The sequence below is a fragment of the Aliiroseovarius sp. S1123 genome (genome assembly GCF_023015885.1).
Lineage (GTDB): Bacteria > Pseudomonadota > Alphaproteobacteria > Rhodobacterales > Rhodobacteraceae > Aliiroseovarius.
Window position 1 is genome coordinate 1 of sequence record NZ_JALKBE010000002.1, and the last position, 457,757, is coordinate 457,757.

At 59.0% G+C, this 457,757-nt stretch carries 439 protein-coding genes, 7 tRNA genes and 2 pseudogenes (1 of these 448 running past the window's edge); 231 read left to right on the forward strand and 217 right to left on the reverse strand.

The window, feature by feature from the left end; genetic code table 11:
* The 5 genes from MWU53_RS03445 to gabT form a co-directional block, all read right to left on the reverse strand.
* The coding region (locus tag MWU53_RS03445; protein WP_247090552.1) for an electron transfer flavoprotein subunit beta/FixA family protein at positions 1-424 on the reverse strand (424 nt) is incomplete at its 3' end.
* A 20-nt stretch (positions 425-444) separates the two neighbouring features.
* On the reverse strand, positions 445-1,320 hold the full coding sequence (locus MWU53_RS03450) for a 3-hydroxybutyryl-CoA dehydrogenase (protein WP_247090555.1): 876 nt from the start codon (positions 1,318-1,320) through the stop codon (positions 445-447).
* A 4-nt stretch (positions 1,321-1,324) separates the two neighbouring features.
* Positions 1,325-2,755: an aldehyde dehydrogenase family protein gene (locus tag MWU53_RS03455; RefSeq protein WP_247090557.1), complete on the reverse strand. Its 1,431-nt coding sequence runs from the start codon at positions 2,753-2,755 to the stop codon at positions 1,325-1,327.
* Between the two features lie 144 nt (positions 2,756-2,899).
* Positions 2,900-4,114, reverse strand: coding sequence for an acyl-CoA dehydrogenase (locus tag MWU53_RS03460; protein ID WP_247090559.1), 1,215 nt, complete (start codon positions 4,112-4,114; stop codon positions 2,900-2,902).
* A gap of 12 nt (positions 4,115-4,126) precedes the next feature.
* Entirely contained in the window at positions 4,127-5,431 is a 1,305-nt protein-coding gene (gene gabT, locus MWU53_RS03465) for a 4-aminobutyrate--2-oxoglutarate transaminase (protein WP_247090561.1), read from the reverse strand.
* Between the two features lie 158 nt (positions 5,432-5,589).
* Between gabT and MWU53_RS03470 the strand changes: the two genes are divergently transcribed.
* Positions 5,590-6,171 carry a cupin domain-containing protein gene (locus MWU53_RS03470; protein WP_247090563.1) on the forward strand — a complete coding sequence of 194 codons (582 nt, stop codon included), beginning with the start codon at positions 5,590-5,592 and terminating at the stop codon, positions 6,169-6,171.
* 9 nt (positions 6,172-6,180) lie between these two features.
* Complete coding sequence (locus MWU53_RS03475) at positions 6,181-7,287, forward strand: CaiB/BaiF CoA-transferase family protein (RefSeq protein WP_247090565.1); 1,107 nt, start codon at positions 6,181-6,183, stop codon at positions 7,285-7,287.
* Positions 7,288-7,477: 190 nt separating this feature from the next.
* Here MWU53_RS03475 and MWU53_RS03480 read toward each other — a convergent pair whose 3' ends face one another.
* Complete coding sequence (locus MWU53_RS03480; RefSeq protein ID WP_348647020.1) at positions 7,478-7,864, reverse strand: TRAP transporter large permease subunit; 387 nt, start codon at positions 7,862-7,864, stop codon at positions 7,478-7,480.
* Between the two features lie 101 nt (positions 7,865-7,965).
* Here MWU53_RS03480 and MWU53_RS03485 point away from each other — a divergent pair, with 101 nt between their 5' ends.
* The 18 genes from MWU53_RS03485 (at position 7,966) to MWU53_RS03570 (ending at position 27,795) form a co-directional block, all read left to right on the forward strand.
* Entirely contained in the window at positions 7,966-8,418 is a 453-nt protein-coding gene (locus tag MWU53_RS03485) for a cytochrome c (RefSeq protein ID WP_247090568.1), read from the forward strand.
* Between the two features lie 21 nt (positions 8,419-8,439).
* Positions 8,440-9,804 (forward strand): cbb3-type cytochrome c oxidase subunit I, encoded by a 1,365-nt coding sequence (locus tag MWU53_RS03490; protein WP_247090570.1) that lies wholly within the window; start codon positions 8,440-8,442, stop codon positions 9,802-9,804.
* 1 nt (position 9,805) lies between these two features.
* The gene (locus tag MWU53_RS03495; RefSeq protein ID WP_247090572.1) at positions 9,806-10,612 is read left to right on the forward strand and encodes a CbbQ/NirQ/NorQ/GpvN family protein; all 807 of its coding nucleotides are present in this window, start codon (positions 9,806-9,808) and stop codon (positions 10,610-10,612) included.
* 79 nt (positions 10,613-10,691) lie between these two features.
* Positions 10,692-12,635, forward strand: a complete 1,944-nt coding sequence (locus MWU53_RS03500) for a nitric oxide reductase D protein (protein WP_247090574.1) — start codon at positions 10,692-10,694, stop codon at positions 12,633-12,635.
* Positions 12,632-13,168: a cytochrome c oxidase subunit 3 gene (locus MWU53_RS03505; protein WP_247090577.1), complete on the forward strand. Its 537-nt coding sequence runs from the start codon at positions 12,632-12,634 to the stop codon at positions 13,166-13,168. Before MWU53_RS03500 ends, MWU53_RS03505 begins: the two co-directional genes overlap by 4 nt.
* Positions 13,168-13,431 carry a hypothetical protein gene (locus MWU53_RS03510; RefSeq protein ID WP_247090579.1) on the forward strand — a complete coding sequence of 88 codons (264 nt, stop codon included), beginning with the start codon at positions 13,168-13,170 and terminating at the stop codon, positions 13,429-13,431. Before MWU53_RS03505 ends, MWU53_RS03510 begins: the two co-directional genes overlap by 1 nt.
* 75 nt (positions 13,432-13,506) lie before the next feature.
* On the forward strand, positions 13,507-13,707 hold the full coding sequence (locus tag MWU53_RS03515) for a hypothetical protein (protein WP_247090580.1): 201 nt from the start codon (positions 13,507-13,509) through the stop codon (positions 13,705-13,707).
* Between the two features lie 8 nt (positions 13,708-13,715).
* Entirely contained in the window at positions 13,716-13,955 is a 240-nt protein-coding gene (locus MWU53_RS03520; protein ID WP_247090581.1) for a hypothetical protein, read from the forward strand.
* A gap of 838 nt (positions 13,956-14,793) precedes the next feature.
* Complete coding sequence (locus MWU53_RS03525; protein ID WP_247091728.1) at positions 14,794-16,935, forward strand: NosR/NirI family protein; 2,142 nt, start codon at positions 14,794-14,796, stop codon at positions 16,933-16,935.
* Positions 16,932-18,845: a TAT-dependent nitrous-oxide reductase gene (gene nosZ, locus MWU53_RS03530; protein WP_247090582.1), complete on the forward strand. Its 1,914-nt coding sequence runs from the start codon at positions 16,932-16,934 to the stop codon at positions 18,843-18,845. The genes MWU53_RS03525 and nosZ overlap by 4 nt, the downstream gene beginning before the upstream one ends.
* 3 nt (positions 18,846-18,848) lie before the next feature.
* Complete coding sequence (locus MWU53_RS03535; protein WP_247090583.1) at positions 18,849-20,108, forward strand: nitrous oxide reductase family maturation protein NosD; 1,260 nt, start codon at positions 18,849-18,851, stop codon at positions 20,106-20,108.
* On the forward strand, positions 20,098-20,994 hold the full coding sequence (locus MWU53_RS03540; protein WP_247090584.1) for an ABC transporter ATP-binding protein: 897 nt from the start codon (positions 20,098-20,100) through the stop codon (positions 20,992-20,994). The genes MWU53_RS03535 and MWU53_RS03540 overlap by 11 nt, the downstream gene beginning before the upstream one ends.
* The gene (locus tag MWU53_RS03545) at positions 20,991-21,812 is read left to right on the forward strand and encodes an ABC transporter permease subunit (protein WP_247090585.1); all 822 of its coding nucleotides are present in this window, start codon (positions 20,991-20,993) and stop codon (positions 21,810-21,812) included. The genes MWU53_RS03540 and MWU53_RS03545 overlap by 4 nt, the downstream gene beginning before the upstream one ends.
* On the forward strand, positions 21,809-22,327 hold the full coding sequence (locus MWU53_RS03550) for a nitrous oxide reductase accessory protein NosL (RefSeq protein WP_247090586.1): 519 nt from the start codon (positions 21,809-21,811) through the stop codon (positions 22,325-22,327). The genes MWU53_RS03545 and MWU53_RS03550 overlap by 4 nt, the downstream gene beginning before the upstream one ends.
* Positions 22,324-23,223: an FAD:protein FMN transferase gene (locus MWU53_RS03555; protein ID WP_247090588.1), complete on the forward strand. Its 900-nt coding sequence runs from the start codon at positions 22,324-22,326 to the stop codon at positions 23,221-23,223. Before MWU53_RS03550 ends, MWU53_RS03555 begins: the two co-directional genes overlap by 4 nt.
* 141 nt (positions 23,224-23,364) lie before the next feature.
* Complete coding sequence (locus MWU53_RS03560; protein ID WP_247090590.1) at positions 23,365-24,063, forward strand: Crp/Fnr family transcriptional regulator; 699 nt, start codon at positions 23,365-23,367, stop codon at positions 24,061-24,063.
* A 293-nt stretch (positions 24,064-24,356) separates the two neighbouring features.
* The gene (locus MWU53_RS03565; RefSeq protein ID WP_348647021.1) at positions 24,357-25,901 is read left to right on the forward strand and encodes an AMP-binding protein; all 1,545 of its coding nucleotides are present in this window, start codon (positions 24,357-24,359) and stop codon (positions 25,899-25,901) included.
* Positions 25,894-27,795 (forward strand): phosphopantetheine-binding protein, encoded by a 1,902-nt coding sequence (locus tag MWU53_RS03570; protein WP_247090592.1) that lies wholly within the window; start codon positions 25,894-25,896, stop codon positions 27,793-27,795. Before MWU53_RS03565 ends, MWU53_RS03570 begins: the two co-directional genes overlap by 8 nt.
* Positions 27,796-27,895: 100 nt before the next feature.
* Here the strand turns inward: MWU53_RS03570 and MWU53_RS03575 are convergent, their stop codons facing one another.
* The 3 genes from MWU53_RS03575 to MWU53_RS03585 are packed head-to-tail and all read right to left on the reverse strand — an operon-like array spanning position 27,896 to position 30,151.
* The gene (locus MWU53_RS03575) at positions 27,896-28,327 is read right to left on the reverse strand and encodes a GFA family protein (protein WP_247090593.1); all 432 of its coding nucleotides are present in this window, start codon (positions 28,325-28,327) and stop codon (positions 27,896-27,898) included.
* Positions 28,328-28,352: 25 nt separating this feature from the next.
* Entirely contained in the window at positions 28,353-29,288 is a 936-nt protein-coding gene (locus MWU53_RS03580; protein ID WP_247090594.1) for a carbon-nitrogen hydrolase family protein, read from the reverse strand.
* Positions 29,285-30,151 (reverse strand): class I SAM-dependent methyltransferase, encoded by an 867-nt coding sequence (locus MWU53_RS03585; protein ID WP_247090595.1) that lies wholly within the window; start codon positions 30,149-30,151, stop codon positions 29,285-29,287. Before MWU53_RS03585 ends, MWU53_RS03580 begins: the two co-directional genes overlap by 4 nt.
* A 127-nt stretch (positions 30,152-30,278) precedes the next feature.
* On the opposite strand from MWU53_RS03585, the gene MWU53_RS03590 reads away from it, so the two are divergent.
* Together MWU53_RS03590 and MWU53_RS03595 are read left to right on the forward strand one after the other, a co-directional pair.
* Positions 30,279-31,880, forward strand: a complete 1,602-nt coding sequence (locus MWU53_RS03590; protein WP_247090596.1) for a winged helix-turn-helix domain-containing protein — start codon at positions 30,279-30,281, stop codon at positions 31,878-31,880.
* A gap of 142 nt (positions 31,881-32,022) precedes the next feature.
* Positions 32,023-32,295: pseudogene (locus tag MWU53_RS03595) on the forward strand (glycine betaine/L-proline ABC transporter ATP-binding protein); the annotation flags it as partial.
* A 210-nt stretch (positions 32,296-32,505) separates the two neighbouring features.
* Here the strand turns inward: MWU53_RS03595 and MWU53_RS03600 are convergent.
* The 6 genes from MWU53_RS03600 to MWU53_RS03625 are packed head-to-tail and all read right to left on the reverse strand — an operon-like array spanning position 32,506 to position 39,580.
* Positions 32,506-33,291: a carnitinyl-CoA dehydratase gene (locus MWU53_RS03600; RefSeq protein WP_247091731.1), complete on the reverse strand. Its 786-nt coding sequence runs from the start codon at positions 33,289-33,291 to the stop codon at positions 32,506-32,508.
* A 14-nt stretch (positions 33,292-33,305) separates the two neighbouring features.
* Positions 33,306-35,333 carry an acetate--CoA ligase family protein gene (locus MWU53_RS03605; protein ID WP_247090597.1) on the reverse strand — a complete coding sequence of 676 codons (2,028 nt, stop codon included), beginning with the start codon at positions 35,331-35,333 and terminating at the stop codon, positions 33,306-33,308.
* A gap of 1 nt (position 35,334) precedes the next feature.
* Positions 35,335-36,495: an acyl-CoA dehydrogenase family protein gene (locus MWU53_RS03610; protein WP_247090599.1), complete on the reverse strand. Its 1,161-nt coding sequence runs from the start codon at positions 36,493-36,495 to the stop codon at positions 35,335-35,337.
* Entirely contained in the window at positions 36,495-37,889 is a 1,395-nt protein-coding gene (locus MWU53_RS03615) for a carnitine 3-dehydrogenase (RefSeq protein ID WP_247090601.1), read from the reverse strand. The genes MWU53_RS03610 and MWU53_RS03615 overlap by 1 nt, the downstream gene beginning before the upstream one ends.
* A 6-nt stretch (positions 37,890-37,895) precedes the next feature.
* Positions 37,896-38,672 carry an SDR family oxidoreductase gene (locus tag MWU53_RS03620; RefSeq protein ID WP_247090603.1) on the reverse strand — a complete coding sequence of 259 codons (777 nt, stop codon included), beginning with the start codon at positions 38,670-38,672 and terminating at the stop codon, positions 37,896-37,898.
* Positions 38,669-39,580 (reverse strand): 3-keto-5-aminohexanoate cleavage protein, encoded by a 912-nt coding sequence (locus MWU53_RS03625; RefSeq protein ID WP_247090604.1) that lies wholly within the window; start codon positions 39,578-39,580, stop codon positions 38,669-38,671. The genes MWU53_RS03620 and MWU53_RS03625 overlap by 4 nt, the downstream gene beginning before the upstream one ends.
* Positions 39,581-39,662: 82 nt before the next feature.
* Between MWU53_RS03625 and MWU53_RS03630 the strand changes: the two genes are divergently transcribed.
* A complete protein-coding gene (locus MWU53_RS03630; protein WP_247090605.1) occupies positions 39,663-40,637 on the forward strand; it encodes a helix-turn-helix domain-containing protein in 975 nt (324 codons plus the stop codon).
* On the opposite strand, the gene MWU53_RS03635 is transcribed toward MWU53_RS03630, so the two are convergent.
* From MWU53_RS03635 to MWU53_RS03650, 4 genes are read right to left on the reverse strand one after another with little or no spacing between them, the layout of a single operon-like run.
* On the reverse strand, positions 40,612-41,268 hold the full coding sequence (locus MWU53_RS03635) for an NnrU family protein (protein WP_247090607.1): 657 nt from the start codon (positions 41,266-41,268) through the stop codon (positions 40,612-40,614). The genes MWU53_RS03630 and MWU53_RS03635 overlap by 26 nt on opposite strands.
* 48 nt (positions 41,269-41,316) lie before the next feature.
* Positions 41,317-42,279, reverse strand: coding sequence for a glucokinase (locus MWU53_RS03640; RefSeq protein WP_247090609.1), 963 nt, complete (start codon positions 42,277-42,279; stop codon positions 41,317-41,319).
* Positions 42,279-43,607, reverse strand: coding sequence for a GH1 family beta-glucosidase (locus tag MWU53_RS03645; RefSeq protein WP_247090611.1), 1,329 nt, complete (start codon positions 43,605-43,607; stop codon positions 42,279-42,281). Before MWU53_RS03645 ends, MWU53_RS03640 begins: the two co-directional genes overlap by 1 nt.
* A 31-nt stretch (positions 43,608-43,638) precedes the next feature.
* Entirely contained in the window at positions 43,639-44,664 is a 1,026-nt protein-coding gene (locus tag MWU53_RS03650) for a substrate-binding domain-containing protein (RefSeq protein ID WP_247090613.1), read from the reverse strand.
* Positions 44,665-44,926: 262 nt separating this feature from the next.
* On the opposite strand from MWU53_RS03650, the gene MWU53_RS03655 reads away from it, so the two are divergent.
* From MWU53_RS03655 to prfB, 6 genes are all read left to right on the forward strand, one after another.
* Complete coding sequence (locus tag MWU53_RS03655; protein WP_247090615.1) at positions 44,927-46,279, forward strand: ABC transporter substrate-binding protein; 1,353 nt, start codon at positions 44,927-44,929, stop codon at positions 46,277-46,279.
* Positions 46,280-46,370: 91 nt separating this feature from the next.
* Entirely contained in the window at positions 46,371-47,366 is a 996-nt protein-coding gene (locus tag MWU53_RS03660; RefSeq protein WP_247090617.1) for a sugar ABC transporter permease, read from the forward strand.
* Positions 47,363-48,499 carry a carbohydrate ABC transporter permease gene (locus tag MWU53_RS03665; RefSeq protein ID WP_247091733.1) on the forward strand — a complete coding sequence of 379 codons (1,137 nt, stop codon included), beginning with the start codon at positions 47,363-47,365 and terminating at the stop codon, positions 48,497-48,499. The genes MWU53_RS03660 and MWU53_RS03665 overlap by 4 nt, the downstream gene beginning before the upstream one ends.
* A gap of 3 nt (positions 48,500-48,502) precedes the next feature.
* Positions 48,503-50,137 carry an alpha-amylase family glycosyl hydrolase gene (locus MWU53_RS03670; RefSeq protein WP_247090619.1) on the forward strand — a complete coding sequence of 545 codons (1,635 nt, stop codon included), beginning with the start codon at positions 48,503-48,505 and terminating at the stop codon, positions 50,135-50,137.
* 2 nt (positions 50,138-50,139) lie between these two features.
* Positions 50,140-51,249: a sn-glycerol-3-phosphate ABC transporter ATP-binding protein UgpC gene (ugpC, locus tag MWU53_RS03675; RefSeq protein ID WP_247090621.1), complete on the forward strand. Its 1,110-nt coding sequence runs from the start codon at positions 50,140-50,142 to the stop codon at positions 51,247-51,249.
* A gap of 161 nt (positions 51,250-51,410) precedes the next feature.
* Positions 51,411-52,538, forward strand: a complete 1,128-nt coding sequence (gene prfB, locus MWU53_RS03680; protein WP_247090623.1) for a peptide chain release factor 2 — start codon at positions 51,411-51,413, stop codon at positions 52,536-52,538.
* Positions 52,539-52,608: 70 nt separating this feature from the next.
* On the opposite strand, the gene MWU53_RS03685 is transcribed toward prfB, so the two are convergent.
* Complete coding sequence (locus MWU53_RS03685; RefSeq protein WP_247090625.1) at positions 52,609-53,412, reverse strand: lytic murein transglycosylase; 804 nt, start codon at positions 53,410-53,412, stop codon at positions 52,609-52,611.
* A 261-nt stretch (positions 53,413-53,673) separates the two neighbouring features.
* Here MWU53_RS03685 and MWU53_RS03690 point away from each other — a divergent pair, with 261 nt between their 5' ends.
* Positions 53,674-54,462 (forward strand): DUF2189 domain-containing protein, encoded by a 789-nt coding sequence (locus tag MWU53_RS03690; protein WP_247090627.1) that lies wholly within the window; start codon positions 53,674-53,676, stop codon positions 54,460-54,462.
* A 75-nt stretch (positions 54,463-54,537) separates the two neighbouring features.
* On the opposite strand, the gene MWU53_RS03695 is transcribed toward MWU53_RS03690, so the two are convergent.
* From MWU53_RS03695 to bcp, 4 genes are all read right to left on the reverse strand, one after another.
* Complete coding sequence (locus tag MWU53_RS03695; RefSeq protein WP_247090629.1) at positions 54,538-55,062, reverse strand: polymer-forming cytoskeletal protein; 525 nt, start codon at positions 55,060-55,062, stop codon at positions 54,538-54,540.
* Complete coding sequence (locus MWU53_RS03700) at positions 55,052-56,371, reverse strand: M23 family metallopeptidase (RefSeq protein WP_247090631.1); 1,320 nt, start codon at positions 56,369-56,371, stop codon at positions 55,052-55,054. The genes MWU53_RS03695 and MWU53_RS03700 overlap by 11 nt, the downstream gene beginning before the upstream one ends.
* A gap of 267 nt (positions 56,372-56,638) precedes the next feature.
* Positions 56,639-57,511: a ferritin-like domain-containing protein gene (locus MWU53_RS03705; protein ID WP_247090633.1), complete on the reverse strand. Its 873-nt coding sequence runs from the start codon at positions 57,509-57,511 to the stop codon at positions 56,639-56,641.
* Entirely contained in the window at positions 57,508-57,993 is a 486-nt protein-coding gene (gene bcp / locus MWU53_RS03710; protein WP_247090635.1) for a thioredoxin-dependent thiol peroxidase, read from the reverse strand. The genes MWU53_RS03705 and bcp overlap by 4 nt, the downstream gene beginning before the upstream one ends.
* A 195-nt stretch (positions 57,994-58,188) precedes the next feature.
* Here bcp and MWU53_RS03715 point away from each other — a divergent pair, with 195 nt between their 5' ends.
* From MWU53_RS03715 to lpdA, 5 genes are all read left to right on the forward strand, one after another.
* Entirely contained in the window at positions 58,189-61,890 is a 3,702-nt protein-coding gene (locus MWU53_RS03715; protein ID WP_247090637.1) for an AsmA-like C-terminal region-containing protein, read from the forward strand.
* A 36-nt stretch (positions 61,891-61,926) separates the two neighbouring features.
* On the forward strand, positions 61,927-62,988 hold the full coding sequence (gene queA / locus MWU53_RS03720) for a tRNA preQ1(34) S-adenosylmethionine ribosyltransferase-isomerase QueA (protein ID WP_247090639.1): 1,062 nt from the start codon (positions 61,927-61,929) through the stop codon (positions 62,986-62,988).
* 92 nt (positions 62,989-63,080) lie between these two features.
* A complete protein-coding gene (locus MWU53_RS03725; protein ID WP_247090641.1) occupies positions 63,081-64,340 on the forward strand; it encodes an MFS transporter in 1,260 nt (419 codons plus the stop codon).
* 57 nt (positions 64,341-64,397) lie between these two features.
* Positions 64,398-64,982, forward strand: coding sequence for a DUF924 family protein (locus tag MWU53_RS03730; RefSeq protein WP_247090643.1), 585 nt, complete (start codon positions 64,398-64,400; stop codon positions 64,980-64,982).
* 111 nt (positions 64,983-65,093) lie between these two features.
* Positions 65,094-66,488 carry a dihydrolipoyl dehydrogenase gene (gene lpdA / locus MWU53_RS03735; RefSeq protein ID WP_247090645.1) on the forward strand — a complete coding sequence of 465 codons (1,395 nt, stop codon included), beginning with the start codon at positions 65,094-65,096 and terminating at the stop codon, positions 66,486-66,488.
* Between the two features lie 51 nt (positions 66,489-66,539).
* Here the strand turns inward: lpdA and MWU53_RS03740 are convergent, their stop codons facing one another.
* The 4 genes from MWU53_RS03740 to MWU53_RS03755 all read right to left on the reverse strand — a co-directional run bounded on the left by MWU53_RS03740 (position 66,540) and on the right by MWU53_RS03755 (position 68,141).
* Positions 66,540-66,908 carry a DUF1761 family protein gene (locus MWU53_RS03740; protein WP_247090647.1) on the reverse strand — a complete coding sequence of 123 codons (369 nt, stop codon included), beginning with the start codon at positions 66,906-66,908 and terminating at the stop codon, positions 66,540-66,542.
* Positions 66,905-67,336, reverse strand: a complete 432-nt coding sequence (locus tag MWU53_RS03745) for an SRPBCC domain-containing protein (RefSeq protein WP_247090649.1) — start codon at positions 67,334-67,336, stop codon at positions 66,905-66,907. The genes MWU53_RS03740 and MWU53_RS03745 overlap by 4 nt, the downstream gene beginning before the upstream one ends.
* On the reverse strand, positions 67,329-67,685 hold the full coding sequence (locus MWU53_RS03750) for a metalloregulator ArsR/SmtB family transcription factor (RefSeq protein WP_247090650.1): 357 nt from the start codon (positions 67,683-67,685) through the stop codon (positions 67,329-67,331). The genes MWU53_RS03745 and MWU53_RS03750 overlap by 8 nt, the downstream gene beginning before the upstream one ends.
* A gap of 102 nt (positions 67,686-67,787) precedes the next feature.
* Positions 67,788-68,141 carry a rhodanese-like domain-containing protein gene (locus tag MWU53_RS03755; RefSeq protein WP_247090651.1) on the reverse strand — a complete coding sequence of 118 codons (354 nt, stop codon included), beginning with the start codon at positions 68,139-68,141 and terminating at the stop codon, positions 67,788-67,790.
* Positions 68,142-68,353: 212 nt separating this feature from the next.
* Here MWU53_RS03755 and uvrA point away from each other — a divergent pair, with 212 nt between their 5' ends.
* Entirely contained in the window at positions 68,354-71,200 is a 2,847-nt protein-coding gene (uvrA, locus tag MWU53_RS03760; RefSeq protein ID WP_247090652.1) for an excinuclease ABC subunit UvrA, read from the forward strand.
* 54 nt (positions 71,201-71,254) lie between these two features.
* Here uvrA and MWU53_RS03765 read toward each other — a convergent pair whose 3' ends face one another.
* Entirely contained in the window at positions 71,255-72,247 is a 993-nt protein-coding gene (locus MWU53_RS03765) for a Fe(3+) ABC transporter substrate-binding protein (RefSeq protein WP_247091735.1), read from the reverse strand.
* 120 nt (positions 72,248-72,367) lie between these two features.
* The gene (mazG, locus tag MWU53_RS03770) at positions 72,368-73,195 is read right to left on the reverse strand and encodes a nucleoside triphosphate pyrophosphohydrolase (RefSeq protein WP_247090653.1); all 828 of its coding nucleotides are present in this window, start codon (positions 73,193-73,195) and stop codon (positions 72,368-72,370) included.
* A 50-nt stretch (positions 73,196-73,245) separates the two neighbouring features.
* Here mazG and MWU53_RS03775 point away from each other — a divergent pair, with 50 nt between their 5' ends.
* The 3 genes from MWU53_RS03775 to MWU53_RS03785 all read left to right on the forward strand — a co-directional run bounded on the left by MWU53_RS03775 (position 73,246) and on the right by MWU53_RS03785 (position 76,013).
* Complete coding sequence (locus MWU53_RS03775) at positions 73,246-74,409, forward strand: M20 aminoacylase family protein (RefSeq protein ID WP_247090654.1); 1,164 nt, start codon at positions 73,246-73,248, stop codon at positions 74,407-74,409.
* 67 nt (positions 74,410-74,476) lie between these two features.
* Positions 74,477-75,439: an agmatinase gene (gene speB / locus MWU53_RS03780; protein ID WP_247090655.1), complete on the forward strand. Its 963-nt coding sequence runs from the start codon at positions 74,477-74,479 to the stop codon at positions 75,437-75,439.
* Between the two features lie 145 nt (positions 75,440-75,584).
* Positions 75,585-76,013, forward strand: a complete 429-nt coding sequence (locus MWU53_RS03785) for a DUF1499 domain-containing protein (RefSeq protein WP_247090656.1) — start codon at positions 75,585-75,587, stop codon at positions 76,011-76,013.
* Here the strand turns inward: MWU53_RS03785 and MWU53_RS03790 are convergent.
* Positions 75,945-76,241 (reverse strand): hypothetical protein, encoded by a 297-nt coding sequence (locus MWU53_RS03790; RefSeq protein ID WP_247090657.1) that lies wholly within the window; start codon positions 76,239-76,241, stop codon positions 75,945-75,947. The two genes, MWU53_RS03785 and MWU53_RS03790, sit on opposite strands and share 69 nt — an antisense overlap.
* A 62-nt stretch (positions 76,242-76,303) precedes the next feature.
* Here MWU53_RS03790 and prfA point away from each other — a divergent pair, with 62 nt between their 5' ends.
* From prfA to MWU53_RS03805, 3 genes are all read left to right on the forward strand, one after another.
* Positions 76,304-77,359 carry a peptide chain release factor 1 gene (prfA, locus tag MWU53_RS03795; protein ID WP_247091737.1) on the forward strand — a complete coding sequence of 352 codons (1,056 nt, stop codon included), beginning with the start codon at positions 76,304-76,306 and terminating at the stop codon, positions 77,357-77,359.
* Positions 77,356-78,201, forward strand: a complete 846-nt coding sequence (prmC, locus tag MWU53_RS03800; protein ID WP_247090659.1) for a peptide chain release factor N(5)-glutamine methyltransferase — start codon at positions 77,356-77,358, stop codon at positions 78,199-78,201. The genes prfA and prmC overlap by 4 nt, the downstream gene beginning before the upstream one ends.
* A gap of 241 nt (positions 78,202-78,442) precedes the next feature.
* Positions 78,443-79,033, forward strand: a complete 591-nt coding sequence (locus MWU53_RS03805) for a DUF4167 domain-containing protein (protein WP_247090661.1) — start codon at positions 78,443-78,445, stop codon at positions 79,031-79,033.
* 66 nt (positions 79,034-79,099) lie between these two features.
* On the opposite strand, the gene gpt is transcribed toward MWU53_RS03805, so the two are convergent.
* Both gpt and fabI read right to left on the reverse strand, forming a co-directional pair.
* Complete coding sequence (gene gpt, locus MWU53_RS03810; RefSeq protein ID WP_247090663.1) at positions 79,100-79,621, reverse strand: xanthine phosphoribosyltransferase; 522 nt, start codon at positions 79,619-79,621, stop codon at positions 79,100-79,102.
* A gap of 12 nt (positions 79,622-79,633) precedes the next feature.
* On the reverse strand, positions 79,634-80,452 hold the full coding sequence (gene fabI, locus MWU53_RS03815; protein ID WP_247090665.1) for an enoyl-ACP reductase FabI: 819 nt from the start codon (positions 80,450-80,452) through the stop codon (positions 79,634-79,636).
* A gap of 158 nt (positions 80,453-80,610) precedes the next feature.
* On the opposite strand from fabI, the gene pdxH reads away from it, so the two are divergent.
* The 5 genes from pdxH (at position 80,611) to MWU53_RS03840 (ending at position 86,925) form a co-directional block, all read left to right on the forward strand.
* A complete protein-coding gene (gene pdxH, locus MWU53_RS03820; protein ID WP_247090667.1) occupies positions 80,611-81,216 on the forward strand; it encodes a pyridoxamine 5'-phosphate oxidase in 606 nt (201 codons plus the stop codon).
* A gap of 114 nt (positions 81,217-81,330) precedes the next feature.
* Positions 81,331-81,876, forward strand: coding sequence for a cold shock protein (locus tag MWU53_RS03825; RefSeq protein WP_247090669.1), 546 nt, complete (start codon positions 81,331-81,333; stop codon positions 81,874-81,876).
* Positions 81,873-82,379, forward strand: a complete 507-nt coding sequence (locus tag MWU53_RS03830) for a DUF192 domain-containing protein (RefSeq protein ID WP_348647022.1) — start codon at positions 81,873-81,875, stop codon at positions 82,377-82,379. Before MWU53_RS03825 ends, MWU53_RS03830 begins: the two co-directional genes overlap by 4 nt.
* Before the next feature lie 72 nt (positions 82,380-82,451).
* Positions 82,452-82,528 (forward strand) — tRNA-Pro (locus MWU53_RS03835).
* A gap of 692 nt (positions 82,529-83,220) precedes the next feature.
* Positions 83,221-86,925 carry a vitamin B12-dependent ribonucleotide reductase gene (locus tag MWU53_RS03840; protein ID WP_247090671.1) on the forward strand — a complete coding sequence of 1,235 codons (3,705 nt, stop codon included), beginning with the start codon at positions 83,221-83,223 and terminating at the stop codon, positions 86,923-86,925.
* Positions 86,926-87,216: 291 nt separating this feature from the next.
* Here MWU53_RS03840 and ilvN read toward each other — a convergent pair whose 3' ends face one another.
* The 6 genes from ilvN to MWU53_RS03870 form a co-directional block, all read right to left on the reverse strand.
* A complete protein-coding gene (gene ilvN / locus MWU53_RS03845; RefSeq protein ID WP_247090673.1) occupies positions 87,217-87,777 on the reverse strand; it encodes an acetolactate synthase small subunit in 561 nt (186 codons plus the stop codon).
* 13 nt (positions 87,778-87,790) lie between these two features.
* On the reverse strand, positions 87,791-89,545 hold the full coding sequence (locus tag MWU53_RS03850; protein WP_247090675.1) for an acetolactate synthase 3 large subunit: 1,755 nt from the start codon (positions 89,543-89,545) through the stop codon (positions 87,791-87,793).
* A gap of 392 nt (positions 89,546-89,937) precedes the next feature.
* The gene (locus MWU53_RS03855; RefSeq protein ID WP_247090677.1) at positions 89,938-90,795 is read right to left on the reverse strand and encodes an arginyltransferase; all 858 of its coding nucleotides are present in this window, start codon (positions 90,793-90,795) and stop codon (positions 89,938-89,940) included.
* Positions 90,796-90,906: 111 nt separating this feature from the next.
* Positions 90,907-91,392: an RDD family protein gene (locus MWU53_RS03860; RefSeq protein WP_247090679.1), complete on the reverse strand. Its 486-nt coding sequence runs from the start codon at positions 91,390-91,392 to the stop codon at positions 90,907-90,909.
* Positions 91,393-91,470: 78 nt separating this feature from the next.
* Positions 91,471-91,992, reverse strand: a complete 522-nt coding sequence (locus MWU53_RS03865; RefSeq protein ID WP_247090681.1) for a DUF2852 domain-containing protein — start codon at positions 91,990-91,992, stop codon at positions 91,471-91,473.
* A gap of 189 nt (positions 91,993-92,181) precedes the next feature.
* Positions 92,182-92,712 carry a cytochrome b/b6 domain-containing protein gene (locus tag MWU53_RS03870; protein WP_247090683.1) on the reverse strand — a complete coding sequence of 177 codons (531 nt, stop codon included), beginning with the start codon at positions 92,710-92,712 and terminating at the stop codon, positions 92,182-92,184.
* Between the two features lie 133 nt (positions 92,713-92,845).
* Here MWU53_RS03870 and MWU53_RS03875 point away from each other — a divergent pair, with 133 nt between their 5' ends.
* Positions 92,846-93,325, forward strand: coding sequence for a MarR family transcriptional regulator (locus MWU53_RS03875; protein ID WP_247090685.1), 480 nt, complete (start codon positions 92,846-92,848; stop codon positions 93,323-93,325).
* 3 nt (positions 93,326-93,328) lie between these two features.
* Here the strand turns inward: MWU53_RS03875 and MWU53_RS03880 are convergent, their stop codons facing one another.
* Positions 93,329-93,796 carry a YbaK/EbsC family protein gene (locus MWU53_RS03880; RefSeq protein ID WP_247090686.1) on the reverse strand — a complete coding sequence of 156 codons (468 nt, stop codon included), beginning with the start codon at positions 93,794-93,796 and terminating at the stop codon, positions 93,329-93,331.
* Positions 93,797-93,879: 83 nt separating this feature from the next.
* On the opposite strand from MWU53_RS03880, the gene MWU53_RS03885 reads away from it, so the two are divergent.
* The 3 genes from MWU53_RS03885 (at position 93,880) to MWU53_RS03895 (ending at position 98,029) form a co-directional block, all read left to right on the forward strand.
* On the forward strand, positions 93,880-96,723 hold the full coding sequence (locus tag MWU53_RS03885) for a glutamine-synthetase adenylyltransferase (protein WP_247090687.1): 2,844 nt from the start codon (positions 93,880-93,882) through the stop codon (positions 96,721-96,723).
* An 18-nt stretch (positions 96,724-96,741) separates the two neighbouring features.
* Positions 96,742-97,014 (forward strand): hypothetical protein, encoded by a 273-nt coding sequence (locus MWU53_RS03890; protein ID WP_247090688.1) that lies wholly within the window; start codon positions 96,742-96,744, stop codon positions 97,012-97,014.
* A gap of 175 nt (positions 97,015-97,189) precedes the next feature.
* Positions 97,190-98,029, forward strand: coding sequence for a hypothetical protein (locus tag MWU53_RS03895; protein WP_247090689.1), 840 nt, complete (start codon positions 97,190-97,192; stop codon positions 98,027-98,029).
* A gap of 83 nt (positions 98,030-98,112) precedes the next feature.
* Here the strand turns inward: MWU53_RS03895 and MWU53_RS03900 are convergent, their stop codons facing one another.
* From MWU53_RS03900 to cobA, 4 genes are all read right to left on the reverse strand, one after another.
* Entirely contained in the window at positions 98,113-99,387 is a 1,275-nt protein-coding gene (locus tag MWU53_RS03900) for a uracil-xanthine permease family protein (RefSeq protein WP_247090690.1), read from the reverse strand.
* Between the two features lie 79 nt (positions 99,388-99,466).
* Entirely contained in the window at positions 99,467-100,690 is a 1,224-nt protein-coding gene (locus tag MWU53_RS03905) for an MFS transporter (RefSeq protein ID WP_247091741.1), read from the reverse strand.
* Positions 100,691-100,765: 75 nt separating this feature from the next.
* Positions 100,766-102,043 (reverse strand): cobyrinate a,c-diamide synthase, encoded by a 1,278-nt coding sequence (locus MWU53_RS03910; protein WP_247090691.1) that lies wholly within the window; start codon positions 102,041-102,043, stop codon positions 100,766-100,768.
* Positions 102,043-102,912 carry a uroporphyrinogen-III C-methyltransferase gene (cobA, locus tag MWU53_RS03915; protein ID WP_247090693.1) on the reverse strand — a complete coding sequence of 290 codons (870 nt, stop codon included), beginning with the start codon at positions 102,910-102,912 and terminating at the stop codon, positions 102,043-102,045. The genes MWU53_RS03910 and cobA overlap by 1 nt, the downstream gene beginning before the upstream one ends.
* 97 nt (positions 102,913-103,009) lie before the next feature.
* Between cobA and MWU53_RS03920 the strand changes: the two genes are divergently transcribed.
* The 9 genes from MWU53_RS03920 to pgi all read left to right on the forward strand — a co-directional run bounded on the left by MWU53_RS03920 (position 103,010) and on the right by pgi (position 111,758).
* Entirely contained in the window at positions 103,010-104,062 is a 1,053-nt protein-coding gene (locus MWU53_RS03920; protein WP_247090695.1) for a cobalt-precorrin-5B (C(1))-methyltransferase, read from the forward strand.
* Entirely contained in the window at positions 104,059-104,790 is a 732-nt protein-coding gene (locus MWU53_RS03925; RefSeq protein ID WP_247090697.1) for a precorrin-6A/cobalt-precorrin-6A reductase, read from the forward strand. Before MWU53_RS03920 ends, MWU53_RS03925 begins: the two co-directional genes overlap by 4 nt.
* Positions 104,766-105,407 (forward strand): DNA-3-methyladenine glycosylase 2 family protein, encoded by a 642-nt coding sequence (locus MWU53_RS03930; protein ID WP_247090699.1) that lies wholly within the window; start codon positions 104,766-104,768, stop codon positions 105,405-105,407. Before MWU53_RS03925 ends, MWU53_RS03930 begins: the two co-directional genes overlap by 25 nt.
* Positions 105,404-106,087 (forward strand): alpha/beta fold hydrolase, encoded by a 684-nt coding sequence (locus MWU53_RS03935; protein WP_108856215.1) that lies wholly within the window; start codon positions 105,404-105,406, stop codon positions 106,085-106,087. Before MWU53_RS03930 ends, MWU53_RS03935 begins: the two co-directional genes overlap by 4 nt.
* A 180-nt stretch (positions 106,088-106,267) precedes the next feature.
* A complete protein-coding gene (locus tag MWU53_RS03940) occupies positions 106,268-106,852 on the forward strand; it encodes an HNH endonuclease (RefSeq protein ID WP_247090701.1) in 585 nt (194 codons plus the stop codon).
* A 69-nt stretch (positions 106,853-106,921) separates the two neighbouring features.
* Positions 106,922-107,872: an agmatinase gene (gene speB, locus MWU53_RS03945; RefSeq protein WP_247090703.1), complete on the forward strand. Its 951-nt coding sequence runs from the start codon at positions 106,922-106,924 to the stop codon at positions 107,870-107,872.
* 118 nt (positions 107,873-107,990) lie between these two features.
* Positions 107,991-109,445 carry a glucose-6-phosphate dehydrogenase gene (gene zwf / locus MWU53_RS03950; protein WP_247090705.1) on the forward strand — a complete coding sequence of 485 codons (1,455 nt, stop codon included), beginning with the start codon at positions 107,991-107,993 and terminating at the stop codon, positions 109,443-109,445.
* Entirely contained in the window at positions 109,442-110,116 is a 675-nt protein-coding gene (pgl, locus tag MWU53_RS03955) for a 6-phosphogluconolactonase (protein ID WP_247090707.1), read from the forward strand. The genes zwf and pgl overlap by 4 nt, the downstream gene beginning before the upstream one ends.
* Positions 110,117-110,147: 31 nt before the next feature.
* Positions 110,148-111,758: a glucose-6-phosphate isomerase gene (gene pgi, locus MWU53_RS03960; protein WP_247090709.1), complete on the forward strand. Its 1,611-nt coding sequence runs from the start codon at positions 110,148-110,150 to the stop codon at positions 111,756-111,758.
* A 32-nt stretch (positions 111,759-111,790) separates the two neighbouring features.
* Here pgi and MWU53_RS03965 read toward each other — a convergent pair whose 3' ends face one another.
* Both MWU53_RS03965 and MWU53_RS03970 read right to left on the reverse strand, forming a co-directional pair.
* Complete coding sequence (locus tag MWU53_RS03965) at positions 111,791-112,756, reverse strand: alpha/beta hydrolase (RefSeq protein ID WP_247090710.1); 966 nt, start codon at positions 112,754-112,756, stop codon at positions 111,791-111,793.
* Positions 112,757-112,787: 31 nt separating this feature from the next.
* Entirely contained in the window at positions 112,788-113,078 is a 291-nt protein-coding gene (locus tag MWU53_RS03970; protein WP_133488695.1) for an SCP2 sterol-binding domain-containing protein, read from the reverse strand.
* 185 nt (positions 113,079-113,263) lie between these two features.
* On the opposite strand from MWU53_RS03970, the gene MWU53_RS03975 reads away from it, so the two are divergent.
* From MWU53_RS03975 to MWU53_RS03995, 5 genes are all read left to right on the forward strand, one after another.
* Positions 113,264-113,818 carry a tetratricopeptide repeat protein gene (locus MWU53_RS03975; RefSeq protein ID WP_247090713.1) on the forward strand — a complete coding sequence of 185 codons (555 nt, stop codon included), beginning with the start codon at positions 113,264-113,266 and terminating at the stop codon, positions 113,816-113,818.
* A gap of 37 nt (positions 113,819-113,855) precedes the next feature.
* Positions 113,856-116,636, forward strand: coding sequence for a helicase-related protein (locus MWU53_RS03980; protein ID WP_247090715.1), 2,781 nt, complete (start codon positions 113,856-113,858; stop codon positions 116,634-116,636).
* A 6-nt stretch (positions 116,637-116,642) separates the two neighbouring features.
* Positions 116,643-117,071 (forward strand): RNA-binding S4 domain-containing protein, encoded by a 429-nt coding sequence (locus MWU53_RS03985; protein ID WP_247090717.1) that lies wholly within the window; start codon positions 116,643-116,645, stop codon positions 117,069-117,071.
* Between the two features lie 49 nt (positions 117,072-117,120).
* Positions 117,121-117,456 carry a ferredoxin FdxA gene (gene fdxA / locus MWU53_RS03990; protein ID WP_247090719.1) on the forward strand — a complete coding sequence of 112 codons (336 nt, stop codon included), beginning with the start codon at positions 117,121-117,123 and terminating at the stop codon, positions 117,454-117,456.
* Between the two features lie 277 nt (positions 117,457-117,733).
* Positions 117,734-118,240, forward strand: coding sequence for a CarD family transcriptional regulator (locus MWU53_RS03995; RefSeq protein WP_247090721.1), 507 nt, complete (start codon positions 117,734-117,736; stop codon positions 118,238-118,240).
* A 53-nt stretch (positions 118,241-118,293) separates the two neighbouring features.
* Here MWU53_RS03995 and cobS read toward each other — a convergent pair whose 3' ends face one another.
* Complete coding sequence (gene cobS, locus MWU53_RS04000; RefSeq protein ID WP_247090723.1) at positions 118,294-119,070, reverse strand: adenosylcobinamide-GDP ribazoletransferase; 777 nt, start codon at positions 119,068-119,070, stop codon at positions 118,294-118,296.
* An 81-nt stretch (positions 119,071-119,151) separates the two neighbouring features.
* Here cobS and cobT point away from each other — a divergent pair, with 81 nt between their 5' ends.
* A complete protein-coding gene (cobT, locus tag MWU53_RS04005; RefSeq protein ID WP_247090725.1) occupies positions 119,152-120,171 on the forward strand; it encodes a nicotinate-nucleotide--dimethylbenzimidazole phosphoribosyltransferase in 1,020 nt (339 codons plus the stop codon).
* 82 nt (positions 120,172-120,253) lie between these two features.
* Here the strand turns inward: cobT and MWU53_RS04010 are convergent, their stop codons facing one another.
* A complete protein-coding gene (locus MWU53_RS04010) occupies positions 120,254-123,028 on the reverse strand; it encodes a hypothetical protein (protein ID WP_247090727.1) in 2,775 nt (924 codons plus the stop codon).
* Positions 123,029-123,201: 173 nt separating this feature from the next.
* Between MWU53_RS04010 and MWU53_RS04015 the strand changes: the two genes are divergently transcribed.
* The gene (locus tag MWU53_RS04015; protein WP_247090729.1) at positions 123,202-123,894 is read left to right on the forward strand and encodes an SIMPL domain-containing protein; all 693 of its coding nucleotides are present in this window, start codon (positions 123,202-123,204) and stop codon (positions 123,892-123,894) included.
* A 74-nt stretch (positions 123,895-123,968) separates the two neighbouring features.
* Here the strand turns inward: MWU53_RS04015 and MWU53_RS04020 are convergent, their stop codons facing one another.
* Complete coding sequence (locus tag MWU53_RS04020; RefSeq protein WP_247090731.1) at positions 123,969-125,261, reverse strand: O-acetylhomoserine aminocarboxypropyltransferase/cysteine synthase family protein; 1,293 nt, start codon at positions 125,259-125,261, stop codon at positions 123,969-123,971.
* A gap of 181 nt (positions 125,262-125,442) precedes the next feature.
* On the opposite strand from MWU53_RS04020, the gene MWU53_RS04025 reads away from it, so the two are divergent.
* A complete protein-coding gene (locus MWU53_RS04025; RefSeq protein ID WP_247090733.1) occupies positions 125,443-125,886 on the forward strand; it encodes a VOC family protein in 444 nt (147 codons plus the stop codon).
* Between the two features lie 73 nt (positions 125,887-125,959).
* The gene (locus tag MWU53_RS04030) at positions 125,960-126,754 is read left to right on the forward strand and encodes a DUF2971 domain-containing protein (RefSeq protein ID WP_247090735.1); all 795 of its coding nucleotides are present in this window, start codon (positions 125,960-125,962) and stop codon (positions 126,752-126,754) included.
* A 155-nt stretch (positions 126,755-126,909) separates the two neighbouring features.
* Here the strand turns inward: MWU53_RS04030 and MWU53_RS04035 are convergent, their stop codons facing one another.
* Complete coding sequence (locus tag MWU53_RS04035; RefSeq protein ID WP_247090737.1) at positions 126,910-127,926, reverse strand: hypothetical protein; 1,017 nt, start codon at positions 127,924-127,926, stop codon at positions 126,910-126,912.
* 113 nt (positions 127,927-128,039) lie between these two features.
* Here MWU53_RS04035 and MWU53_RS04040 point away from each other — a divergent pair, with 113 nt between their 5' ends.
* Positions 128,040-128,453, forward strand: a complete 414-nt coding sequence (locus MWU53_RS04040) for a hypothetical protein (RefSeq protein ID WP_247090739.1) — start codon at positions 128,040-128,042, stop codon at positions 128,451-128,453.
* 3 nt (positions 128,454-128,456) lie between these two features.
* Here the strand turns inward: MWU53_RS04040 and MWU53_RS04045 are convergent, their stop codons facing one another.
* From MWU53_RS04045 to MWU53_RS04060, 4 genes are all read right to left on the reverse strand, one after another.
* Positions 128,457-128,951, reverse strand: coding sequence for a flavin reductase family protein (locus MWU53_RS04045; RefSeq protein ID WP_247090741.1), 495 nt, complete (start codon positions 128,949-128,951; stop codon positions 128,457-128,459).
* A 133-nt stretch (positions 128,952-129,084) separates the two neighbouring features.
* Positions 129,085-130,143 carry a YeeE/YedE family protein gene (locus MWU53_RS04050; protein ID WP_247090743.1) on the reverse strand — a complete coding sequence of 353 codons (1,059 nt, stop codon included), beginning with the start codon at positions 130,141-130,143 and terminating at the stop codon, positions 129,085-129,087.
* A gap of 49 nt (positions 130,144-130,192) precedes the next feature.
* Positions 130,193-130,564, reverse strand: a complete 372-nt coding sequence (locus MWU53_RS04055) for a metalloregulator ArsR/SmtB family transcription factor (protein WP_247090745.1) — start codon at positions 130,562-130,564, stop codon at positions 130,193-130,195.
* A 140-nt stretch (positions 130,565-130,704) separates the two neighbouring features.
* The gene (locus MWU53_RS04060) at positions 130,705-131,109 is read right to left on the reverse strand and encodes a hypothetical protein (RefSeq protein ID WP_247090747.1); all 405 of its coding nucleotides are present in this window, start codon (positions 131,107-131,109) and stop codon (positions 130,705-130,707) included.
* Between the two features lie 85 nt (positions 131,110-131,194).
* Between MWU53_RS04060 and MWU53_RS04065 the strand changes: the two genes are divergently transcribed.
* From MWU53_RS04065 to MWU53_RS04160, 20 genes are all read left to right on the forward strand, one after another.
* Positions 131,195-131,932, forward strand: coding sequence for a cytochrome c biogenesis CcdA family protein (locus MWU53_RS04065; RefSeq protein ID WP_247090748.1), 738 nt, complete (start codon positions 131,195-131,197; stop codon positions 131,930-131,932).
* Positions 131,933-132,088: 156 nt separating this feature from the next.
* On the forward strand, positions 132,089-132,565 hold the full coding sequence (gene soxX, locus MWU53_RS04070) for a sulfur oxidation c-type cytochrome SoxX (protein WP_247090750.1): 477 nt from the start codon (positions 132,089-132,091) through the stop codon (positions 132,563-132,565).
* A gap of 40 nt (positions 132,566-132,605) precedes the next feature.
* Complete coding sequence (soxY, locus tag MWU53_RS04075; protein WP_247090752.1) at positions 132,606-133,022, forward strand: thiosulfate oxidation carrier protein SoxY; 417 nt, start codon at positions 132,606-132,608, stop codon at positions 133,020-133,022.
* Between the two features lie 17 nt (positions 133,023-133,039).
* The gene (gene soxZ, locus MWU53_RS04080) at positions 133,040-133,369 is read left to right on the forward strand and encodes a thiosulfate oxidation carrier complex protein SoxZ (RefSeq protein WP_247090754.1); all 330 of its coding nucleotides are present in this window, start codon (positions 133,040-133,042) and stop codon (positions 133,367-133,369) included.
* Positions 133,370-133,393: 24 nt separating this feature from the next.
* Positions 133,394-134,242, forward strand: a complete 849-nt coding sequence (soxA, locus tag MWU53_RS04085) for a sulfur oxidation c-type cytochrome SoxA (RefSeq protein WP_247090756.1) — start codon at positions 133,394-133,396, stop codon at positions 134,240-134,242.
* Between the two features lie 110 nt (positions 134,243-134,352).
* Positions 134,353-136,050: a thiosulfohydrolase SoxB gene (gene soxB / locus MWU53_RS04090; protein ID WP_247090757.1), complete on the forward strand. Its 1,698-nt coding sequence runs from the start codon at positions 134,353-134,355 to the stop codon at positions 136,048-136,050.
* Between the two features lie 82 nt (positions 136,051-136,132).
* Positions 136,133-137,413, forward strand: a complete 1,281-nt coding sequence (soxC, locus tag MWU53_RS04095; protein ID WP_133488647.1) for a sulfite dehydrogenase — start codon at positions 136,133-136,135, stop codon at positions 137,411-137,413.
* Positions 137,397-138,482: a c-type cytochrome gene (locus tag MWU53_RS04100; RefSeq protein ID WP_247090759.1), complete on the forward strand. Its 1,086-nt coding sequence runs from the start codon at positions 137,397-137,399 to the stop codon at positions 138,480-138,482. The genes soxC and MWU53_RS04100 overlap by 17 nt, the downstream gene beginning before the upstream one ends.
* Before the next feature lie 143 nt (positions 138,483-138,625).
* Positions 138,626-139,336 (forward strand): c-type cytochrome, encoded by a 711-nt coding sequence (locus MWU53_RS04105; protein WP_247090761.1) that lies wholly within the window; start codon positions 138,626-138,628, stop codon positions 139,334-139,336.
* A 75-nt stretch (positions 139,337-139,411) separates the two neighbouring features.
* Positions 139,412-140,686 carry an NAD(P)/FAD-dependent oxidoreductase gene (locus MWU53_RS04110; RefSeq protein ID WP_247090763.1) on the forward strand — a complete coding sequence of 425 codons (1,275 nt, stop codon included), beginning with the start codon at positions 139,412-139,414 and terminating at the stop codon, positions 140,684-140,686.
* Positions 140,687-140,886: 200 nt separating this feature from the next.
* Positions 140,887-141,267, forward strand: coding sequence for a DUF302 domain-containing protein (locus tag MWU53_RS04115; protein WP_247091743.1), 381 nt, complete (start codon positions 140,887-140,889; stop codon positions 141,265-141,267).
* A gap of 170 nt (positions 141,268-141,437) precedes the next feature.
* Positions 141,438-141,872 (forward strand): YeeE/YedE thiosulfate transporter family protein, encoded by a 435-nt coding sequence (locus MWU53_RS04120; RefSeq protein WP_247090764.1) that lies wholly within the window; start codon positions 141,438-141,440, stop codon positions 141,870-141,872.
* A 12-nt stretch (positions 141,873-141,884) separates the two neighbouring features.
* On the forward strand, positions 141,885-142,328 hold the full coding sequence (locus tag MWU53_RS04125) for a DUF6691 family protein (protein WP_247090766.1): 444 nt from the start codon (positions 141,885-141,887) through the stop codon (positions 142,326-142,328).
* 39 nt (positions 142,329-142,367) lie between these two features.
* Entirely contained in the window at positions 142,368-143,255 is an 888-nt protein-coding gene (locus MWU53_RS04130) for an MBL fold metallo-hydrolase (RefSeq protein ID WP_247090768.1), read from the forward strand.
* Positions 143,256-143,264: 9 nt separating this feature from the next.
* Positions 143,265-143,594, forward strand: a complete 330-nt coding sequence (locus MWU53_RS04135) for a TIGR01244 family sulfur transferase (RefSeq protein ID WP_247090770.1) — start codon at positions 143,265-143,267, stop codon at positions 143,592-143,594.
* 47 nt (positions 143,595-143,641) lie between these two features.
* Positions 143,642-145,384, forward strand: coding sequence for a sulfate permease (gene sulP / locus MWU53_RS04140; protein ID WP_247090772.1), 1,743 nt, complete (start codon positions 143,642-143,644; stop codon positions 145,382-145,384).
* Positions 145,385-145,492: 108 nt separating this feature from the next.
* On the forward strand, positions 145,493-146,260 hold the full coding sequence (locus MWU53_RS04145) for an SDR family NAD(P)-dependent oxidoreductase (RefSeq protein WP_247090774.1): 768 nt from the start codon (positions 145,493-145,495) through the stop codon (positions 146,258-146,260).
* 68 nt (positions 146,261-146,328) lie between these two features.
* Entirely contained in the window at positions 146,329-147,336 is a 1,008-nt protein-coding gene (gene dusA / locus MWU53_RS04150; RefSeq protein ID WP_247090776.1) for a tRNA dihydrouridine(20/20a) synthase DusA, read from the forward strand.
* Between the two features lie 8 nt (positions 147,337-147,344).
* A complete protein-coding gene (locus tag MWU53_RS04155) occupies positions 147,345-148,169 on the forward strand; it encodes a sulfite exporter TauE/SafE family protein (protein WP_247090778.1) in 825 nt (274 codons plus the stop codon).
* Positions 148,163-148,963, forward strand: coding sequence for a hypothetical protein (locus tag MWU53_RS04160; protein WP_247090780.1), 801 nt, complete (start codon positions 148,163-148,165; stop codon positions 148,961-148,963). Before MWU53_RS04155 ends, MWU53_RS04160 begins: the two co-directional genes overlap by 7 nt.
* On the opposite strand, the gene MWU53_RS04165 is transcribed toward MWU53_RS04160, so the two are convergent.
* The 8 genes from MWU53_RS04165 to MWU53_RS04195 all read right to left on the reverse strand — a co-directional run bounded on the left by MWU53_RS04165 (position 148,950) and on the right by MWU53_RS04195 (position 155,834).
* Positions 148,950-149,441: a thioesterase family protein gene (locus MWU53_RS04165; protein WP_247090782.1), complete on the reverse strand. Its 492-nt coding sequence runs from the start codon at positions 149,439-149,441 to the stop codon at positions 148,950-148,952. The genes MWU53_RS04160 and MWU53_RS04165 overlap by 14 nt on opposite strands.
* 33 nt (positions 149,442-149,474) lie before the next feature.
* Positions 149,475-149,548 (reverse strand) — tRNA-Gly (locus tag MWU53_RS04170).
* A 51-nt stretch (positions 149,549-149,599) separates the two neighbouring features.
* The gene (locus MWU53_RS04175) at positions 149,600-151,642 is read right to left on the reverse strand and encodes an ASKHA domain-containing protein (RefSeq protein ID WP_247090784.1); all 2,043 of its coding nucleotides are present in this window, start codon (positions 151,640-151,642) and stop codon (positions 149,600-149,602) included.
* Between the two features lie 114 nt (positions 151,643-151,756).
* Positions 151,757-152,926: a CoA transferase gene (locus MWU53_RS04180; RefSeq protein WP_247090786.1), complete on the reverse strand. Its 1,170-nt coding sequence runs from the start codon at positions 152,924-152,926 to the stop codon at positions 151,757-151,759.
* A gap of 203 nt (positions 152,927-153,129) precedes the next feature.
* Entirely contained in the window at positions 153,130-153,255 is a 126-nt protein-coding gene (locus tag MWU53_RS15920; protein ID WP_281501303.1) for a hypothetical protein, read from the reverse strand.
* A gap of 237 nt (positions 153,256-153,492) precedes the next feature.
* A complete protein-coding gene (locus MWU53_RS04185) occupies positions 153,493-154,566 on the reverse strand; it encodes a methyltetrahydrofolate cobalamin methyltransferase (RefSeq protein ID WP_247090788.1) in 1,074 nt (357 codons plus the stop codon).
* A 6-nt stretch (positions 154,567-154,572) separates the two neighbouring features.
* Entirely contained in the window at positions 154,573-155,511 is a 939-nt protein-coding gene (locus tag MWU53_RS04190; RefSeq protein ID WP_247090790.1) for a methylenetetrahydrofolate reductase, read from the reverse strand.
* A 26-nt stretch (positions 155,512-155,537) separates the two neighbouring features.
* Positions 155,538-155,834 carry a virulence factor gene (locus MWU53_RS04195; RefSeq protein ID WP_247090792.1) on the reverse strand — a complete coding sequence of 99 codons (297 nt, stop codon included), beginning with the start codon at positions 155,832-155,834 and terminating at the stop codon, positions 155,538-155,540.
* Between the two features lie 293 nt (positions 155,835-156,127).
* Between MWU53_RS04195 and MWU53_RS04200 the strand changes: the two genes are divergently transcribed.
* From MWU53_RS04200 to betB, 3 genes are all read left to right on the forward strand, one after another.
* Complete coding sequence (locus MWU53_RS04200) at positions 156,128-157,240, forward strand: Ppx/GppA phosphatase family protein (RefSeq protein WP_247090794.1); 1,113 nt, start codon at positions 156,128-156,130, stop codon at positions 157,238-157,240.
* A complete protein-coding gene (locus tag MWU53_RS04205; RefSeq protein ID WP_247090796.1) occupies positions 157,240-158,001 on the forward strand; it encodes an RlmE family RNA methyltransferase in 762 nt (253 codons plus the stop codon). The genes MWU53_RS04200 and MWU53_RS04205 overlap by 1 nt, the downstream gene beginning before the upstream one ends.
* A gap of 167 nt (positions 158,002-158,168) precedes the next feature.
* Positions 158,169-159,623, forward strand: a complete 1,455-nt coding sequence (betB, locus tag MWU53_RS04210) for a betaine-aldehyde dehydrogenase (protein ID WP_247090798.1) — start codon at positions 158,169-158,171, stop codon at positions 159,621-159,623.
* Between the two features lie 62 nt (positions 159,624-159,685).
* Here betB and MWU53_RS04215 read toward each other — a convergent pair whose 3' ends face one another.
* Genes MWU53_RS04215 through MWU53_RS04225 form a run of 3 tightly spaced genes read right to left on the reverse strand, consistent with a single transcriptional unit; the run spans position 159,686 to position 163,101 of the window.
* A complete protein-coding gene (locus MWU53_RS04215; RefSeq protein WP_247090800.1) occupies positions 159,686-160,897 on the reverse strand; it encodes a multidrug effflux MFS transporter in 1,212 nt (403 codons plus the stop codon).
* A 5-nt stretch (positions 160,898-160,902) separates the two neighbouring features.
* Entirely contained in the window at positions 160,903-161,571 is a 669-nt protein-coding gene (locus MWU53_RS04220) for a DsbA family oxidoreductase (protein WP_247090802.1), read from the reverse strand.
* Between the two features lie 54 nt (positions 161,572-161,625).
* A complete protein-coding gene (locus MWU53_RS04225) occupies positions 161,626-163,101 on the reverse strand; it encodes a class I adenylate-forming enzyme family protein (protein ID WP_348647023.1) in 1,476 nt (491 codons plus the stop codon).
* 147 nt (positions 163,102-163,248) lie between these two features.
* Between MWU53_RS04225 and MWU53_RS04230 the strand changes: the two genes are divergently transcribed.
* Positions 163,249-163,875, forward strand: coding sequence for an XRE family transcriptional regulator (locus tag MWU53_RS04230; RefSeq protein WP_247090806.1), 627 nt, complete (start codon positions 163,249-163,251; stop codon positions 163,873-163,875).
* Between the two features lie 3 nt (positions 163,876-163,878).
* Here the strand turns inward: MWU53_RS04230 and arsB are convergent, their stop codons facing one another.
* Together arsB and MWU53_RS04240 are read right to left on the reverse strand one after the other, a co-directional pair.
* A complete protein-coding gene (gene arsB / locus MWU53_RS04235) occupies positions 163,879-164,898 on the reverse strand; it encodes an ACR3 family arsenite efflux transporter (protein WP_247090808.1) in 1,020 nt (339 codons plus the stop codon).
* A gap of 66 nt (positions 164,899-164,964) precedes the next feature.
* Positions 164,965-166,752 carry an extracellular solute-binding protein gene (locus MWU53_RS04240; RefSeq protein WP_247091745.1) on the reverse strand — a complete coding sequence of 596 codons (1,788 nt, stop codon included), beginning with the start codon at positions 166,750-166,752 and terminating at the stop codon, positions 164,965-164,967.
* A gap of 398 nt (positions 166,753-167,150) precedes the next feature.
* Here MWU53_RS04240 and MWU53_RS04245 point away from each other — a divergent pair, with 398 nt between their 5' ends.
* Entirely contained in the window at positions 167,151-167,924 is a 774-nt protein-coding gene (locus tag MWU53_RS04245) for a 3-hydroxybutyrate dehydrogenase (protein WP_247091747.1), read from the forward strand.
* 2 nt (positions 167,925-167,926) lie between these two features.
* Positions 167,927-168,979 (forward strand): patatin-like phospholipase family protein, encoded by a 1,053-nt coding sequence (locus MWU53_RS04250; protein WP_247090810.1) that lies wholly within the window; start codon positions 167,927-167,929, stop codon positions 168,977-168,979.
* Here the strand turns inward: MWU53_RS04250 and MWU53_RS04255 are convergent.
* Positions 168,976-169,605, reverse strand: coding sequence for a LysE/ArgO family amino acid transporter (locus tag MWU53_RS04255; RefSeq protein WP_247090812.1), 630 nt, complete (start codon positions 169,603-169,605; stop codon positions 168,976-168,978). The two genes, MWU53_RS04250 and MWU53_RS04255, sit on opposite strands and share 4 nt — an antisense overlap.
* The gene (locus tag MWU53_RS04260; RefSeq protein ID WP_247090814.1) at positions 169,602-170,348 is read right to left on the reverse strand and encodes a DUF502 domain-containing protein; all 747 of its coding nucleotides are present in this window, start codon (positions 170,346-170,348) and stop codon (positions 169,602-169,604) included. Before MWU53_RS04260 ends, MWU53_RS04255 begins: the two co-directional genes overlap by 4 nt.
* A 212-nt stretch (positions 170,349-170,560) precedes the next feature.
* Here MWU53_RS04260 and ligA point away from each other — a divergent pair, with 212 nt between their 5' ends.
* The 3 genes from ligA to MWU53_RS15925 all read left to right on the forward strand — a co-directional run bounded on the left by ligA (position 170,561) and on the right by MWU53_RS15925 (position 175,035).
* The gene (ligA, locus tag MWU53_RS04265) at positions 170,561-172,690 is read left to right on the forward strand and encodes an NAD-dependent DNA ligase LigA (RefSeq protein WP_247090816.1); all 2,130 of its coding nucleotides are present in this window, start codon (positions 170,561-170,563) and stop codon (positions 172,688-172,690) included.
* Complete coding sequence (gene recG, locus MWU53_RS04270; RefSeq protein ID WP_247090818.1) at positions 172,690-174,780, forward strand: ATP-dependent DNA helicase RecG; 2,091 nt, start codon at positions 172,690-172,692, stop codon at positions 174,778-174,780. The genes ligA and recG overlap by 1 nt, the downstream gene beginning before the upstream one ends.
* A gap of 132 nt (positions 174,781-174,912) precedes the next feature.
* Positions 174,913-175,035, forward strand: a complete 123-nt coding sequence (locus MWU53_RS15925; RefSeq protein WP_255464714.1) for a hypothetical protein — start codon at positions 174,913-174,915, stop codon at positions 175,033-175,035.
* Positions 175,036-175,236: 201 nt separating this feature from the next.
* Here the strand turns inward: MWU53_RS15925 and MWU53_RS04275 are convergent, their stop codons facing one another.
* Positions 175,237-175,680, reverse strand: a complete 444-nt coding sequence (locus MWU53_RS04275) for an iron-sulfur cluster assembly scaffold protein (RefSeq protein WP_247090820.1) — start codon at positions 175,678-175,680, stop codon at positions 175,237-175,239.
* A 70-nt stretch (positions 175,681-175,750) separates the two neighbouring features.
* On the opposite strand from MWU53_RS04275, the gene hisI reads away from it, so the two are divergent.
* Positions 175,751-176,110: a phosphoribosyl-AMP cyclohydrolase gene (hisI, locus tag MWU53_RS04280; protein ID WP_247090822.1), complete on the forward strand. Its 360-nt coding sequence runs from the start codon at positions 175,751-175,753 to the stop codon at positions 176,108-176,110.
* 65 nt (positions 176,111-176,175) lie between these two features.
* On the opposite strand, the gene gluQRS is transcribed toward hisI, so the two are convergent.
* The 5 genes from gluQRS to gyrA form a co-directional block, all read right to left on the reverse strand.
* Positions 176,176-177,039: a tRNA glutamyl-Q(34) synthetase GluQRS gene (gluQRS, locus tag MWU53_RS04285; protein WP_247090824.1), complete on the reverse strand. Its 864-nt coding sequence runs from the start codon at positions 177,037-177,039 to the stop codon at positions 176,176-176,178.
* Between the two features lie 13 nt (positions 177,040-177,052).
* Positions 177,053-178,399, reverse strand: a complete 1,347-nt coding sequence (gene trmFO / locus MWU53_RS04290; protein WP_247090826.1) for a methylenetetrahydrofolate--tRNA-(uracil(54)-C(5))-methyltransferase (FADH(2)-oxidizing) TrmFO — start codon at positions 178,397-178,399, stop codon at positions 177,053-177,055.
* A gap of 366 nt (positions 178,400-178,765) precedes the next feature.
* The gene (locus MWU53_RS04295) at positions 178,766-179,167 is read right to left on the reverse strand and encodes a VOC family protein (protein ID WP_247090828.1); all 402 of its coding nucleotides are present in this window, start codon (positions 179,165-179,167) and stop codon (positions 178,766-178,768) included.
* A gap of 101 nt (positions 179,168-179,268) precedes the next feature.
* The gene (locus MWU53_RS04300) at positions 179,269-180,150 is read right to left on the reverse strand and encodes a hypothetical protein (RefSeq protein ID WP_247090830.1); all 882 of its coding nucleotides are present in this window, start codon (positions 180,148-180,150) and stop codon (positions 179,269-179,271) included.
* 174 nt (positions 180,151-180,324) lie between these two features.
* Positions 180,325-183,051: a DNA gyrase subunit A gene (gene gyrA, locus MWU53_RS04305; protein WP_247090832.1), complete on the reverse strand. Its 2,727-nt coding sequence runs from the start codon at positions 183,049-183,051 to the stop codon at positions 180,325-180,327.
* A 196-nt stretch (positions 183,052-183,247) separates the two neighbouring features.
* Here gyrA and ctaA point away from each other — a divergent pair, with 196 nt between their 5' ends.
* The 3 genes from ctaA to MWU53_RS04320 all read left to right on the forward strand — a co-directional run bounded on the left by ctaA (position 183,248) and on the right by MWU53_RS04320 (position 186,772).
* Positions 183,248-184,396: a heme A synthase gene (gene ctaA, locus MWU53_RS04310; protein ID WP_247090834.1), complete on the forward strand. Its 1,149-nt coding sequence runs from the start codon at positions 183,248-183,250 to the stop codon at positions 184,394-184,396.
* A gap of 2 nt (positions 184,397-184,398) precedes the next feature.
* Complete coding sequence (locus tag MWU53_RS04315; protein WP_247090835.1) at positions 184,399-185,877, forward strand: carboxypeptidase M32; 1,479 nt, start codon at positions 184,399-184,401, stop codon at positions 185,875-185,877.
* Positions 185,878-186,160: 283 nt separating this feature from the next.
* Positions 186,161-186,772, forward strand: coding sequence for a transglutaminase-like cysteine peptidase (locus tag MWU53_RS04320; protein ID WP_247090836.1), 612 nt, complete (start codon positions 186,161-186,163; stop codon positions 186,770-186,772).
* Between the two features lie 369 nt (positions 186,773-187,141).
* On the opposite strand, the gene MWU53_RS04325 is transcribed toward MWU53_RS04320, so the two are convergent.
* The 3 genes from MWU53_RS04325 to MWU53_RS04335 form a co-directional block, all read right to left on the reverse strand.
* Complete coding sequence (locus MWU53_RS04325; RefSeq protein ID WP_247090837.1) at positions 187,142-187,879, reverse strand: hypothetical protein; 738 nt, start codon at positions 187,877-187,879, stop codon at positions 187,142-187,144.
* Positions 187,880-188,165: 286 nt separating this feature from the next.
* Positions 188,166-188,387 carry a hypothetical protein gene (locus tag MWU53_RS04330; protein WP_247090838.1) on the reverse strand — a complete coding sequence of 74 codons (222 nt, stop codon included), beginning with the start codon at positions 188,385-188,387 and terminating at the stop codon, positions 188,166-188,168.
* 7 nt (positions 188,388-188,394) lie between these two features.
* Positions 188,395-189,048 (reverse strand): alpha/beta hydrolase, encoded by a 654-nt coding sequence (locus MWU53_RS04335; protein WP_108856288.1) that lies wholly within the window; start codon positions 189,046-189,048, stop codon positions 188,395-188,397.
* 187 nt (positions 189,049-189,235) lie between these two features.
* Between MWU53_RS04335 and MWU53_RS04340 the strand changes: the two genes are divergently transcribed.
* The 8 genes from MWU53_RS04340 (at position 189,236) to MWU53_RS04375 (ending at position 196,816) form a co-directional block, all read left to right on the forward strand.
* A complete protein-coding gene (locus tag MWU53_RS04340) occupies positions 189,236-189,697 on the forward strand; it encodes an Rrf2 family transcriptional regulator (protein ID WP_247090839.1) in 462 nt (153 codons plus the stop codon).
* Between the two features lie 69 nt (positions 189,698-189,766).
* Complete coding sequence (locus tag MWU53_RS04345; protein ID WP_247090840.1) at positions 189,767-190,810, forward strand: aminotransferase class V-fold PLP-dependent enzyme; 1,044 nt, start codon at positions 189,767-189,769, stop codon at positions 190,808-190,810.
* A gap of 26 nt (positions 190,811-190,836) precedes the next feature.
* Complete coding sequence (gene sufB / locus MWU53_RS04350) at positions 190,837-192,360, forward strand: Fe-S cluster assembly protein SufB (RefSeq protein WP_247090842.1); 1,524 nt, start codon at positions 190,837-190,839, stop codon at positions 192,358-192,360.
* Positions 192,361-192,421: 61 nt separating this feature from the next.
* Positions 192,422-193,180, forward strand: coding sequence for a Fe-S cluster assembly ATPase SufC (gene sufC / locus MWU53_RS04355; RefSeq protein ID WP_247090844.1), 759 nt, complete (start codon positions 192,422-192,424; stop codon positions 193,178-193,180).
* Positions 193,181-193,194: 14 nt separating this feature from the next.
* A complete protein-coding gene (gene sufD / locus MWU53_RS04360) occupies positions 193,195-194,466 on the forward strand; it encodes a Fe-S cluster assembly protein SufD (protein ID WP_247091750.1) in 1,272 nt (423 codons plus the stop codon).
* 17 nt (positions 194,467-194,483) lie between these two features.
* A complete protein-coding gene (locus MWU53_RS04365) occupies positions 194,484-194,987 on the forward strand; it encodes a YIP1 family protein (RefSeq protein WP_247090846.1) in 504 nt (167 codons plus the stop codon).
* The gene (locus tag MWU53_RS04370; RefSeq protein ID WP_247090848.1) at positions 194,987-195,583 is read left to right on the forward strand and encodes a YIP1 family protein; all 597 of its coding nucleotides are present in this window, start codon (positions 194,987-194,989) and stop codon (positions 195,581-195,583) included. The genes MWU53_RS04365 and MWU53_RS04370 overlap by 1 nt, the downstream gene beginning before the upstream one ends.
* A gap of 12 nt (positions 195,584-195,595) precedes the next feature.
* Positions 195,596-196,816 carry a cysteine desulfurase gene (locus MWU53_RS04375; protein ID WP_247090850.1) on the forward strand — a complete coding sequence of 407 codons (1,221 nt, stop codon included), beginning with the start codon at positions 195,596-195,598 and terminating at the stop codon, positions 196,814-196,816.
* 110 nt (positions 196,817-196,926) lie between these two features.
* On the opposite strand, the gene MWU53_RS04380 is transcribed toward MWU53_RS04375, so the two are convergent.
* The 8 genes from MWU53_RS04380 to guaA all read right to left on the reverse strand — a co-directional run bounded on the left by MWU53_RS04380 (position 196,927) and on the right by guaA (position 204,542).
* A complete protein-coding gene (locus tag MWU53_RS04380) occupies positions 196,927-197,544 on the reverse strand; it encodes a TetR/AcrR family transcriptional regulator (RefSeq protein ID WP_247090852.1) in 618 nt (205 codons plus the stop codon).
* On the reverse strand, positions 197,537-198,418 hold the full coding sequence (gene ppk2, locus MWU53_RS04385; protein ID WP_247090854.1) for a polyphosphate kinase 2: 882 nt from the start codon (positions 198,416-198,418) through the stop codon (positions 197,537-197,539). Before ppk2 ends, MWU53_RS04380 begins: the two co-directional genes overlap by 8 nt.
* Positions 198,419-198,475: 57 nt before the next feature.
* Positions 198,476-199,414, reverse strand: a complete 939-nt coding sequence (gene metA, locus MWU53_RS04390; protein ID WP_247090856.1) for a homoserine O-succinyltransferase — start codon at positions 199,412-199,414, stop codon at positions 198,476-198,478.
* A gap of 44 nt (positions 199,415-199,458) precedes the next feature.
* Positions 199,459-200,319: an ATPase gene (locus tag MWU53_RS04395; RefSeq protein ID WP_247090858.1), complete on the reverse strand. Its 861-nt coding sequence runs from the start codon at positions 200,317-200,319 to the stop codon at positions 199,459-199,461.
* A 123-nt stretch (positions 200,320-200,442) separates the two neighbouring features.
* Positions 200,443-201,453, reverse strand: a complete 1,011-nt coding sequence (locus MWU53_RS04400) for a hypothetical protein (protein ID WP_247090859.1) — start codon at positions 201,451-201,453, stop codon at positions 200,443-200,445.
* A gap of 196 nt (positions 201,454-201,649) precedes the next feature.
* Entirely contained in the window at positions 201,650-202,492 is an 843-nt protein-coding gene (locus MWU53_RS04405; protein ID WP_247091752.1) for a DMT family transporter, read from the reverse strand.
* 26 nt (positions 202,493-202,518) lie between these two features.
* A complete protein-coding gene (locus tag MWU53_RS04410; protein WP_247090860.1) occupies positions 202,519-202,812 on the reverse strand; it encodes a putative quinol monooxygenase in 294 nt (97 codons plus the stop codon).
* Positions 202,813-202,979: 167 nt separating this feature from the next.
* A complete protein-coding gene (gene guaA / locus MWU53_RS04415; RefSeq protein WP_247090863.1) occupies positions 202,980-204,542 on the reverse strand; it encodes a glutamine-hydrolyzing GMP synthase in 1,563 nt (520 codons plus the stop codon).
* 84 nt (positions 204,543-204,626) lie between these two features.
* Here guaA and MWU53_RS04420 point away from each other — a divergent pair, with 84 nt between their 5' ends.
* Positions 204,627-205,424, forward strand: coding sequence for an MgtC/SapB family protein (locus tag MWU53_RS04420; RefSeq protein ID WP_247090865.1), 798 nt, complete (start codon positions 204,627-204,629; stop codon positions 205,422-205,424).
* Positions 205,425-205,474: 50 nt separating this feature from the next.
* Here MWU53_RS04420 and MWU53_RS04425 read toward each other — a convergent pair whose 3' ends face one another.
* Positions 205,475-206,107 (reverse strand): outer membrane beta-barrel protein, encoded by a 633-nt coding sequence (locus MWU53_RS04425; RefSeq protein ID WP_247090867.1) that lies wholly within the window; start codon positions 206,105-206,107, stop codon positions 205,475-205,477.
* 389 nt (positions 206,108-206,496) lie between these two features.
* On the opposite strand from MWU53_RS04425, the gene MWU53_RS04430 reads away from it, so the two are divergent.
* Positions 206,497-208,035 (forward strand): trimethylamine methyltransferase family protein, encoded by a 1,539-nt coding sequence (locus MWU53_RS04430; RefSeq protein WP_247090869.1) that lies wholly within the window; start codon positions 206,497-206,499, stop codon positions 208,033-208,035.
* 83 nt (positions 208,036-208,118) lie between these two features.
* Here the strand turns inward: MWU53_RS04430 and MWU53_RS04435 are convergent, their stop codons facing one another.
* Complete coding sequence (locus MWU53_RS04435) at positions 208,119-208,412, reverse strand: DUF6477 family protein (protein WP_247090871.1); 294 nt, start codon at positions 208,410-208,412, stop codon at positions 208,119-208,121.
* 247 nt (positions 208,413-208,659) lie between these two features.
* Here MWU53_RS04435 and MWU53_RS04440 point away from each other — a divergent pair, with 247 nt between their 5' ends.
* A complete protein-coding gene (locus MWU53_RS04440) occupies positions 208,660-209,751 on the forward strand; it encodes a DUF6456 domain-containing protein (protein WP_247090873.1) in 1,092 nt (363 codons plus the stop codon).
* A 7-nt stretch (positions 209,752-209,758) separates the two neighbouring features.
* Here the strand turns inward: MWU53_RS04440 and MWU53_RS04445 are convergent, their stop codons facing one another.
* Positions 209,759-210,097, reverse strand: coding sequence for a hypothetical protein (locus tag MWU53_RS04445; protein WP_247090875.1), 339 nt, complete (start codon positions 210,095-210,097; stop codon positions 209,759-209,761).
* A 211-nt stretch (positions 210,098-210,308) separates the two neighbouring features.
* On the opposite strand from MWU53_RS04445, the gene MWU53_RS04450 reads away from it, so the two are divergent.
* The 7 genes from MWU53_RS04450 (at position 210,309) to phoB (ending at position 217,755) form a co-directional block, all read left to right on the forward strand.
* Positions 210,309-211,352, forward strand: a complete 1,044-nt coding sequence (locus tag MWU53_RS04450) for an ATP-binding protein (protein ID WP_247090877.1) — start codon at positions 210,309-210,311, stop codon at positions 211,350-211,352.
* Between the two features lie 172 nt (positions 211,353-211,524).
* The gene (locus MWU53_RS04455; RefSeq protein ID WP_247090879.1) at positions 211,525-212,577 is read left to right on the forward strand and encodes a substrate-binding domain-containing protein; all 1,053 of its coding nucleotides are present in this window, start codon (positions 211,525-211,527) and stop codon (positions 212,575-212,577) included.
* Between the two features lie 94 nt (positions 212,578-212,671).
* Entirely contained in the window at positions 212,672-214,138 is a 1,467-nt protein-coding gene (gene pstC / locus MWU53_RS04460) for a phosphate ABC transporter permease subunit PstC (protein WP_247090881.1), read from the forward strand.
* Positions 214,135-215,499 carry a phosphate ABC transporter permease PstA gene (pstA, locus tag MWU53_RS04465; protein ID WP_247090883.1) on the forward strand — a complete coding sequence of 455 codons (1,365 nt, stop codon included), beginning with the start codon at positions 214,135-214,137 and terminating at the stop codon, positions 215,497-215,499. The genes pstC and pstA overlap by 4 nt, the downstream gene beginning before the upstream one ends.
* Before the next feature lie 14 nt (positions 215,500-215,513).
* On the forward strand, positions 215,514-216,311 hold the full coding sequence (gene pstB, locus MWU53_RS04470; RefSeq protein WP_247090884.1) for a phosphate ABC transporter ATP-binding protein PstB: 798 nt from the start codon (positions 215,514-215,516) through the stop codon (positions 216,309-216,311).
* 26 nt (positions 216,312-216,337) lie between these two features.
* Complete coding sequence (gene phoU / locus MWU53_RS04475) at positions 216,338-217,069, forward strand: phosphate signaling complex protein PhoU (protein ID WP_247090886.1); 732 nt, start codon at positions 216,338-216,340, stop codon at positions 217,067-217,069.
* Entirely contained in the window at positions 217,066-217,755 is a 690-nt protein-coding gene (gene phoB / locus MWU53_RS04480) for a phosphate regulon transcriptional regulator PhoB (RefSeq protein WP_247090888.1), read from the forward strand. The genes phoU and phoB overlap by 4 nt, the downstream gene beginning before the upstream one ends.
* Before the next feature lie 130 nt (positions 217,756-217,885).
* Here the strand turns inward: phoB and MWU53_RS04485 are convergent, their stop codons facing one another.
* Positions 217,886-218,263 carry an ankyrin repeat domain-containing protein gene (locus tag MWU53_RS04485; protein ID WP_348647028.1) on the reverse strand — a complete coding sequence of 126 codons (378 nt, stop codon included), beginning with the start codon at positions 218,261-218,263 and terminating at the stop codon, positions 217,886-217,888.
* Between MWU53_RS04485 and MWU53_RS04490 the strand changes: the two genes are divergently transcribed.
* A complete protein-coding gene (locus MWU53_RS04490) occupies positions 218,264-218,425 on the forward strand; it encodes a hypothetical protein (RefSeq protein ID WP_247090892.1) in 162 nt (53 codons plus the stop codon).
* 347 nt (positions 218,426-218,772) lie between these two features.
* On the opposite strand, the gene MWU53_RS04495 is transcribed toward MWU53_RS04490, so the two are convergent.
* Both MWU53_RS04495 and MWU53_RS04500 read right to left on the reverse strand, forming a co-directional pair.
* Entirely contained in the window at positions 218,773-219,375 is a 603-nt protein-coding gene (locus MWU53_RS04495) for a hypothetical protein (RefSeq protein WP_247090894.1), read from the reverse strand.
* Between the two features lie 25 nt (positions 219,376-219,400).
* A tRNA-Ser gene (locus MWU53_RS04500) sits at positions 219,401-219,490 on the reverse strand.
* A gap of 209 nt (positions 219,491-219,699) precedes the next feature.
* On the opposite strand from MWU53_RS04500, the gene MWU53_RS04505 reads away from it, so the two are divergent.
* Positions 219,700-220,479: a DUF2059 domain-containing protein gene (locus MWU53_RS04505; RefSeq protein ID WP_247090895.1), complete on the forward strand. Its 780-nt coding sequence runs from the start codon at positions 219,700-219,702 to the stop codon at positions 220,477-220,479.
* Between the two features lie 137 nt (positions 220,480-220,616).
* Complete coding sequence (locus MWU53_RS04510; protein ID WP_247090897.1) at positions 220,617-221,339, forward strand: hypothetical protein; 723 nt, start codon at positions 220,617-220,619, stop codon at positions 221,337-221,339.
* Positions 221,340-221,342: 3 nt separating this feature from the next.
* Here MWU53_RS04510 and MWU53_RS04515 read toward each other — a convergent pair whose 3' ends face one another.
* The gene (locus MWU53_RS04515; protein ID WP_247090899.1) at positions 221,343-223,502 is read right to left on the reverse strand and encodes a sulfotransferase; all 2,160 of its coding nucleotides are present in this window, start codon (positions 223,500-223,502) and stop codon (positions 221,343-221,345) included.
* A 301-nt stretch (positions 223,503-223,803) separates the two neighbouring features.
* Between MWU53_RS04515 and MWU53_RS04520 the strand changes: the two genes are divergently transcribed.
* From MWU53_RS04520 to MWU53_RS04555, 8 genes are all read left to right on the forward strand, one after another.
* A complete protein-coding gene (locus MWU53_RS04520; protein ID WP_247091754.1) occupies positions 223,804-224,445 on the forward strand; it encodes a 50S ribosomal protein L21 in 642 nt (213 codons plus the stop codon).
* 21 nt (positions 224,446-224,466) lie between these two features.
* Positions 224,467-224,736 carry a 50S ribosomal protein L27 gene (gene rpmA, locus MWU53_RS04525; RefSeq protein WP_247090901.1) on the forward strand — a complete coding sequence of 90 codons (270 nt, stop codon included), beginning with the start codon at positions 224,467-224,469 and terminating at the stop codon, positions 224,734-224,736.
* Positions 224,737-224,934: 198 nt separating this feature from the next.
* Complete coding sequence (locus tag MWU53_RS04530; protein ID WP_247090904.1) at positions 224,935-225,474, forward strand: GNAT family N-acetyltransferase; 540 nt, start codon at positions 224,935-224,937, stop codon at positions 225,472-225,474.
* A gap of 9 nt (positions 225,475-225,483) precedes the next feature.
* On the forward strand, positions 225,484-226,005 hold the full coding sequence (locus MWU53_RS04535) for a GNAT family N-acetyltransferase (protein ID WP_247090906.1): 522 nt from the start codon (positions 225,484-225,486) through the stop codon (positions 226,003-226,005).
* Positions 226,002-226,511 carry a GNAT family N-acetyltransferase gene (locus tag MWU53_RS04540; protein ID WP_247090908.1) on the forward strand — a complete coding sequence of 170 codons (510 nt, stop codon included), beginning with the start codon at positions 226,002-226,004 and terminating at the stop codon, positions 226,509-226,511. Before MWU53_RS04535 ends, MWU53_RS04540 begins: the two co-directional genes overlap by 4 nt.
* Before the next feature lie 85 nt (positions 226,512-226,596).
* A complete protein-coding gene (gene obgE, locus MWU53_RS04545; RefSeq protein WP_247090910.1) occupies positions 226,597-227,631 on the forward strand; it encodes a GTPase ObgE in 1,035 nt (344 codons plus the stop codon).
* On the forward strand, positions 227,619-228,725 hold the full coding sequence (gene proB / locus MWU53_RS04550) for a glutamate 5-kinase (protein WP_247090912.1): 1,107 nt from the start codon (positions 227,619-227,621) through the stop codon (positions 228,723-228,725). The genes obgE and proB overlap by 13 nt, the downstream gene beginning before the upstream one ends.
* A 40-nt stretch (positions 228,726-228,765) precedes the next feature.
* Positions 228,766-230,013 (forward strand): glutamate-5-semialdehyde dehydrogenase, encoded by a 1,248-nt coding sequence (locus tag MWU53_RS04555; protein WP_247090914.1) that lies wholly within the window; start codon positions 228,766-228,768, stop codon positions 230,011-230,013.
* Positions 230,014-230,047: 34 nt separating this feature from the next.
* Here MWU53_RS04555 and MWU53_RS04560 read toward each other — a convergent pair whose 3' ends face one another.
* A complete protein-coding gene (locus tag MWU53_RS04560) occupies positions 230,048-230,647 on the reverse strand; it encodes a histidine phosphotransferase family protein (RefSeq protein WP_247090916.1) in 600 nt (199 codons plus the stop codon).
* A 33-nt stretch (positions 230,648-230,680) separates the two neighbouring features.
* On the opposite strand from MWU53_RS04560, the gene MWU53_RS04565 reads away from it, so the two are divergent.
* The 3 genes from MWU53_RS04565 to MWU53_RS04575 all read left to right on the forward strand — a co-directional run bounded on the left by MWU53_RS04565 (position 230,681) and on the right by MWU53_RS04575 (position 232,543).
* Positions 230,681-230,863: a DUF3553 domain-containing protein gene (locus MWU53_RS04565; protein WP_247091756.1), complete on the forward strand. Its 183-nt coding sequence runs from the start codon at positions 230,681-230,683 to the stop codon at positions 230,861-230,863.
* Positions 230,864-230,942: 79 nt separating this feature from the next.
* The gene (locus tag MWU53_RS04570) at positions 230,943-231,713 is read left to right on the forward strand and encodes a GNAT family N-acyltransferase (RefSeq protein ID WP_247090918.1); all 771 of its coding nucleotides are present in this window, start codon (positions 230,943-230,945) and stop codon (positions 231,711-231,713) included.
* Positions 231,710-232,543, forward strand: coding sequence for a lysophospholipid acyltransferase family protein (locus MWU53_RS04575; protein WP_247090920.1), 834 nt, complete (start codon positions 231,710-231,712; stop codon positions 232,541-232,543). The genes MWU53_RS04570 and MWU53_RS04575 overlap by 4 nt, the downstream gene beginning before the upstream one ends.
* On the opposite strand, the gene MWU53_RS04580 is transcribed toward MWU53_RS04575, so the two are convergent.
* Both MWU53_RS04580 and MWU53_RS04585 read right to left on the reverse strand, forming a co-directional pair.
* Complete coding sequence (locus MWU53_RS04580; RefSeq protein WP_247090922.1) at positions 232,540-233,169, reverse strand: thiamine phosphate synthase; 630 nt, start codon at positions 233,167-233,169, stop codon at positions 232,540-232,542. The two genes, MWU53_RS04575 and MWU53_RS04580, sit on opposite strands and share 4 nt — an antisense overlap.
* Before the next feature lie 69 nt (positions 233,170-233,238).
* Positions 233,239-233,568, reverse strand: a complete 330-nt coding sequence (locus tag MWU53_RS04585; protein WP_247090924.1) for a TfoX/Sxy family protein — start codon at positions 233,566-233,568, stop codon at positions 233,239-233,241.
* Between the two features lie 73 nt (positions 233,569-233,641).
* On the opposite strand from MWU53_RS04585, the gene MWU53_RS04590 reads away from it, so the two are divergent.
* Positions 233,642-234,391: an RNA methyltransferase gene (locus tag MWU53_RS04590; RefSeq protein WP_247090926.1), complete on the forward strand. Its 750-nt coding sequence runs from the start codon at positions 233,642-233,644 to the stop codon at positions 234,389-234,391.
* Here MWU53_RS04590 and MWU53_RS04595 read toward each other — a convergent pair.
* Together MWU53_RS04595 and MWU53_RS04600 are read right to left on the reverse strand one after the other, a co-directional pair.
* The gene (locus tag MWU53_RS04595) at positions 234,388-234,888 is read right to left on the reverse strand and encodes a disulfide bond formation protein B (protein ID WP_247090928.1); all 501 of its coding nucleotides are present in this window, start codon (positions 234,886-234,888) and stop codon (positions 234,388-234,390) included. The two genes, MWU53_RS04590 and MWU53_RS04595, sit on opposite strands and share 4 nt — an antisense overlap.
* On the reverse strand, positions 234,885-235,463 hold the full coding sequence (locus tag MWU53_RS04600) for a YqaA family protein (RefSeq protein ID WP_247090929.1): 579 nt from the start codon (positions 235,461-235,463) through the stop codon (positions 234,885-234,887). Before MWU53_RS04600 ends, MWU53_RS04595 begins: the two co-directional genes overlap by 4 nt.
* Before the next feature lie 136 nt (positions 235,464-235,599).
* On the opposite strand from MWU53_RS04600, the gene MWU53_RS04605 reads away from it, so the two are divergent.
* The 7 genes from MWU53_RS04605 (at position 235,600) to MWU53_RS04635 (ending at position 242,237) form a co-directional block, all read left to right on the forward strand.
* The gene (locus MWU53_RS04605) at positions 235,600-236,442 is read left to right on the forward strand and encodes a neutral zinc metallopeptidase (RefSeq protein WP_247090931.1); all 843 of its coding nucleotides are present in this window, start codon (positions 235,600-235,602) and stop codon (positions 236,440-236,442) included.
* A gap of 273 nt (positions 236,443-236,715) precedes the next feature.
* On the forward strand, positions 236,716-237,753 hold the full coding sequence (locus MWU53_RS04610; protein WP_247090933.1) for a TRAP transporter substrate-binding protein: 1,038 nt from the start codon (positions 236,716-236,718) through the stop codon (positions 237,751-237,753).
* Between the two features lie 104 nt (positions 237,754-237,857).
* The gene (locus MWU53_RS04615) at positions 237,858-238,442 is read left to right on the forward strand and encodes a TRAP transporter small permease (RefSeq protein ID WP_247090935.1); all 585 of its coding nucleotides are present in this window, start codon (positions 237,858-237,860) and stop codon (positions 238,440-238,442) included.
* Complete coding sequence (locus MWU53_RS04620; RefSeq protein ID WP_247090937.1) at positions 238,439-239,791, forward strand: TRAP transporter large permease; 1,353 nt, start codon at positions 238,439-238,441, stop codon at positions 239,789-239,791. The genes MWU53_RS04615 and MWU53_RS04620 overlap by 4 nt, the downstream gene beginning before the upstream one ends.
* Positions 239,792-239,866: 75 nt before the next feature.
* Positions 239,867-239,952: transfer RNA gene (locus tag MWU53_RS04625), tRNA-Leu, on the forward strand.
* Between the two features lie 52 nt (positions 239,953-240,004).
* Positions 240,005-241,129, forward strand: a complete 1,125-nt coding sequence (locus tag MWU53_RS04630; protein WP_247090939.1) for a cystathionine gamma-lyase — start codon at positions 240,005-240,007, stop codon at positions 241,127-241,129.
* A gap of 448 nt (positions 241,130-241,577) precedes the next feature.
* A complete protein-coding gene (locus MWU53_RS04635) occupies positions 241,578-242,237 on the forward strand; it encodes a Hint domain-containing protein (RefSeq protein ID WP_247090941.1) in 660 nt (219 codons plus the stop codon).
* Here the strand turns inward: MWU53_RS04635 and MWU53_RS04640 are convergent.
* From MWU53_RS04640 to MWU53_RS04675, 8 genes are all read right to left on the reverse strand, one after another.
* A complete protein-coding gene (locus MWU53_RS04640; RefSeq protein WP_247090943.1) occupies positions 242,218-242,820 on the reverse strand; it encodes a nucleotidyltransferase family protein in 603 nt (200 codons plus the stop codon). The genes MWU53_RS04635 and MWU53_RS04640 overlap by 20 nt on opposite strands.
* A gap of 3 nt (positions 242,821-242,823) precedes the next feature.
* A complete protein-coding gene (locus MWU53_RS04645; protein ID WP_247090945.1) occupies positions 242,824-244,179 on the reverse strand; it encodes a branched-chain amino acid ABC transporter permease in 1,356 nt (451 codons plus the stop codon).
* Entirely contained in the window at positions 244,176-245,186 is a 1,011-nt protein-coding gene (locus MWU53_RS04650; protein ID WP_247090947.1) for a branched-chain amino acid ABC transporter permease, read from the reverse strand. Before MWU53_RS04650 ends, MWU53_RS04645 begins: the two co-directional genes overlap by 4 nt.
* A complete protein-coding gene (locus MWU53_RS04655; RefSeq protein WP_247090949.1) occupies positions 245,186-245,521 on the reverse strand; it encodes a hypothetical protein in 336 nt (111 codons plus the stop codon). Before MWU53_RS04655 ends, MWU53_RS04650 begins: the two co-directional genes overlap by 1 nt.
* A 3-nt stretch (positions 245,522-245,524) precedes the next feature.
* Positions 245,525-246,238 (reverse strand): ABC transporter ATP-binding protein, encoded by a 714-nt coding sequence (locus MWU53_RS04660; protein WP_247090951.1) that lies wholly within the window; start codon positions 246,236-246,238, stop codon positions 245,525-245,527.
* The gene (locus MWU53_RS04665) at positions 246,238-247,017 is read right to left on the reverse strand and encodes an ABC transporter ATP-binding protein (protein WP_247090953.1); all 780 of its coding nucleotides are present in this window, start codon (positions 247,015-247,017) and stop codon (positions 246,238-246,240) included. Before MWU53_RS04665 ends, MWU53_RS04660 begins: the two co-directional genes overlap by 1 nt.
* A gap of 90 nt (positions 247,018-247,107) precedes the next feature.
* Entirely contained in the window at positions 247,108-248,295 is a 1,188-nt protein-coding gene (locus tag MWU53_RS04670) for an ABC transporter substrate-binding protein (RefSeq protein WP_247090955.1), read from the reverse strand.
* A gap of 261 nt (positions 248,296-248,556) precedes the next feature.
* On the reverse strand, positions 248,557-249,564 hold the full coding sequence (locus MWU53_RS04675; RefSeq protein ID WP_348647024.1) for a GlxA family transcriptional regulator: 1,008 nt from the start codon (positions 249,562-249,564) through the stop codon (positions 248,557-248,559).
* Positions 249,565-249,780: 216 nt separating this feature from the next.
* On the opposite strand from MWU53_RS04675, the gene MWU53_RS04680 reads away from it, so the two are divergent.
* Complete coding sequence (locus MWU53_RS04680) at positions 249,781-251,154, forward strand: 3-deoxy-7-phosphoheptulonate synthase class II (RefSeq protein ID WP_247090959.1); 1,374 nt, start codon at positions 249,781-249,783, stop codon at positions 251,152-251,154.
* Between the two features lie 105 nt (positions 251,155-251,259).
* Here MWU53_RS04680 and MWU53_RS04685 read toward each other — a convergent pair whose 3' ends face one another.
* On the reverse strand, positions 251,260-252,075 hold the full coding sequence (locus tag MWU53_RS04685) for a PAS domain-containing protein (protein ID WP_247090960.1): 816 nt from the start codon (positions 252,073-252,075) through the stop codon (positions 251,260-251,262).
* 160 nt (positions 252,076-252,235) lie between these two features.
* Between MWU53_RS04685 and MWU53_RS04690 the strand changes: the two genes are divergently transcribed.
* The 4 genes from MWU53_RS04690 to MWU53_RS04705 are packed head-to-tail and all read left to right on the forward strand — an operon-like array spanning position 252,236 to position 254,715.
* Entirely contained in the window at positions 252,236-253,129 is an 894-nt protein-coding gene (locus MWU53_RS04690) for a YicC/YloC family endoribonuclease (protein ID WP_247090961.1), read from the forward strand.
* 4 nt (positions 253,130-253,133) lie between these two features.
* Positions 253,134-253,787 (forward strand): guanylate kinase, encoded by a 654-nt coding sequence (gmk, locus tag MWU53_RS04695; protein WP_247090962.1) that lies wholly within the window; start codon positions 253,134-253,136, stop codon positions 253,785-253,787.
* Positions 253,784-254,302 carry a gamma carbonic anhydrase family protein gene (locus MWU53_RS04700; protein WP_247090963.1) on the forward strand — a complete coding sequence of 173 codons (519 nt, stop codon included), beginning with the start codon at positions 253,784-253,786 and terminating at the stop codon, positions 254,300-254,302. Before gmk ends, MWU53_RS04700 begins: the two co-directional genes overlap by 4 nt.
* 59 nt (positions 254,303-254,361) lie before the next feature.
* Complete coding sequence (locus tag MWU53_RS04705; RefSeq protein WP_247090964.1) at positions 254,362-254,715, forward strand: DUF6794 domain-containing protein; 354 nt, start codon at positions 254,362-254,364, stop codon at positions 254,713-254,715.
* A 76-nt stretch (positions 254,716-254,791) separates the two neighbouring features.
* Here MWU53_RS04705 and MWU53_RS04710 read toward each other — a convergent pair whose 3' ends face one another.
* Positions 254,792-255,337: a peroxiredoxin gene (locus tag MWU53_RS04710; protein WP_247090965.1), complete on the reverse strand. Its 546-nt coding sequence runs from the start codon at positions 255,335-255,337 to the stop codon at positions 254,792-254,794.
* Between the two features lie 231 nt (positions 255,338-255,568).
* On the opposite strand from MWU53_RS04710, the gene lipA reads away from it, so the two are divergent.
* Positions 255,569-256,519, forward strand: coding sequence for a lipoyl synthase (lipA, locus tag MWU53_RS04715; protein ID WP_247090966.1), 951 nt, complete (start codon positions 255,569-255,571; stop codon positions 256,517-256,519).
* A gap of 5 nt (positions 256,520-256,524) precedes the next feature.
* On the opposite strand, the gene MWU53_RS04720 is transcribed toward lipA, so the two are convergent.
* Positions 256,525-256,677: a hypothetical protein gene (locus MWU53_RS04720; RefSeq protein ID WP_247091796.1), complete on the reverse strand. Its 153-nt coding sequence runs from the start codon at positions 256,675-256,677 to the stop codon at positions 256,525-256,527.
* A 27-nt stretch (positions 256,678-256,704) separates the two neighbouring features.
* On the reverse strand, positions 256,705-257,262 hold the full coding sequence (gene hpt, locus MWU53_RS04725) for a hypoxanthine phosphoribosyltransferase (RefSeq protein ID WP_247090968.1): 558 nt from the start codon (positions 257,260-257,262) through the stop codon (positions 256,705-256,707).
* Between the two features lie 69 nt (positions 257,263-257,331).
* Between hpt and MWU53_RS04730 the strand changes: the two genes are divergently transcribed.
* Entirely contained in the window at positions 257,332-257,781 is a 450-nt protein-coding gene (locus MWU53_RS04730; protein WP_247090970.1) for a type II toxin-antitoxin system RatA family toxin, read from the forward strand.
* Here MWU53_RS04730 and MWU53_RS04735 read toward each other — a convergent pair whose 3' ends face one another.
* From MWU53_RS04735 to MWU53_RS04750, 4 genes are read right to left on the reverse strand one after another with little or no spacing between them, the layout of a single operon-like run.
* On the reverse strand, positions 257,782-258,144 hold the full coding sequence (locus tag MWU53_RS04735; protein ID WP_247090971.1) for a DUF1304 domain-containing protein: 363 nt from the start codon (positions 258,142-258,144) through the stop codon (positions 257,782-257,784).
* 3 nt (positions 258,145-258,147) lie between these two features.
* Complete coding sequence (locus tag MWU53_RS04740) at positions 258,148-259,086, reverse strand: site-specific tyrosine recombinase XerD (RefSeq protein WP_247090973.1); 939 nt, start codon at positions 259,084-259,086, stop codon at positions 258,148-258,150.
* Positions 259,083-260,669, reverse strand: a complete 1,587-nt coding sequence (locus tag MWU53_RS04745) for a hypothetical protein (RefSeq protein WP_247090974.1) — start codon at positions 260,667-260,669, stop codon at positions 259,083-259,085. The genes MWU53_RS04740 and MWU53_RS04745 overlap by 4 nt, the downstream gene beginning before the upstream one ends.
* Positions 260,659-260,796: a hypothetical protein gene (locus tag MWU53_RS04750; RefSeq protein ID WP_247091798.1), complete on the reverse strand. Its 138-nt coding sequence runs from the start codon at positions 260,794-260,796 to the stop codon at positions 260,659-260,661. Before MWU53_RS04750 ends, MWU53_RS04745 begins: the two co-directional genes overlap by 11 nt.
* Before the next feature lie 116 nt (positions 260,797-260,912).
* Here MWU53_RS04750 and MWU53_RS04755 point away from each other — a divergent pair, with 116 nt between their 5' ends.
* Together MWU53_RS04755 and aroB are read left to right on the forward strand one after the other, a co-directional pair.
* On the forward strand, positions 260,913-261,464 hold the full coding sequence (locus MWU53_RS04755; RefSeq protein ID WP_281501305.1) for a shikimate kinase: 552 nt from the start codon (positions 260,913-260,915) through the stop codon (positions 261,462-261,464).
* Positions 261,461-262,570, forward strand: coding sequence for a 3-dehydroquinate synthase (gene aroB / locus MWU53_RS04760; RefSeq protein WP_247090976.1), 1,110 nt, complete (start codon positions 261,461-261,463; stop codon positions 262,568-262,570). The genes MWU53_RS04755 and aroB overlap by 4 nt, the downstream gene beginning before the upstream one ends.
* Before the next feature lie 13 nt (positions 262,571-262,583).
* Here the strand turns inward: aroB and MWU53_RS04765 are convergent, their stop codons facing one another.
* Entirely contained in the window at positions 262,584-263,654 is a 1,071-nt protein-coding gene (locus MWU53_RS04765; protein WP_247090978.1) for a site-2 protease family protein, read from the reverse strand.
* 27 nt (positions 263,655-263,681) lie between these two features.
* Positions 263,682-264,206 carry a single-stranded DNA-binding protein gene (gene ssb, locus MWU53_RS04770; RefSeq protein ID WP_247090981.1) on the reverse strand — a complete coding sequence of 175 codons (525 nt, stop codon included), beginning with the start codon at positions 264,204-264,206 and terminating at the stop codon, positions 263,682-263,684.
* 258 nt (positions 264,207-264,464) lie between these two features.
* Here ssb and MWU53_RS04775 point away from each other — a divergent pair, with 258 nt between their 5' ends.
* Positions 264,465-264,995 carry a lytic transglycosylase domain-containing protein gene (locus tag MWU53_RS04775; protein ID WP_247091760.1) on the forward strand — a complete coding sequence of 177 codons (531 nt, stop codon included), beginning with the start codon at positions 264,465-264,467 and terminating at the stop codon, positions 264,993-264,995.
* On the opposite strand, the gene MWU53_RS04780 is transcribed toward MWU53_RS04775, so the two are convergent.
* The 4 genes from MWU53_RS04780 to miaA all read right to left on the reverse strand — a co-directional run bounded on the left by MWU53_RS04780 (position 264,992) and on the right by miaA (position 267,905).
* Positions 264,992-265,345: an antibiotic biosynthesis monooxygenase gene (locus MWU53_RS04780; protein ID WP_247090983.1), complete on the reverse strand. Its 354-nt coding sequence runs from the start codon at positions 265,343-265,345 to the stop codon at positions 264,992-264,994. The two genes, MWU53_RS04775 and MWU53_RS04780, sit on opposite strands and share 4 nt — an antisense overlap.
* Positions 265,346-265,410: 65 nt before the next feature.
* Complete coding sequence (locus tag MWU53_RS04785; RefSeq protein ID WP_163035902.1) at positions 265,411-265,953, reverse strand: VOC family protein; 543 nt, start codon at positions 265,951-265,953, stop codon at positions 265,411-265,413.
* Between the two features lie 88 nt (positions 265,954-266,041).
* The gene (locus tag MWU53_RS04790) at positions 266,042-266,848 is read right to left on the reverse strand and encodes an AraC family transcriptional regulator (RefSeq protein ID WP_247090985.1); all 807 of its coding nucleotides are present in this window, start codon (positions 266,846-266,848) and stop codon (positions 266,042-266,044) included.
* Between the two features lie 148 nt (positions 266,849-266,996).
* Positions 266,997-267,905: a tRNA (adenosine(37)-N6)-dimethylallyltransferase MiaA gene (gene miaA, locus MWU53_RS04795; protein ID WP_247090987.1), complete on the reverse strand. Its 909-nt coding sequence runs from the start codon at positions 267,903-267,905 to the stop codon at positions 266,997-266,999.
* A 114-nt stretch (positions 267,906-268,019) separates the two neighbouring features.
* Here miaA and pyrH point away from each other — a divergent pair, with 114 nt between their 5' ends.
* The 6 genes from pyrH (at position 268,020) to rseP (ending at position 273,718) form a co-directional block, all read left to right on the forward strand.
* Positions 268,020-268,772 carry a UMP kinase gene (pyrH, locus tag MWU53_RS04800; RefSeq protein ID WP_247090989.1) on the forward strand — a complete coding sequence of 251 codons (753 nt, stop codon included), beginning with the start codon at positions 268,020-268,022 and terminating at the stop codon, positions 268,770-268,772.
* A gap of 146 nt (positions 268,773-268,918) precedes the next feature.
* Positions 268,919-269,482, forward strand: coding sequence for a ribosome recycling factor (frr, locus tag MWU53_RS04805; protein ID WP_247090991.1), 564 nt, complete (start codon positions 268,919-268,921; stop codon positions 269,480-269,482).
* 46 nt (positions 269,483-269,528) lie between these two features.
* Positions 269,529-270,269 (forward strand): isoprenyl transferase, encoded by a 741-nt coding sequence (locus tag MWU53_RS04810; RefSeq protein ID WP_247090993.1) that lies wholly within the window; start codon positions 269,529-269,531, stop codon positions 270,267-270,269.
* Positions 270,270-270,328: 59 nt separating this feature from the next.
* Positions 270,329-271,138: a phosphatidate cytidylyltransferase gene (locus tag MWU53_RS04815; protein ID WP_247090995.1), complete on the forward strand. Its 810-nt coding sequence runs from the start codon at positions 270,329-270,331 to the stop codon at positions 271,136-271,138.
* Between the two features lie 9 nt (positions 271,139-271,147).
* Positions 271,148-272,335 (forward strand): 1-deoxy-D-xylulose-5-phosphate reductoisomerase, encoded by a 1,188-nt coding sequence (gene dxr, locus MWU53_RS04820; RefSeq protein ID WP_247090998.1) that lies wholly within the window; start codon positions 271,148-271,150, stop codon positions 272,333-272,335.
* A gap of 42 nt (positions 272,336-272,377) precedes the next feature.
* Positions 272,378-273,718, forward strand: coding sequence for an RIP metalloprotease RseP (gene rseP, locus MWU53_RS04825; RefSeq protein ID WP_247091001.1), 1,341 nt, complete (start codon positions 272,378-272,380; stop codon positions 273,716-273,718).
* On the opposite strand, the gene MWU53_RS04830 is transcribed toward rseP, so the two are convergent.
* On the reverse strand, positions 273,715-274,611 hold the full coding sequence (locus tag MWU53_RS04830) for a LysR substrate-binding domain-containing protein (RefSeq protein ID WP_247091003.1): 897 nt from the start codon (positions 274,609-274,611) through the stop codon (positions 273,715-273,717). The genes rseP and MWU53_RS04830 overlap by 4 nt on opposite strands.
* 122 nt (positions 274,612-274,733) lie before the next feature.
* Between MWU53_RS04830 and katG the strand changes: the two genes are divergently transcribed.
* The 3 genes from katG (at position 274,734) to MWU53_RS04845 (ending at position 278,489) form a co-directional block, all read left to right on the forward strand.
* A complete protein-coding gene (gene katG / locus MWU53_RS04835) occupies positions 274,734-276,914 on the forward strand; it encodes a catalase/peroxidase HPI (RefSeq protein ID WP_247091006.1) in 2,181 nt (726 codons plus the stop codon).
* A gap of 388 nt (positions 276,915-277,302) precedes the next feature.
* On the forward strand, positions 277,303-277,743 hold the full coding sequence (gene aroQ / locus MWU53_RS04840; RefSeq protein WP_247091008.1) for a type II 3-dehydroquinate dehydratase: 441 nt from the start codon (positions 277,303-277,305) through the stop codon (positions 277,741-277,743).
* A complete protein-coding gene (locus MWU53_RS04845; protein WP_247091010.1) occupies positions 277,743-278,489 on the forward strand; it encodes a LuxR family transcriptional regulator in 747 nt (248 codons plus the stop codon). The genes aroQ and MWU53_RS04845 overlap by 1 nt, the downstream gene beginning before the upstream one ends.
* 443 nt (positions 278,490-278,932) lie before the next feature.
* Here MWU53_RS04845 and tsf read toward each other — a convergent pair whose 3' ends face one another.
* Together tsf and rpsB are read right to left on the reverse strand one after the other, a co-directional pair.
* Positions 278,933-279,808 (reverse strand): translation elongation factor Ts, encoded by an 876-nt coding sequence (tsf, locus tag MWU53_RS04850; protein WP_247091012.1) that lies wholly within the window; start codon positions 279,806-279,808, stop codon positions 278,933-278,935.
* A 101-nt stretch (positions 279,809-279,909) separates the two neighbouring features.
* Entirely contained in the window at positions 279,910-280,683 is a 774-nt protein-coding gene (gene rpsB / locus MWU53_RS04855) for a 30S ribosomal protein S2 (RefSeq protein ID WP_247091014.1), read from the reverse strand.
* 212 nt (positions 280,684-280,895) lie between these two features.
* Here rpsB and MWU53_RS04860 point away from each other — a divergent pair, with 212 nt between their 5' ends.
* Together MWU53_RS04860 and MWU53_RS04865 are read left to right on the forward strand one after the other, a co-directional pair.
* Complete coding sequence (locus MWU53_RS04860; RefSeq protein WP_247091016.1) at positions 280,896-281,783, forward strand: PfkB family carbohydrate kinase; 888 nt, start codon at positions 280,896-280,898, stop codon at positions 281,781-281,783.
* Complete coding sequence (locus MWU53_RS04865) at positions 281,780-282,691, forward strand: pseudouridine-5'-phosphate glycosidase (RefSeq protein WP_247091018.1); 912 nt, start codon at positions 281,780-281,782, stop codon at positions 282,689-282,691. The genes MWU53_RS04860 and MWU53_RS04865 overlap by 4 nt, the downstream gene beginning before the upstream one ends.
* 66 nt (positions 282,692-282,757) lie before the next feature.
* On the opposite strand, the gene MWU53_RS04870 is transcribed toward MWU53_RS04865, so the two are convergent.
* Complete coding sequence (locus tag MWU53_RS04870; protein WP_247091020.1) at positions 282,758-283,471, reverse strand: response regulator transcription factor CtrA; 714 nt, start codon at positions 283,469-283,471, stop codon at positions 282,758-282,760.
* Positions 283,472-283,566: 95 nt separating this feature from the next.
* On the reverse strand, positions 283,567-283,845 hold the full coding sequence (locus MWU53_RS04875) for a DUF1153 domain-containing protein (RefSeq protein ID WP_247091022.1): 279 nt from the start codon (positions 283,843-283,845) through the stop codon (positions 283,567-283,569).
* A 123-nt stretch (positions 283,846-283,968) separates the two neighbouring features.
* Between MWU53_RS04875 and mnmA the strand changes: the two genes are divergently transcribed.
* A complete protein-coding gene (gene mnmA / locus MWU53_RS04880) occupies positions 283,969-285,117 on the forward strand; it encodes a tRNA 2-thiouridine(34) synthase MnmA (protein WP_247091024.1) in 1,149 nt (382 codons plus the stop codon).
* 96 nt (positions 285,118-285,213) lie between these two features.
* Here mnmA and lpxB read toward each other — a convergent pair whose 3' ends face one another.
* From lpxB to MWU53_RS04920, 8 genes are all read right to left on the reverse strand, one after another.
* Positions 285,214-286,374 (reverse strand): lipid-A-disaccharide synthase, encoded by a 1,161-nt coding sequence (lpxB, locus tag MWU53_RS04885; RefSeq protein WP_247091026.1) that lies wholly within the window; start codon positions 286,372-286,374, stop codon positions 285,214-285,216.
* Positions 286,371-287,183 (reverse strand): UDP-2,3-diacylglucosamine diphosphatase LpxI, encoded by an 813-nt coding sequence (lpxI, locus tag MWU53_RS04890; protein ID WP_247091028.1) that lies wholly within the window; start codon positions 287,181-287,183, stop codon positions 286,371-286,373. Before lpxI ends, lpxB begins: the two co-directional genes overlap by 4 nt.
* A 5-nt stretch (positions 287,184-287,188) precedes the next feature.
* Complete coding sequence (gene lpxA, locus MWU53_RS04895; protein ID WP_247091030.1) at positions 287,189-287,986, reverse strand: acyl-ACP--UDP-N-acetylglucosamine O-acyltransferase; 798 nt, start codon at positions 287,984-287,986, stop codon at positions 287,189-287,191.
* A gap of 2 nt (positions 287,987-287,988) precedes the next feature.
* On the reverse strand, positions 287,989-288,453 hold the full coding sequence (gene fabZ, locus MWU53_RS04900; protein WP_247091033.1) for a 3-hydroxyacyl-ACP dehydratase FabZ: 465 nt from the start codon (positions 288,451-288,453) through the stop codon (positions 287,989-287,991).
* A gap of 87 nt (positions 288,454-288,540) precedes the next feature.
* Positions 288,541-289,122 carry an OmpH family outer membrane protein gene (locus MWU53_RS04905; RefSeq protein WP_247091035.1) on the reverse strand — a complete coding sequence of 194 codons (582 nt, stop codon included), beginning with the start codon at positions 289,120-289,122 and terminating at the stop codon, positions 288,541-288,543.
* 88 nt (positions 289,123-289,210) lie between these two features.
* On the reverse strand, positions 289,211-291,565 hold the full coding sequence (gene bamA / locus MWU53_RS04910; RefSeq protein WP_247091038.1) for an outer membrane protein assembly factor BamA: 2,355 nt from the start codon (positions 291,563-291,565) through the stop codon (positions 289,211-289,213).
* A 131-nt stretch (positions 291,566-291,696) separates the two neighbouring features.
* On the reverse strand, positions 291,697-295,152 hold the full coding sequence (mfd, locus tag MWU53_RS04915) for a transcription-repair coupling factor (RefSeq protein ID WP_247091040.1): 3,456 nt from the start codon (positions 295,150-295,152) through the stop codon (positions 291,697-291,699).
* A gap of 53 nt (positions 295,153-295,205) precedes the next feature.
* Positions 295,206-295,730, reverse strand: coding sequence for a component of SufBCD complex (locus MWU53_RS04920; protein WP_247091042.1), 525 nt, complete (start codon positions 295,728-295,730; stop codon positions 295,206-295,208).
* Between the two features lie 181 nt (positions 295,731-295,911).
* On the opposite strand from MWU53_RS04920, the gene hemB reads away from it, so the two are divergent.
* Both hemB and MWU53_RS04930 read left to right on the forward strand, forming a co-directional pair.
* Positions 295,912-296,928: a porphobilinogen synthase gene (gene hemB, locus MWU53_RS04925; protein WP_247091044.1), complete on the forward strand. Its 1,017-nt coding sequence runs from the start codon at positions 295,912-295,914 to the stop codon at positions 296,926-296,928.
* Between the two features lie 172 nt (positions 296,929-297,100).
* The gene (locus tag MWU53_RS04930) at positions 297,101-297,667 is read left to right on the forward strand and encodes a YSC84-related protein (protein ID WP_247091047.1); all 567 of its coding nucleotides are present in this window, start codon (positions 297,101-297,103) and stop codon (positions 297,665-297,667) included.
* Between the two features lie 53 nt (positions 297,668-297,720).
* Here MWU53_RS04930 and MWU53_RS04935 read toward each other — a convergent pair whose 3' ends face one another.
* On the reverse strand, positions 297,721-298,593 hold the full coding sequence (locus MWU53_RS04935) for an NAD(P)-dependent oxidoreductase (RefSeq protein WP_247091049.1): 873 nt from the start codon (positions 298,591-298,593) through the stop codon (positions 297,721-297,723).
* 106 nt (positions 298,594-298,699) lie between these two features.
* Here MWU53_RS04935 and MWU53_RS04940 point away from each other — a divergent pair, with 106 nt between their 5' ends.
* Both MWU53_RS04940 and MWU53_RS04945 read left to right on the forward strand, forming a co-directional pair.
* On the forward strand, positions 298,700-301,165 hold the full coding sequence (locus MWU53_RS04940; protein WP_247091051.1) for a penicillin acylase family protein: 2,466 nt from the start codon (positions 298,700-298,702) through the stop codon (positions 301,163-301,165).
* A gap of 116 nt (positions 301,166-301,281) precedes the next feature.
* Positions 301,282-302,085, forward strand: a complete 804-nt coding sequence (locus MWU53_RS04945) for a mechanosensitive ion channel domain-containing protein (protein WP_247091053.1) — start codon at positions 301,282-301,284, stop codon at positions 302,083-302,085.
* Between the two features lie 93 nt (positions 302,086-302,178).
* Here MWU53_RS04945 and hflX read toward each other — a convergent pair whose 3' ends face one another.
* From hflX to dusB, 9 genes are all read right to left on the reverse strand, one after another.
* The gene (hflX, locus tag MWU53_RS04950) at positions 302,179-303,477 is read right to left on the reverse strand and encodes a GTPase HflX (RefSeq protein ID WP_247091762.1); all 1,299 of its coding nucleotides are present in this window, start codon (positions 303,475-303,477) and stop codon (positions 302,179-302,181) included.
* An 8-nt stretch (positions 303,478-303,485) separates the two neighbouring features.
* Positions 303,486-303,722: an RNA chaperone Hfq gene (gene hfq / locus MWU53_RS04955; RefSeq protein ID WP_133488330.1), complete on the reverse strand. Its 237-nt coding sequence runs from the start codon at positions 303,720-303,722 to the stop codon at positions 303,486-303,488.
* 165 nt (positions 303,723-303,887) lie between these two features.
* Positions 303,888-305,426, reverse strand: a complete 1,539-nt coding sequence (locus MWU53_RS04960; protein WP_247091055.1) for a potassium transporter TrkG — start codon at positions 305,424-305,426, stop codon at positions 303,888-303,890.
* A gap of 9 nt (positions 305,427-305,435) precedes the next feature.
* On the reverse strand, positions 305,436-306,812 hold the full coding sequence (gene trkA / locus MWU53_RS04965; protein ID WP_247091057.1) for a Trk system potassium transporter TrkA: 1,377 nt from the start codon (positions 306,810-306,812) through the stop codon (positions 305,436-305,438).
* A 156-nt stretch (positions 306,813-306,968) separates the two neighbouring features.
* The gene (locus MWU53_RS04970) at positions 306,969-308,393 is read right to left on the reverse strand and encodes a sigma-54 dependent transcriptional regulator (protein WP_247091060.1); all 1,425 of its coding nucleotides are present in this window, start codon (positions 308,391-308,393) and stop codon (positions 306,969-306,971) included.
* Positions 308,390-310,621: a PAS domain-containing sensor histidine kinase gene (locus tag MWU53_RS04975; RefSeq protein ID WP_247091764.1), complete on the reverse strand. Its 2,232-nt coding sequence runs from the start codon at positions 310,619-310,621 to the stop codon at positions 308,390-308,392. Before MWU53_RS04975 ends, MWU53_RS04970 begins: the two co-directional genes overlap by 4 nt.
* A 148-nt stretch (positions 310,622-310,769) precedes the next feature.
* On the reverse strand, positions 310,770-312,170 hold the full coding sequence (locus tag MWU53_RS04980) for a sigma-54 dependent transcriptional regulator (protein WP_247091062.1): 1,401 nt from the start codon (positions 312,168-312,170) through the stop codon (positions 310,770-310,772).
* A gap of 11 nt (positions 312,171-312,181) precedes the next feature.
* A complete protein-coding gene (locus MWU53_RS04985) occupies positions 312,182-313,270 on the reverse strand; it encodes an ATP-binding protein (protein ID WP_247091064.1) in 1,089 nt (362 codons plus the stop codon).
* The gene (gene dusB, locus MWU53_RS04990) at positions 313,267-314,247 is read right to left on the reverse strand and encodes a tRNA dihydrouridine synthase DusB (protein WP_247091066.1); all 981 of its coding nucleotides are present in this window, start codon (positions 314,245-314,247) and stop codon (positions 313,267-313,269) included. The genes MWU53_RS04985 and dusB overlap by 4 nt, the downstream gene beginning before the upstream one ends.
* A gap of 166 nt (positions 314,248-314,413) precedes the next feature.
* Between dusB and MWU53_RS04995 the strand changes: the two genes are divergently transcribed.
* The 5 genes from MWU53_RS04995 (at position 314,414) to MWU53_RS05015 (ending at position 319,327) form a co-directional block, all read left to right on the forward strand.
* Positions 314,414-315,568, forward strand: a complete 1,155-nt coding sequence (locus tag MWU53_RS04995) for a bifunctional 2-C-methyl-D-erythritol 4-phosphate cytidylyltransferase/2-C-methyl-D-erythritol 2,4-cyclodiphosphate synthase (protein WP_247091068.1) — start codon at positions 314,414-314,416, stop codon at positions 315,566-315,568.
* 1 nt (position 315,569) lies between these two features.
* Positions 315,570-316,070: a phosphatidylglycerophosphatase A gene (locus MWU53_RS05000; RefSeq protein ID WP_247091070.1), complete on the forward strand. Its 501-nt coding sequence runs from the start codon at positions 315,570-315,572 to the stop codon at positions 316,068-316,070.
* Positions 316,067-316,552: a CinA family protein gene (locus MWU53_RS05005; protein WP_247091072.1), complete on the forward strand. Its 486-nt coding sequence runs from the start codon at positions 316,067-316,069 to the stop codon at positions 316,550-316,552. The genes MWU53_RS05000 and MWU53_RS05005 overlap by 4 nt, the downstream gene beginning before the upstream one ends.
* A gap of 172 nt (positions 316,553-316,724) precedes the next feature.
* The gene (locus tag MWU53_RS05010; RefSeq protein WP_247091074.1) at positions 316,725-317,906 is read left to right on the forward strand and encodes an ammonium transporter; all 1,182 of its coding nucleotides are present in this window, start codon (positions 316,725-316,727) and stop codon (positions 317,904-317,906) included.
* 134 nt (positions 317,907-318,040) lie between these two features.
* Complete coding sequence (locus MWU53_RS05015) at positions 318,041-319,327, forward strand: HlyC/CorC family transporter (RefSeq protein WP_247091076.1); 1,287 nt, start codon at positions 318,041-318,043, stop codon at positions 319,325-319,327.
* A gap of 103 nt (positions 319,328-319,430) precedes the next feature.
* Here the strand turns inward: MWU53_RS05015 and MWU53_RS05020 are convergent, their stop codons facing one another.
* On the reverse strand, positions 319,431-320,975 hold the full coding sequence (locus MWU53_RS05020; protein WP_247091078.1) for a helicase HerA-like domain-containing protein: 1,545 nt from the start codon (positions 320,973-320,975) through the stop codon (positions 319,431-319,433).
* 527 nt (positions 320,976-321,502) lie between these two features.
* On the opposite strand from MWU53_RS05020, the gene MWU53_RS05025 reads away from it, so the two are divergent.
* Complete coding sequence (locus MWU53_RS05025; protein ID WP_247091080.1) at positions 321,503-322,138, forward strand: invasion associated locus B family protein; 636 nt, start codon at positions 321,503-321,505, stop codon at positions 322,136-322,138.
* Positions 322,139-322,211: 73 nt separating this feature from the next.
* Here MWU53_RS05025 and MWU53_RS05030 read toward each other — a convergent pair whose 3' ends face one another.
* Genes MWU53_RS05030 through MWU53_RS05045 form a run of 4 tightly spaced genes read right to left on the reverse strand, consistent with a single transcriptional unit; the run spans position 322,212 to position 326,501 of the window.
* Positions 322,212-323,420 carry a beta-ketoacyl-[acyl-carrier-protein] synthase family protein gene (locus tag MWU53_RS05030; protein ID WP_247091082.1) on the reverse strand — a complete coding sequence of 403 codons (1,209 nt, stop codon included), beginning with the start codon at positions 323,418-323,420 and terminating at the stop codon, positions 322,212-322,214.
* Between the two features lie 5 nt (positions 323,421-323,425).
* Positions 323,426-323,692 (reverse strand): acyl carrier protein, encoded by a 267-nt coding sequence (locus MWU53_RS05035; protein WP_247091084.1) that lies wholly within the window; start codon positions 323,690-323,692, stop codon positions 323,426-323,428.
* A gap of 27 nt (positions 323,693-323,719) precedes the next feature.
* Positions 323,720-324,826 carry a UDP-3-O-(3-hydroxymyristoyl)glucosamine N-acyltransferase gene (locus MWU53_RS05040; RefSeq protein ID WP_247091086.1) on the reverse strand — a complete coding sequence of 369 codons (1,107 nt, stop codon included), beginning with the start codon at positions 324,824-324,826 and terminating at the stop codon, positions 323,720-323,722.
* A 55-nt stretch (positions 324,827-324,881) separates the two neighbouring features.
* Complete coding sequence (locus MWU53_RS05045) at positions 324,882-326,501, reverse strand: L,D-transpeptidase family protein (protein WP_247091088.1); 1,620 nt, start codon at positions 326,499-326,501, stop codon at positions 324,882-324,884.
* A 366-nt stretch (positions 326,502-326,867) separates the two neighbouring features.
* Here MWU53_RS05045 and MWU53_RS05050 point away from each other — a divergent pair, with 366 nt between their 5' ends.
* Together MWU53_RS05050 and MWU53_RS05055 are read left to right on the forward strand one after the other, a co-directional pair.
* Complete coding sequence (locus tag MWU53_RS05050; protein ID WP_247091090.1) at positions 326,868-327,449, forward strand: DUF882 domain-containing protein; 582 nt, start codon at positions 326,868-326,870, stop codon at positions 327,447-327,449.
* Positions 327,450-327,552: 103 nt separating this feature from the next.
* Positions 327,553-328,296: a glutamine amidotransferase gene (locus tag MWU53_RS05055; protein ID WP_247091093.1), complete on the forward strand. Its 744-nt coding sequence runs from the start codon at positions 327,553-327,555 to the stop codon at positions 328,294-328,296.
* Between the two features lie 41 nt (positions 328,297-328,337).
* Here the strand turns inward: MWU53_RS05055 and MWU53_RS05060 are convergent.
* The 4 genes from MWU53_RS05060 to MWU53_RS05075 form a co-directional block, all read right to left on the reverse strand.
* Positions 328,338-328,414, reverse strand: a tRNA-Arg gene (locus tag MWU53_RS05060).
* 122 nt (positions 328,415-328,536) lie between these two features.
* Positions 328,537-329,025 (reverse strand): 30S ribosomal protein S9, encoded by a 489-nt coding sequence (gene rpsI, locus MWU53_RS05065; protein ID WP_247091095.1) that lies wholly within the window; start codon positions 329,023-329,025, stop codon positions 328,537-328,539.
* A 2-nt stretch (positions 329,026-329,027) separates the two neighbouring features.
* A complete protein-coding gene (gene rplM / locus MWU53_RS05070) occupies positions 329,028-329,492 on the reverse strand; it encodes a 50S ribosomal protein L13 (RefSeq protein ID WP_163035792.1) in 465 nt (154 codons plus the stop codon).
* A 139-nt stretch (positions 329,493-329,631) separates the two neighbouring features.
* Positions 329,632-331,023 (reverse strand): PLP-dependent aminotransferase family protein, encoded by a 1,392-nt coding sequence (locus MWU53_RS05075; protein ID WP_247091097.1) that lies wholly within the window; start codon positions 331,021-331,023, stop codon positions 329,632-329,634.
* Between the two features lie 121 nt (positions 331,024-331,144).
* Between MWU53_RS05075 and MWU53_RS05080 the strand changes: the two genes are divergently transcribed.
* Positions 331,145-331,378 (forward strand): DUF1127 domain-containing protein, encoded by a 234-nt coding sequence (locus MWU53_RS05080; protein WP_247091099.1) that lies wholly within the window; start codon positions 331,145-331,147, stop codon positions 331,376-331,378.
* A 50-nt stretch (positions 331,379-331,428) separates the two neighbouring features.
* On the opposite strand, the gene MWU53_RS05085 is transcribed toward MWU53_RS05080, so the two are convergent.
* Positions 331,429-332,418, reverse strand: a complete 990-nt coding sequence (locus MWU53_RS05085; protein WP_247091100.1) for an SLAC1 anion channel family protein — start codon at positions 332,416-332,418, stop codon at positions 331,429-331,431.
* Between the two features lie 66 nt (positions 332,419-332,484).
* Positions 332,485-332,910, reverse strand: coding sequence for a PaaI family thioesterase (locus MWU53_RS05090; RefSeq protein WP_247091103.1), 426 nt, complete (start codon positions 332,908-332,910; stop codon positions 332,485-332,487).
* A gap of 56 nt (positions 332,911-332,966) precedes the next feature.
* Between MWU53_RS05090 and MWU53_RS05095 the strand changes: the two genes are divergently transcribed.
* On the forward strand, positions 332,967-333,764 hold the full coding sequence (locus MWU53_RS05095; RefSeq protein ID WP_247091105.1) for an enoyl-CoA hydratase: 798 nt from the start codon (positions 332,967-332,969) through the stop codon (positions 333,762-333,764).
* Here MWU53_RS05095 and MWU53_RS05100 read toward each other — a convergent pair.
* The gene (locus tag MWU53_RS05100) at positions 333,761-334,537 is read right to left on the reverse strand and encodes a class II glutamine amidotransferase (RefSeq protein ID WP_247091107.1); all 777 of its coding nucleotides are present in this window, start codon (positions 334,535-334,537) and stop codon (positions 333,761-333,763) included. The two genes, MWU53_RS05095 and MWU53_RS05100, sit on opposite strands and share 4 nt — an antisense overlap.
* 35 nt (positions 334,538-334,572) lie before the next feature.
* On the reverse strand, positions 334,573-334,779 hold the full coding sequence (locus MWU53_RS05105) for a DUF6356 family protein (RefSeq protein WP_247091109.1): 207 nt from the start codon (positions 334,777-334,779) through the stop codon (positions 334,573-334,575).
* A 110-nt stretch (positions 334,780-334,889) separates the two neighbouring features.
* On the opposite strand from MWU53_RS05105, the gene MWU53_RS05110 reads away from it, so the two are divergent.
* The 3 genes from MWU53_RS05110 to typA all read left to right on the forward strand — a co-directional run bounded on the left by MWU53_RS05110 (position 334,890) and on the right by typA (position 337,656).
* Positions 334,890-335,348, forward strand: coding sequence for an Lrp/AsnC family transcriptional regulator (locus MWU53_RS05110; protein WP_247091111.1), 459 nt, complete (start codon positions 334,890-334,892; stop codon positions 335,346-335,348).
* A gap of 55 nt (positions 335,349-335,403) precedes the next feature.
* Positions 335,404-335,733 (forward strand): SMR family transporter, encoded by a 330-nt coding sequence (locus tag MWU53_RS05115; protein WP_247091113.1) that lies wholly within the window; start codon positions 335,404-335,406, stop codon positions 335,731-335,733.
* A 102-nt stretch (positions 335,734-335,835) separates the two neighbouring features.
* Positions 335,836-337,656, forward strand: a complete 1,821-nt coding sequence (typA, locus tag MWU53_RS05120) for a translational GTPase TypA (RefSeq protein WP_247091115.1) — start codon at positions 335,836-335,838, stop codon at positions 337,654-337,656.
* Between the two features lie 53 nt (positions 337,657-337,709).
* Here the strand turns inward: typA and MWU53_RS05125 are convergent, their stop codons facing one another.
* The 6 genes from MWU53_RS05125 to guaB all read right to left on the reverse strand — a co-directional run bounded on the left by MWU53_RS05125 (position 337,710) and on the right by guaB (position 347,316).
* Positions 337,710-337,997: a DUF1330 domain-containing protein gene (locus MWU53_RS05125; protein WP_247091117.1), complete on the reverse strand. Its 288-nt coding sequence runs from the start codon at positions 337,995-337,997 to the stop codon at positions 337,710-337,712.
* Between the two features lie 76 nt (positions 337,998-338,073).
* Complete coding sequence (gene alaS, locus MWU53_RS05130) at positions 338,074-340,719, reverse strand: alanine--tRNA ligase (RefSeq protein WP_247091119.1); 2,646 nt, start codon at positions 340,717-340,719, stop codon at positions 338,074-338,076.
* Positions 340,720-340,857: 138 nt separating this feature from the next.
* Positions 340,858-341,934 (reverse strand): recombinase RecA, encoded by a 1,077-nt coding sequence (recA, locus tag MWU53_RS05135; RefSeq protein WP_281501306.1) that lies wholly within the window; start codon positions 341,932-341,934, stop codon positions 340,858-340,860.
* A 261-nt stretch (positions 341,935-342,195) separates the two neighbouring features.
* On the reverse strand, positions 342,196-344,583 hold the full coding sequence (locus tag MWU53_RS05140) for an ATP-binding protein (protein ID WP_247091121.1): 2,388 nt from the start codon (positions 344,581-344,583) through the stop codon (positions 342,196-342,198).
* A gap of 90 nt (positions 344,584-344,673) precedes the next feature.
* Positions 344,674-345,843 (reverse strand): RsmB/NOP family class I SAM-dependent RNA methyltransferase, encoded by a 1,170-nt coding sequence (locus MWU53_RS05145; protein ID WP_247091123.1) that lies wholly within the window; start codon positions 345,841-345,843, stop codon positions 344,674-344,676.
* A 24-nt stretch (positions 345,844-345,867) separates the two neighbouring features.
* A complete protein-coding gene (guaB, locus tag MWU53_RS05150; RefSeq protein ID WP_247091126.1) occupies positions 345,868-347,316 on the reverse strand; it encodes an IMP dehydrogenase in 1,449 nt (482 codons plus the stop codon).
* A gap of 201 nt (positions 347,317-347,517) precedes the next feature.
* On the opposite strand from guaB, the pseudogene MWU53_RS05155 reads away from it, so the two are divergent.
* Both MWU53_RS05155 and MWU53_RS05160 read left to right on the forward strand, forming a co-directional pair.
* Positions 347,518-348,701: pseudogene (locus tag MWU53_RS05155) on the forward strand (pyridoxal phosphate-dependent aminotransferase).
* A complete protein-coding gene (locus MWU53_RS05160) occupies positions 348,698-349,510 on the forward strand; it encodes an isocitrate lyase/phosphoenolpyruvate mutase family protein (protein ID WP_247091128.1) in 813 nt (270 codons plus the stop codon). The pseudogene MWU53_RS05155 and the gene MWU53_RS05160 overlap by 4 nt, the downstream one beginning before the upstream one ends.
* Here the strand turns inward: MWU53_RS05160 and MWU53_RS05165 are convergent.
* Together MWU53_RS05165 and dksA are read right to left on the reverse strand one after the other, a co-directional pair.
* The gene (locus tag MWU53_RS05165; RefSeq protein WP_247091131.1) at positions 349,507-350,673 is read right to left on the reverse strand and encodes an FAD-dependent monooxygenase; all 1,167 of its coding nucleotides are present in this window, start codon (positions 350,671-350,673) and stop codon (positions 349,507-349,509) included. The genes MWU53_RS05160 and MWU53_RS05165 overlap by 4 nt on opposite strands.
* 163 nt (positions 350,674-350,836) lie before the next feature.
* Positions 350,837-351,259 carry an RNA polymerase-binding protein DksA gene (gene dksA / locus MWU53_RS05170; RefSeq protein ID WP_247091133.1) on the reverse strand — a complete coding sequence of 141 codons (423 nt, stop codon included), beginning with the start codon at positions 351,257-351,259 and terminating at the stop codon, positions 350,837-350,839.
* A gap of 323 nt (positions 351,260-351,582) precedes the next feature.
* Between dksA and MWU53_RS05175 the strand changes: the two genes are divergently transcribed.
* Positions 351,583-352,431 (forward strand): MoxR family ATPase, encoded by an 849-nt coding sequence (locus tag MWU53_RS05175; RefSeq protein ID WP_247091135.1) that lies wholly within the window; start codon positions 351,583-351,585, stop codon positions 352,429-352,431.
* Positions 352,432-352,511: 80 nt separating this feature from the next.
* On the opposite strand, the gene MWU53_RS05180 is transcribed toward MWU53_RS05175, so the two are convergent.
* Complete coding sequence (locus MWU53_RS05180) at positions 352,512-352,712, reverse strand: DUF1059 domain-containing protein (RefSeq protein WP_247091137.1); 201 nt, start codon at positions 352,710-352,712, stop codon at positions 352,512-352,514.
* A 588-nt stretch (positions 352,713-353,300) separates the two neighbouring features.
* Between MWU53_RS05180 and MWU53_RS05185 the strand changes: the two genes are divergently transcribed.
* Genes MWU53_RS05185 through MWU53_RS05195 form a run of 3 tightly spaced genes read left to right on the forward strand, consistent with a single transcriptional unit; the run spans position 353,301 to position 356,124 of the window.
* Positions 353,301-354,716 (forward strand): DUF2927 domain-containing protein, encoded by a 1,416-nt coding sequence (locus MWU53_RS05185; protein WP_247091139.1) that lies wholly within the window; start codon positions 353,301-353,303, stop codon positions 354,714-354,716.
* 52 nt (positions 354,717-354,768) lie between these two features.
* Positions 354,769-354,930, forward strand: coding sequence for a hypothetical protein (locus MWU53_RS05190; RefSeq protein WP_247091141.1), 162 nt, complete (start codon positions 354,769-354,771; stop codon positions 354,928-354,930).
* A gap of 9 nt (positions 354,931-354,939) precedes the next feature.
* Positions 354,940-356,124 carry a VWA domain-containing protein gene (locus MWU53_RS05195; protein WP_247091143.1) on the forward strand — a complete coding sequence of 395 codons (1,185 nt, stop codon included), beginning with the start codon at positions 354,940-354,942 and terminating at the stop codon, positions 356,122-356,124.
* Here MWU53_RS05195 and MWU53_RS05200 read toward each other — a convergent pair.
* The gene (locus MWU53_RS05200; RefSeq protein WP_247091145.1) at positions 356,121-356,441 is read right to left on the reverse strand and encodes a DUF3817 domain-containing protein; all 321 of its coding nucleotides are present in this window, start codon (positions 356,439-356,441) and stop codon (positions 356,121-356,123) included. The two genes, MWU53_RS05195 and MWU53_RS05200, sit on opposite strands and share 4 nt — an antisense overlap.
* Before the next feature lie 137 nt (positions 356,442-356,578).
* Here MWU53_RS05200 and MWU53_RS05205 point away from each other — a divergent pair, with 137 nt between their 5' ends.
* From MWU53_RS05205 to MWU53_RS05215, 3 genes are read left to right on the forward strand one after another with little or no spacing between them, the layout of a single operon-like run.
* Positions 356,579-356,947, forward strand: a complete 369-nt coding sequence (locus tag MWU53_RS05205) for a hypothetical protein (protein WP_247091147.1) — start codon at positions 356,579-356,581, stop codon at positions 356,945-356,947.
* Complete coding sequence (locus MWU53_RS05210; protein ID WP_247091149.1) at positions 356,944-357,585, forward strand: DedA family protein; 642 nt, start codon at positions 356,944-356,946, stop codon at positions 357,583-357,585. Before MWU53_RS05205 ends, MWU53_RS05210 begins: the two co-directional genes overlap by 4 nt.
* A gap of 39 nt (positions 357,586-357,624) precedes the next feature.
* Positions 357,625-358,305 (forward strand): M48 family metallopeptidase, encoded by a 681-nt coding sequence (locus MWU53_RS05215; RefSeq protein ID WP_247091151.1) that lies wholly within the window; start codon positions 357,625-357,627, stop codon positions 358,303-358,305.
* A 46-nt stretch (positions 358,306-358,351) separates the two neighbouring features.
* Here MWU53_RS05215 and MWU53_RS05220 read toward each other — a convergent pair whose 3' ends face one another.
* Together MWU53_RS05220 and MWU53_RS05225 are read right to left on the reverse strand one after the other, a co-directional pair.
* Positions 358,352-358,900 carry a PIN domain-containing protein gene (locus MWU53_RS05220; protein ID WP_247091154.1) on the reverse strand — a complete coding sequence of 183 codons (549 nt, stop codon included), beginning with the start codon at positions 358,898-358,900 and terminating at the stop codon, positions 358,352-358,354.
* The gene (locus tag MWU53_RS05225) at positions 358,897-360,102 is read right to left on the reverse strand and encodes a class I SAM-dependent rRNA methyltransferase (RefSeq protein WP_247091156.1); all 1,206 of its coding nucleotides are present in this window, start codon (positions 360,100-360,102) and stop codon (positions 358,897-358,899) included. Before MWU53_RS05225 ends, MWU53_RS05220 begins: the two co-directional genes overlap by 4 nt.
* 210 nt (positions 360,103-360,312) lie before the next feature.
* On the opposite strand from MWU53_RS05225, the gene edd reads away from it, so the two are divergent.
* From edd to MWU53_RS05240, 3 genes are read left to right on the forward strand one after another with little or no spacing between them, the layout of a single operon-like run.
* Positions 360,313-362,115: a phosphogluconate dehydratase gene (edd, locus tag MWU53_RS05230; protein ID WP_247091158.1), complete on the forward strand. Its 1,803-nt coding sequence runs from the start codon at positions 360,313-360,315 to the stop codon at positions 362,113-362,115.
* A gap of 12 nt (positions 362,116-362,127) precedes the next feature.
* Positions 362,128-362,769 (forward strand): bifunctional 4-hydroxy-2-oxoglutarate aldolase/2-dehydro-3-deoxy-phosphogluconate aldolase, encoded by a 642-nt coding sequence (gene eda, locus MWU53_RS05235; protein ID WP_247091160.1) that lies wholly within the window; start codon positions 362,128-362,130, stop codon positions 362,767-362,769.
* Positions 362,770-362,799: 30 nt separating this feature from the next.
* Entirely contained in the window at positions 362,800-363,531 is a 732-nt protein-coding gene (locus tag MWU53_RS05240) for a class I SAM-dependent methyltransferase (protein WP_247091162.1), read from the forward strand.
* On the opposite strand, the gene MWU53_RS05245 is transcribed toward MWU53_RS05240, so the two are convergent.
* The 11 genes from MWU53_RS05245 to purC all read right to left on the reverse strand — a co-directional run bounded on the left by MWU53_RS05245 (position 363,528) and on the right by purC (position 375,626).
* Positions 363,528-364,415: a LysR family transcriptional regulator gene (locus MWU53_RS05245; protein ID WP_247091164.1), complete on the reverse strand. Its 888-nt coding sequence runs from the start codon at positions 364,413-364,415 to the stop codon at positions 363,528-363,530. The genes MWU53_RS05240 and MWU53_RS05245 overlap by 4 nt on opposite strands.
* A gap of 280 nt (positions 364,416-364,695) precedes the next feature.
* Positions 364,696-365,499, reverse strand: coding sequence for a squalene/phytoene synthase family protein (locus MWU53_RS05250; RefSeq protein ID WP_247091166.1), 804 nt, complete (start codon positions 365,497-365,499; stop codon positions 364,696-364,698).
* A complete protein-coding gene (gene cimA, locus MWU53_RS05255) occupies positions 365,496-367,115 on the reverse strand; it encodes a citramalate synthase (RefSeq protein ID WP_247091169.1) in 1,620 nt (539 codons plus the stop codon). The genes MWU53_RS05250 and cimA overlap by 4 nt, the downstream gene beginning before the upstream one ends.
* Positions 367,112-368,611 carry a cysteine--tRNA ligase gene (gene cysS, locus MWU53_RS05260; protein ID WP_247091171.1) on the reverse strand — a complete coding sequence of 500 codons (1,500 nt, stop codon included), beginning with the start codon at positions 368,609-368,611 and terminating at the stop codon, positions 367,112-367,114. The genes cimA and cysS overlap by 4 nt, the downstream gene beginning before the upstream one ends.
* A gap of 213 nt (positions 368,612-368,824) precedes the next feature.
* Positions 368,825-369,823 (reverse strand): tellurium resistance protein, encoded by a 999-nt coding sequence (locus MWU53_RS05265; RefSeq protein WP_247091172.1) that lies wholly within the window; start codon positions 369,821-369,823, stop codon positions 368,825-368,827.
* Positions 369,824-369,918: 95 nt separating this feature from the next.
* Positions 369,919-370,698, reverse strand: a complete 780-nt coding sequence (locus MWU53_RS05270) for an HpcH/HpaI aldolase/citrate lyase family protein (protein WP_247091173.1) — start codon at positions 370,696-370,698, stop codon at positions 369,919-369,921.
* Positions 370,699-370,772: 74 nt separating this feature from the next.
* Positions 370,773-372,107, reverse strand: a complete 1,335-nt coding sequence (locus tag MWU53_RS05275) for a sigma-54 dependent transcriptional regulator (protein WP_247091174.1) — start codon at positions 372,105-372,107, stop codon at positions 370,773-370,775.
* Between the two features lie 29 nt (positions 372,108-372,136).
* A complete protein-coding gene (locus tag MWU53_RS05280; protein ID WP_247091768.1) occupies positions 372,137-373,915 on the reverse strand; it encodes an ATP-binding protein in 1,779 nt (592 codons plus the stop codon).
* Between the two features lie 35 nt (positions 373,916-373,950).
* Complete coding sequence (gene purQ / locus MWU53_RS05285) at positions 373,951-374,619, reverse strand: phosphoribosylformylglycinamidine synthase subunit PurQ (protein ID WP_247091175.1); 669 nt, start codon at positions 374,617-374,619, stop codon at positions 373,951-373,953.
* Positions 374,619-374,849 (reverse strand): phosphoribosylformylglycinamidine synthase subunit PurS, encoded by a 231-nt coding sequence (purS, locus tag MWU53_RS05290; protein ID WP_247091176.1) that lies wholly within the window; start codon positions 374,847-374,849, stop codon positions 374,619-374,621. Before purS ends, purQ begins: the two co-directional genes overlap by 1 nt.
* 12 nt (positions 374,850-374,861) lie before the next feature.
* A complete protein-coding gene (gene purC / locus MWU53_RS05295) occupies positions 374,862-375,626 on the reverse strand; it encodes a phosphoribosylaminoimidazolesuccinocarboxamide synthase (RefSeq protein ID WP_247091178.1) in 765 nt (254 codons plus the stop codon).
* A 283-nt stretch (positions 375,627-375,909) separates the two neighbouring features.
* On the opposite strand from purC, the gene MWU53_RS05300 reads away from it, so the two are divergent.
* The 3 genes from MWU53_RS05300 to bmt all read left to right on the forward strand — a co-directional run bounded on the left by MWU53_RS05300 (position 375,910) and on the right by bmt (position 379,555).
* Complete coding sequence (locus tag MWU53_RS05300; protein ID WP_247091180.1) at positions 375,910-376,221, forward strand: DUF1476 domain-containing protein; 312 nt, start codon at positions 375,910-375,912, stop codon at positions 376,219-376,221.
* Positions 376,222-376,409: 188 nt separating this feature from the next.
* Positions 376,410-378,374, forward strand: a complete 1,965-nt coding sequence (locus tag MWU53_RS05305; protein WP_247091182.1) for a phosphatidylglycerol lysyltransferase domain-containing protein — start codon at positions 376,410-376,412, stop codon at positions 378,372-378,374.
* A gap of 164 nt (positions 378,375-378,538) precedes the next feature.
* On the forward strand, positions 378,539-379,555 hold the full coding sequence (gene bmt / locus MWU53_RS05310) for a betaine--homocysteine S-methyltransferase (RefSeq protein WP_247091184.1): 1,017 nt from the start codon (positions 378,539-378,541) through the stop codon (positions 379,553-379,555).
* 80 nt (positions 379,556-379,635) lie between these two features.
* Here the strand turns inward: bmt and MWU53_RS05315 are convergent, their stop codons facing one another.
* Positions 379,636-380,712 (reverse strand): PA0069 family radical SAM protein, encoded by a 1,077-nt coding sequence (locus MWU53_RS05315; protein WP_247091186.1) that lies wholly within the window; start codon positions 380,710-380,712, stop codon positions 379,636-379,638.
* Between the two features lie 188 nt (positions 380,713-380,900).
* Here MWU53_RS05315 and MWU53_RS05320 point away from each other — a divergent pair, with 188 nt between their 5' ends.
* From MWU53_RS05320 to MWU53_RS05330, 3 genes are all read left to right on the forward strand, one after another.
* On the forward strand, positions 380,901-381,605 hold the full coding sequence (locus tag MWU53_RS05320; protein ID WP_247091188.1) for a B12-binding domain-containing protein: 705 nt from the start codon (positions 380,901-380,903) through the stop codon (positions 381,603-381,605).
* 86 nt (positions 381,606-381,691) lie between these two features.
* Positions 381,692-381,877 carry a hypothetical protein gene (locus tag MWU53_RS05325; RefSeq protein ID WP_247091189.1) on the forward strand — a complete coding sequence of 62 codons (186 nt, stop codon included), beginning with the start codon at positions 381,692-381,694 and terminating at the stop codon, positions 381,875-381,877.
* A complete protein-coding gene (locus MWU53_RS05330; protein WP_247091190.1) occupies positions 381,877-382,515 on the forward strand; it encodes a DUF1638 domain-containing protein in 639 nt (212 codons plus the stop codon). Before MWU53_RS05325 ends, MWU53_RS05330 begins: the two co-directional genes overlap by 1 nt.
* Positions 382,516-382,638: 123 nt before the next feature.
* Here MWU53_RS05330 and MWU53_RS05335 read toward each other — a convergent pair whose 3' ends face one another.
* On the reverse strand, positions 382,639-383,049 hold the full coding sequence (locus MWU53_RS05335) for a SufE family protein (RefSeq protein WP_247091191.1): 411 nt from the start codon (positions 383,047-383,049) through the stop codon (positions 382,639-382,641).
* 130 nt (positions 383,050-383,179) lie between these two features.
* On the opposite strand from MWU53_RS05335, the gene MWU53_RS05340 reads away from it, so the two are divergent.
* Positions 383,180-383,659 carry a hypothetical protein gene (locus MWU53_RS05340; RefSeq protein ID WP_247091192.1) on the forward strand — a complete coding sequence of 160 codons (480 nt, stop codon included), beginning with the start codon at positions 383,180-383,182 and terminating at the stop codon, positions 383,657-383,659.
* Between the two features lie 7 nt (positions 383,660-383,666).
* On the opposite strand, the gene rnd is transcribed toward MWU53_RS05340, so the two are convergent.
* The 3 genes from rnd to purM form a co-directional block, all read right to left on the reverse strand.
* Positions 383,667-384,827, reverse strand: coding sequence for a ribonuclease D (gene rnd / locus MWU53_RS05345; RefSeq protein WP_247091193.1), 1,161 nt, complete (start codon positions 384,825-384,827; stop codon positions 383,667-383,669).
* 106 nt (positions 384,828-384,933) lie between these two features.
* Complete coding sequence (gene purN / locus MWU53_RS05350) at positions 384,934-385,539, reverse strand: phosphoribosylglycinamide formyltransferase (protein ID WP_348647025.1); 606 nt, start codon at positions 385,537-385,539, stop codon at positions 384,934-384,936.
* Positions 385,536-386,585, reverse strand: a complete 1,050-nt coding sequence (purM, locus tag MWU53_RS05355; protein ID WP_247091194.1) for a phosphoribosylformylglycinamidine cyclo-ligase — start codon at positions 386,583-386,585, stop codon at positions 385,536-385,538. The genes purN and purM overlap by 4 nt, the downstream gene beginning before the upstream one ends.
* Positions 386,586-386,720: 135 nt before the next feature.
* Between purM and MWU53_RS05360 the strand changes: the two genes are divergently transcribed.
* Positions 386,721-386,797 (forward strand) — tRNA-Ile (locus tag MWU53_RS05360).
* 97 nt (positions 386,798-386,894) lie between these two features.
* The gene (locus MWU53_RS05365; RefSeq protein ID WP_247091195.1) at positions 386,895-387,932 is read left to right on the forward strand and encodes an NADP-dependent oxidoreductase; all 1,038 of its coding nucleotides are present in this window, start codon (positions 386,895-386,897) and stop codon (positions 387,930-387,932) included.
* A gap of 38 nt (positions 387,933-387,970) precedes the next feature.
* On the opposite strand, the gene MWU53_RS05370 is transcribed toward MWU53_RS05365, so the two are convergent.
* Together MWU53_RS05370 and MWU53_RS05375 are read right to left on the reverse strand one after the other, a co-directional pair.
* On the reverse strand, positions 387,971-388,726 hold the full coding sequence (locus MWU53_RS05370) for a class II aldolase and adducin N-terminal domain-containing protein (RefSeq protein WP_247091197.1): 756 nt from the start codon (positions 388,724-388,726) through the stop codon (positions 387,971-387,973).
* 69 nt (positions 388,727-388,795) lie between these two features.
* The gene (locus tag MWU53_RS05375) at positions 388,796-390,148 is read right to left on the reverse strand and encodes an ATP-binding protein (protein WP_247091199.1); all 1,353 of its coding nucleotides are present in this window, start codon (positions 390,146-390,148) and stop codon (positions 388,796-388,798) included.
* A gap of 84 nt (positions 390,149-390,232) precedes the next feature.
* On the opposite strand from MWU53_RS05375, the gene MWU53_RS05380 reads away from it, so the two are divergent.
* The 5 genes from MWU53_RS05380 to MWU53_RS05400 all read left to right on the forward strand — a co-directional run bounded on the left by MWU53_RS05380 (position 390,233) and on the right by MWU53_RS05400 (position 393,899).
* Entirely contained in the window at positions 390,233-391,159 is a 927-nt protein-coding gene (locus MWU53_RS05380; RefSeq protein ID WP_247091201.1) for an MBL fold metallo-hydrolase, read from the forward strand.
* Between the two features lie 48 nt (positions 391,160-391,207).
* Positions 391,208-391,282: transfer RNA gene (locus MWU53_RS05385), tRNA-Asn, on the forward strand.
* A 163-nt stretch (positions 391,283-391,445) separates the two neighbouring features.
* Positions 391,446-391,667, forward strand: coding sequence for a hypothetical protein (locus MWU53_RS05390; RefSeq protein ID WP_247091203.1), 222 nt, complete (start codon positions 391,446-391,448; stop codon positions 391,665-391,667).
* A gap of 61 nt (positions 391,668-391,728) precedes the next feature.
* Positions 391,729-392,040 carry a hypothetical protein gene (locus tag MWU53_RS05395; RefSeq protein ID WP_247091205.1) on the forward strand — a complete coding sequence of 104 codons (312 nt, stop codon included), beginning with the start codon at positions 391,729-391,731 and terminating at the stop codon, positions 392,038-392,040.
* 167 nt (positions 392,041-392,207) lie between these two features.
* Entirely contained in the window at positions 392,208-393,899 is a 1,692-nt protein-coding gene (locus MWU53_RS05400) for a hypothetical protein (RefSeq protein WP_247091207.1), read from the forward strand.
* On the opposite strand, the gene MWU53_RS05405 is transcribed toward MWU53_RS05400, so the two are convergent.
* Complete coding sequence (locus MWU53_RS05405) at positions 393,882-394,331, reverse strand: Lrp/AsnC family transcriptional regulator (RefSeq protein WP_247091209.1); 450 nt, start codon at positions 394,329-394,331, stop codon at positions 393,882-393,884. The two genes, MWU53_RS05400 and MWU53_RS05405, sit on opposite strands and share 18 nt — an antisense overlap.
* A 140-nt stretch (positions 394,332-394,471) precedes the next feature.
* Between MWU53_RS05405 and MWU53_RS05410 the strand changes: the two genes are divergently transcribed.
* The 8 genes from MWU53_RS05410 (at position 394,472) to MWU53_RS05445 (ending at position 405,254) form a co-directional block, all read left to right on the forward strand.
* The gene (locus MWU53_RS05410) at positions 394,472-395,587 is read left to right on the forward strand and encodes an amidohydrolase (RefSeq protein ID WP_247091772.1); all 1,116 of its coding nucleotides are present in this window, start codon (positions 394,472-394,474) and stop codon (positions 395,585-395,587) included.
* Positions 395,588-395,589: 2 nt separating this feature from the next.
* Positions 395,590-396,783, forward strand: coding sequence for a diaminopropionate ammonia-lyase (locus MWU53_RS05415; protein WP_247091211.1), 1,194 nt, complete (start codon positions 395,590-395,592; stop codon positions 396,781-396,783).
* A complete protein-coding gene (locus MWU53_RS05420) occupies positions 396,776-397,951 on the forward strand; it encodes a Xaa-Pro peptidase family protein (protein ID WP_247091213.1) in 1,176 nt (391 codons plus the stop codon). Before MWU53_RS05415 ends, MWU53_RS05420 begins: the two co-directional genes overlap by 8 nt.
* 7 nt (positions 397,952-397,958) lie before the next feature.
* Positions 397,959-398,729, forward strand: a complete 771-nt coding sequence (locus MWU53_RS05425) for an Asp/Glu racemase (RefSeq protein ID WP_247091215.1) — start codon at positions 397,959-397,961, stop codon at positions 398,727-398,729.
* A gap of 120 nt (positions 398,730-398,849) precedes the next feature.
* Entirely contained in the window at positions 398,850-400,658 is a 1,809-nt protein-coding gene (locus MWU53_RS05430) for an autotransporter assembly complex family protein (protein ID WP_247091216.1), read from the forward strand.
* Positions 400,658-404,446: a translocation/assembly module TamB domain-containing protein gene (locus MWU53_RS05435; RefSeq protein ID WP_247091219.1), complete on the forward strand. Its 3,789-nt coding sequence runs from the start codon at positions 400,658-400,660 to the stop codon at positions 404,444-404,446. The genes MWU53_RS05430 and MWU53_RS05435 overlap by 1 nt, the downstream gene beginning before the upstream one ends.
* A gap of 250 nt (positions 404,447-404,696) precedes the next feature.
* Complete coding sequence (locus MWU53_RS05440) at positions 404,697-404,846, forward strand: hypothetical protein (protein ID WP_247091221.1); 150 nt, start codon at positions 404,697-404,699, stop codon at positions 404,844-404,846.
* A gap of 72 nt (positions 404,847-404,918) precedes the next feature.
* On the forward strand, positions 404,919-405,254 hold the full coding sequence (locus MWU53_RS05445; RefSeq protein WP_247091224.1) for a TfoX/Sxy family DNA transformation protein: 336 nt from the start codon (positions 404,919-404,921) through the stop codon (positions 405,252-405,254).
* Positions 405,255-405,393: 139 nt separating this feature from the next.
* Here MWU53_RS05445 and ndk read toward each other — a convergent pair whose 3' ends face one another.
* A complete protein-coding gene (ndk, locus tag MWU53_RS05450; RefSeq protein WP_108856499.1) occupies positions 405,394-405,816 on the reverse strand; it encodes a nucleoside-diphosphate kinase in 423 nt (140 codons plus the stop codon).
* 144 nt (positions 405,817-405,960) lie between these two features.
* Between ndk and MWU53_RS05455 the strand changes: the two genes are divergently transcribed.
* The 3 genes from MWU53_RS05455 to MWU53_RS05465 are packed head-to-tail and all read left to right on the forward strand — an operon-like array spanning position 405,961 to position 409,081.
* Positions 405,961-407,817 carry an ABC-F family ATP-binding cassette domain-containing protein gene (locus MWU53_RS05455; RefSeq protein WP_247091226.1) on the forward strand — a complete coding sequence of 619 codons (1,857 nt, stop codon included), beginning with the start codon at positions 405,961-405,963 and terminating at the stop codon, positions 407,815-407,817.
* A 2-nt stretch (positions 407,818-407,819) separates the two neighbouring features.
* On the forward strand, positions 407,820-408,440 hold the full coding sequence (locus tag MWU53_RS05460; RefSeq protein ID WP_247091228.1) for a MarC family protein: 621 nt from the start codon (positions 407,820-407,822) through the stop codon (positions 408,438-408,440).
* A 59-nt stretch (positions 408,441-408,499) separates the two neighbouring features.
* Positions 408,500-409,081, forward strand: a complete 582-nt coding sequence (locus MWU53_RS05465; protein ID WP_247091230.1) for a TIGR02281 family clan AA aspartic protease — start codon at positions 408,500-408,502, stop codon at positions 409,079-409,081.
* 110 nt (positions 409,082-409,191) lie between these two features.
* Here MWU53_RS05465 and MWU53_RS05470 read toward each other — a convergent pair whose 3' ends face one another.
* On the reverse strand, positions 409,192-409,716 hold the full coding sequence (locus MWU53_RS05470; RefSeq protein ID WP_247091231.1) for a DNA polymerase III subunit chi: 525 nt from the start codon (positions 409,714-409,716) through the stop codon (positions 409,192-409,194).
* Between the two features lie 4 nt (positions 409,717-409,720).
* Entirely contained in the window at positions 409,721-411,193 is a 1,473-nt protein-coding gene (locus MWU53_RS05475) for a leucyl aminopeptidase (protein ID WP_247091232.1), read from the reverse strand.
* Between the two features lie 132 nt (positions 411,194-411,325).
* Here MWU53_RS05475 and MWU53_RS05480 point away from each other — a divergent pair, with 132 nt between their 5' ends.
* The 6 genes from MWU53_RS05480 (at position 411,326) to rsmA (ending at position 418,931) form a co-directional block, all read left to right on the forward strand.
* A complete protein-coding gene (locus tag MWU53_RS05480) occupies positions 411,326-412,489 on the forward strand; it encodes an LptF/LptG family permease (RefSeq protein ID WP_247091233.1) in 1,164 nt (387 codons plus the stop codon).
* Complete coding sequence (lptG, locus tag MWU53_RS05485) at positions 412,486-413,583, forward strand: LPS export ABC transporter permease LptG (RefSeq protein ID WP_247091235.1); 1,098 nt, start codon at positions 412,486-412,488, stop codon at positions 413,581-413,583. Before MWU53_RS05480 ends, lptG begins: the two co-directional genes overlap by 4 nt.
* Entirely contained in the window at positions 413,583-415,733 is a 2,151-nt protein-coding gene (gene lptD / locus MWU53_RS05490; protein ID WP_247091237.1) for an LPS assembly protein LptD, read from the forward strand. Before lptG ends, lptD begins: the two co-directional genes overlap by 1 nt.
* 71 nt (positions 415,734-415,804) lie before the next feature.
* Positions 415,805-417,097, forward strand: coding sequence for a peptidylprolyl isomerase (locus MWU53_RS05495; RefSeq protein WP_247091238.1), 1,293 nt, complete (start codon positions 415,805-415,807; stop codon positions 417,095-417,097).
* Positions 417,094-418,098, forward strand: coding sequence for a 4-hydroxythreonine-4-phosphate dehydrogenase PdxA (pdxA, locus tag MWU53_RS05500; protein ID WP_247091239.1), 1,005 nt, complete (start codon positions 417,094-417,096; stop codon positions 418,096-418,098). The genes MWU53_RS05495 and pdxA overlap by 4 nt, the downstream gene beginning before the upstream one ends.
* Positions 418,095-418,931 carry a 16S rRNA (adenine(1518)-N(6)/adenine(1519)-N(6))-dimethyltransferase RsmA gene (rsmA, locus tag MWU53_RS05505; RefSeq protein ID WP_247091240.1) on the forward strand — a complete coding sequence of 279 codons (837 nt, stop codon included), beginning with the start codon at positions 418,095-418,097 and terminating at the stop codon, positions 418,929-418,931. The genes pdxA and rsmA overlap by 4 nt, the downstream gene beginning before the upstream one ends.
* Before the next feature lie 103 nt (positions 418,932-419,034).
* On the opposite strand, the gene MWU53_RS05510 is transcribed toward rsmA, so the two are convergent.
* A complete protein-coding gene (locus MWU53_RS05510; protein ID WP_247091774.1) occupies positions 419,035-420,621 on the reverse strand; it encodes a chloride channel protein in 1,587 nt (528 codons plus the stop codon).
* Positions 420,622-420,799: 178 nt separating this feature from the next.
* Here MWU53_RS05510 and MWU53_RS05515 point away from each other — a divergent pair, with 178 nt between their 5' ends.
* The gene (locus MWU53_RS05515; RefSeq protein WP_247091241.1) at positions 420,800-422,176 is read left to right on the forward strand and encodes an FAD-linked oxidase C-terminal domain-containing protein; all 1,377 of its coding nucleotides are present in this window, start codon (positions 420,800-420,802) and stop codon (positions 422,174-422,176) included.
* 2 nt (positions 422,177-422,178) lie between these two features.
* Here the strand turns inward: MWU53_RS05515 and recN are convergent, their stop codons facing one another.
* From recN to MWU53_RS05595, 16 genes are all read right to left on the reverse strand, one after another.
* Positions 422,179-423,831, reverse strand: a complete 1,653-nt coding sequence (gene recN / locus MWU53_RS05520; protein WP_247091243.1) for a DNA repair protein RecN — start codon at positions 423,829-423,831, stop codon at positions 422,179-422,181.
* A gap of 60 nt (positions 423,832-423,891) precedes the next feature.
* Positions 423,892-424,860, reverse strand: a complete 969-nt coding sequence (locus MWU53_RS05525) for an outer membrane protein assembly factor BamD (RefSeq protein ID WP_247091245.1) — start codon at positions 424,858-424,860, stop codon at positions 423,892-423,894.
* A gap of 161 nt (positions 424,861-425,021) precedes the next feature.
* Positions 425,022-425,942 carry a UDP-3-O-acyl-N-acetylglucosamine deacetylase gene (lpxC, locus tag MWU53_RS05530; protein ID WP_247091248.1) on the reverse strand — a complete coding sequence of 307 codons (921 nt, stop codon included), beginning with the start codon at positions 425,940-425,942 and terminating at the stop codon, positions 425,022-425,024.
* Between the two features lie 374 nt (positions 425,943-426,316).
* Complete coding sequence (gene ftsZ / locus MWU53_RS05535) at positions 426,317-427,978, reverse strand: cell division protein FtsZ (RefSeq protein WP_247091250.1); 1,662 nt, start codon at positions 427,976-427,978, stop codon at positions 426,317-426,319.
* A 230-nt stretch (positions 427,979-428,208) separates the two neighbouring features.
* Positions 428,209-429,543: a cell division protein FtsA gene (gene ftsA / locus MWU53_RS05540; protein ID WP_247091252.1), complete on the reverse strand. Its 1,335-nt coding sequence runs from the start codon at positions 429,541-429,543 to the stop codon at positions 428,209-428,211.
* Positions 429,540-430,433, reverse strand: a complete 894-nt coding sequence (locus MWU53_RS05545) for a cell division protein FtsQ/DivIB (protein WP_247091776.1) — start codon at positions 430,431-430,433, stop codon at positions 429,540-429,542. Before MWU53_RS05545 ends, ftsA begins: the two co-directional genes overlap by 4 nt.
* Positions 430,430-431,344: a D-alanine--D-alanine ligase gene (locus MWU53_RS05550; RefSeq protein ID WP_247091254.1), complete on the reverse strand. Its 915-nt coding sequence runs from the start codon at positions 431,342-431,344 to the stop codon at positions 430,430-430,432. The genes MWU53_RS05545 and MWU53_RS05550 overlap by 4 nt, the downstream gene beginning before the upstream one ends.
* A 212-nt stretch (positions 431,345-431,556) precedes the next feature.
* Positions 431,557-432,489 (reverse strand): UDP-N-acetylmuramate dehydrogenase, encoded by a 933-nt coding sequence (murB, locus tag MWU53_RS05555; protein ID WP_247091256.1) that lies wholly within the window; start codon positions 432,487-432,489, stop codon positions 431,557-431,559.
* 3 nt (positions 432,490-432,492) lie between these two features.
* Positions 432,493-432,732 carry a DUF2484 family protein gene (locus MWU53_RS05560; protein WP_247091257.1) on the reverse strand — a complete coding sequence of 80 codons (240 nt, stop codon included), beginning with the start codon at positions 432,730-432,732 and terminating at the stop codon, positions 432,493-432,495.
* Positions 432,729-432,968, reverse strand: a complete 240-nt coding sequence (locus MWU53_RS05565) for a DUF2484 family protein (RefSeq protein WP_247091258.1) — start codon at positions 432,966-432,968, stop codon at positions 432,729-432,731. The genes MWU53_RS05560 and MWU53_RS05565 overlap by 4 nt, the downstream gene beginning before the upstream one ends.
* Positions 432,965-434,158 (reverse strand): APC family permease, encoded by a 1,194-nt coding sequence (locus MWU53_RS05570; RefSeq protein ID WP_247091259.1) that lies wholly within the window; start codon positions 434,156-434,158, stop codon positions 432,965-432,967. Before MWU53_RS05570 ends, MWU53_RS05565 begins: the two co-directional genes overlap by 4 nt.
* The gene (locus MWU53_RS05575; protein ID WP_247091260.1) at positions 434,155-434,496 is read right to left on the reverse strand and encodes a hypothetical protein; all 342 of its coding nucleotides are present in this window, start codon (positions 434,494-434,496) and stop codon (positions 434,155-434,157) included. The genes MWU53_RS05570 and MWU53_RS05575 overlap by 4 nt, the downstream gene beginning before the upstream one ends.
* The gene (gene murC / locus MWU53_RS05580; protein ID WP_247091261.1) at positions 434,463-435,860 is read right to left on the reverse strand and encodes a UDP-N-acetylmuramate--L-alanine ligase; all 1,398 of its coding nucleotides are present in this window, start codon (positions 435,858-435,860) and stop codon (positions 434,463-434,465) included. Before murC ends, MWU53_RS05575 begins: the two co-directional genes overlap by 34 nt.
* Positions 435,861-435,884: 24 nt before the next feature.
* Positions 435,885-436,982 carry an undecaprenyldiphospho-muramoylpentapeptide beta-N-acetylglucosaminyltransferase gene (murG, locus tag MWU53_RS05585; RefSeq protein ID WP_247091263.1) on the reverse strand — a complete coding sequence of 366 codons (1,098 nt, stop codon included), beginning with the start codon at positions 436,980-436,982 and terminating at the stop codon, positions 435,885-435,887.
* Positions 436,979-438,148, reverse strand: coding sequence for a putative lipid II flippase FtsW (ftsW, locus tag MWU53_RS05590; RefSeq protein ID WP_247091265.1), 1,170 nt, complete (start codon positions 438,146-438,148; stop codon positions 436,979-436,981). The genes murG and ftsW overlap by 4 nt, the downstream gene beginning before the upstream one ends.
* Before the next feature lie 183 nt (positions 438,149-438,331).
* A complete protein-coding gene (locus MWU53_RS05595; protein ID WP_247091267.1) occupies positions 438,332-439,249 on the reverse strand; it encodes a DMT family transporter in 918 nt (305 codons plus the stop codon).
* A gap of 112 nt (positions 439,250-439,361) precedes the next feature.
* On the opposite strand from MWU53_RS05595, the gene MWU53_RS05600 reads away from it, so the two are divergent.
* Together MWU53_RS05600 and MWU53_RS05605 are read left to right on the forward strand one after the other, a co-directional pair.
* On the forward strand, positions 439,362-439,619 hold the full coding sequence (locus MWU53_RS05600; RefSeq protein ID WP_247091269.1) for a metal-sensing transcriptional repressor: 258 nt from the start codon (positions 439,362-439,364) through the stop codon (positions 439,617-439,619).
* A 7-nt stretch (positions 439,620-439,626) separates the two neighbouring features.
* On the forward strand, positions 439,627-440,946 hold the full coding sequence (locus tag MWU53_RS05605) for an MFS transporter (RefSeq protein WP_247091270.1): 1,320 nt from the start codon (positions 439,627-439,629) through the stop codon (positions 440,944-440,946).
* 98 nt (positions 440,947-441,044) lie between these two features.
* Here MWU53_RS05605 and MWU53_RS05610 read toward each other — a convergent pair whose 3' ends face one another.
* From MWU53_RS05610 to MWU53_RS05640, 7 genes are all read right to left on the reverse strand, one after another.
* Positions 441,045-442,490, reverse strand: a complete 1,446-nt coding sequence (locus tag MWU53_RS05610; RefSeq protein WP_247091272.1) for an NAD(P)(+) transhydrogenase (Re/Si-specific) subunit beta — start codon at positions 442,488-442,490, stop codon at positions 441,045-441,047.
* A 13-nt stretch (positions 442,491-442,503) separates the two neighbouring features.
* Positions 442,504-444,075 carry a Re/Si-specific NAD(P)(+) transhydrogenase subunit alpha gene (locus MWU53_RS05615; RefSeq protein WP_247091274.1) on the reverse strand — a complete coding sequence of 524 codons (1,572 nt, stop codon included), beginning with the start codon at positions 444,073-444,075 and terminating at the stop codon, positions 442,504-442,506.
* 176 nt (positions 444,076-444,251) lie between these two features.
* Positions 444,252-444,710 carry a methyltransferase gene (locus tag MWU53_RS05620; protein ID WP_247091276.1) on the reverse strand — a complete coding sequence of 153 codons (459 nt, stop codon included), beginning with the start codon at positions 444,708-444,710 and terminating at the stop codon, positions 444,252-444,254.
* A gap of 208 nt (positions 444,711-444,918) precedes the next feature.
* Positions 444,919-445,830: a pirin family protein gene (locus MWU53_RS05625; RefSeq protein ID WP_247091278.1), complete on the reverse strand. Its 912-nt coding sequence runs from the start codon at positions 445,828-445,830 to the stop codon at positions 444,919-444,921.
* Positions 445,831-445,962: 132 nt separating this feature from the next.
* Positions 445,963-446,634 (reverse strand): hypothetical protein, encoded by a 672-nt coding sequence (locus MWU53_RS05630; protein ID WP_247091280.1) that lies wholly within the window; start codon positions 446,632-446,634, stop codon positions 445,963-445,965.
* Positions 446,634-447,182, reverse strand: coding sequence for a TadE/TadG family type IV pilus assembly protein (locus MWU53_RS05635; protein ID WP_247091282.1), 549 nt, complete (start codon positions 447,180-447,182; stop codon positions 446,634-446,636). Before MWU53_RS05635 ends, MWU53_RS05630 begins: the two co-directional genes overlap by 1 nt.
* Positions 447,183-447,247: 65 nt before the next feature.
* Positions 447,248-449,122, reverse strand: a complete 1,875-nt coding sequence (locus tag MWU53_RS05640) for a pilus assembly protein TadG-related protein (RefSeq protein WP_247091284.1) — start codon at positions 449,120-449,122, stop codon at positions 447,248-447,250.
* Positions 449,123-449,512: 390 nt separating this feature from the next.
* On the opposite strand from MWU53_RS05640, the gene MWU53_RS05645 reads away from it, so the two are divergent.
* Positions 449,513-450,943, forward strand: a complete 1,431-nt coding sequence (locus tag MWU53_RS05645; protein WP_247091286.1) for a Glu/Leu/Phe/Val dehydrogenase — start codon at positions 449,513-449,515, stop codon at positions 450,941-450,943.
* A gap of 71 nt (positions 450,944-451,014) precedes the next feature.
* Here MWU53_RS05645 and MWU53_RS05650 read toward each other — a convergent pair whose 3' ends face one another.
* Positions 451,015-452,412 carry an N-acetylmuramoyl-L-alanine amidase gene (locus MWU53_RS05650; protein WP_247091288.1) on the reverse strand — a complete coding sequence of 466 codons (1,398 nt, stop codon included), beginning with the start codon at positions 452,410-452,412 and terminating at the stop codon, positions 451,015-451,017.
* Positions 452,413-452,450: 38 nt separating this feature from the next.
* Positions 452,451-453,230 carry a DsbA family protein gene (locus tag MWU53_RS05655; RefSeq protein WP_247091290.1) on the reverse strand — a complete coding sequence of 260 codons (780 nt, stop codon included), beginning with the start codon at positions 453,228-453,230 and terminating at the stop codon, positions 452,451-452,453.
* A 254-nt stretch (positions 453,231-453,484) separates the two neighbouring features.
* On the opposite strand from MWU53_RS05655, the gene MWU53_RS05660 reads away from it, so the two are divergent.
* Together MWU53_RS05660 and MWU53_RS05665 are read left to right on the forward strand one after the other, a co-directional pair.
* Positions 453,485-454,624 carry an aminotransferase class I/II-fold pyridoxal phosphate-dependent enzyme gene (locus MWU53_RS05660; RefSeq protein WP_247091292.1) on the forward strand — a complete coding sequence of 380 codons (1,140 nt, stop codon included), beginning with the start codon at positions 453,485-453,487 and terminating at the stop codon, positions 454,622-454,624.
* Positions 454,625-454,954: 330 nt separating this feature from the next.
* Entirely contained in the window at positions 454,955-457,168 is a 2,214-nt protein-coding gene (locus tag MWU53_RS05665) for a Hint domain-containing protein (RefSeq protein ID WP_247091295.1), read from the forward strand.
* Positions 457,169-457,301: 133 nt separating this feature from the next.
* Here the strand turns inward: MWU53_RS05665 and MWU53_RS05670 are convergent, their stop codons facing one another.
* Positions 457,302-457,757, reverse strand: partial view of a gamma-glutamyl-gamma-aminobutyrate hydrolase family protein gene (locus tag MWU53_RS05670; RefSeq protein ID WP_247091297.1) — the 3' portion only. 300 nt of this gene lie beyond the right edge of the window; 456 of the gene's 756 nt are visible here — the last part of the coding sequence; the start codon falls outside the window, past its right edge — the gene reads right to left on this strand; it ends in the stop codon at positions 457,302-457,304.

The window sequence follows — 457,757 nt, forward strand, 5'->3', positions numbered from 1 at the left end:
ACCAGCCCAGAAGGGCCGACAACATCTGACCGGTGGCGTTCATGTCATTGTCGATGGCTTGCTTGCCCGCTAGAACGATGCCCGGCTGCTCTTCTTCAACAACTTTCGCCAGGATCTTGGCAACGGCCAGCGGCTCGATGTCTTGGTGTACATCGTCAGCGGCGTTCACCAGAATGGCGCGGTCTGCACCCATGGCCAAAGCCGTGCGCAGCGTTTCCTGAGCCTGCTTCACGCCAATGGACACGACGACAATCTCGTCCGCTTTGCCGGCTTCCTTCAGGCGGATGGCCTCTTCGACGGCAATCTCGTCAAAGGGGTTCATCGACATTTTTACGTTGGCAAGATCGACACCGCTGCCGTCCGCTTTCACACGAACCTTCACGTTGTAGTCGATCACGCGCTTCACAGGCACAAGCACCTTCATCAGCGGTATCTCCTTGTTTGTTACCTTGTGGGTTCGGGGGTATCCCCCCGATAATCATAGAAGCCCCGTCCGGCTTTGCGCCCGACCCAGCCTGCCTCGACATATTTCACCAACAGCGGGCAGGGGCGGTATTTGGTGTCCGCCAGCCCGTCGTACAGGACGTTCATGATCGCCAGACAGGTGTCGAGACCAATGAAATCGCCCAGCTCAAGCGGTCCCATCGGGTGATTGGCCCCCAATTTCATCGAGGCGTCGATCGAAGCAACTGATCCCACGCCCTCATAAAGCGCATAACAGGCTTCGTTGATCATTGGGATCAGGATGCGGTTCACGATGAAACCCGGATAATCCTCGGCGCTGGCCTCGGTTTTTCCCAAACGCTTCACCACGCCCAAAAGGGTCTGATAGGTCTCGTCCGAGGTGGCGATGCCGCGGATCAGTTCAACCAGTTGCATCAGGGGCACCGGGTTCATGAAGTGAAACCCCATGAAGCGTTCCGGGCGGTCGGTCTTGGCCGCAAGACGTGTGATCGACAGAGAGGACGTATTGGTGGTGAGGATCGTGTGGTCCCCCAGCGACGGCGCCAGACCCGCAAAGATCTGGTCCTTGATATCTTCCCGTTCTGTGGCGGCTTCGATCACCAGATCAGTGCCGCCGAGTGCGCCCAAATCTTGCGTTGTGCGAATATTGGCCAGTGCCTCTGCACGTGCGTCTTCGCTGAGCGCGCCTTTCGACACCTGACGCGCGGTGTTCTTTTCAATCCGCGCCACTGCGGCGGTCAAAGCATCTTCCGAAATGTCGTTCAGAAGAACCCTGTACCCGGCGGCGGCAAAGGTATGGGCGATCCCGTTGCCCATCTGACCCGCCCCGATCACGCCGACTGTCTGAATGGTCATGTGCTTACCCTGCGAAGCTATAGGCGGTTTTTACGGTGGTGTAGAACTCTGCCGCATAGCGCCCCTGTTCGCGCGAGCCATAGCTGGACCCTTTACGCCCGCCGAAGGGGACATGGTAGTCGACGCCAGCGGTGGGCAGGTTCACCATCACCATGCCAGCTTGCGACTTGCGCTTGAACTCGCGGGCGTATTTCAGATTGGATGTGCAGATGCCCGAAGACAGGCCGAACTCGGTGTCATTGGACACGGAAAGCGCCTCGTCGAAATCGGCGACCTTGATGATCGAGGCACAGGGGCCGAAAATCTCTTCTCGGCTGGATCGCATCTGATTGGTGGCTCCGACAAACAGGGCAGGGGCTTGGAAGAACCCTTCCGTGTCGCGGTTCAGACGGTCGCCGCCAATAACGTCGGCGCCCTCATTGCGGGCTAGGTCAACATAGCCGAGGTTGCCATTCAGTTGGTTTTCAGACACCACCGGCCCGATCTGCGTGGCTGCATCCAGCGGATTTCCCACGGTGAGCGCCTGCATCTCTCTCGAAAGCTGATCCACGAATGCGTCGTGAATACCTGCCTGAACAATAATCCGGCTGGAGGCCGTGCAGCGCTGGCCGGTCGAGAAGAAGGCGCCATTCAAAACGGTCGACACGGCGATATCCATGTCGGCGTCGTCCATGATCACCATCGGGTTCTTGCCACCCATTTCCATCTGCAACTTCTTCATGCCGCGCGCGGCGTCCATTGCCATTTTCCGTCCGACAGGCACCGAGCCGGTGAAGGTGATCGCATCCACGCCGGGATGGTCGACGATGGCCTGCCCAACAACAGAACCACGCCCCATGACAAGGTTGAACACACCGGCCGGAATGCCCGCCTTATGCAGGATCTCGGTCAGAACATGTGCCGAGCCGGGGGTCAGGTCAGCAGGTTTGAACACCACCGTGTTGCCGTAGGCTAGGGCAGGAGCGATTTTCCACGCGGGAATTGCGATGGGGAAGTTCCAAGGCGTGATCATGCCAACCACACCGACCGGTTCGCGCACCACGTCCACGTCCACATCCGGGCGGACCGAGGCAATTGCATCGCCTGCCACGCGGATCGCTTCACCGGCGAAGAACCGGAAGATCTGCGCTGCACGGGCGGTTTCCCCGATTGCTTCCGCCAAGGTTTTGCCTTCCTCGCGGGCCAGAATGGTGCCGATCTCTTCTTTGCAGGCGAAGATCTCGGAAGCGACGGCTTCAAGGATGTCCGACCGCAGTTGAGGCGACGCATTTGCCCATGCCGGCAAGGCCGCATTGGCCGCAGCCACCGCATCACTTACCTGTTCAACCGATGCATGGGCATACTCGCCGATCACATCCGACAGGTCTGCGGGGTTGAGGTTCGGGGCGGCATCCACGCCGTCCAGCCATTCACCGGCAATCAGGTTCTGCTTCATGGTGGCTCTCATTCTTCTGGTATTGGGGAGACCTCACATGAGGTCAGAAACCCGGGCAGCCAAAGCCCGAGTGGATCGAGATGGGATTTCATCAATCACCGGTCGCCGCGCGAGTGAGGCGACCGGTTTTCTTGTGCACTGGCGTTACGCGAACGCCTGCAGGCCGGTTTGCGCACGGCCCAGGATCAGGGCGTGCACGTCGTGGGTGCCTTCATAGGTGTTCACTGTTTCCAGATTCACCATGTGGCGGATCACGTGGAAGTCTTGGCTGATGCCGTTGCCGCCATGCATATCACGGGCGTGACGCGCGATTTCCAGTGCCTTGCCGCAGTTGTTGCGTTTGATCAGCGACACCATTTCGGGCGCGGCTTTGGCTTCGTCCATCAGGCGGCCGACGCGCAGCGCGGCTTGCAGGCCCAACGAGATCTCGGTCTGCATATTGGCGAGCTTCAGTTGGAACAGCTGCATTTGCGCCAACGGCTTGCCGAACTGCTTGCGGTCCAGACCGTATTGACGTGCGCCGTGCCAGCAGGCTTCGGCAGCACCCATTGCGCCCCATGCGATGCCGTAACGGGCACGGTTCAGACAGCCGAAGGGACCTTTCAGGCCTTCAATATCGGGCAGAAGCGCGTCTTCGCCGACTTCGACATTGCTCATCACGATCTCGCCGGTGATCGAGGCGCGCAGCGACTGTTTGCCTTCGATCTTCGGAGCGGTCAGACCTTTGGTGCCCTTGTCCAGCACGAAGCCCTTGATCTTGCCGTCATGGGCGTCGGATTTGGCCCAGACGACAAACACATCCGCGATCGGCGCGTTCGAGATCCACATTTTCGAGCCGTTCAGCACATAGCCGCCGTCGACCTTCTTGGCCGTGGTCTTCATGCTGCCGGGATCCGAGCCCGCATCGGGTTCGGTCAGACCGAAACAGCCGATCCATTCACCCGAGGCCAGTTTGGGCAGGTATTTCGCGCGCTGCTCTTCGGTGCCGTAGGCATAGATGGGGTACATCACCAGCGACGACTGAACCGACATCATCGAACGGTAACCACTGTCCACACGCTCGACTTCGCGTGCAACCAGACCATAGGTCACGTAACCCGCGCCAATACCGCCGAACTTCTCGGGGATGGTGGTGCCCAGAAGGCCCATTTCGCCCATTTCGCGGAAAATCTCCGGATCGGTCTCTTCCTTGGCAAAGGCTTCGGTCACACGCGGGAACAGCTTGTCTTCGGCATAAGCACGTGCGGCATCGCGCACCATGCGTTCGTCTTCGTTCAGCTGATCTTCCAGAAGGAAGGCGTCATCCCATGCAAAACCTGCAAGTTCGGGGCGGGATTGGGGGGAAAGATCTTTCGCCATATCTTTGTCTCCTTATTCCGCCGCGACGGCGGTTTTGCTAATAGCAGCCTCAATCGAGGCTTCAATGATGTCCAACGCCTCGTCGACCTGTTCGAACGGAACGGTCAGCGGCGGCAGAAGGCGTACGGCGTTGGCGCGCGTGCCGCATGGCAGGATGATCAGGCCACGTGCTTCGGCTTCGGCCACGATGGCTTGGGTCAGTGCGGGATCAGGGTTGTTGGTCTCGCGGTCCGTGACAAGCTCGAAGGCAATCATAGCACCAAGGCCGCGCACGTCACCAATCGCTTCCATGCCCTGACGATCTGCCAGCGTGTTCAAGCGCGCCTTGATCTTTTCACCAATTTCAGTGGCGCGCGCGCAGAGGTTTTCTTCCTCGATCACGTCAAACACGGCGTTGGCAGCCGCGACGGCCAGCGGGTTGCCGGCATAGGTGCCGCCAATGCCGCCCACGGGGGCTGCGTCAACGACTTCGGCCCGGCCAGTGACTGCCGAAAGCGGGAAGCCCCCTGCCAGACCTTTGGCCATGGTGACCAGATCTGCGGCAACACCTGCATGTTCAAATGCAAAGAGCTTGCCGGTACGAGCGATACCTGCCTGTACCTCATCCGCGATCAGGATGATGCCGTACTCGTCACAGATCTTGCGCAGCGCGCGCAGGAACTCGGGCTGAGCGATGTTGAAACCACCTTCGCCCTGTACGGGCTCGATGATCATCGCGGCGACGCGCTCGGGGTCGATCGAGCTTTTGAACATGTTGTCCAGCACGGCCAGCGACTGTTCGACAGTCACGCCGTGGAACTCGTTCGGGAAGGGGGCATGCAGCACTTCCGGCGGCATGGCGCCAAAGGCTTTCTTATAGGGGTTCACCTTGCCACACAGCGCCATGCCCATCAGGGTCCGACCGTGGAAAGCGCCCGAAAAGGCAATAACGCCCGAGCGACCGGTATAGGCGCGCGCCATCTTCACAGCATTCTCGACAGCCTCGGCGCCCGTGGTCACCATCATGGTCTTCTTGACGAAATCACCCGGTGTGGCGGCGTTCAGACGCTCGGCCAGCGCAATATAGCTTTCATAGGGCGCGACGTGGAAGCACGTGTGGGTGAAGGCTTCGGACTGCTTCGCAACAGCTTCCATCAGCTTGGGGTGGCGGTGGCCGGTGTTGTTCACGGCAATCCCTGCCGCAAAGTCGATAAAGCGCTTGCCATCTGCATCCCAGAGTTCTGCGTTTTCTGCGCGCACGGCATAGATGCCACGGGTCGCTACGCCATTTGCAACGGCAGCGGCGCGGCGGGTTTTAAGTGTCTCAGTGTTGCTCACCAGAGTCTCCTCCAACGTGATGGAATCGGATGTCGATTCACAAGTTCATTGATTCTGACATCATGTATTGCTCAATTTATTGAGCATTGCTAGAGGTAAGTTGGACAAACTTCGCTGAATCGCTCAATCTGAGTGAAAGCGATGAAAGGACCAAAACAATGACGGATGAATTTGACGTTGGCGCCCGTTTGAAGCAACTAAGGCTGCAGTTTAATATGTCTCAACGGCAGTTGGCCGAATCTGCGGGTGTGCCCCATGGGCAGATTTCGATGATCGAAACCAATCGGTCCAGCCCATCGGTCGCTAGCTTGCGCAAAATACTGGGCGGATTTGGCATTTCCATGTCCGAGTTCTTTGAGCCCGATGCGCCCACGTCGTCGCAGAACTTCTTTACCCCTGCGGAACTGCGCGATCTGACGTCTCTGCTGTATCAGGGTAATGACGCCGCGCAGAAGAAGATCACGCTGAAGCAGGTGGGGGATGCCAAATTGCACGGGTTGCAGATCCTGCATGAACGCTATGAGCCCGGCGCCGATACGGGTGAAACCATGATCGAACATGACGCCAATGAGGGCGGTATCGTCATCGAAGGTGAACTGGAGGTCACGGTCGGGCAAGAGACCCGCGTGCTGAAAGCCGGTGACGCCTATCTGTTTAATTCACGCGAACCGCACAGGTTTCGCAATATGTCTGACCGGGTGTGCAAGGTGATCTCTTCCTGCACCCCGCCCTATCTGTAAGGACCCAATATGACCCCTCTTGCTGGACTGAAAGTTGTTGAGCTGGCCCGCATCCTTGCTGGCCCCTGGATTGGCCAATCGCTTGCCGATCTTGGTGCCGAAGTGATCAAGGTGGAAAGCCCAGCGGGGGATGATACGCGCAAGTGGGGACCACCCTTCATTGAGCGGGACGGCGACAAATCAGCAGCTTATTATTACGCCGCAAACCGGGGCAAGGACTGCGTAACCTGTGATTTCCGCACGCCGGAAGGGCAGGAACAGGTGCGCGCGCTGATCAAGGATGCCGACATTCTGATCGAGAACTTCAAGGTCGGCGGATTGGCCAAGTACGGTCTGGATTATGACAGCTTGAAAGAGCTGAACCCACGTTTGATTTATTGCTCGATCACCGGATTCGGGCAGGACGGGCCTTATGCCAAGCGCGCGGGATATGATTTCTTGCTGCAAGGCATGTCCGGGTTGATGTCGATCACCGGCGAACCGGAGCGTCAGCCGCAAAAGGTCGGCGTGGCGGTTACCGATATCGTGACCGGGCTTTACGGTACCATCGGCGTACTGGCCGCGGTCGAGCAGCGTCATCGCACTGGCAAGGGGCAGCATATCGACATGTCTTTGCTGGACTGTGCAACGGCGATGCTGGCCAATCAGGCGATGAACTTTCTGGCGACCGGCGAAAGCCCTCAGCGGCGCGGCAACGCGCACCCGAATATTGCGCCTTATCAGGTGCTGCCCACAGCGGATGGTCATTTCATTCTGGCAGTTGGGAATGACGGGCAGTTTCAGCGCTTCTGCGACGTCATTGATCGACCGGACTTGCGCGATAACCCGGATTTCACGACCAACCAGTTGCGGGTGGAAAACCGGGATGTGCTGACGATCGAGATCGAGCAGGAAACGCAGAAGTGGCAGAAGGCCGATCTGCTGGAAGCGCTTGAAGGGGCGACCGTGCCTGCCGGGCCGATCAACTCGATCGGTGAGGCGTTTGATGATGCGCAGGTCAAACATCGCAACATGGAGATTTCACCTGAAGGCGTGCGCGGCGTGCGCGGACCTTGGGTGTTTTCAGATGCTGAGCTGGCACTGGACAAATCCGCGCCTGTGCTGCCGACCTCTTGAACCAAGAAAAACTGAACAGATGGGGGCCGGGTTTCTACCCGGCCTTTTTTGTGGCCGCTTCAAGCGGAGCGCTGCAGTCGATGGCGCATTCGGAAGAAAAAAAATGCCGCCCAAGAGGGGCGGCCAGTTACGGGAATTTTTGTGAAACACGCCAGACGCCGCCGAGAAGCGGCGTCTGATCGTTTCGCGTTTAGAACAGCAGGCTTGGTAGCCACAATGCGATCTGGGGGAATGCCACCACCAGCGCCAGACCAATGATCTGCAGCGCCACAAAGGGCAATGCCGCCTTGTAGATGTCCCCGATGGTGATCTCGGGTTGGGCCACGGAGCGCATGTAGAACAGGTTGTAGCCGAAAGGTGGCGTCAGATAGGCCGATTGCATCGACAGGATGAACAGCACGGCAAACCAAGTCGTGTCATAGCCAAGGTCGCGCACGATCGGCACAAACAGCGGCACGGTGATGAACACAATCGCGAAATCATCCAAAAACATGCCCAGCACAAAATAGTTGGCCAAAATGGCGATGATTACCCAGATCGGGGAACTACTCGTCGCCCCCCCCCGGCGTATCAGCACTTGCCAAACTCGTGTAAAATCCAACCTTCTTAACAATAGTCAAGCGGCCGGCGCGCGGGTTCGTCTATCCAGACAACTGGATAACTGAGCTGGAGGCCGAAATGCGAGAAGTCATGACCAAGACCATGGCACGCAATGTGTTCTATGGCGGCTCGCTGTTCTTCATTGTGGTCTTTTTGATCTTGTCGGCGCATTCGGTTCGCTATGTGGTGAGCCAGTCGACAGCAAACGCTCCACTGACGGACAGTGTCGCCCGTGGCAAACATGTGTGGGAAAAGAACGCCTGCATCAACTGCCACACACTGATGGGGGAAGGGGCTTACTTTGCCCCCGAGCTGCAAAACGTAATGACCCGTTGGGGCGTGCAAGACGAACCTGAAGACGCTTTCGAAGTGTTGAAAGGGTGGATGGAAGCACAGCCAACCGGCATCGAAGGGCGTCGTCAGATGCCGAATTTCAACCTGAGCGACGAAGATATTCGCGATCTGGCAGAGTTCTTCCGCTGGGTGAACACAATCGACGCGCAGGGCTGGCCACCGAACGAGGCGGGCTAAGGCCGGACGAGGAGACAAGACATGAAATACCAAACACAAAAAATTGCCTATTGGTACTTCCTGGCAGCAATGGCGATTTTCGCCGTTCAGGTGCTGGGTGGCCTTTTGGCTGGTTGGATCTATGTCAGCCCGAACTTCCTGTCCGAGCTGCTACCGTTCAACATCGTTCGCATGCTGCACACAAACTCTTTGATCGTGTGGCTGCTTCTAGGGTTCTTTGGCGCGGCGTACTTCCTTGTACCGGAAGAAGCCGAGCGTGAGATCCATTCACCCATGCTGGCGTACTTGCAGCTGATCATCCTGTTGGTTGGAACGCTGGGCGTGGTTGTGACCTATGTGTTCGACCTGTTCCCCGGCAACTGGTTCCTTGGAAAAGAGGGACGCGAGTTTATCGAGCAACCCGTCTGGGTGAAACTTGGCATCGTTGTTGCGGCGCTGATCTTCCTGTTCAACATCTCGATGACAGTTTTGAAAGGTCGTAAGACAGCGATCACGAACGTGCTGCTTCTGGGCCTTTGGGGGCTGGTGCTGCTGTTCCTGTTTGCCTTCTACAACCCATCGAACCTTGCGCTTGATAAAATGTTCTGGTGGTACATCGTCCACCTGTGGGTCGAAGGCACTTGGGAGCTGGTTATGGCATCCATTCTTGCCTACCTGCTGTTGAAACTGACCGGCGTGGACCGTGAGGTCATTGAAAAATGGCTCTATATCATCGTCGCCACCGCGCTATTCTCGGGCATTCTGGGTACGGGCCACCACTATTACTGGATCGGTTTGCCGGGCTACTGGCAGTGGATCGGGTCAATCTTCTCGTCTCTGGAAGTCATTCCGTTCTTTGCGATGATGAGCTTCAGCTTCGTGATGGTGTGGAAGGGCAAGCGCGACCACCCGAACAAAGCGGCCTTGCTTTGGGCGCTGGGTGCCGCAACTGTCGCCTTCTTTGGCGCGGGCGTCTGGGGATTCCTGCACACACTGCATGGCGTGAACTATTATACCCACGGCACGCAGATCACCGCGGCCCACGGTCACCTTGCCTTCTACGGGGCGTATGTGTCGGTGAATCTGGCGATCATCACCTATGCCATGCCGATCCTGACGGGCCGCGACCCGTATAACCAGGTTCTCAACATGGTCAGTTTCTGGCTGATGACCGGCGGTATGGCGTTCATGACATTCGTCCTGACCTTTGCGGGGACCGTTCAGACCCATATGCAACGTGTGCTGGGTGAGAACTTCATGGACATTCAGGAAGGCTTGAACATCTTCTACCTGATGCGCTGGGGCTCTGGCCTGTGCGTCGTCCTTGGTGCCATCCTGTTCATCTACGCCCAGCTTGCCCCACGTCGCGAAGTGATTGCGCGTGGCGCTGAAAGCGAAGGTGCCTGATATGGCTGCCGTGGAAAAAACGACGGAGGGGGCTGGCGCCCCCTTCTACGCCCCCGTCGCCGACGAATGCGACATCTTCGAAGCCGCCGAACGCCATGGGCTGCCGCTGCTTTTGAAAGGTCCGACCGGGTGCGGTAAGACCCGTTTCGTCGCGCATATGGCCGCCCGATTGGGACGCCCACTTTACACGGTCGCGTGCCACGATGACCTGTCGGCCGCTGACCTGGTCGGTCGTTACCTACTGAAGGGTGGCGAAACCGTCTGGGTGGATGGTCCTCTGACACGTGCTGTGCGCGAAGGGGCGATTTGTTATCTGGATGAAGTGGTTGAAGCGCGCAAAGACGTGACCGTCGTTTTGCACCCATTGACCGATGATCGTCGCATCCTGCCGCTCGACAAAACCGGCGAAGAGATCGAGGCCGCCCCGGGCTTCATGCTCGTCGCATCCTACAATCCGGGATATCAAAACATCCTGAAAACCCTGAAGCCTTCAACCCGCCAGCGCTTCCTGTCGATCGACTTCGATTTCCCTTCCCGCGACCGTGAAATCGAGATTGTGACGCGCGAAAGCGGGCTGGATGTCAGTCGGGCGACGTCCCTCGTCCGACTGGCAAACAAACTGCGCGGCCTGAAAGGGCAAGATCTGGAAGAAGGCGTGTCGACCCGTCTTGTGATCTATTGCGCCACGCTGATCGAAGACGGCATGTCCGTAGACCGCGCCATCCGCACCGCGATGATCGAGCCTTTGTCCGACGATGAAGACGTCAAGCGGGGTCTGATGGACCTTGTCACCGCGATCTATGGCTAACGCCTTGTTGCGACCGGCTAACGGGTCGGTCGCAACACCTATTCAACTCTGGACTCAAGCCTGACACCCGAGGTTCCCCATGTCCGAACGTGTTTTCGACCCATTCGAGCCCGAAGAAACTGTTGGCAAAATCTGGCACAAATACGCCAGCGGTCTTGATGCGCGTGGTACGCACGAAGAAACTGCTGTGTCGCTCGAGGATGTATCGGGGCGTCTGGGGGTCTTTTTCCGAGGGCTTGGCGGGTCTCATGCCGCCGAGATCAAGCCGGCGACGCTGCAAGTCTCGAACCACCGTCTGTCCTTCCGACGTGCCTTGGGCACGTGGCGCGACCGCGAAGCACGGCCAAGCTTTGATGGCGAAGCGCTGCGCTTGCCCGAAAAGATTGCCGAATTCCCCGCGCGGGAAGCCAATGCGGCGCTCTATTTCTGGCTTGTCGCCTCGGTTGCTCATGCGTCCGAACCTGTGATCGACCAAGATCCATTGCGCGCTGATCTGCGTGCGTTGCAGGCGTCGATCGCCATGACACAGGCAACGTTGATGGACTGCCCCGGCTTGCGCGGGTTCTATGAAACCCTTGTCGGGGCGTGTCGGGCAACCCGGCCTGATGCGACACTGCCGAAATATGAAGCCGCAATCGAGGCAGCGATTGACCACTTGTTGGGCGGGCCGGAACCCAAGGGCAAACTTGAAGGTCAGCTTGTCGCCCTGATCCGCACCCCGGATGCGGATTTGGATCATTTGCACGCCCCAAACGGCTATCGTCCGTTTCGTCCCGTGCCAATGTGGCCCGATCTGCGACCGATGGCGAAACGTGCAGCTGCAGATCGTTTGCCGGAAAGCGAAGAACAAGGGCAGGGACCGGGGGACGAGGCCGAAGGGACCAAACGCGCCCGTCGCTCGGACAGTGATCTGGCTGAACGGCGCGACAGTCTGATCCTGCACAAGTTCGAGGCGATCTTCAGTTGGGTTGAAAGCCTGAACATGAACCGTCGCGTTGAAGATGATGATGAAGACAACGCCCGCCGCGCTGCCGACGATCAGGACGAACTGGCGCTGGGGCAGGTGTCCAAAAAGACCGCCACGCGCTTGAAGTTCCACCTTGATTTGTCACCCGAAGATGCTGAACGGGAACGACTGGCAGGCAAGTACCTCTATCCCGAATGGGACCACCGGAAGAGGGCCTATATCCCCGCTCATGCGCGTGTCTTGGCCAGCGTGGCGGACGAGGCTGAGGCTTTGGAGCATGACCCCGCCACAGAACGCCGCATTCGCGCGGTGAAGCGCCAGTTCGAAGCCCTGCGCCCCAAACGTGTGATCCTGCCGCGCCAAATGGATGGCGACGAACTTGACCTCGAGGCTGCCATCGCAGCGCAGGTCGAGCTGAAGGCCACAGGTCGCTCCAGTGACCGCGTGTATCGCGCGGCCCGTGTGATGGAGCGGGATTTGGCGATCTCGGTTCTGATGGACATCTCGCGATCAACAGAAGCCTCGATCGGTGATCGCAATGTGATTGATGTCGAGCGCGAGGCTCTGACCGCTTTGTCGTGGGGGCTTAATGCGTGTGGGGATGATTTCGCGATCCATGCGTTTTCATCCCTGAAACGCGACCGCGTGTTTGTGCAGGAATGTAAAGGCTTCGACGAGAAAATGGGTCCGCGGGTCGAGGCGCGGATCGGAGGGCTGACGCCCGCGTTCTACACGCGGCTTGGGGCTGCAATACGTCACATGACAGCCGAGCTGGATGCGCGCCCCAACACCCGCCGTTTGCTGCTGGTGATCACCGATGGCAAGCCCAATGATCTTGACCACTACGAAGGACGGCATGGGATCGAAGACAGCCGCATGGCTGTGCGCGAAGCCAGCCGAAAAGGGCATGCGGTGCATGGCGTTGTGGTGGATCAGAAAGGGCAGGGCTGGGTGCAACGTATCTTTGGCACGGATGGGTTTTCGATCGTGCCAGACCCCACAAAGCTCACGGCCGCCTTGCCCGAGATTTATCGCCAGATCACGGGTGGCGCATGAGCGATCAGACGTCTGTTCTGGACGAGCTGCCCGGGGATCTGATGATCTGGGTGCTGATCGTGTCCGAGCTTTTGGTGTTCGGCGCAGGGCTTTTGGCCTTTCTGGGGATGCGGGCGATGGACCCGGTGGGGTTTGCCGCGGATCAGGCGCATCTCGATCGGGTCGCAGGGGGCGTAAACACAATCGTTCTGGTGACAAGCGGCTATTGCGCGGCGCGCGCCGTTCAGTCCGCGCTTCACATGCGTGCTTGGCTGTCCGGTGCGATGGCGCTTGGCGTCGTTTTCCTGATCGTCAAATGGATCGAATACGCTGAAAAAGCGCGTCATGGGATCGGGATCGAGACCAGCGACTTCTTCACCTTCTACTATCTTCTGACCGGGTTTCATGCGCTCCATGTCGTGGCGGGGCTTGTGATCTTTGCACTGCTGATGCGCTGGGGGACACCGCGCAATCTGGAAGCAGGCGCCGCCTTTTGGCACATGGTTGACTTGGTCTGGGTGCTGCTCTTCCCGATCATCTATCTGGTGCACTGATGACGACACATATCCTGACGCGCGCCGCAATTCTTCTGGTTAGCCTAAGTCTGGCCACGACCGTTTTCGCGGGCGTGTTGCCCGAAGCTGGCTCCGGTTTTGTTCTAACCGTCCTTGCGCTGTCGGGTCTGAAAGCCCGCGTGATCCTGTCGGATTATCTGGGCCTGCGTGCGGCGCCCAGTTTTCGCGGCGGGTTCACGGCGTTCCTGATCGGTTTTTTGGGGTTGGCGGCGCTGATCTATGCGGTGCCGATGGCGATGTAGTGTGCTTGACGATGATCAAGTCATGCTTGGATTTAACTTGTTACTCTTGAGGCTGAATTTGACAGGAGTCACATGATGAACGCTCTGAAATTGGCCGTTTGGGTCATGGTCGTGGCCACGCCGGTGATGGCGCACCACGACAAAACTCCGCTGCGCGAGGCTGTTGTCGATGGGCATTCCCATGATGTCGGAGGCGCGACCTTTTGGCTGGCAGGTGCTGCGATCGCCATGATCATTGCGCTTATCGCCGTGCAGAAGTCGGTTTTTCGAAAGTGACGGATGATTTGCCTGACAGATCGGGTCGTTGGCCGGTTTGGCTGCTGGCCGTTGTGCTTTACCCGCTTGCAGCAGGCGCGGCTGCCGTAAATCTGTTTTTCTTTACCCTAATGACCCAGGCGATCGGGCTTAGCGTGCTGACACCGGTGCAGTCCATCTTTGGGGGCGTTGTCCTCGGTGTGCCTTTTGCTTGGGTTGCCGGGAAATGGATGCGCGGATTGATCGACAAGGCAGAAGACGAAGTCTGACGGGCAAGTGGCGATGTTTCGCGCCTGCCGTAGTGATGGTTTTCGAGATTGCCAATCCTGTTGTCGCCCCATGTAGGGATCTGGTCAATCGGTCGGAAATAATGGTTACTTCTCAAGACACTCGTGGAGACGACCGGGCTCGTTATCCGATGTTCTTGGCGCTTCCAGACTTGGCTGACAACCTCATCGCTCGATAGTGATCTTTAGGACGATGCGGTTGACTTTCGTCAAGGAGATGCCCCCGGACTCACCTCATTGTCTCATGGAACCATCAACAGGGGCCATGGATGTATTTCCGCAGGCATAGGATTGAACTGAACATGTCAGGCAACCAGAAAGGTCGCCTGTCTGTTCGTGCATTCCTTTCGCTATTGGGCATGCTGGCACTGGTGATGCAGCCTTTCACTGCGTCTATTGGACATGCCAGCAATATGACGTGGATCGAGATCTGCGCCGACGGGGAAGGGGCCTATGTTCAAGTTGATCTGAGCAGCGGCGAATCCGAGCCTGTGAATGACCACAAATGCTGTGAAGATTGCACCAACTGCGCAACTTGCGCCTCTTCGATGACAGGGCTGTCTCACGGGCAAGCTGGTTGCAGTTTTGACCGGTCCGGTTTGGCCCAGACATCTGTCTTGCGCGCCCAAACCTCTGGTCTGGATCACGCACGCGGGTGGCCGGAAACCCGTGGACCCCCAGCCGTGAACTCAGAAAAAACGTACTGCGCCGTGCGCGGCGCATTCACAGCAATCCCCCATCTAAAAGGAGGTGCGCTGTGAGTATCAAGCGCGCAATCAATTCTTGGCTCTGTGCCCTTGTCCTGATCCTGTCCGGGGTCATGACCGATACGGCAAAGGCGGACAGCCTTGCCAATTTCCTGCCAGACCTGACGCCTGCTGATTTGGCACCCGGCGCTGACGCGTTCGGTCCGATCCGCGAAGATGTGCCAGTCGCCCCGATCCTGCAAGGCGGCGAGGTGATCGCCTACGCCTTCCTAACCTCAGATTTTGTGGGTACGACGGGGTATTCAGGCAAACCTATTCAAGTCGTTGCCGCTATTGATCTAGATGCGGTGTTGGCCGGTGTTAAACTTGTCAAACACTCGGAACCCATTGTTCTGATTGGAATTCCAAACTCAAAAATGGTCAAGTTGACCGAAGGCTACAAGGGTCTGGACCTGAAAGCCGAGGCCGCTTCGGGCGGCGACGCCCATGACCTTGATATTATCTCGGGTGCGACGGTCACCATCATGGTGATTGACGACAGCCTTGTACGCGGCGGCATCAAAGTGGCGCGTGCATTGGGGCTGGGCGGCCTTTCCCCCGCGACACCCGATGGGCCGCGGCGCGAGATTGATATGGCCAAGACCGAGCTGTCTGACTGGACCACCCTGTCTGGCGACGGATCAGTACGCCGCCTGACCCTGGATATCGGCCAGATCAACGCGGCCTTTGAAGCCACTGGTGATCCCAAAGCCATTGCCCGCCCTGAACGCGGCGCCCCCGAGGACACGTTCATCGACATGCATCTAGCGGTCGTGTCCGTGCCCTCCATCGGACGGACGCTGCTGGGGGATGCGGAATACGCAAACCTTACCGAGTGGCTGGACGAGGGTGAGCACGCGCTTCTGATGCTGGGACGCGGGGCCTATAGCTTCAAAGGATCTGGCTATGTCCGCGGGGGGATTTTTGACCGGATCCAGATGATCCAGGGCGATAATTCGGTCCGCTTCTTCGACAAGCAGCAGCGTCGTCTTGGCGCGCTGGCAACGGATGACAGCCCCAGTTTCACCGAACTGGATATCTTCAAAATCCCCGCAGACGCCGAGTTTGACCCGGCCGAGCCGTTCCGTGTTCAACTTCTGGCGCAACGCTCGATCGGGGCGCTTGAGCGGACCTTCCTGACCTTTGATCTGGGCTACAAACTGCCCGAGCGCTTCCTGTTGCCGGCCGTTGCCGCTGCACCCATTGTGGATGACGCGGAAGCCGAAGCCGCTGCCAAATCCGCACTGTGGAAACGCATCTGGAAAGACAAAACGGTCGAGATCGGCATCCTTGGCGCGATGCTTCTGGTGCTGACAGGCGCATTCTTTTTTCAGTTCCACGCGACCCGCAATGCGCGCGCCTTCTATTGGTTCCGAATTGGGTATCTCACCTTCACGCTGGTCTTCCTTGGCTGGTATGCGAACGCGCAACTGTCCATCGTGAACCTGATGGCACTGACCGGTAGCCTGCGGTCTGGCTTTACATGGGATGCCTTCCTGATGGACCCGCTGGTCTTCATCCAGTGGTTCGCCGTGGCTGCTGCGCTGATCTTCTGGGGCCGCGGTGCCTATTGTGGTTGGCTGTGCCCCTTCGGTGCGCTGCAAGAGCTGCTGAACAAAGCCGCACAAGCACTGAAGATCCCGCAATGGACTCTGCCGTGGGGCCTGCACGAGCGTCTGTGGCCGATCAAATACATGATCTTCTTTGGGCTCTTTGGTCTGTCCATGGTCTCGATCCCCTTGGCCGAAACCTATGCCGAGGTAGAGCCCTTCAAGACCGCGATCATCCTGAAGTTCGTGCGCGAGTGGCCCTTCGTGGTCTTTGCCGTCCTGCTTCTGATCGCTGGCTTGTTCGTCGAGCGCTTCTATTGCCGCTATCTTTGCCCGCTGGGCGGAGCGCTGGCAATTCCCGCCCGCATCCGCATGTTTGACTGGCTGAAACGCTATCACGACTGCGGCCATCCCTGTCAGATCTGTCGCAATGAATGCCCCGTTCAGGCCATCCACCCGACAGGCGAAATTAATCCCAACGAGTGTGTCGACTGCCTGCATTGCCAGGTTCTGTATCAGTCGACCGATAAATGTCCGGTTGTCATCCGCACGCTGAAGCGGCGGGCCAAGACCGGCGTGGCGGATCTGAATATTCCGTCAAAGAAACCACCGGCGAACCATCCGAACGCCAAAAGAACGTCAGCTCCTAAGGAGGACTTAAAATGACTGACACGAACGACAAACTCTCCATGACCCGCCGCGGCATGCTGGGGGCCACCGCCACGGGCGCGGTCTTCGCAGGGACCGGACTGGGCGCAACCCTGATGACCGCGAAAGAGGCAAGCGCCGCAGCGAATGCCAGCTTGGCACCCGGCGAGTTGGACGAATACTACGGCTTCTGGTCTTCGGGCCAAACCGGCGAACTGCGCGTGCTGGGCGTGCCGTCGATGCGTGAACTTATGCGCGTGCCCGTGTTCAACCGCTGCTCGGCCACTGGCTGGGGACAGACCAATGAATCGCTGAAGGTTCTAACCGAAGGCCTGCTGCCGGAAACCAAGCAGTTCCTGGCATCGAATGGCAAGGTCACGTATGACAACGGCGACCTGCACCACCCGCACATGTCCTTCACCGATGGCACCTATGACGGCCGCTATCTGTTCATGAACGACAAGGCCAACACCCGCGTGGCCCGTGTGCGTTGCGACGTGATGAAATGCGACAAGATCATCGAGATCCCGAACGCACATGACATCCATGGCCTGCGCCCGCAAAAATTCCCGCGCACCGGTTACGTTTTCGCCAATGGCGAGCACGAAGCACCGTTGGTCAACGACGGCAAGATCCTCGACAAGCCCGAGGAATACGTCAACATCTTCACCGCCATCGACGGTGACACGATGGAGATCGCATGGCAGGTGATCGTGTCGGGTAACCTCGATAACACCGACTGTGACTATCAGGGCAAATACGCCTTCTCGACCTCGTACAACTCGGAAATGGGGATGACCCTGCCCGAGATGACCGAGAACGAACTGGACCACGTGGTCGTGTTCAACATCAAAGAGATCGAAGCAGGCATCGCCGCAGGTGATTATCAGGAACTGAAAGGTGTGAAAGTGATTGATGGCCGTAAAGGTCAAAACAAGAACTACACACGCTACATCCCGATCCCGAACTCGCCCCACGGCGTGAACGCGGCGCCTGACAAGAAGCACATCATGATCAACGGCAAGCTGTCGCCGACCGTTTCGGTGATTGATGTCGAGAAAGTCGACGCGGTATTTGCCGGTGCCGACGAACGCAGCTGCGTTGTGGCCGAGCCTGAACTGGGCCTTGGGCCGCTACACACCGCCTTTGACGGTCGCGGCAACGCCTACACCACGCTGTTCCTGGACAGCCAGGTGGTGAAGTGGAACATCGAAGACGCGATCAAAGCCTATGCAGGTGAAGACGTTGATCCGATCCGCGACAAGGTGGACGTGCACTATCAGCCGGGCCACAACTCGACCTCGATGGGTGAAACCGCTGAAGCTGATGGCAAGTGGCTGATTTCGATGAACAAGTTCTCGAAAGACCGCTTCCTAAACGTGGGTCCGTTGAAGCCGGAAAACGAGCAGTTGATCGACATTTCGGGCGACAAGATGAAGGTGGTCCATGATGGCCCGACCTTCGCCGAGCCGCACGATTCGATCCTTGTTCACCGCTCGAAAGTGAACCCGGTCAATGTCTGGGATCGCAACGACCCGATGTGGGAAGACGCCCGCAAACAGGCCGAAGCCGATGGCGTCAACCTGGAAGACGGCCATGATGAAGTGATCCGTGACAAGGACGATCCGACCAAGGTACGTGTCTACATGTACTCAGTCGCTCCGACCTTCAGCCTCGAGAAGTTCACGGTCAAACAGGGTGACGAGGTGACGATCTATGTGACCAACCTGGATGACGTGGATGACGTGACCCACGGGCTGTGCATGGCCAACTTCGGCGTCGCCATGGAAGTCGCACCGCAGGCAACTGCGTCGGTGACCTTCGTTGCTGACCGTCCTGGTGTACACTGGTTCTATTGCCAGTGGTTCTGCCACGCGCTTCACATGGAGATGCGCGGCCGGATGTTCGTTGAACCGAAGGATGCGTAACTGATGCGGTGGCCCCTGACCCTTGGACTTGTCTTCACTGCCAGCCTTGCGCAGGCAGCCGAATGGGATGTTCCCAATCGGCCGGGGGCCATTGCAGAAACACTTTCCCGGGCCGCAGAAGGCGACACGCTTCGCCTGCGGCCCGGAACCTATTATGAAACCGTAGTGCTGGACAAATCCGTGACGCTGGACGGCGGCGGCGCGGCCACGATTGACGGGCAGGGCAATGGCAGCGTGATCACCGTGACCGGTGACAACGTGACCGTTCAGGGGCTGACCGTGACAGGGTCGGGGTCCGAGCATGATGGGATTGATTCAGGCATTCAGCTTTTGAAAACCGCAGATGCGCCCATCGTTCGTGACAATGTGCTTCTGGGCAATCTTTACGGAATTGATGTTCACGGCGCCGAGGATGCGCTGGTGTCTGGGAACCGGATCGAGGGCCGTCAGGACCGCCACATGAACGCGCGCGGCAACGGCATCTATGTTTGGAACGCCCCCGGCGCGATTGTTGAAGACAACGAGGTCCGCTGGGGCCGCGATGGCATCTTCGTCAACTCGTCGAAAAGGAACATCTTCCGGGGCAACACGTTCCGCGATCTGCGTTTTGCCGTGCATTACATGTATGCCGACAACACCGAAGTGTCGGGCAATGTTTCGATCGGTAACCACCTTGGCTACGCGGTCATGTTCTCGACCCGGGTGAAGGTTACGGACAACGTGTCCATCAACGACCGCGATCATGGTGTGATGCTGAACTATGCCAACCGCAGCGTGATCACCGGAAACTATGTGAAGAACGCGACCGAGAAATGCACGTTCCTTTACAATTCGAACAAAAATGACTTCTCGGGCAACTGGTTTCAGGGCTGCGGGATTGGCATTCACTTTACTGCTGGATCCGATGACAACCGGATCGTGGGCAACAGCTTCATCGGCAACCGTACGCAGGTGAAATACGTGTCGACCAAATGGGTCGAATGGTCCGAGGACGGGCAGGGCAACCACTGGTCCGACTTCGCCGCGTTTGACGTGGACGGAGACGGCGTGGCCGACGCGCCCTATCGCCCGAATGACAGCATGGATCATGTGCTGTGGACCCAACCTGCCGCAAAAATGCTTCTTGGCTCACCGGCTGTTCAGCTGGTGCGCTGGTCTCAATCCGCTTTCCCCGCGCTTTTGCCGGGCGGGGTGGTGGATTCACATCCACTTATGCAGGCCCCAACACCGCCTGCAATCGCAAAGGTGCCCCATGACGGATAACGCACTGACCATTGAAAACGTTCGGAAAGATCGTGGCCGCACGACTGTTCTGGATGACGTGTCCCTGACCGTGAACCCCGGCGAGCGCGTGGCGCTTTTGGGACATAACGGGGCAGGGAAATCCACCCTAATCAAAACCATTTTGGGCCTGACCCCCCTCACTGATGGCCGGATCCGCGTCGATGGCGCGCATCCCGGCTCTTCACAGGCCCGCCGCTCGACCGCTTACCTTCCCGAAGCGGTCAGCTTCCATCCTGCCCTGACAGGCCGCGAACAGTTGACGCTGTTCGCCCGCCTCGACGGGCAGGGTGCTGATATTCCGGGGCTGTTGGATCGTGTGGGTCTGGGCGATGCGATGGACCGTCGAATTGGCGCCTACTCCAAAGGCATGCGCCAGCGTCTGGGGTTGGCACAGGTGCTTCTGGGTCAGCCGAAAGTCGCGCTGCTAGATGAACCCACCAGCGGTCTCGACCCGATCTCACGCCAAGACCTTTACGCCATCATTGACGAGCTGGCCGCGCAAGGCACTGCCGTTCTGATTGCCAGCCACGCCCTGACCGAGGTCGAGGCCCGCACTGACCGCATCGCCATCCTGCGCAAGGGTGTGAAAGTGGCCGATGATACGCTCGAGGCACTGTCGGCCAAAGCTGGCCTACCAACCAAACTGCGTATCCGCGCGACCGGCGCCCACGCAGACCAGATCGCCGAAACGATGGGCGGAACTCGCATTAATGGCGCCTCGGTTGAGGTCCTCTGCACTCCGGACCAGAAAATGGCGCGACTGCGGGACGTGGCCGCGATGGGTGATGCTGTCGCGGACATTGAAATGACGCCGCCACGGCTTGAAGACCTTTATCGCCACTATGCCAAGGAGGGGATGCAATGACCCGTTTCCTGTCGATCGCTGCGACCGAGATGCTGATCCTGCGCCGCAACCGTTGGCTCTTGATGGCGACGATCGTGATGGTTCTGTTTGCACTGGCCCTGACCTTTGCAGGCAGCGCGCCCACGGGCACGTTGGGCGTTGATATGTTGACCATTTCGGTCACCTCGATGACAACCCTGTCCGTTTACCTCGCACCGCTTCTGGCGCTGATGATTAGCTTCGACGCCATCGCGGGCGAAGCTGAACGCGGCAGCCTGTCGCTGCTTCTGTCCTACCCGGCTGGGCGCGGGGAAATCCTGCTGGGCAAGTTTGCGGCACATCTGGCAGCATTGGGGTTTGCCATGACGGTTGGCTTCGGTACGGCCGGCGCGATTGCCGCGTGGTCCGGCGGGGCAGGGCCCGACAGCCTGATCGCATTGGCCCGCCTGATCGCCACCTCGATCCTGCTGGGTGCTGTTTTCCTTGGGCTTGGCTACCTCGTCTCGGCCCTGTCGCGCAGCGCGACCGCTGCGGCTGGTCTGTCGGCCGGCCTGTGGCTGGTGTTCGTTGTGCTTTATGACCTTGGCCTTTTGGGCGCCGTGGTGATGGATGGCGGAGGGAACTTCACCCGCACGATCTTCCCGTGGCTGATGGTGGCGAACCCGGCGGATGCGTTCCGAGTTTGGAACATCGCAGCCTCTGACGGTGTTGCGCTTGCGTCTGGCATGGCAGGGGCCGCACAGACATTGCCCGCCTGGGCCGCGCCGGCATCCTTGCTCATCTGGCCCGTTCTGGCCTTCCTTCTGGCCCGCGCTGCTTTCAAGAGGGTTGAACCATGAAACGCTTGATTTTTCTTGCGGCCCTCACGCTGGCTGCCTGCAATGAAGACGAGGCAAAGGCGCCTCCGCCCCCCGTCGATCTGACGGAACAAGCGCTTAGCTATTTCTGCCAGATGAACATTGCCGAACATGGTGGCCCAAAAGGGCAAATCCACTTGGACGGCCACCCTGCACCTCTGTTCTTCGCGCAGGTGCGTGACCTGATGGCCTATCTGAAAAGCCCCGAGCGGGACGCCGAAATTACCGCCGTCTATGTCAGCGACATGGGGTCGGCCCCAAGTTGGTCAGAGCCGGGTATCTCGAACTGGATCCCGGTTGGCGAGGCCAGCTTCGTGGTCGGTGCACCGGTTGCGGGCGGTATGGGTGCCCCCGAAATCGTGCCCTTCCATAGTCCCGACGCCGCTACCGCGTTTGTCGACATCTATGGCGGCGAGGTGTTGCCGCTGGACGCCATTCCTGACGACGCCGTTCTGGCCCCCGTTGACCTGACGCTTACCTTGGAGACCCCATCATGACCCGCTTTGATCGCCGTCGTTTCCTGACCATCACTGCCGCTGCCATGGCTATACCAAGTGCAGCTGCGGCGTCTTCAGTTGCGCGTTGGACCGGGCGAGCGTTGGGCGGACCTGTGTCGATGCAATTGGTCGGTCTGAACGATGACGCGGCACAGCCCATTTTCAAGGCCGTAGAAGCCGAGTTGGCGCGATTGGAGGCGATCTTCAGCCTGTATCACCTTTCGTCAGAACTGGTCCGTCTGAACCGGGATGGGCAGTTGCCGACCCCGTCCCCCGAGCTGCTGTCCGTCCTCAGCCTGTGCAGCGCACTGCATACGGCCAGCGACGGTGCGTTCGACCCCAGCATTCAGCCCTTGTGGCGCGCCATTGCGCTGAAAAAAGATGCGGACGCGGTTTCGCGGGCCAAGCAAGCGGTCGGCTGGTCGCGCGTGCGTTATGACGAAAGCAGTATTCGCCTTCCAGAGGCAGGCGCGTTGACCCTGAATGGTATTGCGCAAGGCGCGGTGACAGATGCTGTCGTCGATCTTCTGAAACGCCACGACCTTCAAAACGTTCTGGTCGATATGGGGGAAATTGCAGCTGTCGGAAGCGGGCCAAGCGGCCCTTGGACCATTGGGGTGTCGCTGCCCAATGGCACGCTCGTGCACCGGTTGACCGCGCAAGACCGGGCCGTCGCAACGTCTGTTCCTTATGCGATGACCATTGGGATGGAACAGGGTCATATCTTGACCCCGACAGGAGCCCGCGCTCGCGCGAAGATCACCTCGGTATCCGCACCTCGTGCGGTTCTTGCAGATGGGCTTTCCACTGCACTTTGTCTCGTGCCGGCATCTCGTTCGGTCGACATTATTCAGGCCTTTAAAGGCGCCCGTTTAGAGTATTTCGAGCAGGCATAGACACCCGCTCAGTTTGCGCTTGTAGGGCCAGTTGAAATTGGTCTAACGGGCTATTGCACCAGCCACATGTTCCATGTTGGCTGGTTGCAATTCTGCCGTGGAACGGCGTATTCATAATATTCCAGGTTAAGGGAGCCAGATATGCAGCCTGAGCATAAGGCGGTGGCGCATCAGTCTTTGCTGTTAAGCAGCATGCCGGCGGATGATGCCGAGGCATTGCTCTCGCGTGCCAGCGTGATCAACTATGACCGCGGTCAAACAGTCTTTTTGCAGGGCGAACGGGCGACCGCAATCTTCATAGTGGTAGATGGCTGGGCAAAGCTTTATCGTATTGCGCCAAGTGGTGCCGAAGCTGTCGTGGGGGTGTTCACCAAAGGACGCAGTTTTGGCGAAGCTTTGGCCTTTCGTGGCGATGTGTACCCGGTGTCATCAGAAGCTGTGACGAAATGCACGCTTTTGCGCATCGACGCCGAGGACTATCTGCGGCGCATCCGGGAAACGCCCGAAACCGCAATTTCTCTGCTGTCCGCCACTTTTGTGCACTTGCACAACCTCGTTTCTCAGATCGAAGCTTTGAAAGCGCGCACCGGTGCCCAGAGGGTCGCCGAGTTTCTTTGTGAACTTGCAGAGTGCCAGACCGGGGCATGCGAAGTCGTGCTTCCCTATGACAAAATCCTGATTGCCGGGCGACTTGGTATGAAGCCCGAAAGTCTAAGCCGAGCTTTTGCCCGGCTGAAGGACGAGGGGGTTCAGGTTAAGCAGAATCGAGCTAAAATCGATGATATCGATCATCTTCGCATCTATTGTGAAGAAGACCCTGCGCAAGCTTGGGTGCGATGAACCGTAGCCCACTTGTTTTCCAGTAACTTGCGCTCGTACGGTGCTGCAATGTGAGGACCGGGGAGAGACGAGAGGATATCCGGTGGTAGAACAACCGCGTTAAAATCTCGCTCCTGCAAGTGCGAACTCCTCTGACTGCTACGCCACTTACTTCGCCGGTTGCCGACCCCAATTGCTGGCCGCGCGTGGTGTGTCGCAATTGTGAGCTAGAGCGCGTTGACGAATTGCGTTAAACATGAGGTCGAGCATGATCAGGTCTTTTTGCATGACCTGAGTGGCGTGGGGGTGGACGTGTGGATACAATTCTGGCGCGACATTCGTCCGAACGGGCGATAGCGGATTGGGTTGAAGATAATTCAGAAGTGTATGGGAATGCGCCGGCACTTTTTAACATGTCTGGTAGCGTGGCCATGACACATGCCGAGGTGGCCGATCGTGTCAGCGCGCTTGTCACGGAATTTCGTGCGCTTGGCATAGGTCGCGACACACGGGTCGCGGTGTGTCTGACAGACGGGCCAGAGACCTTGACGGTCCTTCTGGCGCTGATGAGCATGTCTGCGGTTCTACCCATTCACCCGACCGCCGCGGTAGATACCTTCGAGAAGATGGTTGAAAAGCTGGACATCTCGGTCGTGATTGGTGCGCACCGGCCTGTCTCGGCAGCCTGGAAAATCGCCGAGGCACGCGGCATTTGCTATGTCGCGGTCGAAACAGACCCCTCCAGTCCGGCTGGCGTGTGTCTGACGCCGCATCGGCGGGTCGATAATCCGTCACGGGCGCAGGCTGGGCTGGATGATGTGGCGTTGTACATTTCGACCTCTGGGACCACAGGAAGCTCGACAGTCGTGGCGATTACGCAACGCAGCCTTGATCGCAACGTTGCGACCCACGGCGCGCTAAATGGCTATGGGCCGGGGGATCGCGCCATTTGCGTGATGAGCTTCACCTATCTATTCGCCTATGTGCGGGCCTCGCTACCGATACTGCAGCGCGGAGGGGCGGTGATCGTGGCCCCGGGTTATCGCTTTGCGGATATGCAGAACTGTTGCGAGACCTTGAAGCCGACCAGCATGACCGCGACGCCGACTATCCTTCAGAAACTTCTCGCCGATTGCGACGCAAGAGGCTGGCGGCCTGAACCGGGTGTGCTGCAAAGGCTCCACGCCACCGGAGAGGCCATTCCCGATACGCTGCGGGCCCGATTGCATGCGATGTTCGGGGCGCGTCTGGGTACCAACTACGGAATGACCGAGGTGTCGCCGCAGGTGGCGGCCTACGGGTCAGAAGAGCAATTCGAACCGGGCGCTGTTGGACGTATTGTAGCGCCTTGGTGCGTTGATATCGTTGATGAAAACGGCGTGGCTTTGCCCCTTGGGTCCGTCGGGCGCATTGCTCTGCGGGGCGGGTATGTAAACGCTATTGTCGGGGCAGAGAAAGAGACGCGGTTCGATCAAGAGGGACGTTTCCTGACGGGGGACCGGGGATTTGTAGACGATGCAGGCATTCTGTTTATCGCGGGCCGCGCGGATGAGGTTATCAACCGGGGCGGCGAAAAGCTGGACCCCAAGGTCATCGAGCAATCCCTTGAGCGTGATCCAGATGTCCAACGGGCGGTTGTCTTTGGTGTGCCAGACCCAAAACTGGGGCAAAAGATCGTGGCTCTGATTGTCCTGCGCAATGGTGCCACACGCAGTGTCCAAGATATCCGCGAGGGTGCAGGCACACAGATCGCTGGCTGGGGGATGCCAGAGCGGCTTGTCGTTGTGCCTGATGTTCCGACCAACGCGAACGGCAAAGTATCTCGGCGCGACCTGTCTTTACGGTATGCGGATGCCTGAACTTGACGTTACAACTCCTGCCCTGATCGGCGTGGATGCAATCCGGGAAGATCTTCTTTCCGTATTTCGAAACGCGCTTGGGCGTTCTGATTTCGGCGCACGCGAAGGGTTTCTGAACGCGGGCGGTGACTCGCTGACTGTCATCGAAACCATTCTGGAAATTGAGCAGAAATACGGGGTTTCGCTGTCGGCTGCCGAGTTTATGGCGCTTGATACAGCCGAGAAGCTTTCACTCCGCATTGTGTCTGCGATGCAAGAGTGCGACCCGGAAATGGGGTCCGTGGAAAGCCCGGAAGGTGACGACCGCACGTTTCTGACTGTTGTACAGGACGGGACGGACGGGCCCCCACTTATCTGCACCTATGGACGCACTGGCGAGGCTGCATTTGCCGTCACAGCCGCGGGAATCCTGCCTGATAATCAACCCGTTGCGGCGCTTCAGGTCCGCGCAGGTAGCCTCATGAGTGACGGTGTGCGCTCGGCGCAAGATCTGGCAAGATCGAATGCCGAAGCAATACTGCGACACTATCCGAACCGTCCCTGCGTGCTGTTAGGGTATTCGCTTGGGGCGCATGCAGCGCTCGCTGTTGGCAATGAACTTGCCCGGCGCGGATCCCCTCCGGCCCTGATTGTGGTTCTGGACGACGAGGCGGATCTGGACCGTCGGCTTTTTGGCATCGCGCAAGGGCCTTGGGCCGCCACAAGTAGAAAGCGGTTATTAGATAAAATACTAAGAGCCAATGCAGCCAAGCCGATCGCCACGCGTCTGGTCTATATCCGGTCGTCGGAAAACGATGCCCATTATCGGTCTGACCCGACCTGTGGCTGGGGCGAAATCGCAACGGGTGGAGTGAGCTGCTATAATCTTCCATTCAACCATTTTGATTTTGTGAAAGAGCCTTGTCTGCGCCAGATCGTGCCAATCCTGCTGAAAGAGATGACGGCGCTTGGTCCGGATGCTCTGACGCCGGACAAGGCGCAATTCTTGCGGTTTGATGCACGGCGGGCCGCGCGAGAAGGGGATTTGCCATACGAGATTTCATGCCTGCAGCAAGCGATTGATGACAACGAAGACCAGCCGGTCTGGGTCTATGCCAATCTGGCGGAAGCTCTGTTCCAGAAAGGTGACAGCGTCGCCGCGCGAGAGGCGCTATTGCAGGCGCGCCGTCGCGAAACGTGGCAACTTTCTTTGGATCTTCGGTTCCTGTCCGTGTTCCAGAAAGCCGGGTTCGAGGATGACCTTGCAGATGTTCTGCGCCGACTTGCGAAACTACAGGCCGACCACCCCTCGGTGTATGAGCAAAAGGCGCGTGTGTACTTCCGACTTGGAGATTTAGATGCCTGTGAGCGTGCGTTGCGCGCGGGGTTGGCGATGCATCCGACGCACCAGCGGTTGTCGCGTTTGATGGTGCGGTATTTGGCTCGGATTGCGGCCTGGCCCAAGCTGGCAATGACAGCCGAGCGTGTGCTTCAAGCGCATCCAAACACATCGTCTGTTCGGACCTTGCTGATCAGAGCCTACACAAATTTGGGATGCCCCGAGCGGGCATTGCCCTTCCGCAATGACATCATGACGAGCGATTACATGAATGCAAATGGGCTTGTCGCATTTGGCAAGGCGCTAGTCGGTTGTAATCGGATGTCCGAGGCGCTTGAAGTCGCCGACATGGCCGTGTCGGTGGCGCCCTCCGATCCAAGCGTGCATTCCTTGCGCAGTGAATGCTTGGCGGCATTGGGGCAACCGTCTGAAGCGGCGGCGGCAAAAAAGCTTACTCGCGATTTGCAGGACAGCTCGTCGCTTGGCCCAATGGTGAAGGCCAAGTTGGGTTTGGCGAAGCGCGCGCTTTCGGCTGTCCGCGCGCGCATGGATCGTTCGCGCCTGTCCGGTCGGTAATGTGTTCTGCGAAACAAGGCCTAAACCCGCTGCGCCAAAGCGGCTGGGGCGACGAGCTTGATTGACCAAGTGTCATTGATATGACCGACTAACGGCACTGCTATTCTGGAAGCTCCTTCCCACTCCCACCAGCTTCTGAAGGCATGTCGTTAAATTTCGGAAGGCCATCGGGCATGCGCAGGACGGTCTCAGCATAGTGAACGTGCAGGGCGGGTTGGAACTCTAGATCCGGCAACATGGCCGCATAGATGTCGACCAACCCCATTTCCGGGTGGTCCGTCATCAAGTGACCGCCACAGGATGTACAATACTTCCGGTGGCTCTGGTCAGTCTTGGCATAGGTCGCGATCTGATCCTCGCCTGCGGTGATGGTCAGGCTGGCTGGGTCCCACAGCGTGAAGGCATTGACCGGCGCTGCCGACCATGTTCTGCACGACGTGCAGTGGCAATAGCCCATCCCGGCGGGGGTGCCGTTGACCGAGAAAGTGACTTTTCCGCAGAAACAGCTTCCTTCATAGGTGTGATCTGACATGAGAGTTCTCCTTATTTTTTGGTGGTTAATCGGTGAAGGTTGCAGGCGGTTGCGCCGCACGGTTGACGGACAGGTTGAACACGTCCGGACGGGCATAGTGGCCAGCGACGTCAAATTTGCGACGCGAGGCGCGGGCCTCGGCGGGATCAATCTCGGCCAGCAACAGGCCTTTCTCTCGGTGCATCGGGCCAGCTGCGATACCACCAAAGGGCTTGTAGATCACGGCGTCGCCGGGGTTCACCCACTCGTCCTTATTGGGGAACAATTCGTCGTAATGCGGGATGTCGGTCGGGATGTCGGCGACCTCAAGCGCCGTCGCACAGCCGATCACCCAGCAGCCGCCTTCGCGCGCGATGTGCTGCATTGTGGCCAGCCATGTGTCGCCGCTGTCCCATGTGGGCGCGACATAGATGTCGATGTCTTGGGCATACATCGCGAAACGCGCCAAGGGCATGTAGTTTTCCCAGCAGATCAGCGCGCCGATCCGGCCCACGGCGGTGTCGGCCACCTTAAGGCCTGATCCATCCCCAAAGCCCCAGACCATGCGTTCGGGGTTGGTCGGCATCAGCTTGCGATGATTGTTCGCGATGGTGCCGTCCGCATCGATGATCACGCAAGAATTATAGAGGGTCGAGCCTGACACGGCTCCGTCCAGTTCCTGATAACCCGCGACAACGACCATCTCGTGCTCGCGTGCCGCGTCCTGCAGCGGGGTCATGCCCCCGCGGCTCAGATCAATGGAATTGGCTTGCATGCGGGTAAACAGCTCGTCGGTTTTTCCCATGCCCGCGCCGGGCGGCAGGCGCCAGACGAAGGTGGGATAGCCGGGAAACCAGGCCTCGGGGAAAACGATCAATTTGGCGCCTTCAGCGGCGGCCTTTTCGATCAATCCGACAGCACGCTCCATGCTGGCGGCCAGATCAAGATAGACGGGTGGTTCCTGAACTACTGCGGTTTTCATTGGAAGTCCTTTCCATTGCGGCCAGAGACGATGACCATTTCACAGGGGCCGACAAAGCCGTCTTTGGTTTCATAAGCAGACAGTGCATCCGCGATTTCATCCCAGACGCTTTCCTGTTCCGCTTTGCTGAGGCCTGAAAGCATCTGGTGTAGCGCCCCAAAGCTTTCTTTTTCGAACCGCAAACAGTCCGCGGCATGGGGCAGGCGCAGCGGCGCCTCGGTCACGCGCTCTTCGATGTCGTCGAACCCCGCGTTTTGCAGCACGTCTGCCAGCACACCCGCGCCACCAAGGCTGAAGGGGCCGGGCTGTCCGGGCAGCGGCGGCGGCAAGGCCGCGCGGTCGCGGATGATGGATACCGGGGTCGAAAAGAACCCGTTGCGATCCGGCGTGGAATAGACCATCGCAGCGAACCGCCCGCCGGGTTTCAGCGCCCTGCGGATGCGACCCAATGCGGCTTGTTGATCCGGGAAGTAGATCAGGCCGACACGCGAAATCGCGGCATCAAACGAGGCCGGGGGTACGTCCAACGCCTCGCCATCGGCGACCAGAGTGTCCAGCTGGTCATGCCCTGCAGCACGTGCGTTCTCGGCAGCAAACTCTAGGATGTTTTCCGAGATGTCGGTCGCCAGCACACGGCCCGTTGGACCAACACGCGCGGCAGCGACAAGGGATTGCTCGCCAGCCCCCGCAGCCACGTCCAGAACATGGCTGCCCTGCGTGATTCCGGCCATATCCAGCATGGTTTCGGTCGCAGGCCCCAGCCATTCGTTCAGAACACGCCCCCAATCATTCCACGCTTTTGCTGCATCCTGCCACTGTGCATGTGTGGTCGTTTTGTATGTTTCAGCATTGAACGCCGTCATCGTATGTCCTCCTGTCAAAACTCTTCTGAAAGCCTGCAAAACATCGACGAAAAAAGTCCCAACGGTTTTCCGACGGTTTTCCGTTTTTTGCGCTATGATGAAAAAAACTCTATGAAAGCGCGTGCTTATGTCGTCCTCCGAAGATCATGCCCAATACGTTGTGCTGGATCACATTGTGACGCCTGATACCAACGAGATCGCGTTGGGGGATCAGGTCACACGGCTTGAACCGAAGTCGATGGAGGTGCTTGTTCACCTCTTCGCCCACGCCGGAGAGGTGGTGTCGCGCGATCAGCTTCAGGATGCGATTTGGGGCGATGTGATTGTGGGCGACGACAGTCTGACCAATGCGATCATCAAGATCCGCAAAGCCTTCAAGGATAATGCCCGCAACCCGCGTGTGATCGAAACCATCCCAAAACGCGGCTATCGCTTGATTGCCGATGTGTCACCGATTGCGCCATCGCGCGCGGAGGGATCTAAGTCAGGGAGTATGCTTGTCGCCGGGGCTGGAATGCTCGTCTTGATTGCCGGCCTGTTCTTCGCATATTGGCCCGCCGGTGAAGCTGAGCCCGAAGTCGTCATAGAGTCCGATGACCGCGTTCACGTCGCCGTCGCACAGTTTCAGAACATCAGCGGAGATCCCGCGCAAGACTATCTGGCGCAGGGCGTCCAACAGTCCATTCTGAACGGGCTGGTTGGGGTGCAACAGGTCGTGGCGTCCCAGTTGAACGCCGGTTCAAGCGCTGATTTTCATTTAGAAGGCAATGTTTTGCGTGCGGCGGAACGCATTCGGATCGATACACGACTGAGCGATGCCCAAACGGGTGTGATCCTGTCGACCCAACGACATGACCGCGCATTTTCAGATCTGTTAGAGGTTCAGGCCCTGATCGAGGCTGATATCGTCGCAGCTTTGGCGCTTGACATCGACTTGGCGCAACGGACGGCCCAATCGCGTGGACTGACCGATAGCATTGATGCCTATGATTTGTTCCTGCAAGCCCGCGCGGCCCTTTTACCGCGCGACCCGCAAAGCAACACCCGCGCTCGTAGGCTGTATCAGCAAGCGATCACTCGTGATCCCAATTTTGCCCGGGCTTATGGCGGTTTGGCCCTGACCCATGCCGCTGATTTTCGTAACGGATGGGTGAATGATACAGAACATGCTCTTGAACAGGCGCAGGCGATGGCGGAAACGGCGCTAAGCATTGATCCCAATCTGCCCGAGCAATATTGGGTGATCGGATACGTTCAGACCCAGAAGCGCAATTTCACCGCGGCCGAGGCCGCCCTGAACGAGGCGCGAAAGCGGGATCCCGGATACGCTGACGCGTTGGCGCTGCTCGGGGGTATTCGGACATACGCGGGACAGCCTGCCGACACGCTCCCACTATTGCGCGAGGCAATCCGTCTGCGCCCGAACGGAGGGTATCTTTATTATCTTCTGCTGGGACGGGCGTATTATTTTCTAGATGATTGTGCACAGGCCATGATCAATCTGGGCGAAGCGTCCACGCGCAATCCCTCGAACCTGGAGGCACACATATACATGGCCGCATGTCTGGTGCGCCAAGGGGACATTGCGGGGGCCGAATGGGAAGCGGAGGAGGTTCTAAGCATCGAGCCCACCTTCATGCTCGAGAGCTTTTGGGCGACATATCCGATGACCGCGCAGACACAGATCAAGACCTTATCTGCGGATGCCAGAAAGGCAGGTCTGCGTTAGTCGCGCCTGCATGAAGATAGCAGTCAGGCGCAATCTAACTAGGTCGCTCGACGTCTCTATTTCCATTTAGCAAATTATAACAATGACTTGCGTGGTGCATGTTGCATTGATGGCCCCTGCCATGCTTCACTGTTGGCACAGCTCGGCGCTGGACCCGCTCATCCGCATGGATATGCCGGGCATCTTACTTGAGCTTCAGGAAGAGCTGCACAAGACCATCGTCTTCATTACCCATGACTTAGATGAGGCACTGCGTATTGGCGACAATATTGCCATCCTGCGGGACGGAGCGTTGATCCAGACCGGCGACGGGCAGGACATCGTGTTGCATCCGGCAGGCGACTATATCGCGGACTTCACACGCGAGATCAACCGCGCCAAAGTGGTGCGCCTGCGCGTGCTTCAAAAGCCGCTGAACGGTTGCTGATACAACCGTTCTTGAAGACGCACTGGATGTGATCGATGGGGCAGAAGGGCACATGGTGCCGGTCAAGGACGCATCCGGTAAAGTCACAGGGCAGGTTCATCTGGCCGATGCCGTAGCGGCGATGCACGCATAAATCATACTCGCGAAAAACCGAAAGGGCGGCCATGAAAGCCGCCCTTTAACTTGTCTTGAATGGGACTATTTGCCCTTCCACACCGGATCACGTTTCTCGGCAAAGGCGCGTGCGCCTTCTAGCTGATCCTCCGAGCGATAGAGCTTTTCGACCGTTTCAAACTGGCTTTTGGTGATCTTGTTCAGCGCGTCCTGGAACTTCATGTCCTCAGCTTCGCGCACCACTTCCTTAATGGCGGCGTAGACCAGCGGTGGGCCGGACGCCAGAAGCTCGGCCAATTTGCGGGCCTCGGCCATTAGATCTGCGGCAGGATAGATATGGTTGATCATACCCCAGCGCGCAGCTTCTTCGACATCAATCCACCGCCCGGTCAGTAGCATTTCCATCGCGATGTGATAGGGAATCCGCTTGGGCAGCTTGATCGAGGCCGCATCCGCCACCGTGCCCGACCGGATTTCCGGCAGCGCAAAGCTTGCGTGATCGGCGGCAAGGATGATGTCGGCAGACAGCGCCAGTTCCAACCCGCCCCCGCAGCAGATGCCGTTCACAGCCGCGATAACGGGCTTGTTCAGCCCGCGCAGCTCTTGCAGTCCGCCAAAGCCGCCAACGCCATAGTCGCCGTCCACTGCATCTCCGTCGGCGGCTGCTTTCAAATCCCAGCCGGGGCAGAAAAACTTTTCGCCTTCGGCGGTCAGAAGCGCGACACGCAGATCTGGATCATCGCGAAAAGCGGTGAAGACGTCTCCCATGATTCGGCTGGTAGCCAGGTCAATGGCATTTGCCTTCGGGCGGTCCAGCGTGACCTCGAACACATGGCCATTGCGGGCGGTGCGGATCGGGCCTTCGGTCAGGTTTGTCAGGTCGGTCATGTGTCTCCTCCGGTGCGGATCAGGGCATCTGCAGCCACGGCGCGATCTGCCATGACCATAAGCGGGTTTACTTCAACTTCGGCCACGGGGTTGGCCATTACATAGGACTGGATTGCGTCAACCGCGTCTAGCACAGCGTCGATATCGGCGGGCAGTGCGCCCCGATACCCGGCGAGCAAGGGCGCAATTTTCAGCAGTTCGAGCGCCGTGCGGACGTGGTCGCGGCTTGCAGGCACCAGCAACGAGCGACTGTCCTTCAAGATCTCGGTCAACGTTCCCCCTGCCGCAAGTGTCAGCACATAGCCGTGTGCGGGGTCATGGGTCACACCCACAAGAAGCTCTGCCAGCACGCCGGTCAACATCTCTTCGACAAGGAAGCTGTTGGTGGGCATTCCGCGCGCGGCGTCTGCGACGGCGTCGGCGCTGGTCAGGTTTAGCGCGACCGCCCCGGCCTCGGTCTTATGGGCGATGCCTTCGCCTTTCAGAACGACCGGGAAGCCCAAGTCCTTGGCGGCCTCGGCGGCGGCGTCGGGCGCGGGGACACGCTGTGCGCCGGGCACCCGCAGTCCAAACGCCTCCAGCGCGGTCTTTGCGTCGGCTTCGGACAATGTCGTGCCTTCGTCCGATGGTGGCTCCAGAAACAGGGGCGTTGCCTGTGCCGGGGGCAGGTTCGCCGCCAGATCAATCGCGGCCATCGCCTCGGCCATCCCAGAAAATGGTACGATACTGCGCGTCATCAGGTTCCGCGCCACGTCTTCGGGCATCGTATCGGTAAGCGAGGCCAGAATACCCATAGGGCGCCCCGTGGCGGTCATAGTGGCCTCGACCGCATCGATCACCTTGTCCCACTCAGCACTGTCGCAACGATCTGCGCGCGGGAAGTCCAGAACCACCAGACCGAGCGCGAGATCGTTTTGCATAAGGGCCGTGAAGGTTGCGGTCATCGCCGCCACATCGCCCCAGATATAAGTGTGATAGTCCAAAGGGTTGGCCAGCGACACCTTGGGGCCCAAAGCCGTGCGCAACCCGTCAGACTGGGCGGGTATAAGGGCAGGGAACTCGACGCGGAGCGGATGGGCCGCATCGGCGATCAGGCTGGCCTCGCCGCCCGAGCACGAGGCCGAGGCGATCCGGTTAGAGCTGAGTGGACCGGTGACATGCAGAAGCTTCAAGGCCTCAAGAAAGGAAGACAAGTTATCCACCTGTCCAATCCCGAGGCGCTCCAGAAGCGCGACTGCGCCAGCGTCGCTGCCGGCAAGCGACGCCGTGTGCGATATGGTGGCGGCACGGGCTTGATCGGACCGTCCGATCTTCAGCGCGACGATGGGTTTGCCAAGGTCCGCCGCCCGCCCGGCCAGCGCCTCGAACGCGCGCAGGTCGCCAATCCCTTCAATATGAAGCCCCAGAACCGAGACGCGAGGATCTTCCAAAAGCGCTTGCCCAATCTCGGCCAGGCCGGTTTGCGCCTGATTGCCCGCAGTGACCACATAGGCCACGGGAAGGCCGCGTTTCTGCATGGTCAGATTGATCGCGATGTTCGAGCTTTGGGTGATGATCGCCACGCCACTGTCGCAGCGGTTGGCGCCATGCTGGTCGGGCCAAAGTGCGGCGCCGTCCAGAAGGTTCAAAAACCCGTAGCAGTTGGGGCCGATGATCGGCATTTCCCCGGCAGCATCCAGAAGCGCCTGCTCCAGCGCTTCACCATCATGAAGCTCGGCATTGGCTTCGCGAAAGCCCGAGGCAAAGCAGATTGCGCCCCCTGCACCGACAGCAGCCAGCGCGGCAACCGCCTCGATGGTCACCTTGCGGTTTACGCCGACAAAGCTGGCGTCTGGGTCCGAGGGCAGGTCTTCGATGGACGGGTAGGCGGGTAACCCGCCGACCTCGGGTTTTGATGGGTGGACGGGCCAGATCTCGCCCTGAAAGCCCACTTTGCGGCATTGCTCGATCACGTTGGCGCACCAGAATCCACCGCCAATCACGGCGATGGAACGCGGTCGCAGAAGCCGGTCTAGACGGCTCATCTTAGGCGCCCAGCGGCCGGAACAGGTCGCGGCTGATGATGTGGCGCTGGATTTCTGATGTACCGTCCCAGATCCGTTCCACTCGGGCATCGCGCCAGAAGCGCTCAATCGGGAAGTCGTCCATCAGCCCCATGCCGCCAAAGACCTGCAGGCTGGCGTCGGTTACACGGGCGAGCATTTCGGACGCATAAAGCTTTGCCGACGCGATTTCGCGGTTGGCGGGCAGGTTCTGGTCCAGCCGCCACGCACCCGAGAGGGTCAGCCAGTCGGCGGCGTCGATCTCGGTGATCATGTCGGCGATCTGAAAACTGACGCCCTGAAACTTGGCAATGGGCTGGCCGAATTGCTTGCGTTCAGCGGCGTAGTCCAGCGCCAGATCAAAGCAGCGTCGCGCGCGGCCCACGCAGAACGCCGCGACGGTCAAGCGCGTGGCATAGAGCCATTCGTTCATCACCGCAAAGCCACCATCGACCTCGCCCAGAACCTGAGCGTCGGGCAGGCGGCAATTGTCGAAATCAAGTACGTAGTTCTTATAGCCACGATGGCTGACGGACTTATAGCCCTCGCGCACCTCGAAGCCCGGCGTGCCGCGGTCGACGAGGAAACAAGTGATGCGTTTTTTCGGTCCTCTGGGGGTTTCATCCACACCCGTAGCCATGAAAACAATAAAGAAATCAGCATGTTCTGCGCCAGAAATAAAGTGCTTCGATCCGTTCAGAATCCAGTCACCCCCGTCACGCACCGCACTGGCCTTCATGCCGCGCACATCAGATCCGGCATCCGGTTCAGTCATTGCAAGCGCATCCATCTTTTCACCCCGCACGGCGGGCAGAAGGTAGCGCTCTCGCTGGTCGCCGTCGCAGGCCATCAAGATATTTTGAGGCCGCCCAAAGAAATGGGTCAGCGCCATCGAGCCACGCCCAAGTTCGCGTTCCACCAGCGTGAAATCGAGGTGGGACAGACCCGCACCCCCGACTTCCTCCGGGAAGTTGCAGGCATAGAAGCCAAGGTCGACGACCTTTTGCTTGATCTCCATGCCCAGCTCATGCGGCACCTGACCGGTGCGCTCGACCTCGGCCTCAAACGGATAGATTTCGTTTTCCACGAAAGACCGCACGGTCGAGACGATCATTTCCTGTTCGTCGGACAATCCGAAATGCATCAGGCGTCTCCTTTGGCGTGCAGTTTGGCAAGCGCCTCGACCCGTGCTTCGACGGCGGGGGCTGGCGGGCAGGATTTGCGGGTGTTCAGGTCCACGTGCAGCAGGAACTGGTCGCAGGTGGCCAGCAGGCCGTCATCTGATCTGCGTTTCATTTCGTGCCACAGACGCAGTTTCTTGCCTTCACCAAGGGTGACGGTCGTATCCACATAGACCGCTTCGCCCGCATGGCATTCATCAATGTATTTGATGTTGGTTTCCGCCGTGAAATAGCTGAGGCCCGAGGCAATATAGTCGGGATCCGCGCCCACATGGATCATGATACGGTCAGCGGCGTCCGAGAAGATCTGTCCATAGCGCCCTTCGTTCATATGGCCGTTGTAGTCGGTCCAATCGATCGGCACGTCACGGGCGACAGTGCGCATCGGGGTCTCGTCAGACATAGCAGGCCACAGACCCCCTTCGTGTTCACGGATCACGCGACCCGCGCCAGAGCCATCACCACGGGCTTTCAAAGCACGCAGCATGGACACAAGGTTGTCATCGCGCAGGCGCTCCAACTCGCGGATCGACAAGTGGCCGGATTGGGCGTCTGACTGGCCCGCGATCAGGTCCACCAGCTCGTCCGTGAATTCGGGCACGTCCATCAGTTTGGTCCAGGGCCACGACAGGCAGGGGCCAAACTGCGCCATGAAGTGCTTCATACCTGCTTCGCCACCGGCCACACGGTAGGTTTCAAACAGCCCCATCTGCGCCCAGCGAAGGCCAAAGCCCATGCGGATCGCCTCGTCGATTTCCTCGGTGGTGGCGATGCCGTCTTTGACCAGCCACAGCGCCTCGCGCCAGACGGCTTCAAGGAAGCGGTCGGCGATGTGGGCGTCGATTTCTTTGCGAACCTTCAGGGGGTACATCCCGATGCCGCCTAGGATGTTGGCTGCGCGGGTGCAGGTTTCTGCGTCGCCAACCAATTCGATCAACGGCAGAAGATAGACCGGGTTGAACGGGTGGGCAACAATCGCGCGTGCGCCTTTTTCGTTCAATTCCGAAGGCTTGAAGCCCGAAGTTGATGAGCCGATGATGGCCGTTAGGGGGGCCAGTTCCATCAGGCTCGCGTGTACCTTGTGCTTCAGATCAAGCCGTTCGGGCACGCTTTCCTGCACCCAGTCCGCATCTGCTACCGCCTCGGCCAGATCAGCGTGATAGGTAAGTCTTCCTTCTGTCGGCAGCGCCGTTTCATAAAGCCCTGGAAGCGCGCGGCGTGCGTTCAACAGAACTTCGTTGATTTTACGTTCAGCCTCGGGGTCGGGGTCGAACACGGCGACGTCCCAACCGTTCAAAAGGAAGCGCGCGGCCCATCCGCCGCCGATCACGCCACCGCCAATAATCGCTGCTTTCATTGTCGTCTATCCTACCAAGCTTTCTGTATGTCCATCGACGGCCAAGGCCTGACCTGAGACCTTGGAGCTGGCGTCCGACGCCAAGAAAAGCGCCGTGTCTGCCAAATCGTCTGCCGTGACCCAAGTTTTCATCGCCACGCCCGTGACATAGCGTTTGCGCAATTCTTCCGGGTCCAGCCCGTGTGCCTTGGCCTCGCGGGTGATAACCCGTTCCATGCGCGGGCCTTCGACGGCACCCGGGCACAGCGCATTGACGCGGACTCCGTAAGGGCCGAGCTCAGACGCCAGCGTTTTCATCAATCCAATCACGCCCCATTTCGCCGTCGCATAGGGCGAGCGCATCGGATATCCCCACAGTCCCGCCGTGGACGAGGTCAGAAGCATGCTGCCGCTGCCTTGTTCCTTCATATGACGTGCTGCCCATCCACAGGCCAGAAACGCGCCGTCCAGATTGGCCGAAAGGCAGGCGCGCCAATCGTCCAGTGACAGGTCTTCGATCGGACCAGCCGGACCGCCGGTGCCCGCATTGGCGCAGAGCATGTCAACGCCGCCCCAGTCACTATCGAGCTGGTCAAACAGCACTTGCATCTCGTCCGGCTGGGTCACATTAGCCGCGACCGAGATCACGCCGGGCAGGGCGCTTGCGGTGTCCTCCAATGCCTTGGCGTCGATATCACAAATCGCAACCGTCGCGCCTTCGGCGTGGAAGCGGCGGGCAAAGCAGGCGCCAATACCGCTGCCGCCCGCCGTGATCAGAACACGCTTTCCTTCAAGCCCGTTCATACAGGCGCCCTTTTCACCAGACCCAGCTTTTCACGCACTTCGGCGGGGCCGATGATCCGGGCACCCATGCCCTCGATCACGCCGCGGGCGCGCTCGACCAGTTGTGCGTTGGTGGCCAACACGCCCTTGTCGAGCCACAGGTTGTCTTCCAGCCCGACGCGCACATTGCCACCAGCCAGAACCGAGGCGGCCACATAGGCCATCTGATTGCGTCCCAGTCCGAAGGCCGAGAAGGTCCAGTCGTCCGGCACATTGTTCACCATCGCCATGAAGGTATTCAGATCATCCGGCGCCCCCCACGGCACGCCCATGCACAGCTGAACAAGGGCGTTGGGTTCCAAAACCCCTTCCTTCACCAGCTCTTTGGCGAACCAAAGATGGCCGGTGTCGAAGGCCTCGATTTCGGGCTTCACGCCTAGATCGGTCATCATCTGCCCCATGGCGCGCAACATGCCGGGGGTGTTGGTCATCACATAATCCGCTTCTGCGAAGTTCATCGTGCCGCAATCCAGCGTACAAATTTCGGGCAGACACTCGGCCACGTGGGCGACGCGTTCCGCTGCACCCACCATATCTGTTCCGGCCTCATTCACCGGGAAAGGGGCTTCGGTTGGGCCGAAGACGATGTCGCCGCCCATCCCGGCGGTCAGATTCAGAACGACGTCTACATCAGCGCCACGAATACGGTCTGTGACCTCGCGGTATAGCTTCAGATCACGCGAGGGCGCGCCGGTCTCGGGATCGCGCACGTGGCAGTGCACAACAGCGGCGCCCGCCTTGGCGGCTGCGATGGCGCTGTCGGCGATTTCCTTCGGGCTGCGCGGCACATGGGGTGAGCGATCTTGTGTCGAGCCCGAGCCGGTCACGGCGCAGGTGATGAAAACGTCTCGGTTCATGGCAAGCGGCATCCTGTTTCCTCCTGATGCGGAATTTCACCTGTTCATCACAGGGGGAATTGACGGATGTTTCTGTGCGGAATTAGATGTAAGTATGCAGATTTGGTCAAAATCCGACTCCAGAACGCGTGAAATTGCGTTTCTCCTGTTCGACAGGTTCTCGAACCTCGCGCTTGCAAACCTGTTGGAGCCGCTGCGCGCAACCAACACGCTGTTGGGGCGCGAGGCGTACCGCTGGCGCATTGTGACACCGGATGATGAGGTGGCGCATACCTCAAGCGGTTTGCCGATTATGCCCACGGCGCGTTTGGTCGATATTGACAAGGGGGACGTGGTTTATGCTGTGGCCAGTTATGACCATGTTCGCCACGCAACTGCGCAGACACGCAAGGTTCTACGCGGATTGGCCGGGCGTTTCTCATCCGTGGCAGGGGTGGATGCCGGGTGCTGGCTGTTAGGGGCGGCAGGGCTTCTGGATGGGTATCGTGCAACCATTCACTTTGATCTACAGGATGCCTTTGCCGAACACTTCACCGAAATCGAGGTCGAGCGGGCGCGATGGTTGCAGGATCGCGACAGGATTACCTGCAGCGGGGGGATGGCGGCGTATGAGCTGACCTGCGAGTTGATCGGGCAGGATCACGGAGCTGCCATTTTGCTAGAGATCAACCAGATGTTCATGTCCGAGAACGCCACCGCGCCACAGATCGTCGCGCGTGCACGTTCGGATCGCCGTGTGGACACATGCTTGCGCGCGATGGAAGCCAATATCGAGGCCCCGCTGACCATTCCTGCTTTGGCGCGACTGTCGGGCTGTCGGCAACGCGATCTCGAGGCGCGTTTCGAACGCCACTTCGGAGCATCACCCCGCAAGGTCTATCGACGCCTGCGCCTGAATGCGGCGCGGCGGATGTTGGAAGCAGGCGGATTGTCGGTTGCGGAAGTATCGCTTCGATCAGGATACGCGGATGCCAGCGCCTTTGCCCGAGCGTTCCGGCAAGAGTTCGGTTTGACGCCTTTGGCGGTTGCACGCGGCGAACTGGTCAGGGCAGGGGTGTCACGCCGATGATCGCGCTGTGAAAGTGTATGAGCAGAAGATACACGAAGATGCCAATGCAGACGCGCCCCAGACCTGATCTGGTGAAGCTGACGTCACGCTGCGTGTTCGCCAAGTGTTGCCAGTTCTCGAGGCCCAGAAGTCTTTGATTGCGTCTGTCAATGATCCGCATGCCAAGGGCTGAAAACCCCGCGAAGATCCCAAACAGGATCACATGTGCCAGATTGCCATTAGGTACCAGATGCCCCAGCGCCCAGATCAGAAGCGCGACTAAAAGAGGGTGGCGCATCCAGCCCACGATGCCGGGGGCTTGCGGGTCAAACTTGTGATTGTCCCGCCCTCCGAAAGACAGCGGGTTGGGGCGCGCGATGGCGAGCGCAACGATGGTGACGGAAACCGCCATCGTCAGAAGCGTCACGTGGTTTTGCCAGGGTGCCCAGGGCCATAGCACGACAATTGGGGCGCGACCGGATGCGTGGATCACGAAGCCAAGGGCTGCGATGGACAGCATTGAATAGCCAAGCGTGAAGCCGCGCGCGCCCAGATGAGCGACGACCCTAGCCTTGTTCGCGGGGCGCACGGGGATCGAATGCGTCAGAAAAAACACAAGGATCGCAAAGATGTAGATGGCCCAATCCAGCATGGATGCCTCCGGGGTCGTTCAGAATAGACGCGTCATACCCAAACCGGCCTAGTGCGCGTTGCGGAACTCTTCCAAGAAACTGGCACATCCGGTCAATGCGGCATAGTCGTCGGTGACCAGATGGATCGGAAACTGATCCAAAAATGGACCAAATCGCCCCTTGTCATACCACGCGGCCTCAAAGTCAGTCTGCCCGAGCCACGGCGCAATGGCGCGGGACATCCCGCCCACCAGATAGATCCCACCAAAGGGCAGGTTGGTTAGGGCCAGATCCCCCAGCACGGTGCCGAGGATGCAGCTAAACAGGTTGATCGCGTCCTTCGCCATGTCGTCATCGTCGTCCGCCGAAGCGAAAACCTGTGCGGATTTTGCTCCGGTGGGCTGACCCGCGCTGTGACGCAGCCAGTCGTGACAATGCCCAAGCCCGCGCCCGGACAAGGCGTCTTCAATCGCTGCGTGGTTGAACCGGCTGCGCAGATATTCGGCGAAAGCAAACTGATCAGCGGTGCTGACGGGCAGGGTGGCATGACCACTTTCAGCAGGCGGCACAAGCCGCCCGGCTTTCGTGTGATAGGACGCGGCCGAGTTGAACCCAGTGCCAATACCGACCACCAGCTGTGCGGCCTCCGGGCTAGCGGTTTGGCCTGCTCGGATGACCTCGACTTTTGCAGGGTCAAGAGCTCCGATCGCATGGGCCTGCGCCTGCAGATCGTTAAGCACATGCGCATCCGGTGCGCCGGTCGCCTGCGTCAGGGAGGCACAATCTATTGCCCAGTCCAGATTGGTCAGGCGTCCTTCTCCGTCACGCACCGGTCCGGCGATGGCGACGGCGGCCTGCTCGAACATCGCCGTGTCATGGCTGTTCCGGTAGGCCGATAGGATGTCGGTCAGGCTGTCGTGGTCCGCATTGGCAAACTTGCGAATGCTGTCCGGCAGAACCTGCCCGTCGCGCGCGATGGCAACGCGGGTGTTGGTGCCGCCGACATCCGCGACGATCGAGTGGTGTGGCATCAGCTGTTCAAAGCCTCTCTGATAGCGCTAAACGATGCCTTCGGATAACGGTTTAGCGACGTCCAGTCCACATGTATCAGGCCAAATCTTGGTGCATATCCCAGCGCCCATTCGTAATTATCCAGAAGCGACCAAGTGAAATAGCCCTTCACCGGCACGCCTTGCGCAACGGCGTTCTGGACCTGCGCCAAATGTGCGGCCAGATAGGTGATGCGGTCCGGGTCAGACAGGGGATCGCCTGCCAGTTCGGAGATCCCTGCCATCCCGTTTTCGGTCACATAGATCGGCAGATCGCCGGTATACTCGCGCTGAATCATGGTCAGGAAATAGGACAGACCCTCGGGATAGATTTCCCAGTTCATGGCAGTTTTGGGCAGGGGGCCTTCGACCTCAACCGTGGCGGGCCACGGGGCGCCGGCGGGGGCCGCGTCATAGAGCTTGCGGGTGTAGTAGTTCAGGCCGATCCAGTCGATCGGTTGGGTGATCGTGTCGAAATCATCCTGCCACCTGTCTGGAAAATGCGCGCCAAGGCCGTCCAGTACCTCGTCGGGGTAACAACCTTTGGTGATGCCCGAGATGAAGAACCGGTTATAGATTGCATCCTGAACCTGTGCCGCGCGCCGCGCGCCGTCTGTTTCGTTCGCGGGGGCGGCGAACTCCATGTTGCAAACGGCACCAAGGTTACTCATGCCCAGCCCGCGCATCACTTGTGTGGCACGCCCGTGGGCCAACAGCACATGATGCATTGCCCGCGCGGTGGCGCGGATGTCGCGCAGACCCGGCGCATGCGCCCCTTCGAAATGCGACAGCCACGAGACGCACCACGGTTCGTTGATCGGCGCGGCCGACCAGACACGATCCCCGATCCGAGACATGATGACCTCGGTGTAGTCCGCAAACCAGCTGGCGATATCGCGGTTGCGCCAGCCGCCCAGATCGGACAGGGGCGAGGGAAGCTCCCAGTGATAAAGGGTCGCGGCAGGTTTGATCCCGCGTTCCAGCAGCCCGTCAACAAGGCGGTCATAGAAATCCAGGCCTTGCGCATTTGGCGTGCCGCGTCCCTCGGGCAGGACCCGGGCCCAACTGGTCGAGAAGCGATAGACGTCAAAGCCAGCCTCTTTCAGCAGGTCCAGATCCTCGTCCAGACGGGTCAGGTGATCACAGGCGATGGCGCCGCTCTCGGCCCCCGCGACATTGCCCGGGGTTGCAGCGAAGTCGTCCCAATGGGTGCGCCCGGCGCCCCCTTTGGCGTGGCCTTCGATCTGATAGGAGGACGTCGCGGCCCCGAACAGAAAATCAGACGGGAAATCAGAGCGATGTGGCAGCATCAGTCTTGTTCCTTCAGTTATGTTTTTGGTGTTAGTCGCGGCGGGCAGGGCCCGTGGACATGCCCAGCGTCAGCTCGGCTTCAAGCAACAGCTCGGTCGGGCTGTCCTTTCCGTTGATGATGTCGATCAGCATTTGGGCGGCACGCCGACCGGCCTCGCGCACGGATGACCGGGTGGCGGTATAGACGGGGATGTCCGTGCCATTGCGGAAATAGCTGAGATCATCGTCATAGGTGATCAGGGACACATCGCGCCCCAGCGTCAGGCCCAGCTCTTCGATCCCGCGGCGTACCCCGATGGCCATGATGATCGAGCTGACAAGGATTGCGGTGGGGCGGTCCGGCCGCGCCAGAAGAGATCGAGTCAGATCATGGCCCTGCGCCTCGGTCATTTCGCCAGAAAACATCAAAGACGGATCAGGATTGATCCCGCGCGAGGCCAAGGCGGCTTCGTATCCGGCGCGACGGCGGGCGGCGAAGTCCATATGCTCCAGCCCGTTCAGAAGCGCGATCCGCTGGTGGCCCAGATCCAGCAAAAGCTCGGTCGCGCGCTGGAAGGCGCGGGTGTTGTTCACATCGACCCATGCATAGGGCGCCGTCGCGTTCGAACTGCGTCCGTGTACCACGTAAGGAAGGCCAAGGTCGTTTAGGAAAGGAATACGTCCGTCATTCAGGCTGGGTGCGTGAATGATCAGCCCATCCACATTCCGCTTGGTGGCAAAGCTGCGATAGGCCTGTTCTTCGTCGTCATCCGACACCACGGACATGAGCATGTCATAGCCGTTGCGCGAATAGACCTCGCCCGCGCCAGCGGTGAAATCCGCGAAAATCGGGTTCACCATCTCGTGCTTGGCACTGATCGGAATCACGTGCCCAATGGCCATTGCGCGGCCCGTCGCCAGCGCTCGGGCGCGGGTGTTGGGGGCATATCCATGGGTGCGGGCGGCGGCGGCAACCTTCTTGCGCGTGGCTTCGGAAACCTCGGGATAGCCGTTCAAGGCACGGCTGACCGTGGTCGGCGAAAGTCCGAGAAGATCAGAGAGTTCCTTTAGGGTCATGCGCGTCGAATCCAAAGCGGTTTGAGGGGTTATTCTGACCGGCGGCCACTGGTATTGATCCCTACGCTATGCCCGAGAACCCAATTATGTAAAGGCAAAAATGCTCAATGTGGTGGCGCTAACATATCGGTTGACAGGAATCGGAATACGGGTAACTGTGAGGCATTCAAAGCGCTTTGGGAAATTTGGAGATCCGCAAGGCGCAGCCGGTTATTCCGGTCCAATCATCATCGGGTTCGATGAAATGTCGTGGGAGGACATTATGAAGAACGTGTTTTATGCAAGCGCTGCCACGCTGGCTTTGTCAGCTGGCGCTGGATTTGCTGACGGGCATCTGAAATTTGCTCCGGGGGACGGGGCATTTACCTGGGAAAGCTTTGAGGCGCTGAAGTCGATGGATCTGTCAGGCGAGACGATTACCGTGCTTGGTCCCTGGCTTGGCCCGGACAAAGAGCTGGTTGAAAGCGTGATCGCCTATTTCGAAGCCGCCACCGGCGCGGACGTGCAGTATTCAGGCTCGGACAGTTTTGAGCAGCAGATCGTGATTGATACCGAAGCTGGCAGCGCGCCCAGCATTGCGGTTTTCCCGCAGCCGGGGCTTGCCGCGGATTTGGCGTCGAAAGGCTATCTGTCGGCGTTGCCGGACGACACTGCGGACTGGGTGCGTGACAACTATGCGGCCGGTCAAAGCTGGGTTGATCTGGGCACCTATGCGGGGAAAGACGGAAATCCCGCCCATTACGGGTTCTTCTACAAGGTCGATCTGAAATCGCTGGTTTGGTATGTGCCTGAAAACTTCGAGGATGCGGGCTATGACGTGCCGCAGTCGATGGAAGAGTTGAAGGCGTTGACCGATCAGATTGTGGACGATGGCGGTGTGCCGTGGTGCATCGGTCTGGGGTCCGGCGGGGCGACCGGCTGGCCGGCCACCGATTGGGTCGAGGACATGATGCTGCGCACCCAGACGCCTGCGGATTATGACGCGTGGGTGTCCAACGACCTGAAATTCGACGATCCCAAAGTGATTGCCGCGATCGAGGAATTCGGCGCGTTTGCCCGTAATGATGCCTATGTCTCGGGCGGGGCAGGGGCTGTGGCGACCACCGACTTCCGCGATAGCCCGCAGGGCATGTTTGCCTCGCCGCCGCAGTGCTACATGCACCGTCAGGCCAGCTTTATTCCCAGCTTCTTCCCGGAAGGGACCGAGGTGGGCGTGGACGCTGACTTCTTCTACTTCCCTGCCTACGAGGGCAAGGATCTGGGCAAGCCTGTCTTGGGCGCGGGTACAGTTTGGGCGATTACGTCCGACAGCAAGGGCGCACAGGCCTTCATGGAGTTCTTGAAATCTCCCATCGCGCATGAGGTCTGGATGGCGCAGACCGGGTTCCTGACCCCGCATAAGGGCGTGAACACCGGCGTTTACACGGATCCGACCGTGGCCAAGATGAATGACATCCTGTTGAACGCAGACACGTTCCGGTTTGACGGATCGGACCTGATGCCGGGTGCTGTTGGCGCAGGCGTCTTCTGGACGGGCATGGTGGACTATGCAGGCGGCAAAGACGCGGCAGAAGTTGCAGCGTCCATCCAGTCCACCTGGGACTCGATCAAGTAACCCGGTCCAGAACAAACTGACCCCGGCGGCGCGTTCGCCGGGGCGATTTATCCTAACCGAATGATCAGCGCTTCGGTTGGAAGGGGGAGACATGCAACAAGCAATCTTTGCAGTGGCGACGATCATTATCGGTGTGTTTGGGTGTGTCGCCTATTTCTATTTCTCAAATCTTCTGCTTGATCGGATGCTTCCGGCAAAAGGGCCCAATGCCGGGCGCAACATCAACCGGGCGAATGCCATCCGCCCTTGGCTATTCGTGTTTCCGGCGCTCGCGATCTTGTCGATCTACCTGCTATATCCCGTGTTTTCGACTTTCTACCTGTCTCTGCATGACAGCCGAGCGCAGTTCGTCGGTGCGGATAACTATACATGGCTGGCCCAAGACGAGAAGTTCCGCGAAAGTCTTGTAAACAACTTGCTGTGGTTGCTCGTCGTCCCCGCTGCCTCGACCTTTTTCGGGTTGGTGGCGGCAGGGCTGACGGATCGCATCAAGTGGGGGCAGCTTGCGCAAAGCCTTGTGTTCATGCCCATGGCCATCAGTTTTGTCGGTGCGGCAGTGATCTGGAAGTTCATCTATGACTATCGCGGCGCGGGTCAGGGCGAACAGATCGGTCTTCTGAACGCGCTGGTTCAGGCGTTCGGCGGCGATCCGCAGGCGTGGATAACGTTGCCCTTTTGGAACAACTTCTTCTTGATGGCGATCCTGGTTTGGATCCAGACAGGCTTTGCGATGGTGATCTTGTCGGCCGCCCTGAAAGGCATCAGCGAAGAAACGATCGAGGCCGCTTATCTGGACGGGGCCAGCCCGCTGCAGGTCTTCTTCAAGATCAAGATCCCGCAGATCTGGGGCACGATTGCAGTGGTCTGGACGACGATCACCGTGACCGTTCTGAAGGTCTTCGACATCGTGTTCGCCATGACCAACGGCCAATGGGGCACGCAGGTTTTGGCCAATCTCATGTATGACTGGATGTTCCGCGGATCGCCGGATTTCGGGCGCGGCTCGGCCATTGTGGTGGTGATCATGCTGCTGGTCACGCCCGTCATGGTTTGGAACATCTACAACGCACATAAGGAGTCACGCTGATGGATATGGCAGGAGGCAAATCCCGCCTGACATGGGCGGTCAACCTATCGGCGGCGCTGCTGGTGTTGCTGTGGATCATCCCGACCGTTGGGCTGCTGATCAGCTCGTTCCGCGACAGGGACGCGATTTCGACCTCGGGCTGGTGGACGGCTTTGTCCGCCTCGGAAAAGAACGTGATCGAGCGGGCCTTGGCGCCCGGTGAAGCCAAGCCGGAAGGCGATCTGTGGGTGATCGAAGGGAAGGTGCTGGAAGGGCAGGGAACCACCGTCACCGCCTTCGGCATCACCTCGAAAGAGCCCGAGGCCTTTTCGCCCGGAGATACGGCCACCCATGCGCGCGGGCATAAGATCACCGTGCAGGCAGATGGGCGTTATCGCATTGAATACGCAGAAGAACCCAGCGGAAGCCGCGGCCAACGCCTGTTCGTGCGGGCCGAGACGCCGCCGGGCTTTACCTTGGATAACTACCGCGAGGTGCTGTTTGCCGAGGGCATGGGGCGCTCGCTTTTAAACACGCTGACCGTGACCATCCCCGCCACGATCATTCCGGTGCTTGTGGCCGCCTTTGCCGCCTACGCGCTGGCATGGATGGAAATGCCGGGCCGTGCGCTGCTGGTCGCTGCCGTGGTGGGCCTTCTGGTCGTGCCGCTTCAGGTTGCGTTCATTCCGCTTCTAAAGCTGCATATCGGGGTTGGGCTGGGCAAAGGCTATCTGGGCATATGGCTTGCGCATACCGGGTTCGGATTGCCTTTGGCGGTCTTCCTTCTGCGCAATTACATGGTCGGCCTGCCCGGCGAGATTATCGAAAGCGCCCGTGTCGACGGCGCCACCGATTTCCAGATCTTTCGCCGCATCATCCTGCCGCTGTCCTTCCCGGCGCTGGCTTCGTTCGCGATCTTCCAGTTCCTGTGGGTCTGGAACGACCTTCTGGTCGCAAAGGTGTTCCTTGGCACCGGCGAGGATCAGGTGGTCATGACCGGTCGCATTGTGGACCTTCTGGGCTCGCGCGGTGGCGATTGGGAGATCCTGGCCGCCTCGGCTTTTGTCTCGATCGCGGTGCCGATCTTTGTCTTCTTCTCACTCCAACGCTATCTCGTGCGCGGCCTTCTGGCCGGATCAGTCAAAGGGGGCTGACACATGAACGCAACCGTTTCTCAACAGGATATGAGACACCTAACCAAGGACGCCGATTGGTGGCGTGGCGCGGTGATCTATCAGGTCTATCCGCGTAGCTATCAGGACGATAATGGCGACGGGATCGGCGATCTGGCGGGCATCACCCGCCGCCTGCCGCATATTGCGTCGCTGGGCGTGGATGCGCTTTGGATCTCGCCCTTCTTTACGTCTCCGATGAAGGATTTCGGCTATGACGTGTCGGATTATTGCGACGTGGACCCGATGTTCGGCTCGCTCGCCGAATTCGACCAGCTGATCAGCACCGCCCACGGTCTTGGGCTGAAGGTGATGATCGATCTGGTGCTCAGCCATACGTCGGATCAGCATCCATGGTTCAAGGAAAGTCGTCAGGACTGCGAGAATGATCGCGCCAACTGGTATGTCTGGGCGGACCCGAAACCGGATGGCACGCCGCCGAACAACTGGCTGTCGATCTTTGGTGGCTCGGCGTGGCAGTGGAACGGGAAACGTGAGCAATATTACCTGCACAACTTCCTGACCTCGCAGCCCGATTTGAACTTCCACGAACCCGAGGTGCAAGAGGCGCTGCTGGATGTGGCGCGGTTCTGGCTCGAGCGGGGCGTGGATGGGTTCCGTTTGGACACGATCAACTTCTATACCCATGACGCCCAGCTGCGCGACAACCCGCCTCTGGCGCCCGAGGATCGCAACAGCACCATCGCACCCGCGGTGAACCCCTATAACCATCAGGAACATCTCTACGACAAGAACCGGCCCGAGACGCTGGAATTCCTGCGTAAATTGCGCGCGGAGATGGAGCCCTATGGGGCCGCAGCGGTCGGCGAAGTCGGCGACGCCCAACGCGGGCTGGAAATCATGGGCGAATACACCCGCGGCGATGATCTGGTGCAGATGTGCTATGCGTTCGAGCTGTTGTCGGGCGATCAACCTGATGCGGCCCGTGTGGCCGAGGTAATGCACAAAGTGGCCGAAGTCGCGCCGGATGGCTGGGCCTGTTGGGCTTACTCGAACCATGACGTCGCCCGCCATGCGACACGCTGGAACCTGTCCGATCAGGCGCAGCGTTTGTTCGCCACGCTTCTGATGTCCCTGCGCGGATCGGCTTGCATCTATCAGGGCGAAGAGCTTGGGCTGGCCGAGGCAGATGTCGCCTTCGAAGACCTGCAAGACCCTTACGGCATTGAATTCTGGCCCGAATTCAAAGGCCGCGACGGATGCCGTACCCCGATGGTGTGGTCGGCCAAGGCCCCGCAAGGTGGGTTCTCGTCTACTGCCAATACATGGCTGCCAGTTGCCGCCGAGCATCTGCCTATGGCGGTCGATCAGGCCGAGGCCAGCAATGATGCGCTGATCCATCACTATCGCGATGTCATCGCGCTTCGCCGTGCCCATCCGGCGCTCGCCAAGGGCGAGATGCTGGATCTTGAGGCTCATGGACCGCTTTTGCAGTTCGAACGTCTGCACGGGAATGAACGGATCCTATGCCAGTTCAATCTTGGCAATGCGCCGATCACGACGGACCGTCCCAGTGGGGATTGGCAGGTGCTGATTGGGGACAACACTGGCGACATCCCGGCATGGGGCGCGCTGATCATGAAGAAAGAAGAGGTGTAGCCATGGCCGATCTGAAGCTTACAGATGTTGTCAAAAGCTATGGCGACGTGAATGTCCTGAACGACATTGATCTGGACATCCAGACCGGCGAGTTGATTGTCTTCGTTGGTCCCTCTGGCTGCGGGAAGTCAACACTTCTGCGCATGATCGCGGGGCTAGAGAAGATCACTGATGGTACGCTGGAGATCGACGGGCAAGTCGTCAATGACGTGCCGCCCAGCCAGCGCGGCATTGCGATGGTGTTCCAGTCCTATGCGCTCTACCCGCATATGACGGTGCGCGACAACATGGCATTTGCGCTGAAGATCGCGAAGAAGTCGAAACCCGAGATTGACGCCGCCGTGGACCATGCCGCCAAGGCGCTGCAGTTGGAGCCCTATCTGGACCGCTTGCCCAAAGCGCTGTCTGGTGGACAGCGACAGCGGGTCGCCATCGGGCGCGCGATTGTGCGCGACCCAAAGGTCTATCTGTTCGACGAACCGCTCTCGAACCTCGACGCCGCCCTTCGGGTCGCCACACGGATCGAGATCGCGCAGCTGAAAGAGGCGATGCCGGACAGCACCATGATCTATGTGACCCACGATCAGGTCGAGGCGATGACGCTGGCAGATCGCATCGTGGTTTTGGCCAATAAGGGGATTGCTCAGGTGGGCAGCCCATTGGAACTGTATGAACGTCCTCGGACCGAGTTTGTAGCGCAGTTCATCGGTTCGCCCGCGATGAACCTGCTTCCGGGCAAGATCACCGCCACGGGCGATGAAACGCAGGTAACGCTGGATGCGGGTGGTGTTGCAATGACCGAGATTGCTTCGACTGACGCCGATATGGGCCGGGTGGTCAATCTGGGCGTTCGGCCCGAGGATTTCGTGCTGGCAGAGGGGGATGCGATTTTTGAAGGCGAGGTCGAGATCGTCGAGGCACTCGGCGAGGTGTCGCTTCTGTATCTCCCGGCCAAGATGTCAGTAGGAGAAGGCGCGGACAGCGCCAACCAGACGCATATGATCGCCAAGCTTCCCGGCATTCATGGCGAGCTGAAGGGACAGACCGTACGCCTGACAGCTGATCCGTCAAAGCTTCAGATCTTCGCGGATGGAATCACCATGCGGACCTGAGGGCTGACCGCCCTCTTTTTCACCACTCACATGGCGATGGGGCCGCAAAGGGATCTTTCTCGGCGGCCCTTTCTATTGGGGGCAGGGCGCCCATCCACGCTTGCTCATCTGCTCCCTGATTGATATTGCGGGGGACGAGATTTCGGACAGGGAACACACCCATGCGGGCAGAGGCTCAGAACAACGTTGATGCAATCGAGAAATCCCTGGCGCTTTTGCGGCAGCGGATCGGTTGGGAAACGGCTGAACATCGTCTTGAGGAATTCAACGCGATGACTGAAGACCCGGACCTGTGGAATGATCCCGACCGGGCGCAAAAACTGATGCGCGAACGTCAGTCGCTTCTGGACAGCGTGAACAGCTATAAATCCATGGCGCAGGACCTTCAGGACAATGTCGACCTGATCGAACTGGGCGAAATGGAAGAGGATGAAGAAGTTGTCGCGGACGCCGAAGCAGCGCTGAAGGCGCTGGTCAAAAAGGCCGCCGCAGCCGAGCTGGAAGCGCTTCTGGATGGCGAGGCTGATAGCAACGATACCTTCCTTGAAATCAACTCGGGTGCGGGCGGCACGGAAAGCTGTGACTGGGCGTCGATGCTGGCACGGATGTATGTCCGCTGGGCTGAAAAGCATGGCTATAAGGTCGAGCTGCAGTCTGAAAGCGCGGGTGAAGAGGCGGGCATCAAATCCGCCGCTTACAAAATTACCGGTCACAACGCCTATGGCTGGCTGAAATCGGAAAGCGGCGTGCACCGTCTGGTGCGGATCTCGCCCTATGACTCGGCGGCCAAGCGGCACACCTCTTTCAGCTCGGTCTGGGTCTACCCCGTGGTCGACGATAATATCGAGATCGAGGTTAACCCCTCGGATATTCGCATTGACACCTATCGCTCGTCTGGTGCGGGCGGTCAGCACGTGAACACGACGGACTCGGCTGTGCGGATCACCCACATTCCGACGGGCATCGTCACCACCAGCTCGGAAAAATCGCAGCACCAGAACCGCGACATCGCCATGAAGGCGCTGAAATCGCGCCTCTATCAGATGGAACTTGATCGCCGGAACGCAGCGATCAACGAAGCACATGAAAACAAGGGCGATGCGGGCTGGGGCAATCAGATCCGGTCCTATGTGCTGCAGCCGTACCAGATGGTGAAGGACCTGCGCACGGGGCACGAGACGTCGGACACCAAAGGTGTACTGGACGGCGATCTGGACGCGTTCATGGCATCGGTCCTGGCGCAAGACGTGGCTGGAAAATCCCGGTCCGAGGCTAACGCAATAGACTGATCTCGCACCAAGAGATACAAAAATGCCCCGGCCAGAACCTCTGACCGGGGCGTTGTTTTTTCAGGGCGGCTTACCGGTCGATATTCGCGGCCATGATCGCAATGGCTTGCTGATAGACTGTCGCCGCGTTCCATTCCTTGATCACGCGGAAATTTGGCTGTCCTTCTTGATAGCCTTTGCCGCGTTTCCAGCCCTTCTTGCGCAGAAAATTCGCGGTGGTCGCCATCGCATCGGCCAGATTGTACAGATCCACGCGCCCGTCGCCCGAGGCATCGACCCCGTATTTAAAGGCATTGCCCGGCAGGAATTGGGTATGGCCCAGCTCGCCATGTTTGGCGCCAAGTGTTGCGCCGGTGATCGTGCCCTGATCCACCAGTTTCAACGCGCCAATCGCGTGGGGCTTGAAAAAGTCCGAGCGGCGGCAGTCGTAAGCCAATGTGGTGATTGCCGACACAACAGGCGTATCGCCCATGAAACCACCGAACCCGGTTTCCATCCCGTGGATCGCCAACAGGACACCAGCCGGAACGCCAAAGCGTTTCTCGAGCGCCTGATAGAACTCGGGGTTTCGCGCCAATCGTTTGCGCCCCTGTGCTTCGATCGTGGCCGACCCTCGGATCTGCATGAACTTGGACAGCGTATAGCGGAAGGATTTCTGATTGCGGTCGGCACTGATGGTCGTCGACGAGTATCGAGTTGCGGCGAGGGCCTGAAGCCCACGTTTGCCAACACCCGACCTCTGCGCTTGTTTGGCGAAATTGGCTTTCCAAGCTTCGAACCCGGCTGATGTATTGCCGCAATCAGCTGCCATCGCCGCACTTGAGGTCAGACAGATTGCGCATCCAATGGCGATGAGCTTTTTCAGAAATGGCATGTCAAAATCCCTGTTGCCTAATAAGTGGCGCGTGGCCGCTGGCAGGCGCAGCGCCATCCAAACCTATCGCACGAAAGCCTGTTCGCCCTATCCGGGTCAAGCCTTTGTTCTTTCGCCGCTCCGGTCTGACGTCTTTTTGGATCTGTCATCAGGGTGTTGGGTAGAAAGATTAACGCATTCATAAACTTGACGGATGCAAATTGACCCGCAACACTCGATCTGCGCGCGAAAACAAATAAAAGACACGTGCAGGGAGGAAATATGTCTGACGCAACCACTTTGGAGGCCTCGCCGCCACCAAGTATCCAAACCATTTCCATTTCGGATGTGCTGTCAGCCTTAAAATCAGGAATCCAGGATTTCAAATCCGCGCCAGCCTTCGGGCTGTTTTTTGCACTATTTTTTGTGCTGGGCGGGATTGTTCTGTTTCTTGAATTCAAGGTGATAGATCAGAGCTATTGGATCATTCCAGTCGCCTTTGGCTTCCCATTCCTTGCACCCTTTCTGGCCGTCGGCCTGTACGAGGTCAGTCGCCGTCTGGAAACTGGCGCGCCGCTCGATTGGGCGCAAATTCTGGGCGTGGTGTTTAATCAGAAAGACCGACAGTTCCCGTCGATCGCGATGGTGCTGATCATGGGCTTTCTGTTCTGGATTTTTGTGGCGCATATCGTGTTCATGCTGTTCATGGGGCTGCAGCCCATGACCAATATCACGTCGAACTGGCAGGATGCGCTGCTAAACACCAACGGGATTACCATGTTGGCCGTGGGCACGGTCGTTGGTGGCATCATGGCCTTTGTGGCGTTTGCCTTGACCGTAAGTAGCCTGCCGATGCTACTGGATCGCGAGATGGATTTCATCTCGGCCATGATCTATTCGTTCCAATCCGTGATGCAGAACTTTGTCCCGATGGTTTTCTGGGGCGCTTTGGTCACGGTATTGATGGTTCTTGCGATGCTGCCACTGTTTCTCGGCCTGTTCATCGCGTTGCCGGTGTTGGGACATGCAACGTGGCATCTGTATCAGAAAGTCATGTCGTTCGAGGAATAACGCAACGCATCTCTGAAATAGCAAAGGCCGCCCACGAGGCGGCCCTTGTTTTGACTGGTCCACGTTTTCCGGGACTTAAGCTTTTTCAGCAGCAGGGGCAGGGGCCACCGGGGGCTGAATTTTCTTCGCGCCACCCGACAGCGGATCGTCCTGACGCTGAACCGAGCCTTCGAAATGCGCGCCGCTTTCGATGGCGATGGTCTTGTGAATGATGTCGCCTTCCACACGTGCGGTGGCGGTCAGGCGGACTTTCAGGCCACGCAGGCGACCAACGATGCGGCCGTTGATCACGACGTCGTCGCCAACCACTTCGCCGCGTACGGTGGCGCCTTCGCCAATGGTCAGCTGGTGGGCGCGGATGTCACCTTCCACGGTGCCTTCGACGATGATGTCGCCGGTCGATTTGATATCGCCCTTGATGACGATGTCAGACGACAATGTCGATGCAGGCGGCTTGGCTTTCGGGGTCGAAGACGGCACGGGCGGAGTCGATGCCTTCGGAGGGATGGCTGGTTTGTCAGCGGCAGGTGCCGCAGCGGATTTGGGATCCTTGTCGCCAGCCTTGGGGCCGGGTTCGTTGATCTTGCTTTTAGAAAACATCGCGTGCTGCCTTGATATAGATCATGGGGTTGATCGGACGACCGCCCACGCGCACTTCATAGTGAAGATGCGGCCCGGTCGAGCGTCCGCTGTTTCCAATATCACCAATTCGATCCCCGCGCGAGACCCTTTGTCCTTTCTGCACATTCATGCGCGACAAATGGGCGTAACGGGTTTCGATGCCGAATTCGTGTTGGATTTTGATAAGCCGGCCATAGCCCGAAGACCAGCCAGCGTGAATGACGACCCCATCCGCCGGTGCGTAGACCGGTGTGCCGATTGGGGCGGCAAAATCTGTGCCATTATGCATCCGGCCCCAGCGGGTCCCAAAGCCCGAGGTGAAGCGGAAGCCCGACTTTACCGGCATGCCAAAGGGCATTTTCTGGGCTGCGATGCGATACAGGTTCATGCGATCCAGCTCGCCCAGAATGCGGTTGGCGCGTTCGGTGTCAGGATCGGGGGCCGCGCCGCTGGTCGACAGGATCAGCGGGGTCAGGGGGCCGCCCTGACCAGAATAGCCCCGGCGGATCTGGCCTAAAATATTGTCGACGGACATGCCGGACTTGGCGAACATCTTGTCCAGCGGTTCAAGCGAGATCGATACGGCGTCTTCCAGCTGACGGAAGATCTGGTCGTTCCGCTCTTCCTGCAGGCGGGCCTCGTACATCATGTCTTGCGCGAACTTCTCGGCCTCGGCGGCGCTGGCGGCAACCTTGTCGCGCTCGGCGGCGGTGCGGGCCAGCTCTTCCGTCATGAAGGTCAGTGTGGCGTTGCTGGCGACGGACGTGGCACCCGGGGTGGCATTGTCCGCGTTCTCACGCGCTTCCGCGAGCACCTGCTCCAGACTGCCCTTCGCCACATCGCGTTCACCGATGGTGCGGCGAAGCGTCGATTGAATGACCCCGATCCCGGTCTCTAACTCACGGCGACGCTCTTCGGACGCCAGTAGCTCGCTTTGCATGTCCGAAATCTGCGATAGCGCCAGATTGAAACGCTCTTGCGCGGCGATCGCTTCCGAAGTGCGGGCGTCGCGTTCTTCGGACAGGGTTTGGACGCGCTGTTCGTATAGCTGTTTGTCACGCTGTGCTTGGTCGCGCAGGTTGCCCGATCCGATCGAATCCATCAGCAAAACGGCGGTGGCGATGATCGACCACGCAAAGAACGCGGCGGAGCCAGTCCAGCCAAGCGCCTGCGTCAGAGGAGACAGGCGGATGAATCGCGTCCCTTCTTCAGATCTCAGAAACAGGCGCTGCTCGGGAAAAACCCGCTCGAGCAGATGATTGGTCTTGGCGATCAGATGGTTATGCAATGCGCAAATCCCAGTGTCTTCCCTACGTCCCTTGTCTGCGGCGGATGATTGCTCTTACCGGCGCGCCGTCAGACCCGAGGTGCTTAGCGTGGAGCCTTCAATCACGCAAGAAAATTTGGGAAATTCATTAGCTTGTCGCGCGGAAACGGGCAATTTTCTGCCGATTTTAGGAAAACAGGGCAGACTTCGCGTGGTCAGGGAATCCTGCCCTGTAGGATTTGGCGTCATGAAATGGGTCGACACTCTACTATCGCGGGTGTGTGCAGCCTAGCGCGGTGTCCCGCGCTGACGGTCCGGCGTTTCCTCGGCCAGAGGCCAATAGAAGTCAGGCGGAAGGCCCGCCTCGGCCCGTTTCTCCTCGTTGAAGGGCGGCTTCAGCGCCCCGTGGAAATAGGTGCGCACCAGTTCGTGGAATGTCTCTTTCGGGTCCAGATCGTGGCGGCCGCAGAGGAAATGGAACCACTTCGACCCATAGGCCACATGCCCGACCTCTTCGGCATAGATGACCTCAAGTGCCGCGACCGTGTCGTCCAGCCCGGCCTTCTTGAAGATGTCGATCATGCCGGGTGTCACATCCAGCCCACGTGCCTCAAGCACCATCGGAACCACCGCCAAGCGACCCAGAATATCCGTGGCCGTGTCCTCGGCTGCCTGCCACATGCCTGCATGGGCGGGCAGCGCGCCATAATGGCTGCCCAAAGCCTCAAGACAGTCGCTTACCAAGTTGAAATGCTTAGCTTCTTCGTCTGCGGCCTTCACCCAGTCATCATAGAACCCCAAAGGCATCGGCGTGTCCGTAAACCGCGCGATGATGTCCCAATGCAGATCAACGGCGTTCAGTTCGATATGTGCGACGGCATGCAAAAGCGCGATCTGTCCCGCAGGCGATCCGGGACGGCGGCGCGGCACGTCCCGCGGGTTTTTCAACTCGGGTTTCTCAGGGCGCGCAGGAAAGTCCGGAGGTGTCGCCTGCCCAATCACCGCTTCCCGATCGTGAAGCGGCGCGGTGATCTGACCGGCCTCGCGTGCAGCAAACCATTCCATCGCATATCTGCGCGCCAGGGCAGTCTTTTCACGTCCGTCGGCAGTCCGTAGTACATCGTCCGCCATTTGCGCCAAGGGCTTGGACAGGTCGGTCATACTCTGCCTGCCAGATCACGTGCGGCGTCCAGCACGGCTTGGGCGTGGTCTTTCACTTTCACCTTCTCCCACACCTGTGCGATGTGGCCGTCGGCGCCAATCAGGAATGTGGTGCGGGTGATGCCCATATAGGTGCGACCATAGTTCTTCTTCTCGCCCCAGGTGCCATAGCGCTCGCAGACGTCACCTTCGGCGTCGGACAACAGCGGAATGCCAAGTGCGTGTTTTGTGCGGAAGTTTTCGTGCTTTTTCAGGCTGTCTTTCGACACGCCCAAGACCTGCACACCTAGCGCCTGAAATTCGGGCAGAAAGGCGGTGAAATCCAGTGCTTCTGTGGTGCAGCCGGGAGTATTGTCCTTGGGGTAGATGAACAAAACCACCGGGGCGCCCACCAGCGCGGACAGGGCGATTGGGTCTCCTTGATCCTGCGGAAGCGTGAAATCCGGCGCGATATCGCCAATGGCGGGCATGGGGTAGGTCATGTTTCTGGAGTTCCTTCCGTTGAGCCGTTAGAGCCTTTACAGGCTCTGAGCCAGCACAAGGCATTTTGCGGTTATGTGCCGACATGGACGAGAGAAACCGGGCACTTACGTGCATTCAGGCCTTTCGCCGCCGTGTTGTTTTGGGCAGAATGATGGAAAATACAGGGGGCTGCAAGGGTCGGTCCGACAGGCAAAATGACCAGTGAAAAAGCGCCAAATGATGACCTGACTGGTGTGCCCCCGGAAGGTGGCGCGCAGAAGGCGGCGTCACTGGGGCATGAGGCACCTGATGACGCGATGATCGCGCAGGCCGAGGCCGCCATTCTGGCCGCCAGCGCGCGCAGGTTGCCTTTGCGTGGATTGATTGAACAAGCCCTGCTGCGCCTTCGAAGGCCGCTCCGGACTAAAAAGCCGAACAGGTCTGCGACCCGAGGACCAGTCACCGAAAAGCATAAGAGCCAAGGTTTAGCGCAATTCGATACAGCCGAGGTCAATGCTGCGCGCCTTAACGTTGTCCCATCTCGGGCTGCGCCTGATGGGCCCGCTGTGGCAGCAGCCCCGACGCTGTCTGCCTCAGAGCGCAAATCCCCCCGTAAATTGAAACGTCGCGCGGGGATCTGGACGGTCTTGCTGTTCGTTGCAGCGGCGTTGTTCCTGGGGCTGGTGTCGATGTCCGCGACGGGACGGGTTGTCGCGATGCCCGATTGGGTGGCGCGTAGTGTCGAAGAACGTTTGAACGCCCAATCCGATGCAGTCGGTTTGTCGCTGTCAAGGATCGAGCTTGGGGTGTCGGCAAACGGCCGTCCCCGGTTGCGCCTGGTCGATCTGGGCGTGCGTGACGAGACGGGATTGGAAATTGGACGCCTGAATGCGGTCGAAGGCTCGGTCTTTGTCTGGCCGGTTCTGTCTGGCCGGTTCGAGCCCGCGACGCTTGAACTTTCGGGGGCGCAGATCACGGTGCGACGACAGGCCGACGGCGCATTTGCGCTGAGCTTCGGGCAAGGGGTCGGTGCAAGCGGCGACTTCGCAAGTGTTCTGGACGGTATTGATCGGATCTTTGCTGATGGCGTGTTGTCTCATACAGACGTCATCCGCGCAGATGCCCTGACCATCACGCTGGAAGACGCGCGAACCGGGCGGATCTGGCAGGTGACCGACGGCGCGCTGGTTATCACGCAGGACGCCGAGCATGTCAGCATGGCGGTATCCTTTGATGTCTTCAATCAAACCGAGACGCTGGCCGAGACCGTGCTTGAGTTTCGAAGTGCCAAAAGCTCGTCCGCGGCCGAGTTCACGGCGCGGTTTAAAAATGCACTGTCTGCCGACATTGCTGCGCAGACGCCGCTATTGACCTTTCTGGGGATCGTAGATGCGCCGATCTCGGGCGAGCTGCTTACGGTTGTTGACGATGATGGTGCGATTTCCGATCTTGCGGGGTTCCTGGAATTTGGCGCAGGTGCGATTTCGCCCGCGGGTGGGGCCAAGCCCGCGCGATTCAACGGCGGTCGGGTCGATATCGACTATGACCCCGAACGCGAGCGCATGGATTTCTCGGAAATGTCATTGTCGTCGGATTGGGTGCAGGGACGCGCCGCCGGACACGCCTATCTACGCGGGTGGGCAGGGGGGTGGCCGACCGAGTTGATCGGTCAGGTGCAATTGTCTGAGGCCGAGATCAATCCATCCGAACTGTTCGAAGACACGGTTCTACTGGGACAGGGTGGGGCTGACTTCCGTCTGCGTCTTGATCCTTTTGAAGTGGATATCGGGCAGGCCTATGTCACCCATGAAGATCGCCATATTGCGGGGTCGGGGCGAATCTCGGCGGATCGTGATGGCTGGTCCTTGGGCTTTGACAGCCGCGCCGAGAAAGTCACCCCCGAACAGGTTGTTGCGCTGTGGCCCGAGGCACGAAGTGCGCGTGTCAGAAAATGGATCCGCGAGAATGTGTCGGAGGGGCACTTCACGGATGTCGCAATTGCATGGCGTAAGCAGGGGGATGCGCCTGCGCATTTGAACCTTTCAGCCTCGTATCAGGATATGTCGATCCGCGCGGTGAAGGATATGCAGCCGATCGAGAATGCGGATGGGCGGCTTGTAATCGAAGGTCGCCGTCTGTCTGTTGTGGCGGATCGGGGCATTGTGAGCCCGCGGGATACTGACGGGCGGATTGCGGGCGTTCTGGATATCAGTGGGACCAGATTTGTCATCCCAAAAATGGGGAAACCGCGCCCCGCAGATGCTGACCCCAACCTGCCAATCCGACCCGTTCCGGCCGAGGTCGACCTTTCGGTCTCGGGCCCGGTGACGGCCGCGCTCCACCTGTTGAACTCCAAGCCGTTCCAGGTGTTTCGGAAGAGTGACGGCAAGATGGGGCCGGATATGGCCACTGGGCGCGCAACGGTACGCGGGCGTGTTAATGTTCAGATGCAACCCAAGCCGCCGCGCGGATCAATGCAGTATGATCTGATCGCAGATCTGCGGAATGTCGAAAGCGGCAAGATCGTACCGGGGCACCAGTTGAAACTGCCCACGGCGACCATGCGCTTTGATGGTTCTGCGCTTAGTCTGGATGGGCAGGGAAGCTTGTCTGGCCTGCCGGTTTCGGGCCGATGGGAGCTGCCCTTCACGGACGGCAAAGCAGCATCGACCTCGTCTGTGACGGGGCGCTTCCCGTTGAACTTCAAGGCGCTGGAGGTCTTCAAGGTCGGCCTTCCGAAAGGGACGGTTCAAGGCGAAGGGCGAGGTGACTTCAAAATTGTGCTGGTCAAGGACGCGCCGCCACGGTTGACGCTCGAAGGGGATCTGAAGGGCGTTGGTCTGTCCATCGCCGCCTTGGGCTGGTCTAAGCGCAAAAATGCTGAAGGGCAGATCACACTGACGGCGGACCTTGGGCAGGTGCCAAAAATCGATCAGCTTGCCGTGACCGCGCCGGGGCTTTCCGCTGCGGGGCGGGTCAATCTACACCCTGAAGGCGGGTTGGATACGGCAGAGTTCGATCGGGTCAAGCTGGGCGGGTGGCTGGATGCGCAGGTGACGTTGACGGGTCGTGGCGCAGGTGTGCCTGTGGCGGTAACCGTCAACGGTGGTACGATTGACCTGCGCGGCGCCTCGGTTGGGGCGAACCGAGGTCGCGGCACAGCACAGGGTCAGACTCCGATCGACCTCAGACTGGATCGGCTCATCGTGTCCGAAGGTATTGTGCTGACGCCGTTCGAAGCTGCGCTCTCCAGCGGCGCCAACGGATTGTCGGGGCAATTCGAGGGACGGGTCTCGGGCGGACCGGTCATTCAGGGTGTCGCAGCGCCTCAGCCGAACGGCACCGCCTTTAGGATCAATGCACGCGACGCGGGCGCGGTGATGCGTGAAGCGGGTTTGTTCAAATCGGCCAAGGGCGGCACGATGGAACTGATCTTAACGCCAGCGGGTGGAAAGGGCGTTTACGAAGGCAGTCTGGCCATCACCGACAACCTTGATGTCCACAACGCACCGGCAATGGCCGAGCTCCTCTCGGCGATTTCAGTCATCGGACTTTTGCAGCAGTTGGGCGGGCAGGGCATCCCGTTTACCGATGTAAATGCCCGCTTCCGGTTGGACCCCGAGAAGGTCACGATTTACGAAAGCTCGGCCTCGGGGCATTCGATGGGGATCTCGATGGACGGGTACTATTACCTTGGCACCGAACAATTGCAGATGCAGGGGGTGATCTCGCCGTTTTATGTCGTGAACTCGGTCGGCCGGATCTTTGCCCGCCGCGGAGAGGGGCTGGTCGGGTTTAACTATCAGCTTGAGGGAACGGCGACATCTCCTAAGGTTTCAGTTAATCCGCTATCGATTCTGACACCGGGGATCTTTCGCGACATTTTCCGGCGTGACCCGCCCCCGCGTCCTGAATGATTGACCTTTGCCTTGATCGGACCTATGTGCGCGGCCATGAAGCTGAGTGATTTTGACTTTGATCTGCCCGAGGATCTGATTGCGACCCGCCCTGCGCGTCCGCGTACGGCCAGCCGTCTGCTGGTGGCGACTCCGGACACGCTGACCGACGCGCATGTGGGCGATCTGACTGATTGGCTTCGTCCAGGGGACCGGTTGATCCTGAACGACACCAAGGTCATCCCCGGCCGCCTGTTCGGCACACGTACCCGTCCGGGGCAAGCGCCTGGCGAGGGTGTTTCGAATATTGAAGTCACGCTTTTGTCGCCCGATGGCCACGGCCAATGGCACGCGATGGCCAAGCCCTTGCGTAAATTGAAAGAGGGCGACGTGATCGCGTTCTCGGATGCGCTGAACGCCGAATTCCTTGGGCGAGATGAAGATCAGGCCGTACTCCGTTTCAATTTGGAAGGTGACGCGTTTGATGTCGCGATTGCCGCGGCAGGCAAAATGCCTCTGCCGCCCTACATCGCCGCAAAGCGTGCAGCGGACGACCAAGACAACGAAGACTACCAGACCGTATTTGCCCGCAATGCCGGGGCAGTTGCCGCGCCGACAGCGTCTCTGCATTTTGATACCGACCTTTTGTCCCGAATCGAGGCGATGGGCGTCGATCTGACCCATGTCACGTTGCACGTGGGGGCGGGCACTTTCCTGCCGGTGAAGGTCGATGATGTGTCCAAGCACAAGATGCATGCCGAATGGGGCGAGGTCAGCCAGAATGCGGCGAACGAGATCAACGCGACCCTCGCCACCGGCGGACGCGTGATCCCCGTGGGCACCACGGCGTTGCGCCTGATTGAAAGCGCGGCAGTTGCCAAGGGGCAGATTTCCCCATGGACAGGCGAGACCGATATTTTCATCACGCCGGGCTTTGAATTTTCAATCGCTGATGGCTTGATGACAAATTTCCACTTACCCAAATCCACGCTGATGATGCTTGTCTCTGCCCTAATGGGGATCGAGCGGATGCGGGATGTCTATGTCCATGCCATCGAAGAAAAATATCGCTTCTTTTCTTATGGCGACAGCTCGCTTCTGCTGCCGCAGGGGGCGTAAAAGCCGGTAGGCGACTCTGCAAGGTCGCGAAAAAGCGTTTTTAGAAGAAAGCCTTCGGCTACACTAAACATCTCGGATTGGCGGAGGGTCTTATGCTTCAGGTACTGGCAAGTTCTTGGGCGCTGCTGTTGGGCGTCATGCTTTTGATGGTTGGCAACGGTGTACAAGGCACGCTGTTGGGCATTCGTGGTGGGCTTGAAGGCTTTTCGACCTTCGAGCTGTCCTTGGTCATGTCCGGATACTTTGCGGGCTTCCTGTTCGGGTCGCGCATGGCTCCGATCATGATCCGACGCGTTGGCCATGTGCGGGTCTTTGCGGCGCTGGGGTCCTTCATCTCGGCCGTGTTGATCCTGTACCCGGCAATGAACGATCCGATTGCCTGGACGCTTCTGCGTGTCGTGGTTGGGTTCTGCTTCTCGGGCGTGTATGTCACAGCGGAAAGCTGGCTGAACAACGCGGCTGACAATGCGAACCGCGGCAAAGCCCTGTCGCTCTATATGTTCGTTCAGATGGTCGGGATCATTGCAGCACAGGGTTTGCTGGTGTTGGGAGATCCGCAGGACTTCATCTTGTTCATCATCCCATCGGTGCTGGTGTCGATTGCCTTTGCGCCGATCCTTTTGTCGGTAAACCCGACCCCTGCCTTTGAAACCACCAAAGGTCTGAGTCTGCGCGAGCTTTACACGATCTCGCCGCTGGGCTGTGTCGGCTTCTTCATTCTGGGTGGCGTGTTTGCTGCGCAGTTCGGCATGGCCTCGGTCTTTGGACAGCAGGCGGGGCTGAGTATCGCGCAGATCTCGGGCTTTGTGTCGACTTTCTATATTGGCGGGCTGGTGCTTCAGTATCCCATCGGCTGGATCTCCGACCGCATGGATCGGCGTTTCCTGATCCTGATCGTCACGGCTGTGGCTGCCGGGGCAGGGTTCCTACCTGTGCTGTTGTCGTCAGACTATAATGTACTGTTGGCAGCGGCCTTCCTGATGGGCGGCATGACGAACCCGCTTTACGCGCTGCTTCTGGCCTATGTGAATGACTTCCTAGAGCCGGACGACATGCCGGCGGCCTCGGCCGGTCTGATCTTCATCAACGGGATTGGCGCGATTGCCGGGCCGATCATCTCGGGTTGGGTGATGGGCGTGGTTGGCCCCAACGGTTTCTGGTCCTATATGGCGGTCCTGCTTCTTGCTTTGCTTGCCTATGGTCTGTGGCGGTCGACCCGGCGTTCGGCGCCGGCACCCCAAGATACAGGTGCGTTTGTGACCATGGCTCCGGCGACGTCTCCTGTGGCTGTCGACATGGCGCAAGAGTTCTGGGCGGACGAAGCAGAAGCTAACGAAGAGGAAAACGGCTGATCGCAGGGCTTGCAGAGTTCTCCCTCCCCGTTAGGGTGATTGGTAGGGGGGGACCGAATGGCCACTGCACAGAATATCATCCGCTTCTGGGTCGACGATACCGGGCCTGAGGGCTGGTATAACGGGACCGAGGAACTCGACACCACGATCCGCGATAAGTTTCTGCCAAGTTGGGAAGCTGCGCGCGCCGGTGCGTTAGACCACTGGCAAGACACTGCCGAGGGTGCGTTGGGGTTTCTTATCCTGACCGATCAGTTCCCACGCAATATGTTTCGCGGTGATGCGCGATCCTTCGCGACGGACGCTGCGGCACTGGCATGTGCCGAGCGTGCGATCGACAACGGTTTGGATTTGAAGATCGATCTGCCGACCCGACAATTCTTTTATATGCCCTTCATGCACAGCGAAGAGGTGGCAATGCAGGATCGCTGCATCGAGCTGATGCAGGACCGCATGTCTGATCCGCGTGGGGAAGGTGATACGCTTCACGCCCGTGTGCATTGCGAGATTATCCGCCGTTTCGGGCGCTTTCCTTATCGAAATCAGGTACTTGGGCGCGACAGTAGCGCGGATGAAGAAGCATTTATCCGTGATGGCGGCTATGGCCACATCCTGCATGAGCTGCAGGATGAAGAGGAATAAGGTGGGATTTCCCGGTTTTCGCTGAGCGAATAGCGGGGTTTCGCTGAGGTAATTGATCCGTTGAACAAAATAGTTTAATGCCAAACTATCTTGGATTAGGAGGAGCCACCGATGGCAGGACAGAGTTTTGATACGATCGTAATCGGCGCAGGGCCGGGCGGTTATGTTGCAGCCATTCGGGCCGCTCAATTGGGCCAGAAAGTGGCCATCGTCGAACGCGAACATCTGGGCGGTATCTGCCTGAACTGGGGCTGTATCCCCACGAAGGCGCTTTTGCGCTCGGCCGAGGTGTTCCACCTGATGCACCGCGCCAAGGAATTTGGCCTGTCTGCCGGCAAGATCGATTATGATCTGCCCGCCATCGTGAAGCGCTCGCGCGGCGTCGCGGCCCAGCTGTCGGGCGGCATCGGTCACCTGATGAAGAAAAACAAGGTCACCGTGGTGATGGGCGAGGCAACGATCCCCGCCAAAGGCAAGGTTTCGGTTAAAACTGAAAAAGGTACCGAGGAGCTGACTGCGAAGAACATCGTTCTTGCCACCGGGGCCCGTGCCCGTGAACTGCCGGGGCTTGAGGCTGACGGCGATCTGGTTTGGACCTACAAACACGCCCTGAACCCGCCGCGGATGCCGAAGAAACTTCTGGTTATCGGCTCCGGCGCGATCGGTATTGAATTTGCAAGCTTCTTCAACACGTTGGGCGCTGACACGACCGTGGTCGAAGTGATGGACCGCGTTCTGCCCGTCGAAGACGCCGAGATCTCGGCCTTCGCCAAGAAGTCCTTCGTGAAGCAAGGCATGAAGATCATGGAGAAAGCCATGGTCAAGCAGCTGGATCGCGCAAAAGGCAAGGTTACGGCGCATATTGAGGTCGGCGGCAAGGTCGAGAAGCAGGAATTTGACACTGTCATTTCCGCCGTCGGCATCGTCGGCAACGTGGAAGGTCTGGGACTGGAAGCGCTTGGCGTGAAGATCGACCGCACCCACGTTGTGACCGACGCCCACTGCCGCACCGGTGTCGATGGCCTCTATGCCATTGGTGACATCGCCGGTGCACCGTGGCTTGCCCACAAAGCCAGCCATGAAGGCGTCATGGTGGCCGAGCTGATCGCCGGTCTGCACGCCCATCCTGTCAAACCGGAAAGCATTCCCGGCTGTACCTATTGTCACCCGCAGGTCGCCTCGGTCGGTCTGTCGGAAGCCAAGGCGAAAGAGCAGGGCTATGACATCAAGGTCGGCCGCTTCCCCTTCATCGGCAACGGCAAGGCCATCGCCATGGGCGACCCCGAAGGCATGATCAAAACCATCTTCGACGCCAAAACCGGCGAACTGCTGGGCGCGCATATGGTCGGCCCGGAAGTGACCGAGATGATCCAGGGTTATGTGGTTGGTAAAACGCTGGAAACCACCGAGGAAGAGCTGATGCACACGGTCTTCCCGCACCCGACGATCTCGGAAAGCATGCACGAGGCCGTGTTGGACGCGTATGACCGCGTCATCCACATGTAAGCTTTTGTAAAATAAATCGAAAAGGCCGGGGAAATCACCCGGCCTTTTGCGTTATAGCAGCGCGTGGGCGATGATCATCACCACGCCAGACAAAAGCGCATAAGCGACGTCGACACCGATCGCTAAGCCGGACTTCTGGGCCCAGGCTCCAACAGAAGCGGTCTGCGCAGCGACGGCAAGAATGGCAATCACAGCGACGGTCAGGGCGCCGGTGGTCTCGGTCATCGCAATCACCAAGGCCAACAGGGTAAGCGAGATGATCTGCGCCAGCATGGACCCCGCGGGCATCTTCTCGGGTGGTTCCGTGCTGATCCGCGTGCCCTCGGCCCATCGGCGTTGCAGGCCAAGGAATGGTCCATAGATCACGAAACCCAGCAGAAAGGCGGCTACGATGCCAGCGATAAGGGCCGCGATATTCATGCGGGTACCTCAAGCGCCGCCAGCGCATCAAGAATGCGGCTCCAGCCTCCGTTATGATCGTCGCGGCTTTGTTCGGATGGGAAGCGGACGTGCCGCAGGGTCAGGTCGGTGCCGCCATTCTTGGGTGCGAAGTCGAGCGTGACGACCGAATCCTCTTGGCTGTTTTGCGAGACCCACGTGAAAGCAAGTTGAGTGGCGCGGTCGATCACGCGGTACTCGCCGGTATGGGGCAAATCACCAACTTCGGGCACGCGCATCATGATCAGGAATTGACCGCCAACCTTTGGGTCCACCTTGGCTTCGGGGATGGTCACACCCGGGCCGGGGACCATGAATTTGGCCAGCAACTTTGGGTCCAGCCAGGCGTCGAAAACGCGTTCGGGCGGGTGCGGGATGTGGCGGGAGATTTCAAGCGATAGTTCAGTCATTGTCGTCCTCCATTAGGGCAGCTTCAAGGGCGTCCAGGCGCAGCGCCCAGATCGACCGGAGTTCGTTAAACCATTGATCAACAAGTGAAAGCGGATCCATCTGAACCTCGATCAAATGTTCGCGCCATTCGGTTCGTCGCGTCACCAGCGTTGCGGTTTCCAACACTTTGATGTGCTTGGAGACCGAGTTCAGACTGATGTCAAAACGCGCGGCGATATCAGTGATCCGAAGCGGCCCTTCCTGCGCGAGCAGAGTCAGGATGGCCCGACGTGTTGGATCAGACGCCGCTTTCAAAACCGTGGACAGAAGCTCAGTATCAAATCGTTCAACCATATGGGTGAATAACACGAGGAATCTAGTCAGTCAACCTATTGGGTGAATGAGATGCAGGGCAAAGAAAAACCGCGCTTGGCAAGGCCAGCGCGGTTTTCATTTTCATAGGGAAGGGGGTTAGCGGGAGATCTCGCCACCCGCTTGATGCCAGTGACCCAAACCCCCGATATTATAGACTTCGTCAAAGCCCAGCCGTTTCAATACCTGCGCGCCCTGCGCCGAACGGGCCCCGGAGGCACAGTAAAGCGCTACGGGTTTCGAGGTGTCTATGTCCTTGTTGAAGTCCGGCCCCTTCGGGTCGCACTGGAACGGCATTACGGACAATGGGACCACCACAGCACCCTTGGCCTTGCCGGTCATCTGCACTTCGCCATGGTCGCGTACGTCGATCAGGTTGATCTCGCCTGCCGTGACCTTTGCGACCGCTTCACGCGGGTCCATTTTCGCCCCGCCCATCATGAAACCAAACATGTCTTGCTCCTATCTCGCTTTCGCGTCTTGAGAAGGGATATAGAGGACCGCGTGCGCAGATCAACTCTTTCACGGAATAAATATTCAAAAAAGGGAATGTAAAGTCAATCCCGTCAGTGACTGTCAGCTTGTTCCTGTAATGTTCTAACTTTTCGATTGTCTCGCCGCGGCCTTTGCCCTAACCGTTATGCAAGTGTGAATTGGGGGTCAGAATGGCCGAGTTGAAAGAAATCCAGGTCCGCGGCGCGCGCGAGCATAACCTGAAATCCATCGACGTGGACATCCCGCGTGACAAGCTGGTGGTAATCACCGGCCTGTCGGGCTCGGGCAAGTCGTCTTTGGCGTTTGATACGATCTATGCGGAAGGGCAGCGGCGCTACGTCGAAAGCCTCTCGGCCTATGCGCGCCAGTTCCTTGATATGATGGAGAAACCCGATGTGGATCACATCGCGGGCTTGTCTCCGGCCATTTCCATTGAACAGAAGACCACGTCCAAGAACCCGCGTTCGACCGTCGGCACCGTGACCGAGATTTACGACTACCTGCGCCTGCTCTTTGCCCGCGCAGGCACACCCTATTCCCCCGCCACAGGTCTGCCCATCGAAGCGCAGCAAGTGCAGGATATGGTGGATCGCGTGATGGCGATGGAAGAAGGCACGCGGGCCTATCTGCTCGCTCCCATCGTACGCGACCGGAAGGGCGAATATCGCAAGGAATTTCAAGAGCTTCAGAAGAAAGGCTTCCAGCGCGTCAAGGTAAATGGCGAGATGTATGAACTGGACCAACCGCCCACGCTCGACAAGAAATACCGTCACAATATCGATGTGGTCGTGGACCGCGTTGTGGTGCGCGAGGGGATGGAGCAACGTCTGGCGGACAGCTTCCGCACCGCGCTGGATTTGGCCGACGGGATTGCGTTGTTCGAGACCGCCCCGAAAGAGGGCGAGCCCGAAATTATCACCTTCTCGGAAAACTTCGCCTGTCCCGAAAGCGGCTTCACGATCCCCGAGATCGAGCCGCGCCTGTTTTCCTTCAACGCCCCTTTCGGGGCCTGTCCGGAATGTGACGGGCTGGGGAAAGAGCTATTCTTTGATGAACGTCTTGTGGTGCCGGATGCGACGCTGAAAGTCTATGATGGGGCATTGGCCCCATGGCGGAAGGGCAAGTCGCCGTACTTCCTGCAAACAATTGAATCGATTGCGAAACATTACGAGTTCGACAAGAACACGCCGTGGAAAAATCTGCCGGCGCATGTGCAGCAGGTGTTCCTCTATGGCTCGGGCGAGGACGAGATCAAATTCCGCTTTGACGAAGGTGGACGCGTCTATGAAGTGACGCGCAGCTTCGAGGGCGTCATCCCGAATATGGAACGCCGCTATCGCGAGACGGATTCGAACTGGATCCGCGAGGAGTTCGAACGCTATCAGAACAACCGTCCCTGCGGTGCCTGTGGTGGGTATCGCCTTCGGGACGAGGCCTTGGCCGTGAAAATCGGGTCGGGTGACCAATTGCTGCACGTGGGGCAGGTGGTCGAGATGTCGATCCGCGAGGCCTTGGCCTGGGTCGAGGACGCCCCCAACCATCTGAGCGCCCAGAAGAACGAGATCGCACGCGCCATCCTGAAGGAAATCCGCGAACGTCTGGGGTTTCTGAACAATGTCGGGCTAGAGTATCTGACACTCAGCCGCAATTCCGGCACGCTGTCGGGCGGTGAAAGCCAGCGGATCCGTTTGGCCAGCCAGATCGGCTCGGGCCTGACGGGTGTACTTTATGTGCTGGACGAGCCGTCCATTGGTTTGCACCAACGCGACAACGATCGACTGTTGACCACGCTGAAGAACCTACGCGATCAGGGCAACACGGTGATTGTGGTTGAGCATGACGAGGAAGCTATCCGTGAAGCCGACTACGTCTTTGATATTGGCCCCGGGGCGGGTGTTCATGGCGGTGAAGTCATTGCCCACGGCACGCCTGCGGATATCGAGGCGTGTGAGAACTCGATCACCGGCCAGTATTTGACTGGAACGCGTGAAATCTCAGTGCCGACCAAGCGGCGCAAGGGGAACGGCAAGAAAATCACTGTGAAAAAGGCCGCGGGGAACAACCTGAAAAACGTCACGGTGGACTTCCCCTTGGGCAAGTTCGTCTGCGTGACCGGTGTGTCGGGCGGCGGGAAATCCACGCTGACCATCGAGACGCTGTTCAAGACCGCGTCAATGCGTCTGAACGGCGCGCGCCAGACACCTGCGCCCTGTGAAACCATCAAGGGGCTCGAGCATCTGGACAAGGTGATCGACATCGATCAGCGCCCCATCGGGCGGACGCCGCGTTCCAACCCCGCGACCTATACCGGTGCCTTCACGCCCATTCGTGAGTGGTTCGCCGGGCTTCCCGAAGCCAAAACCCGTGGTTACAAGCCCGGTCGTTTCAGCTTCAACGTCAAGGGCGGGCGCTGCGAGGCGTGTCAGGGCGACGGCGTCATCAAGATCGAGATGCACTTCCTGCCGGATGTCTACGTACAATGCGAGACCTGTAAAGGCGCACGCTACAACCGTGAAACGCTCGAAGTACAGTTCAAGGGCAAGTCCATCGCCGACGTGTTGGATATGACGGTCGAAGATGCGCAAGAGTTCTTTCAGGCGGTGCCATCAATCCGCGACAAAATGGATGCGTTGATGCGCGTCGGGCTGGGCTATATCAAGGTTGGCCAACAGGCGACGACACTGTCTGGCGGCGAAGCGCAGCGCGTGAAACTGTCAAAGGAACTGTCCAAACGCTCAACCGGGCGCACGCTTTATATCCTCGATGAACCCACCACCGGGCTGCATTTCGAGGACGTGCGCAAGCTGCTTGAGGTGCTGCACGAGCTGGTGGATCAGGGCAACTCGGTTGTAGTGATCGAGCATAATCTGGATGTGGTGAAGACTGCGGACCATATTATCGACATCGGTCCTGAAGGCGGTGACGGTGGGGGCACTGTGGTGGCCAAAGGCACGCCCGAGCAAGTGGCGAAAGTCGCCGAAAGTCATACAGGTCACTATCTGAAAGATATGCTGTAACAAATTAGAAAGGCCGGGGAAGTCCCCGGCCTAAGTGTCTGGTTTGCGGTTGGTTTAGCCGTCGAAGTCGACCTGTTGCACCAGTTTCAGCGCCTCGGCACGGTTGCCGGCGACTTCCATCAGGTTCACGCCATCTGCAGTGAAATCGCCCCAGCTTGTCACGACAGAATCTGCCTGCGTGCCCGGTGCGATCGGGTATTCATAGTTCTGCGAGGCATAGATTTCCTGCGCTTTCGGCGAGGATAGGAACTCCATCAGTTTGATGGCGTTCTCTTTGTTCGGCGCATGCTTGGCCAGCGCCATGCCGGACAGATTCACATGGGTGCCCGAGCCTTCAAAGACCGGAAAGATGACGTTTACGCTGTCGGCCCAGGCTTTCTGCTCTTCATCGGCCAGCATCTTGCCCATGTAATAGGTGTTGCCGATCGAGATGTCGCATTCACCCGCCCAGATCGCCTTGACCTGCGCACGGTCGTTGCCCTGCGGCTTGCGGGCAAGGTTGGCTTTCACGCCTTCCAGCCATGCAGTGGTCGCAGCGGTATCATGGTGTGTCAGGTGGGCCGAAACCAGCCCCAGCGTATAGCTGTGGGTGCCCGAACGGGTGCAGATGCGGCCCTTCCATTTGGGGTCGGCAAGGTCTTCATAGGTGGTGATTTCGCCCTCGGCCACACGGTCTTTCGAGGCATAGACGATGCGCGCGCGCGAGGTCAGGCCGAACCACTGATCGCCCGGATCACGGTAAGCAGCAGGGATGTTGCCTTCCAGAACGTCCGACTGGACCGGCTGGGTCAGGCCAGCCTCGACCACGCCAGCAAGGCGCGAGATGTCGACCGTCATGATCAGGTCGGCGGGGCTGCGTTTGCCTTCGGCCTCCAGGCGCTCGACCACGCCTTGTTTCAGGAACGCCACGTTCACAGTGATGCCAGTATCTTCCTGAAACGCATCCATCAGGGGCTGGATCAGCTCGGGCTGACGGAAGGAATAGACATTCACCTCGTCAGCGCTTGCGGCGGCGGGGGTAAGGGCTGTGGCGCCAACAAGGGCCATGGCAAGCGTGCGAACAGATTTCATCGCGCGGATCTCCTTCGGGTTTCGATGGGGCGCTTAAACCTGAGTCTTTCGCTTGGATCAATACCTGATTAAAATCATCGGGGAAAATGTCGCAGGTTACTGTGCGGCCCGTTCTGCAGCTTTCTCGGCCTCCCAAAATGAATCCATTTCTTCCAGATCGGAGTCTTCAGGGGTTTTGCCCATAGTGGCTAGTCTGCGCTCGATGCCTTTGAAGCGACGTTCGAACTTGGCGTTGGCGTGACGCAGCGCTTCCTCGGGCTCGACATTCAGATGACGGGCGAGGTTGGCCACGACGAACAGCAGATCCCCGATTTCTTCGCGAAGTTCGTCTTGTCCCAAAGTGTCTCGCGCCTCGGCGACTTCGCGGGCTTCTTCGGTGATCTTGTCCAGCACCATGCCGATCTCGGGCCAATCGAATCCCACCCTTGCGGCGCGTTTTTGTAGCTTCACCGCGCGCAGAAGGGCGGGCAGGCCAATGGCGACCCCATCCAAAACACCTTGCTGCGCCTTCGCGGCGCGTTCGGCCGCTTTGATGGTCTCCCAGTCGCGGGTCTGCTGTTCGGCCGACTTGTCGCGATTTTCGTCCCCGAACACGTGGGGATGCCGCGCGACCATCTTGTCCGACATCGTGTCGGCCACATCATCAAAGCTGAACAGGCCCTTCTCTTCGGCCATCTGGGCGTGGAAGACCGATTGGAATAGCAGATCGCCCAGCTCGCCCTTAAGCTCATCCCACGCTTCGCGTTCGATGGCATCGGCGACTTCGTACGCTTCCTCGATCGTGTAGGGCGCGATGGTGCGGAACTCCTGTTCGATATCCCACGGGCAGCCCGTTTCGGGATCGCGCAGACGGCGCATGATCTCGCGCAGGCGGTCCATGCCGCCATTTGGGTCGTGCACAAGCTGGTCGGACGATTTGGTCATTGCATTTGCCCCTTAATCAGGAAACCTTCAGCCCAATTCAGGAGGGCTCCATGGCTGTTATCAATCGTATCGCTGATTTTGACGAAGATATGAAGGGCTGGCGCCGGCATCTGCACCAGAACCCCGAGTTTGGGTTGGAGTGTCACCAGACAGCGGCCTTTGTCTGCGACCGCCTGCGCGAGTTCGGCGTGGATGAGATCCATCCGCAGATCGGTGTCTCGGGCGTTGTGGCGATTATCAACGGGCAGGGGAATGGGCCGACCATCGGGCTGCGCGCGGATATGGATGCGCTTCCGATGGACGAACTGACGGGGCTGGATCATGCCTCGCAGAATGAGGGGCTTATGCATGCCTGCGGTCATGATGGGCATACGACGATGCTGTTGGGTGCGGCGCGCTATCTGGCCGAGACACGGAACTTCCGGGGACGGGTCGCGCTGATCTTCCAGCCTGCCGAAGAGAACTTTGGCGGTGCGAAATACATGTGCGACGAGGGCATGATGGAGCGTTTTGATATCTCCGAGGTCTATGCCCTGCACACCATGCCAGGGGTCGAACTGGGCCGTTTTTTGACCACGCCTGGGCCCATTATGGCCGCGGTCGATACATTGCGCGTGACGGTCACGGGGGTTGGCGGGCACGCTGCCTATCCGCATGAATGTGTGGACCCGATCCCGGCGATGGTCGCAATGGTGCAGGCGCTTCAGACCATTGTCAGCCGAAACCTACGTCCGCTGGACGAACTGGTCGTTTCGGTGACCGAAATTCACGCGGGATCGGCGGACAATATCGTGCCGGAAAGCGGGTGGTTCGGGGCCACGATCCGGTCCTTCACGCCCGAGGTGCGCAAGATGGTCGAAACCCGGATTCGCGAGATCCTGGAAGGGCACGCGTCCAGCTTTGGCGTGACCGTCGATATTGATTACGAACTCGGATACCCTCCGACGATCAACACGGCGGACGAAGTGTCCAAGGCCGTCAGCGCGGCGCGCGAAATTTCGGGCGAAGAGCGTGTTGCGGACGATCAGGGGCGCGAGATGGGCGCCGAGGATTTTGCCTATATGCTGGAAAAGCGCCCCGGCGCTTATCTGTTCCTGGGGCAAGGCGAGGGGCCGGGGCTGCACCACCCGAAGTTCGACTTCAATGACGAGGTCGCGGCCTTTGGTTCCAGCTTTTTTGCCCGTCTGATCGAGCGGCTCAATCCCATCGTGTGAAATATGATCAAATTACTGGCGTCGTGCTGAAACCTGTGCTAGGGATCCTTCAAACAAGGAGGTCAAAATGGCATTGGAAGACGCCGCCGAACAGGTGGATACCGCGATCACGCGCGAAGGATTTAAAGGGCTTTCCTTTGAAAACACCTTTGGGGGTGTGCGGTCGTTCCTGCGTCGAACCTACACCAAGGACCTGTCCGACGTAGACATCGCCGTTACAGGGATACCATTTGATCAAGCGGTGACAAACCGCCCCGGAACGCGCCTTGGCCCGCGCGCCATTCGCGATGCATCGAGCCTTCAATCGCCTGATCCCGCCTATGGCTGGGGCTTCGATGTTCTGTCTGAATTTGCGGTCGCGGATTACGGTGATCTGGCCTTTGATTATGCCCGTATCGACCAGTTTCCGGCGGTGCTTGAGGCACATATTACCTCGATCCTTGATCAGGATGCGGCCTGCCTGACGCTGGGGGGGGACCACTACATCACTTTCCCGATTCTGCGGGCGCATGTGAAGAAACACGGGCCGCTCAGCCTGCTGCAATTCGACGCGCATACGGACACGTGGCCGGATGATGACATGAGCCGCGTGGACCACGGCACCATGTTCTATAAGGCGGTGAAAGAGGGGCTGATTGACCCCAGTCGCTCGGTTCAGGTTGGGATCCGGACCACCAACGAAGATACGTTGGGCGTGAACATCATCGACGCGCGCGAGGTGCATGAAACGGGTCCCGCCGCCGTGGTCGAAAAGATCAAGTCCATTCTGGGCGACAACAAGACCTATCTGACCTTCGATATCGACGGTCTGGACCCGGCCTTTGCCCCCGGAACTGGGACGCCGGTTTGGGGTGGTTTGACCTCGGGCCAAGCGTCGATCATCCTGCGCGATTTGGCTGGAATCAACGTCGTTGGCGGGGATGTGGTCGAGGTGTCGCCTCCGTTCGACACGACAGGCGCCACCGCGATTGCCGGCGCGCATATCGCGATGGAGATCTTGAACCTCTGGGCGTACACTCGGCGCAGATAGGCTTTTCTTCAAAGGGATATCAGGCATTGCCCGGATCGGCCCAACCGGTTTGGGCGTGCTGTAGTTGACGCAATGTCATACTGATCCGGGGGCTGTTCAGGCGCGTACCAGACCTATATCTGGCCGACACCGCCGAGGAGCCCCCATGAAGCTGATCTTGATCCTAATCGCCGCCCCCACAATCCTTGCCGGGGCGCTTGCCATCTATGCGCGCCTGATACCGATTGAGGCAGACCGGTTTACCTCTACTCCCGGTCCCGATGCGGCTGGCGTTCACCGGATGTCTGGCGGGGCGAAATATGTGCTGCCTCTGTCAGATCTTCCCAAAGATGCGCTGGCAAAGCTTCTGGATATCGTGCGCCAGACGCCGCGCACCACCGAGGTCGCCACGGGTCATGGCAACAGCTTTGTCACCCGCTCGCGCGGCTTTGGCTTTCCCGATGTCACACGAATTTGGTTGGAAGACGGCAACCTGCACATCCACGCGCATCTGGTGATTGGGAAATCAGATCTTGGAGTCAATGGCGACCGGATCGGGCAATGGAACGAAGCGCTGCGGGGTTCCCTGCGCTGAAACACAGCCTTCACCCGTTTCACGCCACATTGGGACGTTCAGGCTCATCTCGCAGCGGGCCATGAAGGCGCGTCCATTGACGAACAGGCAAATCGACTGGCCCAACTCGACCCGGCCACCTGTGCTGTCGGTGCAGTAGCAATCAATCACGTTGCCTCCGGGCCCGGTCACATCTGCATGGATCGGGGTCGCCATCACCGCCAGAAGAAGTGCGAAACGATAGGTCATGGGCGCAGTCTAGCATGCCCGCGCCCCTTGACCAAACCCCCGTAATCATAGACACCATCCCCATGGTTCCTATGGAAAAACTCAACGCGATCACTGAGCGCTTTCAGTACCTTGAAGCCCGCATGGCCGAAGGCGTGTCGGGGGACGAGATTGCTGCGCTCGGGCGCGAATATGCCGAACTGAAGCCAGTGGTGGATGAAATCGCCAGCTATCAGCGACTTCTGGACGACATCGCCGAGGCCGAGCTGATGATGGACGATCCCGACATGCGGGAATTGGCCGAGGAAGAGCTGCCCGCCCTGCGCGAACGCCTGCCCGAGATGGAGCAATCCATGCGTCTGGCGCTCTTGCCCAAGGACGCGGCAGATGCGCGCCCCGCGATGATCGAAATCCGCCCCGGTACGGGCGGGGACGAGGCGGCTTTGTTCGCCGGAGACCTTCTGCGGATGTATCAGCGCTATGCGGAATCGCGCGGCTGGAGCTTTGATATCGTTGAGCAAAGCCTGTCCGAGCTTGGCGGCATCAAGGAAGTCACCGTCCATGTAAAAGGCGAGGGCGTCTTTGCGCGGTTGAAGTACGAAAGCGGCGTGCACCGTGTGCAGCGCGTGCCGGAAACGGAAAGCGGCGGGCGGATCCATACATCGGCTGCGACCGTGGCGGTGCTGCCGGAAGCCGAGGATGTGGACATCCAGATTGAACCCGGTGATTTGCGGATCGACACGATGCGCGCATCGGGGTCTGGCGGTCAGCACGTGAATACAACGGATTCGGCGGTGCGCATTACCCACCTGCCGACGGGGATCATGGTGGTCAGTTCCGAGAAGTCGCAGCACCGCAACCGCGAGATCGCAATGCAGGTTCTGAAGACGCGGCTCTATGATTTGGAACGCCAGCGGGTCGATAGCGAACGCGCGGCGGATCGGAAGTCTCAGGTCGGATCGGGGGATCGCTCGGAACGGATCCGCACCTATAACTTCCCGCAAGGCCGCATGACCGATCACCGCATCAACCTGACGCTTTACAAGCTGGATCAGATCATGGGCGGCGATCTGGACGAGATCGTGGACGCGTTGACTGCAGAAGCCCAAGCAGCACAGCTTGCGGATCTGGACGCGTGACGACGGGGGCGATTTTGCTGGTCGGGGCTGTGGCGCGGTTGCGCGACGCGGGGATCGACGACCCGGCCCGGGACGCGCGCATCCTTTTGGCCCATGCCTTGGGGGTGGATCGCAGCCGACTAACTTTGATGATGCATGACGACGTGGCTTTGGGGCAGGCAGATGCGTTCGAACGGGCCATCGAGGCCCGTGTCGCCCGCCAGCCCGTCGCCCAAATCGTCGGTCAGCGCGCGTTCTACGGGCGCGATTTCATTGTGACGTCCGACGTGCTGGACCCGCGCCCGGACACTGAACTTTTGGTCGATCTGGCCCTGTCTGCGCCGTTTAAGACGGTCCTGGATCTGGGCACGGGGTCAGGCTGTATCCTGTTGTCTTTGCTGGCAGAGCGTCCTGAAGTCAGGGGGCAGGGGGTGGACCTGTCCGCGAAGGCGCTGGCTGTCGCACGCCGCAACGCCGCGCAGCTGGGTGTGCAGGCTCGTGTCTCGTTTCATGAGGGCAGTTGGTTTGCCCCTGTCGGTGCCGCGAGGTTTGACCTGATCGTATCGAATCCCCCCTACATCACCCAAGATGAAATGAGCGCGCTTTCCCCTGAAGTGCGCGAGTGGGAACCCCATATGGCCCTGACCCCCGGTGGTGACGGGCTGGACGCCTACCGGATCATTGCCCAAGCAGCGCCCGCACATCTTGCCCCGGGTGGTCGCCTGTTGCTTGAGATCGGGCATCTACAGGCCAGCGACGTGATGGACTTGTGTCGTGCCGCCGGGTTTTCGACCGTCGCTGTGCATCAGGATTTGGCGGGAAAGGATCGCGTTGTGGCGGCCTCGGGGGTGTCGGGGGAATAACCTTCAGTCTGTGTCCTAAATCCCGATAGTTGACGCAAAATACCGCCAAATCGGGCAAAAATTCCACTTGGGGCTTGTGTTTTTCCGGGCCACATGGTTAGCAAGAGTATCAGCGCCGCAGTCCACTTGGACCGCCGCTGGGAACAAGCCCTAAAAATCGGATCATCCGGCTGCCACGCAGTCAGTGACCGAGACAACAGCGCGGCAAATGCCGCACCTGTGCTGAGACCGGATACTTTATATGAGATCGTCGAAATCACGTTCGCGCAACAAGTCGAACCGCAACCGGAACAATCCGGGTAACATCATCAACCGCGTGTTTGATAGCTCGGGCCCTGAGGGGAAGGTGCGCGGGACGCCACAGCAGATTATCGACAAATACAACCAGTTGACGCGCGACGCGTTCCTGTCGAACGACCGAGTTGCTGGTGAAAACTTCCAACAGCATGCCGAGCACTACACCCGCCTTCTGGGCGAGGCGCAGCGCGAGATTGATGCGCGTCGTCAGCAGGCTGAACAGCAAAACCGCGAACGCCAGCAGCGTGATAAAGACACCCGCAGCGAGCGTGCCGACACACAGACCAATGCTGGCGCTGATCAGCCCGTACCAGGTGAGGGCGATCAGCCCGATCTGGCGACAGCTCCGCAGCCTAATATCGCCGAGGACGGTGACACTGGTCTGGTCGAAACGCCGGAAAGCAAACCGCGACGTCAGTCGACACGCGCCCGTAAACCGCGCAAGCCGGCCCTCAAGGACGAAGCTCAGTCGTCCGAGGCCACACCAGCTGCCGCACCCGAGGTAACTGATCCTTCAGGCGAAGCTGCCGAGTAACATGCCACATAGCTGGCAATAAAAAACCCCGGCTCGGCCGGGGTTTTTTGTTTGTACCAGAATGGTTTAGTCTGTTCCGCGATAAGGCTCTACATATTGCAGGGCCATGTCCCAGGGGAAGAAAATCCAAGTGTCCTGGCTGACTTCCGTTATGAACGTGTCTACCTGCGGACGGCCCTTGGGCTTCGCGTAAACCGTCGCAAAATGCGCCTTGGGGTACATCTGGCGGACCAGTTCCAACGTTTTGCCGCTATCGACCAGATCGTCGATGATCAGCACACCTTCTCCGTCGCCCATCAGCGTGGCATCCGGAGATTTCAGCACCTGGGCCTCACTCTGTTGGTCAGCCTTGCCGCCGCCTGCGTGATAGGATTTGACGCTGATCGTATCAACGGTACGAATGTCCAGTTCGCGGCTGACGATCATCGCCGGGGCCATACCGCCACGGGTGATCGCGACAACGGCGCGCCATGCACCATCGTCCGGGCCTTGTCCGTCAAGACGCCATGCCAGCGCGCGGCTATCGCGGTGGATCTGATCCCAGCTGATGTGGAAGCCTTTTTCGTGCGGAAGACGATGATCGCTCATGACATGCGTTCCTTATTTGCGACCGGTGGTCACGTCGATGTCTGGTGCGTCGACGGCTTTCATGCCGACCACGTGATAGCCAGCGTCCACGTGATGGGTTTCGCCGGTCACGCCAGACCCCAGATCCGACAGCAGATACAGCGCCGAATTGCCAACATCGTCGATCGACACATTGCGCCGCAGGGGCGAGTTCAGCTCGTTCCATTTCAGGATATAACGGAAATCCCCAATGCCTGATGCTGCCAGCGTCTTGATCGGTCCTGCGGAAATCGAGTTCACGCGGATGCCGTCCTTGCCCAGATCCTCGGCCAGATAGCGCACCGACGCTTCCAGTGCAGCTTTGGCCACGCCCATGACGTTATAGTGCGGCATGACCTGCTCGGCACCATAATAGGTCAGGGTCAGCATCGAGCCACCGTCGGTCATCAGATCGGCCGCGCGACGCGCAACAGCAGTGAAGCTGTAAACCGAGATGTCCATGGTCATACGGAAGTTTTCCGGGCTGGTGTCGACATAACGGCCGCGAAGCTCGTTTTTGTCTGAGAAACCAATGGCGTGAACGATGAAGTCCAGCTTGCCCCATTTCTTCTCCAGCTCGGCGAACAATGCGTCAATCGACGCCTGATCAGCCACATCGCACTCCAGAACAATGTCCGAACCAAGCTGGTCTGCAAGCGGTCCAACCCGCTTCTTCAGAGCCTCACCTTGATAGGAAAAGGCAAGCTCGGCGCCGGCGTCGGCACAGGCCTTCGCAATTCCCCATGCAATGGATTTATCATTTGCGAGCCCCATGATCAGGCCACGCTTTCCCTTCATCAATTCGGTCGACATAAATATTCCTCGTCCCGCGATACTGCGTTAAGACCGTTTATGCGATTGACGGTACGTCTTCAAGTCCGGCATGGCGCTATGTGCTTGTGAAATGGCGGGATTTGGCCAAGGTGTCTTGGGGGTTCATGTGATGATGAGCCGAGTGAGAAGGAAAGCAAATGTCTGAACGTGACGGAATTTTTGCAGGCGACGACCCGTTTGTCATAGCGCGGAACTGGTTGGCCGAAGCCGAAAAAAATGAATTGAACGATCCGAACGCAATCGCGCTTTCCACGGTCGATGCAGATGGTTTGCCCAATGCGCGCATGGTGCTTTTGAAAGACATCGAAGATGACGCGTTCGTTTTCTACACGAATTATGGCTCGGTCAAAGCACAGGAAATCGAACAGGCCAGGAAGGCGGCGTTCGTGATGCATTGGAAAAGCCTCAGGCGCCAAATTCGCGTGCGCGGGACCGTGACACGCGAAGAAGGCGTGCAGGCGGATAATTACTTTGCGTCCCGATCATTGAAGAGCAAACTTGGTGCTTGGGCGTCTCGGCAAAGCCAGCCATTGTCTTCGCGGGCCAGTTTGATGGCTAAGGTCGCCAAGGTGACAGCGCAGCACGGGCCGACCCCGCAACGCCCAGAGTTTTGGGGGGGGTATCGTATCCAGCCAAGCGAAATCGAATTCTGGGCGGATGGGGCATTCAGGTTGCATGACCGTTTCCGCTGGACGCGCTCTGAGCAGGATCAGAACTGGAAGATTGAGCGGCTGAATCCTTGAAAATCTTGCCGCTTTTGGCCTTTACCTATCCAAAAATACAGGGTTGCGGGGCTTGCGTCGCCCCTGCAAACGCCCCAATAGTAAATTTGGGGATGAAATGTGCTAGAGGTTGATATGTCGCAGATGAGTGATGCCCGAGCGCCAGAGGTGGTGCAAGGGCAGGTCAAATGGTTCGATCCGAACAAGGGGTTCGGGTTTGTGGTTGCGAACGAAGGTGGGGCGGATATTCTGTTGCACGCCAATGTGTTGCGCAATTTTGGCCAAAGCTCTGTCGCCGATGGTTCTAGCATTGAAATCACCGTCCAGGCCACGGATCGTGGCTTCCAGGCCATCAGCGTGCTGTCGATCGTGCCCCCGGAAGGGGATGACCTCCATCAGTTGGAAGAGATCGTCGAAGGGCTGGTTGATCCCGACAGCATCGGAGATATGGAGCCTGCCCGCGTGAAATGGTTCGACAAGGCCAAGGGTTTTGGGTTCGCCAATGCCTTTGGCAGTACCGAAGACATTTTCGTGCATATCGAGGTTCTGCGCCGGTCGGGTCTTGCTGATCTCCAGCCCGGGGAAGCGATCAGCATACGCGCAGCCGATGGCAAGCGCGGCAAGATGGCCGTTTCTGTTCATGCATGGGACGCGGCTGTCGACGACGGGTCCGCATCGTGAAACGCGCTTTGCGCGCGGGGGTAATATCCTGGTGCGCAGGTCTTTCCGCGGTCCTGAGTGCAGGGTGGGCAGAGGCCTCGGACTGCCAGTTTGACCGCATCTCCATTCGCGGTGATTGGGGGCAAGCTGCCTTCACGATCGAGGTTGCAGACGACCCGAATGAGCGCGCCCAAGGGTTGATGTTTCGCGAAACGCTGCCCTCTACCCACGGGATGCTATTCCTTTTCGAAAAGCCGCAGCCCGTGAGCTTCTGGATGAAGAACACTCTGATCCCGCTCGATATGATTTTTATTCGGCCTGATGGTTCCGTGGCCCGGATCCACCGGAATGCGATCCCCCATGACACAACCCTGATCGACGGAGGGCAGGGCGTTAGTGCTGTGCTAGAGGTAAATGGGGGTCTGACAGGGCGTTTTGGGATCACCGTCGGAAGCGAGCTGCAGCATCCCGCCTTTGACCAGAGTGCGGCTGTATGGCCATGCAATACACCTGCTACGGATTAATCGACCTACATTTCATTTTGTGCGGTTTTCTCTCTTTTCATTGCCGAGACACATCGGTAAGGAAGAGGCGTTCGGGGCGTAGCGCAGTCTGGTAGCGCACCTGTTTTGGGTACAGGGGGTCGCAAGTTCGAATCTTGCCGTCCCGACCACTCTTCTTCAAAAGAGTTCGTCGTTTGAGATCTCCGCATGGCGGAGGATGCCACCAGATATGGTGGTCTCTTTGTGAACGCACCCCCGGCGTCATTCCCTCAGATCGCAAACGATGGTGCCTGCAAGTGAGTCGGATTTCGCCGGACGTTGGCGACCAGAACGCATAGAATCGACGCCTGTGTTGCGAAACAGCACGATGCTGTGTCGCAGAAACGAAACCTGCCTAAATTTTACGCTATGGCTTGTGGTGAAACGCATCACTTCAAGCGACATATTGTGTTCGATCCGTAAGCGGGCCAATTTGCTAGCAAAATAAGGATACCCCCTAAGGTTGTATTAACTGAGAATCAATCATTGGTCATTTCGGTCGGCTGGCGACCACCTGCGTCAACAGAAAAGAGTTGGGGATATCTTTGAAATTCTCGTTGACGGTATAGGGCGGACTACGCCAGATTGTGGGTGCTAGTCGAAAGGGCCACAATATATAGTGGCTCGCGGTTGGTAGGGTGAAACAGGGGACCAAGCTTCGATTTTGAAGTCTCAAGGGTGCGTCACGTAAAGGGTGTGCGGCGCTCGGCGGTATTCCTGTGTCCTATCTTCAGCCACTCGACTAGCACGAATTTGATGGAAGAGGGCAGATCCCTAGCGCTGACGGGCCGCAGGGAACGACTAAGGGACAGGACAGGGCACAATGAAGATTGAACGCAAATTCACAAAATCGGGGCAGGGCGCGTATTCTGATTTGGATTTCACAAACACAACGTCTGAAATTCGCAATCCGGATGGCACTATCGTTTTCAAACTAGACGACTGCGAAATCCCGACAAGCTGGAGCCAGGTGGCGTCCGATGTGATCGCGCAGAAATACTTCCGTAAGGCAGGTGTCCCGGTTGTCCTGAAGAAGGTCAAGGAAAAGGGGGTTCCCGAATTCCTCTGGCGCTCGGTTCCCGATGAAAAGGCGATGGAAGACCTGCCCGAAGGCGAACGCTTCGGAGGCGAGACCTCGGCCAAGCAGGTGTTCAACCGTTTGGCAGGCGCATGGGCCTATTGGGGCTGGAAGGGTGGTTACTTCACCACCGAGGAAGACGCCCGCGCCTATTTCGATGAAATGCGTCACATGCTGGCCAGCCAGCGCGCCGCGCCAAACAGCCCCCAATGGTTCAACACCGGTCTGCATTGGGCCTATGGCATCGATGGTCCGGCGCAGGGCCACTATTATGTCGACCACAAGACCCGCAAGCTGACCCGCTCGAAATCCAGCTATGAGCATCCCCAGCCGCATGCATGTTTCATTCAGTCGATTGGTGACGATCTGGTTGGCGATGGCGGCATCATGGACCTGTGGGTCCGCGAGGCGCGCCTGTTCAAATATGGCTCGGGCACCGGCACCAACTTCTCGTCCCTGCGGGCGGCGGACGAGCCGCTGTCGGGCGGTGGCAAATCCTCGGGCCTGATGGGCTTTTTGAAAATCGGTGACCGTGCTGCGGGCGCGATCAAGTCGGGCGGCACCACCCGTCGCGCGGCCAAGATGGTGATTGTTGACGCCGACCACCCGGATATCGAGGAATACATCAACTGGAAGGTCAAGGAAGAGCAGAAAGTGGCCAGCTTGGTCGCGGGCTCGAAGATGCATGAAGAGCATCTGAACCACATCTTTGCGGCCATCCGTGCCTGGGACGGCAAAGCAGAAGATGCCTATGATCCCAAAACCAACGACACGCTGAAAGATGCCATCCGCGCCGCGAAAAAGGTCGCGATCCCCGAGGCGTATGTCAAACGCGTGCTGGATTACGCCAAGCAGGGTTTTGGCTCGATCGAGTTCCCGACCTATGACACCGATTGGGACAGCGAGGCCTACGCCACCGTCTCCGGCCAGAACTCGAACAACTCGGTTCGCGTCACCGACAGCTTCCTGAAAGCGGTTGAAGCCGACGCCGATTGGGAGTTGATCCGTCGCACCGACGGATCGGTCGCCAAGACGATCAAGGCGCGCGACCTGTGGGAGCAGATCGGCCACGCCGCGTGGTCCTGTGCCGACCCCGGCATCCAGTATCACGACACGGTCAACGCGTGGCACACCTGCCCGGAAGACGGTGCGATCCGCGGCTCGAACCCATGCTCGGAATACATGTTCCTGGACGACACCGCATGTAACCTGGCCTCGATGAACCTACTGACCTTCCTGAAGGATGGCGTGTTCCAGGCCGAAGACTACATGCACGCCACGCGTCTGTGGACCATCACGCTGGAAATCTCGGTCATGATGGCGCAGTTCCCGTCGAAAGAGATCGCGGAATTGTCCTATGTTTTCCGTACCTTGGGTCTGGGCTATGCCAATATTGGCGGGCTTCTGATGAACATGGGCTATGGCTATGACAGTGACGAAGGGCGTGCGCTCTGTGGCGCGCTGACCGCGATTATGACCGGCGTGGCCTATGCGACCTCGGCCGAGATCGCAGGCGAACTGGGCGCCTTTGAAGGCTACGAGCGCAATAAAGACCACATGCTGCGCGTCATCCAGAACCACCGCAACGCGGCCTATGGCGCCAGCGAAGGTTATCAGGATCTGGCTGTGAAGCCGGTTCCGCTGGATCTGAAAAACTGCCCCGACGGCAAGCTGGTCGATCTGGCCATGGGCGCGTGGGACGAAGCTTATGCGCTGGGTGAAAAGCACGGCTATCGCAACGCACAGGTCTCGGTGATTGCCCCGACCGGCACCATTGGTCTGGTGATGGATTGCGACACCACGGGGATCGAGCCGGACTTTGCGCTGGTGAAGTTCAAGAAGCTGGCCGGCGGCGGTTACTTCAAGATCATCAACCGCTCGGTGCCTGCTGCGCTTGAAAAGCTGGGCTATGACAGCGCGCAGATCGAAGAGATCATCGCCTATGCGGTCGGTCACGGTACCATGGGCAACGCGCCTGCGATCAACCACACCACGCTGATCGGTCACGGCTTTAGCCAGAACGAGATCGAGAAGATCGAGGCAGCCTTGCCGTCCGCTTTCGATATCCGTTTTGTCTTCAACCAGTGGACGCTGGGCGAGGAGTTCTGCACCAACGTTCTGGGCATCCCGGCTGAGAAGCTGAACGACCCCGAGTTCAACCTGCTGCGTCACTTGGGCTTCACCCGCAAGGACATCGAAGCCGCGAACGACCACGTTCTGGGCACGATGACGCTGGAAGGCGCGCCGTTCCTGAAGGAAGAGCACTATAACGTCTTCGATTGCGCCAACCCGTGCGGCAAGAAAGGCAAGCGTTTCTTGTCGGTGGATAGCCACATTTACATGATGGCCGCGGCGCAGTCGTTCATTTCGGGTGCGATCTCGAAAACGATCAACATGCCGAATGATGCAACGATCGAGGACTGCCAGAAGGCCTATGAACTCAGCTGGTCGCTGGGTGTAAAGGCCAATGCGCTTTACCGTGACGGCTCGAAACTGAGCCAGCCCTTGGCTGCGGCTCTGGTCGAGGATGATGAAGAGGCAGAAGAAATTCTGGCATCGGGATCACCCCACGAGAAAGCCGTGACACTGGCCGAAAAGATCATCGAGAAAGTGGTGATCAAAGAGGTCGCACGCGGACGCGAGAAGCTGCCCGAACGCCGCAAGGGCTATACGCAGAAAGCCATCGTCGGTGGGCACAAAGTGTATCTGCGCACCGGCGAATACGAAGACGGCAATCTGGGCGAGATCTTCATCGACATGCACAAGGAAGGCGCTGGCTTCCGGGCGATGATGAACAACTTCGCCATCGCTGTATCCGTCGGGCTGCAATACGGTGTGCCGCTGGAAGAGTTCGTGGACGCCTTCACCTTCACCAAGTTCGAACCGGCAGGCATGGTTCAGGGCAACGACTCGATCAAGAACGCGACGTCGATCCTGGACTACATCTTCCGCGAACTGGCCGTGTCCTATCTGGACCGCACCGATCTGGCGCATGTGAAACCGCAGGGTGCCAGCTTCGATGACCTTGGTCGTGGCGAGGAAGAGGGCGTGTCAAACGTACAGGAACCGTCCGAGAGCGCTGCCACCAAGTCCTTGGAAGTGCTGAAACAAATCAGCTCGACCGGCTATCTGCGCAAGCGTCTGCCGCAGGAACTGGTGGTGCTGCGGGGCGGCATGGAAGCCGGCGGAACAGCCTTGACCGGTACCGATCCTATCGGCGCGCTGAACACGTTGGTGCCCGAAACGGCGGGTGAAACCGCTGTGGTCGAAATGTCGGTGACCGAGGCGACGGTCTCGACCGGGACGGTGAACACCATCGATGCCCGCACCAAGGCCAAGATGCAGGGCTACGAAGGGGATCCCTGTGGCGAGTGCGGAAACTACACGCTGGTGCGCAACGGCACCTGCATGAAGTGCAACACCTGCGGCTCGACCACGGGCTGCAGCTAACGGTTTCGTTCGGGCCGCTGTGTCCCAAGTGGCGGCCCGGGCAAGGTTAGGGTGGGTGCGGGGGATGCCCGCCATCCTAACATGGGGCAGGTGCGCTTGCCCCCGACACAGGTAGGGCCGCAGGCAAACAATCTGAGCGGTACCAATGATGAGCCCTATCAGTGAAACTGGGGTGCCCGGCGGGCACCCCGTTTTTCTTTTTGGACATATGAGTTAGGCTGGCGCATCGCCAATAAAAAACGCCCGGCCGCCGGGGCAGCCGGGCGTTTCAAATCTTGTCGGGCGCTTTGCTTATGCGCCTCGGGGCAGGGCAGCCACACCCGTACGGGCCAATTCGCTAAGACCCAGAGGGCGCATCAGCTCGGCAAAGGCGTCGATTTTCTCGGTCGTGCCGGTGATCTCGAACACAAAGCTGTCCAGCGTGCTGTCCACAACATTGGCGCGGAAGATGTCAGCCAGACGCAGCGCCTCGACGCGTTTGTCGCCTGCGCCTTCGACCTTCAGCAGTGCCAGCTCACGCTCAACTGCCGGACCTTCAACGGTCAGGTCATGCACTTCGTGCACCGGAACGATGCGGCCCAGCTGTGCCTTGATCTGCTCGATCACGGCAGGCGTGCCGGTGGTCACGATGGTGATGCGCGACAGGTGACCTTCGTGGTCAACCTCGGCCACGGTCAGGCTTTCGATGTTATATCCACGGCCCGAGAACAAACCGATTACGCGCGCCAGAACACCGGCTTCGTTGTCCACCACGCAGGCCAGCGTGTGACGCTCGATGATGTCCGAGTTGGGGTCGCGAAGGTCATAGGCCGACTTGCGGGAAGAGCCTTTTTTAATTTTTAGTGCAGACATTTAGAGGCCCTCCTTAAACCAGTGTTGCGCCAGCGGCACCGATGACGCCTTGCGTCTCGGCCTCGCCCATCAGCATGTCATTATGCGGTGCGCCCGACGGGATCATCGGGAAACAGTTGGCGTGTTTCTCGACCAGCACGTCCAGAATGAACGGGCCATCATAATCCAGCATTTCCTGAATCGCATCGTCCAGCTCGGCCGGGTCAGACACCTGACGGCCCTTGCAGCCAAACGCATCGGCCAGCTTCACGAAGTCTGGCAGGCTTTCCGACCAGCTGTGCGAATAGCGCTCGCCGTGCAGCAGCTCTTGCCACTGGCGCACCATGCCCAGACGTTCGTTGTTCAGGATGAACTGCTTGATCGGCGCGCGGAACTGCACTGCCGTTCCCATTTCCTGCATGTTCATCAGCCACGAGGCGTCACCTGCCACGTTGATCACGCAGGCGTCGGGATGCGCGATCTGGGCGCCCAGCGAGGCCGGCAGGCCATAGCCCATCGTGCCCAAGCCCCCCGAAGTCAGCCAGCGGTTCGGATCCTCGAAGCCCAGGAACTGGGCAGCCCACATCTGGTGCTGACCCACTTCGGTCGCAACATAGCGGTCCTTATCTTTGGTCAGCGCTTCCAGTCGCTCCAGCGCATGCTGAGGCTGAATGACGTTATCGGTTCTCTGATACGAGAGGCAGCGACGCTCTTTCCATTCTGCGATCTGATCCGTCCATTTGCCCAGACCGACCTTATTGGTCTTGCGGCCGCGGGCTTTCCAGACTTTCAGCAAGTCTTCCAGAACGTGGCCGACATCGCCAACGATCGGCAGGTCGACATGCACCACCTTGTTGATCGAGCTGGGATCGATATCGATATGCGCCTTTTTCGACTTCGGGCTGAACGCATCAAGGCGGCCGGTGATCCGGTCATCGAAACGCGCGCCAACGCAGATCATCAGATCACAGCCATGCATCGCCATGTTGGCCTCGTACAGACCGTGCATGCCCAGCATGCCCAGCCAGTGTTCGCCCGAGGCAGGGTAGGCACCAAGCCCCATCAGGGTCGAGGTGATCGGGAAGCCCGTATCATCCACCAGTTCACGCAGAAGCTGGCTGGCCGCGGGCCCCGAGTTGATCACGCCGCCACCGGTATAGAAGATCGGACGCTCGGCGGTTTCCATTAGCTCGGCCAGTTCGGTGATCGCGTCGATGTCGCCACGGACCTGCGGCTGGTAATGGCCGGTTTCGGTTTTGGCGGGCGGCGTATAGTCGCCCGTGGCGAACTGAACGTCTTTCGGAATGTCGATCAGCGTCGGCCCCGGACGGCCCGAGGTCGCCACGTGGAACGCCTGGTGGATGGTCTCGGACAGTTTATCGGTCTCTTTTACCAGCCAGTTATGCTTGGTGCAGGGGCGGGTGATGCCCACAGTGTCGGCTTCCTGGAAACCATCTGTACCGATCATGAAGGTCGGAACCTGGCCGGTCAGAACAACGAGCGGGATCGAGTCCAGCAACGCGTCGGTCAGGCCAGTTACGGCGTTCGTCGCGCCGGGGCCCGAGGTGACCAGAACAACACCTGGCTTGCCGGTCGCACGTGCATAGCCTTCGGCGGCGTGTACGGCGCCCTGTTCGTGACGCACGAGGATGTGCCGGATATCATTCTGCTGAAAAATCTCGTCATAAATCGGTAGGACGGCGCCCCCCGGATATCCGAATACTGTGTCCACACCCTGATCCTTCAGGGCTTGAACTACCATTTTCGCTCCGGTCATCTGACGTGCCATCTTCTTCTCCGTTTCACGTACGCTTCTCACAAAAAAGCCCCCGATCTTCTCGGGGGCGCATGGGGTTCCATTATGGTTCCGTTACCGGCCCATGCGCCAATTTCCAACAAGTACTAGGACGCTGCGCATTGCAGTTTTCCCGTGTTCCTGCCCAAGGGGATCCTTGAAGGCTTCTTCAATATGTGCGCGGGACATTATGAGGGGTGGACGGGGGCGTCAACAGCGAAAGCGCGTAGAAAATGTCGCAGAAGCGAATTTTTTGTAATTTTCGGTCTTTTTGATGTGGTCTGGGCGCAATTTATGGAAATTCAGGCCGCGTGAGCCCGGTTTTTTCCTAATTTTACGGCCGAGTTTTGTGCAGTCGCAGCAAATCACCGGGCTTTCATGCCTAATCAGGCCTCGCGGTGCACCTTGCTAGCCGTGTCTGGCAGCGTAATGCTGGCGACCTGTTCCGCGATCGGATCGGTGGACAGGGGGTGCAGCTCGGCCGAGTAATCTTCGTCCGTGATCAGCGGTGTCCAGTGATTATCGCGGTAGATCTCGATGGACGAGAACGTAGCTTTATAATCCATCTTCGGGCTGCCTGGCACCCAATAGCCCAGATAGATATACGGAAGACCGGCCTCGCGTGCGATGTCGATGTGATCGAGGATCATATAGGTGCCAAGGGATTTGCGGTGCCAGTCGGGATCGTAGAAGGAATAGACCATCGACAACCCGTCTTCGAGCACATCGGTCAGGCAGACCGCGCGCAAAGGACCATTGGCGTCATCCCCCGGATGCTGGTCCGGGCCGCGTTCGGCATACTCAATGACGCGACTTTTGATCGGGGTTTCTTCGATCATCGCGGCGAATTCGAACACATCCATATCCGCCATGCCGCCTTCAGCGTGGCGGGTGTCCAGATAGCGGCGGAAAAGCTCGTACTGATCTTCGCTGGCCCACGGCGCGCGGGCGCGGCGTTCAAGGATCGCGTTGCGCTTGGCCGTACGGCGCTGGCTTTTGCTGGGTTGGAAATCAGCCACCCTGATGCGGGCAGACAAACAGGCCGAGCATTCGGCGCAGGAGGGACGATAGAGGACGTTTTGCGACCGACGGAACCCTTGCTTGGATAAGGTGTCGTTCAGCGTTTCCGCATGCTCACCCTGAAGGGCCGTGAACAGTTTGCGCTCCATGCGCCCATCCAGATAGGGGCATTCCTGCGGAGCAGTCACGTAGAACTGAGGGGCAAGCGGAAGTGTATGGCGCATGGTATCTCGAAATCATGTCAAATCGGAACGAGCCTAACGCGACCATGCGGTTTCGGGCAAGCCCCCGTTACCTGTCAGGGTAAACGGGGGCTTTTTTCGCGTAATCTGACCTTAGCGGCGTTCGGATGCCCGGTTTATGGCTGCCGTGCCCAGCACCATGTCCACAAGGCCTTGGCCGCGTGCGGTGGTAAACATCATCACGATCGAGATCATCTGCAAGATAAAGGTCGACATGGACAGGTAATAGCCCAGCGTGTGCAGCGCTGCCGTCTGGCGGTCAAAGCGTTGGCCATCATGGCGGCGCAGCTCGATTGCGGTCAGGCGCATCCCGAGGGTCGCGGACTTATTGGTCAGTGTGGTCATCCGATAAACAAAACCAACCGCCAGATAAACAAGTCCCGACAGGAAGAATCCGATCCCAAAGGTCAAAAGCCCGATGCAAAAGAAGATCCCGACAATCAGCACCACGTCGATGAACCACGCCAGCAGGCGCTTCAGCGTTACGTCCTGATAGAACTCGGCCTGGGTGTCCGGGTCCGGCAAGCCCCAAAGGCCTGCGCCGTTGGGATTGCTGCGATGGTCATTTGAATGGGTCATTTGGGTCGAGGATCTCGTTTCGGTCAAAGGGAACCCGGCCCTGATAGGGCCGGGCGAAACAGTAAACTTGGGATCAGTTTACTTCTTTTTGCGCTTGGGTTCATCCAGGATTTCAACATCCTCGGCGATGTCTTCGGCATCCTCGTCAAAATCGTGCTCGTCGATATGCGAGTTGCGGGCGGCCTCGGCGCGTTCGTCCATGAACTGGTCGAACTCGGACTTGTCCTTCGCGGCGCGCAGACGTTCAAGGAAGGCTTCAAAGGCTTCCTGCTCGCTCATCAGGCGGCGCAGGGTGTCGGCCTTGTACGCATCAAATGCGGTGTTGCCCGAGCTTGCAAAACCGTGGCGGTGCGACATGTGACGGTCCTGCCAGGTCTGGCTGTTATGGCCGTGACGGTGAGAACAGGATTTCGAAAACATGCGTTTGCTCCAGATCATATATGCAAGAAGGGCCAGGCCGACGGGCCAGAAGAAGATGAAACTGACGACCATGGCGGCGATCCAAGCGCCTTTGCCACGTGCGTCCAGCCACGCCTCGGCGCGAGAAAACCAACCACGGGCGGCGGTTTCGTAATGGGTCGTGTGGGCGGCGGTGTTCATTGCGGTCTCCATCGTGCTGACTGTGTGTTGTGTTGAATGTGAATGTCTTTCACATGACTAAGATGTGGGGGTTTCGGCTTCAGGTTCAAGAAGAAATGTGAAAGTATTTTACATTATCTCGTTAGGGCGCTGAATATTAACGAAAAAAGCCGCCATATTTGGCGGCTTTTCGTGGGGCTTTGGGTGGAATTAGCTACGGGATCCGAACCACATACGGCTGATTAGCCCGTCTTTTAGCGTGAACTGGTGGTAAGCCCAGCCCGCGATGTGGGCCAAAATCGTAAGCATCAACAGTTTTGACAGAACACCATGGGCCGTACGCGGCACGAGGTGATCAAAGCTTTCAGGCAGAGGGGCATCAGAGCCGAAGAACACGATGTCGGGCAGGCCTGAGCCGATCGAGATGCCAATGCCGCTGGCGACCATCAGGAAGATCAGGATGTAGAGCACCCAATGGGCTGCGGAACCGGCGAGGTTCAGAACCCCGTTTCCGGTATCGGCTTTCGGCGGATGCGTGCTGCGCAGGCGGGTGACCAGGCGCAGGATCATCAGAAAGCCGACGGTGATGCCGATCAACATGTGGCCGCGGAGGCTGAACATTTTATCCGGGTGGTCATTCGGCAGGGCCGCAAGAACATTCGATCCCATGACAAGGGCAACAATGATCATCAGGGCAAGAAGCCAGTGCAGGGCGACAAGGAGGGGGTGATAGCGTTTCATGGTGTTTCTCACTCGCTGGGTATTTCAGTCACAATATTTGCAATTGCAAGTATTGCAAGTGGAAAGTTGCAGTTGCAAGTATTGTCACGTATGTTGTGGCCAAATGCCGCGATAAATCGACCGAGATGTGACCATGAACAAACCCGACACCGTGCAGCGGGCTCTGTGTGACCAAGCGCAGCAGACGCGCACGACCAGCGCAGGATGGATGTTGCAGCGCTTGGCCTGCATGACCGAAACCCAGATGCAGGCGCGCCTGAAAGCCCACGGGCTGAAGATGGATCACTTCATTGTTCTGATGGCGCTGACCGAAAAAGAGGGCGCCAGCCAGACCGAAATTGGCGAGGGATTGCGGATCGCGGGCTATACGGTCTCGCGGGCGCTGGATGCGCTGGAGAAACAAGATTTGGTCGCACGCAGGCAGGATGAACAGTCGCGACGTACCCATCGTGTGTATCTGACGGAAGAGGGCCGGGCGCTGATGCCCAGTATCTTCGGGATCATCGGTGAGCAGAACAAAGAGATGCTGGACCAACTGTCCCCAGAAGATCAGCGCGAGTTCCTTCGGTTGCTGACGCTTCTGACGCGGGCAGCCGGGTCCGGCTGCGGCTGACGCTCAGGTGAAATCACCCGGCAGAGCCCCACAAACGCGGATCAAATCGCGGGGAGCAGCCGGGAAAACGTGCCGCGGGGTGCCAGCGGCGGCCCAGACCTCGTCAAACTCCAGAAGACGCGCGTCGTAAAAGGCGCGGACCGGGCTGGTCATCCCGACCGGGGACACGCCCCCGATGGCAAACCCGGTCTCGGCGCGGATCAATTTGGCGTCCGCCTTGCCCAGAGGTTCTCCTGCCAAGGCCGAGGCTTTGTCCGCGTCGACCTGATTTCCCCCAGCGGTTAGAAACAGAATCACATGACCTGAGGTTTCGCCGCGAAAGATGATCGACTTGGCGATCTGGTCGATCTGGCAGGCGCAAGCGCGGGCGGCATCTGCAGCGGTACGGGTGCCCTCGGACATCTCGATCACCTTTGCGTCGATGCCTGCCTTTTCCAGCGCGGTTCTGACCCGTTTCAGGCTTTTGGACATGCTATTTCCTGTCGTCTGCGGTTCCTCTGGGGTGACTGTAGCCAAACAGCGCCGATGGGCAAGCTGCACAGAATGGTCGCAACATGCTTTCCCATGTTGACCCGCCCCGCCGCCCGGCGCAATTTGCGCATATGAGCCAGACTTCTTTCGCCGCCCGCATTACCCGCACTCCCATCGCTTACGAGGCCGAACCTGCCGCAGATATCGACACGCTGTTTGCGGACCTGACACCGGATCTACGCGAAGTTTTATCCGGCGCAGCAGGGTGCTCGCCCTATCTGAAAGGGCTGATGGAAAAGCAGGCCGATTGGCTGCGCGAAGCGCTGAGCATTGCGCCGGAACAGGCGATCCGCGCCGCCATGCAGGACATGAACACCGACAGCGACAGCGCGCTGCGTAAATCCCTGCGCATCGCCAAGCAACGCATCGCGCTTCTAACCGGGCTTGCCGACCTAGCTGGGGTCTATCAGTTGGAGCACGTCACCGGCGCACTGACCGATCTGGCGGATTTTGCCACCCACACGGCCATGACTTTCCAAGTGGGCAATGAGATCCGGCGCGGCAAGCTGCCCGGAATGACCGAGGATGACACCGACACCGCAGGCGGCATGGTGGCGCTTGCGATGGGCAAGATGGGCGCGCACGAGCTGAACTATAGCTCGGACATTGATCTGATCATGCTGTTTGACGACAGCCGGTTCCAGGGCGCGGATTTCCACGAGGCCCGCGCCAGTCACGTGCGCGCGACTCGCAAGATGAGCGCAATGCTGTCTGAGTTGACCGAGGACGGATACGTCTTCCGCACCGATCTGCGCCTGCGCCCGGACCCGTCTGTGACGCCGGTCTGTGTCTCGATGGAGGCGGCGGAACGCTATTACGAAAGCCTTGGCCGCACGTGGGAACGTGCCGCCCATATCAAGGCGCGGCCTTGTGGTGGCGACATCGCAGCGGGCGAGGCCTATCTGACGCGTCTGCGCCCGTTTATCTGGCGCAAGCATCTGGATTTTGCCGCCATTCAAGACGCCCATGACATGCGCCTGCGCATTCGCGCGCATAAAGGTCTGCATGGCGACATAACGCTGCCCGGCCATGACATGAAGCTGGGGCGCGGTGGTATCCGCGAGATCGAGTTCTTCACCCAGACCCGCCAGATCATTGCGGGCGGGCGTGACGAAGGGCTGCGCATGCGCGAAACCGTGCCGGGTTTGGCGGCCTTGGCGGCGAAAGACTGGATCCCTACGGATGTGGCTGAAATCCTCACCCGCCATTATCGTTTCCACCGCGAGGTCGAACACCGCGTCCAAATGTTCCGTGACGCGCAGACCCATAACCTACCCAAAACTGACGACGAATTCGATCGTCTGGCCCGGATGATGGGCGAGGGAGACACCGAAGCCCTGAAGACCCGTATCCATGATGCGCTGGCCGAGGTCCACGGGCTTACTGAAAGCTTCTTCGCGCCTGACGGCTCTACGGCCGACACCCGCGAACTGTCCGAAAGCGAGGCCGAGATCGTGGCGCGCTGGGGAACCTATCCCTGCCTGCGTTCGGCCCGCGCGGTCGAGATCTTCAACCGTCTGAAGCCCGACCTGCTGGCGCGTCTGGCCGATGCGCCGCGCCCGCACGATGCACTGATCCAGTTTGATGGATTTCTGAAGCGTCTCCCGGCAGGGGTGCAGCTCTTCTCGCTCTTCGAAGCCAATCCGACACTTGTTGATCTTATCGTCGACATTGCCGCCACGGCCCCTGCGCTGGCCGCCTATCTGGGCCACAATGCGCAGGTGCTGGATGCGGTGATCGGCGGCGGGTTCTTCGAGCCGTGGCCCGGCGGCGAGGCGCTTGAGGCCGAGCTGCGCGCGCGGCTCGATAAAGCGCCCGATTATGAGGCCAAACTGGATGGTACGCGTCGTTGGATGAAGGAATGGCACTTCCGCATCGGCGTGCATTTCCTGCGTGGCCTGATCCACGCGCGCGAGGCGGGTGCGCAATATACAGACCTTGCCGATGCGGTCATCCGCGGCCTCTGGCCTGTGGTCGTTGACAACTTTGCTCTGAAACACGGCACGCCGCCGGGGGCAGGGGCCGCAATCATTGGCATGGGGTCTTTGGGGGCACGGTCGCTCTCGGCAACCTCGGATCTGGATCTGATCATTATCTACGACCCTGAAGATCAGGATATGTCAGACGGTCGCCGCCCCTTGGCGACCCGACCTTATTATGCACGACTGACACAGGCCTTCCTGACTGCACTGTCTGCACCGATGGCAGAAGGGCGGCTTTACGAGGTCGACATGCGCCTGCGCCCCTCGGGCCGGCAAGGGGCGGTGGCGACCTCGATCGAAAGCTTCAAGGCATACCAGCGGGACGAAGCGTGGACGTGGGAGCATCTGGCCCTGACCCGCGCGCGCGTTGTGGCAGGGCCAGAAGGACTGGCCAAGGATTACGAGGCCGCTCGCGTCGACGTGCTTGGGTTTGACCGCGACCCTGCAAAGGTGATCGCCGATGTGATCGAGATGCGCAATCGCATCGCGGATGCCAAGCAGTCGGGCGGGGCGCTGGACGCCAAACTGGGTGAAGGCCACCTGCAGGATGTTGAGCTGGTTGCCCAGACCGCGGCACTACTGTCGAGCGACACCCCCCGCGAGCCTGATCGTCAAATTGCACAAGGTGTCGCCATTGGGTGGTTTTCTGACGCGCAAGGGCGCGATATGGCGCAATCCCACGACTTAATGTGGCGCTTGCAGGCCGCGTCCAAGCTTTTGTCTGACGGTCCTTTGGACCTTGATACTTTGGGGCAAGGTGGTCAGGATCTGCTATTACGCGAGACCGGGGCGGAAAGTGAGGCTGCCCTGATCAAGGATCTGGAGGAGAAGGCGCGGGCCGCAGCCCTAGCCATTGACGAGGTGCTGGCCAACCCACCCGGGTAAGGCCCGCCGGAGGACCAAATGACGAACATTATCGACGCCATCGACCAGCGCGGCCTGATCCGAGATAGCTATGTGATCGAAGGGATCACGCCCGGTGAATGCCGGTCGATCTTTCTGGACTGGGCGCTGTTTGAAGATCACGAGATGCCTCAGCCTGAGCGGATCAAGACGCTGCTTACGCACTACGGACCCAAGGCACCGGATCACCCGATGACCGAGGTCCTGCGCGCCGCATTGGAAGATGCTGCGCCGCCCAAGCGACGCGGTGGACGTGCTGGGCGCGTGGGATAGACGCGCCTGATCAGGCCAAATTATCGATTTGGTAACTCAACGGTGACATTCTGCATGCACTATGCAACGCAGATTTATCCTTCTGGTTTCTTTCCTCTGCTGCCTTTGGGGGGGCAAAGCGCTGGGGGATGATGTGCGGATTTGTAAGGACGTTTCTGCCCTGCAAGAAGCCAGTATGCTACATCAGACGGCAAGCCCTTTGGGCGATCCTGCAGCGACAAAGAAACTCATATCATCTCTTTCCCAACAGATAAAACGGGTACGTGCACTTAACATGCCGACAGGCGTGGTCAGCCAGTCAGATGCGCTGGGAATGATCTCGGCCGCTTTGGATCGGGCTGTTGCACAGTCAGGGTCAAGTGAACGGCTTGTTGCAAGCCTGACGTCACTTCGCACGGATCTGGAGATGTTGACGATCATCTTCGGGTGCGAGTTTGTCGCCTCGACCGAAGTTGCGGGGCGTGACACGAAACCGCTCGCAATGCGACGTCCACCCGATGAAAATAAGGCGAATGAAGGGATACAGGCGTTAAAGAACCCGATCGTGTTGAGCGGTAGCACACTGGGTCTTCTGGTGGTCTTGGCGGCGATCCTGGCCCGACTTGGCTTGCGGGGCCGCGCCAAACGAGAAGTCTGCAACACGCCGGTGCTGGTTAACCTCAAGAACGGTTGTACGAAGACACGGATCGTTGACATCAATCGGAACGGCGTAAAGATCGAGGCCGCGCCGATCCACCTGCAGGATGCGTGCGTGGATCTCTATTTTTGCGGCTATAAGCGCCGTGGAAAGATCAGATGGAAGAATGGATATTTTACCGGGATCGAATTTCAAAAACGCATAAGCCAAACGGAAGTGTTTGACGTTGTTGAGAAAAGTCAAACATCTATGGAAAACAGTGGCATAGAGGAAAATGCAATGCCATTCTATCGTGTTGATTGCCATCACGACTGCGGCAAGTATTGCCCGAGCGCGATGACCGAGCGAGTGGAGAAAGAACAGGACAAGTCCCTTTAGGCGCGATGGAAAAGGGAGAAATTCGCTTATCTGAATGAAAAAAGCGCGCCCGTTTCCGAGCGCGCCGTCGTCGAAAAGAGGGCTTACGCCTCGATATGTTCCGCTTCTTTCGGCAGGATCAGGTTCAGAATCACGCCTGCCACACCCGCAAGGCCAATGCCAGCCAGGGTAAAGCCACCACCGAACGGGATCGACAGCCCACCGATACCGATCACCAGAACGGTCGAGACGATCACCATGTTACGGCTGTTGGTCAGCGCGTCTGCGCCAATCCGGGCCAGCACGGTCAAGCCAACTACGGTGACCATACCGAACATCAGGATCATGATGCCGCCCATGACCGGCATGGGAATGGTCCCGAGTGCGCCCGTAACTTTACCCACGAAAGCCAGCGCAATCGCGAAGATCGCGGCCCAGGTCATCACGGCCGGGTTGAAAGCACGCGTCAGGGTGACGGCACCAGTAACCTCGGAATAGGTGGTGTTGGGCGGGCCGCCGACCAGACCTGCGAACACGGTGGCCAGACCGTCGCCCAGCATGGTGTTCTGGATGCCCGGCTCTTTCAAATAATCCTTCTTGGTGACCGAACTGATGGCCATCACATCCCCGAAATGCTCAATCGCAGGGGCAATGGCGACGGGCAGGATGAACAGGATCGCGGCCATGTTGAACTCGGGCGCGACGAAGCCGGGAACGGCGAACCACGCCGCGTCTTGGAAGCTTTGAAAGCTCACGAGGCTCTCGCCGGTGATGGCCCCCAGGATCAGCGCGGCAAGATAGCCCGCAATGACGCCGAAGATAATGGGCACAACCTTGACCATGCCGCGACCCCGGATCGCGATCAGCATCGTGGTGCTCAGCGACACGGCGGCCAGGATCAGCGCATAGGATTTTGGCATGATCTGCGTGTCCCCAGCCAAGCCGGTTGCCATGTTGATGGCCACCGGGGCCAGCGCCAGACCGATGACCATGATCACCGGACCTACCACGACGGGTGGCAGGTAGCGGTGCAGCCAGTCCGAACCCCAGATGCGGATGGCAAAGCTAATGGCAACATAGAATAGGCCCGCTGCAGCAAGGCCACCCAAGGTGGATGGAAGGCCCCAAGTCTGTACGCCGTAAATGATCGGGGCGATGAACGCGAAGCTGGATGCCAGAAACACCGGTACTTTGCCGCGGGTGACGATCTGGAAGATCAGAGTCCCGACGCCTGCGGTGAATAGCGCCACGCTGGGGTCAAGCCCGGTCAACAGGGGCACCAGCACAAGCGCCCCGAAGGCGACGAACAGCATTTGCGCCCCCACAAGCGCCTGTCCGGGGCCGAATTTATAGTCGGTCTGAGTGATGTCGCGACTCATTTCCATGTCCCTTATTCAGAATTTTCCGCTGTTTAGCGCTTCTCTGCGGAAGCGACAGCCGAAAAAGGCACTGGAGGGATCAGGCGTCCTCGGCTGGACGCATCATCAGCCAGATGAGCGAGGCACCGGCCAGTGCAAGGAAGGGGACCATGGCGATGTTCACCGCGCTCCACCCCTCGACAGCGCTGCCGCCCGAGCAGTTCATCAACCCGCCCGAGGCCAGCGAAGCCACGGTCACGCAGCCAAACACGATCATGTCATTCATGCCCTGAACGCGTCCCCGCTCTTCCGGGGCATGGGCGCCCGCCAGCATCGACGTCGCACCAATGAAACCAAAGTTCCAGCCGACGCCAAGCAAGATCAGAGCGACAAAGAAGTTCTCAAGCTCAACCCCTTGCAGGGCGACGACGCCTGCGAGACCAAGAATGGTCAAGCCGGTGGCGATGACCATACGTGTGCCGAAGCGTGCAATTAGGTGGCCGGTGAAGAAGCTGGGAACGAACATGGCCAATACGTGGGCCGTCACGATGTTGCCCGCCATGTCGGTCTCAAACCCGCAGCCCACGACCGCCAGTGGGGTCGAGGTCATGACAAGGTTCATCAGCGCGTAAGACACCATCCCGCAGATGATCGCCACGGCAATCACTGGGTCACGCAGAAGCTCCATCCGGGTACGGCCTTTGGGCGCGTCTTCGTGCGGTTTTTCGGGTTTGGGAATGTCCAGCCCCAGAAACAGAAGCGATCCCAGCAAGTTGATCGCGATAATTGTCAGATAGGCCCCAAGGAAAGGCACGACCATCGCGTCATTGGTCAGGTTGAACAGCTGCGGCCCGATGATGGCCGAGGCCAAGCCGCCCGCCATGACGTAGGAAATCGCCTTGGGGCGGAACGCGGCCGAGGCAGTGTCGGTGGCCGCAAAGCGATAGAACCCCTGCGCAGATTGATACAGACCCATGAAGAACGAGCCGATCAGGAAAATCGTGAAGTCGGATTGCATCAAGCCATAGGCGCTGATCGCGGCCCCAACCGATCCGCCCAGCGTGCCCAGCCAGAACCCGATCCGACGCCCGAAGGTCTGCATGACCCATGCGACTGGGTTGGCAAAGATCATCGATCCGCCCACCATCAGGGAAATCGGCAGGGTCGCCCAGCAGGGGTTCGACGCAAGCGACTGCCCGGCCAGACCGGCCATGGTGAAGATCATCGGCATCTGCGCGCCCAAAATAGCCTGCGCAAGCACAAGAATGGTCACATTACGCTTGGCGCGCGCGTCATCAGAAGGTGTCAGGGTCGTATCGGTCATGCGCATATGCGTATCCATGCATGCCTACTTTGACCAGAGCGAAATTGTACCCCTGAATGCGGGCGGATGTCGCAGTCAGACCCGGTCGATCAGATGCGCGAAGCTGCCCGAGATATTGCCTTCGATCAGTCCCATAGGTGTCAAGGCGCGGCCTTCGGCGTCTGTGGCATCAAACAACGGCGCGCCTTCGGCCAGAAGCGTGGTGGCATAGTGGAACTCATGCGCGTTCCAGTGTCCAGCGAACGGACCCTCGGCGGCGTGTAGCGCGCGATAACCAAGATGCAGTTTGCGTTGTGCAAAGCTGGTTTCCAGCCCAAGCAGCCCCAGCATTTCGTGGCGTTCGCCGTCCTTGTCGGTGATCGCGCGGCCAAGGGTCATATAGCCGCCACACTCGCCATAGATCGGGCAGGTGGCCGCGCGCATCCCCTGTTTGAAGGTCTCTGCCGCCGCCAGTTTGCCCGCGTGAAGCTCAGGGTATCCGCCGGGCAGAAAGATGAAATCGGCATCCGGGGCAGGGGCCTGATCTGCCAGCGGCGAGAAGGGCAACACCTCGGCCCCGGCAGCGCGCCAGTCGGACAGGATGTGCGGATAGGCAAAGGCAAACGCCTTGTCCGATGCGACGGCGATCCGCTGGCCCGGAGGCGTCAGCCGGGTGGCAGCGCCCGGCGCGTCTGCCGCGTATCCAGCCAGAGCAACCAGCGCATCAAGGTCAATCGCTGCTTCGACCACATCTGCGACTCGGTCCAGATAGGCCTGCAGATCGGGATGTTCTTCGGCCTGCACCAGCCCCAAATGGCGCGAGGGGTGCTCCAATCCCGACTGACGATAGACCGCGCCCAGCACCGGGATCAGGCTGTCTTGCAGGCTTGCGCGCAGCATTGCCTCGTGACGCGGGCTGCCCACATGGTTCAGGATAACGCCCGCAACGCGCACGTCCGGGTCGTGTTGGGCAAAGCCGTTCACCAGCGGCGCGACCGAGTGTGCCAGACGGGCGCAATCGACCACCAGAACAACGGGAAGCCCGAATGTGCGGGCCAGATCTGCGGTTGCGCCACGTCCTTGCGGCGGCGCGCCGTCAAACAGACCCATCGCGCCTTCGACTAGCAAAAGCTCGGCGCCAGAACGCGCCAGATCGTGCAGCCGTGCCGGGCCCATGGCCCAAGCGTCCAGATTGGGGCACTCGCGCCCGCAGGCGGCGGCATGAAAGCGAGGGTCGATATAGTCGGGGCCGGATTTCGCCCCGCTGACATCCACGCCACGCCGCGACAGGGCGCGCAGAAGGCCCAAGGTCAGGGTGGTTTTACCGCTGCCGGACGAGGGCGCGGACAGAATCAATCCGGTCGGTGCGGACATCAGCGATCCTCGGCCGGGCGGCCACGACCCAGCGGATCGGTGTTGCGCGGTTCCAGACCCGCGGCCAAGGCCTGCCAGTCCAAAGCCTGACGCATCAGAACCGCAAGGCCCACGCAGATGATGGCGGGGGCGCCGATGCCTTCGCGATCCGCGTCTTCAACGCAGGTGCCAAGGGTGGTTTCCAGCACACGCTGATCTGGTGTGGTTGCGTTCATGGTAATGGCGACAGGTTCATCTTCCCCGCGACCGGCAGCAATCAACTCGGACCGAATGCGGTCCAGATGCTTCATACCCATATAAATCACGATGACTTGCGAGCCACGCGCGATCGCGGGCCAATTCAGCGAACCGGTCGCATTGCCCGACTGGTCATGGCCGGTCACGAAGGTCACGGATTGGTTCACATCGCGGTGCGTTACGGGGATGCCCGCATAGGCCAGTCCGCCAATCCCGGCCGAAATGCCCGGGATGATGCGGATCGGTACACCATGCTGCACGAGCGTTTGGCCTTCCTCGCCGCCACGCCCAAACACAAACGGGTCGCCGCCCTTCAGGCGCAGCACACGTTTTCCGTCCCGCGCCAGATCCACCAGTTTCAACGAGATGTCGCGCTGTTTGGCCGACGGCTTGCCGCCACGCTTGCCTGCATAGATCACCTCGGCCTCGGGGCGCGCCCAGCTGAGGATCTCGGGCGAGACCAGCGCGTCATGCACGATCACGTCCGCCTGCATCAGCGCATTCACCGCGTGAATGGTTAGAAGACCGGGATCTCCGGGGCCAGCGCCGCACAGCCAAACCCAGCCGGGCTCAAGCGTGGGCCAGTCATGGCCGGGCAAAACAGGGACGGTATATGGATGCGAGTCAGTCATGCGCCCCTTATGCACCTGTTGGCCGCGCTCGAAAAGCGTAACTGCGACCTCACAGAACGGATTGGCGGCGCGGATTTGCGCGCCTATAGTCGTTGGAATGAAAAAGACAGATCCCCAGAAATTGCGCCGCGGCTGGACCACAGGCGCCTGTGCGACGGCCGCCGTAAAGGCCGCGCTGGATGCGTTGTGGGGGCAGGGTGCGCCTGCCCGTGTGACGATCACGCTTCCGCGTGGAGAAACTCCGGATTTCCTGATTTACGACCTGATCACAGGGGATAATTGGGCGGAAGCCGCAATTGTCAAAGATGCAGGCGACGACCCAGACGTGACCCACGGCGCGGTGATCCGGGCGCGTGTGGCGCCTGCCAAGCCGGGGCAAGGCGTGTTCTTTGTCGCAGGCGAGGGCGTAGGCACGGTGACGAAACCTGGCCTGCCAGTGCCCGTTGGGCAACCTGCCATCAACCCTGTGCCGCGCCAGATGATCAAAGGCGTCGTGCATGAGGCCGCTGCGACATATGACCAGACCGCCGATGTGATCGTCACCATCTCGGTCGAGGATGGGGCGGCGCTGGCGGAGAAAACGTGGAATCCACGGCTTGGTATCAAGGGCGGGCTGTCGATTTTGGGCACCACGGGCATTGTGCGCCCGTTCTCTTGTTCAGCGTGGATCGCGTCGATCCATCGAGGCATTGATGTGGCGCGGGCCGAGGGGCTGACCCATGTGGCAGGCTGCACGGGGGCGACCTCGGAAAAGGTGGTGCAAGGGCTGATGGGCCTCTCGGACGGGGCCATGATCGACATGGGCGATTTCGCGGGCGGTATGCTGAAATATCTGGCGCGCAACCCGATTGACCGGGTGACCATCGGCGGCGGCATCGGCAAGCTGACCAAACTGGCGCAGGGCGCACGGGATTTGCATTCGGGTCGCAGTCAGGTGAACTTTGAAGTGCTGGCTGAATGGCTGGGGGATCCTGAGGTTTCCAGCATGAATACAGCCCTGCAAGCATATGAAAAGCATGGGGAAGCCATGTCAAATATGGTCGCGGATAAGGCGCGAGAACAGGCAGTCCAAATCCTGCGTGGCGCGCCTGTTTCGGTGGACATCGTCGTCATCGACCGAAAGGGCGAGATCATCGCGCAGGCCCTGTGAAAATCCTGCTTCTGGCCGGAACCGGCGAGGCGCGCGCCTTGGCAAAGCTTTTGGCGGATCACGGACAGGAGGTTCTGGCCTCTCTTGCCGGAGTCACGCGCGCGCCTGCGGCCTATCCCGTGCCGACGCGCATCGGTGGCTTTGGAGGAAAAGCGGCGCAACAGGCCTTTATGACCAAGCATGGATTTGACGCGGTGGTGGATGCGACGCATCCTTTTGCGGCACAGATTTCAAGTCGAAGCCATGAAATTAGCGGCATACTTTCAATTCCTTACCTGCGTTTATTAAGGTCGGAATGGCGTGCGGAAAGTGGCGATGGCTGGCGCTTTATCGATCAGCCCGGAGAGGCCTCGGCGCATATCCCAACCGGTGCGCGGGTGTTTTTGGCAACTGGGGCCGCGTCTGTGGCGGATTGGGCAGAGCTGGCTGAAGGGCGCACTCTGTTTTGTCGCCGTGTGGACGCGACCGACGATCCCTTTCCCTATGATGGGGGCTGGATCGTTGGGCGTCCTCCGTTCTCGCTGGAAGAGGAATTGAATACGCTGCGCAGCCTCAGCATCACCCATCTTGTCAGTAAAAACGCCGGCGGGCCGACCAGCGCCAAGCTGTTGGCCGCGCGCCAATTGGGGCTGCCTGTGGTGATGCTGAACCGCACCGCATTGCCCGATTGCGATTGCGTTGAAACCCCGGACGAGGCGCTGGCATGGCTGACCACTCTGAAAGCTTGATCCAAGGGCAGGGCTGTTTGCAGCGCGAGGCGAGGCAGCTTTGCGCGCGCGAGCCGCGCTTTCTGCCCATTTTCGATCAACTGGATGAGATCCCACTTCGGCTGCGCCCGGATGGATTTTCGGCGCTGATGTTTGCAATCGTGGGGCAGCAGGTCTCGACCGCATCAGCGGCGGCGATCTGGGGGCGGGTGCAGGCGGCTGGTTTTGATAACACGGACAACGTCGCTCGTGCCAGCGATCAGGATCTGGCGGATGTCGGCCTGTCGCGCCCGAAAATCCGCTATGCCAAGGCTTTGGCTGAGGCCGGGATCAACTACCCGGCGCTGCATGATTTGCCCTCGGATCAGGTGATAGAGACCCTGACTGCTGTGCCCGGCATCGGGATGTGGACGGCCGAGATCTATGCGCTGTTTGCGTTGGCCCGCGCGGATGTCTTTCCAGCTGGCGACCTGGCCCTTCAAGAGGCCGCGAAACGCCTGTTTGATTTGCCCGACAGGCCGAAAGAAAAGGCGATGCGTGCCATGGCGGGGGACTGGTCCCCCAACAGGGGCGTTGCGGCGCGGTTGCTCTGGGCCTATTACCGCATGGAAACAGAACGCGAAGGGATAGGCGAATGACCCGCATCTTGGAAAGCAAACGGCGCGAAGCGGCCTCGGGCACCACCAAATCTGTGGTGGTGTTCCTGCATGGCTATGGCGCGGATGGTGCAGATTTGCTGGGGCTGGCCGATCCGCTGTCCGAGCATATGCCGGACACCACCTTTATTGCGCCCGACGCGCCCGAAAAATGCCTGGGCAACCCGATGGGGTACCAGTGGTTCCCGATCCCGTGGCTGGACGGCTCGTCGGAAGAAGACAGCATGCGCGGCGTCGATATGGCCACCGCTGACATCAACGCCTTCCTTGATCAGGTGCTGGAAGACGAGGGCATCGAGCCGTCTCAGCTTATCGTCTTCGGCTTCTCGCAAGGCACGATGATGAGCCTTCGCGTGTTGCCCCGCCGGGATGAACCGATTGCCGGATTGGTGGCGTTTTCTGGCCGGATGCTGGAACCTGATCAGTTTGCTGAAAATGTGGTGTCGAAACTGCCCATTCTGCTGGTGCATGGCGATCAGGATGACATGGTACCTCCGGGTCATTTCAGCGAAAGCGGAGAAGTTTTGCAGGCCGCAGGTTTTGAAACCTACGGCTTCATCATGAAGGGCACAGGGCACGGAATCGCGATGGACGGTCTGTCTGTGGCGCTTAGCTTCATGCGGGACAATCTGGGGATGACCCCGGCAAAGGCCGCAAACTGATCACATCTGGCCGACCGGCTGTCACATCCCTGAGATAATCTGATGATATCCCGCTGGCGACCCCATATGTTGGGGTTGTCAGGTTGTCTTATCAATATATAGTCAACCTATAAGCATGGGGCGGGTGTCCCCGCCCCGACAACCGATTGAGGATGTATACGGGCGAGGATTGGATGCGTCATGGATGGAGATTTCAGGACAGACTTTGTACGTGAAGGCGGTGGTGTCAAACAGCGCTCGGCCTTGGTGTTGAACGCGGATTTTAGGCCCTTGTCCTATTATCCGCTGTCCCTGTGGCCGTGGCAGGAGGCCGTGAAAGCGGCGGTGCTAGATCGGGTGAATATATTGGCCGAATATGACGAGGTGGTCAGAAGCCCGTCACTTGAGCTGAAGATCCCCTCGGTCGTGGTTCTGAAAGACTATGTGAAACCTCAAAAGCGCGTGGCCTTCACGCGCTTTAATTTGTTCTTGAGGGACGAATTTTGCTGCCAATACTGCGGTGCGAAGGGGGATCTGACCTTTGACCACGTGGTGCCGCGCGCCGCTGGGGGCGTAACCAGCTGGGAAAACGTGGTGGCGGCCTGTCAGCGGTGCAACTTGCGCAAGGGCTCGAAGCCTTTGCGGCACTCGGGGCTGTCCCTGCGCAAGCCCGCGCGCCAGCCCACGGCAGAAGAATTGCGCAATGTCGGGCGCAAGTTTCCACCCGGCCATTTGCACGACAGTTGGATGGATTTTCTCTACTGGGATACGGAACTTGACGCCTAATCTGTCGGATTTCGCATGACGACACGGATTTGACCCGATAGCCTCGTTCCAACCAGTAAGGAGGCCTTCATGTCCGATCCGTTTTTCACCCCCGTTTCGGGCTTTGACCTGCCGCGTTTTGCCGGTGTGGCGACCTTTATGCGCTTGCCTTATGTGGACTTCGAACACCCCCGGATTTCCGAGGTGCAGGTCGGTCTGATCGGCGCGCCTTGGGATGGCGGTACGACGAACCGCCCGGGTCCGCGTCATGGCCCGCGTCAGTTGCGCGATATGTCCACGATGATCCGGGCTCAGAATGGCGCGACGGGCGTGCGACCCTTCGAGGCGCTGAACTGTGCGGACCTTGGCGACGTGGCGCCGAATCCTGCAGATGTGATGGATAGCCTGAAACGGATGGAGTCGTTCTATGCCCGTGTCCACGCGGCTGGCATCCGTCCGTTGACCGGTGGAGGTGACCATCTGTGCACGCTTCCGATTCTGCGCGCGCTGACAAATGATGGACCGGTTGGGATGGTACATTTCGACAGCCATACGGACCTGTTCCACTCGTATTTCGACGGCACCATGTACACCCACGGCACGCCGTTCCGTCGCGCGGTCGAAGAGGGGCTTCTGGACCCAAAACGCGTGGTGATGATCGGCATTCGCGGCACGGCCTATGACAACGAAGATCGCGACTTTGCCGACAGTGTGGGTATCCGGGTGATTCCCATCGAAGAGTTCCACGCCCGCGGTGTCGACGACGTGATGGCCGAAGCCCGCGAGATTGCCGGGCAGGGTGCCACTTATGTCAGCTATGATATTGATTTCGTTGACCCTGCCTTCGCGCCTGGCACCGGCACACCCGAGGTGGGCGGGCCGAATTCCTATCAAGCGCTTCAGGTCGTTCGCGCCCTTCAAGGGCTAAACATTATTGGCGCCGATCTGGTCGAGGTTTCGCCGCCCTTTGATCCAAGCGGCGCGACCGCCTATCTGGGTGCTTCGATCATGTTCGAACTGCTGTGCGTGATGGCAGGATAACACGCCCTCCGGCCCGTCATTTGCTTGTGACCCGCGATAAGGATGCTAGACTTATGCGCATGAAGCGGTTAGAAGGCCGTGAGTGAAAAAGTTAGCGCTAACATAACTGGAGTTCCTGATGGTCTCGCGTGTCATTCCGGTCGATCCTTTTGATCTGGTGATTTTTGGGGGTACAGGCGATCTGTCGCGTCGCAAAATCCTGCCCGGCCTCTATCGGCGCTTCCGCGATGGGCAGATGCCCGAAGGCGCGCGCATCATCGGGGCAGCGCGCAGTGAAATGGACGACGAAGGCTTCCGCGATTTCGTGGAAGAGGCCGTGCGCAACTTCGTCTCAAAGCGCAAATGCGATCCGGACACGTTGGCAGCATTTCGCGAGACGCTGTATTATGTGCAAGTGGATGCTCTGGGCGATGACGGCTGGGCTGAACTGAAGGCCAAAAGCCGTCCAGATCGGGTACAGGCATTCTACTTTTCGGTCGGGCCCAGCCTGTTCGGGCCGATTGCCGAACGCCTTCATACCAAAGGGATTGCCGGGCCTGAAGCGCGGATCGTAGTAGAAAAACCCTTTGGGCATGACATCGAAACGGCCCGCGCGCTGAACGCCACGCTGGCCGCGCATTTCGACGAAAGCCAGATTTACCGCATCGACCACTATCTTGGAAAAGAGACGGTGCAAAACCTGATGGCGCTGCGGTTCGGCAATATGCTGTTCGAGCCGCTTTGGAACGCGCAATACGTGGATCACATCCAGATCACCGTGGCCGAAACCGTCGGCGTTGAAGGGCGGGGTGGGTATTATGACAAATCGGGCGCGATGCGCGACATGGTGCAAAACCACTTGATGCAGCTTCTGTGCCTGACAGCGATGGAGCCGCCCTCGAAGTTCGATTCCGATGCGGTGCGAGATGAAAAGCTGAAGATCATTCGCGCGTTGGATCCCGTGGCACCGGAAGACATGGTGCGTGGTCAGTATGCAGCGGATGGTGACGTGGCGTCCTATCTGGCTGACGCGGAAACCGATAGCAGCGATACGGAAAGCTTCATTGCGATGAAGCTGCACATCTCGAACTGGCGCTGGAACGGCACGCCGTTTTACCTGCGCACAGGCAAGCGTCTGAAGGCACGGATGTCCGAGATTGTCGTGCGCTTCAAGGAACCACCGCACTCGATCTTCGAGGCTGACACTGGCCAATCCGCGAACGAGCTGTCCATCCGCCTGCAGCCCAATGAAGGCATGGACCTGAAAGTCACGATCAAAGAGCCGGGGCCGGGTGGAATGCGCCTGATTGATGTGCCGTTGGATATGACCTTTGCCGATGCTTTGGGCGAGGAAATTGCTGATTCCCCAGATGCTTACGAGCGGTTGATCATGGATGTGATCCGCGGCAATCAGACGCTATTCATGCGCGGGGACGAGGTTGAGGCTGCATGGGCCTGGACGGACCCCATTATCGAAGATTGGGAGCGTCGGCGCGACAAGCCCGCACTCTACGAGCCGTTCTCGACCGGACCGGAGGAGGCGCTTATGCTGTTGCATAAAGATGGCCGTCGCTGGAGGGAGATTCGCGAATGAACCTGATTGAGTATGCAGATCGCGACATGATGATGCTGGATCTGGCCGACATGCTGGCGTCCGAGCTGACCCAAATGCTGGATCATGAAGAGCGCGCATCGTTGGCGGTGCCGGGTGGAACGACACCCGGCCCGGTCTTTGATGCGCTCAGCGCGGTCAATCTGGATTGGGCGCGCGTGGACGTTTTGCTGACGGATGAACGCTGGGTGCCGGAAAGCAGCCCGCGGTCCAACACGGCGCTTCTGCGGTCGCGCCTGCTGGTGGGACACGCTGCCAAGGCCAATCTGGTGCCGCTCTATGCAGATCACCCTCGACCAGAAGACGCCTTACCGATGCTGTCGCGCGGGATCGAGTCGATTACGCCAATTTCGGTTGTGCTGTTGGGCATGGGCGAAGACATGCACACGGCCAGCCTGTTTCCAGGCGCCGATCATCTGGACGAAGCCTTGTCTCGCCACGCCCCACCCTTGCTGCCAATGCGCGCGCCCGGTGCGGATGAACCGCGCGTGACGCTGACTGCGCCGATTTTGAATGGGGCTATGTCGAAACACCTGTTGATCCTTGGCGCGGCGAAGCGCGATGCGCTGAACAAGGCGATGTCCGAGAAACACGTCCGTCGCGCACCAGTGAAAGCAGTGATGTCAGACATGACGGTGCACTGGGCGGAATAAACGCGGGCGAAGGCCTGCTCCGGGGATTATTATGACCATTGATAAGCTGATTGCGCATAAAGATACTTTAGCCAACACACGTCTGAGCGCACTCTTTGACGCCGATACCAATAGGGCCGAGCGGTATAGTTCCGAGGCCGCAGGCCTATATTTCGACTGGTCGAAAACCGGGTTGGATGATCGGGCGGTTGAGCTGCTTCTGTCCTTTGCGGACGCGGCAGAGGTGGCCGCGCGGCGCGATCAGATGTTCGGTGGCGATAAGATAAACGACACCGAGGGCCGTGCGGTTCTACACACGGCGCTGCGCGCGGGTCCTGATGCTGAAATCCGGGTGGATGGTGATGACGTCATGCCCGGCGTCCGCGAGACGCTTGCCAGGATGCGGGATTTCGCGACACGCCTGCGCGCGGGTCAGATCCGCGCGCCCGGGGGCGGGCGCTTTCGTGATGTGGTGAATATCGGCATTGGCGGATCGGATCTTGGTCCGGCGATGGCCGCGCTGGCGCTGTCACCCTATCACGATGGGCCGAGGGTGCATTTCGTGTCCAACGTGGATGGGGCGCAGATCGCAGATGTCTTGCGTGGGCTGAACCCGGCGGAAACGCTGATCATGGTGGCCTCGAAGACCTTCACCACCATTGAAACCATGACCAACGCGGCAACGGCCCGCGACTGGCTGCTACGCGACGTGCCTGCGGATGCGGTTGGTCTGCATTTCGCCGCGCTGTCCTCGAACCTTGAAAAAACGGCCGAGTGGGGCATCGCTGACGAACGTGTCTTTGGGTTCGAGGATTGGGTTGGCGGGCGCTATTCCATGTGGGGGCCGATTGGCCTGTCTTTGATGATTGCCATTGGCGCTGACAGGTTCGATCAGATGCTGTCCGGCGCGCGGGCGATGGATCAGCATTTTCAGACCGCCAAAGGCCGCGCGAACATGCCGCTGATGCTGGCTTTGGTCGGGTTCTGGCACCGTCAGGTCTGCGGCCATGCGACCCGCGCAGTTTTGCCGTACGAACAGCGCCTAGCGCGTCTGCCCGCCTATCTTCAACAGCTAGAGATGGAGAGCAACGGCAAGCGCGTGGCGTTGGACGGGACTACGCTGGATCTACCTTCTGGCCCCGTGGTCTGGGGCGAGCCGGGCACCAATGGCCAGCACGCTTTTTATCAGCTGATCCATCAGGGTACCGACATCATCCCCTGCGAGTTCATGGTCGGGGCAGAGGGGCACGAGCCCCAATTGGCGCACCAGCATCAGCTGTTGGTGGCCAACTGTCTGGCGCAGTCGCAGGCCCTGATGACAGGCCGCAGCTTGTCCGAAGCGCGCGCGTTGATGCAGGCGAAAGGCTTCGAAGGGGACGAGTTGGAGCGTCAGGCATCCCACCGTGTGTTCCCCGGAAATCGCCCCTCGACCACGTTGCTCTATCCCAAGCTGACACCAGAGGTGCTCGGCGCGATTGTCGCGCTCTATGAACACCGCGTTTTCGTGGAGGGGGTGCTTCTTGGCATCAATTCGTTCGACCAGTGGGGCGTTGAGTTGGGTAAAGAACTGGCCGTCGCCTTGGCCCCGGTGCTAAGCGGTGATGGTCCTGCGAATGCCTTGGATGGATCAACGCGCGCTCTGATCAAGAGGTTGGGTGAATAGCGACCAATAAGTCCTTGGAAAGCATGCGCTAATCAGGCTGCGCTTGCGTTCCCATTGGTGTGGGCCAGCAGGTGAATCGCGTCATAGACCTGCGCCCGGATCTGTTCGGCCTCCATCAGCACTTCGTGTTCGCATCCGTGCATGACATTCAACCGACCGTCGCGCCACCGTCCCATCAATTCGTGGATCGGTTCCGATTCCACAATGCGCTCTTGTGTGCCAAGGAAAGTCACGGTTTGTGTGCTGGGTGCGGGCAGTTTCATCAGCTCTGTGGTTTCGCGCAGGGCAGCATAGAGCCAGCCCGCGGTGGGGCCGCCCAAAGTCAACTCGGGACGCGCGCTGGCTTGCAGTTGCATCAGCGCGTACATCTCGGGATCGGTGGTCAGCATGTTGTCTTCAAACGGCTGAATATCGACATAGGTTTTGCGCGCGGTGCCGGGGGTCAGCATCAGTTTCCACGGGGTCTGATGCAGCGCCCATGACACGCCCCAAGCGATGGGACGCAGGGCCGAGGCGATGGTGATCCCCCACATGGGCGCCGAGAAACAGGCGCCTTTCACGTCCAGCCCCTCGTGCAGCGACCGCAATCCGATGCAGCCGCCCATGGAATGCCCTACAAGAACGAAGGGGCGGGGCAGGTCCAGCTCGATGGCCAGTGCCATCATGGCGGCCACATCAAGCTGATATTCCGAGAAATGCCCCACATGGCCCAGCAGACGGTCTTGATCAGCGCGATCCGACAGGCCTTGCCCCCGCCAATCGATGCTAAGCGTTGCAAATCCGCGGTCCGCCAGTTCGGCGGCGATCAGGCCGTATTTCTCGATATATTCGGTGCGACCGGGGAACAGCAGGACCGTCCCGGCAGGGGTGGCTGTTTGGGCTGCAGGCCACAGCCCAAGTCGGATCCGCACACCATCCGACGTCTCACGCCAAAAGGCCCGCCCTTCGGCGGGTCCTTGTGCGATATCGTAGAACAAAGGGGCGTCAGAAGTGGTCATTCCGCAGATCCTTGCCGAATATCCGTGTGTTTTAGGCCAGAACAGCGCCAAGCTGCATGGCAAGACCCATGTTGCCGTCCACTGCCAGCTTTCCGGTCATGAAGGCGGTGGTCGGGTTCAGGTCGCCCGACAACATGTCCTGAAAGACGTCTGCATCGGCCGTCAGGGTCACGTCAGCGTCATCGTCGCCCGCGCGCACGCCGTCAGCGTCGATGATGATACCACCTTCGCCGTTGATCACAAACTTGGCGGTGCCGCCGTCAAATCCGCCGCCGACTTTATCGCTCAGTGCGGCCACTGCCGTGTTGATTACGTCGCTCAATTCTAGTCCTCCAATAATAGCCCGATGGGCATGGGTGTCTCGAGCATGCTAGATCAAAGTTTCCGTGCACGTAAACCGGTTTTCGTGCAGTCGACGCAAGGGAACTTGAAGTTTCCACCTGCGATGCGTGCGGGACACACGCGAATGTGCCTGTTCTAGAAGAATTTTGCGCGCTAACATTCCTTATGCGCATATTTTCGCTGATCTTGCTGTTTGCCGTGTTGGTCGGGGTCGTCCCGCCCGGCGTAGCAGTTGCGCAAGATCGCCATGATCAGCTGGACACCCTGTTTTCAGAGCTTCAAACCGCCGATGACAGCAATTGGCAAGCGCTGGAAAGCGAGATCTGGGAGCTTTGGTCCCGATCTGGCTCGGATGCGATGGATCTTTTGCTGTGGCGCGGTCAGTCTGCGATTGAGAGCGGAGATCTGGAACGTGCGATTGACCACCTCTCAGCGCTGACCGACCATGCGCCGGAGTTTGCCGAGGGGTGGAATGCCCGTGCGACAGCCTTCTACCTGTCCGGAGAGCTGGGCCTGTCCCTGAATGACATCGCGCAAACCCTGTCACTGGAGCCGCGCCATTTCGGGGCATTGACGGGGTTGGGATTGATCCTTGAAGAGCTCGGGAATGAGGCCCGCGCGTTAGAAGCTTATCGCCACGCCCTTGCTATACATCCGCACAGTGACGACATAAAAGGCGCCGTGGCCCGTTTGGAACAGAAACGGGCGAAGGATATTTGATCGTCCTGTCAGGACGGTGGCGTCGAAAGGGCAGAGCATGGTTTCCGACAGCGCGCGAGGTGGCCCACGGATTACTGCCGTTCTGGGTCCAACCAACACTGGCAAAACGCATTACGCGCTCGAGCGTATGTTGGGCTATCGCTCTGGTGTGATTGGCCTGCCGCTGCGCCTTCTGGCGCGCGAGGTCTATGACAAGCTGGTCAGCTTGCGCGGTCCCAACGCGGTGGCGCTGGTCACCGGTGAGGAACGTATCGTCCCCGACCGCGCCCAATATTGGGTCGCCACGGTCGAGGCGATGCCGCTGGGGCTGGGTGCTGATTTTGTCGCCATTGACGAAATCCAGCTCTGTACGGATGCCGAACGTGGTCACGTCTTCACCGACCGCCTTCTGCATATGCGCGGCACGCAGGAAACCCTGTTCATGGGGGCGGACACGATGCGCCCGGTGATTGCCGGGCTGATCCCGGATGTGCAGTTCCTGCGGCGCGAGCGATTCTCAGAGCTCATCCACGCCGGATCGAAGAAGCTCAGCCGGATGCCGGGGCGGTCGGCCATCGTGGGCTTCTCGGTCGATAACCTCTATGCGATTGCGGAACTGATGCGCCGTCAGAAGGGCGGGGTGGCCGTGGTGATGGGGGCGCTGTCCCCTCGGACACGGAATGCGCAGGTCGAGATGTATCAGAATGGCGACGTGGACTATCTGGTCGCCACCGACGCCATTGGTATGGGGCTGAACCTTGATATTGACCACGTGGCGTTCTCGGCGCTGACCAAGTTCGACGGCCACCGGATGCGGCCGCTTCTGCCCAGCGAGCTGGCGCAGATCGCCGGTCGGGCAGGGCGGCATATGAACCACGGCTCTTTCGGGGTGACGGGCGAAGCCCCGCTGATGTCTGATGAGGTCGCGGATGCGATCTGTTCGCACCAGTTCGCCCCTGACAAGAAGCTTTTTTGGCGCAACCGCGATCTGTCCTTTGGCACGATCTCGGCGCTGATCCGGTCGCTGGAAGCGCCGACCGGCAATGATTGGCTGACCCGCGGGCGGGATGCTGACGACGTTATGGCGCTTAAGCTGCTGGCCAAGGATGACGAAGTAGCCGCGCGCGCCAGCGATGGGCGGTCTGTGTCGCTGCTGTGGGAGCTTTGCCAGCTGCCAGATTTCCGCGGGATTAGTCACGGCGAACACGCAGGGCTGATCACGCAACTTTTCAACGACATCCACCAGCATGGTCGTGTCAAACGCGACTGGTTTGCGCGGCAGGTCAAGCGCATTGACCGCACGGATGGGGACATTGACGCGCTGTCCAAGCGCTTGGCCTATATCCGCACATGGACCTATGTGGCGCAACGCCGCGACTGGTTGGATGATGTTAGCCATTGGCGCGGCGAGACTCGTGCTGTAGAAGATCGCCTGTCGGATGCGTTACACGCGCGTCTGACCCAAAGATTTGTTGACCGGCGCACAAGCGTTTTGCTGCGCCGGTTGAAGCAGAAGGAGAGCCTTGTGGCTGACGTGAACGATAAAGGTGAAGTGACGGTAGAAGGCCAGTTTGTTGGCCGATTGGAGGGGTTCCGGTTTAGCCAGGATACCGCCCAGACACCGGAAGAAGCCAAAACCCTGCGGGCAGCAAGCCTGAAGGCCTTGGCGCCAGAATTTCACCTGCGGGCAGACCGTTTTTATAACGCGCCCGACACCGAGATGGACTTCACCGAACAAGGTGGCCTGATGTGGGGCGAGCTTGCCGTGGGCAAGCTGGTCAAAGGTGATGACGTGGCCAAGCCGCGCGTGCAGGCCTTTGTTGATGACGAGGCCGGATCGGATGTGGCTGAGAAAGTCACCCGCCGTCTGCAGCACTTCATCGACCGCAAGGTGCAGGCACTGTTCGAGCCGCTGGCCACCATCGAGAAAGACGAGACGCTGACCGGCATGGCTCGTGGCTTTGGCTTCCGCATGATCGAGAATCTGGGCATCATCCCGCGCGATCAGGTTGCCGGCGAGGTCAAGGATCTGGACCAAGACGCCCGTGGCGCGTTGCGCAAGCACGGTGTGCGTTTTGGTCAGTTTACCATCTTCATGCCGCTTCTGCTGAAGCCTGCGCCGACTCGTTTGCGTCTGGTACTGGACAGCTTGTGGAAAGGTCTGGACGAGTTCCCTGAAAGCCCGCCCCCCGGTCTGGTGACGATTCCCGTGATCGAGGGCGTGGATCACTCGGCCTATCTGCTGTCGGGCTATCGCCCAGCAGGCGCCCGTGCCATCCGCATCGACATGCTAGAGCGTCTGGCGGACCAGCTGCGCGTGGAAGACAGCCGTGGCGGCTTTGAAGCCAAGGCTGATATGCTGTCGATCACCGGCATGACGCTGGAGCAGTTCGCCGATCTGATGCAGGGTCTGGGCTATAAGGCTGAAAAGGGCGAGCGCGAGAAGGTGAAAGCTGTCACCGAGGTTCCGGCTGACGCACCCGCAGAAGCGCCTGCTGCTGAGGAAACACCGGCTGACGCTACACCCGAGGCTTCTGAGGCTCCCGCTGAAGACACCGGTCCCGAAATGGAATCCTTCTTCACCTTCACATGGGGCGGCTTTGGTCGTGCCCGTCAGGGTGGTGGCGGCAAACCGCGTGGCGAACGCGGGCAGGGCAAACCAGGCGGCAAGCCGCGTGGCGACCGCTCGGGTGGTAAGCCCGGTCGAGGGAAGGGCCCCAATAAAGGTCCGCGCGACATGAAGCCGAAAAGCTTCCAGTCCGGTCCGAAAAAGGAAAAGGCCATCGACCCGGATAACCCGTTCGCAGCGGCCCTGATGGGTCTGAAAGACAAAGGCTAAGCCGCGATGGCGGACACACAGGGGAAGGGCAGCTTGCTACCCACCCCGGCAGGACCAAAAATGCGCGTGGACAAGTGGTTGTGGCACGCGCGTTTTTTCAAGACCCGAGGGCTGGCCACCAAACTGGTGACCGCCGGACATCTGCGGGTCAATGGCGACAAGATCGCGAAAGCCTCACATGGAATCACCGCGGGCGATGTTCTGACCTTTCCGCAGGCCAAACAGGTACGTGTTATCCGTATCGCGACGCTGTCAACGCGCCGAGGTCCGGCGCCCGAGGCCCAAGCGCTTTACGAAGACCTTGATCCGCCCTCAAATAGAACGGACAATGTTCTGCAATCGCAAGCATCAGTGCCAAAAACGGTCGGAAAGGGCCGTCCGACTAAGAAAGATCGTCGCATCTTGGATCAAACCCGTAGGACTATGCTTGATTGATCCCGCGTGCTGTCCTAAGTGAGGCCGAGACCAAATTGAAGGTGCCACAATGACCTATGTCGTCCAAGACAACTGCATCGCCTGCAAATACACCGACTGTGTGGAAGTTTGCCCCGTAGACTGCTTCTATGAAGGTGAAAACATGCTGGTCATCCATCCGGACGAATGCATCGACTGTGGTGTGTGTGAACCGGAATGCCCGGCCGACGCCATCCGCGCCGACACCGAGCCGGGAACGGAAAAATGGGTCGAGTTCAACCGCAAGTATTCGGAACTGTGGCCGGTGATCGTCGAGCGCAAAGACCCGCTGCCCGAAGCGGAAGAGCGTGACGGTGAAGATGGCAAGCTCGAGAAATACTTCTCGGAAGCCCCCGCTGAACAGTAAGCCATTCTCCGGTTGGGGTGGGGCTAATCTTGTCGGGCAGAGCGGAAGTTGACCGATCGGTCAATCTTCTGCATTGCAGCGCTTTTCCAAGCCCTGTTTTTGTGGTATACTCATCTTAAATCTTGGGTCGATCATGACGCCCTGTAGCTGAGGCAGGGCGTTTTATTTCGGTGAGTCGTGACATATTGATGGCGGGCTATCGGCACCGCCACCATTTTTGTCTTATCGCGCCAGCCATGACACCCGACTGTAATAACAACGCGAAGGATCGCTAAATATGAGCAAGAAGAAACTGGATTTCCGCCCGAACGAATACGTTGTCTATCCCGCCCATGGCGTTGGACAGATCGTGTCGATCGAAGAGCAGGAAGTTGCAGGGATCGAGCTTGAGCTGTTCGTCATCTCGTTTGAGAAAGACAAGATGACCTTGCGGGTGCCCACCAACAAGGCCACCGAAGTTGGCATGCGCGGACTGTCCAGCCCGGACGAGATCTCGAAGGCGATGACCACCCTGAAAGGCAAGGCCCGTGTGAAGCGCGCCATGTGGTCGCGCCGTGCGCAGGAATATGAACAGAAGATCAACTCGGGCGATCTGATTGCCATCGCCGAGGTTGTGCGCGACCTGCACCGCACCGACGATCAGCGCGAGCAGAGCTATTCCGAGCGTCAGCTCTATGAAGCCGCACTTGAGCGTTTGACCCGCGAAGTGGCTGCCGTAGGTGGCGGGGACGAGTTGGCCGCGCAGAAAAAGGTCTCGGACGTTCTGACCTCGCGCGCTGCATAAGCCAACGCTCTAAGAGTTCCGAAAAGCCGTCTGCCCCACGCAGGCGGCTTTTTCTATGCGATCAGGCTGACCATGACGGCCAGTCCGATGATTTCGCTGATCTGTTGCGAGGCGCCCAGCACGTCGCCGGTTTGCCCACCGATCTTAGCGTTCGCAACGACAGCCAAGGCGAGGGCGCCAAGGCCGATATAGGCCAAAACCGGGAAAAGCGCGTGTGGCATCAGGATCAGCACCACCAGCGCGGTCACGCCACAGGCGATCCAAGCAGTGCGCGCGGGCGGGCGTCCCACTTGGCTGGCCAGTCCCGCGCCGCGCGCGTTGGGTAGGGCAGCCATTAGAAGCACCATGGGAAGGCGACTGCTGACGCCAATGACCACTAGCGCAGTCAGCGCGCCGGGGGCGGTCAGCACAGCGGCAAGGGCCGTCGCACGCAACCCCAGAGACAGCACCAGCGCGATTACCCCATAGGCGCCAATTCGGCTGTCCTTCATGATCTCAAGCCGCCGCGCACGCTCGTACCCGCCCCAAAACCCGTCGGCGACATCAGCCAGGCCGTCCTCGTGCAGGGCACCGGTGACCATGATTTGTCCCAGTAGCGCCAGACAGGCCGCGAACAGGGGCGGAAGGCCGACGGACACGGCACCGACACCAAGTCCCCATCCGATTAACGCAGGCACCGCCCCGGCCAAAGGCCACGCCCAGGCCGACCGCGCCGCCCGCTGGGTCGCCAGCGTTGCATCCACCCGTATCGGTAGACGGGTCAAAAGCCCAATCGCCGCTGGGATATCCGCGGGATGCAGGATCGACGTCGATCTGTCGTGTTTCGTCATATTTGGTCTTTTGCAGTCTGGTTGCAGTTGTCCCCCATCGGTAAAGAGGGTGAGGAAATGAATCAATCAAGGAGTCTCGCCATGTCGCAACAGCCATTCTCGACCCTGGCCGAGTTCAAGGCGCTGCTGGAAGCGGCGAACGGCCCGGATACTGCGGCGATCCAAGCGGCGGAAGAGCGGAACGGCCAGCTGACCAAACCCCCCGGCGCGCTGGGACGTTTGGAAGAACTGGCGATTTGGTTTGCGGGCTGGCAGGGCAATGGACGCCCTGAATTGAAAGCGCCTCAGGTTGTGGTGTTTGCGGGCAATCACGGCGTGACCGCACAGGGCGTGTCCGCCTTTCCGGCGGAAGTGACCGAGCAGATGGTTCTGAACTTCCAACACGGAGGTGCTGCGATCAACCAGCTGTCCAAGGCCGCAGGCGCGCAGATGGATGTGCACGCACTGGATCTTGACCGCCCCACACAGGATTTCACTCAAGGCGCGGCCATGAACGAGGACGAGGTCGTCGCCGCCCTTCTGGTCGGCTGGAACGCGGTCAGCACCGGCGCAGACCTGTTGGTGACCGGCGAAATGGGGATCGGCAACACGACCTCTGCTGCCGCGCTGTTCCTGGCACTTTATGGCGGCGAGGCCGAAGATTGGGTCGGACGCGGAACTGGCGTGGACGATGATGGTCTGGCGCTGAAGGCCCGCGTGATCCGCGAGGGGCTGGCCGCCAACGCATCGGCTTCTGGCAATGGACTGGAAGCACTGCGTTGCTTGGGTGGCCGCGAAGTGGCCGCAATGGCCGGTGCCATGGCGCGTGCGCGCGTTTTGGGTGTTCCGGTGATTATCGACGGCTTCATCTCGACCGCAGCAGCCGCTTGTTTGCATGAAACCGTGCCGGGTGCGTTGGACCATGCGGTTGCAGGCCATGTTTCGGCTGAACTGGCTCATGCCAACGCCTTGGAGCGCATTGGCAAAGAGCCGCTTTTGTCGCTGGGCATGCGGCTTGGCGAAGGATCGGGTGCTGGGGTTGCGATCAACATCCTGAAAGCCGCCATCGCGTGCCACTCGGGTATGGCGACTTTTGCCGAGGCAGGCGTGTCCGACGGCTAATCGCCTTTCCTGATCAAAAACAACGGGCCGAAATGTGAAAGCGTTTCGGCCTTTTTTTATGGGGCTCCAAACTGTCAGAGGGTCAACTGAAGGGCAGAACGTCCAGCGTTACGCTTCGTCCGCCTTTTTGGTAGATCAACTTTGTGGTCGAGATCGAGACCACCTTGCCGCCATCCAACCGGCTTCCTATGCCAACTTTGACATAACGGCCCGAGGGCATGCGGACCAAGGCCCGTCGCGACGAGGCTGGGCCGTAGATCCCGATCAGGCTGATTTTACGCAGGTTGATGGCGTTCTTGATGGTCGCCTGTTTTGCTACCGATGCCCGTGTGGGGATCGACGGACCTGTGGTCTGCGGGGCCACGGCCACACTGCCATCCGACGCCGCGCCATTCGGACGGGATTGCGCCACGATGCGTGAGAAGTTCGAAGGGCGCGCCTTAGGCGCGGTCGAGCGCGACACGGCCAGCGCTGTTGGCGCGATTCCCGCAGCCGCGGCGTTCTCGCCCGACAGGGCCGCTGCAATGGCGTCAGCCTGCGCCTGCGCCTGTTCCTGCGCGGCAGCAAGGATTGCGTCAGGGCGGCCACGCGGGCGCAATTGCGCCAGTTCAGTTCGGGTGCGCCCACCCAGCAGTAGGCGTTCGTTCCCCTCGATAATACCATCAGGGCGCGCGCGCGGGCGGATGGTCGGTGTCGCCTCGACCGCCTCGGTCACACCTTCCGTAGCGTCTTCTATCGTGGCCTCTTCTACCGCGGTCAGGTTTTGCTCAGGCCGCGGGGCGGGGGCAGGGGTCACATCTGGGCGACCCGCGATGACCACTGCACCTTCCGGGGTCAGAACGCCCTCGGGGGTAGCTTGGACCAAGCCGCGCTCATCCAGATTGAACACGGTTCCAAGCGGCGGCGGTGGGGTTGTGTTTGGAAGGGGACCACCCATTTGATCCGCCCGGAAAGGAGTCAGGGCAACCGCGTCATGACCAACCGTTTGCGGATCGATCGAGGCGACATAGAGGTCATCAATTCGTCCCGTGCTGGTGTCGCTCAACGGATCGGGTGCGCGTTGCCAGATCCCGGTTGCTGCATAGCGTGCCTGTGCGGCTTCTTCGGACAGCGGCTCTGGTAATTGGTTATCCAGCACCTCGTCCCCTTCGACAAGCGAGGGGTCGATCAAATTGCTGTCAGCACCGAATACCTCGTCTTCGTCAACATCGGATTGGGCGTTTGTAATGGCGGCTTCAAACTGGTCGATCTGGCTGGAATCGCGCGCGGTCGTCGTATCTGACAGGAACAGCATCGACCAGAGGATCAGAATGCCCAGGAAAACCAGAAGGCCAAGGATAAGGTAGAGCGCCAGAAAACGGGGTTTACCGCCAACCTGCTGGGTTTTGCGGGCGCCGAAAACGGTGAGCGCCTCGGCCTCTTGCGACCAACTGCCCGCGTCGTCCGATGGTGTGGCGTCGCCATCCGTTCCCGGCGGGGGAGCAATGGCTGTGACAACTGGTTTGTTGGACGCTGGCGCGGGCCTGCTGCGGCCTTTGTGCAAAATTTGGCCGCCCAACTGGGTCAGAACAGCGGCGCGGCCGAGTTTCGGATCGGTTTTTGTCTGGGTGTTCTTGCCGGTGGATGCGGACGGTATCTTGCTGGCGGCCTGACGTCCAAGTGCGCTGACATGTCCCGCAGCGGCTGTCAGCCCTGCGGCCCCCTTGCGTGCCGCATTGGACAGTCCGTCCTTGCCACGCTCGGCGACGGCTTTTGCCTTTGCTGGCTTTGGCGGCTCAGGGTCGGTCTCGAATGCTACGGGTGCAGTTACGGGCACGTGGACCGTTGCGGGCGGTGCAGGCGGGATGGCGGGCTTGTTGGTCTCGGGTGCGGGTTCGGACGCGGTCAGGCCAAGGGATAACCGAGGCTCGGCCGGGGCTGGGGTGGGGTCCGTTGGGGTCTTGGCCGGGGCTGCTGGAGCGGCCTCGACCGCTGCATCTGTGGAGCGGCTTGAAGAAAAGCCAATGACGGGCGCCTCGGATTCTTCAGGCTTGGATGCTGGCGCATCGGCGGCGGCCGGGGCCGTTGCCGGCTCTTCCAACGACGCGGGCTCGGGTTTGGATTTTCGCGGCTTTTTAGGTGGGAGCGGCTTCGACGCCTCTTTTTCCTCGGCAGCAGGCATGTCTGGCGTCGGCGGGAAGGGGGCAAGCTCGGGAATATCGCTGGCGGATGTTGGTGCGGGCGGCGGCGGTGCCGCCTCTTCGGGGGGCGTGGCCGGGTCCTCTAAAGTCAGAGGTGCCTCGTCCTCCTTGGCAGTGTTGACATCAATCGACAGCGGTTCGGTATCCAGAAGCTTTGGAACCGGGCGCTTTTCGCGGTCAAGAACCGTCGTACTGTCTTCCAAAGACCCGAAATAAACTTCGCCCGAGAATGCGCCTTTGGGGCGTGCAACAAACCCCAAAGGGTTCATCGCGTGGTCTTGCGCAAAGCCTAATGCTTCGTCCAGCGTAACACGGGCGACAACGGCCACGTGGACCATGGCCTCTTCGCTATCATCTGGCTGCCAGTCAAAAACAAGATCTTCGACCGCATAAGGGGTCAGTCCCTCAAGCCCTTCGCGAATGCGCGCCTCACGTGTGACGGCATCGGGGCCCGGCGCCGTCATTGAGGTGAACAGGATTTGCGTTCCGGGCACGATCAGCTTGGTGGCAAATACACCAGAGCCGAGCGTCGTGGCGATGTCGCGCAATGCCGTCAGAGCCGAGGTCAGGTCGGGATCGTCCAGTGCAACCTTGCCAACAAGCTGCCAACCGTCCTTGCCGCGATGGACAAGACCGATCCCATCGGGATTGAGATCAAGCGCAAAGCTTGGTTTCATACAGCCATGTCCCCTTCGAAAATACCTGGCGTCAGGCACAGCTTTTGCGGCCTTGCAACCGCTGAATACCGGATTGAAACTACAGCAGGAAATTGCTCATGGAAAGGGGGCGTGCGGTCGCGCCCTTGCCAGTGGCGGAAGACAGCGCAATCTGTTGGAAAAAGGAGCTTAAGATGCGGAAACTTTTATCCATTATTGCGATTTCCATTGCCGCAGCAGGTATCGGCCATGCCGAAACGGCGGCGGTTCCGCAACTGACCGTGACCGGTCAGGGCGTAGCGCAGGTCGTGCCGGATATGGCGCGGGTCAGCCTGGGCGTTAGCGAGCGGTCGGACGATGCTGGACAGGCGCTTGATGCTGTTGCCGGGTTGATCGCACGTATGCTGACCAAACTGACCGAAGCCGGCGTCGCCGAGCGTGATATCCAAAGCACGCAGGTCAATCTGTCACCGCAATATGACTATAACCGAAAGAACAATGGTGCGCCGGTTCTGGTTGGTTTCGTGGCCAGCTCGACCCTGTCGGTGAAGGTGCAGGATCTGTCGACACTTGGGGCGATCATGACGGCAGTGACCTCGGTCGGCGCGAACGAGATCCACGGGCTGCAATTTGATGTGAAGGACCGTGCAGGTGCCGAAGACAGTGCCCGTGCACTGGCCGTGAAGGATGCGATGCACCGCGCCACGGTGCTTGCCGAAGCTGCGGGGCTTAAACTGGGGTCTGTCCTGATGATGCAGGAAGGCGGTGCCGCGCCCGGTCGCCCGGTCATGATGGCGATGGAGCGCGCTGCGGCGGACATGCCGATTGCGGCCGGTGAAATGGGCATCAATTCCAGCGTCACGATGGTGTTTGAACTGGTTGAATAAACGGCCCTAAGGCGCTGAAATAAAAAGAACCCCGCCGATTTGGCGGGGTTCTGTGTTTCTTAAAGAATTGTGGCTTACGCCGTCGCTGCCGCCAGCGCCTGATCCAGATCGGCGATGATGTCGGCTGCGTCCTCTGTCCCGATCGAGACACGGACCACGTTGGGCGCGGCGCCCGCCGCAACTTGCTGTTCCTCGTTTAGCTGACGGTGCGTGGTCGAGGCCGAGTGGATGATCAGCGAGCGTGTGTCGCCAAGGTTGGCCACGTGGCTGAACAGTTTCAGGTTGTTGACCAGCTTCACACAAGCCTCGTAGCCGCCTTTCACGCCCACGGTGAACAACGCACCCGGACCTTTCGGGGCAATCGCTTTGGCGCGGTCGTGATAGGGCGACGAGGGCAGACCCGCATAGCTGACGCTTTCGATGCGGTCGTCAGCCTCCAGCCATTCGGCAACCTTCTGGGCATTCTCAACGTGCTTCTGCATGCGCAGAGACAGCGTCTCGATCCCCATGAGCGTATAGTGCGCGCCTTGCGGGTTCATGGTCATGCCCAGATCACGCAGGCCAATGGCGATGCCGTGGAACGTATAGGCCATCGGGCCAAGGGCCGCGCCGAAGGTCAGGCCGTGATAGGCCGGTTCCGGCTGGCTGAACGACGGGAATTTGTCCGAGGCCATCCAGTCGAACTTGCCTGAATCGACCACACAGCCGCCGGTCACGGTACCATTGCCGGTCAGGTATTTGGTGGTCGAGTGTACGACGATGGTCGCGCCCATCTCGATCGGGCGCACCAGATAGGGCGTGGCCGAGGTGTTGTCGACGATCAGCGGGACGCCGGCCTTGTCAGCGACTGCCGCGATGGCCGGGATATCCGTAGGGACGCCCGCCGGGTTCGCGATGCTTTCGCAGAACACGGCGCGGGTGTTGTCGTCGATGGCAGCCTCAACAGCAGCCGGATCGTCGAAGTCCACCAGCTTGGCTTCCCAGCCGAAGCGTTTGAAGGTCTGGGTGAACTGGGTGACGGTACCACCATACAGCTTGTTCGACGCCACGATGTTCAGGCCCGGGCCCATCAGTGGGAACAGCGCCATGATCTGGGCTGCGTGACCCGACGAGCAGCAGAAGCCGCCAGCGCCGCCTTCAAGCGCCACGATCCGGTTGGCCAGCGCGCCAACGGTCGGGTTGGTCAGGCGCGAATAGATATAGCCGACCTCTTCCAGGTTAAACAGACGCGCTGCGTGGTCTGCGTCTTGGAAGACATATGCGGTGGTCTGGTAGATCGGCACCTGACGGGCGCCGGTGGCGGGATCAGGTTCGGTGCCTGCGTGGATCTGCAGCGTGTCAAAGCCCTGTGGGCGTTCGTCGGACATGGGTCTCTCCCTCATTCTTGGTCGCGGGAAGGCTAGGGCATTGCGGCGATGGCATCAACGACCAAGCGGTCTGCTTTGCGCACTATTTTTCCGATCAGGAATGCTGGTCGCGCTGCATCTTCGGGCTGGTCCAATTTCCCAAAATTCGTAAGCTGAGCAAAACACTGTTCCGGAGGCCCCCATGCTGACGCCCTTTCACCTTGCCATCAATGTGACCGATCTTGCTGAAACCCGTGCGTTTTATGGCGGCGTTCTGGGCTGTGCCGAGGGCCGGTCAACCGACACATGGGTCGATTACAGCTTCTTCGGCCACCAGCTGAGTTTCCATCTGGGCGAACCCTTCGCCACCGCCAACGCCGGCAAGGTCGGCGCGCATATGGTGGCCATGCCGCATTTCGGCGTGGTGCTCGCCTATGACGACTGGCGCGCGCTGGCGGACCGGCTAGAGGTCGCGGGCACCGACTGGGTCATCGCCCCCACGGTGCGGTTCGAAGGCGAACCCGGAGAGCAATGGACGATGTTCTTCCGGGATCCTTCAGGCAACCCGATTGAGGTGAAGGGGTTTCGGGATATGGACGGGGTGTTTTCACGATATCAGGTGGCAACCGGCGCTGCGCAGGTGTAATCACTTAACAGTTCAGTTCTGGAGGTAGCATTTGTATTCTGAAAGACCAGAAGGGTTTTACACCGACGATTTCATGTTCGATGTAATGGGTATCGAAGAACTTCCGTCCGCACTATATCAGTACACCTCCTTAGACAGCCTCAGGAATATCCTCGCTTCGCGCACGCTTCGTTTCGCTCGTCTTGATACAGTTAACGACCCAGAGGAAGCTATGGCATCAGACGTGGCGCTCGCCGCCAGTTCTGTGTTCGTTTCATGCTGGTCAGGTGCTGAGGCAGAGCAAATCCCGATGTGGTCGATGTATGGCCAAAACTTCAGCGGCGTGCGATTAAGGCTGCCGTCGAACATGTTTGTCGGACGCAAGGAGCCAATGATTTTCGAGAAAGGCGGTGCTTTGATCACGGCCGAAAGCCCGCACTCGATCAATCGGAAGTCTCCGGCAATGAGTACAAACAGCTGCGCCATTATCGGGCCCAACAAAATCTATTACAGTGATGATCCCGCTTACCGAATTCGCCCGCTGGTCTATCGCCACGCAGGCACGGCGCATTTCTACCCTTATGATCTTGGTATGGTGAAGGGTACACTCTGGTCCTACGAACAAGAGTGGCGCTTCAAGATCGCAGCACTCAATTTCGAGGCGCAGTTCCCAGACGACGAGTATTTCAACAAAGTGACACTCGACCTCGAGAAGTATCCGGTCGAAGCAAGAGATCTCTTCATCCCACTAGCGCCTTCAGCCATCAATGAGCTTGAAGTGATGATTGGACCAAAGGCCGACAGCGCGACTTGCAGAGAAGTCGAACGCATTCTCGCGGAACATGCGCCGAGTGCCAAACTGACGCGCAGTCGAATCCAAATTCGCTGATCTACCAGTCTCTTACAGAGCTCATCGCCAGTGTCGGAAGCGACGTGCATGTCCATGCTGCAACTGCCAACTCACCCGAGGTCGATGCGATCTGTTAGGGCTCAATGCAGGCATGTCGTATCAGAATTCATGCAATTCCGCCTAAACCCAACCAATCACCGCATCCAAAACCCTTCACGCTTGATCGTATTCCGGATCGTCATTTCCTTGCGGGGCAGGTTATCCCGGTCAAACAAGGCCCGCACCTTCTGGCCGCGCCGCTGAAAGATCATCCGTTTCATCGGGTCGTATTCCTTCAGAACCTTCTTGATCTTGTTGGGGGCGGTGGCGACCTCGATCACCTCGATCGCGCGGTCGCTCTCGCGGGCATAGGCCAAAGGCAGGATGCGCCAGTGGCAGCTGACATCGCCGTCCAGACCGTCCAGTTCTGGTCCCGGGCGGCCTCCGCCAAAGCTTGAGATCACAAGGGGCAGGGCGATTTGGTCCAGCCACGGATAGAGCGTCTGGCAGACCAATTCCTTTGGCCCGTCATGGTGGATCGCGACGGCGTAGTCTTTGAAACGACGGCCAAATTCGCGCGGGCAGGGGCCGAAGAACCAGCCTGCGTTGAAATACATGTAGCGCTGCCAATATTCGTCCGGCTGGCTGAGGTCCAAGGACGCCTCGAAATCCAGCCCGAACTTGTCATAGAGCGATTTCCACGTCTGGGTATAGCCCGGGCCGTAAAGTTCAATCGTGGGCCACGTGTTCTCGCGTTTCATCGAGGCCGAGGGGCGCGTGTAGGGGATCGGCAGTTCGGAGAGCTTACCCGTGATCACCGTGTCGGTGTCAAAGAACAGGAAGGGCTCGCCTTCGGGAAGGGCCCCCAGCGCTTCGATCTTGTTGCCATTGGGATAGTGGTGGCCGAACTGCTGGGCCGCAAAAGGCACGATCTCGGCCCCCAGCGCCTCCAACGTCTCGCGGATATGCGGCTTTAAGCGCGGGTCGTCGGGCCACAGATCTCCGGGCTGGGGTTCAGCGACCAGAAGGCGGCCTTGGAAGTCGGGATCGCTGTGGCGCAAGCTGGCGGCAAACAGGATCGCCTCGTAGGCCAGACGACCGTCCTGCGCGACGATGACGACGTTCGGCGCGGTCGTGGTGGGCATGGCTGCCGGTTCCGAGGTTTTTTTCATCACTGCTTTGCCCGCGCTGTTCTTTGGGGCAGTATAGGCAGGAATGAAACGAGTCTGGAAGGGCGCAGGCAGTTTTGCAGGCGTGCCCCGGGCGATATTTAAGGGACGAGTTGATGCGTAAATTTCTTGCGATGACAGCGCTTTGCGTCGGAACTGCCGCGCCGGTGGCCGCGCAGAAATTCACCACAGCCGCGGAAGTGCGCCCCATCTTGAATGCCACGCAGGCGAATTGGGTCGCCGTGCGGGAATATAACGGGCAGGATCTTTTGTATTTCACCCATCTGCTGGCGTGGCGCTGCGGGTTGGAGGCCATCCATTTCAGCGTAAACGGCGGAGAGGAAACGCAGTTCGATGCCGAACCCTGTTATGAGGACGAACCCACGCCCAACGGGCTGAAGGTCACCGATATTCTGCCCTATCAGCAGTTCGCGCTTCAATCCGTGGAAACCGTCGAGGTCCGCATCGTCTATGATGACGGGGCCGAGACCGTGGCAAAGTTCGACCGCGCTCAGATCCAGATCCAGTAACGCTTAACTGTTTGGCGTAAATCGACCGAAATGCCCAGCTTGGAATGCCAGCGGGGCGCCGGGATCAAGCGTGACGCGCAGGACCTCTCCGATCATGATCGAATGATCGCCGCCGGGGTGGACGGTGTGGGTTGCGCATTCGAACCGCGCCAGACAATCCTCGAACAAAGGGACATCATGCGCGCCATGGATCAGGTCGACCGGCGAGAAATCCGCGCCGTTCATGGCGAAATGGCGGGCAATCCCGGTCTGGTCTTCTTTCAGGACATGAATGGCGAAGTGGGATGCCGCGATGAAGGCGTCGTGGCGTTCTGACACGTGCGCCGGGCACCACAGGATAAGCGGTGGATCTAGCGAGACCGACGTGAAACTGTTCACGGTCATGGCGATCGGCCCGGTTTCCGACGCAGCCGTGACTACGGTCACGCCGGTTGCAAACTGCCCCAAGGCTTGACGGAATTCACCCGCGTGGTCCGGGCTGGGGGTGAAGCTGCTCATCGGCAATCCGTCCTGTGTTCGCGCATCAAGGCAGGGGGCTGACGGACAGCGTCGCCCTGCGGTTCGGCGCGGACACTAACCCGAGCGAAACAGGGTGGAAAGGGCGAAAAGAGACGTTTGTAGCAGGGATAGGTCACTCGGCCACTGCAAAGCCTTGGATCAATTGACGTAGGCCCAGCCAGGCCCCGGCAATTATGGCCAAAAACGTTACGGGTGCCCCGTAGTAAAGGATCGAAAAGGCGGACAGGCCTTGCCCGATCGAGCATCCAAATCCAATCACGGCACCGAAGCCCATGATCACCGCCCCGCCAATCTGACGTTTCAGCTCGCGCGGGTCTTCGCAGGCTTCCCAGCGGAAATGGCCTTTGAACAGGCTGCCGATGAAGGCGCCAGCCAGAACGCCGACCACGGATCCGACACCGAAGTTCAGATTGTTGCCGGACGATGTCATCAGATAAATCATCATGTCACCAAGCGGGGCCGAATAGGTGTGGCTTTCCACCGGAATGGCCGAAAAGCCGTGTTCCAGAACCCATGCGGTCCCGCCCCAGCCGATGACCACAGCGATGCCTGCGACGGCGGACCAGATCAGCTCGGTCCTGGCGTGGCGCAGCTCGGTATTGGCGAGCATGGCGACCAACAGAAGCGCCCCCGCGATGATCCCGACCGAAGATGCCGTCAGGCCGCTAACGCGTTCGATTGCGAAGGCGAGCGAGGGCAGGGCGTTTGCGTCAACCGGGTTCTCAGGAAAGATCGCGACACGCAGGCCAGACAGGGGGCCAGAGATGGCCACATAGGCCGACAACCCCATCACCAGTACGATAACGAACGACCGAAGGTCTCCACCACCCAGCCGCGCCAGTGCGCCGAAGCCACAGTTTCCGGACAAAGCCATGCCGTAGCCAAACAGAAGGCCACCGATGATCGAGGCCATCGGGTTCCAACCGATGCGCAGATAAGTCGCCTCGGCTGCGGGCAGATGTCCGGTTGCGATCAGCACATGGCTGCCGATCATCGCGACACCGATCGCCACACCCCACATGCGCATACGCAACCCAGAGTGCGCATAAAGCGCGTCCTCGATGGCGCCTAATGTGCAAAAACGGCCCAAGCGGGCGGCAAGACCCAGCAGGACACCGCCGATCAATCCAACAATTGCGGCAAGAGAAGCATCGCTGATCCAGTCGTACATGGAACCTCACAATTCCAGTTGGCGTTGGACAGGCTTGCGAAGGGGGCTGTTATTCAGCCGCTTTAGGAAGTTCCGAAGCCGGTGCTGTGTCGATCGAGCAGAACAGCTCGTATATCACTTCCAAGATACGCCGCGGACGATCATCTGTCAGCGAGTAATAGATCGTTTTGCCTTCGCGACGCGGCGTCACAAGACCTTCAAGGCGCAGGCGGGCCAACTGTTGCGACACGGCGGCCTGACGGGCGTGCAGCAGCTTTTCCAGCTCGGTCACGGATTTTTCGCCTGTGACAAGATGGCAGAGGATCATCAAGCGTCCCTCATGGCTGATAGCCTTAAGAAGGGTCGATGCGTCGCACGCGCTGGTCATCATTTTGTCCAGCTCTTCGTTTGACATGTCTTCCTTTATGACGGGCAGTGCCATTTCAAAGGGTCCTTGTGGTCCATTACTGTTACTGGCCCCCTAATAATAGGAGGTGGATATTTTTGCAATCGCCGTCGCAGCCAGATGATCAAGTCGTGTTCTGGCTGCAATAGCATTGAAACTAAGGCGTTCAGCGTATCTCAGCTTCCGCTCTGATCGTCCGTTGGCGTCACGTAATCGGTGTTCTCAAGCAGCATCTGCTCCAAGAGACCCCAGAAGAAATCTTCACCCGGATAGCCCTGCAGGCGGGCAATTTCCTTGCCATCTTCGACCAGCAGAAAAGTAGGGGTGAAGACGACGGGTGTCGTCGGTATGACGCCACGCCTTTCTTGTCCATCCGATCGCTTCAGGTCGTGCAGAACAACTTTGCGCAGGGGGGCGTATTTGCCTTCTGCGGTTTTCGGATAGATGTCGCCAAGCTCACTTTCCCATTTTGCGCACCACGCGCAGCCGGGCTCTTCCACCATGATCAATTCGGCTGCCTGTGCGGCAAAAACAAACCCAATCAGGGCAGTAGACAGCAAACTTAAAGTAACTTTCCGCATCACGGAGCCCACTTCTTGACAATTGGTTGACCTTCGTCTCATGCAATAGATAAATTGAATATGTTCTAATTTCAAGGAAGCCCTGATGCTGGATATATCCTTTGCCGGAGCGGCGCTTGCGGGGCTTTTGTCGTTCTTCTCGCCTTGTATCCTGCCGATGGTGCCGTTCTACCTGTGCTATATGGCCGGTCTGTCGATGACTGAGTTGACCGGCGAGGGCAAGATCAACCCTGGTGCCCAGCGCAGGCTGGTCATTGCGGCGATTGCGTTTGCATTCGGTGTGACCTCGATCTTCATGCTGCTGGGTCTGGGGGCGACGGCCCTCGGGGCGGCGTTTGCGCAGTATCAGCAGGAGCTCAGTTATCTGGGCGCGGCCATTTTGGTGCTCTTCGGGCTGCATTTTCTGGGCATCATGCGAATCCCTTTCCTGTACCGTGAGGCGCGCCTGGATGGGCCCACACAACCCAGCTCGATCCTCGGCGCCTATTTGATGGGGTTGGCATTCGGCTTTGGCTGGACGCCCTGTGTTGGGCCTGCGCTGGCCTCGATCCTGATGATTGCAAGCGGGATGGGGGATCTGTGGCGGGGGACGCTTTTGTTGGCAGTGTATGGCCTGTCCATGACGCTGCCCTTCGTGCTCGCGGCGATGTTTGCGCGCCCGTTTCTGGCTTGGGTCGGGCGCAATCGAAAGTATCTGCCATGGGTCGAGAAGGTCATGGGTGCGATGCTGATCCTGTTTGCAATCTTGATTGTGTCAGGGCAGGTCAACCGGATTGGCCAATGGCTGCTCGAGGCATTTCCAGTGCTCGGAAGTGTCGGTTAAGCGACTTTTCTGACTGGTTTGGTCAGTATTTTAAAACAACAGAACCGGAAGCGCCTCATTTGGCGCAACTTAATAATAATTCAAATAACGGAATTTGATGTTGCGAAACTTGGTTCACCTGCGTAGTTTGGCCGCACAACGGTTTTGGGAGGAAACATGAAGCGGACAACGATCACGCTTTGCACCTTGCTTATAGCAGGGCTGGGAGCGGCAAACGCCGAGACGGTGGCACCCACCGCCGTCGCATTCGAAGAAGGGGCCGTGGCCCAATCGCTGACCGGCGCTGCAGGTGATCCTGTAGAAGGCGCAAAGGTCGTATCGACAAAGTCGCAGGGCAACTGCGTTGCGTGTCACGAAATTACAGATCTGGCTGACGTGCCGTTTCACGGCGAAGTTGGTCCTATGCTGGACGGGGCAGGTGACCGCTGGAGCGAAGCAGAGCTACGTGGAATTCTTGTAGATGCCAAGATGACATTCGAAGATTCGATGATGCCATCTTTCTACAAGACCGAAGGTTTTATTCGCCTTGGCAATGCCTACACCGGCAAGGCCCATGAAGGTGACGTCGAACCACTGCTGAGTGCTCAGCAGATCGAAGATGTTGTTGCCTATCTGATGACGCTCAAAGACTGAGCGGATCGGGGCATAGAAATACACTCACAGGAGACTAGAGATGAAATTCACTCGACGTGATGCTCTGGCACTTGGGCTCGGCGCGACCGCCGTTGCCATGTTGCCGATGCGCGCACTGGCTGCTGCAGACGAGGCCGTCGCGGCCTTCACGGGCGGCGCTGAAACCGGCGAAGGTGGGATCACCCTGACCGCGCCGGAAATCGCAGAGAACGGCAACACTGTTCCAGTTTCGGTCGACGCCCCCGGTGCCGTATCGATTCTGCTGTTGGCTGCCGGCAACCCGACCCCGGGTGTCGCTCAGTTCACCTTCGGTGAAGCCGCCGGCTCGCAGTCGGCATCGACCCGTATTCGTCTGGCTGGCACGCAAGACGTTGTTGCTATTGCCAAAATGGCAGATGGAAGCTTCGTAAAAGCGTCGTCGACCGTGAAAGTCACCATCGGCGGCTGCGGCGGCTAAATTAGGAGATCTGAGATATGGCAAAAGGTGCAAAACCCCGCGTAAAGGTCCCCAAGACGGCTGCTGCCGGCGAGGTCGTGACCCTGAAAACCCTGATCAGCCACAAGATGGAATCGGGTCAGCGCAAGGATAAAGAGGGCAACCTCATCCCGCGTTCGATCATCAACCGTTTCACATGCGAGCTGAACGGCAAGATGGTTATCGATGTAACGCTGGAACCAGCGATTTCGACCAACCCCTATGTAGAATTCGATGCCAAAGTCGACGAAGCCGGTGAGTTCAAATTCACTTGGTATGACGACGATGGTGATGTCTACGAGACGACAAAGCCGATCGCGATCGCTTGAGGTCAGCGCAGGGAGGAGAACATAATGAAAAAAGGCATCGCAGCACTTGTAGCTGCCTCGACCATCTTCGGGGCAGCCGCCGCAACAGCCGATGAAAGCGCTGAGCTCACCATCAATGGCGAGATCGACATTGTAACCAAAACCGCAGCACCTGCGCATCTTTCGGATGCGCTGGACGAGGTTCTTTCAGGTTGGCGTTTCCGGTCGGATCAGACCCAGGAAATGCAGATGGATGACTTCGACAATCCCGGTATGCTGGGCGTCGAGGAAGGCATCGAAATCTGGAACACCGTGGACGGTTCGAAAGGAAAATCCTGTGCGGATTGTCACGGCGAGCCCGAGGAAATGGCAGGCGTGAAAGCCGTGTATCCGAAGTGGAATGATCAGGCCGAGACGGTCCATACCCTTCAGATGGCGGTCAACAATTGCCGTGAAAACGCAATGGGCGCCGAGCCGTGGAAGTATGACGCGACCGCCGCGATCAATGTGGAAGCCTTGCTGGCCTCTGTGTCGCGTGGGATGCCCGTGAACGTGGCCATTGACGGCCCGGTCGAGGCAATGTGGGAGATGGGCAAAGAGCTTTACTATACCCGCACTGGCCAGCTGGAAATGAGCTGTGCAAATTGTCACGAAGACAACTATGGCAACATGATCCGCGCCGACCACCTGTCGCAGGGTCAAATCAACGGTTTCCCGACGTATCGTCTGAAAAATGCCAAGCTGAACGGGGTGCATTCGCGCTTCAAAGGCTGTGTACGTGACACGCGCGCCCACACCTACAACCCGGGTTCGGAAGAGTTTATCGCTCTGGAACTGTATGTCGCCTCGCGCGGCAATGGTCTGTCGGTCGAAGGCCCGTCGGTTCGCAACTAAATCATAGACCCCGCCTGGCGCGTGCCTGGCGGGGTTTTCTTTACTCGAACACATTCAAACCTCGGCATGGGTGAGGCGTGCAGGGGGATGAAAACCAAGGATAACCGCTCATGATTTCTCGCCGCGACTTTCTTCAGGTTTCGATGGCTGCGTCTGCGCTTTACGGCACGTCGGGCTTTGGCAACTGGGCCAAACTGGCTGCCCAGCAGGCATTGACGCAAGACGATCTTCTGAAGTTCGACACGTTTGGCAATGTCAGCCTGATCCACATCACTGACATCCACGCCCAGTTGAAACCGATCTATTTCCGCGAGCCCGAGATTAATCTGGGTGTCGGCGCGGCCAACGGCCAGATGCCGCACGTGACTGGCGCGGATTTCCGTAAGGTTTACGGGATCGAGGATGGCTCGCCCAATGCGTATGCTCTGACCTATAACGATTTTACCTCGCTGGCGCAGGCCTATGGCAAGGTCGGTGGCATGGACCGCGTAGCGACCGTCGTGAACGCCATTCGCGCCGAGCGCCCCGATGCGCTGCTGTTGGACGGCGGTGACACGTGGCACGGCTCGTATACCTGTCACCACACAGAAGGTCAGGACGTGGTCAACGTGATGAACGCGCTTAAGCCCGATGCGATGACCTTCCACTGGGAATTCACGCTGGGCACGGAGCGTGTTGAAGAGATCGTTGGCAATTTGCCTTTCGCCGCTCTCGGCCAGAACATTTTTGACGCCGAGTGGGACGAGCCTGCCGAACTGTTCAAACCTTACAAGTTCTTTGAACGCGGTGGCGTGAAGGTGGCCGTGATCGGTCAGGCCTTCCCCTATATGCCGATCGCCAACCCGCGCTGGATGTTCCCGGAATACTCGTTCGGTATCCGTGACGAAAACATGCAAGCGATGGTCGACGAAGTGCGCGCCGCCGGGGCTGAACTGGTCGTTGTTCTCAGCCACAACGGCTTTGACGTCGACAAGAAAATGGCCACCAAAGTGACGGGCATCGACGTGATCCTGTCGGGCCACACCCATGACGCGCTGCCCGAGCCGGTACAGGTCGAGCAAACCTTCATCATCGCCTCGGGCTCGAACTCGAAATTTGTCAGCCGCGTCGACTTGGACGTGCGCGATGGCAAGATGATGGGCATCCGCCACAAGCTGATCCCGATCTTCGCAGACGTCATTACGCCGGATGCCACGATCACCAAGCTGATTGACGACCAGCGCGCGCCCTATAAGGCCGAGCTGGAAGAGGTCATCGGCCACACCGACTCGCTTCTGTATCGTCGCGGTAACTTCAATGGCAGCTGGGATGACCTGATCTGTGACGCGCTGATCAATGAACGCGAGGCTGACATTGCCATGTCGCCCGGCGTGCGTTGGGGGCCGTCGATCCTGCCCGGTCAGGCGATCACCCGCGAAGACATCTGGAACGTAACCTCGATGTCTTATGGCGAGGCGTACCGGACTGAAATGACAGGGGAATTCATCCACACCATTTTGGAAGACGTGGGCGACAACCTGTTCAACCCTGATCCCTATTATCAGCAGGGCGGCGACATGGTGCGCATCGGTGGCATGGGCTATCGCATCGACATCTCGAAGCCGCAGGGCGAACGCATCACCGACATGACCCTTCTGAAAACCGGCGAGAAGATCGACCCCTCGAAGACCTATGTGGTTGCGGGCTGGGCCTCGGTCAACGAAGGCACGGAAGGGCCGCAGATCTGGGATGTGGTCGAAAGCCATATCAAGAAACAAGGCACCATCAAGCTGGATCCGAACAACTCGGTCCAGGTGGTGGGCGCGTAAGTCATTGAACACCCGCCGTCGGGCCTAAGGGGCAGGGCGGCGGGACACTTTTAGCCAAACAGCCAAATAGGAGGTTTGACATATGTCGACTGAAACCAAAGGCACCGGGACCTCGCGTCGCGGTTTCCTGAAAGGGGCCGCTGCAACGGGTGCTGCCCTGGGCGCTGCCGGTGCTGCCCGCGCCGAAGGCGATCCGCTGATCACCGAAGTACAGGAATGGGCATCCGGTCTGGGCGAGGGCGTCGACGCCACGCCTTACGGTATGCCGATCGAGTTCGAAGGCGACGTGATCCGTCGCAACGTGGAATGGCTGACCGCCGACACGATTTCCTCGATCAACTTCACGCCGATCCACGCGCTGGATGGCACGATCACCCCGCAGGGCTGCGCGTTCGAACGCCACCACTCGGGCGCGATCACGCTGAAGAAAGAAGACTACCGTCTGATGATCAACGGTCTGGTCGATACGCCGCTGGTGTTCACCTATGAAGACCTTGAGCGGTTCCCGCGTGCGCAGCAGACCTTCTTCTTGGAATGTGCGGCCAATACCGGCATGGAATGGGCGGGCTCGCAGCTGAACGGCGCGCAGTACACCCACGGCATGATCCACAACATGGAATATACCGGCGTCAGCCTGCGCACTCTGCTGGAAGAGGCTGGTCTGGACGCTGCTGGCGACCTGAAGGACAAATGGGTCTATGTCGAAGGCGCGGATGCCTCGTCGAATGGCCGCTCGATCCCGATGGAGAAGGCGCTGGATGACTGTATGGTCGCGTTCAAAGCCAACGGCGAAGCCCTGCGCATGGAGCATGGCTATCCGGTCCGTCTGGTTGTTCCCGGTTGGGAAGGCAACATGTGGGTCAAATGGCTGCGGCGCATCGAAGTGATGGATAAGCCGGTTGAAAGCCGCGAAGAGACCTCGAAATACACCGACACGCTGGAAGACGGTACCTCGCGCAAGTGGACGTGGGCGATGGACGCGAAATCCGTTGTCACCAGCCCCAGCCCGCAAATGCCGATCAAGCACGGCAAAGGCCCGCTGGTCATCACCGGTCTGGCATGGTCGGGCCGCGGTGCAATCACCGCTGTCGACGTGTCGCTGGATGGTGGTGTGACCTGGCAAGAGGCCCGTCTGGCCGAGCCGGGCAAGCCGATGGCGCTGACCCGCTTCTATCTGGACATCAACTGGGATGGATCCGAGATGTTCGTTCAATCGCGTGCGATGGACGACACTGGCTATGTTCAGCCCACCAAGGCGCAACTGCGCGAAGTGCGTGGCCTGAACTCGATCTATCACAACAACTGCATCCAGACGTGGCACGTCAACGCAAACGGGGAGGCAAACAATGTCGAAGTTTCCTAAATTCCTGATGGCAGCATCTGTTGCCGCTTTGACCGCCGCCCCCGCGATGGCTGAAAAGCTGGGCCTTGGACGCGCCGCAACGGACGCCGAGATCGCCGCGTGGAACCTTGATGTGTTCCCGGACGGATCGAACCTGCCTGCAGGTAAGGGCGATGTTTGGACCGGTGAAGAAGTCTTCGCGGAAGCCTGTGCGGTGTGCCACGGCGAGTTCGCCGAAGGTGCGGGCAACTGGCCGAAACTGGCTGGTGGTGCCGACACGCTTGACCACGAAGATCCGCTGAAGACGGTTGGTTCCTACTGGCCCTACCTGTCGACGACCTTCGACTATGTGCGCCGCTCGATGCCGTTTGGCGCGGCTGGTACACTGTCGGATGACGATGTCTATGCAATCGTGGCTTATATCCTTTACTCGAACGACTTGGTCGACGACGATTTCGTCCTGTCTAAAGAGACCTTCCTGGATGTCGCAATGCCGAACGCCGAAGGCTTCATCGTTGATGATCGTGAAGCGACCGAGTACGGCACATACACCAACCGCTGCATGAGCGATTGTAAGTCGGGCGCGGTCGAGATCACCACCACCGTGGTGTTCCCGGGCGACCCGAACTCGGGCACGGATGCGACGCCGATCAGCCAGGCTGTGATGGGGACGGCTGCAGCCGCTGCCGCGCCAGCCGAAGCTGAAGTCACCGAGGCCGCAGCAGAAGAGCCTGCCGCCGAAGAAGCCGCACCTGCGATGGCGTTAGATGCCGAACTGGTCGCCAAGGGCGAAAAGGTCTTCAAGAAATGTAAGGCCTGCCACAAGGTTGGCGACGGCGCCAAAAACGGCACCGGCCCGATCCTGACGGGTGTCTATGGTCGCGCCGCGGGTACGGTTGACGGGTTCAAGTACTCGAAGCCGATGCTGGCTGCCGCAGAAGGTGGTCTGGTTTGGGACGAAGCCGAACTGGCAGCCTATTTGGCCAACCCGAAGAAGTACATGAAGGGCACCAAAATGTCCTTTGCGGGTCTGAAGAAAGACGCTGACATCGCCGCGATCCTGGAATTCCTGAAGTCGCACAGTCAGTAATCTGACCGCTTATAATGATGAGAAGCGGGCGCTGCAGAGGATGCAGCGCCCGTTCTGTTAATGCGCAACATAATTTCCGCTTATGCATGCATTTGTATATGATTATTATTGAGTGGATGAGCCTTGCCGTTTAAAGTGTCCGCATGAACTGGATTAGAAACGCTGCGATTGGGCTGACGGTTGCGATATGCGCCTCAACGCCTTCTTTTTCAAATGAAATCGGCAATGCTGCTGATGGTGAAAAACTTTGGGGTGAGTGCAAATCCTGCCACGCGATTGGTAAGGATGCGAAGAACCGGGTTGGCCCACACCTAAACGGAATTTTTGGACGCCGCGCTGGATCGGAAGAGGGGTTCAATTACTCCAAGGGGCTGGCGCGCATGGGCAAAGATGGCCTGATTTGGGAGTTTGATCTTCTGGATCGCTATATCGAAAACCCCAAGGCTTTTGCGTCCGACACGCGCATGTCCTATCGTGGTTTGAAAGACGAACAAAAGCGGGCTGACCTGCTGGCGTTCCTGCGTCGGTACTCGGATAATCCGGGCGATATTCCGGAAGCAGCGCCCACCGTGGCGGGCACTGACCACGACGTTGATCCGTCCATTTTGGCCATTCAAGGCGATCCGGAATATGGCGAATACCTGTCATCGGAATGCACGTCCTGTCACCAGTTGACGGGCGATAATGACGGCATTCCCGGCATTATCGGCTGGCCCGCCGAAGATTTCGTGATCGCCATGCATGCTTACAAGGACAAGTACCGCCCGCATCCCGTGATGCAGATGATGGCGGGACGTTTGTCCAATGACGAAATTGCGGCGTTGGCAGCTTACTTTGAAGCGGTCGAACCGTAATGCACGATACATAGATTTAACAAATCTATGGCACGCGAAGGCTGTGCGTTTTCACGGCCAATCAGGGAGGAAGATATGAAGATTAACAGACGTTTATTTATGGGAGGGGCGGCCGCCGGTGCTGCGGCAACAACTCTTGCTGCGCCGATGGTGCATGCGGCTGGCCACGGCAAGCCGAAGGTTGTCGTGGTTGGCGGCGGTGCAGGTGGTGCGACGGCTGCGCGTTATATTGCAAAGGATTCCAAGGGCGAGATCGAGGTCACCTTGGTGGAACCCAGCCGCAGCTATTACACCTGCTTCTTCTCGAACCTGTATATGGCGGGTTTCCGCGAGCTGGGGTCGATCGCGCACAGCTATGGCAAGCTGGCGTCGGACTACGGCATCAACGTCGTGCATGACTGGGCCATTGGCATCGACCGCGAGGCACGCACTGTGTCGCTTGCTGGTGGGGCGACGCTGAACTATGACCGTCTAGTTCTGTCGCCGGGCATCGACTTTGTCGATGGCGCTGTTGATGGCTGGGACGTGACCCATCAGAACGCCATGCCGCACGCCTATAAGGCAGGTTCGCAATCTGAGCTTCTGAAAGCACAGGTCGAGGCCATGCCAGAAGGGGGCACCTTCGCAATGGTGGCGCCGCCCAACCCGTTCCGCTGCCCTCCTGGGCCGTATGAGCGGATTTCGATGATCGCGCACATCCTGAAGGAAAAGAACCCGACGGCGAAAATCATCATTGCGGACCCGAAAGAGAAGTTCTCGAAGATGGGACTGTTTCAGGACGGCTGGTCGCGTCACTATGACGGTATGATCGACTGGATTGGTGGCGACTTTGGCGGTGGCAATGTCTCGGTCAATCCGCATGACATGACGGTGACCATCGACGGCGAAGTCACCAAGGTCGACGTCTGTAACGTTATCCCGGCCATGAAAGCGGGCAAGATCTGTGACATGGCGGGCATCACCGAGGGCAACTGGGCGCCGGTCAACCCGCACACGATGCAAAGCCGCGTGGATGAAAATATTCACGTGTTGGGCGATGCCTCGTCGCAAGGTGACATGCCGAAATCGGGCTTTGCGGCCAACAGCCAGGCAAAAGTCGCCGCAATGGCCGTACGTTCGGCGCTGACCGGGTCGAAGCTGTTCCCGGCCAAATTCACCAACACCTGTTGGTCGCTGATCAACGACAATGATGGCGTGAAAGTGGGCGCAAGCTATGAAGCTACGGACGAAAAGATCGCCAAGGTCGACGGCTTCATCAGCCAGGTTGGAGAAGACGCGGAATTGCGTCAGGCCACCTACGAGGAAAGCGTCGGCTGGTATGCCGGGATTACCTCGGACATGTTTGGCTGATTTCCTTGCTAATATTCGCGCGGGCGAATATGTTTAGATCAACGCGGGGTCCGGTTGTCCGGACCCCGTTTCATGCAAGGGGCTTTGCGCGAACGGCCCTCAATTCAGGAGGAAAACTTATGCGCAATATTCTTGGAACGGCTCTTGTTGCCGTGGCCGCACTGACCGCCCCAGCTTTTGCTGACGGTCACGGTAAACAGATGAGCGATCACGCCATCACTTATGCGTTCAATGGTGACTTCGATGACGCGACCTTTGCGGTTGAAACGGCCATTGTGGGGCAGGGGTTGGTCATCGACTATGTCAGCCACACTGGCGATATGCTTGAACGCACCAAGGGCGATGTGGGTTCGGACGTGACGATTTTTGAAGCCGCGGACATTTTCCTGTTCTGCTCGGCCAAAATCAGCCGCGAAGTGATGGAGGCAGACGCCGCCAACATCTCGTTCTGTCCCTACAGCATCTTCGTGACCGACACGAATGGCGAGGTGCGCATTGGATATCGCACCTATCCAGAAGGCGAAATGCAGAAAGTCCAAGCACTTCTGGATGGAATCGTACAGGAAGCAATCGCCGAGTAACGTCGATTTGGCTTGAAAACCAAGGCCCCGCGTGTCGCAATGATGCGCGGGGCTTTTGCTTGACGCAGGGTCGAGAGAAAAAACATTCAAAAAAGTGAATGTAACTCTTGTCCTGCCCGAATGGGCGTCCTAAGTTTAACACGCGAACAGAAATCCTGGTGAGGCATGACATGATCGAAACTGAATTCACACCGCTGGCAGCATCGCTCGGAGGTGCCTTGATAGGCTTGGCCTCGGTGCTTTTGATGTGGGTGCGCGGCAACATTTTGGGGGCGACCGGCATTCTGACTGGCTTCATGCAGCCCAGCAGCTCGGCCGACTGGGCGTGGCGTGCGGCTATTCTGGCCGGAATGGTAACTGGCCCGCTTGTCTATCTGTTCATCGCTGGCGAGTTTCCCGCGATCCAAGTGCCCGTCAGCACGCTGTCCATGATCGTCGGCGGCGTCATTGTCGGGATCGGCGTGACCTACGGGTCGGGCTGTACGTCTGGCCACGGGGTTTGCGGCATGTCGCGCCTGTCTCCGCGCAGCTTCGTCGCCACACTTAGCTTCATGGCGGGTATCACCGTCATGGTGTTTGTCACCCGCCACATCTTTGGCCTGTAAGGAGAGACCGATATGCAGTTGATCGTCATCTACGTTATCGGCCTGATCTTCGGCCTTGGTATCTCGATTTCTGGCATGGCCAACCCTGCCAAAGTCCTGAACTTCTTCGACTTTGCAGGCATTTGGGACCCAAGCCTGATCTTCGTGATGGGTGCTGCGATTGTGGTCACGGCGCCTGGCTATTTCCTGGTGCTGAAACGCCCCAAACCGGTCTTCGGCAATGGCTTTACCTTGCCGGGCACCAAACTGATTGATCGCCGTCTGATCGGCGGGTCCTTCACCTTTGGTCTGGGCTGGGGTCTGGCCGGCTTCTGCCCCGGTGCCTCGCTTCCCGTGCTGTCGACCGGCAACCCGGACGTTCTGATCTTCACGGCCTCATTCATCGTGGGCATTTTCATCGCCCGCTTCATGATCCAGCGGAGCGCGCAACAGCGCGACGCCGCAACTACAAGCTAACTCCGGATCCCAATCCGGGCCCCAAGGAAAGGACATGTCATGACTGACTATCCCGTAAACACCGACCTGATCCCCGAAGTGAAAGCCTTCTTCGAGCCGGATTCGAACACGATTTCCTATGTGGTCAAAGATCCGACCTCGGATGCCTGTGCGGTGATCGACAGCGTCATGGACATCGATTACGCCGCTGGCCGGATTTCGCACGAGCACGCGGATGAGATCATCGACTATATCCAGTCCAATGGGCTAAAGCTTGAGTGGCTGATCGAAACCCATGTTCACGCGGATCACCTGTCGGCAGCGCCCTATATCCAGCAAAAGCTGGGCGGCAAGATCGGCATCGGCAGCCAGATCACCGTTGTGCAGGACGTGTTCGGAAAGGTCTTCAATGAAGGCACCGAATTCCAGCGCGACGGCAGCCAGTTCGACGCCTTGTTCGAGGACGGTGACACCTACAAAATCGGCAATATGGACGTATTTGCCATGCATACGCCGGGCCATACGCCCGCCTGTATGGTGCATGTGGTCGGGAATGCCGCATTCGTGGGCGACACACTGTTCATGCCGGATGGGGGCTCGGCCCGTGCCGATTTCCCGGGTGGGGATGCGGGCATCCTATATGACTCGATCCAGAAGGTTCTGGCATTGCCGGACGAAACCCGTCTATTCATGTGCCACGATTACGGCCCCAATGGCCGTGACATTCAGTGGGAGACCACCGTGGTAGATGAAAAAGAGCACAACATTCACGTTGGTGCCGGAAAGACTCGCGAAGAGTTCGTGAAGTTCCGTACCGAACGGGACGCTCAACTGGATATGCCACGCCTGATTATTCCTTCGCTTCAGGTCAACATGCGTGCGGGCGAAATGCCCCCCGCAGATGAGGACGGAAAAACCTTCCTGAAGGTTCCCGTTAACGCGCTTTAAGAGGTTCCAATGCAAACCAAGAAACTGGATGACACCATCACGGTGTCGCATCAGATTGCGGTCGAAGATGTGAAAGCCATCCGCGATCAGGGATTTACCGTCCTGATGTGCAACCGCCCGGATGGTGAGGATCCCGGTCAGCCGTCATGGGAAGACGTCAAGACCGAGGCCGAGGCTGCGGGCTTGAAGGCCGTCTTCCTGCCGGTGGCATCGCGCGAAGACGCCATCGCCATGAAAGAGCCGTTCCAGGCTGCGATGGAAGCTGCGGACGGCCCGGTTTTTGCCTATTGCCGGACCGGTACGCGCTGCGAAATTTTGTGGACCCTCGCAAACAGTTAATCCGGTCTGGTATCTGCCAACCGGTTTGAAATAAACGGAAATTTGCCATGAACGTGATCAAGGCTATGGCGGCGCGTGGCGCTGCCCTGGGACAATTTGTGCCTTTGCTGGACTGGGGGCGCCGCTACGATCAGGGGGCGTTTTCGGCCGACTTGTTGGCAGCGGTGATCGTCACGATCATGCTGATTCCGCAGTCTTTGGCTTATGCACTTCTGGCGGGTCTTCCGGCCGAGATGGGGCTCTATGCCTCGATCCTGCCCTTGGTCGCCTATGCAATTTTCGGAACGTCGCGGGCGCTGGCCGTTGGGCCGGTCGCAGTGGTCAGCCTGATGACCGCTGCCGCGGTCGGGAACCTCGATCTGCCCAGCCAAGCCGACTATATCGCCGCCGCGATCACTTTGGCCTTTCTATCCGGCCTGATCCTGCTGGTCATGGGCGTGTTCCGTTTGGGCTTTCTGGCGAATTTCCTAAGTCACCCGGTGATTGCTGGGTTCATCACGGCTTCGGGCCTGCTGATCGCCACCAGTCAGCTGAAGCACATTCTTGGGATCGAGGCGCATGGCCATTCCCTGATCAACCTGTTTGGCTCGCTGTTTGCACATCTGGGGCAGACCAATCTGATCACGCTGGTGATCGGTGCAGCCTCAGTCGCGTTCCTGTTCTGGGTGCGAAAGGGGCTGAAACCCCTGTTGATGTCCCTTGGGCTTGGTGACCGTCTGGCCGGCAGTCTGGCCAAAGCAGGTCCCGTGGGCGCCGTGGTGGTGACCACATTGATCAGCTGGGGCTTTGATCTGCAGTCGAAGGGCGTTGCCATCGTGGGCGACGTGCCACAAGGCCTGCCGCCCCTGACCATGCCCAGCTTTGATGCGGATCTGTGGACCAGCCTGTTTGGCTCGGCGCTTCTGATCTCGATCATCGGCTTCGTTGAATCGATCTCGGTCGCGCAAACGTTGGCCGCGAAGAAGCGCCAGCGCATCGTGCCGGATCAGGAACTGGTGGGCCTTGGCGCCTCGAACATCGCAGCGGCCATGTCCGGCGGCTATCCAGTCACAGGTGGCTTTGCCCGCTCGGTCGTGAACTTCGATGCAGGGGCCGAAACCCCAGCCGCCGGGGCCTTCACGGCCATCGGTATCCTGCTGGCCGCCATGTTCCTGACCCCGCTTCTGTATTTCCTTCCAAAAGCGACGCTGGCCGCAACGATCATCGTGGCGGTGCTGGGGCTGGTGGATTTCCACATCCTGAAAGCCACATGGCGCTATCACCGCGCGGATTTCACCGCGGTTCTGGCCACCATTCTGCTGACCTTGGGCTTCGGGGTTGAGATTGGCGTATCTGCAGGTGTCGTCCTGTCGATCGTACTCTATCTTTACAAAACCTCGCGTCCGCATATCGCCGAGGTCGGCTTGGTGCCGGGCACCCAGCATTTCCGGAACATCGACCGGCATAACGTACTTACTCATCCCGAGCTGGTCACGCTGCGGCTGGATGAAAACCTCTATTTCGCCAATGCGCGCTATATCGAGGACTATCTGCTAGAGCGCACCGGTCGTGGAGGGTTGAAACACGTGGTCCTGATGTGCTCGGCGGTGAACGAGATTGACCTTTCTGCCCTTGAAACGCTGGAAGAGCTGGAACGGCAGCTTTCTGACAGCGGCATCACGCTCAGCTTGTCCGAGGTCAAGGGCCCGGTGATGGACCGTCTGCAGCGCACCGATTTTCTGGTTCACCTGTCCGGTGATGTCTATCTGACGCAGTACGCGGCAATGCGCGCGCTGGGGCCAGTGAACTAGACTGTGAACTAAGGGCGACGCTGCGTCATCTGGGGCAGGGCGGTCGGATTTATTGAACGCTTGTGCAATTCTTGCTAGGGCCGACCCAACAGTTACGGAGGGTTCCCCATGCAGATTACTGAGAACACCGTTGTCACCGTCTCGGGCGGGGCATCTGGTCTGGGCGGCGCAGTCGCCGAAGCGTTCGCCGCCGCAGGTGCCAAGGTTGGCATTTTCGACCTGAATGAAGAGGCCGGACAGGCCATGGCCAAAAAGCTGGGCGGTGCGTTCGCCAAGGTGGACGTGTCAGATGCCGCCTCGGTGGCCGAGGGCTTCAAGACGCTGCGCGCGGCCTTGGGACAAGAGCGCGTGATGGTGAACTGTGCGGGCATCGCACCCGCCGCCAAGACCCAGTCGAAGGGTGAACCGCATGACGCGGGTCTTTATGCCAAGGTCATCGGCGTGAACATGATCGGAACGTTCAACTGCGCTTCTCAGGCGGCAGCGGGCATGGCGATGGCCGACCCCGTGACCGACGACGGCGAGCGCGGCGTGATCGTCAACACCGCCTCGATCGCGGCAATGGACGGCCAAATCGGCCAGCTGGCTTACGCGTCCTCGAAGGGTGGCGTGGTAGGCATGACCCTGCCCATGGCACGCGACCTGATGCGCGACGGCATCCGCGTGATGGCCATCGCTCCGGGCATCTTCAAAACACCGATGGTCGCCGGTCTACCGCAAGAGGTTCAGGACAGCCTTGGCGCTCAGGTGCCGTTCCCGTCGCGCCTTGGCGACCCGGCCGAATTCGCCGGCATGGTCCGCCACATCGTCGAAAACTCGTTCCTGAACGGCGAAGTGATCCGTCTGGACGGCGCTGTGCGCATGGCGCCGCGCTAAACCCAATTGGCCGGGGGCGGGCGACCGCCCTCTGGCATCCCGCGCGCGGATCGCCTATGTAGCGCGCGATGAATACGCAATCGAACATACGCCACGCGGCCCGCCTGTCGGTCGCTCCGATGATGGACTGGTCCGACCGTCACTGTCGGTATTTCCACCGGCTGATGAGTCGTCATGCGCTGCTGTATACAGAAATGGTCACTGCGCCCGCCTTGGTGCGTGGGGGGGCGTTGCATCTTCTGGACTACAACGTCGAGGAACACCCCGTGGCGGTACAGCTCGGCGGGTCGGACCCGAAGGAGCTGGCGGTGGCCACGAAACTGTGTGTTGAACGTGGCTATGACGAAGTGAACCTGAATGTAGGTTGCCCGTCGGACCGCGTGCAGTCAGGCACGTTTGGTGCGGTGTTGATGCGTGATCCGGGACTGGTCGCCGATTGCATGGCCGCGATGAAGGATGCCGCGCAAGACGTTGAAGTTACGGTAAAATGCCGCATTGGTGTGGACGAGCAAGAACCCGAATTGGTGCTGCCGGACTTCCTTGAAAAGGTCCAAGCCGCAGGTGTCAGTCGCTTCACCATTCACGCGCGCAAGGCTTGGCTTCAGGGGCTCAGCCCGAAAGAAAACCGGGACATCCCGCCTTTGGACTATCCGCTGGTTCACCGCATGAAAGAGACGTTTCCGCATCTGCACCTGTCGATCAACGGCGGCATCACGACGCTGGATGAAACCCGCGCGCATCTCGAGGTCATGGACGGTGTGATGATCGGGCGGGCGGCGTATCACGACCCGGCAACTGTGCTGCTCGACGCGGATCAAGTGATCTTTGGCGACACCACGCCAGCGCGTACGGCGCATGAGGTTGTCGAGGCGATGTATCCCTATATCGAAGCGCGCTTGGCCGAAGGCATCCGTCTGCATTCGATCACCCGTCATATGCTGGGCATTTTCACCGGTCGCCCCGGTGCGCGTAAATGGCGGCGTATCCTATCCGAAGGGGCGTCGAAACCGGGGGCAGGGGTTGCGTTGGTCGCCGAAGCGCTGTCATCTGTGCCTGAACACGTCCCTGCCGACTGAGGCCGTCTATGCCTGATCTCTCAATCCTTTTGCCCATGACCGCGCTTTTGGCCGCGATCGGGGCCTTTGCAGGCGTCTTGGCCGGACTTTTGGGCGTGGGCGGTGGGATCGTGCTGGTCCCCGCATTCTTCTATGCGTTCTCGGCGCTGGGGTATGGCTCCGACCAGTTGATGCAGATCTGCCTGGCGACCTCGCTTGCGACGATCATCGTGACCTCGGTCCGGTCGGTCCTGTCGCACAACAAGAAGGACGCGGTGGATTGGGACATCCTGAAGGGCTGGGCGCCGGGCATTGCAGCAGGCGCGCTGATCGGGGTGATCATCGCCTCGGGCCTGAAATCTGTTGTTTTGCAGGCGATTTTTGGCGTTCTGGGCCTGTGTATCGGTGCCTATCTCGGCCTAGGGAAAGCCCATTGGCGTCTGGCCGAGGATATGCCTAAAGGTCCAAAGGTTGCGATGTTTGCACCGGTTCTGGGATTCCTGTCGGTCCTGATGGGGATCGGAGGCGGCAGTTTCGGCGTGCCCCTTTTGACCCTGCACGGGCGCCCCATTCACAAGGCCGTGGCGACGGCAGCCGGGTTTGGCGTGCTGATCGCTGTGCCTTCTGTCCTTGGGTTTCTCTTCGTTCAAATCGACCCAGCTGGACGGCCCCCTTGGACCATCGGGGCCGTGAACATTCCTGCCTTCGTGCTGATCGTGTCGATGACGCTGTTCACCGCCCCGTTGGGTGTGAAGCTGGCCCACGCGATGGATCCGAAACCGCTGAGACGCGTGTTTGCGGTGTTCCTGACGCTGGTGGCGTTGAACATGCTGCGTAAGGCGGTGGGATGGTAGGCACTCTGCGCGCAAAGTTTGATCGCCAAGGCTGGATAACGTTTCCCTATGACGAGGCGATCGCGCGCTGGGTTGAACAAGTCTATCCATTGGCACTTGAAGCACGCAGAGATCCCGAACAGATCGCGACTTGGCTTAGGTCAGGCGGCACGTGGTTTGTTGGGGTGAACGCCATCGATAATGACGGGCAGGGACGCGTCGGGGAGGGGCCCGCGCTGACCGGATCCTTGCGCGCGTTCATCGACGCCCGCTTTGGCTGGCATGATCTGGATCGGGCGCAGGTGTCGATCACCTATCCAGGCTATCCCCAGCCTGATCCGCACGAGACAGAGGCCGGGTTTCGCTATCGCCGAGACCGGGACGCCGCGCATCTAGACGGGTTGAAGCCCGAACTGCCGGGCGGTGGGCGCTGCGTGGCCGAGGCACATGCCTATGTGATCGGCATCCCCCTGACCCGCACGGATGACCGCGCCAGCCCGTTGGTTTTGTGGCCGGGCAGCCATCTGATCATGAGCAAAGCGATGCAAGAAGCGTTCACGGGCGTGCCCGCCGACCAAATGCGGCGCCATGACATCACCAAGGCCTATCAGGCGGCGCGGCGCGACGTGTTCGAGACCTGCCCGCGCATCACGGTTCACGCTTTGCCCGGCGAGGCCTATTTGCTGGATCGCTTCACGCTGCACGGCGTTGCACCATGGCAGGACGGGGCAGAGGCCCCAGCTGAGGGGCGTATGATTGCCTATTTCCGTCCGGATATGCCCGGCGGTGTGTCCGACTGGCTTACCCTGCCTTAGTGGCGCCGTCCGCCGTCAAAGCAGCTATCACTGCGGGACTGAGTGGGCGTTTTGTCTTCCCATCCTGCTCCAGCGTGACAATCACAGTCTCGCCCGAACAGCGCAGCTCGCCCGTGACCCAGACCCCGTATTCCAACACGAACGAGCTGTTGCGGAAGGTTGTGGCGCGCGCCGTAACGACGAAGGTTTCGCCCAGAAACATGGGTTTGAAATAGCGGGCCGCGTTGGTGGCAAGAACGACCTGCGGATCGTTTTCCGAATTGTAACTGGTGATCGCATGGGCGTTGAAATAGGGGATGCGCAGATCCTCGAACCAGCGCAGATAAACGATGTTGTTCACATGATTCAGTGCGTCAAGTTCGTGAAAGCGCACGCGGTCCGCTTGTCCGAAATTCCAGCCCTCGGGCACACCAGCTATCTTCAACTGCTGGGCGTTCAGGGGGGTGACCAAGGGGATGTTTGGAAGCGGATCAGACATGAAAACCTTGGTCAATCACTCACTGTGCGGGATTGGAGCGGGTGAAGGGAATCGAACCCTCGTCGTCAGCTTGGGAAGCTGCTGCTCTACCATTGAGCTACACCCGCCTTATCCCCTGAGCTATGCCAAGGGGCAGGGAAGTTCAAGCGCTTATCGGTCTATCCCCGGCGACGACGGCGGCGGCGTCCACCTCCGTCTTCATCCCCACCACCTGTGTTGAAGCTGGGTTCGGGCAGATCGACCACCGAGCGCAGGATCGGGAATGGGTCCGAGGAGTTCGGCATGGCCGAGGCGTTGACGAAATGCTCTTGGAACTTGGCTTCCACCGCAGTCTCGATCTTGGTGATTTTGCGGACGGTATCTTCGATTTCGGCCCGCGCGGCACGATTCAGCAGCGCAATGCGGGCACCGGTGCCCGCGGCGTTGCCTGCCGAGGTTACTTTGTTCAACTCACAATCCGGGATCATGCCCAGAACCATCGCGTGTTTGGCCGAGATATGTGCGCCAAACGCGCCAGCCAGCACCACGCGATCCACCTTGTCCACGCCACGTTTGTCCATCAATAGGCGTGCACCGGAATAGAGCGCGGCCTTTGCCATCTGAATGGCGCGGATATCGCCATTGGTGACGGTGATCGGCTTTTGATCCTCGTCTCCGTCCCACAGGCGATAAGCATTCGTGCGCCCATCTGCAATGCAGCGGTCGGTACCGGTCTGTTCAGCCGAGCCGATCAGACCACCAGCATCCACAAGCCCAGCCATACGCATCTCAGCGATTACCTCGATAATGCCCGAGCCGCAGATGCCAGTCACGCCTGTGACGGCTGTCGCCGCGGCAAAGCCGTCTTCGTCGGACCAGATGTCCGAGCCGATCACACGGAAGCGTGGCTCTTTGGTGACCGGATTGATCTCGACCCGTTCGATTGCCCCCGGCGCAGCACGCTGGCCCGCACTGATCTGCGCGCCTTCAAAGGCCGGGCCCGTGGGGGACGAACAGGCCATAACGCCGTCCTTGTCGCCCAGCAGGATTTCCGCGTTGGTCCCCACATCCACAACCAGCACAAGATCTTCGGACTTGTCCGGTGCTTCGGACAAAGCCACAGCCGCGGCATCCGCGCCCACATGGCCAGCAATACATGGCAGCATGTACAGGCGGGCAAGAGGGTGGATGGTGAGGTCCACATCCGTGGCACGTAAGCGCATTGCATCGGACGTCGCCAGCGCGAAAGGAGCTTGCCCCAACTCAAAGGGGTCAATGCCAAGGAACAGGTGGTGCATGACCGGATTGCAGACCACGACCACATCCATGATCAGGTGCTTGTCGATTTCGGCGTCCGCGGCAATTTGAGTGAACAGCGCGTTCATGCCTTCGCGTACGGCCTCGGTCATTTCCTGCGCGCCGCCCGCGTTCATCATAGAATAGCTCACGCGGCTCATCAGGTCTTCGCCAAAGCGGATTTGCGGGTTCATCAGGCCCGAGGACGCGACGACCTCGCCGGTCGACATGTCACACAAATGCGCGGCGATGGTGGTGGATCCAAGGTCCACGGCCATGCCATAGACGCTGCCCTCGTGATAGCCGGGCCAAAGATGCATGACGCGGGGCGGGTTTTCTTCATCGCCCAGATGGACGGCAACGGTGACCTTCCATTCGCCCTTGCGTAGGCAGGGTTGAAGTATTGAGAGAATGTGAAGATCGGCGCGTACACCTTTGATTTCCCACTGTTCCTCAAGTGCGGTGACGAGACGCTCCAGATCACCCGAGGGTTCGTGCATGTCTGGTTCTTCGACCTCGACATAGTAAAGTTTAACCACGGGATCGAGCGTGATGTCACGGGCCTCGGCCCGTTTGCGGACCACTTGCTTGTGCACCTGACTTTCAGGCGGCACGTCGACCACAACGTCACCTTGCACCGTCGCCTGACAGCCCAGACGGCGCCCTTTTGGCAGGCCGCGAATGTCGTCATAGCGCTGTTCGACCTTGTTCCATTCGGACAGAGCGTTTTCTTCGACGGTGACGCCGTGCTTCGGGAACTCGCCAAAGCTAGGGGTGACCTGACATTTCGAACAGATGCCTCGGCCGCCACAGACCGAGTCCAGATCCACGCCCAACTGGCGGGCAGCGGTCAGAATGGGGGTGCCAACCGGGAAACGGCCCCGTTTGCCGGAGGGAGTAAAGATGACCAAAGGATCCTGAGACATTGCGCGCGTCTTTCCTGTTGATTTTCCATCAATTTAGGCGACACACCGGCATGCGCAATGCCTGCATGCGGCATAAATGGACGGGAAACGCCGTTTTTTACCCGCGCGTGGCAATCAACGCTCTTGTTCGGCCAGCCAATCCAAGATTGCGGTGCGATCCCCGTCTAAAAGAGGCGCTGCGCCGCGATCCTGTGTGTCGTCCAAACTGCTCATCTTAATGGGGTTGCCCGCCGCGACGAAGGGCTTGCCCCCATCGGGGGTGGATAGGTGTTTGATCATGTTGCGCGCCAGAATCTGCGGGTCCTGCATGGCCTCGGCAACGTTTTGTATTGGGGCGCAGGGAATGCCCTCATCGGTCAGAAGCTCTAGCCAATGCGCGCGAGATTTTCCAAGGGTTACGGTCTCGATCCGACGGCGCAGAAGCTGCACATTTTCACAGCGGGCGAGGTTGTTGGCGAATTCGGGTCGGGTCGCCCATTTCGGTTTGCCAAGCACATTACACAGCTTTCTGAACAGAACATCGTTGCCGCAGGCGATGACCATAAGTCCATCAGCCGTGTGGTAGGTCTCAAACGGTGCGATAGAAGGATGGCGTGCGCCCGAAGGTTCCGGCGGAATGCCAGTCTCGCCAGTGATGGCGATGGCGTGTTCGATGATCGCCAGCTGGCTGTCCAGCATCGCCACATCAACTTTCTGGCCCTTGCCGGTCTTTTCGCGCTGGTACAATGCGGCCAAAAGTCCGTGCCCTAGAAACATGCCCGCTACGATATCGCCGACCGAGGCCCCCACGCGCACCGGCTCGCGGTTCTTTTCACCCGTGATCGACATGACCCCGCCGCGCGCCTGCACCACCATGTCATAGGCGGGTTTCAATGCGTCGGGGCCGGTATGCCCAAAGCCCGACACCGCGCCATAGATCAGATGCGGATGGCGTTCTGACAGCGTGTCATAGCCATAGCCGAGACGTTCCATGACGCCGGGGCGGTAGTTTTCCATCACCACGTCGACCTGTGCCAGCAGCCGTTCGAAAACCGCGCGATCGGCGTCGTCCTTCAGGTTTAGGGCAATCGACTGCTTATCGCGGTTGATGGTCGCGAAATAGGCGCTGTGCCCGTTGCGAAATGGCGGGAAATGCCGTGTGTCATCTCCGATTCCGGGCTGTTCGACTTTGATCACCTTGGCTCCCAAATCGGACAGGATCATCGAGCAGTAGGGACCGGCCAGTACATGGGTTAAGTCAAGAATGGTGATCCCCTCAAGCGGGGTGTGCGTGGATGTCGACACGATCAATGTCCTTCTGTTCGCGGTTTCTGTGGACAGTTAGCGTTCGCGTTATGGTGGCTTCTTTGCGGGAAATCAAAGCGTCTGAAACTGTTTTTGCGCCAACCGCAAGAAGATTACAGACAGGCTCATGCGTGCAGGGAAACCCGACAGATGGGCAAAAAAAAGCCCGCGACTGGCGCGGGCTTTTTCAGGGGACACCACCATTACATGGGGTTGCCCATTTTGTCATAAGTAGGCTCGGCGACGACGACGGGCTCGGGTTCCGGCGCAGTGGCGCAGGCCGCAAGGGTGGTCATCGCAATCAGAAGAAGCGTTGCTGTAACTTTCATGGATATAACTCCGATGTTTTGTGTTCAAAAACGGTACTGTAAATGTCCCGCGCTCCCCGAAACATCGACCTTTAATGGGCGGAACGGCGAACACTTTTGATGATAGGCAAGATGAATTGGGACGCAAGCCCGAGGGCGTCAATCCACGGGTTCTCTATGGTATTTTGGTATCTGATGTGTATCTAAAGTAGAAGGCCCGCCAGATTGGCGGGCCTTTTGTGTGTTTGCTTCTAGCCGTTAGCCCCGGCGACGACGACCACCACGACGGCCACCAGCAGCACCCGCGGCTCCGGCATTGCTCGAGTTGAACTTGATCCACTCGGCCCCGCCTTCGTCGTTGTTGGTCAGGAAGTTGGCGGCGCGGATGGCCTCCATTTCCTTCCCGGCCTTGGGCTTGGTCGAACCCAGACCGAAGACCTGGCAGAAGGTCTCGTCATCCATGTCAGCCGGGATGATGATGCCTTTGGCCTCGATCTCGGCTTTCTTTTCGGCCAGCTTTTTGGGGCCAACGGGCAGGGCAATCGGGTTCATGATCGCCGAGGTCATGCCAGTGGCCATCGCCATCGGCAGGAACGCGTTGTTGATGCCGTGACGGTTGGGCAGACCGAACGAGATGTTGGAGGCGCCACAGGTGGTGTTCACACCCAGCTCTTCACGCAGGCGGCGGTTCAGTTCGAACACCTGCAGGCCAGCTGTGCCCATCGCACCGATCGGCATGACCAGCGGGTCCACCACGATGTCATGCGCCGGGATGCCGAAGTCTGCAGCGCGTTCGACGATTTTCTTGGCGACGGCAAAGCGCACTTCAGGGTCTTCCGAAATGCCCGTGTCGTCGTTCGAGATCGCAACAACGGGGACGTTATATTTCTTGACCAGCGGCAGAACCAATTCCAGACGTTCTTCTTCACCGGTGACCGAGTTCAGAAGCGGGCGACCTTTGGCGGCTTCCAGACCTGCTTCCAGCGCACCGGGAACCGACGAGTCGATGCAGAGCGGGCAGTCGGTGACGGCTTGCACGGTTTCGACCAGTTTGCGCATCAGGTCCGGCTCGACAAAGTTGTTGTCGGCATAACGCGGATCTTCGGCCATTTTGTTCGAGAACACGGCGCCCGAGTTGATGTCCAGAATGGTCGCGCCGGCGGCAACCTGTGCCAGGGCGTCGGCTTCAACGCGGCTGAAGTCGTCGCGCTCCAGCTCTTCGTTCAGGATTTTGCGGCCAGTCGGGTTGATGCGCTCGCCGATCACGGAAAACGGCTGGTCAAAGCCGATGATCGAGGTCTTGGTCGCGCTTTCGACGATGGTACGGGTCATTCTTGATTATCCTTTGGTCGCGTTCACTGGGGCGGTGTTGTCTCCGCCATGCTCGATGGCCCAGTTGGCATTGGTCCTGATCCCGCCCAGCGGGAAGAAGTGCACCTGGGTGATGTTGAAGTCGGGGTTGGCGGCCTTGTGCAGCGCCAGATCGTTTAGAACGTCGTTCGGTTCGTGCGGCAGCAGCAGCTTCGACACGTCCTTGGCGCGCTTTTGCAGCACTTTCAGGGACGGGCCCACGCCGCAGGCAATGGCGAACTTGATCATGGTCTGAAGTTTGGCTGGACCCGCGATGCCGATATGGATCGGAAGGTTCATGCCGCGCTCGGCCAGTTCGTTGGCCCATGCAATGACCGGCTCGGCCTCGAAGCAAAACTGGGTGGCCAGCGCCATCTCGGCGTCGGTGCGTTTGGAAAACTCTTGCTTCCAATCCAGCGCCGCATAGGTGTTGGTGCGACCGCCCTTGGGGTCGATATCCAGATTCGGCTCGGGGTGACCGGCCACGTGCAGATTGGTAAAGCCTGCCTGATCAAACAGGCCAGTTTCCAAAAGCTGCATCGAACTGTCAAAATCGCCAATGGGCTGGGCAACGCCGCCGGCCAGGATCAGGCCCTGCTTCACGTCGGCTTCGCCATGGTACTGGGCAATCCAGTCGGCCAGCGTGGCTTTGTCCTTGATGATGCGCGCCGGGAAGTGCGGCATCGCGTCGAAGCCTTCTTCCTTCAGGCGCTTTGCCGTGGCGACCATGTCTTCGATCGGCGTGCCTTCGATATGGGCGATATAGACCCGCGTGCCTTCGGGCAGAAGATCACGGAAATCTTCGACCTTGCCCGCCGTGCGCGGCATGACTTCAATCGAATAGCCCTTCAGGAATGCCTGAAGTTCGGGGGATGCGGCATTGGCCTGACCATCGGTCGGCTTCTTGCGGAAGTTCAACAGCGCCATGGCTGCCTCCTTGATAGAGGGTGGGATCAGGCCCATCCGTCGTTGCCAATCAGAGCGCGCAAACGCTCGTTGTCATATTCCGCGTCCAAACGCGCAGCCTCGGCCGCGGCGATCTCTTGCGGGTCACCTTCGACAGAAAAAGGGTCTGCCTTGCGCCATTCCGCCAGATAAGCGTCGCTGTCTTTCGCGTTCACCTTCATGGCGGCCCGGTCAATGGCCTGTTCGAACCGCTCGGGCAGAGGGGCTTTCGACCCACGGCGGCCTTTGCCCACGATCACCTGGGCGGGGATGTCCCTCCAGTAAACGATGGTGACGTCCGGCATTGCGATTCTCCCTTTTCTTCGTCCTCTATACGTAGTCGCGCTTGCCCATCGCCTTGTGTCGATTTTCGACACGCCGCGTTTCACAAGCGACTTCACAGGCTTCATAGGCTCGCGTTCATACGATCCGCGCCGAAGGAATACGAAAAACAACTGAAAGAGACCATGCCGCCCGCCGTGAAATCCTTTCATGTTGATTATGACATCCAAGTGTTACATTTGCCGCCCGGCAGGGATTGCCAGCACTGGTCATGCACCCTATCTTGGGGATAACTCGAAAATGGAGGGCGTGATCAATGGCGCCCAAGCGTCCCAAAGGTGCGGGCGTGTTCCCGAAAGCGGTAGAAGCCCCCGTGCCATCCCCCGTGGATCCGGCCAGCCTTTATGCGGCTCTGGATCTCGGTACAAATAGTTGTCGCATGCTGATTGCCCAGCCAAAGGGCAGTCAGTTTCATGTCGTGGACAGCTTCTCGAAATCGGTGCAGCTGGGCCGTGGTCTGGAAGCGTCCGGGCGTCTCAGCCGTTCATCCATGTCGCGCACCATCCAAGCGCTGCGCATCTGCCGTAAAAAGCTGATCAAGCATGATGTAAAACGGATGCGGCTTGTCGCGACCGAGGCTTGCCGTCGTGCGACCAACGGCAAGGCGTTCATGGCCAATATCCGACGCGAAACCGGGTTGGATCTTGAGATCATCAAGCCCGAGGAAGAAGCGCGTCTGGCCGTAGTGTCCTGCGCGCCCTTGGTGTCCACCAAGACCGAACAGCTTTTGGTGGTGGATATCGGCGGTGGCTCGACGGAACTTGTCTGGATTGACCTGTCGAAAGTCCCCCCCTTGGACCGCGCGCAGTCCATCATGCGGATGGGGCGTGGGTTCTCTGGTGGTGTGGGCGATTTCCCAGCGGCCAGCGTGGTTGATTGGATTTCCGTCCCACTGGGCGTGGCAACCCTGCGCGAGATGTTTGACGATGTGGAAGACGATGCAGGCCGCTATGCCCTGATGTCGGTTCATTTCGAAGAGCAGCTGGCCGATTTCAGCCCCTTCTATCACGAACCGCCGCGCGAAGGCTTCCAGATCATTGGCACCTCGGGCACGGTGACGACCGTCGCTGCGACCCATCTGGGGCTGCGCCGCTATGACCGCACCCGCGTGGATGGGTTGCGCATGACGTCAGAACAGATTGAACGCGTGATCCAAGGCTATCTGGCGATGGGCCCCAAGGGGCGTCGCGTGAACTCGCATATCGGACGGGATCGGCAATCGTTGATCATGTCCGGATCGGCGATTTTGCAGGCGCTTTTGCGTGTCTGGCCGACTGATCGCTTGTCAGTTGCGGATCGAGGCCTTAGAGAAGGCATCCTTTATTCTCAAATGTCCTCGGACGGCGTGTTGGAAGGCGGACCTTTCTGATGTCTCAAGACGATGGTAATTCCGGCGGCTCCCAAGGGGGCGGCAACAAGTATTCGAAACGCACGCGCAAAAGCTCGGGCCGGGGTCAACGCGACCTGACCGTTAAGGTGAAAACCGCGCGCGGTCGGCGCAGTTCGTCGACCCGTTGGCTGCAGCGCCAGTTGAATGATCCCTATGTGCAACGCGCTCAGGCCGAGGGATATCGTGGTCGCGCAGCCTATAAGATCATGGAATTGGACGATAAATTCCGGTTTCTTGTGAACGGCGCGCGGGTGGTCGACCTTGGCTGTGCTCCGGGTGGCTGGGCGCAGGTCGCCGTGCCGCGGATCAACGCGTTGGGCGAAAAGTCCGGCAAGCGCATCGGCACCTATCTGGGTGTGGATTTGCAAGAGGTCGAACCGCTGGCCGGTGCCCGGTTCGAGCAGCTGGACTTCATGGAAGACGACGCCGATCAAGTGGTGCGTGACTGGCTGGGTGGCAAGGCCGATGTGGTGATGTCTGACATGGCGGCCGCCAGTTCGGGCCACAAGCAAACCGACCACCTGCGCATCATCTCGCTATGCGAGGCCGCAGCCTATTTCGCGTTCGACGTGCTGGACGAAGGCGGCACTTTTGTCGCCAAGGTTCTGGCAGGCGGGGCAGAAGGTGAACTTCAGAAATTGTTGAAGACAAAGTTCAACAAGGTGATGAACGTAAAGCCGCCCTCAAGCCGCTCGGACAGCTCGGAGAAGTTCGTGGTCGCGATGGGCTTTAAGGGCTGATCTGCCTCAATATTGCCAATTTGAGTTTAGAGTGCGTTGCGTCAACGGCGCGCGCTGCCCTTACTCTGTCGCCTTTTGAATAGCCGCCCGGTGTCACATCTGACACAACCGGATCAAACTGAACTGACGCCCCGCCCGATTGCTGGGGAAAACTGGAAAGGTGCAATATGCGCGCACAACCTCAAGCCAGCCATTTCATCAACGGCGCTTACGTGGAAGACACCGCCGGAGCCGAAATTGACGTGATCTTCCCTGCCACCGGCGAGGTCATTGCAAAACTGCATTCCGCAACGCCTGCGATCATAGAACAGGCAATCACCTCGTCGCTGGCCGCACAGGCCGCTTGGGAAGCCATGACCGGGACCGAGCGGGGCCGCATCCTGCGTCGCGCAGCGGATATCATCCGCGAACGCAACCACGACCTGTCGGTTCTGGAAACGTTGGACACCGGTAAACCCTATCAGGAAACCAGTGTGGCGGATGCAACCTCGGGCGCGGATGCGCTTGAGTATTTCGGCGGTTTGGCAGGGTCTCTGACCGGCGAACACATCCAGATGCCGGACGGAGATTTCGTCTATACTCGCCGCGAAGCGCTTGGCGTGTGCGTGGGCATTGGTGCATGGAACTATCCCACCCAGATCGCCTGCTGGAAGGCGGCGCCTGCGCTGGCTTGCGGTAATACCTCGATTTTCAAGCCGTCGGAAACCACGCCGCTGTCCGCGCTGAAAGTGGCCGAGATCATGATCGAAGCCGGCGCGCCTGCGGGCATCTTCAACGTCATTCAAGGGTATGGCGATGTGGGTGCTGCGTTGGTCACCGACCCGCGCGTGGCCAAGGTGTCGCTGACCGGATCAGTGCCGACGGGCCGCAAGGTCTATGCCGCTGCTGCCGAAGGCATGAAGCATGTGACCATGGAGCTTGGTGGCAAATCTCCTATGATCGTCTTTGACGACGCGGACGTAGACAAAGCCGTGTCGGGTGCCATCTTGGGCAACTTCTATTCCTCAGGACAGGTCTGCTCGAACGGGACACGTGTGTTCGTGCAGAAAGGCATCAAGGAAGCCTTTCTGAAACGCCTTGCCGAACGTCTGGAAAATGCGGTTATCGGTGATCCTCTGGACCCTGAAACTTCGTTCGGGCCGATGGTTAGCGAAGGGCAGTTGAACATCGTCATGCACTATATCGAGAAGGGCAAGGAAGAGGGCGCGCGTCTGGTCTATGGCGGAACGCGGATCGAGGGCGACGGCTTCTATCTGCAGCCCACCGTCTTTGCTGATGTGACTGACGACATGACCATCGCGCGCGAGGAAATCTTCGGCCCCGTTATGTCTGTTCTGGATTTCGAGGACGAGGCCGAGGTCATGGCTCGCGCCAATGACACCGAGTTCGGTCTGGCTGCCGGCGTCTTCACCAACGACCTGACCCGCGCCCACCGCGTGGTTGCCGGGTTCGAGGCAGGCACCTGCTATATCAACACCTATAACGACGCGCCGGTCGAAGCGCCGTTCGGCGGCTCGAAAGCCTCGGGTGTGGGGCGTGAAAACTCGAAAGCGGCGATCGAACATTATTCCGAGCTGAAGACGGTCTATGTCCGCCTCAGCGATCTGGAAGCACCGTTCTAAGTCTTTCTGCATAAACGAAAATAAAGCCGCCCAACCACATGGCTTAGGCGGCTTTATTTGTTTTAATGGTCGTTCTTGCGATCAAACTGCATCAGCGCCAGCGCTAGGCCAGAACAGATCGTGACACCCGTCATCAGGGGAAGGGGCGTGCCGTTGAAGGCCAGCCCGATGGGCGCGGCAATTGCCATCGCAGCTACCGTCGGAAGCGCGCCAATAAGTGCGCTGGCGGTCCCGGCAACATGTCCAAGAGGTTGAATGGCCAGCGCGTTCAAGTTGCCGAAGCTTAGCCCGTTCAGGAAGAACAGGGTCGTGGCCCAGAGGCAGAAGATGACCAGTGCACCATGTCCTTGCGGCTCGTACACGCACCAGAAGGTCAGGGTTAGACCTGCCAGAACCGTCTGCGTGGCAAAGCCCGCTTGCGCCAAGCGGCGCATCCCAATCCGCATCACCAGCCGCGCGTTCAGAAGGCCTGAAGCCGCCGAGAAAACGGTAATGAGTGCGAAATAGACGGGCCACTTCGTACCTGCGCCCAACACGTCGACAAAAATCTGCTGTGCGGAGCTGATGAAGGCGATCAATTGGGCGAACGCAAAGGTGATCACGCCCATATACAGCAGCGTGACGCGGCTTTTCATAACGATTGTAAAGGCTTCCAGTGTCGGTCGCGGAGATAGCGGGCGACGGCGTTCTGGCGCCAGTGTTTCGGGCTGGCGCAGAAGGAACCATGTCAGAATGGCGATGGCCAACAGAATATAGGTGGTGAACATATGCCGCCAGCCAAAGCCCAGAACCACCCATTGTCCGATCAACGGCGCGACGGCTGGGACGAGGACGAAGAAGGTAAAGGCCATCGAGTTGACCCGCGCCATCTGCCGCCCTTCATAGAGATCGCGGGTCATTGCCATACCACAGGTGCGCGGGCCAGCGGCGCCCATTCCTTGGATAAAGCGCCAAAACAAAAGAGCCTCGAGCGATTGTGCCCAGAGGGCTGCGAAGGCCGCGGCCATGTAAAGCAGCATGCCCAGTGCCAGAGAACACCGTCGCCCGATCGAGTCAGACAAGGGGCCGAAGATCAGTTGCCCTGCGCCTGCTCCGATCACAAAGGAACTGATCAGAAGTTGTGCGCGGTTTACATCTTCAGGGACCAGCAACGAGGCGATTTCGGGCAAGGCTGGCAGGATCGAGTCAATCGAGAACGCCACCATCGAAAACAGGGCCGCCATCAGCAGCACGTATTCCCGCAAGCGCAATGGCTCGACTGGAGGGTTCCTCATGATCCTCACTGAAGAGGCGTTCCACTCTGAACGTCATCAGCATCCAACTGGGCTGTGATGTCGTCAATGATTTGTTGCCACAGCTTGATGGGTTGCGCGCCGGGCACCACGTGCTGGTTTGCGATCAGGAAGGTCGGGACCGAATTTACGCCTTTGCTGCGTGCGTCCATATCGCGGGCCAGAAGGTCGCTGGCATCGGCGGACGAGGCCAGCAGGCGCGCGACCATCTCGCCATCCATTCCTGCACTTGCAGCGACGTCGCACAGTACGTTGATTTCGCCAAGATCGCGACCTTCCACGAAATAGGCACGGAACAGGCGATCGACCACGGCGTTCTGCTTGCCCTCAAGCCCCGCCCAATGGATCACGCGATGCGCGTTCATCGTGTTCGGCGTGCGCTTGATGGCTTCCAGATTGATCTCGACACCCGAGGCGGCGGCTTCTTCGATCACTGGCATATAGGCTTTCACGGCTTTTTGCTGGCCGCCAAATTTGGTTTCCAGATAGGTGCGACGATCCATGCCTTCGGGCGGCATTTCAGGGTTCAGCTGAAAAGGATGCCACTGCACCTGAAACGGGTGGTCAGGGCGGGATTCCAATGCAAAATCTAATCTCGCTTTTCCGATGTAGCACCATGGGCAAATCGGATCAGAGAAAATGTCCAAACGGATCATATGGTACTCCTACAGAGGTAAGCTCTATCTGGGATTGATAGGTTTGGGAAGAGGTCACGTGACTTCATCGCCGCGCGCATCAACCGACAGGCGTAAAGCTGCTCGTGACAGTTTATTATTCGTGGATCGCGGCAGGCTGTCGATGGGCCGAAACAGCCGCGGGCATTTGTAGTGGGCCAGATGGGCATGGGCATGTCGTGATAGCTCGTCGTCGGATATCGGGGCTTTCGTAGGGATATAGAAGCACCCGATCACAGATGCATCCGCCTTCACGGAAACTTCAACGCAAGCGGCTTCGCTGATGCTGGGATGTTGGGCCATGACGGATTCGACCTCGATCGGGGATACGCGATAGCCGCCCGCATTCATGATGTCGTCAGACCGCCCTTCATAGCTGAACGCGCCGGTTTCGGACATCGAGGCGCTGTCGCCGGTCAGAAACCAGTCGCCCAGAAACTTCACGGCGGTTGCGTCGGGCGCGTTCAGGTATTCCAGCATCAAGCCGGGGTCGCTGCGGTGGATGGCAAGCGTGCCTGCGGTGCCCAAGGGAACGGGCGTGCCGTCTGCGTCAACCACGGCCAAATGCCGCCCTGCCTGTCCAAAGCCCAGCGCGCCGTCTGGCGCAGGCCGTGTGGGCGAGCCAGAGATGAAGGTCGAGCATTCAGACATTCCGAACGCCTCGTGAATGGGGGTGCACGTCTGATCTACCCATCGTGCGCGCGTGACGTCAGGAAGTTTTTCGCCTGCAGACAGACCGTGGCGCAGGTTGGGTAGCGCGGGAAGGTCGTTTTTCAGCATCTGTCGATAGACGCCGGGGGCCGCAGCAAAGATGCTGACGTGTTCGCGGCTGAGCAGCGCAGACAGGTCGTCAGGCGTGCTGCCCGCCGCCGGGATCAGCGCCGTTGCGCCGACAGACCACGGGTCCATCAACCCGGTACCCAGTGTATAGGTCCAGTTGAAGGCGCCTGCGTGCATCACGCGGTCGGCTTCGGTGATCCCATACCACCCGTCCCACATCATCTGCCGCGCCCAGATCGCGCGGTGAGCGTGCAGTACGGCACGCGCTTGGCCTGAGGTGCCAGAGGTGAAGATGATATAGGCGGGCCGTTCTGGGCTACCTTGGTGATAGGCGGCCGGTGGCAGATCGGTGAAGCCGTGCAGGATCTCGGTATCAATCGCATTGCATTGCGCAGGATCAGGCAGGGCGATACCGGGATCGGCGATGATCAGCGCAGGTGCGACCAGATCGGTCATGCGCGTGATTTCGGACGTGGTTAGCTGAGACGAGCTTGGGATCGGCACCAGACCGGCGGCAATGGCCCCCAGAAAGCCCAGCGGGAAGTCTACGGTGTTGCCAAGGCGAAGCAGTACGCGCTCTCCGGGTTGCAGGCCTTGGTTCAGAAGCCCTGTCGCGACACCCCGCACAGCGCGCTCTAACTGTGCATAAGTCCAATGCGTGTTTGGTGCGTCGCAGGTCGTTACAATTTCTAACGCTGTCTTGTCGTACAGACGCTCTGCGTGCTGCAGCACGTACTCTGCCATATTGAAGGGCGATGGCGCTTGTGCAAGCGGAGAGGAGGGCGTGAGTTCCGAGATCATCATCCTGATGTGCCAAGGGATGGCCACAGATGCAACCCGCGTGGTTGCATCATCGCAGATTGTCTGTATTCAAGGGGCATGACCAAAGCCAACCCACCCAGCCTGATCAAGCTTGCCCGTGAAACCGGGGAAGATTTGCCCGATCCCAGCCCGCTGAATCTGGGCGAGCGTGTGCGCGAGCTGCGCAAATCACGCGGTTGGACGCTGGAGCAGGCCGCGGGGCAGGCGGGTCTTGCACGCTCGACCCTGTCGAAGATCGAGAACGGCCAGATGTCGCCTACTTATGAGGCGCTGAAAAAGCTTGCCGTTGGGCTTGAGATCACCGTGCCGCAGCTGTTCACCGCGCCCAAATCGGCGCAGGTGTCTGGCCGGATGGCGGTGACCAAGTCGGGAGAGGGCGCATCGCACCCCACCACAACCTATGAACACGAGATGCTGGCAGGCGCGCTGACCAAGAAGTCCATGCTGCCTTACCGCGCCCGCGTCCGTGCCCGCTCGTTCGACGAATTTGACGGCTGGGTCCGCCATGATGGCGAAGAATTCCTTTATGTCCTGACGGGCGCCGTACGTCTGATCACCGAGTTCTATGAACCGGTCGAGATGCGTCGCGGCGACAGCGCCTATTACGATGCCTCGATGGGGCATAACGTAATTTCGGTCAGTGAAGAGGACGCGTTGATCCTGTGGGTGACCTCGCTGACCTAGGGGTCAAGCGTTCGGAAACCAATGGCGCGTGCGGTTTGCGAAAGCGACCAGCGACAGCATCACGGGCACCTCGACCAGCACGCCGACGACAGTCGCCAGCGCAGCACCCGAGTTCAGGCCGAAAAGCGAAATCGCCACAGCCACTGCCAGTTCAAAGAAATTCGACGTGCCGATCATGCAGGCAGGCGCTGCGATGTTGTGCGGCAGTTTCATCGCCTTCGCCGCGCCATAGGCGATGGCGAAGATCCCATAGGTTTGGATCAGAAGCGGCACGGCGATCAGGACAATCGCCAGCGGTTTGGCCAGAATGGTCTGCGCCTGAAAGCCAAAGAGCAGCACGACAGTGGCCAGCAGCCCGACCACGGACCAAGGTTTCAGGCGAGCCAAGAAGCCATCCAGTGCGGCCGGTCCCTTCTTGACCAAACGTGCTCGAGTCACAATGCCTGCTGCCAGCGGAAGGACAACGTAGAGGATCACCGAGAGCAGCAGCGTCTCCCACGGGACGGTGACGTCTGAGATGCCCAGCAGGAACGCCGCGATAGGGGCGAAGGCGAAGATCATGATCACGTCATTCACACTGACCTGCACCAGCGTATAGGCCGGATCGCCCTTGGTCAGTTGGCTCCAGACAAAAACCATGGCCGTACACGGCGCCACGCCCAGAAGGATCATGCCCGCGATATATTCATTGGCGGTTTCGGGTTCGACAAGCCCCGCAAAGATGACCCGAAAGAACAGCCAGCCAAGTGCCGCCATGGTGAAGGGCTTGATCAGCCAGTTGATCACCAGCGTCAGCACCAGCCCCTTGGGGCGACGACCTATGTCTTTGATCGAGGCGAAATCGACCTGCACCATCATCGGATAGATCATGACCCAGATCAGCACGGCGACCACAAGGTTCACCTTGGAAATCTCAAGTGCTGCGATGGTTTGGAAAAGACCGGGCATCAGGTTGCCCAGAAGAACGCCCGCAATGATGCACAAAGCTACCCAGACGGACAGAAAACGTTCGAAAATACCCATGAGACCTCCGGGCGGCAGGTGATCGTGTTACGCGATGCCTAAATGCCGCCCGAAGTCAGTTCAAGCTTATTTCTGATACCACCAGATTTCCGGCTGGAAGCCCAGATAGTCGCCATACATCGGGATGCGCGCGGGGAAGTGCAGCTCTTTCGCGTGGGCAACGTGCGACAGCTCGCTATAGCCCAGCGGAATGACGAAACGGCTGGCGGTCAGGACGCGGTCCAGGGCCTTTACGGCAGCGCGGAAGCCGTCCTGATCTTCAGCCGTCAGCATGGCATCGATCAGCGCATCGATGGCGGGGTTCTTCACGCCCATCCAGTTGCGCGAGCCTTCCGTGTCCGCACTGTCGCCACCCCAGTAAAGCTTCTGTTCGTTGCCCGGAGACAGCGACAGACCGCGCCAGTAATAGGCCATGTCGAAATCAAATGCGGTGGTGCGTTCCTTGTATTGTGCGGAATCGACCGAGGTTATGGTCGGCGTGATCCCCAGACGCGACAGAGCGGCCGAGAAGATCTCGATTTCCTGCCGGTTCTCATCGGCACCGGATTTCAGCAAGATCTCGAAGGTGAAGGGCTGGCCCGCGTCGTTTTTCATCACGCCATCCTGCACGGTCCAACCTGCATCTTCCATCAGGCCCATCGCGGTGCGGATGCCCGCGCGGTTGCGCTCGGACCCGTCCGAGGCGGGCAGGCTGTAGCCTTCAATCGCACCGGGAGGAATATCACCAGCCAGCCCGTCCAGCAGGGCACGCACCTTGCCTTGTGCTTCCTCTCCTGGCGCCATGCCCAAAACCGAGTTGTGGAAATAGGACTGGATGCGGCGCTTGGTGTTGCCGTGGATGGTCTGGTTGATGAATTCGAAGTTGAACGCATGGATCATCGCATCGCGGACCCGAATGTCCTGAAACGCCGGGCGGCGCGTGTTCATCACATAGCCCTTGATGCCGGTCGGGCGTTGGTGCGGGATGTCCGACAGAACGATGTCGCCTGACTGCACGGCGGGGAAGTCGAACTGCGTGGCCCATTTATGTGCGTTGGTTTCGCGGTGGGTGTTGGACTCGCCCGCTTTGAAGGCCTCAAACGTCACGCCGCCATCGCCATAGTAGTCAAATCGGATTTCATCCAGATTGGCTTGACCCTTCATGAAGGGCACATCCTTGCCCCAGTAATCGGGGTTGCGCTTCAGGGTCAGATAGCGGCCGGGCTCGAAATCGCCAATCACGTAGGGCCCCGAGGTGATGGGCAGCACGTCCACGCCGGACTCGTCGAAATTCGCGGCTTCCCATTGGGCCTTCTGCAGGATGGGACGCATGCCCAAGATCAGGGGCAGCTCGCGGTCTTCGGTGTTGAAGGTGAACTTGATCGAGCGCGGGCCGGTTTGCTCCATCGTTTCGATCTTGTTCCATGCACCGTGATAGCGCGGGTGCCCCTTTGTGCCGAGCGTTTCGTAGGACCACATCACGTCTTCCACGGTGACGGGGGTGCCGTCGGAAAACGCAGCTTCTTCGCGCAGCGTGAATTCGACCCAAGTGCGGTCGTCATCGGTTTCGACGGTCTCGGCCAGAAGGCCATAGAGCGTGAAGGGTTCGTCATAGCTGCGGCCCATCAGGCTTTCGGCCAGCATGAAACGCAGCTGCCACGGTGTGCTACCTTTGCGGATATAGGGATGCAGGCTGTCGAAGCTTCCGGCCTCGGCAAAAACGATCCGGCCCCCTTTGGGTGCGTCGGGATTTACATGGGGCAATGCGGTGAAATCGGCGGGCAGGGCGGGGTCGCCATACATGGCTATGCCATGCTGCGGCTCTGCATGTGCTGCCAGCACCGTGGACAGTGTCACAACGCCCGTTGCGATCATCCCGCGAAGCTTCCGTGTCATATTAGTTCTCATTGCGAAACAATCCTTCACATCCCTGATTTATCTGGTGAAACACTAGAGGTGGAAATCCGCCTTTTCAAACTTTTAGCTTGGATAAAGGCGTCTAACCGCTTATAAAGAATGCACTGCTCGATAGGTTTCTTGCCTGTATGAAACCTGCCTCAATAACTTCACGCCCGCCTTGTGCGGGCGTTTTTTTTATGGCGAATCCGGGATGGGATGATCGCGCAAAGCGCGTCGTAATCTAGAGAGGGAATCGGGTGATTCCACAAAGTCCCGTAACGCAGTGAAAGCACTGGTGCCTTGGAATCCTTGCGTTATGCTGCACCGCAACAGTTTTAAGCTTGTGGATAAGGAGCCCCAATATGGCCATCACCATGTCACTGGAAGGCAAAACCGCCGTCATCACCGGATCAAACTCGGGCATTGGGCTTGGAGTCGCCAGAGAGCTGGCCCGCGCAGGCGCGGATATCGTCCTGAACTCGTTCACCGATTCGCCTGAAGATCACTCCATTGCGGCCGAAATCGCTGACGAGTTCGGTGTAACGGCACGCTATATTCAGGCCGACATGTCCAAGGCCGAGGAATGCCGCGCTTTGATCGAAAAGGCCGGGCGCTGCGATATCCTGGTGAACAACGCCGGCATTCAGCATGTCGCCCCGGTCGAGGATTTCCCCATCGACAAGTGGAACGCGATCATCGCGATCAACCTCAGCTCGGCCTTCCACACCACCGCCGTTGCTGTGCCAATGATGCGTGCTAATGGCTGGGGCCGGGTGATCAACATCGCTTCCGCGCATGGCCTGACCGCGTCGCCCTACAAATCCGCCTATATCGCCGCGAAGCACGGCGTGGTCGGTCTGACCAAGACTGTGGCGCTGGAAACTGCCGAGGATCCGATCACCGCAAATGCGATCTGTCCCGGCTATGTGCTGACCCCGCTGGTTGAAAGCCAGATCCCGGACCAGATGAAGACCCACGGCATGGACCGCGATCAGGTGGTGCGTGAGGTGATGTTGGCCCGTCAGCCCTCGAAGGATTTTGCCACCGTTGAGCAGATGGGCGGCACGGCGACCTTCCTGTGTTCGGATGCTGCGGCACAGATCACCGGCACGACGATTTCGGTCGATGGTGGCTGGACAGCTCTGTAATCATGGCGTCACCCAAGCGGATTAATCTGGCCCTGCAAGGTGGGGGCGCTCATGGTGCCTTCACGTGGGGTGTGCTGGATTGCCTTCTGGAAGACGAAGGGATCGAGATCGCTGCGATCTCGGGCACGTCGGCGGGCGCCTTGAACGGGGCCGCCGTGAAGTCCGGGTTGGTCGCAGACGGCAATGGCAATGACCGGGACGCGGCGCGTGCATCGCTGGATGCTTTGTGGCACCGGTTGGCGGGGGTGAATGACCTTCGCCTGACCACATGGTTTGCCCAGTTCGCGCCCCAGAGCGACCTGATCAGCCAAGCGTTGGAAGCGATGCCGGTTTTCGCGTGGGCCGACATGGCCAGCCGCGTGGTCAGCCCCTATGTCTATGGGCCGTTCTATGCGAACCCGCTGAAATCCGTGGTGGACGCGTTCGACTTCGATCAGGTCTGTGCAGACACAGGACCGAAACTACATGTCTCGGCCACCAATGTGCGCACTGGCAAAATCCGCGTATTTCAGGGCGACGAGATCTCGACCGAGGCGATCCTTGCCTCGGCCTGCCTTCCTACCCTGTTCCAAGCGGTCGAGCTGGAGGATCCGAAAACCGGCACAGTCGAGGCCTATTGGGACGGTGGCTATACCGGCAACCCCGCGCTGTTCCCTCTGTTTGACCGCGCGCTGCCTGCTGATGTGATCGTGGTAAATATCAACCCGTTGTTCCGGCCAGACGTGCCCACCACCGGGCAGGACATCCAGAACCGCATCAACGAGATCAGCTTCAACTCGTCGCTTCTGCGCGAGTTGCGGGCGATCAGCTTTGTGAAACGCCTGATTGCCGAGGGGCAAATGTCTTCGGATCAGATGCGGGACGTGCTGGTGCACATGATCGCGGATGATGCCCTGATGCGTGATCTGTCCATTGCGACCAAGTTGATCCCGACTGCCGTAATGCTGTCTCGTTTGAAAGAGGCCGGGCGTAACGCGGCCAAAGCCTTCCTTACCGCGCATCGCAGCGACCTGAACACCCGCAGCACGGTCGATCTGGAAGAGATGTTTGGTTAGTGCAACGTGCCGTTGGCAACGCCCAAAAGCAGCTTCGTCGCAATCGCCCACATCACCACACCAATGATCACGTCAAGAACCCGCCACGAGGCGGGCTTTTGCATGACGGGTGCCAAGAAACGCGCGCCATAGCCGAGCGAAAAGAAGAACACGAAGCTGGAGATCACCGCGCCCGCACCAAAGGTGATCCGCGTGGGCCAGTCGGGATACGACGTCGAGATTGCGCCGATCAGGCCCAGCGTGTCCAAATAGACATGCGGGTTGGCCCAGGTGAAGGCCGCGGCGATGGCCAAGGTGGCCCACAGCCCACGCGATTGACCCGCGATTTCCATCGCGTAGTTGCCTTTCCACGCGGCCATGAAGCGCATCAGGCCATAGATGATCAGGAAGGCAGCTCCGGCCAATGCCATGACGGTGGGCAACGACGGCATCGCCTCGACCAAGGCACCAAATCCAGCGACGCCCGCCGCAATCAGGAGCGCGTCCGACGCGGCACAGAACAGGCACAACCAGAAAACATGCTGCTTCATCAACCCCTGCCGCAGCACAAAAGCGTTCTGCGCGCCGATCGCAAGGATCAGCGAAAAGCCGGTGGCAAATCCGGTCAGAGCAGGGGCGATGGTCATTTGGCGCTGGGTGTTTCAGCCGGCTGGCTGGGATCTTTCGAATTCGGATAGACCAGCCCGGCCGAGATCACCAGCTTGGCCGCATCCTCAACGCTCATATCCAGTTCGATCACGGAATGGCGCGGGACGAACAGCAAAAAACCCGAGGTCGGGTTCGGGGTCGTCGGCAGAAAGACCGAGATGATATCCTCGTCAACCGGGATGCGCATATCAACTTCACCCTTCGCCTTGGTCGAGATGAAGGCAATCGCCCAAATTCCCTTGCGCGGGTACTCGACCAGACAGGCCTTGTCGAACTTGGTGTCGGTCGACTGGCTGAACACGGTCTCGGCGATCTGCTTCAGCCCGTTATAGAGCGAGCGCACGACTGGCATGCGATCCACGAGTCCCTCGCCCCATGACAGGAACGAGCGGCCAATCAGACCCTTGGTGATCCAGCCCACAAGCACGGTGAAAATAAGGAACACCACGACGCCAAGGCCACGCACGTTGACGCGCACATCCTCGCCGAACAGCATTTTGAACCATGCGCTGTCACCAAACAGCCAATCGATCAGCGCGTTCGGCTGATATGCGGCAGGCACAAAGGGCAAAACCCAGCTGTCGATCCAGCCGACAAAAGTCCAGATCAACCACATGGTAACGGCGATAGGGGCCACGACCACAAGGCCCGCAAGGAAGTTGTTGCGCAGACCGGTAAAGGGGCGCCATTTGCGCCTGTGATGGTCGTCCTGATCGTGCATGAAGGCGGGTTCCCGTAACGTCTCGGGCAAAACTTATGTGCTTGGGGTGAAATCGGCAATAGCCGTAACGTCAATTCGCCCAGTTCTTGGGTCTTTGAAGTTGGGATTTTCAGGGGCTTAGGCGCAAGGTGCGCGGGTTGGGGGTGGACGGGCTGTGACGGAACCGCCTATCACTTTCCTAAACGACCCATTTAGAAAGTAGCCGTCCCCCCATGAGTGCGCCCCGCGAGATTGCAGTAAATGACCTGACCGAAGCCCAGGCGAAGGACGAGCTTGCGCGCCTGTCCGCGCTTCTGGTTGCTGCCAATCTGGCCTATCACGGCAAGGACGCGCCCGAGATCTCGGATGCGGAATACGACGCCGCCAAGCGCCGGAATGCCGAGATCGAGGCGCGCTTTCCTACTCTGAAGCACGCCGACAGCGCCTCGGATCAGGTGGGGGCTGCGCCCTCGGACGGATTCGGAAAGATTGCGCACGAGGTGCGGATGCTGTCGCTGGGAAATGCGTTCAGTGACGAGGACGTCGCCGAGTTCGTCGGGCGCATCCGTTCGTTTCTTGGGTTATCCGTTGACGCCCCGCTGGCCTTGACGGCCGAGCCGAAGATCGACGGGTTGTCGCTGTCGATCCGCTATGAGCACGGAAAACTGGTTCACGCGGTGACCCGAGGGGACGGATCGGTGGGCGAAAACGTCACCGAAAATGCACGCACAATCAAGGACATACCGCATGTTCTTGAAGGCGCCCCTGAGGTGTTGGAGGTGCGGGGCGAAGTCTATATGTCCCACGAGGAATTTGCCGACCTGAACGCCCGCTACGCGGCGCGTGGCGGCAAGAGCTTTGCCAACCCGCGCAATGCGGCGGCGGGGTCGCTACGCCAGCTGGATGCCTCGATCACCGCCGATCGCCCGCTGCGTTTCTTCGCCTATGCGTGGGGCGCGCTATCAGCACCGCTTGCGAACACCCAGATGGGTGCAGTGGAGCGGCTGGCCGCGCTTGGTTTCCAGACCAATCCGCTGACCCAGAAATTTACCGATCTTCAAGAGATTCTAGCGCATTATCGCAGCATCGAAGCGCAGCGCGCCACGTTGGGCTATGACATTGACGGGGTGGTGTACAAGGTGGACGATCTTGCGCTTCAGGCGCGTCTTGGCTTTCGCTCGACAACTCCCCGTTGGGCGATTGCGCATAAGTTTCCCGCTGAAAAAGCGTGGACGCGGTTGGAAGCCATCGACATTCAGGTGGGGCGCACTGGGGCTTTGTCGCCCGTCGCGCGCCTGACGCCTGTCACTGTCGGGGGCGTGGTCGTCTCGAACGCCACGCTGCATAATGAAGATTACATCGCCGGGCGTGACAATTCCGGGGCTGAAATCCGGGGTGGCAAGGACATCCGGGTCGGCGATTGGGTCGAAGTCTATCGCGCGGGTGACGTGATCCCCAAGATTTCGGACGTGGACCTGTCGAAGCGGCCGGACGATGCCGTGGTCTATGCCTTTCCTGACGAATGCCCGGAATGCGGATCGGATGCGATCCGCGATGAAGGCGACGCTGTGCGCCGTTGCACGGGGGGCATAATCTGCCCCGCGCAGGCTGTTGAGAAACTGAAGCATTTCGTGTCGCGTGGCGCATTTGACATCGACGGTCTGGGCGCCAAACAGGTCGAGATGTTCTATCACGACGCGGTCCTTCCGATCCGCGAGCCCGCCGATATTTTCACGCTGAAAACCCGCGATACGGGCCAGTTGGCGCGGTTGAAGAACCGCGATGGCTGGGGTGAAAAAAGCGCTGATAAGCTATTCCAAGCGATTGAAGAACGGCGCGTAATCCCTTTAAATAAATTGATATTTGCGCTTGGTATTCGTCACGTTGGCGAAAGCGCGGGCAACCTTCTGGCCCGGCACTATGGCACGTGGGAGGCGTTCGAAACCGCCGTGACTGCCGCCAAGCCCGATACACTCGAGTGGGAGGATCTGGTCTCGATCGACGGTGTTGGCGCGGTGATGGCCGGATCGTTGGTTGCGGCCTTCGCACAAGAGCGCGAGCGCGCGTCCATCGACCGCTTGGTGGCGGAACTGGACGTGCAACCCGTTGAAGCCCCGAAAACCGAAGGAAGCCCTGTCGCGGGCAAGGTGGTCGTTTTCACCGGCACGCTCGAGAAGATGACCCGCGCGGAAGCCAAGGCGCGAGCTGAATCCCTTGGGGCTAAGGTGTCGGGATCGATCTCGGGGAAGACGGACCTTTTGGTGGCCGGGCCGGGTGCAGGGTCCAAAGCCAAGAAAGCCGCCGATCTGGGGGTTGAAACCATAGATGAAGACGGCTGGCTTGAACTGATCGGAGACGCCTGATGTCGACCCGTCCCGAAATCCTGTTCCCTCTGTTCGCCAAGCTGGAAACGCTGGGTGGGATCGGGCCGAAGACTGCCAAGTCGCTGGAAACGCTTGGGATTACACTGCCACGTGATTTGTTGTTCTGGCTCCCCCATGCAGGGATTGACCGCAAATTCCGTGCGTCAGTTTCCGAGGTTCAGCCGGGTGATATGGCCACGGTCGAGGTTGAGGTCGGCCCACATCGCCCAGGACGGTCAAAGAGCGCGCCTTACAGGGTCGAGGTCTCGGACCCGCTGACGACGTTCGAACTGGTGTTCTTTCACGCCAATACGCGCTGGCTGGAAGGGCAGCTCCCGGTCGGGGCGAAACGCGTGATCTCGGGCAAGGTCGAGCATTTCGAAGGGCGCGCGCAGATCGTGCATCCTGATTTTATCCTGCCGCCGGGCGAGGTGGGGCAGATCCCCGATTTCGAACCCGTTTACCGCCTGACAGCGGGCGTGACCGGCAAGACGGTGATAAAGGGGGTGGGTGATATTCTGACCCGTCTGCCAATGTTGCAGGAATGGGTCGATCCCGCCTTGAAAGAGCGCGAGCATTGGCCGGACTGGCACGAGGCCTTGCGTGCGGCCCATACGCCTGATGGCCCGGATGACCTGTCACCGCAGTCTGTTGCACGCCGCCGATTGGCCTATGACGAGTTCTTCGCACATCAACTGACATTGGCGCTGGCCCGTGCGACGGTGCGCCGTGGCAAGGGGCGTGTCAGTATTGGAACTGGCGCATTGCGCGACAAGGTGCTGGCCGCGCTGCCGTACACCCCCACCGGCGCACAATCTCGCGCGGTCGAGGAGATCGCCGCGGATATGGCCGCAGGCACCCGCATGAACCGCTTGTTGCAGGGCGATGTGGGCGCGGGAAAGACGCTGGTCGCGCTGCTGTCTTTGCTGGTCGCTGTCGAAGCAGGCGGGCAGGGCGTCATGATGGCCCCGACCGAAATCCTGGCCCGTCAGCATCTGGAAGGCCTGCGCCCGCTGGCAGACGAAGCAGGTGTGGTAGTCGAGATCCTGACCGGACGCGACAAGGGCGCGGAACGGCGACGCAAGCTTGAGGCGTTGAAAGACGGCAACATTCACATTCTGGTCGGCACCCACGCGGTGTTCCAAAAAGATGTGGAGTTTCAAGGCCTTCGCCTTGCCGTCGTGGATGAACAGCACCGGTTTGGCGTCGCCCAACGGATGGAGCTGGGGGCGAAGGGTGCGGCCTCGGACGTGCTGGTGATGACCGCCACGCCGATCCCGCGCAGCCTGGCCTTGGCGCAATATGGCGACATGGATGTGTCTGTGTTGGATGAGAAGCCTCCGGGCCGCAAACCCATCAAAACGGTGCTGATCAACACTGGGCGGCTTGATGAAGTGGTTGAACGACTGCGCGGTGCGATTGCCGAAGGTGCGCAGGCCTATTGGGTGTGCCCGCTGGTCGAGGAAAGCGAGGTCATGGACATGACCGCCGCTGAAGAACGGTTCAAGTATCTGCGCGCCCTCTTGGGCGAAGGCGTTGTGGGCATGGTGCATGGCCAGATGCCTGTGGCCGAGAAAGACGCCGCGATGGCGGATTTCGTGGCGGGCAAGACCAAGCTTTTGGTCGCCACCACAGTGATCGAGGTTGGCGTGGACGTGCCCAATGCCTCGATCATGGTGATTGAACGGGCCGAGCATTTCGGCTTGGCGCAGTTACACCAGTTGCGCGGGCGCGTGGGGCGCGGGCAGGCGGCGTCAACCTGTCTTTTGATGTATCAGGCACCACTGACCGAGGGCGGCGAAAAGCGACTGTCGGTGATGCGTGACACCGAAGACGGGTTCGTGATTTCCGAGGCCGATCTGGAAATGCGTGGGGCAGGCGATGTGCTGGGCACCGCGCAATCCGGTCTGCCGCGGTTCTGGGTCGCGGACCTTGAGCATCAGGCTGGGTTGATGGCCGTGGCGCAAAAAGACGCGCGGTTGTTGCTGCAGCAGGACCCGGATCTGAGCACCCCGCGGGGGCATGCAGCGCGTGTTCTATTATGGCTCATGCGACAGGACGAAGCGATCCGTTTGATTTCAGTGGGTTAGCGACGTTGTTCTCAAAAGTTCACAAATGTTCTTAAAAAGTTCTTTACAGAATGGCCTTCGATATGCGAACAAAATAGCAACACGGATGCAGTGACACACACTGCCCAGAAGACAGAGAGCAGGAGTAACCCCATGTTGAACGATGTCAAAATCGCATTGTCCCGATCCTCGACCACGATTGTCTCGGACACGCTTGGGGCGATTTCCTTGCTTGTGCTGCTTCTGGGTGCGCTGCATCTGCCCGGGATGATCTGATCCCACACAGTTTCTGCCTGCGGATGGTCTGATCCAGCATCATGTCCCAACGAAGCCTTCTGTCCCGAAGCCTTCACGATGCATTCGACGGAGTACCGCCCGTCACCTGCCTGTCGGAATGTTTGCCTCTTCCCGACGCTATTTGGATGACCTGAACCGCATCACTTCCGCCGCCTCCCTGCCAGGAGCGCGGCGGTTTTTTTATGCGCTGGCTTTTGCGTCGTCGAATGCCTCGATGGCGGCATTGAAGGCCAACAGGATCGAGGCGTGACGGTTTTTGAATTCACGCGCGGGCTGAAGCACCTCGTAGCCGTCGAAAGGGGCCGAGGGGACGGGGCCCGCGTCTTTCAGCATCGCCATAAGCTCGTCGCGGCCACGCTCCAAGGTGGGGCGATCCAATCCGATGATGACTTTGCCCAGGATCGAGGCCGAGGCCTGACCCAGCGCGCAGGCTTTGACGTTTTGTGCGTAGTCCGAGATTTGGTCCCCGTCGAGCGTCAGGGCAGCGGTCACAGTAGACCCGCAAAGCGGCGAGCGCGTTTTGGCTTCGCCCTGCGGTGCGTCCAACGGGGCCTGATGCGGGATCGAGGCTGCCAAGGACAGGATCTGCTTTGAATAAAGCTTGATCAGGTCAGTATCGCTCATCTCGGGGCCTTTCGTCGGGCGTTCATCCGCTCTACATAGAAGCGCAGTACCGGAAAGAAAAGGACGGGCCATGACATTTGATGCGAGCCAGTTGAAGTTTGACGACAAGGGCCTGATCCCGGCCATCGCGCAGGATGACGAAACCGGCGAGGTTCTGATGATGGCGTGGATGAACCGTGAGGCGGTGGAAATGACGCTGGAGACGCGTTGCGTCACCTATTGGTCGCGCTCGCGTCAGTCGTTCTGGATCAAGGGCGAGACCTCGGGCCATGTGCAGGAGCTGGTGGATTTCCGGTTCGACTGTGACAAAGATTGCTTGCTGGTGCGGATCCGCCAGACGGGTGCGGCCTGTCACACCAACCGGCGGACCTGTTTCTATACGGCTGTGCGGGACGGGGAAGAAGTCGAGCTGATGGCGCCGATGACCTGATGTCGCGCCGGGGGTTTTGCACCCCCGGACCCCCGCAGGATATTTCTGACAAGAAAAAGAGGGGCTTACAGCCCGACCATTCGGCGGATGTCGTCGGGCGTTTTGCCGTCGGCGCGGTACGTCGCAATGGCGCGTGCGTCGTCTCGTTTGGCGAGGCGCTTACCAGCTTCGTCTCGGATCAGTCGGTGGTGGTGGTAGGTGGGCGTGGGCAGGCCGAGAAGCTTTTGCAGAAGGACATGGATGTGCGTAGCGGGCTGGATGTCTTTGCCGCGCACCACATGGGTGATGCTTTGGGCGGCGTCATCCAGCACGACAGACAGATGGTAAGAGCCTAGGAAATCCCGACGGGAGAGGACGATGTCTCCGACCTCTTGCACCATGTTGCAGGCGGGGGTGCAGAGGGTTTCGTCTGTTCCCGACGATTGCTCGGTGTAGCAGAATTCGCGCTGGCCGACCGCGTCGAGCGCCTTTTGCATGTCCAAGCGAAGGGCTTGGTGCTCGGGAAAAGCCGCGCGGGGGTCCGTCTTTGTGCGGCAGGTGCCCGGATAGATCAGCCCATCGGGGCCATAGACGGGGTCTGCGCCTTCTTGCGGGGCACTGGCGGCGGCGGCGATGTCGCGGCGGGTGCAGGAGCAGGGGTAGAGCAAGCCGCGGTCCCAGAGGGAGTTTAGCGCCTGAGTGTAGTTTGACAGCCGATCAGACTGGCGCAGGGGTGTCTCGTCCCACGTGATGCCGAGCCATGTCAGATCGTCATAGATCTGCTCTTCCCATTCAGGTCGCGAACGCGTGGAGTCGATGTCCTCGATCCGCAGCAGGAATTTGCCCCCCGCTGAGCGTGCCATGTCATGCGCCAGAAGCGCAGAATAGGCATGGCCAAGATGCAAGGGGCCGGTGGGGCTGGGCGCAAATCTTGTTATGAAATCAGCCATTTGCGCGAAACCCTTACGCGAAGTTCGCGAGCCAGTTTGACCATTCCGCCTTGGCACGGTCGGTATAGGCTTTGTAGCGATCCTTGCGCCCGCGACGGCCGCCTTTCAGGCCATCGACCGGGCGGAACAGACCGAAATTCACGTTCATCGGCTGGAAAGTCTTGGCTTCGGCGCCGCCGGTGATGTGGTGGATCAGCGCGCCCATAGCGGTGTCTTGCGGCACGGTGGGAAGGTCGTGCCCTAGGATCTCGGCTGCCGCTAGACGTCCGGCGAGCAGACCCATAGCTGCGCTTTCCACATAGCCTTCAACCCCGGTGACCTGACCTGCAAAACGCAAATTCGGTCGTGACTTCAGGCGCATCTGGTTGTCCAGTAGGGTCGGCGAGTTCATAAACGTATTCCGGTGGATGCCGCCCAAACGCGCGAACGAGGCGTCTTCCAGGCCGGGGATCATTTTGAACACATCCGTCTGCGCGCCGTATTTCATCTTGGTCTGAAAGCCCACGATATTGAAAAGCGTGCCCAGAGCATTATCGCGGCGCAGCTGCACCACGGCATAGGGCTTGTTCTCGGGATCATGGGCATTCGTCAGACCCACCGGCTTCATCGGGCCAAAGCGCAGCGTTTCACGGCCACGTTCGGCCATCACCTCGATCGGCAGGCAGCCGTCGAAATATGTGGCGGTTTCACCCTCGTGGAATTCAGTCTTGTCGGCGGCCAGAAGCGCGTCGATGAAAGCTTCGTACTGGTCCTTGGTCATCGGGCAGTTCAGATAGGCTTTCTGCTCTTCCTCGGTCTCGCCCTTGTCATAGCGGGACTGGGCCCAAGCCACGTCCATATTAATGCTGTCCGCGTAAACAATAGGGGCGATGGCGTCGAAAAAGGCGAGCCGTTCGGCGCCGGTTTCGCGGGCAATCGCTTCGCCAAGTGCAGGCGAGGTCAGGGGGCCGGTGGCAAAGATCCAGTTGCCGTCCGTTGGCAGCTCTGAGACTTCGCCATACTCCACGCGGATATTGTCGCGGGCGCGCAGTTTTTCGGTTACCGCGGTGCTAAAGGCATCGCGATCCACGGCCAAAGCGCCCCCGGCTGGCAGGCGGTGCTGATCGGCGGTTGTCATGATCAAACCATCAGCCTGACGCATTTCCCAATGCAGCAGCCCAACGGCGTTTTGTTCGTCATCATCCGACCGGAAGGAGTTCGAGCACACCATCTCGGCAAAATCGCCGGATTGGTGGGCGAAGGTTTCGACCTGTGGGCGCATTTCATGCAGCACCACGTCTACACCCATATGTGAGGCCTGCCAGGCCGCTTCCGATCCGGCCATTCCGCCGCCGACGATATGCAATGTCTTGTCTGTCATGCTTCGCAGATAGGGCATCGTCTGGAAAAAGAAAAGCCCGCCATGGGGAATGGCGAGCTTTTCCGGGTGAGGGAAAATTCACCCGTGCCCCGGTAATCGGGGACGCCCTTCCTGATCTTTGGGGTGGGGTGGATCAGAAAGGATTTGCCGTGGAAAAAACAGACCTGTTCAAATTGCAGTCAGGCAATCGAAAGTCTGGTAACTCGTCAAATATGAAGTTGTTCTTTGTTCCTAGTGAGCGCGTTAGGGTTGAAGTCAATATATGGGCAATTGAGGCAAAAATATGAAGTCGTGTGGCGAAACTGTGAGGTAAGCACAATTTGTGGCAGAAAATTCACACCAGCAAGCAACCAATAGAATGGAGCTTCAGGGCATGGCAGGCTGCATGAGATCCCATGGTTTTCCATGAAGATCTTCGAAGACGACGACCTTCCCGTAGGGTTCCGAGCGTGGGGTTTCGCGGAAAATCACGCCCGCGTTTTGCATCTGTGCGTACTTTCCGTCGAAATCATCTGTGAACAAAAAATGCCCAACGCGGCCGCCAGCTTGTCTTCCGATGCAATCGGTCTGATCTCCGACAGCCTTGGCAATCAGAAAAGCAGTTTCCGCTTCGGGGTGAGGAGCCATGCGGACCCAGCGCTTGCCACCGCCCATGTCGGTGTCTTCCAGCAAAACGAACCCCAGCGCGGATTGAAACCACGCGATGGCTACGTCGTAGTCGTCCGTCAGGTAGGTGATCAGGGCGAGGCGAATTGTGGGGTGGGTCATGGGTGCTCCTGCTATCTATCTAGGAAGAAAGACAGCAGGAGTGTTCGTGTGCAAGCCCCAATCATCGGGGCTGAGGGCGAGCTTTCGAGAAGCCGGCCGGATTAGAAGAACAGCGGCAGGCCGTCGTAAAGGTCGTAGGGACCGAAGGCGCGTTCGGTGGTACGCAGACGACGCTTGCCGGTCTCAAAGGTCAGCGACATGCCGACTTGGTTGATGTGGCCAATTCCTATGTCAAGGCGTCCGACAGAGACATCGAACCACGTGTCCTGAGCAACCATGTACCCTGCACCCAGTTCAAATTGAGTGACGTCGTTCGGACCAAAATCCAGCCAGTTCACGCCAGCGAGTACACGCATATTCGGACGGACGTTGTATTTGCCCGACAGGCTGACATTGTTGAAGCCATCAAAACGCATATAATCCAGCGAAACCTCGTATTGTTCGGTTTCACGTTCAAATCCAATCTCAAAGATCGTTTCGTCTTCGTCTATCACGCGAATGACCGAGGCATAGGCCATGTATTCGCCATTGCTGTACTCGGCGAAGGCTTGCGCGAAATCAGTTCTGCCGCCTTCAAAGTCGAACCGCGAGGCCGACAAACCGAAGGTATAGTCGTTCAAGCGGTATTCACCGCCAATCAGAAAGGTTTCCAGATCGTCGGATGGGCCATCAGTGAAGCCTGATCTGCTATAGCTACCAAGCAGTGTGAAGTTCTGTGTGAATGCATAACCTGCCGTGATTGTGCCTTGGATTAAGCTAGCGCTTGCACCATCACCGCTTATACGCGTTACGTCCAGTTCCAGCCCATAGGTCAACTTGCCGTTTGTGCCTTCGTAGCCAAAGGTGCCGTTTGTTTCGCTGAGCGAACCGCCATCGGCGCTCCAGCGGTCATAGCTAAGTGCGCCGGACATATAGTTGGTCTCGGCCAGAAGCGGTGCGGCGCTGAGCATCAGTGCGGGCAGGGCGATGGTAATAGTTTTCATAAAAAGTCTCCATTTTTACCCGCCCCAATTGAAACGATTCGAGCGGGTATACAATGGGCGGTGAAATGGCCTGCATAAAGTGGTTGGGGTTGTGGCAACGCAGTCACATTCGCGCATGAAAAAGCCCGCCATATCAACAGGAACGGCGGGCTTTTCGTGTTCTGCAAAAAGCGGTTAGCTTTCGTCGCTATTCGCCTCGTCTTCGTCCGAGCTTTCGACGATCCGCGCGACCGACACGACCTCTTCGCCTTTGCCGGTGTTGAAGACTTTTACACCGCCTGCACCGCGCGAACGGAAGCTGATCCCGTCCACAGGGCAACGGATCGACTGACCTTTTGAGGTCGCAAGCATGATCTGGTCTGTAATCTCGATCGGGAAGCAGGCAACGATGTCTCCACCCCTCATGGCCGCCACACCTTGGCCACCACGGCCACTGACGCGGTAATCGTGACTGGAGGTCAGGTTGCCAGTGCCACCCTTGTTGATCGTAACCAGAAGATCATTCGCGGATAGCATGTCCTGATAGCGCTCTTCGCCGAGATCGCCGGACACCTCTTCGCCGCCGTCTTCGTCGGCATCGCTGCCAAACTCGCCGCGGAAGCGCTTGATGAAGGCACCGCGTTCATCCGGGGTGGCGTCAAAGTGACGGATGACCGAGGCCGAAACCACCTCGTCCCCGGCATTCACCAGCTTGATGCCGCGCACACCAGTCGACGAGCGCGAGTTAAACACGCGCACATCCGTGACGGGGAAGCGAATGGCGCGACCGCCCGAGGTCACCAGCATCACGTCGTCGTTTTCGTCACAGATGCGGGCGTTGATCAGGCGGGTGCCTTCATCATCGCCCTCGAACTTCATCGCAATCTTGCCGTTCGACTTCACATTGGTGAAGTCCGACAGGCGGTTGCGACGGACCGAGCCTTTGGACGTGGCGAACACAATCTGAAGGTCGTCCCATTCTTTCTCGTCTCGATCCACTGGCAGAATGGCGGCAATCGACACGCCAGTTGGGATTGGCAGGATGTTCACCAGCGGTTTACCTTTGGCGGTGCGGCCCCCTTGTGGCAGGCGCCAAGTTTTCAGCTTATACGCCATGCCGTCATCGGTGAAGAACAGCAGTTGAGTATGCGTATTGGCGACGAACAGCGTGGTGATCACGTCTTCGTCTTTGGTCTGCATCCCCGACAGTCCTTTACCGCCACGCTTCTGCGCACGGAAATCGGCAAGCGGCGTGCGTTTAGCCCAGCCCGAGGCAGTGATGGTCACGACCATATCCTCGCGCTCGATCAGGTCTTCGTCGTCCATGTCGCCCGACCAGTCCACGATCTGGGTGCGGCGCGGCACGGCAAAGGCGTCTTTCACCTCGATCAATTCGTCCGAGATGATGGACATGATCCGCTCGCGCGAACGCAGAATATCCAAGTAATCCCGGATCTTTGCGGCGAGTTCTTGAAGTTCGTCTGTGACTTCTTTCACACCCATTGCGGTCAGACGTTGCAGGCGCAGTTCCAAAATGGCGCGCGCTTGCGCTTCGGACAGGTTATAAGTGCCGTCCTCGTTCATCTTATGGGTTGGATCGTCGATCAGCTGGATGTATTCCGCGATGTCATGGGCAGGCCAACGGCGCTCCATCAGTTTCGCGCGCGCATCCGCAGGGTCAGCCGATGATCGGATCGTCGCGACAACTTCGTCTACATTCGAAACAGCCACTGCCAAGCCACACAGAACATGGCTGCGCTCGCGCGCTTTGCGCAGGTCATAGGCCGTACGGCGCGTGACAACTTCCTCGCGGAAGGTGATGAAATGGCTTAGGAAATCGCGTAGGGTGAGCTGTTCAGGACGACCACCGTTCAGCGCCAGCATGTTACAGCCGAACGAGGTCTGCATCTGCGTGTGGCGGAACAATTGGTTTAGAACAACCTCGGGCGTCGCGTCGCGCTTCAGCTCGACAACAACACGAACGCCGATCCGGTCGCTTTCGTCCTGCACGGCCGAAATGCCTTCCAGTTTCTTGTCGCGCACACCTTCAGCGATACGCTCGACCAAGGTGGCTTTGTTTACCTGATAGGGGATCTCATCCAGAACGATCGCATAGCGGTCTTTGCGGATTTCTTCGATCCGTGTCTTGGCGCGCATGATGACGCTGCCACGGCCTTCCAGATAGGCTTTTTGCGCACCGGAACGGCCCAACATGATCCCGCCTGTCGGGAAATCGGGGCCGGGGATGTATTCCATCAACCCTTCGGACGTCAGGTCCGGGTTCTCGATCAACGCCAGGGTGCCATCGATTACCTCGCCCAGATTGTGCGGCGGAATGTTCGTGGCCATACCGACCGCGATCCCGCCAGCACCGTTGACCAGCATGTTGGGGAAGCGGGCGGGTAGGACGGTCGGCTCAAGGTCCTTGCCGTCATAGTTGTCTTGAAAGTTGACGGTGTCTTTTTCAATGTCCGCCAGCAGCGAAGCGGCAGGTTTGTCCATCCGGACTTCGGTATAACGCATGGCCGCCGGGTTATCGCCGTCCATCGAACCAAAGTTACCCTGACCATCCAATAGCGGCAGCGACATTGAGAATGGCTGCGCCATACGCACAAGCGCGTCATAGATGGCCGAGTCACCGTGCGGGTGATACTTACCCATCGTGTCGCCGACCGGGCGGGCCGACTTGCGATAGGGTTTGTCATGCCCGTTATTGGTTTCATACATCGCATACAGGATGCGGCGATGCACCGGCTTCAGACCGTCGCGCAGATCCGGGATGGCGCGGCTCACGATTACGCTCATTGCGTAGTCGAGATACGAGCTTTTCATTTCCTCTTCGATGGAAATTTGGGGGCCGTCATAGACGGGGCGCTGGGGCATTTCGTCCATGTTTTCCGGGGTATCAGGGGTATCTGTCACGTTGTCCGCCGTTTTTGTGCGTTTCACACTATATATAGGTCAGGCCACCTTAGCAGAACGCTCGATATGGGGGCAACCAAAAGGGCCCGTTTGAGCCGATCTTCGGGCGATTTTTTGCGGGAATTCCCGCGCTTTGGCCCCTTGGCTTTCCCGACGGCTGAGGCCATTATCGCCCAAACGCGAAACGGAGAGCCAGATGTCCAAGCCCCGCAGCATTTTCGAGGAAGTCAGCGACGCCAACGAGGGCGCGCGCGACACCCCAAAGACCGGCGCGATCGAACGCGGTTCGGGCGGCGGTGGTGCGCGTGGGGCCATTCGGTTGTGGCTGGTGCTTCTGTTCGCCCTCGTGGCCATCATGGTCGTTGTGGGTGGCCTGACGCGCCTGACTGATTCTGGTCTTTCGATCACCGAATGGGCGCCGTTCACCGGGGCGATGCCGCCGATGGATCAAGCCGCGTGGGAGGCCGAGTTCGCCAAGTATCAGGAGATCCCCGAGTTCAAGCTGCAAAACAGCCATATGGATCTTGAGGCGTTCAAGAGCATTTACTGGTGGGAATGGGGCCATCGTCAGCTGGGTCGTTTCATTGGCCTTGTCTGGGCGATTGGCTTTTTCGGCTTTCTGGCCGCCCGCAAGATCCCCAATGGCTGGACCGGCCGGTTGTTGCTTCTGGGCGCGCTTGGCGGGCTGCAGGGGGCTATTGGTTGGTGGATGGTGTCCTCGGGTCTGACGGGGGATCGCGTCGACGTCGCCTCGTATCGCTTGGCGGTGCATCTGGGGCTGGCTTTCGTGATCCTGGGCTTCATCACATGGTATGTGCTGCTTCTGGGCCGCAAAGAGGCCAGCCTGATGGCGGCGCGTCGTTTGCGCGAGCGCAAGCTCTTTGGCATGGGTACGGGGCTGTTGCATCTGGCCTTCCTGCAGATTCTGTTGGGTGCTCTGGTGGCCGGTATCGACGCCGGGCGGTCTTTCGTGGATTGGCCGTGGATGGCAGATCAGTTCTTCCCGCCCGAGGCCTTCGACATCACGCCCCTGTGGCGCAACTTCTTTGAAAACGCGGGCCTTGTGCAATTCATGCATCGCATGGTGGGCTATGTGCTTGTGATCTTTGCGATTGTCATCTGGCGCGCTTCGCGCAAGTCGGGCAACCAGATGGTGCGCACGGGCTTTACCTTGGCCTGTCTGATGGTTGGCGCGCAGGCTGTTCTGGGCATCACGACCGTCCTTCAAGCCTCGCCCCTGCATGTGGCCATCACACACCAAATCGGCGCGATGCTGGTGTGGGTTCTGGTCCTGAACGCCCGGTATCTTGCGGGCTACCCAACCGAACAAAGCATTCGGAGCTAATAATGAGCGCATTTAACGATCTGATGGAATTTGCCCGCGATACCCAAGCCTTGGGTGAAGTGGCGGGTCGTTTGGGCTGGGATCAGGAAACGGTGATGCCCGAGGGGGCAGGGCCGCAACGCGCCGAGGAAATGGCCGCGATGGAGAAGATCCTCCATGCCCGCCGCAACGATCCGCGTATTGGCGATTGGCTTGAAGCCATTGACGAAGCGGGTTTGGACGACGCTGGACGCGCCCAGATCCGCGAAATCCGCCGTGCGCGCGACCGTGCTGCGAAAGTGCCTGTGGCGCTGGCGGCAGAACTGGCCCGTGTAACCTCGGCCGCGCAGGGCAAATGGGCCGAGGCGCGGGCCGCGGATGATTTCGACGCCTTCAAGCCGGTTCTGGAAGAAGTGGTGAAGCTGCGTCGCGAAGAAGCCAGCGCGTTGGCGGATGGTAAAGACCTCTATGACGCGCTGCTCGACGACTACGAGCCCGGCATCACGGGCGGCGATATCCAGACGCTTTTTGATGCGATGCGTCCGCGTTTGGTGACACTGCGCGACAAGGCGCTGGGGGCGGCCAACCAGCCTGAAATTCTTGTGGGCAACTGGGCTGAGAAGAAGCAGCTGAAGCTCTCGACCAAGCTGGCAAAGACTTTTGGGTATGATCTGACCCACGGGCGGATCGACAAGGCGGTGCACCCGTTCAGCTCGGGCTCGGGGTTGGATGTGCGCATCACCACGCGGACCTCGGAAGATGATCCGTTCAATTGTTTCTATTCGACGATTCACGAGGTCGGGCACGCCTGTTACGAACAGAACATCGACAACGCCTATCTGCTGACACCCATTGGGCGCGGGGCGTCGATGGGTGTGCATGAAAGCCAATCGCGCATCTATGAGAACCAACTGGGCCGCTCGCGCGCCTTTACCGGCTGGCTGTTTGACCAGATGGAGAAGCGGTTCGGCAAAACACCCGCAACCGATGCAGATGCGTTTTATGGCATGGTGAACCGGCTTCAGAAGGGTTTTATCCGCACCGAAGCGGATGAAGTTCAGTACAACCTTCACATCATGCTGCGCTTCGACTTGGAGCGTCGCCTGATTGGCGGGCAACTGGACGTCACGGATCTGGAAACCGCATGGAATGAACGGTTCGCGGCTGATTTCGGATACGAGGTCGACAAGGCGTCTAACGGCGTGTTGCAGGATGTGCATTGGTCCGTCGGGTTGTTTGGCTATTTCCCGACCTACGCGCTTGGGAACATCTATGCAGGCTGTCTTTATGACGCGCTGCGCAGTGATCTGCCAGATCTGGATGCGAGGTTGGGGCAGGGGGATTCGTCCGCAGCCACGGCATGGCTGTCAGACAAGTTGCAACAACATGGAAGCCTGCGTACGCCACGCGCGACGATCGAACATGCCACGGGAAAACCGGTTTCGGTCGAGCCGTTGCTGGCCTATCTGGAACACAAGTTCGACGACATCTATTTCAGCTAACCTCTTATCGCTTTGGGGGAAAACTCGACGTCAATACCCCGTTCGCGCGCTTTGTCTTCCCGTCATGCAAGGACGAGGTCGGCGGATTCACGCGCGGTCTTGGGGTGTGCGCTTTGTCACACTCGGTAAAATGTTGCAGTAAGTGTGCAAGTAGTGCTGGATTTGGTCATTGGTTCTGTTCAAGGTCGAGCTTGCCTGAGGGGGGCAACTTTGGTCGCTGACGCCAAAGACACAAATTGTAAATGTTTGTGCCTTTAAGTTTGCGATCGATGGAGGTTTATGGATGACCACGCTCTCTGGTCCGGGCAGTATTCGTACACTTGGACGTAAAACTTTTGGCGCAGCCCTGTTGGCCGCGTTGGCAAGCTTTGCCGCGCCGACTGATGGGTTCGCAAGCGGATCTGATTTCCTGAAATCGCGCGGATTGGGAACGGCTCCGCCGGGCGCGCAACGCCTGTGTTCCACCTATAGCTGGGCCTGTGCGCGTGGATCTTCCAGCGGCACTGTCACGCAGGGACAGATGCAGGTCGTGCGTGCCGTGAACTCGCAGATAAATCGATCAACACCGGCAATTGAAGACAGTCAGCAATATGGCGAGGCCGAGCGTTGGGCAATACCAACAAGCCGAGGCGGCGATTGCGAAGACTACGCTTTGGCCAAGAAACGCGCCCTGATTGGCAAGGGCATTAACCCTCAGCGTTTATTGATCGCGACGGTTCTAGATCGAAGCAGACGCCCGCATGCGGTGTTGGTTGTGCGCACGGAACAAGGCGACATGGTTTTGGATAACGTTACCAATTCGATCCGGAACTGGCGGGACACCCGATATGTGTTCTTGCGGATGCAAGACCCTAACAAACCGTCACGATGGGTGAATGTCATCGCCGGAGGATGAATGGGGCTGAAGTTCGCCCAAAGCGTTTCGGTTATAACCTGACGCAGGGGAAAACCGAAGCGCAGTGCAAGATTTCTGTATTGCGGGCGTTTCACGACAAGCTTGTGTCTCAAGTTTATCCCGAAACGCATTAGGTTTGCGGTACAGCAATCAGATCAAGCAATAGAAAGGGTGCGGCTGTGCTCTTTTTTTGTCAGATACACATGACTTAGCCGCTCCCACCGCCGGTCGGGCTTCTTCATGGTGTACAGCTCCTACAAACACAGGGCTAAAACTGATTCACAACGAAATAACCCGGCAAGAGAACACTTCTTGCCGGGTTAATTTTTTGTAATTTCTCTTTCCGCCCGTAATCAGGGGCTAAAGATATCAGCGGTCGTCGTCATCCTTGCCCGATTTGCCGGGTACGCCATCGCCACCGCCGTTACCGATGCCATTGTCGCCTTGTGGGCCACCACGGCCATCGCCGGTTCCGTCGCCATCACCATCGGTGCCATCGTCGTCATCGCCAGTTCCGTCGCCGTCACCATCGGTACCGTCGCCGTCACCATCGGTGCCATCTCCGTCACCATCGGTGCCATCTCCGTCACCGTCGCCGTCACCGTCACCGTCGCCGTCTCCGGTTGGATCCGGATTGTCGCCGGGTTCACCAGGATCCGGGTTGTCACCGGGTTCACCGGGATCCGGATTGTCACCCGGGTCACCCGGATCTGGGTTGTCCCCATCACCCGGACCATCTCCTCCGCCGTCATCAGGACCTTCACCTGGTCCGGGTCGCGGAACGAGTTTCGGAATTTTGCCATCCTTGTCGCGGTGCGAAGGCGGCGGCACGACCGTCGTTGCCGTCGGTAGCGCGTTCAGCGCGTCGGCGAATGCCGGACATTCTTGCGTAACATCAGCAAGAACGTTCAGAAACTCATCCTGACGCTGGATATAGCGAAGCATCTGCATTGTGACGACTTCGCATTTGCAAAGCACATCGGTTTCCAGCGATAGTTTCGCTGTTGACACATTACAGTATTGCTTTGCATGCGCGATCTGTGTGGATCCCCCCCAGACCGCACCAGCCATTGCAAGCGCGGCCAGCGCTGTCTTACGTGTAAGCATTTTTCACCCCTCTTAAAGTACTGCTTCACAAAATTCGTTGGTCAAAAAAGACACTAACTTGAGTCAAATAATGTTCAGTTTGGCACAGAAAACGGGAAATTGCCACAATTGAGTTTAAAATGTGTCCAGAATGCGACCAAGTCGTCTTGGGCGCAGCAGAAAATCTTGCGTTAGATAGGGGATTGTGTGAACCGAGAGGGAGAGTTCGCGGTTATAAATTGCAAGATCGAAACACGGGCGGTCATATTCTGATTGAGAAACCCGGGGCGAGTTATGTCACGCAATTTCAGCCCAGCGTCTCTTTTTCCAAAAGACGTCGGAGAGTGTCACGACCGCGCGCCTCTGCCCGACGGATGCGGACGGCTGTCATGAATGCTTCTTCTAGTGTGGTAGATGACGCACCGATGGTCTTCTTGACCTCGTCCACCAATGCGTCATTTCCGGTCATCCGCGCGGCATCAAGAACTTCTTGTGCCAGTTTGTCGGCGACTTGTTCCAGCAGATCCATCAGGGCCTCAGCGCGTGGTCTCGGTCAGGCGGCGGCGGACATATTCGTCCACATGGGTGATCATCGTGTCCATGTGGTCATCTTCGAAAAAGTGACCAGATCCCGGGATCTCTTCATGGGTGACGGTGATGCCTTTTTGTTCGTGCAGCTTGTTGACCAGCGTGTGCGTGTCAGCCGGCGGCGCAACACGGTCTGCCGTGCCGTTGATGATCAGACCAGAGCTGGGGCAGGGTGCCAGGAAGCTGAAGTCATACATGTTTGCGGGCGGACTAACCGAGACGAAGCCGGTGATTTCTGGACGGCGCATCAAAAGCTGCATGCCGATCCATGCCCCGAACGAGAACCCGGCAACCCAGCAATGCTTGGCGTTCTGGTTCATCGATTGCAGGTAATCCAGCGCCGAGGCCGCATCCGACAGCTCACCCACGCCTTGGTCATATTCGCCTTGACTGCGGCCCACGCCACGGAAGTTAAAGCGCAGCACGTTGAAGCCCATGTTGTGGAAGGCATAGTGCAGGTTATAGACGACTTTGTTGTTCATCGTGCCGCCAAACTGCGGGTGCGGATGCAGGATGATGGCGATGGGGGCGTCTTTTTCTTTCTGAGCGTGATAGCGGCCTTCAAGTCGGCCCTCGGGGCCTGCAAAAATCACTTCGGGCATCTGGTCTGGGCCTCTTTTTCGTTTGTCTGGGGCAGCAGCTGTCAGAAAACCGGTTTTCTTGACGCTGGCTGACCCGCACCATAATACGGAGTTGGTGATCTGGGCGCGGCGTGTCCGCGGTGTCACCAATCCTAAGTGACCTAGTGGTCAGGGCCGAAAAGGTCAATGTTTTTGCAGGGGGAACGGTATGAAGCTGTCCACAAAAGGCCGATATGCAATGGTTGCGCTGGCGGATCTGGCGATGCAGGACGACGGGGCGCTTCTTTCGTTGACCGATTTGGCCAAACGACAGGACATTTCGCTTCCCTATCTTGAGCAGCTTTTCGTCAAACTGCGCCGTGCCGGGTTGGTGGACAGCGTCCGTGGACCGGGCGGAGGATATAAACTGGCGCGCGCGGCATCGGAAATTCGCGTGTCGGAAGTGCTGGAAGCCGTGGATGAAACCGTATCAGCGATGCACAAAGGCGCGGGCGCGTCTGGTGCGTCCTCAGGCTCGCGTGCGCAATCTATGACCAACCGGTTGTGGGAGGGCCTCTCGGCCCATGTCTATGTGTTTCTGCACCAAACCCGTCTGTCGGACGTGGTGAAGAATGAACTGACCCCTTGCCCCGCAGTGCCCACGCTGTTTTCGGTGGTGGACGAGGACTAGGCCGCTTCGCGGCGATTTAAGGCCTTCGGCGAGGATATTTATGGCAAGAAAATGCGAAGGAGTGCGCCGGTGAGCCGCGTGTATCTGGATTGGAACGCCACGACGCCTTTGCGGGCCGAGGCCAAGGCCGCGATGATCGAGGCGATGGAGCTTGTGGGCAACCCGTCCTCGGTTCACGCTGAAGGGCGTGCTGCGAAAGGTATGATTGAGCGGGCGCGAAAGGATCTGGCAGCAGCGCTGGGGGCGGAAGGGGCAGATATAATCTTTACCTCTTCTGCAACCGAGGCTGCAGCGCTGGCTTTGGCGGGGCGGCATCTGTCTTGCGCAGGGATCGAGCATGACGCCGTGCGGTCATGGTGCACCGAAGACTTGGTGATTGATGGGCATGGCGCGGTCACTGTTTCAGAACCACAGCAAAGTACGCTGCAACTGGCAAATTCCGAGACCGGGGTGATCCAAACCTTGCCTGAAGGCGTAGTCATGACTGATGCCACGCAGGCGTTTGGCAAGATCCCTTTTGCTTTCAATTGGTGCGGGGCCCAAATGGCGATCGTATCGGCTCACAAACTTGGTGGTCCCAAGGGCGTCGGCGCGCTGATCGTAAAGCGAGGCACCGACATCGAGGCGCGGATTAAGGGGGGCGGGCAAGAGATGGGACGCCGGTCCGGGACCGAGAACGTCATCGGGATTGCGGGATTTGCCGCCGCTGCGGTTGCCGCGCAGAAAGATTTGGAAGCCGGAACCTGGTCGAAGGTCGAGAAACTTAGAAAGATTCTAGAAAACACCATTGCGGAATCGGCGAATAAGACTATTTTTGTCGGGAAAGTCGCGAACAGGCTTCCCAACACCTCGTGTTTCGTCACTCCGGGCTGGAAAGGTGAGACGCAGGTGATGGTGATGGACCTGGCCGGATTTGCGGTTTCCGCGGGTTCGGCCTGTTCATCGGGGAAGGTAAAATCCAGCGCTGCTTTGGCGGCAATGGGATTTGATCAGGACCACGCGGGATGCGCTTTGCGCGTCTCGCTTGGACCTTTGACAAGTGAGACGGAAGTCCGGGCTTTTGCACAGGCCTGGCTTCACGAACATGAGAAATTCCGCGCGCGGGGACGTTAGCCCCCTGCGGATTGAAAGGACAAAAAGTGGCCGGTGTGGATGAACTGATCGCCAAGGAAGGCGTTGAAGAGGAAACCGTAGAAGCGGTAAAATCGCTTGCCGGGGCCTATAAATACGGCTGGGAAACCGAGATCGAGATGGAATACGCCCCCAAAGGCGTGAACCCCGATATCGTCCGTCTGATTTCTGACAAGAATGACGAACCCGAATGGATGACCGAATGGCGTCTCGAGGCGTTTGCCCGTTGGGAAAAGCTGGATGAACCCAGCTGGGCGCTGCTGAATTATCCGGAAATCGACTTTCAAGACCAGTATTACTATGCCCGTCCGAAATCGATGGAAGAAAAACCCAAGTCGTTGGATGATGTAGATCCCAAGCTACTGGAAACATACAAGAAGCTGGGCATTCCACTGAAAGAGCAGATGATCCTTGCTGGCGTCGACGGTGCCGAGGATATGCCCGCCGAGGGTCGCAAGGTCGCCGTGGACGCCGTGTTTGACTCGGTGTCCGTGGGCACGACCTTCCAAGCAGAGCTGAAGAAGGCGGGCGTTATCTTTTGTTCGATCTCGGAAGCGATCAAAGAGCATCCCGAGCTGGTGAAGAAGTATCTGGGCTCGGTGGTTCCGGTGTCGGATAACTATTATGCGACGCTGAACTCGGCCGTGTTCTCGGACGGGTCGTTCGTCTACATCCCGCCCAACACACGCTGCCCGATGGAGTTGTCGACCTATTTCCGCATCAACGCAGAAAACACCGGCCAGTTCGAGCGCACGCTGATCATCGCCGATAAAGGCAGCTATGTCAGCTACTTGGAAGGCTGCACCGCGCCGCAACGTGACACCGCGCAGCTGCACGCCGCTGTGGTTGAGATCATCATCGAGGAAGACGCCGAGGTGAAATACTCGACCGTTCAGAACTGGTATCCCGGTGATGAAAACGGCAAAGGCGGCATTTATAACTTTGTGACCAAACGCGCGGATTGCCGTGGCGACCGGTCGAAAGTGATGTGGACGCAGGTGGAAACCGGGTCGGCTGTGACGTGGAAATACCCGTCCTGCATCCTGCGCGGCGCGGAAAGCCAGGGCGAGTTTTACTCCATCGCGATCACCAACAACTATCAGCAGGCCGATACCGGCACGAAGATGGTGCATCTGGGCCGCGATACTAAATCGCGCATTGTGTCGAAGGGCATCTCGGCAGGTAAAGCACAGAACACCTATCGTGGTCTGGTGTCGATGCACCCGAAAGCCAAGAACTCGCGCAACTATACGCAGTGCGACAGCTTGCTGATCGGCGATAAATGCGGGGCGCACACGGTTCCCTATATCGAGGTGAAGAACAACTCGTCCCGCGTTGAGCACGAGGCGACCACATCGAAGGTGGATGAAGAACAGATGTTCTATTGCCGCCAGCGGGGCATGGACGAAGAAGAGGCCGTGGCCCTGATCGTCAACGGCTTCGCCAAAGAGGTGCTGCAAGCCCTGCCAATGGAATTTGCCATGGAAGCCCAACAGCTTGTGGCGATTTCGCTTGAGGGGTCTGTGGGCTAAGCCCGGCCTGATGAATATTTGACCGCCACGACGCTGGCGATGGTCTTGAAGGACAATAAAGATGCTTAAAATCAACAACCTGCACGTCAAACTTGAAGAAGAGGATAAGCAGATCCTCAAAGGCGTGGATTTGGAAGTGCCGGCTGGCAAAGTGCACGCGATCATGGGGCCGAACGGATCGGGCAAATCGACCTTGTCGTACGTGTTGTCGGGCCGTGACGGCTATGAAGTAACCGCTGGAGACGCAACGCTGGACGGCGAAGAGCTGCTGGACATGGAGCCGGAAGAGCGCGCCGCTGCGGGCCTGTTTCTGGCCTTCCAATACCCGGTCGAGATCCCCGGCGTAGGCAACATGACTTTCCTGCGCACCGCGGTGAACGCACAGCGCAAAGCACGCGGAGAAGAGGAAATGTCGGCCGCCGACTTCCTGAAGTTTGTCCGTGCCAAGGCAAAAGACCTGAAAATCGACGCGGATATGCTGAAGCGCCCCGTGAACGTGGGTTTCTCGGGTGGTGAAAAGAAGCGTAACGAGATCCTGCAGATGGCGATGCTTGAGCCCAAGATGTGCATCTTGGACGAAACGGACTCGGGTCTGGACGTGGACGCGATGAAACTGGTGTCGGAAGGCGTGAACGCGCTGCGTGACGAAGGCCGCTCGTTCCTTGTGATCACCCACTATCAGCGTCTGCTGGATCACATTAAACCCGACGTGGTGCACATCATGGCCGCTGGCCGCATCGTGAAATCGGGTGGTCCCGAGCTGGCACTGGAAGTCGAGCACAACGGCTATGCCGATATCCTGGCGGAGATCGACGCATGAGCACCGCTGTGAAAATGCAGGCAGCTCTGATCAGCGCCGACGCGCGCCCGGCCTCGGGGGCTTGGTTGGCAGATGCGCGTGCAGATGCCGCAAGCCGTCTGGCCGCGATGGGGCTGCCCACGCGCAGGGATGAGTATTGGAAATGGACCCGTCCAGACAGCCTGATCAGTGCCGTTGCGGATACCGCAGAAGTTCTTGATTATGAAGGTGAAGAGCCGCTCTTTAGCGACGTTGACCGCCTGAAGGTCGTGTTTGTCGACGGTGTATTTAGTGCCGAGGAATCTGATGCGCTGGAAGGCGAAGGGCTTGAGATCGAGCGCCTCGCGGATGCGGCAGCAAAGGACATTCACTGGGCCAAAGATTTGTATGGTGTGCTGGAAACCCGCGGGCAAACCCCCGTCAATCGCCCCATCGCCGTGCATAACACCGCAATGGCCACCGACGGGGTGGTGATCCGGGTAACGGGCGCCCTCAGCCGTCCTGTGAGCTTGGTTTATCGCCACGAAGATGCCAACTCGGATGCGATTTTGCACAGCGTTATTCGGCTGGAAGACGGGGCCGAGCTGACGTTGCTCGAAAACGGTCCAGCCGCTGCACGGTTCTCGAGTGTTCTTGAGGTGGATGTCGCCAAAGGCGCGGCTTTCCACCATGTACGTGCGCAGGGCCGGGATCATGACCGTCAGGCCATAACGCATGTCTTCGCGCGCGTTGATGCCGAAGCGACCTTCAAAAGCTTCACAGTGACGGTGAACGGCAAGCTGACGCGCAATGAATGCGTGATCGACATTGTTGGTGATAACGCCGTGGCCCATATCGCTGGCGCGGCGCTTGGTGACGGGGCTGAACACGAATTCCATCACGACGACACGGTTTTCATCACGCATGATGCTGTGGCTTGCGAAAGCCGTCAGGTCTTCAAGAAAGTGCTGAAGAACGGTGCAAAAGGCGTGTTCCAAGGTAAGATCCTTGTGAAGCCGGACGCGCAGAAAACGGATGGCTATCAGAAGTCCCAGTCGCTTCTTTTGGATGACGATGCGAGCTTCCAGGCAAAACCCGAGCTTGAGATCTACGCCGATGATGTGATCTGTTCGCATGGGTCGACCACAGGGGCGATCGACGAAGAGGCGCTGTTTTATCTGCGTTCGCGTGGCGTTCCGACGCCAATTGCGACCGATCTTCTTGTGTTGGCGTTCTTGGCCGACGCCATCGAAGAGATCGAGGACGAAGATATCGCAGCTGATGTCACCGGGCGTCTGGACGCCTGGTTGGCACGACGCCGCGGTTGATCTGAGGGGGGCGTCTGGTGTCGGTCCTGCAAGATATGGTTCAGTCCTATCGCAACCCGCGCGCGGTGTTTCGCCGCCGCGTGGGGGACGGCCCGCGTGAAGATCGGGCGCTGGCGGTTCTGATGTTTGCCTGCGCGCTGGTCTTTGCCGCCCAGATGCCGCGTCTTGCGCGGCAAGCGCATGAAACCGGCGAAGAGCTGAACATGCTGTTGGGCGCGACCCTTTTGGGGTGGCTCTTCATTATGCCCTTGGTGCTTTATGTGCTTGGTACGATTAGCCATTTGGCCGCGCGGGTGCTCGGTGGCAAGGGCAGCGCCTATTCCGCGCGCTTTGCACTGTTCTGGTCACTTCTTTGTGCGGCACCCGTTTGGCTGCTCTGGGGCCTTGTGGCCGGCTTTATCGGTCCGGGTGTCCAATTGTCGCTGGTGGGGCTTCTGGCCCTTGTGGTGTTTGTCCTGTTCTGGTCTATCAATCTGCGCGAGGCCGAACGTGGCCCGTTAGAAACAAGCAAGGCAGAGTGATGCAGTTCACCCCCGGATACCTGTTTGGGATGGCGCTTCAAACCGTGCCGGAACCGCGCAAAGTGGCGCGCGACCTGTTTGATTTGGGGCTAAGCCGCGAGACCCTTTGGACGGCGCTGTTGCTGATGGTGGTTTTGGCGACCGGCCTCAGCGTGATTGCTGATGTCCTGTTTCCGATTGATGCGCAGCTAATGGGACCAGTATTGTCCAATCCGATCTTGCTGGGCGTGGTCGAAGGCGCGTTCATGTTCGCACTGAGCACGGCGATCTATGTGATTGGGCGCCTGATGGGCGGGCAGGGCAGTCTGGAAAACGCGATCATGACTGTGGTCTGGATGGAGTTCATCTTTCTGGGCCTGCAGGTTCTGACCGTTATCCTGTCTCTGATCGCACCGGCGATGGCGGCGCTTTTGATGTTCGCCTCGGTCTTTCTCTTCTTCTGGGTTCTCAGCCATTTCACAGCGGAAAATCATGGGTTCCAGTCGATCGGACTCGTCTTCACGTCGATCCTGATTTTCATGGTGCTGGCCGTGTTTGCCCTGTCCTTTATCCTGGTGCTTCTTGGGGTTGAACCCATCGAATTGCCCGCACAATGATCGGAGCCGTTCATGTATGATATCAACAAGATCCGCAGTGAATTTCCGATCCTCGCGCGCGAGGTGAACGGCAAACCGTTGACCTATCTGGACAACGGGGCGTCGGCACAGAAACCTCAGGTGGTGATCGACGCGATCACGCGTGGCTATGCGGAAGAGTACTCGAACGTCCATCGCGGGCTACATTACCTGTCAAACCTGTCAACCGAGCGTTACGAGGCCGTGCGCGGAATCGTTGCGAAGTTCCTGAATGCGGGTTCTGAGGACGAGATCGTCTTCAACTCGGGCACGACCGAGGGCATTAACCTTGTTTCGTATGCCTGGGCTGCGCCGCGGATGCAGGCAGGTGACGAAATCATTCTGTCCACGATGGAGCATCACGCCAACATCGTCCCGTGGCACTTCCTGCGCGAACGTCAGGGCGTGGTTCTGAAATGGATCGACCCGGAGCTGGACGGGTCGCTGGACCCGCAGAAGGTGCTGGATGCAATTACGGATCGGACCAAGCTGATCGCGATCACCCAATGCTCGAACGTGTTGGGAACCATTGTTGACGTGAAAACAATCTGCTCGGGTGCCCGCACGAAGGGCGTTCCGGTTCTGGTTGATGGCTCGCAAGGGGCCGTTCATATGCCGGTGGATGTGCAGGATATCGGCTGTGATTTCTATGCGATCACCGGGCACAAGCTCTATGGCCCGTCGGGGTCCGGCGCGATCTATATCCGCGCGGATCGTCAGGCCGAGATGCAACCGTTCTTTGGCGGCGGCGACATGATCAACGAAGTCACGAAAGACACGGTGACCTATGCCAAACCGCCGTTGAAATTCGAAGCCGGCACGCCGGGTATCGTCCAGACCATCGGGATGGGGGCAGCCCTAGAATACCTGATGGATCTGGGCATGGAAAATGTCGCAGCCCATGAGGCCTCGCTGGCCGCTTATGCAGCCGAACGTTTCGCCGGGCTGAATTGGGTGAATGTGCAGGGGCATGCGTCGGGCAAGGCTGCGATCTTCTCGCTGACCATGGATGGCGCGGCACATGCGCATGATATCTCGACCATTCTGGATAAGAAGGGCATCGCGGTACGAGCTGGGCATCATTGCGCCAAACCCCTGATGGAGCTTCTGAGCGTCGCCGCCACGGCGCGTGCGTCCTTCGGGTTGTATAACACCAAGGACGAGGTCGACACGCTGATTGACGGGCTGGAGCTGTGTCACAAGCTGTTGGCCTAAGCTGTCGGTGGCTCACGTTGTGAGCCTAAAGGGGGCGTTGCCCCCGCCCGAGGCCCGATGGGCCTCAGACTCCCCCAGGATATTTCTGGCAAGAAAATGAGCGGCTTGGTTTAGTCGTCCGCTTTGATCAGACCAAGCCCACGCAGATAAATCCCAATCCCGCTTTCCAGAAGCTCTTCGGGTGGAAACGGGCTTTTCTGGCCGGGGCTGCCGCGGCCGAACAGCTCGACCACACCGTGGCTCATGGCCCAGATATGGGCGCTGACCATGCGGGAAGGTGGACGTTTGTCTTCGGGCATATTCTCGGTCAGCTTGCTTGCAGCTTTTTCCAGAACGCCCATGGCGCGGGATGAGACCATGGCCAGTTCCGGTGAGCGATTGACGGAAATCCCGCTTTCGAACATCGAGATATAATGGCCGGGGTACTTACGTGCGAAAGCCAGATAGGCGCGGCCGGTGGCCTCGAAACTGGCAAGCGCCGAGGGCTGGCCTTTGTCATAGGCAAATTCCATCAGATCCGCGAAGATTTCATAGCCCTGACGTGCCGCTTCGGCGATCAGGTCGTCGCGGCCTGCGAAGTGTCGATAGACCGCAGCGGGCGTCACGCCCGCCTGTTTGGCGGCCTCGGACAAGGTGAAGCCCGTGGGACCTTTTTCTTCGATCAGGGCCAGGGCTGCATCGACCAGTGCCTGACGCAGGTTGCCGTGGTGATAGCCGCGCTTAGGCATTTTCACCCTCAGCCCAAAGTTCGGGTCCACCGCAGATCATGTCGTCCGGTGCACAGGCGACATTGTTGTCTTTCCCAGCGTAGTCACTGCCTTGCAGCACGGCTTTCAGCGCCGCAAGACGCGCGCGCTTCTTGTCGTCCGAGCGGATGACGGTCCACGGGGATTTAGGACGGTGACTGCGGTCGAAGGTTTCCTGAATGGCGTCCGAATAGGCGTCCCAGCGGTTCAACCCTTCGACGTCGATCCAGCTGAGCTTCCACTGTTTTAGCGGGTCTTTTTCACGTGACAGGAAACGACGAAGCTGTTCGGCGCGGCCGACGTTCAGCCAGATTTTAACGAAATGGATGCCCTCGTCGACCAGCATATCCTCGAACTCGGGCAGTTGGCGGAAGAAGGCTTCGCGTTGGCTGTCTTTACAGAAGTCAAAGACCTTCTCGACCACGCCGCGATTATACCAGCTGCGGTCGAACAGAACGATCTCACCTTCAGTAGGCAAGTGTTTGACATAACGCTGGAAATACCACTCGCCAGCCTCGCGGTCCGAGGGTTTGGACAGGGCCACGACCCGTGCGACCCGCGGGTTCAGGTTCTCGCGGAAGCGCTTGATCGTGCCGCCTTTGCCCGCCGCATCGCGGCCTTCAAAGACCACAACCACCCGTTTGCCGGTTGCTTTCACATCGGCCTGGAACTTCACAAGTTCCAACTGAAGCGCCTCAAGCTCGGCCTCGTAGACATCTTTGTCGATCGGCTTCTTGTACGGATAGCTTTCCGACAGGATATCCTTCTTTGATCCATTTTTGATGGCGTCACGCACCACGTCGGGGGCGGTGCTGTGAAAGAACTCGGAAATGGCGCCATCAAAGGGCAGGGACATAGGCAAACTCCTGATTTCACACCAATATGGGGGCCGAGAAGGCGTTTGGCAATCAGCTTAGATGCGGCGATCCTTAACGGCCTGACCGATCTGATTGATGTCGTAAGGCGTGGTCATGTACATCTCTGAGATCCAGTTTTGATACAGAAGATGCGCATGGCTGCGCCAACGGTTCTGGGGCGGACGGGTTGGATCGTCGTTCGGATAGTAGTTCATCGGCACGTTGATCGGCGCGCCTTTGGCCACGTCGCGGTCGTATTCGCCTTTCAGGGTCAGATCGTCATATTCGAAATGGTTGAAGATATAGAGTGCGCGATGGGCTTTGTCCTCGATCAGGCAGGGGCCGGTATCGTCAGACCCGAGCAGGGTTTGAAGGCCAGTGGCGGCGTCAACCTCACCCTGCTTCATTTCAGTCCAGCGGCTGACCGGAACGACGCAACTGTCTGAAAAGCCGCGCAAATACGGTGAGGCAGGGGCCATGTTCTTTTGCGGGAAACACCCAAAAGCCTTGGCGTCCAGGATGTGCTTCTTGACGCCGTGGAAGTAATAAATCATCGCCATTCCGCCCCAGCAGACACCGAAGGTGGAATGCACGTTGGTCTGGGTCCAGTCGAGAATCTGGGTCAGCTCATCCCAATAGGTGACCTCTTCAAAGGGCAGATGTTCGATCGGGGCGCCGGTGATGATCAACCCGTCGAACTTCTGGTCCTTCACTTCTTCCCACGGCTGATAGAACGCGCCGATATGGGCCTCGCTGGTGTTTTTCGAGGTGTGCTCGGATGGGCGCAGCAAAGTCAGCTCGATCTGAAGCGGATGTGATCCGATCAGCCGGGCAAACTGGGTCTCGGTTTCGATCTTCTTGGGCATCAGGTTCAGCAGGGCGATCCGCATCGGGCGGATGTCCTGCTTGGCGGCCTGATCCTCGGGCATGACCATCACGCCTTCGTCCTTCAGCACATCTACTGCTGGCAGGGTCGAGGGGATCTTGATGGGCATGGGACCGGTCCTTTTTCTAGGGAAGGGATATAGATGGGGTGCGTTTAGTGTGCGTCAATGGCCGCAGCGACCATGCGGTCAAAGTCTTTCGGTGACTTGATCTGAGCGACTTCATGGGCGCAGAGCGATACGCCATAGCGCGCCATGTGTTCATATAGTGGCTGACGATGATTGAGCGCCTGCGCATAGGTCCAGCGGATGAAGGCGTCAGGGTCAACATCATCTTCTTTGATGTTGAATTCGTTCAGATATTCAACCCAAACTCGCGCAAGGAATTCTGGCTGATACGCCATTGGCTTGGGCGCGCGATCAAACCGCTCGACCAACTTTTGCGTGTGCGCTTCATCCCCGCGCAGCCAGACCAGAAGGCAATGCTTGCTGAGCTCTGCCAGAATGGGGTCGTGTTCACCAAGGGCTGGGTCGATCCACTCGCAAATTGACCCACCGCTGTCGCAGATGAAATGCGGATAGTCATAGATGCGTTCCGCGCGATCAATGAAGGATGCGGTGTCCATCAGGGCCGAGATTTCGGCCGCTTTGAACTGATCCTGCCGACGACGATATTCCTCGATCGGCAAGCCGCCTTTGTTCACGTCACCGGGCTTGCCCAGATAGGTTGCTACGGGTGTCAGGTTTTCAAAGCTGATCTTCGAGGTGATGCGGATCGAGTCTGACATCAGAAGCTCGCGCAGGAACGGGACCTTCATCGCTTCGGCCTTGAAGTTGTCTGCGATGTGTTCGCCCATGTACCGCGTACCGATGCGGTAATCGATCGAATAGTGGAACCAGTCGCCCTGATCACGCAGCAAATTGGACAAATAGGTTTTGCCAAGCCCTGACATGCCAAAGAAAAGCACCCGCTTATGCGTAGCTGACTGCCAGTTCGCTGAGGATTGATAAAGCATGCCTGTCACCTTGTGTTTCGGCCCTTTGGTAATTGGCTGACGCAACGGGGTCAAATGCTTCTGTCACAAAAGAAAACGCCCCGCGCATAGGCGGGGCGTATCCTTAGGTTTTTTCTTGTCAGATCAGAAGGCAACTCCGACGCTGACACCCGCGGAAAGCGCGCTGCCTTCGAAGGGAACACCGAACACCGATTTCTCGGCGAACTTGGTGTAGCGTACGCCGCCCGAGATTTTGATGTCACCGGTGGTGTAGGACGCGCCAAGGCCAACCGAGGTGGCCGAACCAGCAGGGGCAAGGAAGGTAGTGCCAGTGTCTGCACCACCGCTGTAACCCAATGTCAGAGCAACCGACCAGTTGTCGTTCAGCTTGCGGCCAACGCCCAGCTCATAGCTGGTAACGTCATCAACGAAATTCACCCAGTTCACGGGACCGGCGGTGTCCAGCGAGATGCCGTCATATTTGGCGTGGCGCACCGAGCCAAACAGCAATGTGTTCTGCGCAATACCTGTCTGGAAGTCCAAGTTGAAGGCTTCTGGCATCGACACCGTACCGGTCGTCGGTGCAAAGTTGTGGGTGCCTGTCAACTCGTGATCAACGCCGGTGAAATAGGTCAGAGCGACGCGAAGGGCGATCTCGGGCTTTTCATAGGCGACACCAACGACGCCACCGAGTTCATTGTTGCTGGTCGCATCTAGCAGGCCGGCGCCAGACGTGATCTGACCCGAGAGTTTCTGCAAGAACGCACCACCGTGAACCGAAAATCCGTTGCCCATCTCATAGCGCAGAATGCCGGTCAGCTGTTGGCTGTCGATAAACGCAGATCCGCCAGCTGCAGGGCCGTCGATATACTGGATATCCGCGCCATAGGGTTGGTCCCAGATCAACGCGAAGCTCAGGTTTTCGTTGAACTGTTGTTTGTAACCGAACGAGAAAGTCGAGAACGGGACGGCAGATTGAGTGGTACCTGTCGCATCACTGGTGATGTCCGGGTCGACATTCGCGAAGCTAAACTGAAAGTAGTTTCCTTCTTCGAACAGCACGCCGATATCCTGGCCCGAGCGGTCAATGCCAGCCTGCGCTGCTGTCGCCGCGACGGTCAATGCTGCCGCGATCTTTAGGGTTTGTTTTTTCATGTCTCCTCCCTGGGACTTATGAATGAACGCCGTCTCCTCCGGGGCGGCTGCATTGGCAAAAACGTATTTGCAGCTGACTATTAGGGTCAATCTTTACCTCAGGTCATGTGACGTCAGGTCGTGAATTGTCAGATTGGCGATGTGAAATTGACACGGTTCTTTAAGATTAACCGTGCGTTTACATACGTTTGAAGGTCTATTTGGCGCGCTTGCTTTCAGACGATCGGATGCTGATGATGTTGGCGGCGATAATGATCAGGCCGCCGACAATCAGCGCTACCCCGATAGGTTCGTCATAGAACACAGCACCCGCAAGCGCGATCAGCGGCAAGCGGGTAAAATCAATCGGGATCACAACCGAGGCCGGCGCAAGCGACAATGCCTGTGTCAGACAGGTGTGCGCCAGCAATCCCGCGCAGCCGATGATGAGCAGCCATAGATAGTTCCAGCCCTGCGGGAGGGTGATTGCTCCGTCTATCCCGGCGCAGACCAATCCAAGCCCAAGTTGCATGCTGGTCAGCCAGAACAGGATCGACAGCGTTGAATGGGATCGCGTCAATTTGCGCGTAAAGACGGCCGTCAGCGCGAAGCAAATCGCGGATGCTGCCGCCGCCAGCGTTCCCGTCGATGTGGTCGGTTCAGACAGCGAAGGTGCGGTGATGATCAGGATCCCGACAAAGCCGCTTGCGACACACAGGATTTGCGACAGCGTCAGTCGTTCGCCAAGCAGAAACGGTGCCAAGAACACGACCCAAAGCGGCGAGGTGAATTCGAGGGCGAAGACCTGAGCCAAGGGGATTAAAGTTAGCGCATAGAACCACAGGTTCTGCCCTGCAAAATGGGCCAGATTGCGGGTGAAATGCAGGCCAAGATTGTGGCGCGAGACCATGTGCCAGCGCCGCGCTAGCGTCAGAACAGCCAGAATGATGCAAAGCCCGACCGCGGACCGGTACAGCATCAGCTCGAACGTATCCAACTGCAGGCTGACTGCCCTTCCAGCCATCGCCATGATCGAAAACGAACCGATGGCTCCGGTCATCCATATGGCGGCGCGTGCGGTAGAGGTCACGCAGCGACCTCGGTCACGGTGTAGTGGCGCGGGATGCCCGCGGTGATGGTCGCCCAATCCGAGGCTTTCATACGTTCCTGATGCGCGTCAAAGGCGGCACGATCCGTAAAGCGTTCCGAGACATTGAAGCGACCGGGGTGGCAGCGGTCTTCGACCACCAGAAAGGACAGACAGCCCGGTTCGGCGCGGGTTAATTCGATATGCGCGGGCAGGGCGGCCCGGACGGCCTCGCGCCGATCCTCGGGAACGTCGATATGGCCCGTCAGAACGATATTGGGTGTCTGTGTCATGCCCCAAGGGCTAGCAAGCGCTGAACGGGTTGGCGAGAGGAAAAATAAAACGCCGCCCGAACGGACGGCGCTTTGGTTATTTCGGGACGTGAAAGCGCAAGCCCTCGGCAGGGGCCTCGGGCGTTCGGTGCTGAAATCGAGTCACTGGATCGATTTCCGGGCGCACCTCACTCCCATTCAATGGTCCCCGGAGGCTTCGAGGTGATGTCATAGGTGCAACGGTTGATGCCCTTCACCTCGTTGATGATCCGCGTGGCGGTTTCGCCAAGGAATTCATGGGTGAACGGATAGTAATCCGCCGTCATCCCATCGACCGAGGTCACCGCGCGCATCGCGCAGGCATAGTCGTAGGTCCGACCGTCGCCCATCACACCCACGGTGCGGACGGGCAGAATGGCCACGAAGGCCTGCCAGATCTCGTCATACAGACCATGTTTGCGGATCTGATCGATATAGATCGCGTCGGCTTCGCGTAGGATCTCGAGCTTTTCGCGGGTGATCTCGCCCGGGCAGCGGATCGCCAAACCCGGTCCGGGGAAGGGGTGACGACCGATGAAGCTTGCGGGCAGGCCAAGTTCATGCCCCAGCGCGCGCACTTCGTCTTTGAACAGCTCGCGCAGCGGCTCGACCAGTTTCAGGCCCATCTTTTCGGGCAGACCGCCCACATTGTGGTGCGATTTGATGGTGACCGAAGGACCGCCCGAGAAGGAAACAGACTCGATCACGTCCGGATAGAGCGTGCCTTGGGCCAGGAACTCGGCGCCGTCAATCGTATCGGCATGTTTTTGGAACACGTCGATAAACAGCTTCCCGATGATCTTGCGCTTGGTTTCCGGGTCGGACTGGCCTTCCAGCTCGCCCAGGAACAGGTCGCTTTCATCTGCGTGGATCAGCGGCAGGTTATAATGTTCGCGGAACATCGAAACGACTTCTTGCGCTTCATTCTTACGCAGCAGGCCGTGGTCGACGAAAACACAGGTCAGCTGGTCGCCGATTGCTTCGTGGATCAATACGGCGGCGACAGACGAATCGACCCCGCCGGACAGGCCACAGATTACCTTCTTGTCGCCCACCTGTTCGCGGATCTTGCGGATCATCTCTTCGCGATAGGCGCCCATGGTCCAGTCGCCTGCAAAGCCCGCGATCTTAACGAAGTTTTCGTAAAGCGTGGCGCCGTTCGGGGTGTGGTGTACTTCGGGGTGGAACTGTACCGCATAGAAATGCCGGTCCATGTCTGCCGTGATTGCAAAGGGCGCGTTGGGCGAGGTGCCGTAGACCTCAAACCCCGGGGCGATTTCAGACACGTGGTCGCCGTGGCTCATCCAGACTTGCTCGTCGCCTTCCAGGAACCAACCGCGCAGAAGGTCGATATGCTCGCCCTGCGGGGTGACGTAGGCGCGTCCGAACTCGGCGGTGCCGTGGCCGCTTTCGACCTTGCCGCCCAGCTGGGTCATCATCACCTGCTGGCCATAGCAGATGCCCAGAATGGGCAGGCCCATCTCGAACAGCTCCTGCGGCGCGCGCGGGCTGCCCTCGCGGGTCACGCTGTCGGGACCACCAGACAGGATCACCGCTTTCGGGCCCATCTCGCGGATGAACTCGGCGGTCACGTTCTGGTAGGGGTGGATTTCACAATAGACATTCAGCTCGCGTAGGCGGCGCGCAATCAGCTGCGTCACCTGGCTTCCGAAGTCGATGATAAGAAGGCGGTCATGGCTCTGATCTGTCATGTTGACCGATTAGGGCAGGGGGCGGGTTTGCGCAAGCCCCAAGCAGGTCGCAGCGGAACAAATCCGTCAACGAAATTTCGGGAAATGACGTCTTTGGATCATTCCGGCGTCAAAACCGTCGTATTTGCCCGCTCATGGGCGCCGTTCAGCCCCAACACTTGGCAAAAAGAGGTAACGCGCATGACACCAGACGCCATTACATTGGACGTGGCCGCCATCAATCTGACGGCGGCAGTGATTTTCGGAGCCTTGGTCGGGTCTGAGCGGCAGGTGCGCCAGCGCATGGCAGGTCTGCGAACCAATGCTCTTGTGTCGCTTGGCGCGGCGGGCTTCGTCGTGTTTGCGGCCCTGTTTCCGAATGAGGTCAGCCCGACTCGTGTCGCGGCCCAAGTGGTCTCGGGCATCGGCTTTCTGGGGGCCGGTATCATTTTTCGCCACGGATTTACCGTTCACGGCCTGAATACGGCGGCGACCTTGTGGTGTTCGGCGGCCATTGGTGTCATGGCCGGGGTCGGCGCCATCGGGTTTGCGGCGCTCATGTGCGGGTTGATCATTTTCGTGAATCTTGGCTTGCGCCCGTTGGTGAAGTTCTTGAAGCGAAAAACCCGCGCAGGGCAGCCGCTGTCGCTGGAGTTCCGCTTGTGGGTTTCCTGCCGCGCAAAGCATGAAAACAAGGTGCGTTCGACCATTGTGCACAAGCTGGCTTTGCCAGGTCTGGCGTTGGTGTCGATCGACGCAACGGAAAGCGGCGAGGACAGTACGCTCGAGGTGCTGGTGAATGTGGAAGACAACAGTGACAGCTTAATCAAAACTGCGGTCGCGCCACTGATGCTAGACCCGAATATTCGTTCGCTGTCTTGGGAGGCCGCCAACGACGACTAGTCGGACGTGCCATGGCCCACGTCTGAGCGGGCCATGGACGAGAGTGTAACTTAAAAGTGGTAGTTGACGCCAAAGCGAGCCGTGAAGAAAGCGCCTTCGCCGTCATAACGCTCTGACCCACCATTGGTGCCAAAGTCCAGCGTTCCCAGGTCTACATAGTTCGCCTCGCCGAAGATCGAGATGTTTGACTGCAGCATGTGCTCGACACCAACACCTGCGGTGAAGCCGATGTTGGTTTCGGTGACCCCTTGCTGGTCGCTGTTGTAAATTCCGCCCACGTAGCGCGCGGCGGCCAGACCTGCGCTGCCATAAAACAGTGTTTTACCGTCATTGGTCAGCTCACCATACCGACCGCGGAGAGTTACAAGCCCTTCGATGTCGATGTTACATTCTCCGGATCCACATCCCCACATGTCACCCCAAGTATTGACAGGAGCTATCCCGTCAACACCAGTGGAAACACCGATGTCGAAACCGTAAACAGTGTTTCCATTCTGATAGTTGCGGCCATAGTTCAGCCCGACCATCAGGCCGTCTACGTCGATGTTGGGTCCGTCTTGGTTCAAGGCGCTGACACCTTGGTCGTACATGCCGGAGCCATAGCCCAGGCTCAAACCGCCATACGAGCCAGCCCAATCGGCCGCCGCAACGGTAGGGGCGGGGGCGGCTGCAGGTTCGTTCATGGAGCCCGCGAATGCCGGCGTGAAGCAGGCCGTTGTAAGAAGGGCGGCGATAGAGAGTTTGGTTTTCATGTGATCCCTCGATGAAAATTGGATTTGAGCAAAGCAGCACTCGTTGTTCGGACCTCTTATTTGACGTGGCGGAAGATCGTGCAAGAAAAGGTTAGCAAAAGGTAAACCTTTGAAGGTGTCTGTGTCGTCAAAGTGACATTCGCCTATTGGTTGCGGGTGTGGAAATCAACCAACGACGACAGATCCCTGACGCCGCAACAGGTAAAAAATACGCCAAATCTGTCGGAATGTCGTTTTTGCCCCTGCATGGCCGTTTGGGGACAGCATTACGTGCCACGCTCACCTATCAAAGGATCAACAAGTCAAATTGGAGGTTTCCCATGGCCGAGGCTCGAACACGCCGCCGTGGTGGCGGAGGTGCCGCCCGTCGCGCTGAACGCACTGCTGTCAAAATCGAATGTGCAAAGTTCATTACGCGCAACATCCCGAATCTCGAAATCCTAAATGAAGAGGCAATGGAGATCATCGAATACAACGCGGAAACCGTGTTGGAAGAGATCGGCGTAAACTTCGTCGAAAACCCTGCCGCGCTTGAGCGTTGGAAAGAGGCTGGCGCTGATGTGGATGGCGAACGCGTCCGCATTCCGCGTGGTCTGGCCCGCGAGCTGTGCAAGACGGCCCCATCCAGCTTCACCCAGCACGCCCGCAACCCCGAGCGGAGCGTCGAAATCGGCGGCAAGAACCTTGTTCTGGCCCCGGTTTACGGCCCACCCTTTGTACGTGACGCTGATGGCGGTCGCCGCTATGCGACGATCGAGGATTTCCGCAATTTTGTGCGTTTGGGCTATATGTCCAAATGGCTGCACCACTCGGGCGGGACCGTGTGTGAGCCGACGGACGTGCCGGTGAACAAACGTCACCTGGATATGCTGCACGCCCACATGACCCTGTCGGACAAGCCCTTCATGGGCTCGGTCACTGCGCCAGAACGTGCACAAGATAGTGTCGACATGAGCAGCATCCTGTTTGGCAAAGATTTCGTACAGCAAAACACGGTGATGACCTCGCTTATCAACATCAACTCGCCGATGCAGTTTGATGATGTGATGATGGGCGCGCTGGAAGTGTACGCCGCAAACAACCAAGCCTCGATCATCTCGCCCTTTATCGTGGGTGGCGCGATGGCGCCGGTGTCGGTGGCGGGAACGCTGACGCAGGTTCTGGCCGAAGTGCTGGCTGGCGTGGCTTACAGTCAGTTGATCCGTAAGGGCGCACCGGTAATTGCTGGCACGTTCGTCAGCTCGATCGACATGAACTCGGGTGCGCCCACTTTTGGCACTCCGGAAGCGGCCAACGTGACCTATGGGGCGGGCCAATTGTTCCGCCGTCTGGGTCTACCTTATCGTTCGGCAGGGTCGTTCAACGGCTCGAAACTGCCCGACGCGCAGGCGGCCTATGAGACGGCTAACAGCCTGAACACCGGCCTTCTCTCTGGCGTGAACTTCATGCTGCACTCGGCTGGCTGGCTGGAAGGCGGGCTTGTGTCGTCGTTCGAGAAGTTCGTGATGGATGCGGACCAGCTGGGCGTGCTGCATGGCATCGCAAAAGGCATCGTAGTAGACGAAAACGGTCAGGCAATGGACGCGATCCGCGAAGTTGGCCCTGGCGGTCACTATCTGGGCTGCGATCACACCCAGAAGAACTTCAAATCGGCCTTCTGGCGCTCAGAGCTTCTGGACTACAAACCTTACGAGACCTGGGAAGAGGAAGGCGCGCGCGATACGCAGGCGCTGGCCACGGCAAAGGTCAAGCAGATGCTGGCCGACTATCAGGAACCCGCTCTGGATCCGGGTATCGCAGAAGGTCTGAAAGACTATATCGCCGAGAAGAAGGCATCGATGCCGGATGCGTTTACGTAAGTGAACTGGCGTTCAGATTGATTAACAATCCGGAAAGGGGGCTTAACGGCCCCCTTTCTTTTTTATCTGTCAGTTATGAAAGGTCACGCCCGGTCGAAGCTACGTGGCAGCAGTTGAAGCTCGGCCAAGAGCGCGATCAGAACCTCGACATGTCGGGCGCAGGAATAGGATGCATCCCCGGCTTTGCGCGTATCTTCCATCTGCGCCTCGGCGATCAAAAGCCCATCTACAGCCTGCGAGGGGGACGGTGTCGAATTTGTTTTCATAAGCTTTTTCAAGTCCTTGTCACGATCATACTCGCTAAGGCCAAAGCGGGCCGCACGAACCAAAAGGCGGGGGCGGCGCAGGGATTTCAGCATGTCGGTGGTCGTTGTCATTGAAGCCTCGCTGTTGTGATTCAGCGATATGATGACTCAACCTAAGGGGGTGTTGCGTTGCTGAAAACTGCCGTACGCCAGCGTTAATAGTTGTTATCATTTCGGAAACTAGTGTTGAGATGTGATGGCAAGGTTAACGAACCAGTAACCATAAATAGATAGGTCTGTTCGGCTCGATAACAACCGGTGGTTGCGTGGTCGAGAGGTTCGGTACGTGCCACGGTGTTACAATCTGGAAGGGGCGTAGATGCACAACTCAATCGGGACCGAGATCAACAACAAATCCATTATGAACTGGTTGCCCAACGAGGTTCACACCTATCTGAAGCACACCGAAGAAGGTGAATCCATACGTGCGATCGCACGCGGCATGGGCGTTCACGCCTCAACGGTACTGCGACAGGTGCGCAAGACCGAAGCCCGCCGCGACGATCCCTTGGTGGATTCACTTCTGACGCGGCTGGGAGTCGAGATGCGCGATAGTGCAAAGCACGAGGTGGCATATTCGTTCGACAATGCGACTGATGACCCAATGTTGCCCCATCTGACCCGCGTCTTGCGCGCATTGCTGGCGCCAAGCACCAGTTTGGTTGTGGGCGAAGGCGTTGAAACTGCGGTGGTCTTGAAGTCCAGCCCAGATGGGGATCCGGCAGCTGTCGCAAAGGCTCCAATTGGCGTGGTCGAGGTGATGGCGCTTCTGGAGTGGATCTCCGGTGACGTCAAAGGGCGCGTTGTTCGCTATCAGATTACACAGGCGGGACGGCAAGCATTGAACAAGTTGCTGGCGCAGCAGGAAACACTTGCGACCGGGTTTGCGGAAAGCCAGGCAGGGTTTCTAGTGGGAACCGGTACAGCGCACGCGTCCAAAACACGCACACCGCGTCCGAAAGCGCGCACCGCAGGGACGGAAACGCCTGTCAGAGTGCTGGCGCGGAAACGCGGGAAGGATAAACCTTACTTGGGTGCGGATCTGGTCATCGCGGCAGAGCGACTAAACCGGGATTTCGCGCTCGGCCAGTTCGAACACTCCGAAGGACAGGGGGGCTGGGCTGCTTGGATGCGCGATGGTGATGTCTCCCGTGCCAAGCAACCGATGGGCCATGCGTCCGATCGAAAACTTGATGCGCGCCGACGTTTCACCGCTGCAATCAAGGCCATAGGCCCCGAGCTGGCCGAGTTGGCTGTAGCGGTTTGTTGCCATGAGAAGGGGATGGAATGCGTCGAACGAGAACTGTCGATGCCAGCACGATCGGGCAAGTACATGCTTAGAATTGCGCTGAAATACCTGGCGCGGCACTATGACAGCCAGCAAGGTGAGGATCATGAGCTGATCTATTGAGATGGGTCTAGGTCGATGGCAGGTCGGTGACGATCTGAATATCGATTTCTGGACAAGAATCTGCAATGTCGTCGATGATGATCTGCGGATCCGGCAGGTCTGGCACCAGTACAAAGTACCTGCCGGTGAAGCCAGCTCGCGCGAGCCTTTGACTGATCTCGAGGCAATCCACCGACCCGCAGACGAACATTGAAATCACTATGTCAGGTGCAAGTTCGGCGATCTGTTTCTCATCCAGCTGCTCGAAGGCGCTGCACGGCATGAAAACTTCGTGTTCGGATGATTTTGCCAGGCTTGCCAATTCATTTACATGGCCCAGCAATAGAATCTTCGGATGTGGCTGCACGACCTGCTTTCTGAATTATTCGGCGTGTTGATCTGTAGGTTTCTTAATCTGTGAAATGTCTGAATAAAAGGAAACATCACCACATAGAGCAACAATTGGGCAGCGTTACTACTATAGCGATATCTAAAACATTTATTGACCCAGATCGGACGACGGGTCATGTCTTGCGAGAAAGCAAAACTGATGATCTGGCGAAGAGGCAGGACAGGATATGGTCGCGCACAGCATGCTGGATGCATTGCCAATTCCGGCGATATTCATCGGCGAAGATAATCGCATCCGGCGCTCGAACGCGCAGGCTCGGACTTTGCTGAATATGCAGATCGACGGTCGTCACTATGTGACTGCGCTGCGTCAGCCGTCGCTTTCGGATCATATCGAAAAAACGATGGCTGAAGGCGTTGATGGTCAGGTAAACTTCATCCACACCGAAGCTGGGCGCGAAGTCGTCTATGAGGTCCACCTTGGGCGGGTCATCACCGAAGACACGCGAGAGAACGGAGTGCTTTTGTCCTTCATGGATGTGAAATCGCACGAAGAAGCGGGGCAAATGCGGTCAGATTTCGTCGCCAATGTCAGCCACGAGCTACGCACCCCGCTGACTGCGTTGACTGGATTCATCGAAACATTGCGCGGTCCCGCACGAGATGACGCCGAGGCACGTGATCGCTTTCTTGGTATCATGGAAGACGAAGGTAAGCGCATGAATCGCCTGGTGGCCGATCTTCTGTCGCTAAGCCGCGTCGAGGACATGGCGCGCATTCGTCCATCTGACAGTGTGGACATCTTCGCGGTGCTGAATTCAATTCGCAACGCTTTGTCACAAACGGCCGAGGCACGTGGCGTAACGGTATTAGTCGAGACGCAACTTGAACCGCCGGTTCTGGTGGCGGGCGACCTGGGTCAACTGGCGCAGGTGTTCACCAACCTGATCGAGAACGCGATCAAATACGGTCGAAAAGACGGGACAGTGGTCGTCTCGGTCGCTCAGATGCCAATGTTTCCTGCCTTTAAAGGTCCTGCAATATGCGTGTCCGTTCAGGATGACGGGCCGGGCATTCCGGGGCATCACCTGTCACGTCTGACCGAGCGGTTCTATCGCGGCGACAATCATCGCTCGCGCGAGTTGGGCGGGACCGGGTTGGGATTGGCGATTGTAAAACACATCATCAATCGCCATCGCGGGCGGTTGCGGATTGAAAGCGAAGTCGGACAGGGCAGTAAGTTTTCTGTCTTGTTGCGCGACGATCTTTAATTTGTGACGGCGGCGCTAAGGCGAAATTTTCCCCCTGTTTATCAGTTTTTCTGGCGAAAATTGGCGATTGTCACACGGCTGTTACATAACATTCACAAAAGCTTTGATCAGCGGCGCTAGGACAGCGCCAAGTCGTCCAAGGGGCGACACAATGATTAAACAGGAGTTATCCATGTCCTTCGTGAAACTGTCCGCCTCTGCTCTGGCGATTGCTGCCGTTTCCGCCACTGCTGCTTCCGCCCGTGATCAGGTGCAGGTTGCTGGTTCCTCGACCGTTCTGCCTTATGCCTCGATTGTTGCTGAAGCGTTCGGCGAGAATTTCGACTTCCCGACCCCCGTTGTGGAATCGGGCGGCTCGTCGGCTGGTCTGAAGCGCTTCTGTGAAGGTGTTGGCGAAAACACCATCGACATTGCCAACGCATCGCGCGCCATCAAGGACAAAGAAATCAAAGCCTGTGCCGAAGCTGGCGTGACCGACATTGTCGAAGTCCGCATCGGGTATGATGGCATCGTGTTCGCCTCGCAGATCGACGGCCCGGACTTCTCGGCTTTCGAACCTGCCGACATCTACAACGCTTTGGGTGCTCAGGTGATGGTTGACGGCAATCTGGTCGACAACAGCTACAACCAGTGGGCCGAGTTCAACGCCGACCTGCCCGACGTTGACATTGCAGCGTTCATCCCCGGCACCAAACACGGCACCCGTGAAGTGTTCGAAGTGAAGGTGATGGAAGCTGGCTGTAAAGCCACCGGTGCGTATGACGCGTTCCTGGCGATCGCTGAAGGCGATGACGACAAAGCCAAAGGCAAAGCTGCTGCCAAAATGTGCTACAAAGTGCGCACCGACGGCAAATCGGTTGATATCGACGGCGACTACACCGAGACCCTGGCATCGATCGACGCCAACAAAGACGGCATCGGCATCTTTGGCTTGGCCTTCTATGAAAATAACACCGACACGCTGAACGTGGCCACCATGTCGGGCGTCGTACCGTCGACTGAATCGATTGCAACCGGCGAATACCCGGTGTCGCGTCCGCTGTATTTCTACATCAAGAAAGCCCACATTGGCGTCATCCCCGGCCTGAAAGAATTCGCTGAATTCTTCGTGGCGGATGAGATTGCGGGCCCTGATGGCCCGCTGGCTGAATACGGTCTGGTGGCTGATCCGGAACTGGCTGCAACGCAAGCCATGGTTGCTGCTGAAGACGTGCTGACCAACTAAATCACGCGGTGGCGCGGGGCAGATTGCCCCCGCGCTACCTCACCCTTTCCGCCGGTCGGGGCAAAGACCTGCATCTCTGCTGCAAGAGCGTTCAATGTCTGCATTCTGGCTACTTATGATCATCCTGGCGTTGGCCGCCGTGGGGTTCATTATGGGGCGACGTCGCGCCATTTCCTCGGTTCAAGGGGATGGGAGACTGCTTCACTCTCTTCCAAACTATTATGGTTTCAACGTTGCTATGCTGGCCTTTGTGCCGGCTGTTCTGGTGTTGGGCGCGTGGGTGATCATACAGCCGATGCTGATCAGCGGGCAGGTGTCGACCCATATCCCGGCTGCACTTTACGAAGATGCCGGTCAGTTGAACCTAATCATGAGCGACGTAAAGCGTGTGGCAGACGGCTTGGACGCGGCGATTTTGCAAGGCGTACTGTCAGCAGACGATGCAAGCCTGCTGAACACCGAAACCACGGATGTCCGCGCCTTGCTGGGCGAGGTCGGCGTGGCACTTGGCAGCGATGTCGCCCCCTCGGTCCTGAGCGCCGCGCAAGAAATGCGCGGCAAGACCGTCAGCGGCAACCTGATTATGACCATCGTCGTTTTGCTGGTTGCGGCGACTGGTTTTGTTGCCGCCATGATGATGACACGCAGGGATTTCCGTGCCCGCAACGCTGTTGAAAGCGGCGTGAAGGCGCTTCTGATCGCGGCAGCTTCGATCGCGATCCTGACCACCATCGGCATCGTTCTGTCGCTGATTTTCAACACGATCACGTTCTTCGGGATGTTCCCCGCCAGTGACTTCCTGTTTGGCCTGACATGGTCGCCGGAGGGCCGTGGCGGGTCCGAGCATCTGGGCATTCTGCCGCTGCTATGGGGCACGATTTACATTTCGATCGTGGCACTGCTGGTCGCGGTCCCCATCGGCCTTTTCGCTGCAGTGTACCTGTCGGAATACGCAAGCCGCACCACCCGCGCCATCGCCAAGCCGCTGCTTGAGGTTCTGGCGGGGATCCCGACCATCGTTTACGGTCTGTTTGCCCTGACCGTTGTCGGCCCGCTTCTGGTGAATTTCTTCGGTGCAGATGGACTGGGCTGGATGCAGGGCGCACGTTCGGTGATGACGGCGGGTCTGGTGATGGGCATCATGCTGATCCCCTTCGTGTCCTCGCTGTCCGATGACATCATTAACGCGGTGCCGCAGGCGATGCGCGACGGATCCTACGGGCTGGGCGCGACGCAATCGGAAACGGTACGGCAGGTGGTGCTGCCAGCTGCGCTACCGGGCATTGTGGGGGCGATCCTGCTGGCGGCCTCGCGCGCCATCGGCGAGACAATGATCGTGGTGATGGGGGCAGGGGCCGCGGCCCGCCTGGACCTGAACCCGTTTGAAGCCATGACCACGGTGACCGCCAAGATCGTCAGCCAGCTGACTGGTGACAGTGATTTTGCCAGCCCCGAGGCTTTGGTGGCCTTCGCCCTTGGCATGACCCTGTTCCTTCTGACTTTGGGTCTGAACGTCCTTGCGCTCTACATCGTGCGCAAATATCGGGAGCAATACGAATGAGCGACGCAAGCCTTCAAAACGGCCCCGAGATGGGCACGCCGCGCGCCAAAAGCTCGCTTCTTGAGTTGGATCAGCGCACCAAGAAACGCAACGCCGCCGAGGCCCGCTTCCGCGCCTATGGCATCGCCGCGATTGCCGTGGGTCTGGTGTTCCTCGTGGTCCTGATCAGCTCGATCTTCTTCAAAGGTGTGGGCGCTTTTCAACAGACCTTCATCACGCTGGACGTCGAACTCTTGGAAAGCAAGCTGGACAAAACCGGAGAGCGTGACATCGAGAAGATCAAGAAGGTCACGACCTTTGGCTATAACCCGCTGATCGAAAACGCGCTGAAAGCCGCAATGGAAGAGGCGGGTGTTGAGAACCCCTTCGCCAAGGGCAAGGATCTACGCAAGATGCTGTCCTCGGGTGCCGCTGCCGACCTGCGTGATTTCGTGATCGCGAACCCGGATCGGATCGGCGACACCGTGCAGTTCCGTCTTCTGGCCTCGTCGCGCGTGGATGGCTATCTGAAAGGTCGCGTGACCCGCGAAAGCCTTGCCCGCGACAAGAACCTGACGCCAGTGCATCTGGATGTGGTGGACCAACTGAAAGACGCAGGCGTTGTCGCAAAAAGCTTCAACCTTGGCTTCATCACCGGCGCGGATGCATCCGAAAGTCGCCCCGAGCAGGCGGGGATCGGTGTCTCGATGCTGGGCAGTTTCTATATGATGTTAGTCGTGTTGGCCTGTGCGCTGCCTATTGGGGTTGCCGCCTCGATCTATCTGGAAGAGTTCGCACCGCAAAACTGGATCACCGACTTGATCGAGGTGAATATTTCGAACCTCGCCGCGGTTCCGTCGATCGTGTTCGGTATTCTGGGTCTGGCCGTGTTTATCCAGTTCGCGCATCTGCCACAATCGGCCCCGCTCGTCGGTGGTCTGGTGCTGACCCTGATGACACTGCCGACGATCATCATCTCGACCCGCGCATCGCTGAAATCGGTACCGCCGTCGATCCGTGAAGCGGCCTTGGGCATCGGCGCCTCGAAGATGCAGACCGTGTTCCACCACGTGCTGCCGCTGGCCATGCCCGGCATCCTGACCGGGACGATCATCGGTCTGGCGCAGGCTCTGGGTGAAACTGCACCGCTGCTTCTGATCGGGATGGTGGGCTATATCGCCTCGAACTATCCGGGCGGTTTGATCGAAGGCTTCATGTCCCCGAACTCGGCCATGCCGGCCCAGATCTATGAATGGGCAAAACGTGCTGACCCGGCTTACTATGAGCGTGCATGGGGCGGCATCATCATCCTTCTGGTCTTCCTGATGACCATGAACATCATTGCAATCATTCTGCGCCGCCGATTTGAGCGCCGCTGGTAAGAAAGACCGCAGACATGAATGATATGACGAAAATCGAAAGGGCTGTTGAGATGAAGGATATGAAAATCTCGGCCAAGAATGTGCAGGTCTATTACGGTGATACGCACGCGATCAAAGACGTCTCGGTCGAGATCGAAGACAACACGGTCACCGCCTTCATTGGCCCGTCGGGCTGCGGTAAATCGACCTTCCTGCGCTGCCTGAACCGTATGAACGACACGATTGATATCTGCCGGGTCGAGGGCGACATCCTGCTGGATGGCGAAGACATCTATGACAAGCGCGTCGATCCGGTACAGCTGCGCGCCAAGGTCGGAATGGTGTTCCAGAAACCCAACCCGTTCCCCAAGTCGATCTATGACAACATCGCCTATGGGCCGCGTATCCACGGTCTGGCCCGCAACAAGGCAGAATTGGACGAGATCGTCGAGAAATCCCTGCGCCGCGGCGCCATCTGGGACGAGGTGAAAGACCGCCTGCATGCGCCGGGCACCGGACTATCTGGTGGCCAGCAGCAGCGTCTGTGCATCGCGCGCGCTGTCGCTACCGAACCGGAAGTTCTGCTGATGGACGAGCCATGTTCAGCGCTTGACCCGATTGCGACCGCGCAGGTCGAGGAACTGATTGATGAACTGCGCCAAAGCTACTCGGTGGTGATCGTCACCCACTCGATGCAGCAGGCCGCGCGTGTCAGCCAGAAAACAGCCTTCTTCCACCTTGGAAATCTGGTGGAATATGACGACACGACCAAGATCTTCACCAATCCTGAAGATCCGCGCACTGAAAGCTATATCACCGGCCGTATCGGTTAAGCCCTTATACGGGCAGGAGAAAAGACATGATTGATCAACATATTGCATCCGCTTTCGACCGCGATCTGGAAGAAATTCAAGCCCACCTGATGAAGATGGGCGGTATGGTGGAAAACGCTATTCGCGAGGGTGCGAAGTCCCTGAAAAGCCGTGACGAGGAACTGGCCGAAAAGGTGCGCAAAGCGGATCGTCAGATTGACGCGCTGGACATGCAAATTCAAGAAGAGTGCGCCCGTGTGCTTGCGCTGCGCCAGCCGATTGCCTCGGACCTGCGCACGGTTCTGACCGTGATGAAAGTGGCCGCCAACCTGGAGCGGATCGGCGACTATGCCAAGAACATGGCCAAGCGCACCACGGTGCTGGTGCACATGCAGCCCATCGACGGTGCCTCGGGCGCGATCAAACGGATGGCCAGCGAAGTGCGTCAGATGTTGACCGACGCGCTGGATGCTTACATCCGCCGTGACGAGGAACTGGCACAGGACGTTCGTCACCGCGATCTGGAAGTGGACCAGATGTATAATGCACTGTTCCGCGAATTCCTGACCTTCATGATGGAAGACCCACGCAATATCTCGTCCTGTATGCACCTGCATTTCATCGCCAAAAACATCGAACGTATGGGCGACCATGTGACATCGATTGCGGATCAGGTGATCTATCTGGTCAGCGGTGAACTGCCAGACGAGGCACGCCCGAAAGGCAATTCGGCCAACTATCAATTGCAGATCGAGGACACTGACGAGGCCGACGCATGAGCACGGACAAGCCATGCGTTTTGCTGGTAGAAGACGAGCCGGCACAGCGTGAAATACTGCGCTATAACCTGACGTCCGAAGGCTATGACGTCACGCTGGCGGAAAACGGCGATGACGCGCTGATCTTGGTGGACGAGGTCATGCCAGACCTGATCCTGCTGGACTGGATGCTGCCCGGTGTTTCGGGGATCGAGATCTGCCGTCAGGTGAAAAGCCGCAAGGAAACCCGTGCTATTCCGGTGATCATGCTATCGGCCCGTTCAGAAGAGGTGGACAGGGTACGTGGCTTGGAAACGGGTGCCGATGACTATGTGGTCAAGCCCTATTCCGTAAGCGAACTGATGGCCCGGATCCGCACCCAGCTGCGCCGGACCCGACCAGTGTCGGTGGGCCAGAAGCTGGAGTACTCGGACATCGTTCTGGATGGCGAAAGCCATCGTGTAACGCGGGCAGGGGAGCCAGTGAAGCTGGGTCCGACCGAGTACCGCCTGCTGTCCACCCTGATGGAAAAACCGGGTCGTGTCTGGAGCCGCGAACAGCTTCTGGATCGCGTCTGGGGCCGTGATGTCTATGTGGATACGCGCACCGTGGACGTCCATGTGGGACGCTTGCGCAAGGCGCTTTGCCGCAACGGAGGTGACGATCCCCTGCGAACGGTTCGCGGCACTGGGTACGCTCTGGGGTAAAGGATCTGCGTTCTTGTCGCGTCGGATTTGGTCCAGAAAGGCCGTTCGGACACCGACGTGCGGGACCCTGCCTTAATCGCGTTATCGCGGTCGTGGCTGACAACACCGTGCGTCTGTGGTTTACCCGATGTCAGTCGGCGGGCGATAGAATTGCCACCATATTCGTGTATCCCCGCGCCTTGGCGTGTTCCAGCGGTGTGACGCCATCGCGGTCGCCAATAGTTTGATCAGCACCGGCCTGCACAAGCAAACGGACGACGTCCTGATGATCCGGCCCACCGTCTCCCAGCACAACAGCCTCGATCAGAGCGGTCCAGTTCAGGTTATTGACGTGATCAAGTGGTGCGCCTGCGTCAATCAAGCGACGGACCACGTCGACATGTCCCAGATGAGCCGCCGCGATCAGCGCAGTTCCGTCATACGGGCTGGTAGTTAGTCCCGGATCATTGCCCAGTTCGATGGCAAGCGACATGAGATCGGGGTCGTTGGCGACGGCGGCAACACGCACATGAGCAAGGAACTGAAAAAACGGCTGGATCGGATCAAAGAAGAAAAACCGCTTAAGGTCGTGGTCGCACCAAAGGGGGTGCATCCACACACCTACAAGCGCGAGAACTTTCCTGACGAGCCAAATGTTGTCGTGATTGACTGGGAGGCGAGTAAGCTGTGATCGCTATGGGTTGAATTGCTGTGCAAGTTGGCAAGAGGAAGACCGGAAGTGGTCTTGGTAATAAGGGCGGGAAGCGACCGTTCGCCGCAAATCTTGCCAAGGCCGGCTGTTCGGTCAAAGCTTCCATTGGTCAAGGTCCGCTTCGGGCTGTGATACTAAGTCTGTGCGGCAACGAATGTCCTTGGCGGCGTTTCCCTTACAACGAAAATCAGAAACGCTTTATTAAACTCTTCGCCCAAGAAATGCACAAAGGCACATTCCACCGCCTTGGCTTCTCAGCGACCAGCAACTCAGGCCTCATCTCACGCTTTCTGGGTTGTAGGGTTACCAAACTGTGAACTGGGCCTTCATTCGTCTGGGTCAAGCCCGTCAGGAATAAAGCCTAGATCAAACAAAATGGTTTTTGGTAATACCTTCTGCTGTTCGGAGAACAGTTTCTCAAAGAGATCAAACGCTTCTTCGAAATGCGCATATCCTCTACAGAGTTCGCGCCACATGCTCTTTCCTAGGTAACGGATCTCGGGGGCATTCAAGGCACGGACACTGTGCAACCAAACCATAGCGGCTGCTGCATCGCCATTATGACCAGCCTTCTGAAATTCCTGAATGAGCTGACTTATGTGTAACGCTACTTTGCCGCATTCCGCCTCATCTCGTGGAATACTCAAGGACAGGCTTGCGCGTGGCAATACCCCGCCCTCTTCAAGATTGCTCTTTAAGTAGCTTGCGGACACCAGAAGCGCGCCTAGTTCGCTTCCGTCCATTCCTTTCAATGAATTCGTAAAGTCCTTTATGTCGCGTTCATATGCTTTAACCGAAGCTCTACGAACCTTATGAGCAATCCATCTAAACATTTTTTCAAGACCTCCCCCTAAACATTTTTTCAAGACCTCCCCCAACACCAAAAACATTGGTGGGTAATATGGCGGGTAAATGAAAGGTATTGCCATTTTACCCCTTGTTATCAAGGGTAAGTGGCGGAGAGACAGGGATTCGAACCCTGGGTGGGCTTGCACCCACAACGGTTTTCGAGACCGCCCCGTTCGACCACTCCGGCACCTCTCCGCGGGGGTCTGTGGAGGGGGAGATAATTCGACCGCGCGGCATGTGCAACCACTTTTTTCACCTATTTTCAAAATGCTGGGGAAAACGTGATCGGCAACAACTTGGCAAGGGCAGTGCCCGGCGCTAGTCTTGGGGCAACAGCACAGTTGGAAAACATATATAATCCTATGATAGTAAAAAGAATTATAGCTTTTACAGCGGCCCTGGTCGTGACCGCGACAGGCGCATTTGCCAGCGACGAAGATCAAATCCGTTCCTTTCTGAAGATCACCGGGTTTGATGTCGCGATTGAATCGATCCAACTTGGCGCGATGGCGGGGCCTGGAATGACCGGGGAGGACCCCGAAGTGTTCGGACGCCAATGGCAGGAACTGGCGCGCGAGGTATTCGAGCCTGACGCGATGGTCGAGGATGCGATCGAGATGCTGGCCGCCGTTTTGCCGCAGGATGTGCTGGATCACGGCATGGCGTTTTACGAAAGTCCCCTTGGGCAGCGGCTGGTCGAAGTTGAAAACGAAAGTCACATGACCGATGACGAGGTGAAATACACCGAGGGCGCCGAGATTGTGGCCGAACTTCTGGAAACCGGGGATCTGCGCGTGCAGCTCTATAAGGCGATGGGGGACGCGATTGGCTCGACCGATGTCGCGATCCGGTCGCTGATCGAAATTCAGGTGCGTTATCTGATGGCCGCGATGGCGGCAGGGGCAAGCGAGCTTGAGCTGGACGAGGATGATCTGCGCGGGATTTTACAAAGCCAGTCTGACCTGATGCGTGAAGGGATCGAGGAAAACTCGTTGGTGGCGAATGCCTATGCCTATCGCGCCATTGATGAGGCGGATCTGATCGACTATCTGGCCGCGCTGCAAGATCCGCGAATGGGGCAGGTCTATGAGATTTTGAATGCTGTTCAGTTCGAGATCATGGCAAATCGTTATGAGACAATGGCCAGCCGCCTTGACGAACTCGCGCCTGAGACCGAGCTGTGACCTTGGTACTTCAAACCTTGCGGCGCACAGGCGCGGTATTGTTGTTTTGCATGTTTAGTGTGGGCACCGCAGGTGCGTCGGATCAAACCCAGCGGTCGGATAAAGAAAGATTTGAGGTTCTTTGGACCCTTTTGGGCATGCCTGAAATGGTGTCGATCCTGCATGATGAAGGTCTGGCCATGGCGTTGGATTCGGATTTGGATCTTCTGGGGCATGAAGGTGGACCGCGATGGGAAGCTGCGCTTCAGGCCATCTATGACGAGAAGACCCTGCAGGGTGAACTGCATGCGCAATTTGAACATGAACTGGCGCAGGACTATGTCGTGGTGCTTTGCGAGTTTTACGAGAGCGTGGAGATGCAAGAGATCATCCAGAACGAGATTGCCGCCCGCCGCGCGTTTCTGGATCTGGAGTTCGAACAACTTGCCCGCGAGCGTTGGCTGCAAGGGGACACATCTGATACTCTGGACGACACAATCCGGAACTATGTCGATTTGAATGACCTGATCGAGCTGAATGTCATGGGTGCGCTCAATTCGAATTATGTTTTTCTGAATACGCTGAATCAGGCCTTGCCGGATGTGGCAGGACAGATGAGCGAACAGGACATTCTGTCCCACGTGTGGTCGCAGGAAGCTGATATCAGGACCGATACCACGGAATGGATCTTTGCCTATTTGCACACGGCCTATGCCCCGATTGATCACACGGAGTTGGAGCGCTATGTCGCTTTTTCCGCAACAGCTGCGGGGCAGGCGCTGAACCAGGCGCTGTTTACCGCCTTCGATGCCGTTTATTTACGTCTGTCCGGGGATCTTGGTCGCGTCGTTGGCACCATGTCCGGTGAGGAAGAGCTGTAAGCCCTAGCCTTTCCCAGCGTCGACCTTGGCCAGACCGTCCAGAAGCTCTTTCAAGTGGTCGGCATATGGTTCCCATTTTCCGACCGAGCTTTTGTAAAGCGGCTGGCGCACTTGCGCGACCGACAACGTCTTCACGTCGCGTTTGGTTTTGTGGAAGTCCAGACAGGCGTCTTCCCATTCCAGGTCACAGAACTCCAAAAGCTTCCGGATTTCTGTTTCCGGATCGTTGACTAGATCCTCATAGGAGATTTCGTGAATCCGATCCGGAGCAAGGTCACGCCAGAGGTCCAGATATTCGGTGTACAGCCGATAGGTCTGAACCAGAGCCGCCTGAGAATAGCTGTAAAGATGCAGTCCTGCCACAAACCGGTTCTTGAAGATCGACCACAGATTGTCTCGCGGATCGCGACGCAGAGCCACGATCTTGGCATTGGGCATGGCCAGCCAGACCAAAGGTGCGATTTGATAGGTCGAAATCGTCTTGTCCGTGATCCGATCCGCATCGGGCAGGCGGGTATCGATAGCGTCCTGATATGCGCGGCCGAGGTCCTCGAGCTGCATATCGGTCATATCGCCAATCTGCCCGCCCGCTTGCGCCACTTTTGCCACCTGCTCAAAGCCCAACGGGTGGAAAATGCCCAACTCGTCTCCGCCGGTGACCGTTGAATGGCTGGCGAGGATCTGTTCGACCAATGTGGTACCTGAGCGTGGCAAACCAGTGATGAAGATCGTGCTGTTCTGGTCAAAGCCACAACTTCCGATGCGCGCGGGATCAAACCCTTTCAGAAAGTTCTTGAAGCGGTCAAAATCCCTCTGTTCCTTGGTCATATCATGGGGGTGAAGGCGCGCCATGACCTCGTTTGCGCGCGACAGATAGGTCCAGGCGGCCTCGGCATCCTTGTGATCCTCCATCACCTTCACCAAGCCATAGCCAAGATCGATCCGAGCTTCGTCCGGCAGGTCTGGGCGGTCCCAAAGGGCTTTCATCTCGTCGACCAGCGGGTCATCCAGATCCAGTTTTCGGCCCTGTGCTATCATGCGGTAAACCCCGCCAGAGCGGACACCAAGCGCGATTGCGTCGCGCAGGACCTTTTCCGCAGCTTCGAAGTCCCCGCTTCGTTGAAGCAGGTTGGCGGCCATGGTGACCACACGCAAGTGGTTCGGGTCCGCTTCCAACGCCTCGTCGATGGCCTTGCGTGAGGCATCCAGATTGCCAAGCAGTTTTTCCGCCATCGCGCGCAACGCCAGCATTTCGCCTGTGGGGACGGATTTGGCGGCCAGCCTATCCAGATCTTCAAGCGTTCCGGCGGCATCTTCCAGCGTCAAACGTGCCTTGGCGCGGGTAAACAGCCCGGCAGCGTTGTCAGGGGCCTGTTTCAGCAGGGCATCCAGACAGTCTATTGCCTCGCGGGGGGCATTGATGTCGGTATATAACAGCCCGAGATTTCCAAGAACGATCGGATTTTCGGGGATAATGCGGCGGGCGTGTTCCAAGACCTTGCGGGCCTCACCACGCCTCGAGTTTTGCATGAGGAATTGCCCATATTGCGCTAGGGCCTCGCCATAATCGGGATCGGCCGCAAGCGCGGTTTTGAAGGCCTGCTCGGCCTTGTCGATCTGCCCCAAGGCGGCAAGTGCTACGCCGTGTACCATCGACACGGCCTCGTTCGGGCCGCGTGCCAAAATCGCACGGGCCTGCGTTTCGGTCTCTTTCGCGCGACCTGCGTTTAGAAGAGTGGTCAGCGCGTCGATTTCAGCCTTTGATGCGGTCTTGCTGACGCGTTGGGTGCTGGATCCGGAGCCCTTCAAAACGGTTGTCAGTCTTTTCAACTCTGTTTGCGGCAGCTTCGCTTTCTTCAGCTGCTTGGCAACCATGTTGCGCGTTGACGCATCAAGGGTGAGTGCCAGATTGGCATAGGCCCGCCAGACGGTGATTTCGGACGGGGCCAGGCGTGCCGCTGTACCATATGCATTCAGTGCCGCGTCTGTTTGACCCATTTGCTGATGGAGCTGCGCGATTTGGAAGGGCACCTCGGCCCGGTTGGGCGCAATGGTCTGCAGCTGCGCCAGAACTTTTAGCGCCTCATCCGGCTTACCTGACCGCGCAAGATTGCCTGCTTTTTGAAACAGGGCAGGGATCTGATTTGAGTTCAAAGGCAGCATGTCGGATCCATTTCGGCTGGAAAGGCATTTACCTATTGGCTAATATGACCAGAGACGAGCTTCAAGGCCCAGCCGCCGTACTTGGAAATAAGCGCTTTGCGCCTGTGTAAAAGTCTTGACTTTCAACCTGATCCAAACGATAAGCCGCCATTCCTGCCCGGGTATTCCTGTGTAGGGATTAAAAACTATGTCCAAAACGCAAGTGGCGGGCGCGCAGTTCGAGGCAATGGAAGGGATGGGCCCTTCGACAAACACCGGGTAAACCCGGGGCCATAGGACGCGGATTATGAAGGAAGATCAAATGTTTGCGGTTCTGAAAACCGGCGGCAAGCAGTATAAGGTCCAAGCTGGCGACGTTCTGCGCGTTGAAAAGCTGGCGGCCGATGCTGGCGAAAAAGTCCAGTTCAACGAGATTCTGATGGTTGGTTCGACTGTTGGTGCCCCCACCGTAGAAGGTGCAGGCGTACAGGCAGAAGTCATCGACCAGATCAAAGGCGAAAAAGTCATTCACTTCGTGAAGCGTCGCCGTAAGCACAGCTCGAAGCGCACCAAGGGTCACCGTCAGCAACTGACGCTGCTCCGCGTGACCGACATCCTGGAAAAGGGTGCCGACAAGTCGGGCGTGAAAGCTGCCATCGGTGCAGGTTCGGTATCGGGTGCTGCTGTTGCAGCGGCTGCTCCGGCCAAGGCGCCTGCAAAGAAAGCAGCTCCGAAGAAAGCCGCCAAGGCAGAAGCACCCGCCGGTGCTGACGATCTGAAAAAGCTGTCGGGTGTTGGCCCTGCGCTTGAGAAGAAACTGCTGGAAGCTGGCGTCACCACCTTTGCTCAGATCGCCGCATGGGGCGAAGCCGAGATTGCCGAGTTCGACGAGAAACTGTCGTTCAAAGGCCGTATCGAGCGTGAAGGCTGGGTAGAGCAGGCCAAAGAACTGGCCAACGGCTAACAAGAGCTAAGGAGAGATAGCATGGCACATAAAAAAGCAGGCGGTTCATCCCGTAACGGCCGCGACTCAGCCGGTCGTCGCCTTGGTGTAAAGAAATTCGGTGGTCAGGTTGTGATCCCGGGCAACATCATCGTGCGTCAGCGCGGTACCAAGATGTGGCCGGGTGACAACGTGGGCATGGGCAAAGATCACACCATCTTTGCAACCAGCGAAGGCACCGTCAAATTCCACAAAGGCCTGAAAGGCCGCACCTTTATTTCGGTTCTCCCAGTGGCGGAGGCCGCTGAGTAAGCCGAACCTAACGAGGTTGTGAAATTTCAGGGGCCGGCTGTGATAGCCGGCCCCTTTTCTTTTTGTTTTCAGTACTTACTTGCCTGTTCATCCAACGTTCATACGAACGCCCTAAAAGAGCCAGAAACGCGGAATACGTTGTGGCCTTCACGGGAAGAACGGGCGGTGCATTCAGCGCTTTTCAGAGGAGGGAAAGCCATGAAGCATGTAGATATCAGAACCCAGCCGATCATTCAGGCGGAGCGTTTTGTGCTGCGTCCTGTGCGGCTGTCTGATCTTGGCGCATTGGTCCTATCAGTTTCAGATAGGCGGGTGGCCGAAGCCACACGCTCGATCCCGCATCCCTTGCCGCCCGGCGTGACCGAGGCGTTTATTGACCGCGCCATGGCCGAGGACCGGAACGAGGATGTCTGGGTTATGGACAGTCTGAATGAGGATCAGGATGACGTTCTGGGCGTGATTACGCTGAACGCGCTGGATCGCGGTCAAAGCCAGTTGGGCTATTGGGTTGCGCCGGGGTTCTGGAATTCTGGTATAGCGTCCGAAGCTGTCTGTGCATTGATTGAAGCGAACCCTCAGAACAACAGCACCATCTTTGCCGAGGTCTTTCAGGACAATCCGGCCTCGGCCCGTGTGCTGACCCATGCGGGGTTTGAATATATTGGTGACGCGGAAAGCCATTCGGTGGCGCGCGGCGCCAATGTGCCAACCTGGACCTACATCAGGAAGATGGCGTAACGCATTGCCATGGTACAGAATATTCAGATCAGGACGGAGCGGCTCACGCTCCGCCCCCTGACGCCCAAGGATGGCGATCAGGTGGTCTCGCTGCTTGATGATATCGAAGTAGCGCGCTGGCTGACGGTTGTGCCGCATCCCTATACGCGGGCGGATTTCGATGGGTTTCTGGAGTACCTTGCCACGACCAATCCGCTTGGCGGCATGGCTATCGACGAGGGTGGCGAAGTTCTGGGTGTGGTCGGTTTGGACCCGTCGCTGGGCTATTGGCTGGGGCGCAAGCATCACGGCCGCGGCATCATGCGCGAAGCCGCCGGAGCCTTGATTTCGCATGTTTTTGTCACCACGGATCTGGACCAGATTAGCACAGGCCACTTCCTGGGCAACCATGCCTCGCGCGCGGTGCTGACGGGTCTGGGGTTCCGGGACACAGGAAAGACCGAAACCGCGCATTGTGTCTCGCGTGATTGCGACGAAGTGTTGATCAAACTCAGCCTGTCGCGCGCCGATTGGGAGGCCCGACAGTCGTGACCCATCTGATCACCGAACGCTTGACGATGCGGCGCTGTCAGCCGTCTGATTTCGACGCCTTGTATGATCTTGTCTCGGACATTGATGTCGTGCGCATGACGGCGACATGGCCCCATCCCGCCGATCCTGACCTGACGCGTGAACGGTGCCAGCCCTTTGACCCCGCAAATGGCATGGTCGGCGTTGTCTTGCTTGAAGGCACGTTGATCGGCTCGATGGGGCTTGCCAAGAAACCCGATGAAAAGCCGCAGCTGGGCTACATGTTCGCCCGCCCGCATTGGGGCAATGGCTATGCGACCGAGATGGCGCGCGCTCTGATCGACCATTGCTGGGCAACCTACGACTGGCCAATCATCCGCGCGGATGCGTTTGCGGACAATCCGGCCTCGGCCCATGTGTTGAAGAAGCTGGGCTTTGCAGAGCTTCAGGGCAGTATGGGCCACAGCGTTGCGCGTGGCGACGGCGCTCCATTGCGTGTTTTTCAGCTTTTGCGACCAGAAAGCTGATCCAATTGCCCTTGCTGCTGGCTCTGGACTTGAGCCTCGGTCAATTTCCCTCTATCGCCTGTGACATAACAGAAAGGCGCGCGTCATGAAGTTTCTCGATCTAGCAAAGGTCTATATCCGGTCCGGTTCGGGCGGGTCTGGCTGCGTGTCGTTCCGGCGCGAGAAATACATCGAGTATGGTGGCCCTGACGGCGGCGACGGTGGGCGCGGTGGCGATGTTGTGGTCGAGGTCGTCGAGGGTCTGAACACCCTGATCGACTTCCGTTATCAGCAGCACTTCTTTGCCGGCAATGGCATCCCTGGGATGGGAAAGCAGCGCACGGGTGCCGACGGAGATGACATCGTGCTCCGCGTGCCAGTGGGCACCGAAATTCTGGACGAAGACGAAGAGACCGTCATCGCGGACATGACCGAAGTTGGTCAGCGCGTGGTGATCGCAAAAGGCGGTAATGGCGGTTTCGGAAACCTGCACTTCACAAGCTCGACCAACCGCGCACCGCGTCGCGCCAACCCGGGCCTTGCGGGTGTCGAGCGAACGATCTGGCTGCGCCTGAAGTTGATTGCGGACGTAGGTCTTCTGGGTCTGCCCAATGCCGGAAAGTCGACCTTCCTTGCCGCGACCTCGAACGCGCGGCCGAAAATTGCGGATTATCCGTTTACCACGCTGCATCCCAATCTGGGCGTTGTGGGCGTGGACGGAGCGGAATTTGTCGTGGCCGACATTCCGGGCCTGATCGAAGGCGCGTCCGAGGGTAGGGGGCTGGGCGACCTGTTCCTTGGTCACGTCGAACGCTGCGCTGTGCTGCTTCATTTGGTCGATGGCACCGCCGAAGATGTGGTCGCTGACTGGCAGACAATCATCACCGAGATCGAAAACTATGGTGATATTCTGGGCGATAAACCCCGTGTAACAGTTCTGAACAAGATTGACGCGCTGGATGACGAAGAACGCGCCGAGAAGCTGGCCGCCCTTGAAGAGGCTGTCGGCGGTCCGGTCATGCAGATGTCAGGCGTAGCTCAACAGGGTACAACGGATGTTCTGCGCGCGCTGCGCAAGGAAATCTCGGAAGATCGCATTCGGCAAAAGCCGCAAGAGGAAGAAGAGACGTGGCATCCCTAAGCACGGCAAAACGTGTCGTTGTCAAAATCGGCTCGGCACTGTTGGTGGACGCGAAAACCGGTGCGCTGAAGGCGGATTGGCTTGGATCGCTCTGTGCGGATGTGGCGGCGTTGAAAGCGCGTGGTTCGGACGTAATTCTGGTCTCGTCAGGCTCGATCGCGTTGGGCCGGGGCGTTCTTGGCTTGCCCATCGGGACGCTGTCGCTTGAGCAATCTCAGGCCGCTGCCGCCGTGGGGCAGATCCGTCTGGCCCGTGCCTATGAAGAGGCGTTGGCGCCGCTGGGTGCCACTACCGCGCAGGTTCTTGTGACGCTGGAAGACAGCGCGGATCGCCGCCGCTATCTGAACTCGCGCGCCACGCTTGAAACGCTTCTGTCACTGGGCGTGGTGCCGATCGTGAACGAAAACGACACGGTTGCCACCGACGAAATTCGCTTTGGCGACAATGACCGCCTGGCCGCGCAGGTGGCTGTGACCATCGGGGCGGACCATCTGGTGCTGCTCTCAGATGTCGACGGGTTCTATTCTGGAAATCCCAAGGACGACCCGACGGCCACGCGCTATGATGTCATCGACCAGATTACACCCGAGATCGAGGCGATGGCCGGCGACGCTGGTACCGGACTGTCGAAAGGCGGGATGAAGACCAAGGTCATGGCCGCGAAAACCGCGACCGGGGCTGGGTGCGATATGACGATCACCGAAGGCTCGCGGATGAGCCCGCTGACGTCTCTGATCGACGGCGCGGCAGCGACGCTGTTCACCGCGCGCACCACACCGAAAGCCGCACGCAAACACTGGATTGCGTCGATGAAGCCTCAGGGCGTTTTGGTGTTGGACGACGGCGCAGTCAAAGCGCTCCGATCGGGTAAATCGCTGCTGGCTGCGGGGGTGACAGACGTAATCGGTGCATTCATGCGGGGCGATCCTGTCGATATTCATGGCGCGGATGGCACCCATCTAGGTGCGGGTCTGGCGGGCTATACGGCGGATGAAGCACGCGCGATCAAGGGTCAAAGATCGGATCAGATTGAACGCATTCTGGGTCACCCGGGCCGCGCGGCCCTGATCCATCGGGACGATATGTCTCTTTAAAGACAATAATATACACGACGATCTTAACGGAGAAAGCAAGATGAGCGACGACATCAAAACCATGATGACCGACATTGGCACCCGCGCCCGCGCGGCCGCACGTGACCTTGCTTTCGCACCAGCCGAGGCCAAAGAGAAGGCTTTGATGGCCGCCGCAGATGCATGTTGGGAACGTCGGGATCAGATTATCGCCGCCAACGAAAAAGACATGGAGTTTAGCCGGGGCAAAGGTCTATCGGACGCGATGATGGACCGCTTGATGCTGGACGAGGATCGCATCAAAGGCATGTGCGACGGATTGCGTGCAGTTGCCGCGCAGGATGATCCGGTGGGCGAGGTGCTGGAGGAATGGGACCGTCCCTCTGGCCTGAACATTCGCCGCGTGCGCACCCCGCTTGGCGTCATTGGCGTGATCTATGAAAGCCGTCCCAATGTGACGGCGGATGCGGGCGCGCTGTGCCTGAAGGCCGGAAACGCGGTGATCCTACGCGGCGGCTCGGAAAGCTTCCACTCGGCCGGTTTGATCCATGAATGCCTTCAGGACGGTCTGCGTGCAGCCGGTCTGCCCGAGGACGCCATTCAGTTGATCCCGACTCGCGATCGTGCGGCGGTTAGCGAGATGCTAACCATGACCGACTATGTGGACGTGATCGTACCGCGTGGCGGCAAAGGCCTTGTGGGGCTGGTTCAGCGCGAGGCGCGCGTGCCGGTCTTCGCGCATCTGGAAGGCATCGTGCACATCTATATCGACAAGGATGCTGATGCAGAAAAGACCCGTAACGTGGTGATGAACGCCAAGACCCGCCGGACCGGAATTTGCGGCTCGGCTGAATGTTTGCTGATTCACCGCGATGCGCAGGAACTGGGGCAGACAGTCATCAACGATCTTATGGCTGCCGGAGTTGAAGTGCGCGTGGGCGAAGGCCTGACGGGTAGCGTTCCGGCAACCGAAGATGACTGGGGCACCGAGTATCTGGACAGCATCATAGCCGCAAAGCTTGTCGATGATGTGGATGGCGCGATTGATCACATCAACCGCTATTCCTCGTCCCACACGGACGCAATCATGACAGAAAATGACGCGACCGCGGAGCATTTCTTCACCCGCTTGGACAGCGCGATCCTGATGCGCAATGCCTCGACCCAGTTTGCCGATGGCGGCGAATTTGGTATGGGCGCCGAGATCGGGATTGCCACTGGAAAGATGCACGCGCGCGGGCCGGTGGGCTCTAAGCAACTGACGTCGTTCAAGTATCTGGTCGTGGGTGACGGCACCACACGCGCTTGAGTTAAGAAGCCGCCCCAAGGGGCGGCTTTTTCGTTCAGAAGGTTACGTCGATGGTGTGATCCGTGATCTGGACCGTGGCAGATCGCCCCTGTCGTTGCAGCTCTGGACGGATCAATGCGTAATGGACATGGGCAGGCGGCACCTCAAGATCGGGATTTGCTGCGGATAGCAGTCCCCACAGATCTGGATTGATGTTCAAACGCTCGCCTTGCGCCGTCAATTGCCAGCGCCCATCCGCGCGTGACACGGTCAGTTGTCCCCCCCAGGGCATCGCGCTTTCAAAGCACTGCAGGGCGAGGAAGGCCAGTTTCACCTCGGTCCGCGGCAGATCGCCCGCGGGTTGCCAGTCGATCTTGATCTTGCGTCCATCCACGCCGGGGGCCAGTACCGCACGGATTTCTTTCTCGGACAGGGATTGGCCTTCATTTGCGGAACCAAATGCCACGCGGAAAAAACGGATCCGCAGGTTTGCATTGGTCACACTTTCCGCGATCAGCGCCATTTCCGGGCTGTTGCCCATGCCCGAGAGCTGCAACAGCTCTACCCCATTGCCGATTGCGCCCAAAGGGCTGATAAGGTCATGGCAGATACGGGATCCGATCAACGCGGTCAGGTCGCGGTCTTGTTTGGTCATGTGTGAAGCCTGATAGGGAAAAATGTCATGGGAATGGGATCACTTCTTGAGCCTGGAATGCTGGTGCGCCACCCCGATAAACCCGATTGGGGGCTGGGGCAGGTACAATCCAATATCGGAGGGCGCGTCACGGTAAACTTCGAGCACGCCGGGAAGCAGGTGATCATGATTGAACATGTTGACTTGATGCCTGTATTTTCGCCTCCTGAACGCTAAGGTGCTGCGCGGATGCCCATTGCGCGCCCGTTATCTGAGCCATATGAGCTGAACAAGGTTATCAAATGGTTAATCCCGAATGACTGCGCCCCAGTTTGAACTAAGACTTGCCCAGAGTGACGCAGATCTGATCGCAGCACAACGGCTGCGTTACGATGTGTTCGTGCGCGAACTGGGCGGGGACGGGCCTTTGGTCGATCACGAGAACGGATTGGAGCGTGACGCGTTTGATCCGTTTTATGACCATCTGATCCTGTATGACCACGCGCGCGAAGGGTCCCCTGCCGTCGGGGTTTACCGGTTGTTGCGGGGCGAGAAGCTGAATATGCCCGACGGGCCGGAGCATTTCTACTCCGAGGCCGAGTATGATCTGAGCATTCTAAAGGCCTCGGGCCGTAAGTTGTTGGAACTAGGGCGGTCTTGCCTGCATCCAGACTTTCGCGGTGGGGCCGCAATGATGCATCTGTGGGGCGGATTGGCACGCTATGTGGAAGAGCATGGGGTTGAAATCCTGTTCGGCGTGGCCTCGTTCCACGGGACCGACATTGACGCGCTGAAGGCGCCTTTGTCCCTGCTGCATCACCGGCATTTGGCGCCCGAGGCCATCCGTGTTCGCGCACAGCCAGAGGTGTTTCAACCGATGGACCTTATGCCGGAACGCGAGATTGACCGCCCCGCTGCCATGCGCGCGGTTCCGGCGCTGATCAAAGGCTATCTGCGCCTTGGCGGCTTCGTGGGCGAGGGCGCGTTTGTCGACCATGTTTTCAATACGACCGATGTTTGCCTGATCATTGACATGTCGCTGGTCAATGACCGGTCACGCGCCATCTATGCGGGGGGCAAAACATGAATGCAACGTGGCAGGGCGGGCATGAACCGCACGCGTTTCATCCTTCAAAACTAGAGTACCTGCGCATTGTTCGGCGCGGATTGCCACTTGGCATTCTGGTATTTGGTGGGCTGCTTTTGCTGTTGCTGATCCGGCGTTTTGAACGCCCGATATTCGGCACGCAGCGTCCCATAACGCCGCACATCACGCAGTTTGTCTGTCGCAACGCCTTTCGGATCCTCGGGATTCGCTTTGCCACGACCGGCGATCCGATGCAGCAGAAAGGCGCAGTGGTCGCCAATCACGCAGGATGGCTGGATATCTTCACGCTCAATGCGCGTAAGCGGGTGTATTTCGTGTCAAAATCCGAGGTTGCAGGCTGGCCGGGTATCGGCTGGCTTGCGCGCGCGACAGGGACGGTGTTCATCAATCGCGACCGGAAAGAGGCGCAATCTCAGATCGAGGTCTTCCGCACCCGCTTGATGGCGGGGCATAAGCTTCTGTTCTTTCCGGAAGGAACGTCATCGGACAGTCAGCGGGTTTTGCCTTTCAAATCAACACTCTTTGCTGCGTTCTTCACGTCCGATCTGCGGGATTTTATGTGGGTGCAACCCGTCACGATCCGTTATTTCGCCCCCGAGGGCTGCGATCCGCGCTTCTACGGCTGGTGGGGCGATATGGAGTTCGCGCCGCATCTTTTGCAGACTTTGGCTGTGAGGCGACAGGGGCAGGTCGAGCTGGTCTATCACACGCCAGTCAAGGTGTCAGAGTTCAAGGGCCGAAAAGAACTGGCCGCCCATTGCGAGGCGGCCGTTCGTGAAGGTCTTGGTGATTTGAACGTCGAGCGTTAACCGTCCATCGCCGCCAGCAAGCGGCCCAGCGTGGCCGAGGGATCCTCGGTGCGCCAGATCTCTTCCCCGATGGCAAAGAAGTCGGTGACCGGCGTCAGCGCGCGGATCGTGTCTTCGTCCAGCGCACCTTCTGCAACCACGGGCACCTCGATCATCTGGCTCCACCACGCAAACAGATCCTGTTCCGCGCGGGTGCCGTCGCCAAGGGGCGTTGCGCCTGCGGGGCCAAAGCTGACATAATCCGCGCCAGTTTCGCCTGCGTTCATTCCGTCATGCCGCGAGGCGGCGCAATATGCGCCGATAATCGCATCTGCGCCCAGATCATCGCGTGTTTTCCGCACACGACGCGCGCCGTCGCCCAGATGCACACCATCCAGCCCCAGACGTTCGACCAGCAGCGCATGCTCTGCGATGACGATCGGCACGTCACGGGCATGGGCGACCTCGCGGCAGGCGTCAGCCGCCCGCATGATGCGATCTTCGTCTGTGGTGGCCAGCGACAGGCGCAGGCAGGCGGTATCGTAGGTGTCGAGCACCTTGGCCAGTTCCGTTGGGAAACGCGACAGCTCGATCTCGGGCGGGGTCACAAGATAAAGCTGGGGGCGATCCATTTCTGTCTCGGACATATGCGCGATCCTCATTGTATTGTCTGAAAGGCTTCATAGCCGGGTTTGGCGCTATTGCAAGCGTAGGCGTCACTTTGCGGGCAGGCCAGACACGAAATCCACGGCAAGACGCAGTAATTCGGCGCGCGTGTCATCATCTGCCATCGCCTCTTCACCGGCATCGATGAACCCACCCATCGGGCGCCCGGTGAAATCCATCTTACGCGCGCCGGTCAGGGCCAGCGCTGCGGCCTCGTACTCTTTCCCGACCCGGTACATGGCGCCGCCTTTGTGCACCCCGCACAGCATGTTGCCGTTCAGCATGAAGGCGATGCCGCCGAACATCTTCTTTTCCGCCAGATCGGGACGGTCGCCCAGATCGTCTTTCAGGATTTCATACAAACCGCTGTCATAGGCCATGGGGAAGCTCCTGCTTGCCGAATGATCCCACTCAGCGTATCACGCGCCCGACCAATTGAAAGAGAATGCCGCAATGGATACCCCCGAGACCCAACTGGGACCACAGCCTGAAATCGTTCTGGTACGCCCTCAGATGGGGGAAAACATCGGTGCGGCAGCGCGCGCGATGCTGAATTTCGGATTGGAGCGGATGCGGATCATCAATCCACGTGACGGGTGGCCCAACCAAGCCGCCGTGGCGATGGCGTCCGGCGCGGGACGGGTTCTGGATGCGGCTGGGGTCTATGACACGCTGGCAGACGGTATCGGCGATTGCGACTATGTCTATGCGACGACGGCGCGGTCACGCGATCTGGCGAAACCGGTGCTCAGCCCCGAACGCGCGATGGAAGAGGCCCGTCAGATGCGTCTGCAGGGCAAAAAGGTCGCCGTGCTGTTCGGACCGGAACGCACCGGGCTGGAAAATGACGAGGTCGCGCGGGCGAATGCCCTGATCTCGGTCCCGGTGAACCCGGATTTTGCGTCGCTGAATCTGGCGCAATGCGTACTTCTGACGGCCTATGAATTTCGCCGTCAAAGCCACGAGACCGCGCATCACGTGATGGAATGGGCCGGTAGCGAACCGGCCAGCGCAATCGAGGTCGAGAAGCTGGCCGAGCACTATGAGAAGCGGCTGGACGAGGCCGGGTATTTCTTCCCCGAAACCAAGGCCGAGGTGATGAAGATCACCCAGCGCAACATGTGGAGCCGCCTGAACCTGAGCCGCCTGGACGTGCAGATGTTCCACGGCATCCTGCGTCAGCTTCTGCGCAACAAGGACTAGTCCGCGCGGCGGGCTGCCACGATCCACAGCGCCATAAAGACCAGCGACCCAACGGCGTTGAAGTTGGCCATGGTGATGTCCAATGCCTCGATCGGGATCATGTCGGACAGGCGCCACGGGATCTCGTCACAGCGGATCAACGGGGCGGCTTGGATCTGTGCCAGCAGGTCATCGACCGACAGGTTGCCCACGCCACCGCCGGTGCAGGACGACGGACCCTCCCACAGCTTCCGCTCGACGCCCGAGTGGTAGATGCCAAGACCGGCGGAAACGGCCATGTTCAGCGCGCCCACCCAGCGCAAAAGGTGCATCTTGGTGGCCAGCGCCGCACCGCCCAGAGCGATCGCAATCGCATGGGGCCAACGCTGCCAGATGCACATTTTGCAGGGCGCATATCCCAAGGCTTGAAAGACAAAGGCACCCGCGAGAATACTGGCCGACGCGGCGGCAGCCGAGATGATCAGGGTTTTGGTCGAAAGGCGATCAAGCAGGGTCATAGGAACTTCACCAGATAGAAACTGCCGACAAGCAGGATGCAAAAGACAGTGAACAACAGGCCCAGCCTGCGTTCGATGAAATGACGGATTGGGGCGCCGAATTTCCACAAGAGCGTGGCCACGATGAAAAAGCGCAGTCCGCGTGCGATGACGCTGGCGATCATAAAGACACCAAAGTTCAGCCCGGTCGCCCCAGACAGGATCGTGATGACCTTATAGGGGAAGGGCGTGACGCCCGCGATCAGGACGGCCCAAGCACCCCATTCATTATAGCGCGTGGCGAAGTCGTCGAAATAGGCGTCCTTGCCGTAGAACTCTAGCACCGGGCGCCCGACGGTTTCGAACATGCCCCAGCCGATGTAATAGCCGAACATACCACCCAGAACCGAGGCGACCAGAGCAACACCTGCGATCACAAAGGCACGCGAGGGGCGGGCGATAATCATGGGAATCATCAGGACATCCGGCGGGATCGGAAAGACCGAGCTTTCCAGAAAGGCGACCACGGCCAGCGCCCAAAGCGCGTGTGGCGTGTTGGCCAGCCCCATTGTCCAATCGTAAAGCCGTTTGATCATGCTCGTGCCCTTTTTAGTTGTTCCTGTCGAAACATGCGCGTGGCCCGAGGTCAAGTGAGCTGTTCTTGATGTCGCTGATTAGCACGATAAACTGACCGTGATTGGTCATTGGGTAGATAGGTAGGAGAGTTCCGGTATGAAATGGCAAGGTCGGCGTGGAAGCCGTAACATCGAAGATCGCAGACGTGCGGGCGGTGGGAAGGCGCAGGTTGGCGGACTTGGCTTGCTCGCCATTCTGGCGATTGGCTATTTCATGGGTGTAGATGTCACACCTCTGTTGCAGGGCGGCGGTGTTGCCGGTGGTAGCGACAGTGGCGAGATCACCGAGGCCGACCGGCAGGCCGGTGAATTCGTGTCGGTGACGCTTGCAGACACAGAGGAGGTCTGGGCCGATCTGTTCAGGACACAAGTAGGGGGCAGCTATAACCCTGTCACGCTTGTTCTTTATAAAGGTGTTACGCAAAGCCCCTGTGGCGGTGCGTCAGGGGCGACTGGCCCGTTTTATTGCCCCGGAGATCGTAAGGTCTATCTGGATACAGCGTTTTTCACCACAATGTCGCGCAAGCTGGGTGCTGGCGGAGATTTCGCAGCGGCCTATGTGGTGGCCCATGAAGTCGCGCACCATGTGCAGAACGAACTAGGCATTCTGATGCAGGCAAACCGCATGCGTCAGCAGGTTAGCGCGGCGGAAAGCAATGCGATCTCGGTCCGGATCGAGCTTCAGGCCGACTGTTTCTCGGGCATCTGGGCGCGCGAGGCGCAGGCCATGTTCGGGTCGCTAGAGCAGGGGGATATTGCCGAAGCGATGAATGCTGCCCGCCAGATCGGGGACGATACACTGCAACGCAATGCCGGTCGCGTTCCCATGCCGCATACGTTTACGCATGGAACGTCAAAGCAGCGCGAACGCTGGTTTGCCCGTGGACTGGAAAGCGGTGACATGCGCGCCTGCGATACGTTTTCAGCACGAGATCTCTGATTCTCAATCGGTTTGATTTACGAACCGAAGGGCACGCGGATAACTGCGAAACAAAGGCTTAACAGCGGCAAAAACGTAGAAATACTGCGCTTTCAGATATAATGTTGCGAACGCAACGAAAATTGGGTACATAAATTTCAGCGACAGGATCAACAAAGCCGACCGGATGGTCGAAAAAGCTTGCACGATTCAGCCGAGCCTGTTTGTATTGTCGTCAATTGTCGGGGTAGGAGCCCGGGCAACTGAAACACACTCGCGTTGGGAGGAAGCGAAATGAAACTTACCATGAAAGCCACCTTGGCCGGTGCCTTTGCACTTGGACTGAGTGCAACCGCCAGCTTTGCACAGGACGTCACGCTGCGCTGCCAGCACTTCCTGCCGCCGAAGGGCTCGACCCCGCTGTACTTCATGGCGCCGTGGGCCGAGAAGATCGAGAAAGACTCGGGTGGCCGTATCAAAGTTGAACTTTACCCGGCGATGCAGTTGGGCGGCAAACCGCAGGCTCTGTATGACCAGATCCGTGATGGCGTGATCGACTGTGGCTGGGCGCTGCCCGCATACACCCCGGGTCGTTTCCCGGAGGCCGAAGCCTTTGAACTGCCCTTCATGACCTCGCGCAACGCTGCTGCGTCGTCGAAAGCGGCTTGGGAGTTCTCGGAAAAGTACCTGATGGAGCGTATGGGCGACGTCAAACTGCTGGCTGTTCACGTACACGGCCCGGGCGTTATCCACAAAAAAGGCGAGCCGGTCATGGCTCTGGCCGACTTTGAAGGTCTGAAACTGCGCGGCCCGTCGCGTCAGGCAAATACCCTGTTTGAAACGCTGGGCGCTACGCCCGTTGGTATGCCTCTGCCGACTTTCCCGGAAAGCCTGTCGAAAGGCGTTGTTGAGGGTGGCGTAATCCCGTGGGAAATCGTACCGCCCCTGAAAGTGCATGAACTGGCAGACAGCCACACCGAGATCCCCGGTGACCGTTCGCTGTACAACACCTTCTTCATCTGGGCGATGAACAAAGACACCTATGCCGGTCTGCCGGATGACCTGAAAGCGGTTATCGACGCGAACTCGGGTCTGGAAGCTTCGGCTTGGGCAGGTGCATCGTTCGACAAAGGTGACGTTATCGGCCGCGAGATCGTTGCAGGCACCGACAACAAGATCCACGAACTGGATCCGGCTCTGGTGGCTGAAATCCGCGCCATGGGTGACAAGCAGGTTGAAGCCTGGGCCGCTGACATGACTTCGAAAGGTCTGGACGGCGAAGGTATGGTTGCACTGGCGAAAGAGCTGGTTGCCAAGTACTCGGACCAGTGATCTGGTGACACACACAGCTCCGGGCGGCCAGTTGGGCTGCCCGGAGTTTTTATTTGAAGCAGGGGCATCAAGGCCCGTGCTGAACGGTTAGAAGGGGGAAGGTCGTGGCGATCGCGAAATCTGCCGAGCTCCGGGTGGGGCGTATCATGGAATTCCTAAGCCGCTGGATGGCGTATTCGGGTGGTGCCGTTTTGGTCGGCATCGCGATGACCACGGTGGTCTCGATCATCGGGCGGTCCTTGTCAGGCTACGGTCTGTCGCCGGTCAAAGGCGATTTCGAGATCGTCGAGATGGGCTGTGCCGTCGCCGTCTTCGCCTTCATGCCATGGTGCCAGTTCAAACGCGGTCATGTGACCGTTGATATCTTCATCACGCGTCTTCCCGAGCGCATCCAAGCCTTCCTTGGGTTCATCGGTGACGTCTTTCTGACCGGGGCTGCATTCATCATCTTGTGGCGGTTGTGGCTGGGCTTTGGCGAAAAATTCCCCTTTGGGTCTGACGCTATCCGCAGCGTCTTTGGCATGGGGTCGAAACCCTTTTTCGCCGAAAGCACTTACGAACTGGAAGTTCCCCTGTGGATCCCATTCGGTATGTGTCTGATCGGCGCTGCCTTTTTCCTCGTGGTCGCCATCTATACAACTTGGCGGTCCTTCAATTGGGTGCTTGACGGCAAGGAGCAGCACGTATGACCGGTATCGAACTTGCGATTATCGCCTTTGCACTGATGCTATTGGCGATCTTCCTACGCCTGCCGATTGGTCTGGCGATGGGTCTGACCGGATTTTTTGGCATCTGGTATATGATGGGGCGTCCGTCGGTGACGCTGAGCCAGCTGAAAACGCTCTCGTATGACACGTTCTCGAGCTATTCGCTGTCGATCGTGCCGCTGTTCCTTTTGATGGGGCAGTTTGCCACCAAGTCCGGTATGTCGGGCGCGCTGTTCAACGCGGCCTCGGACTGGCTGGGGCACCGCAAGGGCGGGGTGGCGATGGCGGCTGTTGGCGCCTGTGCCGGTTTTGGTGCGGTCTGTGGCTCGTCGCTGGCAACCGCGTCGACCATGGGGCAGGTGGCCTTGCCCGAGATGCGCAAGCGTGGCTATTCCGATGCGCTGTCGACCGGCGTTCTGGCCGCAGGTGGTACGCTGGGCATCCTGATCCCGCCGTCGGTCATTCTGGTGATCTATGCGATCCTGACAGAACAGAACATCGTGAAGATGTTCATCGCGGCACTGGTGCCGGGTATTCTGGCGGCTCTTGGCTATATGCTGACTGTGGCCGTTATGGTGCGCATCAATCCGGACAGCGCCACGACCGCAGAACGCGTACCTTATGTTGAGCGTTTCAAAACACTTCTGTCGATCTGGCCAGTTGTGGTGATATTTGGCCTTGTGATGGGCGGCATCGCGGGCGACTGGAACTGGTCGAAAGTGGGCGTGCAGGCGCTGTTCACCCCGACCGAAGGCGCAGCTGTAGGTGCTGTTGCCACGGGCCTTTATGGCGTGATGACTGGTGGTCTGACGTGGAAAGGCTTCCTCGATAGCGTGCTGGCGACGGCGCAATCGACCGCGATGATCTTCTTCATCGTACTGGGCGCGCAGATCTTCAACTCGTTCCTGGCCTTCACCCAGGCCCCGCAGATGCTGGCCGAGTGGGTAACCGCACAGGGCTATGCGCCTTTGCTGGTGTTGACACTAATGCTGATCGCCTATCTGGTCTTTGGCTGCGTCATGGACAGCCTGTCGATGATCCTTCTGACCATTCCGATCTTCTATCCGATCATCGAGGTCTTGGACTTCGGCTTGACCCCGGAAGAGGCGGGTATCTGGTTCGGTATCCTTGCCCTGATCGTGGTTGAGGTCGGATTGATCACGCCGCCAGTTGGTATGAACCTGTTCATCATCAACTCGATGGCGCGCGACATCCCGATGAGCGCGACCTATCGCGGTGTTGCTCCGTTCGTTCTATCTGACCTGATCCGGGTGGTTGTTCTGGTGGCCTTCCCGGGAATTACGCTCTGGCTGGTCGGGGTCTTGTTCTGACCTGAAAATTTGCACGGGGCAGGGGCGGAAATGCCGTTGACCTTGCCCCGTGGCTTGGATATCCAACCAAACAGTGCCCAAGTGGCGGAATGGTAGACGCAGGGGATTCAAAATCCCCCGCCTTCACGGGCGTGTGGGTTCGAGTCCCACCTTGGGCACCACATACCGCCGAATTCGTGATATATGTTTCCCGGTGGCTGTCCGGAGCATGACATGAGCGAAACATCCAAAGATCTCAATTCGTTGAACCGAGCGGCAGAGCTTTTGCACCACCGCGGGCAGGGGCTGTCCAAAGGTGATCCGATTGCACTTCCGATCACCACCAGTTCGATGTTTCATCTGCCCGGAGATCCGACTGATACACCCGGATATGGGCGTGTGGACAATCCAACCTGGGAAGCTCTGGAAGACGCTCTGGCGATCTTAGAAGACGCGCCCTGCGTGGCGCTTCCGTCAGGGATGGCGGCCATTTCTGCCGCTCTTTTTGCAACGCTGGGGGCAGGCAAGCGCCTGCTGGTGCCGTCGGATGGGTACTATGTGACGCGCGTCCTGTCGTCTGAGTTTCTGGCGGCCTTTGGCGTCGACGTAACCGAGCGCCCGACTTCGTCATTTACTGAAGGCGGGTTCCAGAATTTCGATGTTGTCTTCATCGAAACGCCTTCGAATCCCGGTCTCGATCTTTGTGATCTTCATACAATCTGCGCCGAGGTGCGCGCCTCTGGTGGAATCACCATCGTGGACAACACCACGCTGACTCCGTTTGGGCAGCGCCCTTTGGATCTAGGTGCGGATGTCGTAGTGGCCTCGGACACCAAGGCACCGGGCGGGCATTCAGACCTTTTGATGGGTCATGTGGCCACCCGTAACACCGCGCTGTTGGCACGCGTCAAGGATTGGCGGAAGATGTCAGGTGTAATTCCGTCGCCTCATGCCGCATGGGCGCTCTATCGAGGGCTCGAGACGCTTGAACTGCGCTTCACCCGCATGTGTGACACGGCCGAGGCGATTGCACCTGTGCTGTCCTCGCATTCCGCTGTTCTGGCGACGCGCTTCCCTGGGCTTCCAACCGACCCGTCACACAATTTGGCCGCAACCCAAATGGCTCGGTTCGGTTTCTTGATCGGGATTGATCTCGGGTCAGAAGAGCGCGCTGAACGCTTTATCAACCACAGCCGCTATCTGCGCCCAGCGACCTCGTTCGGTGGCGTGCACAGCTCGGCCGAGCGCCGTGCCCGGTGGGGGGACGCGGTTCCTGCAGGCTACGTCCGTTTGTCCATCGGATGCGAGCCGCCTGAGGTGCTTTTGAAGGATTTGACTGATTCTCTTGATCAGCTCTAAGGCTATTAAAATTGTGCCTTTTTTGCGCCGTAATCTCTCCGCGTGAGCGCGCTTATCCACCATAGATCAGATTGCACATAGGCCAATCCATGATTGCGGGTATCAGGGTCGTGGATGGTCGACCCGCTAGTGTTGAACTGGCGCCATTACCGAAACAATCGGCAGTTGTTTATTCAGGATTGGAGTAGCATGTCGCTTTGTGAATCTTGGTAAATGGCTTCTAGTTCAATATGTTACCCAGCTATACGTTGACACCTTCCGAGGCATCGTGAAAAACAAAGCGTATCTGCTGGCGGTACGCCCGCATTGTTCTAACAGCTTTCATACTTTGGGCACGTTCTGCCCTTATATTACTAATAATCAGAGCTGGAATTAACAGCTATCCAGCCAGCCAAGACGAGTAGCGGATCAACACGTGGTACTTCGTGATTTTAGAACTGAAGAAGACATGAGCGTATCGTGGCCGGGCGTTCCGACTGCCCGAAATGACGTGTCGGTTTCCACACAGAATGAATCCCGTCGCGCTAATCTTGGCGGGGCTCTGTCGGGTATCTCTGCAAACACGTTGGTTGAAACCGCGCGCGGGACTGTACCGGCACGGGCATTGCAAGCCGGCGATCAAGTGCGCACTCTGAAAGGTCGGTTTGCGCCCGTTTTGTGGTTGGGCCACTCGGCCATGCCCAAGACCCAGAAATCTTCGCCGATCCGATTTCCGGAACTGACTGATGGCCAATCTGGTGCATTGTTAACGCCTGGAAGTCTTGTCCTTGTCGATCATCCTTTATGCGAGATTCTGACCGGCGAAGCTCAGGTGGTTTGTTCAGCCAACATGCTAGCCGAAGTCGGACAGGCCGAAATAGACGCAACTGTGTCGCCCATGATGGTGCACATCCTGCTCGACAAGACCGAGATGATCCGCTGTGGTGATTATTGGGTGGAAAGCCTGATCCCCGAGATTGATTTGATCCGTCGTGATGCGCCAGGCGCCGCTGAGGAAATTCTCGACGCATGCCCAAGGCTGCGCAGCCATCAGGGGATCGCGTCATATCTTCGGGATCATCTGGTGATCGACCAGCGCGAAGCAAGCGTCATTTTTTCGGCGTCGTAAGCCGGGCGGTCTCCCACGTCTTCCAATCATCCAGAGTGTCCAGATCCTGCACGGCGTTTTGACTGGGCAGGGGATGTATGTCGACACGTTCTGACCGCAAGAGCGCCTGCGCGCCGTGAGGGCCTGACAACGCTTCCAAATCCCTTCGATACCTCACCGGGAAGATCACTGGATGACCCGGCATGCCGTTCTGGCTTGTCGCCCGAAGGATCGTTTCACCGTCAAAGCGATCCATAAGGGCACGCAAATCGTCCGAGGTCACATCTGGCAGGTCAGACAGCATGATCAGAATGCCTGAGACGTTATTGGGCAGCGCGCGTACAGCCGCTGAAATGCTGTCGCCCATGCCTTGTGCATTCGACGGGACGCTGACTGGAATAGCAGAGCACGCTGCTACGAGCTCAGGCTTCCGCGGCTCGTTCGGGACGGCGACGTAGGGCACTGCGCCGGCACCGTTAATCATGTGAATGCGGTCTTCCAGAAGGCGCGTCCCATTCGGGAGCCGTCTGAGAAGTTTGTCCCGCCCCATACGCCGGGACAGACCGGCGGCCAATAGCACAACTGCGATATTGGCCGCCGTCATGGATTACTTCTCGGGGATCAGGCCCCGCGGGCTGAACCGAAGGACTAATAGCAACACGATCCCCATCGAGAACAGACGCATATGCGCGGCCGAGTCGATCAGGTGCGCTTTCAACGCCGAACCATCGTCGAGCCCCATGGTGATAACCGACATTAGCCAGTTACCGATGGGTTCCACCTGGATCCACAGGAACCAGATCAAGAAGGCGCCCAGTACCGATCCCAGGTTGTTGCCAGATCCGCCGACGATCACCATGACCCAGATCAGGAAGGTGAAGCGCAGGGGTTGATAGGTCCCCGGAACAAGCTGGCCGTCCAACGTCGTCATCATCGCGCCCGCCAAGCCACATAGGGCTGATCCCAAAACGAAGATCTGCAGATGTCGTTTGGTGACATCCTTACCCATCGCCTGTGCTGCAACCTCGTTGTCTCGAATGGCGCGCATCATGCGGCCCCAGGGCGAGTTCAGCGAGAGCTGTGCCAGGATGATCAAAACCACCAAAACGACCGTGAAAAGCGCAGAATAGGACAGCTTCACGGCAATGGTCGACGCCGTCGTGGCATCTAGTCCCAGACTGTTTGCACGGGCCACGAAATCAGCGCTTTGCTGTAGGTCGATTTCGTAGGGCACCGGTCGGGGGATACCGATGACGTTCTTCACGCCGCGGGCCATCCAGTCTTCGTTTTTGATGATGGCAATGACGATTTCCGAGATCCCAAGGGTCGCAATCGCCAGATAGTCCGAGCGCAGCCCCAGCGCGGTCTTGCCGACAACCCACGCAGCACCGGCAGCCAGCAGACCACCCACGGGCCAGGCCAGAACTGTCATATAGCCATGCGCTTTGTAATTGTCCGGACCACCGGGGTTCAGACCGCCAAGATATCCGGTTTGCGCAGGGTTGATGGCCTCGACCCCGGCGACGCCCGCGTCAAAGATGTAACGATAGACGAAGAAGCCTACGATCAGCGTGGCCAGTGTCGCCAATGTACGGTTGCGACCAGCCGCCATGCGCGTGTTGATCAGCACTGCAGCTACAACCGTGGCAGCCCCAACCAAGAGACCGAAAACAATGCCAACACCGCCCGCGCTCCACGCGCCGGGTGTGGTCGGCATGGCAACCAGCACAGTGGCCAAGCCGCCAAGCGCGACGAAGCCCATGATACCGACGTTAAACAGGCCAGCGTAGCCCCATTGCAAGTTTACGCCCAACGCCATGATGGCTGAAATCAGCGCCATATTCAGAATGGTCAGGGACGCGTTCCAGCTGCCTGCAAAGATCCACCAGTCGGTCGTGCCTTGAAGGATGAACAGAAGCGCGACGGCGCCAAACAGAAGCGGAGTACGAAGAGATTGGCTCATACCGATTGCCCCTTGAATAGACCGGTTGGTTTGAATAGCAGCACGACGATCAGGATCACGAAGCTGACGGCGAATTTATAGTCGGTGGACATCAGCTGAACGAGGCTGGTTGGCTCCAAACTTTCGGGCAGCAGATAGACCGCGACTTTCTTCCAGGCATAGGTGATCGTGACCTCAGAAAATGCAATGACGAAACCGCCAGCGATGGCCCCCAGCGGATTGCCCAGACCGCCCACGATGGCCGAGGCAAAGATCGGCAGCAGCAGCTGGAAATAGGTGAAGGGTTTGAAGCTTTTATCAAGCCCATAGAGCGTGCCCGCGATGGTAATCAGGGCCGCCACGATGATCCATGTGATCATCACCACGCGCTCGGGGTTGATGCCCGACAAAAGCGCCAGATCTTCGTTGTCCGAGAACGCGCGCATGGATTTACCTGTACGCGTTCGGTTCAGGAACCAAAACAGCACGGCCACGACGATGATCGCGGTGACAATGGTGATGCCCTGAGAGGTCTTGAAGGCCAGACCTTCGTTCAATCCCGTGGCGTTCTTGAAGTCACGTGCCTTGATGATGAAGCGTTCACCATCGGCAAAGCGTTGCTCTCCCGGTCCGATGATGAAGCGCACGACGCCGTTCATGATGAACATGACCCCCATCGAGGCCATGACGAACACAATGGGCTTTGCTTTCACACGGCGATAGAACCGATACACCGTCCGATCCGTTACAATCAGCAGCATCGCGGTAACAACAATACCGAAGGGCAGGGCCAGAAGGGCGGTTGGCAGCGGGTGGATCGACAGACCCATTGACTGGAACCACCAGGTGAACAGGATCGTCACCATTGCCCCGAACGCCATCGTGTCACCGTGCGCGAAGTTCGAAAACCGCAGGATGCCATAGATCAGCGTCACCCCCAGCGCGCCAAGCGCCAGCTGGCTGCCATAGGCGATCGCGGGGATCAGTACGAAATTTGAAAGCGCGACAAGCGCGTTCAGAAAGTCCATCAGAACTCTCCCTTACAGGTGCCCAAATAGGTGATTGCCGCCGGGCCCTCGTTGGCATGGGCCGTGAAGCGGGCTGCGTCACCATTGCGGGACAGAAGATATTCGGCGCCGTCGCCGGTGGCGAACAACGTGGTCAAACGGCCAGCCTGTTTGGCCGCTACGATGGTCAGGTCGCCAAAGTCGGTGACCAGACGTTCGCCGGGCAGGTCGGCGGTCAGCGAAAAGGCTGTGTCCTGACAGGCTTCGGCCTCGTAACACTCGGTCACGAAGCTACAGTCCTGCGCCACAAGGGGCAGAGGGCTGAGCGCCAGTGTCAGGGCAAGGGCGATACGCATGCCTCAGCCCCCTAGGAACGATTGGCGGACTTCGGGGTCGGCCAAAAGCTCTTTGCCCGAGCCTGTGTGCGCGTTGCGGCCTTGTACAAGGACATAGCCTTTGTCCGCAATTTCAAGCGCTTGTCGGGCGTTTTGTTCCACCATCAGGATCGAGATCCCCGTGCGGGCGACTTCGATAATGCGGTCAAACAGCTCGTCCATCACGATGGGGCTGACGCCGGCGGTGGGTTCGTCCAGCATCAAAACCGTCGGCTTGGTCATCAGTGCGCGGCCCACGGCGACCTGCTGACGCTGCCCGCCAGACAGCTCGCCGGCCGGTTGGTTGCGCTTTTCGCGCAGGATTGGGAACAACTCATAGACCTGTTCGATCGTCTCGTGGATGTCATCGGTGCGGATGAAGCCACCCATTTCCAGGTTCTCTTCCACGGTCATCGAGGTGAAAATGTTGTGGGTCTGCGGCACAAAGCCCATCCCTTTGCGGACGCGATCCTGCGGCGACAGGTTCGTGATGTCTTCGCCGTCCAGTCGAACGGCGCCCGAGCGTACGTTCAGCATCCCAAACACGGCCTTCATACCGGTGGATTTGCCCGCGCCATTCGGGCCGACGATCACGGCGATTTCGCCTTTGTCGACGGCGATGGTGCAGTCATGCAGAATGTCCGGACCCTTGCCATAGCCGCCGGTCATGCTGTCTCCGATGAGGAAAGGTTCGCTCATTATGCGTCCTCTTTCTTATTCTTCAGGCCGGTGCCCAGATAGGCTTCGATCACTTGTTCATTTGCCTTGATTTCGGCCAGAGTACCTTCGGCCAAAACTTTGCCTTCTGCCATACAGATCACCGGGTCACAGATCTTTTCGATGAAATCCATGTCGTGCTCGATGACGACGAAGGTATAGCCGCGCTCTTGATTCAGGCGCTTGATCGCATCCGCGATGGTATAGAGCAGCGTGCGGTTCACGCCGGCGCCGACCTCATCCAGAAAGACGATCTTGGCGTCGACCATCATGGTGCGACCCAGTTCCAGAAGCTTCTTCTGTCCGCCCGAGATCTCGCCCGCACGCAGGTTCGCGATGTGCGAAATCGTCAGAAATTCAAGCACTTCATCGGCCTTGGCTTTCAGCGCGCGCTCTTCATCCGCGATGCGCTTGCGGCCGAACCACGTGTCCCACAGGCGTTCACCGGACTGGCCACCGGGCACCATCATCAGGTTCTCGCGGCAGGTCATGGACCCGAACTCATGCGCGATCTGGAAGGTGCGCAGAAGGCCTTTGTGGAATAGCTCGTGCGGGGGCAGTCCAGTGATATCTTCGCCCGCCATGGTGATCCGACCCGAGGTCGGCTTCAACACGCCCGCGATGACGTTGAACAGCGTCGTTTTTCCCGCGCCGTTAGGGCCGATCAGTCCGGTGATGGACTTATCCTGGATGGTCAGGGTTGCCCCATCAACGGCACGAAAGCCGCCAAAATGCTTGTGGACGTCTTCGATGACGATCATGTCTGTCCCCTCTACAACCTAAAGATGGTTGCCTAACATATTGAAACAGCCCGGAAAGTCCGGGCTGCTTCAGGTCAATTTAGCGTTAGATTAATGGTATTGAACCGTCATCATCTTGCCGCCTTCGATCTTGATCTCGCGGTACGAGCCAGCGGCTTCGCCACCGTTTACCAGCTCAACTGCGGTTGCGCCGACATAGTCGATCTCGCCGCCGTCAGCCAGGATCTGCAGGCCTTTGGCAAGCTCACCCGGATAGATCTTTTCGCCCGGAGCGTTGGCAACCATTTCGACTTTCGATGCATAGTCGCCCGGTTCAGCCGAACCAGCAGCCTGCATGGCCAGCATGATCAGAGCAGCTGCGTCGTAGCTTTCGCCGGTATAGGGCGAGGTTACGTCGAACTTGTCACCAACCATTTCGGCGAAAGTGGCAGCACCGGGGCTGTCGGTGCCCGGAACCTGACCGGTCGAGCCGTCGATGTCCGACCCGAAGTTTGCTTCCAGGTTCGAACCGATCATGCCATCGGGGAAGTGGAAGGTGTCAAATGCACCGGTGTCCAGCGCTCCGCGCACGATGCCTGCACCACCTTGGTCAACGTAACCAGCCACGACCAGAACGTCGCCGCCAGCCGAAGCCAGAGCGCCGACTTCAGCGGTGTAGTCCGCTTTGCCATCTTCGTGCGAGGCAACGATGGTTACTTCGCCGCCAGCGGCTTCAAACGCGGCTTTGAACGCGTCAGCCATGCCTTTGCCGTAGTCGTTGTTGGTATAGGTCACAGCAACCGAGCCTACGCCGTTTTCTTTCAGGATGCTTGCCATCACGTCCGACTGGCGGGCATCCGAAGGTGCGGTGCGGAAGAACAGGCCGTTGTCTTCAGCGGACGACAGACCCGGCGAGGTTGCCGAAGGCGAGATCATGACGATGCCGTTGGGCAGGGCCACGTTGGCCAGAACTGCGCCGGTCACACCCGAGCAATCCGGACCCATCAGGCCTTTGACGCCATCCGAGGTGATCAGACGTTCAGCTGCAGCGGTCGCGGCTGCACTGTCTACACAAGTCGAATCGGCGCGCACGCTTACGACGGTCTTGCCACCAAGAAGCAGGCCCGAGGCCGACACTTCTTCCATCGCCAGCTCTGCGCCGCCAGCCATGTGCGGGGTCAGGCTTTCAATCGGGCCGGTGTAGCCAAGAATTGTGCCAAGCTTGATTGCGTGGTCGTCAGCATGTGCAACGCCACCGACCAGTGCAGTTGCGACGGTTGCCATAAGAAGTTTTTTCATTTTTGTTCTCCCAATTGGAAAATTCCGGTCTCGACCCTAGGCGCGTACTTCGGAAAAGAAAAGGCCGAAGCAGGCGATTTGCTCAAAAAAACCGTTGGTATTAACGGGCCATCAGGCTCTGGTCGTAACGAGGCATAATCGTCGCTGTTCTGCCATTCTTGCTTGATCCGGATTTCTGCGCGCGCGAAATGCGTCAGCTTGAAATCCAAATGCGCCAAGCGTCAACGTGATGTCCGAATTCAGAGGGCAAACTGCACAGAGTTATGCAGGTTTGGCCCCACGACTGCCGCGTTCACGATAGGGTGTTGTGTCGTAATGTGACCGGTAGCACTTCGAGAAATGCGAGGGGCTGGAGAACCCACAGGACAGGGCCACGTTAATCACGCTCATATCCGTTTGCATCAACAAGTTGCGGGCCTTTTGCAGGCGCAGTTCCATGTAGTAGCGCTTGGGCGAGCGGTTCAAATAGCGGCGGAACAGACGTTCCAACTGGCGCGTAGACATGCCCACTTCGCTGGCCAGAACCGACGGCGAGATCGGCTCTTCGATATTGGCTTCCATCTTGCGGATCACGTCGCTGAGCTTGGGGTGGCGTACACCGATGCGGGTCGGCACGGACAAACGCTGGCTGTCGCTTTCGGTACGGATCGAGGTGTAAATCTGCTGGTCGGCAACCACGTTGGCGATGTCTTCGCCCTGATCCTCGGCAATGATTTTCAGAATCAAGTCGATGGCAGCGGTACCTCCTGCTGCGGTCATGATCTTCCCATCAATCACGAAAACACACTTGGTCAAATCGACGTCTTCAAATTCTTCGATGAAGCTGTCGTGATTTTCCCAGTGGATGGTCGCACGCCTGTCGTTCAGAAGACCGGCCTTGGCAAGGATATGCGCAGCGGTACACAAAGCCGCGATGCGAACACCGCGCCGTGCTTCGCGACGCAACCAGTTCATTAATTTGGTGCTGCATTTGCTTTGGGCATCAACGCCAGACACCAAGACCAGGGTGTCATCCCTCCGCAGCTCTTCAAGCGGGCCATCCGCGACGAAGCATGGCCCGGCAGAGGATGCTACTGGACCGCCGTCTTCCGACAGGATCACCCAGTCATAAAGCTTCTTTCCGCTGGCACGGTTTGCGATCCGAAGTGCATCGATGGCGCCTGCGAAGCTCAAAAGGGTGAAGCCGTCAACAAGAACGAACACAAACCGACGCGCGGATTGATCATTCATCTCTGACAGTTTGGTCATCCGACTCACCCTTTTCTTCATGGGTTCTATAAAGGTAGCGACAAATTCAGCAGGTTTAGAGGCCCACAGCAAGTCGCTTTTTTACCAATCATAGCGTACCTATGCATATGCGACAAACGATGGGAATTTTCCGTCATATTGCTGTTTCACAACTCTGTTTGCACGTTAACGTCGGACAGGATAAAAGAGGCGTCGCCCCGCATCGTGGGCGAAGACAGATAGTTTACGGAGAAAACCATGACGGAGTGGGACAAGTCGACCTGGCGCAACAAGCCAAGGGTACAGATGCCAGACTATACCGATCCGGCCGCACTGGCCGAGGTCGAGGCGCAACTTGCAAAGTATCCGCCCTTGGTTTTTGCCGGCGAGGCCATGCGCCTGCGCGAAGAGCTGGGCCGTGCCTCGCGTGGTGAAGCGTTCCTGCTGCAAGGCGGTGACTGCGCCGAAAGCTTCGCCGATTTCTCGGCTGATGGCATTCGTGACACGTTTAAAGTCATGCTGCAGATGGCGATGGTTCTGACTTTTGGCGCCAAGGTGCCGGTCGTCAAAGTTGGCCGTATGGCCGGTCAGTTCGCCAAGCCGCGCTCGGCCCCGACTGAGACCATGGATGGCATCGAGCTGCCCAGCTACCGCGGTGACATCATCAACGAGCTGGACTTCACCTCGGACGCCCGCATCCCAGATCCGCAGAAGATGTTGCAGGCCTATACGCAATCGGCAGCGACGCTGAACCTGCTGCGCGCGTTCTCGACCGGTGGTCTGGCGGACGTGCACCAAGTGCACAAATGGACGTTGAACTTCACGGCCTCGGGCGAGGCTGAAAAGTACCGTGCCATGGCCGAGCGTATTCAGGACAGCCTTGATTTCATGCAGTCTGCTGGTGTGACAGCCGACCGTATGCACACGCTTCAGACGGTCGATTTCTACACCTCGCATGAAAGCCTGCTTCTGGAATATGAAGAGGCGCTAACCCGTCTGGACGCGACAACCGGCAAAACCGTTGCAGGTTCGGGCCACATGTTGTGGATCGGCGACCGCACCCGTCAGCCTGATGGAGCACACGTGGAATTCCTGCGTGGCGTGATCAACCCAATCGGCCTGAAATGTGGCCCGACCACCACCGCGGAAGATCTGAAAGTTCTGCTTGAGAAGCTGAACCCCGAGAACAAAGCGGGCCGCCTAACACTGATCGCGCGCTTCGGCGCCGGCAAAGTGGCCGAACACCTGCCGCGTCTGATCAAGACCGTTCAGGAAGAAGGCGCCAATGTTGTTTGGTCTTGCGACCCGATGCATGGCAACACGATCAAGTCGGCTTCGGGCTATAAAACCCGTCCGTTCGATAGCGTGCTGAAGGAAGTGCAAGAGTTCTTCGCTGTCCACAAAGCCGAAGGCTCGGTTCCCGGTGGCGTGCATTTCGAGATGACCGGCTCGGACGTGACCGAGTGCACTGGCGGCGTGCGTGCCGTGACCGACGAGGATCTGTCGGATCGCTATCACACCGCCTGTGACCCGCGCCTGAACGCCAGCCAGTCGCTGGAACTGGCTTTCCTGGTGGCAGAAGAGCTGTCGGCCCGTCGCAATGGCGATGCTCTTGCCGCCAAAGCCAGCTAAGCGTCAACGTTGATCGAAAGAGAAAACGCCCCGGCAATGTCACCGGGGCGTTTTCATTTGCCCGAAGCAGTGCAGAACGCCCCTTGCTCCCGCGTACAGGCAAATTTAGTTGGACGTCACCAATTTCAGATGCGCCCGTTTTCCAGTCCCGGAATTAAGAGTTTCCTCGTGCAGACTGAAATGCCGCTGCGCCTCGGCGAAGCTGTGAAACGCATTGTCTTTACCAGGATTGGGCTCACGATAGACATGCCCCATGTGCAGACCCGGGCTGGTGCCCAAGCGCAGATCCATTGTCTCGCGTGACCGGTTTGTTGCGCCTTTGATCTGGTCATAGGCTTTCTGGGATGTCACCAACGACGCAGTAGTATCTGCCTTGACGATGATGGCTGTCGTTTCGACCGACCGGATCGAAAACCGATGCGGACCGCGCTTCAGATCTCCGTCAACTTGCAATGCGCCAAGCACGCGTGTGATTTGACCATCCTCATCGCGCAACGGCAGCATCACCATCTGCGCCTCGACGGGCTTGCGGAAAGCTCTGGGCGCGGTGGTCAGAGACAAGGTGATCTGCGCGGGCATATCGAACAATGCTTCAAGCGCGCGATGCAGCTCTTTGCGGGCGTCGGCCTCAAAGAAGACCGAGATCGGCATTCCACGGACTTCCATGTCCATGACGTCATTCAGATGCTGCCCCGCCAGCCGGATACGGGCCAGTCCCGGCGCAATCTTTTCAAGGATGAAGGCTTCGTGCAGGGCACCCGCCATACCGCGCGGATCAATTTCTTGCCGGGTGGGGCAAAGACGTCCGTCGCACAGTGCATGCCAATAGGCTTCGACCTGCGCAATCGCAGGATAGGTTTTGCCCTGCCGGGCCGACAACAGCGAGACAACATTCCCGTTACTCAGATACTCGATTTTCATCTCTTTGTTCCCGACAATCTGGCCCTAGATGGGATCCGTCTGATCCTTGTTCATTCGGTGACCGTTTGTTAACGAATACGTAGGTAATGCTTACCGATGTCTTAATATGTCATATTCTGATCGAATTTGGCGGAAAATCTTATCAAATGGTTAACTACCCATGATTTACTCGATGACCGGATACGCCAGTGCCACTGGGGAACTGAATGGATTTACCTGGGTCTGGGATCTGCGATCGGTCAATGCGCGGGGGCTCGACATCCGGCTGCGACTGCCCGACGGGCTGGATGGCGTGGAAGACACGCTGCGCAAGGCACTGAAGCAAAAGATCGCGCGGGGGAATGTCTCGGTCACCTTGCGCGTCTCTCATCCGGATGACGACGGTCAGTACGCGGTGAACCCAGAGCGGCTGGGGCAGGCGATCTCGCACCTTCTGGCAATCTCGACCGAGGCCGAGATGCGCGGGCTGGCTGTAACACCGGTTTCGGCGACAGAGATCGCTCAGCTGCGCGGTGTGATCGAAGTACGCGCAGCGGACGCAGATAGCCGCGCGCCACTGATTGAAGCGCTAAAAGAACAGATCCCGGCATTGATCGAGGCTTTCATGTCGTCGCGACAAGAAGAAGGCCAAGCACTGGCTGATATCATGGCCGGGCAGGTGGATCAGGTGGAAACCCTTGTCGCGCAGGCGGAAGCACTTCTAGATGACCGCGCTCAGGCACAAGCCGATGCACTGCAAGATGCGCTGGCCCGGGTCATGGACGCGACTGAAGGCGCCGATCCTGATCGCGTGGCACAAGAGCTCGCCTTGATTGCCGTCAAAACCGATGTGCGCGAAGAGCTGGACCGCCTGAAGGCCCATTTGTCCGTTGCAAGGTCGCACTTGACTGCAGGGGACCCCGCGGGTCGCAAGCTCGACTTCCTGATGCAAGAGTTCAACCGCGAGGCCAACACCTTGTGTTCCAAGGCACAATTTAACGAACTGACCCGAGTGGGGCTTGACCTGAAGCATGTGATTGATCAGATGCGCGAGCAAGTTCAGAACGTGGAGTGACCCCATGAGTACCCCCGAAAACCGTCGCGGCCTTCTTATCATCCTGTCCTCGCCATCCGGTGCGGGGAAGTCAACGCTGGCCAAGCGGCTGATGGAATGGGACCCGACGCTCAGCTTCTCGGTCTCGGCCACCACCCGTGCACCGCGCGAAGGCGAAGTCGACGGCAAGGATTATCACTTCGTCGAAGAAGCAAAGTTCAAGGACATGGTGATCAAGGGCGAGATGCTGGAGCACGCCCACGTCTTCGGGAACTTCTACGGCTCGCCCGCAGAACCCGTGCGCCGCGCCATTGAAAGCGGCAAGGACGTGTTGTTTGACGTGGACTGGCAGGGCGAGGTGCAGATCCGCAATTCATCCATGGCGTCGCATTCCCTGTCGATCTTCATCCTGCCGCCGTCGATCACTGAACTGCGCTCGCGTCTGGTTGGTCGCGGTCAGGACAGCGACGAGGTGATCCAGAAGCGGATGCAGAAAAGCTGGGACGAGATCAGCCACTGGGGCAGCTACGATTACGTGCTGGTGAATGACGATCTAGAAGAGACAGCGCAAAGGCTGATCACCATCGTCGAAGCCACCCGCCAGCGCCGCAATCAGCAGCCAAGCCTGTTGGATCACGTGCGCAAGCTGCAAGCCGAATTTGAGGAGGGAGACGCATGATCTATGAATTGGACGGGATTGCCCCGGACATCGCCGAAGACGCGTTCATCGCGCCGGATGCTAACCTGATTGGCAAGGTGCAGATCGATTCGAAAGCCTCGGTTTGGTTCGGCTCGACCCTGCGCGGCGATAACGAGCTGATCCATGTGGGCGCGGGCTCGAATGTGCAGGAAAACTGCGTCTTTCACACCGATATGGGCTTTCCGCTGACCATCGGTCAGAACGTCACCGTGGGCCACAAGGTGCTGCTGCACGGCTGCACAATCGGCGACGGCAGCTTGATCGGCATGAACGCCACCGTGATGAACGGCGCGGTGATCGGCAAAAACTGCCTGATCGGGGCAGGGGCGCTGGTGACTGAAGGCAAGGTGATCCCGGATGGCTCGATGGTTCTGGGCGCACCGGGCAAAGTGGTGCGCGAGCTGGACGCGGCGGCGATCAAGGGGCTCGAGGCTTCGGCGCTGGGGTATCAGGCGAATGCGGCGCGGTTCTTGAAGGGGTTGCGGGCTAGTTAATCGATAGTCCAAATCCTTCTACAAGTTTGGTCGCTATATAAATTTGGAAGTTTTAGACAATGAAAAGCGCTTACCTACTATTACTTTCAATCCTGGCGCTGTCGTCCTGCTCTGTAGCGTTGTCTGAAGAACGAAAATCTTGGCCTAGAACCTGTGACGCGGCTGTTGAACAAATTTTAGCTGAGTTGCCCGAAGGCGAGCAGAGAAAGCTGGCAGAGTTCAATGAGGATGACCTGATTCAGCTTCACCTTAGTTTCGGAATGGGAATTCGAAATCAATTTGGGCTTTGGGCGGGTAACTGGCAACTGACTAAGGATTGCAGTGGCTCCACGTCCACTCATCCTGATGAGGTATCTTCAATCGTCACTGAGAAAACGTGGAAACGGGTTAGAGAAAAGTTCGGAGTGCAGTAAACAGCCGGCCAACTTGCAAACTAAGTAGAAAGGGCCACCCAATCGGGCGGCCCTTCGTCATTCTATCTGCAATCGCTTATGCGACGGCTTCTTTGGCCTCTTTCAGCCATGCCAGAACGGTTTCCGGTGCGCTTTCGCCATAGGGATCTTCGCCGTGGTTGTCTGCGCGGCCGGGCTCTTCGAACCATGCTTCAACAACACCGTCATTGATGACGGCGGCATAGCGCCACGAGCGGGCGCCGAAGCCCAGGTTGTCTTTCTGAACCAGCATCCCCATCAGGCGGGTGAACTCGCCCGAGCCATCGGGGATGACTTTGACGTTTTCCAGCTCTTGGTTGCGGGCCCAAGCGTTCATGACGAAGCTGTCGTTGACCGACATGCAGTAGATCTCGTCGATGCCTTCAGCTGCGAAATCGGCAAAGCCGTTTTCGTAACCGGGCAGCTGATAGGTCGAGCAGGTCGGGGTGAACGCGCCGGGCAGCGAGAACAGAACAACGCGCTTGCCTTTGAAGTAATCGTCCGAGGTCATGTCCTGCCAACGGAACGGGTTCGGGCCTTCGATGCTTTCATCACGAACGCGGGTGCGGAAGGTGATGTTGGGGACGGTAACGCCTGCTTTCATTGGGAAAATCCTTTACTGTCTAAGCGCGTGGCTGGGAATCGCTTCGCGCGTTGATGGAAGGATTAGAACGATTCCAAAAGTCTCTCAATGGGGATTTTCTGCAGCGCGACAATTTGCTCGGCACCTGCTTTCGGCTATGCGCGTGATGCATATCAGAAAAGCAGGGTTTCAAGGTGACTTGGGGGCACGGTGCGCTTATATAGGTCAGAACTACTGGCCCGGAGGAAAGCCATGCGTGATCTGAAAATCCCTGAAAGCCGCCACCCTGAAAAGGCGCATCGCAAGGATAATGCTCAGCCCAAGAAACCCAGCTGGATCCGCGTGAAAGCACCCGGCGGCAAGGGCTATGCTGAGACGCATAAGATCATGCGCGAAAACAATCTGGTCACCGTGTGCGAAGAGGCAGGCTGCCCCAATGCCGGCGAATGCTGGAGCCAAGGCCACGCCACCATGATGATCATGGGCGAGATCTGTACCCGTGGTTGCACCTTCTGCAACGTGGCCACCGGCAAGCCTGATGATCTGGACGCGTTCGAACCGGGCCGCGTGGCGCATGCGGTCAAGAAGCTGGGCCTGAACCATGTTGTGATCACGTCCGTAGACCGGGACGACCTGAAAGACGGTGGGGCAGAGCATTTTGCCCAGACCATCCGCGCCGTACGTCACCAGTCGCCGGACACGACGATCGAAATCCTGACGCCGGATTTCCTGAAATGTGACGACAGCGTGCTGGAAACCGTCGTTGAAGCGCGTCCAGACGTGTTCAATCACAACCTCGAAACCGTTCCGGGCCTTTATCCCGAAGTACGCCCCGGTGCGCGCTATTTCCACTCGCTGCGCTTGCTGCAGCGCGTGAAAGAGCTGGACCCCTCGATGTTTACCAAATCGGGCATCATGGTCGGGCTTGGCGAGGATCGACAGTCGGTCATGCAGATCATGGATGACATGCGCGCCGCAGACATCGATTTCCTGACCATCGGGCAGTATCTGCAGCCGACGCCGAAGCACCACGCGGTGGAACGCTTTGTGCATCCGGACGAGTTCAAGGATTACGAGACGGCGGCCTATGGAAAAGGCTTCCTGATGGTGTCCGCGACCCCGCTGACACGCTCGTCATATCACGCGGGCGACGACTTTGCGCAACTTCGTAAGGCGCGTGAAGAAAGTCTTGCAAAGGCCTGATAAGGTTAGGGTTTGGGCCTTCTGATGCGCTCGATCTCCATCCAATCGGGCGCGCCAATGAAGTATTCATACGCGAACAACGCCAGACAGATCGCAATCACGGTCAAAACCAGCATCACCCGTTTGGCCGAGGGCGGATTGCGTGCCCATTTTGACATCCGGAGAAGCCAAAGCGGGTTCATAGCTTAGTGTTCGCCGTCTTGGGTGTCTAGAAAGCGCACCTTGCCGATGTGGGGCAGGTTGCGATTGCGTTGGGCATAGTCGATGCCATAGCCCACGACGAACTCGTCCGGGATCTCGAACCCGGTCCAGTCCGCCTTTACATTGACCTCGCGTCGGGACGGTTTGTCCAAAAGCGCGATGGTGCGTAGCTTGCGCGGGCCTTTGGCTTTAAGCAGCTTCACCACATGCTTCAGGGTAAAACCCGTATCGACGATGTCTTCGACGACCAGTACATCGCGCCCGGCAATCTCGCCCCGCAAATCCTTGAGAATGCGGACTTCCCGGCTGCTTTCGGTCGAATTTCCGTAAGAGGAGGCCTCCAGAAAGTCGACCTCGACCGGCAGATCAAGTTCGCGCACCACATCGGCGATGAACACGAACGACCCCCTCAGTAACCCGACGACAATCAATTTGTCGGTACCATCGAACTCGTCGTGGATCTCTTTCGACAGTTCTTCCACCCGCGCCGCGATTTGCTTGGCCGAGATGAGCGTATCAATGACATATGGTCGCTGAACCATTGCTTCCCCCTTGATTCTCGTCTGCATTCCTAAGACATGTGCGTCTGACAGAGAAGGAAAAAGCCTAACATGCCCACTCATGGCGAAAAACGCGTGATGCCGTATACGGCCGATCAAATGTACGATCTGGTGGCAGATGTTGGTCGCTATCCCGAGTTTCTTCCGTGGAATTCGGCCGCGCGGGTGCGTCGGGTGGTGCCGTTGGAAGGCGGGCGCCAGCTGATGGAGGCTGATTTGGTGATCAGCTTCAAAGTCTTCCGCGAACGCTTCACCAGCCGCGTCACCTTGGATCAGACAGGGCGTCGGATTGATACGGAATATCTGGATGGTCCGTTCAAGTATCTGAAATCCTTCTGGATCTTCAACGATCACCCGCAGGGCTGCGAGGTCGAATTCTTCGTGGATTTCGAGTTCAAAAGCCCAATGCTGCAAAAGGTGATCGGCCTTGTGTTCAACGAGGCAATGCACCGGATCGTGGCGGCGTTTGAGAAACGTGCCGCCGCACTGTATCGGCGCTGATTAGCTGATCAAAAGCAGAACGATCGCGATCAGGGCGGGCAGGGCTTGCACCTGAAAGATCTTCTTAGATGCGGTCGCTGCGCCGAAAATGCCCGCGACGGCAACACAGGCCAGAAAGAACAGCGCGACATTCTGCGCCCAAGCGGGATCGGAAATCAGGCGCGACCAGATCAGGCCAGCGGCCAGAAAACCGTTATAAAGCCCCTGATTGGCTGCCATCGCCTTCGTGGGCGCAAACAGATCGCGCGGGAAGCTTCGGAACACCTTCGGGCCACGGCTTTCCCAGGCGAACATCTCGAACCACAAAATATAAAGGTGCAGCGCTGCGATCAGCAGGATCAACACAGTTGCCAAAACACTCATGACCTAGTCCTTTTCGGCAAGGGGGTGGTGGGTGAAGACCAACTCGCGCAGGCGCTCTTCCAGAACATGCGTGTAGATTTCGGTGGTGGCAAGATCAGCATGGCCAAGCAGGGCCTGTATTGACCTGAGGTCAGCGCCATTGGCCAGAAGATGTGTCGCAAAGGCGTGGCGCAGACGGTGCGGCGTGACGTCATTGGGTGATACACCGGCGGCCACCGCGATGTCCTTGATGATCGCATAGAAGCGATGCCGGGTCAGATGGCCCAAGGCACCCGTCGAAGGAAACAGGAAAGCAGAGGGTTTGACGCCCTTTTCGATACGTGCGGTGTCTTCGATGGTGTCTCGATACTCCAACCAGTCAGACAGCGCAGAGCGGGCTTCAGAAGACAACGGAACCAGCCGGTCCTTGTCGCCTTTCCCGCGGATCAAGAGAAGCTGAGGGTCGCCACGGGCGGCAGACACAGGCAAGGACACAAGCTCGCTCACCCGCATCCCAGTAGCATAGAGAAGCTCCATCAGGCAGATGTTACGCAGGCGATCCGCATCGGTGCGACCCACGGTGCGCGTTGCGTCCAACAGGGCTTCGACTTGCTTTTCTGACAAGGTTTTGGGCAGCGATTTCATCTGTCCCGGACCGCGAATTTTCAGGGCGGGATTGTCCGTGCGCCAGCCTTCTTCGTAGGCAAAGCGGAACAGCTGCTTGATCGAGGACAGCCTGCGTGCGCGGGTCGAGGTGGCCAGGCCCTGAACATCGCAATCAACCAAATAGGCTTCGATGTCGGATCGCGACAGGTTGCCGAATTGCGCAGATCGGTCTTCGACAAATTCAGTAAAGGCTTTCAGGTCGCGCCCATATGCCAGTCGCGTGTTTTCTGATGCCCCAAGTTCGGCCGCCTGCGCGTCCAGAAACGCAGAAATCCAGCGCGCGTGGTCGGGGGTCATCCGCGTCTCTCGAGGATCAGAACCTCGAGGGCAGCCTGACGGGCAACCCGTTCCAATCCAATCTGCCGGAAGAAGGCCAGAGCATCGGCGATCTCGTCCAGATTGCCGTGGGTACCGCTTTCATAAAGCGCGATGGCGCGCAGGATCGCCTCGCCCACTCGGTTGCTATCCATCAGGGATTTCAGGCGCACGGGAACTTCGCCTGCATTCATCCCGTCGATCACTGCGCGTGATGTGGCATTGTAGCCCAAGGCGGTTTCCGTGTTGCCAAGGGCAATCGCCGTCAACAGGGCCTCTTTTCCGTTGCCGCCGCTGGCGGGCCACGAGGCCGCAAATTCCTCGCTTTTGGTCGAAAGAAGCCCCAAAGACAGGGCCACGCGGCGCGCATCCCGATCCTGTGGGATTTTAGAAATCAGCCGCTCACCAAACAGATGCGCAAAGGGAACTTCCAGCGCGGCATCCTCGATCTGTGGCCAGAGGGACACCAAAGATGCATCCAGTGCGGAAGCGTTGCCGCTGTTCAGGCTTTGCTCTAACCGGCGTACGGTTTGCATCCGGTCCCAGATCCCGCCCGAGGCCGCAGGGCGACGCTCGGTGTAAAGCCCCAGTAGCTGGTTCGGCGTAGCGGCACCCACACGTGCCAGACGTTCGGCCGCTTCAGCACGGGCTTTCCAACCGATATTGGCGCGCAGATCTGCCTGGGCAAAGGCCAGCGGCAGGTTTCCAGTCGGAATATGCTCGCCAATCGCTTCGAACATGCGGAAGGTCAGGGGGGTCAGGTCTGGCGGGCGACGCAGTGGCGGCTCGCCTTCGAACAGGTCGGGATCAAGAAAACGCGCCAGAAGCGCGTCCTCGAAATCCGAGATATACCCCAGCGCCCGCCCAGTTTCGAGCGTCAGGACGGCCGCTTCCCAGTCCCCCGAGCGAGCCATGCAGAACACACGCGCGGGGAAGGTCGGGCTGAGATCAGGTGAGTTGGTCAGGATCTCGCAAAAGCGATCTTCGGACCCCAGAAGCAGAGCAGTATCAAACCCGCGACGGAAGACGCGCGGATTGCTGGTTCCCGCGCGGTTCAACAGCGCTTCGGCCTGATCCAGCGCACCGATGGACAAAAGCCGATCCACCCGCGCCATGAACAGGCGGTCATCCCCAGTGCGCGCGCCTTTGGGCGGGTTCAGCTCGGCCAACAGAAGTGTGTTCAAAAGATCCTGCATTGCCGGGTACAGGTACAATGGCATCCCTGCGATGCGCCGCGCCAGATCGTCTGGGCGGGAGTGCCCCCACAGATCGCGCGAAAAGCCAGTGGTCGCGCTGGACAGCAGCCCAACGGCATCCAGCACCGGGGTTTCCAGAAGGCTCATCGTGACTTGTGCAACAGAGGCGCCAGTCGTTACATCAGGTTCGCTTGGGTCAGGGGGCAGGACCGCGCTGTCGATGGACGGAGGCGGCAGCGCCACGCTGTCCGACAACCAACCGATGGCCGACATGGGCGCGCCATGCGACGTCTGCGCCTGCACCGATCCCGCGGACAGGGCAAAAACCGCGCCTAAAATCACGGCTTTACAAGGGGCATTAACCGCCATTCAGCGTCACAGTGGAGCTTTGCGGCGCGCTGGGGGGGGACATATCGCCCAGATAGGCATAGCCCGACAGCCCAATCACACCCAAAATCGCCAGAAAGAACAAAAGCTTGATCAAGCGGATCAGCATAGAGGAACACCTATTTTTCTGCCTCGGTCTTCGTTTTGCTGATTTTATAACTGGTATTTCCGACAAGATCACGCCATTCAGGAAAGAAATCTGAATTTGGGCAAGTGGGCGCCGCTTTGGCATTCAAATTAAAGAAATCCATCGTCATGGTGGGCATGATGGGGGCGGGTAAAACCGCAGTCGGACAGGCGCTGGCTGCCCGATTGGATGTGCCGTTTTTGGACAGCGACGAAGAGATCGTGCGCGCCGCCAATATGTCGATCGCCGAAATCTTCGAGCGCGACGGAGAAGCCTTTTTCCGCGACCGCGAGACCGAGGTGATCGGACGTTTGCTGGATGGAGAATGTGCCATCTTGTCGACCGGCGGAGGTGCCTTCATGGCAGAACGCAATCGCACGATGATCAGCGACCGCGGGGTGTCTGTTCTGCTGCGTGCGGATCTTGAGATTTTGTGGAACCGGGTCAAGCACAAGGACACGCGCCCTTTGCTGCGCACGCGCGATCCAAAAGCCACACTGACCGAGATTTATGATGCCCGCGTACCGGTTTACGAGCTCGCCGATTTGGCTGTGGATGCCCATCCTGACTATACCATCGCGCAGATGACCGAGGCGGTGATCGAGGAGTTGAAAACCCGCCCGGATGTGCTTGAGGAGATCCCCGCATGACCACCGTTCACGTCCCATTGGATGACCGCTCCTATGACGTCCGTATCGCACCGGGTCTGATTGCACGCGCCGGTGCTGAAATCGCCCCCTTGCTGCCGCGCCCGAAGGTCTGGATCGTGACGGAAGAAACCGTTGCGGGGCTGCATCTTGAGGCATTGAAAGCTGGACTGTCCACCGAAGGGATTGCCTCGGAAGCGCTGATCCTGCCACCCGGTGAAAGCACCAAAAGCTGGCCATTCCTGATGCAAACCGTCGAATGGCTGCTGGAGCAAAAGGTCGAGCGCAAGGACGTCGTGCTGGCCTTTGGCGGCGGCGTGATCGGAGACCTTGTGGGCTTTGCCGCTGCGATCCTGCGCCGTGGTGTGCGCTTCGTACAACTGCCGACATCTCTGCTAGCGCAGGTGGACAGTTCGGTGGGCGGCAAGACCGGGATCAACGCACCGCAGGGCAAGAACCTGATTGGCGCGTTCCACCAACCCTCGCTTGTTCTGGCCGATGTTGACGTATTGGGCACGCTGAAGCCGCGTGATTTTCTGGCAGGCTATGGCGAGGTTGTGAAATACGGCGGTCTTGGCGATGCGTCCTTCTTTGATTGGCTCGAGATGAATGGCCCCGCGCTGGCGGCGGGAGATCTGGCGCTGCGAGAAGAGGCCGTGCGTTGGTCAGTGCAGATGAAGGCCGACATCGTCGTACGGGATGAGACCGAGCAAGGCGACCGCGCGCTTTTGAACCTTGGCCACACCTTTGGTCACGCGCTTGAAGCAGCGACTGGATATTCCGATCGTCTGTTGCATGGCGAAGGCGTTGCCATTGGCTGTGCGCTGGCGTTTGAAACCTCGGCCCGGTTGGGGCTGATGAGTCAAGAAAGCCCCTCGCGTTTCCGCGAGCATCTGGCGGCGATGGGCATGAAGAAAGACATCCGAGACATCCCCGGCGATCTGCCAGATGCGGATGGTCTGATCGCGTTGATGGCGCAGGACAAGAAGGTCGTACAGGGCAAGCTGCGCTTCATTCTGGCGCGCGCGATCGGCGATGCTTTCGTGGCAGATGATGTCGACATGGGCGTGGTCAAAGACGTGTTGACCGAGGCACTGGCTGACGGATAAGCCGTTCCGCCCGCTATTTGCGTGCGTTGGCGATCACCATCAGCTCGCCCACATTTTCGCGCGTGATATAGCCCAGCAGATGCCCCTCGGCATCCAGCACCGCCACTGTTGGCGCCGTGCCCATCCGTTCCAGGATCATTTCAAGCCCGTCGGTCAATGCGGCGGACGGAACGGGTGTCATCACATCCCCGACATGGGTGCCCGAGGCGCCCTCGGCCATCGCGTGAAACAGGGCTTCGCGGGTCAAAAATCCAGCCAGTTGGCCTTCGGGGTCGAGCACTGGAAACTCGTGCTGCGTGGTCCGGATCAGCGTGGTGGCCGCAAGGGCGATGGGATCCTCGGGGCGTAGGCTTTCATATTCCGTGATCATCGCATCGCGCGCCATCAGCTTGCGGGCCACATCCCGCATGGCAACGTCGGCGCTTTCGCCACCCGCCGCTATGAAGATGAATCCTGCGATCAGTACCAGCATCAGGTTGCCGGACATAAGACCCGTCAACGCCATCAGAAAGGCCACCATCTGGCCCGCGCCGGCCGCAATGCGTGTCGCTCTGACGCGGTCGGTAAACATCGACAGAACTGCGCGCAGCACCCGTCCGCCATCCATCGGGAAGGCCGGAACCATGTTGAAAACGGCGAGGATCAGGTTCAGCGTCGCCAATTGCGAAGGCAGGGTGGACGGCGTGATCGCCATGCCGGTCAGCTGCTCGGTCTCGGTCGGTGCACCGATTAGCAGCGTCAGAACCGCCCAGATTACCACATTCACTGCGGGGCCAGCCAAGGCGACCAGAATTTCCTGCCGCGGGTTTTCGGGCATGCGTTCCAGTCGCGCCAACCCACCGATGGGCAGAAGCGTCACGTCGGGTGTACGAATGCCAAACCGGCGCGCCATCAAGGCGTGGCCGAATTCATGCGCCACAACGCAGGCAAAGAGCAGAAGAACGAAGACGATGGTCCAGAGCGCGGCTTCGGGTCCCTGTTCAGACCAGGTCGAGGCGCCAATGAAAGCCAGCAGCAGAAAAAAGGTCACATGGACGCGCAGCTGCGAGCCAAAGAGGCGCCCGATTGGAAAGGACCATATCATCGCGCGCCTCCTTCTTTTCTGTTCGTTTTAGAACGGGATTTCGTCGTCGAAACCGCCGCCTGCCGGGGCCGGACCGCTGTCGCCGCCACCAAAACCACCGCCTTGGCCTCCGCCATAGCCGCCGCCCTGATTGCCGCCACCGTAGCCACCTTGACCACCGCCATAGCCGCCACCTTGGCCACCACCGCCTTGGCCGCCGCTGCGGCCATCCAGCATGGTCAGCGTGCCGTTAAATCCTTGTAGCACAACTTCGGTCGAATAACGGTCATTTCCGGACTGATCCTGCCACTTACGGGTCTGAAGCTGACCTTCCACATAGACTTTCGAGCCTTTGCGAAGGAATTGCTCACACACGCGCACCAGTCCTTCCGAGAAGACGGACACGGTATGCCACTCGGTTTTCTCGCGACGTTCGCCGGTGTTGCGGTCTTTCCAAGTTTCCGAGGTAGCAATGCGCAGGTTGCACACTTTGCCACCGTTTTGGAAGGTCCGTACCTCGGGATCGGCACCCAGATTACCAATAAGCATGACCTTGTTAAGCGAACCCGCCATCCTGCGTCCTTTCGATTCTAGATTGGTCCATATGGTTACACCATATACCGGCGAGGGGAACGCGATTTCTGTGCCGGGTTTTCCCGAATGCGCTTAGTTTCGCGCTATTGGTCGCGCAACACTTCCCAGCGGGGCAACGAGCCCCTATATTGGCGCTGTATTCAAGTTGGGGGCGAAGCATTGCGCCAAAGAGTTTTCACAATCGCTGGGCTAAGCATTGTCGCGGCCCTTGCCTTGGAAGCACCACAAAATATGGCGATGGCCGAAAACCTGTTTGGAAGCTCGGGCGGGCGCAGCACGTTTCGGTCTCAGGTGGGCGTTCTGGATTCGCGCGCGGCGCAGCAATACGCGGGCTCATCGCGATTGACACCCAATGCCCCAACTACGCCGTCCAGCTATGGCATTCCCAGCTATTCGGGGAACTATAAAGGCCAGTTTCTGCCGATCGCGCAAGCAGCGGCGCGACGGTATGGCATTCCCGAGGATCTGTTCCTGCGGCTTGTGCAGCAGGAAAGCGGTTGGAACCCCAAGGCGAAAAGCCATGCAGGTGCGATCGGTCTTGCACAGCTGATGCCGTTTACCGCCCGCAAGCTGGGTGTTGATCCTTGGAACCCCACGCAAAACCTGGAAGGAGGGGCGCGCTATCTGCGCCAGCAATATGACCGCTTCCGCTCGTGGCGCTTAGCGCTTGCGGCCTATAACGCTGGGCCGGAAGCTGTGGCCAAATACAATGGCGTCCCGCCCTACAAAGAAACGCAAGGCTACGTGAAAGCCATTCTGGGCAGCTAGCGCGCGCGTCCTTCAGGACCGGAATAAGCACGTTCGACTTTGGCGACCCGCAGGTGATACTGTGCGTACCACCGGGTCTTCCCAAGTTTTTGCGCCATCAGATGAGCAACATCCGCTTTCCACGCGGAAATCGCGGCCTCGTCGCGCCAATAAGACACGGTAATCCCAACCCCGAACGCATCCCGCGTGCTTTCCACCCCGATATACCCGTCCTGCGCCTGTGCCAGCGCGACCATCTTGTCGGCCATCTGTTCATAGCCCTGAACGGACGAGGTCAGCTGATTGGTAAAAATCACTGCGTAATAAGGCGGGTCGGGCAGGGGGGCAAAACGGGTTTCATCAAAAGACATGGGCGCATCCTTTCACAGATACGCCCATGCATAATTCAAACGATACGATGCGTCAGCCCCTAGGGTTAAACGTCTGACAGCTCTTTCTTATGCAGCCATTCCGCGTGCTTGGGGGCGCGTTTGGTCTCGGACCATTCGTTCAGCATATCCCACTTCACTTCATCCATGCGCTTCAGCATTGCTTCCTCTTCAGGATCGGGACAGGCCAGTTCAACGCGGTGCCCGTTAGGATCGAAGAAATAGATCGAGTGGAAGATCGAGTGGTCGGTGACCCCCAGAACATCGACGCCGTTGGCCTCAAGATGCTCTTTGAATTCAATTAGTTCTGCACGGTCTTTCACCTTGAACGCGATGTGCTGTACCCAGATCGGGGTGTTCGGGTCACGGCCCATTTCCGGCTTGGTTGGAAGTTCAAAGAACGCCAGAACATTTGCATTCCCGGCATCCAGGAACACGTGCATGTAGGGATCCGGTTCATGTGTCGACGGTACATGGTTTTCAGCAATCGCCAAAATGAAGTCCATGTTCAACATCTTGCCGTACCATTCGACGGTCTCTTTCGCGTCCTTACAGCGATACGCGACGTGGTGAATCTGTTCAATTTTCATGTGCGTCCTCCTATTGGTCGTGGATATACACAATATTCATTTCATATGCAACGATTGTTGTGTAGGCCCGTAAAAGAAGGGGGGCTACCTAACCCCGTTTACGGAAGGCAGAAGGAGTTTGTCCCGTTTGCTTTAGGAAGGACCGGGTAAAATACGCCGCTGAGGTAAAGCCAAGCGAAGCCGCGATGTCTTTGATCGGCACGCGGGTTTCTGTCAGCAGACGCCGTGCTTCGTAGGTGATCCGGTCCTGCAAAATGGCAGACGCCGGACGCCCGCAGGCGTTGTTACACACGCGCGACAGGTGCGTGGGGGTAATGCCCAGTTCCGCCGCATAATCCCGCACGGTTTTCGAGCTGTGGAAATCCTGTTCAACCAACGCAGTGTACGCGTTGACCAAGCGCTTTCCGGATTTGGGTTTCACCTCATCCTCGTCCAGCGCATCCAGTTGACGGTCCAACCAGACCGATATCAACCCGGCGTGGCACATCATGGCGCGGCTGGCCCGTGACGTGCCTTTCTCCATCTCGCGCTGTAGATTGTCGACAAGGTTGCTGAGTTCGATCTGTCGATCCGCGTCGCGCAGACGCAGATGTACGGAATCCCGGGGAAGCCCTAGCTGCTCTTCGCTATCCTGAGGGAACACGATGATCGTCCCGGCGACCTGTGTGCTCATCTCGAAACCATGCATCGTGCCGGCGGGTAGATAGATGCAGTTATGCGGACCGTAGCCCGAGGTCACACCATTGATCGTGATACGTCCTTGCCCGCGCGTGAACCACAACAGGACCGGAGCGCCGTAAGAGCGCATCGCCTCGGTACGCCAGCGACCGCCGACACCCAAACGGGCAATAGGAAGAGCACGAAATGAAAAATTCGGTTGGTTTGTATCAGTCATAAGAACGCAATCGCAGCAGCCAGTAAATTACCTCACTGCCCAATCGCTAGCTCACACTGTTCGACCTGTCTCAGTATTTTTGACAGTTTACAACTTTTCCACAGGGTCTTCCACAGGAATAGAGGCGCGCCTGTGGGTAAGTTAGAAGCTAGTGATCCTTCCCAAGGGGAATCACCTGCCAGTTTCGCATCCGTTTTCGGAACCAGGTGCGCTGTCGCTTGGCGTATTGCTGGCTTGCGATGATGGCCGCTTCGCGCGCTTCATCCAGCGATATCTCGCCTTGCAAGTGGGCGATCAACTCTGGCGCGCCGATGGCTTTCGAGGACGGAGCCTTGGGATCCCATGTCGAAAGGTTCAGGCGGGCTTCCTCGAGCGCGCCTTCGTCCAGCATGATGTCAAATCGCCGTTCGATCCGGTCGCGCAGCCAGTCGCGCTCGGCGTCCAGATGGAAGGCGCGCGCAGATGAGAGGGGCAGCAGCGGCGGCGGCGTGTCGTCCTGCCAACTGGCCAGACCGCGCCCCGTGGTGTGCTGAACCTCCCACGCGCGGGCGACACGGGCGGGATTGCGCGTGTCGATCCGCGCCATCGTGTCCGGATCCAGATCTGCTAGAAGGGCGGGCAATCCACCCTCAGCAAAGCGCGCCTCACCGTCCTTTCGAATGGCGGGCGGGGTCAGGGGAATATCTGCCAGACCTTCGGTCAAAGCGGTTAGGTTCAAGCCTGTGCCGCCAACGATGATCGGGCGCTTTGGGCCTTGCAGGATCGGTGCAACTTCGCGCAACCAATGCCCAACCGAGTAATCTTGATCCCCCGGAATGTGCCCATAAAGCAGATGTGACGCGCGGGCTTCATCCTCGGGTGACGGACGCGCGGTCACCACGCGCCAGTTTTCAAACACCTGCAGCGCATCGGCATTCACGATCACCCCGCCCGAGGCCTCGGCAATGGCCAGCGCCAGAGCAGACTTTCCTGATGCGGTCGCCCCAGCGATCAGGACCGGGTGGTCCGGGCCAACTTCTTGGGCCAGTTCCGCGATACTGCCTTGCGCGTTAAACACGTGATGCTGTCCTTACTTTTTTCGGCCCAACGGGCGGATCGCTCATTGATCATCCGGCCCTAATCGGTCAAATTGCCCGGCAACACAATCACGACAATCAGAGAGTGGCAACAGATGAGTGATCAGGCCCAGACAACGGCAGAGGGTGAAACCCCGCAGCCGACCTATAAACGTGTCATGCTGAAAATTTCAGGCGAGGCCCTGATGGGTGACCAGGGGTTCGGCCTGAACCCGCCTACAGTTGAACGTATCGCCCGCGAGGTAAAATCGGTGCACGATATGGGCGTCGAGATCTGCATGGTGATCGGGGGCGGTAACATTTTCCGCGGACTTCAGGGCTCGGCGCAGGGGATGGAACGCACCACGGCGGACTACATGGGAATGCTGGCCACGGTGATGAATGCGCTGGCGATGCAGTCCGCGCTGGAAGGTCTGGGCGTGTTTACCCGCGTGATCTCGGCCATTCCGATGGATCAGGTCTGTGAACCGTACATTCGCCGCCGCGCCGTGCGCCACCTTGAGAAAAAGCGTGTCTGCATCTTCGCCGCCGGCACCGGCAACCCCTATTTCACCACCGATACCGCCGCCACGCTGCGCGCCAATGAAATGGCCTGCGAGGCTATTTTCAAGGGTACGAAGGTAGATGGCGTGTATGACAAAGATCCGGTCAAGAACGACGACGCCGTCCGTTATGACACCGTGTCTTATGACGATGTGCTGGCCAAGCGTCTGGGCGTCATGGACGCGTCCGCCATTGCGCTGGCCCGCGACAACAACCTGCCGATCATCGTGTTTTCGCTGGATGAACCGGGCGGTTTCCGTGGTATTCTGGACGGGCAGGGCACCTATACGCGCGTGGGCGGCTAACCGCAGAAAAGGGCGGATTTCTGCCCAGACGTAAAACTTTGCCACCGCTGGTAGAGTCTGATCTATACAATTGGGGGGCGGTGGCGTTATACCGGGCGAAACACGCTCGAAAATAAGAGCTTGAAAGACGAAGGGAACGCCGAGCGATGGCTGATGAAGAGTTTGAACTGGATACTGACGATCTGGAGCGCCGGATGGAAGGTGCCATTGGTGCACTGAGAACCGAATTTGCATCGCTGCGTACAGGCCGGGCGTCAGCTTCGATGCTGGACCCGATTACCGTCGAAGCCTATGGCCAGCGTACGCCGCTGAACCAGGTTGGCACCGTAAACGTGCCCGAACCGCGCATGGTGACGGTGAATGTCTGGGATAAAAGCATGGTTCAGGCGGTCGAAAAGGCCATTCGCGAAAGCGGTCTGGGGATCAACCCGCAACTGAACGGCACGATCATCATGTTGCCAATCCCCGAGCTGAACGAAGAACGTCGCCGCGAGCTGACTCGTGTGGCTGCGCAATATGCCGAACACGCCCGCGTTGCTGTGCGCAACGTGCGTCAGGACGGAATGCAGCAGATCAAAAAGGGCAAGGACAACATGTCCGAGGACGACGCCAAAATGTGGTCGGACGAGGTGCAAGAGCTGACCGACAAATACGTTGGCATCGTGGACAAGGCCCTGGAAACCAAACAGGAAGAGATCATGCAGGTCTGACCCTGCAAGGTCCTGTTTTTTATAGGTATTGGATTTGGTGGTGAACATGAACAAGATGGACATACAGGCCGGGGTGGCATCACCACGGCACGTTGCCATCATCATGGACGGCAACGGCCGCTGGGCGCAGCGCCGTGGCCAGCCACGTCTGTTCGGACACCGTGCTGGGGCAAAGCGCGTGCGCGAGATCGTGCGCGCTTGTCCCGATCTAGGCGTCAAATACCTGACCATCTTTGCTTTCTCGACCGAGAACTGGAAACGCTCGGAAACAGAAGTTACCGGCCTGATGAACCTGTTTCGCCGCTACATCACCAAGGAAGCGCGTGCGCTGGTCGAGGAAGGTGTGCGTGTGCGCTTTATCGGGGATCGTGGCCGACTTGACAAAAAACTGATCAAGCTCATGGAAGAGCTGGAAGAGGTGACTGGTCACAACGACCATGTGAATCTTACCATCGCTCTGAACTATGGTGGTCGGGACGAGCTTGCCCGCGCCTCCAAACGCATGGCGCATGACATCGCCAGTGGCGCGTTGTCGCCAGAGTCTGTGAATGAAGAAACGATCACAAGTTATTTAGATACAAGCATTTTGCCGGATCCCGATCTGGTTATTCGGACCTCGGGCGAAATGCGCGTGTCAAACTTTCTGCTCTGGCAATCCGCCTATGCCGAGTACGATTTCATCGAAACGCTCTGGCCGGATTTCTCGTCCGAGGTGTTCGCCGACGTCATCGCGCGCTTTTCCGATCGGGACCGTCGGTTTGGAACTGTGAAGTCCGCAGCAGAATAGCACGCCTTTGCGCCCTACTTTGACTTGAGACCCGGCCCGCGCAATGCGATAACCCCCAAATGAGTTCTCAGTCTTCTTCCTCGAAATGGGCCGATCTTGCCCCGCGTCTGTTGTCCGCCGCGGGCATGGCAGCGATCGCCGTGGCTGCCATCTGGATTGGGGGAACATTCTATTTCGCGATGATCATCGTCGTTATCGGAATGTGTATGTGGGAGTTCGCGCGACTTCTGAACCCCACACCGACTGCTTTGCCCATAGTTCTGGGCTTGGCGGCATCAGGCGGGATTTTCCTGAGTAGTTTCGGCTCAATCAACGCGCCGGGCGTTATCTTGTCGCCCCAGATTGCGGCCCTGTTCCTCGCTCCGGTCATGGGCGCAATTCTAGCCAACCAGTATCGAGTCTTGTTCTTCGCATACGGCCTTTTGATCATGCTGGCAGGCCTTGGCTTTCTGTCCATGGGTCCGGGGACTTTCTTGGTCTGGTTCATCCTGATCATCATCATCTCGGACGTCGCCGGATATTTCGCCGGGCGTTTGATTGGGGGCAAGAAATTCTGGCCGCGCGTTAGCCCTAAGAAAACTTGGTCCGGCACGATTGCAGGTTGGGTCGGCGCCTTGATACTTGGCATGATCGGTATGGCGCTTGGCAAATTTTCGATGATCGAGGCGCTGCTGTTTCCCTTCATCGCCTTTGCAGGCCAGATGGGGGACATCGCGCAAAGTGCCATCAAGCGGATGGTGGGGGTCAAGGACAGCTCGAACCTGATCCCGGGTCACGGTGGCGTATTGGACCGGTTCGACGCCATGATCGGCGCTGCAGGGGCTTTGGTTCTTCTGTTGGGTGCTGGGTCGTTGATTTTTGCGGGCTAAGGGCAGGGCATGACAAAAGAAGCGGGCACACGCCGTATTTCGATCTTCGGGTCAACCGGATCTATTGGGCAATCCACCATTGACCTGATCCGACGCGACGCAGACGCCTATGACGTGGTTGCTCTGACGGGCGGGCATAACATCGCGCAGCTGGCCAAAGACGCCATCGAGCTGCGCGCAGACGTTGCCATCACCGCGCATGAGGATAAGCTGCCCGCGTTGCAAGAGGCGCTGGCTGGAAGCGGTGTCGAGGCTGCAGCAGGGTCCACTGCCATCGAAGAAGCCGCGACGCGCCCCTGTGACTGGGTCATGTCTTCGATAGTCGGGGCCGCAGGGCTTTTGCCGGGCCTTCGCGCCTTGGAAGCCCGCGCGACGCTAGCGCTTGCCAACAAGGAAAGCCTTGTGACCGCCGGGCCGCTGATCATGGCGACCGCGCAGGCGCACCATTCCCGTATCTTGCCCGTGGACAGTGAACACTCCGCCGTGTTCCAAGGGCTTGTGGGCGAGGATATGGACGCTGTCGAGCGGATCATCATCACCGCTTCAGGCGGCGCGTTCCGTGATTGGCCGTTGGAAAAGCTGGCCACCGCGACATTGGCCGAGGCGAGTTCTCATCCCAACTGGGATATGGGGCAGCGGATCACGATCGACAGCGCATCGATGTTCAACAAGGCACTGGAAGTCATTGAGACAAAAGAGTTCTTCCAGATCGACCCCAGCCTGATCGAGGTTCTGGTGCATCCGCAAAGTCTGGTCCACGCGCTGGTTGGTTTCAAGGACGGGGCTTTGATGGCGCACCTCGGCGCGCCGGATATGCGCCACGCCATCGGCTATGCACTGCACTGGCCCGAACGCCGTGACCTGCCCGTCGAGCGGCTGGATCTGGCCAAGGTGGCCACGCTGGAATTCCGCGCCCCCGACGAGGCGCGCTATCCCGCCCTGCGCCTTGCCCGCGAGGTCATGGCGGCAGGCGGTTTGTCAGGTGCCGTCTTCAACGCCGCCAAGGAAATCGCGCTGGACGGGTTCATTGCCGGCCAGATCGGCTTCATGGACATGGCCGGGCTGGTGGAAGACACGCTAATCCGACTTGACGGAAATGTCAGCCTGATCCATGCGGCCATGACCCTTGATAATGTGCTGGCCGCTGACCAGATGGGACGTACCGTCGCCCGCGAAATCCTCGCCAATAAAAACTGAGCAGACGCGCCACGCGCTGAACCCAAAGGACATTTCTAAGACATGGATCTGATCAGCTTCCTGCCCGATTTCGGCAATCTTGCCTTCACGGTCCTTGCCTTTGTCGCCGCTCTGACGGTGATCGTCGCGGTGCATGAGTATGGCCACTACATCGTTGGACGGTGGAGCGGCATCAAGGCGGATGTGTTCTCGATCGGGATGGGGCCTGTTCTGTTCGCGCGGACGGACCGGCACGGCACCCAGTGGCAGATCGCGGCCTTTCCCATTGGCGGCTATGTGAAATTCCGGGGCGACGCGAATGCCGCGTCTGGCGGCGCGGACGAAGCCGTCATGGCTGAACTCTCCGAGGAAGACCGCCGCCACACGATGCATGGCGCGCCCTTGTGGGCGCGGACGGCCACGGTGGCTGCCGGACCGATTTTCAACTTCATCCTGTCAACCTTGATCTTCGCAGGTCTGATGATGTCCACCGGCGTCGCCCGCGATCCTCTGGCCGTGAAAACCGTTCTGAACGTCCCGGGGATGGAGCAGGGGCTGCGCGAGGGCGACACGATCCTATCTATCGCGGGCTTTGAGACTCCGCCCTTGGCCGAGTTCTATGAGGTGGTTGAGAAACTTCCCGAAACCGCACTGGTGGATTATCAGGTCGAGCGTGATGGGCATGTACTGTCCCTATCTGCGACGCACCCCTATCCAGCACTGGTCGGGTCCGTCAGCCCACAATCTGCTGCAATGGCGGCGGGTTTGAAGGAAGGCGACTTCATCCGCACTGTGGACGGCGAAACGGTCCCGACCTTCAGCGCTCTGCGCGAGATCGTGGTGAATGGCGATGGAGCCGAGCTGTCTTTGGGCATTCTACGTGACGGCACACCGATGGATGTAACCTTGACCCCGCGCCGTCAGGATATCCCCGCCGCCGACGGCGGGTTTGAAACACGTTGGCTGATTGGCATTACCTCGGGGTTGGTGTTTGAACCGGCCACCCGTCCGGCAGGCGTCTGGGAAAGCGTGACCTCGGGCGTGGATCGGGTCATCTATATCATTCAAAGCAGCCTGTCGGGCCTGTGGCACATGATCACTGGCGCGATTTCCAGCTGTAACCTGTCTGGCCCCATTGGGATTGCGCAGGTTTCGGGGCAGGTGGCGTCACAGGGTGCGGTCAGCTTCGTGGCCTTCATCGCCATGCTGTCCACAGCCATTGGTATGCTGAACCTATTCCCCATCCCGGTTCTGGATGGCGGCCATCTGGTGTTCTACGCGTGGGAGGCTGTGACCGGCAAACCACCGTCGGACAAGGCGCTGAATGTCCTGCTGGCCATCGGTCTGGCGCTGGTCATCTCGCTGATGGTGTTCGGGGTAACAAACGACCTGTTCTGCCCCTAAGTTCCGGCCTTTGCCGCCCGTTTCACACAATCTGCCATGCGGTGAAATTGCTTTGCCAAAGGCGAGCTTGCGCGCCAGACCATACCGATTGTGCGGTTGGGTTTGGGCGCGTCAAAACGCGACACGGTGACGGGGGCCGAGCGGGTTTCGACCCCCACCGCCATGTCCGGGATAAGCGTGACCCCCATGCCTGCGCCGACCATCTGAACCAGCGTAGACAAGGCGCTGCCATCCAGCGTCTCGCGCGGATTGGTGTTGTGCATGTCGCAAAACGACAGTGCCTGATCGCGGAAGCAGTGGCCTTCTTCGAGCAATAGAAGGCGCATCTCGCGCAGCCCATCGCGGTTGGGAACGGGCTTGCCTTTATCCGCCATGGGACGCACCAGCACGAATTCCTCGTCAAACAGGGGAACCTCGGTCAGCGCAGGATCGGATATGGGAAGGGCCAAGACCGCCGTGTCGATCCGGCCATCGATCAGTTCGCGGATCAGGTTCGAGGTCATGGTCTCGCGCATATGGATCTCGGCGCCCGGGAAATGTTCGGTCAGCTCCTGCACGATCTTAGGCAACAGGTAGGGCGCAATGGTTGGAATCACCCCAATCCGCAGCTCGCCCACCCAATGATCACGGGCAGCGCGCGACACATCCTCAAGCTCGTCGACCGCGCGCAGGATGTCCCGCGTGCGGCGCAGGAACTCGCGCCCCAAGGTCGTCAGGCGCACCTGTCGCGGCATGCGTTCACACAAGATACAACCCAACGCGTCCTCAAGCTCTTTGATCTGAACAGATAGCGCTGGCTGAGACACGGAACAGGCGTCAGCCGCGCGCCCAAAATGACCGTGTTCGGCAAGGGCATCAAAATATCGAAGCTGTCGCAGAGTGATATTGCTCATAAGGCAATCCTATCGCCGGGATTAAAAGGTGTAATTTCCTCTTATCATCCAACCGCGCTAACGTGAAGCCATTCAGACGGAATTTGCCGTCGCGAGCCAAATACCAAACATGGGAGTCGAAGATGGACGGAAACAGCATGGGAAAATGCCCGGTGGCGCATGGCGCAACAAATGTCGGGATGCGGTCCAACAAGGACTGGTGGCCCAATCAGCTGAACCTCAGAATGTTGCATCAGAACACGGCCAAGTCGGACCCGATGGGGGGCGACTTTGACTATGCCGAAGCGTTTAAGTCTATGGATTTGGAGGCTTTAAAGGCTGATCTGACCGCGCTGATGACTGACAGTCAGGATTGGTGGCCCGCCGATTACGGCCATTATGGAGGCCTGTTCATTCGCATGGCATGGCACAGCGCTGGCACCTATCGCACCGCGGATGGACGCGGCGGGGCAGGGACCGGACAGCAACGCTTTGCGCCCCTGAATTCGTGGCCCGACAACGGCAATCTGGACAAGGCCCGTCGTCTTCTATGGCCGATCAAGCAGAAATACGGCAACAAGATTTCTTGGGCCGACCTGATGATCTTGGCAGGTAACGTGGCCATCACCTCGATGGGTGGACCGACCTTTGGCTTTGCGGGCGGTCGTGCGGACGTGTGGGAGCCGGAAGAGGACACCTATTGGGGCGCTGAAACCGAGTGGCTGGCCGGGGACGACAACCCCAACAGCCGTTATTCCGGTGAGCGTGATCTGGAAAACCCGTTGGCCGCCGTGCAGATGGGCTTGATCTATGTGAACCCGGAAGGTCCGAACGGAGAGCCGGACATTCTGGCCTCGGGCCGCGACATCCGCGAGACCTTTGCCCGTATGGCAATGAACGACGAGGAAACCGTCGCGCTGGTCGCGGGTGGGCACACATTTGGCAAGGCGCATGGGGCAGGGGACCCGGCCTTGGTTGGTCCCGAACCCGAAGCAGCCGGGATCGAAGAGATGGGCCTTGGTTGGATCAACGCACATGGCACCGGCCACGGCGATGACACCACCACAAGCGGGATCGAGGGCGCGTGGACCGCAAATCCGATCCAGTGGGACAATGGCTATTTCGACCTGCTGTTTGGCTATGACTGGAACCTGACCAAGTCGCCCGCGGGTGCCTACATTTGGGAACCCGTCGGCGTGTCGGAAGACGACATGGCGCCACAAGCCCATGATGCGTCGAAGAAAGTTCCGACCATGATGACCACGGCGGATATGGCAATGCGGATGGACCCGATTTATGGCCCTATTTCCAGGCGCTTCCATGAAAATCCGGACGAATTCGCAGACGCATTTGCCCGCGCATGGTTCAAGCTGACCCACCGCGATATGGGCCCGCGTGCGCGGTATCTTGGGGGCGATGTCCCGGGCGAAGAGCCGATCTGGCAAGACCCCATCCCGGCGTCGGAAACGGATCTAAGCACCGAAGACGTGAACGCGTTGAAGGCATCTGTGCTCGACACCGGACTGAGCATCTCGGACCTTGTGAAAACCGCATGGGCGTCGGCCTCGACCTTCCGGGGATCGGATATGCGGGGCGGGGCCAATGGGGCGCGGATCCGTCTGGAACCGATGAATGGCTGGGAAGTCAATGAACCCGAGGCGTTGAACCGTGTCTTGACCCGTCTGGAAGAGCTTCGTGGCAGCTTCGGCAAGCCGGTTTCAATGGCCGACCTGATCGTGATTGCGGGTGCCGCAGCTGTTGAACAGGCCGCTGCCGATGCAGGCCACTGCATTCTTGTGCCTTGCACCTTGGGTCGCGGGGATGCCACGCAAGAGATGACCGATGTGGAAAGCGTCGGCTATCTGGAACCCGCTGCTGACGGCTTCCGCAACTGGCAACGGACCGAGTTCACCATCTCGCCCGAAGAGCTTCTGATCGACAAGGCGCAGCTTCTGGGCCTCAGCGCGCCCGAGATGACGGTACTGGTCGGTGGCCTGCGTGTTCTGGGTGCCAATCATGGCGGCAGCGCACATGGCGTCCTGACGCAAAACACCGGCAAGCTAAGCACTGACTTCTTCGCCAACGTGCTGGATATCGGCACCAAATGGTCCGACCAGGGCGACGGTACTTATGCGGGCACGGATCGTGCAACAGGTGATCAGAAATGGACCGCAACGCGTGTTGATCTGGTCTTTGGTTCAAACTCGCAACTGCGGGCATTGTCCGAGGTCTATGCTCAGGACGATGCGGGCCAGAAATTCGTCGAAGATTTCGTGGCCGCCTGGACCAAGGTCATGAACGCGGATCGCTTTGACTTGAACTGATCAAGAACTCAGTGTCCACGAAAGACTATTAAGGGGCAGGGAACTGCCCCTTAACTCCCACAAGCTTTCTCTCACACTCATTATTATTATCATTACGTTGTCAGCAGTTCTTAATCTGATCTCGCGGCGATTAGGTTCATTTTCTTAGTTCGCGATGCTTGATGACCTCACATGAGACGACGATTTCTAGCGTTCAATTCACGAAATAGGATAATATCTAAGCAATCAAGTGCACTCACTGCTGCCCTAAGCACTAATACGCATAATCCATATTATGTTAATATTGTAATCATGCGACTATTCTGAAACCGAAAAGCCTTAGTGCTCTATTTCCTCGACATCGGCCGAAATAATGCAGATAAAACAGTGTCCGAACAAGGAAGACGACATGCCCTCACTGCTTATTCTCAATGGTCCCAATTTGAACATGCTGGGCGTGCGCCAGCCCGAGATCTATGGCCACCTGCGCCTTGAGGATATTGAAGCGTCCTGTATTGCGTATGCGGAAAAGCTTGGGGTCTCGTGTGTATGCGCGCAGTCTAACGACGAAGGTACGCTTGTTACCAAGATTCAAGAAGCGCGTGGCGTTCACGACGCCATCATTCTGAACGCCGGCGCCTACACCCACACGTCAATTGCCTTAATGGATGCAATCATCGCAGCCGAAGTTCCGACCATCGAGCTTCACCTATCCAACATTCATGCACGCGAAGAATTTCGCCATCGCTCGTACATTGCGCGTGTCGCAGTTGGTCAGATTTGCGGCTTTGGTGCCAAAGGTTACGAACTGGCGATCGACGCAGCAGTCGGAATTATCGAGAGCGCCTGATGCTTCAGTATATCAAAAGCATCTGTCAATGTGAGACCATGGCCGAGGTCTGGGATATCCATTGCGGAAAGATGGAGAGCTTTGGCTTTGACCGCCTGATCTACGGCGTTACCCACTTCATGACAGCCAATTCGATCGGCCCACGTGAAGACGTGATGACCCTGTCATCGCACGATCCGGAATACATGGAGCACTACTACGCAGGTGAACTCTACCGGTCGAGCCCAATGCTGCTTTGGGCTGCTGAGAATACTGGTGCGTGTAGCTGGTCCTGGGTGCACGAAAACATCGGCCGGATGGATGACAATAACCGCAAGGTAATTGAGTTGAACCAGAAGATGGGTGTAACCGCTGGATATACCCTCTCTTTTCAGGAAACTTCGCGACGGTCCAAGGGCGTTATTGCACTTACGGCGCGTCGCGGCCTGAGCCAAGATGATGTCGATGGAATCTGGAAAGAACGTGGCGACGAGATTGAAGCGTTAAACAACGTGGCGCATTTGAAGATTATTTCGCTGCCGCTTAGCACCGAACGCTCGGATCTGTCCAAACGCCAACGCGAAGTTCTTGAATGGGTTGGCGATGGAAAAACCAATCAGGATATTGCCACCATTCTGGGTGTCACGCCGGCCACCGTCGAAAAGCATTTGCGCATTGCGCGGGATAAACTCGGCGTTGATACATCGGCTCAAGCAGTTCTAAAAATGTCATTTCTCAATCAGATCTTCACGCCTGACAGATCTTAATGTGTTAAGTTTTTAAGTAAGATTAGGCACTTATTGCGAAACAGTGTTTGGTTATGAAGTCGCTTTGTTGACGTTATGGAAGAAATGGTAGGGATTCCCGTACTTCCAATTGTTGCACGAATCAGGCAAGATTTTAGTGTTCCGTGAGTGGTGGCTTTAGCCTTGGGACATTTTGGGGTGAACGGACTGTGATATCAGACTACGTTTCATTCTTCCGGTAAAACGGAGCTGGTGTCGATGGAGTATTGTTCCCAAAGGCACCAGCATTCGGATAACACAGCTTATCTGCTTGCAAAAAGCGCTGACAATCGTCAGCGCTTTTTTCTTTTTACCACTTGGCACAGAGCAAAAAGGACAGTTGGTTGCGCACGAAAAAGGCCGGTCAATTTGACCGGCCTTTAATTTTCTATCATGCCTAGAGCGTGCGCCCTGCCCTGTGGGTCTTAGCCCTTAACTGCAGCAGCGACTTCAGCAGCGAAATCGACTTCTTCTTTTTCGATGCCTTCGCCAACTTCCATACGCACGTAGCCGACAATCTCGGCACCGGCTTCTTTGGCAGCGGCTTCAACAGTCAGATCGGGGTTGATGACGAAGTCTTGGCCCAGCAGGGTCACTTCTGCCAGGAACTTCTTCATGCGGCCCTTGATCATGTTCTCGATGATGTTTTCGGGCTTACCGCTTTCACGTGCTTGGTCGGTCAGAACCTGACGTTCTTTCTCGACCACGGCCGGATCCAGAGCATCTTCGTTCAGAGCCTGCGGGTTGGCAGCTGCGATGTGCATTGCAACCTGACGGCCAAATGCTTCGTCGCCACCGTTCATGGCAACCAGAACGCCGATTTTGCCCATGCCGTCGGTGACAGCGTTGTGCACATAGGTCACAACGTTTTCGCCTTCGACTGTGGCCATGCGGCGCAGCGACATGTTTTCGCCGATGGTGGCGATTTTGTCGGTGATGGTGGCTTCAACGGTTTTGCCGCCCATGTCAGCACCTTTCAGTGCGTCAACGTCAGCAACGGTCAAAGCCGCAGCTGCGATGCCCGATACCATGTCCTGGAACTCAGAGTTCTTCGCAACAAAGTCGGTTTCCGAGTTCACTTCGACAGCAACGCCTTTGCCACCGGCCACGGTCACAGCAACCAGACCTTCAGCGGCGGTACGGCCAGCTTTTTTGGCGGCTTTCGCCAGACCTTTGGTGCGCAGCCAGTCCTGAGCGGCTTCCATGTCGCCGTCGTTTTCGACCAGGGCTTTTTTCGCGTCCATCATGCCAACGCCGGTGGATTCACGCAGTTCTTTTACGAGTGCAGCAGTGATTGCCATGTCTCTACTCCTTGGGGTTCCAGCAGGGAGATAATCCCGCCGGGTATCAATTCAGTGACAGTTGCGCGGGCCAGTCCCCTGCCCCGCGCTTGCGGTCTGTCTTATTCTGCCGGAGCAGCTTCTTCAGCAACGGCTTCTTCTGCCATTGCTTCTTCCATCGCACCCAGGTCGAAACCAGCGGCACCCATCTGGGCGGTCATACCATCCAGAGCTGCACGAGCAGCCAGATCACAGTACAGGCCGATGGCGCGTGCTGCGTCGTCGTTACCCGGGATCATGTAATCCACGCCTTCCGGCGGGCAGTTGGTGTCGACGACAGCCACAACCGGGATACCCAGTTTGTTGGCTTCTGCGATGGCCAGGCTTTCTTTCTTCACGTCGATGACGAACAGCAGATCAGGAACACCGCCCATTTCGCGGATCCCGCCCAGCGAGGCTTGCAGTTTCTGCTGGTCACGTTCCATGCCCAGACGCTCTTTCTTGGTCAGGCCTTCAGCACCCGACGCCAGCTTCTCGTCCACCTCTTTCAGGCGGTTGATCGACTTCGAAACGGTCTGCCAGTTGGTCAGCGTGCCGCCCAGCCAGCGGTGGTTCATGTAGTACTGAGCCGACTTTTCAGCCGCATCAGCGATCGGGCCAGCGGCCTGACGTTTGGTGCCAACGAACAGTACGCGGCCACCTTTTGCAACGGTGTCGCGCACAGCGTTCAGTGCGGCGTCCAGCATCGGCAGGGTCTGTGTCAGGTCAAAAATGTGGATGCCGTTGCGCTCACCGTAGATAAACGGGGCCATACGGGGGTTCCAACGTTGGGTCTGGTGACCAAAGTGAACACCAGCTTCGAGCAGCTGGCGCAGCGAGAAATCAGGCAATGCCATTTCTATATCCTTTCCGGTTTCATCCTCGGCGCTGCGTTTCGAAGGTTGCCCTTCAACCGGTGGACGCGATGGGGATGTCTCCCCCATCGGCCCGCACAGCACCTGTGGTTTGTGAGCGCGCGTATATAGGGCGTATGCAGACCGTGCAAGTCTAAAACGACGACCTGCGGTCATGGCTTGTCCTTCCGCAGATTTCACGGCACAAAACCGGCATGACACAGAACATTCTTTGTATTGGCTCGGTTCTTTGGGACGTGATCGGGCGCACCCCGCACTCCATGCGCGTCGGCTCGGACGAACCGGGTCGAATTACCCGCCTGCCGGGTGGCGTTGCGATGAACATCGCGATGACGCTGCACCGGTTCGGACTTCGCTCGGCGCTGCTGACGGCCGTCGGACGGGATCGCGAGGGCGACGAACTGCTGGACGAATGCGCGGACCGCGGGATGAATACAGAGTTCATTTACCGCCCGGAAGATCTGCCCACGGATCGCTATATGGCCATCGAAGGACCGGAAGGTCTGATCGCGGCCGTAGCCGACGCGCATACGCTTGAAGCAGCCGGACGTGCGATCCTTGCCCCTTTAGAGGATGGTCGACTGGGAAGCGCCAACGCACCGTATTCAGGCACTATTGCGCTCGACGGCAACTTAACACGCGCGCTGCTAGACGATATCGCGACCCACGCCAGTTTCGCCCAAGCGGATCTGCGCGTGGCCCCGGCCAGTCCCGGCAAGGCGCGCCGTCTGGCCCCTTTGATGCGGCACCCAGGCGCAACGCTCTATGTTAACCGCGAAGAAGCCGGTTATCTGACCGAGGCCCAATATGACAGCGCAAGCTCAGCTGCACAGGGGCTTCTGGATGCAGGAGCGACGCGGGTATTGGTCACCGATGGCGGAAGCTTTGCTGCCGACGGCCATCACCAGCGTGGTGTGATCCATACCCCCTGCCCTTCGGTCCGCGTACGTCGGATTACCGGTGCGGGCGACACGTTCATGGCTGCCCATATCGCGGCCGAACTCGCCGGGAATTCTCCCACTGTCTCACTCGAGATGGCGCAAAAAACAGCCGCCCAATACGTATCAGGAGAAGACCTATGACCCTGCCTCTGCATTTCTCGGACGAGGTCGCCGCCGCCCGCGATACTGGCGCGCCAATTGTGGCGCTGGAAAGCACCATCATCACCCATGGCATGCCATTCCCGCAGAATGTCGAAACCGCCCGCGCGGTCGAAGCCGTCATTCGCGAAAACGGTGCCGTTCCGGCGACGATCGCCGTGCTGGACGGAAATCTGCACATTGGCCTCAATGACGCACAGCTGGATGCGCTGGGTCAGGCCAAGGGCGTGGCGAAACTGTCGCGCGCCGACATGGCCGCATGTATCGCAACCGGGCGCACCGGAGCCACCACCGTCGCTGCCACGATGATTGCAGCACATCTGGCCGGGATCGTGGTCTTTGCAACAGGAGGGATCGGCGGCGTGCACCGTGGCGCAGAGACGAGTTTCGACATCTCGGCTGACCTGCGCGAACTGTCGAAAACATCCGTAACCGTGGTGGCGGCAGGGGCCAAAGCCATTCTGGATCTGCCCAAAACGCTGGAAGTCCTGGAAACGCTTGGCGTTCCGGTCATTGCATATGGGCAAGATAGTTTCCCGGCTTTCTGGTCCCGCACATCGGACCTCGCAGCCCCGCTTCGTATGGACAGCGTCGATCAGATTGCCGCAGCAGCCAAAACGCGCGCCCTGATGGGGCTTGAGGGTGGGCAGTTGATCGCCAATCCAATCCCCGTCGAGGCTGAAATCCCGCGCGAAGTCATCACCCCAGTCATCGAAGAGGCGCTCGCCGCTGCTGAAGCTGACGGCATCTCGGCAAAAGGTGTTACGCCTTATTTGTTGGATCGCATTTTCCACGCCACCGATGGGGCGTCGCTGGAGGCCAACATTGCGTTGGTAAAGAACAATGCACGCCTTGCTGCAAAAATTGCGCGCTCTGTCGCAGGCGCTTGAAAACAAAAGGGCGGCCAAGCCGCCCTTTCCCATGCCAGAAAGCACAGTGTCTCCATGGCTTGAAGACTAGGCGCCAATCGCGATCTGCGAGTCCAACTCGACTGGATCCGGGTCTCGCAGCACATAACCACGTCCCCAAACGGTCTCGATATGGTTTTCCCCGCCGGTCGCGTTGGACAGCTTTTTCCGCAATTTGCAGATAAAAACGTCGATGATCTTCAGCTCTGGTTCGTCCATGCCGCCATATAGGTGGTTCAGGAACATCTCTTTCGTCAGCGTCGTCCCCTTGCGAAGCGACAGCAGTTCGAGCATTTGATATTCCTTGCCGGTCAAATGAACCGGACGACCACCCACATCAACGGTTTTTGCATCAAGATTGATCGAGACCTGGCCCGTTTTGATCACCGACTGTGAATGCCCCTTCGAGCGTCGGATAATCGCATGAATTCGGGCGATCAGTTCTTCGCGATGGAAGGGTTTCGTCATATAGTCGTCTGCGCCGAACCCGAAACCTTTGATCTTGTTTTCGGTATCGTCAGCTCCTGACAGGATCAGGATCGGCGTGTCAATCCGGGCCATACGCAACTGACGTAGAACTTCGTGTCCGTTCATGTCAGGCAGATTCAAATCGAGCAAAATAAGATCGTAATCATAAAGCTTTGCCAGATCGATCCCCTCTTCGCCCAAGTCTGTCGCATAGACGTTTAGGTTCGCATGTGTCAGCATCAACTCGATGCTACGCGATGTCGTCGGATCATCTTCAACAAGAAGGATTCTCATAATGGGTTTCTCCGCATCTGGTTCTGTCTTGGGTTGAACATTGCGTGAAATGGTTAATCGCAGGTTACCCTATGAGAACTTTTAGCGAATACTACCTATGGTTGTCTATATTTTTGTAGTTCTGTTGCTTTCAGAGCCGCTTCACCATGTGTTTCAACGGCCCGAAGCCACTCTTCAAGCTCTTCAACCGACAGATCATAGATCGAGCAGGCTTCGTCATGCGTCAAAAGCCCATACCGTATTCCCTTGACGACTCGCGCTTTTCGGCTGGCAACCCACCTGCGCGTGTCATGTGGTGGCAGATCTGCCCGCGTCATGATTGACCCATCAGGCAGTGTCACAGCACGCGGCCCCTCGATTTTTTTCAGATACATGATGAACCCTCACAGATAATCTGGGAAGACCATGCCCAGACAGGCTTAAAGATCTGTGAAGCGCCCCCTTGTTGTTCGTTCGAATTTTCCTATATTCCGATACGCTTCCATAAGGATCCCAACATGTCAGTTAATGCATCGGCCGTGCCCGCGCTGAATTCTCTTGGCTTTGCCAAATCTCCCGCCGAAACGCGGGTCGTCGTCGCGATGTCCGGCGGGGTGGACAGCTCGGTCGTAGCAGCCATGCTGGCCGAGGAAGGCTATGACGTGATCGGCGTAACGCTCCAGCTTTATGATCACGGTGCGGCGCTGGCCAAGAAAGGCGCCTGCTGCGCCGGGATCGACATTCATGATGCGCGCCGCGTGGCCGAGGATATGGGCTTCCCCCATTATGTCCTGGACTACGAGAATATCTTTCAGGATGCGGTGATCGAGGAGTTCGCCGACAGCTATCTGGGCGGCGCGACCCCTGTGCCGTGCATTCGTTGCAACGAACGAGTGAAGTTCAAAGACCTGCTGGAAACGGCACGTGATCTGGGTGCCGATTGCATGGCAACGGGCCACTATATCCAACGTGAGATGGGCAATATCGGTGCCGAACTGCATCGCGCGGCCGACCCCGTGCGCGATCAAAGCTACTTCCTGTTTTCCACCACGCCCGAGCAGCTGGATTATCTGCGTTTCCCCCTTGGCCACTTGAAGACCAAGGCTGAAACCCGTGAACTCGCTCGGAAATATGGACTAGAAGTCGCGGACAAACCCGACAGTCAAGACATCTGTTTCGTGCCCGACGGCAACTATGCCGGCGTGATCGAGAAGCTGCGCCCCGGCGCCGCCGAACCGGGTGAAATCGTTCATGTGGATGGCCGCGTGTTGGGCAAACACGAGGGCGTCATTCACTACACGATTGGTCAGCGCCGTGGCCTCGGTATCGGCGGCCTGTCTGAACCGCTCTATGTGGTGAAGCTGGACGTGGACAACAAACAGGTCGTTGTCGGCCCGAAAGAGATGCTCGCCACCCGTGTCGTTCCTGTTCGCGAGATCAACTGGCTGGGCGACGAGCCCTTCACCTCGCGCAAGGAATGGCATCTGGGCGTCAAAATCCGCTCGACTCGCCCCCCGCGCGAGGCGATCATCCGCCCGATCTCAGACACGGAAGCCGAAGTGGAATTGCTGACCCCCGAGGAAGGCGTCAGCCCCGGACAGGCCTGCGTGTTCTACGACACGGATGGCCCGCGCATCTTTGGCGGCGGATGGATCTGGCGCGGGTAAAGCGCTTCCACGAGACGGATACTTAAAGATGCGTTCAAATTCCCGTTCGAGCGAAGCGAGAGGCAGGGAATTTAAAGTCCGTCGAGCTTGGAAGGGCTAGCCAATCGCGACCAACACTGAGCGCGCCGCGCGTAGCCCCGGCGCCTCACCACCTTGTCCAAGGCGTTCCATCGTCACACGCATCGCCTCGTTCTGGGCTTCTGGCGCTTCCAGAACCGCCAACAACGCGGGCGTGATACGGTCTGGCGTACAGTCCTTCCCAAGAAATTCCGGGATCGCGCGGGTGTCCGAGACCAGATTGACCAGCGTTACCGTGTCGATCTTCAGCATCCGACCAATCAGGAAGCGGCTGAGCCAATTCATGTCATAAGCGATGACCATCGGGGTGTGCGCCGCAGCCAGTTCCAAGGACACAGTGCCCGAGGCCGCAAGCGCGACATCTGCGGCTTTGAACGCCGCGCGTTTGTCGTCCTGCTGTGCTGCGGGGATCAGGATGGGTGAGACAGACCATTTCGCGGTCTCTTCGCGCACAAGGTCCTCGACGCCCTGCGCCATGGGCAGCACCACTTGAAGGTCAGGTTTCGCTCGTTTGGCGTGGGCTATCACCTCGCCAAACCGCTCGGCCAGACGCGAGACTTCGCCCTTGCGCGAGCCCGGAAGGACCAGCAGAAGCGGTGCGTCCCCGATGCCGTGTGCGTCACGGAAGGCGTGCGCCGCAGCCTCATCTGCTTGCGGTTCGGCCACGACTGGATGCCCAACGAAGTCACAGCCCATGCCCGCGGCTTGCATATAAGGTGGCTCGAACGGCAACAACGCCAGCACATGGTCCACCCAGCGTGCCATCTTGGCGGCGCGTTTCGGGCGCCACGCCCAGACCGACGGGGCAACGTAATGCACGATCGGGATATCGTGGCCGAAGGTCTGGCCCTCGACTTCTTCTTCTTTCACGATCCGTGCCACGCGCAGGCAGAAATCCGGGCTGTCGATGGTGATCAAGACGTCCGGATCCGCCGCGACGACGGCCTCGGCGGTTTCGCGTATGCGGCGCTTCAGGTGAAAGTACTTCGGCGCGACTTCGGCAATTCCCATGATGGATAGCTCGGACATGGGAAAACGAGAGGTCAGCCCCTGCTCTTCCATTGCGGCACCGCCGATGCCAATGAATTCAACATCCGGGCGCAGGGTCTTCAAGCCTTCCATAAGAGCAGCGCCCAAACGGTCGCCGGATGGCTCGCCCGCGATCATGAAAACTTTCATGATTGCCCCTTCCGTACGTCCAAAAACAGATCATGCTCAGACAGCAAGCGTTCAACCTCGGCCCGTTCCAATACGATCACGCCTTCTTCCAACACGATCCCGCCCAGACCAGCCGCCGCCACCGCGCGCACTGTATCCGGTCCAATCGTCGGAATATCCATCCGCCCGTCCTGACCAGGCTTTGGACGTTTCACAAAGACGCCACGTGCCCCTTGTTTCAGGTGCTCGGGTGTCTGCCCCGCAAATGTCAGCAACGCGTTAGTGCCCTGAATGCTTTCAATGCCCAGACATTGTCCGCCTGCGATCACCACGCCCTGCGCAATGTCTTCGCCCGCCAATACGTCCAGCAACTTCCAGCCGCGATCTGCGTCTTCACGGTCCTGCGCGTCAGGCGCGCGACCGGTGTGACTGGCCTCGATGGCCAGCGCAGCGGTCACATCTGTGGCCCCAACGACGGTGAAGCCCTGTTCCTCGAATACTTCGGCCACAAGACGCAAAAGCGCGTCGTCGCCCTTGCCCAGAACGGCCTTCACCCGGGGAAACAACCCCAAAGTCACCCGATCCATACGCAGAGGGTTCAGCTTGGGCCGGTCCACCTTGCCCGCAAATACGACACGCACGACCCCTGCCCCGCGCATCGCTTTGAACAAGGCCCCCAGCTTTTCATAGCTCGCGGCTGCGTGCTCGAACCCATCGGGCACAGACACGTCAACGCCTTTGATCGTCACGAAAAGAGCATCCGGATTGGCCGCCGCGATCTGTTGCGGCAGCTCTCCGGTCCCGGCGATGATGGCGAGGCGATCCGACATGGCGATTATTTCGGCGTCAGGAAACCACGGTCGCTGTCGCCCGTGATGAACTCGACCATTTCGCGCACATAGGCGCTGTCGCTTTCCTCGCCCAAACGCGCCGCTCGTTCCTGAAACGAGCCTTCGCCCTGTTTCAGCATAAGGAAGGCCGCGCGCAAGGCGGTGATGTCCGCGCGATCTACGCCACGGCGCTTTAGGCCCACAAGGTTCAGGCCGTCCAGCTCTCCGCGTGGGCCTTGGACCAGAGCATGCGGCAACACATCGGCGGTGACCATCGAAAGCGCGCCAATAATGGCTCCGCGCCCGATGCGCACCCATTGGTGCAGTCCGGACAGACCGCCAACGATCACGTCATCCTCGATCACCACATGGCCTGCAACGGCCACGTTGTTCACCAAGATAACCTTGTTGCCGATCTGGGCATCATGCGCCACATGGCAGCCCGCCATGAACAACCCGTCATCGCCCACACGCGTGACATAACCGCCGCCAGCGGTGCCGGTGTTCATGGTGACATGCTCGCGAATCCGGTTGCGCTTGCCGATGATCAGCTTGGTGTTTTCACCCGCAAATTTCAGATCCTGCGGGATTTCACCGATGACCGAGAACGGAAAAACCACGGTATCGTCGCCAATCTCGGTTTCGCCCGTGACGACAACATGAGATTTCAGTTCAACACCTTTGCCCAGCTTGACCTGAGGCCCAACCGTGCAGAGAGGGCCAATCTGGCAATCCGCGCCAATGATAGCACCATCGTCAACAATGGCACTGGCATGGATCTTGGCCGAGGGATCAATCCCCATATTCAGCCCTTTCCAGCAGTGACGTCGATCATCGCCATAAACGTGGCGGTACAAGCGATTTCGCCATCAACCTTGGCGACACCGTCAAACTTCCACACCTTTGCGCCTCCGCGCACCGTGGTCACCTCCAGCTCAAGACGATCACCCGGAACCACTTTTCGGCGGAACTTGGCCGAGTCGATGCCCATGAAATAAACAACAGCTCCCGACCCAACCAGATCGAGCGAGAGCGACACCATCACCGCCGAGGTCTGTGCCATCGCTTCGATGATCGTCACGCCCGGCATGATCGGAAGACCCGGGAAGTGGCCTTGAAAATGCGGCTCGTTCATCGTGACCATCTTGATGCCACGGGCAAATTCACCCGCACGGATGTCTTCGACCTTATCGACCAGAAGGAAGGGATAGCGGTGGGGGATACATTCCTGAATAAGCTGAATATCAGCTGTGCTGGGCACGTCGACCATGTCTGTTTTTCCTTCTGTCCCGGCGCTTTTCACGCCTATTGTCTGACGTCACTGATTAACAGCCCTGCCAGAGCGAAACAATCCGATTCAATTGTTTCCGTCATCGTCGGGTGTGGCACTGTCCGTCGTTTCACCGGGTGCGGCATCCACGGGCTGAGCTTCCGGGTCGGTCGGATTGGTGATGCCGTCCCCAAGTTCTAGGTCAATCCGGCGAATGGCCAAATCCGTGATGTCGATGTTCTGTGTCGCCAGCAAAATTGCGCGGCGATCCAGGATCACCACGGCCCCAAGCTCGCGCACAATTTGACCCAAAATCGGTCCGATACGCTCGAAAAACGCGGACTGCTCGCGCTCCAGAACACGCACGAACTCTTGTTCGCGCTGTTGACCTTCAGCACGCAGCTCGTTGACTTTCTGGTCAAAAGCGTCGGCCAGAACACGAAACGAAGCGGGATCCAACGAGTCTCGCTGCTCGGTCAGCAGCTTCTCTTCTTCGGCCAGAGCTATTTCTGCTTCGCGGGTCTCTTGCGCCAAGCGTGCGCGTTCGACCTCGACCGTTGCAAGGACACGCTGGCCATATGCGGTGTCAGAAAACAGCCGTTGGCGGTCAATCGTGACAATCTGTGACACCGATTGCACAGCTTGCTGTGCTGTCGCAGCCTTGGGCATAGACACGCCAAACATCACCGCTGAGAGTGCCGCAATGCAGGCCACATGTCGAAAAAAAGTGCCCCGGTTCACCCGAGGCACTTCTTGATCAGAACTGAGCCGAGATTGTGAGCTCGAAGTTGTTTTCTTCGTCATAGCTTTCCTTGGCCAGAACCTTGGAGTAGTTGAAGCGCAGAGGACCGATCGGGGTATCCCAGAAAATCGATGCGCCGATGGACGACCGCAAATGCGCACTGTCATCAATGGTCCCGCCAAGCGTATCATCCAGCCCCCACAAAGAACCCGCATCTACAAACAGACCGCCTGTGATGCCGTATTCTTCCGGAAGCCCCAGCGGAAACTGTGCTTCAAGACGGGCAACGGCAAACATGTTGCCACCCAGAGTATCCTCGTTCGTCGCCGTCAGGTCGCGGGGACCAAGACCGTTGGTCGCGAAACCACGCAGCTTGGACGGGCCCAAGCGGAAGCGGTCGGTCACGCGTGAATTTGCGCCGTTCAGACTGGTCAGGAAGCCGCCCTCGACGGTCGCCGACAGTGTCACCTGATCGCTCCAAACCCGCGTAAGAGCCTGCGCCAGTGCAGTTGCACGCGCATACTGGTAATCCGCACCGATGCCACCAATGTCGCCATCCACTTGGAACAGATATCCGCGTTTGGGGTCCAACCCGGTCCGACGCGTGTCATAGCTATACGAGAAGCCAAGACCGCCACCGATCTGACGACCGCGTGCTTCATCCGCTTTCAGCAGGTCCGAACTGTCAGCGCTGACATCGGTGATCTCGGTTCCGTCAGCGTAGACCCGCAGACCGAGACGCGAATACTCGTTGATCGGGAACGCGATCGACGGACGGAACGCCAGCGAACGCGTGCTATAGAAGGACGAGGCCTGATCCGTGGACTGATAGTACGTCTCGATTGCAAACTCTAGATCGCGGCCCAAGAAAGCAGGCTCGGCGAATTTGAACGAGAAATCCGCACTGTCATCGGTGTTCTGGAAGCTGGCCGAAATAAACTGACCACGTCCCAGGAAATTCCGTTCGCTGAACGCAATGTTCAGACCGAACCCTTTCTCAAGACTGTATACACCACCCAGGCTCAACGAACCGGTCGGCGCTTCCTCGACATCCACGTCAATCACCACCTGATCCGGTGCCGAGCCCTGACGAGGCTCGACCTTCGTATCCGCGAAGAAGCCAAGAGCGCGCACACGTTCAGAGGCTTCGCGGATTTCGCGCGGGTTGAAGGGGTCGCCCTCAACCACACGGAATTGATCGCGAATGACGCGGTCCAGCGTGGTCGCGTTGCCTTCGATATCGATGCGCTCGACAATGATCCGCGGCCCGCGGGTCAGAACCAGCTCGATGTCCAAAATCTGATTGCGCTCGTCACGGGTGACACGCGGGTCGACGCGAATGAAATCCAGGCCTTTTTGAATGGCCAAACGCTCCAACCGGGCAATTGCATTGTCAAGTTGCGCAGGGCTAAACACGTTGCCAGACTTGATGCTTTGCGCCGCATGGAAGTCTTCTGCGTCAACACCGTCCACTTCGGATACTGTCGTGATCTCGCCGAAACGGAACTGCAGACCTTCTTGAACCTGGAATGTGATAAAGAACGCGTCGCGTTCGCGCGAGAACTCGCTGGTGACACCGGTGGTTTTGAAGTCAACATACCCGCGCGATAGATAGAAATCCTTCAGGACCTGTTTATCAAACTCGATCCGTTCGGGAACATAGGAATCGCGTTGGATCAACGCGCGCAGAATGCCGGCCTGCTTGGTTTCCAGAACCCGACGCAGTCGCGCATCCGAGAACTTGCGGTTGCCGACAAAGGACAGACGTTCGATTTCGGTGTTCTTGCCTTCAACCACCTCGAACACCAGATCCACGCGGTTGTTGGCGCGCCGGATGATCTTGGGCGTGACTTGTGCGGCCAAGCGGCCTTGCGCCTGATATACTTCGACGATGGTCTGCACGTCCTGCTCGGCCGTTGCCGGGCTGAACACCTGGCGCGGCTTCGATTTCAGCAGATCTTCGAAGATCTCATCCTTGACCTTGCGGTTTCCTTCCACGGACACGACGTTGATGGTCGGATACTCGCGAACTTGCACGACCAGAACATTGCCGCGGGGGATGACTTTGACGTCTTCGAAAAGACCGGACGCAACAAGGCGCTGATAACCGTCATTCAGCTGGGCTGCGCTGACCGTCTCACCCTGGGCGATTCCCAAATAGGATAGGATGGTTGCAGCCTCGATCCGCTGCGTGCCTTCGATCTCGACCTTAGAAAACGAATAGGTCTGTGCCTGAGCTGGCATCGGGACGGTGGCAGCCCCCCCTGAAATTGCAAGGAAAATAGCCAATCCACTGCTGCTGGCCAGTCCTTTTAGCGCTTTGAATGCGGTTGTCCCGGCTGCGCTGCCAGACCCCTCAAAAAATGCCATGTTTCAATCTTTCTTTAGACATCCCAGTGTCCACGTGGATAAGGGGTCAGTACCGCCTTGTCAAAGCGCGAAACACGGTGTTCGCAAGGTGTTGCACATCTGGCCGCCTTGGGGCGCAAATCCTGCTCTGATCAGGCTTTCTTTTCTTGCGCCCTGGCTTCTTTCACCTTCACCGCCAAATCCTGCGCAATGGCAAAGGCCCCACGGATTTTGTCCGAGGTTTTGCGCCAGTCCCGACGCACCACGATCTTGTTGTCGCGTACCTTCGCCAGACCGTTCTGCGCTTGAATGAATTCAACCAATCCGACAGGAGAGGCGAACTTGTCGTTATGGAACTGGATCGTGGCCCCTTTCGGTCCGCCATCCAGCTTCGCAATGCCTGCGCGCTTACACATGCCCTTGATGCGCACGATCAGCATCAGGGTGTTCACCTCTTTCGGCAGCGGGCCGAAACGGTCGATCAGTTCGGCCGCAAATCCTTCCAGCTCTACCTTCTTAGACAAAGACGACAGGCGGCGATAAAGGCCAAGACGCACATCAAGATCTGGTACGTAACTATCTGGGATCAATACCGGAACACCCAGGTTGATCTGCGGCGCCCAACCGGTATCAGCCTCGGACAAGCCTTCCAATTGACCAGACTTGATCTTGGCAATCGCCTCTTCCAGCATCTGCTGGTAAAGCTCATAGCCCACTTCGCGCATCTGGCCGGATTGTTCTTCGCCCACCAGATTGCCCGCGCCGCGAATGTCCAAATCCTGGCTGGCCAGCGTGAACCCAGCCCCAAGCGTATCCAGAGACCCCAGCACCCGCAGCCGTTTCTGCGCGGTCTGCGTCAAAGGCACACGGGGTTTCGTGGTCAGATAGGCATAGGCACGGGTTTTCGAGCGGCCCACCCTACCCCGGATCTGGTAAAGCTGCGCCAGACCGAACATGTCCGCGCGGTGCACGATCATCGTATTGGCAGTCGGAATGTCGATCCCGCTCTCGACAATGGTGGTCGCCAGAAGCACGTCATACTTGCCGTCATAGAAGGCGTTCATGCGGTCGTCCAACTCGCCCGCCGCCATCTGTCCGTGGGCGACAACAAAGCTGACCTCCGGCACGTGGTCTTTCAGGAACGCCTCGATGTCCGGGATGTCCTTGACGCGCGGCACAACATAGAAGCTCTGCCCGCCGCGATAATGTTCGCGCAACAGCGCCTCGCGGATCGTGACGCCGTCGAATTCCGAGACATAGGTGCGGATCGACAGGCGATCGACAGGCGGCGTGCCGATGATCGACAAGTCCCGAACGCCAGACAGCGACATCTGCAGCGTGCGCGGGATCGGCGTGGCCGAGAGCGTCAGGACGTGCACGTCGGAACGCAACTCCTTCAGGCGTTCCTTATGGTTCACACCAAAACGCTGTTCTTCGTCGACGATCAGCAGACCGAGGTTTTCGAACCGCACATCCTTTGCCAGCAGCGCATGGGTGCCGACGACAATGTCCATGGTGCCGCGCGACATGCCCTCGCGGGTGCGTTTCGCTTCGGCCTGCCCCACGAACCGTGACAGCTGTCCGACATTGATCGGGAAGCCCCGGAACCGTTCTGAGAAGCTTTTGAAATGCTGGCGCGCAAGCAAAGTCGTGGGCGCGATCACGGCGACTTGCTGGCCGGACATGGCTGCCACAAAGGCCGCGCGCATAGCGACTTCGGTTTTACCAAAGCCCACATCCCCGCAGATCAAGCGATCCATCGGTCGACCCGAGGCCAGATCCTCGATCACGTCCTCAATCGCAGATAGCTGATCGTCTGTTTCCTGATAGGGGAAGCGCGCCGAGAACTCTTCCCACGCGTGATGCGGGGCTTCTAGCAAAGGCGCCTTGCGCAGCTCGCGTTCAGCAGCCAGCCGGATCAGCTTGTCCGCGATCTCGCGGATGCGCTCTTTCAGCTTGGCTTTCTTGGCCTGCCACGCGCCGCCGCCGAGTTTATCCAGAAGGCCCGTATCTTGGCCGAACTTGGACAGTAGCTCGATGTTTTCAACCGGCACAAACAGGCGATCCCCGCCGGCATACTCCAGCGCCAGACATTCATGGGGGGCGCCCATCGCCGTGACGGTTTCCAGCCCATTATATTTGCCGACCCCGTGGTCCACGTGCACAATCAGGTCACCAGGCGACAGGCTTTGCGCTTCGGTCAGGAAGTTTTCGGCACGGCGTTTGCGCTTGGGCGCGCGGATCAGGCGGTCGCCCAGAACGTCCTGCTCCGAGATCACCGTTAGCCCCGGCCCCTCGAAGCCGTGCTCCAACGCCCAGACCGCCAGATAAATCCCGCCAGCTTTGTCCGGTACATCGCGAAAATTAGTGATCATCTGACTTGTGATCACACCCTCATCAGCCAGCAGACCTTGAAGCCGCTCCCGTGCACCTTCGGAATAGGATGCCACGACGACAGATGCCTCATGCTTTGCTTCAATATGATCCGCGAGAGACTTGAAAAGGTTGACATTCTCTTGCTGTCGTTCAGGCGAGAAGTTGCGCCCAATCCGGCCGCCGCCATCCACAACGCCCGCGCCCGTAGGCTGCGGCAATGCCGTCAATTGCACAACGCGACGTCCATCCAACGCCGTGGCCCAGGCGGGATCATCCAGATACAGAAGCTCCGGCGGACAAGGCTTATAGACACTGTCCATCCGGTTCTTCGCATTCATCGCGATCTTGCGGGTCTCGTATTGATCGGTGATCGACTCCCACCGGGCAAGGCGTGCGGGGTCCAACCCGTCATCCAGCATAACGGACGCGTCGGGCAGATAATCAAACACGGTTTCCAGCTCTTCATGGAAAAACGGCAACCAGTGCTCGATCCCCTGATGCTTGCGTCCTGCCGACACGGCCTCGTACAGCGGATCATCCGACCCGGCCGCGCCGAATTCGATTCTGTAGTTCTGACGGAATCGCGTGATTGCGGTGTCATCCAGAATAACTTCCGAGACCGGGGCAAGTTCGACCCCTTTCAGGCTTTCCGTCGTGCGTTGGGTCGCGGGATCAAAGCGGCGCACACCGTCAAGAACGTCTCCGAACAGATCCAGACGCACAGGGCCGCTTTCCCCCGGCGGGAAAATGTCGATTATGCCCCCGCGCACAGCGAAATCCCCCGGTTCCATCACAGTTGGGGACTGAGAAAAGCCCATACGCACCAGAAATCCGCGCAGCGCATCCACGTCCAGCAACTGATCGACGTTGGCGACAAAGCTGGCCTCGGCCAATGTCGCGCGGGCAGGCAAGCGCTGGGTGACAGCGTTCAGCGTGGTCAGAAGGACAAACCGGCCCTTGATCTGGCCCGTCGCCAACCCCGCCAGTGTCGCCATCCGGGCGGCAGACACGTCAGCATTGGGGGACACCCGATCAAACGGCAAGCAATCCCATCCGGGAAAGGTGACGCAAACAACATCCGGCGCAAAAAAACGAAGTGCCGCCTGCATCGCCGCAAGTCGCTTTTCATCCCGCGCCACGTGGACAACCGGCCCGCCAGACCTGTCGAGCTCCTTTATTACAAGGGTCGCGTCAAAGCCCTCGGGGGCGCCAGAAAGAATAAGCTTGTCCATGCGGCGGATGTATCCGTGCAGCTAGGGCCACGCAAGAGCCGGGTCGGTCGGGATTACCTTAATACGCCATTGGCAAGGTTGTGATTCATGCCCCAAAGAGCGGTGATCAGGATGGCCACCATCCCGATCAGTTGCACCAGCAAGCGATGCCGCAGCAAATACCGGCGCAAGGCTTCGCCTTCAAGCGCTTGGCTTTGGATTGTTATGGCCGTTCGCGCGGACATTAGCCCGACGAACACCATGGGAAACATTAACAGGAATACAGCTTGGGCAAACTCCACGCCGTACCAGAACCCCAGAATAACCAGAGATGACAAGATGGCCGAGGCAACCGCGATCAAGGACATCCCCGATTGCTCGGACAGCGATGTGATGCGGTTGCAGTTCACACGCACGATGGTCTCAAGGTCCTCTTGCGCCTCGCCTTCGATGCGGCCCGCGCGTTGGATCATGTCATAGGGCACGCCCATCACCCAATAGCTGGCCATAGACCACGCCACCGCAAGGCCAATCCAGTACCACAGGTTGGAAAAGGACCGCATATCAATGATTTCGAAAAGGGTGGCGTAAAGATCCAAACTTGGTCCTCTGTTGGCGGTCTGGTTGCGCTTCACCCTAGCGTCGGGGTGGATCGTGTGCCAGCGGGAACAGCTTTCGAAACGGAAAATTGCGGACTTGTGAACTTGTCGGACCCGTGGCAGGTAGTTTCAGATCACTTTTATGGCCCTCACACGGCCACGCCCAGCCAAGGAGAGCCTTGTGAGCCGCATTCCTCAGCCCAATACAGTCGCCCCCTTCCCCGCCACGCGCCTGCGCCGCACGCGATCGTCCGGCGCGTTGCGCGATCTGGTGCGGGAAAACACGCTGACGGCGGCGGATCTGATCTGGCCGGTCTTCGTGGTCGAAGGCGTGAATGTAGAACAAGAGATCCCCTCGATGCCCGGTGTCACACGGAAATCGGTAGATCTGGTGGTGAAAGCCGCGAAAGAGGCGCATGCGCTGGGAATCCCGGCGATTTGCATCTTTCCCTACACCGATCCCGCGCTGAAGACCGAGGCCTGCGAAGAGGCCTGGAACCCTGATAACCTGTCGAACCGCGCCATTCGCGCCATCAAGGCCGAGGTGCCTGAGATCGCCGTAATGACCGACATCGCGCTGGACCCCTATAACGCCAATGGCCATGACGGGATCGTTCGGGGTGGTGAGATCGTGAATGACGAAACGGTCGAGGCTTTGGTCAAGATGGCGTTGGCACAGGCCGAAGCCGGGGCAGACATTCTTGGACCGTCAGACATGATGGACGGACGTATCGGCGCGATGCGTACGGCGATCGAGGCCGCCGGGTATCATAACCTCACCATCATGAGCTATACCGCGAAATATGCGAGCGCCTTCTATGGCCCGTTCCGCGACGCGGTCGGGGCCTCGGGCGCGCTGAAAGGCGATAAGAAGACCTATCAGATGGACCCCGCCAACAGTGACGAGGCGATGCGTCTGGTCGAACGCGACCTGCAAGAAGGCGCGGATATGATCATGGTCAAGCCGGGCATGCCCTATCTGGACATCTGCCGCCGCGTGAAAGACAGCTTTGGCGTGCCGACCTTCGCCTATCAGGTCTCGGGCGAATACGCGATGCTGATGGCGGCATCGCAGAACGGCTGGCTGGACGGCGACAAGGTGATGGCCGAAAGCCTGATGGCGTTCAAACGCGCGGGCTGTGATGGCATCCTGACCTACTTTGCGCCCCGCATGGCACGCCTTCTGGCAGAAGGCTAACCCTGCGGTCTGCACCGGCGATTTTCCGCAGCACGCCTTACTTCTAGGTGACAGCCCGCGCGTGATCCGCTATATTTTGTGCCAAAGCGGACACAGATCCGCGTTCGAGCAACCCGGTCGATCACATGCCTTGGCGGTATGGCGACCCAGCATGAGGCATAAAGGCAAAAACATGCAGATTTCGAAATTTACTCGTCGTGGGATTCTGGCTGGTCTCGTTGGTGCTGGCATGGCACTGGCGGCTTGTGATAACAGCGTCGGCTCCAGCGGTGGTGCGCGGATCGACGCGCGGGCCGATAGCGCGCTGTCCTATCTCTACAACCGCTATCCTGATGCACGTCAATTGGCCGAGCGCTCCTCGGGGCAACTGGTGATGCCCTTGGTGACCGAAGCCGGATTTGGCCTTGGCGGTGCCTATGGGCGCGGCGCACTGCGCATCAATGGCGTAACGGTGGATTATTACGCGTTGACGCAAGCCAGTGCAGGCTTGCAAATCGGCGCCCAGCAGTTCGCCCATGTCCTGTTCTTCATGACCGATGAAGCGCTGCAGGATTTCCGCTCGGATGCGGGTTGGGTTGCCTCGGCTGACATCAAATACGCATTCCAGAACGAAGGCGACCGTTTGACCGCTGATACGATTACCGCATCTTCACCGGTTGTGGCCGTTGTGTTTGGTCAGGCTGGATTGATCGCAGGCGCCTCGATCGAAGGTGCGAAATACACGCGGGTCATTCCCTGATCCGACGCACATCCCCAAAAACTTAGGGCGGCCCCAGAGGCCGCCCTTTTCATTTAGTCTAGCGCCCGCAGCCGCTTGATCAGACTGGACGTGTCCCAACGCCCGCCACCAAGCTTCTGCACATCCTTATAGAACTGATCGACCAGCGCTGTGACCGGCAGGCTGGCACCATTTTCATTGGCCGTGTTCAGGCAAATCCCCAGATCCTTGCGCATCCAATCCACTGCAAACCCGTGGTCAAAGTGGTCATCCGCCATGGTCGCGTGCCGGTTCACCATCTGCCAGCTGCCCGCGGCGCCACCTTGGATCACGTCGACAACCTCGCGCAGGTCCAGCCCGGCTTTCTCGGCAAAGTGCAGGCCTTCCGACAGCCCCTGAACCAGTCCTGCGATACAGATCTGGTTGACCATCTTGGTCAACTGCCCCGCGCCACTTTCGCCAAGCCGTTTTACCGTACGGCCATAGGCCTGCATGATTGGCTCGGCCGCGTCATAGGCAGCCTGATCGCCACCGCACATAATGGACAACACGCCATTCTCGGCCCCGGCCTGACCGCCGGATACAGGCGCATCCACGAAGGACACGCCTGTGGCTTTGGCGTCCGCATAGAGTTCACGTGTCACAGCGGCCGACACCGTGGTGTGATCCACAAAGATTGCACCGTCTACCATGCCGGCCAAAGCGCCCTGATCCCCCAGCACCACCGAGCGCAAATCGTCATCATTGCCCACGCAGGTCATGACAAAATCCGCGCCCATCGCCGCCTCGCGCGGGGTCGACGCCCATTTGCCGCCATATTCCTTGGCCCAAGCCTCGGCCTTGGCCGTCGTGCGGTTGTACACCGTGACCTCGTGGCCTTGCGCAACAAGGTGACCCGCCATCGGATAGCCCATCACGCCCAAGCCTAAAAACGCACATTTTGCCATACCAAGACCCTTTCGTTGAATTCCCATTCAGTTCACAGTAGTTACCGCTCACGAGGGCAAGTTCAACCTGCGTTTCGGGCGACAGGGACAGAAATTAGGTTTGCATATGGGCAAAATCATACTGTGGATGATCCGCGGCACCGCTGCTTTGGTCGGGTTGGCCGTCGCGATTATGGGGCTGGTCTATTATCTGGCGTCACAGTCGCTGCCCGACTATGACGTGACCCGCGAAACACCCGGCATCACCGCCCCGGTCGAGATCATCCGCAACAATGCCAACATCCCGCATATCATAGGCGAGAATGACAGCGATGTGTTCTTCGGCCTTGGCTATGTCCATGCACAGGACCGCCTGTGGCAGATGATGATAATGCGCCGCACCGTGCAAGGGCGTCTGTCCGAAATGTTCGGCCCGCGCACCTTGAAAACGGACGAACTGATGCGGCGTCTGGACCTCTACACGCTCGCGCGTGGATCGCTGCAGTATCAGGACGAGGATACCAAGGCAGCGCTTTCGGCCTATGCGTCTGGCGTGAACGCCTATCTGGCGCGGGTGAATTCCGAAGCTCTGGGCCGCGGCGCACCCGAGTTTTTCCTGTTCTCAAACGAAATCTCGCCGTGGCAGCCGGTGGATAGCCTCGCCATCCTGAAGCTGATGGGCGTGCAACTGGCAGGTCAATTGGAAGAGGAAGTCCTGCGCGCCCGTGTCTCGCTTGCTCTGCCCGAGGATCGCGTGCGCGATATCCTGCCAGACATGCCGGGAACCGGCGTCGCCGCACTGCCGGAATACGCAGCATTGTTTGACGAGGACGTCCCGCGGTTTGCGGCCCTCGACGCTCAAGACCGTCCAGACCTCTGGCCCAGCCCCAAACGCGGCTTTGCAGGCGCATCGAACGGATGGGCGGCGGCGCCGACCCGCTCGGCGGCAGGCGGTACTCTGCTGTCCAATGATCCGCATCTTGGGTTCTCGGCCCCGTCGATCTGGTATCTGGCACGGCTAGAGCTCGGCACTGGCGGCGTGATTGGCGGGTCCATCCCCGGCATGCCTTTGATTATGGCCGGGCGGACCGACGGGTTTGGCTTTGGCATCACCTCGTCTTACCTCGATGATCAGGACCTGTTCCTTGAGAAGCTGAACCCGAACAACTTGGATGAAGTCCTTACCCCCGACGGTTACCGCCCCCTCAAAACGCGCGGGACGATTGTAAAAATTAAAGACGAAGCGCCGGTTACGCTAACCCTGCAATGGACGCCCAACGGGCCGATCCTGCCGTCCGAGATGTATGACCTTGGGCTGATCACGCCCGTGGGCCATGCGATGTCCCTGTCCTGGACGCTGCTGACCGATAAAGACCGCTCGATGAGCGCTGGGATCGGTTTGATGCGCGCGAAGACCGTGATGGATGGGATCGCCGCCGCCGCAGATTACGTCGCCCCCAGCTTGACCCTGACCATGGCAGACACGGATACGATCGCCATGAAGGTGATCGGCCAGATGCCGGGCCGTAGCCCGCGCCACCAGACGCAGGGCCGCATTCCCAGCCCGGGCTGGATCAAGGATAACCAGTGGGGCGTCCCATTCAGCTACAGCGCCAATCCGGAATTCGTGCAGCCCTCGGGCGGGATCCTAGGCAACACCAATAACAAGATCATCGACCGCGCCTTCCCTGCGCATATGAGCTTCAACTGGGGCGACAGCCAGCGCATTCAACGCTGGCAGCGCTTGATGCAGGCGCGCGAGGTGCATACGCGCGACAGTTTCATCGAAGCGCAGCTGGACAGCGTGTCGGTTACTGCGCGCACGCTGTTGCCACTGGTTGCAGCGGATCTCTGGTTCACCGGCGAAGCCGCACCGGTCGGGACCCCCCAACGAGCCCGCCAAGACGCGCTGTCCTTGCTGGCGGACTGGAATGGCGAGATGAGCGAGCACATGCCCGAGCCGCTGATTTACTCTGCATGGATGCGCGCCCTTCAGAACCGTCTGATCCGGGACGAGCTTGGTCCATTGGCCACAGCCTTCACCCATGTAGACCCGGTCTTTATGGAGCGTATCTATCGCGACGTGGACGGTGCGTCGGTCTGGTGCGACGTGATTCAATCCGCCGCGACCGAGACCTGTACCGACATCGCCCGCATTGCGCTGGATGACGCGCTGCTATGGCTGTCAGAAAACGCAGGCGGCAAACAGGAAAGCCTGCGCTGGGGGGATTATCACCAAGCCGTCCACAAACACGCTGTGCTGGGCGACGTGCCCTTCCTGAAGTGGTTCGTGAACATCCGTCAGTCGACCTCGGGCGGGGACAACACGCTGTTGCGCGGGCTGACCGCGGGCACGGGCCAGAACCCGTTCCAGAACGTCCACGGGGCCGCCTATCGTGGCGTCTATGACTTCTCGGATCCTGACAGCTCGCTCTTTGTAACGTCGACCGGACAATCAGGGCATCCTCTGTCACGCCACTATGATGACCTGGGCGAGCTGTGGCGACGGGGCGAGTTCACACCCATGTCTCTGGATCCCGATCTGGCACGGGCCGCAGCGGTCGGGGTCACAACGCTGGTTCCACGCCCCTAATCCCGCTTGCGGTTATCGCCCTGGGTTATATCCCACGCGCTTTTCCCCTTATTTCCGGGCCGCTCTCGTCCTTACATCGACCTAACTGATAAATGCAGACAGTTAGGAAAACCGACATGGAGAATGTCTCGCAAGGGATGGGCTGGGTACAAGCCAACGCTTTGAATGTGATTTACGTGGCTATCATTGCCATCGCGGCGTATTGGCTTGCCAGTCTGGTGAAGCGCTTTGTGATCAAACTTGGCCGAAGCCATGAAGCCTTGGACGAAACGCTGTTCCATTTCCTCGGCTCGATTGCCCGTTATGGGATTTTGGTTTTTGCCGGACTGATCGTTTTGGATCGGTTTGGCATCGAGACTACATCGCTGATCGCCATTCTGGGTGCGGCAGGTCTGGCGGTCGGTCTGGCCCTTCAGGGCACCCTGTCCAGCCTTGCTGCCGGGATCATGTTAATCCTGTTTCGCCCCTTTAAAGTTGGCGATTTCGTGGACGCGGCTGGGACATTCGGCAAGGTGGACACGATCACGCTGTTCACAACCGACATGATTACTTTCGACAACCAGCACATCATCATCCCCAACTCTGAGATCTGGGGAAGCAAGATCACCAACCACTCGCATCACGCCATTCGCGGTGTCGATATGATTGCATCCGTGGCCTATGGCAGCGACATCAAGAAGGTAAAAGCCTCGATCGCGAAGGTTCTAAAGGCCCATGAACATGTACTGTCCGAGCCCGCCCCCTTCGTCGAGGTTGAGACCCTGAATGCCTCGTCAGTCGATCTTCTGGTGCGTCCGTTCGCCGATGGTGCGCACTACTTCGATGTGAAATACAGCCTGCCCCAAGCAATTTACGAGCAGTTTCAGAAAGACGGGATCGAGATCCCCTTCCAGCAGATCGTCGTCCATAACGCCATCTAGCGCGTCCCCACAACTGGACGATGTGCGGCCACTCGCGGCCAGAAGGCCATCCTTCGGGATGGCCTTCGAATAATTCAACGGTGTAAAATCAGGTTACAGCGCGGCGTATTCGGACGCCTGCCGATCAGTCCAAGTTACGGTGATCTTCCAGCCGGTCTCGCCCGGCTCTTCGTCTTCCACGATGCCCTTTTCAAACAGCCATGCCCGCTTGCGCCCGTCCGAGAACGCAAGGTCCAGCGTGACGGTCTTGCGCGGCTCGTCCAAAGCGCGATCAATGGCTTCGATTAGATCGTCGAACCCTTCGCCGGTAATGGCGGACAGGGTGAGAATATCATCGTGGCGTGCGGCCTCGCGACGGCGGGCGTCTGCCTCTTCCTCATCCAGCAGATCCAGTTTGTTCCAGACCTCAAGCTGCGGCGTCTCTTCACTCACGCCCAGCTCGGCCATGATGGTGGCGACATCCTGCGCCTGCTCATCCGTACTTTCGTGGCTGATATCACGCACATGCAGGATCAGATCCGCAGCCAGAACCTCTTCCAACGTGGCGCGGAAGGCGGCAACCAGTTGCGTCGGCAGGTCCGAGATGAAGCCCACCGTGTCGGATAGGATCACCTTGCGGCCACCACCCTGCCCTGGCGTCTTGCCCAAGGCCGGCAATTCGATCTGGCGCATGGTCGGATCGAGCGTGGCAAACAGCATATCTTTCGCCAGCACCTTCGCCCCGGTCATCCGGTTGAACAGTGTTGACTTGCCGGCGTTGGTATAGCCCACCAGCGCAACAATTGGGAACGGAACCTTGGCGCGGGCCGCACGGTGCAGCTCGCGGGTTTTTACGACCTTTTCCAGCTGCTTGCGCAGACGGTTCATGTGGTCGTCAATGGCGCGGCGGTCAGCCTCGATCTGGGTTTCACCAGGACCACCCACAAAACCAAGGCCACCACGCTGACGTTCAAGGTGGGTCCACGCCCGGACAAGACGTGTGCGCTGATAGGACAACGCAGCCATTTCAACCTGCAACACGCCTTCGCGGGTACGCGCACGATCCGAGAAGATCTCGAGGATCAGGCCCGTCCGGTCCAGAATTTTGACGTTCCATTCCTTTTCAAGGTTGCGCTGTTGAACCGGGCTGACATGTCCGTCGATCAGCACCAGATCAACCTCGGCCACCTTCAGGCGCTGGCTGAGATCGTCAAGCTTGCCTTTGGAAAACAGTTTACCGGGATGGGGATCGCGCAGACGCACGATTTCGGCCCCCTCGACCTCGAGATGAGGTAGGGCCGCCGCCAAGGACACGGCTTCTTCCAACGCGGGACCAGCGGTCCGGCGGTTGAGGTCTGAGGTCAGTTCCGGGTGAAGGACCCAAGCACGGGTGGCCTTCTCCTCGCGTTCGATGAGGTCAGTCAGCTTTCTTCGCCGTCATAAAGATTGATCGGTTGGCCCGGCATAATGGTCGAAATCGCGTGCTTATAGACCAGCTGCGACTGGCCATCGCGACGCAGAAGGACGCAGAAGTTGTCGAACCAGGAAATCACGCCCTGAAGTTTCACGCCGTTGATCAGAAAGATCGTCACAGGAACTTTCGATTTACGCACATGATTCAGGAATGCGTCCTGCAGGTTTTGCTTATCGGCAGCCATTTTTATTGCCTTTTTTGTTTCGTGCTGCCGGAAAACGGCAGGAATTTCACCTGATTGTCACTATGGCTTGCTCTTTTGGTGGTTTCCACCCCCAAATTGTGTCGCCTTATTCAGGGTATGGCATCCAAACCACAGACATTATGCAGCGGTTAGCAAGATTGCCCGCTATCGGCGCCAGATCTCGGGGCTGAGCAAGGCAATGATCGCGAGTGTTTCAAGTCGCCCTAGGATCATCGCAAAGGTCAAAACCGCCTTAGCAGCATCGCTCAGGTCAACGATCGACAGCGGGTCACCAGCGGTAATCTGGATTATCGGGCCGGTTGTCGTCAGCGTTGCGATCGTCAGGATCGTGGCGCTTTCAAAATCCTGCCCCGTGAGTGCAAAAAGCGCCATGACCATCGCAACGGACAGCGCCATCAGCATGAAGAACACCCACGCCATGTAAGCACCACGCCCACGCAAATGTCGCGCCTCGGTTCCTGATCCGCCGACCGAGCTTGGATGGACCAATTTCTCCATCTCGCGCAGCCCATGCAGGTAAAGCGCGTAGACCCGCATCAGCTTGGCACCACCAGCCGTCGTGGCCACCCCGCCCCCGATCAACGCCAAACCCATCAACACAAGGCCCGGCGTTTCGAGCCCTGACCAGTTCGTGCTGGCTTCCCATGCCTGGCTTTCAAATCCGGCAGTGGTGAGAAAGGATAGAACCGTGAACAGAGACCCCCAAACCGCAGTCAGTCCGGCTGTCAGGGTCAATTCTTCATCCACCTCATAGGCCCCAATTAAGTGGCGCAGGACCAAAAATGCCGTCAACGAAGCTACGATCACAAAAGCCAGGCGAATTTCCGGATCGCGCCAAAGCGACGGGGTTTCACTATGCTGCATATCGCTTGCAAAGGTCTGGCGGGAAATCGCGAAGATCAGGAAGACGGCGATCATGACCTCTCCGCCGAAACCGGAGACCCCACCCGATAGCCCGCCAACCGGAGATATCCCGCTGGTCGCAAGCGTAGACATCGCGTGGCACAGCCCAACGAAGGGCGTTTCCCCCGCAATGACCAAGCCGACCCACAACGCCGCAGTCAATCCGGCATAAATCGGCAACAGGCGCACACCATAGGTCCTGATCCGATCAGAAAAATCCGCCACCCGCGTGATCTGGCTGTGCCCTGCCCCAAGTCGCGTATCCAAGGCCGAGCCGCGCGCGCCAAATCGGGTACGCACCTCGAACCCGCCAAGGGCCATCGGGGCCAAAATGGCGATGGCACTTACCCAGATGAAGAAGCCTCCCATCCAGCCAACCATAGCCCGCCACAGATGCAACGACAGTGGAAGCCGGTCGGGGTCCGGAAAAAGCGTCAATCCCGTGGTGGACAACGCCGAGACCATTTCGACATAGGCGTTCAGAAATGTGGTGGTGCGCAGGGCTTGATGAAACGGTACCGCAAGCATGATCGGCAACAGGACGAAAAGGCCCAAAAGCGCCATCAAGTGTCGGCGATGCCGGATGGATCTGGGACGATCAGCCATCGCAATGGCTAGGAAAAAAGTCAGAAACCCAAATAGAAGCGCCCCATACAGGAACACGCGCCCCTGATAGTATTCTTCGATAGTCCACGCAAACCCCGCAGGCAACAGCATCGCAAGCACACTGATCCCCATGAGGATCACAAGCAGAGGCAATTTGGTGATTTGGGTCAGCATGTATACGCCTTAGAAGAAGTCGATCGAGACCTGCAGCAGCCGCTCAACCTCGGGTACGTCATCTGCCATGCAGAACAACGTCACCACATCGCCTTCGTCGATACGGACCGAACCCGCAGGCTTGACCACAGTTTCGCCCTTCATCAAGGCCCCAACAAGGACGCCCTCGGGGAAATCCACGTCGCGGATCGCCTTGCCAGCAATGGGCGAAGTCGACAGCACCTGCGCCTCGATCACCTCAGCCTCGGCGTCGCCTAGTGAATAAACCTCGCGGACCTTACCATGCCGGATATGGCGCAGGATCGAGCTGACCGTCTGCGTGCGTGGGTTGATATAAGCGTCGATGTTCAAGGGCTTCATCAGGCCCACAAGTGACGGGTCATTGACCAGCGCAATCGACATCGCACAGCCTTCAGCTTTGGCCCGGACCGAGGACAATAGGTTCACCTTGTCATCGTCCGTAACGGCCAAAATAGCATCTGCACGCGGGACGCCCGCCTCTTTCAGCAACTCGCGGTTCATTCCGTCGCCATGCAGGACCACGGTACGTTCCAGCGTATCGGCAGCACGTTCCGCCACATCACGGTTCAGTTCGATCACCTTGGCGCGGATGCGGTCCGTGCGGGTCTCAAGCTCGCGCGCAACGGCGAGGCCCACATTGCCGCCCCCAAGGATCACCACCCGCTCCTGTCGTTTGGTCGACTTACCGAAGACCTCAAGCGTACGATTCACATCCTCTGTTTTTGTGAACACATAGATCTGGTCGCCTGCAAATAGCTGGTCGCCGGGTTCAGGTGCGAACAGCCCCTTGTCGCGACGCACGCCAACCACGATAGCGCTGAGGGTCGAGAACAGATCCGTCAACTGGCGCAGAGGCGTGTTCAGAACCGGGCAATCGACGCCCAGCTGAATGCCCAACAACTGAACCTTGCCGCCCATGAAGCTTTCAATATCGAAGGCGGACGGGGCCTGAATGCGTTTCAGAACGGCCTCGGCCACTTCGCGTTCGGGGCTAATGACCACATCGATGGGCAGGTGATCGCGGCGATAGAGGTCAGTGTAAATCGCATCCAAATAGCTTTGCGACCGGATACGCGCAATTTTGCGCGGGATCGAGAAGACCGAATGCGCCACCTGACAGGTGACCATATTCACCTCGTCCGAATAGGTTGCCGCAATGATCATGTCGGCGTCGCGCGCATTGGCACGGTCCAGAACATCCGGGTGCGAGGCGTGGCCCGCAATCCCTTGTACGTCCAGCGTATCGGTCGCCCGTGCGACCAGTTCTGGGTTGTTGTCCACAACGGTCACGTCGTTCTTTTCGCCTGAAAGGTGGCGGGCGATCTGCCACCCCACCTGCCCTGCACCGCAAATGATAACCTTCATCCGGCTCTCCCTGGAACGCGGGCCTGCAGCCTGTCAGGCACCGCTTCGACCGCATGTGACATGCGTAATCCTGACGAAGGGATGGCAGATGGGCGCGGCAGGGTCAATGGCTCCGCCTCGTGGGATCTTGCATCGCGCAGGTGCGTGACGGCCGCGTCACGCCTCAGCAGATTCCTCTTCTTCGCCTGCCACATAGGCCATACGGGCACCGGCTTTGGACCCCGTCACAACCCCAAGAGACTTCAGCTTGCGGTGCAGTGCCGAGCGCTCCATGCCGACGAAATTTGCCGTGCGCGAGATGTTGCCGCCGAAGCGGTTGATCTGGGTCAGCAAGTATTCCCGTTCAAAAGCCTCGCGCGCCTCGCGCAGCGGCATCATCGCAAGAGCTCCCGAGACGACAACCGCCTGATCAGAAATATCCACGGCGGCCGCTTCCTGCCCCGGAAGCTCGGACGCGGTGATCGGATCTGTGCCATCGCCCAAGATCAGCGCCCGCTCGACCACGTTCTTCAGCTGGCGTACATTGCCCGGCCATGGCATCGTTTGCAGCATGGCCTGCGCATCCTCGGCCAGCTCGCGCAGGGGCAGCCCCTGTTCGGCGTTGAACATCGAGATGAAATATGTGGCCAGTTCGGGAATATCTTCGCGCCGTTCATCCAAAGGAGGCACCGCAATCGGCACCACGTTCAGGCGGTGATACAGCTCTTCGCGGAAGTTTCCCGCAGCGATTTCGGCCTGAAGGTCACGACTGGTAGAGGACACCACACGCAGATCGACCGAGATCTTGTCGGCCCCGCCAACACGCTGGAACCGCTGATCCACCAGCACGCGCAGGATTTTTGATTGGGTCCCAATGGGCATGTCGGCCACTTCATCGAAATAGATGACACCGCCATTGGCCTCTTCCAGCAGTCCCGGCTCGACCCCACGGTCATCACTTTCGCGGCCAAACAAAACCTCTTCCATGCGGTCCGCCTCGATCGAGGCAGAGTTGACGACCACCAAAGGCGAAGACGCTCGGTCAGAATTCGCATGGATAAAGCGGGCTGCCAGTTCTTTTCCTACCCCGGAAGGACCGGTCAGCATCACCCGACCATTGGACTTCGTGACCTTTTCCAGATTAGATTTCAAAGCCTTGAAAGCCGAACTTTGTCCAATCATCTCGGACGGAAGGCTGTCGCGACGTTTAAGCTCGGTGTTCTCACGACGCAGGCGGCTGGTCTCCATCGCGCGTGTGATCACAACCATCAGCTGGTCGATATTGAAGGGCTTCTCGATGAAGTCATAGGCGCCCTGCTTGATCGCCGCGACCGCGATTTCGATGTTTCCGTGGCCCGAGATGATCACCACCGGAACCTCGGGATGTTCGCGCTTGACCATCTTCAGGATGTCGATCCCGTCCATGGCGCTGTCTTTCAGCCAGATGTCCAAGATCATCAAGGCGGGTAGCTCGGCCTTGACCTGCGCGACCGCCTCGTCCGAGGTGCCCGCCAAACGGGTCGTAAAGCCTTCATCTTCAAGGATATCTGAAATCAGTTCACGGATGTCCCGTTCGTCATCAACAATCAGAATATCGCTCATGTCGGTTCTCCTGTAGTTGCGGCTCTAGCACCGCGATCTGTACTGCCAAACGGCAGAAAGATGCGGGCCATGGCGCCAAAATGAGCGCCGCCTTTTTCTAGTTCGCTGTCAAAAACGGGTGCGTCTTCCAACGTCAGACGCCCGCCATGCTCTTCGATGATCTTCTTGACGATCGGCAGGCCCAGACCGGTACCTTTCTCGCGCGTTGTCACATAGGGTTCAAACAGGCGTGCCCGATCTTCCGGCAAGCCGATCCCATTGTCCGCCACGGTGATACACACCCCGCCATGTGCGTGTTCCATTGTCACCTGCACTTCGGGCTCATGCCCATTTGGGCGCCCCTTTTCATGCAAAGTTTCAATGGCTTCCCCGGCGTTCTTGATCAGATTTGTCAAAGCCTGACCAATCATGGTTTGATCGATTTCAATCAAGACTGGATGATCCATGATCTGTGACGTGAACCGCACGCCCTCTTGCCCGGTTTCCTGCAAAAGCACGATATCGCTAAGAAGCTTGGTCAAATCCGTCTCGCGCCGCTCCGGCTCGGGCATGCGCGCAAATTTCGAAAACTCGTCCACGATCCGGCGCAGGTCATTGGTCTGGCGCACGATCACGTCGGTGTACTGCTCCAACGCGTCGACATCCACGCCGTCGACCTTCGAGAACTTTCGCTTAATTCGTTCGGCGGACAGTTGGATCGGCGTCAGCGGGTTCTTGATTTCATGTGCGATCCTTCGGGCCACATCGCCCCAGGCTGCCATCCGCTGGGCCGAGACCAGATCCGTCACATCATCAAAAGCAATCACGTAGCCTTCAATCCCGCCATCGTCATTCCAACGCGTGGCAATCCGCACCAGCAGGTTTTCCTGCTTGCCGTTGCGGGTCAGGCGCATCTCTTGCTGCGCACTGGGCTGGCCTTGGGAAACCGCATCCAATAGCGGCTGAAATTCTGGCACAACCAAGGACAACTCGTGCTCCTGATCGTTTTCATCTTGAACATCCAACAAACGTTCAGCAGCGCGGTTCAGGAAGGTCACCTGTCCGTCTGCATTCAAGCCGATCACGCCCCCTGTGACCGAGCTTAGCACGCTGTCAAACAGGCGTCGGCGACGTTCGATCTGGTCAGTGTTTTCAAGCAATCGGTCGCGTTGCCCCTTCAACCGGCTGGTCATCTGGTTGAAGTAGCGGCTCAGCATCGAGATCTCGTCGTCGCCCTCTTCCTCGATGACGCGTACATCCAGATCCCCAGCCCCGACACGCTGTGCCGCGCTGGCCAGACGCCCGACCGGGCGAGACAATCGTTCAGCAAACCACATCCCCATCCAAATCGCAGCGAGAATCAGGATGGCGGCAAAGCCCAGATAAATCAGGCCGAACTGAAACAACCTCTGCCCACGTTGCGATTCTAGTTGGGTATAGACCCGCGCGGCCTCTTGAGTTTCGTCCACCAGATCAAGGATGTCGCCGTTCACATCGCGGGTCAGCAGGATATAGTGATCTGTGAAGTTTTTCAGACGTAGCAACACGCGAAATTCGTTGATGTCCCAATCCTCGATGACCACAGGGTCACCGGTCTCGGCTTGGGCAAACTGTGCGGGCGAGGGCTGTTCGTAGTCAAACAGATAGGACCGCGTGCCACGCACCCGGATCGCGCCGTCGCCAGACACCACATAGGCCTCGCGCAACCCGCGCTGAATACGCTCTTGCGCTTGCTTCAGAAACTGTCCGACCTCGGCGTCGGTCAACAAAAGCTGGGATTGCCGTTGCACTTCAAGAAACGCAGCAATGGCGCGGGCGTCTTGTATCAACCCATCACGACTTTCTTCCTTATAGGCCTCGGCGGCAGCGCGAGAATTGCCCACCACCGTGCGTACCCGATCCGAGAACCAGCCCTCTAGCCCCATATTCAACGTGAGCATGGCAAAGATTGCCACCAGAATGGTCGGGCTAAGCGCGATGACGGCGAAAACACCTGTCAGACGCATGTGCAAGCGCGATCCCGCGCTTTCTTTGCGCCGCGCGACGATCATGCGGCTGACACCGGCCAGAACAAACCCCGCGACCAGAATTATATAGATGATGTCAGCAAGAAGGATCAGGCGAAGCGCATTGCTGTCTGCGCCCTGTGCAAAGGGGCCAAGCGCCAAGAACGTGGTCACAGCCAAAATCGGCCCGAACACGATCATTCCAAATGCGCCGTAAGAACTGTACTTGCGCCAGCGGCGCATCGACAGGTAACGCTCGTAATTCGACTTCCGCACCGCGCGCTGCGCCACTGTGCTCGCCCTCATAAAATCTCTGTCCACAGCCTCTTGCAGACAGTTGCCGCCAATATGACCCGGATCTTGTGCCCGAATGTCACGCTATGTTGCTCTTTTACATCAACTTGCGGCGGCGTGTCACCTCGATTCCAAGTTCGGTGATCTTTTTACGCAAGGTATTGCGGTTGATGCCCAGCAGATCGGCACATCTGGCTTGGTTGCCGCCCGTGGCATCCAACGCGATTTCGATCAGCGGCAGCTCCATTTCCCGCAAAATACGTTGATACAAGCCAGTTGGCGGCAGCGCTCCGCCATGCAGATCGAAGTATCGCTGCAAGTGCTGCGTGATCGTGTCGGCCAGACGTCCATCGGCCATTTCCTGCCGAATGGCACCAGAGCCCGCAGGATCAGCAACGGTCTGCCCGCTCGTTGCGCCCAAAGCCATTTCAACTTCAGCCGCCGAGATATTGTCGTCCACACCAGTTACGGCCAGACGACTGATCAAGTTCTCAAGCTCGCGAACGTTGCCTGGCCAGGGGTATGACCGCAAAACAGCCGTCGACTCCTCCGGCAGATGACGTTTTGGCAGCCCGTCCTGCGCCGCGCGGTTCAGGAAGTGTTCGGCGAGCCCAACGATGTCCTCAATCCGGTCCCTAAGTGGGGGCACCGGGATCACGATCCCTGCCAACCTGTAATACAAGTCAGAACGGAACCGCCCATCGGCTGCAGCCCGCCCCAAATCCCCCTGCGAGATCGACAGAACGCGCGTGTTGTTGTCCATAACCGCATCCAAAACGCGCGCAAGACGCCCTTGGGCTGCATCGTCAAGATCTTGAATGCCGTCAAACAGAATGACTCCGTCTCGCGCCCTAGAAAGCAACGTATTTACGGCGTCCGGGTGACTTAGATCATCGGGTGAGGCAATGATAAACGGGGCATTTCCCCGATCCGAGAAATCATGAAGCGCCCGCGCGATCAGCGATTTTCCGACACCGCTTTCCCCGGTGATCAAAACCGGTAAATCAACATTTAGAACCCGTGCGACAAGGCGATAAAGCTCTTGCATGGCGGGGCTGTGCCCGACCAAAGGCAAATCATCCACGCCACGTCCAGCCTGCGGTTGCGGACTGGTGGGGGCAACTGGACGCACGCGCTTCCGCTCTAACGCCCGCGCGGTGCGCTTCATCAACTCTGGCAGATCAAACGGCTTGGGCAGATAGTCAAACGCATCTGCCTCGGCGGCCTGAATGGCGGTCATGATCGTGTTTTGCGCCGAAATCACAATTACCGGCAAATCCGGTCGCAGCTTCAGAATGCGCGGCAGCGCCTCGAGCCCATTGCCGTCGGGCATCACCACATCCGAGATCACGACATCTCCGCGCCCCTCTTCGGCCCATTTCATTAGGGTCTGGATCGAACCCGTCGCATGCACACGGCACCCCGCGCGGGTCAGCGCCTGTGTCAGAACCGTGCGGATCGTGCGATCGTCATCGGCCACCAGAACTGTTCCATCCATCTCAGGGCTCCTTACGGGTTGCTAGTTGCGGGTTGCGGGGGTTTTGCGACGGGAAGGCTGATCCGAAACGCAGTGCGCCCCGGCACGGAGTTGACCGAGATCAGCGCGCCGTGATCCGTGATGATCTTCGACACCAAGGCCAACCCCAGCCCGGTGCCGTTCTCACGGCCCGAAACAAAGGCGTCAAATACACTGTCGGCGATGTCCGGCGGAAGTCCTGGACCGTCGTCAATGACCTCGACTTGAATGGGAAGATGCGCCTGATCCCCGTTGGGCAGAGGCACCCGCAAGCCGCTATCATAGAACGTTTTCAGGGTAATATTTCCTACGTTACCAGTTGCTTCCGAGGCGTTCTTAATCAAATTCAGAAACACCTGTTGAATCTGATCTGCGTCCACATCGACGTCCGGCAACGAGGGATCATACAGCTTTGACACCTCCATACCTGCCGCGTAACCCAACTGCGCCGTTGCCCATGCACGGTCCAGCAGATCGTGGATGTTCGTCGGCTGACGTTCGGGGGGGCGCAGATCTCCGAACCGTTCCACCTGATCCAAGAGCGCCACGACACGCCGGGTCTCGGCAACGATCAGATCAGTCATTTCCTGATCCTCGGCCGGCAGTGACATGGACAAAAGCTGCGCCGCGCCCGAGATCCCCGCCAGCGGGTTCTTGATCTCATGCGCCAGCATCTCGGCCATGCCGATGGCCTGACGCGCGGCTGACTTGGTGCCTTGCACCTGCCCCAGCGCCTCGGATCCACCGCGCGGTTGCAGAATCACGATATAGCCTGCGGTCGCCCCCGGCCCTTCAGGCAGAGGCGCGATGTGCAGATTGACGTCGCGCGCCATGCCGTCCGACAGGCGCATATCCACGCCATCCACGTATAGCGCGTTGTTGCTTTCCCGCACGCGGGTCAGAAGTTCGTCAAAATCCAGTGAGAACCCGAGCGTGACATTGGGGTGCCTTCCGACCATTCGCCGCTCGGACAGGTTCAGAAAGCTCTCGGCCGCGCCATTGACGCGCAGCACAAGGCCTTTGCCGTCCAATTCCAGCCCCGGCACGGGCAAGACAGACCAGATGCGATCATCCCGGGTCATGCAGCTTTCCTCTCGGGGCTAAGGGCTTGGGGAATCAGGGCAATAACCTTCTTCGGATCGCGGGACGACAGGATTTGTCGCCGCAGATCGGGATTGGTGCCTGCGTCATCCATGTACCAGCCCAGATGCTTGCGAATGACGCGCGCACCCAGATCGGGGCCATAAAAATCCAGGCTGGCGCGATAGTGATCCGCGACCAGTTTTGCCAACACCTCTCCGCTGGGAATGTCAGGGGCCGGCGCGCCATAAAGGTCATGTGCTACCTGCGCCAACAGCCAAGGCCGCCCACCAGAGCCACGCCCGATCATCACCCCATCTGCGCTGCTTTGCGTAAGGGCTTCTCGGGCGGTGGCGCTGTCGACGATGTCGCCATTGGCAATGACAGGGATCGACACGGCGTCTTTCACCGGGCGGATCGCGGCCCAATTGGCCGTGCCCTTGTAAAACTGACAGCGGGTGCGCCCGTGGATGGTGATCAGCTGAATACCCGCCCCTTCGGCTAGACGCGCCAGTTCGGGTGCATTCAGGCTGGTGTCATCCCAGCCCAGCCGGGTTTTCAACGTGACGGGGATGCTGACCGCGCCCACGATCGCCTCGATCAGGCGAAGCGCGTGGTCCAGATCACGCATCAGGGCGGATCCGGACATGCCGCCGACCACCTTGCGCGCCGGGCAGCCCATATTGATATCAATCAGCCGCGCGCCGTTCTGTTCGACCATCCGCGCTGCCTCGCCCGCCCAATAGACGTCTCGCGCCGCCAGTTGGACCGAGGTCTTATCAAGCCCGAATCCCAGCTCGGCCCGTTCACGGACGCCCGGCTTGGCTTGCACCATCTCTTGGCTGGCCACCATTTCAGACACAACAAGCCCCGCCCCGAAGGACGCGACGATGTTGCGAAACGGCAAATCCGTGATCCCGGCCATCGGGGCCAGAATCACGGGCGTTTCCAATTGAAGAGGTCCGACGCAAAGAGACATGCTTATTCCTTGTGCACTGCGTATAGTTAGGGCTGACCGCCCGAAATATATCAACAATCCGCGGAGTATTCGAGCATCGGATTTATATTCTGCACATTTTTTAGGCAGCTTTCGGGGCGCAGACTGCAGAGTTGTCCTTCCTCTAAGCACAGCCTAAACAACTTGTATGACGACAGCAGCCATCATTGTGGCCGCCGGGCGCGGGACGCGCGCAGGTGGCGAAGTGCCGAAGCAATGGCGCCAGATTGCCGGAAACAGCGTTGCGGCCCATACGGTGCAGGCGTTTCGGGCGCATCCCGAAGTATCGCAGATCATTCTGGTGATTCACCCGGATGACCACGGCTTTGCCGATCCGATCGAGGGCGTTACCTTGGTGCACGGTGGCGCGACGCGGGACGCGAGCGTTTTTGCGGGCTTGCAGGCGCTCAGCGGGGATGCCCCGGACTGCGTTCTGATCCACGATGTCGCACGGCCGTTGGTCTCGGATCAGGTGATCCACGACGTGATCGCCGCGCTCGACCGCACGCCGGGCGCCGCCCCTGCCCTACAAGTCACAGATGCCTTATGGCGCGGGACGGATGGCAAGGTGACGGGCACGCAGGATCGTACCGGGCTGTTTCGTGCGCAGACCCCTCAGGGCTTCCGCTTCGCCGACATTCTGGCCGCACACGCAACGCATTCGGGTGGCGCTGCCGATGATGTCGAGGTCGCCCGCGCCGCTGGGCTGGACATCACCATTGTTGACGGTGACGAGAAGAACCTGAAAATCACCACACCCGGCGATTTCGCCCGGGCCGAGCGGCTGCTGATGCAGCGCCAAGAGAAGAACAAGGAGAGCCGAATGGATATTCGGGTGGGCAGTGGCTACGACGTACATGCGTTTACAGATGGGGATCACGTGATCCTCTGTGGCGTTAAAATCCCGCATGACCGCAAGCTGAAGGGCCACTCGGATGCCGATGTGGGCATGCATGCGCTGACCGATGCCATTTACGGTGCATTGGCAGATGGCGATATTGGCCAGCATTTCCCGCCCTCGGACCCGCAGTGGAAGGGCGCGGCCAGCGACATCTTCTTGCGCCATGCGGTCGCTCTGGCGGGCGAGCGCGGCTATCGGATCTCGAATGTCGATGTGACGCTGATTTGCGAGCAGCCTAAAATCGGACCGCACGCGCAGGTGATGCGCGCGGCTTTGTCTGACATTATGGGATTGGCCGTGGACCGGATCAGCGTGAAAGCCACCACCAGCGAACGTCTTGGCTTCACCGGACGGTCGGAAGGCATCGCCTCGATGGCCACCGCAACCCTGATTGGAGCCTGACATGACCCCCGCGACCGCCAAGCTGATCGCCACATTCTTTTACTCGGGCCTTCTGCGCCCGGCCCCCGGCACATGGGGCAGTCTGGCCGCCCTGCCCGCCGCGTGGCTTCTGCACCAGATCGGCGGACCTGTGGCCCTTACCGGCGCCACCATTCTGGCCTACCTGATCGGTGTGAAAGCGACCGAGGCCTATACGGCTGGCAAATCCGATCACGATCCGTCTGAGGTGGTGATTGACGAAGTTGTCGGCATGTGGATCGCGCTCTTTCCAGTATCCTTCGGGGCGCGGATGATGGGCGCGGACATTCTGGCGCTCTATCCCGGCTGGATCGTCGCTTTCTTGGCCTTCCGTCTGTTTGACATCACCAAATGGGGCCCGATTGGCAAAACCGACCGGCGCGGAGACGCCACGGGCGTCATGATGGACGACGTCTGGGCGGGTGTCGCAGCCGCGATCGTCGTCATCATCTCGGCCTACGCTGCACATGGGCTGATGGCATGAGCGACGCCGCCGCCCTTTTGGACCTCTGCCGCGCGCATGGCATGAAGCTGGCCTCGGCAGAAAGTTGTACCGGCGGCATGGTGGGCGCATGGCTGACCGAGGTGCCCGGCAGCTCGGACGTGTTCGAGCGCGGCTTTATCACCTATTCCAACGTCGCGAAGCAGGACATGCTGGGCGTTACCTTGGAAAGCTTGAGCGCATACGGTGCGGTGTCCGAACAGGTTGCCGCTGAAATGGCGTCCGGCGCGCTTGCCCGGTCACAGGCCGACATTGCCGTCTCGATCACCGGGATCGCGGGTCCCGGCGGGTCCGAGCACAAGCCCGAAGGCCGCGTCTGTTTCGGGCTGGCCTATGGCGACATCGTCCATGTCGAAACACAGGAATTCGGTGCGATCGGGCGGGACAAGGTGCGCGAGGCTGCTGCAAAACGCGCAATCACGCTGCTTACACAAGGGGCAAACGCAAGATCGGCACGCGCCTGATCCGTTCGCATTACGCGCAATCTGCGTGCAATGCCCTAAGCATCACGCCTATTTATTAAGCAGACTTCGTTTTCCGCCTCAGCGTTACCTAATAGGTGCGCGTTCCGGGTGCTTTGCGCCGGAAATTCCATCACACCCCACTTTAACGGTTTCAAAACCCAAGGAGGGGAATATGAACGGCGCAGATACCGCCTGGATCATCGTAGCAACAGCACTGGTGCTGTTCATGTCATTGCCAGGACTGGCGCTTTTCTACGGCGGGCTTGTGCGCGCGCGCAACGTGCTGAGCGTCTTCATGCATGTCTACGCCATCGCCTGTTTGATGAGCATCCTGTGGCTGGCCTTTGGCTATACCATCGCATTTGGCGACGCCTCGCATGGCTGGTTCGGATCGCTGGACAAGGCGTTCCTGTCGGGCGTCACCGCAGACAGCCTGTCGGGCACCCTGCCCGAGGTTCTGTTCTTTGCTTTCCAAATGACCTTCGCCATCATCACGCCCGCGCTAATCGTCGGCGCTTATGTGGAACGTGTGGGCTTCGGTTTCGTCCTGACGTTCTCTTCGCTGTGGATGCTTCTTTGCTATGCGCCCGTGGTGCATTGGATCTGGGGCGGCGGCGCGCTGGCTGATGGCGGCATCTTTGGCGAAATTGGCACCCGCGACTTTGCTGGCGGTATCGTGGTGCACGAAACTGCGGGCATCGCAGCCCTGATGATCGCTGTGGCCCTTGGCCCGCGCAAACATCGCACCACACCTCCGCACGCACCGTGGATGGTCTTCGTGGGCGCTGCCATGCTGTGGGTAGGCTGGTTCGGCTTCAACGGCGGCTCGCAACTGGCCGCTGATGGTGGCGCGGCGATGGCGATCACCGTGACCCATATCTCGGCCGCCACGGCTTCGCTAAGCTGGGCGCTTTATGAAAAGATCAAATACGGCAAAGCGAGCCTTGTGGGCATCGTCACCGGCACCATCGCGGGTCTGGCCTCGATCACGCCTGCATCCGGCTTTGTTGGCCCCATCGCGGCCCTGATCATCGGCGCAGTGGCTGGCGTGCTGTGCCAAGAGGCGGTGAACTTCATCCGCAACAAGCTGCAAATCGACGACACGCTGGACGTTTTCGCAGTCCACGGCGTTGGCGGCATCTTCGGCACGATCATGATCGCCGTCTTCGGACAAGGCAGCTTTGTTGCCCAGTTCGGCGCGCTGATCATCGTTGGCGTCTTCACCTTCGTCGTCACCTATGTGCTGATCAAATTGACCGCCGCCATCACGCCGCTGCGCGTTGATCTGGAAAGCGAAGTCAACGGGCTCGACCTGTCGGCCCACGGTGAACGCGCCTACGACATCACCTCGTAACACCGTACACTCACGGTACAAGAGAAGGCGAAGGCGCAAGCTTTCGCCTTTTCCTTTTGCGCCTTGCGCATACCGCTCACTTGAAAGCCCCGCCGCAAGTGCCCATAAGATTGTGCAGAACAATGGAGTTATCGATGGACGTGGGTTTAGACACCGGATTTTGGATCAGCTGCGCGGCGATTGCGACGCTTTTGGTGCTGTCTGCCTTCTTCTCGGGCTCGGAGACGGCGCTGACAGCTGCGTCACGCGGAAAGCTGCGCTCGCGTGCTGACAAGGGCGACCGGGGTGCGGATCGCGCGCTGAATATCACCGAGGACAATGAACGTCTGATCGGCTCGGTTCTTTTGGGCAATAACCTTGTGAACATTTTGGCGACCTCACTGGCCACTGCGCTATTCACGCGCCTCTTCGGCGACAGCGGTGTGGCTCTCGCCACCCTTGTCATGACCCTGCTGGTCCTGATCTTTGCCGAGGTGCTGCCCAAGACCTATGCGATCACGCGGCCTGAAATGGCGGCCTCGCGCGCGTCGGGCCCGATTGCTTTGATCATCCTTGTCTTTGCGCCCATCGTATCCGCTGTGCGCATGATCACCCGGGGCGTCCTGCGCCTGTTTGGCGTCGAAACGGACCCGGACAGTCACATCCTTGCTGTGCGCGAGGAGATTATGGGCGCGATTGCTTTGGGCCACTCGGAGGGCATGGTCGAGAAAGAAGACCGCGACCGTTTGTTGGGCGCACTGGATCTGGGTGACCGTGCGGTCGAAGAAATCATGCTTCACCGCAGTCAGATCGAGATGATCGACGCCGACGCCCCCGCCGTCGAGGTGCTGGAGCAAATTCTGGAATCGCGCCACACACGTCTGCCGATCTATCGCGACGAGCCAGAGAACATCATCGGCGTCATCCACGCCAAAGACCTGTCCCGTGCGATGTATGCCTTTCAACGCGAGGGCAAACTGATCGAGGAGTTCGACGTGCTTCAAGTGGCGATGGAGCCTTACTTCATCCCCGAGACCACCACGCTTGATGACCAGATGCGTGAGTTTCTGAAGCGCCACACGCATTTTGCGCTGGTGGTGGATGAATATGGGTCGCTTGAAGGTCTGATCACGCTGGAAGACATTCTGGAAGAGATCGTGGGTGAAATCACCGACGAGTTCGACATCCAGACCGCGCACGAGATTAAGTCGCAAAGCGATGGCAGCTTCATGGTCGAGGGCAGCGTGACCATCCGCGATCTGAACCGCGCGAAGGACTGGCAACTTCCGGATGAGGAGGCCAACACCATCGCTGGTCTTGTGATTCACGAAGCGCAAATGATCCCCAACGAAGGTCAGGTGTTCAGCTTCCACGGCTTCCGGTTTGAAGTGGTGAAGCGAGACGGCAACCGGATTGAAATGCTGCGGATCCGGCCACTGTAAGAACAAGGGGGCTTTGCCCCCTCGCGCGGACCGCGCTCACCCCCAAGGTATTTGAGGCAAGAGGAAGGGAAACAAGTGCAGATCCTGCAACGGCGGGCGCTTTTTAGCGCCCTTTGAAAAGCGATCCCAGAATGCCGCGCACGATGCGTTTGCCCGTGGTGCCTTTCAGTTCCTTGATCACCACATCCGTCACAGCTTTCCCAAACCCGCCCGAGGACGACTTGCGGCGCGAGGTCGATCGCCCGACCTTGCTGCCTGAATAGCGCCGTCCGGCCCGATATTCCCGCTCTGCCGCGCTTGCAGTCTCTTCTTCAAGGCGCTCAGCCTCTTCTGCTTCTTTCGCCGCCTCTGCGGCGCGTTTGGTCAGCACCTCATACGCGCTTTCGCGGTCTTGAAGCGTCTCGTATTTCCCAGCAATCGGCGATGCGTCAATCAAGGTTTTTCGCTCGGACGGTTCAATTGGACCAAGCTGCGAGGATGGCGGGCGGATCAACGTACGCTCGACCACGCCCGGCGCACCTTTGGATTCCAGGAAAGACGTCACCGCCTCGCCCACACCAACCTCGCGGATGGCGTCTTCGGTCGAGAAACGCGGGTTGTCGCGATAGGTTTCGGCGGCTTGCTTCAGGGCGCGGCGATCCTTGGCCGTGAAGGCGCGTAGGGCGTGCTGGATGCGGTTGCCCAGCTGACCCAGGATGTCCTCGGGGACGTCTGCCGGGTTCTGCGTGACGAAGTAGACGCCGACGCCCTTTGAGCGGATCAGACGTGCGACCTGTTCCACCTTATCGACCAGCGCTTTGGGAGCGTCGTCGAACAACAAATGTGCTTCGTCAAAGAAGAAGACCAGCTTCGGTTTGTCGGGGTCGCCCACTTCGGGCAGTTCTTCAAACAATTCGGAAAGCAGCCACAACAGGAACGTCGCATAAAGACGTGGCGCGCCCATCAGCTTGTCGGAGGCAAGAATCGAGATCCGCCCGCGCCCATCCGTGTCGGTCCGCATGATGTCCGACAGCTCTAACGCGGGTTCACCGAAAAGTTTATGGCCACCTTGATTTTCGAGCACCAGAAGCGAACGTTGAATGGCCCCGATAGACGACGTCGAAACGTTGCCATACCGCAGTGACAGATCTTTGGCGTTCTCGCCAACCCACACCAAAAGCGCCTGAAGGTCTTTGAGATCCAAAAGCCCAAGTCCCTGTTCATCCGCTACGCGGAAGGCAATGTTCAGGACTCCTTCCTGAGCGTCGGTCAGCTCGAGCAGGCGGGATAGCAGAAGCGGCCCCATCTCGGACACAGTGGTGCGGATTGGGTGACCCTGGTCGCCGTAGAGATCCCAGAACGTGACCGGGAATGCGCCATAGGAATAGTCATCAAAGCCGATTTTCTCGGCGCGCGAGGTAAAAGCGTCGTGCAGCTTGAAACCAGCATCGCCTGCCTTGGCCAAGCCGGACAGGTCGCCTTTTACATCCGACAGAAACACCGGCACGCCCTGGGCGGCAAATCTTTCGGCCATGATTTGCAGCGTGACGGTCTTGCCCGTCCCGGTCGCCCCCGCAACCAGCCCGTGTCGGTTTGCGTATTTCAGCAACAGCCCTTGTTTCTCGCCGTAGTTATCGCCACCGCCACCAATAAAAATCGTACCGTCCACGTGCTGTCTCCCGGCTATGAAATCAAACTTCTCTGCGACAATACTAAATTAACCAACACAGGCCATACTGTAATCATTCCCATCGGCCATTTGGGTCTGGGAAGACTTCCTCCCTGTCAGACTGCCGCGCCCTCGGGCGCGGTTTTTTTATCATGTTCAATGCCTTGCGCGAAATTTAATGAAGATCAAATTGGTGACGTAAAAAGTTCCGATTATGTCGATTGCACGTCACTTTCTAGCTTGACCGCCAAATGCAAGTGACATAGCGTCGCCCCCATAAGCCGGTCAGTCCGGCAGGGAGAGAAATTCGAAGGGGATCCGCGGAAGTGGGTCCCTTTCTTTATGGTTATGAACTTGGCGCTTTTCTGCTGGTTTGGTGACGCCCTTGCAGCCCGCATCGGCGGTCTATCGCCACCAAGGGCATTCCACCCGGTTTTCCCGCCGTTCCAATGTATTTCCACCTGACACCCCTATGGCGCCATGCTATTCCATCCCCAACAAAATTGATTTCGAAACAAGGACCGATCATGAATATCGAGCTGATCAAATCCCTCTCGCTGTTGGCAGCCCTATCGCTGGGTACCGCTGCCATGGCACAGGAAAATTCGGAAGCACCCACCGAAGAGGCTCCGGCAGCCCAACCGGTTGTGGATCTGGGCGAACCCGTCGATACCACCCGCCAGCCCGGTCAAACTTATGTCGAGAAGGTCACCGGCGACTGGGAACGCAAGTGCATTGCGCTTCCGGAAGGCCAAGGCGACGATCCATGCCAGATGTATCAGCTTCTGAAGGATAGCACCGGAAACGCCGTCGCCGAGATTTCGCTGGGCAAACTGCCCCAGGGTGCTCAGGCCGTGGCCGGGGCAACGGTCGTTGTTCCGCTGGAAACGCTGCTGACCCAACAGTTGACGATCTCGGTTGATGGTACACAAGGCCGACGCTATCCGTTCCGCTTCTGCACCCAGCTGGGCTGCGTGGCCAATATTGGCTTTACCGCAGACGAGATCGCGGGATTCAAAGCAGGTGCGAACGCGATGATATCGATCGTTCCGGCTGCCGCGCCAGATCAGCGTGTGAACCTGACGATGTCGCTGACAGGCTTTACAGCCTCTTTTGACGAACTGGCAGCACCGGTTCCGCGCCCAGCACCGGCAGCGCAGTAAGTACGTTAGAAATGAACGCAAAACGCCGCCCTAGTTGGGCGGCGTTCTTGTTTGGATGACACTTGTAGCGCCCTCAGTGCGCCCGCAAGGCCAGCACCGCATTCAGCCCGCCAAACGCGAAGGCGTTTGACAGAACCGCGCCGACTTTCACGTCGCGCGCCACATTTGGCACCACGTCTAGCGCGCATTCCGGATCGGGCTCTTCATAACCAATTGTCGGTGCAATCACGCCCTCGCGCAGCGCCATGATACAGGCCAAAAGCTCGACCGCGCCGGTACCGCCGATCAGGTGCCCATGCATGGACTTGGTCGACGAAATCATCAATTCGTCTGCGTGATGCCCAAACGCATCCGCAACCGCGGCACATTCTGTTTTGTCATTGGCCGCCGTACCGGTGCCATGGGCGTTGATATAGCACACGTCCTCGGGATTCAGGCGTGCATCCCGCATAGCACCGGCAATCGCCCGTGACGCGCCCTGTTTCGATGGCATCACAATATCCGCCGCGTCCGAGGTCATGGCAAAGCCGACCACCTCGGCCAAGATCTCGGCCCCGCGCGCCTTTGCGTGCTCGTATTCCTCGAACACAAACACCGCCGAGCCTTCCCCCTGTACCATCCCGTTGCGATTGGCCGAGAATGGGCGGCAGGCGTCTTTCGACATGACCCGCAGGCCTTCCCACGCCTTGATCCCGCCAAAGCACAGCATGGCCTCGGAGCCGCCGGTGACCATGACATCCGCCATGCCCGTCCGGATCATCTGCATCGCCTGCCCCATCGCATGATTCGAGCTGGCACAGGCCGTCGCCACGGTGAAACTTGGCCCCTTCAGGTTCCATTCCATCGACACGTGGCTGGCGGCTGCATTGTTCATCAGCTTGGGTACAACAAAGGGATGCACTCGGTTCTTACCGTCCTCGTAGACCGAGCGATAGTTCTCATCCAGCGTGTTCATCCCGCCGCCGGACGTCCCCAGAACCACACCGGACCGCGCCGCAAGCTCGCCCGAGAAGGTCAGGCCGGACTGGCTAATCGCCTGACGTGCGGCGATCAGAGTGAACTGGGTGAACCTGTCATAAAGCGCGATCTGCTGACGGTTGAACGTCTCTTCCGGCTCATAGCCTTTGACCTGCGCGCCGATACGGATCGACAGGCGTTCGACGTCCTGAAACTCGAGATCCGAGATCCCGCACCGTCCCTCGCGCATCGCTTCGAGCGTTTCGGGGACGTTTCGGCCAAGCGCGTTGATCGTGCCCTGGCCGGTGATGACAATTCTCTTCATGAGGATTATGCGGCTTGATCCGCAACCAGTCCTTCGACCGCACGAATGATGGCGGCAACCGACGAGATATCAAAGTCGCTTGCCGACGGGTCGTTGGCGTTGAATGGCACCGATATGTCAAAGGCTTCTTCGATGGCAAAGATGCTTTCAACAAGGCCAAGGCTATCGATGCCCAGATCTTCCAAGGTTTGATCGAGACTGACATCGCCCGGCTCGAGAACGGCCTGCTCGGCGATGATGGCGATGACGCGGTCCTGAATGCTTTCAGACATGTGGTTCCCTTTCGCGTTGGCGAATTTCTAGCCCTTGTCCACCAGTTTTGTAACCGTTTTTTGAAGGTCACGTAGCGTCTCGGCCAGACGTGGTAGACGGCGCAACTCGCGCCGGATGGCCATTTCCGTTTCGATCTTCACGGCAGGGCTGCCCAGAACGGCACGTCCGGCAGGTACGTTGGTATAAATGTTGGTGCCACCACCTGCGATTACGTCATCCCCGATGAAGATGTTGTCGCTGACACCAACCTTGCCGCCTAGAACGACGCGGTTGCCGATCTTTGCTGATCCCGACACGCCCACATTGCCGCACATCATCACGTCTTCGCCCACTTCGGCATTGTGACCGACCTGTACCTGACAGTCGATCTTGGTGCCGCGCCCAATCCGTGTGGCGCGGATTGTGCCCCGGTCAATGGTCGAGCTTGCCCCCAGTTCCACGTCGTCCCCGATCTCGACACCGCCCAGAGAATGGACCCGTGCCCAGTGCGCGCTGCCTTCCACAGATCCGGCCGTTTCACCTTCGGCCATACCGCCGCGCAGGCTTTCAACCGCGCTTTCCTTGTCTAACGTGACGAACGAAAACCCGTCTCCGCCCACAACCGAGTTTGACTGCCCGATAAAGCGGTTCCCGATGACGCAAAGATGCGCAATGCGCGCGCCCGGATGCAGGACCAGATCGTCTCCGATCACGGTACCATAGCCAATCGAAGCATGCGCCCCGACCTGCGCATTCGCCCCAATTTTCACATCCGCCCCGATCACAGCCAGCGGTCCAATATGGGCGCCTTCGCCGATCTGGGCGCTGGCATCGACAACCGCGCTGGGGTGGATGCCCGGCGCTATCCCTAGACCCGGATCCAATGCGCGGGTCAGAACGGGCATCGCCGTCTTGCCGCGCGACATGCAAATTGCGCCGTCCAGTCCAAGTGCCCGCCAGTCAGCCCCATCCCACAGCAAAGCTGCGCGGGCCTGTCCCTTAGCAATGCCATCGGCATATTTCGGGTCCATCGCCAGCGCCAGTTGATCCGCGCGGGCATCCTGAGGCTCGGCTGCGCCTGACAGGGCGATGCTGCCATCGCCGTGGAATTCGGCCCCCAATGCGGTGGCAATCTCGGACAGGGTGAAAGTCATTCAACGCTCCTTTAATGGTGCCGGGCTTCTGCGCCCGAACACCGCACTAAAGGATTTAACCATCCACGGCCGGAAGTGCTACCCCGGCATTTTGCAAAGCGGCCCAAACTTTTGCGTCACGCCCATAAATGTCGCGACGGTAGTTGACCCGTCCTTTCGCAGGCGCCACGGCGGTGCGATAGATGATATGTACCGGCACGTGCTGCTCCAGATCAATCTGGGTCTCACGGCGCGTGTCCAGCGCCTTGTGGAAGGTCGCCTTGGGATTGCTGCTTTGCTTGGCCAAAAGCGCATAGGCGAAATCAAACGGATCGCTCAGACGGATGCACCCGTGGCTGAAGGCGCGTACCTCGCGGGCAAACAGGCTTTTGGATGGCGTGTCGTGCAGATAGATGTTGTGTTTGTTCGGGAACATGAACTTCACAAGCCCCAGCGCATTGCGTGACGACGGCGCCTGCTTGATCGCAAACGGGAAGCTACGCGCGGTAAATTGGGTGAAATCCATCCCCTCGCGCTTGACCACACGGCCCCGGCTGTCAATCAGCTTCAGATGGCTGACCGCATTGGGGTTCTTCTTCAGCATCGGCAGATATTCTTTTGTTGCAATCGAACGTGGCACATTCCAGGTGGGATTGATCACCAAATGCTCCATCTCGTCCGAGAACTCGGGGCTGCGCTGATCCGAGACGTTCTTGCCAATGACCGAACGGGTCTGGAAGGTCACGCTTCCCCCATCCACGATTTTGGCGGTGAAATCCGTCAGGTTTACCCATACGTGACGCGCGCCACGGTCGAAATTGGTCCAGCGCTCGCGCTCCATTGCGACCAGGACCGAGGCAAGGCGTTTCTCGGGCGCGACATTGATCTCGGCGATGGTGCCGGCCCCCGCTACGCCATCATCGGTCAGGCCATGATCGGCCTGAAACTGCTGCACGGCTTTCTGGATTGACGCATCATAGGTGCGGCTGGCCGAGCGGCTCAGATACCCCATACGCACCAGACGGTTACGCAGCGCAATGACGGCGTCACCCGACTGACCGGGCTGAAGCTTTTTCGACGAGACGGTCTTGCCCCAACCGCCGTGTTGGATCGTGTCCTCCAGACGCAGCTTTTCACGCATCAGCCGGCCATATTCGGCATTTCTAGGTGGCAGGGATTTCAGGAACCCGGCAGGTGACGCGGCCGCGAAGGTGGTCAAAATATCCGTGCCATCCTTGCGATCGACCTTGCGCACAATGCCCTCGTCGATCCTGGACGGTGTCAGAATGCCAGTGTTCACACCCTGTGCGTAGTCGACCAAAAGCGTAGACAGCTCGACTTCGAGCGCCCCAAGTTGGCGCACCGACGAGACATTCGCCATGCGGGACTTCAGATCCTCCAGATCGACGGCCGGAAGCCCGTGATCAGCAGCCTTTGACAGTGCAGCAAGAAGTGCTTTCCGACGGGCCAGATCGTCGGGTGACGTACCGGTCCAGATCGGTTGATAAGCATTGGCTCGATAAAATGCTGCGACCTCGCCTTCGCGCGCAGCGGCCTCGGCCACCGACTGGGCAAACGCGGAAACAGAGCTCTGCGCCATCGCGGGAGCAAGAGAAGAAATACTCAGAACAGCAGCACCTAAAGCTGCAAACGCAACGGTCATAAAGGGTGCACGCGCGGGCAATGTTTTCGTCATGTCATGTCCGAAATAAATGAGATCGTACTGATGTTCAGTATTCCAACATCTGGTTAAGGCTGTCTATTCACAATCCCGAAAACCAAGGCAGGTTTTGCGAAAAGCACTTAAACTGTTTCCGGAATACCTTACCTTATCCGGTACGAGTGCTACCCCAACGCCACGGTTAACCCCTGTTTCACGTTTTTCAGCAAATTCCTGCCGATTTTTCTTGAACCCGTTAAGGGACTGAAAACTCTACTTGGCGCACGATTCGAGTTGTGTCATAAAAAGGCACGTCTGGGGATTAGGCAAACATACCGCCCCGATTTGACCGCAGAGTCAGGCGGGTATGGTAACAGGCAAGCGACGGGACACGCTACGACAATGACCTACGGGACTTCGAACGGCTTGAAATCGAGCATCACTCGGCGCGGGCTACTAGGGGCTTTTGCAGCAACAGCTGTGACGTCGGCTCCTATGTACGCTAATGCAGCCGGCTTTTTGCGCGGAGGTGGCGATGTACGCCGTCTGGCCATGTATTCGGGCCGCACCGGCGAAACCATCAACATGATCTATTGGGTTGAAGGCAAGTACATCAACGACGCCTTGAAAGAGATCAACCATTTCATGCGTGACTGGCGCACGGATACGTCGATCAAGATCGACACCCGCACCATCGACATCATGGCAGCTGCCCACGGCCTAATGGATGTGCGTGAACCATACACGATGCTGTCGGGCTATCGCTCGCCCAAAACCAACGCGATGCTGCGCTCGCGCTCGCGTGGGGTGGCCAAGAACTCGCTACACATGAAGGGTCAGGCAGCCGATCTGCGTCTGAAGACACGCTCGGTGAACCAGATTTTCAAAGCTGCGGTGGCCTGCAACAGCGGTGGCGTTGGCAAATACTCGGGCTCGAACTTCGTGCACATGGATTGCGGCGTGGTCCGCACCTGGGGCCGCTGATCCCAAAACTGGCAAGAACGAAGCAAAGGCGCCTGCGGGCGCTTTTTTGTTGTGGCGCGATAGGTTGTTTGGCATCAAGCCCTGAACGATTGACGAGGCGACGATGAAACCTTTCCTGATCCTGCAACTGCGCCCTGAAACCGATGCCTCGGACGACGAGTTTCAGGCGTTTCTGTCAAAAGGCGGCTTATCCGAGGATCAGGTGCACCGTATCCGTCTGGATCAAGAGGATGTCCCCGCTGATCTGAACTTGTCCACCTATTCAGGCGTGATCGTTGGTGGCGGACCGGGCTGTGTGTCCGACGCGCCCGAGAAGAAATCCAAGGTCGAGGCCAAGATCGAGGCCGAGTGCCTGTCACTGATGCCGCAAATCACGTCGCGCGACATTCCGTTTCTGGGCTGCTGCTATGGTATCGGCATCTTAGGCCATCACCTTAAACCCGGGGCTGTGTCAAAAGAGCAGTTCGGAGAGCCCGTCAGCGCCAGCCCCTGTCGTCTAACCGATGACGGGCGCGCCGATCCGCTGTTGAAGGGTATTCCCGAGGCGTTCGAAGCTTTCGTAGGCCACAAAGAAGCGATGCAAGATCTACCGGAAGGTTGCGTACAGCTTGTTACATCCGCCCCCTGCCCTTTCCAGATGATCCGCTTCGGCCAGAACGTCTATGCCACCCAGTTCCACCCGGAAGCCGACGCAAACGGCTTTGAAACCCGGATCGGTATCTACAAACACCACGGCTATTTCCCGCCGGAGGAAGCAGACGCGCTGGTCGAAATGGTCCACGCCGCAGACGTGCATGCCCCCGCGCAAATCCTGCGAAACTTCGTGGAACGATATCGGGACAGCTAAGCCCCACCCAAGGGCAGATGCTACAGATATCATTAGGAAATTGGCGCACCCGAGAGGATTCGAACCTCTGGCCTCTGCCTTCGGAGGGCAGCGCTCTATCCAGCTGAGCTACGGGTGCCTAAGGCCGGGATATAGGCCATCGCCCTGCCCCCCGCAACATGAAACAGCGGCAAATCAGACCGGTACAAAAGAAAAGGGCCGCCGAACCGGCAGCCCTTCCCAAATTCTGGATCTCGGCGATTAACGCTTCGAGAACTGGAACGAACGACGTGCTTTGCGGCGGCCGAACTTCTTACGTTCAACAACACGCGAGTCACGGGTCAGGAAGCCAGCAGCTTTCAGTGCGCCACGCAGCGAGGGTTCGTAAAGCTGCAGAGCTTTCGAAATCCCGTGCTTAACAGCACCAGCTTGGCCCGACAGACCGCCGCCTTTAACGGTGGCAACCACGTCGAATTCGCCTTCAACACCAGCAACCTGTGCGGGCTGACGTACGATCAGCTGCAGCACGGGGCGTGCGAAGTACTTGTCCATTTCCTTGCCGTTGACGGTGACCTTGCCGGAACCCGGCTTGATCCACACGCGGGCAACAGCGTCTTTACGCTTGCCGGTGGCATAGGAGCGACCCAGCTCGTCACGGACGGGCTCACGGGGGGCAGCAACCTCAACAACAGCTTCGGTGCCTTCTGCGACGGTGTTCAGCTCGTCCAGCGATTTGATCTCTTCAGTCATGATCAGCCCTCACGTGTGTTTTTGGGGTTCATCGACTTGACGTCCAGCACTTCGGGGCTCTGGGCCTCGTGGGGGTGCTCGGCGCCGGCGTAGATGCGCAGGTTGGTCATCTGCTGACGGCTCAGTTTGCCGCCCGGCAGCATACGCTGCACAGCTTTGGTCAGCAGGCGCTCGGGGTGTGCACCCTCAAGGATCTGGCCAGCAGTGCGCGACTTGATGCCGCCCGGGTAACCGGTGTGCCAGTAGTGCACTTTGTCGGTGCGCTTCTTGCCGGTCATTTGTACTTTGTCCGCATTGATCACGATGACGTTGTCACCCATGTCCATGTGCGGCGTGAACGAGGCTTTGTGTTTGCCACGAAGACGCATAGCGATAATCGATGCAAGGCGACCAAGAACAACGCCTTCGGCGTCGATGATGATCCACTTTTTGTCGATATCTGCAGGCGTTGCAGAGAAGGTTTTCATTGATTCAGCCCTGATTGGGTTTCGGATGTGGTGGTTTTAGTGATTTTGAAGGCAGGGTCAAGCGCAGTCTTCATGTGAAAATCGTTACAAAACAATGCCTTACAATTACGGTATTATTTTACCCCACACAAATCGCCCCTTAGACGCTTAACGTATCGGTCGGATTGTCCAAAAGCGCGATCAGATCAGCCAGAACACTTCTAAACCGTTCAAGCGGCATTTGCCCGTTTACCGAAATTCGCACTGCCTGCGGAGACGGCCCACCCCGCAACGCGAAATCATCCCCGGGACGCACACGAATACCCTTGGTTTCAGCGACCTGACAGAAATTCGAAACCCGCCACCCCAAAGGCAACTTGAGCCAGAAAAAGGGCACGTCGTGGCTCCAACCCAGATCAAACCTCCCCAACATGTTCACCGCGACCTCGATATATTCTCGGTTACGCTGACGCATATCCTCCATCGCTTTAGGAAGCCGAGGATGCGCGAGCACCTGATAGAGGATCTCGGCCACCGGAGAAGAGATGCCGAAATAGTTTACGTCCACAACGCGTCGTAGCTTGCCTGACCAGTTCGCAGGCGTCACCACATACCCCGCCCGAAGCGCAGGAGAGATGGTCTTGGAAAATGAAGAGATGAACCAGGATTGCTCTGGCAGCAGCGCCCGATAACTTGGCGCAAGTGCCGGACCAAGGCGATAGCAATCGTCCTGTACAATGTGAAACCCAAGCTTGCGTGCAATCCGCACAACCTCGTGCCGGCGCGCTTCGCTTGTGACACGACAAGTTGGGTTATGGGCTTCGGGCATAGTGAAAAACACACTGGCGCTGCTGCTACGCGCCACATGTTCCAAGGCCTGCGGATCAACGCCTTCTTCATCCATCGGCACGGCGACGACTTTTGCGCCCAGCAGTTCAACCGCGCGGCGTAGTCCGGGATAGGAATGCTCTTCCACCATCACGACGCGCGGCCCTTCTGCCAACAGGGTCTGCATCGACAGCATGATTGCGTTCTGCCCCCCATTGGTGACTACGATTTCGTCAGCACTGAGCCCGTTTCTTTCTTGTTCTGGAATATGCGCCAGAAGCGCTTCCCGCAAATAGCTCTGAGATCCGTGGAAGGGGTAGCGTAATAGCAACGTGTCCGGCAGGTCAGCCGCGGCCCGGATGGCATCGCGAATGATGTCGACCTGTCCAACATCCGGCAGACGCGGCGCGAACAGGAAATCGGTTTCAGGCTCACTGTGCAGCGCATGCGCCTGATGCTTCATATAGCCGTCGCTTGGCACTGGTTTTGCCGTTGGCCGCGTGTTTAGGGGGCGTACAAAGGTACCGCGCCCAACCTCAGCCAACACCCAGCCTTCTTCACCCAGGATCGAATAGGCCCGCGCCACCGTCCCCGGCGTGATCTTCAAATCCCACGCCAGCTCGCGCACAGGCGGCAGCTTTTCGCCCTCGGGCAGATCGCCGGACGTGATGGCGGCCACCAGGCCATCCACCAAGCGGCGATATTTGGGGCCTTGGCCGCTCATGAGCTGTTCCGAGAAAATTGTACCCATAACAATATTCCAATTGTGTGGCTTAGATTCGCTTTGTATCAGTACAACATGGCATACACGCCCAATTGTATCAATACAATACCTGGAGTTAAAGATGGAACACGGAAAAACGTACCGGCATGACCGGCTCGCCTTTCTTGACACAAACAGCCCGCTGCCCGCCTTGGCAGAAGTCGCGCTTGTCGTCGCCGTGACCGTCACCAAATGGCGCATGAACCGCAATACGCGACGTGCGTTGGGGGATCTACCGGATCACCTGTACAAAGATATCGGCATCACCAAGACCGAAGCGCAGCTTGAGGCGGAAAAGTCCTTCTGGCGCGAGTGACGCTGAACCGAAACCTTTTCCTGGGCCGGGGCACTCCCCCGGCCATTTTTTTATTCCGGAACGCAGATCTCGCCGCGCAAAATTGCTTTTCCGGTGCGCCAAATCAGTCCAGCAACCACCAGAACCAACACAATTAGCAGAATAAATCCGATATTGTGATGCGTGCGCGAACCATCCAGCTGGGCAAAGCGGAAGGATGCGATCGACAGGGCAGCAATGGGGAAACTCAGCGCCCACCAGCTGAGCGCGAAGGGCAATTTGGCGAGACGTGGCACCTGCGCAACGACGAGCGCTGCAAAAATATAGCCCGAATAGATCAGCAGGCGCGCCACACCGTCGATGTCTCCGGTCATGCTGACATAAGCCAAAAACGCAACCGAAGGCGGGGCGATCAATATCACCATCGTGGGAAACAGGCGTGCCACGATGGGATCGTGAAAGATCAGGCGGTTCATCACCAGCGTCAGAAGGACGATCCAGAAGATCATGCCGCCAGAGAAGAACAGCCACGAGGTCTCAATGTACCCCATCCGCGCGCCCAGCACGGGTACAATCACGTTACCCACCGCTGGAATGAACCACGCGGGCGTCAGATGGCCCACCTGAAAGGACCGATGGCTGATCCAGCCCGAAATCACGGCGATGGTCAGCACGCCCTGCCCTGCAACACCCAACAGCCACACATACTCTGCCAACACGGCGTTATAGGGGAACACAGCCGTGGCCAACAGCAGAAGCGAGATCGAGATCGTCGGAAAGAACGCCAACTTGACCGGATGGTGCCATTCCTCGGCCACGGCGGCGGGGTGACGCAACGCTTTGGCGATATAAATCATGACAATCACGATCATCACCGCAGCACCAATCAAAAGCATCAGAGATGACGCGGGCTCGAGCATCGGCATCGCGGGGGCGCCTGCATGCAGGGCCAAGGTCAGGCCCATCAATCCCATCACGATGGCAAAGAAGGTGACCGGGAAATGGGCCAGGCGGCTGAACTCATCGGTGTTCGGATCGGGGGCTTGGGTCGTGTCAGACATGGGCGATATAATCCTCGCGCAACATATAGCAATTTTCTAATGTGGTGCGCCTTTCCCCTGCCCGGGTCAACCCCGTTCCGGCGGGATCGAGTAGGTCAAACTGGCGCGGGCCACAGGGCGGTCGCTGCCCTCGGAATAGATCAGCACGTCACCCACGGCCAGCACCTTGCCCAGCTTGTGGATGGTCGCATGTGCCAAAAGATCCGCACCGGAGGCCGGTTTGCGCATGAAATCAATCGAGCAATTGGTGGTCACAGCCAGCGCCTTCGGGCCAATCATAGCCAGCACAGCCAGGTAGATCGCCACATCCGCCAAGGCGAACATGCTGGGACCGGATACAGTGCCCCCGGGACGCAGATGCTTGTTGCTGATGCGCTTTCGAATAATGGCACGCATGGGCGCGACCTCGGCCACTTCGAAATCATCTGCAACCTGTGGGAACTCAGCCTGTAGGAACGCCTGCAACTCACGTTGCGTCATTTTCAATTGCATTGTTTCCCCCAAGTCACTTCACGCCTATCGTGGGCCCGACTTTGAGGGAGAACAAGATGGCAGACCCAATTCTGATCCGCGAGGACGCAGCGTCAGTTGCGAGATTGACGCTGAACAACCCCGGCGCGCTGAATGCGTTGTCGGACGCGATGCTGGCCGCGTTGAAATCCGAACTGGAGGCGCTGGCCGAAGATAGTTCGATCCGGGCGATTGTGATCGCGGGCGCGGGCAAGGTGTTCTGCGCAGGCCATGATCTGAAGGAAATGACTGCCGGACGTGCTGCCGAGGATGGCGGGCACGCCTATTTCAACGACCTGTTCACCCGCTGCGCCGAGGTGATGACCCTGATCCCGCGCCTGCCCCAACCTGTCATCGCCGAAATCCACGGCATCGCCACCGCCGCTGGCTGCCAGCTGGCTGCCACCTGCGACATGGCCGTCGCTGCTGAGGGTACGCGTTTTGGCGTAAACGGTGTGAATATTGGCCTCTTCTGCTCGACCCCGATGGTGGCCCTGTCCCGCAATGTGCCGCGCAAAGTGGCGTTCGAAATGCTGACCACGGGCGAGTTCATCGACGCCGCCCGCGCCCGCGAAGTTGGGTTGGTCAACCGCGTCGTACCGCATGATCAGCTTCGCGCTGCGACGGACGAACTGGCCGCAACCGTCGCCTCGAAATTGGGGGCCGCCGTGAAGATCGGAAAATCCGCTTTCTATGATCAAGCCCTGATGGACCTGGAAGAGGCCTATGCTTTCACCGGCGGCGTGATGGCCGAGAACATGATGCTGCGCGACACCGCCGAGGGCATTCAGGCCTTCATCGAAAAGCGCAAGCCGGACTGGTCGCAAAATGACTAGGGCTGAAACGGCTCCACTGTCACATCGCGCCCGTCAAAGCGCGCGATGTGGCCGGAAGGCAGGCTGATCCAGTCTCCTTCATCCTGATCCAACGGCTCGGACACGACAGCCCAGCCTTGCCGGCTCTCGGACCACCGATAATAGACAGACGGCGCATGTTGATCCGACGCACAACGCGCAGCCCACAGGGATGTGCCGTCTGACAGCGCTGCGGACAGGCGCAGATGCGGTGTGGTGCCAAATCGGTGCGACAAGTCCATAAGCGCGCGCGTTGCGTTCTCTAACGCATGTGGCACGGTTTCTCCGCGCTCAATCGCATCCATCATCAGAAGAAACAGAACCTCGCTGTCCGTGGCCCCCTGACGTTTATGATAAAGAGCATCGGGGATCAGCATATCCGCCTGCTTGCGAAACCCTTCGAACCCACCAATCTGGCCGTTATGCATGAAGCTCCATTGCTTGTAGGCAAATGGATGGCAGTTGTTGCGGCTGGTAGCCGATCCCGTTGAGGCGCGCACATGGGCCAGAAACAGGTGCGATTTCACCTGATGCGCGATGGCCCGCAGGTTCGGATCAGACCACGCGGGCAACACATCGCGATAGAGGCCGGGCTCGGCGCGGTGGTTATACCACGCCACCCCGAAACCATCGGCATTTATGGCCGTCTTGGCTTCTTCCGCTTCTTGACTTTGGTGGATCAACGAATGGCCGGGCTGGACCACGACCTCTTCCATAAAAATAGGTGCGCCCAGATAGGCTGCCCAACGGCACATGCTGCCCCCTTGCTTTCCAGTTCCACCCCAAGGGGTTATTGGCCCCGATTATGAGTCTTTGCGTAAAGTTGCGCGATGATGCGGCTACCGGTTTTTTCAAACGCGGCCGGAATGATCGCATGTATAAGGGCAGCGCCCGCCGCCAGAAAGAGCCAAAAGCTGAACGTGGCAGCAAATCGAGCATGCTGGAAATAGGTTTCGTCGACTGACTGCGGGTGCTCGATGAAAATGCGGTTGATCATGGTCTATCTCCTGTTGCGTGACACCATGATAGGCCTTGGGCCCGTGCAGAGTTCCCAATCTCAGGGCACATTCGATTGATTATGGGATATTTTCCCTCTATATTTAACTAATGAATGATATTGACACAATCGACCGCAAAATCCTGAGCGCTCTGCAACAGGACGCTGACCAAAGTCTCGAGGATCTCGGCGCAAAGGTGGGCCTGTCGCGCAATGCCTGCTGGCGGCGCGTACGCATCCTTCAGGAAAGCGGCATCATTCGCAAACGCGTCGCCCTTCTGGATCCGCAGAAACTGGGACTTGGCCTGTCCGTCTTCATTCAGGTCCGCACCTCGAACCACGACCCAGATTGGCTTGAAAAATTCGCGCGCGCGGTCAAACTAATGCCGGAAATCCTCGGCGCCTATCGCATGACCGGTGATCTGGATTACCTGATCCACGCGCGGGTGAACGACGTGCAGGACTATGACGCGCTCTATCAGCGCCTGATCGAGAAAGTAGACCTGAGCGATGTGTCCGCCAGTTTCGTGATGGAAGAGTTGAAGGAAACCACAGAACTGTCGCTTTAAGGCCAGACACGCGATTCAGGGCGACTTAGAACGGCCCTAACATCGAAAGTAAGCTATGCCCTACCTGATCCTCATCCTTGCCGTCATCGCCGAGACCATCGGGACCACTGCGCTACAGGCCAGCCAGCAATTCACACGGCTCGGTTCTTCGCTGACCGTGGTTGTTGCCTATGGGATCAGCTTCTTTCTGCTGGGTTGGGCGTTGAAATACATGGCCGTTGGTGTGGCTTATGCGATTTGGTCGGGGCTTGGGATCGTACTGATCGCGGGCATTGGCTATGCGCTTTTTGGTCAGAAACTGGACCTGCCCGCTCTTCTCGGCCTGTCGATGATCCTTGGCGGGATCCTAGTCATTCACCTGTTTTCGCAGTCCGCCCAGCACTGAACAGGCGAAATACCTGCACCCGCGCGCATTTCTTCTGGCAATCACGCCACAACCGGGCTATGCGCGCCCTAACTTATCCCTTTTCTTTCGAAGGTGGCCCTTATGGACCTGCGCAATATTGCGATCATCGCACACGTTGACCACGGCAAAACGACTCTTGTTGACGAGCTTCTGAAACAATCCGGTGCGTTCCGGGAAAACCAGGCCGTGGCCGAGCGCGCCATGGACAATGACGCGATCGAGCGCGAGCGTGGCATCACGATTTTCGCGAAGCCCACTTCGGTCGAATGGAAAAACACCCGCATCAACATCGTTGACACCCCCGGACACGCCGATTTCGGCGGCGAGGTTGAGCGCATCCTGTCGATGGTGGACGGTGTTGTTCTGCTGGTCGACGCCGCTGAAGGCCCGATGCCGCAGACCAAATTTGTGACCTCGAAAGCGCTGGCGCTGGGCCTGCGCCCGATCGTCGTTCTGAACAAAGTGGACAAGCCCGACGCCGAGCCCGACCGCGCGCTGGACGAATGCTTTGACCTGTTTGCCAACCTTGAAGCCAACGAAGATCAGCTGGACTTCCCGCATATGTATGCTTCGGGCCGTTCGGGTTGGGCTGATCACGAGCTGGATGGACCGCGCAAGGACCTGCACGCGCTGTTTGACCTGATCGTCAACCACGTCCCTGCCCCCAAGCAGATCGCACATCAGAGCGAAGATTTCCGCATGCTGGCCACCACGCTGGGTTCCGACCCGTTCGTGGGCCGCATCCTGACTGGTCGCGTTGAAAGCGGCACGCTGAAAGTGGGCGCAACCGTTCAGGCCCTCAGCCGTATCGGCCAAAAGATCGAACAGTTCCGCGTCACCAAGATCCGCGCCTTCCGCGGTCTGGAAGAGGCCGACATCGAAGAAGCGCAGGCCGGCGACATCGTCTCGATCGCGGGCATGTCAAAAGCCACCGTGGCCGACACGATTTGTGCACTGGCCGTGGACGAGCCACTTGACGCACAACCCATCGACCCGCCCACCATCACCGTAACCTTCGGCATCAACGACAGCCCTCTGGCAGGTCGTGACGGCAAGAAAGTTCAGTCGCGCGTTATCCGTGATCGCCTGATGAAAGAGGCAGAATCGAACGTCGCCATCAAGATCGCTGACACCCCCGGCGGCGAAGCCTTCGAGGTTTCGGGCCGCGGTGAACTTCAGATGGGTGTTCTGATCGAAAACATGCGCCGCGAAGGGTTCGAACTGTCGATCTCGCGCCCGCAGGTGATCATGCGTGAAGAAAACGGCCAGCGTGTCGAGCCGATCGAAGAAGTCACCATCGACGTGGATGACGATTACTCGGGCGCCGTGATCGAGAAACTGACCGGAGCCCGCAAAGGCGAGCTGGTCGAGATGCGCCCCGCAGGCGCTGGCAAAACCCGCATCATCGGCCACGTGCCGTCGCGCGGCCTGATCGGCTATCACGGCGAGTTCCTGACCGATACGCGCGGTACCGGCGTTCTGAACCGCGTGTTCCACGGCTGGGCGCCCCACAAAGGGTCGATCCCGGGTCGCCGTGCAGGCGTTCTGATCTCGATGGAGAACGGCCAGTCGGTCGCCTTCGCCCTGTGGAACCTAGAAGATCGCGGCAAGATGTTCATCGGCGCACAAGCGGATGTTTATCAAGGCATGATCATCGGCGAGCACTCGCGCGAAAACGATCTGGAAGTGAACCCGCTGAAAGGCAAGAAGCTGACCAACGTTCGCGCCTCGGGCACGGACGAAGCGGTTCGCCTGACCACACCCGTCACACTGTCGCTGGAAGAGGCCATCGCCTATATCAACGATGATGAACTGGTCGAGGTCACTCCAAATGCGATCCGCCTACGCAAACGCTATCTGGACCCGCATGAACGCAAGCGGATGGCGAAAGCTGCACAATAAAAAGGAAGGGGCCGAAAGGCCCCTTTTCTTTTTTGTCAATGCGTTAGCAAGTCTTACTCATCTGTCTCGACGATCAGCAATTCGCGCTCGGATGCATTGCGCGCATGGCTCAACGCCTCTTGGTATTCTGGCGAATGATAGCAGGTCTCGGCCGCCTCCACGCTGTCGAACTTCGCCACCACATTGCGCGGACGATCTTTGCCTTCAAGCTGTACATAACGCCCACCGCGGGCGATGAACTTTCCGCCATGTTTTGCGACAGCGGGCCCAGCCAGCTTGGCATATTTTCCATATGCCTCTTCATCCGTGACGGTAACATGAGCAATCCAAAGGGCGGGCATGAGGGGTCTCCTTAAAGAAAAAAAGCCGCGTACCGGGCAAACGATACGCGGCCTTTTTGTGTTTGGAAAGGGCAGTTTAGCCCGCGATTGCAGCCTCGGCGGCAGCGATGGCTTCCGCGGATTTCGATGCGTCCGCACCACCACCCTGTGCCAGCTCGGGACGGCCACCGCCACCCTTGCCGCCCAGCTCAGGCACAGCGGCCTTTACCAGATCGACAGCCGACAGCTTATCGGTCAGATCAGAGGTGACACCAGCGGCCACAGCCACCTTGCCGTCATTGTCCGAGATGATAAGAACTGCGCCGGACCCCAGCGCGTCTTTCTGTTCATTCACAAGCGCTTGCAGGTCTTTCCCCCCCACGCCGGAAATCGACATAGCAAGGAACTTCACACCGTTGATCTCTTTCGCTTCCGCGCCTGAACCAGCCGCTTTGGCCAGCTCGCGCTTCAGGTTCGAAATCTCGGCCTGCAGTGCCTTGCGTTCATCCATCAGACTTTTCACGCGGTCCACGACGTCTTCTGGCTTGGCTTTCAGCATGCCCTGAAGCTCGGACCCACGGGCCGCTTCGGCTTCGATATGTGCGACAGCGGCCTTACCCGTCAGGGCCTCGATCCGGCGAATACCCGCGGCGGACGCGCCTTCCGATAGGATCACGCAGATGCCAATGTCGCCGGTCTGTTTGACGTGTGTACCGCCACACAGTTCGAGCGAATAGGTCTCGCCATTCGCACCTTTGCCGGTTGCTGCATGCCCCATCGAGACCACACGAACCTCGTCGCCATATTTTTCGCCAAACAGCGCCTGCGCACCCATGTCACGCGCGTCATCCGGGGTCATGATCCGGGTTTCGACAGGCGTGTTCTGGCGGATATAGGTGTTCACTTCGCGCGCGATGTTGCCCAATTCCTGCGGGGTGACGGCCTTGTTGTGGCTGAAGTCAAAGCGCAGACGATCATCCGCATTCAACGAGCCACGCTGAGCAACATGTTCACCCAGCTCGTTGCGAAGCGCTTCGTGCAGCAGGTGCGTGGCCGAGTGGTTGGCGCGAATGGCGGTGCGGCGCAGGTGATCCACGGCCAATTCCGCGCCCTGCCCTTTGGTGATTTCACCTTCGTCGACTTTCGCCACGTGGATAAATACATCCGCCACCTTCTTGGTGTCGATCACATGAGCCGATCCGCTGTCAGTGCGGATCAGACCGGTGTCACCCACCTGACCACCGCTTTCAGCATAGAACGGGGTCTGGTTCACGACGATCTGCACTTCGTCACCAGCCTTTGCGCTGTCGACGGTCGCACCGTCCTGCACCAGAGCCAGGACCTGACCCTCGGCATGTTCAGTGTCATAGCCCAGGAACTCGGTCACACCATGCTGTTCAGCCAGATCAAACCAGATGGTTGCATCCGCCGCCTCGCCCGAACCGGACCAAGCTGCACGGGCGCGCGCTTTTTGCTCTTCCATGGCGGCATCGAAGCCGGGCTGATCCACGCCCAGACCCTTTTCACGCAGCGCATCCTGCGTCAGGTCCAGCGGGAAACCGTAGGTGTCATAAAGTTTGAACGCGGTTTCACCGGGCAGGTCTGCGCCTTCGGCCAGACCGGAGACTTCGTCGTCCAGCAGCTTCAGACCGCGATCCAGCGTCTTCTTGAAGCGGGTTTCTTCGTTCAGAAGCGTTTCCTCGATCATCATCTGACCGCGGCTGAGCTCCGGATAGGCCTGCCCCATCTGGGCCACCAGTTCCGGCACCAGGCGGTGCATGACCGGATCTTTCGCACCCAGCAGATGCGCATGACGCATGGCGCGGCGCATGATGCGGCGCAGCACATAGCCACGCCCTTCGTTGGACGGCATCACGCCATCCGCAATCAGAAACGAGGTCGAACGCAGGTGGTCCGCGATCACGCGGTGATGGACGTTCTTGTCGCCATAGGGGTCCACGCCCGTCGCATGGGCGGACGCCTCGATCAGCGATTTGAACAGATCAGTGTCATAGTTGTCATGGCTGCCCTGAAGCAATGCGCCGATGCGCTCCAGCCCCATGCCGGTGTCGATGGACTGCATGTCCAGATCAATCATCGAGCCGTCTTCGAACTGCTCGTTCTGCATGAACACGATGTTCCAAATCTCGATGAAACGGTCACCATCTTCTTCCGGGCTGCCGGGAGGGCCACCCCAGATGTGCTCGCCGTGGTCATAGAAAATCTCGGTGCAGGGACCGCACGGACCGGTCGGACCCATCTGCCAGAAGTTATCCGAGGTCGCGATACGGATGATCCGCTCTTCGGGCACCCCAAGCTTTTTCCAGATATCAAACGCCTCGTCATCCGTGTGATACACGGTGACGTAGAGCCTTTCTTTCGGGATGCCGAACTCTTTGGTGATCAGGTTCCAAGCGAATGGAATGGCTTCAGACTTGAAGTAGTCGCCGAAGCTGAAATTCCCCAGCATCTCGAAGAACGTGTGGTGACGCGCCGTGTAGCCCACATTGTCCAGATCGTTGTGCTTGCCGCCAGCCCGCACACATTTCTGCGCGGTCGTCGCACGTACATAATCGCGTTTTTCGACCCCGGTGAAGAGGTTCTTGAATTGCACCATGCCCGAGTTCACGAACATCAGCGTCGGGTCATTACGCGGCACCAGCGGAGAGCTATCCACGATCGTGTGCCCTTCGCGTTCAAAATAGTTCAGAAAAGTCGAACGGATATCGTTGAGGCTGGCCATTTTGTCTCGTCTCTTAAGCGCTGTCGGTTTCGTTTACCCTTGCGCGCGCGTGCTGTCCACAGCGTCTAGCGCCTCTGGCAGACTCAAAGAAAAAAGGACCGGCCGAGGCCAGTCCTTTGATCAAATTATCGGGTGATTTTACGCTTCAAGAAGCCCGTCATCATCCTCGTCCTTCTCGAACTCTGGCATTTCAAAATCCAGACCATGTGCGGCGCGGATCTTGTCTTCGATCTCTAGCGCTGTGCGCTTGTGTTCGCGCAGATAATTCTTGGCGTTTTCACGCCCCTGCCCGATGCGTTCGTCACCATAGCTGAACCAGGCGCCCGATTTCTCGACCACGCCGGCCTTCACGCCTAGGTCCAGAAGCTCGCCCATTTTCGAGATTCCTTCGCCATACATGATGTCGAACTCAACCTGCTTGAACGGCGGCGCCACTTTGTTCTTCACGACCTTCACGCGGGTGGCGTTGCCGACCACTTCGTCACGGTCTTTGATCGCGCCGATGCGGCGGATATCCAGACGGACCGAACTGTAGAATTTCAGCGCATTGCCGCCGGTGGTGGTTTCCGGGCTGCCAAACATCACGCCGATTTTCATCCGGATCTGGTTGATGAAGATCACCATACAATTCGAGCGCGCGATCGACGAAGTCAGTTTGCGCATGGCCTGGCTCATCAAACGAGCCTGAACGCCCACATTGCTGTCGCCCATATCGCCTTCCAGTTCGGATTTTGGCGTCAATGCCGCAACCGAGTCGATCACGATCATATTCACCGCGCCCGAGCGCACCAGCGTGTCCACGATTTCAAGCGCCTGTTCACCGGTATCCGGCTGCGAAATCAGAAGCTCGTCCAAGTCTACACCCAGCTTCCTTGCATAAAGCGGGTCCAGCGCATGTTCCGCGTCAACGAAAGCGCAAACGCCGCCCTTTTTCTGCTCTTCCGCAACGCAATGCAGCGTCAAAGTGGTTTTGCCCGAGCTTTCCGGGCCATAGATTTCGACAATACGGCCTTTGGGCAGACCGCCAATTCCAAGGGCAATGTCCAGCCCCAACGACCCGGTAGAGGTAGATTCAATCTCGGTCACCGGATTGTCCGCGCCAAGTTTCATGATCGAGCCCTTGCCGAACTGACGTTCGATCTGGGCCAGCGCGCTGTCGAGCGCCTTTTGCTTGTCGCTGTCTTTCTTCATCTGAAAAATATCCGCTGTTGCCATCTCTTGCCCTCACTTATTCCACACCCGCCTGCATGCGGCAATCACAGGATTGTTCCTATCTTGTTCTCTTTTTTCTGTATGAGTACAAAAACAGAACAATTCAAGTAAAGTTTTACTAATCTTCAAGGTAGAACCAAAGAGTGACCAAGTTCTTAACGCCGGTAAAATTTCTACCCCATACGGCAAGAGCAATCTAAATGCCATAAATACAGCGTGTTACGAGAGGACTTGTTGAGTTCAATGAGAATTCCGAACCAGACCCTAGTGGATCTGATTGTTTACTGTCGCAGTAAGATCCGTCAGCGAGAATGGCTTTGGCAGAAAGACCGAGTTCGGAATGCGGGCCTGATGGTCCGACACCGAATCCTCGGCATATCCTGACATGAAGACCACTTTCACCTCTGGACGGTCCTCGAGCGCCATCCCCACCCATGTCGGGCCATCCATCCCGGGCATGATCACATCCGTGACAAACACATCGACCCGCAGCGCGGTATCTTCGAGAACCTGCAACGCTTGTTTGGCGCAATCCGCTTCCAGAACGGTAAATCCGCGCATGCGAAGTGCACGAGATGCGAAGGCACGGACTGGGGCTTCATCTTCCACCAACAAGACTACACCACCGGTTTCGGCGTCTGCAGGCTCGGACGTGTGGGCCACCAGAGACGTCTCAAGGGACGGTTCCAAAGTACTGTCAGGCATGTCGAGTTTCAGGGCTTGATCTTCCGCATCCGCCTCAACGGCATCTTCCGGAAAGTCAATTTCCCGACAGACCGGGAAATACAGCGTGAAGGTCGCGCCCTGACCCGGAAGCGAGTCGACGAAGATATATCCGCCCATCTGCTTCACGATGCCATACGCCATGGACAACCCAAGCCCGGTTCCCTTGCCAGCCTTTTTGGTGGTGAAAAACGGCTCGAAAATCTTGCCAATCTTGTCGGCAGGAATACCGCTTCCCTGATCAATCACGCGGATCGCCACGTAATCCCCCGCGGGAACACTTGCACGATCGCGCTGCAAGGCGGTTTCCAAAAAGACATTGCGGGTTTCGACGCGGATCGTCCCCCCGTCCTGCATCGCATCGCGGGCGTTTACCACGAGGTTCATGATCACCTGATCTAGCTGCCTCCGGTCTGCACGAATGGGCATTAGCTCCGCATCATGATCCAGTTGGAGCGAAATCTTTTCGCCCACCAGACGGTTCAGAAGGTGCGTCAGATCCGCTAGCGACTCGGTTAACAGAAGCTTCTCAGGTCGCAAGGTCTGCTTGCGCGAAAACGCCAGAAGCTGCCGGACAAGAGCTGCGGCACGATTGGCGTTCTGAATGATCTGAGACAGGTCAGAATAGGCCGGGTCCTGCTCGTCCCGCCCCATCATCAAAAGATCACAATGCCCGGAAATCGCAGTCAACAAGTTGTTAAAATCATGCGCAACACCGCCCGCAAGCTGACCGATCGCCTCCATCTTCTGGCTTTGGACGAACTGGGCTTCCAGCGATTTCAGCTCGGTCGCATCCTGCAGCACAGCCACAAGGGCCGTGCTGTTTTCTTCGCTGATCTGCGCCAATGAAATCTGGATGAACACATCCTCATCTGTGCGCGTTGCACGGACAATTTCAGAGCGGCCAAGATGCCGTCCAGCATGGGCCTCGCGCAGCCATTCAGAGACCGGACGCCCCAGCCCTTCCACCTGGTCCGCCATCAGGGACCCGATCGCATCCTTATCCCCCAGCAAATCGCGAGCACGGCGATTGGCCATGGTGATGCGGCCACCGATATCGAGCTTCAACAGTGGAACGGGCAGCCCGTCGATAAAGGCCCATTCATCGGGCGACAGTTCGGGTGCCGAACTTGGCGGCAGCAGGTAGATCTCGCGCCGTCCTGCAGTCGTGGGAAGCTCGCACACCAAGGCCGGAACCGGCCCGTCGCGGCCAGACACCTGCATGATCGTGCCGGGCTGAATGGGAAACTCGGTGAAAATTCGATCCAGTGTGGTTTCACGCCCCCCCAACAGGTTTCGTGCAGCATCGTTCATGAACGTGATGGTTCCAGTTTTCGAGGCGGTCATCATCGGAAGACCGATGTGCTCGCCGGCACGCGCTCTTGCATCCCGTGAAGAGTACTGCACCAACCGCCAAAGGAACCCATTTTCTTCAACAAGGTGGATCTCGATGCGAATTCGCCCACGCGCCGTGTTGACCTCTTCCGTTGCTTTACCCAGCGCTTGCGCGCGGCCCTGCAACCCATAGAGCACCGAGGCCGGAGCGGCATAGAAATCCGCAAGCTGCATCGACAAAGCGGTGTCGGATTCACCCGCGACCAATTCCCGCGCTGCTGCGTTGCGATAGATCACTGTGCCATCATCATCTGTCAGGAAAGCCGCAGTTTTGTCGTTTTCGAACAGGCCTGACAAAGCAGACGCCAAACGTTGCCGGCGTAATTTCTGCGATAGGGCGAGTCCTCTGATAACCGCAGCCAAGCTGATGAAGGCCATCCCGGTCAAAGTCAGACCAAGCTTGACCTGAGGAGATGTAACCCACAAAGATGCCCCTAGAAACACGGCACCGATCACCATCAACAGCAAGGTTTTGGGGGCAAGTCGCAACGCAACAAGAGCAAACGGATGCGACGTAAATGCTAATGAGTGCACGATGGTTCCTTCTCAGAATTGTCCTCTTTTCTGAAAGAAGAGGGTTAATGTCCGATTAATGAAGGAAGGTATGCTACCTATGATTGTTATTTATTCGCCAGAATTGTGCTTAAGTTGTGACACATAAAATCCGTCGCCCCCGTCCAGCGGAGTAAATTGGCGCTCAGCCGTGATTTGGAAGGTATCACAATCATTTAGAAACGCCTGTAGCTGATCCTGATTTTCGCTTTTCAGGACCGAGCAAGTTGCATAGGCCATCTGTCCATCCGGCGTCAGATAGGACGGCATCGCGCGCAGAATATCCCGCTGCGCAGACTGGATGCTGGTCAACTTTTCAGGCGTCAAAAGCCACTTCCCATGCGGCGCACGTCGCCACGACCCACTGCCTGAACACGGGGCGTCTGCCAGCACCAGATCGAAGCGCTCCAGCGCCTTCAAATCGCTGTGACGGGCACGTTTGATCGAGACGCCGGCTCGTTCTGCACGTGCGGGGATATCTTTCATCCGCTCCCAAGACAGGTCATGTGCGGTGACATCCGCCCCTAGCGCGGCAAGGGCAAGTGCCTTGCCGCCGCCCCCTGCGCAATAGTCCAACACGCGCATTCCGGGCTGGATATTCAAGGCTTCGATCACCGCTTGTGATGCGGCATCCTGAAGCTCGACATAGCCCTCAAGAAAGGCGCGTGAGCTTTTGATTTTACGAGGGTTTTTGACGATCTCCAGCGCCGTAAGGGCCAATGCGGACGGCTGGGTTTCAATCCCTTCTTCCGCAAGGATCGCCGCTGCCCTGTCCCGGTCGCATTTCGCCAGATTGGCCCGAACGAACACAGGAGCCCGGCTGCGTAAACTTTTCAGCACGTCGTCGGCATCTGCGCCTAGGCTACGATCAAACTCGGGCAGCAGCCAGTCCGGGCAGTCCAAAGCCTGCGCGCGGGTCATCTCTGCCGAGACAGCCGCTTCAGCGTCACTCAACACAGCGGGTGCGTGGCCTTCCCCGTTGAACAACTCGGCCAGATCCGCACCTTGCCCTCGCAGAAGCCCGATCATGACCGCGCGCGCATCCGATCCGCCGCCAAGCGCCTGCGAGGACGCCAAACGGCGCACCGCGTCAAACACGTGATCGCGGATGGCGGCCCTGTCCTTCGAGCCTGCAAAGCGGTGGCCACGCGCCCAGCCGGTCAAGGCTTGCTCGACGGGCGTGCCGGACAGATAGCTGTCCAGCACCTCGATGGCAGCGGCGACGCGCGCGCCGGGTGTCATAGGCGGAACCCCAACGTCACCAGCTTAGCCGATCCGATAGTTCGGGCTTTCGCGGGTGATCTGAACGTCATGCACATGGCTTTCCTTCAGTCCCGCGCCGGTGATTTTCACGAACTGGCAGTTCTTGCGCATCTCGTCCACGGTCGCACAGCCAGTATAGCCCATGGCCGCCCGCAAACCGCCCACCAGCTGGTGGATCACAGTGCCTGCCGGGCCTTTATAAGGCACCTGACCTTCGATGCCTTCCGGCACCAGCTTGTCCGACGCGGCATCCTTCTGGAAGTAACGATCGGCCGAGCCACGGGCCATCGCGCCAAGCGATCCCATGCCGCGATAGGCTTTGAACGAACGCCCCTGATACAGGATCACCTCGCCCGGGCTTTCGTCGGTGCCCGCGATCATCGAGCCAACCATGGCGCAGCTTGCGCCCGCCGCGATGGCTTTGGCGAAATCGCCCGAGAACTTGATGCCACCGTCAGCGATCACCGGGATATCCCCGGCGGCCGCGGCACAGTCAGAAATTGCGGTCAGCTGCGGAACACCCACACCGGCCACCATCCGCGTGGTGCAGATCGAACCGGGGCCAATGCCCACTTTCACCGCATCCGCGCCAGCGTCGATCAGAGCGCGCGTAGCGTCACCGGTGGCGACGTTACCTGCGATCACCTGAACCGAGCTGGACAGCGCCTTCACGCGCTTTACCGCCTCGATCACGCCTGCCGAGTGGCCGTGCGCCGTATCAACGACCACAATGTCCACGCCCGCATCAATCAGCATCTCGGAACGTGCAAATCCGCTATCCCCGACCGAGCTTGCCGCAGCGACGCGCAGACGGCCCAGTTCGTCCTTACAGGCGGTTGGGTTCAACACGGCCTGTTCGGTGTCTTTCAGGGTCAGAAGCCCGGTCAGCTTGCCATTTGCATCCGTGACCAGAAGCTTCTCGATCCGGCGAGCCTTCATCAGGCTTTTCGCCTCTTCCAGCTCGGCGGGTTCCTGCAACATCGCCAGATTATCCGAGGTCATCATGACGCTGACGGGCGTATCATCTGAGTTTGCAAAGCGCATGTCACGGTTCGTCACGATTCCCACCACGCGACCCTCCGGGCCAACGACCGGGAAACCGGTGACACGATAGCGTTCCTGCAGCGCCTTGGCGTCTGCCAGCGTCTGATCTGCGGTCAGAGTAATCGGGTTATAGACAATCCCGCTCTCAAAGCGCTTCACGCGGCGCACCTGACGGGCTTGCTCTTCTGCGTCCAGGTTCTTGTGGATCACGCCCATGCCGCCAGCCTGCGCCATCGCAATGGCCATGCGGGCCTCGGTCACGGTGTCCATCGCCGAGCTCAAGAGCGGGATATTCAGCGCGATCGAGCGGGTCACATGGGTCGACGTATCCGCGGTCGAGGGCAGCACGTTGCTGGCTGCCGGGACCAGCAGAACATCATCAAAGGTAAGGGCCTCGCGAATCTCCATGAGCGTTCTCCTTGGGAGTTTTCGTTTGGCACGTCCCTATCTCATGGGTTGGGGCATTTGGAAAGGGGTGAGGTGACATTTCTGCCCCGAAAGGCCTTGTTTTCTCTCGGGACTGCGTTCCACGTTGATATCCGGGGTTTGACAAACCCATTGGCCCGTGAGCTTCTGGGGTGGAACAAATGTGAACGCTGCGAGGCTGTGATGGAACTCTCGACGCGCATTCAGGGCATTCTGGACGGAGGGGACGATGGCTGGGGTGTCTTTTACAAGGCCCGCGCGATGAAGGCGGCGGGTGTCGACGTGACCGAGCTGACCATCGGCGAACATGACATTCGCACAGATCCGGCGATCTTGGACGCTATGCATAAGGCAGCCGTCAGCGGACACACCGGATATGCTGACATTCCCGGCACGCCCGCGTTGCGCGATGCGGTGGCGAAGCGCGTGGAAGAGCAGACCCATGTGCCGACCACGCGCCGAAACGTGTTGATCACGCCCGGAGGTCAAGCAGCACTCTTTGCCGCCCATATGGCCGCCTGTGACGATGGAGACACGGCGCTCTTCATCGACCCCCATTACGCCACCTATCCCGGCTCGATCCGGTCCGTTGGCGCCAAGGCAGTGGCCGTCCCCGCGCGGTCTCGTGACGGGTTCCAACCTGATCTGGGCGCGGTGCGTCGCGCCGCAAGAGGGGCGAAAAGCCTGCTGATCAATACGCCCAACAACCCGACTGGCGTGATCTACACCGACGACACGCTGCATGGGTTGGCCGAAATCTGTCGCGACAAGGATCTGTGGCTGATCTCGGACGAAGTCTATGACAGTCAAGTCTGGCACAGTGCCCACCTATCCCCACGCGCCCTGCCCGGCATGGCCGAGCGCACCTTGGTCGTGGGGTCGATGTCGAAAAGCCATGCCATGACCGGTAGCCGACTTGGCTGGATCATCGGTCCCGAAGACGCCATCGCCCAACTTGCGACGCTGGCCATCAACACCAATTACAGCGTGGCTGGGTTCATTCAGGATGCAGCGCTTTTTCCCTGCGCCAAGGGCCGGGTTTCGAGGCAAAGATCGCCGCCCCGTTCCGTCGCCGCCGTGACGCGGCCACGCCGCTATTCTCGGGCCAAGAGACTGCGCGCCTGATCCCCTCGGACGGGGCCATGTATTTGATGGCAGACATCCGCGCCACCGGCCTGTCCGGCGAGGAATTTGCCCTGCGCCTGCTGGATGAAGAACATATCGCCGTTATGCCCGGCGAAAGCTTCGGACACGCCGCTGCAGGCCATGTCCGTATTGCCATGACCATCGACGACGCCCGGTTTCTGGACGCAGTCGAAGAACTGATCGAATTCGCGAATACTCTGACTGTAGGAGACACCCAATGACAGACACCAATCGCGGCACTGCCTTCCGCGCCCTGCACCAGAAGGGCAACCCGTTCATTCTGGCCAACGCCTGGGACATCGGCAGCGCCAAGATGCTCGCAGCCCTGGGGGCGGAAGCCATCGCAACGTCTTCCGCCGCGCATGCCTTTACGCTGGGCCGTCCGGATATGGGCCATGTGACCCGTGACGAGGCCTTGGCCCATGCGCAAGATCTGGTGGCCGCAGCAAACGTCCCGGTCTCTGGCGATTTCGAAAACGGCTTTGGAGACGACCCCGACACCTGTGCCGAGACCGTAAAGCTGGCGTACGAGGCCGGACTGGCGGGCATCTCGATCGAGGACACGGCATTGCCCGACGCGAAACCCTATGCCCGTGACAAGGCCATCGAGCGCATCCGGGCAGCGGCAGCCGCCGCCCGCGCCCTTCCCGGTGACTTCGTGCTGGTCGCCCGCGCGGACGGCGTGATGAACGGGCAATATAATCTGTCTGAAGCGATGGCGCGCCTGAAAGGATACGAGGAGGCCGGGGCGGATTGCCTCTACATCCCCCTACCCGGCACGATCGCCGATCAGGCGGCGATTTGCGCGTCGACCGATCTGCCGGTGAACGCTTTGGCGGCTGGCCCGTTCACGCACCACAGCCGCGAGGACTTTTCCAAGGCGGGCGTGGCGCGAATCTCACTGGGATCAGCGCTCGCCCGTGCGACGCATCGGGTAATCTTTGACGCAGCCCAAGGCATGTTCGAGGACGGGGATTTCAGCCTGTTGGGCAAGAGCATCTCGGGCGACAAGATCGACGCGTTGCTTTAAGCCGTGACGTCGAAGTCATAAATCCAGTCATAGCGCCGCATCAACGCCTGCGGCGCAAACCGCCCGACCAGCCGCATCGCCGTATGCCCCGCGTTACGCACCAGCGGATTGGCATAGTGATAGTTGCGCGCGTTCTTGTGTGCCTCGGCCACGATTTTGGCCGTGCGCGGGCGGCGCTTATCTTGATAGACCTCTGGCCCGCGCGCGACCCCGAACCGATCCAGACAATCGGCCAGCACCCATGCGTCCTCAAGCGCCATCACGGCCCCCTGCGCCATGAAGGGCAAGGTGGGGTGCGCCGCATCGCCCAACAAAACCGCCTGACCTTGATGCCAGTTTTCGGCCACGGGGTGCAGGAACAGCCCCCAGATATGCGCCTCTTCCACACGCTCTAGAAGCGCCATTGCGTCGTCACAAAAGCCACGGAACGCGGCCATCAGATTGGCCGGATCATCCTTGTGAAACCAACCTTCCGCGGCCCATGTGTCGCGCTCTTCCACGGCGACGATGTTGACGACGCTGCCTTCACGCAGTGGATAGGTCACCATGTGACGCCCCGGCCCCATGAACACGGTGGCCTCAGACTGTTCGCGCCCCGTGGCAGGCACCAGCGCGCGCCACGCCACTTGTCCTGTAAATTCCGGCGTGGCCGGACCATTCAGCGCCGCGCGCATCACGGAATGCAGCCCGTCTGCGCCAACCACGAACCCCATATTGACGGGATCTTGGCCGTCCAGCGTCACCTCGGTGCCATCCGCCCCCGGTTGCACCGCCTGAACCCGTTGTCCACATGTGACCGTAACGCCCGCATCCAGCGCGGCCTCGTACAGCAGCTTTTGAAGATCCGCGCGGTGATACAGCAAGAACGTGTCGTCGGGTTTCAGCTTGCGAAAATCCAGATCCAGCACGCCATGCCCCGAGACACCATCCCGCAACCAAACACCCTGCCCCCGGACCGCCTGCGCGCGCGCCTGTTTGCCCACCCCCAAGGCATCCAACACCCGAACGCCATTTGGGCTGATCTGAAACCCCGCCCCAACTTCGGTGATGGCGGGCGCCTGTTCCAGAACGGTCACTTTCGCACCGCGCTGGGCCAAGGCTGTCGCGGCTGCCAACCCGCCGATACCGGCCCCCAACACGGTGATTTGCTGATCCTTGATCATGCTCTCTTGGTCCCTGTTGCGCGTCTGCGTCATTGTGGAAGCCCTGCCCCCTTCAACGACAAAGGCGACGGTAAGCCCGCCGCCTTTGTGACATGGTTCTTTTTCCAAGGGTACGTGACAAATCGCGCCGTCCTCCAACCTACGCGCGCCACATGGCCCCGGATCAGTCGTCGCGGTGCACCTTCTCGCGGCGCTCGTGACGCTCCTGTGCCTCAAGGCTCAGCGTCGCAATCGGGCGCGCATCCAGACGCTTCAGCGAGATCGGCTCGCCTGTGTCTTCGCAATAGCCGTATTCACCGTCGTCGATCCGGCGCAGCGCCTGATCGATCTTGGAAACCAGTTTGCGTGCGCGGTCGCGGGTGCGCAATTCCAACGCGCGATCCGTCTCTTCCGAGGCGCGATCCGCGATGTCAGGAATGTTGCGCGTGCCGTCTTGCAGGCCTTCAATGGTGTGACGGCTTTCATCCAGAAGCTCGGCCTTCCAAGCTTCAAGTTTGCGCCGGAAGTACTCCAGCTGCCTGTCATTCATAAACGGTTCGTCTTCTGCTGGCCGATAATCGTCGGACAGGAATGCCTCGGCTTTCATACCAACTCCCTCTTCTACCGGATCGCGGTTCCTGGAGAACCTTTTCGCCAGTATGCGCCCGGTTTCTTCTGGCGCTGAGGTACACCCGATAACATGGAATGTCACGCCTGAAAAACTTAACCACTGAAAGCAATTCGGCACTTTCAACTAAGCTACTGATAGCGCATGACATCTCTTGTTCAGTATGCAGGCAGAATGGCCAAGGAATACGCAAATAAGAGATTCAATTTGGCGTCGTAGCGTCAAAGCGCCTTGGCCTTGCAAAAACGCACGTCGGCGTTTACCTCGTCACACATCGTACGCACCGGATGTAAGGAATGGGCATGACCAATCGCTTTGACGGAACCGACAGCTATGTGGCCACAGATGACCTGAAGATCGCCGTGAACGCGGCGGTCACTTTGGAACGTCCGCTTCTGGTAAAAGGTGAACCCGGCACCGGCAAGACCGAGCTTGCGCTTCAGGTCGCCAGCGCTTTGGGTGCGCGTATGATCGAGTGGAATATCAAATCCACCACCAAAGCGCAGCAGGGTCTTTACGAATACGACGCCGTTAGCCGTCTGCGTGACAGCCAGCTGGGCGACGAGCGCGTGCATGACGTCAAGAACTACATCAAGCGCGGCAAGCTTTGGGAAGCGTTCGAGGCCGACGAGCGTGTCGTCCTGCTGATCGACGAAATCGACAAGGCGGATATCGAGTTTCCGAACGATCTGCTGCAAGAGCTGGATAAGATGGAGTTCCACGTCTACGAGACCGGTGAGACCATCAAGGCCCGCCACCGTCCGATCATCATCATTACATCGAACAACGAAAAAGAGCTGCCCGACGCCTTCCTGCGTCGCTGTTTCTTCCACTATATCCGCTTCCCGGATGCCGAAACCATGTCGCGCATCGTCGAGGTGCACCACCCCGGCATCAAGGCGCGTCTGCTGACCGAAGCGCTGACGCAGTTCTATGAAATCCGCGAGCAGCCTGGGCTGAAGAAGAAGCCGTCGACCTCGGAGGTTCTGGACTGGCTGAAACTGCTTCTGGCCGAGGATATCGACCCGGCCGAACTGAAGCGTGACGGCGCAAGTGCCCTGCCCACGCTGCATGGGGCATTGTTGAAGAACGAACAGGATGTACACCTATTCGAACGCTTGGCCTTTATGGCGCGCGGCCAACGGCAATAACGGGCGTTTTTCGACGCGGTCTCAGTTGCGTTCTTCAAATCAGAGGACGCCTGTCGCCCTATCGGCTTCGGAAATGATTGCTATACAGTCACCTGTTTAATCAGCGTGCCCAAGTAGTCCCGCGTGTCCTGATCCCAGTCGGCCGGATCCTCGTCATGGGCGATCCGGGCGTGAAGCTCCATCAACTGCCAGACTTCCTGTTTGCTTTCGGCGACGACACTGGCCGGGCAGGCCTCCATCCCCTCACAGTCTCGGCAGGCATAGGCGTAAGCGTTGGTCATGTTCCCATCCTCCCCTCGCGCAGTATAGCACAGACACCCGCGCTTTTGATTCGGCAATCACGGCCCGCCTGGCCAGATTGACTTTGTGCTGACGAAGCTTCGCCCCACAACATATTGACAGGACGTGCTTTTCCATTGACCTATTCCACCACAAACGCGGGTTTTGCTTGGGATCGCGGATCAATCACCCCTATGCTTGGCTGATGCCTGGGGGGGCATAAAACGGTGTGTTTGTATTGTTATGGGAGACGATGCCTGCATTTCCGTTCGGAGCGTAACAAGGCGCGCCAATGTGGTGCTGCGTGACCAGTGGGACGGTCGCAGGCTGCATGGCATAAAACACGCAGGACCCGGGGGACATGAAACCACCCCGCCCGGCGCAGCCCTTACCACTCCGAACGAGACCCTGTGCGAACGGGCCCAGCCCGTCAGGGGGCGCGCCTGCGTGGCGCGATATAACCGGCGATCTGACCCCAGATCGTCCGGGTGCTTGCATTTATCTGGGCGCCTCAGCCCGTTCCTGACACATCACATCCGCGGTGGTCCGCCTTTGCGCGCATCCTCCGCCAGCTGTGGAAGGAGCTTCCCATGTGGTCTTGTCGCCCCTCATTCCTGATCCCCGCCGCCTTCATGCTGGCGGGCTGCATGGCCTCGGTGTCCAGCACGCACGAGAGCACACCGGGCAGCCATGTCCAACGCGGCACACGCGTGGACGACGTCGCCACGCGCCGCGCCAGCCTGCCTGCCAAACTGCCAGCCATGAAGGCCTTTCCCGCAACACGGGGGGCGCATCCGATCCGGTCCAATAGCCTGATCATGGGCGACTTTCTGGACCTGAGCTTTCAGCTGGAAAGTGGTCGCCCCCTGCCCGTCCTCTCGCGCTTCGAAGGCCCGATCTCGGTCACGGTCGCCGGGCGGGCTCCGGCCCGGATGCAGGCCGATCTGGACCAGCTGCTGGGGCGTCTACGGCAAGAGGCAGGGATCAGCATTCACCGTGGGGTGGGCACATCAGGCGGACGGATTACCATTGAGCTGATCCCCAAACACAAACTGCAAAAACACGTGCCCCATGCCGCCTGTTTCGTTGCCCCCAACGTGGCCGGTTGGGCAGACTACCTGCGCCATCGTGGCTCTGAGCGCACCGATTGGACGCGGATGCGTCAACGCACACAGATGACCGTGATCATCCCCTCAGATGTCAGCCCTCAGGAAATGCGCGACTGCCTGCATGAAGAGATCGCACAGGCGCTTGGCCCGGTGAACGATCTGTACCGGCTGGAGAACAGCGTTTTCAATGACGACAACTTCCACACGGTGCTCACCGGGTTCGACATGCTGATCTTACGGGCCTTCTACGCGCCGGACCTGCGCTCGGGCATGTCGCGGGCCGAGGTGGCCAACCATTTACCGGCTGTGTTGAAACGCTTGAATCCTGCGGGCGGGTCGGGCACCCCACGCCACACGCCCCCCACGCCCACAGCATGGAAGAACGCCATCGCTGACGCATTGGGACATGGCAAAGCCATTACACAACGTCAGGCAGCGGCGCTGCGCGCCGTCTCGATCGCGCGGCAAAGAGGGTGGCAGGACAATCGGCTGGCCTTCAGCCTGTTTGCGATGGGCCAGTTGCACATACAATCCGACAGCCAAACCGCCTTTACAGCCTTCCAGGAAGCCAATGCCATCTATCGCGACCGCACGGGCACTGATCTTCACGCCGCACATATCGGCGTTCAAATGGCTGCCTATGCGCTGTCTGCCGGTCATATGGATCAAGCCATCGCAACTGTTAACCGTCACCTGCCCGCAGTTCAGCAGGCCCAGAACGCCGCACTTCTGGCGACGCTGATGATGATCAAGGCCGAGGCGCTGGATCGCAAAGGACTTACAAGTGACGCTGCGCGCCTACGGCTCGACAGTCTGGGCTGGGCACGGTATGGCTTCGGCTCAAACGCCCAGGTGGAGGCACGGCTTCGGGAAATCGCAGCCATTGCTTCTGGTTAGGCAGGATGACAGGGCCCCTGAGATACGGGGACGATAGGCCAGGGATGCGAAGATGATTGTAATTGTGGCTTTTGTAGTAGGCGCAGCACTCGGCGCGCTTCGTGCAAAGAAACGCGGAGGTAACCGGCTGGACATGGCGCAATATGGTGCGGTCTATGGCATTGTTCTGGCGCTGATCGCGACCTTCCTGACCATCATGATCACCCGCGCCTAAGGACTGCCCATGTTCCTGCCCTTTTTTGAGAACCTCCGCGCGGCCAATGTGCCGGTATCCTTGCGCGAATATCTGTCTTTTCTGGAGGCGATGAAGGCCGGGCTGGTTACCTATGATGTCGAGGGGTTCTATTACCTCGCCCGCACCGCAATGGTGAAGGACGAGCGCAATCTGGACAAGTTCGACCGCGCCTTTGCTGCCAGCTTTGAAGGGCTCGAGGCGATCAGCGCCGACCAGATGCTGGAAGCCGTCGATATTCCGCAGGAATGGCTGGAAAAGATGGCCGAGAAGTTCCTGACAGAAGAAGAAAAGGCCGAGATCGAAGCCCTTGGTGGGTTCGATAAGCTGATGGAGACGCTGAAAGAGCGTCTGAAGGAACAGGAAGGCCGTCACCAAGGCGGCAACAAGTGGATCGGCACGGCGGGCACCTCGCCCTTTGGGGCCTATGGCTATAACCCGGAAGGCGTGCGGATCGGTCAAGATCGCTCGCGCCACCAGCGGGCGGTGAAAGTCTGGGACAAGCGTGAATTCAAGAACCTCGACGATTCCGTTGAACTTGGCACGCGCAACATCAAGGTCGCCCTGAAGCGCCTGCGCAACTGGGCGCGCGACGGGGCGCATGACGAGCTGGATCTGGACGGAACCATCCGCGCCACGGCCGAGCATGGCTATCTGGACGTAAAGACCCGACCCGAACGAAAGAACGCCGTCAAGGTCTTGTTGTTCCTCGATGTTGGCGGATCCATGGACCCGCATATCAAAGTGGTGGAAGAGCTTTTTTCCGCCGCACGATCCGAGTTCAAGCATCTGGAATACTACTATTTCCACAACTGCCTTTACGAAGGTGTGTGGCGCGACAACTCTCGCCGCTGGACCGAGCAAATCCCAACGTGGGAGGTGCTGCGCACCTATGGCTCGGACTACAAATGTATCTTCGTCGGCGATGCCTCGATGTCGCCCTACGAAATCGCCTATCGCGGTGGCGCGAACGAGCATTGGAATGATGAGACCGGTCAGGTCTGGCTAGAACGCGCGCGCGAGCAATGGCCGGACAATATGTGGATCAACCCCCTGCCCGAGCATCACTGGCGCTATACCCAGTCGGTTCAGATGATCAATCAGATCTTCGAAGGACGCATGGTCCCAATGACCATCGACGGGATCGAACGCGGCATGAAAGAGCTGGGACGCTAAACAGCGTCGTGCGCGCGCACGGCCTCTTCGTCCCGCTTCAGATACGGGTCATGTACGAAGGTTCCAAAGGGCAAAAGACTGGCCAGAATAGCCCAGTTCACCCGCGTCATCGTCAGGCCACCGTATGAGGACGCAAAGACCAATGTGCCCATGTAGCCTACGAACAGCCACCCATGTGCCATTCCAACCATGGGGACGATCTCGGTCATGCCAGCCCAGTATTTCAAGGGCATGGCCACAAACAGCAGCACAATAAAGCTCCACCCTTCGACAGACGCGATTTTCCGAAACATCCAGATGGAACGGGCCTTGGTCATATGCGTGATCCCTGCAAATTTGGCTCTGGCGGGCATAGACGTGACAGGGGCTCTGGCGAAACCCGGCGAAATGTCGCACAGATGGCGACGGAACTTCAAACGACGCGCGTGTAACCCTGACAGGAAGGAGAAACCCAGTGATCTCATCCCTTCACCGCATGTGGGCCGCGGCCCCCATCGCCACGGTTATATTGGTCATCGCATTGTCGGCGTCCGCCGTCTTTGGCGTGCGTACGATCGGAAATTGGGTGTATTGGAACGATCCGGCTCACATCGACCAGCCGATCGCGGGCTGGATGACACCTCGCTACGTTGCTTTCTCGTGGGACGTTCCGCGCCCGGTCATGATCGACGCCATTGCCATGGGCGATAAAAACCCCGAGGGGCGCAACCTGAAACGCCTTGCCGAGGCGCAGGGCATCTCGCTTGAAGAGCTGATTTTGCGGATCGAAACCGCGATTGAAGAGCACCGCACAACCGCGACCAAGGACGGCGGGCAGCCATGATCTCGACCGAACTCGTCTTCACGCTTCTATCCGACTATGGCCCGTGGGTGGTGTTTGCTTCTGCCTTCCTGTCTTGCCTTGCCCTGCCCATCCCGACCTCTCTGATGATGCTCGCGGGCGGTGCGTTTGCCGCAACCGGAGATCTGGCACTGACCAATGTGGTCGCGGCGGCCTTCATTGGCGCGGTGATCGGGGATCAAACCGGCTTCGCCATCGGACGGTTTGGAGGGACGCCTGCATTGGACCGGCTGGCCCGCAATCCGGCCCGCAAGGCCGTGCTGGCCAAGGCGCATGCGTTCGTGGATCGGCGCGGCGGTTTGGGTGTATTCCTGTCTACATGGGCAGTTGCGCCCCTGGGTCCGTGGGTGAACTTTGCCGCAGGCGCGACTGGGCTGGGCTGGCTGCGCTTCGCAGTCTGGGACATCCTGGGCGAGACGATCTGGGTCACGCTCTATGTCGGGCTTGGCTTCATGTTCGCATCCCGGATCGAAAGCCTTGCCAGCCTGATGGGCAACATCGCCGGCCTGCTGGCGGCCTTGGTGGTTGCCGCTGGGGCGTTCCTTTGGATCAAAGCCATGATCCGGGCGCATGAGCGGCACAAGAACATCGCGGACACGGTCGCGGACACCGCACCCTAAACCCTTTCATGGCCGACGATTTACCCCCATATAGGGACCATGACCAAGCTTCTGCCGATCCTTCTGCCCATCCTATATGGCCTGATCCTTTACAGGTTCTCAGTCTGGCGCACCCACCGTGAGCTGGACGCGAAATCCACCCGGCTGGCGGATCCAAAGCTGAAGGCTCTGACGGACCAGATGGCGGCCAGTTTGGACCTTGCGGACATTCCGGTGCACATCTATGAAATTCAGCCGGTGAACGGCCTTGCAGCCCCGGACGGGCGGATTTTCATCACGCGCGGCTTCTACGACGAATACCTGAAAGGGCGCGTCACCGGCGAGGAGCTGGCCAGCGTGATCGCCCATGAACTGGGTCACGTCGCTTTGGGCCACGCCCGCAAGCGGATGATCGATTTCTCTGGCCAGAACGCCCTGCGCACGGTGCTGACCATGATGATCTCGCGCGTCCTGCCCGGCGCTGGCGTCTATATCGCGCGCATCCTGACACGGTTGGTCGCGGCCGGCCTGAGCCGCGGCGACGAATACGAAGCTGACGCCTATGCCACTGCGCTTCTGATCAAGTCAGGGATAGGCGCCGAAGGGCAGAAAAGTCTGTTCGGCAAACTTGACGACCTGACCAAGGGACGCGGCGGCGTGATGCCGGCCTGGCTGATGAGCCACCCGAAAACTGCCGACCGCATCGCCGCGATCGAGAAAAACCAAGAGAAATGGGTGTGATCGGAGTTTTGCAAAACTCCGCAGCGTTTTCTTACAAGAAAACGGGCTAGAGCGCCTCGAGCGCCTTGCCCAAGCGGGGCAACCGCGCCTTCTTCATCAGCTTACGCATCGTCCAACTGTCATCGCCCGACAGACGGATGGCTTCGGACAATACGCGCTGGGCAAGTGCCGCCATGTCGCTTGGGTGGCTGTCCACGAAACTCCTTAGAAACAGATCCGGGCTTTCACGACGCATCCCTTCTTCCGCCAAAGTGTGACGCGGAAAATCGGCGTTGTTGAGCGTCAACAGTACGTCCGCCCCACCCGTAACCGCTGCCGCAAGAACATGAATGTCGTTCTGGTCGGGCAGCCATAGACGCGCTTCGACGCCGTCATTTGGCCGGATATTCGCCTTTGGCCAGTTGGCGTTCAGCAGGGCGATCTCTCCGCGCGCGAACGCCTCTTGCTCGGGTCCAAGTCGCGCTGCCGCACGCGCCCATTCTTCCAGAATGCGGGGCGACCAGAGCGGGGTAAACAACCCCAGCTTCGCCGCGCCCAACACCATCTCGCGCATGACGGTCGGGTAAAGGACGCAGGCGTCGATCAGTACCTTCACGGCACGATCCGGAAGAAGAGCGCTTTGAGATAGCCACTTTCAGCCAGTTGCGGATGCATCGGGTGATCAGCCCCGGCAAAGCCCGTGTGAATTAGCTGGCTGGAGCACCCTGCCCGCCCAATCCCGCGGATCGAGGCATTGCGGAACTTGTCGATCGTCGCAGCGTGCGAACAGGAACACAGGCCCAGATAGCCCCCCGGCGCCACCAAAGTCGCCGCCAATCGGGCCACACGCTCATAGGCGCGCAGACCGGGTTCCAGCGCTTTCTTGGATGGTGCAAAAGCGGGCGGATCGCAGATCACAACGTCGAACTGCGCCCCTTCGTCGTTCAGCGCTGTCAGCACGTCAAACGCGTCGCCCTGACGGGTGGCGAACCGGTCGGATGCGCCCATTGCATCTGCGCCGCCTTCGGCCAATGCCAAAGCTGCAGCGGAACCATCGACAGCGACAGCCGAGGACGCTCCACCAGCCAGTGCGGCCAGAGAAAACCCACCCACATGCGAGAACACATCCAATACCCGCGCGCCCTTCGACAACCCCGCCGCAAAGGCGTGGTTCGGTCGTTGGTCATAGAACAGGCCGGTTTTCTGCCCGCCCGTCAGGTCCGCCAGATAGGTGGCCCCATTCATTGGCACATGAACCGGAGCGTCTGGCGCTGCGCCGCGCAATACGGCGTTTTCAGCGTCCAAGCCTTCCAACTGCCGCGATCGGCCCGATGCGTTTTTCAAGACGTTGGTAACGCCGGTGACCTGCACCAAGGCCTCGGTCAGCTGATCCAGATGCGTTTCAGCCCATGCCGCATTGGGCTGGACCACGGCTGTATCTCCGAACCGGTCAATGATTACACCGGGCAGCCCGTCCGCCTCGGCATGGATCAGACGATAGAACGGGGCCTCGAACAGCCGCGCGCGATGATCCAGCGCCATTTGCAGCTTTGCTTTGAACCACTCCGCATCAATCTGCGCGGCGGGGTCTCGATCCAATATCCGCGCAAAAATGCGCGAGCCGGGGGTGACGGCGACGGTGCCAATGACCTCGCGCCCCGCGTCTTCCAGCGTCGCAATACTACCCGCTTCGATCTTCTTGGTGCGCCGATCCGTCACCAGCTCGTTATCGTAGACCCACGGCGCCCCGTGCCGGATGGCGCGTGCGTTGGCCTTGGGCTTTAGGCGAATTACCGGGCGGTCGGTGTCATTGGTCATGGGGCAGCCTGCGAAGTTCAGTGTGTTTGTTGGACCTCCCTACCGCGTGGCCGGGACAACGGAAAGGCAATTTCCCCTCGCTTTTCTTCCCAACAATCCGGTCACATGCCAAAACCAGCTATTGTTAGCGCTATCATTTTCTGTTATTCGGGGCACGAACAGGCTATCCTGATCGCATCGCGCAACCGTAAGCAACTGGAAAGGCACAACATGGCCACCCATCCGACCCTTACAGCCATCACCGACCGCATCGCGGAACGCTCGCGCGACAGCCGCGATGCCTATCTGAAGAAGATCGCCAACGCGGTCGAGGACGGCCCGCGGCGTGCGCATCTCAGCTGTTCGGGCCAAGCGCATGCATATGCTGGCGCTGGAGTGGATCAAGCGAAACTCGCAACCGAGCGCGCGCCGAATATCGGAATCGTCACGGCCTATAACGATATGCTGTCGGCCCATGCGCCTTTCGCCACCTATCCCGACCTGATCAAGCAGATCGCCCGCGACCAGGGCGCGACGGCGCAGGTTGCGGGTGGCGTGCCTGCCATGTGCGACGGGGTCACGCAGGGCGAGACCGGGATGGAAATGAGCCTCTTTTCCCGCGACGTGATTGCCATGGCCGCCGGGATCGCGATGAGCCACAACACCTTTGACGCGGCCCTCTATCTGGGCGTCTGCGACAAGATCGTCCCCGGACTGATCATCGCTGCCGCCAGCTTTGGCCACATCCCGACACTGTTCCTGCCCGCAGGCCCCATGACCTCGGGCATTACGAATGACGAAAAGGCCGAAACGCGCAAACGCTTCGCCACCGGAGACGCCACACGGGAAGAGCTGATGGCGTCCGAGATGGCTGCCTATCACGGACCAGGCACTTGCACCTTCTATGGCACTGCAAATACCAACCAAATGTTGATGGAGTTCATGGGGCTACACCTGCCCGGCGCGTCCTTTGTCACGCCCGGCACACCATTGCGCGATGCGCTGACAGCCGAAGGCACCCGCCGCGTGCTTGAGATCGCGCATGGTACCGAACAATTTACACCCGTCGGCCATGTGCTGGACGAAAAAGCCTTTGTGAATGGGCTTGTGGGTTTGATGGCGACAGGCGGCTCGACGAACCTCGTGTTGCACCTGCCCGCCATGGCGCGCGCCGCTGGCATCATCCTGACACTGGAAGATTTCGCCGACATCTCGGCTTTGGTGCCGCTGATGGCCCGGGTCTATCCCAACGGATTGGCCGACGTGAACCATTTCCACGCAGCCGGCGGTCTGGGCTATATGATCGGCAACCTTCTGGAAGAAGGCCTGCTGCACCCCGACGCAACCACCAACGCGGGCGACCTGACCGCCTATGCGCAAGAGGCCAAGCTGGACGGCGACCGCGTGCGCTGGGAACCCGCGCCCCGAGATAGCCTGAACGACAAGATCCTGCGCCCGGCCTGCGATCCGTTCCAGAAAACCGGTGGATTGCAACAACTGTCCGGCAATCTGGGTCAGGGCGTGATCAAGATTTCCGCCGTGGACCCTGAACGTCATGTGATCGAGGCCCCTGCCCGCATTTTCCACGATCAGGAAAGCGTCAAAACCGCCTTCAAAGCAGGCGAACTGACCGGTGACATCATCTTCGTAGTGCGCTTCCAAGGCCCGCGCGCCAACGGGATGCCCGAACTTCACGGGCTGACCCCGATCCTGTCCGTTCTGCAAGGACGTGGACAGCAGGTGGCGCTTGTGACAGACGGGCGCATGTCCGGTGCGTCAGGCAAGGTGCCTGCCGCCATTCATGTGGCCCCCGAAGCGGCCGATGGCGGACCCATCGCACGCATTCGGGATGGCGACATCATCCGACTGAATGCCACAAACGGAACGCTAGAAGTCTTGACCGAAGGCGCAACCGACCGCCCCGCCGTGCAGGTGGACCTGAGCGGTAACGCCGATGGATGCGGCCGTGAACTGTTTGAAACCTTCCGTCGTGCCGCCCGTCCGGCGACCGAAGGCGCAACCTCGATTTTCTAAGGAGACCGCGACATGACACCTGAAATGGCAAGCCACCTCGCTGAAGAGATCTGCCGCTTGGCCCCTGTGGTGCCGGTTCTGGTAGTAAAAGACGTGGCCCACGCGGCCCCGCTGGCACAAGCCTTGGTCAAGGGCGGTCTTCCTGCGCTGGAAGTGACCCTACGCACCCCGGCCGCACTCGACGTCATCCGCGAGATGGCGCAGATCGACGGCGGCGTGGTAGGAGCAGGCACGCTTCTGACCTCGGACGACGTTGAAAACGCCAAGAAAGCAGGCGCGACTTTTGGCGTGTCCCCCGGCGCAACCGATCGGCTTCTTGATGCCTGCGAGGCCAACGACCTGCCGCTTCTGCCCGGCGCAACCTCGGCGTCCGAAAGCATGCGTCTGCTGGAACGCGGCTACAGCGTTCAGAAGTTCTTCCCCGCAGAAGCCGCGGGCGGGGCACCGTTCCTGAAATCCCTGGCTTCGCCTCTGCCCCAGATCCGTTTCTGCCCGACCGGCGGGGTTAGCCTGAAAAACGCAATGGACTATCTGTCGCTGCCCAACACGCTTTGCGTCGGCGGGTCTTGGGTTGCACCGGGCGAATTGGTCAGAACGGGCGACTGGGCTGGCATTGAAGCCTTGGCCGCTGAAGCCGCAGCGCTTCCTGCCTGACAGCATGCGCAGCGCCTGATATGAACAGTCATGGCCGCAAAATATGACAGCATTGGTACAGACTATGCGCAATTGCGCAAACCCGATCCGCGTATCGCCACACGGATCGAGGCCGCATTGGGTGATGCGCAAAAGATCTTGAACGTAGGCGCTGGCGCTGGCTCTTATGAACCTGTTGGGCGCTTGCTGACTGCCGTCGAACCATCCGCCAAGATGATCTCGCAACGCGTGCCATCGTCCACCCGCGTTGTGAAGGGCGTGGCCGAAGACCTGCCCTTTGAGGATAACAGCTTTGATGCTGCGATGGCGGTCCTGACCATCCACCACTGGACAGACCAAGCCAAAGGCCTGTCCGAGATGCGGCGCGTAACCAAAGGACCGCTTGTCATCCTGACCTATGATCCTGCTTTCCGCGATTTCTGGCTTCTGAACTACTTTCCCGATCTAGCGGCGTTAGATGAGGGGCAAATGCCGCCAATCGCGGCCTATACCGATTGGCTGGGTGACGTCGAAATCAGCAACATGCCTATCCCCCACGATTGCACAGACGGATTTCTGGCTGCCTATTGGCGTCGTCCCGAGGCCTATCTGGACCCACGCATTCGCGCTGCCATGTCGTCCTTCCACGCGATCGGGGATGTATCGCGTGAATTGTCGCGACTGGCCAGTGATTTGGCAGACGGAACCTGGGAACGTGCGAACGCAGAGCTTTTGGAACTGGGCGAGCGCGATTGCGGTTATCGTCTTGTGACGACTGGTTAAGTCTGCGTCGTTTCAGCACCTTTCCGACGTAACCAATTGCGAAATATCGCCGCGTTCTGGGTCACAGCTCCGGGACGGGTCAAAATATAATACCCCAGTTCGGACTGAGTGAATCGATGCAGGGGCACTACCAACCCATCCTTGATCTGCGCCTCGATCAAAGACTTGGGCTGCACCGACACCCCCAGCCCCGCCGTAACCGCAGACATCACCAAGCCACTGGTCTGCATGGTGGTCAGATTGACCGCATCCAGATCAATCCCCTCCTCCTCGACAATCCGGCGGCGCTCCATCATGTGGCTTTCCATCACCCACGGCAGATCCACCAGATCAGATAGGCAGTTCACCTGCCGTCCTCGAAGCAAATCAGGATGGGCAACAACGATAAATTCGCCATCAGTCAGAAGCTCTGCCTCTACCTCCGGCCAGTTTCCGTCCCCATAACGCACCGCCAGATCAACCCCGTCCCGGCGCAGATCCACCAGATCCATGCTGGGATTGATGTTGATCGTCACTTCGGGGTGATCGGCCCAAAATGCTCCGATCCGCGGCATCAACCAGTGAGACGCAAAGGCCGGCGTGACCGAGATTTGAACCGCCCGGTCCTGTCCGCGTTGTCGAACCTGAGCGACCCCATCAGCGATTGTGGCAAATCCATTCCCAAGACTGTCGGCCAACAAGCGCCCCGCATCCGTCAGCGCCATACCGCGCCCCTGTCGCAGCAACAGCGGCTCTCTTAGTTCTTCCTCAAGCTTGCGCACATGTTGACTGATGGCCGCATGGGTCACGTTCAACTCGCGGGCCGCCTGACTGAGGTTTTGGTGCCGTGCCGCGGCCTCGAACGCACGCAGCACGGCAAGGGATGGCAGAGACCTCCAATCCATTACTGTTACCTCTACTTACATAATGAAAATCATACTGCTTTGCCTCAGAAGGCAATTCAACCCTATTTTCAAAGCATGCTTCACATAAAGAGGAGAGAGAAGATGATCTCGATACTATCAAATACGTTCCGCACCGCCACCCGGATGGAGCGCCAGACTGACGGACAGAAACCCGCCTATCGGGATGAAAGAAAGGTCCAATGCGATCGCCAGATACGCGCAAAGCAAGAGCTGCGTCGCTGGCGTCAAAAATGGTACATGGGGTGAATAGGCGGCGCGCCTACCAGCGGCCCGTCAGCCCCAGCCACAGCATACGGCCGCGCCGGGTGACCTCGGCGCCGCCAAGCGCCCCTTCGGCCACAAGTGCGGGCTGCTTGGATGCCTGTTTCAGGATCCCCTGCGCCCGCCACGCGCTGCGCAAGGCGGGATTGCCCTGATGCCCTAAAACGGTGCGCGCATTACACAGCAGCTCTAGCCCATGCGCACAAAGCAATTGAATGGTCTCGGCATCCGGTGCCACATGACCACGCCCAGCCTTTGCCAGTGCGGGTTGAGCCAGCAACCAGTTGGCCACTCCCACCGCTTCACCCAGATCTTCCAGCGCAGTGTCGACCTCAAAGTCGCCCGCAAATTCCATCATGCCGCAGAGCTGTCCACCCGCGAGCATCAGCGCGCCAGAGGTCGCGCGCAGATAAGCGCGGACCTGATCGACGCCTTGGGGTTGGTCACCCTGCACGTCGCCTTCGCGCGCCTCAATGATCCGCAACAATGGATCGGCCCGCATATCGCCCCAAATCACCAGCTGAGACAGCGGTGTGGCAACGTCGTGGCGCGGTGCCTCGGTCCCATCAACGGCGCCCATGACCACATCCCGCCAGAACTGAAGTCGGATCAAGGCCACCATCGGCTCCTGCGACATGTAAGGTGCACGCGCGACTTCCAGATTGAACGCATAGAGCGGGAAAAGCCGTTTGCGTTCTTCGACTGTGCCGCTCATTGCAGCCAGAAAACGATCCGGATCGCCTTTTAGAACCTGCTCGGCGCAGGCGGCAATGGGATCATAATCTTCAGGGGCAGTCGTCATGCGGCCTGCGCCCCATCACGCAGCAGCTTCCAAATGATCGCATCCAGCAGCGCCTCGAACGAGGCGTCGACGATGTTCGGACTGACGCCGACGGTCGACCACCGATGGCCAGCGTCGTCTTCGCTGTCGATGATCACGCGGGTCTGCGCCTCGGTCCCGCCTTGGGTGATGCGCACCTTGAAGTCGACCAGCTGCATATCTTCGATGATGTCCTGATACGGACCCAAATCCTTCGCCAACGCCTTGGCCAGCGCGTTCACCGGACCACGATCGGTGCCCGAGGCGTCCATGCTCTCGGACACGGACAGCTTCTTTTCATCGCCGATTTTCACCACCACGATCGCCTCGGACAGGCTGATCATCTGGTTGCGCTTGTTCTTGCGGCGCTCGACCGTGACCTTATAGCGCTTCACCTCGAAGAACCGCGGCAGCTGGCCCAGAACATCGCGCGCGACCAGCTCGAAACTGGCCTGTGCGCCGTCATAGGCATAGCCCTGATCCTCGCGCTCTTTCACGCGGTTCAGGATCTCGCTCAGGCGCGGATCACCCTTTTCGACCTCGATCCCGGCGTCTGCAAGACGGGCGCGCAGGTTCGACTGCCCCGCTTGGTTCGACATGGGCACGATACGGGCGTTGCCGATGGTCTCGGGCGGGATGTGTTCATAGGTTGTCGGGTCCTTCAGAATCGCTGACGCGTGCAGCCCCGCCTTATGCGCAAAGGCCGAGGCGCCGACGAAGGGCGCGGACTTGTTCGGTACCCGGTTCAAGATGTCATCAAGCTGCCGCGACATGCGCGTGAGACCCGCCAACGCATCACGGCTGACGCCGGTTTCAAACTGGCTGGCGTAAGGTTCTTTGGTCAATAGCGTCGGGATCAGCGTGGTCAGGTTGGCATTGCCGCAGCGCTCGCCCAGCCCGTTCAGCGTGCCTTGCACCTGACGTGCGCCTGCGTCGATTGCGGCCAGCGAACACGCCACGGCATTGCCGGTGTCGTCATGGGTGTGGATGCCCAGATGGTCGCCGGGGATGCCCGCGGCGATGACCGCCTTGGTGATCTCGTACACCTCATGGGGCAGCGTTCCGCCATTGGTGTCGCACAGCACAACCCAGCGCGCACCGGCGTCATAGGCGGCTTTCACGCAGGCCAGCGCATAGTCGGGATTGGCCTTGTAGCCATCAAAGAAATGCTCGGCGTCATAGAGCGCCTCGCGCCCTTCCTTGACCATGTAAGCCATTGTCGCGCTGATGTTTTCCAAGTTCTCGTCCAGCGTGATGCCAAGCGCGGTGGTCACGTGGAAATCATGGCTTTTGCCCACCAGACAAACGGCGTCGGTTCCCGCGTTCATCACACCCGCCAGCACATCGTCATTCTCGGCCGAGTACCCTGCCCGCTTGGTCATGCCAAAGGCGGTGAAGGTCGCGCGGGTCTTGGGGGCCGCATCGAAAAAGTCGCTGTCGGTGGGGTTCGCACCGGGCCAGCCGCCTTCAATATAGTCCACACCAAGCGCATCCAGAGCGGTCGCGATCTGCTGCTTTTCCGCCAGCGAGAACTGCACGCCTTGGGTCTGCTGACCATCGCGTAGCGTGGTGTCGTAGAGATAGAGACGTTCGGTCATAGCAACCCCTCCAATTTTGAGGCGTCAAAGCCGGTACCGGGTAGAAGCTCAACACCATTCTTACTCATCCGCACCTCAACACCCGCATCAAGCAAAGCGGCTTTCAGGCGATCCACTTCAGAGAAGTCCTTGGTTTCCATTGCAGTTTCACGTGCATCGAATAGCTGGGCAGACAACGACCGCAAAACCTCGGAGTGTTCGCTCGAAACGCTCCCATCACCGTGGTAGCTCACACCTCTTACGACACCATTGTCGCCCGCATGCACTTCAAAACCATGAAATTTCTCAACAAGTGCTTCGGGCTCAAACCCCATCAGTCGCAGCGAGGCATCAAGCTTAGAAAGCTCGCGGTTCTTCACGTATTTTCTAATGTACGTCAGCGCCAAAGAGGTATTCAGATCATTGCTAAGGGCATCCAATATTTCCTGAGGAACATTTCCTCTGCCCCGCAGGTACCATTCTCTCGAGTGTGGATCTCCGCCAAACAATTGAGCAATAGAACGCAATGTTGCCTCGGCCTCCGCTCGCTTCTTCTCGGTCCAATCCATCGGCTTGCGATAGTGGGTGCCCAAAAACACAAACCGGATCACTTCACCCGGAACACCCTGCTCCAGCAAATCATGCACAGTGAAGAAGTTGCCCAGCGACTTGGACATCTTCTTGCCCTCGACCTGCAGCATCTCGTTATGCAGCCAGTAATTAGCAAACCCTGCATCGGGATGGGTGCATTTCGACTGCGCAATCTCATTCTCATGGTGCGGGAATTGCAGGTCATTGCCGCCGCCGTGAATGTCGAACGACGCGCCCAGCAGATCGTGGCTCATGGCCGAGCATTCGATGTGCCAACCGGGGCGACCTCGGCCCCACGGGCTGTCCCAGCCGGGCAGATCATCGGTCGAGGGCTTCCACAGCACGAAATCCATCGGGTCGCGCTTATTATCCGCGACCTCGACCCGCGCACCGGCGATCATGTCATCGACCGAGCGGCCCGACAGTTGGCCGTAATCCTCATAGCTTTTGACCGAGAACAGCACATGCCCCGCCCCGTCCGGGTAGGCGTGACCCTTGGCAATCAGGTCCTCGATCATGTCGATCATCGGCTGGATGAACTCGGTCGCACGCGGCATTTCATTGGGGTCCATCGCCCCCAGCGCGCGCATGTCGTTCAGGTACCACGCGATCGTCTCGTTCGAGCGTTCGTGGACAAGCTCTTCCAACGTGCCCGGGGCGCCCGCTTCCTTACGCGCCAGCGCGGTCGCGTTGATTTTGTCATCGACGTCCGTGAAGTTGCGCACATATGTCACGTGATCCGGCCCATAGACATGGCGCAGCAGGCGATAGAGCACATCAAACACCACCACAGGGCGCGCGTTGCCCAGATGGGCGCGATCATAGACCGTCGGCCCACAGACATACATGCGGACATTCTTATCGTCGATCGGGGTGAAGTCCTGCTTCGCCCGCGCCATCGTGTTGTAAAGCTTGATATCCGTCATGTTGTCCTCGTGCGTCCGCGCGCAAATGTTCCCACAGGATTTTCCCGTGCGGGCTTAGCAAGTTCCTGACATGTATGGAATAGAAGAACGGCCCGCCTGAAGATGTCAGTGGGTAATGCAGCTGATAATGATGATGCTTTTCCGTTTCATGGCCATGACGCTATCAGGCTTGCACATGTCTGCCAAGCGGGTTGTCACCCCGCTTGACCAAGATCAGGCCTGTGCCGCGTTGGTTTTCACTGCCAGAACGCCCTTGGACCACATCATCACAACCTTATAGGCAATGGGCGGGATGATCAGCGATGCGGTCACAAGGCTAAGCCCCGCGATGATCCGCAGAGTGTCTGATCCGGTGTGAACGGCAGCAATTTGCATCACAGTCGAAAACGCCGCCAGCGGGAAGGTAAACGCGCCCCAAAGCGGGCTGAACCCGGCGACGGTTAGCCAACGGGCCCGCAGGACCAGAAAGCTTAGCAAGGCCACGGCCAGAACGCTCAGACCATAGGCGATCTGGACCTGACCGATCAGGAACGCAATGGTGCCCAACACGCTGGCTGGTGCGAGGTGCATGGCCAGCAGCGGGCGCAGCGGAGGCGGCACGTCTGCGCGGATGAACTGCGCAAGACTGGCCCCCCAGATGGCCAGCGCGATGGCGAGGCTGATCCAGAACACCACCGACGAATAAGTGTGAAGACCTAGCGGAAGCGCGGCCAGCGGGCTCAGGATGAAGCCCACGAATATGAGGTGCCAGACCGGCGTGACCGACCTTGCCTCGATCGGGCCAGTGATCAGATTGTGCGCCACGCGCATAACCACGATGACATGGGCGGCCAATGCCAGGCCAAAGATCACGGTTGCCAAAGTGGTCGAGAACGGCACGACCGTTGCCGCCAACAAATAGCCCGACAGCACCATAGCGATGATGCCAGCCCGCCCCGGAAGGATCTTCAGATCCTCACCAAATGTAGCGGACCTTTGCATTAACTTTCCGACGTAAGCCATGAGACAAAATAGATAAAGTAGCGTAACGGCGCCAAGGATCATGTCTCCGAAAGCGCCTGAAACGCCAAACCCGTCAGTGGCGCGGCGCCATGCCAGACCCAGCCCGAACAGACCCATGATCGGCGGAAAGATCGCAGGCGGCGTGCGCTGAAACAAGCGCGTCTTCTCGGGAATTGGGGGCGGAGGCGGGAAATAAGGTTTCTTGCTCATGCGGGATCCTTTCGGCTTGCCCTGATGTAACGCGCGCTTGACCGTTGCGAAAGCCCGCCCAAGGCGCGCTATTGTCGCATCCCGTCACGTCTGTGTCAGCCAGTAACCGCCTTGCGCGCGTCCGAGAGAGTCTGATGCACTGCCGCCCGTAGAAGCGAGGCCTCGGACCCGACGCCAAGGAAGGTCACGCCAAGATCACGGTAATAGGCAAAGTTCGTGCTGTCGTAATGCAGGATGCCAGCCGCCTTCCCCGCCGCGCGGATCTTGGCGACGCCCTCGGCAATGGCCGCTTTCACGTCCGGGTGGCCGGGGTTGCCGCGATGGCCCATGTCAGCGGACAGGTCAGCCGGACCGATGAACACACAGTCTACGCCCTCGACAGCGGCAATCTCGTCTAGGTTTTCCATCGCCACGCGGGTTTCGGCCTGTACGATCAGGCAGATCTCGTCGTTGATGTTGGCACCGTAATCCGCAACGCGCCCCCAGCCCGAGGCCCGCGCCACAGCCGCCCCCATGCCGCGCCGCCCTTCAGGCGCATAGCGGGTGGCGGCCACCAACTGGCGGGCGTGATCAGCGGTGTCGACCATCGGGACCAAGACACTTTGTGCCCCAAGATCAAGGACTTGCTTGATCACCCAGTCTTCACCGATAGGGACGCGCACGATGGGGTGGCTGTCATATCCCGTCATGGCGCGCAGCTGGTTTTGGATCGTCACCGGGTCATAAGGCGCGTGTTCACCATCAATCAGGCACCAATCAAAGCCCGCGGCCGCCGCAATCTCGGTCGCCGAGACATCGCCAAGGTTCAGCCACAGGCCGATCTGCATGTCGCCTGCAGCCAGGTTTTTCTTCAACCGATTGGGTGATGCCGGCATTGCGCCCTCCATTGCTTAACATCGCAACAATAAGGCTAGAGCATCCCTGCCCGCGCGGCAAGCCCCTCCGGTCGTTAGTTCAGATAGTCAGACCGCTGAAGACCGTATTTCGCCATCTTCTCGTTCAAGGTCCGGCGCGGCAGACAGAGCTCTTCCATCACGCCCACGATCGAGCCCTTGTGACGGCGCATAGTGTTGTCTATCAGCATCCGCTCGAACGCTTCTACGTATTCTTTCAAGGGCTTACCCTCAGTCGTCATGACCGGCTGCACCTCGTCATGGTCCGACATCAGAAGCGACGAGATCGTTCCCGAACCGCGACGCGATTGCAGGACGGCACGTTCGGCGATGTTTTCCAGCTGGCGAATATTGCCCGGCCACGGGGCTTGTAAAAGCTGGGCAGCCTCTTGCGCGCTAACGCCCGGCGCAGCGCAGCCATATTCGTCGGCGAACTGATCGGCAAAGACCGTAAACAGCATTAGAATATCCTCACCGCGCTGACGCAGCGGCGGTAGAGTGATCTTCATGGCCGCAAGGCGATAGAACAGGTCGGGACGCAGGCAATCCTCGCAGGTCTTGCCCTGCTCTTGCAGGTTGCAGATCGCAACCACACGCGTTTCCGCAGGGCTACCCTGATCGTTCATCCACGCCAGAAGCCGCGCCTGAAGCCCCATCGGCATGCCTTCAATATCTTCCAGCACCAAAGTACCACCACGGGCCTCTTCGACCAAAGGCAATACCCCGCCTTCGTCGATCGGACCAAAGAAACGACGGGTCAGCTCGTCCTCGTCCACACCCGCGCACGAGGTCACGACGAACCGCTTCCCGGCCTTGGCCCCCACCGCGTGCAGCGCGTGGGCCACAAGGGTCTTGCCTGTGCCAGTTTCGCCTTCAATCAACACGTGACCGTCCGATTGACCGATATCCAGAATGTCCTCGCGCAGGCGCGACATGATCGGCGAGGCCCCGATCAGTTTCTTCATGATCGTGGTACCATCGCCCAACTCGCGACGCAGCGCGCGGGCATCCATTGCCATACGGCGCTTATGGGTGGCGCTTTTCACCAGTTTGGTTAATTGGTCCGGGTTGAAGGGCTTTTCCAGGAAATCATACGCCCCAACGCGCATCGCCTCGACCGCCATCGGCACATCGCCGTGACCGGTGATCATGATGACAGGAAGGCTGCTGTCCTGGCTCATCAGCTTTTTCAGAAAGCCCATACCATCCAGACCCGGCATGCGAATGTCGGACACAACGATGCCCGGATAATCCTGTCCAATACTCTTCAGGGCCTCTTCGGCCGAGGGGAATGTGTCGGTCTCAAACCCCGACAGGGACAGCCACTGAGATATGGACTGTCGCATGTCCTGTTCATCATCGACGATTGCGACTTTAATTGCCTGTGCCATGGCGCCCTCCTGCGTGCGCTTCTTGTTTGCTATTCAGCAGCTTCAATATCGGCGTCTTCTGCTTTTAAGATAGGTAGTTCGACCTCAAATACAGCCCCTCCGTCCTGACCGTTGCGCGCAATTAAGCGCCCGCCAAGGTCAGAAACGATGCCTGACGAGATCGCCAGCCCCAATCCAACCCCGTCACCCGGGGCTTTGGTCGTGTAGAAGGGTTCAAATAGACTGTCCAAATCGTCCACGCCGTTTCCGTTGTCCCGCACCGAGATCAAGGCGTAGTCGCCAAGGCTGACAATGATGTCGACCTGCGGCAGCTCGACTGATTTGGTCGCGTCCAGTGCGTTGCGCAGCAAATTGATCAGGACTTGTTCCAAGCGCAAGCGATCGCCCATCACCATCACCGGATCGCGCGGAATATTGCGCGTGATGCGGACTTCACGGCGCTTCAGCTGGGGTTCCATCATCGACAGCGCCGAGGACACGCAGTCGCGCACATCCATCGGCTCGAAAGAATCGCCGCCTTTGCGGGCATAGGATTTCAGCTGACGGGTGATGGCCCCCATGCGCCCAATCAGATCGTCGATCCGCTGGAAACTGGACAGGGCTTCGTCCGGGCGTTTGCGCTGCAACAGCAGGCGCGCACCGGCCAGATAAGTTTTCATTGCTGCCAAGGGCTGGTTCAGCTCGTGGCTGACCGCCGCCGACATCTCACCCAGAGCCGCCAGTTTCGAGCTTTGAGCCAATGTCTGCTCGGCCACTTGCAGGTTTTCCTCGGCCCGTTTGCGTTCCGCAATCTCGCGCTGAAGGGCAAGGTTCAGCTGGCGCAGCTCGGCTGATTCCTGTGCGAACTCTGCGCTGCGCCATTGGGCGCGGCGACTGATCACATAGAAGAGCAGCGACAGCAGCATGGCGAAGGTCATGATTTCCAGCGACAAAACCGTATTCACCTTCTCGCGCACCGAGGCATATGAGGTGAACGAGGTCATGCGCCAGCCCTGAAACGGTACGCGTGTTTCATGCCGCATCACCGCTTCGCCCAGATAGAGCACTTCGGCAGGCAGGCCGGACCAATCAATCGCCTGACGGGCGGAGCGGCGGATCGCTTCGGGCGCGGACACCGTCGCCAGTGCCTCGCCTTCCGGCTTGCCGCGCCAGCGAGATTCGGTCGCGAGGATCACGTTCCCTTCGCTGTCCGTCACCAAAACCGCGTCCGAGATCCCAGCCCAGCTGTCTTCAAACTTGCGCAGGTCCACGCCGACGACAATCACGCCCAGCAAATTGCCCGCCTGTTCGATCTTGCGCGAATAGGTGAACGCGTATTGCCCGGCCTCGGTCTGGACGGTCGTGAAAACAGTTTCGTTACTGCGCAGTGCACCGACAAAGTAAGGGTCTGCGCGATGCTGCGACCCGAGTGTTTCGCGATTTGTCGTGGCAACGGCGCGCCCATCACGGTCGAGAAGAAGCAGCGACGCGGCCTCAATCTCGTCCAGATAGGAAATCAGACGCGCGGTACTTTGCGAGTAGTCCGAGGTGTTCAGCGCGGAAATCAGCGCGGGATCGCGGGACAGCAGAAGCGGGACGACGGAATTTCTCTGTAACTCGCTGATCAGGTTGCCGGAATAGAGCGCCACGCGCAGCTCGGCCCGGTTGCGAGTCGTTTCGGTATAGCGCTCGGTCAGAAGCTGGTTCGAAATATAGACAACCGCCACGGCCAATGAGATCAAAGCGATCAGCACCAGCCGCCCGCGTATGCTGACCCCGGGCCGCGGTGGCCGCGGGTCAGGCAAGGTGTGTGTGGTCTCGTCCCCCATAGGGGAAAGATAGGGCGCATCACGCCCCATCACAATCAGGCAGCGACGACGCTGTCGACCAACGAGCGGAACATTGCCACCCCGTCAGTGCCACCATGCAGCGCATCTACGCAGCGTTCCGGGTGCGGCATCATGCCAAGAACACGACGGTTCTTGGAAATCACGCCTGCAATATCGCCGGTCGAGCCGTTGGGATTGTCGGTATAGGTAAATGCAATCCGGCCCTCATCGCGCAGCTGTGCCAGCTTTTCATCCGTGACGTTGTAGTTGCCGTCATGGTGCGCCACCGGCACGGTGATTTCCTGACCTTGCGCGTAGCCCGACAGGAAATCACATTCGGTGGTTTCCACTTTCAAACCAACGGGTTTGCAGATGAACTTCAGGTTCGCGTTGCGCATCAGCGCGCCGGGCAGAATGCCGGTTTCGGTCAGCACCTGAAAGCCGTTGCAGATGCCGATGGCATAGCCGCCACGTTCGGTGTGTTTGATCAGCGAACGGGTAATCGGCGACTGGGCTGCAATGGCCCCGCAGCGCAGGTAATCTCCGAACGAGAACCCACCGGGCACGCCGACGATATCCAGATCGGTCGGCAGCTCGGTTTCCTTGTGCCAGATCATCTGGACCTGTGCACCGGCGCGCTCGAACGCGACCGCAAGATCGCGGTCACAGTTCGAACCCGGAAAGACAATGACACCCGCCTTCATCACAGCACCTGAATGGCGTAGTTTTCGATCACGGTGTTGGCCAGAAGCTTCTCGCACATATCCTTGATCTGCTCTTCCGAGGTGCCTTCAGCCACGTCCAGCTCGATCACTTTGCCCTGGCGGACTTTCTCGACGCCGTCAAAACCCAAGTTGCCAAGCGCGTGGCGCACGGCCTCGCCCTGAGGGTCCAGAACGCCGGTTTTCAGCATTACATCAACACGTACTTTCATCGGTACACTTCCTTAGTTGATCAGGGTCGGTTTGGAGGCGGCATGGGTTACGTTCGAGGGCAGAACCCCCAGACGTCGCGCGACCTCGGTATAGGCATCATTCAGGTTGCCAAGGTCATGACGGAACACGTCTTTATCCAGCTTCTGGCCGGTTTCGATGTCCCACAGACGGCAGCTGTCAGGGCTGATTTCGTCGGCAACGATAAGACGCTGGAAATCGCCTTCGTATACGCGACCGAACTCGATCTTGAAATCGATCAGCTTGATACCGACGCCAAACATGGTGCCGGACATGAAATCATTCACACGCAGCGCCATCGCAACGATGTCATCCATATCCTGCTGCGAGGCCCAGCCGAATGCGATGATGTATTCTTCGGGTACCAGCGGATCGCCTAGCGCATCGTCTTTGTACGAGAACTCGACAATCGGGCGTGGCAGGCGGGTGCCTTCTTCAAGCCCCAGACGTTTTGCCATGGAACCGGCGGCATAGTTGCGCACGATCACTTCCAGCGGCACGATCTCGGCCGCGCGGATCAGTTGCTCGCGCATATTCAGGCGTTTGATGAAGTGGTTGGGCACACCGATCTGGGTCAGACCGTTCATAAAGAACTCGGACAGGCGGTTGTTCAATACACCCTTGCCGTCGATTACGTCCTTCTTCTCGGCATTGAACGCGGTCGCGTCATCCTTGAAATACTGAACAATGGTTCCGGGCTCGGGGCCTTCATACAGAACCTTTGCCTTGCCTTCATAAAGCTTCTTGCGCCGTGCCATGGGGTCCCTCGCGTAAGGTTGGACGAATAGCCGCGTCACGGGCCCCCTGCCCGCGCGCGACTCCGTCGTTGCCCGCCCTATACGGGAAAGGCCCATGTGGGGCAAGAATATCACCCCCAAGAAACACCATCGAAACAATAAATACAGGAAATCACCCCGTTGAGAGCGCTAGCGGGGTTGCGATGCGCGCCCTTGATTGGCATATCAGACAGGAATGCGGACGCAGGCGCATGCCGCTTGTGCACGGTAAGACCAAGACCCCGCCAGTTGATAAGGGAACACCATGACCACCTTTGACGATCGCGAAAGCGCCTTTGAAGCCAAATTTGCCCATGACGAAGAAATGATCTTCAAGGCCGAAGCCCGCGCCAACAAGAAACTTGGCCTTTGGGCTGCCGAGAAACTGGGCAAAACCGGCGATGACGCCGAAGCTTATGCCCGCGAAGTAATCGTTTCGGACTTCGAGGAAGCAGGCCACGAAGACGTTGTGCGTAAAGTTACCGGCGACCTCAACAGCGTCACGGCTGATGAAGTTCGCGCCAAACGCGCCGAATTGCTGGCTCAAGCCAAGAACGAGATTATGAACGAGGGCTAATCCCCTTCATCAGTTGAAAATGCTGAAAGGCGCGTCCGAAAGACGCGCCTTTTTCTCAAAAGGGACCAGGCGCTCTGCCCCATAGGAAGGCGCGAGAAATTCCTAAATTTGGAGACGTTAAGACTTCTTTCGCCGCAAGCCATCATGCTGCGCAAAGGCTATGCGGGAGAAGATGGGAGCCTTCGCTTATGAAACACGCCAAGGACAGATCAGGTAGACCAGCCAATCGCGGGCTGTCCGCTGCACTTTCCCGCAGCGCCGAGAACGGAATTGACCTGCGCCGTACTGCGCTGCGTCAGTTGCTACCTGTTGGCCTAACCGTTGGCCTTGTGGTCCTGCTATGGCAGCGTGTGGGCGGGTTGGATCTGCCATATATCTACGCCTCTCTGAAAACCGTCTCTCCTTTACAGTGGCTTGGTGCCACTATGTTTTCGGTCATCTCGTTCTGGGCTCTGGGGAAATACGATGGAGTCGTCCATCGACTGATCGGCACCGATGTCTCATCCAAAGCCGCTGAGCGGGCGGGGATTACCGCCATCGCCCTGTCGCAAACCGTCGGACTTGGCGTGATTTCGTCCGCTTTCGTCCGCTGGCGCATGTTGCCGGACCTCTCCTTGATGCAAGCCATGCGGATCTCGGCGATCGTGGCCGCGTCCTTCCTGTCCGCCTGGGCCGTGGTCGCGTCGATGATTGCGCTGACGGTCCCGATGACCTTGCCCTGGGCGGGCTGGATCGCTTGGGTGGTTCTAGCGGGCGCTGCGGTGTTCGCCGTTTTATCGGTCGTACGCCCCTCGATCATGGCCGCCCTGCACATCCCGCCCTTGCGCGCCATGGGCGCGTTTCTGGCACTGGCCCTGATTGACACCGCAGCCGCAGGTGCCGCCCTGTGGATGGTCCTGCCCGACGGGTGCGAGGTTGCGCTTCTGCCCTTGATCGCAGCCTATCTTCTGGCCTTAGGCGCGGGCCTAATCAGCAGCGCCCCCGGCGGGATGGGCGCGTTTGAGATTACTCTACTTGCCCTGCTACCTGCGTTGGACGCCGAGCCCCTTCTGGCCGCCATTCTGGCGTTCCGCGCCGTGTATTATGCACTGCCAGCACTGATCGCAGCGGTCGTGACAATTCGAGGGCCCTTGACCAAATCCCGTTCCAAAGCCGACGCCTCTGGCCCAGCCCTGGTATCTCTGAAATCGGCACCCAGCCTACCCGCACATGTGGCACAGGTCATCACCGAAGCCCCACGCGCCGAAGCAGGCTTGCTGCGCCAAGGTCGACTGTCCTTGATGACATCAAGGCAAGGAAAACCTGCCGCGATGGCGGCCTCCTCCGGCCAAAGTCTTCTGGTTCTGTCAGATCCGCTCTCGGCAGCTACGGACCGAGAAGCCCTGCTGTCGGACATCAGCGCGCTGGCAAAACGCAGCTTCCTAAGGCCGTTCCTCTATAAGGCAGGCGGTCGCTGGGCCGCTACCGCTCGCCAAGCAGGGTGGCAGGTTCTGCCCATTGCCCGCGAAGGCTGGATCAACCCGACCACATTCACGCTGGACGGATCGAACAAGCGCCAGCTGCGTCGGAAACTTCGTCAGGCTGAGTCGGCAGGACTTGCGCTATGCGAAGCCGGCGCGGACCTCCCTCTTGCAGAGATGCAGCAGATTGCCGATGCTTGGCGCAAGGACCGTGGTGGTGAACGTGGTTTCTCGATGGGCAAATGGCATCCAGACCACCTGCCCCATGCCCGCGTTTATTTAGCGTGGCAGAACGACACACTTGTTGGTTTCCTAACCCTTCACGAGAATGCCGCGGAACAGGTTTTGGACCTGATGCGCATGCGTGTTGATGCCCCTGAAGGCACCATGCACGCCCTGCTGAATTACGCCCTCACGCAGGCGGCAACCGACAGCTGCACGCGCCTATCATTGGCGGCCGTTCCGTTAGAGGAACAATCGGGCGAACCTTGGGCATTCCACCATGCTCGACTGAAACTGGACAAGATTAGCGGAGCGGCCGGGCTGCGCCAGTTCAAGACCGCCTTCGCGCCTAACTGGGAAACTCTCTATGCGGCAGCGCCCTCGCGTATGGCGCTTGCGTTCGGGGCGCTTGATGTCTCGCGCGAGATCTGTCGTAAGTTTGATTTCGGGTCCATCAAACGGCAGCGCTAGCAGCATTATCCGATGCCAATTGGCCCCGAGATCGAAATCAAATCGCACTGCACATCACTTTGCGTATTTGAACGCCATTCAAATGCAACATGAACGCATTGCATTTGCGCCCGGCGGCGTTACGTGGCAGGTAGCGCTTAGACCAGCGGTGAACGGAGACACCCATGACAGATGCCCTGACGAAACTAATGAACGAACGCGATTGGCTGATGGCGGACGGCGCCACCGGGACGACCCTGTTCAACATGGGCCTGACCTCGGGCGACGCGCCAGAGCTATGGAACGTCGACAAGCCGGACAATATCCGCGCGCTCTATCGTGGCCCGGTCGAGGCCGGATCGGACATCTTCCTGACCAACACATTCGGCGGCAACGCCTCGCGTCTGAAGCTGCACGATGCTCAGGATCGCGTACGCGAACTGAACCGCGTTGGCGCCGAACTTGGCCGCGAGATCGCCGATGCATCGGGCCGGACCGTCATCGTGGCCGGCTCGGTTGGTCCAACGGGAGAGATCATGGAGCCGATGGGCTCGCTGACCTTCGACAACGCAGTCGAGATGTTCCACGAACAGGCCGAGGGCCTGAAAGAAGGTGGTGCAGATGTGCTTTGGGTCGAAACCATCTCGGCTCCGGAAGAATACAAGGCTGCCGCCCGAGCTGCTGAACTGGCAGGTATGCCTTGGTGCGGCACGATGAGCTTCGATACGGCGGGACGCACCATGATGGGCTTGACCTCGGCCGATCTGGCGAAGATGGTGGAAACCCTGCCGAACCCGCCCATTGCCTTCGGCGCCAACTGTGGCGTGGGTGCTGCCGACCTTCTGCGCACCGTGCTGGGCTTCGCAGCTCAAGGGACCGAACGCCCGATCATCGCGAAGGGCAATGCAGGTATTCCGCAATATGTCGACGGCCACATCCACTATGATGGCACGCCCGAGCTGATGGCCGATTACGCCGTTCTGGCCCGCGATTGCGGTGCCAAAATTATCGGCGGCTGCTGTGGCACGACGCCCGAGCATTTGCGCGCCATGCGTGAAGCGCTCGAGACCCGCGCCGCAAGCGGAACGCGCCCCACGCTGGACCAGATCTCGGAAGCGATTGGTGGGTTTTCATCTGCCTCGGACGGCACCGGCGACGATGCCAATCAGCCCGCACGCCGCAACCGCCGCCGTCGCAGCTGATCGACGCCATTACCACACAGACCGGGCGCGCGCGCAGCGCGCGCGCCCTGCCCGCCGCAGGCGCGGGTCCATCCACGGACCTAGAACAAGCTTAGCTGATCACCCTGCTGCAAGGGTGGTTCGAAAAGATCACAGCGCATATCCGGCAGATCCCTGACCAGCCCAAGCCGCTGGCAGGCCTTCTGAAACCTCTGTTTCAGAAGATCAGCCACCACACCACGCCCGACAAATCGCTCACCGAACTCGGACGTGTACTCTTTCCCATCACGCATTTCGCGGACCCGGTTCATGACACGCTCGGCGCGATCCGGATAGTGCTCGTCCAGCCAATCCTGAAACAGCGGGGCGACCTCGCCGGGCAGACGCAGCAGGATATAGCTGGCCGCCACCGCACCGGCATCGCGCCCGGCCTGTAAAATTGGCTCCAATTCGTGATCGGTCAGCCCCGGCACAATCGGCGACGCCATGACACGCACAGGCACTCCTGCCTCCGAGAGGGTCTCGATCATCCGCAGACGTCGAACTGGGCTGGGCACACGGGGCTCCATCTTGCGGGACAGATCGGCTTGTAAACTGGTGACCGAGATCCCCACCTGTGCCAACCCTTTGGCCGCCATCCGCGACAGGATATCCAGATCGCGTTCAATCAGCGTGCCTTTGGTGATGATCAGGACAGGGTGCTGAAAGCGTTCAAGCACTTCAAGCACCTGCCGCATGATCCGGTATCGCCCTTCAATGGGTTGATACGGGTCGGTATTCGTCCCAAGCGCCAACGGGGCCACCTGATAGGCTTTCCTCCGCAGCTCTTTTTCCAACTGCGTGGCCGCATCAGGGCGCGCGATCAGGCGGGTTTCGAAATCCAGCCCGGCGGAATAGCCCAACCACGCATGTGTCGGTCGCGCATAACAATAGATACACCCGTGTTCACAGCCGCGATACGGGTTCAAGGATCGGTCAAACGCCAGATCAGGCGAGCTGTTTCGGGTGATGACCGAGCGCGGGCGTTCGATAAACACCTCGGTTCGGAACGGCGGCAGAGGCTCTTCTGTCCAGCCATCATCGACGCGTTCACGCTGAAATTCTTCGAATCGACCGACAGAATTGGTCGCAGCACCGCGTCCGCGGCGGCAATCTGCATCAATTCTGTCGGAACCCATCTTTTCCATAGGACCAAAATAGGAACATTTGGGGAACAATCAAATGATATTCACAATCATGGCGCGGAATATTCATTTGCCTTCAGGTCGGTGAAAGGGCACTCCATGTCGCAAATTGCCCAGACCTAAAGCGCCAAGATGTCGCATTAGGAAGTATGTAATAGACCTCCAGCCAGGGAAAGACGCACATGTCTGATCAAGAAGAAGATATCATCCTGAGCGAACTCAATGATGAAGAGTTGGTGCAGCAGATGCACGACGACCTGTACGACGGTCTTGCTGAAGAGATCGAAGAAGGCGTCAATATTCTGTTGGAACGCGGCTGGCAGCCGTACAACGTTCTGACCGACGCGCTGGTCGGCGGCATGACCATCGTGGGCGTCGACTTCCGCGACGGCATCCTGTTCGTACCCGAAGTTCTTCTGGCCGCAAACGCCATGAAAACCGGCATGGGCATCCTGAAGCCTCTGCTGGCTGAAACCGGCGCACCGCGCATGGGCAAGATGGTGATCGGCACCGTGAAGGGCGACATCCATGACATCGGCAAAAACCTTGTCTCGATGATGATGGAAGGCGCTGGGTTCGAGGTTGTCGACATCGGCATCAACAACGCGGTTGAAGCCTATCTGGAAGCCCTGGAAAAAGAAGAGCCCGATATTCTGGGCATGTCGGCCCTGCTGACCACCACCATGCCCTACATGAAAGTGGTGATCGACACGCTGGTCGAAAAAGGCATCCGTGACGACTATACCGTTCTGGTTGGTGGTGCACCGCTGAACGAAGAGTTCGGCAAAGCCATCGGCGCTGACAGCTATTGCCGTGACGCAGCTGTCGCCGTTGAAACCGCAAAGGAATACATGGCCAGCAAGCACAACCAGCTGGCCGCGCACTGATCCCGATGCGGGTTTAGTCCGAGAATTTGGGCCTCGCCATCTGGCGGGGCCTTTTCTTTTCCACCGCCCGCCCCCAGATTGATCCCATGAGCAAGACACGTTTCATCTTTCTGATCACGATGGTGATTGCCGCTGGTGGCCTGACGGTGTTTGTTGCTGGTTGGGCGGCGGCGGCTGGGCAACTGAATGGTCAGGTTGCGATGGCATTGCTGCCGCTGGTGATGCTGGCCTCGATCGCATGGCGAGCCTTGAGTGCGGGACGGGACGACTGATGCTAAATGACGACGCGCTTACCCATAATGAGCTGGATGTGGCACAAGGGTCGGGATCGGTACTGATCTTGGCATGTGGGGCTTTGGCGAACGAGATCTTGGCGCTGATCCGCTTAAACGGCTGGGATCACATGAGCCTGACCTGCCTGCCCGCAATTTTACACAATTCACCCGAGAAGATTCCCGACGCAGTACGTGCTGCCGTGGGCAAGCACCGCGACGAATATGACCACGTCTTTCTGGCCTATGCGGATTGCGGCACCGGCGGGCAACTCGACGCGCTGTGTGAAGAGCTGGGGATCAAAATGATCCGCGGTCCGCATTGCTATTCCTTCTTTGAAGGCAATGATGCCTTCCGCGCGCGCGCTGAAGGCGAGATTGACGTATTCTATCTGACCGATTTTCTGGCGCGCGGATTTGAGAGCTTCGTCATCAAGCCGCTTGGTCTGGATCGGCATCCGCAGCTGCGCGACATGTATTTCGGGCATTACACCAAGTTGATGTACCTAGCGCAGACCGACAATCCCGAGCTGGATAAGATGGCCGAAGCTGCTGCCGAACGGCTTGGTTTGACCTATGAGCGCCGCTTCACCGGGTACGGGGATCTTGCAGCCGCACTAGGCGGGCTCACTGTGTGAGCCTGTGGGGCTCTGCCCCCGCGCCTGCGGCTTGGGCTCCGCCCGTTCTCAGGCGAAACTGTCCCCCGGACAGTTTCCAAGAAGCCTTCGAACCCCGGGATACTTGAGACAAGAAAAAGAGGATCAGGCCGCTTCCGACGCGTACTGACGAATCCGTTCGACCATCGCGCGCAGCCCGTTGGAGCGTTGCGAGGACAGGGCCTCGTTCAGGCCAAGGCGGGCTAATTCGGCAGAGGCGTCAATCTTGGCGACCTCGGACACGGGCTGATCGGTATATAGCGCGGACAGGACCGCGATCAGGCCCTTCACGATCATCGCATCGCTGTCACCTGCAAAGCTGAACTTGCCATCGGTGATGTCCGGGTGCAGCCAAACCTGGCTGGCGCAGCCATCAACTTTGGTGGCGGGCACTTTCAGGGCCGGATCCATATCGGGCAGGGATTTGCCCATGTCGATCACCGTCGCATAGCGATCTTCCCAATCATCCAAGAAGGCGAAATCCTCAACAATCTCTTCAAATGCAGGGCTGGCCATGGGGGATCCTTTCGTCGTTTTGCCATGACCTAAGCGTTGCGCAGCCAAAGGTCCAGCCTTGGCGCGGATTGCTGTCTTTTCAAAGGCGCGCACATGGGCTAACCCTTTGGGCATAGATAAAGGAGCCGACATGATTTTCCGCCGATTTGCCGCACCTGCCCTGTTGACCGCGTCGTTGGTGGCGCTGACGGCCTGCGGCGGAAGTGCCAGCCTTAACCCGTTTAGTTGGTTCAGTTCTGACGGCGTCGAAGAAGTCGCACTTATCCCTGAAGGCGGTTTTCTTGAAGATCAGGACACACGCGGGCTTGTGGCCGAGGTGATCGAGCTTGAGGTTCTGCGTGCGCCGGGTGGTGCAATCATTCGCGCGAAAGGCCTGCCGCCGCGCCTTGGATACTGGGATGCCGAACTGGTGGCTGAAAACTTCGAGCGGGCGGAGAACGGCGTTCTGACCTATATGTTCCGGATTACCGAACCCTATTATCGAACCCAGACCGGGCGCCCGAAGCAGCGTGAAGTTTATGTGGGACACTTCGTGTCGGACATTAAGCTTCAGGGCGTTCGTACGATTCGAGTTGTTGGAGCGAATACAAGCCGCACTGCCCGCCGCTAGGTCATTATCAGACTTCGAAAACTTCGACGCGCTGGCCCTTGGCGGCCAGTGCCAGCTTGCCTTCGCACAGGCGCAGCGCATCGTTTCCGAAGACCTCGGCACGCCAGCCCGTAAGAGCTGCCACATCGCGTTTTCCAGCAGCCAGCGCATCCAGATCCGCAGCGGAAGCAATCAGTTTCTGAGCAACTTTTTCTTGCTCGCAACGCGCTTTCAGAAGCACGCGCAGCAGGTCAGCCAAAGCCGGATTCACTTGAAGCTTTTCCCTTGAGTGATCGGGCGCCTTGGGCAACTGATCTTGCGGCAACTCCAGCCCCACGACGATGGCTTTCAGGATCTCCTCAGCCACCTCGCCCTTGCGTGCCTCGCGCAAAAGCAGGCGCGAGCGGCCAAGTTCCTGCAGGTTGCGCGGCTTGGTCGAGGCCAATTCCAGCAGCGCGTCGTCCTTCATCACCCGGCTGCGGGGGATGTTGCGCGATTGGGCATAGCCTTCGCGGAAACGGGCAAGCTCTTTCGCGACGCCCAGGAAGCGTCCCGAATTGGTGCGTGTTTTCAAACGCCTCCACGCATCTTCTGGGTGGATGATATAGGTCTCGGGGCTGGTCAGGCTGGTCAGTTCTTCCTGCACCCAATGGGCGCGGCCCGATTTGTCCAGCTCGTCCGACAAATACTCGTAGATACCGCGCAGGTGAGTCACATCCCCCAGCGCGTATTTCTTCTGGGCGTCGGTCAGCGGGCGGCGCGACCAGTCGGTAAAGCGGCTGGATTTGTCCAGCTGCGCCCGTTCAATCTTGCGCACCAGCGTTTCATAGCCCACCTGATCCCCAAAGCCGCAGACCATCGCGGCAACCTGTGTGTCAAACAACGGGCGCGGGAAGACACCAGCGTCGACAAAGAATATCTCGAGATCCTGACGGGCGGCGTGGAACACTTTGACGACGCGTTCATCGCGGAACAGCTCGTAAAGCGGTTCCAGCGACAGGCCATCCACCAGAGGATCAACCAAAACGGCGTCTTTTTCGTCATTGCCCGGCACGGCCAGCTGGATCAGGCACAGTTTGGAATAATAGGTACGCTCGCGCAAGAACTCGGTGTCAACGGTCACATAAGGGTGCGAGGTCGCGCGGATGCAAAACTCTTCCAGGGCCTCGGTGGTCGTGATCGTGATCATAAATATCTACCTGCTTATTACCGTACCAGATACGGGTTTCGCCCGGGTTTAAGGCGAAACGCATCGAAAGGGAAGCCTTGCGCCAAGATGCAATCGTCCTGCGACTTTAGGGCAGCAGAATCGGGGTTTTATCCCCGTCTGCAAACCGGCGCAGCACGGCCGGGTAAAGCTTGTGTTCTTGCACCAGAACCCGCGCGGCCAGCGTGTCTGCCGTGTCACCCGGCTCGACCGGTACACGGGCCTGTCCAAGGATCGGGCCGCCATCCAGTTCGGCGGTGACTTCGTGGACCGAGCAGCCGGCTTCGGCGTCCCCCGCATCCAACGCACGTTGATGGGTGTGTAGGCCTTTGTATTTCGGCAAAAGCGACGGGTGGATGTTCAGGCAGCGCCCGGACCAGTGGCCAGTGAAGCCTTCGGTCAGGATCCGCATGAAGCCGGCCAGACAGATGATGTCCGGATTGGCTGCATCCAGAACGGTATTCAGAGCGGCCTCAAAACCTTCGCGGTCGCCCTTAAAGTCGCGGTGATCCACAACGGCGGTGGGAATGCCCATTACCCTTGCCTTCGCAAGGCCGCCGGCATCCGGCACGTTCGACAGCACAAGACAGGGGCGCCCGGGGTGGTCCCCGGTCATCGCATTGGCCAGAGTCACCATGTTCGAGCCGCCGCCTGAAATCAGGATGGCGACCCGTTTCTTGGCGGCGTCACTCACGCGAGCGATCCCAGATAGCTGACGCCCTCACCTTTCTGGATGCGGCCCAGTTGTGTCACGGTCTCGCCTGCTTTGGTCAGAAGATCGGTTAGCGGCTGCGCGGCCTGCGCGTCAACGACCAGCACCATGCCTTGGCCCGAGTTAAAGGTCTTCAGAATTTCGGCCTGATCCATGCCACCGGTTTCTGCCAGCCATTTGAAGACGGGGGGCAGATCCCATGCGTCCAGATCGACCAGCGCACCCAGCCCTTCGGGCAGCACGCGCGGAAGGTTTTCGGTCAGGCCACCGCCAGTGATGTGGGCCAGCGCATGCACGCCCCCTGCCCGCACAGCTTCCAGAGCCTGGCGGACGTAAAGACGAGTCGGCGCCAGCAGAGCCTCGCCCAGCGTGATGTCGCCATCCCACGGACAGTCTGCATCCCAGCCAAGCCCCGAGACCTCGACCAGTTTACGCACCAGAGAATATCCGTTCGAATGCACCCCGTCCGAGGCCAGCCCCAGCAGAATATCGCCGTCTTTGACGCCCTTGGGCAGGTCGGTGCCGCGCTCCATCGCGCCGACCGAGAAACCGGCCAGATCGAAATCACCGTCTTCGTACATGCCCGGCATTTCAGCGGTTTCGCCACCGATCAACGCACAGCCCGACAGTTCACAGCCCTTGGCGATGCCTTCGATGATCCGTGCGGCCTTGTCCGTTTCCAGACGGCCCGTCGCGAAATAGTCGAGGAAGAACAGAGGCTCCGCGCCCTGACACACAAGGTCGTTCACGCACATGGCCACCAGATCGATGCCGATCGTGTCCACGTTGCCGGTGTCGATCGCGATGCGCAGCTTGGTGCCCACGCCATCGGTGGCCGAGACCAGAACCGGATCCTTGAAGCCCGCGCCCTTCAGATCGAACAGCGCGCCGAAGCCGCCAAGCCCGGCCATGACGCCCGGACGGTTGGTGCGTTTGGCGGCCGGTTTAATGCGCTCAACCAGCGCGTTGCCCGCGTCGATATCCACGCCTGCGTCTGCGTAGGTGATGCCCTTGGATGCGTCGCTCATGTCTGTCCCCCATGGTGGCTGTGGTCGCGCGGCAAATTTTCTGCGCCTGCGATAGCGTAAGGGGCAGAAAGAGTCTACGGCTTGCTTGACGCTGGCCCACAGTTTGCTAGCAATGGCGCCACCAAGAGTAACAGTGGGCCTGTAGCTCAATTGGTTAGAGCAGAGCGCTCATAACGCTTTGGTTGCGGGTTCAAGTCCTGCCGGGCCTACCATCCTTCCCTTACTGGAACAGTTCCGAAAAGCGGATTATCCGCTCGCAAGCACTTACGTACACAGCTAGCATCGCTGTCACACAGACAGGAGCAACCCGTGCCACAGACCCAGACCACAAACCGCCGCATCGTCCTTGCAGAACGCCCGGTTGGGCTGCCCGACGAAAATACGCTTCGCATAGAAGACGTAGACATCCTTGCCCCGAAAGATGGCGAGATGCTGCTGCGTACCGTTTACCTGTCGTTGGATCCCTATATGCGCGGCCGGATGAATGACGCAAAGTCCTATGCCGAGCCGGTGAAGATCGACGAAGTGATGACGGGTCAGGTTGTTGCAGAGGTCGTGACCTCGAATCTGAGCGGCTTTACCAAGGGCGATCTGGTGCTTGCAGGTAGCGGATGGCAGGACTATGCGATCTCGGACGGGACCGAAGTGGTCAATCTTGGCGCATCTCCAACCAACCCGTCTTGGTCCTTGGGCATTCTGGGCATGCCGGGCTACACGGCCTATGCCGGTCTTCTTAAAATCGGCGAGCCTAAACCCGGTGAAACTGTCGTCGTCGCAGCGGCCTCTGGCCCGGTCGGGGCCACAGTCGGCCAGATCGCCAAGATCAAGGGCTGTCGGGCTGTTGGTATCGCCGGTGGTGCCGAGAAATGTGCGCATGTTGTGAATAACTTGGGCTTTGACATTTGCATCGACCACAACGCAGATGATTTTGCAGAGCAGCTGAAGGCCGCCTGCCCTGACGGTATTGACGTGTATTTCGACAATGTTGGCGGGAAGGTCCTTTATGGCGTACTACCCCTGCTAAACCCATTCGCACGTATGCCGGTGTGCGGCGTCGTGGCGTGGTACAACTTGACCGGATTGCCCGATGGCCCAGATTTTGGCCCCATGATCATGAGCACCATCTTGCGAATGAAGGTCAAAGTGCAGGGCTTCATCATTTTCGACAGCTTCCCGATCAGCACGTACAAAGAATTCGTACGGGACATGACGGGATGGTTGGCTGAAGGAAAAGTTCAGTACAAAGAACAAATGGTCGACGGATTGGAAAGCGCACCAGAGGCGCTAAACGACCTGCTGCTTGGCAAGAGCTTCGGCAAGATGGTGGTGAAAGTCGGCGACCTATAGCCAGTGGCAGTACAAGTCACCAACACAGGGGCAGCGATTTACGTCGCGTAGTTGCTGCCCTCATCGTCCAGAATGGCTTTCAGTTCCGCCATGTGCCGGTCCCCTTGTTCGGGGTACTCTTCCAGCTCCTGCGCGGTTTTCTCGGCGATCTCGTCAGATAGCACACGCAAAGGCTGGCCGGTTTGCAGGGCGCGGATATAGGTCTCGGCGGCGCGTTCGAAATAGTAGAGCCGGTTGAACGTGTCCGCGACGCTGTCTCCGATCACCAGAACGCCGTGATTGCCCATGATCATGACCTTCACTTTGGGGTCGGTCAGAAGGGCCGCACAGCGTTCGCCTTCATCCTCGAACGCCAACCCGCCATAGCCGTCATCGATCACATAGCGATTGTAAAAGGTGGCGCAGTTCTGGTCGATGGGCGGCAGGTTACTGTCCGCCAAGGATGCCAAAACCGTCGCGTGAATCGAGTGCACGTGCATCACACAGCGCGCATGCGGACAATGGCGATGCACGCCCCCGTGCAGGCCCCACGCGGTGGGGTCAGGTGCATCGGGGCGATCCATGGTGCTTGGGTCGTCAGCATCGATTTCCAGAAGATCCGAGGCCCGGATCCGCGCGAAATGCATCTGGTTGGGGTTCATCAGGAACTTGGTGCCGCTGTCATTCACCGCAAGGCTGAAATGGTTCGCTACGCCCTCGTGCATGTTCAGGCGTGCGGTCCAGCGAAATGCAGCCGCCATATCAACACGTTCATTCCAATGGGCGATATTGGGCATAGGGGCAGACAAGGTCATCAGAGCTCCTTTCGATTTGGTCCAGAAGACGGGTCAATTCACGACCTGTCGAGCTTATTTGCGACCAAACTAAAGCGGCAGGACCAGTTCCACCTTCAATCCGCCCAGATCTGCGCTTTCTCCCAAGCGGAGATGCCCACCATGCCCGCGCGCAATGTCGCTGGCAATGGCAAGCCCCAGACCAACACCCGAGCCGTTGTTCTGATTTCTGGATTTGTCTAAGCGCGCAAACGGCTTCAACGCTTCTTCGCGATCGTCAACAGCAATGCCCGGCCCGTCATCTTCGATCACGAACCGCAAATCGCCCCGCCCCTGCAACAGGGACAAGCGCGCGCGCGATCCGTACCTTGTCGCGTTGCCCAGCAGATTGTCCAACGCCCGCTCTAACGAGGCACGCCTCAGGGGGCGTTCGCCGGGATCGGCTACCTCGCCCAGCGTTACGTTCATGCCTGCACGCTGCGCGTTCTCGGCTAGGTGATGTACAAACTCGACCGGATCGACCGGCTCGGGCGCATCTTCCAACGCATCGGCCTGCGCGAAACCCAGAAACCCGTCGACCAGACGTTCCATGTCATCCACATCGCGCTGAAGATCGTCACGTGCGTCGTCCTCGATCATCGACAGCCCCAGACGCAACCGCGTCAGCGGCGTCCGCAAATCGTGGCTGACGCCCGACAACATCAAGGTGCGTTGCTCGATCTGGCGGTCAATGCGCGAACGCATGTCCAGAAAAGCCTTACCCGCCGCCCGTACCTCGGTCGCACCTGCCAAACGATAGGGCAGCACCTGCCCTTTCCCGAAGGCTTCGGCAGCACGCGCCAAGCGGCGAATGGGGCGGAGTTGATTGCGCAGGAAAAGGTAAGCAATCAAGGTCATCAAGAACCCCGTGACCACCATCAGCACCAGCAATTGGTGCGGATTCGTTGCCGAAACGCGGTCCCGGTCCAGCACTACGCGGAGAACGCCATGATTGGTCGCAATCGCCATTGTCACTAAAGACCGGTCCGTTTCCAGATCGACCCCAATCAGATCGGACAGCCCCCTCTTTAACGTGCGCTCGACCCGAGAGCCTGTGAAATCCGCAAGCCGTCGCTGCGTGGGCAAAGGCTCGGCGGGCAATGCGACTCGCGTGTCCAGCGGATTGGCAATACCCCGTGCCGCGACAAGCGCCTCTTCCACTGTCGAAGACGCATTGACTTGGCTGACAATCAACGACACCTCGGCCACCACTGCTTCGGTCATCTGGACGGTAATCCGGTTGAAATGTCGCTGAATGAATACGACCGACACCACCAATTGCAGCGCTACGATCGGCACGATCAGAATCAAAGCCGCCCGCCCGTAAAGCCCGCGCGGCATGAATTGTTTCAGCCATGCGAAATCACGCCAGTTGGCGCCTTGAGGGCGGTTCGTCTGCGACATGGCCCGACCCTATGACGCGGCGACGCGCTTGCCAAGCGGCGGGTGCAGCGTCAGGAAGGTGAAAACACCAAGAAAGGACAGCTGATGGTATCCGAGCCGAAAGATCGCCCCGCCGCAGGTATCATGCAGCAGCTAGAGCCCGGCATTCGCCGGATCATCGCCCCCAATCCCTCGCCCATGACATATTGGGGAACGAACACCTTCGTGCTGGGTGAAGGCGATGTGGCCGTGATCGATCCCGGGCCCGCGGACGCCACGCATATGCAAGCCATTCTGGATGGCTTAGCGCCTGGCGAACGGATCTCACAGATCCTCGTAACCCATGCGCATTTGGACCACTCCCCTTTGGCCCGCTCTTTGTCCGAGTCAACAGGCGCGCCGATTCTGGCCTTTGGCGACGCAATGGCAGGCCGCAGCGCGGTCATGCACGATCTTGTCGCGCGGGGCCTGTCGTCCGGCGGCGAAGGCGTAGATGCCAGCTTTACTTGTGACATTACCCTCTCGGACGGCGAGGTATTCACGGCTGGCGGGCTGCAGATCGAGACAATCTGGACCCCCGGCCACTTCGCCAATCACATCAGCTTTGCAGTGCAAGACATTGTATTTACTGGTGATCATATCATGGAGTGGGCCAGCTCTCTGGTCTCGCCACCGGATGGTGACCTGACCGCATTCATGGCCTCCTGTCGCAAGCTCGCAGCACGCCAAGACCGCGTCTTCTACCCCGCTCATGGCGACAGAATCGACGCCCCCGCCGCGCGACTAAGCTGGCTGATCAACCACCGCCTGACCCGCGAGGCCGAGATCTTGGCCACCCTAACCCGTCTGGAAAACGCAACCATCTCCGCCCTGACCCGCGAAATCTATACCGAAACCCCTGCAGCGCTGATCCCCGCCGCGGAACGCAATGTCTTTGCCCACTTGATCGATCTCGCCACCCGCGAAATCGTCACCGCGACTCCACAATTAGAGGCCAATGCAATTTTTCGGATGAAGGGTGAAAAAATTTAATTTCGCCTCTTGCGGCCCGGAATCGCGCTGGCTATAAGCCCCCCATGTTCCGGCGTAGCTCAGCGGTAGAGCAGTTGACTGTTAATCAATTGGTCGTAGGTTCGATCCCTACCGCCGGAGCCAAAGAATTCAAGGGCTTAGAGGTTTAACCCTCTAGGCCCTTTTTCTTTCGGGGAGCGCCGGGGGAACAATCCAAAGAGATTAGAGCACTGCGGCATTCAACTTGGGCTTGCAAGTTGGCCGAGCCTCGGCGCATGTTTGGCATGATTGTTTGAGGAGCTTACACATGTCTAAAACTAGCGATCATATTGAACGCCTTCAAAAAATGCGAGCGCAGCAGGTTGAAGAACGTCGCGCCGTCAGCCTCAAGTACGAAGAGGCAGCTAAATCGTTTGAAGTCATTGAAAAGATATCTGAAATTCAGTCACGAATCGATGCGCTTGATCGGGCCATCGCAGACGAAAAAAACGCGCCGAAAGAATCTAGAAGCTGGGTAGGAGCGGTCTAAACTAATTGGCTCGTTTGATCATTTGCCCGCATAAGTACGGGAATCTTTGAAGGATTTTTTAATGCGCTCTCTATTCTTTACACCTATCCTGATTGTTGCTGGATGCATGACGACCGACCCAAACGGGTACGTAGACTTGCTAAAGGGCAGCGGCTCAATGCAAACCAGTGCTAGCGGGCAGCAGTCTTTTCGATATGCAATTTCAGCTAACGCTTACAAAGACTTGCTTGACAACGAGAGCGACCTAAAGGCTCAGCACACCTTCCTTATTGAAAGCTGGCTCGGTGACAATGGCTACTGCCCGCGCGGTTACACAATCGCTAACAAGTCAATTCAGGACGGTATCTATCTGTATACAGGCAACTGCCGATAACTGCTCACCCATCCCAATCAACCAGCGCCAATGCCTACATCGCCTCCACGCTCACTTTTATCCAATGTAGACACGGCATCCGCAGCATGCACATAGTTGCGTATGCCCCGTGACACTGTGAATTGATACCCGACGTCTTCGCATTCAGAAGAGCCTCTGCACCCGATATGCCCCTATCCCCCCGTCATCTTGTCGCATTTCTTGCCGCAGCCCTATGCCTCACCCTCTTCCTTGCGGCCGGATTTTCCGATGGTGCAAGCGCGAGTTTCAACCATACTTGGGCGGCCGAGTTTGGCAGCGCGTTAAGTCTCTCCGACCTCTATCCAAAGCACCTTCCCGGTTTGTGGAGCGGGCTTGGCGGGTATGATTTCTTCTTTTATGGCCCCTTGCCCTTCTGGGTGGCTGGCGGGCTGATTGCCCCCCTCTGCCCCAGTTGCGCCACGGGGACCGAGATCGTTCTGACGGCGGCGGCCTTCTGGTTCCTCAGCGGCGCCACGTTTTTCCTGTTCGCACGCCGATATTTCAGCACCAAGATCGCGCTTCTTGGTAGCTTCGTGTACCTGTTTCTGCCCTATCACCTATGGATAGATTGGTTCCTACGCCAGGCCATTGGAGAGTTCGCGGGCTTCGCCTTCCTGCCTCTGATTGCATTTGGCGTCGATTCTGTTCGATGCCAGCAGAAGTACGGTTGGACGCTGGCGATCGGGGTGGCCGGGCTTGTGCTGTGCCACCTGCCGACAATGCTGCTTGCCGCACATGTTTTTGCGATCATCCTGATCGCCGTTGCCGTCCAGAAATGGCGCAGAAACCAACCGTTTATACCCTTTCTGGCATCAGTCGTCGGATGGGTGTTCTTGGGCATTCTGATGACCAGTTTCTACTGGTTACCGGCGCTTGCCCTGTTGGAAAGCGTCTCGCCTAACATATTGTTTTCAGATTTTTTCGAGGCAAAAAACTGGCTTTGGGGCACTGCGTCGGGCACACCGCAACCTCAAACATCGATCGTGATGCTCAGCGCATTTCTGGTCACCCTTCCAACTGTGGCGCTGTCCCTCTTCTATGCACGCGGCAGTGTACTTGTCTGGATCGCCCCTTCCGTGTTCTTCGTCGTGCTCATGAACTCCAACCTGTCGGAACCCATCTGGAGCACCTGGATCATCCAGAAGGTTCAATTTCCATGGCGTTTGTTGGTGTTCAGTGACTTCGCAGCGGGCGTCGCGGTTATGGCCCTGCTTGCCGCGCTCGCACCGCACAACCGTACCCGAGTGGCAATCATCCTGGTCGTCGCCGCCTTGGCACCACTTTTCAAAGTCATGCTTCCATCGGCGGGCGCAATCATGACTCCCTTTGATGAAACCAGCTTACCCCGAGGCGCCATTGAATATCTGAGTCCAGAGACAAATGCCGCGCTCGAAAAGAGATACGGCATCGAACTGTCCCACACGAAGCACATTTTGATGGTCCCCAAGATGTTGGAAATCGTCGTGAATGAGGTTCACAGTCAGCTTCCCGACGGGATTGCAATTGACAGTGCGCCGCGCGCATACACGATCGCAAATGCACCAGATCAGCAAAATCTGGTGCTTCCGATCCAATATTGGCAGTTCTGGACAGCGCAGCTTGACGACGGCACCCCGCTTCAGCTGACCGCACATCCCGATTACGGTGTCATCGAAGTTCTGTCCCCGGACGAGGGGTTCAACGGACAAACAATCCACCTGACCCTGCCCTATCACATCAGCGAAAAGATCGGCTTAATACTGGCGCTTTTGTCCGTCGCTGCGTTCGCCTATCTGATCGGCACGGTGCGCAGGCGACAAAAACCGGATCCGGATGACGTCCTACAACACATCCAGTGAGCGCTTCACCCGGTCCATGACAATTGACGTTTTGAACCGGCTGATGTTGGACGCGTCAAAGAAGTGTTCTTGCGTGAAAGCCTCGTATTCTTTGATATCGCGCACGGACAGGATCAGCAGGAAATCGGCCTCGCCCGTGGTGTAATAGCATTGTTGCACAGACGGCGCTGTGCGCATCTTCTTCTTGAACTCCTCAAGCTGCTGGCGATTCTCGCGCTCGAGTATGACCTCGACGATGACGGTCAAATCCCGGTCAAGTTTCTTTGGTGAAAGCACAGCGATTTCGCGCTCGATCACACCGGTTTCTTTCAGCTTTTTCAAACGCTTCTGAACGGCCGCGGGGGACAGGCCGACGCGTTCGCTAAGGGTTTCGGCGGTCAGGCGAGCATTCTCTTGCACCAGCCGCAATATGTGCAGGTCTTTATCATCCATGATCTGAAAATCGTCGCAAATGACTTTTCTTGCAATCAATTTCAGATAGCTTTTGAAAAACTAAGACGTACACAGTCCTTACTGACCCGCTAGGATACCCTCAAGAAGATCAGGAGGGTGGCGTGGATCACTTGACCGAAATGCGGCGACAGTTTCACCGCCGACCAGAATTGGGCTTTCAGGAAGACAACACAAAGGCGCTGGTGGCAGACCACCTGCGTGGCCTCGGGATCGAGGTGCACGAAGGCGTGGGGGTCGTAGGTGTTTTACGCAAGGGCAATGGTAACCGTGCCATTGGTTTGCGCGCGGATATGGATGCGCTTCCGATTGTGGAAAAATCCACCCATGACTACCCGTCCGAGACCCCCGGCGTGATGCATGCCTGTGGCCATGACGGGCACATGACGATGTTGCTGGGGGCGGCCGAAATGCTGGCGAAGGATGCCGCGTTCGATGGCACAGTTGTCTTCCTGTTCCAACCGAACGAAGAGCACGGGCTGGGCGCGCAAGCGATGATTGACGAGGGCGTGCTGACGCGGTTCCCCGTGGACGAGGTCTATGCCATTCACAACCTGCCGGGTGCACCATTGGGTCAGGTCTCGACCCGGCCCGGTCTGATTTGCAGCAGCGAAAGCCTGTTCGAGATCACCGTGCATGGTCGGGGCGGCCATGCTTCGATGCCTCAGGTCGGCGTGGATGCGATCACTGTCGGGGCCGAGTTGGTCACGGCCCTGCAAACCATTGTCGCCCGCAAGTTGGCTCCGGGCGCGGGTGTTGTGGTCTCAGTGACCGAGTTCGTGACCGACGGGCAGCGCAACGTGTTGCCGGGACAAGCCGTGCTGAAAGGCGACGTGCGCGCCCGCGCGCCCGAGGATCGTCTGGCCGTCGAGCGCTTCATGCGTCAGATCACCGATGGCGTCACCGCAGCGCATGGGGTGACGGCCACGGTTCAGTTCAAAACCGAGTTCATCGAGACCATTAATGCCGATGGCCCGACTCAGGCCGTTTGTCGTGCGGCCTCTGCTGCCGGGTGCGACGTCATCCCTGACCGCCAACCGATGAGCTTTTCCGAGGATTTCGCCCATTTCGCCGCGGCGGCACCCGGCTGCTTCCTGCTTTTGGGCAACGGCACCGAGGGCGCACATGGCAAACCCCTGCATGCCTCCGACTTTGACTTCAACGACGCGCTTTTGCCCATCGGGGCCGCGTTCTGGACCCACCTTGTGCAGGACCGCCTGCCCCTTCGAAAGGACTGATCATGAAGGATATTTTCAGCACGGCGCCCCTGCACCACACGGCAGGATCCCCTGCACCGTCAAAGGCTGCGTTCACCGTTCTGTCCGAACAGGATTTCGCAAACGCCTGCGCCGAGATCATGGCATGGGACGGGTATGAAGCCACGCCGCTGGTGTCTCTGGCCGGGTTGGCCGAGCAGCTGGGCATTGGGCGGATCGACTATAAACACGAAGGCCCGCGGTTTGGGCTGGGCAGCTTCAAGGCGCTTGGTGGATCCTACGCCGCACTTCGCGTGTTGCAGCGCGAGTTGAGCGCACAATTGGGCCGAGACGTGAGCTTGGAAGAGATCCGCAACGGCAACCACCGTGACGCCTGCGCCAAGATAACGCTGGTGTCGGCCACCGATGGCAATCACGGCAGGTCTTTGGCGTGGGGCTGTCAACGGTTCGGCGCGCCTTGCCGCATCTATATCCACGCCGAGGTCAGCGAAGGCCGCGCTGAGGCGATGCGCGACTTGGGCGCGGACGTGATCCGCATCGACGGTGACTATGACGCCTCCGTCGTTCTGGCGAAAACCGAAGCCGAGGAAAACGGCTGGTTCGTCGTGTCTGATACCTCGTGGGAGGGCTATACCGAGCCGCCACGCGACGTGATGGCCGGCTATGGCGTCATGACCCGCGAGATCTGTGAGACACTGGAAGACGCGCCAACCCATGTCTTCCTGCAGGGCGGCGTTGGCGGCCTTGCGGCGTCGGTCGCGGCAGGCTTGCGGCAGTTCTACAAGGATGCCTCGCCCCGCGTGGTCATCGTGGAACCTGATCTGGCGGCCTGCTTGTTTGACAGTGCAAAAGCGGGCAAGGCCACCACATTTGCCATCGCCGAAGAAACCATCATGGCAGGGCTGTCCTGCGGTGAGCCTTCGGAAATGGCGTGGGAAATCCTGTCGGAAGAGGCCTCGGATTTCCTAACCATTCCCGACAGCATCGTCGCGCCCACCGTGCGCCTATTGGCCAACGGGGAAACCGGGGATGAGGTCGTCGAGGCCGGAGAAAGCGCTGTGGCCGGGCTGGCCGCCGTGATCGCGGCCCGTCAGGATTCGGAGCTGTCCAACACACTGGGGCTGGACGCAACCTCGCGCGTCTTACTGATCGGATCGGAAGGCGTGACCGATCCGGCGATCTTTGACGCGATCATGGCCGGGGCAGACCATGTCTAAGGCACAACACGCCCCCGCGCGGGGCTTTCCCGAGTCCGAGTTCGCCACCCGCACCGCAAAGGCGCAGGCCCTGATGGCGCAGCAGGGTCTGGACGGGATGCTTCTGCTGACCGAACCCGAGGTCCGCTATTTCAGCGGCTTTCACACGCTGTTCTGGCAAAGCCCCACGCGGCCGTGGTTCCTGTTTGTCCCGGCCCAGGGCAAGCCCATCGCGATCATCCCTGAAATCGGCGCGGAACTGATGCGCCAAACATGGATCGACGACATTCGGACATGGAGCGCCCCGGCCCCCACTGATGACGGGATCAGCCTGCTGACCGAGCTTCTGTCTCCGCTGTCCGCATCCGGTGGTCGCTTGGGGATGCTGAAAGGGCATGAAACCAACCTACGCATGCCCTTGGGCGACTATGAACGGCTTATGGGTGCGCTGCCCGGCCTTCAGATCGACGACGCAACCGGACTGGTCCGTGCTCTGCGCATGGTCAAATCCGAGGCCGAGATCGAAAAGCTGTCCCATATCTGCGCCATCGGCTCGCGCACATTCGACGCGGTGCCGAAAATCGCACATGAAGGGATGCCCTTCGAAGACCTGTTCCGTCAGTTCCGGCGCGAGGCGCTATCGCAAGGGGCCGACGATGTGCCCTATTTGGTCGGCGGCGCGGATCAGGGAGGCTATCACGACGTGATCTCGCCGCCCTCACCCCGCCCCCTGCAGCGCGGGGACGTCTTCATGCTGGACACCGGTGCGACTTGGGACGGGTATTACTGTGATTTCGACCGCAACTGGGCCGTGGGTCAGGCCGATGATGCTTCGCACCGTGCCTATGACGTGCTGTGGCGCGCGACCGAGGCCGGGATCGCCGCCGCCCGTCCCGGCACCACCTGCCGCGAGCTGTTCCACGCCATGCAATCCGTGATCGCCGAACTGGATGATCAGGGCGGAGATGTCGGGCGGCTGGGGCACGGGCTGGGGATGCAGCTGACCGAATGGCCGTCAAATGCCGCGTTTGACAACACGGTGATTGAAGAAAACATGGTGCTGACGCTGGAGCCCTCGCTTTCCTATGGCGATGGGCGCATCATGGTGCACGAGGAAAACATCGTCGTGCGTGCAGATGGGGCGCAGCTTTTGACCAACCGCGCGGCACCCGAATTGCCGGTGATCTGAGGGCCACATGCTGAAGCTTGAGTTTGACACGGACGGAGGGATCGGGACGCGCGCCAATCTGGGCATGATCGTTCTGGAAACCGACGAAACGCTGGAAAGCGAATTTGCCCGGATGGCGGATTTTGAGGGCGTCGCGCGCTATCACAGCCGCATCCCGATGGTCAGCGAAATTCGCGCCGACACGCTGGCGCGAATGCTGGATGACATGCCGGCTTCGGCGAAATTATTCCCATCCTCGCTGAAGTTTGACGTGATTGGTTATGGCTGCACCTCGGCCTCGACCGTGATCGGGTCAGACAATGTCGCGTCCGCCATTCAGACGATCCGCCCCGAGGCGAAAGTGACCGATCCGCTGGCGGCCCTTATCGCGGCAAGCACGTCCCTAGGCGCGAAAAACCTTGGCTTCATAACGCCTTACATCCCTGAAGTCTCACTGAAGATGCGCGAAAAGCTCGAGGATGCGGGGTTTCACATCACCGCCGGAGGATCGTTCGAGGAAGGCGACGATCGCGTGGTCGCACGGATCACCGAGGGCGCGATCCAAAAGGCCGCGCATCAGGTCGCATCGGCCGCGCCTGCTGACGCCCCTTGCGACGCCTTGGTGATTTCCTGCACCAATCTGCGTTGCCTGAACATCATACCGCAGCTAGAGGCCGAACTGGGCATCCCGGTTCTGTCCAGCAACACAGCCTTGGTCTGGCACATGCTGCGTCTGGCCGGAATCGAGGATGAGATGCCCGAAATCTGCCGTCTGTTCGGCACGCAGCTTTCGACCTGACGCCCCTACCGCGTGCACGGCGGAAAGCTGCCGACCCCGTGTTTCCGGTGGTGCTTCGCCCAGCGACGGGCTAGGCTTTGGGCCATTGGGGATATTGTGCTGCTCACAAGGGAACTGGGTTTGAGAACGTTGACTTTCGCGCCGCTGTGGCGACGGATCTGCCTTCCCGTCGCGCTGACGATTTTGGGGCAATCTGCATTGGCGCTCGACACGGTCCAGATCACGGTTCTTGGCGGCGATAGTGACCTGGAACGGGCCCTCAAGGCCGCCTCTCTTGTGCAAACTGCTAAAAACGATGGCGAGGTCGACCCCCGCGACGTGATGGCCGCAGCGCTGGCAGAATATGGCCGCCTGACGGAAGTGCTCTATGCCAACGGCTATTATGGCGGCGTCATTCGCATCCGCGTCGACGGGCGCGAGGCCGGGCGCATCCCCGTGTTCAACTTGCCCTCTCAGATCAGCACAATCGAGATCACAGTGGATCCCGGCGCCCCCTTCACCTTTGGCACGGCACGGGTGGCCCCCGTGCCCCCCGGCACCAAGCTACCAGACGGGTTTCGCACCGGCGCGCTTGCAGAAAGCACGCAAATCCAAGCGGCTGCAGATACCGCCCATCTGGCGTGGCGGCAAGCAGGCCACCCCAAGGCCGATCTGACCCGTCAGAGCATCACCGCAGACCATACGGACCACACCCTGTCGGCGGATTTGCAATTCTCGCCCGGACCGAAAGCCCGGTTTGGCCGCATGACACAGACGACAGACAGTACTGTGCGGGCCGAACGCGTTGCCCGAATTGCGGGATTTCCGACCGGTCAAGCCTACTCGCCCGAGGCACTAGACAAGGTTGCCAACCGCCTGCGCCGTACCGGTGCGTTTTCCTCGGTTTCACTGACCGAAGCAAAGACGCTCACCCCCGATGACACGCTGGACGTAGGACTTGCCTTAGCCGATGAAAAGCCGCGCCGCTTTGGCGTTGGGGCGGAACTGTCGTCGCTCGAGGGCATCGGTCTGTCTGCCTATTGGATGCATCGGAACCTATTTGGCGGGGCGGAACGTTTCCGCGTCGAGGGCGAGATCACAGGAATTGGCGGTCAGCAAGGCGGTGTCGACTATCGCCTTGGTGCGCGACTGGAACAGCCCGCAACCTTTGGTCCCGACACAACCGCATTCGGCTATGCTAAAGCCGCCTATGAGGACGAGCCCGCCTATATATCGCGCAGCATCGATCTGGGCGCAGGCATGACGCGGATCTTTTCAGACACCCTGTCCGGCGAACTTGGCGTGGGGCTGCATTATTCAGACATCACGGACGTGTTTGGGGATCGGGACTTTTTCCAGCTGACCCTGCCAATTGGTCTGACGTGGGACCGACGCAATGACCTGCTGGACGCCACATCAGGTACATTCCTGCGCGCCGAGGTGACACCGTTCCTATCCCTCAATGGCGGCGACAGCGGGGCGCGTGCATTCGCAGATGCCCGTGCCTATCGCGGGTTGGGTGCAGGTGACCGCGTCGTGCTGGCGGGCCGTGTGCAGGCAGGCACGGTCTATTCCGACGATGTGCAAGACATCCCCCCGGGGTATCTGTTCTTCTCGGGCGGCGGGAACTCGGTTCGCGGTCAGCCTTATCAATCCTTAGGCATTCCCGAGGGCATCGGCGGTCTGCGCGGCGGTCGGTCCTATCTGGCCGTATCGACCGAGCTGCGCGCGACGATCACCGACACAATTGGCCTTGTGGCCTTTGCAGATGCCGGCCACGTCAGCGATGACAGCCTGTTTGGTGGCGACGGCGCTTGGCACGCGGGCGCGGGGCTTGGGGTGCGCTATAAAACGCCCATCGGGCCGTTGCGTCTGGATGTGGCCGGACCGATTTCCGGAGATACCGGCGACGGTGTACAAATCTACCTTGGTATTGGGCAGGCGTTCTGATGTGGATCCATCGTTTCCTTCTGACCCTGATTGCCGCGCTTTCTCTGCCCCTGGCGGCCCTATCACAAAACGCTGGCCCTGCGTCTGCGGATGACCGCGGCTATCTTCAGGCCTTTTTGGAAGACAACCTGTCCGACACCGGGCGCGAGATTAAAATCATCGGCTTTCAAGGCGCCTTCAGCTCTCAGGCCACCGTCGACGAGATTACCGTCGCAGATGGCGAGGGAATTTGGCTGTCCTTACGCGGTCTTACCCTGACATGGACACGCAGCGCGCTGTTGACCGGGAACGTAAAGATCGACGCACTTGAGGCCGAGGAGATCACGCTCTCACGTCGCCCGATCCCGGATCCCTCGCTGCCCGCGCCTGAAGCGACGGGCTTTGCCCTGCCCGAGTTACCAGTGTCGCTGAACATCGGCACAATCCGTGCGGCGCGGGTCCACCTTGGCGAGGGTGTGATCGGAGAAGCCGCCGAAATCGCGCTTCAGGGATCAGCCGCGTTGGAAGCGGGTGACGGGAATGCCGATTTGACCATCAACCGGCTGGACGGCCCAAAAGGCGCGTTAGAGCTTAAAGGCAGCTACAACAACACCGATCGTATCCTGTCGCTGTTTCTGTCGCTTCAGGAAAACACGGGCGGGATGGCGGCCACCCTGCTGGGCATTCCCAACCAGCCGGCCCTTGACCTGACGCTTGACGGGACCGGCCCCCTGTCGGATTTCGAAGCACAGATCGCATTGGCAACCGAAGGCGAACCACGGCTAACTGGCCATGTCCGCCTGACAGAAAGCGCAGTGGCCTCGGCGCAGCCTGACACCCCTACATTCGACCGCCAGTATGCGTTGGATCTGTCCGGAGACATCTCGCCGCTGCTCCATCCCGATTTCAAAGGCTTTTTCGGGGATGCCGTTGATGTCACCACACGCGCGTCGCAGCTTTCTGATGGGTCGATCCGCGTTGACACGCTGTCAGTGCAATCCAATTCTCTGGACCTGAAGGGGGATCTGATGCTGGCGCCGGGAGGATGGCCGGAACGCATCGCCCTCAACGGTCGCATTGCGTCTCCTGATGGTGCTCCGGTCCACCTGCCCCTGTCCGGTCCGCGCACGATGGTGTCGTCCGCACATCTGACCATCGCCTATGATGCCGCGACCGGAGAGCTCTGGACTGCACGGGCCGCTCTTGCTGACCTCACGCAGGGCGACTTGATCATTGACGCCGCCACGTTGTCCGGATCGGGACAGCTGCGTGCGGGTGCCGAAGGGGCGGCCCCCCTATTCGATGGCGCAGTGCGGTTCGACGTAAAAAATATCCAGCCGACACGCCCAGAGTTCGCCGCCGCAATCGGCACGGATTTGACCGGTGCATTGCAGTTCAACTGGCAAAGCGACGATGTCTTGGCGATTTCGAACCTGAAACTGGCAGGCGACGACTATGACCTGACGGGTGACCTGACCCTGACTGACTTTGCCGACGGTGTCATCGCCCGCAGCAATGGCTTGCGCCTAGACGCACGCGATCTGTCGCAGTTCTCGGGACTTGCAGCTACGCCCCTGTTGGGTCGCGTGACGCTTGATCTGACAGGCGAAAGCAACCTTCTGGGCGGTGCGTTTGATTTGCGCCTAAACGGGCGTGGTGCGGGTTTGGGCGTGAACCAACCACAACTGGACGCGGTCATCGGAGGGAAAAGCATTCTGGCGCTGCACGCCGTTCGCGACATGACTGGTACGCGGATCAAGGCGTTGGATCTGGAAACCGAGAAGGCGCAGATTTCGGCCTCGGCGGATCTGAAAACCAAAGAATCCGCTGCGGAACTCTCGCTGAACCTGCCCGACGCCAGCGCAGTTGATCCGAAGCTCAACGGCCCTGCCCGCCTGACCGCATCCTTGCAGCAAACCGGTACAGATTGGCGGGTTGAAACGGATTTCACCGGTCCAGGAGGTGCATCCCTGCAGGGCGCGGCCCTTGTGCGCCTTGTGGATGGTGCAGCGGATCAGATAGATGGCACATTGCGCGGTGATATCACGCAGCTTGCCCCCTATAGCGGCTTGGCGCAGCGCGCCCTGTCGGGCAGTTTGAACGTCGACACGGAAGGCCAGATGCGCCCCGAAACCGGTAACTTCACCCTGAAACTGGACGCAAAAGCAGCGTCGCTAGGGATCGGGATTGCACAGGTTGATGCGCTTCTGCGCGGGGACAGCACCTTGTCAATTGCGGCCCACCGCGAAGGCGACGCCCCCATTCTTCTTGACCGCCTGACCCTGCGCAGCGATGCCGTGTCCGTGACCGCCGAAGGCGCACCTTCGGACAACGGAACACGCGTGACGTTCCAGTCACGCCTTGCTGACCTTGGCCTGATCGCGGATGGCATCTTGGGTCCTGCCGAAGCGCAAGGCAGCGCGGAACTGACGGATGAAACCTGGCGTGTCGCTATGAACGCAACCGGCCCAGCTGGCGTGAACGCACGTGTGGACGGAACGGTCAGCGCCGATGGCACGCAGGCCAATCTGGCGCTATCGGGCACGGCACCTCTTGCGCTTGCCAACCAGATGATCCGCCCCCGTCTGGCCACGGGCACTGCAAATTATGACCTAGCGCTGCAGGGACCACTGGATCTTGCCTCGGTGTCGGGCACTATGACCACGCAAAACGCGCGCATTGCCTTGCCGCGCCTGAAGCAAGCTATCGACATTAACAGCGGACGCGTCACCTTGGCTGGCGGGGTAGCAACGCTGGACATCCAAAGCTCGGTAGCCGCCGGAGGGCGAATTGCAGCTTCCGGCACGATCGGGATGGCCGCTCCTATGCAGGCGGATCTGTCGATCCAGCTGGATCAGCTGCGCCTGACAGACGGCGCGCTGTTTGAGACCATCGCGAATGGCAGTGCAGATTTGCGCGGGCCTTTACAAGGCGGGGCCACCCTGCGCGCTGTGATCGATCTGGGGCGCACGGAACTGCGCGTGCCCGAGGCCGCCCCCGGCACCCTGCCCGTCATGGAAGGCTTGAGACATGTGGGCGAACCGGCTGCCGTGCGTCAAACGCGGCAGTTCGCTGGTCTGATCGTGGAGCCGAGCACCTCTGCCACGGGGCGCCCCTATCCGCTAGACATCACGCTGAACGCGCCGGGGCAGGTCTTTGTGCGCGGGCGGGGTCTGGACGCCGAGCTGGGCGGCTCCCTGCGCGTGACCGGCACCAGTGCGGACGTTATTCCCCAAGGCGAATTCAGCTTGATCCGCGGGCGTCTGGACATGTTGGGCAAGCGTCTGACCCTGACCGAGGGCGACGTGAGCCTGCAAGGCGACTTCAACGCCTATCTGCGGTTCCTTGCAGAAGCCCGCGCCGAAGACACCGATATCAAAATCGGCGTTACCGGCCCGGTCTCGGAACCCGAGATCACCTTTACCTCGTCCCCCGAATTGCCCGAAGACGAGGTGCTGGCCCGCCTTCTGTTTGGTAAAGACATCACCCAGATCTCGGCCATTCAGGCGCTGCGACTGGCAGCCGCTGTGCGCACGCTGGCCGGTAAAGGCGGCGAAGGCGTGTTGGGACGTTTGCGTGGCAGTTTCGCACTGGATGATCTGGACGTGACCACAGACGAAACGGGCGCTGCCTCGGTCCGGGCCGGTAAATACATCTCGGAAAACATCTATACGGACGTCACGGTCGGCGCGGATGGCACCGCCGAGGTTAATCTGAACCTGACTTTGTCCCCATCCCTGACCGCACGTGGATCCTTGGGATCAGATGGCGAAACAGGTTTGGGCGTCTACTTCGAACGCGATTACTGACCCTTAATTCCATTTAACCTCAACAGGTTGCCACACCATCTTCACAAATCGACCACAGCCGTCACCATGTATGCGCGCGTCTTCCTCATGTCGCACCACAGCCACACCTTTTCACTTCGGAAACAATTTGTGTTCAATTATTTACGAATGTTGCGCGGCGATATGTTAACATGTGAAGGCCGAAAGGCTCCTGTGGGGAAAACTTGTGCGTCCATTTCGGCGCACGTCTAATGAGTAGCGGAGCAAGAATATGGCTAGGGAAAACACCGAAGAAAAGCATAAACCACCGTCTGGCGGCACGCGTTACGTGCATGTCAAGGCACCGCCCAAACGGGATCGCACCCGTACGGACGAGCCGAAAGAGCCAACGGTTCTATTTACCGATTGGGCCAGCATTTAAACTGTCAGGACAGTTTCTGATCTGCGCATGATACGGGTTTAAGATTTTTTCTGTACCGACTAACCTCGGCACATGAGCGATCCTGTATCATCCATCCGAAATCTTGGCGAAGCCTCAGACGCGGTCTATGCCCGCGCAGGCATCCATACGGCCGAAGAGCTGCGCACCCTCGGCCCGGACGAAGCCTATCGCCGCCTGCTGGCCACAGGCTCCCGCCCCCATTTCATCGCCTATTACGCCATGGTCATGGGCCTTCAGGGCCGCCCGTGGAATGACTGCAAGGGCAAAGAGAAGGACGCCCTGCGCGCACGGTTTGATGCGTTGAAGGCCGAAGCCGCTGCGAACAAGCCCCCCGAAGACAAAATGGAAACGATTTTGGATGAGATTGGGATTCGCCAGTCGTCATAAGGTCTGGTGGCTCACGTTGTGAGCCTGAGGAGCTCTGCCCCTCGGCCTGCGGCCTCACCCCGAGGTATTTTTTGCAAGAGGAAATAAAAAAGCCGCCCGAGTTTCCCCGAGCGGCCTTTTTGTCTTCTGGAAACGTGGCTTAGCCGACCAGTTCCAGACCCGAGAAGAAGAATGCGATTTCTTCTGCGGCGGTTTCCGGGGCGTCCGAACCGTGGACCGAGTTTTCGCCGATCGACAGGGCGAACTCTTTACGGATGGTGCCTTCAGCAGCTTCGGCCGGGTTGGTTGCGCCCATAACTTCGCGGTTTTTCGCGATGGCGTCTTCGCCTTCCAGAACCTGAACAACGATCGGCTCGGAGATCATGAATTCGCACAGTTCGCCAAAGAAGGGACGCTCGGCGTGTACACCATAGAACTGCTGGGCCTGTGCCAGGGTCAGTTGAATGCGCTTGGACGCAACGATGCGCAGGCCAGCTTCTTCGAACTTGGCGGCGATTTGACCGGTCAGGTTGCGCTTGGTTGCATCGGGTTTGATGATCGAGAATGTGCGTTGGATAGCCATGATGGTCCCTTTTACGTTTAAGGCAACGGGACCCCTGCCCAATGACAGATCCCCGTGCGTATGTGATTTGCGCCCCCGTAACATGGGATCGTCATTTTGAAAAGCGGCGATTGACGGGCTGGCGCGGGTCAGGCACATGGGGTCATGCTTAAAATCTCAGACATCACATATTCCATCTCTGGTCGCACCCTGGTCGAAAATGCCTCGGTGACCATTCCGACGGGTCACAAAGTGGGCCTTGTTGGGCGCAATGGCTCGGGCAAAACGACGTTGTTCAAGGTCATTCGCGGCGAGATGGTGCTGGACACCGGCTCGGTCTCATTGCCCAAAGGCTGGAAAATCGGCGGGGTCAGCCAAGAAGTGCCCGGCAACGAGGTGTCTTTGATCGACACGGTCTTGCGCGCGGATACGGAACGCGAAGCCTTGATGGCCGAAGCCGAGACCGCCACCGACCCGACCCGTATTGCCGAGGTCCAGACCCGCCTGTCTGACATCGACGCATGGTCGGCCGAGGCGCGGGCAGCCTCGATCCTGAAAGGTCTTGGGTTTACCCATGACGAACAGCAAATGCCTTGCTCGGCGTTTTCGGGCGGCTGGCGTATGCGCGTGGCGCTTGCGGCCGTGCTGTTTTCCGAGCCTGACCTGTTGCTGCTGGACGAACCGACCAACTATTTGGATCTGGAAGGTGCCCTGTGGCTCGAGGCCTATCTGGTCAAATACCCTCATACGGTGCTGATCGTTTCGCACGACCGCGAGCTGTTGAATCGCTCGGTCGGCGGCATTCTGCACCTCGAAGACAAGGGGCTGATTTACTACACCGGCACCTATGACATGTTTGCCAAACAGCGCGCGCAGAAGCGGGCTTTGCAGGCATCGGCAGCCAAGAAACAAGACGCGCAGCGGGCGCATTTGCAGGCCTTTGTGGATCGCTTCAAGGCCAAGGCGTCGAAGGCGAAACAGGCGCAGTCGCGCGTGAAAGCGCTGGAACGGATGGAAACGATCCGGGCACCCGAAGATGCAGCGCGCACCGTGTTCACCTTCCCCAAACCAGAAGAGCTTTCGCCCCCCATTATCGCCACCGAAAAGGCGGCTGTGGGTTATGGCGAAACTGTCGTTCTGCGCAATCTGAACCTGCGCATTGACCAAGACGACCGTATCGCATTGCTTGGGCGCAACGGCGAAGGAAAATCCACGCTTTCCAAACTGTTATCGGGTCGTTTGGACCTGATGGAGGGCAATATGGTGTCCTCAAGCAAACTGCGCATCGGGTTCTTTGCGCAGCATCAGGTGGACGAGCTTTATGTGGACGAAACGCCCCTTCAACACTTGATGCGTGAACGCGCCTCGGAAGGGCAAGCAAAGCTGCGCGCCCGTTTGGCCGGGTTCGGTCTGGGCCCGGATCAAGCGGACACCGAAGTTGGACGCCTGTCGGGCGGTCAGAAAGCGCGTCTATCGCTGCTATTGGCAACCCTGCCCGCCCCGCATCTGCTGATCCTTGATGAGCCGACCAACCACTTGGACATTGAAAGCCGCGAAGCGCTGGTCGAAGCGCTGACCGCCTATAGCGGCGCTGTCATTCTGGTCAGCCACGACATGCACTTGCTGTCGATGGTCGCGGATCGCCTTTGGCTGGTGAAAGACGGTCACGTCGCCCCATACGAGGACGATTTGCAGGCTTATCGCAAGATGCTGTTGGCGCCGGATACGGCCAAGAAGACGGACAAGAAAGCCTCCGCAAAGCCCAAGCCAAAACGTCCGAGTCGTGATCAGATTCTGGCCCTGCGCGCAGAAGTGCGCAAATGCGAAGCGCGTATGGCGAAAATCGAAGAAATGCGTGACAGGCTTGCCACGAAGCTCGCCGATCCCGAGCTTTACGAAAACGAGCGCGCCGGTGACCTTGGGGTCTGGCAAAAGAAGTATGCCGAGGTGATGGAGGCCATGGACAAGGCCGAAGATCTCTGGATGAGTGCGCAAGATAAACTTGAAAAAGCAGAGACTTAACGATGGATATTGATCTGTTTGTTCCGTCCTTCGTGACCCTGTTTGTCGTGATGGACCCAATCGGGATCTCGCCCTTGTTTATGGCGTTGACGCAGGGAATGAGCACAGCCAAGCGGCGCGCCGTCGCGATCCGCGCCTGTCTTATCGCGGGTGTACTTCTGACGCTGTTTGCCTTCCTAGGGGAAGGTGTCCTTGGATTCCTTGGCATCTCGATGCCCGCTTTCCGGATCGCGGGTGGCATCCTGCTTTTGCTGACCGCCTTGGACATGCTGTTTGAACGGCGCACCCAGCGGCGTAAGGATCAGTCAGAAGAGACCCAGAGCGACGATGACCCGTCCGTTTTTCCACTTGCCATGCCGCTGATTGCCGGTCCGGGCTCGATTGCCACGGTGATCTTGCTGGCCGGACAAGGGGACGGTTTGGAAGGTGTTGGATTGGCACTGGTCGTGATGTCGCTTGTTCTGGTCATCGCCTTCGTCCTGTTCAACGCAGCCCCGCTGCTTGAGCGCATACTGCGGGAAACCGGGATCAAGGTGGTCACCCGCCTTCTGGGCATGCTCTTGGCCGCGCTGGCGGTGCAGTTCGTGCTGGAAGGTCTGCGTGATTTCGGGCTGATGGGCTAGAACCCGACGCGGCATGCTGACCCGGTGACATTTCCCCCCGGCGTTCCTATATCGGAACTATGACCGGAGACGATATCGCCAGACTTGCCTATCTTGCCCTGCTGCTGACCGCCGTGGGCGGCTATTTCGTGGCCGAAAGCCGCGCCAATCTAGGGCAGAACCTACGCTATGCGCTGATCTGGGCGTTGATTTTCGTGGGCGTTCTGGCCGGGGTCGGGCTGTGGAGTGACATTCGCGACGACATCTCTCCGAAGCAATCTGTCATTCAGGACACGGGCCAGATCGTGTTGCCGCGTGCCTTTGATGGCCATTTCTACGCGACGCTTAGGATGAACGGGCAACCCGTTGATTTCATTATTGATACCGGCGCAAGCAATATCGTTCTGACCAAAGAAGATGCGGCCCGTATTGGCGTCGAGGTGAACGCCCTTCGCTTCTATGGCCGCGCGATGAGCGCCAATGGCGAGGTCCGCACGGCCCCTGCCCGCATCGCCAAGGTCGAGCTTCTGGGCGTTCACGATTTCGGGGTTGAGGTCTGGGTGAACGAGGGCGAGATGCCCCGCTCGCTTCTGGGCAATGACTATCTGCAACGGTTCGAAAAAATCGAGATCAGCCGAGATCAACTGGTCCTGACGCGCTGACAGCAGACATAGGAAATGCTTTCGGTGGCTCACAGGGTGAGCCTGAGGGGCGCTGCCCCTCGGCCTGCGGCCTCACCCCGAGGTATTTTGGGCAAGAGGAAGAGGTATGGTTAAGCGGTTTGAGGCGCGGTCGAGGCTTTCATTTCCCACCGACCGTTTTCCTGGCTCCAGTATTTCGCTGTGACGCCCGCGTTCTTCACCGCCATCCACTGCGTCCGAGCATGGGCCACCGCGTCGGGATCGTTGCCGTCAAACACGACGAACACGCGTGTATGTCCATGCATGTCCTCCTCGGAAATCTCGGCCCCGTCGATGGCCATTAGGGCTTGGGCACCATTTGGCGCGTCGGGTGCCGTCGTCAACAGGATCGGTTGGTGGGCATCCTGCGGACCACCCGCCTGCCCGTGGGGCAGAAACCCGTCTTCAGGATGCAACCACAGCCGTTCATCCAGCCAATTCAGCCGCGCCGCATTCGGGCCGCGCACGCAAACGCGCCATCCGGCTTGCAAGCTGCGCTCAAGCAACATCGGCAGGGCGGCTTCAAGCGGGGACCGGGTCAGGTGATAGAAAAACACCTCACCTTGTGCGGCGGCCTCTTTCGTCTCCTTTTCTCCGGTCCCGGCTGTGTCAGTCATGCGCTCAGCCTTCGAACTGGTCTTTCACCAGACGGTTCAGCGCCAAAACGCCCCAGCCAGTGGCCCCTTTTGGGGCCAACGGGCTTTCGCCGGACAGCTGGGCGGTCCCCGCGATGTCCAGGTGGATCCAAGGCTGATCTTCTTTCACGAAACGGCCTAGGAATTGGGCTGCGGTCACGGACCCAGCGGCACGGCCGCCCACGTTCTTGATGTCCGCCTTGTGCGACTTGATCAGCTTGTCATAGCCCGGTCCCATCGGCATCCGCCACGCGCCTTCGCCCTCGGCGTTGGCAGCTTTCAGGAAGTTGTTGCAGAACGCGTCGTCATTCGAGAAAACGCCAGTGTTTTCATGCCCCAAGCCGATGATGATCGCACCTGTAAGCGTCGCCAGATCCACCATCGCGGCCGGTTTGTATTCTTCCTGCGCATGCCACATCACGTCGCATAGAACCAGGCGGCCCTCGGCGTCGGTATTGATCACCTCGATCGTGGTACCTTTCATTGAGGTCACGATGTCACCGGGGCGTTGCGCCCGTCCGTCCGGCATGTTCTCGACCAGGCCTACAAGACCGACCACATTGGCCTTGGCCCCGCGCAGCGCCAGCGTTTTCATCACGCCCGAGACGGTGCCCGCCCCGCCCATATCCATGGTCATGTCTTCCATGCCCGCGCCGGGCTTCAGGCTGATGCCGCCGGTGTCAAACACGACGCCTTTGCCAACAAGCGCCAGAGGGGCCGCGCCTTTTACACCCTTCAGCCATTCCATAATGACGATCTTCGAGGGGCTTTCCGAACCCTGCCCCACACCCAGAAGCGCACGCATGCCAAGCGCTTCCATCTCGTCTTCTTCCAGCACCTTCACGGTGACACCCAGATCTTTCAGAGCTTCCAAACGGGCCGCGAATTCTGTGGTGGTCAGGACGTTGGCAGGTTCGTTTACAAGATCACGGGTGAAGAACACGCCTTCGGACAAAGCGTTAATGTTGGCCGTTGCATTGGCGAAATTCTCGGGTTTCGAGACCATGACCGACAGACTTCCACCCTCGGGGGCATCTTCGTTGGTCTGGTGATCGTCAAACGCATAGGCGCGCAGTGTGGCGCCCAGTGCCAGTTCATCAGCGAATTTCAGTGCACCGGCCAGAACCAGCACATCTTTACCCAGTAAGGTTTTACCAATCTTTCCACCTGCTTTGCGTGCGGTGTTCTCGTCGGCGCGCTGCGACAGGCGCAGCACCTGAACGGCCTCGGCCTCCATCCCGACGGGCCAAGCCAGATCCTGTGCATCTCCGTCCTTCATCTTTTCAAACGCTTCGCTTTCCGCAAAGCGCGCCAACGCCCCACGCATCAGCTTGTTCACACGGCGCGCAGCCGGATGTAGCTTGCCGGGCTCAGACAGAACCACAGTGACGCGGCCAGTATGAGTGCCGATCGCATCAAGGTCGATTTCGGCAAAGCTTGGAAGGATCGGGGCGGTCATGACAGGTCCTTTGTTTGGCAGGTTTCTGCCATTGGTAGCCCCCCACCACAGGTTTGACCAGATAGCAGTTTTCCCCGCCGGTCGGATGGTTTAGAAACCAGACCACAAGATATTGGGTTCTCAGGGGGGAACGTGGCCAGATTCGACCGTTATATGCTGTCGCAGCTTGTGGTGCTGTTCGGCTTCTACGGGCTTGTCCTGGTGTTGCTCTTTTGGGTGAACCGGGCGGTATTGCTGTTTGATCAGCTGATCGCCAACGGCCAGACTGCGCTGGTATTTCTTGAGTTCTCTGCGATGATCCTGCCCGGCGTGATCGTGTTCATCATCCCGATTGCATCCTTTGCCGCCGCCGTGTCGGTCACGAACCGGTTGAATTCGGAAAGCGAGTTGGTTGTGGCGCAGGCTGCAGGATACGGCCCTTTTCGTCTGGCGCGCCCTGTGTTGGTCTTCGGGCTGCTAACTGCCGTGTTCATGCTTCTGTTGACCCACATCCTTGTGCCGATGAGCCAGCTGCGCTTTGCCGAACGCCAGGCCGAGATTTCCGAGAATATTACCGCGCGTTTCGTGACCGAAGGCAGCTTTGTGCACCCCGCCGAAGGCATCACGCTGTACATCCGCGAGATCAGCCCGGCGGGCGAGCTGTTTGACATTTTCTTGTCAGATGAACGGGACGACGAGCAAAGCTATACCTACACCGCCCGCCGCGCCCTGATCGTGAAGACCGACCTTGGCCCGCGACTTGTGATGTTTGACGGGTTGGCGCAGGTCATCAACAATGAAAGCCAGCGCCTGACCACCACCCGGTTCGAGGATTTCACCTATAACATCGCCTCGCTGATTAGCGGCGCCGACGCCGGTGCCCGCACGATCACCCAGATTTATACACACGAGCTGTTGAACCCGCCCATCGCAACGATGGTCGAGACCGGCGAAACCCGCGCCGCCCTGCGGGCCGAAGGACACTTCCGCAATGCCCAAGCGCTCTATTCAATCGTGACAGCCATGGCAGGCTATTCCATGCTGATCGTGGCGGGCTTCAGTCGATTTGGACTATGGCGACAGGTGGTCATCGCGCTTGCGGTGGTGGCGGTGTTGCAGTCGCTCGACAATTCCATGCTTGATCTGGCGCGCCGTACCGAAGGCGGTGTCATGTTGGTCTATGTGGCGACCCTTGTGGGGGCGGTGTTCAACGCTGTGGTCCTTTATATGGCCACGCGCCCTTCGCTGTCCGATCTACGCCGACGCCGTCGCACATTGCGTGAACGTGGTCGTCAAGTATCCGAGGCAAACGCATGAGGTTGCATCTCTATATCGCCCGCCGCTTCCTGCGCTCGTTCCTCAGCATGCTGCTGGTGCTGGCGATCATATTTGTGTTGCTGGATATGGTCGAAAGCATGCGCAAGTTCGATGCTGCGGCGATTGGGTTTGCCAAGGTGTTGGAGCTGACACTGCTGCATGCACCGCTTTGGATGTATCGCATCCTGCCGCTGGTGGTGATCTTGTCGACACTGTGGATGTTCCTGAGCCTTGCGCGCAGTTCGGAAATGGTGGTGACACGGGCGGCGGGACGTTCGGCGCTGATGACGCTGATTTCGCCCGTCGTAACGGTGTTCCTGTTCGGCATACTGGCGGTGGCGGTTGGCAACCCGATTACCGCTGGAACCAACAAGAAATACGAACGCATCTCGGCGCAATACAAAGGCGGTGGAGCATCGGTATTGTCGATCGCCTCGGACGGTGTGTGGTTGCGCCAGGGCAATGAAACCGGCCAGACTGTGATCCGGGCGGACCGCTCGAACCTGGAAGGGACCGAGCTTTTCGACGTCACCTTCTTTTCCTTCGCACCAGAAGGTCCGCCGACGCTGCGCATTGAAGCCGCAAGTGCCAAGTTGGAACCTGGGCATTGGGCCATCCGTGGCGCGAAGGTCTGGGATCTGATCAGCGACGCCAACCCCGAAAATACGGCCATTGAATATCCGATGTTCACGCTGGCATCCAACCTGACTCAGGAACAGATCCGCGACAGTTTCGGCAAGCCCAGCTCGATCTCGATCTGGGATCTGCCACGCTTCATTGGGCAGCTCGAGGCCGCAGGCTTTTCCGCCCGCGCGCACCGCGTCTGGCTGCAAATGGAACTGGCCCTTCCGGTCTTTCTGGTCGCAATGGTCCTGATTGGCGCGGGCTTTACCATGCGCCACACCCGTTTTGGCCGCACCGGCATCATGGTCCTGTTTGCGCTGATGATGGGGTTCGGGGTCTATTTCATTCGCAACTTCGCACAGATCCTCGGAGAAAACGGCCAGATCCCAATCCTTCTGGCCGCTTGGGCGCCGCCGATTGCAGCGATCCTTTTGCCGTTGGGCATTCTTTTGCATCTGGAGGACGGCTGATGGGCCTGTCACAGCACCTACGCGCCGGACGTTTGGCGCTGGCCCTGCTTGCTGGCTCGGTCAGCACCCTTGCGCTGACACCGGCCCCGGTCGCCGCCCAGACCGCCAGCTTGATCGCGGATCACGTGCGCGTTGTCGGCAATGGCGGGCTGGTGGCCGAAGGCAATGTCGTTGTGTTGTTCGAGGGCTCACGCCTGACCGCAACGCGGGTCATCTATGACAAGCCGACAAACACGCTATCCATCACCGGCCCGATCACCATCACCCGTCCTGATGGCACGATTTTGGTGGCCGATGAAGCAACCCTTTCTGCGGATCTGCGCAATGGCATCCTGAAAAGCGCACGTCTGGTGCTGGATCAGCAGTTGCAGATTGCTGCCGCCCAGATCAATCGCGTGCAAGACCGCTATACCCAATTGTCGCGCGTCGCCGCTTCCTCCTGCAATGTCTGCGCGAAAAATCCGGTGCCCCTATGGCAGATCCGTGCCGAACGTGTTGTCCACGATGAGAACGAGCGCCAACTGTATTTCCATCACGCGCAGCTTCGTGTGGCGGATGTGCCGATCTTCTATCTGCCGCGCTTGCGCCTGCCGGATCCCACGCTGAATCGCGCTACCGGGTTTCTGACGCCCAAGATTCGCACCAACACGACCCTTGGGTTCGGCCTGTCCGTTCCCTATTTCATCAAGCTTGGTGATCATGCGGACCTTACAGTGTCGCCCTATATCGCTGACAAATCCCGCACGTTAGAGCTGCGCTATCGTCAGGCCTTCCGTTCGGGCGACATTCTGGTCAATGGGGCCGTTAGCCAAGACAGCATTCTGGAAGACGAGACCCGTTTCTATGTGTTTGGCGAGGGCGAATTCCAACTGCCCTACGACTTCACCTTGTCCTTTCAGCTGCAAGAGGTTTCGGATCCGGGGTATTTGTTGGACTACGGCTATTCCGATCAAGACCGTTTGCGCAATGCCATCGAAATCATGCGCGCGCGCCGGGACGAGTTCGTCTTCGCGGGGATCACGCGCTATGACACGTTGCGTGCGTCCGAGCTTCCGATTTCGGACCAGCTGCCCTTTGCGCAGATTGACGCCTTCTATGAACGCCGCTTCCATCCCGGTGGATTTATCGGTGGCGAACTGCGCACCAACCTGTCATGGCAGGCCCATTTCCGTGAAAGCCAACTGGATATTCTGGGCCGAGACGTGGCGCGTATAGGCGCGGGCCTCAATTGGCGGCGGGACTGGATCGGCCCAGCGGGCCTGGTGATCGAAGGTCAGGCCGGGCTGGACGCGGATGTCTATTGGATCGAGCAGGACAGCAACTATCAGACCGAGCAAAGCTTCGCCGCACCATCTGCAGGCGTGACGTTACGCTGGCCGCTGTCGCGTGTCACCGCTGGAGGCGCAGTAGACGTGTTGGAGCCCGTGGCCGCACTGGCGTGGTCCGAACAGGTTGGCGCGGATATTCCCAATGAAGACAGCCAGTTCGTCGAGTATGATCAGGGCAATCTGTTTGACCTAAACCGCTTTCCGGGCAGCGACCGACGCGAGGAAGGCCTGCGCGCCGCGCTGGGTCTAAGCTGGACGCGTCACACTCCGTCGGGTTGGGGCTTCACCTTGGCCGCGGGCCGTGTCTTCCGCGAAGTGGATCTGGGCCAGTTCACCGATGCGTCCGGCCTATCGGGTCAGAATTCGGATTGGCTTTTGGGGGTGGCGGTTAACAATGGCGGGCATATCTCGGTTCAGGGGCGTGCGCTTCTGGATGACGATTTTGGCCTGACCAAGTCCGAGACCCGCGCCGCATGGTTGACTGATCAATTTCAACTGGGCGCAACCCATATCTGGGTGATCGATGATGTGGACGAGAACCGCCTGACACCGACCCACGAGCTGCGGCTGGACAGCTCTTGGAAGGTTGGCGACTTCTGGACCATCACAGCCGACGGAAGCTTTGACGTCGAGGAAAAACAGGCCACCCGCGCCAGTTTCGGCGTAGAGTACCGAAATGAATGTCTTTCGGTTGATCTTTCCCTCTCGCGTCGCTTCACAACCTCTATTAATGTAGAGCCAACAACTGATTTTGGTCTGCAATTCGAATTGATCGGATTTGGAAGCGGCCGCGGCGCTGCGGTGAATAAATGCAACGGCTGAAGCCCGCGCAACTGAAACGCCGGGGATCGAGATCAGAAATTACGAGCGTTATGCGATACAGGAAAATACCGATGGGATTTCTTAGCCAATCTAAAGCGCACCAGACATTGCGCAATTCGACCGCGTCGGCATGGACCTGTGCGGCTTCCGGCCTGGTCTTCGGTCTGATTTCTATGGCCGGATTGGGCGTGGAGCCTGCGCATGCACAAAACATTTTCGCGCCCGTGGCCAAGATCAATGACAGCGTGATTACCTCGTACCAGCTGTCACAGCGCATGGCATTTCTAACCGTGTTACGTGCGCCAGGAAACCTGCGCGAGCTGGCACTGAAACAGCTGACCGACGAAGCCTTGCAACGTCAGGCCGCTGATGCCGCTGACGTATCTGTCACAGCCGAGGAAGTGCTGGCCGGCATGACCGAGTTCACAGGCCGTTTCAATCTGAAGGTAGAGGATTTCAACAAGATCATCGCTCAGGCCGACGTCGCCCCGGAAACCTTCCGAGACTTCGTTGCCAACGGTCTGGCGTGGCGCGCGTTTGTGCGTAAACGCTGGCAGGGGCGCATCCGGGTCACCGAGGACGAAATTGACCGCCAGCTGTCGCTGACCGCACCAGGTCAAAACGTCCGCGTCTTGCTGTCCGAGATCGTGTTGCCCGCCGAAAACCCCGAGGCCGTGCAGGACGCCAACGCGCGCGCTGCGCAGCTGTCGGAAATCACGACGTTGGGTGCTTTTGCAACACAAGCACGTCAGTCGTCCGTGTCGCAGTCAGCCGGTCGTTCAGGGCGCTTGAACTGGATGGACCTGTCGGATTTGCCCCCCGCGGTTGCTGCGCAGGTCGTCGCACTGGAACCCGGCCACGTGACCGACCCGGTTCCGGTTCAGAACGGCGTCGCCGTCTTCCAGCTGCGCGCTATTGAAGAGGTTGACCGCCCCACACCTGCAGATGTCAAAGTTGACTATGCGGCCCTGATGATTCCGGGCGGGCGCAGCGCCCAAGCGCTGGCGCAGGCCGCTGAGATCCACGCCAAAACGGACAGCTGCAACGATCTATTCGGCCTGTTCCCCGGATCGACCGAAGCGCAAATTCAACGCGAGTCCGTACCTGTTGGCGAACTGCCCACCCGCTATGCGGTTGAGTTGGCCCAGCTTGATGAAGGCGAAGCATCGACCGCGCTGACCTCGTCCGATGGTCAAAACCTAGTCTATCTGATGCTGTGTTCGCGCAGCCGCGAACTGCCTGAAGATGTCAGCCGTGACCAGTTGAAGGTTCGCCTGCAAAACCAGCGTTTGCAGGCCTTCTCGGTCGCGTATCTGGAAGAACTGCGCGCCGCCGCGTTTATCGAGGAATTTAACGCGCAATGACCGCTGACAACAGCGCGTCCGGCCCTGTCCCGCCCGTGGCTTTGACCATGGGCGAACCCGCGGGTGTCGGACCCGAGATCGCCGCCAAGGCCTTTGCAGCGCTGCAAGGGGACGTGCCGTTCTTTCTGATTGGCGACCCGCGCCACCTGCCTGAAGGTGTCGCCTTCACGAAAATCGACCATCCTGCCGGGGCGCATGGCGCCATGTCCCTGCCGGTGTTTCCGCATGATTTCCAATCCCCCCGCGTACCCGGCGCTGCCCAGCCCGAACACGCGCAAGCTGTGATCGATGTCATCGCCCGCGCAGTAGGGTTGACCCAGCAGGGCGAGGCGCTTGCGGTCTGCACCAACCCGATCAACAAGAAAGCGTTGAAGGACGGGGCGGGTTTCCCTTTCCCGGGCCACACCGAATACCTGTCGCATCTGGCCAGCGACGCCGATGTTGTGATGATGTTGGCCTGTGACGAACTTCGCGTTGTCCCTGCTACAATCCATATCGCCCTGTCCGAGGTGCCCGCTGCACTGACCCGCGAAACGCTGGAACAGGTCATCCGCACCACCCACGCCGCCCTGATCCGCGATTTCGGTCACGCCGCGCCGCGCATCGCCGTCGCGGGTCTGAACCCCCATGCGGGTGAAGGCGGCGCGATGGGGATGGACGAGATCGACTTGATTACGCCCCTGCTGAATGATCTACGTGCCGAGGGGCTGGATCTGCTGGGGCCCCTGCCCGCCGACACCATGTTCCACGCCAGCGCCCGCGCGGGCTATGACGCGGCGGTCTGCATGTATCACGACCAAGCGCTGATCCCGATCAAGACGATCGACTTTGCCGGCGGCGTCAACGTCACCTTGGGCCTGCCCTTCGTGCGCACCTCGCCCGACCATGGCACCGCCTATGACATCGCGGGCACCGGCACTGCGGACGCGACATCTTTGATCAACGCCCTGCGCATGGCCCACCAAATGGGCCTTGCCCGCCGACAGGAGAGCACATCATGAGCCAGATCGACGGGCTTCCCCCCCTACGCGAGGTGATCAATACTCACGGATTGGTCGCGAAGAAGTCTCTGGGCCAGAACTTTCTTCTGGATCTGAACCTGACCGCCAAGATCGCCCGGATGGCGGGGGATCTGTCGGGATGCGATGTGCTGGAAGTCGGCCCCGGCCCCGGTGGCTTGACCCGAGGTCTTTTGGTCGAGGGCGCACGCAAAGTGCTGGCGGTCGAAAAAGACAGCCGCGCCATGGCGCCCCTTGCCGAAATCGCCGCCGCCTATCCGGGACGGCTTGAAGTGGTGAATGCCGACGCGTTGGAATTGGACCCTCTGGAACATCTGACGCCGCCCATTCGCATCGTCGCCAACCTACCCTACAACGTGGGCACCGAGCTGCTGGTGCGGTGGCTGACGCCCCCCAGCTGGCCCCCTGCCTGGTCCAGCCTGACCCTGATGTTCCAAAAAGAAGTGGCCGAGCGCATCGTCGCCCAGCCGGGATCAAAGAAGTACGGGCGTCTGGCCGTTCTGGCCCAATGGCGCACCACCCCGCGCGTGGTGATGGAACTGCCCCCTGAGGCCTTCACACCACCGCCGAAAATCCACTCGGCCGTGGTGCATCTGGACGCCCTGCCCGCTCCGCGCTTCGAGGCCGATGCAAGCAAGTTACAAGCCGTGGTCGCCAAAGCCTTCGGGCAACGGCGCAAGATGCTGCGCGCCTCGCTAAAGGGCTTGCATCCCGAGATCGAGGACGTCCTGACCTCGGTCGGGATCAAGCCAACTTCGCGCGCGGAAGAAATTGACGTGGAAGGATTCTGTGCGTTGTCGCGGGCGTTGGGGTAAAGGCGTTCGGTGGCTCACATCGTGAGCCTGTAAGGGGCGCTGCCCCTCTGCGCTACGCGCATTCACCCCGGGATATTTCTGGCAAGAAAATACGCAAGCCGGGTCAGGAGTGTTCCTCGGCCGCAGTTTCTGCAAGCGCGCGGTTGAAGGCTTTCAGCGCATCGACATGGAAGATGGCGCCCCATAGCTCGGGCGGGTCGCCTTCCCCGCCGAGAGTAACGACCGGGATAAAGCGCTCGCTTGTGGCTTCAAACATCGGCATAACGACTTCCAGCGTCGTGTTGCCGTCCACGTAGATGCCTGCTTCGATCAATTCCCAGCAATGTTCCTCGCCTGCCGCGCGCGTATGGTTCCGATCACGCATCACCTGAGCCACGCGCACCGTGGACAAGAGGTAAGCTTGCGGTCCCGCGGCAAGGTGGATGTTGCGGCGCTCGAGCTGGGTCAAGAAGAAGCTGCGATCGACCAGCTGGCTGGCCAGCGCGGTCGACAGGGACACGGCAGACATCACGGCAATCCCGGTCTGCCAGTCTCCGGTCAATTCGAACACGATCATTGTGGTGGAAATCGGCGCCCCCAACACGGCCGCCGCAACCGCGCCCATGCCAGCAAGGGCATAAAGGGTTTCGGACCCTGAGACTTCCGGGAAGATCGCCGTGGCAATAATCCCGAAGGCCAGCCCGGTCAAAGCCCCCACCATCAGGGCTGGGGAGAACACCCCGCCCCCCATGCGCCCAGCCATCGTAATGGCCACGGCGGCGACCTTCACCGCCACGAACAAAATTGCGACACCGGCCGTCAGACTGCCCGTCAGCGCCGCCGAGGTCGTTTCATAGCCAACGCCGATGATATGCGGGAAGAAGATCGCGATGGCCCCCAGCAGAAACCCCGACACCGCGGGACGCAATATACGCGGCAGGCGCAGGCGATCCTGTACGGTATTGCCCAAATCCTCGGCCCAGAAAATCGAGCGCATCAGAATCACGGCAACAATGCCCGAGACAAGCCCAAGGATCAGGAATGCGGGTAGCTCGATATAGAAGGCCAGCGTGCCTTCTGCAGGCAGCACGAATTCGGTCACGCCGCCATATTCAAGGCGGTTGATCACGGTGCCTGACACGGCGGCGATGGCGATGGGCGCGAAGGCGTGGACGGCGAAGTGGCGCAGCACGACTTCAAGCGCAAACAGGGCACCGGCGATGGGCGCATTGAAGCTGGCAGAAACCGCGCCCGCCACCGCGCAGCCCAGCAGGTCGCGCCCGGTGATGCCGTTGGCGTTGATCCGGGCAGATATCCAGCTAGAGATCACCGCGGCTAGGTGGACGACGGGACCCTCGCGGCCGGATGACCCCCCCGTGGACAGCGTGACAAGAGAGGCCAGCGCAGATCCCAGGCCGGCACGCTTTTCAACCCGGCCTTCCCATAGGGCCGCGCCCTCGATCACATCGGCCACCGCGCGCACGCGGCCATCATGGGTGAACCAGTTCAGGATCAACCCGACTACCAAACCACCAAACGTGGGCAGAAGCAAAATCCAATACCACGGCAGCGTTTCGGCAAAGCTGTGAAGATGTGCAAGGTCATCGGTCCCATAAAGCGTCGCCTGCAAAACCTCGATGCTTTTACGAAACCCAAGCGCCGCTGCGCCTGAGGCCACACCAATAACCAGTGCGATCAGCCAGAACTGCATCTGACTGGGTCCCTTTTCAACCAACACACGCCATGCCTCACGCGTTTTACCGCCCAGAACCCGGATGCGCTCGCCCAATATGAATTTTATCTGTTTTATCATTGCGCTGCGCGTGTAGAACCCTTCCAATGGTCCTTCATTTACCATAAGTTGTTCCGGTTTCTCAGGGGAGGATGGGATGGCCATCGACACCGCGTTCACCGAGCTTTCGTCATTTCTAGGCGATCGTATCAGCCGGTCCAAGCCTGTTCTGGATCAACATGGCGGGTCAGAGACTCATTTTCGCCCTGCACCGCCGGATATTGTGGTCTGGCCCGAGAATACCAATGAAGTCAGCCGGATTCTGCAAGTCTGCAGCCAGACCGGAATGCCAGTGATCCCGTTCGGGGCCGGAACGTCATTAGAGGGGCATACAAGCGCCACCAAGGGTGGTGTGTGTTTGGACATGACGCGGATGAATCAGGTGCTGTCGCAAGATCCGGGCGACATGATTGCAGTAGTGCAGCCGGGGCTGACTCGCGAAGAGCTTAACCATGAACTGCGCACGCTTGGCGTGTTCTTCCCGGTGGATCCAGGCGCCAACGCGACGTTGGGGGGGATGGCTGCCACGCGCGCCTCCGGCACGACAACTGTGCGCTATGGGTCGATGCGCCAGAACGTTCTGGGGCTGACTGTGGTGCTGGCCGATGGGCGGGTAATCCACACCGGGTCACGCGCGGCGAAATCTTCGTCCGGCTATGATCTGACAGCGCTGTTTCTGGGGTCCGAAGGCACACTGGGCATCATCACCGAGCTGACCCTGCGCCTGCATGGCCAACCCGAGGAAATCCGCGCCGGGATCTGTGCCTTTCCCAACATGGCCTCAGCCGTTGGGGCCGTGCAGCAGGTCATCCAGATGGGGCTTGCTGTGGCGCGGATTGAATTCGTGGACGAGGCGACCGCCCGCGCATTCAACCAATATGCCGGGACCGAGATGGATGAATGCCCGCATCTACTGGTCGAGTTTCACGGCAGCCGCAATACCGTCCAGGAAGACAGCGACATTTTCCGCGAGATTGCGCGCGATTTTGGCGCAACGGGCTATGAGCACGCGACCAAGACCGAAGATCGCAACGCGCTGTGGAAGATCCGCCATCACGCCTTTTATGCTGTGCAAAGTCTGCGCCCGGGTGCGCGCGCGCTGGTCACGGATATCTGCGTGCCGATTTCTCAATTGGCGCAGGCCGTTGAAGAGACCCGCGCGGATATTGAGGCTTCGACCATTCCCGGCCCCATTCTGGGCCATGTCGGAGATGGCAATTTCCACGCCATCCTGCTGATTGATCCCGATAGCCCCGCTGAAATGGCCGAGGCCAAATCCCTTGCCGAACGGATGAGCCTGAGAGCGTTGAAATATGAGGGCACTATTACCGGGGAACATGGGGTGGGCATGGGCAAGCTGCACCTGATGAAAGAGGAACATGGGGACGGCTGGGCGCTGATGGGCGACATCAAGACGGCGCTCGATCCAAAGAACATCCTGAACCCCGGCAAGCTGGTTCCTCCGCGCAACTAAGCTTAACCCGCCAGCAACTCTTTTGCGGCAGCCTTGGCGGCATCGGTGATCGTATCGCCCGAGATCATCCGAGCAATCTCGTCCACGCGCTGATCAGACGACAAGTGTGACACGGTGGACAGTGTCACACCGTCTGTGACCGATTTGCTGACCCGCCAGTGATGCCCGCCAAGAGCGGCCACTTGCGGGCTGTGGGTCACGACCAGCACTTGCCCGGCCGACGCCAGATCGGCCAAACGTCGGCCAACTGCATCAGCGGTTGCCCCACCCACGCCGCGGTCAATCTCGTCAAAGATCATGGTCAGTCCGGTTGCGTCGCGCGTCAGGCAGACTTTCAGGGCCAACAGGAACCGACTAAGTTCCCCGCCCGAGGCGATTTTGTTCAGCGGCCCCGAGGGCGCGCCGGGGTTCGTGGCGACCGTGAAAGTAACCGCATCCACGCCATCTGGACCTGGCTCTGCCGCCGTGATGTCCGTCGTAAAAACAGCGCGTTCCATCTTGAGCGGAGCAAGTTCTGCCCCCATCGCCTGATCCAACCGAATTGCAGCGCCCTGACGTGCCTTGGACAGCGCTTGGGCCGCCTTGTCATACTGCGCACGCGCGTCGGCCAAAGCAGTCTCTAGCCCCGCGATTTCGTCCGCGCCTGCGTCTAAAGCGGCCAGTCGTCCGCGCAGGTCTTCGGCAAACACGCCCAACTCGTCCGGGGTTGTCTGATGCTTCCGCGCCATCGCGCGAATGGCGAAAAGGCGCTCTTCTACCTGCTCCAGCTCATGTGGATTGAAAGACAGGCTGTCGATCGCGGCTTCCACGCCCGATACGGCTTCACCCAGTTCATCCAATGCCCTGCCCAAGGCGGCAATGGGCGCGTCGAGCGTGTCGCCGGCCTGCTCTGCCGCGCCTTCCAGCCAACGCAAAGCGTCGCCCAGGCGCGCCTCGGCCCCCTCGCCGGTGCCAAGCGCCTGATGCGCGCGCGAGATGTCTTCCCCGATCCGCTCGGCCCCTTGCATCAGGCGGCGGCGCGCGTCCAGTTCTGCATCTTCTCCGGGCTGCGGGTCTAGGCTGTCCAGTTCGTCGACCGCATGGCGCAGGAACTCTTCCTCGGCCTTTGCAGCCTCGATCCGTACCCGTGCTTCATCCAGAGACTTGGCGGCCTGCGCGACGGACCGCCATGCGGTTCTCACCCCGTCAACAGAACCTCCCAATCCGGCGAATTCATCCAGAAGCAGTCGGTGGACGCGCGGATTCAGAAGTCCCTTGTCGTCCTGCTGACCATGCAGCTCGACCAAGCTGTCGGACAAAGCGCGTAGCACCTCGCCACTGGCGCGGCGATCATTGACCCACGCGGTCTTGCGGCCGTCCGACCGGTTGATCCGGCGCAGCACAAGCTCGTCCGCTACGGGGATCCCGGCCTCTTCCAATACAGCACGGGCGGGATGTTCACTGGGCAGATCGAACTCGGCGACAACCTCGCCTTGATCGGCACCTGCGCGGACCAGATCAGCGCGCCCGCGCCAGCCCAGCACAAATCCCAGACTGTCCAGAAGAATGGATTTACCGGCCCCGGTTTCGCCGGTCAGCACGTTCAAGCCCGGCTGAAACTCAAGTTCCAACCGGTCGATGATCAGCATATCCCGAATGTCCAGAGACCGTAGCATCCTAAGCCCCGTCAGCGCTTTGCCCGAGAACCGTCCGGCGGGCCATGTGGCCCCACCCGATCAGAGCCATTCGCCCTTGATCATCTGACGATAAACCTGACGCAGCCAGCTGTTGCCCTTGGCTTCCGGCTTCAACCCGCGGTCGGTCAGCAGACGATAGCTGTCTTCATACCAGTCGGTCGACTGGAAGTTGTGCCCCAGGATCGCGCCCGCGGTTTGGGCCTCGCTCTCCAGACCCAGCGACAGATACGCTTCGACCAAGCGGTGCAAGGCTTCGGCCACATGGGTGGTGGTCTGGAACTGCTCAACCACGATGCGGAACCGGTTGATCGAGGCCGAATAGTGCTTGCGCTTCAGGTAATAGCGCCCGATTTCCATTTCCTTGGCCGCCAAATGATCAAAGGCCAGGTCAAATTTCAGAATCGCGGACTTGGCGTATTCGCTGTCGGGGTAGCGTTCGATCACGGCACGCAAGGCTTGAAGCGCTTGATAGGTCAGACCCTGATCACGCCCGATCAGATCAATCTGGTCATAATAGCTGATGGCCAGAATATACTGCGCATAGGCCGCATCTTCGTCCCCCGGATAGGTGTCGATATAGCGCTGTGCCGTAGAGCGGGCCAGTTCGTATTCTTTGTCTTTGTGGTGCGAAAACGCCTGCATGATCAGCGCGCGCTTGGCCCATTCCGAATAGGGGTAAAGGCGCTCGACCTCGCCAAACCATTTTGCCGCTTTGTCAGGGTCGCCACGCTCAAGATCATATTCGCCGCGCTTGAAGATCTCTTCTGCGCTCCACTGATCGATCGGGCGTTTTTCAATGCGAGAGCCAAAGATACCACCGCCCGAGCCGTCGCCCCCGAATCCCGAGCTGCCGCCCAGACTTCCGAATCCCAAGCTGCCAGAACCACCGCCGCAGCCTGTCAAAACCAAGCCGGATACCAGTGCAATACTAACGGATTTGCCCAATTTCACGCGGATCATAACCGGTGCTACCCCAACTGTTTTCTGCCGATAGAATAATTCCGACATCTTCCAGCGAGTCCTAGCACAGAAATTTTGAAGGCAAAATGGTTTGCACACCAAAATTCAGCGATGTTGGAAGAGTTTATCCGAAACCTGCAATGTTTGATCGTTGTTCCAATGGCAATACCGCTGGCATTGCCGGGTCGCATGATCTCCAGATGGCCAGATCAGGCCGTCATCGGCAGATCAGAGCGGCACACGCCCACACCAGGCAGCTTGCCTGCGTCCTGACCATCGCATTCCACCAGACGCCACGCACCGGGGGTGTCAAACAGGGTGCGCAGCAGCTTGTTGGTCATGGCGTGACCGGCACGGTGACCGATATAGCGGGCACGCAGCGGCGCCCCAGCCAAAGCCAGATCGCCCAGTGCATCCAGCATTTTATGACGCACGGCTTCGTCCGCGCGCCGCAAACCACCCGGGGACAGAACCCGATCGCCGTCAACAACGACGGCGTTCTCGTAGGTGCCACCAAGGGCAAGCCCTGCTTCGTGCATCGCGTCCACATCTGCCTGACGGCAAAAGGTACGGCAATCCGACAGCTCGCGCACGAAATTGCCGTTGGACATGTCCAGGCTCATCTCTTGCGTGCCGATGGCGGCGTCAGGGAATGAAATATGGAAATCGATCTGGAACCCATCCGACGGCTCCAACCGCGCCCAGGCGTCGCCATCGCGATATTCCACGGGCTCAAGCACTTCGATCACACGCACGGGTGCAGCCAGCTCGCGTTGTCCGGCCTTGATCAGCCCATCCACGAACCGCGCCGCGCTGCCGTCCATGATCGGCACTTCGGGGCCATCGATCTCGATCAGAGCATTATGAATTCCGCAGCCTGCAAGGGCCGCCATGATGTGTTCGATGGTGCGGACTTCAACACCTGCCTCGTTGCGGATCACTGTGCACAAAGGCGACGGCACGCCCGAGGCCCAATGCACCGAAATCAGATTATCCCGATCGTCGACATCTGTGCGTTTGAACCAGATGCCATATTCGGCCGATGCAGGCTGAACCTTCATGCGAACCGGGCGGCCGGAATGCAATCCGGTACCGTTAAAACTGACTGTGCTGGCTACAGTGGTTTGCACGTGGCGCCTCTTTCGTTGCCTCTGATCGGGTGCGTCGCAATCGCGTACGACCGGTGGCAATGTGGGTAGACCTCTGGGAAGTTAATCACAATTCAAACCTCTGTAACGGTTTGTAACATGACCTGTAACCTGCGCGAAAAACCGCGCACACCCCTCGAAACCACGGCAAGCATTTGTATTTATTATTATTTTTCATACCTGCACTTCCCAGACCACCACAGTTTAGCAGCAACGAAAACAGGCGGTATTTCGCAAATGAAACATAAACGAAGATTAACACGCCGCCCAAACCAATCCGGACCAACCGCATTCACAACGAAAAAACCGCCACACATTTCTGCGCAGCGGTTTGATTTCTAGGGGTTTTAACCGGCTCAGTTGGCCTGACGGCGCAGGAACGCTGGGATCTCGACCTTGTCTTGCTCGGGGTCAGCGGCAGGTGCCTGATGCTGCACGGGCTGCTCGCTTTGTACCGGAGGCTGCGAGCGGACAGTGCCATCGGCAGCGCCCGAACCGGTCATACGGTTGATCAGCGAGTTAATTCCGAAGCGGGCTTTCTCCTGCGGAGCCGCGGTGGGCTGTGCGGGTGCGGCCGATTGCATCGGCTGACCAGCGCGCGGCTGGTTCTGCACGGCGGCCTGCAGGCGTGCCATTGCCTCGGGCGACGGGGTGCCAGGTGCGGCCGGTTTCGGGGCCACGAACTGTGCCACTGCGGGTTCCTCGACAAAGCGGGGATCCACGGCTTCTTCTTCGCGTGCCTGATAGACCGGCGGCGGCACATCGCCCCCTGCGGTTTCTGCAGGGAAGCTGTTGTCGTATGCGGTCTCTGCCGGAGCGGCAACTTCTGCGGGCTGTTCCATGTCACCAAAGAGCGACGGTTCTGCAGGAGCTTCCGCAACCTCTTCCGTCATCGGAGCAGGTGCTTCGGCATGTACCGGGGCTGCGTCGATTTCAGCGGCAGCGGCTACGGCAGCAGGGGCTTCTGCTTCCATCTTCTGCTCAACCTCGATCGGCGACTGCAAAGGTTGGGCCAGCGTACGACGCGGGACCGGGATGTCCAACGGAACCTCTGCGGCATCAATGCCAGTGGCCACAACGGACACGCGCATTGCGCCTTCAAGGCTGTCATCCAGCGTCGAACCAACGATGATGTTGGCCTCGGGATCCACTTCCTCGCGAATGCGGTTGGCTGCTTCGTCCAGTTCGAACAGGGTCAGGTCGTATCCGCCGGTGATGTTGATCAATACACCTTTCGCGCCACGCAGGCTGATTTCGTCCAAGAGCGGGTTGGCGATGGCTTTCTCAGCTGCTTGAACCGCACGATCTTCGCCGGTGCTTTCGCCGGTGCCCATCATCGCTTTGCCCATCTCGTCCATCACGGCGCGAACGTCAGCAAAGTCGAGGTTGATCAGGCCGGGGCGAACCATCAGGTCCGTCACGCCCTTAACACCTTGATACAGAACGTCATCTGCCATCGAGAACGCCTCGGTGAAGGTCGTCTTTTCGTTGGCCAGACGGAACAGGTTCTGGTTCGGAATGATGATCAGCGTGTCGACCATTTTCTGCAGGGCTTCGACACCGTCTTCCGCCTGCTTCATGCGCTTGGCGCCTTCGAACTGGAAGGGTTTGGTGACAACACCTACGGTCAGCACGCCCAGTTCACGGGCGGCCTGCGCGATGATCGGGGCTGCGCCGGTGCCGGTGCCGCCGCCCATACCGGCGGTGATGAAGCACATATGTGCGCCCGCCAGATGGTCTACGATCTGTTCAATGCTTTCTTCAGCCGCTGCAGCACCCACCGTGGCACGGGCACCTGCGCCCAGACCTTCGGTGACCTTTACACCCATCTGGATGCGGTCCGCTGCGCGCGAGTGCTGAAGCGCCTGCGCGTCTGTGTTTGCAACTACAAATTCTACGCCCTCGAGTTCCTTCTCGATCATGTTGTTGACGGCGTTGCCACCAGCACCGCCTACGCCAAACACCGTGATACGAGGTTTCAACTCTTCCTGACCGGGCATGGTAAGGTTCAAAGTCATGATTTTTCCGCCTGTATAGGTCTGTGCCGCTTCGATGTGCCCCGAAGGCGGCTGATATGTTGTTATCCCGACTGAATCGCCGGTAACTGCCTCTTTTTTTCCATATTACCTCAAAACTGCATGGTTCGTCACGCCCTAAACAGGTGTTTCACCGCAAAATATTGAGGAAATATGAAGGTTTTAAGCAGGATTTCGCCGAAGACACAGCATGTTGCGGTGCGGCGTGAGTCTCACCAATTGTCCTTGAACCACTTGAACGCCCGGCGGAAACTGCGCGCCGGATAGTTCTCGGCCGGCATTTCGAAATCCCACCATTCGTCCTGTGGGTGAGCCGCGAAAAGGCACAAGCCCACGGCCGAGGCAAAGCCCGGTCCGGTCGCCGCCTGCGGCAAGCCCTGCACCCGAAGCGGGCGACCAAGGCGCACATTCTGACCCAGAATTTTCGGGGCCAGACTGTCCAAACCCGGGATCTGGCTGCCGCCCCCCGTCAGGACGATGGACTGGCTGGGCAGATGGTCGAACCCGGCAGCATCAAGGCGCATCCGCACCTCTTCCAGAATTTCTTCGACGCGTGGGCGCATGATGCCGATCAACTCGGCCCGGCTGACGGTGCGCCGGTCATGCTCCCAATCGCCGGTGTCTCCGCCGATCTCAATCATCTCGCGGTCATCCATTCCGGTGGCGATAACGCCGCCATAGAAGGACTTGATCCGCTCGGCGGTTGCCAAGGGCACATGAAGCCCCTTCGAGATATCCGAGGTCACATGATCCCCGCCCAACCGAACGCTATCGGCGAAAATCATGTGCTTTTTCATAAAGATAGAGATGCCAGTTGAACCACCTCCGAGGTCGATGCAGGCGGCGCCAAGCTCTTGCTCATCCTCGACCAGTGCCGAAATGCCGGACACATAGGCCGAACTTGCCAGCCCCGCGACCTCAAGATCGCAACGCTTGATACAGTACAGAAGGTTCTGAATAACGGCTGAATCCACGGTCAGCACATGCATGTCCACCGCCAGACGGTTGCCGATCTGTCCACGCGGATCTCCCAGACCCGAGCGGTGATCCAATGCAAAGTTCACCGGCTGCGCGTGCAGCACCTCGCGCCCATCGCCGATGTCGGGCATGTCGCAGGAGGCCAACACGCGGGCCACGTCGTCTTCGGTCACGGCGCGCCCATCCAGATCCACCGCCCCATCCAAACCATAGCTGCGCGGGTTCGCGCCCGCGAAACAGGCAATCACATGGTCAACACGCAGGTTCGCCATCTTCTGCGCGGCCTGCACTGCAGTGCGGATGGCGCGCTCGGTCTCGGCCATGGCGTCGATCTCGCCAAAGCGGACCCCGCGCGACCGGGTCGTTGCGGCGCCGATCACGCGAAAGGCGCTTTGCCCTGCCAAGGACCCTACCCCATCGCTGTCGCGAAACTGGTCCGGCCCATCAAAGCGCAGGACCAGACAGCCCACTTTGGCGCTGCCGATATCCAGAATGGCAATCACACCGCGTTGCATGGCGGCTTCGCGCATGGCCCGCATGGCGCGTTGCTGGCTGTAAATATCGGTCATTGGGAAACCTCTTCAATCTGAACCCCTTTGATGCGGCGCAGCTCGTCCATGGCGGTGGCGCCAAGACGCAGCGTGGGACGCTGGGGATTTCTCATATCAATCACGCTTAGATCGCGGCCAAACAGGTCTTGCGCCTGATGCAGGGCAATCACTTGCTCCAATGCGGCCACGGGATTTTCGGCAGGCAGCTGAATGCGCTGGTCGCTTTTAAGAACCACATCCCACCGGCGCTCGCCCACGCGAATCAATCCACGAAGCTCGCCACGTAGGGGGGCTGCTGTATCAAGAATGGCGCGCGCTTCGGGGACAGCCTCGGCAGCGCCCTTCCCGGTGATCAGCGGCAGATCAGATCGCGCTGCACGATCCAGCAGGCTGGCCACGCGATGACCGCCGGCGTCCAGCATGTCGATCACACCGCTATGGCGCCACAGGATCACCGGCTGGCGTTCGGTCAAGGCCACTTCCAGCACACCACCCGGACGGATGCGCAGATCGGCATCCTCGATCACGTCCAGTTTCATGATCTCGGCACGCATACGCTCAAGATCCAGATCGAAGCTGGAGATCGGGAAATCGATGGGCAGGATTTGACGTACGGCGCTGTCGACGACAGGCGTTGCCCCTTCAACGGCCATCAGCTTGACCATGAACTCAGGCCGTTCCTGAACCGAGCGTTTCACGTTGGTCAGCTTCTCGCCGATCGCATAGCGGTTCGTCGGGTTGGACAGGTACCAGCCCGTCGCCATCAGGATCGCAAAGACCGGCAGGCCCACGCGCAGGAAGGCGCGGAAGACCGGGGTCAGCCACAGGCGATGCGCCTTGTAAGCGAGGCGCGAGGGTGCCGGGTCGCGGCGCTGTGCGTCTGGCTTGTTTTGCTGAGGCGCAGTCATCGGTTGCACGATGCGTCCTCCACCATCCACGCGCAGAACGCACCGAAGCTCATCCCCTGATGCGCGCCCTGTTCGGGTGCCAAAGAGGTCGGCGTCATGCCCGGCTGCGTGTTGGTTTCCAAAATGATCAGCCCGTCCAGACCGCGGGATTCGTCCCAGCGGAAATCAGTGCGGCTGACACCTCGACAGCCAAGTGCGGTGTGTGCACGCAGGGCATAATCCAGACAGGCGGCTTCGATCTCGGCGGGGATGTTGGCGGGGATTTCGTGGCGCGAACCGCCTTCTGCGTATTTCGCGTCATAGTCATACCAGCCGTCGGTGATGATGTCGGTCACGCCAAGCGCGCGGTCGCCCATCACGGTGGTCGTCAACTCGCGCCCCGGCGCATAGGTTTCCACCATCACGGTTTCGGGCATGGTCGGCGCCAGTTTTGGGGGCGTGTTCGCGCCCTCTTGCACGATGTAAATCCCGACCGAGCTGCCTTCGTTGTAAGGCTTCACCACATAGGGCGGCTCCATCACGTGACGGGCCTGAACCTCGTCCTTGTCGGCCAGAATACTGGCCACCACGGGAAGACCTGCGGCGCGGAAGGTGTCCTTGGCGCGCTCTTTGTCCATCGCAAGCGAGGATGCCAACACGCCCGAATGGGTGTAAGGGATTTGCAGCCATTCCAGCAGGCCTTGCACGCAGCCATCTTCGCCCCAACGGCCATGCAGCGCGTTAAACACGACGTCCGGTGCTTCAGCTTTCAAACGTTCGGCCAGATCGGGGCCCGCGTCGATTTTCACGACCTCAAAGCCCTCGCCCGAAAGCGCTTTGGCGCATTCCTCGCCCGAGCTGAGCGACACTTCGCGCTCGGCCGATGGACCGCCCATCAAAACGACTACTTTGCTGACGGATGAACCCGACATGCCTGTAATGCCTCGTACCCGGCCGCACTGCGACCCAAATGCTCTGCCGTTTCCGGCGCCAATCCCGTGTAACCACGGTGTCTGTCATGAGGCGTACCGCCCCGAACCGAGATATCGCGCAGTTTTCTGCGTCTGTTTTTCGGTTTTCAGGGCCTGCCCGACCCCTCAATTTCCGACCTTTTTGGCCGTCATTTCCGCGTGTTACGCCCGGTTTATTCTGCCACCGGTTCGCCTACGCGCTTGATTTCCCATTGTAGCTCTATGCCACTGTGTTCGTAAACCTTTTTTCTGACCTCTTCGCCCAGTCCTTCAAGGTCGGCAGCGGTGGCATCACCGGTGTTGGTCAGGAAGTTCGAATGCATCTGGTTCATCTGCGCCCCGCCCCGTGTCGCGCCGCGCATTCCGGCCTCGTCAATCACCTTCCAGGCTTTCAATTCGTGGCTGTCATCCGCCCGCCCCGTGGAGCTGAAGCCCGCCGGATTGCGGAAGGTAGACCCGGCTGTGCGGTCCCTGGTGGGCTGGGTTTCATCGCGCTTGGCGAGCTGGGCCTCCATCCGCGCGGAAAGCTCCTCGGAATCGCCCACTGGGCCTTTCAGAACGGCTTGGGTCACCACCCAACCGTCAGGCAGTTCGCTTTGGCGGTATTGAAACTGCAGGTCATCAGCGGTCAGCGTCACGCGTTCGCCGGCCCGCGTAAGCGCGGTGGCAGATTGAAAAACATCTGCAATATAAGAGCCATAGCAGCCGGCGTTCATGCGAACCGCGCCGCCGATTGCCCCCGGAATAGTGCGCAGGAAGGTTAGGTCCACGCCCTCAGCAGCGGCTTTCTTGGCGACCTGAGCGTCCAGCGCGGCCACACCTGCCGTCACGGTTTGGCCGTCAATCTCGACCCCGTTAAAGCCCCGCCCCATGCGGATCACAACGCCCCGGATGCCGCCATCACGCACGATCAGGTTCGAGCCGACACCCATCGGAAAAACCGGGATATCTGCGTCCAGTTCAGACAGGAAATGCGCCAGATCGTCTTCGTCAGCGGGCATGAACAGCCAGTCGGCCGGGCCACCCACGCGCAGCCAAGTCAGCCCGGCAAGTTCCTTGTCGGCCATCAAGCTACCGCGAATGGTGATCTGATCAGGACGGGCCATGTCTTACCTCTTCTTCAGCCAGCGGGTCAGGTAGATTACTGGCCAGCGCAGGATCGACATCGCGCCCAGCAAGACCAGCAGCCCCACCCACGGGCCGTTCTCGTACATCACGTACCCCAATAGCGGAATGCCCACGGCGATCAAGACGTAAGCCACCCGCCAATGGTGATCCTTTGACGGCGTCAACGCGATCACCTGCGCGACAACCGCCCACAGGCAGGCGAGGATCAGCGACAGCGTCATATGCGTCCGGTCCATTTCCGGGCGAAGTACCACAAAGGGCGGCGGAACATCGACAGGAAGGCGGCCAGCCCCAATGCGGCCCAGACCCAGCCATGGGTGGCGCCGATCCACAAGACCAGAAACGGTGCCGAGATCAGCAAGACGATCCCCGGCGGGAACTGCAGTCGCATCGGCAACAGCGCGACGATCGTGGCCGCGATGGCCCAGAGGGCACCGGCGATCAACGACGGGCTCAATGTGTGGCTCCGGTCAGGAAAGATGCGGCCAACGCCGTCAGGGCTCCGATCAGGCCCAGCCACGGCACCCAGACGGCTGTCCTGAACGGAGCTTTGGGCGCTTTCCGTTTTAACGCGATCAACGCGATGTTCACGACAGCGAACACGATCAACAATACGGTCGACGTTACAGCTGCAAGTTCAGAAACAGGCAAGGCCAGCGCTGCCCCGATCACCCCTGCCCCCAGCAGCACCGTTGCCAGAACGGGCGTGCCAAACCGGGGATGGGCGCGATAGAAGATCGACAGAAGCTTTTCGCGCCGCCCAAGGCCGAATAACACGCGTGCGGCCATCACGATCTGCGCCAACACGCCGTTCAGCGCTGCAATCACGGCGATACCCCCAAGAATGGCTGGCGAGGCCGAGAGGCTGCTTTCCCAGACCAAAACCAAAGGCCGGCCCGAGCTTGCCAGCGCATCCACCGGCACCGCACGGACTGCGGCGTAAGACACCAGCGCGTAGAGCAATGTTGTGATCACCAAGGCAATCAGAATTGCGCGGGGGACAGTGTGCGTGGGGTCTTTGGCTTCTTCCGCCATGTTCACCATGTCTTCAAAGCCTATGAAGGCGAAGAACGCCAAGGCAGCGGCCCCTGCCACTCCGGGCCAGTAGATCTCGGGCAATTCAGTTAGCAGGGCAACGGGCGGCGCGGTGAACCCGGCATAGACCACGGCGATCAGGCCCAGCACCTCGACCACCGTGAAGATGGCGGCCAGTGACAGGCTTTCCAACACGCCAATAAGCGCGACGAGGGTCAGGGCAACGCCGATGCCAATGATGGCCCATGCGCTTGGGATATCGACCAAAGCCGTCAGATACCCAACGCCCCCCCGCAGAACCGCAGCTGCGGATACAGTACCCGCCAGCACAATCGCCAGACCGATCAGCACCGCCAGAACGTGGCTGTTCAGGCCTTTCTCGACATACGCTGCCTCGCCCGAGGCTTCGGGGATGCGTGAGCTGAGTTCCGCATAGCTGAGCGCCGACGGTGCGGCGATTAGGCCCGCCAGAAGAAATGCCAACGGCGCCCAGATCCCGGCCTCGGCCGCCACGGCGCCCACCAGCACATAGATCCCCGCCCCGACCATGACACCGACGCCATACATGGTCAGAAGACCGAGGCCGAGACGACGATCTAGGTGTTCAGTCATCTGGGCTTCTCTTTCCCGCGTACATAGGCAACGTACAGCACCACGCAAAGCGCAATTCCCATAGCCCAGAGGTGTTGAATAACCAAGCCGAATACGGCCCAAGGTGGACTGAACATCCTGTAGCCGAAGACCAAATTCAACATGTCATTCAACAGCCAAACTCCGATCACAACAAGAGGGATCAACAGGACCGCTCTCAGAATGAATCCACGCCAGGTCAATCGCGCGACAAAATAGATGTTCAGCCAGGGTCCGAGGATCAGTATCCAGAATAACAATTCTTGGAGGAACCACCGCATCGAACCTACCCCAAGCGCGACGGCAAGTTGTTCGCCCATGCGCTGATCGTACCGGCGCCCAGGCAGACCACCATGTCGCCCGGTTGGGTGTGCTCTTTCACCAGCGCTGTCAGGGCGTCTTCGCTTTCGACCGCCATGGCGTGGCGATGGCCGTGACGGACCAGACCTGCAACCAGATCATCGCGCGAGGCGCCCTCGATCGGGTCTTCTCCGGCGGCAAAAACTTCTGCAATACCAACAACATCCGCCTCATTGAAGCAAGCGCAGAACTCTTCAAACAGGCTATGCAGGCGGGAATAACGGTGGGGTTGATGGACAGCGATCACGCGGCCCTCGCTCGCTTGGCGGGCGGCTTTCAGGACGGCGGCGATTTCGACCGGGTGGTGGCCGTAGTCGTCGATGATGGTGACGCCGTTTACCTCGCCCACTTTGGTGAAGCGACGGTTCACGCCGCCAAAGCTGGCAAGCGCCGTGCGGATCTCGTCGCGCTTCATCCCCAGATGGCGCGAGACAGCGACGGCAGCCAACGCGTTCGAGACGTTGTGGTCCCCCGGCATCGGCAGCGTGCAGCCTTCGATCTTGGTGCCTTCCTGATGAAGCTCGATGTCGAAATGCGCAACGCCCGCCTTATAAGTCAGGTTCACAGCGCGCACGTCCGCCTGCGCGTTGAAGCCATAGGTCACGACGCGGCGGTCGGTGACTTTGCCGACCAGCGCCTGCACCTCAGGGTGGTCGGTGCAGCACACAGCCAGCCCGTAGAACGGGATGTTCGAGACGAAATCGAGGAAGCCCTGGCGCAGCGTATCAAAGTCGCCCCAATGCTCCATATGCTCGGGGTCGATATTGGTCACGATGGCGATGGTTGCGGGCAGACGGTTGAAGGTGCCGTCGCTTTCATCCGCTTCAACGACCATCCATTCGCCCTGCCCCATCCGCGCGTTGGATCCATAGGCGTGGATGATGCCGCCATTGATCACGGTCGGGTCGATATGCCCATGCACCAGCAGTTCGGCCACCATGGTGGTGGTGGTGGTTTTGCCATGCGTGCCCGCGACGGCGATGTTCGATTTCAGGCGCATGAGTTCGGCCAGCATCTCGGCCCGGCGCACAACGGGAAGACCCCGAGCGCGGGCGGTGTCGAGTTCCGGGTTGCCCGGTTTGATCGCCGACGAGATCACGACGACCTCGGCATTCTCAAGGTTCTCGGCACGCTGTCCGATGAAAATCTCAGCCCCAAGCCCCTTCAAGCGGTCGGTGATCTTGGTCTCTTTCAGATCCGATCCCTGCACCTGATAGCCATGATTCAGCAGCACCTCGGCGATGCCCGACATGCCAATCCCGCCAATGCCCACAAAGTGGATCTTGCCCATTTCGGTGGGAAGCTTGGTGGCTGCTGCGTTCATCTATCTACCTTTCGAATTCATTACTTAGGCCTGCGCGGCCAGATCTTCGACCAGCGCGACCAGCGCGTCCGTAGCATCGGGGCGACCATGGGCCAGTGCGGCGCGGGCCATCTGTTCGGCCCCCTCGGAGTTTTCCAGCACCAGCGCGACCTGTTCGGCGAGGCTATCCGGCGTCAGCATGCTTTCGGGCAGCAGGATCGCAGCGCCCGCATCCACCAGCCCCCGCGCATTGGCGGTCTGGTGATCATCCGTCGCGGTGGGCAGCGGGATCAGGATCGACGGGCGGCCAATGACCGAGATATCCGCGACGGACGAGGCCCCGGCCCGGCTGATCACCAGTTGCGCCTCGGACATCCGGCGGGGGATGTCGTTGAAGAAGCTTTGTACATCGGCGCGGATGCCGTGTTCGGCGTAGAACGCACTCACGCGATCAATGTCTTCCTCACGCGCCTGATGGCTGACCGAGACGTGGCGGCGCAGATGTTCCGGCAGGCTGGCCAAGGCGGCTGGCACATGGTCGGACAGCGCCCGCGCACCTTGCGAGCCGCCGATCACAAGGACCGACATGGGATAGTCACCCGGCGCGATATAGCCCGCGCCCTGACGTGCCATGACAGCGCCGCGGACGGGATTGCCGGTATAGACGCCCTCGACACCTTCGGGTAGGTCGGTGGGCCATGTGCCGCAGGCCACGCGGCTCACGCGGGTGGAAAAGATCGTATTCACACGCCCCAACACGCCGTTCTGTTCGTGGATCATCCGGGGAAGGTTCAAAAGCTTAGCAGCCCCCAATGCGGGGATTGACGGATAGCCGCCAAAGCCCACAACGGCTTTGGGACGGTCACGGCGCATCTTCATGACAGCGCCCAACACACCTACCCCAATGCGGAACGGCACGATTGCTTTCGCCAATATGCCGCCGCGCTGGAAGGTGGCCGACGAGACTTGTTCGATCTCGACCACATGGGGGAAACCACCCGTATAGCGCGCGCCGCGCGCGTCGGTTGACAGCTTCACCCGCCAGCCTTTGCGCAGCATCGCCTCTGCCAAGGCCTGCGCGGGAAACATGTGGCCGCCGGTCCCCCCGGCAGCAATCACAAGAAGCGGTTGGTCTGTCGTCATCTGCCCTGCCTGTTTGCAAATACATCCTGCATCCGGCCCTGCGGCCGCGTGCGGGTAAAGGCCAAAAGCATGCCAAGTGCAATACCCCCAGCGATCAAAGACGAGCCGCCATAGCTGACGAACGGCAAGGTCATGCCTTTCGCGGGCAGAAGACGTACCGCCACGCCCATGTTGATCAGTGCCTGCACGCCAAACATGGCGGCAAGGCCCGAACCAGCCAGACGGATAAACGTGTTCCGCTCGCGGATCAGACGCAGGAAGCTGCGCACCACGATGGTGGCGTAAAGCGCGATGATGATCAGGACCAGAAGCAAGCCGTACTCCTCGGCCGCGACGGCAATGATGAAATCGGTATGCGCGTCGGGCAGAGACCACTTCACCTGCCCCTCGCCCACGCCAACGCCAAAGAAACCGCCCTCGCGGATGGCGTTGGTGGCGTATCCCAGCTGAGTGGTCGGATCGACTTCGGGGTTCAGGAAGCCATCAATCCGGCGCGCAAAGTGTTGTGAGTTGTGATAGGCGAAGGTGCCGCCCAGCACGACCAGCCCGGCCGCGCCGACCAAAAGCATAATGGGCGCGCCTGCTAGGAAGTACATCACGCCCCAGCCAAACAGGATCAGGGCCGATTGGCCAAAGTCCGGCTGCATCGCCAGAAACAGCACGATCACCGTGACCAGCCCTGCAGACATGGCGCGTCCGGGCGGGCCGTTGATCTCTTGACTGGCCGCCATCAGCCACGCGGCGACGACCACAAAGCCCGGCTTCAGAAACTCAGACGGCTGGACCGAGGCGAAACCGAAGGAATACCAACGCGTGGCGCCCTTGCCGAAATCCGTGCCCAACACCGGCAGCAGCATCACAGCCACCATCGCCACGACAAACCCAAGCACGCCCAGACGGCGCACCATCTGCGGGGTCATCATGGTGAAGGCAAACATGGTGATCAGGGCCATGACCCCAAAGACCAACTGGCGTTCGACATAGTGGAAATAGCCCAGTCCATTGCGCTCGGCCAAGGGGGGCGAGGCCGCCAGCCCCAGAAGAATGCCGATGCCGAAAAGGATCAGGATGCACGAGACCGACCACTTGTCGATCGTGCGCCACCAACGAGGAAGAATGGGATCGCCGCTTTGTGCGGGGACCGCGCCATACACCATCTCAGTCATGAATAACCGCCTGCAATTTGCCTGTACCGCTCGTTATATCCGACCCATCCCTTTGCGGGTTTTTGGTGCCGGTGTCTGTGCCTTTGCCTATGACCCCGTCTTGTGCGAGGTCTTGCGGCAAGAATAAGCGAGTTTCGCCAATATTTCCAGTGAATTTACACGAGCCAGAAAGCCCATCGGCAATCACCCGCTTGGCGACCCGGCGGCGCGGGATTTCGAGCGATCCTTGCCCAAACGCGCCTCGCGCCAGATGATCACAAGACCCGCGGAAATCACGATACCCGCGCCCAGCAGGGTTTGCGTGGTGGGCAGGTCCCCGAAGAAGAGGAACCCGAAGGCCAGCGCGAAGATCATTGACGAATAGTCGAACGGCGCAATCGTCGAGGCCTCGGCATGGGTATATGCAGTGGTCAGCATCAACTGCCCGACCCCGCCCGCAAGCCCTGCGGCCAGCAGAAGCGCGAATTCCGGCCCCGTGGGCCAGACCCAGCCAAACGGTAGCGTCAGAAGCGACAGGACAATCGCCGTGAACGAAGCATAGATCACCACGGTCGAGGGCGGATCTACCCCCACCAGCTTGCGCACAAGTATCTTGGCCACCGCGATGAAACAGGCCGCCGTCAACGCCAGCATCGCCCCGAAGGCTCGCAGGTCATCACCCTCGCCCATGCCCTGAAGCTGCGGCCACATGATGATCAACACGCCGAGCAGTCCGGCCAGCACTGCCCCGATCCGCACCGCGCGCACCTGCTCGCCCAGAAAGATCGCGGCAAGGATTACCGTAATGATCGGCGACGCATAGAGGATCGCGGTGATGTCTGGCAGCGTCAGATAGGCCACGGCGGTAAAGTTCAGCCCCATCGCCATCACGCCCACCGTTCCCCGGCTGACGTGCCCCCAAAGCTGAGTGGTGCGCAAGGCCGAATGCAACCGCCCTTCGTAAGCCAACCACGCCGCGATCACCGGCAGCGCGAAAACCGAGCGAAAGAAGACGATCTCGCCGGGGGGCAGATGGCCCGAGGCCGCCTTGATCATGGCCTGCATGGACATGAAGAACGCTACCGATCCGAGCTTCAGAAGTATGCCGCGATTTGGGGTCATACCCCCGCATACGCGCTTGGGCAGCGGGGGGAAAGGGAAACTGTTCTTTGGTCCGGGTCGCGGTGTGGTACGCAGACTTGCCGCATCCCCCCTAGGGGGATAGGCTGAGCCTATGAAACAGCCACATACTCATGCCAGCCACCCAAAAATCGCCGCCCGTCTGAAACGTGCCGATGGGCATCTACGGTCGGTGATCGAAATGATCGAGCAAGGCCGCCCCTGCGTAGACCTTGCCCAGCAATTACAAGCGGTTGAAAGCGCCATCCGCAATGCGAAGCAGGCGCTGATCCATGACCATCTGGATCATTGCCTCGGGGATGAAACCTCCTCGGCGGTCGCGGAACTCAAAGCCATCACCCGGTATTTGTGAGGCGCTGATGTTCGAGGTTCTTGGCAACCGCACCTATCGCAACCTGTTTCTGGCGCAGGTCGTGGCCCTTATGGGCACGGGGCTCGCCACCGTCGCGCTGGGGCTTCTGGCCTATGATCTGGCTGGCGAAAACGCGGCGCTGGTTCTGGGCACGATCTTCACCATTAAGATGATTGCCTATGTGGGGTTGGCACCGATTGCCAGCGCCATGGCCGACCGGGTGAACCGGCGCGTTCTGTTGATCGTGCTGGATCTGATCCGCGCCTCCGTGGTGCTCTGCCTGCCCTTCGCGACGACGCTGTGGCAGGTCTATGGTCTGATCTTCGTGCTGCAAGCAGCTTCGGCCGCGTTTACGCCGACCTTTCAGGCCACCATACCGGACGTGTTGCCGGATGAAGAACGCTATACCAAGGCGCTGTCGCTGTCCCGGCTGGCCTTTGATCTTGAGAACATCCTGTCCCCGACCCTCGCCGCGCTGATCCTGACCGTCGCGAGTTATAGCAGCCTGTTTCTGGGCACGACGCTGGGCTTCCTGATCTCGGCCCTGATGGTGATGTCCGTGCGCCTGCCGGACCCGAAACCTGCCGCGCCGCGGGGCTTTTACGACCGCACCACACTTGGCATCCGCATCTATCTGGCCACCCCGCGGTTGCGCGGACTGCTGGGGCTGAACCTTGCCGTGTCCAGCGCGGGCGCGATGGTGTTGGTGAACTCGGTGGTGTTGGTGCGCAGTCAGTTGGGGCTGGAGGAAAGCGCCCTAGCCTGGACCATGTTTGCTTTCGGATTGGGCAGCATGCTGGCGGCCATCGCCCTGCCCCGCATCCTCCACGTCGCCCCTGAACGCCCGCTGATGCTGGCCGGCGCGGGTTTGATGGCCTCCACGCTATTGGGCCTCGGCGCGGTGATCGCGGTCTGGGGGCTCAGCTGGCCCACCCTGTTGATCGCATGGGCCGTGATTGGGCTGGGCTATTCGACCGTCCTGACGCCTTCTGGCCGACTGTTGGCCAGATCGGCCCATGCCGAGGACCGCCCGGCGATCTTTGCCGCCCAGTTTGCCCTATCACATGCCTGCTGGCTGCTGACCTATCCGCTGTCGGGGTGGCTTATGACCGCATTAGGGACCGTGCCAGCCCTGCTGATCCTCGCCACGTTTGCCCTGATCGGGATCAGCACTGCCCTGCGCTTCTGGCCCGCCAACGACCCGGTCGAGGTCGCCCACACCCATGACAACCTGCCTTTGGATCACCCGCATCTGAAAGGGCACCGCCGCCACACCCATCCGCTGGTCATCGACGAGGCGCATCCGCAGTGGGACTCGCACTTCTAACCCGAACGCGCTGGCAGTTCGGGGTTGTGGGCACCACCCCCAAACGCAAAACGCCCCCGAAACCGGGGGCGCTTCACATGATTTTTTAGCGGTTGTGCTTAGCTGATCATCGTCAGCAATGTATCCAACGACTGTTTGGCGTCGCCATAGAACATGCGCGTGTTCTCTTTGAAGAACAGCGGGTTCTCGATGCCCGAATAGCCAGTACCCTGACCACGTTTCGACACGAAGACCTGCTTGGCTTTCCAGCATTCCAGAACCGGCATGCCGGCGATGGGGCTGTTTGGGTCTTCCTGAGCAGCAGGGTTCACGATGTCGTTCGAGCCGATGACGATGGCGACATCCGTTTCCGGGAAGTCGTCGTTGATCTCGTCCATTTCCAGCACGATGTCGTAAGGCACCTTGGCTTCCGCCAGCAGCACGTTCATGTGACCGGGAAGACGGCCAGCAACCGGGTGGATCGCAAAGCGAACGTTCTTGCCCTTGGCGCGCAGACGGCGGGTCAGCTCGGCGACGTTCTGCTGGGCTTGCGCCACAGCCATACCGTAACCGGGGATGATGACCACGCTGTCGGCTTCATCCAGTGCAGCCGCCACACCATCGGCGTCGATGGCGATCTGTTCGCCGTCGATTTCCATCGCGGGACCATCCGCACCACCGCCAAAGCCACCAAGGATAACGCTGACGAACGAGCGGTTCATCGCCTTACACATGATGTAGGACAGGATCGCACCCGACGAACCAACCAGCGCGCCCACAACGATCAGAAGGTCGTTGCCCAGCGAGAAGCCGATCGCAGCCGCAGCCCAGCCCGAGTAGCTGTTCAGCATCGACACAACCACCGGCATGTCGGCGCCGCCGATGCCCATGATCAGGTGATAGCCGATGAACAGCGCCGCAATGGTCAGGATGATCAGCGGCAGGAAGGCTGCCGTGTTCAGGTACCAAATCAGGCAGATGACCGAGAGCGCAGCCGCACCGGCGTTCAGCATGTGACCACCCGGCAGCTTTTCAGCCGACGAGGTTACTTTGCCCGACAGCTTGCCATAGGCGATAACCGACCCGGTGAAGGTCACGGCACCGATCCAGACGCCCAGCGACAGCTCGACCAACAGGATGTTGATCTCGACAGCCGATTTCTTGGCGATCAGCTGACCGAATGCGCCCAGCTCTTTGACGGCATCCTTGCCGATGGCCAGAGCTTCGGCGGCATTGCCGATCTCGAAATGCGCGTTGAAGCCCACGAACACAGCAGCCAGACCGACCAGCGCGTGCATGCCTGCCACCAGTTCCGGCATCTGGGTCATCTCGACCTTCGATGCCAGCTGATAGCCGATGACGCCACCTGCAGCGATCAGCGGGATCGACAGCCACCACAGACCGGCACCGGGGCCAATCAGGGTCGCAGCCACCGCCAGCCCCATGCCGACAATGCCATACCATACTGCGCGTTTTGCGCTTTCCTGTCCCGACAGACCGCCAAGGGAGAGGATGAAAAGAACTGCTGCAACAACATATGCAGCCGTGGTGAAACCAAATTCCATGATCCCTACCCCCTTAAGATTTCTGGAACATGGCAAGCATGCGCCGTGTCACGAGGAAGCCACCGAAAATGTTGATCCCGGCCATGAAGACCGAGGCCGCAGCCAGCAGGATAACCAGGAAGCTTCCCGATCCGATCTGCATCAGCGCACCCAGAATGATGATCGACGAAATGGCGTTGGTGACAGCCATCAGCGGTGTGTGCAGCGAATGCGAGACGTTCCAGATCACCTGGAAGCCGACGAACACCGCCAGCACGAACACGATGAAGTGCTGCATGAAGCTTGCGGGCGTAAACAGACCAGCAAGCAACATCAGACCACCACCGACCGCAAGCAGAGTGACCTGCTGTTTGGTCTGGGCTTTGAACGCAGCCACTTCAGCGGCGCGTTTTTCTTCCGGTGTCAGTTCCGGCACCACTTCCTTGGGCTTGGCTGCAATGGCCTGCACCTTCGGGGGCGGCGGCGGGAATGTGATCTCGCCCTGATGGGTCACGGTCGCGCCACGGATCACGTCATCTTCCATGTCGTGATTGACCACACCGTCTTTTTCAGGCGTCAGGTCAGTCATCATGTGACGGATGTTGTTCGCGTAAAGCGACGAGGACTGAGCCGCCATACGCGACGGGAAGTCGGTATAGCCGATGATGGTCACGCCGTTTTCGGTCACGACCTTCTCGTCCATCACGGTGCCTTCGGCGTTGCCGCCTTTTTCGGCCGCAAGGTCAACGATGACCGAACCCGGTTTCATCGCGTCGATCATGTCCTTCAACCAAAGCTTGGGGGCTTCGCGGTTGGGGATCAGCGCGGTGGTGATGACGATGTCAACTTCAGGGGCCAGCTCGCGGAACTTGGCCAACTGTGCTTCGCGGAATTCGGGGCTGGACACAGCGGCGTAGCCACCGGTGGCGGCACCGTCCTGCTGCTCTTCTTCGAAGTCCAGATAGACGAACTCGGCGCCCATGGATTCAACCTGCTCGGCCACTTCGGGGCGTACGTCGAACGCATAGGTGATCGCACCCAGCGAGGTCGACGTGCCGATGGCGGCCAGACCGGCAACACCAGCGCCGACAACCAGAACCTTGGCGGGCGGCACTTTACCGGCGGCGGTCACCTGACCGGTGAAGAAGCGGCCAAAGTTGTTCCCGGCTTCGATCACGGCGCGGTAGCCTGCGATGTTTGCCATCGAGGACAGAGCGTCCATTTTCTGCGCGCGCGAAATACGCGGCACCATTTCCATGGCGATCACGTTTGCGCCGGACTTTTTGGCTTTCTCAAGCCCGTCCTCGTTACCGCCCGGATTGAAGAAGCTGATCAGCGTCTTGTCAGCGGACAGGCGCTTCAGCTCGGTATCGTTCGGCTGACGCACTTTCGCAATGATGTCTGCAGCCTTCCAAAGCGCGGCTGCGGTCTTAACGACCTCAACACCTGCTTCTTTATAAACCGCATCCGAGAACCCAGCAGCCTCACCTGCCTTGGTTTCGATCACGCAGTCATAGCCCAGCTTTTGCAGCATCTTGGCGCTATCCGGTGTCATTGCGACCCGGTTTTCGCCCTCAAATACTTCCTTGGGTACACCGATTTTCACAGTCTCTTCCTTCTCCCGTCGTGTGCCGAACGAGGGGTCATCCCTCGGCCCCGGCGGTTTCATGGCGCAATCTATACGCATCCGCTGCGCAAGAAGCTATCGTTTCAGCGATCATTGCGACAATATTATTTCAATACGCGACAGCACGTCGCGGCGCAATGCCGCTTTGCAGCAATTTATAGCCAGCGACGTACCGTCGCGGCCCAGTTTTTGAACTCCTCACCAAAGATGGCGGTCAGCCCTTCCTCTTCTCCTATGATGAAGCGTGTCGTGATGATTCTGGTGAAGATGGGCACCAAGATCAAAGCCGGTAGCACATCCCAGCGCAAGACAAGCCCGCCCAAAACCAGCGCGTCGCCCAGATAGATCGGGTTGCGGGTCAGGCGATAGATACCTGATTTCAGGAATGATGTAGGTGTCTGGCGGGGAATGATCGTAGTGCGGGCGCGCAAGAATTCCCATACGGCCAAACCCATTACCCCCAGCCCGACCGCAACCAGCCCGCTTCCCAACCAGCGCGTCCAGCCCAGATCAAAGCCCAGTCCCGGCACGGCGCGATCCAGCCCGAAGGCGACAGCAGCCATCGCCATCAACCAGATGGGCGGCAGATCAACAAGGCGAAGCAGTCGGGACATGACACCAGTAAAGAAAGGGCAGCGTTCCTGCCCTTGTAACAATTCGTCAGATTTATGCAATCACCGACGCAATCAAAACTGATTGCGACATTGGTCTAATGCGTTTCGGGGTAAACTTGAGGCACAAGGTTGTCGCGAAACGCCCGCAATCAAGCAATCTTGCACTGCGTTTCGGTTTTCTCCTGTATCAGGTTGAAACCGAAACACTTTAATGCGCGGGCTTGATAAATGTACCGTTCCTCAGGTCGCTCATGGCTTGTCGCAGCTCGTCTTTCGTGTTCATGACAATAGGTCCATGCCACGCGACGGGTTCGCGGATCGGAGCACCCGCGACCAGAAGGAAGCGCACGCCATCGGGCCCGGCCTGCACGCGCACCTCGTCACCCGCGCCAAAGCGGATCACGGTCCGGTTGCCCGACAGATCGCGGATGTTGACTTCTTGCCCCATCACCTCTTTCTCAAGAAGCACGCCCTGAGGCGCAGCCGCATCCGCAAACGCCCCTGCCCCTTCGAACACATAGGCAAAAGCCTGACGCCGCGTATCAACCGGCAGGGTCTTGGTGACGCCCGCAGGGATGCTGACATCCAGATACAGCGGATCGGCAGCGATCCCATCAACCGGGCCAGACCGCCCCCAGAATTTCCCAACGATCACGCGCACTTTGGTGCCATCGTCTTCTTCAATCACCGGGATCTCGACCGAAGGCACGTCCTGATAGTTCGGCGCGGTCATTTTCAGGTCGCGCGGCAGGTTGGCCCACAGCTGGAACCCATGCATCTGCCCTTTCGTGTTCGCGATCGGCATTTCCTGATGCATGATGCCTGATCCGGCGGTCATCCATTGAATGTCGCCTGCGCCCAACCGGCCCGTGTTACCAAGGCTGTCCTCGTGTTCGACCTCGCCCGCCAGAACATAGGTGATGGTTTCAATGCCGCGATGGGGATGCCACGGGAACCCCTTTTCGGACAGACGGGGATCGTCATTGCGGAAATCATCAAACAGCAGGAACGGGTCATAGGCTTTGGGGTCGTGAAAGCCAAAGGCGCGGTGCAGATGCACCCCGGCCCCTTCCAGCGTGGGCTTGGATTGGTCAGCAGAGAGAACTGGGCGAATGGACATGTGAACCTCGCTTCCTTGGCGTTGTGTCTGCCTAGAAACTAGTGATCCGCGCCCAGTCGCACAACTTGCACGACCGAACAGCGATGCGTTGAGAAATGCACAGAGACGGTCCGCGTCACCACAAGCGTGCGATCACGAGGTCGGGCAGTCAGACGCGTTCACCTTCCAGCATGGGAAATCATGCTCGCGGGGGCTGGTCACCGAGACATTCGCAAATTCCGGTTGATAGATCCCGGTCCAGCGCCCGGCAAATGTGGGTCGGAACTGCGCGTAGGTTTCCACCACAATCAGATACTCACCATTGTACATATTGGGAACATGGTGGGCCAGCTTGGTGCGCATCGCGTCTCGATCAAAGGTGTTCTTACCATCAGAGGCGTGCGAGTTGGCCACATCCGTGTCGTTCTGAATGTGAAGCACGCGCGTGTTGGTGTCATTACACTTCTCGGCGGGCTCTTTACATTCGACTATCGTCACGCGAACCCAACTGTCCGAAGAGCTTCGGGACATATACGCGAACAGATTGTCCAACCCGTTAAGCGTGGTCTGATCGTAGGCGGGCACCCGCGATAGGTAATCCGCAATTGCATAGTTGGCCTTTAGCGCCAGGCTTTGGTGGCGATAGCTTTCGAAATAGGCATAGGTCGCTTGTAGCCCGAACAGAATGATCGGCAAAATGATGACGCTTTCAACAGTCACCGTGCCAGCATCGGCCCGTGCGAATTCAGCAACCCGGTTGCAGAACCGGCGCAACAGCCCCTGCCCGCGCGTGGTATCATGCAAGTTCATCATCCTGTCGTCCATCACGGTTCATTTACATAAGTCGACACGGCCGAAAGCGCGATTTCGCCATTCGCATCACGCGGCAGGCCCATGACATAAGGCGTCGTGGCGAAGAAGGGACGCTTCAACCAGCACACGCGTAGCAACATCAGGTCGCCTCCGCCACCGGTGCCAAACGCTGGCAACGGCTGCATGGGATCATTCCGGTCGATGCAGGCGATATTCCCCTGCGGCAGGTTCCACGTGGCCTGATTCACAAGGATCAGTTCCACCATCAGATCTTCCGCACAACTGCCTGCCAGAAGCGTCTTTTCACACACCCGAGTTTTGAACTCCTGTGTGTTCTGCGGCCGGCTGATGCCCAGACGCATTTCGCGCACGGTCATGTCCACGGCACGCTCGAGCAAAACCGAGCGCATCCCGTAATAGGACAGTTCGAAGGACGTCAGAAACAGCGTCATGAAGAGCGGAAACCAGAGCACGAACTCGATCGTCGCGCTTCCGGTCTGATCACGCCACCACACCTTCTCAGACGCGCGTGCCCTGAATGCGTTTCTGAACCGTGCCATTGGGTGTGTCTCCATTCCAGAAACCTTAGGGCAATCCGCCCGTGATTTATGCCCGACCATGCGCATCAATGCGTCAGACGCAATCGGTTGATGTCTTCTGCGATGCGGCCAAACACCGTGGAAAGATCAAGGTTGGCATCGACCTTATAGTGCAGACGCTTACCTTCTTTGGTCGAGGCGCAGTTTTGCATGGCATCCGTTGCGGTGTTCGGCGTTTCCATTTCGATTGTATAGATCGTAATACCCGCACGTTTTGCCGCATCGCATTGGTCCATAAGCCGCTTGTCGATAGAGCGGATCGGATCACCATTCGCATCAACGGATCCGCTGAAGCTACTGTTCGAGATCAGGCGCCCCGGGATCAGGTTGGTGGAATTGTTGCGACGGCTAAACCGAGAATGCTGGGCCAGCTCGAACATCCGCCACGTGTATCCCGCCGCCCAGAAATCTTCCCACGTCATGCGCTCGGTCGTGTCACGCCCGTCTGTCGAACACCTTCTGGTCCCATGCCGGTTCCGATGGCAATGGCGCGCGCCATTTTCGCCGAAGGGAAACCTTTTGATCCGGGAATTCGGCATGCCATTGTTCTGACCGGTTGTCCGTTCGGCTTCATTCGGGTCGAACCACAGATACAAGTCATCATGATCGCTATCCTCGTGAACGCCCTTGTCCAGCACCGAGATCATGCCGGTCTCGGAATTCCGCCAAAACAGCGATGGACCGGTCCGATAGCCATCCGCCAGATGGTGGTGATTGGTGTTCTGACCATCCGTCATCAGGACAACAATCTTTGAAGAAGATGCATCCGATGGGTCCAGCGGCCGATCGGCAAACTCGCGATGCACAAGGCCCTCGCCAATCATGTCCGTGATCACCGGCTCAATCGCATGGTCCAAAAACGCGACTCCCCATTTCATGCCGATGTCGATGGCCGTATCCCCGCTGGCCTGCAGCAATTCAATGCGGGACTTCATATGGGCCGGGCTGTCCTCTAACGCGGACACCTCACGCCAATTATCCGTGTGGCACGACCAATAAGCATCCCAGTTTCGGTGTTCCGAGGCCGGAATCTGGAAGTTCCCCCCACTGCGCGAACTCGACTGATTGTACCTGAAGAACTTTGCGGCCTGCTTCACCGCCGTTTCCGGGGCCACATTCATGTCAACTTTGGGGACGACCGCGGTTTTAGTGAAATCATCGTCATCAAAGGTCACACAATACGCATCTGTCTGGGCATCCTGACGGTCAAACTTCTCAAGGATGCTTGCCCCGACATTCACCTGCGTGGAATACGGCACCAACGACAAAGAGGTCTTCGTATCCTTGATGGTGCAATCATCCCAAGTGGCAGGAGTTGCCGGATTCTTGGGATCACACAGAAGCAGGTTTGAAAACTCGGTCGCCGCGGTCCGAAGCTCCGAGATCTTCGACACGCCGTTCGACGAGTTATCCGCCATGGAGCCCGAGACGTCCACAACCAACGATATCTCGGTTAGCACGTTTGCCTTCGCAGCCCCCCCTCCTGCGGGAATGGGCAGGCTGCTGACACCAACATAGTTCAGGAAAGGCGTGTGGATACTGCTTCTGGCCGTTGCGGTGACGCTTGTCCCATCAAGGGCGACCTTCACCTTGATGTCATCTTCGTTAACGATTCCATCAAGCCCTGCTCGTCTGAAGTAATCCATCACCACTTCTTTGCGGTCGGTCCCCTGATCCGGATGCGCTGCCGCCAGCAGCGCACGGTCCATCGTGGATTGGATTCGGGTTCGGTGCAGTTCGTGGCGCATTAAATCGATGGCCAACCCCGAAAAGATGAGCATTGCCAAAAAGACGAGAAGCGAGAATCCAATCATGGCGCCATCATCTTGCGCAATGAAGTTCTTCGCGCGCGACAGAACTCTGCCAGCCAGACGCCGCGCATATCTATCCGTTACCATCATACTCTTACCGCTCCGAAACTCGAGCCTTACACTTGCACTCCGGCACTCACCAAAACCACGACTGGGATGCGGCACCCATTCTGAGTACACGCGCGATTTAAATTAGATCATGTGTCATTTTCAAGGCAACCTATGATTGCCGCTGGGGGAACTTTACCACTACTGAGTAAAATCGACAAGTTTTGTTCGCGGCTTACATTCAATTTAAGCGTAAGCTGGTTTTTAATTACGATTTGGAAACATCGCACGCTATATCGCGACCATTCGGTCAGGTATGTTGGGGGTGGTACTTTGGTCAGTTCTTCCTAACCTCTGTGTCGTACTGTCGCAGAAAGAAACGATTCTGCGGCAGTGCAGCAAACCAAAGCAAAACCTGTACAGAGGTACAAAATGTCCCTTACGACTGAGCCGAGTTTTCGAGAGTCCGTTGAACTGATGTTCAACCGGGCCGCGTCCCTGATGAACCTGCCATCTGGCCTGGAGGAAAAGATCCGAGTCTGCAATGCGACCTACACGGTCCGTTTTGGCGTGCGCCTACGGGGCGAAATCAAGACGTTTACCGGCTATCGCTCTGTCCATTCAGAGCACATGGAACCCGTAAAAGGTGGCATTCGCTACGCCATCTCTGTGAATCAGGACGAGGTCGAAGCGCTGGCCTCTCTTATGACCTTCAAATGCGCGCTGGTCGAAACCCCGTTTGGCGGCTCCAAAGGCGGGCTGCGCATTGATCCACGAGAGTACGAAGAGCATGAACTGGAATTGATCACCCGTCGTTTCGCCTATGAGCTGGCCAAGCGCGACCTGATCAACCCGTCGCAAAACGTCCCTGCCCCCGATATGGGTACCGGCGAACGCGAGATGGCCTGGATCGCGGACCAATATGCCCGCATGAACACCACGGATATCAATGCACGGGCCTGTGTTACTGGTAAGCCGCCCCATGCGGGCGGGATCGCGGGACGGGTCGAAGCAACAGGGCGCGGCGTGCAATATGCTTTGCGCGAATTCTTCCGCCACCCTGAAGACGTCAAAATTGCCAAATTGGATGGCAAGCTAAAGGACAAACGCATCGTCGTACAAGGGCTGGGCAATGTTGGCTATCACGCCGCCAAGTTCCTGTCGCAAGAAGACGGTTCACGGATCATCGGGATCATCGAGCGCGACGGCGCGTTGTACGACGCCAACGGTCTGGATGTTGAAGCCGTCCACCAGTGGATCGCGGGTCATGGAGGCGTGAAAGGCTTTGCGGACGCGCAATACGTCGAAAACGGAGCGGAACTTCTGGAAATCGAATGCGACATCCTGATCCCGGCCGCGCTTGAAGGCGTGATCAATCTGACCAACGCCGAACGTGTAAAGGCCCCGCTAATTATCGAGGCTGCAAACGGCCCGATCACCTCGGGCGCCGACAAGGTTCTGCGCGACAAGGGGACGGTTATCATCCCTGATCTGTATGCAAACGCGGGCGGTGTAACCGTGTCCTATTTCGAATGGGTCAAGAACCTCAGCCACATCCGCTTTGGCCGCATGCAACGCCGTCAGGAAGAGGCCCGACACCAGCTTGTGGTGGACGAGCTTGAGCGTCTGGATCGCTATCTGGGCGATGCGTGGTCGATGTCACCCGAGTTCAAAGAGAAGTACCTGCGCGGGGCGGACGAGCTGGAACTGGTGCGCTCGGGTCTGGATGACACAATGCGCGTGGCCTATCAGTCCATGCGTGAGGTCTGGCATGCGCGCGACGACGTCGATGACCTGCGGATGGCGGCCTTTATCGTCGCAATCGAACGCATCGCGGCCAGCTATCGCGCAAAAGGCCTGTAAACTCGACAAGACAGAAATGGCCGCCAGATTGGTGGCCATTTTTCCTTCTGTTTTCAGCTTTCTAAAAGACGTTATTGACGCAAAAGCTCGGCTTTTCCGGCATCCTGCAACACCCAGTATTGCAAAGCATCACGAATACCGCGCGCCGCATTGGATCGCCATTCACGCGAAGTAAGAAGCTTGCGGTCCCGCTCGGACGACAGGAAGCCAAGCTCGATCAGGACCGAAGGAATGTCGGCAGCTTTCAAGACTGAAAAACCTGCCTGCATGCGTGGTGTTTTATAGGTCGACCCCGTTGCGCTGTAGATCCCTTCGACAAGACTGTCGGCCAACGCCTCGGCGCGTGGTGCCGTGTCCGCCCGCGCCAAATCCATCAGGACCAGCGCCACCGCATCATCCTGCTGAGACAGATCTACCCCCGCCAGAATGTCACTGCGATCATGACGCTCGGCCAGCTTGCGCGACGCCTCGTCCGAGGCCTCTTTCGACAGGGTATAGACGCTCGCCCCAGTGGCCCTCCCCTGTGCCAATGCATCTGCATGCAAGGACAAAAAGACGTCGGCGCCCGCACGCCGCGCGATCGACACACGTTCTTCCAGAGGCACGAACTCGTCGCGGTCACGGGTCAAGACCACGTTGAAGCCACCGGCGCGCAACAGCTCTTCTTTCAGCTCACGCGCAAAGCTCATCATCAAGTGGGCTTCCACCACACCATCCCGCTCGGCACCCGGATCAATGCCACCATGTCCAGGATCCAACACCACCGTGACCTCCCCAAACCCACGCTGTCGCGTTTTCGGAGATGGCATTGGACGCGCCGGGCGGTCGAACAGGGCATCTTTGGGCGCACCAGCCTTCGCGGCGAAATCGGCAGACGAGACCGCCGCCAATTCAACGCGCAGGCGCGCACCCTCGACCCGCTGGGACACGGCCACGGGCTGTTCTTGCGTAGAAAGGCCTGCCGACACCACCTCTAGCGGGGCATTAAGACTGAACACAACTCGCGTCCAACCGGGGCGGAATAGCCCCGCATTTATGTCCGCAAACCAATCGCCTTGCGCCAGAAGATTAGGGATATCAATGCCTTGCCAATCCAGTTCCGAGAAATCCAGAACCAGACGACGAGGATCGTCCAAGGTAAACACGCGCCATGGCACCGCCTGCGTCATTGGCACCTCGATGGCGACGCCGCGCCACCGGTCCTCGAGCGTGACCCCTTCGCCTGCCAGATAGGCCAAGCCGCTCAGCGTCGCAAAGGATTGGGTGGGAACCGACAGAATAGGTGCGTCACCACCCCCTGCCCCGGCAGGCGTTTGGACGGGTGTCTCTGCGCCCGGGCGCGCCTTGGGGTAAAGGGATGTTTCGGGCGCAAACTCGCTGTTGGCTGAGGCCATCACGGGACACAGCACAGCCAGCATGGTGCATGCCAGCCAAGTCTTACATTTGCTTCCAAGCATTTGAACGGTCATCAGTCCCGACTTCTTGCGGCCCGCCTCGCAGACACAGGTTACTGTGCCGCGCGGCCTGCCGCGATGATTTGCTGCATCTGGTCCAGCTCCATGAAGCCGCGCGCCATATTGTCATTCATGACAAAGGCCGGGGTGCCGGTCACTTGCAAACGTTTGCCCAGCTCGCGGTTCTCGGTCAGAATGCGCTGCACTTCGGCCGAGCCCATACCCGCCGCGATGGCCGCCCCGTCCAGCTCCAGTCCGTCGGCCAGCTCGACCAGACGCGCTTCGGTCACGTTTCCGCGCAGGGTGATCAGTTCGTTATGCAGGACCTCGTAAGCCTCGGCACCGAACTGCTGCTGAGCAGAAACGGCGAATTGAGCCGACATTAGGCTGGCTTCGCCGAGGATCGGGAACTCTTTCAGAACCAGCCGGATATTCCCGTCGGCGGCCAACAAGTCTTGCAGCACCGAATAGGCCTTGCGGCAGAAACCACACTGATAGTCGACAAATTCCACAATGGTATAGTCACCATCCGGGTTGCCCATCACATGCGAGAACCCATCGTTGAAGATTGCCTCGGCATTGACCTGGACCAAGGTCTTGTCCTGCTCGACCTGCTCTTGGGCCTGGCGCTGCTCCAGGACGGCGAAGACCTCGATCATCACTTCTGGATTGTCCAGAAGATAGGCGCGGATTTCGTCGCGCAGGGCGTTGCGTTCGTCATTCGACAGGTTGGTCAAGTCCAGCGCACTGGCAGGCAGAGACCCAGCGGCAGTCAGGGCCGTCATAATGGTGGCGGTTAGGGCAGCTTTGCGCAGGGAAAAGGGAAAGGGCATGCGATCAGGATCCTGTCTGGGTCCCCCGAGAGGGCTTTAATATTCAAAGTTAACTTGGATGTAATCTATGGCGCGCGCGCTGCCAACCATTGCGTCACGTCCAAAGCCGCGATCGGTATCTTCCGGCGCATCGGGCAGCCCTGGCTGCGACACTGGCGAATGCTTGACTTCACCGAACGACACAGGCAGGCAGACGGCATGCTCAGGTACTGCCCTGACCCACCCAATTCCGCTGAGACCGCAAAGAGGCCCAGATGAAAAACTCGACCCGTGGTAACGTTGATCCCTTTATCGTCATGGACGTGATGGAAGCCGCCCGCGCGGCCGAGGCCGAGGGCCGCCCCATCATTCATATGGAGGTCGGACAGCCGTCGACGCCAGCACCGACAGCAGCACGCGCAGCTTTGGCCGACGCAATGGAAAGTGACGCGCTGGGATACACGGTTGCGCTGGGCCTGCCCGCCCTGCGGGAAGGCATCGCAAAGCTTTATAATGATTGGTATAATCTGGATCTGAACCCCGAGCGCGTCGTGGTCACGCCCGGCAGCTCGGGCGCCTTCATCTTGGCCTTCACCGCGCTGTTTGACGCGGGCGATAAGGTTGGTCTGGGCGAACCGGGCTACCCGTCGTATCGCCAAATTTTGAAGGCACTGGACCTGACACCGGTTGGTCTGCCCACCAAGCCTGAAAACCGCCTGCAACCGGTGCCGTCCGACATTCCCGACGGGCTTGCCGGGTTGATCACCGCCTCGCCTGCGAACCCGTCGGGCACCATGCTGGACCACGCCGCGTTGGAAGGTCTGATCGACACTTGTCGCGCCAAGAACACCAGCTTCATCGCGGACGAGATCTATCACGGTCTGCAATATGAAGGCCGCGCCATTTCGGCGCTGGAAGTCTCTGATGACATCTACGTGATCAACAGCTTCTCGAAGTATTTCTCGATGACCGGGTGGCGCGTGGGCTGGATGGTCGTGCCCGAGGATCACATCCGCACCGTCGAGCGTTTGGCCCAGAACATGTTCATCTGTCCGCCCCATGCCAGCCAGATCGCAGCCCTTGGGGCCCTGAACGCCCGTGACGAGCTGGACGCAAACCTTGCCACCTACCGGACCAACCGCCAGCTGATGCTGGACGAGCTGCCAAAGGCAGGCTTCGACAAGATCGCGCCGCCGGACGGGGCTTTCTATATCTATGCCGATGTCAGCGACCACACCGATGACAGCCGCGCCTTTGCCGCCGAGATCCTCGAGAAAGCCGACATCGCCGTCACCCCTGGCATGGATTTCGACCCGATCCGAGGCCACCAAACCCTGCGCTTCTCCTATGCCCGTTCAACCGAAGATATTCGCGAGGGGTTGATTCGATTGAAGCAGTTCATGGAACAGCGCTGAACACGGTTTACACGCAAAACGTCGCCAATCTTTCCCCGCCTCAACTTTTGATGCGCACGGCGAAACAACGGTTATCAACAAACAGTGATTTCCCTCAGGGAAACGCTCAAAATTTGATCGCCTGCCTTGAAATTGTCGCATTCAAAATATTTTAAAGAACCCGTCCTAATCTGAGTGACGAATTCGGCCCCGCCGCAGGCACTTTCCCTGCTCGTGAAGACGAAATTCGAACGTCCCGCTCTGTTTGGTGGCAGTGATGAGTTTGGCGCAGAGCACCGAAAGGTTTCGGTCTAAGCGCTTGGTAACGAGTGAAATTCGGGGGTAAGTTGCATGGCAACTTTGGACAATGCTATTTGGCTGACCGGTACGGGTGGGACAGCCGTCGGCGGCACGACCACAATCAACGATGGACCGTATAGTACTGACGTCACAGCGTCCTTCACGGGCAGTTGGGATGCGTCGCAAAGCGGGTATAATGTATCCGAGTTCGGCGCGTTCGGGGTCTCGTCGCCCATCACTGCTGACTATGACTTTTCGACCCCGGTCGAGAACCTGTCCTTCACCATTGACCACGTGAATGACGATGGCGCGTCGACATATGACGACTATTGGACCATCGAAGCCTATGACGCCGACGGCAATCTAATACCGGCCGCCGACGTTATCGCTGGTCTGTCCGGCGTGGATGACGAACTGATCATCACGAACCCAAATGGGACCGTTTCGATTCAGACCGAGGGCACGAACGCCAACGACATCGACGTCAATCTTGCTGGACCGGTCTCGCAGCTTGTTGTGACCTTTGAACCCGGCCCGGATGCACCGCAGACAGGCGGCTCGGGCATTTCTGACCTGACTTTCGATGTCCCCGCCCCGGATACGGATGGCGACGGCGTGCGGGATGATGTTGACCTTGATATCGACGGCGACGGCATCCTGAACGAAGATGAAGGGGGGGGCGATCAAACACTCACGGTCACGTTTGATGGCGACGCCTATTCAGGAACCGAAAACACGTGGGAAATCCTCGATGAAAACGGTGTCGTTGTTGCCCAGGGCGACGTCGCCGGGTCAGGCATTGAGACATGGGATGTCGAGCTTCCGGCGGGCGGCACCTACACGTTTCAAGTGTTGGACAGCTTCGGAGATGGTCTCGGCTGGACCAGCGGAGATTCCAATACGGACGCTGGGTATTCGCTATCGATTGGCGGCGAGGTTGTCCTCGATAGCAACGGCGATCCGATCAGCAGCAGCAGCTATGAAGATTTCGGGGATGAAGCGTCTCATACTTTCGTACTTCCCGCCCCGCCCGATACTGACGGCGACGGAATCGCTGACTATCTCGACCTCGACAGCGACGGCGACGGCGACGGCATTGCCGATAATACCGAGGCGCAGACCTCGGACGGGTATGTCGCGCCCACTGGCGTCGACAGTGACGGCGATGGTGTGGATGACGCCTATGATGCGACGCCGACAACTGGCGCTGCCGGATCGAACGGGCTGACTGCGGTCGATACAGATGGCGATGGCGTTCTGGATTTCCTTGATCTGGACAGCGACAATGACGGCATTACCGACAACGTCGAGGGTCAATCGACCGGAGGCTATGTCGCGCCAACTGGGACAGATACCGATGGCGACGGCATTGACGACGCCTATGACACCACCCCCACCACCGGCCACGTCGGGTCGAGCGGCCTGACCCCCGAGGACACCGATCTGGATGGCACAGGCGGCTATCGGGATACGGACAGTGACAATGACGGCCTGACCGACGTGGAAGAAGCCGGTCATGGTGTGACCCAAACCGCGATCGACGCGTCGGGCGATGCAGATGGTGACGGCATCAAAGATGTGGTCGATGATGTGTTGGGTTGGGATGTCAATGACGCGGATATTGACGGATCCGGCAATTTCACCTTGCCCGATACGGATGGAGATCTGGGACTTGGCGGCGATCTGGACTATCGCGATGTGATTTGCTTTACGACCGGCAGCCTGATTTTGACGGATCGGGGCGAGCGTCCGGTTGAAGAGCTGCGCATCGGTGACATGGTCGTTACACGCGATCATGGCATGCAGCCCATTCGCTGGATGAGCCACACCACCACCGCAGGCGTCGGCCGCTTGGCCCCCATCCGCATTCAGGAAGGGGCGTTTGGCAACCACAGCACCCTGATCGTCTCTCCGCAACACCGCATGGTGTATGAAGGGCCGCAGGCAAGCCTGTTCTTCGCTGAGCCCGAGGTCATGATCCCGGCGGTACATCTGCTGCACAGCGGGTGCGCGACGCAGACAGACGTGGACAGCGTGACGTATTTCCACATCATGTTCGACACCCATCAGGTGATCTTCGCCAACGGCGCCGCGACGGAAAGTTTCCATCCCGGTCATCAGGGTCTGAAGGCTGTTGACGCCGCCGCGCGTGACGAACTGTTCACGCTGTTCCCAGAGCTACGCAGCGAGCCGCGTCAGTACGGCGATACGGCCCGCATGGTTCTGAAAAAGCACGAGGCCCGCGTTTTGGATCTGACACGCTAAGCTTCGCCAGATGATCGTTAGAAGGGCCCCACTTTGCTGGGGCCCTTCGGCGTTCAGAGGATCCCGTAGGCGCGTTGAACCGCGCAGGTACATTTCGATCGCTGCGATCTCGGCAGGTGTCACTGGGAAGTGGTCACGCGGATTTGTCCGCCACCCATGCCCGCACCGCGTCCCCGAACGCCGTGAACAACACGCGCGAGACCGGATCCTCGGCAGCGCGGTATTCCGGGTGCCATTGCACTGAAAGTGTAAAGCCCGGCGCATCCTTGATTACGATGGCCTCGGGCGTGCCGTCATCGGCATGGCCTTCGATGATCACACGCGGGCCAGAGGTCTTGATCCCCTGCCCGTGCAACGTGTTGGTCCGCACCGTTTCGCCCAGCAGATCGCAGAACACACCGCCTTTGTCGAAATGTACGTCGTGACGAATGGCGAATTTTTCTTCAAGCGTCCCATCCGGCGGCATTCGGTGGTTCATCCGCCCTGGAAGCTCGCGAATTTCGGGGTAAAGCGAGCCGCCCATGGCGACGTTCACCTCTTGAAAGCCGCGGCAAATCCCGAAAAAGGGCTGGCCGCGATCGACGCAGGC

Bases quoted from the DNA above. Each gene is read 5' to 3' on its own strand.
- MWU53_RS04575 (WP_247090920.1), top strand. From the start codon at position 231,710: ATGAATGCAACGTGGCAGGGCGGGCATGAACCGCACGCGTTTCATCCT.
- MWU53_RS04100 (WP_247090759.1), top strand. From the start codon at position 137,397: ATGTCGAAGTTTCCTAAATTCCTGATGGCAGCATCTGTTGCCGCTTTG.
- soxZ (WP_247090754.1), top strand. From the start codon at position 133,040: ATGGCAAAAGGTGCAAAACCCCGCGTAAAGGTCCCCAAGACGGCTGCT.
- MWU53_RS04570 (WP_247090918.1), top strand. From the start codon at position 230,943: ATGACTGCGCCCCAGTTTGAACTAAGACTTGCCCAGAGTGACGCAGAT.
- MWU53_RS04400 (WP_247090859.1), bottom strand. From the start codon at position 201,453: ATGAAAAAACAAACCCTAAAGATCGCGGCAGCATTGACCGTCGCGGCG.
- MWU53_RS04520 (WP_247091754.1), top strand. From the start codon at position 223,804: ATGTTTGCGGTTCTGAAAACCGGCGGCAAGCAGTATAAGGTCCAAGCT.
- MWU53_RS04560 (WP_247090916.1), bottom strand. From the start codon at position 230,647: ATGACCAAACAAGACCGCGACCTGACCGCGTTGATCGGATCCCGTATC.
- MWU53_RS04745 (WP_247090974.1), bottom strand. From the start codon at position 260,669: ATGGCGGTTAATGCCCCTTGTAAAGCCGTGATTTTAGGCGCGGTTTTT.
- MWU53_RS03615 (WP_247090601.1), bottom strand. From the start codon at position 37,889: ATGAAAGCAGCGATTATTGGCGGTGGCGTGATCGGCGGCGGATGGGCC.
- MWU53_RS05190 (WP_247091141.1), top strand. From the start codon at position 354,769: ATGATTGTAATTGTGGCTTTTGTAGTAGGCGCAGCACTCGGCGCGCTT.
- MWU53_RS05395 (WP_247091205.1), top strand. From the start codon at position 391,729: ATGCGCTCTCTATTCTTTACACCTATCCTGATTGTTGCTGGATGCATG.
- MWU53_RS05600 (WP_247091269.1), top strand. From the start codon at position 439,362: ATGAAACAGCCACATACTCATGCCAGCCACCCAAAAATCGCCGCCCGT.
- MWU53_RS05525 (WP_247091245.1), bottom strand. From the start codon at position 424,860: ATGTCGGAATTATTCTATCGGCAGAAAACAGTTGGGGTAGCACCGGTT.
- MWU53_RS04015 (WP_247090729.1), top strand. From the start codon at position 123,202: ATGCGGAAACTTTTATCCATTATTGCGATTTCCATTGCCGCAGCAGGT.
- MWU53_RS04620 (WP_247090937.1), top strand. From the start codon at position 238,439: ATGACCGGTATCGAACTTGCGATTATCGCCTTTGCACTGATGCTATTG.
- MWU53_RS05470 (WP_247091231.1), bottom strand. From the start codon at position 409,716: ATGACTGACACAGCCGGGACCGGAGAAAAGGAGACGAAAGAGGCCGCC.
- MWU53_RS04325 (WP_247090837.1), bottom strand. From the start codon at position 187,879: ATGCTTACACGTAAGACAGCGCTGGCCGCGCTTGCAATGGCTGGTGCG.
- mnmA (WP_247091024.1), top strand. From the start codon at position 283,969: ATGTCAGTTAATGCATCGGCCGTGCCCGCGCTGAATTCTCTTGGCTTT.
- purC (WP_247091178.1), bottom strand. From the start codon at position 375,626: ATGGCACGGCGCAAGAAGCTTTATGAAGGCAAGGCAAAGGTTCTGTAT.
- MWU53_RS04260 (WP_247090814.1), bottom strand. From the start codon at position 170,348: ATGCACGATCAGGACGACCATCACAGGCGCAAATGGCGCCCCTTTACC.
- MWU53_RS04630 (WP_247090939.1), top strand. From the start codon at position 240,005: ATGAGCGAAACATCCAAAGATCTCAATTCGTTGAACCGAGCGGCAGAG.
- MWU53_RS05145 (WP_247091123.1), bottom strand. From the start codon at position 345,843: ATGACACCCGGCGCGCGCGTCGCCGCTGCCATCGAGGTGCTGGACAGC.
- MWU53_RS05175 (WP_247091135.1), top strand. From the start codon at position 351,583: ATGACCAATCGCTTTGACGGAACCGACAGCTATGTGGCCACAGATGAC.
- MWU53_RS04690 (WP_247090961.1), top strand. From the start codon at position 252,236: ATGATTTACTCGATGACCGGATACGCCAGTGCCACTGGGGAACTGAAT.
- dusB (WP_247091066.1), bottom strand. From the start codon at position 314,247: ATGTCTCTTTGCGTCGGACCTCTTCAATTGGAAACGCCCGTGATTCTG.
- MWU53_RS03610 (WP_247090599.1), bottom strand. From the start codon at position 36,495: ATGCATTTCGGATTGTCCGACGAACAGGAAATGATCGTCTCGACCGTG.
- bcp (WP_247090635.1), bottom strand. From the start codon at position 57,993: ATGACCTACCCCATGCCCGCCATTGGCGATATCGCGCCGGATTTCACG.
- MWU53_RS03575 (WP_247090593.1), bottom strand. From the start codon at position 28,327: ATGTCAGATCACACCTATGAAGGAAGCTGTTTCTGCGGAAAAGTCACT.
- MWU53_RS04375 (WP_247090850.1), top strand. From the start codon at position 195,596: ATGTATGATATCAACAAGATCCGCAGTGAATTTCCGATCCTCGCGCGC.
- MWU53_RS04035 (WP_247090737.1), bottom strand. From the start codon at position 127,926: ATGAAAAAAACCTCGGAACCGGCAGCCATGCCCACCACGACCGCGCCG.
- MWU53_RS04705 (WP_247090964.1), top strand. From the start codon at position 254,362: ATGAAAAGCGCTTACCTACTATTACTTTCAATCCTGGCGCTGTCGTCC.
- MWU53_RS05375 (WP_247091199.1), bottom strand. From the start codon at position 390,148: ATGTCGCAGACGAACCGCCCTCAAGGCGCCAACTGGCGTGATTTCGCA.
- MWU53_RS05630 (WP_247091280.1), bottom strand. From the start codon at position 446,634: ATGGACGACAGGATGATGAACTTGCATGATACCACGCGCGGGCAGGGG.
- ugpC (WP_247090621.1), top strand. From the start codon at position 50,140: ATGGCCGATCTGAAGCTTACAGATGTTGTCAAAAGCTATGGCGACGTG.
- guaB (WP_247091126.1), bottom strand. From the start codon at position 347,316: ATGGAGATTCGCGAGGCCCTTACCTTTGATGATGTTCTGCTGGTCCCG.
- MWU53_RS03510 (WP_247090579.1), top strand. From the start codon at position 13,168: ATGACGACACATATCCTGACGCGCGCCGCAATTCTTCTGGTTAGCCTA.
- speB (WP_247090703.1), top strand. From the start codon at position 106,922: ATGTCCGATCCGTTTTTCACCCCCGTTTCGGGCTTTGACCTGCCGCGT.
- MWU53_RS03785 (WP_247090656.1), top strand. From the start codon at position 75,585: ATGAAGCTGATCTTGATCCTAATCGCCGCCCCCACAATCCTTGCCGGG.
- MWU53_RS04030 (WP_247090735.1), top strand. From the start codon at position 125,960: ATGTTCGATGTAATGGGTATCGAAGAACTTCCGTCCGCACTATATCAG.
- MWU53_RS03740 (WP_247090647.1), bottom strand. From the start codon at position 66,908: ATGAATATCGCGGCCCTTATCGCTGGCATCGTAGCCGCCTTTCTGCTG.
- MWU53_RS04670 (WP_247090955.1), bottom strand. From the start codon at position 248,295: ATGAAAAAACTTCTTATGGCAACCGTCGCAACTGCACTGGTCGGTGGC.
- MWU53_RS04600 (WP_247090929.1), bottom strand. From the start codon at position 235,463: ATGATCAAACGGCTTTACGATTGGACAATGGGGCTGGCCAACACGCCA.
- MWU53_RS03545 (WP_247090585.1), top strand. From the start codon at position 20,991: ATGACCCGTTTCCTGTCGATCGCTGCGACCGAGATGCTGATCCTGCGC.
- MWU53_RS04940 (WP_247091051.1), top strand. From the start codon at position 298,700: ATGGGCAAAATCATACTGTGGATGATCCGCGGCACCGCTGCTTTGGTC.
- MWU53_RS05215 (WP_247091151.1), top strand. From the start codon at position 357,625: ATGACCAAGCTTCTGCCGATCCTTCTGCCCATCCTATATGGCCTGATC.
- arsB (WP_247090808.1), bottom strand. From the start codon at position 164,898: ATGGGTATTTTCGAACGTTTTCTGTCCGTCTGGGTAGCTTTGTGCATC.
- soxA (WP_247090756.1), top strand. From the start codon at position 133,394: ATGAAAAAAGGCATCGCAGCACTTGTAGCTGCCTCGACCATCTTCGGG.
- MWU53_RS03790 (WP_247090657.1), bottom strand. From the start codon at position 76,241: ATGACCTATCGTTTCGCACTTCTTCTGGCGGTGATGGCGACCCCGATC.
- bmt (WP_247091184.1), top strand. From the start codon at position 378,539: ATGACAGATGCCCTGACGAAACTAATGAACGAACGCGATTGGCTGATG.
- MWU53_RS05110 (WP_247091111.1), top strand. From the start codon at position 334,890: ATGAATGATATTGACACAATCGACCGCAAAATCCTGAGCGCTCTGCAA.
- MWU53_RS04105 (WP_247090761.1), top strand. From the start codon at position 138,626: ATGAACTGGATTAGAAACGCTGCGATTGGGCTGACGGTTGCGATATGC.
- MWU53_RS04680 (WP_247090959.1), top strand. From the start codon at position 249,781: ATGACGGAGTGGGACAAGTCGACCTGGCGCAACAAGCCAAGGGTACAG.
- MWU53_RS04495 (WP_247090894.1), bottom strand. From the start codon at position 219,375: ATGGCAATACCTTTCATTTACCCGCCATATTACCCACCAATGTTTTTG.
- rpsB (WP_247091014.1), bottom strand. From the start codon at position 280,683: ATGGCATTGCCTGATTTCTCGCTGCGCCAGCTGCTCGAAGCTGGTGTT.
- MWU53_RS03450 (WP_247090555.1), bottom strand. From the start codon at position 1,320: ATGACCATTCAGACAGTCGGCGTGATCGGGGCGGGTCAGATGGGCAAC.
- MWU53_RS05315 (WP_247091186.1), bottom strand. From the start codon at position 380,712: ATGGGTTCCGACAGAATTGATGCAGATTGCCGCCGCGGACGCGGTGCT.
- murG (WP_247091263.1), bottom strand. From the start codon at position 436,982: ATGACGACAGACCAACCGCTTCTTGTGATTGCTGCCGGGGGGACCGGC.
- MWU53_RS03690 (WP_247090627.1), top strand. From the start codon at position 53,674: ATGTCTGACGCAACCACTTTGGAGGCCTCGCCGCCACCAAGTATCCAA.
- MWU53_RS05005 (WP_247091072.1), top strand. From the start codon at position 316,067: ATGAGCGACGCCGCCGCCCTTTTGGACCTCTGCCGCGCGCATGGCATG.
- MWU53_RS05320 (WP_247091188.1), top strand. From the start codon at position 380,901: ATGTCTGATCAAGAAGAAGATATCATCCTGAGCGAACTCAATGATGAA.
- MWU53_RS05545 (WP_247091776.1), bottom strand. From the start codon at position 430,433: ATGACTGCGCCTCAGCAAAACAAGCCAGACGCACAGCGCCGCGACCCG.
- MWU53_RS05415 (WP_247091211.1), top strand. From the start codon at position 395,590: ATGAAGGATATTTTCAGCACGGCGCCCCTGCACCACACGGCAGGATCC.
- MWU53_RS03930 (WP_247090699.1), top strand. From the start codon at position 104,766: ATGGCTGACCACTCTGAAAGCTTGATCCAAGGGCAGGGCTGTTTGCAG.
- murB (WP_247091256.1), bottom strand. From the start codon at position 432,489: ATGGCCCGTCCTGATCAGATCACCATTCGCGGTAGCTTGATGGCCGAC.
- MWU53_RS04865 (WP_247091018.1), top strand. From the start codon at position 281,780: ATGACCCTGCCTCTGCATTTCTCGGACGAGGTCGCCGCCGCCCGCGAT.
- MWU53_RS03455 (WP_247090557.1), bottom strand. From the start codon at position 2,755: ATGAAGCAGAACCTGATTGCCGGTGAATGGCTGGACGGCGTGGATGCC.
- fabI (WP_247090665.1), bottom strand. From the start codon at position 80,452: ATGTCGACCGAATTGATGAAGGGAAAGCGTGGCCTGATCATGGGGCTC.
- MWU53_RS04125 (WP_247090766.1), top strand. From the start codon at position 141,885: ATGCAGTTGATCGTCATCTACGTTATCGGCCTGATCTTCGGCCTTGGT.
- nosZ (WP_247090582.1), top strand. From the start codon at position 16,932: ATGACTGACACGAACGACAAACTCTCCATGACCCGCCGCGGCATGCTG.
- ftsW (WP_247091265.1), bottom strand. From the start codon at position 438,148: ATGACTGAGATGGTGTATGGCGCGGTCCCCGCACAAAGCGGCGATCCC.
- MWU53_RS04720 (WP_247091796.1), bottom strand. From the start codon at position 256,677: ATGTCAAAATGGGCACGCAATCCGCCCTCGGCCAAACGGGTGATGCTG.
- MWU53_RS05040 (WP_247091086.1), bottom strand. From the start codon at position 324,826: ATGACTTTCACCCTGTCCGAGATTGCCACCGCATTGGGGGCCGAATTC.
- MWU53_RS05180 (WP_247091137.1), bottom strand. From the start codon at position 352,712: ATGACCAACGCTTACGCCTATGCCTGCCGAGACTGTGAGGGGATGGAG.
- MWU53_RS04975 (WP_247091764.1), bottom strand. From the start codon at position 310,621: ATGCGCCGCTGGCGCAAGTACAGTTCTTACGGCGCATTTGGAATGATC.
- MWU53_RS05635 (WP_247091282.1), bottom strand. From the start codon at position 447,182: ATGGCACGGTTCAGAAACGCATTCAGGGCACGCGCGTCTGAGAAGGTG.
- MWU53_RS03910 (WP_247090691.1), bottom strand. From the start codon at position 102,043: ATGTCCGCACCGACCGGATTGATTCTGTCCGCGCCCTCGTCCGGCAGC.
- MWU53_RS03650 (WP_247090613.1), bottom strand. From the start codon at position 44,664: ATGACCCTAAAGGAACTCTCTGATCTTCTCGGACTTTCGCCGACCACG.
- MWU53_RS03935 (WP_108856215.1), top strand. From the start codon at position 105,404: ATGACCCGCATCTTGGAAAGCAAACGGCGCGAAGCGGCCTCGGGCACC.
- MWU53_RS05045 (WP_247091088.1), bottom strand. From the start codon at position 326,501: ATGACGAAAACATTGCCCGCGCGTGCACCCTTTATGACCGTTGCGTTT.
- MWU53_RS05270 (WP_247091173.1), bottom strand. From the start codon at position 370,698: ATGCCGGCATCACCCAATCGGTTGAAGAAAAACCTGGCTGCAGGCGAC.
- MWU53_RS05275 (WP_247091174.1), bottom strand. From the start codon at position 372,107: ATGGCACAGGCAATTAAAGTCGCAATCGTCGATGATGAACAGGACATG.
- soxC (WP_133488647.1), top strand. From the start codon at position 136,133: ATGTCGACTGAAACCAAAGGCACCGGGACCTCGCGTCGCGGTTTCCTG.
- MWU53_RS03485 (WP_247090568.1), top strand. From the start codon at position 7,966: ATGCGAGAAGTCATGACCAAGACCATGGCACGCAATGTGTTCTATGGC.
- MWU53_RS03495 (WP_247090572.1), top strand. From the start codon at position 9,806: ATGGCTGCCGTGGAAAAAACGACGGAGGGGGCTGGCGCCCCCTTCTAC.
- MWU53_RS03475 (WP_247090565.1), top strand. From the start codon at position 6,181: ATGACCCCTCTTGCTGGACTGAAAGTTGTTGAGCTGGCCCGCATCCTT.
- MWU53_RS04530 (WP_247090904.1), top strand. From the start codon at position 224,935: ATGAAGCATGTAGATATCAGAACCCAGCCGATCATTCAGGCGGAGCGT.
- MWU53_RS03860 (WP_247090679.1), bottom strand. From the start codon at position 91,392: ATGACCCATTCAAATGACCATCGCAGCAATCCCAACGGCGCAGGCCTT.
- MWU53_RS04790 (WP_247090985.1), bottom strand. From the start codon at position 266,848: ATGACTGATACAAACCAACCGAATTTTTCATTTCGTGCTCTTCCTATT.
- ndk (WP_108856499.1), bottom strand. From the start codon at position 405,816: ATGGCTATCCAACGCACATTCTCGATCATCAAACCCGATGCAACCAAG.
- MWU53_RS04040 (WP_247090739.1), top strand. From the start codon at position 128,040: ATGCGTAAATTTCTTGCGATGACAGCGCTTTGCGTCGGAACTGCCGCG.
- MWU53_RS04650 (WP_247090947.1), bottom strand. From the start codon at position 245,186: ATGGACTTTCTGAACGCGCTTGTCGCGCTTTCAAATTTCGTACTGATC.
- gmk (WP_247090962.1), top strand. From the start codon at position 253,134: ATGAGTACCCCCGAAAACCGTCGCGGCCTTCTTATCATCCTGTCCTCG.
- pdxH (WP_247090667.1), top strand. From the start codon at position 80,611: ATGTCTGAACGTGACGGAATTTTTGCAGGCGACGACCCGTTTGTCATA.
- MWU53_RS04320 (WP_247090836.1), top strand. From the start codon at position 186,161: ATGACCACGCTCTCTGGTCCGGGCAGTATTCGTACACTTGGACGTAAA.
- MWU53_RS04590 (WP_247090926.1), top strand. From the start codon at position 233,642: ATGGATACCCCCGAGACCCAACTGGGACCACAGCCTGAAATCGTTCTG.
- aroQ (WP_247091008.1), top strand. From the start codon at position 277,303: ATGCCCTCACTGCTTATTCTCAATGGTCCCAATTTGAACATGCTGGGC.
- MWU53_RS04430 (WP_247090869.1), top strand. From the start codon at position 206,497: ATGGCCGAGGCTCGAACACGCCGCCGTGGTGGCGGAGGTGCCGCCCGT.
- rpsI (WP_247091095.1), bottom strand. From the start codon at position 329,025: ATGACTGAAGAGATCAAATCGCTGGACGAGCTGAACACCGTCGCAGAA.
- lpxA (WP_247091030.1), bottom strand. From the start codon at position 287,986: ATGGGGATTGATCCCTCGGCCAAGATCCATGCCAGTGCCATTGTTGAC.
- speB (WP_247090655.1), top strand. From the start codon at position 74,477: ATGGCATTGGAAGACGCCGCCGAACAGGTGGATACCGCGATCACGCGC.
- MWU53_RS03585 (WP_247090595.1), bottom strand. From the start codon at position 30,151: ATGACGGCGTTCAATGCTGAAACATACAAAACGACCACACATGCACAG.
- MWU53_RS05225 (WP_247091156.1), bottom strand. From the start codon at position 360,102: ATGACCAATGACACCGACCGCCCGGTAATTCGCCTAAAGCCCAAGGCC.
- tsf (WP_247091012.1), bottom strand. From the start codon at position 279,808: ATGGCAATCACTGCTGCACTCGTAAAAGAACTGCGTGAATCCACCGGC.
- lptG (WP_247091235.1), top strand. From the start codon at position 412,486: ATGAGGTTGCATCTCTATATCGCCCGCCGCTTCCTGCGCTCGTTCCTC.
- MWU53_RS05185 (WP_247091139.1), top strand. From the start codon at position 353,301: ATGTGGTCTTGTCGCCCCTCATTCCTGATCCCCGCCGCCTTCATGCTG.
- MWU53_RS03705 (WP_247090633.1), bottom strand. From the start codon at position 57,511: ATGACCGACCTGTCCAAGCCCTTGGCGCAAATGGCGGACGATGTACTA.
- MWU53_RS04435 (WP_247090871.1), bottom strand. From the start codon at position 208,412: ATGACAACGACCACCGACATGCTGAAATCCCTGCGCCGCCCCCGCCTT.
- gpt (WP_247090663.1), bottom strand. From the start codon at position 79,621: ATGAGCGATCATCGTCTTCCGCACGAAAAAGGCTTCCACATCAGCTGG.
- MWU53_RS05330 (WP_247091190.1), top strand. From the start codon at position 381,877: ATGCTAAATGACGACGCGCTTACCCATAATGAGCTGGATGTGGCACAA.
- MWU53_RS03995 (WP_247090721.1), top strand. From the start codon at position 117,734: ATGAGCAAGAAGAAACTGGATTTCCGCCCGAACGAATACGTTGTCTAT.
- MWU53_RS05400 (WP_247091207.1), top strand. From the start codon at position 392,208: ATGCCCCTATCCCCCCGTCATCTTGTCGCATTTCTTGCCGCAGCCCTA.
- MWU53_RS05165 (WP_247091131.1), bottom strand. From the start codon at position 350,673: ATGATCAAGGATCAGCAAATCACCGTGTTGGGGGCCGGTATCGGCGGG.
- MWU53_RS05115 (WP_247091113.1), top strand. From the start codon at position 335,404: ATGCCCTACCTGATCCTCATCCTTGCCGTCATCGCCGAGACCATCGGG.
- MWU53_RS03825 (WP_247090669.1), top strand. From the start codon at position 81,331: ATGTCGCAGATGAGTGATGCCCGAGCGCCAGAGGTGGTGCAAGGGCAG.
- MWU53_RS03745 (WP_247090649.1), bottom strand. From the start codon at position 67,336: ATGACTGAACTATCGCTTGAAATCTCCCGCCACATCCCGCACCCGCCC.
- MWU53_RS03590 (WP_247090596.1), top strand. From the start codon at position 30,279: ATGTCGTCCTCCGAAGATCATGCCCAATACGTTGTGCTGGATCACATT.
- MWU53_RS03850 (WP_247090675.1), bottom strand. From the start codon at position 89,545: ATGGCACGTCAGATGACCGGAGCGAAAATGGTAGTTCAAGCCCTGAAG.
- hfq (WP_133488330.1), bottom strand. From the start codon at position 303,722: ATGGCTGCCGATAAGCAAAACCTGCAGGACGCATTCCTGAATCATGTG.
- MWU53_RS04640 (WP_247090943.1), bottom strand. From the start codon at position 242,820: ATGACGGCGGCCAATATCGCAGTTGTGCTATTGGCCGCCGGTCTGTCC.
- MWU53_RS03900 (WP_247090690.1), bottom strand. From the start codon at position 99,387: ATGAGTCGCGACATCACTCAGACCGACTATAAATTCGGCCCCGGACAG.
- mfd (WP_247091040.1), bottom strand. From the start codon at position 295,152: ATGGACAAGCTTATTCTTTCTGGCGCCCCCGAGGGCTTTGACGCGACC.
- MWU53_RS03890 (WP_247090688.1), top strand. From the start codon at position 96,742: ATGACGAACATTATCGACGCCATCGACCAGCGCGGCCTGATCCGAGAT.
- MWU53_RS04155 (WP_247090778.1), top strand. From the start codon at position 147,345: ATGCCTGATCTCTCAATCCTTTTGCCCATGACCGCGCTTTTGGCCGCG.
- cobT (WP_247090725.1), top strand. From the start codon at position 119,152: ATGTCGCAACAGCCATTCTCGACCCTGGCCGAGTTCAAGGCGCTGCTG.
- MWU53_RS05510 (WP_247091774.1), bottom strand. From the start codon at position 420,621: ATGCAGTTCTGGCTGATCGCACTGGTTATTGGTGTGGCCTCAGGCGCA.
- trmFO (WP_247090826.1), bottom strand. From the start codon at position 178,399: ATGACAGACAAGACATTGCATATCGTCGGCGGCGGAATGGCCGGATCG.
- MWU53_RS05335 (WP_247091191.1), bottom strand. From the start codon at position 383,049: ATGGCCAGCCCTGCATTTGAAGAGATTGTTGAGGATTTCGCCTTCTTG.
- pgl (WP_247090707.1), top strand. From the start codon at position 109,442: ATGAACCTGATTGAGTATGCAGATCGCGACATGATGATGCTGGATCTG.
- ligA (WP_247090816.1), top strand. From the start codon at position 170,561: ATGAGTGCGCCCCGCGAGATTGCAGTAAATGACCTGACCGAAGCCCAG.
- MWU53_RS05305 (WP_247091182.1), top strand. From the start codon at position 376,410: ATGAAACACGCCAAGGACAGATCAGGTAGACCAGCCAATCGCGGGCTG.
- pstA (WP_247090883.1), top strand. From the start codon at position 214,135: ATGAGCGACGCAAGCCTTCAAAACGGCCCCGAGATGGGCACGCCGCGC.
- MWU53_RS03980 (WP_247090715.1), top strand. From the start codon at position 113,856: ATGGTTTCCGACAGCGCGCGAGGTGGCCCACGGATTACTGCCGTTCTG.
- MWU53_RS03985 (WP_247090717.1), top strand. From the start codon at position 116,643: ATGGCGGACACACAGGGGAAGGGCAGCTTGCTACCCACCCCGGCAGGA.
- MWU53_RS04750 (WP_247091798.1), bottom strand. From the start codon at position 260,796: ATGCTGATCCGCTTGATCAAGCTTTTGTTCTTTCTGGCGATTTTGGGT.
- MWU53_RS04945 (WP_247091053.1), top strand. From the start codon at position 301,282: ATGGAGAATGTCTCGCAAGGGATGGGCTGGGTACAAGCCAACGCTTTG.
- MWU53_RS04510 (WP_247090897.1), top strand. From the start codon at position 220,617: ATGCCTGAAATGGTGTCGATCCTGCATGATGAAGGTCTGGCCATGGCG.
- MWU53_RS04815 (WP_247090995.1), top strand. From the start codon at position 270,329: ATGAGTTCTCAGTCTTCTTCCTCGAAATGGGCCGATCTTGCCCCGCGT.
- MWU53_RS05425 (WP_247091215.1), top strand. From the start codon at position 397,959: ATGCTGAAGCTTGAGTTTGACACGGACGGAGGGATCGGGACGCGCGCC.
- MWU53_RS03755 (WP_247090651.1), bottom strand. From the start codon at position 68,141: ATGTTTGGTTTCATGATGGGCGGGGCGAAAATGGACCCGCGTGAAGCG.
- MWU53_RS05100 (WP_247091107.1), bottom strand. From the start codon at position 334,537: ATGTGCCGTTGGGCAGCCTATCTGGGCGCACCTATTTTTATGGAAGAG.
- cobA (WP_247090693.1), bottom strand. From the start codon at position 102,912: ATGACTGACTCGCATCCATATACCGTCCCTGTTTTGCCCGGCCATGAC.
- MWU53_RS03570 (WP_247090592.1), top strand. From the start codon at position 25,894: ATGCCTGAACTTGACGTTACAACTCCTGCCCTGATCGGCGTGGATGCA.
- MWU53_RS04565 (WP_247091756.1), top strand. From the start codon at position 230,681: ATGGGATCACTTCTTGAGCCTGGAATGCTGGTGCGCCACCCCGATAAA.
- phoU (WP_247090886.1), top strand. From the start codon at position 216,338: ATGATTGATCAACATATTGCATCCGCTTTCGACCGCGATCTGGAAGAA.
- gluQRS (WP_247090824.1), bottom strand. From the start codon at position 177,039: ATGGCTGATTTCATAACAAGATTTGCGCCCAGCCCCACCGGCCCCTTG.
- cysS (WP_247091171.1), bottom strand. From the start codon at position 368,611: ATGACGGATATCAAGCTTTACAACACGATGGCGCGGGCGAAGCAGGAC.
- MWU53_RS04160 (WP_247090780.1), top strand. From the start codon at position 148,163: ATGGTAGGCACTCTGCGCGCAAAGTTTGATCGCCAAGGCTGGATAACG.
- MWU53_RS05280 (WP_247091768.1), bottom strand. From the start codon at position 373,915: ATGGGGGACGAGACCACACACACCTTGCCTGACCCGCGGCCACCGCGG.
- prfB (WP_247090623.1), top strand. From the start codon at position 51,411: ATGCGGGCAGAGGCTCAGAACAACGTTGATGCAATCGAGAAATCCCTG.
- MWU53_RS03460 (WP_247090559.1), bottom strand. From the start codon at position 4,114: ATGGCGAAAGATCTTTCCCCCCAATCCCGCCCCGAACTTGCAGGTTTT.
- MWU53_RS05015 (WP_247091076.1), top strand. From the start codon at position 318,041: ATGGACGTGGGTTTAGACACCGGATTTTGGATCAGCTGCGCGGCGATT.
- MWU53_RS05655 (WP_247091290.1), bottom strand. From the start codon at position 453,230: ATGCCCTTTCCCTTTTCCCTGCGCAAAGCTGCCCTAACCGCCACCATT.
- MWU53_RS05410 (WP_247091772.1), top strand. From the start codon at position 394,472: ATGCGGCGACAGTTTCACCGCCGACCAGAATTGGGCTTTCAGGAAGAC.
- ftsA (WP_247091252.1), bottom strand. From the start codon at position 429,543: ATGACCGATATTTACAGCCAGCAACGCGCCATGCGGGCCATGCGCGAA.
- MWU53_RS03855 (WP_247090677.1), bottom strand. From the start codon at position 90,795: ATGCGCCATACACTTCCGCTTGCCCCTCAGTTCTACGTGACTGCTCCG.
- MWU53_RS04735 (WP_247090971.1), bottom strand. From the start codon at position 258,144: ATGAGTGTTTTGGCAACTGTGTTGATCCTGCTGATCGCAGCGCTGCAC.
- cimA (WP_247091169.1), bottom strand. From the start codon at position 367,115: ATGACCGAACGTCTCTATCTCTACGACACCACGCTACGCGATGGTCAG.
- MWU53_RS04845 (WP_247091010.1), top strand. From the start codon at position 277,743: ATGCTTCAGTATATCAAAAGCATCTGTCAATGTGAGACCATGGCCGAG.
- dksA (WP_247091133.1), bottom strand. From the start codon at position 351,259: ATGAAAGCCGAGGCATTCCTGTCCGACGATTATCGGCCAGCAGAAGAC.
- MWU53_RS04230 (WP_247090806.1), top strand. From the start codon at position 163,249: ATGACCAAAGCCAACCCACCCAGCCTGATCAAGCTTGCCCGTGAAACC.
- MWU53_RS05620 (WP_247091276.1), bottom strand. From the start codon at position 444,710: ATGTCCCGACTGCTTCGCCTTGTTGATCTGCCGCCCATCTGGTTGATG.
- MWU53_RS03620 (WP_247090603.1), bottom strand. From the start codon at position 38,672: ATGAACGGGCTTGAAGGAAAGCGTGTTCTGATCACGGCGGGCGGCAGC.
- MWU53_RS05300 (WP_247091180.1), top strand. From the start codon at position 375,910: ATGACCACCTTTGACGATCGCGAAAGCGCCTTTGAAGCCAAATTTGCC.
- bamA (WP_247091038.1), bottom strand. From the start codon at position 291,565: ATGGCATTTTTTGAGGGGTCTGGCAGCGCAGCCGGGACAACCGCATTC.
- aroB (WP_247090976.1), top strand. From the start codon at position 261,461: ATGACCACCGTTCACGTCCCATTGGATGACCGCTCCTATGACGTCCGT.
- MWU53_RS04980 (WP_247091062.1), bottom strand. From the start codon at position 312,170: ATGGATGGAACAGTTCTGGTGGCCGATGACGATCGCACGATCCGCACG.
- MWU53_RS04420 (WP_247090865.1), top strand. From the start codon at position 204,627: ATGACGTCTTTGGATCATTCCGGCGTCAAAACCGTCGTATTTGCCCGC.
- MWU53_RS05640 (WP_247091284.1), bottom strand. From the start codon at position 449,122: ATGATGGTAACGGATAGATATGCGCGGCGTCTGGCTGGCAGAGTTCTG.
- MWU53_RS04660 (WP_247090951.1), bottom strand. From the start codon at position 246,238: ATGAGCGAACCTTTCCTCATCGGAGACAGCATGACCGGCGGCTATGGC.
- murC (WP_247091261.1), bottom strand. From the start codon at position 435,860: ATGAACGCAGCAGCCACCAAGCTTCCCACCGAAATGGGCAAGATCCAC.
- MWU53_RS03870 (WP_247090683.1), bottom strand. From the start codon at position 92,712: ATGAAACGCTATCACCCCCTCCTTGTCGCCCTGCACTGGCTTCTTGCC.
- MWU53_RS04020 (WP_247090731.1), bottom strand. From the start codon at position 125,261: ATGTCCGACGAACGCCCACAGGGCTTTGACACGCTGCAGATCCACGCA.
- MWU53_RS05460 (WP_247091228.1), top strand. From the start codon at position 407,820: ATGGATATTGATCTGTTTGTTCCGTCCTTCGTGACCCTGTTTGTCGTG.
- MWU53_RS04275 (WP_247090820.1), bottom strand. From the start codon at position 175,680: ATGAGCGATACTGACCTGATCAAGCTTTATTCAAAGCAGATCCTGTCC.
- edd (WP_247091158.1), top strand. From the start codon at position 360,313: ATGGCCACCCATCCGACCCTTACAGCCATCACCGACCGCATCGCGGAA.
- MWU53_RS04405 (WP_247091752.1), bottom strand. From the start codon at position 202,492: ATGACCGGAGCCATCGGTTCGTTTTCGATCATGGCGATGGCTGGAAGG.
- MWU53_RS04710 (WP_247090965.1), bottom strand. From the start codon at position 255,337: ATGAAAGCAGGCGTTACCGTCCCCAACATCACCTTCCGCACCCGCGTT.
- MWU53_RS05390 (WP_247091203.1), top strand. From the start codon at position 391,446: ATGTCTAAAACTAGCGATCATATTGAACGCCTTCAAAAAATGCGAGCG.
- MWU53_RS04700 (WP_247090963.1), top strand. From the start codon at position 253,784: ATGATCTATGAATTGGACGGGATTGCCCCGGACATCGCCGAAGACGCG.
- MWU53_RS03500 (WP_247090574.1), top strand. From the start codon at position 10,692: ATGTCCGAACGTGTTTTCGACCCATTCGAGCCCGAAGAAACTGTTGGC.
- MWU53_RS03965 (WP_247090710.1), bottom strand. From the start codon at position 112,756: ATGACCACTTCTGACGCCCCTTTGTTCTACGATATCGCACAAGGACCC.
- MWU53_RS04635 (WP_247090941.1), top strand. From the start codon at position 241,578: ATGAGCGTATCGTGGCCGGGCGTTCCGACTGCCCGAAATGACGTGTCG.
- ssb (WP_247090981.1), bottom strand. From the start codon at position 264,206: ATGGCGGGTTCGCTTAACAAGGTCATGCTTATTGGTAATCTGGGTGCC.
- MWU53_RS05085 (WP_247091100.1), bottom strand. From the start codon at position 332,418: ATGTCTGACACGACCCAAGCCCCCGATCCGAACACCGATGAGTTCAGC.
- pdxA (WP_247091239.1), top strand. From the start codon at position 417,094: ATGACCGCTGACAACAGCGCGTCCGGCCCTGTCCCGCCCGTGGCTTTG.
- MWU53_RS04685 (WP_247090960.1), bottom strand. From the start codon at position 252,075: ATGAAAATCGAGTATCTGAGTAACGGGAATGTTGTCTCGCTGTTGTCG.
- MWU53_RS03645 (WP_247090611.1), bottom strand. From the start codon at position 43,607: ATGCTGCCACATCGCTCTGATTTCCCGTCTGATTTTCTGTTCGGGGCC.
- lpxB (WP_247091026.1), bottom strand. From the start codon at position 286,374: ATGAAAGTTTTCATGATCGCGGGCGAGCCATCCGGCGACCGTTTGGGC.
- MWU53_RS05080 (WP_247091099.1), top strand. From the start codon at position 331,145: ATGGAACACGGAAAAACGTACCGGCATGACCGGCTCGCCTTTCTTGAC.
- MWU53_RS05090 (WP_247091103.1), bottom strand. From the start codon at position 332,910: ATGCAATTGAAAATGACGCAACGTGAGTTGCAGGCGTTCCTACAGGCT.
- MWU53_RS04860 (WP_247091016.1), top strand. From the start codon at position 280,896: ATGACACAGAACATTCTTTGTATTGGCTCGGTTCTTTGGGACGTGATC.
- MWU53_RS05200 (WP_247091145.1), bottom strand. From the start codon at position 356,441: ATGACCAAGGCCCGTTCCATCTGGATGTTTCGGAAAATCGCGTCTGTC.
- MWU53_RS04115 (WP_247091743.1), top strand. From the start codon at position 140,887: ATGAGCGATCACGCCATCACTTATGCGTTCAATGGTGACTTCGATGAC.
- MWU53_RS03605 (WP_247090597.1), bottom strand. From the start codon at position 35,333: ATGAGCCGTCTAGACCGGCTTCTGCGACCGCGTTCCATCGCCGTGATT.
- dusA (WP_247090776.1), top strand. From the start codon at position 146,329: ATGAATACGCAATCGAACATACGCCACGCGGCCCGCCTGTCGGTCGCT.
- recG (WP_247090818.1), top strand. From the start codon at position 172,690: ATGTCGACCCGTCCCGAAATCCTGTTCCCTCTGTTCGCCAAGCTGGAA.
- pyrH (WP_247090989.1), top strand. From the start codon at position 268,020: ATGAGTGATCAGGCCCAGACAACGGCAGAGGGTGAAACCCCGCAGCCG.
- MWU53_RS03975 (WP_247090713.1), top strand. From the start codon at position 113,264: ATGCGCATATTTTCGCTGATCTTGCTGTTTGCCGTGTTGGTCGGGGTC.
- MWU53_RS04010 (WP_247090727.1), bottom strand. From the start codon at position 123,028: ATGAAACCAAGCTTTGCGCTTGATCTCAATCCCGATGGGATCGGTCTT.
- MWU53_RS04535 (WP_247090906.1), top strand. From the start codon at position 225,484: ATGGTACAGAATATTCAGATCAGGACGGAGCGGCTCACGCTCCGCCCC.
- lptD (WP_247091237.1), top strand. From the start codon at position 413,583: ATGGGCCTGTCACAGCACCTACGCGCCGGACGTTTGGCGCTGGCCCTG.
- MWU53_RS05340 (WP_247091192.1), top strand. From the start codon at position 383,180: ATGATTTTCCGCCGATTTGCCGCACCTGCCCTGTTGACCGCGTCGTTG.
- MWU53_RS05035 (WP_247091084.1), bottom strand. From the start codon at position 323,692: ATGTCTGAAAGCATTCAGGACCGCGTCATCGCCATCATCGCCGAGCAG.
- MWU53_RS04395 (WP_247090858.1), bottom strand. From the start codon at position 200,319: ATGCTTTATCAATCCTCAGCGAACTGGCAGTCAGCTACGCATAAGCGG.
- purQ (WP_247091175.1), bottom strand. From the start codon at position 374,619: ATGAAGGCGGGTGTCATTGTCTTTCCGGGTTCGAACTGTGACCGCGAT.
- MWU53_RS05030 (WP_247091082.1), bottom strand. From the start codon at position 323,420: ATGAAGAGAATTGTCATCACCGGCCAGGGCACGATCAACGCGCTTGGC.
- MWU53_RS05010 (WP_247091074.1), top strand. From the start codon at position 316,725: ATGAACGGCGCAGATACCGCCTGGATCATCGTAGCAACAGCACTGGTG.
- MWU53_RS03515 (WP_247090580.1), top strand. From the start codon at position 13,507: ATGAACGCTCTGAAATTGGCCGTTTGGGTCATGGTCGTGGCCACGCCG.
- MWU53_RS03560 (WP_247090590.1), top strand. From the start codon at position 23,365: ATGCAGCCTGAGCATAAGGCGGTGGCGCATCAGTCTTTGCTGTTAAGC.
- MWU53_RS03725 (WP_247090641.1), top strand. From the start codon at position 63,081: ATGCTTCAGGTACTGGCAAGTTCTTGGGCGCTGCTGTTGGGCGTCATG.
- MWU53_RS05265 (WP_247091172.1), bottom strand. From the start codon at position 369,823: ATGAGCAAGAAACCTTATTTCCCGCCTCCGCCCCCAATTCCCGAGAAG.
- MWU53_RS05560 (WP_247091257.1), bottom strand. From the start codon at position 432,732: ATGACGCTGTCGCTGATCCTCGCCTGCCTGTGGGCGGTTGTCGCGCAG.
- eda (WP_247091160.1), top strand. From the start codon at position 362,128: ATGACACCTGAAATGGCAAGCCACCTCGCTGAAGAGATCTGCCGCTTG.
- MWU53_RS04300 (WP_247090830.1), bottom strand. From the start codon at position 180,150: ATGAAAACTATTACCATCGCCCTGCCCGCACTGATGCTCAGCGCCGCA.
- MWU53_RS04200 (WP_247090794.1), top strand. From the start codon at position 156,128: ATGGCGCCCAAGCGTCCCAAAGGTGCGGGCGTGTTCCCGAAAGCGGTA.
- katG (WP_247091006.1), top strand. From the start codon at position 274,734: ATGGACGGAAACAGCATGGGAAAATGCCCGGTGGCGCATGGCGCAACA.
- purS (WP_247091176.1), bottom strand. From the start codon at position 374,849: ATGAAAGTACGTGTTGATGTAATGCTGAAAACCGGCGTTCTGGACCCT.
- MWU53_RS05570 (WP_247091259.1), bottom strand. From the start codon at position 434,158: ATGACTGAACACCTAGATCGTCGTCTCGGCCTCGGTCTTCTGACCATG.
- MWU53_RS04205 (WP_247090796.1), top strand. From the start codon at position 157,240: ATGTCTCAAGACGATGGTAATTCCGGCGGCTCCCAAGGGGGCGGCAAC.
- MWU53_RS04960 (WP_247091055.1), bottom strand. From the start codon at position 305,426: ATGCTGACCCAAATCACCAAATTGCCTCTGCTTGTGATCCTCATGGGG.
- dxr (WP_247090998.1), top strand. From the start codon at position 271,148: ATGACAAAAGAAGCGGGCACACGCCGTATTTCGATCTTCGGGTCAACC.
- MWU53_RS03635 (WP_247090607.1), bottom strand. From the start codon at position 41,268: ATGCTGGATTGGGCCATCTACATCTTTGCGATCCTTGTGTTTTTTCTG.
- MWU53_RS03715 (WP_247090637.1), top strand. From the start codon at position 58,189: ATGACCAGTGAAAAAGCGCCAAATGATGACCTGACTGGTGTGCCCCCG.
- MWU53_RS04785 (WP_163035902.1), bottom strand. From the start codon at position 265,953: ATGAAAATTGAACAGATTCACCACGTCGCGTATCGCTGTAAGGACGCG.
- recA (WP_281501306.1), bottom strand. From the start codon at position 341,934: ATGGCAACAGCGGATATTTTTCAGATGAAGAAAGACAGCGACAAGCAA.
- MWU53_RS04185 (WP_247090788.1), bottom strand. From the start codon at position 154,566: ATGACCCGTACCATCGTCGAAAGCGCGACCAAGACCTCGATCATCGGC.
- purM (WP_247091194.1), bottom strand. From the start codon at position 386,585: ATGAGCGACGCATCCAAGGGCATCACCTACGCAGACGCAGGCGTGGAT.
- rplM (WP_163035792.1), bottom strand. From the start codon at position 329,492: ATGAAAACCTTCTCTGCAACGCCTGCAGATATCGACAAAAAGTGGATC.
- MWU53_RS05325 (WP_247091189.1), top strand. From the start codon at position 381,692: ATGAGCAAGACACGTTTCATCTTTCTGATCACGATGGTGATTGCCGCT.
- MWU53_RS04175 (WP_247090784.1), bottom strand. From the start codon at position 151,642: ATGTCTCAGGATCCTTTGGTCATCTTTACTCCCTCCGGCAAACGGGGC.
- lpxI (WP_247091028.1), bottom strand. From the start codon at position 287,183: ATGTCGGATCGCCTCGCCATCATCGCCGGGACCGGAGAGCTGCCGCAA.
- MWU53_RS04740 (WP_247090973.1), bottom strand. From the start codon at position 259,086: ATGACCCCCGACCACGCGCGCTGGATTTCTGCGTTTCTGGACGCGCAG.
- MWU53_RS03695 (WP_247090629.1), bottom strand. From the start codon at position 55,062: ATGTTTTCTAAAAGCAAGATCAACGAACCCGGCCCCAAGGCTGGCGAC.
- MWU53_RS04425 (WP_247090867.1), bottom strand. From the start codon at position 206,107: ATGAACGAACCTGCAGCCGCCCCCGCCCCTACCGTTGCGGCGGCCGAT.
- MWU53_RS04060 (WP_247090747.1), bottom strand. From the start codon at position 131,109: ATGCGGAAAGTTACTTTAAGTTTGCTGTCTACTGCCCTGATTGGGTTT.
- MWU53_RS04675 (WP_348647024.1), bottom strand. From the start codon at position 249,564: ATGAAGAAAAGGGTGAGTCGGATGACCAAACTGTCAGAGATGAATGAT.
- MWU53_RS04055 (WP_247090745.1), bottom strand. From the start codon at position 130,564: ATGGCACTGCCCGTCATAAAGGAAGACATGTCAAACGAAGAGCTGGAC.
- MWU53_RS04195 (WP_247090792.1), bottom strand. From the start codon at position 155,834: ATGCCGGACGTCACCATCGTTTACTGGAGGGACATCCCCGCCCAGGTG.
- MWU53_RS04050 (WP_247090743.1), bottom strand. From the start codon at position 130,143: ATGTACGACTGGATCAGCGATGCTTCTCTTGCCGCAATTGTTGGATTG.
- MWU53_RS03640 (WP_247090609.1), bottom strand. From the start codon at position 42,279: ATGCCACACCACTCGATCGTCGCGGATGTCGGCGGCACCAACACCCGC.
- MWU53_RS04215 (WP_247090800.1), bottom strand. From the start codon at position 160,897: ATGAGGAACCCTCCAGTCGAGCCATTGCGCTTGCGGGAATACGTGCTG.
- MWU53_RS03880 (WP_247090686.1), bottom strand. From the start codon at position 93,796: ATGTCCAAAAGCCTGAAACGGGTCAGAACCGCGCTGGAAAAGGCAGGC.
- MWU53_RS05495 (WP_247091238.1), top strand. From the start codon at position 415,805: ATGGGATTTCTTAGCCAATCTAAAGCGCACCAGACATTGCGCAATTCG.
- MWU53_RS03490 (WP_247090570.1), top strand. From the start codon at position 8,440: ATGAAATACCAAACACAAAAAATTGCCTATTGGTACTTCCTGGCAGCA.
- MWU53_RS04410 (WP_247090860.1), bottom strand. From the start codon at position 202,812: ATGACACAGACACCCAATATCGTTCTGACGGGCCATATCGACGTTCCC.
- MWU53_RS04585 (WP_247090924.1), bottom strand. From the start codon at position 233,568: ATGGCCTATGACAGCGGTTTGTATGAAATCCTGAAAGACGATCTGGGC.
- MWU53_RS04870 (WP_247091020.1), bottom strand. From the start codon at position 283,471: ATGAGAATCCTTCTTGTTGAAGATGATCCGACGACATCGCGTAGCATC.
- fabZ (WP_247091033.1), bottom strand. From the start codon at position 288,453: ATGGTCGACGTGCCCAGCACAGCTGATATTCAGCTTATTCAGGAATGT.
- MWU53_RS04995 (WP_247091068.1), top strand. From the start codon at position 314,414: ATGACGACAGCAGCCATCATTGTGGCCGCCGGGCGCGGGACGCGCGCA.
- MWU53_RS04120 (WP_247090764.1), top strand. From the start codon at position 141,438: ATGATCGAAACTGAATTCACACCGCTGGCAGCATCGCTCGGAGGTGCC.
- MWU53_RS05610 (WP_247091272.1), bottom strand. From the start codon at position 442,490: ATGGAATTTGGTTTCACCACGGCTGCATATGTTGTTGCAGCAGTTCTT.
- MWU53_RS05075 (WP_247091097.1), bottom strand. From the start codon at position 331,023: ATGAGCGGCCAAGGCCCCAAATATCGCCGCTTGGTGGATGGCCTGGTG.
- typA (WP_247091115.1), top strand. From the start codon at position 335,836: ATGGACCTGCGCAATATTGCGATCATCGCACACGTTGACCACGGCAAA.
- MWU53_RS05445 (WP_247091224.1), top strand. From the start codon at position 404,919: ATGAGCGATCCTGTATCATCCATCCGAAATCTTGGCGAAGCCTCAGAC.
- ppk2 (WP_247090854.1), bottom strand. From the start codon at position 198,418: ATGTCCCTGCCCTTTGATGGCGCCATTTCCGAGTTCTTTCACAGCACC.
- MWU53_RS04665 (WP_247090953.1), bottom strand. From the start codon at position 247,017: ATGATCGTCATCGAAGACGTCCACAAGCATTTTGGCGGCTTTCGTGCC.
- MWU53_RS05240 (WP_247091162.1), top strand. From the start codon at position 362,800: ATGGCCGCAAAATATGACAGCATTGGTACAGACTATGCGCAATTGCGC.
- alaS (WP_247091119.1), bottom strand. From the start codon at position 340,719: ATGGCCAGCCTCAACGATATCCGTTCGACTTTTCTGAACTATTTTGAA.
- MWU53_RS03505 (WP_247090577.1), top strand. From the start codon at position 12,632: ATGAGCGATCAGACGTCTGTTCTGGACGAGCTGCCCGGGGATCTGATG.
- MWU53_RS04875 (WP_247091022.1), bottom strand. From the start codon at position 283,845: ATGTATCTGAAAAAAATCGAGGGGCCGCGTGCTGTGACACTGCCTGAT.
- MWU53_RS04135 (WP_247090770.1), top strand. From the start codon at position 143,265: ATGCAAACCAAGAAACTGGATGACACCATCACGGTGTCGCATCAGATT.
- MWU53_RS05405 (WP_247091209.1), bottom strand. From the start codon at position 394,331: ATGGATGATAAAGACCTGCACATATTGCGGCTGGTGCAAGAGAATGCT.
- soxY (WP_247090752.1), top strand. From the start codon at position 132,606: ATGAAATTCACTCGACGTGATGCTCTGGCACTTGGGCTCGGCGCGACC.
- mazG (WP_247090653.1), bottom strand. From the start codon at position 73,195: ATGACCAAATCGTCCGACCAGCTTGTGCACGACCCAAATGGCGGCATG.
- MWU53_RS05645 (WP_247091286.1), top strand. From the start codon at position 449,513: ATGTCCCTTACGACTGAGCCGAGTTTTCGAGAGTCCGTTGAACTGATG.
- MWU53_RS04830 (WP_247091003.1), bottom strand. From the start codon at position 274,611: ATGAGCAATATCACTCTGCGACAGCTTCGATATTTTGATGCCCTTGCC.
- MWU53_RS04970 (WP_247091060.1), bottom strand. From the start codon at position 308,393: ATGAGCGATATTCTGATTGTTGATGACGAACGGGACATCCGTGAACTG.
- MWU53_RS04810 (WP_247090993.1), top strand. From the start codon at position 269,529: ATGAACAAGATGGACATACAGGCCGGGGTGGCATCACCACGGCACGTT.
- MWU53_RS04025 (WP_247090733.1), top strand. From the start codon at position 125,443: ATGCTGACGCCCTTTCACCTTGCCATCAATGTGACCGATCTTGCTGAA.
- sulP (WP_247090772.1), top strand. From the start codon at position 143,642: ATGAACGTGATCAAGGCTATGGCGGCGCGTGGCGCTGCCCTGGGACAA.
- MWU53_RS03535 (WP_247090583.1), top strand. From the start codon at position 18,849: ATGCGGTGGCCCCTGACCCTTGGACTTGTCTTCACTGCCAGCCTTGCG.
- MWU53_RS03470 (WP_247090563.1), top strand. From the start codon at position 5,590: ATGACGGATGAATTTGACGTTGGCGCCCGTTTGAAGCAACTAAGGCTG.
- MWU53_RS04190 (WP_247090790.1), bottom strand. From the start codon at position 155,511: ATGGCGCTGTTGAACTTCCGCAAGAAGCCGACCGATGGTCAGGCCAAT.
- MWU53_RS05095 (WP_247091105.1), top strand. From the start codon at position 332,967: ATGGCAGACCCAATTCTGATCCGCGAGGACGCAGCGTCAGTTGCGAGA.
- MWU53_RS04065 (WP_247090748.1), top strand. From the start codon at position 131,195: ATGCTGGATATATCCTTTGCCGGAGCGGCGCTTGCGGGGCTTTTGTCG.
- pstC (WP_247090881.1), top strand. From the start codon at position 212,672: ATGTCTGCATTCTGGCTACTTATGATCATCCTGGCGTTGGCCGCCGTG.
- fdxA (WP_247090719.1), top strand. From the start codon at position 117,121: ATGACCTATGTCGTCCAAGACAACTGCATCGCCTGCAAATACACCGAC.
- MWU53_RS04340 (WP_247090839.1), top strand. From the start codon at position 189,236: ATGAAGCTGTCCACAAAAGGCCGATATGCAATGGTTGCGCTGGCGGAT.
- prfA (WP_247091737.1), top strand. From the start codon at position 76,304: ATGGTTCCTATGGAAAAACTCAACGCGATCACTGAGCGCTTTCAGTAC.
- MWU53_RS04580 (WP_247090922.1), bottom strand. From the start codon at position 233,169: ATGTCCGAGACAGAAATGGATCGCCCCCAGCTTTATCTTGTGACCCCG.
- rnd (WP_247091193.1), bottom strand. From the start codon at position 384,827: ATGATCACGATCACGACCACCGAGGCCCTGGAAGAGTTTTGCATCCGC.
- MWU53_RS04250 (WP_247090810.1), top strand. From the start codon at position 167,927: ATGGCGTCACCCAAGCGGATTAATCTGGCCCTGCAAGGTGGGGGCGCT.
- MWU53_RS04490 (WP_247090892.1), top strand. From the start codon at position 218,264: ATGAGCAAGGAACTGAAAAAACGGCTGGATCGGATCAAAGAAGAAAAA.
- MWU53_RS04245 (WP_247091747.1), top strand. From the start codon at position 167,151: ATGTCACTGGAAGGCAAAACCGCCGTCATCACCGGATCAAACTCGGGC.
- MWU53_RS05055 (WP_247091093.1), top strand. From the start codon at position 327,553: ATGAAACCTTTCCTGATCCTGCAACTGCGCCCTGAAACCGATGCCTCG.
- MWU53_RS05420 (WP_247091213.1), top strand. From the start codon at position 396,776: ATGTCTAAGGCACAACACGCCCCCGCGCGGGGCTTTCCCGAGTCCGAG.
- MWU53_RS05465 (WP_247091230.1), top strand. From the start codon at position 408,500: ATGACCGGAGACGATATCGCCAGACTTGCCTATCTTGCCCTGCTGCTG.
- MWU53_RS04165 (WP_247090782.1), bottom strand. From the start codon at position 149,441: ATGTCTGATCCGCTTCCAAACATCCCCTTGGTCACCCCCCTGAACGCC.
- MWU53_RS05245 (WP_247091164.1), bottom strand. From the start codon at position 364,415: ATGGATTGGAGGTCTCTGCCATCCCTTGCCGTGCTGCGTGCGTTCGAG.
- ftsZ (WP_247091250.1), bottom strand. From the start codon at position 427,978: ATGACTTTGAACCTTACCATGCCCGGTCAGGAAGAGTTGAAACCTCGT.
- rpmA (WP_247090901.1), top strand. From the start codon at position 224,467: ATGGCACATAAAAAAGCAGGCGGTTCATCCCGTAACGGCCGCGACTCA.
- cobS (WP_247090723.1), bottom strand. From the start codon at position 119,070: ATGACGAAACACGACAGATCGACGTCGATCCTGCATCCCGCGGATATC.
- MWU53_RS05595 (WP_247091267.1), bottom strand. From the start codon at position 439,249: ATGACCCCAAATCGCGGCATACTTCTGAAGCTCGGATCGGTAGCGTTC.
- MWU53_RS04130 (WP_247090768.1), top strand. From the start codon at position 142,368: ATGACTGACTATCCCGTAAACACCGACCTGATCCCCGAAGTGAAAGCC.
- MWU53_RS03765 (WP_247091735.1), bottom strand. From the start codon at position 72,247: ATGGCCCTTGTTGGCGCCACAGCCCTTACCCCCGCCGCCGCAAGCGCT.
- MWU53_RS03550 (WP_247090586.1), top strand. From the start codon at position 21,809: ATGAAACGCTTGATTTTTCTTGCGGCCCTCACGCTGGCTGCCTGCAAT.
- frr (WP_247090991.1), top strand. From the start codon at position 268,919: ATGGCTGATGAAGAGTTTGAACTGGATACTGACGATCTGGAGCGCCGG.
- MWU53_RS05650 (WP_247091288.1), bottom strand. From the start codon at position 452,412: ATGACCGTTCAAATGCTTGGAAGCAAATGTAAGACTTGGCTGGCATGC.
- MWU53_RS04220 (WP_247090802.1), bottom strand. From the start codon at position 161,571: ATGATCCGTTTGGACATTTTCTCTGATCCGATTTGCCCATGGTGCTAC.
- MWU53_RS04905 (WP_247091035.1), bottom strand. From the start codon at position 289,122: ATGCCCAAGGCTGCGACAGCACAGCAAGCTGTGCAATCGGTGTCACAG.
- ctaA (WP_247090834.1), top strand. From the start codon at position 183,248: ATGTCCAAGCCCCGCAGCATTTTCGAGGAAGTCAGCGACGCCAACGAG.
- MWU53_RS03730 (WP_247090643.1), top strand. From the start codon at position 64,398: ATGGCCACTGCACAGAATATCATCCGCTTCTGGGTCGACGATACCGGG.
- MWU53_RS05195 (WP_247091143.1), top strand. From the start codon at position 354,940: ATGTTCCTGCCCTTTTTTGAGAACCTCCGCGCGGCCAATGTGCCGGTA.
- queA (WP_247090639.1), top strand. From the start codon at position 61,927: ATGAAGCTGAGTGATTTTGACTTTGATCTGCCCGAGGATCTGATTGCG.
- MWU53_RS04315 (WP_247090835.1), top strand. From the start codon at position 184,399: ATGAGCGCATTTAACGATCTGATGGAATTTGCCCGCGATACCCAAGCC.
- MWU53_RS03895 (WP_247090689.1), top strand. From the start codon at position 97,190: ATGCTACATCAGACGGCAAGCCCTTTGGGCGATCCTGCAGCGACAAAG.
- MWU53_RS04985 (WP_247091064.1), bottom strand. From the start codon at position 313,270: ATGACCCGGGATGATCGCATCTGGTCTGTCTTGCCCGTGCCGGGGCTG.
- hisI (WP_247090822.1), top strand. From the start codon at position 175,751: ATGACATTTGATGCGAGCCAGTTGAAGTTTGACGACAAGGGCCTGATC.
- sufD (WP_247091750.1), top strand. From the start codon at position 193,195: ATGCAGGCAGCTCTGATCAGCGCCGACGCGCGCCCGGCCTCGGGGGCT.
- MWU53_RS03685 (WP_247090625.1), bottom strand. From the start codon at position 53,412: ATGCCATTTCTGAAAAAGCTCATCGCCATTGGATGCGCAATCTGTCTG.
- sufC (WP_247090844.1), top strand. From the start codon at position 192,422: ATGCTTAAAATCAACAACCTGCACGTCAAACTTGAAGAAGAGGATAAG.
- MWU53_RS05665 (WP_247091295.1), top strand. From the start codon at position 454,955: ATGGCAACTTTGGACAATGCTATTTGGCTGACCGGTACGGGTGGGACA.
- MWU53_RS03885 (WP_247090687.1), top strand. From the start codon at position 93,880: ATGCTTTCCCATGTTGACCCGCCCCGCCGCCCGGCGCAATTTGCGCAT.
- MWU53_RS04765 (WP_247090978.1), bottom strand. From the start codon at position 263,654: ATGATATGGTCCTTTCCAATCGGGCGCCTCTTTGGCTCGCAGCTGCGC.
- MWU53_RS03905 (WP_247091741.1), bottom strand. From the start codon at position 100,690: ATGACCGATACGACCCTGACACCTTCTGATGACGCGCGCGCCAAGCGT.
- MWU53_RS04605 (WP_247090931.1), top strand. From the start codon at position 235,600: ATGAAATGGCAAGGTCGGCGTGGAAGCCGTAACATCGAAGATCGCAGA.
- MWU53_RS03540 (WP_247090584.1), top strand. From the start codon at position 20,098: ATGACGGATAACGCACTGACCATTGAAAACGTTCGGAAAGATCGTGGC.
- pgi (WP_247090709.1), top strand. From the start codon at position 110,148: ATGACCATTGATAAGCTGATTGCGCATAAAGATACTTTAGCCAACACA.
- hpt (WP_247090968.1), bottom strand. From the start codon at position 257,262: ATGGTTCAGCGACCATATGTCATTGATACGCTCATCTCGGCCAAGCAA.
- MWU53_RS05475 (WP_247091232.1), bottom strand. From the start codon at position 411,193: ATGACCGCCCCGATCCTTCCAAGCTTTGCCGAAATCGACCTTGATGCG.
- pstB (WP_247090884.1), top strand. From the start codon at position 215,514: ATGAATGATATGACGAAAATCGAAAGGGCTGTTGAGATGAAGGATATG.
- MWU53_RS05440 (WP_247091221.1), top strand. From the start codon at position 404,697: ATGGCTAGGGAAAACACCGAAGAAAAGCATAAACCACCGTCTGGCGGC.
- guaA (WP_247090863.1), bottom strand. From the start codon at position 204,542: ATGACAGATCAGAGCCATGACCGCCTTCTTATCATCGACTTCGGAAGC.
- MWU53_RS05575 (WP_247091260.1), bottom strand. From the start codon at position 434,496: ATGGGCGAACAACTTGCCGTCGCGCTTGGGGTAGGTTCGATGCGGTGG.
- MWU53_RS04240 (WP_247091745.1), bottom strand. From the start codon at position 166,752: ATGATCGCAACGGGCGTTGTGACACTGTCCACGGTGCTGGCAGCACAT.
- MWU53_RS04455 (WP_247090879.1), top strand. From the start codon at position 211,525: ATGTCCTTCGTGAAACTGTCCGCCTCTGCTCTGGCGATTGCTGCCGTT.
- MWU53_RS05660 (WP_247091292.1), top strand. From the start codon at position 453,485: ATGAAAAACTCGACCCGTGGTAACGTTGATCCCTTTATCGTCATGGAC.
- uvrA (WP_247090652.1), top strand. From the start codon at position 68,354: ATGGCCGAGTTGAAAGAAATCCAGGTCCGCGGCGCGCGCGAGCATAAC.
- MWU53_RS03775 (WP_247090654.1), top strand. From the start codon at position 73,246: ATGGCTGTTATCAATCGTATCGCTGATTTTGACGAAGATATGAAGGGC.
- MWU53_RS03940 (WP_247090701.1), top strand. From the start codon at position 106,268: ATGGATGGAGATTTCAGGACAGACTTTGTACGTGAAGGCGGTGGTGTC.
- MWU53_RS03655 (WP_247090615.1), top strand. From the start codon at position 44,927: ATGAAGAACGTGTTTTATGCAAGCGCTGCCACGCTGGCTTTGTCAGCT.
- MWU53_RS03920 (WP_247090695.1), top strand. From the start codon at position 103,010: ATGAAAAAGACAGATCCCCAGAAATTGCGCCGCGGCTGGACCACAGGC.
- lipA (WP_247090966.1), top strand. From the start codon at position 255,569: ATGCGTGATCTGAAAATCCCTGAAAGCCGCCACCCTGAAAAGGCGCAT.
- zwf (WP_247090705.1), top strand. From the start codon at position 107,991: ATGGTCTCGCGTGTCATTCCGGTCGATCCTTTTGATCTGGTGATTTTT.
- soxB (WP_247090757.1), top strand. From the start codon at position 134,353: ATGATTTCTCGCCGCGACTTTCTTCAGGTTTCGATGGCTGCGTCTGCG.
- MWU53_RS04330 (WP_247090838.1), bottom strand. From the start codon at position 188,387: ATGGATCTGCTGGAACAAGTCGCCGACAAACTGGCACAAGAAGTTCTT.
- MWU53_RS05605 (WP_247091270.1), top strand. From the start codon at position 439,627: ATGTTCGAGGTTCTTGGCAACCGCACCTATCGCAACCTGTTTCTGGCG.
- MWU53_RS03630 (WP_247090605.1), top strand. From the start codon at position 39,663: ATGCAGATTTGGTCAAAATCCGACTCCAGAACGCGTGAAATTGCGTTT.
- MWU53_RS05515 (WP_247091241.1), top strand. From the start codon at position 420,800: ATGGCCATCGACACCGCGTTCACCGAGCTTTCGTCATTTCTAGGCGAT.
- MWU53_RS04935 (WP_247091049.1), bottom strand. From the start codon at position 298,593: ATGGCAAAATGTGCGTTTTTAGGCTTGGGCGTGATGGGCTATCCGATG.
- MWU53_RS04370 (WP_247090848.1), top strand. From the start codon at position 194,987: ATGCAGTTCACCCCCGGATACCTGTTTGGGATGGCGCTTCAAACCGTG.
- MWU53_RS04145 (WP_247090774.1), top strand. From the start codon at position 145,493: ATGCAGATTACTGAGAACACCGTTGTCACCGTCTCGGGCGGGGCATCT.
- MWU53_RS04730 (WP_247090970.1), top strand. From the start codon at position 257,332: ATGCCCACTCATGGCGAAAAACGCGTGATGCCGTATACGGCCGATCAA.
- MWU53_RS05125 (WP_247091117.1), bottom strand. From the start codon at position 337,997: ATGCCCGCCCTTTGGATTGCTCATGTTACCGTCACGGATGAAGAGGCA.
- MWU53_RS04045 (WP_247090741.1), bottom strand. From the start codon at position 128,951: ATGAGCAGCTTCACCCCCAGCCCGGACCACGCGGGTGAATTCCGTCAA.
- MWU53_RS04335 (WP_108856288.1), bottom strand. From the start codon at position 189,048: ATGCCCGAAGTGATTTTTGCAGGCCCCGAGGGCCGACTTGAAGGCCGC.
- MWU53_RS04515 (WP_247090899.1), bottom strand. From the start codon at position 223,502: ATGCTGCCTTTGAACTCAAATCAGATCCCTGCCCTGTTTCAAAAAGCA.
- MWU53_RS04930 (WP_247091047.1), top strand. From the start codon at position 297,101: ATGCAGATTTCGAAATTTACTCGTCGTGGGATTCTGGCTGGTCTCGTT.
- MWU53_RS04295 (WP_247090828.1), bottom strand. From the start codon at position 179,167: ATGACCCACCCCACAATTCGCCTCGCCCTGATCACCTACCTGACGGAC.
- obgE (WP_247090910.1), top strand. From the start codon at position 226,597: ATGAAGTTTCTCGATCTAGCAAAGGTCTATATCCGGTCCGGTTCGGGC.
- MWU53_RS04555 (WP_247090914.1), top strand. From the start codon at position 228,766: ATGAGCGACGACATCAAAACCATGATGACCGACATTGGCACCCGCGCC.
- MWU53_RS03865 (WP_247090681.1), bottom strand. From the start codon at position 91,992: ATGAACACCGCCGCCCACACGACCCATTACGAAACCGCCGCCCGTGGT.
- MWU53_RS05050 (WP_247091090.1), top strand. From the start codon at position 326,868: ATGACCTACGGGACTTCGAACGGCTTGAAATCGAGCATCACTCGGCGC.
- MWU53_RS04110 (WP_247090763.1), top strand. From the start codon at position 139,412: ATGAAGATTAACAGACGTTTATTTATGGGAGGGGCGGCCGCCGGTGCT.
- MWU53_RS03625 (WP_247090604.1), bottom strand. From the start codon at position 39,580: ATGCCGCTTGCCATGAACCGAGACGTTTTCATCACCTGCGCCGTGACC.
- soxX (WP_247090750.1), top strand. From the start codon at position 132,089: ATGAAGCGGACAACGATCACGCTTTGCACCTTGCTTATAGCAGGGCTG.
- MWU53_RS05455 (WP_247091226.1), top strand. From the start codon at position 405,961: ATGCTTAAAATCTCAGACATCACATATTCCATCTCTGGTCGCACCCTG.
- MWU53_RS03580 (WP_247090594.1), bottom strand. From the start codon at position 29,288: ATGAAAACCGCAGTAGTTCAGGAACCACCCGTCTATCTTGATCTGGCC.
- rseP (WP_247091001.1), top strand. From the start codon at position 272,378: ATGGATCTGATCAGCTTCCTGCCCGATTTCGGCAATCTTGCCTTCACG.
- MWU53_RS04655 (WP_247090949.1), bottom strand. From the start codon at position 245,521: ATGCGTATCGCCCTTGCCCTGACACTGGCGCTCAGCCCTCTGCCCCTT.
- trkA (WP_247091057.1), bottom strand. From the start codon at position 306,812: ATGAAGGTTATCATTTGCGGTGCAGGGCAGGTGGGGTGGCAGATCGCC.
- MWU53_RS04595 (WP_247090928.1), bottom strand. From the start codon at position 234,888: ATGACCCTGCTTGATCGCCTTTCGACCAAAACCCTGATCATCTCGGCT.
- MWU53_RS15925 (WP_255464714.1), top strand. From the start codon at position 174,913: ATGTTGAACGATGTCAAAATCGCATTGTCCCGATCCTCGACCACGATT.
- phoB (WP_247090888.1), top strand. From the start codon at position 217,066: ATGAGCACGGACAAGCCATGCGTTTTGCTGGTAGAAGACGAGCCGGCA.
- MWU53_RS03525 (WP_247091728.1), top strand. From the start codon at position 14,794: ATGACCGATACGGCAAAGGCGGACAGCCTTGCCAATTTCCTGCCAGAC.
- MWU53_RS03670 (WP_247090619.1), top strand. From the start codon at position 48,503: ATGAACGCAACCGTTTCTCAACAGGATATGAGACACCTAACCAAGGAC.
- MWU53_RS04380 (WP_247090852.1), bottom strand. From the start codon at position 197,544: ATGCCTAAGCGCGGCTATCACCACGGCAACCTGCGTCAGGCACTGGTC.
- MWU53_RS05105 (WP_247091109.1), bottom strand. From the start codon at position 334,779: ATGATCAACCGCATTTTCATCGAGCACCCGCAGTCAGTCGACGAAACC.
- MWU53_RS05370 (WP_247091197.1), bottom strand. From the start codon at position 388,726: ATGACCTTGTCTGCCCCTATGCCCAATATCGCCCATTGGAATGAACGT.
- MWU53_RS04610 (WP_247090933.1), top strand. From the start codon at position 236,716: ATGAAACTTACCATGAAAGCCACCTTGGCCGGTGCCTTTGCACTTGGA.
- rsmA (WP_247091240.1), top strand. From the start codon at position 418,095: ATGAGCCAGATCGACGGGCTTCCCCCCCTACGCGAGGTGATCAATACT.
- MWU53_RS05160 (WP_247091128.1), top strand. From the start codon at position 348,698: ATGACAGACACCAATCGCGGCACTGCCTTCCGCGCCCTGCACCAGAAG.
- MWU53_RS04645 (WP_247090945.1), bottom strand. From the start codon at position 244,179: ATGAGCCAATCTCTTCGTACTCCGCTTCTGTTTGGCGCCGTCGCGCTT.
- MWU53_RS15920 (WP_281501303.1), bottom strand. From the start codon at position 153,255: ATGAAAGTTACAGCAACGCTTCTTCTGATTGCGATGACCACCCTTGCG.
- MWU53_RS05435 (WP_247091219.1), top strand. From the start codon at position 400,658: ATGTGGATCCATCGTTTCCTTCTGACCCTGATTGCCGCGCTTTCTCTG.
- MWU53_RS03875 (WP_247090685.1), top strand. From the start codon at position 92,846: ATGAACAAACCCGACACCGTGCAGCGGGCTCTGTGTGACCAAGCGCAG.
- MWU53_RS05210 (WP_247091149.1), top strand. From the start codon at position 356,944: ATGATCTCGACCGAACTCGTCTTCACGCTTCTATCCGACTATGGCCCG.
- metA (WP_247090856.1), bottom strand. From the start codon at position 199,414: ATGCCCATCAAGATCCCCTCGACCCTGCCAGCAGTAGATGTGCTGAAG.
- MWU53_RS03805 (WP_247090661.1), top strand. From the start codon at position 78,443: ATGAGATCGTCGAAATCACGTTCGCGCAACAAGTCGAACCGCAACCGG.
- MWU53_RS04780 (WP_247090983.1), bottom strand. From the start codon at position 265,345: ATGTCTTTTGATGAAACCCGTTTTGCCCCCCTGCCCGACCCGCCTTAT.
- MWU53_RS03660 (WP_247090617.1), top strand. From the start codon at position 46,371: ATGCAACAAGCAATCTTTGCAGTGGCGACGATCATTATCGGTGTGTTT.
- MWU53_RS04450 (WP_247090877.1), top strand. From the start codon at position 210,309: ATGGTCGCGCACAGCATGCTGGATGCATTGCCAATTCCGGCGATATTC.
- lpdA (WP_247090645.1), top strand. From the start codon at position 65,094: ATGGCAGGACAGAGTTTTGATACGATCGTAATCGGCGCAGGGCCGGGC.
- MWU53_RS04440 (WP_247090873.1), top strand. From the start codon at position 208,660: ATGCACAACTCAATCGGGACCGAGATCAACAACAAATCCATTATGAAC.
- MWU53_RS05025 (WP_247091080.1), top strand. From the start codon at position 321,503: ATGAATATCGAGCTGATCAAATCCCTCTCGCTGTTGGCAGCCCTATCG.
- recN (WP_247091243.1), bottom strand. From the start codon at position 423,831: ATGCTACGGTCTCTGGACATTCGGGATATGCTGATCATCGACCGGTTG.
- MWU53_RS05000 (WP_247091070.1), top strand. From the start codon at position 315,570: ATGACCCCCGCGACCGCCAAGCTGATCGCCACATTCTTTTACTCGGGC.
- MWU53_RS03840 (WP_247090671.1), top strand. From the start codon at position 83,221: ATGAAGATTGAACGCAAATTCACAAAATCGGGGCAGGGCGCGTATTCT.
- betB (WP_247090798.1), top strand. From the start codon at position 158,169: ATGCGCGCACAACCTCAAGCCAGCCATTTCATCAACGGCGCTTACGTG.
- MWU53_RS05550 (WP_247091254.1), bottom strand. From the start codon at position 431,344: ATGTCGGGTTCATCCGTCAGCAAAGTAGTCGTTTTGATGGGCGGTCCA.
- ilvN (WP_247090673.1), bottom strand. From the start codon at position 87,777: ATGTCTGCACTAAAAATTAAAAAAGGCTCTTCCCGCAAGTCGGCCTAT.
- MWU53_RS05380 (WP_247091201.1), top strand. From the start codon at position 390,233: ATGGTATCCGAGCCGAAAGATCGCCCCGCCGCAGGTATCATGCAGCAG.
- MWU53_RS04775 (WP_247091760.1), top strand. From the start codon at position 264,465: ATGGCCGAAAACCTGTTTGGAAGCTCGGGCGGGCGCAGCACGTTTCGG.
- MWU53_RS05250 (WP_247091166.1), bottom strand. From the start codon at position 365,499: ATGACGACTGCCCCTGAAGATTATGATCCCATTGCCGCCTGCGCCGAG.
- MWU53_RS04255 (WP_247090812.1), bottom strand. From the start codon at position 169,605: ATGACCATCGCCCCTGCTCTGACCGGATTTGCCACCGGCTTTTCGCTG.
- MWU53_RS03555 (WP_247090588.1), top strand. From the start codon at position 22,324: ATGACCCGCTTTGATCGCCGTCGTTTCCTGACCATCACTGCCGCTGCC.
- MWU53_RS05625 (WP_247091278.1), bottom strand. From the start codon at position 445,830: ATGTCCATTCGCCCAGTTCTCTCTGCTGACCAATCCAAGCCCACGCTG.